Here is a 459346-nt window from a genome sequence, read left to right on the forward strand (position 1 = left end):
CGCCCGCGCCGATCATCGAGGCGAGCCCGATGATCACGGCGTCGCGCAGCCCGAGCCGACGCTCGAGCCCTCCCTCGACGGGAGTGCCGATGCTGTTGCCGGGAAGCGGTCGGCCGAAGGAGTCGCTCATGCCATCCATTCTGTGCGGTGGTGGGCACGAAGAACGCCGACGACGCACCCCTCCTGCGCGGGATGCACCGCCGACGTCCTCCGTGACGGGGGTCGGACGGGATCAGCCGTGGTGGCGGCCGTTCCCCTTGCCGTTCCCCTTGCCGTGGCCCTTGCCGTGGCCCTTGCCGTGACCCTTATCGTGGGCCTTGCCGTGGTCATGCCCCTTGCCGTTGCCGTGGCCGGGATGCTCGGGGTCGCAGTGGGGGTGCCCCTTGCCGTTCCCGTGCCCCTTGCCGTTGCCATGGCCGTGACCCTTGCCCGGGTGCTCGCACTCGGTGGGCCCGTCCTCGTCACCGTCCCCATCACCGTCGCCGCCGCCGGCGTCGGGGAACCCGCCGTCCAGGCCCACGATGATCGGATCGTGGTCGGAGGAGGCGAAGGGACCGGACTCGTAGAGGTCGGTGGCGTTGTTCTGGTACCGGCCGTACTGCGCCATCACGGTCTCGGGGCCGTTGATCTGCCAGTCGGTCGCGCCGGTGACGCGCTCGGCGGCGCTCGCGGAGCCGATCACGTGATCGAGCGAGCCCACCATACCGCCGTAGCTGTAGGACCAGCCCTCGGGATCATGCTCCTCGCCGAGGTTCACGAAGCCCTGCTCGTAGAACAGCTGCAGCGGCTCCTCCTGGGTGTAGGCGTTGAAGTCGCCGCCGTGCAGCACATCCTCCACGCCGAGCTCGGCCGCGGTCTCCTCGCCCCAGGTCAGCAGCGCCTCGGCCTGCTGCAGGCGGGAGGTGCGGGCGTTGCCCTGGACCGGGTCCTCGGGCAGGCCCGAGTCCTCGGCATCGCTCGAGCCCTTGGATTTGAAGTGGTTGATGGTGAAGAAGAACGGCTCGCCCTCGACCTGCTCTCCACCGCCGTCGACGCCGTCCCCCCGGACGGGCACGAACACCTGGCCGATCGGCTCGCGGGCGTTGTCGAAGGCGTCGTGGCCGGCGAGGATCTGCGTCTCGCCCTGCGGGGCGACGGCGTCGGGACGGTAGATGATCGCGTTGGTGATCGCGTCCTGACCGCCGTCCAGGCCCTGCGCCGCGTAGGCGTCACCGGTGGGGATGAAGTCCCAGCTGCCGGCGCCGTCCTTCTCGTTGAGCGCGGCGACGAGCGTGGCGGTGGCCTCATCGGCGTCCTCGCCCAGGCGCGCGGAGTTCTCGATCTCGGTCAGGCCCACCACGTCGGCGCCGGTGCCGGAGATCGCGTCGACGATCTTGGACTGCTGGCGCTCGAGGTCGTCGGCTCCCCAGGCTCCGCGCAGGTCGCAGCCGCCGCGCACGTTCGTGCCCTCGCCGTGCATGTTGGTGTACGGCTCGCAGCCGGGGGTGTCCTCACCGAGGGTGGTGAAGTAGTTCAGCACGTTGAAGGTCGCGAGCTGCACGTCGCCGCCCACCTCGTCGGGCGCATCGGTGCGGGTGTTCTCGAAGTCGACCCCGTCGGCCTCCGCGGACTCCCACGGCGTGGTGGTGTTCAGCTTCCACGCCCCGAAGGAGTAGGTGACCACCACGGGCTCGGTGAAGGTCGCCGCGGCGCCCACGCGCACCGGCTCCTCGGTGGTCAGCCAGCTCATCGGCTGGCTGGGGTTGCGGGAGAAGTCGGTGGTGCGGCCGTCGTCCAGCAGCACCTTGAGGGACTCGCGGCTGGCGAAGTACTCGCTGGCCTCCTCGCCGGGGCGCATGATGTCCCCGGCCTGGAGCAGCGGCTCGTCGCCGATCGCGAGGGTCACCTCGCCGTAGCGGTTCGTGCTGTACACGTCGGTGACGGTGAAGTCGCCCTCGCCCGGGAGGTAGAGCATGTGCTCGATGGCCTCGCGCTTCTCCTCCTCGACGGGGAAGCCGCCCTCGAGCGTCAGCGGCTCGACGGGCTCGAGATCGTCGGCGAGCACCTCGAGGCCCTCGGCGCCGACGGTGATCTGGGTGGAGCCGTTGAACTCGGAGACCTCGCCGGTCACGCGCACGGAATCGCCGATCGACACCTGGGAGGCGGTGGCGGAGGAGTACACGAACACGGCGGTGGAGCCGGCGTGGGTGGAGAAGTCCAGCGCACCGCCGGTGCCGGCTGTCTGGATGACGTAGCCGTTCAGCCCGCCGGTGGCGTACACCGCGGTGACCACGCCCTCGGTGATCACCGGATCACCGGCCAGGGGACTCTCGGCACCGGTGCCCTGGATCTCCGCGATCGAGACCTCGGCCGCGTCGGCCGGCGGCTCCTCGGGATCACCTGGGTCACCCGGATCGCCCGGGTCCTCGCCGCCCCCGGAACCCGCGGTCTCGCCCGCGGCATTGGTGGGGGTGGGCTCGCCGGCGGCGAAATCGGTGGAGTTCTCACCGGTCGCGGCGACGCGAGAGAGCGAGGTGGTGTTGGAGGTGGCGGGCGCCGGGGCCTCGCCGGAGAACTTGTTCGCTCCGCTGCCCCAGCCCACGAGGTCCACGACGGTGGGGTCCTCGGAGCAGGCGGCCTGGGAGCAGACCAGCGCGCCCTCGGTGTCGGTCAGCGCGATCGTGCCGGCCGAGCCGCCCATGGCGAGGGAGCCGACGGCGTCCGGGGTGGGCAGGGCGGTGGTGCCGCCGTTGCCCTGGGCGAGCTGGATCAGGAAGGTGCCGCCGGCGGGGACGGTGCCGGACAGCGGCATCGAGTTGCGGCCGAAGTCGCCGGTGGCGGAGGCGTAGTGGAGGGTCCAGCCGTCCAGGTCCACGTCGGCGTCGGAGCTGTTGGTCAGCTCCACGAAGTCGTGGGTGAGCTCGGCGCCGGAGTTGCCGCCGCCTCCGTAGACCTCGTGGATACGGATGTCACCGGGGGTGACGACGGCGGCCTGGGCGGCGGCGGTCAGGCCCGGCGCGAGGCTCACGCCGAGGGCGAGGGCGGCTGCGGCGGCGCCGACGCGCGCGAGGCGCGAGCGGAGGCCGGAGCCGTGGGCGGTGCTGCTCATGGGGAGATGCTCCTAGGCGGGAGAGGGTCAGCGGCGGAGGAAGGTCGAGGGCGGCGGCGACAGAGGCAGGGGTGCGGACAGAGCAGGAGGGGCCGGTCCCGGCGAGGGGCCGACCCCTCCTGAGGCAGAGGGCGCGGGTCAGTGCCGCGTCATGCGATGGCGCAGACCGAGCGCTCCGGCACCTGCGAGGGAGAGCAGGCCGGCCGCGGCGATCATCGACCCGGCGCTCACGCCGGTGCGCGCGAGATCGGAGCGGGAGTCGCCGGAGGCGGTGTCGCTGCCGACGGGGGTGACGGTCGCGGAATCATCGCCCGCGGCGCTGTCGTCGCCCTGGTCGCCGCCCGCAGCGCTGTCGTCGCCCTGGTCGTCGCCGGCGGCGCTGTCGTCGCCCTGGTCGTCATCATCGCCCGGAGGGGGCGGGGTGGCGTCGTCGTCCCCCTCACCCGGGGGCGGGGTGGCGTCGTCGTCATCGTCCTGCTCGCACTCGGCCGGCGCACCGCCCGAGGTCCAGGTGAAGGCCGGCAGCTCGAAGACGATCTCGGTGCCGGTCTCGGGGATCGCGGTGACGGTCAGCGGCACCGTGGTGCCCTCGGGCACGCACAGCCAGTCGGTGAGGGTGACGTCCCCGACCAGGCGGCCGGTCTCCTCGTCGGCCGCGTAGGGCGCCTCGAAGGTGCCGTGCTCGCCCGCGTCGACCACGATGGTCTCGATCTCGGGGGCGCCGAGGCTCTGCGACTCGGCGCCCGCGATGCGCAGCACCGGGTCCTCGTCGATGCCCGCCTCGCTGTCGTACTCGCCGCCCTCGAGGATCTGGATGTCGAGCTGACGCTGGGCGTAATCGGGGGTCAGCTCGGGGTTCGCCTCGAGGTACTGGATGAACGCGTCGCGGTCCAGCACGCCGGAGTCGCGCACGTTCTGGGCCTGGGCGAGCGCCCACATGTTGTCGCCGCCCTCGAAGAGGAAGCTCGCGGTGACGATGGTGTAGGTGCCCTCGGGGTCGATCGGCTCGCCGTTGACGCGGATCTCGACGATGCGCTGGTCGCGCTCACCGCTGGAGTCGAAGACGTACTCGACGTTCTCGGAGACGCTGAAGGCCAGGAACGGCTCGTCGCCGTCCTCGACCGTGCCGCCGTCCGCGGTGCGCTGCCACTGCTCCTCGAGCATCTGCTTGAACTGGGCGCCGGAGACCTCTCCGGAGTTCAGGGTGTTGCCGAAGGGGACCATGCCGTTGGCCTCGGCGTAGGTGATCACGCCGTCGCCCTCGCCGGTGGCGGACTGGTCGTACCAGAGCTCGGCGCGGATGCCGCCGGGGTTCATGAAGCCGATGACCTCGTGCTCGCCGTCCAGGCCCGCGTCCTCGAGGTACCACTTCATGGAGTCGGCGAGCATGTCACCGGCGGCGGAGTGGCGGCTGCGGTTGTCGCCCTTGGTGGTGGCCTGGTTGCCGACGGGCTCGTTCGCGGTGCGCACGCCGTCCACGTAGGAGGCCTTGGAGTCGTCCCACGAGGTGGTGACGTCGCCGGTCAGGGAGCCGACGGGCTCGGCGCCGACCACGGCGGCGTCCGCGATCGCGGTGTCCGCGATCCCGGTGACCTCGTCGACGACCGGGGACTGGACGGCGCAGTCCTCTCCCTCGGCCAGCGCGGTGGGCACGAGCGCGGGATCGCCTACGACGTCCCATTCGCCGTCGGCGCTGAACTCGAGGGTGACCACGCCGAGGTTCGCGGCGCTCGATCCGGTCTGGACGATCGGGCGGACCTCGCCCTCCACGCCGGGGACCGGGGCGTTGTAGTTGTAGGCGCGGTGCGAGTCGCCGTTGAAGATCGCATCGACCGCGGGGGAGGTCCCGGTGACGATCTTGTCGAAGATCGGGTCGGTATTGGCGGGGGCGACGCCCGGCTCGGCGTTCGCGCTCGCACCCTCGTGGTACGAGGCGACGAGAACGTCGTACTCCTCGCCGGAGGCGTCGAGCTCCTCGATCGCGGCGTTGACCCCGTCCACCGGGTCGCCGAACTCGAGGCCCTCGATCGCGACCGGGCTCACCTTGCCGACGGTCTTGGTGGTGACCGCGCCGACGACGGCCACCCGCACGCCCTCGCGCTCGACGATGGTGTACGCCTCGTGGACGCGCTCACCGGTCGCGGCGTCGTAGACGTTCGCGGCGAGGTCGGGGAACTCGGTGCGCGGCTCGATGCGGTCGAGCAGGTCGTCGATGCCCTGGTCGTACTCGTGGTTGCCGATCGCGGTGGCGTCGACGCCCATCGCGTTGAGCACATCGATGGTGGGCTCGTCGTTCTGCACGGCGGACTCGAAGGCGGTGCCGCCCACATTGTCACCGGCGGAGAGCAGGAAGCTGGCGGGGTTGTCGGCGCGCACGGTCTCGACCGCGCACACCAGGCCCGCGGCGCCGCCGAGCGCGCCGTGGAAGTCGTTGAAGGTCATCAGCGAGACCTTGTCGCCGGGCTCGGCGGCGGTCGCAGCGCTGAGGGGCACGACGGCGGAGGCGAAAGCCACCGCTGCGGCACCCAGGCCGACGGTGGCGCCCCGCGCGAGGCGCCGAGGGGAGGGGAGGGACATGGAGGTCTCCTGGGAACGAGGCGATCAGCAGATGTGCGGGCACTGAAAGTGCGGTATGCGTCAGCCATCTCACCCCATGCGACACGGGACACGCCACGGGCTTCTCCCCGCAGGACGACAGCTGTCACCTGATGTTCACCCAGCACTGTGATCGGCGCCTCCGTGTTGGCGAAGCGAGGGCGAACGCTTTGCGCTCTGTTGACTCGAAGCGGCGGGGCGGCGCGCCCGATGCGAGGCGGGGGGCGGGCCCGGTGTGAGTCGTGCCGGGAACCGACCATCCGGACGCCCTCGCCGCTGCGGAGTGGGTAGCATCGACGAGGACTTCGGACGGTCGCCCGCGAGGCCCGTCTTCGACTCCGGGCCCGATGATCTCGGGCCTGCGTCCCCCGGGTCGCCCCGGCACCGACCGCAGCCCGCCGACTTTCCACACTCTCCCCGCCGACGCCGGTCCCTGCACCGGGACGCCACCAGCTTCCCGCCCGGGCGCCGACCACCGTCATCCCAAGGAGGCCGTCCCCATGGTCATGCCGCTGCCGTTCCTCACCCGTCGCCCCACAGTCCCCGCGAAGGACGGCGCGAGCTGGCCGCACGTGATCATCCTCGGCGGCGGCTTCGCGGGCGCCCACGCGGTCAGCGCCCTGCGCGACGCCCGGGTGCGCGTGACCCTCATCGATCGCAACGTCTACAAGACCTTCCAGCCGCTGCTGTACCAGGTCGCGACCGCCGGCCTGAACCCGGGCGACGTCACCATGTTCCTGCGCGGCCTCTCGCTGAAGGTGCCGAACATGCGCTACCGCCAGGGCGAGGTGGAGGGCGTGGACCCCGAGCGCAAGGTGGTGCGGCTGGACGAGGGTCAGAAGGGCATCCAGGAGCTCAGCTACGACTACCTGATCGTGGCCAGCGGCGCGACCACCACCTACTTCGGCACCCCCGGCGCCGAGGAGCACGCGATGCCGATGTACACCCGCAGCCAGGCGCTCGCGATCCGCGACCGGATCTTCTCCGAGCTGGAGCGCTCGAGCCGCGAGGCCGGGATCAGCCACGACAAGCTGCACGTGTGCATCGTGGGCGGCGGGCCGACGGGGGTGGAGATCGCCGGCGCCCTCGCGGACTTCCGCATGCAGGAGCTGGACATCCTCTACCCCGAGATGGATCCGGGGACCTTGCAGGTCACGGTGCTGCAGCGCGGCGATGAGCTGCTCAAGGAGTTCTCCACCAAGTACCGCCAGTACGCCGCGGACGAGCTGCGCGACCGCGGGGTGCAGCTACGCCTGGGCCACGGCGTGAAGGAGGTCGGCTACGACCACGTGGTCCTGGACGACGGCTCGATCCTCGAATCGGACATCACCATCTGGGCGGCGGGCGTCGCGATCGCAGAGCAGGTCTCCCGGTGGGGCTTCCCCCAGGACAAGCGCGGCCGCCTCGCCGTGGACGACTACCTGCAGGTCAAGGGCTTCCCCGGGGTGTACGCCGCGGGCGACATCGCCGGCCAGGACGAGCCGCTCCCCCAGCTCGCGCAGCCCGCGATCCAGACCGGCCAGGCCGCCGCGAAGGCCATCGCCGCCGAGGTGGCGGGCAAGCCGCGCAAGAAGTTCTCCTACACGAACCTCGGCACCATGGCCACCATCGGCCGTCACGCCGCGATCGCGGAGATCCCCGTGCTCGGCGGGCTCTCGGGCTCGCTCGGCTGGGCGGCCTGGCTGGGCGTGCACATCACCAAGATGATCGGCCACCGCAACCAGCGCGCCGTGGCGATGAACCTGGTCTCCCTCTACGGCGGCACCCGCGCCACCCACCAGCCCAACCCCGTGGTGGGCGAGGTGAACTCGCTGCGCGCCGCCCGCATCTTCGAGGAGCAGGCCCCGCATCGCCTGTTCGGCGCGAACGCCGGCGCCACCTGCCCGCCCGGCGGGACGAAGGGTGCCGAGGGCTCTGAGGGCGCCGGGGGTACGGCGGGCGCTGCGGCTGCGTCGGGCACCGAGGGCGCGGCCGACGTCGCGGAGCCCGCGCAGGACTGATCTCCCCAGCGGCGCTGCGCGGTCCAGGTCCCGCGGCGACGCTCGCCCCAGCCAGGCCCGCGGCGCTGCCCCTGGTCAGCGGGTCGTCGCGCCGCCGTCCCCCGGCGCCGCTCCGGCTTGCTCCCATGAGCCCCGCTCAGCGCGCGGTGCGGACGAGCGCCACGATCCGGTCCGCGTCGAGGCGCAGCGGATGCGTCGCCGAGGCCGGTGACGACGCCCCTGCCCCTCCCGAGGGCTGCGCCGTCGCGACGTCCACGCGCGAGGGTGACGAAACTGGGGTTATAGCCCCCTCATTCCCCCACTTCTGCAACGGTCGGCGCTCGGTGGAGCCCTCCCCCTCACGCGAGGGTGACGAAACTGGGTTTATAGCCCCCTCATTCCCCCACTTCTGCAACGCGGGGCGGGTGGGACGCGCCTCCGGGCTGGGGCGTAGATGGCACTGGTGTAGGCGGCGGCGATGCGGGCGGCCGCGGCGCGCTGCTCCTCGCTCACCTCGAGCTCGCCCGCGTCGATCTGCTCGAGCAGGTCCTCGAGCGCACGGGCCGGGGGCAGCGTGGGGTCGAGCGCGATATGGGTGGGCGGCCTGCCCCAGGCGCCGGTGATCGCGAGCCAGCGGATCGCGGTCTCGCGCACGGCCAGCTCACGGGTGATCTCGGACCAGGCCAGCGCTCCCGCGCGGCGATGGATCCGCTCCGCCCCGAGCGCCGTGCCGGCCCCGTCACCAGTACCACCCTCGAACAGCGCCGCCCAGCGCTGCTCCCGGGCGTGCGCGCGGCGGCGTCGGATCACCAGCACCGTCAGCGCGGCCGCCGCTGCGAGCAGTGCGCCGAGGGCGAGGGTGGTCACCACTCCCCCTTCGATGCGCTGGACCGTCTCCTCGGAGGGCCCGGTGCCGCCCTCGTCGGACTCCTCCTCGGTGGTGCCCTCCTCGCTCGAGGACTCCTCGGTGGTGTCCTCCTCGCTGGTGGGCTCTTCCTCGGTCGGCTCCTCCTGGGTGGGCTCCTCGTCGCCGCGCGCCTCGGGGGTGTCCTGCTGGGCGGCGGCGTCGGTGACGCCGGGGGTGCTCACACCGTTCGCGGCCGCGGCGGGCGTCGGCTCGAAGCGCACCCAGCCGTGCTCGGGGCCGAACCACACCTCGGGCCAGGCGTGCGCGTTCTTCGCGCTGACGGTCCACTGATTCCCGTCCTGCTCGCCGGCGGTGAAGCCGATGACCACGCGCGAGGGGTAGCCCTGCGAGGTCATCATCAGCGCGAACGCGGCGGCGAACTGCTCGCAGTAGCCGATGCGGTCGGCGAGGAAGGATTCCAGCGGGTCCTCGCCCGGGGCCGTGTTGACGGTGAGCGAGTAGGCGAAGGTGTTGCGGAAGTAGTCCTGGTAGGCGACGGCGGTGTCGAAGGCGTTGTCGGCCCGGGCGCTCTCGGCGATGGTGTCGGCGAGCTCGGCGGCGGTCTCGGGTACCTCCTCGCGGGAGGTGTAGCCGGCGTCGAAGGGCTGGTCGAACACGGCGGGGTCCACGGAGCGCAGGGCGTCGGCGGAGCTGGTGCGCTGCTCGGAGCGGATCGTGTACTCCTGCCCCACCAGGGCGGTCTGGCCGCGGGCCAGGGCGATCTCGCCCTGCGAGGGCTGGACCACCACGGTCTCGTCGAGCTCGGAGTCGGCGAACTCGACCGAGCGCACGTTGTCCGGCACGGGCAGGCGGTCCCCGGCGTAGCTGGTGACCTCGACGTCGGTCTCGATGAAGTCGTCGGCGCTGCCGTGCACGGGCACGCCGTCGTCGCGGGAGTCGCTGAACGCCGCGAGACCGAGTGCGAGCGCCTCCCCCTCGACGTCCCCGCGGTAAGCCTCGCCGTCGAAGGTGTTCAGCGAGCGCAGCCGCAGGTAGGAGGGGTTCTCGGCGGTGGTGGTGTAGCGCAGCACCTCGGTGTCCTGCTGCTGCAGGAGGGAGCGGCGCACGGAGACGTCGTCGTCGATCATCACGGGGCCGAGCGCGGGGGCGTTGGGGTCTTGCCAGCGCTCGAGCACGTCGACGTTCAGCGCGATCCGGGCGCGCCACGAGCGCCACGCACACCGCGGTCACGGCGGCGGTGCGCAGCGGGTGGGCGGTGGGGCCCGCCTGGGGCCGACGGTCGCCGCGCAGGTAGCGCGGGTCGGCGTGGACGGTGCGGGTGGCGAGGATCGTGGCCCCGGCGAGCACGGGCAGGGTGAGCGTCCACCACGGCCCGCCGGCGGGCTGCTGCAGGGCCGGGATCAGGATCGCCCCCATCAGCAGCAGGCCGGTGGGGGTGTGCCAGCCCAGGTCCAGGTACATCACGTCCAACAGCAGCGCCAGCAGGGCGACCACCAGCACCACCAGGACGAGCCCGTGCGCGCCGAGGGCCACCGGCGGCATCCCGTTCGCGAGCTCGTTGACGGCGGCGGTGAAGATCTCGGCCTGGGTGCGCACCATCCCCACCGGGCCCGAGGACCACGGCAGCAGCCCCTGGAGCGTCTGGATCACCACCACGAGCACCACGATCAATCCGGCCTGCGCGAGCGGGACCAGCATCGGCCGCTTCAGCACCTGGCGCAGCACCACGCCGCCGAGGATCACGGGCGCGGCGCCGGTGACGGTGAGGGTCAGCCAGGACGAACCGGCCAGCAGCTGGGAGGCGGGCGCCGAGGCGCACAGCAGCGCGGCCAGCAGCAGCAGAGCACGGCCGACGAGGTGCGGGCCTTCCAGAGCGGGCCTGCCCATCAGCGGACTCATGACGGCTCCTCCTCGTCAGCGGCGGTGAGGAGGTCGTCGAGCGAGTCGGCGCTGGTGCCGCGCACCAGGGTCCAGGAGCCGAGGTGGGAGCGGGTGGGGGCGTGGCGCTCACGGGCCCGCCGCATCGCTCGCGCGTGCTGCTCGTGGGCGTGGCCGAAGTCCTCGCCGTCGGCGGGGCCCATGCGGCGGGCCGGGGGCCGGGTGCGGGTCTGCTCGTCCTCGTCGAGGGCGGGGCGCAGGGCGACGGCGGTGCGGTGGGTGGAGCGGCCGGCGAAGCGGTCCAGGTCCAGGCCTGAGAAGGGGTCGCCGTCGTCGGGGCCGAGCGCGATCGCGAGCGCGGTGTCGCCGGTGGCGTGGTCCCGGCCGATGCCGCCGGAGGCGTCGTCGTCGTCGAAGTCGACCTCGGCGAGCGCGAGCAGGGAGGCACGCTGCTCCACGGCATCGGCCTCGCTGCCCAGCGGCGAGGGGCCGGGGATGCCGCGGCGGCGACCGGTGCGGGTGATCTCATCGCCCGAGGCGTCCACGATGCGCACCTCCCAGCCGTTCAGGCCCAGGGCGTTCAGCACGGTCGCCGCGTGGGAGACCAGCGCGTCCTCGACCTGCGGGGAGGGGTTGTCGCGGCGGCTGGTGTCGAGCATGATCACGGCGCTGCGCCCGGCGGCGGGCTCGTCCTCGCGGGTCATCAGCTGGCCGGAGCGGGCGCTCGCTCGCCAGTGGATGCGGCGGATGTCATCGCCCGTGGCGTAAGGGCGGGCGATCGGGCCGATCTCGCCCACGCCGGGTGCGGCGGCGGCGCTGAGCGCGCCGTCGGCGGTGATGCCGGTGGCGCGCTCGGCGGCGGGCGCCATCTCGGAGATCACCGGCAGGCCGCTGAGCACGAGCTCGTCGTGGACGGTGCGGCGCAGGTGGAACATGCCCAGCACGTCGCGCACGATCAGCGAGTAGGGGCCCAGCGGGTGCGGGCCGCGCCGCCCCACCCGCAGCACGTGCGGCATCCGCGCAGCGAGCGGCAGGTCGCCCTGGCCGCCGAGCGCCTCGGGCAGGTGCTCGCGCGCGATGCCGCGGCCCAGCGGGAGGATCGTCAGCCAGGCGGTGCGGTTCAGCTCGAGCATCACCCGGGCGGGGGCGCCGACGGGCACGGCGTCGTCCACCAGGCGGCGCTGCGGACGCAGGCCCAGGCTGCTGACGGCGATGCCGATCCCGCCGATGGCCAGCATCAGGAGTCCGGCCGCGGCGGCGTGGCGCAGGGGCATCACGCGAGAGAGGTCGCCGAGCACCCACAGCAGCGCGCTGCCCAGGAGCACGGCGAGGCCGCGCCCGGTGGGGCGCACCACGGTGCCCGGGCGGGGGGTCACGTCTGCGGGGTGCTGCGCAGCACCTGGTCGATGAGCTCCCCGGCGGTCGCGCCGCGGGAGAGCGCCTGCGGGGTCAGGTGCATGCGGTGGCGCCACACCGGCATGATCACGTCGGCGATGTCCTGCGGGGTCACGAAGAGGCGCCCGCCGAGCGCGGCGTTGGCCTTGGCGGCGCGCACCAGGTGCACGGCGGCGCGGGGCGAGGCGCCGAGGGTGACCTGCGGGTGGGAGCGGGTGGCGGCGGCCAGGCGCACCACGTAGTCCAGGATCGTGGGAGAGGCGTAGACGCTGCGCACGGCGCCCACGTGCGCGGCGATCCGCTCGGGGGTGGTGCGCTCGGTGACCGAGGCGAGCAGGTCATGCTCTCCTTCGGGCACGGGCCCGGCCTGGGCGGCGAGCATGCGTGCCTCGGCGGAGGGGACGGGGTAGCCCATCGTGGTCTGGGCGAGGAAGCGGTCCCGCTGCGCTTCGGGCAGTCGGTAGGTGCCCTCCATCTCGACGGGGTTGGCGGTGGCGACCACCATGAACGGCTCGGCGAGCGGATAGGTGGTGCCGTCGACGCTGACCTGCCGCTCCTCCATCGCCTCGAGCAGCGCGGACTGGGTCTTGGGGGAGGCGCGGTTGATCTCGTCGGCCAGCAGGATCTGGGTGAACACCGCGCCGGGGCGGAACTCGAACTCGGCGGTGGCCTGGTTGAACACGCTCGCGCCGGTGACATCGCCGGGCAGCAGGTCGGGGGTGAACTGGATGCGGTGGCGCTCGGCGCCGAGCGCGGCGGCGAGGGACTTGGCGAGCATCGTCTTGCCCACGCCCGGGATGTCCTCGATCAGCAGGTGCCCGCCGGCGAACAGCACCAGCACGGCGATGCGGGCCACCTCGTCCTTGCCCTCGACGAGCGTGGCGATCTCGGCGATGACCGATTCGGCCTCGGCGGCGATCTCGCGGGCGTCGGTCTCGCTGAGCGCGCCGCCGAGCTCGCTGGCGCGGTTCTCGGGATGCCGGGGGTCCTGTGAGGCCGTGACCGAGGGGACATCCTGCGTCATGTCGAGCTCCTTCTGGTCACCGTCGGATGAGGAGTTCATCAGAAATTTGCCCCGGGATGAACGCTCCGGGAAGCACGTGGCGGCGTTGACTCATACAGTATGACCGGTTCTGAATGTCTTCTGAGGAGTTCTGATGATCGTCCGCCGTGGCCGTGCCGGCGTCCGCCTGAGCGGGGCGCTCCTGCTGGCCGCGGCCTGCGCAGCGGGTCCTGCGGCAGCGCAGGCCGCTCCTGCCCCCGGGGAGATCTCACCGCTGCAGAGCGGGGCCGAGTGCGAGGGGGTCAAGCCCTCGGTGGGGGTCTCCTCCGCAGAGGTGGCGGTCGGTGAGTCGGTGACGATCACGGCCACCTGCTTCACAGGCCGCTCCGCGATCACCGGCGATGTCATCACGCCCACGGGTCCGCAGTCGATCTCGGGCACCACCGCAGCCGACGGGTCGTTCTCGGCGAACTTCACAGCGCAGACCGAAGGCGAGCACGCCGTCTCGCTGACCAGCGGCGGGCGGCAGGCCACGACTGCGTTCACGGTCACCGCGGGCTCCGAGGAGGAGCCCACGGACCCGCCGGAGGAGGAGCCCACCGATCCACCGGAGGAGCCGACGGACCCCGAGCCCACCGAGCCGGATCCCACGGAGCCTGAGCCCACCGAGCCGCCCGAGGAGGAGCCGACGCAGCCGGAGGACCCGGACGCGGAGGACCCCGGTGACGAGGACCCCGACGCGGAGGATCCCGACGGCGACCAGCCCGCCCCCGGCACCGGGGAGGACGACGGCTCCGAGGACTCCGACGATTCCGCGCCCTCTCCGGGCGCCGGCGAGGACGGCGGGGCCGACGACGGCACCGAGAGCGGATCCGGTGAGGAGACCGGCAGCGGCACCGGCGACACCGGCAGCGGGGGCGAGCAGGGCTCCGAGGGCCCGGGGCCGTCGGCCGGCGAGCCCACCCAGCCCGAGAACGACCCCCCCTCTCCCGCTCCGTCCTCTCCGGGGCCGGATGCGAGCGATGACCCGGAACAGCCCTCCGGCCGCACTGCAGAGCAAGAGGAGGCCGCGGCCCACGCCGCGGCCCTGACCTCGCTGTTCGCCTTCGGCCTCTCCGGCGGTCAGATGGGCACCTCGCCCGAGGACATCGGTGATCCCTCCGGTGCGGGCTCCGCGACCGACGGTTCCGGTTCCGGCAACTCCGGCTCCGGCGCCTCCGACGGCGGCGGTGAGCTCGCGGAGACCGGCACCGAGGTCAGCGCCGCCGCAGGGCTCGCCGCGCTGTCGCTGGTGGGCGGGGCCGGTCTGCTCTGGCACCAGCGGCGCCGCACGCGCTGAACCGGCTGGGACAGCTCAGGGAGCTCAGGCCGCCCCGTCGGTCCTTCCCGGCCGGCCGCTCAGGTGCTCCGGCCGCTCAGGCGGTGCGGCCGCGGCGGGTCTGCAGCGCGATCAGTGCCGCGATCAGCAGCGCGCCCGCGACCAGCGCGATCCCTCCCACGGCCACCGCACCGCTGACGCCCACCAGCGCGCCGAGCCAGGCCAGGGTGATGCCGTTGCCGGTGCGCATGCCGTTGCCGATCATCGAGTAGACGCCCACCACGCGCCCGCGCTGGTCCTCGGGGGCGCGCAGCTGCACCAGCGCCTGACCGATCGCGGTGGCCGCGAGATTCGCGACCCCGCCGATCACGAGCGCGGTGATTGCGATGGCGTAATGCGTGGTGGTGGCGACGATCAGGGAGGTCAGCCCGAAGGTCACCGCCGCGATCACGGCGCCGCGCACGTCGACCTTGAGGATCCCGGTGGCCTCGAGTAGGAAGCCGCCCACCACTCCCCCGATGCCGTTGGCGAACAGCAGAGCGCCGTAGCCGAGGCCGCCCTCCTCGGCGGCACCGAGGGTGTCGGCGAAGTTCGGCATCGCCACCTGGAGGGAGGCGCCCACGCACACGGCGATGAGTCCGGCGAGCGCGATCATGCCCACCAGCACCTTGTCCCCGCCCACGGTGCGCAGCACCCGCGGGGTGTCCAGGATCGAGACCTTCTCGCGGCGCACGATGCCGCTGCGGGTGTGGCCGGTGAAGGGGGTGCGCAGCATCAGCACCGTCATCGGCAGGTAGAACAGGATGTTGGCGAAGATCCCGAACGTGGGCCCGAGCAGCAGCATCAGCACCGAGCCCACCACCGGGCCGGCCAGCACGCCGAGGCTCTTGAACGTGGCGTTCAGGCGCACGGCGCTGGGCAGCTCGCGCGGCTCGGCGAAGTCGTGGAGCATCAGCTGCTCGGCCGGGCCCCACAGCGCGCCCGCGCAGCCGTGCAGCACCAGCAGCACGCACGCGCTCCACATCTCGAGCGTGCCGGTGAGGAACAGCAGCCCCCACGCCAGGGACACGAACGCGAACAGACCCTGGGCGATCTGGATGATGCGCCGGCAGTCGTACTTCTCGGCGAGAGAGCCGAACAGCACCGAGAACATGAGGAACGGCAGCCAGTGGCTGATCACCTGAAAGCCCACCAGCCACGGCGACTCGAACACCTGCCACAGCACCCAGTAGGTGATGACGTGCTCGATGTTGTCGCCCATCATCGACAGCCCGGCGGTGACCAGATAGGGGCGGGAGTGCTTGTCGCGCAGCGGGCCGAAGCGGCGCGGGGCCTGCAGGTTCGTGGGACTCAGCCTTCTTTCGGGTTCACGGGCCTTTCGGGCGCGCGCCGGTGGCGGGCCGCGCCGGGGCCCGGGAGCAGTCTCCCCGATGGCGAGCGGCGGCGCCGGGATAGGCCGTACGGTGGGCGGCCTCGGGCCAGCGTCCAACTCTACGACTCACCCTTGGATCCTGACGGCGCCGAGCCCACTTTAGGGATTATCCATGGAGCGGCTCTCGGACGGCCCCGAGGCAACGCGTACCGCAGCGGGCACCCGTTGCCGTGCCGTGTTCCCGATCGCGCCCGGCCGCGAGGAGCGCCTCAGAGGTCCAGAACGAAACGCAGGGCCTGGTCCACTTCACTCAACTCTGCTGGCCCCAGCGTGCCGCGACGGGCCACGAGTCTCTCAGTGGAGATGGTGCGCAACTGATCGCCCTCGGAGTTGCTCATTGCGCGGCGGACCGGATTGGGGCGGGGTCTGCAGGTTCGTGAGATTCAGCCTTCCCTCGGGCTCGCGGACCCCTCGGGGCGCTCGCCGATAGCGAGCCGCACTTTCGAGACTGCGATCCCCCGCCGCTGCGGGCGACTCCGGCGCCGCGCGGGAGACGCCGACCGCACCACCTCTCCACAGTCGGCGCGACACGTATTGACACGTGACAAGAGTCGACATACATTCTGTGTCGTCGCGCACATGGCGCGACAACATCGCAGCACTCGATGCCACTGGAGCCATCATGAACACCAGCGTTCCGCCGAGCGACCCCGCCGCCCTCGGCCCCCATCAGATTCCCGACACCTCTGCCGCAGCCGCGGAGGGGCTCATCGACTCGACAGCAACGTCAGTGGTCGAGGAGCCGTCATCGAACGAGCCGCCACGGGTCGGCCTCTGGTTCATCGCCGTCTACATGCTGACGTACTTCGGCTTCAACCTGACAATGCTGTCGCCGACCCTGTTCAGCGTCGCGTACAAGATCCAGCTGATCGATCCTGCCGGCCGCGATACGAGCCTGGGCCTCGTGCTCGGGCTGGGCGGGATCTTCGGCCTCGTCGCAGGCCCCGTGTTCGGAGTCCTGAGCGACGGCACCCGGCTGCGGTGGGGACGCCGCCGCCCCTGGCTGCTGGGAGGGATGGTGCTGGCCCTCGTCGGTGGAATCATCGTCGGCCTGGCGCCGATTGTGCCGATCGTCCTGTTCGGCTTCGCGGTCATGCAGCTGGGCATCGCCGGGATGAGCGCCGGCTTCAACCCGGTCCTCGCCGAGCATGTGCCGACCTACCAGCGCGGCAAGGTCGGAGCCCTCGGTGGCGCAGCGGCAGCCTTGGCGGGAATCAGCGCTTATACGCTCGGCTCGCAGCTGACCGGGCACGTGCTCCTGCTCTTCGTGCTCCCGGTCGCCGTGTTCGCCGTCGGCCTGGTGCTGTTCTTCGTCACCGTGCCCGATCGACCGGCGAGCGGCAACGAACGGGTGCAGTCGGTGCGCGAGATCTTCGCCAGCTTCCTGTTCAACCCGCTCAAGTACCCCGACTTCGCCTGGGTGTGGCTCGGGAAGGCCATGCTGCAGTTCGGCTTCACCTTCTTCAGCACCTACCAGCTCTATTTCATGCTGTCGCGTCTGGGCTACACGGCCGAAGAGGCCGCAGGCCTGATCGCGATCGTCGGGGGGCTCAGCGTGTTCGCGACGATGTCGTTCGCGATCCTGAGCGGTGTCCTCTCCGACCGCCTCCGGAGGCGCAAGCCCTTCATCTACATTGCCTCCGCGCTCATCGCTGGAGGACTGGTCACTGCAGCCTTCGCGCCCGACTTCCTCGTCTTCGCGATCGGCGGCACGATGCTCGCGGCCGGAACCGGTGCCTTCACGTCCGTCGACCTCGCCCTGGCGACCGACCTGCTCCCGGAGAAGGAGAAGGCCGGCAAGTACATGGCCATCTACTACCTCTCCTCCTCCCTTCCCGGCACCCTGGCACCCCTGGTAGCCCCGGCGATCCTCGCCATCGGTGCCGGATCGAACTACCCGCTGCTGTTCGTCTTCGGCGCGCTACTGGCGCTGGGCGCGATGGTCACCACCTGGCGGATCCGCGCCGCACGCTGAGGCACGTCTCTCTCGCGGAGACGCTCGTGGGCTGGACTCACAGGGGTGACAGTCACGAAGGTCCATTCATGGTGGTCTATTCCCACCCGCACATCTGAGCACAGAACCAGGAAGTCATCATGTCTGCGAGACCCATCATCGCGGGGTACTACCCGGACCCGTCCATTTGCCGCGTGGACAACACCTACTACATCGTGAACTCAAGCTTCGAATACACGCCAGGTGTGCCCTTGCACCGCAGTACGGACCTGACGACCTGGGAGCCGGTGACGAACATTCTGGCCCGACCCTCGCAACTCAACGTCAGCTTTGCTCCGCCGAGCACCGGAATCTACGCCGCGACAGTGCGTCATCATGACGGGCGGTTCTGGATGGTGACCACCAATGTGCTCGAGGGCCAACGTGGACAGTTGATCGTGTCCAGTGAGCACGCCGAGGGCCCCTGGAGCGAACCCGTGTACGTCGCGGGAACTACGGGGATCGACCCGGATCTGTTCTGGGACGAAGAGGAAGTCTGCCACCTCACCTGGGCGTCGACGGAACCGTCAGCTCCCGGCATCGCCAGCGCCCCGGTCGACCCGGTCGCCGGCGTGCTCCTCGATGCACCCCGCCTGCTCTGGCAGGGCACCGGCCTCGCGTTCCCCGAGGCCCCGCACCTCTACCGTCGCGACGGGTGGTGGTATGTGCTCCTCGCCGAGGGTGGGACGGAGCGAGGACACACGGTCACGATCGCTCGGTCACGCAGTCTGGACGAGCCATTCGAGGCCGCGCCTGGCAATCCGATCCTGAGTCACCGCAGCACTTCGCATCCGGTGCAGAACACGGGCCATGCCGATCTGGTCGAACTTGCTGATGGCTCGTGGGCGATGGTGTACCTCGCGGTGCGGCCGCGCGGGCGCACGCCCATGTTCCACACGAACGGTCGCGAAACGTTCATCGCCGGTATCGATTGGGTCGATGGGTGGCCGGTGGTGGACGAGGATCGCTTCGTCGCCTCCCCGCCAGATCATTCCTTCCGGGACCGCTTCGACACCGAGCCCCTCGATCAACGGTGGATCTCACCGAATGTCTGGGCAGAGGATTTCGTGCAGCACGCGGAGGGTGGTGGCCTGGTTCTGTCCGCTCCGGCGCCCAATGCTCGGCGGCAGATGCTGCTCAGCCGTGCCCGCGACGAACAGTGGAGGGCCACAGCCACCCTCGACGTCTCCGACGGATCGGCGCGCCTGCTCGTCCGGATCGACGACGCGCACTGGTGCGGTCTCCTCGCCGACGAACGCGGCATCGAGGCCACCCTGACCATCGGTCCGGCGATCATGAGCCTGGGACGTATGGATCGCCCGGCCGGGCCCGTGCAACTCGTCATCACCGCGCGCACGCCCGAGCCGACGTTCCCGATGCCCCGCAACGAACCCGACATCGTTGAACTCGGAGTTGCTCGCGAGGACGGCACAGTCGAAGTGCTGGCGTCCGTGGATGGACGCTACTTCTCGACCGAAGTGGCAGGAGGCTTCACCGGCCGAACGGTTGGCGTCGAGCCGGTGAGCGGGTCGGTCACTGTTCGCGAGATCTCCTACCAGCCGATCTCTGACGGCCCCGTAGAGAGCTGAACAATCGGAGCTGGTAGGAAAAGTCGGCCGCATGTGCACTGGGTCGTCGCGATTACAGCTCACACATCATCGAGACAAGGAAGTGCATCCACAGATGAACCAGTCGATCACCGAGTACGCTGCCTATCAGGACCCGACCCTTCCGGCCGGGGAGCGTGTGCGGGACCTCCTCGAGCGCATGACTCTCGAGGAGAAGGCCGCCCAGATCGCCTCCCCGTTCGGGACGGTCGTCGACGTCCACTCGCCGCCCGAGACGGGCTGGGGCAGCGTCACGGCCGGCCTCTCGGCTCTCGGCCTGCCTCCCCGCGAGGCCGCGGCGAAGGGCAACGAGCTGCAGCGAAAGCACGTGGAGCAGACCCGGCTCGGCATTCCCGTGCTGCTCTCCGAGGAGGCCCTGGTGGGGCTGAAGGTGCAGGACGCCACGACGTACCCGGACGCGATCGCGCAGGCGTCGACCTGGGATCCCGAGCTCATCGAGGAGATGGGTCGTGCGATCGGCGGGCAGATGGCGGCGATGGGCGTTCGTCAGGCGCTCTCCCCGCTGGCCGACGTCGCCCGCGATCCGCGTTGGGGGCGGGTCGACGAGACCTACGGCGAGGATCCGCTGCTGGTCGGCTCGATGGCGTCCGCCTTCGTCCGAGGGCTCCAGAACGCGGATCCCGCGGTGCCTCTGATCGCGACCCTCAAGCACTTCATCGGATATCCCGCGAGCGACGGCGGGCGCAACGGCGAACCGGTGCAGATGGGGCCTCGTGAGCTTCATGAGGTGCATGGACGCGCCTTCGAGATGGCGATCCGCCTCGGGGGCGCGCTCGGAGTCATGCCCTCGTACAACGACATCGACGGCGACCCGGTCACCGGGTCGCGGAAGTACCTGACCGACCTGCTGCGCCTCGAGTACGGGTTCGACGGCCTCGTGATCTCGGATCTCGGCGCGGTCGTGCAGCTGCAGTCCAAGCACGGCACGTCCGCGACCGTCCTCGACGCCTACGCTCAGGCGCTGCAGGCCGGGGTGGACCTCGACCTCGACAATCGGGTCTCTTCCGACCGGATCATCGAGGCCGTGAACGCTGGGGTGCTGAAAGAAGCGGATCTGGACCGCGCCGTCGCCAGCGTGCTGCGGGCGAAGTTCCGGCTCGGGCTGTTCGAGCGTCCGTACGCTGATCTCGACGCGGTCCCCGAGACCCTGGACTCGGCGGAGACCCGCGCCCTCGCGCGGACGATCGCCGAGAAGTCGGTCACGCTGCTCAAGAACGACCCCGACTCGACCGGAACGCGGCTGCTCCCCCTCGACCCCGCACTGGGCACCATCGCGGTCATCGGGCCCAATGCGGATCGGCCGATGGGCCAGCTGGGCCACTACAGCTATCAGGTGCTCGACAGCATCACCCAGCAGTTCGCTCAGGCAGCCGACCCCGAAGCGCGCCTCGACCAGGTCGAGGAGTTCCAGGGACGACGCGGCGCCGACGACGCGCAGCTGCTCGTCGAGACGGTGCCGCTCGTCTCCTTCCTCGACGGCATCCGCTCTCGCGTCTCGCCGGAGACGAGCGTGCTGCACGAGCCCGGCTGCACCATCGAGCGCGAGGATCGCTCGGGCATCGCCGCCGCCGTGAGCGCGGCCGAGCAGGCCGAGGTCGCCGTGGTGGTCGTGGGCGACCAGGCCGGCATCAACGGGTTCGGCTCGGTCGGCGAGGGCCTCGACAGCACCACCCTGCAGCTTCCCGGCGTGCAGCGCGAGCTCGTCGAGGCGGTCGTCGCCACCGGCACCCCGACGGTCGTCGTGCTCAGCCACGGGCGCCCCTTCGTGCTCGACTGGATGGCCGAGAGCGTCCCGGCGATCGTGACGACGTGGTTCGGTGGGGAGGAGGCCGGCACGGCGGCCGCCGCAGTGCTGTTCGGCGACGTCAACCCCGCCGGCCGCCTGCCCATCGGGCTGCTGAAGTCGGCGGGCGCCGCGCCCGCACCGTACTGGCGCACCCTCGGCACGGACGTCTACGTCGACGGCTCCAGCACCGCCCTGTTCCCCTTCGGGCACGGCCTGAGCTACACCTCCTTCGAGTACGGCGATCTCGAGCTCGAGGCCGACGCCGTGCCGACCGACGGCACCGTGCGGCTCGCCTTCACCGTCACCAACACCGGCAGCCGCTCCGGTGACGAGGTGGTGCAGGTGTACGGCCAGGACGTCGCCGGACGGACTGTGCGTCCGGCCCGGACTCTCGTCGCCTTCCGCCGCGTGACGCTCGACGCCGGCGAGAAGGCGCGCGTCGTCGTGGAGGTGCCTGCGAGCATGTTCGCGCTCTGGGACGCGACCGACGGATGGGTCGTCGAACCCGGCAGGACCCGCTTCCACATCGGCGCGTCCTCCACCGACATCCGGCTCAAGGGCCAGATCGAACTCGTCGGCGAGGACCACCTGCCCGGTCGCTCTCGCGCCCTCGTCGGCTCGGTGACGCTGGTCGAGGTCGCAGCCGGTGCCACGTTCGCCCCTGTCGCGGCCCCGACCGCTCCGACACAGGCGACGGCGCGGCCGCTCACCGCGGTCAGCACGGTCGGAGAGTGGTTCGAGCACCCCGTCGGGGGACCCCTCCTTCGCGAGGCACTCGGAGGGGCCGACGAGGAGGCGCTCGCTCCCGCCTTCGGGCTCACGCTCGACCAGATGATCACGTACAGCCAGGGCGCGCTGCCCGCGACGCTCCTCAAGGATCTGTTGGCCAACCCCCGCCTCGGTGACGGCTCCGACACAGAAGGAACTTCCTGATGCAACTGCAAGACAATGTCTTCGTCGTCACCGGCGGTGGAAACGGCATGGGCCGCCAGATCGCCCTGCAGCTGGCAGCCAGAGGCGCGCGTGTCGCGGCCGCAGACCTCAATGAGGATGGTCTTGCCGAGACGGTGCGGATGGTGGACGCCGACGGGCGCGTCACCGCGCATCCGTTGAACGTCACCGATCGCACGGCGGTCGACGCTCTGCCTGACGCAGTCATCGCTGCGCACGGGAGAGTCGACGGGATCGTGAACATCGCAGGGATCATCCACCGATTCGTTCCCTACACCGACCTGACGGCGGATGAGGAGGAACGCATCATGAACGTGAACTTCTGGGGCACCGTCAACATGTGCCGGACGTTCCTGCCCGTGCTGAAGGCGCGTCCGGCGGCAGCAATCGTGAACATGTCCAGCCTGTCGGCGCTCATCCCCTTCGCCGGGCAGACGCTGTACGGAGCCAGCAAGGGCGCGGTCAAGCAGTTCAGCGAGGGGCTGTACGCGGAGCTGATCGACACCAACATCGCAGTGACCACCCTCTTCCCCGGGAACATCAGCACGAACCTGACGGGCAACTCCGGCGTCGCGATGATCGATCCGAAGGGCCAGAAGGTGCGATCGACGACGCCGGAGGAAGCCGGCAGGATCATCGTCGCCGGCATCGAGAAGGGCAGCTTCCGAGTGCTCGTCGGCGCGGACGCCCGACTCCTCGACCGACTCGCTCGCATGGATTCGCGTCGCACCACCCGACTGGTGGCGAAGCAGATGAAATCCGTCCTATAGCGCGCGGTTGACGGCGAGCGTCAGGAGCTCGACTGCCAGCTCGCGAACTCCCCCAGCTTGGCGAAGAGATCCTCGAACATCAGCCGCGTGTCTAGCCTCGTGTACACGCGCATCGGGCGCGCACCGGCAGCGGTGTCATAGCGGCCCCTCTCGGTGATCTCCGGGGTCGGCACGGTCGCGAAGGCCGAGGATGAGGAGTCGGGCTCGAACATCGACTGGAGCACGGTGAGCAGCACCAGCGGGGAATCACCGAGTGCATAGGTCTCCCCCACCTCGCGGCCGCCGCGCTCGAGCAGCTGCGTGCGCTCGTGCTCGAGCTCCTCGAGCAGAAACGCGCCGAGCGCGCCCGCACTCCCCATCCGGGTGCGCAGCTCGGCCATCGATATCAGGCACTGCCGGTAGGCGTCGCGCGGCACCTGCCAGATCCTCAGCCCCGAGGCGGAGAACACCACCTGCGCCGCGAACAGGTCGATGCCGAGGTTGTACTCGAACGGGGACGCACACGGAGGCGGTGACGCGAGGCCTTCGTGCTCCGGCCCGCCGATCCAGACGAGCGTGATCCGCTCGGCGATCTCGGGATGCATCAGCAGCGCGGAGGCGAGATCGGTGAGTCCGCCTCCGGCCGCGTAGAAGAGCGGCGTGTCGGTGTCCTCGCGTAGCGCCTCGTCGAGGATGACCGACACGGCGGGCGACGGTGCCGGGGTGTCGGCTGCGGTCAGCATGCGCGGCGCCCCGCGCACGATGAGGTCCGTGGAGTCGAGTCCCATCAGGGCGAACAGGTTCTCCGCCACGGTATTCGCGCCCGCCGAGTCATCGAGGTCAATGCCACCCGCAGCTCCTGGCCCCAGGTGTGAGGCGACGATCGCCCGGATATCAGCACTCGGTGAGAGGAGATGGTGGGCGAGCTGCACGAGTCCGTCAGGATCGCCGGCGAAGTCGTTGTCGATGATGAGGCGACGCTGCGGGGCCTGCGGCGAACCTGCCTGCCAGGGGGTCTCACCCACTCGCCAGTGCTTGCCCGCTGGGGGGAGGGCTGCTGCGGGTCCGGGATCGATCCGAGCCATGGGGTTCCCTTTCGTGTCGTGCTCGAGATGACGATTCGGCAGTCGGTGCAGAGCAGCGCAGCCGCGCCGCACCGTCTGTCCGGCCTGTCATGCGCTCTTCGCGGTGAACGAGTGCTCGCCGGATTCCACGCGGGTGATGCGGCCATCGAAGTGGACGGTGCCCGTCGCGCCGGGAGGAACGACGATGTCCAGTCGCGTGCCCGCCTCGCTCCTTTCCCACCTGCTGGCGGCATCCCCGTACGGTGTGCGCAGGCGCAGCCCGGCGGAGGTCAGCTGGCGCGGAAGGGTCGGAGCGAACCGGATCTCCCGGTAACCGGGCGCTGCGGGGGCGAGGCCCGCGACGTACTCGTGGAGGTATCGCACGACGCTGCCGAAGGCGTAATGGTTGTGGGAGCCGTGCGCCCTGCCGTCGTCGTCGATACCTTCCCATTCCTCCCAGATCGTGGTCGCGCCCTGTGCGACCTGCGCCAGCCACGACGGGGATGTCGTCTGGAACAGGACTCGGTGCGCGAGATCGGCGCGCCCAGCGTCGGCCAATGCCGGCAGGAGCAGGGGTGTGCTGAGGAATCCCGTGCCGAGATGGTCCCCGGCGCCCTCTATCAGCTCCACGAGCCTGGCGATCGCGGCCGGCCGCTCGTGCTCCCGCAGGAGGTCGAAGGCCAGGGCCCGCACATAATCGTCCTGCTTGTCCTCGCCGATGCGTGCGCCGCCCTGTCGGACGAATGCGGCGTGCCACGCGTGCTCGACCTGAGTGCTCAGACGGCCATACCGGGCCTCGTCCTCCGACCGGCCGAGCACTCCCGCGATCTGCGAGAGCAACCTCGAGGAGTGCGCGAAGTAGGCGGTGGCGACTGCGGCCGGGGCCATGAGCTTCGAGCGCAGCCAGGTGTTGCCCTCGCCCGGCCTCAACCATTCGCCCCAGTGGAACCCCGCATCGACGATGAAGCGTTCGAGCTCTCCGACCCGTCGGCCGAATCGACGGGCGAGACCGCGTCGCTCGGACGCCAGGCGGGCCAGGAAGTCGACCCACTTCGTCGCGCTGTCGTACTGGAGGCGGAGCACCTCCTCGTCGCCGTAGTACTGATACAGCGTCCACGGAAGCATCACGGCGACATCGCCCCAGCCGACGGAACCGCTGACGTACTCCATGTGGTGGGGGCCCAGCGTGGCGCTCCGCTCCGACGGAATGTACGGCGGGATCCTCCCATCGGCATACTGCTCGATCGCCAGATTGTGGAGGTACTGCCGCAGGAACTTCGCGGAGTCGACCATCTGCACCGCGGTCGATCCAAAGACCTGCACGTCTCCGGTCCATCCGCTGCGCTCGCGGGTCGGGCAGTCGGTGGCGGTGTCGAGGAAGTTGGAGCGCAGCGACCACAGAGCGTTGTGCCACAGCTTCTCCAGCCTCGGGTCGGACGCCTCGAACTCGGCGAGCTGCGGGAGGTCGGAGGACATGACGATCCCGCTGGCGTCCTCGGGGGTCAGCGGGTCAGCGCCCTCCACCGAGGCGTACCGGAACCCGCGGAAGGTGAACCACGGGCAGTACCGCACGGGGTCGGGCCCCAGGACGATCTCGTCCCTCTGGAACCACTCGTCAGGGCCGCGCCCCTTGGGGAAGAGGTAGTCGGTATCCAGATCGCCCTCGGGGGTCAGGACTTCGCCATAGAGGATCCGCACCGTCGCGCCCGGGCTCCCGCGCAGCGTCACCGCGGCCACGCCGGTGAAGTTCTGGCCGAAGTCGAGTATCTGCGCACCCGATGCTGCGCGGTGCACCGTCGCCGGCAGCTCTCCGACGGCACGGAACCGTTGCACCGTCTCGGCGACGAGGACCCGTTCGTGGGCCGGCAGGACGTCGACCGAGGTCTGCTCCTCGAGAGGGATGTCTGCGCGGAGCCACTGCTCCGCATCGATGCGCAGGTCGACGCGCTCTCCGAAGGCAGGGTCGGCCGAACGGATGCGCCCTCGACCGACGTGCCACCGGTCATCCGTGGTGATCGTGTGCGTCGTGCCGTCCGCGCACTCGAGGACGATCTCCGCCAGCACACCGAGTCGCTCGCCGTATCGGGCATCCTTCAGGTCGAAGCCGAGTGCGCCCCGGTACCGTCCGTCGCCCACGGCGATGCCGATGACGTTCTCACCTCGGGAGAACTCCTCCGTCACGTCGTACACCTGGTACTCGACCTCATGGTCGAACGGCGTCCACCGCGGGACCAGCGCATCGCCGGTCACATCGCTCTGATTGATGAAGAGGCGATACCAGCCGAGCGCGCTCACGGACGCTCGCGCGCGGACGACGGGCGCAGGGAGGTCGACGATGCGACGGAAGTAGAGCGTGCGTCGGTCATCGCTCCCCCCGTCGGGCGAGGAGATCCATTGCGCCGCACACGCGTCGTCACGGCGTGTCATAGGGCGTTGGACGTTGCCACCAGGCCCAGCCACGCGAGGCTCGGCTTGGGCGTGCGCTCGAAGGTCTCGCGGTCCACGGCGACGAGTCCGAAGGTCGGATCCCACCGTCCCCACTCGAAGTTGTCGAGCAGGCTCCAGTGGAGATACCCGCGCACATCGATGCCATCGGCGATGGTGCGGTGGAGTCCCTCGAGCGCTGCTGTGGTGTAAGCGATGCGCCGTTGGTCGTCGTCGGTCGCGATGCCGTTCTCCGTCACGATGATCGGCACCTCGGCACCCACGACCTCGCGCGTGTGACGCACCGAGATCTCGAGCGCATCGGGGCGGTAGGCCCAGCCCATGAGCGTGTTGTCGGGGTGCTCGGGGTGCTCCACGACGCCGTTCTCGTCGATGGACTGCGAGGTGTAGGACTGCACGCCGACGAAGTCGTCGCCGCGTGCGGCCTCGAGGTACATGTTCTCCCAGACGTGCTGGATCTCCGCGTACTTCTGTTCGGCGCCGGGCGTCGGGGTGTACGCCTGGTTGGCGATGGTCCAGCCGACCTTCGCACCGGTCAGCTCGCGGACGACGGGAGCCGCTGCATGATGGGCGGCGATGAGCACCTCGCCGATCTCGACGTCCGGAAGGGCGCCGAACTGATAGTCCAGACCCTTTGCGATGCGTCGGGTCTGTCCCTCGTTGACGGCGAGGACGTTGGGTTCGTTGAGGGTGCACACCCACTCGATACCGTCGAGGATCGTGCAGACCTGCCGGACGTAGTCGACGAATCGGTCGACGGCGCCTTCGCTCAACCACGCGCCCAGGTCGTCGAACCAGAGGGGGTGGGTGAAGTGGTGCAGGGTGACCATGGGGGTGAGCCCGAGGTCCAGGGCGGTGTCGATCATCCGCCGGTAGTGCGCGAGCACGGCACGCGAGTACTGACCGGGCCGCGGCTCGACCCGCGCCCATTCGATGCTGAACCGGTACATGCCCAGTCCCGCATCGGCGGCTAGCTGCATGTCCTCCGCATAGCGATGGTAGCTGTCGAGGGCATCGCCGCTGGGCTGCACGCCGTGGTCTGCGGCGACGGTCTCCAACCGCCACCAGTTGCTGTTGATGTTGTTGCCCTCCACCTGGTGCGCGGCGGTTGCGGCGCCCCAGAGGAAGCCGTCGGGGAATGCTCGTGTCATCGGGGTTCTCCTGTTGTGGTGAGGGTCAGTCGAAGACGACGACGACCTTGTCGGTCGCGCCGGGGGTCGAAGCGAGTTCGATCGCGCGATCTGCGTCGTCGAAGGGCACGAGGTCGCTGATGATGTGGCGGTACTTCTCCCAGTCAGCGATGAGCGAATCGGTGACCTCGAAGATCTCGGTCGGGTATCCCATCGCCAGGCGGATGTCGGGCTCGCTGGGCAGGATCGCCTGGAAGTCGATCTCCACTGGACGCTTGTGCACGCCGACGATCGTCAGCACACCCCCGTGCTTGATCGCCTCGAGCGTCGTCTGGACGACGGGAGCGACACCGGCGGCGTCGAGGTAGACATCGGTCCCGGCCTTCGAGGGCTGCCCGGGGAAGCCCGGCACCTCGCCCTGCACCACCTTGAGACGCTCGATCACGTTCTCCTCGGCGGAGTTGATCACGGCGTCCGCGCCGATGAGCAGTGCCTTCTCCAGCCGGCCGGGAACGACGTCCACCACGGTGACGTGCTCGGCACCCTTCGACTTCGCGGCGAGCAGCGCTCCGAGCCCCACCGGTCCGGCACCGAACACGACGACCTTCGACCCGGTGCCGACACCGGCACGGTTCACGCCGTGGTAGGCGACGGCCATGGGCTCGTTGAGCGCGGCGACCTCGAAGGGGATCTCCTTCGGGATGACGCGGAAGTGCACGCCGGGACGGGCGTTCGCGAGCAGCAGCAGGTCGGCGAGCGCCCCCTGGCTGCCGCCGTTGCCGATGACGCCGTCGGTGGTGGACATGGGGTTGACGACGACATGGTCGCCGACCTCGACTCCTTCGACCTCGGCACCGACCTCGATCACTTCGCCCGCGGCTTCGTGGCCGAGCGGCATCGCGCCGCTCTGGTGCGGCAGGCCGCCCATGTGTGCGTACATCACGTCGCTGCCGCAGATGCCGCACGCCTTGATCTTGATCAGCACGTCTGCAGCACCTGCCGACGGATCGGGGGTCTCCTTCAGCTCGACGACATCGGGAGCGGTCACTGTGAGGACTCGCATGCTCATTCTCCTTCGTGGGGTACGGGTGGTGCGGTGCGGGTGGCCGCGATCAGGTCATCGAGGACTCCGCCGGCGATGTCCAGTCCGGAGATCTTCACGAACTGGTTCATGGTCATCGAGGCGACCATCGCCATCTGCTCCTCGGGGACCTCCACGCCGGTGAATCCGAGGGCATCGCGCGTGCGGTCTCCGACGGTGGGGTGCGCGAGCCACTCGCCGACCGGTGTGTCCATCGTGAGCTCCACGGCGATCACATCGCCGTCGAGTCGGATCACGGCGTCGGACACCGGCGTGAGCGAGTCGGTGCACACCTGCACCCGGTACTCCCCTTCGGCGACGACCCAGCTGCCGGTCTCGATGTCCCAGTAGGCGAACGCGCGTCGGGGCAGGTCGATCTCGACCGTGCGGGCCTCCCCCGGCTCGAGGGAGATCTTCGCGAATCCGCGCAGCTCGCGCGCCGGGCGGCGGACCTTGCCGGCATCGGTCTGCACGTAGACCTGCACGACGTGCTTGCCCGACCGCTCGCCGGTGTTGGTCACCCTCACGCGTGCCACGGCGGTGTCCTCACCGGTCTGCTCGACCGTGACGTCGTCGGTGCGGAACGTGGTGTAGGACAGGCCGTGCCCGAACGGGTAGCGCACGGGGGTCCCCGAGGTGGCGAAGTAGCGGTAGCCGACCATGACGCCCTCGCCGTAGCGGACGTGGCCCTGTTCGCCGGGGAAGTTCAGCCAGCTCGGGTGGTCCTCGAGCCGCAGCGGGATGGTCTCGGCCAGTCGACCCGACGGGTCGACGTTGCCGAACAGGACGTCTGCGATGGCGCGCCCGCCGCCCTGCCCGAGCACGAAGCCCTCGACGATCGCGTCGACCTCGTCGTGCCAGCCCTCGAGCGAGACGATGCCTCCGTGGGAGAGCACGACCACGGTGCGCTGGGCACGCTCTGCCACCGCACGGATCAGCGCGACCTGGTCCTCGGGCAGATCCAGGGTGCTGCGGTCGATGCCTTCGGACTCGCGGGCCTCATCCAGGCCCGCGAACACCACGGCGATGTCCGAACGGGCCGCGAGCGCGACGGCCTCCTCTCGCAGCGCGTCACCGTCGGCGCCGTCCAGGGCGAACCCGAGGGCGCTGTCGACGGTGGCACCCACCGTGGCCGCCACGGCGCTGATCTCCTCCAGCGGCACGTCGACACGGGTCGCGTTCACGTGCGCGCTGCCGCCGCCCTGGTAGCGCGGGTTCTGCGCGAACGCTCCGATCACCGCGACGTGCGCGCCGCCGGGGATCGGCAGCACGGAGTACTGGTTGCGCAGCAGCACGATGCACTCGGCGGCGATCTCCCGCGCGATCCGGTGATGCTCGTCCTCGTCGATCGCTCCGTCGCCAGCTGCCGACACCCTCTCGGCGAGCGCGGCCAGGCGCAGGATCGCGCGGTCGAGGTCGGCCTCCTCGATCCGTCCCTCCTCCAGGGCGGTCAGCAGCTCGGCTGCTCTCGCCGGGTCACCGGGCATCTCCAGGTCGAGCCCTGCCGTGAGGGCGGCGGCGGGGTCGGAGACGGAGCTCCAGTCCGACACCACCAGTCCCTTGAAGCCCCACTCGTCGCGGAGCACCTCGGTGAGCAGCCAATGGTTCGCCCACGCGAAGGTGCCGTTGATCCTGTTGTACGAGGACATGACCGTCGCGGGTGCCGCCTGCGTGACGATCGCTTCGAAGGCGGGCAGGTAGATCTCACGCAGGGTGCGCTCGTCGACGTCCGCGCTGATGGTCTGCCGGTTGGTCTCCTGGTTGTTCGCGGCGAAGTGCTTCACCGACACCCCCGGGCCCTCGTTCTGCAGAGCGCGCGTGTAGGACGTGCCGAGGGCACCAGCGAGGTGCGGATCCTCGGAGTAGTACTCGAAGTTCCGGCCGCACAGCGGCGAGCGCTTGATGTTCACTCCAGGGCCGAGCACCACATCGACTCCCGCCGCGGCGGCCTCCCGGCCGAGGGCGGCGCCCAGGCGAGCGGCCGCTTCGACGCTCCAGCTGGAGCCGATCGCCACACCGGGCGGAAAGCAGGTCGCGGGGTCGCTGGGGAAGAGCGCCAAGTGGTCATGGCTGCCGGACTGGTGCCGCAGGCCATACGGCCCGTCGGCGAGCTGCAGCGAACGGATGCCGGCGGCGTCCAGGGATTCCGTCATCCAGAAGGTGAGGCCGGAGACCATCCGCGCCTTGTCCTCCACCGGGATGTGCGCGAGCGGTCGATCGGCAGTGTGCGGACTCTCGTCGGGGGTCATGAGGTGCTCCGAGTGGTCGGTGGGGTGCTGTCTGTGTGGTTCTGGCTCTGAGGTGCTGTCTCCGACGCGCCGTCACCGGGAGTCCGGCAGGACGAGCTCGGGGAAGGCGAGGGTTCGTTCGCCGCGGATGTCCTCGCTGGAGAGACCGACGCGCAGCGTGACATCTCCGGCCTCGAGGCCGCGGCGGCCATCGAGCCAGGTGTAGGCGAGACGCTCCCATGGCGCGGTCAGTGCGACCACCGTGCTCGCTCCGGCGTCGAGCGCCACCCGTGCGAACGCCACGAGCTGCTGGACCGGCCGAACGATCGTGGCGGAGTCGTCGCGTGCGTAGAGCTGCACGACTGCCGTGCCCGAACGGTCGCCGATGTTGCGCACCTCTGCCCGGACGGACAGGCGGCCTTCCGAGAACTCGGCTTCCTGCAGTGCGACGTCGAAGTCGGTGTAGGTCAGGCCGTGCCCGAAGGGGTAGAGCGGTGTGGAGTCCGGGACGTCGATGTAGCCGTGACGTGGCAGCGTCGGATGGTCGTACCCGCTGCCTGTGGGGTGGCCGTAGTACATCGGCACCTGTCCGAGGTGTCGCGGGAAGGTGGACGGCAGGCGGCCACCGGGCTCTGCCACGCCGTAGAGGGCATCAGCGATGACAGGGCCCGCCACCGGGCCGAGCAGCGGCGCGAGGATGACGGCGCGCGATGCGTCGTGCACTCCGGCGAGCAGCAGGGGACGCCCGGACACGACGACGGAGACGACGTCCCTGCCCAGTCCGTGCAGCGCCTTGAGGAGCTGGTTCTGGTTGCCGGGCAGCGACGGGTCCACCGCGGTGCGACCCTCCCCCGCTGTGTTGTTGCCGGCCCAGCCAGTGCGCTCGCCCACGACGGCGATGACGATGTCCGCATCGGCCGTGGCGGCCGCGAGCTCGTCGAGATCGATCTCCGGTGCATCGAGCTCGAGGCTGCCGATCTCGTGATGGGTGATCTCGGGGTCGATGGCGCGAAGCGCTGCGGCCACGGTGATCGCGTCCGGGTGCAGTGCGCGCACGTTGGCTTCGAAGATCGGCTCGATCCCCGGCAGCCGCGTCTGGAACAGGTCGGGGAAGACATCGGGGGTTGCGCTCACGCCGGGGAGCTGGCCGGTGGCGATGAGGGTGATGGCGCGCGCCATCTCCGACTCGGACGCCGTGCTGTACGCACCGAAGTGGATGCGCAGCTCGTCAGCGGCGGGGCCGACGATCACGACTCGGCGCGCGCCGCGGGCGAGCGGGAGCACGCCGTCGTTGGCCAGGAGCGTCACGCTGCTTGCAGCGACCTCGCGGGCGGCATCGGCGGGCAGGTCCCGTTCGAGCGCTGGGACGGGCGGCACCGGGTGGGCGGGGCGGATCTCGGAGATCAGCCCGAGCCTCTCCTTGAGTTCCAGCACCCGGGTGACGGCGCGGTCGAGGAGCTCTTCGGGGACGGTGCCGTCCTCGATGAGGGGCCGCAGGTGCGAGGTCGTCGCGGCGCCCGGCAGCTCGACGTCGAGCCCGGCCTCGAGTGCCTGCCCGGCGGCGTGCCCCGGGGTGGGCGCCGTGCGATAGGTCTGGTGCAGCATCGTGAGCGAGTCGTAGTCGCTGACCACGAGCCCGTCGAAGCCCAGCTCGCCGCGCAGCAGGTCGGAGAGCAGCCAACGGTTCGCGGCTGCGGGCACCCCGTCGATCTCGTTGTACGAGTTCATGACGACGGACAGCCCCGCCTCGGCGATCGCCCGACGGAAGGGTTCCGCGTGCACGTCGACCAGTTCTCGGCGTCCGAGCTGCGTCGCGGCCTGGTTGAGCGCCCCCAGGGAGTGTCCGTAGGCCAGGAAGTGCTTGCCGGTGGCGAGAATCCCGCTGTCGAGGTCCCGTCCCTGGACGCCGCGGAGGAACCCGATGCCCATCTGAGCGATGAGCTCGGCATCCTCGCCGTAGGTCTCGTGCACCCGGCCCCACCGCAGGTCGCGCGCGATGTCGAGGACGGGCGAGAAGAAGAGGTGGACGCCCACGGCGCGCGCCTGCTGGGCGGCGGTGTGCCCGACGAGCTCGCTCAGGGCCGGGTTCCATGTGGCGGCCTGCCCCCAGGGCGTCGTGAACTGGTAACCCTGTGGGTGGACGAATCCGCTGACGCCCTCGGCATGCACCAGCACACCGATGCCGAAGGGCGTCACCTCGCGCGCGACCTCCTGCAGGTGCGAGACGTCCTCGCGCAGAGCTTCGAGGTCGGTGTTCAGCTGTTGTCCGAGCGAGAGATGACCGACGCCGTGGGGCCGCACCGTCGCGAGGCGGTCGATCTCGATCGGGAAGCCCTGGGAGAAGTCCGGCGGCGTCGCGGAGGGATCCATCATCTTCTCGAAGTCCACGAGGTCCATCGGGACGACGCCCTGGATCTGCCCGATCTTCTCGTCGAGGTCGAGTCGCGCGACGATGCTGCGGATGTCTGACATGAGTTTCCTCCGGGGTGTGGGAGCGGCGAGCCTCAGCGACGAGAGCTCGAGCGTCTGGGCGCTGTCCTCGGGACGTCGGTCGATGAATCACGGGCAGGTGGCACTGCGGCGAGCTGCAGCTGCGCCGTCCCTGCGTGCGGGGCGGAGACCGTCACGGTCACCGTGCCCTCACCGCCCGTGGAGCGCAGGACGGCGAGCGCCCGGCCGCGGAAGGTCGGTGTGCGGTCCGAGGTGAAGGGCGTCGTCGGTGCGGGTGCCGCGGTGCCGAGGCCCGCGAGTTCGGCGGGACCTGAGACCGTGACGGTGACGGTCTCCTCGGCGAGCATCTCGACGATGCCCGAGGTGTCGGCGAGCGCGATGTCGACGTAGGCCAGGTCGCGCCCATCGCCGAGGAGCTCCTCGGAGTCCGTCGTGAGCTGCACGGACAGCGGCCCTCGGGCTGAACGCAGTTCGCTGCGCCCGGTCTCGGCGCCGCGGCGGTAGCCGATGGCTGTCAGCACGCCGGGCTCGTAGGGCACACGGAATCGGGCGATGTAGCCGCGTCGCCGACCTGCCTTGCGACGTCCGATGCTGCGGCCGTTGAGGAGGAGCTCGACCTCGTCATCGGTCGTGTACACCTCGATCTCGGCGCGTCGCCCGTCGGTGCCGCGCCAGGACCAGCTCTCCACGGCGTCCGTCGAGCGCCATGCCGAGCGCACGGTGGGCACGCCGCTGCGGTCCATCGGTCGCACGGCGATCGCCGGCGCGGTCAGCGTGCCCCATGCCGCCTGGGCGAGTCGGAGCGAGGCGTCCGGGCGGCCGGTGAGATCGAACAGTCCGCCGCCGTGGAGGATGTGGGGGTAGGGCTTGGACAGGCCCGCTCGTTTTCCGGGCACCCAGGAGCCCACCCCGGCTTCGCCGAGGAACTCCCATCCCACCCAGACGAAGTCGCCGATGATCGAGGGGTGGCGCTGCACGAGCTCCCATCCGCGCACGATGTCGCCGGGGAGGGTCTCGCTGCCGAGGATGACGCGGTGCGGGTACTTCTTCACATCGCGCTCGTAGCGCCCCATCCCGTAGTTGTACCCGGCGACATCCACCACGGAGAACACCTCGCGCGAGGCCCTATCGGCGACGGGGAGCCGCGAGACGACGTTCATGAGCCGGCCGATGTGATTGATCATCACGTTGGCCTCGGTGCTGCCGGCCATCGACGTCTCGGCCTCCGCGGCGGTCTCGCTGTAGGGCGACTTGTCGAGGGCGACCATTGCGTTGAGGAAGAGGTTGACCGCGGCGGTGACGGGACGGTCGGGATCCGCGGCATGGAAGTGGTGGGTGATCTCGCGCGCCAGCTGGATGCCGTGGGGCGTCGCGGTCTCCGGGATCTCGTTGCCGATCGCGTACATCACCACGCTCGGTCGGTTGCGGTCCTTCGCGATCAGCAGGTCGGCGTCCGCACGCCAGGTCGCGCGGAAGCGCGGGGCGCCGTCGTGCTTGGTCTTGGAGACGACCCAGTAGTCGGCGAACTCGTCGAGCACGTACATGCCGATCTCATCGCAGGCGTCGAGGAGGTCCCGGGACATGGGGTGGTGGGCGCTGCGCACGGCATTGAATCCCGCCTCCTTCAGCCGCCGGATGCGGCGGAACTCCGCAGCACGGTGGCCAGCCGCTCCCAGCACACCGTGGTCGTGGTGGATGCAGGCACCGCGGAACGTGACGACGCTGCCGTTGAGGCGAAACCCCCGGGCTGCATCGACATCGATAGTGCGCAGGCCCACGCGCTCACGGCGGATGTCGACCACCTCGCCGCCGACGGTGGCCGTGGCGACGAGCTCGTACAGGTGCGGGGACTCCGCCGACCACGGTCGGGGGGCGGGGATGTCGAGGGAGGTGACCCCGAACCCGCCGCTCAGCGTCCGTTCGGCGAGGAGCGTCGGTCCGTCGAGCAGCGCGATGGTCACCTCGGCCCCTGCCGCGTCACGCGGCTCGAGGGCGTAGGACACCTCGGCGATCGCGAGGGCTGCGGTGAGGGACCGTGTGGTGAGGCGGAGCCCGTCGTGGACGAAGTGCACCGGCGGGCGCGAGACCGCACGTACCGGCCGGAACAGCCCGGAGCCGGAGTACCAGCGGCTGGCAGGCTGCGCGGTGTTGTCGACGTCGACGCGCACCTCGTTGAGGCCGTCGGCGGCGAGGACCTCGGCCGTGACGGGCAGCTCGGTCTCCGCGTACCCGCTGCGAACCTCTCCGATGCGCGCGCCGTTGACCGTGACCACGGCATTGCCCTGCACGCCCTCGAATCGCAGCGACATGCTGTGCCCGCTGGCCTTGTCGGCGTGCCAGGTGGTGCGGTACTCGTAGGCGCCGCCCGGGAACCACCCCAGATCAGCCCCGCCGGGCGAGGCGGGATCGCGCGGCTCGCGAATCATCGCGTCGTGCGGGAGCCTCACCGTCGACCATTGGTCATCACCCGCGCGACGGAACTCCCATTCGCGCAGCTCACCGACAGTCGTCGGAGCAGTAAACGGCATTGTCGTCCTCTCGGCACACCTGTGTGTCCATCGTTCTGAGGCAAGCTCATCACGGCTATTGTCGCGTGTCAACCAGGTCCGCGAAGTTCCTCCGGGACCCGGCGGGTGGCGAGATGAGTCGACGCGGCACCGTACGCTTCGAGATGACCGCCGTCCTGAGGCTGGCGCACATCACCCCGGTCTCGGGGCGGAGGGCAGCCTGCCGCAGGTGCCGGCAGTGTTCGTCCGCGCAGTGAAGGAAAAGGGAATCATGGCTACCAGTACCGATGTCGCCGCCTACGCCGGCGTCTCCCGATCCACGGTGAGCCAGATCTTCAACGGCCACGAGAAGCTGTTCACGCCGGCCACGGTCGAGAAGGTGCGCTCGGCGGCCGAGAAGCTCGGCTACCGACCTTCGCTCGCCGGACGCTCCCTGGTGCGCGGGACGAGCGACATCGTCATCACCCTGGTACCCGACGTCACCTTCAACACCAGATTGCGGGAGCTCGTCGACACCGTGACCGAGGGATTGGCCGCTGCGGGTCTGACGAACCTCCTGCAGATCGCCGGCCGCGGCGCGACGCTCGACGACGCGATCCTCGGACTCCGCCCGTACGGTCTGCTGAGCCTCGCACCGCTTGCCGAGGCTCAGCGCACCCGGCTCCTCGGCCAGGGCGTACACATCATCGAACAGTCGGCGACCCTGCAGGCCGCAATCGACCGAGCGATCGGCCGCCTGCAGGCTGAACACCTGGCAGCGGCGGGATACGACACCCTCGCCGTCGTCCTGCCGCGCGACGCTCGCGAGGAGACCTTCGGCTCTCCTCGCGAGTCCGGAGCTCGGACATACGGCGAAGAGCACGGCCTGACCGTGCTCCCCACCCTGCTCGTCGACCTCGATCAAGTCGCCGTGACCGAGGCGGTGAAGAGCCTCCCACCCGAGCCCGTGGGAATCGCCACCTACAACGACGAGGTGGCGATGGCCGTGCTCAGCGCCGCCACCGCCCAGGGCCGACAAGTGCCCGAGAGCCTCGGCCTCGTCGGCGTCGACAACTCCCCGATCGCCAGAGCGACTACCCCGCCCATCACGACCGTCGACTACGACATGCAGTTCAGCGGCCAGGAGATCGTGCGCACTCTGCTCGAGGAGGCGGCTCCGATCGTCGATGAAGCGGGAGAGCGCGAGGTGGAGCGGCGTCTGTCGATCGTGCACGGGGGCACCACTCGGCGCTGAGGCCACCGCGAGCGGGTGGCGGCTCCGCGCCGAGGGGCCCCGCCCTCGTCACCCCTTCACGGCGCCCTGCATGACGCCGGCGACAAGCTGCTTGCCGACCACGACGAAGAGGAGGAGCAAGGGGATCACCGAGACCAGCACCCCAGCCATGATGAGCGCGATGTCCTTGAAGAACCCGGCCTGGAGCAGCTGCAGCGCAACGGGGAGCGTCGGGTTCGTCGCCCCGAGGGCGATCGACGGCCAGAAGTAGTTCGTCCACGATCCGATGAACGTGAAGAGGCCGAGCATCGCGGCGGCAGGCCGTGCAGCGGGGAACACGATGGACCGGAAGATGCGGAACGTCGAGGCACCGTCGATCCGCGCCGCTTCGATGAGCTCTTCAGGAAGAGCGGAGCGGAGGTACTGAGTCATCCAGAAGACCCCGAACGCCGACGCCATCCCGGGAATGATCACCGACCACAGGCTTCCCACCAGTCCCAGCTCGCGCATCACGATGAACAGCGGCACGACGCCGAGCTGCGTGGGCACTGCCATGGTCGCCACGACGAAGGTGAGCAGCCCGGCGCTGCCCTTGAAGCGAAGCCTCGCGAAGGCGAACCCCGCCAGCGTCGACACGAAGACCACCGCGGCCGCGGTGACCGTGGAGACGATCACGGAGTTCCACACCGCCGTGGGCAGTTTGATGTCCGATTCGAAGACGCGTCCGAGATTCTCGAAAAGATGCGACCCCGGGATAGGTGACGGGATCGGGTTCTGGGCGATCTCCGCCGACGTCGAGGACGCCAGGAGGAGCGTGTAGTAGAGGGGCAGGAGAGACACCAGGGTGACCACGGAGAGCACTGCGTACGTGATCCAGCTGGGACGCGGGCCGGAGGCGTCGACCTCTCGCCCGCGGCGCCGCCGGGCGGCTCGCGCCGCACCGGCTCCTGCGGTCTGCTCGATGTATGGAGTGGAAGGAACGGCCATCACGAACGACTTCCCGTCTTCTCTCTGGTGTTTGCGGTGTTCTCGGGTGCCGCCGCCGCGCTCTGGGGCGGCGCCATCGCTGCGGGCTCGCCACGTCGACGGCCTGGACGGCGCCGGGAGGGCGAGGCGCCGCGCGAGTCATCGGCGGAGGCGATCCTGCGCGACAGCGCATTGCTGCCGAGCGCGAACACGATGATCAGGACGAAGAGCAACCAGGCGACGGCTGCGGCGCGTCCCAGGTTCTGCTGGTTCCAGCCGAGCTCGTAGAGATAGAGCGTGATCGTCTTCCACTGACCCGAGTTCCCGCCAAGCCCCTCGGTGTCATAGAGGCGCGGCTCGTCGAAGATCTGCAGACCGCCGATGGTCGACGTGATGACGACGAAGATGATCGTCGGGCGCACCGACGGGATCGTCACGGAGAAGAACTGCCGCAGGCGCCCGGCCCCGTCGATGGTGGCCGCCTCGAAGAGATCCCGCGGAATGGCCTGCATCGCGGCGAGGAGGACCAGCGTGTTGAAGCCGATCCAGCGGAAGTTGACCATCGAGGCGATGACGATGTGCGCAGGAAGGCTATTGCGATGCCAGCCGATCGGATCGATGCCGACGAGACCGATCAGCGAGTTGACCAGCCCGGACTGATCCGCGAACATCCGGGAGAAGATCAGCGTCACCGCAACCGGCGCGATGACATACGGCAGGAGCACACCCATCCGCCAGAACGTCCGTGCCCTGATGTTGGCGTTCAGGACGTTGGCCAGGATGAGCGCAATGATGACCTGCGGGACGGTCGACAGCAGGAAGATGCTGATCGTGTTCCCGAGGGACTGCCAGAACACGGGCTGCGACAGCACCACCGTGAAGTTCTCCGCGCCGACGAAGACACCCTTGCCGCCGATGAGATGCCACTCGTGCACCGAGACGTACGCGGTGTACAGCAGCGGGAACAGCCCGACGATCCCGAACAGGATGAAGAACGGCGAGACGTATCCGTACGGCGACAGCTTGATGTCCCAAATGCCCAGGCGCTGACGCCATGACGAGTGGTCTCTCGCCGCCGACATCGTCCGTCGGCTCTCGCCTGTCATCCAAGCCCCTTGATCTCGTCCTCGAACATCGACCAGGACTCCTCCGGGCTGTGCGTCCGGTCCACCGACACCCGGTTGATCGCGCTGTTAAAGGCACCTGTGATGGCGAAGTGGTTGTCACCCATGTGCGGGACGATCTCGATCTGGGATGCGACCTCGCTCAGGATCTGACCTACCGGCGCATCGTTGAAGAAGGGGTCGGTGATCTCCTGGATCTCGGGGCTCTCCTGGGCCTCGATCTGGCTCGGGAAGTTCCCGGACGCGCGGAACGCCTTGATCTGCTGCTCCGGCGCAGTGAGCCACTCCGCGAGCGCCTGAGCCTCCTCGGGGTGCTCGGACTGCGTCGGAACCGTGAGGTAGGAACCGCCGCTGTTGACGCCTCCGCCGGGGAAGACCCCGGCGATGTCCCATCCGGTGACACCCGCGGCGTTGCCCTCGATCACACCGAGCATCCACGACGGGGCCGTCATGACGGCGAAGCCGTCGTTCTGGAACGCAGAGGTCCAGTCCTCGCTCCACCGCGCGAGGTGCGCCGACTGGTCGTCGTGCGAGGTCACCACGTCGAAGATGTTGCGGAGGTCAGGGTTCGCCAGGGCGATGATCTCGCCTGTGTCCGGGTCCTCCCACATCGCTTCGAACTGATCTGCCCAGCTCGTCGCGATGGAGGCGGAGGCGTCGAAGAACGCCGGCCCGGTCTCGGCGGCCAGGAACGTCTCACCGACGGCATAGAAGCTCTCCCACGTCGCGTTCTCCCCGCCGAACAGCTCGACGACCTCTTCGCGATCACTCGGCAGCCCGGCAGCCTCGAAGAGGTCGCGTCGGTAGGCGATGCACTGGGGGCCGATGTCCGTGGCATACCCGATGAGCCGTCCATCCTCGGCAGTGGCCCTCGCGACGTTCCAGTCGTCCCATCGCCCCTCGACCTCGGGGGCCGAGATGTCTACGAAGTTCTCGGGATACTGCATGACCTGGGGCATCCAGCCGCCCTCGACACCCACGATGTCCGCAAGTCCCGAACCTGCGCCGAGCGATGTCTGGAACTGCTCCTTCGCTTCGTCACTGGTGGCGAAACGATTGTGCTCGATGACGATGTCCGGATTGAGCTCCTGGTACTCCTCGAGGAGCGGCTCGTAGCCCCACTCGCTGAAGGTGGAGATCCGAAGAGTGATGCTGCCACTGCCACCGCTCTCCCCGCTCGAGCAGCTCGTCGCGGCGGCAGCCAAGGGCGGGACGGCCAAGAGGGAAAGAATCGTTCGTCGAGTGGGACGCATTTCAACTCCTTTGTCATGTGAAGCGCTGGGTGAGCCGAGAAAAACGGACGGCTCTGAGGATGACGAATACTTCGAGAACAACGACTCGGCACAGGAAGGTCTGTGGGCGCCGTAGCCCTGCCTGCGATGGCTGAACCTCACACGGACCCTGCCGCGCCGATCGCATCACCTGCGGACCGAAGACCGCTTCAGCGAAAGCTTATCAGGCGAAAGGGATTCGTCAAGCACCCCTGGCGGATCAGTCCGCAACCGACGCGATAGTGGTGCTGAACTGCAGGTTTACAATCCTTGCGGAGACCGCCGCGCGGGCGCGGGCCCGGCAGTGCGCGGACCGCCGGTCCGGATCGCGGTAGCGTGGGGGCATGTCTGACCACAGGGGAAGCCGCGGGCCGTACCGCAAGGGGATCGAGCGACGGAAGGAGATCATCGCCGCCGCGGCACAGCTGTTCGCGGAGTCCGGATATACCCATTCCTCGATTCGCGAGCTCGCAAAGCGGGTGAATCTGACCCAGCCGGGCGTCCTTCATCACTTCGGCGACAAAGAGGAGCTGCTGCTCGAAGTCCTGAAGTATCGCGATGCGTCGGTCTCGGATTTCCTGGCGAGCCTGCACAGCGAAAATCTCGTCGAGAGGTCTCGCGAGGTTGCACGCCATGCAGCGGAGAACGAGGGGCTCACGTCGCTGTTCATCTTCCTCTCCGCAGAGGCCATCTATCAGGACCACCCTGCGCACGAGTACTTCGTCCAGCACTACCGGGAGGCACGCGAGACCGATCACGATCTCGAGTCGAGCCTCCCCACCCCCTCTGTCGACGGCGTCGATCAGGAGATGATCCTGATGCTGGGCGCCGCAGTGCAGGACGGGCTGCAGATCCAGCGCAGATACAGCGAGGATCTCGACGTGACGGAGGCGATCGACGCCTTCTGGCGCATCGTCTCCGCCGCGTCCGCGACCTGGCGAGGGGCAGGCGATACGCCCACCAGGGGCGGGGACAGCGCTTCGCGCGGCGCAGACACATCGCCGGAACAGGGCACTCCGTAGAGAAGGCCCGGATCGCGCAACCGCCACATTGCGCGGCCGCTCGTCGACCACCCGACACCCTCCCGACCTCCACCGACCCGCCAGTGCGGGGCACGGCCCGACCGGGGCCCCGCAGCGCGACTCCGAGTGCGCGAGGGACCGCTCCCCCGAGCCGCCCAACCCGCATTCGGGGCAATAGCTCCTTGCGCCCCGAAAACCTGTCAGGCGAATGGGATTTGGTGTACCGTCGTTCCCAGCCCTCGCCCTCAGTGCGAGTGGTCACCGACTCCCCGGGGGCTCTGAGGCAGAGCAGCCACCGTGCCCCTCCCTCGGGACTTTTCATCGGCGCCATCCGTCGAGCCGACGAGCCACCCAAGACCTCATGAAGGAGAATGACGTGCCTGCCACGCCCCCATCGGTGCAGCTGTACAGCGTCCGAGACGCGATCTCTCAGGATCTGCCCGCGGCCATCGCGCGCATCGCGGACATCGGCTTCACCCAGGTGGAGCCCTACGACTTCGTGGAATCCGCCGATGCGCTCGAGGCCGCGTTCGCCGACTCAGGCGTCGCCGCGCCGTCCGGACACGCGCCGGTTATCGACTCCGACGCACCGGAGCGCACGTTCGAGGCCGCCAATCGACTCGGCATCCGCACCGTCATCGACCCGTTCATCCCGAGCGACCGCTGGCAGAGCGCAGACGATGTGGAAGCCCTCGCTGAGCGCGTGAGCACGTTGGCCGACGACGCCGCACAGTTCGATCTGCGATTCGGGTACCACAACCACCAGTGGGAGTTCACGAACCTGATCAACGGGCGACCGGCCTATGAGCTGTTCGCGGAGCAGATCTCCTCCGAGGTCGTCCTCGAGCTGGATACGTTCTGGGCGACCGTTGGCGGCGTGGATGTTCCCACCCTTCTCCGTGCCCTCGGAACGCGAGTGCAGTTCCTGCACATCAAGGACGGGAAGGCGGGCGGCGACATCGCCACCAGTCTGCCCAGCAGCGAGAGCGCCCTGATCGTGCCCGAGGCCCTCGCTGCCGCGTTCAAGGAACAGACCCCCGCAGGTCAGGGCGACGTCGACGTGAAGGCCATCCTCGATGCAGCGCCCCACGCGCTGCGAGTCATCGAGTTCGACGACTACGCCCACGATGTGTTCGACGGAATCGCCGAGTCGTTCGCGTGGCTGAAGGAGAACGACAAGTGAGCAGTTCGAAGCGAGGCAGCAACACCGTCGGCGTCGGCGTCATCGGGGCAGGAGTCATCTCTTCCACGTACCTCGAGAACATGACGTCGTTCCCCGATCTCAGAGTTCTGTTCGTCGCCGATCTCGATGCCGAACGCGCACGGATCCAGGCCGAAGCGTATGGCGTGCCAGGTCACGGCAGTGTCGAGGAGCTGCTGGCGCTCGACGAGATCGAGATCGTCGTCAACCTGACCATCCCCGCCGTGCACGCCGAGGTCGGTCTGCAGATCCTCGCCGCCGGAAAGCACGTGTGGAGCGAGAAGCCGCTCGCCCTTGACCGCCGCTCGGGCGCGCAGCTGCTCGAGACCGCGCGCACCTCCGGGTTGCAGGTCGCCTGCGCGCCGGACACGATGCTCGGAGCCGGGATCCAGACCGCTATGCGGGCCATCACCCGGGGAGACATCGGGGAACCGCTGACGGCGACCACGATGTTCCACGTCTCCGGGCCCGAGGCCTGGCACCCCAACCCGGACTTCCTCTACGCCCACGGCGCCGGACCTCTGTTCGACATGGGCCCGTACTACGTCAGCACCCTCGTGCACGCCTTCGGCTCGGTCGATCGGGTCAGCGCGGTGTCGTCGACTGCGCGTGCCACGCGAAGGATCGGCAGCGGCCCGCGCCAGGGCGAGGAGTTCCCGGTAGAGGTGCCCACGCATCACGCCGCCCTGATCAGCTTCTCAGGAGGCCAGTCGGCGCAATCGACGTTCAGCTTCCAGAACGCGCTCCCGCGTTGGGGCTTCGTGGAGATCAGCGGCACCGAAGGCACGCTCGTGCTGCCCGACCCGAACACCTTCGACGGCGACTCGCGCCTGTGGCTCTTCGGTCACGAGGAGCCGACGAGGATTCCCGCTGCAGGCTCGATCTACGGGCGTGGTTCCGGCGTGCTGGACCTGGCACGCAGCCTGCGCGACGGGAGTTCGCCCCGTGCCAGCGGCGAGATCGCAGCCCACGTGCTTGACATCCTGCTCGCCATCTCCGACGCCGCTGAGAGCGGACAGGTCATCGACATCGCCTCCCGCGTCGAGAAGCCGCTCCCCCTGCCCGAATCGTGGGACCCGTCCGCCGCCACGCTCTGACCTCGACTGCACCTGACAAGGACACACATGACTGACCTCCGAAGGATCATCTCGCGCCTGGACGTGGATCAGAAGATCGCCCAGATCCATGGTGTGGTGCCCATGGACCTGGTCGATCCGTCACTCCCGAGCGGAGGCGGCGACGGCGCGGCCCTCGGAAACGGGTCTTCGTACGACGTCGACCGACTTCCGCATGTTCGCCCGCACGGAGTCGGGCACCTCTCCCTCGGTGTCCAGCTCGAGCCGGACCTCCAGAAGCTCCGGGAGAGGATCCAGAGATTCCAGGACGTCGCTCGGGACGTGAACCCCTTCGGCATCGCCACGCTCGTCCACGCCGAGGGCGTCAACGGACTGTCCCACCCTCAGGGGTATCAATTCGCCACACCATGGGGGCAGGCCGCTACCTGGGACCCTTCGCTGACCCAGACTGTCGGCCATGTGGCAGCCCAGCAGGCGCGCTCGGTGGGGATCCACCTGTACTTCTCTCCGCTGTTCGATCTCGCTCGGGACATCCGCTGGGGCCGGGTCCATGAGACCTACGGAGAGGATCCGGAGCTCGTCGCCCGCATGGGGATCGGTTTCGTCCGCGGAGTCGAAGGTGACGGAGACACCGGGATCCTCGCCACCGGGAAGCACTTCCTCGGCTACGGGCACTCCCTCGGAGCACTCAACCAGGCAGTCACACAGCTGGGGCGTCGAGAGCTGGTTGACGTTCACGCCGAACCGTTCCGCCGGGCGATCGCAGAAGCGGGCCTGTCCCTCGTGATGAACTCCTACAACGAGATCGACGGCATCCCTGCTGCAGCCAATCACTGGCTGCTCACCGACCTCCTGCGGGGCGAACTCGGTTTCGACGGCCTGGTGGTCAGCGATTACGGAGCCGTCACAATGCTGTGGAACACGTTCCTCACCTCCCCCACCCCGGGCCACGCTGCCGCCGCTGCACTAGCTGCCGGCCTTGATGTGGAGCTGCCCAGCAACGCGATGACCAGAGGCCTGAGCGCCCTGCTCGAGAACGGCACCTTCCCGGAGAGTCTCCTCGATCGCGCCGTCGAGAGAGTTCTCACCGTCAAGGCGCGGCTCGGCCTCATCCCGGAGATCCGCTCGTCCGCCCCGTCACCACCACCCGCCCTTCCGTCTCCCGACGAGGCGGAGGCGGCAGCGCGCGACGTGGCGAACAGTGCCATCACCCTGCTGAAGAACGACCAGGTCCTGCCGCTTGCCCCCACGCAAAGAAAACTCGCCATCGTCGGGCCCGCAGCTGACGAACTCCGGATCCACTTCGGTTCGTACTCGTCAGTGTCCGAGGCGGAGATGCCGGTGGCGATCCACCGCATCACCACCGGACAGGTCCCGGGAATCTCAGCGAACCCGGAGGTGTTCCCAGATCTGTTCCAGACCAGGCTCCCCGGGGTCGAGCCGATATTCGAGAAGAGCGCGAGGAACCTGCACCCGGCCGCGCTGACCGTCGCCCAGGCCATCCGCAACATCGCACCAGAGGCGGAATATCACCGCTTCGGCGACTTCCTCGAGACCCCACCTATCGACCGTGAGGCACTGTCGTCTGCGGTCGCCGGTGCGGACACCGTCATCGCAGTGGTGGGGGAACGCACCAGCTGGGTGGGCAACCACACCGCCGGCGAAGGGCGCACGACCGCCGACCCCACGCTTCCCGGCAACCAGAACGACCTGGTGGAGGCGCTGCACGCGCTAGGGAAGAAGGTCGTCACCGTCGTCGTGTCAGGGCGTCCGCTCCTCCTCGACGATGTTGACCGCGCCTCCGCGGCCGTGCTTCTGGCACCGCTGCTGGGCCACGTCGCCGGCGAGACGATCGCCGATGCTCTGTTCGGCGTCATCGAGCCCGGAGGGCGCACCCCCTCGACCTTCCCACGCCATGGAGGGCAGATCCCGATGCACCACGGGCATCCCATCGGGAGCGGGTACAGCCATCCCACGCTGCCGCGGCCTGGCTACGTCGACCTCGCCGACAGCACACCCCTGTACCCGTTCGGTCACGGGCTCACGTACACATCCTTCGACCTCCAGCTCGAGCAGGCGAGGTTCGAGGCAGGGGAGTTCTCCGTCCGGGCCGGTATTCAGAACACCGGGGACAGGGCGGGGAGCGCGGTCATCCAACTGTATGCACGCGATGAGGCAGGCACGGTGGTGCGGCCGGTGCGGCAGCTCGTCGACTTCGCGCGAGTTCGGCTCGAGGCCGGCACCGAGACGACCGTGGAGTTCACTGTTCCGCTCTCACGTCTTGCCTACACCTGGCCCGACGGCCGCCGCGGCGTCGAAGCGGGGGACGTCACCCTACTGCTCGGTCTCTCCAGCGCCGCCCACTGTGGGGAGGCCACAGTCGCCGTGCCCGAACTCGTGCTCGGGGAGTCGTCTTCCCCGTCGGTGTGCTGATCATGGACTGGCATGCTCGATTCATCACGTCCGACACGGCGCTCGACGGCGCTCCCCTGCTGCGCAGGGAGTTCTCTCTGAGGAGCGGGCGCGGCAAGGTCGTAGAAGCCACCCTCAAGGTGACTGCGCACGGGGTGGTCGAGTCGTGGTTGAACAACAACCGAGTCTCTGACGACCTGCTCACGCCGGGATGGAGCAGCTTCGAGTGGCGCTTGCGCTACGCGAGCGACGACGTCACTCAGCTCCTTCAGGAGAGCAACGTCCTCGGACTCGCACTCGGCAAAGGCTGGTACGGCAGTCGCCTCGGCTGGGCCCCGACGGCTCGTGGTACGGCGGTCAGCTCGGGGCCCTGGCACAGCTGGACGTCACGTTCGAGGACGGAAGTCATCAACTGCTGGGCACGGACGATGAGTGGACCGCTGGCCCCAGCGCCGTTCTGGAGGACGACCTCTATGACGGCCAGACCATCGATGCCCGGCTGCGCGACGAGTCATGGAAGCTCCCGGGGTTCTCCAGCGCCGCGTGGGGTGCCGTTCGCAGTCTGGACTTCGACACGGGGAAGCTGGCGCCGTACATCGGTCCGCCCGTCAGACGGAGTGCAGAGCTCCCGGTGAAGGCCATCACCAGATCACTGTCCGGGAAGACGCTCGTGGACTTCGGTCAGAACCTGGTGGGCTGGATCAGAGTGCTGGTCGAGGGCCCGGAGGGCACGGAGATCACGATCCGTCATGCCGAGGTGCTCGAGCATGGCGAGCTCGCCACTGCTCCGCTGCGCACCGCCCGTTGCACGGACCGGTACATCTTGAGCGGCGGCGCGGACGAGTTCGAGCCGACGTTCACCTTCCATGGGTTCCGCTACGCCGAAATCACCGGCTGGCCAGGAGAGCTGAACGCTGACGATCTGATAGCCGTGGTGATCGGCTCCGATCTGAGACGCATCGGCGAGCTCCGCACGTCGGATCCCACCCTCAACCGCTTTCACGACAACGTCGTGTGGGGTATGCGGGGCAACTTCCTCGACATCCCGACCGACTGTCCTCAGCGCGACGAGCGCCTCGGCTGGACCGGTGACATCTCGGTGTTCACTCCTGCCGCGGCGTACCTCTTCGATGTGCAGAGCTTCCTCGCTGACTGGCTCGTCGATCTCGCCATTGAGCAGGAGCACCACGAAGGGATCGTCGGCTGGGTCATTCCCGATCTGTACAAGTACATTCCTGACAACCCTGACTTCGGGCCGGTCGACTCGACCACCATCTGGAGCGATGCAGCGGTATGGGTCCCGTGGGCGCTGTACCAGGCTTACGGAGGCACCGACATCCTGCGTCGTCAGTTCGACTCGATGTCCTCCCATGTTCGACGCGTGGAGTCCCTCCTGTCGCCGACGGGCGTCTGGGACGGCAATTTCCAGTTCGGTGACTGGCTCGACCCGGACGCCCCGCCGGACGAGCCCTCGAGGGCAAAGGCGGACCCGGGCGTCGTCGCGACAGCATGCGCCTATCGTTCCGCGAAGATCGTGGCGCGCACTTCAGAACTTCTGGGCCTCATCGACGAAGCCGACGAGTTCAATCGCATCGCCTCCCGACTTCGCACATCCTTCCACCGCGGATACGTGTCCGACGGAGTCGTGAAGAGTGACTGCGCGACCGTGTATTCGCTCGCCATCGTCTTCGGGCTGCTCGACCCTCACGATGAGCAGTTCGCCGGAAAGCGGCTCGCGCATCTCGCCGCGGAGGCCGGCTACCGGGTCTCGACCGGATTCGCCGGCACACCATTCATCACCGAGGCGCTCACCCTCACCGGTCACGTCGATGCGGCCTATCGGCTCATGATGGAGCGGTCATGCCCGTCGTGGCTGTACGCCGTGGACATGGGAGCAACCACCGTGTGGGAGCGATGGGATTCGCTGCTGCCGGACGGAAGCATCAACTCCAGCGGGATGACCAGCTTCAATCACTACGCGCTGGGAGCCGTCGCTGACTGGATGCACCGGGTGATCGGTGGCATCGCACCGCTCGAGCCGGGTTACGCCAAAGTGCTCGTCGCGCCGCAGCCCGGCGGTGGACTCACCTTTGCCGAGGCATCTCTCGAGACTCCCCAGGGGCTGGTCACCGTGCGGTGGAGCCTCGACGGAGAGCACTTCACTGTCGACGCGGAGCTGCCAGAGGGTGTCGAGGGTATCCTTCGCCTTCCCGGACGGGCCGACCAGGTGATCGCCTCTGGCCGGTGACGGCGGTGACTGCACTCGGGGTGCAGCCCGGAGGCAGTCTCTCCGAGGGTGAGCGGTGCCGGGATACGCCGTAAGGCGGGCGGCCTCGGGCCAGCGTCCCACTTTACGGCTTATCCTTGGATCCTCTCGGCGCTGCGGTGCGCGATCAACGGCCTCCTGCGGCCCCGGCTCAGCCTCGCAGGCCCGCAGCGACCTCCCGGAGGGACTCCGCAGAGCGGCGGAGCAGCTCGAGCTCGTGCGAGGAGAACGATGTCTGGGCGATGGGGTGCGCGCCGGAGCGGTTGACCACGCAGGGCACCGACAGAGCGACACCGTCCAGACCGAAGACCCCCGTGAGCACCGGCGCGACTGGCAGCACGGCGTTCTCATCGCTGAGGATCGCCTCGACGATCCGCGTGCTCGACAGGCCGATCGCGTAGTTCGTCGCGCCCTTGCCCTGGATCACGGCGTAGGCGGCATCGCGCACGTCCCCGGCGATCCGGTCGAGGGTCTCCGCGTCGAAGGGGTACTCGCCGTCGGTGACCCAGTCCCCCAGTGGGACGGTGCCGATGCTGGCGCTGGACCACAGCGGGAACTCGGTGTCCCCGTGCTCGCCGACGATCATCGCGTGCACGCTCGAGGCGGAGACGCGGGCACGCCGGCCGATCTCCCAGCGCAGGCGAGAGGTGTCCAAGGTCGTGCCAGAGGCGAAGATCCGTTCGACAGGCAGTCCGCTGGCCTCCTGGGCGAGCATGGTGAGCACGTCGCAGGGGTTGGAGACGATCACGTAGATCGCATCCGGCGAGACAGCGACCAGATCGTCCATGAGGCTGCCGATGATGCGGGCATTCGTGGCAGCGAGCTCGAGGCGGGTCTGGCCGGGCCTCTGCTTGGCCCCGGCGGTGATGACCACGACGTCGGAACCGGCCGTGACGGCGATGTCGCTGCCGCCGTCGATCTCCGTGGCGCCGATGAACTTCGCGCCGTGGGCGAGATCGAGCACCTCCGCGCGGGTCTTCTCCTCCGCGATGTCGTACAGGGCGATGTGGCGGGCCACGCCGCGGATCATCGCGGCGTAGGCGACGCTCGATCCCACGGCGCCGGCCCCGACGACGGTCAGCTTGCTCACTGTGCTCATGCCACGAATCTACGCGTTGCCGGCGCGTGGGGCGAGGGCTCACCTCCCCTCACGGCGCCAGCAGCACCGCGAACGTCTCGAGCGTCTCCTTGAGCTCGATCGTCGGTTCGAGCAGCCACTGGATCTGCAGACCGTCCGAGGCGGCGACGATCAGCGCGGCCATGCGCGCGGCGTCCACGTCGGAGCGCACGATCCCGGCGTCCTGATCCTCGCGCAGCTTCCGCTCGAGGCTGGAGCGCACCCGCTCGAAGCGGGCGGTGAAGTACTCCTTGGCGGGACCGGCCTCCGCCTCGAGGGAGGTCGCCACCAGGGTCGAGTAGAGCTGGACCAGTCCCGGCACCTCGAGGTTCGCGAGCGCGGCGTTGGCCATGACGTCCACCGAGCGCTCGGGGACGCGCCCCTCCTTGTCCACGTCGCGGCGGTGCTCGGCGTGCTCGTAGACGGCCACCAGCAGCTCCTCGCGGGAGGAGAAGTAGTGCAGCAGCGCGCCGTGGGAGACGCCGATCGCGCCGGCGATGCGGCGCAGGGAGGTGCCGTCGGCACCGCGCTGGCGGAACACCTCGATGGCGCGGTCGAGGATCTCCTGGCGGCGGGCGATGCCCTTGGAGTAGGAGCCGGCCCGGCCGATGCGCGGGGGCGTGATCGCTGCGTCGTCCTCGGCACTCATGGCCTCACCGTCCCCTTCAGCAAAGTGTTCCACCCGGAAAACCTCCAGCCGGTGGGTTTGCTGTTACTGTAGCCCGTGAACGCCCCGCGTGACGCGGGGCACTTCCAGACGACGACGTACGAAAGCAGGTTCGACGTGGCACTGCCCCTCGCCTCCGTCCAGCTGTACACGCTGGCCGCAGAGTTCTCCGATGACATGAACGGCTCCCTGGACAAGCTCGCGAAGATCGGCCTGAAGAACGTCGAGGCCTTCGACTTCGTGCGCCGCCCGAAGGAGATCCGCGCCGCGCTGGACGCTTCCGGCCTGGCCTCCCCCACCGGCCACGCCCCGCTGCTCTCCGATGAGCTGTGGACGCCGGACGGCTCGATCCCCACCCCCTCGAACGAGGTCGTATTCGAGGCCGCGGCCGAGATCGGCATGAAGACCGTCATCGATCCGATGGTGCCCACCGAGCGCTGGCTCACCGAGGACGGCGTGAAGGACATCGCCGAGCGCCTCAATGCCGCCTCCGAGAAGGCCAAGGAGTTCGGGCTCGCCGTCGGCTACCACAACCACGCCCAGGAGTTCCTCGCGGACTTCGACGGCCAGACCGCCTACCAGCGCTTCCTGTCGCTCGTGGATCCCGCGGTCCAGATCGAGCTGGATCTGTACTGGGCGCTCGTGGGCGGCCAGGACGTGGTGAGCCTGGTCGAGCAGATCGGTGACCAGCTGGTGGCGATCCACGTCAAGGACGGCATCAAGCCGCCCTCGAACCCCTTCGAGCCGGGTGCGCCGAAGTTCAGCTCCTCCACGCTGGACCAGCGTCACGCCGGTGAGGGCGAGGTCCCCACCGTCGAGGCGATGAACGCCGCGAAGAACGTCAAGTACGCCGTCATCGAGTACGACAACGCCCCCGGCGACGTGTTCGAGGACATCGAGAACAGCTACCGCTTCCTGATCGACGGAGGACTCGCAGCATGACTACCCTCTCCCCCTTCTCCGGCCCCGTCGGGGTCGGCTTCATCGGTACCGGGGTCATCTCCGACCAGTACCTGACGAACCTCACCACCTTCCCCGACCTCGAGGTCCTGATCCTCGGCGATCTCGACACCGAGGTCGCCAAGTCGCAGGCGGAGAAGTACGGCATCCCCGCCTACGGCACCGCGCAGGACGTGCTGGACCACCCGGGCGTGCAGGTCGTGGTGAACCTGACCATCCCCGCCGTCCACGTGGAGATCTCCGCCGCCGCGATCGCCGCGGGCAAGCACGTGTGGACCGAGAAGCCGCTGGGCCTGGACCGCGAGTCCACCTCCGCGCTGCTGAAGTCGGCCGACGAGGCCGGGCTGCGCGTGGGCTGCGCGCCCGATACCGTGCTCGGCGCCGGCGTGCAGACCGCCAAGCGCGCGATCCTCGACGGCCTGATCGGCCGCCCGCTGTTCGCGCAGACCTCGATGCAGTGGCAGGGCCCGGAGGTCTTCCACCCCAACCCCGCGTTCCTGTTCGCCAAGGGCGCGGGCCCGCTGCTGGACATCGGCCCGTACTACTTCACCACCCTGGTGAGCCTGTTCGGCACGGTCGAGAAGGTCGCCGCGATGGGCCTGAAGGCACGCGAGGAGCGCGAGATCCTGGTGGGCCCGAACAAGGGTCAGACCTTCCCGGTCGAGCCGCCCTCGACCATCTCCGTGCTCACCCAGTTCGAGGGCGGCCAGACCGGCACCTCGCTAGTCAGCTTCGACTCGCCGCTGGCGCGTCAGGGCATCGTGGAGATCCACGGCACCGAGGGCTCCCTCTCGATCCCCGACCCGAACATGTTCGAGGGCCGCATCGCCTATGTGCGTCCCTTCGACTCCTTCGGCGAGGCTCCGCCGGAGCAGGAGTGGATCGAGATCCCGCAGTCCGGCCCGGTCACCGGCCGCGGCCTGGGCCTGCTGGACATGGTCCGCGCGATCCACGAGGGTCGCCCGCACATCGCCACCGGCGAGGTGGGCTACCACGTGCTCGACGTGATGCTCTCGGCGGAGGAGTCCGCCGCGAGCGGCGAGTTCGTCACCGTGAACTCCTCCGTCTCCGAGATCCCGGTGGTCCCGGCGGACTTCGATCCGCTGGCCCGCACCGTCTGAGGTCGCGCTCGCTCGAGTCGCACCGCGCGCGGCGCTCCTCACGGGGCGCCGACGTCGCTTCGAAGCCCGTCCCGGCACCGCGCCGGGACGGGCTTCGTCGTGCGGGCGGGGTGGCGGCGGGCGGCGGCGCGAGCGAGACCGACGGGCTCCCGGGCGCCGGCGCGGGCGCGGGCGCGGGGCCGGGCGAACTTTCGCGGCGTGAGGACCGATGCGCGGCGCTGCACCGGTCCTCACGCCGAGGAAAGGTAGGCGCCGGGCCAGGCACGACAGCCGACGGGAGGGCGACGGGCGCTCTGTCGCACTGCTCCCCTACGCTGAGGCGATGGCGACTCCCCCACCCAGCCCTTCCTCCGAGACCTCCCGGCGCGTGGATCTGGTGATGGAGGGCGGCGGGGTCAAGGGCATCGCCCTGGCCGGCGCGCTCGAGGTGCTCGAGGAGCACGGCTACCGGGTGAACCGGGTGGCGGGCTCCTCCGCCGGCGCGATCGCGGGGGCACTGGCCGCCTCGGGGATCTCCGCGCGAGAGATGGTGGAGATCCTGCGCGCCACGGACTACCGGGAGTTCGAGGACGGGCCGTGGTGGACCCGGACGATGCTGGGCAAGGGCCTGGCGATCCTCTCGCACCTGGGTGTGCATCGCGGGGACGCGCTCGCGGTCTGGCTCGAGCAGCAGCTTGCCGAGCACGCGTGCCCGGACTGGAGCGGCACTTTCGCGGATCTGCGCTACCGCGACCCGGACCCCGCCCAGCAGCTGAGCGGCCCGCAGGCCTTCCGCCTGGTGGTCACCGCCTCGGATCTCAGCGCGGGCCGCCTGCGCTATCTGCCGACGGACGCCGGCGCCTTCGGCACCGCGCCGGAGCAGCTGCGGGTGGTGGAGGCGGTGCGGGCCTCTGCCTCGATCCCGCTGTTCTTCCGCCCCGCGCGATGGAGGAACGCGCACGGGAAGACCTCCGTGCTGGTCGACGGCGGGATGCTCTCGAACTTCCCGGTCTCGGTATTCGACCGGCCGGAGGGTGAGGAGCCTCGCTGGCCCACCTTCGGCATCAAGCTCTCCGCCAAGCCGGAGACGAACTTCGGGGTGCGCAACGACATCCGCGGGCCTCTCTCCTTCGGCAAGGCGGTGGTGGACACCGCCACCGGGTTCTACGACCGGATGCACATCGACGCCTCGCACGCCGTAGCCCGCACCATCTTCATCGACACCGCCGCGGTGCGCCCCACCCAGTTCGACCTCTCCGAGGACGAGCGGGAGCTGCTGTACCGCGAGGGCCGCACGGCGGCGACGAAGTTCCTGGATGGGGACGAGGCGCACGAGGCGTGGGACTTCGGGCGGTACGTGGAGCGGTTCCGGGCGGCAGGTTCCTGAGCCGAAACGGCAGAGCGTGCGCTCCGTTCGCTCTCGATCGCAGTGAGACTCGATGGCCCGGCATGAGCGCTGCGTGGACGCCGAGGGGCGGGCCTCGGCGCTGGCACCCGGTGGTCAGCCGTCGCGTCGCGCTGAGCGAGGGCGACTACGGCGCCGGCACGCCGCTGATCCGTGACGGCGCGTTCGAGCGCAACGTCTACCACTCCTGGGCGGGGGATCCGGCGCTGATCATGGATCTGCGCGCCAGCGGCAGTACGTTCAGCTCTCGCTCCTCCCGGTGATCAGGGCGCGGAGCTCCGCCGCGTCGAGCTTCGGCCGACGGTCCGCGGTGGCCAGGCCGTTGGCCTCCTGAAGGGTGTCGGTGAGCTGGGTGTAGCAGTGCCCGGCCAGCACCGGTGAGGCGTTCAGCGCGGCGAAGAGACCGCCCATCTTCTCCTCGAACTCCTCCGGGGTGGAGACGGTGACGTAGCCCCAGGTGCCCTCGGCGGCGTCGGCGATGCCGCCGAACTCGGTGACCATCACCGGGGCGTCCTCGGTGACGGGCTGGGCGGCGTCGTCGATGGGGCGGCGGCGCTGCGGGCCGCGGCCGGTGATCGTGCGCTCGGTGGCGTCCTCGTCGGCGTAGTGGGCGGCGAGCGCCTGGGCGTCGGTGGTGTAGTCGTGCAGGGCGATGATGTCCCCGCCGGTGAGCTCATAGCCGTCGTTGGAGATGACGGGCCGGGTGGGGTCCAGCGCCCGGGTCAGGGCGGTCAGCGCGATGGTGAGGTCTTTCTGCGGGGCGGAGTCGGCGAGGTCCCGCACGCCCCAGGGCTCGTTCATCGGCACCCAGGTCACCACGCTCGGATGCGGCCGGCACTGCTCGACGATCTCGGTCCGCTCGGAGGTCAGCGCGGCGGCGGCGCGCGGGCTGTACGCGTAGGCGTTCGCGGTCTCACCCCAGATCAGCAGGCCGAGCCGGTCGGCCCAGAACAGGAAGCGCGGATCCTCGACCTTCTGGTGTATCCGGGCGGCGGTGAAGCCGAGCTCCTTGATCAGCTCGACCTCGGCCCGGTACGCCTTGAGGGTGGGTGCGGTGAGGTGGGAGGTGGGCCAGTAGCCCTGCTCGAGCACGGAGCGCACGAAGTACGGCTCGCCGTTGAGCAGGAAGTGCCCACGGTCGATGCCGGTGGTGCGCAGGCCCAGGTAGCTCGCCGCGGTGTCGTGCATCTCGCCGTCCACGAGCACCTCGAGGGAGACGTCGATCAGGTGGGGATGCTCGGGACTCCACAGCAGCCGGTCACGGTCCTGCATGTTGCGCACTGCGGGAACGTCCACCACGCCCTGGACGCGCAGCTTCCGCTGGAACGACGTGACCTCGGTGCGGGGCGAGACCCGCACGCTGCGCCGCGTCGAGCGGGAGGACTGGGGCGCGATGATCAGTACCCGCACCATTCTCACCTCCACCCGGGACGAGTTCATCATCGACGCCCAGCTGGACGCGTTCGAGCTGGACTCCGAGCGGGGCGATCCGCGCGTGTACTCGCGGAACTGGGAGCGGAGGATCCCGCGGGATCTGGCGTGAGGGCGGCGGACGGGCCGGGCGCGTCCAGCCCGACAGGTGCGCGCTTCGAGGTGAAGGGCCGGCTGGCGCAGCATACGGAGGGCCGACCAGGCTGCTCAGCCCTCAGTGCGCAGCTTGCGCGCGACAGAGATCAGTCTTCTTCGGCAAGCTGTCCATCTTTCGGGGTTCACTCCAGTCGCTCACTCCAGGACCTCACTCCAGGACCTCACTCCAGGACCTCACTCCAGGACACGTCAGCAGCGGTGCCACTCCGATTCACACGCCCTGCCACCGCCGACGTATAGGGTGACCAGTCGCGAGGCGCAACACAACGGGCGCGTGCAACGGCATCCGGCAGGCGTCGCGTTCGGAGCAATGGTTCTGCGCGTTCGCGCCCGGATCTCTCGTCGTCGGCGATCACGTCTGGAGGACACCCGTCTTGGCCACCCCGCTGTCCCTGGACCCGCCAGATCGCCCCGGTCTTCATGGCCGTTCGCTTCCCCGGGGGCGGCACCGATGCCGCAGCATCATGATCGCTCTGGACGAAGCATCACCGGGCAGCATCTGGAAGTGGGCTCCCAGTGACGCCGGTGGGCACCTCGCGCTGCTGCTTCCGATCAGAGGTATCGCTGTCGCCGACGACGGCGGATCGACGCAACCTGGTGACGCGCGGGTCCTGGCACACACCGGAGAGTCTTTCGAATGGGTCGAGCCCGCCCTCGTGGTCTCGGTCTGGGCTCACGGGAGCTTCTTGGAGGAGATGGGAGCTGACCTGGAGAGCCTCCCTGCGACCCTCTCCTCCGAGTCATTGCTGGTCTCGGTGCGCAGTTTCCTGTTCGCTCTGGTTCAAAGCTCGCAGGGGGCTTCCGCGCTGTCGCTCTACCTCACGGAGCGACTCATCCTTGATATGGTGTTCGCTTCCCTCATCGCCTCCACCGGCCACTCCGCCGTCTCCTCGAGCAGGTTCTCGGGCCTTGCCCGTGCACGGCTCCACATGTCCGCTCGGAGCGCGGACCCAGAGTTCAGCGTCGATCTCGCTGCGAACGAGCTGTCGATGTCGGTGCGGCATCTCCAAAGGCTCTTCGCGCCCACTGGACAAACGCCCTCCACTCATCTGCGGCGCCTGCGGCTAGCGAACGCCCAAGAGCTGCTTCAGAGCACGGATGCCCAGTTGCTCTCCATGGATGCGATCGCACGACTTTCCGGGTTCAGCAGCGCCCGTACGTTGCGTCGAGCACTGAAAAGCGACCCCGGCACGGAGACATCGGGCCATAGCGACCTGAATGCGCCAAGTTTCGACCTTTAGGCGACCACGCTCTCGATGCGTGGGCCGCGAGCACGCGAAGCTATGTGGCGTTGTCCTGCCAAGCAGCCCCTGACCAAGGAGTACACGTGAATGATCCTGAGCTGAGCTCGATCGAGTCAGCACGCCCCGCCCGCCGCGCCGCCCTCAAGGGCGCCGCATGGTCCGCCCCGGTGATCGCCATGGCCATCACCGCACCGCTGGTGGCAGCATCCGTCAACAACGCCTCGCTGGCGCAGACGGACACCGAGACCGACCTTCTGTCTCTTCGCCTCCTCGATGGCGGCGGGGGGCTCCTCACCGCTCAAGCCCTGGTCACCGTGCCGACCGAGCTGACGCTCAGCAACGGCTCGGGCGCGATCTCCGGCGAGACCGCGACGATCACCATCGCAGTGGGACGACCCGGCGGCATCAACATCCCCACCGGAACAGTTCGCGGTTTCGGCGTCGCCTCTTTCGACGGCGTCAACAGCACCGAGGCAGAGCGAACTTTCGAATACCGCCGCACCGGGTTGCTCAACGTCCCGTACGGCGCTCCGACGACGACGTTCAGCCGTGTGATCACCGTGGACGTCGACAGCAACGGCAACCTGGTCATCCCCGTGGAGTTCGGACTCGCCGGAACCTCCACCTCGATCGTGTCCGTCTCGCTGCTGGCCAGCTACCCGGTTACCTACACCCTCGCCTTTGCCAGCGGTGCTTCTTACTCGGCATCGGGCACCATCTCCGTCCCCGTCGGAGCCGGTATCCTCTGACACCGATATCTCGGTGACCCCCTAGGCGTCATCGAACGATGCACCGCAGCCCTCACGGGCTGCGGTGCATCGTTCTTTCATCCAGTCGCGTGGGCGTGGTCGAGCACGAACCCCTACCGGGCCAGGCGCAGCCTCGCGAGCCCGTCGAGGGCCTGCGCCAGGATAACTCGCGACTGTGCGTCCTCTCCGAGTTCTGAGACCATCCGCCGCCACAGACTCTCGTGCGTCATCGCCCCCTCTTCCCGGAGGAGGTCCCACACCAGCGCTGCCACGCCCTCGAGGATCACGAGCCCGCCTGGACGCAGAACCAGGATCTCCGAGTCGAGCGCCAGCGCCTCCGAGAAGCGCGCGAGAGATACCTCGCGCGGGGATGCCCGCTGCGTGGGCTCCTCGAACTCCAGTGAGTGCCATGTCTCGCGCAGCGGGTCAGGAACGCCGCCCGCGAGCGCAGCGTGTAGCAGGTCGGCCTCGACGTACCGCGCCGCCAGTGCACCCCCACAGCCCTCAAGGAGCTCAGCCAGGCTCGACAAGGGGCGCTCGAGCTTCCATTGGGACGAGGACTGCCCCACGATAAGCGGGAGCGACTCCCGCAGAGGCAGCCGCGACAGGGACACCTCGTCGCGCGGCGCCGAGCCATTGCGCACCCGATCCAGCACCAAGACCACAGACGGCGCGGGAGCGACAGCCTCAGGGCTGATCCCCAGGGCAGGGAGGCCCTGATCGATCTTCCGCAGCGTTCCCGACGCCATCACCTCGACACGGGAGATCGGCTTCGGAAAAGCGGTGACTCGGAAATCTCCGGAGTCCATGATCGTCAATTCATCGGTCAGATACGCCCCCTGCCGGGCGAGCACCGTGGTGGCTGTCGACTTCCCGGCACCAGAGGGACCGACAAGGACGACAGTGCCGATACCCGGAAGGTTCACCGCTCCTGCATGCAGGAGCATTCGGGCCCCGGCGAGCTCTCGGATGATAGCGCTGGTGATGTCACACGACACCGCATAGGCCGCGTTCGCCCCAGGGGCCACTGCCACGGGGGGTTCGGCCGAGGCGCTCCCCGATGCCCCACCATCGCCGGCGACAGCGTAGTGACGTCGCAGTGTTCGGCCTTCGCCTCGTCCCGCTGACGTCGCCCCCTCACCGTCGCTCATCCCCTCACCGTGGATCGCCCCCTCGCTGTGGGTCGCCCCTTCTCGTCGGGTATGCCGCCAGAGATGGGTCACCTCACCGGCGAGCTGCTCGTGCTCGGCGTCGAACACCAGGTCGATTTCGATCTCGCCGATCTGCAGCGCCACGACATGGTCTTGTCCCCTGCTGCCCCTCACGGGACGCACGCCTGAACGAAGCGGCCCTCACCGCGCGCGCTCAACGCGCCCTCAGCGGCGGAGACGAAGACCGCCTCCCCTCGGCGGAGAAGGACCTCGGTCTCAGCGGTGAACAACGTGACCTCTCCTTCGAGTGCGAGGACGATGCGTGGCCCCGCCCCAGGGATGCTCACCAATCCCTCGGCACTCTCAGCCGGAAGCACGGTCTCCATGAGCTCGAAATCATCGACGGGCGCGAAGTAGGCGACTGTCGAAGATGTCAACCGTTCCGGCGCGATGCGCACGGGGGGAGCAGCAACCACATCGACACATTGGAGCATCTCCTCGGCGTCCACACGTTTCGGGGTCAATCCTGCCCGCAGGACGTTGTCGCTCGCGGCCATGATCTCGAGTCCGACCCCATCAATATAGGCGTGCAGCGCGCCGGCGGGCACGTACATCGCCTCGCCGGGCTGGAGTGTGACCGGGTTGAGCAGGAGCACCGCCACCACGCCTGGGTCCCCGGGGAAGTGCTCGGCCATCCTCGCGATCGTCCGGTCGATGCGCGGAGAGGGCGACTCCCCACGCTCGAGACGCGCGGCACACGCGGCAACTACTTCTGCAACTTTCTCCGCAGAAGGCCTCATCGAGGTCGCCACGAGTGCACGGAACGCCGCACGCATGCCATGCGCCGTCGGATTCCGCGCCAGCAGGGCATGGAGCCGGTCGGTGAGGTCGGCGCCGAGGCCCTCGAGCAGGGTCGCCGCTCGGCGCGGGGTCCTGAATCCGCACACCGCAGTGAACCGCGTCAGTGCGATGACCATCTCGGGCTTGTGGTTGTCGTCGCGATAGCTGCGCAGCGGCGAGTCGATGGCAAGCCCAGCAGCCTCCTCCGCCGCAAACGACTCCGCAGCGTGCTCCCGTTTGGGGTGGACCTGGAGGGAGAGGGGCTTCGCCGGCGCGATGACCTTCAGGAGGTAGGGGAGTCGATCGCTGAAGGCGCGCAGCACCCCCTCGCCGAGCATAGTGGCGGGGTCCGCCGTGATCACGTCGTCGAGCCGGCGGCCGTCGGCCAGCAGCGAAGGAGCGACCGGGTGCGCGCCGTACCAGGCTTCCGCCCACGGCGATCCGTCGGGGGTGCGACCCAGGAACTCCGGGATCGCGCTCTGGCTACCCCACAGGTAGTGCTGGATCTGTCCTTCAAGGGCCTGCATGTGTGGTTCTCCTGATCGGTCCATCCGTGAGCGGCGGGGGCGCTGCGCGGCGCATCCCAGGATGCCGTTCCCGGAGGGGGAACGGGCTTGGTGCGGCGGGTTGGTGGACGTCATCGGCCGTAGGGGGCGTCACAAGGGGCGCCGAGGGATGCGCGGTGACACCGGCCTGCACGAGGAACGGGCTACTGCGCACCAGCATGGTCCATCCCCATCGCACCGCGATGCCTGCGGCGACGCCGATGAGCGCACCGAGCGAGTTCGCGACGACATCGTGCAGGTCGGGGTGGCGAGTCGCGATCGAGAACTGGTGCAGCTCCGCGACTGCGCTCAGCGCCACCCCCACCGGCACCCACCACCACCGGGGTCGGAAGATGGCCAGGAGCAGGAACGGCGCGGCGAACAGCATGATGTTCGCCAGGAACCCGAAACCGTCGGGCGTGATGACGTGCTGCATCGGGTTCCTGCCGAAGAGGGACCACCACAGGAATCGGTTGACCGTGCTGATGGTCTCTCCGTGCTCCGAGGTCAGCAGCAGGAAGCCTGCTGCGGCCAGGACCGCGAGCATGGCCAGCAGCGCGCCCCGGGCACCCCGGGGCAGGGGCACGTGGCGCCGCACCATGGTCAGTACGCGCCGGACGAGGAGAAGACGGCTCGCACCGTACGGAAGAGGATGATCATGTCCTGGGCGAAGGACCAGTTGTCCACGTAATACAGGTCCAGCCGCACCGTGTCCTCCCAGGAGAGGTCGCTGCGCCCGGAGACCTGCCACAGGCCCGTGATGCCCGGGCGCACGCTGTATCGCCGGTGCGCATCCTCGGAGTACCCGTCCACCTCCCGCGGCAGCGCGGGGCGCGGGCCCACCAGGCTCATGTCCCCGCGCAGCACGTTCCACAGCTGCGGAAGCTCGTCGAGGGAGAAGCGGCGCATCACCTTCCCGGGGCGGGTGATGCGCGGGTCGTCACGCATCTTGAACATGACCGAGTTGCCGCGGTCCTGCTTGCTCTGCTCGTAGAGGGCCTTCAGGACGGCCTCGGCGTCGGGGACCATCGAGCGGAACTTCAGGAACTCGAACTTCTCGCCGTCCCGGCCCACGCGGTCCTGGCGGAAGATGATCGGCCCGCCGTCAGCGGCTTTGACCACGAGGGCGATACCCAGGAGCAGTGGGGAGAGGATCAGGAGCAGAGCGGTGCTCGCGATGACGTCGAAGGTGCGCTTGGTCCATTTCAGTGCCTGGCGCGCCCGGGGCAGGTCCACGTGCACCAGCGGGAGGCCCGCGATCGGTCGCATCCGCACCCGGCTCGCGGCGATCTCGGCCAGTGCGGGCACCACGATGACCCGTACCTCCTTCTCCTCAAGCATCCAGGCCACGCGGCGGAACTCCTCGGTGCTCGCGGTAGAGCCGGTGGCGAACAGCAGCACGCTGGGGCGCTCCCGGTCGACTACGTCGAGGAGATCGTTCTCGGCGCCGAGCACCGGGATGCCGAGCGTGGATGTGCCGTCGCTGCCCGTGGGCGTGATCGAGCCGACGATGTCATAGCCGAGCCACCTCTCGCGCGCGAAGGTGCGCGCTACGCCGTCGACATAGGCGGGCAGGCCCACGGCGATGACCCGGCGGCGCAGACGGCCACGGGACCGCGCGAGGTTCAGCATCCGGCGCTCGAGCAGACGCAGCAGCAGCAGCAGGCAGGGCCCGAGGATGAAGAAGATCAGGAAGTAGCCCCGAGAGAGGTCGAACTTCAGCAGGTAGTTGACCGCGCCGATGAGGCTTGCCGCCGCGGCCGAGCCGTGGAGCACGTTGCGGAACATCTCGGGCCCGGAGGAGAGGCGACGTACGTCGTAGCCGCCGAACATCGCGATCGCGAGCACGCATCCGGCCCCCATGACCACGGCCGAATTGCCGACGTCCTCGCTGAGCCCCCACGAGGAGGACAGGAGCCACTGTCGCCCGAAGTACGCCGCGGCCCCCGCAGCCGTCAGCGCGACGAGGTCCAGGAGGATCATCCCGATGATGGAGGAGACGACGCGGCGCTGGTACCGCGGCCCTGCACCCGCTACGTGCTGAGAAGGGGGTGGAGCATCGAGGGTTTCACCCGTTTCGGCCATGGCCGCAGTCCCCCTCATCGCGCTTGGCGTGGTGCGGGGTCGTCGTCATCCGGCACGAGGAGGGACCGGGAGCCGGACACCTCCGCGACGCTGCGCCGGATCCGCTCGATGAATATATCCTCGGCGAACTGAAGGGCGTGTTCGCGCACTTGCTGGCGGTCCCAGACCTGCCGCGCGGAGCGCTCGACGGCGCCGCGGACATCCTCCGCTGCTGGCCGTTCGAAGAAGAGGCCGTTGACCCCTTCCGTGACAGAGTCGAGGTAGCCGCCGCGCCGCAGCGCAAGCGTGGGGACTCCGTGCGCCCCGGCTTCGAGGGGAGTGAGTCCGAAGTCCTCGTGGCTGGCCGCGACGAGTGCGGCAGCATTGCCGTAGGCCCATCGCATCTGCGCGTCGTCGATCCCCTCGACCAGTCGCACGTTCGCGGGGGCCAGCGCCCGCAGCCGGGCGCCCTCGGGGCCGCGACCCACGACCAGGAGGCGGCGCTCCGGCATCTGCCGGAAAGCCTCGATCACGACGTCGACGTGCTTGTACGGTTGGAGCCGAGAGACGACCAGATGGTGGCCGCCCTCGGCGCCGCTATCCCCCGCCCATCCGGCGAGCTCGGGGATCGGGCGCTGCTCCCCCTCGGCTGTGGCCGCGCTGAAGGGCGGGAAGATCGTGGGCGCATCGATGCCGTAGACCGTGCGGATCCTCTCCCGCACGACCGAGGAGTTCGCGTGGTAGCGGTGCGCCTGCAGCGCAGCGCGGCGGTCCCAGCGCCGCAGCAGCGGGCCAAGCGCCCGGAGCGCGATCCTGCGCGGGTCGAACGCACGGGTGCCGTGCAGGTAGTCCTCCGCCAGGTAGAGCCAGCGTGCGGGTGAGTGGCAGTAGATGACTCTATACCCTGCGCTCGGGAAGGCGTGGGCCCACCCGGAGGAGCTCGCGATGACCACGTCCGCGTCGATCCGCATCCGCGAGGCGGCGGGCGCAAGGATCGGCAGCGCGAGGCGCGGGTCCCGCCGCAGCATGCCGATGGCGTTCAGGGCGCTGGTACGGATGGTCAGGGCTCGGAACTCGGGGTATGTCTGCTCCGGCTCGTAGAAGAGCGTATGGATCTCGGCGTCGGGGAACGCTCGACTCAGGGAGAGGACGACACGCTCGGCGCCTCCGCGCTGGGTCAGGTAGTCGTGAGCGATCGCGATGCGCAGCGACAAGGGCACTCCTCGGGCAGGGACGGACTGACGCTGTCCGGTGGGCGGGCACGCGTGGAGATCTGAGCTGAGCATAGGCGAGAAACCAGTCGATCAACCACCGTAGTTCACAATAGGTTCATGCAGGTGAGAATATGTACTGAACAGCTGCCATCGCGACATTCCAGACATTTGGGCATCATAGCCTATTGACAAGCAGAGTGAAATATGAACACTCGGGCCATCTCGGTGACGGGCACAGTTCACCGGCGAGTGCGCCACACCCAGAACAGACGTCGCACCGCCTCTAGGACAGGTGTCTCGAGAGTCGAGGCGTCGGTTAGGATCCGGCTGACGAGAACATCGTCGACCGCCCCTCGGCATCCTGGCGCTCGTCCGTCGCCCTCGACGAGGCCTCTGTACGCCGGGCCGACCGAATCTCGAGGACGCCACATGATCTCCAGCGTGCTGCTCCTGACTGAATCGCTCAACTCGAACTCTCTGGGCCGCACCTACTGCGTCTGGCGCCTCGCCACCGCTGCGGGCTGGGAGGTCGAGGTCGTCTCTGTGGAGGGCGGCGAGGTCTGGGCACCCCTGACAGGCACGGACTTCGCCGCGGCCTGCCGCGCCTCGACGCCCGCGCGACTTGCCGAGGAGCTCACCCGCCGCGCGCCCGATCTGCTCATCGCGTGCAAGCCGCTGCCGAGTTCCCTTGGCGTCGCCGAGACGCTCTCCGTACAGCTGGGCATCCCGCTGATGGTGGACATCGACGACCCGGACCTCGAATACCGACTCTCGCTCGGTCAGCCCGCGAAAATGCTGGCCAAGGCCGCGCTGCACCCGCGACGCGCTGCGGAGTACGCGCGGTTGCGCCGCCTGTCCAAGCGCACCCCGGCTCTCGTGAGCAACCCGTGGCTCGAATCGATCTACGGGGGAACGATCATGCCGCATGTCCGGGACGACACCGGCCCCGGGGCCGCACATACGAGCTCCGAGCCCGTGATCGGGTTCATCGGCTCGAACAAGCCGCACAAGGGCGTCCCTGAGCTGCGCGAGGCGGTGGCCCGCCTCGCCCCCCAGGGCTTCACGCTCGCTGTCACCGACGATCCCCCGGAGGACGCCGCCCCGTGGGAGGACTGGACGGGGACCACCACGTTCGCCGAGGGTCAGAAGCTCGTGCGGAGCGTGGACATCGTGGTGATCCCCAGCCGTGATATACCGATGGCGCGCGGCCAGCTGCCGGCGAAGCTCATGGACGCGATGCTCGCGGGCCGAGCGGTGGTCGCGACCGAGCTTCCCCCGCTCCCATGGGGGCTGGCCGGGACGGGACGGACCATCCCCGACTCCTCGGTAGACGCCCTCGAACGCGCCCTGAGCGAGCTCGCCGATCCGCGGCTGCGCCAGCATCTCGGGGACGCCGCGCGAGAGCACGCCCTGGCCTCCTACACCGTCTCCTCGAACCTCAAGAAGTTCACCGCCGCCTGTACGGCGGCCGTCACGAACGGAGGTGCCCTGTGACCTCTGCCCTGCATCGGATCGAACGGCTGATCCAGCGCACCCGCCACGCGCGGGACGAGCGCATCCGTGCCCGCTTCGCCCAGGCGGTGGAGGCTCCAGGTGCGGAGGCGTACCACGCGTTGCTTCCGCACTCGCTCTGCTTCGCCTCCCTCGAGCCCACCGCTGCCGCCTCAGCCGCAGTGCGCATCGTGCTGCCCGAGCTGAGCGAGGGTGCGATCTTCGCCGGTATCCGCACCGCGCTCGAGGTCGCCTCGGGCCTGGCTCGACGACTGGGCCTTCCGCTGAGCGTGCTCGTGCTGCGCGGGGCGCCGCGCGGGGAGTCCGCGCAGCGCCTGATCTCGTGGCTGCGGGCCGAGCTGCCGGAGGCCGCGGGCGTGGAGCTGTCGATCGAGCCCGTCGAGTGGGCGATCAGCCGCCGGGTGAGCTCCGAGGACCTCTGGATCGCGACCCACTGGACCACCGCGCATCCCCTCGATGTCGCCTGCCGCCTGGGCGTGCTCGCGCCGCAGCGTGTGCTCTACCTGGTCCAGGACTACGAGCCCGGCTTCACCGCCTGGTCGAGTGAGTCCGCGATCGCTCAGGCCACCTACCACGCCGGTTTCGAGCTCCTGGTCAACTCCGTGCCGGTCCAGCGCCATCTCTCCACAGCCGACGGGATCTTCGTCCCGCAGAAGCGAGTGTTCCGACCTCAGCTGGACCTCGTGCGCCTCGCGCAGGGCCGCGCCGAGCGGGAGACGCGCACCCGCGCCGGACGCACCGTCGAGGTCCTCTTCTACGCCCGTCCGAACAAGCCGCGCAATCTCTTCCAGATCGGGCTCGCGGCACTCGAGCTCGCCTCCGCACGCGCGGCGGACGAGGGGATCGCGTTCATCGTCTCCTCCGCTGGGGACGAGCATCCCATCCCCGTGCAGGGCCGGCTCTCCTCGATGCGCGTGCTCGGCAAGCTCGCGTGGGACGAGTACTTCGCCCAGCTGTCCCGCAGCGATGTGGTGCTGTCCCTGCAGATGAGCCCTCATCCCTCGCATCCCCCGCTCGACGCGGTGCTGAGCGGGGCGCACGCCGTGACCAACGAGCTCGGCACCGCGCGCGACGGGCTCCACCCCGCGCTGCACGCCGTCGCCCCCGACCCGGTGGCACTGGCCGAGGCGATCCTCGCCGCAGCGCGTGACGCCGTCGCCGGTTCCGCGGCCGCCGATGATCCGCGCGACCTCCTGCCCGCGCTCGGCGGTGAGCTCACAGAGGTCCTCGACACTCTCGCTGCAGAGATCGGGACGCCTTCGTGAGGACCCCCCGGGACCTGCTGCGGAACTCATGGTCACTGCTGCTGTTCCTGGTGATCCCAGGGCTCGGCGCCGTCACCCCGCTGCTGGTCTATCCGTCGATCACCTCGCAGTTCGGAGCGGACGGTTTTGCCGCTGTCGCGATCGGACTCTCCGTGGGAATGACTGTCAGCGCGATCTGCGAACTGGGCTGGGGGGTGCTCGGACCCCAACGCATCGCCCGCGAACGGCCGGAGCTGCACCTGCCGCTCGTGCGCTCCTCACTCGCGACCAAGACCCTGGCCCTCGTGCTCGGCGCCCCGATCGCGGTGCTCGTGGCCTGGTACACGGTGGAGATCCATCATCTGGCGGCAGCGCTCACAGCGCTCGGCGCTTCGCTCACGGCGCTGAACCCTGCGTGGTACCTCATAGGGCTGAACCGGCCGCTGTGGATCCTGTACTCGGACACGCTGCCGAAGATCCTCCTGAACCTGGCCGTGGCCGGGTCGCTGCTGGCGGGCGCCCCGCTGCTGGTCTACGGCGCCTCCACGATCCTGAGCTCCGTGATCCCGCTCGCGCTACTCTCTTTGCTCTCCCGCGCCTCGCTGGTGCCGCGTGGGCAGGAGGTGCGGGAGGGATTTCGGGTGATCGCGCAGCAGGGCCCGCTCACCATCGGCCGTGCGGTCTCGGTGGCATACACCTCGCTGCCGGTCACGATCACCGGGGTCCTCATGCCTGGCGCTGCCGCGCTGTTCGCCGGCACCGACCGCATCATGCGGATGGGACTCACGGTCCTCGCGGGCGTGCCCAGCCGCCTCCAGAGCTACATAGGCGTCGAGGACAAGGTCCTGCGCGATCAGCGGGTCACGCGTGTGCTCGCGATCAACCTCGGGCTCGGGGTGATCGCGGCGGGTGTCTTCATCGCGGCGCTCGGCCCCGCGATGAGCATCTTCTACACCGGGACGATCGACGCCCAGCTCCCACTGACCCTGGTGATGGGCGCCGTGGTGCTCGCTGTGTGCGTCTCCCGCGGCTACGGTTTGTGTCTGGTCGCGCGCGGGCTCGCCAATCGCACCGTGTTCGTCACCGGCTCTGCAGCGCTGACCGGCTGCTCACTCCTGTTCCTGCTGGTCCCCCAGCACGGCGCGGTGGGCGCGGCGATCGCGGTGCTCAGCGCCGAAGTGGTGGGCATCGTGGTGCAGATGCTCTTCGTGCACCGCGCCGGCGCACATCGCTGAGGGGAGCGATCGCCGTTGGACCGGCCGTGTCTCAGCACGTCAGAGTGTCCACGCAGCCGGGCGGTGCGCCCCGCCCTCCTCCGTTCTCCGGCCGGGCTCAGCGCGTGCGCGCGGTGAGCTCCGCGACCATTCCCCGAGCGATCGTCCCCCAGTCGTGGCGGCGCGAGCGCTCGAGCGCTCGACGCGACTGCTTCGCGTACTCTGCCTCATCTGCGAAGGCGGCGACGAGCCTCTGGGCGATCTGCTCTGGAGCGATCTCGGGAAGGACCGCCCCGAAGCTGCCGTCCTCGACGAGATGAGGAAGCTCCCCGGTGGAGCTGACCAGGCACGGCAGCCCGTAGGAGAGCGCCTCGGGGATCACGAGCCCGTAGGACTCGCGGTGAGCGGGCAGTGCGAGCATCGAGGCGCTCGCATAGAGATCGCTCAGCGTCGCCTTGTCCTGGACCAGTCCGTGCCGTGCGACCCACGGCTCGTCCCCGGGAACCTCCGCCTCCGCCGGGCCCACCACCCGCAGGGACAGCCCCTCGACGCTCTCGCGGGCGAGCCTCACGCCCTCGATCAGCTCGGGCAGACCCTTGCGCACGGGATCCTTGCCCACGAAGAGCACGGTGCGCTCCGCGAAGCGTTGCGCGAGGAAGTCTTCACTGAGCTCGCCGATCCCGGGCAGGGTGGTCCCCGCGCCGACGATCACGACGTCCTCGGGCGCGACCCCGTAGTTCTGGACCAGATCGTCCCTGCCGGCGTGAGAGGCGCTGAACATCACCGCGGCCCGGCGGTAGAACTCGCCCTCGACAGCGACCTCCTGCTGGAACTGGCGGTCGCTCAGCGTCCAGCTCGGATCGTACCCGCGCACCATGTTCACCGTCGCGTCGATGAATGAGGCGTAGGGGGTCCCGATCGGCGTGTACCAGGTACGCACATGCAGGAGCGCTTCGAGGTCGCCAGCGGCGCGGGCGAGCGTGTCCCGTCGACGCGAGCGGGCACGGGCGATGAGCCGACCGTGCAGGTATTGGCGTTCCCAGGCCTGCCGGCCCGGGCGCAGGCTCACCGCCTTGATCCCGAGCCGCTCAATCCGATGGGGGCGAGTGCTGATCTCCGTCACCTCCGCCTGGTGGACCTGCTGCATGCCGCGACGCAGGGAGAAGGGGACCCCCGAATGAATCATCGGGTCGTGGCAGTCCCCGTAGGTGACGTACCCCAGCCGGAGCGGGTCCTGGGCCGTCTCGGCGGGAGCGCGGAGCGCCGGCGGAACCGGATCGGTCATCACTGCGGTGCCTCCTCGGCATCGATCAGGTCCAGGGCACCGGCGAGCACCGTCGATGCCGGGATCGCGGCGATGAGCGCGGTTCGGCGCGCATCGTCCAGCTCGGCGAATGACTGCTCCATGCGGCCCGGACGGATGATCACGGAGCCGCCGGCCGAGCGTACACCGAAGCGGTCCGGGCTGTTGGGGTGGTTCGGATCGTCCCCCTCGGGGAACACCGATACGACGGCGGTGGGCACGCCCAGCGCCGCCGCGATGTGCGCCGGGCCGCTGTCGCAACCGATCATGAGGTCGGCGCCGTCGAGCAGATCCGGCAGATCCCTGAGGGGGCTCCTGCCCGCCTCGCTGCGGACGCGCTCCGGGTCGATGGCCACGAGGGGAGGGTGAACCGCGGCGTCCTCCGGTCCGCCGATCAGCACGACGTCGAGGGCGGTGCGGTCCAGCAGCAGGTGGATCAGCTCCGCCCAACGCTCCCGGGGCCAGCGCCGGAAAGCGTCGTGCGCACCGGTGTGCAGGGCCACGAAGCCTGCCAGCGAGCGGTGCTGCGGCATCCCCAGCAGATCCCGCACGGCGCGAGCATCCCGGGGCATCCGTAGCCCGATCGTCTCTCCCAGGAGTGCCAGGCGCTCGGCCTCGTGGGCGTGCCCTCGCACGTCCTCGGCGCGCAGGGCGATCGCGGCCCGGTCGCGCTGCTCCTTGCGGGTGGCCTGGGGCTGGAGCATGGGGTCGTGACCGGCGATCGTTGCGCCGGTGCCCACGGCGTAGGCGAGGCAGTTCTGCCCCCGGTCGGTGTCCCAGCGCGGGAGCACCACCAGGTCGGTGCCCCCGGCACGGCGCCGTCCCGCACGGCGCGTGCGGAGCTGGCCGAGGGCAGAGATCGCGAGGACCTTCCCCGCACCGCCGTGGGGCCACGGCGTGTGGTGGCTGGCCCAGACCTCCTCGGAGACCACCTCGATGCCACGCAGGCGCGCCAGCAGTCCGCGGTGCGCCGGCGGTGCGACGAGCCGCACGGTGCCGATCCGCTCGTCGTGCGCGAGCGCGCTGAGCAGCGGGAAGGTGAGGATCCAGTCCCCGATCCCGTCGAACCGCACCACATCGACCCGCAGGGGCCCTCCGTGCTGTTCGACGAGTTCTGTGAGGGTCACGGGCGTTTCCGCCGCGCCGCGATGCATCCGCAGGCGGGCGGTGTCGATCAGCGCGAGCCGTCGATCATCGAGCACCCTCGACCTCCTCGCGGGAGACTGCGTAGGTGCCGCTGCGACTCACAGCGATTGCCGCGGCGCGGGTCGCCCAGCGCGCCGCTTCGACGATCTCCGCACCGTCGGCGAGAGCGACGGCAAGGGCGGCTGTGACCGTGTCCCCCGCACCGGTGACGTCCGCGACCTCGATCACATCGGAGGCGATGCGGGTCTGACGGCCGCTCGCCTCGTGGATCAGCATCCCCTCGGGGCCGAGCGTCACGATCACGTTCCCTCGCGTCGCCTCGGAGAGTGCGCGGGCGGCGGCAGAGGGGTCCGTGTGCCCGGTTGAATCACGTGCTTCGCCGTGGTTGGGAGTCACGGCACTCGCGCCCTCGAAGCGCGAGAAGTCGCGGCACTTGGAGTCCACCACCACGGGGATGCCCGCTTCCCGTGCGGTGCGGATCGATTCGCGGGCCACCTCGGCGGAGACAGCGGCCTTCTGGTAGTCGGAGACGACGGCGCAGCGCGCCCCGGCGATGCTCTCGCGGAAGGCAGTGATGAGCTCGGCGTGGTCCGTCGGTCCCACCTCGTCGCTCTCGTGATCCAGGCGCATGATCTGGTGGCTGCCGGCCTGAAAACGGTTCTTGAGCACCGTGGGATAGACGGCGGATCCCACGCAGCGATCCAGGACCCCGGAATCGCGCATCAGCCGGCGGCACGCGTCCCCGGCGGGATCCTGACCGAGCAGCCCCACGAGAGATACCTCGGCACCCAGGAGACCCGCCATGTTCATGGCGGTGTTCGCCGCCCCTCCGAGCACTTCGGTGGTGGTGGGGTTCAGGAGCACTGGGACGGGCGCCTCGGGACTCAGCCGGTTGGCGGCTCCGCGGCTGAACACGTCGAGCATGATGTCCCCGACCACGACACCCACGCTCATGACCGGCTCTTCTCGACCTGCGAGGTGGTGGAGAACCCCTCGACCCGTTCTATGTACATGATGCGACCGCCGCCCGCGACGACCGTCTCCTCCTCGAGGAGCGGAGCGCCGGCGTATTCAGCCCCCTTCGCGTGAATGGTCGGGGTGAGCAGGGCGAGGAGACGGCGGGGGTCCTGATCCTCCATGACCACGACGTGGTCGACGGCCGGCAGGCGCGAGAGGTCCGCGATGCGCTCCTGCTCCCCCCGGATGGGCCGCTCGGGGCCCTTGCTGAGAGCGCGCACCGAGGCGTCGGAGTTGATCAGCAGCACGAGCCGGTCCGCGCTCCGCCGTGCCTCGGAGATCGAGGCGGCATGACCGGAGTGGAGGAGATCGAAGACGCCGTTGGTGGTGGCGAGGCTCTGCCCGGTCGCTTCGATCCATTCGCGGAAGGCGGGCAGGTCGGTCTCGGCCAGGTGGAAGGGGAAGGGGCAGGCAGAGGTGTCCCATTCGAGGTCCGTGACCACCTCACGCTCCGCGATCTGCGCGATCTCGTGGAGCACGAGATCGTGGAGCTCCTGGACCCGGGCGGTCTCCGGCAGGTCCACTCCGATCGTGTGCCGGGCGCCCAGGCCGTCGTGCTGGCCCACGAGTCCGAGGGTGGTCGCTCCGGCCTGGTGCGCGGCGGCGAAGGCCTTGCGCACGTTCGCGCTGGTGCCGCTCGTGGAGAGGCCGATGACGAGGTCGCCCGGGCCGGCGAGCGCTGTGACCTGGCGGGAGAAGACGTCTTCGTAGCCGTAGTCATTCGCGATCGCGGTGAGCGCGGAGGTGTCGGTGGTCAAGGAGATCACCGGGAGCGGGCGACGGTCCTTCTTGAGGCGCCCGGTGAACTCGGCCGCAAAGTGTGTGGCGCAGGCGGCGCTGCCGCCGTTGCCGAACACGTAGGCCCTGCCCCCCGAGGTGAGCACCTGCCCGAGGAGCAGCCCGGCGCGGGCGATGCTCTCGCTGTCTCTCTCCAGGAGCGAGGCCCCGTAGCGGAGCCGGCGCGCCGCGTTCGCGGCCAGCGCGCGGGCACGATCGACGCCCGAGGCGTCGAAGGAGGCGGTTTTGGGCACTGTTTCCTCTTCTCTCACTGTCGCTCTCCGGCGACGTCGTACATCTGGGCACCGATGCCACGGTCGTGGCCTGCGGCGGGGGCGCCTCCACGGCGCTCGGGTCGGCTCGAGATGGAGCGATCGGGGACGCTTAGAAACTCAGCGGCGGGGGCTTTCACCGCGCTTCCGTCCTGCTGCTGCGGCTTTCGCGGGCGCTGTGGGGACAGGCTTGCCACCGAAGATCTCCTCGAGCTCTTCAGCCCAGGAGATGGGCTCCTCGCCGGGCGCTGCCCTCCGGCGCCGGCGCCCCTGCTCGCGCACAGGATGTCCGGTGGCACCCTCCGCTGCGCTGGGCGTGCCCGGGGCGGGGGTCACAGCCTGCACGGGATCGGCCTCGCTCGCGGTGGGCTCCGCGTGCGATGGGTGTTCCGCTCCTCCGCGCTCGGGATACGGCTCGGCGCCGTCAGGGCGGCTCGCACGGTGGCGCTCGGCGACACGGCGCCGATTCATCTCTGCAGCGGTGAGGCCAACGGCGAGGATCAGCATGCTCTGGCTCATGATGTGATCCAGTACGTCGAAACTCAGCGCCATGGTGATCATCAGGACCCCGAGGGATCTGGCAGTGGAGTCTCCGTAGATGAGCACGAGCACGAGCACACCGAGCAGCATCAGTAGGCCCAGCAGGCCCTCCTGTGCCATCGTCGCGACGAACTGGTTGTCGAAGAAGTAGAACGAGGTGCTGTGCCGGTCCACGACACCGCTGTCGAAGATGTACTGCAGATCCGTTCCCCACCCGAACAGCACGTGTATCAGATCCGCGCGGAACAGGTCGGGGAAGGAGGAGAGCACGGCCGTGCGGTGCTCGTAGGAGTCGCTGGTCTCGAACTCGCCGCCGAATCCCAGCAGCCCGCGCAGGGTGTCGTACCCCACCCGCCAGCCGATGATCCCGGCAAGGGCCCCCACCCCGAACAGCCGCGCCACGAGATTCTTGCGATAACCGATCAGCACCTGGAAGACGATCACCCCCGCCGCGGCGAGGACCGCGCTGCGAGTACCGCTCATGAGCACTCCCGCTGTCGTGAGCAACGGGATCAGCCAATAGACGAGCTTCCCGGTGCGCACCGCGACCCCGCCCCCGATCGCGCCGGCCGCGGCCAGGAAGAACGAGAACGGGATCGGGTGGGAGAAGGAGGTCATCGGCCGCCCCGCGAGTGTCGGCAAGATCGTGTTCACGCGGTCGGAGATGTCGTTCGTCCCGTCCGACATCGGCCACAGGCCCGGAAGCCCGGCCCACACCTCGCCCATCGCGTAGGCCAGGTGGAGCACCACGATCACAGCGAGCCCCTCGGTGAAGCGAGGAAGGTCGCGATAGCGCATGCGGGAGGCCGTGGCGGCGAGCAGCACGAGCACAGCGAGAGTCAGCACACGGATCGGTCCGGTGATGCCGCTGAGCAGGTTCGCGAGGAAGATCAGTCCTAAGAGACCGATGCCGAGCACGAGCACGAGGGTGCCCTCGGAGTGATGATGCCCATGGTTCCAGGCCACCAGGAGCGCTCCGCCCGCAGCCGCCAGGCCGATCGCGATCGCCATCGACGAGGCACCGTTGAGAGGGATCACGGTGAGCCAGCCGATCGCGATCACCAGTGCTCTCGAGACGACCACGTTCGGGCGCGAGAACACGATCCACCACGAGGAGACGAACGCTGCCGCAGCGAAGGCGGGAATCACAGGACCTCCTCCCCATGCTCGGGACGACGGGTATCCGTCCTATTCGTGACAGTGCGGCGCCCGGTTCCGCGCCGGCGCTCCCGCACGATGTACCGGCACATGTCCCGGCTGCCTTTACGGGCGCGTGTGGTCCACGCTTCCAGGAATCCGCGAAACCCTGGCCGCGCATCCGGTCGCAGTGCACGCAGCTGGCTCGGCCGGAGCGCGAGAGCGTCCACCACCATCCCCGGCCGGCGGCGCAGCGGCGCATCACGCAACCGCAGCAGCCACGCCGTCACCGACTGATCCTCGGCGCTGAGCCGCTTGACCCATTCCGCGTAGGCGGGCCCGGGTGCGTCGGGGATCGAGACGTGCTGCCCGAGAGGGCGCAGGAAAGGTGCGGCACTCAGCTCGGCTCCCAGCTGCAGCGCGCGCTCGCGCAGTCGGCACCCTGCCGCCTCGCCCAGTCGACCCCGCACCCTCTGCCGGATCCCGGCGAGCGTGCCCTCGTGCCGGTGGCCGCTGCGGATCTCGTTGAGAGCCTCGAGAACAGCCGAGTCCTCGTAGCAGGGAGTATCGAAAGCGAGGGCGCCGACTGCGGTTCGCTCACGGTACTGCCAGAGTCGTTCGAAGGTCAGCGCCGCATCCTGCAGAAAACCCAGCCAGAAGCGGTGCACATCAATCGTGCATGGCCAGAAATGGTGGAGGATCGTGACCGAATGTTCCTCGAAGGGGAGCACAGCGTCAGGATGATCACGCAACCTCCAGCCGTCCTTTGCGAGGAGCTCCACGAGCTGGTCCACATCCTCGGGGTGCAACAGGATGTCCAGGTCGAAGGACTGCTTCGGATCGCGTACGCCCTGGGCTGTGAAGAACGGCCCTTTGATGAACAGCACCCGCAGGCCCGCACGCCGTGCCCGATCCGCGACGATCGCCGCGACCAGGGTGATCGCCGGAACATAGCCGAGCTCGAGCACCTCTGGCGAGTGCCCGGTATGCAGGGCGCTCATCGCGGGGTCCGAGCGCCGCTGCGGGTGCCGGGGACTCCGCCGCCCGCCGGGCCGTCGCCGGGCAGTCCTCTGCCGGGCATCGCTCGGTCCACAAGACGCAGCCTGGAGAGCTGGTCGAGGATCAGGGGGACCTGCTCGTCGAGCACCGCCCGAGCAGCCCCCGTGGTGTCCACGAGTTCCTCGACGATGTTCGCAGTCGCGAGAGGACCCGCGGCGAGCAGCTGCCACACCAGGTGCGCGCCACCCTCGATCACGTGCGGAAGGGGATCGGGATCATCCAACGGCAGCGCGAACGACGCCTCGGGCTCGACGACGTGCGCGACCCCGCTCCGGATGCTCCACACCTCCTCACGCACCATCCAGGACCTCGACGATCCCGCGGATCAGCACGTCGATGTGGCGCGCTGCGCGCTCATGCACCTCCGGGTCGGCACCGATGGGGTCCACGACGTCGTCCTCGGGGGTCAGCTCGGCCCGATACCTCTGTTGCACGCAACGGCGCACGGCGGCGGGAATCTCTCCCGCCTGGACCGGGCCGCCGCCCTCGACGACCAGGGGAAGCACCGTGGCGAACTCCGCGAGCGTGAAGGTGCGCAGCATCGCCGAAGGGAAGCGCCGCACGAGCTCATCCCGCTGGCCGACGGTCATGGTCAGCACGAGCGAGGAAGCATCGATCTGCGAGCGTTCGAGCTGTTGCCCCACAGCGGTGGTGGGGTCCCCTCCGAACCTCCGCGACCACTGGGCGGAGGAGGAATCCATCGGAGCACCGACCACAGCGTCGAGACCAGCGCTCTGCACTTCGATTCCATGCACGCTGTCGAGGCGGCTGCGGAGCAGCTGCTCTCCGAGCGGCGATCGGCAGATGTTGCCGGTGCAGACCACGAGGATGCCGAACGCCTCGATGCCAGTGCTGCCGTTCATGAGTCCCCGCCCCCGGCGTCCGCCGCGCGTGACCGTCGTCCTCCATGAGAGGGCTGGGGCGAGGACTTCTCTGAGCCGACGGCTGTGCTCGCGGGGCTCCCCTCCGCAGCCGCACGCTGCGACCCGGTATCGGGGAACGATCTGGCCGTTCCCTTCGCGCTCGTCGTCTCATCAGCAGAGCGGCGATAGTAGTTGCGGTAGCGATAGCCGTAACCATCTGCCTGAGCTCCGCGCATGGGCACCCGGTTGATGATGACCCCCAGCGAGCGCCCCTTGACCTTGCGCAGATTCGCGAGGGACTGGCCCAGCTCGTCGAAGGTGGTCTTGTTCGCCGACGCCACGATGATCGCGCCGCTCGTCTTCGCGGTCAGCAGCGCCGCATCCGTCACCGGCAGGAGCGGAGGGGTGTCGATGAGGACGATCGCGTGCTGGGAGATCTCGTCGAGCAGCTTGCCCATCGTCTTCGAGGAGAGGAGCTCGCTGGGGTTGGGTGGGACCGAGCCCGCGGCCAGCACGGCGAGGTTCCCGGTGTCCCCCCACGGCTGAAGGACATCGCGGAGTTCCGCCGTCCCCGCCAGGACGTCCGTCAGCCCGACGCTGCCCACGATCCCGAAGGTCTCGGCGACGACAGGTCGTCGCAGATCGCCGTCGATCACGACAACCTGCTCACCGGCCTGCGCGATCGTGTTGGCCAGGTTGGCGATCACGAAGGACTTCCCCTCACCGGGGATCGAGCTGGTCACCGTGATCACTCGAGGCGGATTGTCCACATCCATGAACTGCAGGTTGGTGCGGATGCGCCGCATCGATTCGGCAACCGCGTACTCAGAGATGTCATCGCTCTCACGGTCGTTCCCGCCCTTCGAGGTCACGATGCGGTCGTTGCCGACACCGCCCGTCTTCCGCCGCGGAATGGTGCCGATCACGGCGACGCCGGTCGTGGACTCGACATGTTCGACAGCGCGGATACGGCGATCGAACTGGTGCCAGACGATCGCGTACGCGATACCCATCACGGCGCCGACCAGGATCCCACCCAGCACGTAGAGTCTGATATCCGGCGAGGACGGCGAGGTGGGGATCTGTGCAGAATCCAGGGACTGGAACTGGACGATGGTCCCGGCACCCTCGATCTCGAGAGACTGCTCGCCTATCGCAACGATCCACGCCTCGGCGATATCGCGGGCCTGCTCCGGTGTCGAAGCCGTCACCGAGACTTTGATGTTCGAGGTCTCCGGAGGATTGCTGACGGTGGTGTTCGCGCGGAGAGCGTCGACAGATTCCTCAAGACCGAGATTTTCCTTGACCCGTTCCGCGACGGAGCGGGAGTTCGCGACATCGAGGTACGAGGTCACGCGCGACTTCGCAAAGCTGTCACCTGTGAGCGCGCTTCCGAGGTCGCTCGAGGAGCCGGCGGTGAGCATCCCACTCGCATCCGACGTGTACTGCTTGGGTTGGATCGCCGCGAGGCCGAAGCCGAGCAGGCCAGAGACCGCCGTGATAGCGAAGATGGTGAGCCACCGCGCCCGGAAGATCTTCCAATAATCGACTACTCGCACGTCTTTACACTCCCAGATTGGCACGGCTCATCAGCCGCAGGATTTCGAGACCCGACGCTGCGGTGAGGGGCCGGCACCCCGATATGACCGCCGGTCGCCCCGTTCACGCTTCTCCACACAGCACAATCACGAACAATCGGATATAGTATGCCACAGGGATGCGGCACGGGCACAAAGGCCACAGATGCAGGTCTCTACCATTTTCCACCCATCACGCCGCACTCGCTCAGAGGCCGAGATACGCACGAAGAGCAACGATCTGATCACGCGGCGCGAAACCCGTGGCACGGATCCTGGAGAGGTCCAGGACCGAGCTGCGGGGCCGTGGCGAGATCGTCCCGTCGCCCTCCGCCCGTTCCTGCGCCGCGTAGAACTCGGCGGTGCTCGTCGCGGAGACCCGCTCGGGGTCATGGCCGGTCGCCGCGAAGACGTTGCGCGCGATGCCCGCCCAGCTGAGCGGCTCACCCTCCGTGGAGAGGTGGTAGACCCCCGGCTCTGGGCGCACACGCAGCAGGTGCTCTGTAACCGCCGCGAGGTCATCGGCGAAGGTGAGCCGGCCGATCTGATCGTCCACGACCGCCGGGTCTACCCCTCGCTCAGCGAGGGAGGCCATCGTGCGCACGAAGTTCTTCCCCTCGCCCACCACCCAGCTGGTCCGAACGATGTAGTGATCCTGCCAGGTGGCGACCAGCGCGTCCCCCGCAGCTTTGGTCTGGCCATACACGCCAAGGGGAGCGACCGACTCCCTCTCGGTATGCTCGGCGATGGTCCCGTCGTATACGTAGTCGCTGGAGAAGTGCACGAGCACGGCCCGCTGCTCCCGCGCGGCCTGCGCCAGCCTCTGTGCACCAAACGCATTGGTCGCCCACGCCGAACGGCGTCCCTCCGGCGTCTCCGCGAGGTCCACCGCGGTGTACGCCGCGGCGTTGACGATCGTGCCGTAGGGAGAGAAGTCGAAGTCGGCGACGGAGTCGGGATCGGCGATCTCCAGCTGCTCGCGACCCACCCCGTCGACGTCCCCCCGCGACGCCCAGCGCTCCATGAGCGCCCGACCCACCTGCCCGTTCGCACCCACCACAAGGGTGCGGCGCGGCGCGACGGGGGTGACCTCCGCGAGACGCGGATGGGCGAGGTCCTTCGCGGAGAGCTCTGCCCGTTCGAGCGGGATCGGCCAGGGGACGGCCGCGGTCTCGTCGGCCAGGTTCAGGAAGGTGTACTCGGACTGGGCAGTCTCGGTCCAGTGGGCATCCACGAGATAGCTGTACGCGGCCGGCGCTTCGACGGTCTGGAACGCATTGCCCACCCCACGCGGGACATAAACCGCGACCTCCGGCGTGATCTCACACCAGAAGGCGGTGCCGAAAGCAGGCCCCTGGCGCAAGTCCACCCACGCCCCGAACACCTTCCCGGTCGCCACGGAGACGAACTTGTTCCACGGCTCGGCGTGGATCCCGCGCGTGACACCGACTGCCTGGTTGAAGGACACGTTGTTCTGCACCGGGCCAAGGTCCGGCAGCCCGGCGGCGATCATCTTCTCCCGTTGCCAGTTCTCCTTGAACCAGCCACGTGAGTCCCCGTGCACGGGAAGGTCCACGACGAGCAGGCCGGGGATCGGCGTGCTGCGGATTGCGAGCTCAGACAATTGCATCTCCTCCGAGGGATTCACGGTGTCGACGGGGGACGGGCGGAGGCATCGGCCGCCCCTCCGGCAGGGCGATCACTGCCCGGCAGCGGCATACTTCGCCTCGACGGCCGCCTTCTGAGGCCGCCAGAAGCGCTCGTGGTCGCGGTACCACTGGATCGTGGCGGCGAGACCGGACTCGAAGTCGCGGAAGCGGGGTTCCCAGCCGAGCTCTTCTCGCAGGCGGGAGGGGTCGATCGCGTAGCGCAGGTCGTGGCCGGGGCGATCCGTGACCAGGTCGAAGTCACCCTTCTGGCGCCCCATCTGCTCAAGGATGAGCTCGACGACCTCGCGATTGGACTTCTCGCCATCGGCACCGATCAGGTAGGTCTCGCCGATGCGGCCCTCATCCAGGACCTTCAGCACCGCGCTCGAGTGGTCGTCGACGTGGATCCAGTCCCGAACGTTCTGACCTGCGCCGTAGAGGCGGGGCCGGATGCCGTCGATCAGGTTGGTGATCTGGCGGGGGATGAACTTCTCCACATGCTGGCGCGGCCCATAGTTGTTCGAGCAATTCGAGAGGGTGGCCTGCACTCCGAAGGAGCGCACCCAGGCGCGCACGAGCATGTCGCTACCGGCCTTGGTCGCCGAGTAGGGACTCGAGGGGTTGTAGGCGGTGGTCTCGCTGAAGCGCTCAGGATCGTCCAGCTCGAGATCTCCGTAGACCTCGTCGGTCGAGATGTGGTGAAACCGCTTCTCGTGCCGCCGTGCCGCCTCGAGCAGTGTGAAGGTCCCGATCAGGTTGGTGCGCAGGAAGGGGGAGGGATCACTGAGGGAGTTGTCGTTGTGCGACTCGGCGGCGAAGTGCACGATCGCATCGGACTTCGCGACGAGATCCTCGACGATCCCCGCATCGGCGACGTCACCCACGACGAGGCTCACGCGTGAATCGGACAGACCGTCCAGGAACGCCTCGTCCCCCGCGTAGGTGAGCTTGTCGAGCACCGTGACGGTGTCATCGGTGTGCTCCACGACGTGGTGGACGAAGTGCGATCCGATGAACCCGGCTCCACCGGTCACCAGCAGATGGCGCGACATACCCAGGCACTCCTCCATGAATGTGTCCCGCACCGGACGTGGCGGAACTGGGATCAGAATACGTGAACAACCTCGCACATTGAACGCCTGTCCATCACCTTCCACTCGCCCTCCCTGCTGGCCTCCATCAGGGGCGGACGCCCAGGGTGCACGGTGCAGATCCTCATCTATCATGGCCTCGGCCCGGCACCGCCGAGCGTCCTTCGACGCATCGCCGGAACGTCCCGGCGCCACCCCTGAAGGAGGGCTCGGAACGTGACCAGCACCCACATCGATCAGCCGCTCAGGATCTCCGTGATCGGTTGCGGCTACCTCGGCGCCGTACACGCGGCCGCCATGGCGGAGATCGGGCACGAGGTCGTGGGCCTCGATGTCGACGAACGCCGCGTCGAGATGCTCTCTCGCGGCGACGCCCCCTTCCACGAGCCCGGGTTCGGGGAGCTGCTCGAGCGAAACCTCGCCACGGGACGACTCTCCTTCGGCACCTCGTACGCGGACATCGCGCAGTGCGACGTCCATTTCCTCGCGCTCGGGACGCCGCAGCGCGGCGACGGGCTCGGCGCGGACCTCTCACACATCACCCAGGCGATGGAGTCGCTGCTGCCCCACCTGCGCGAGCGCAACGGCAAGCGGACCCTCGTGGTGGGCAAGTCCACCGTGCCCGTCGGCACCGCGCGCGAACTGAGCGCACTGCTGTCCGAGCTGCCCGGGGTCGAGCTCCTGTGGAACCCGGAGTTCCTCCGCGAGGGTTTCGCCGTGGCGGACACACTCACTCCGGACCGCCTCGTCTACGGCGTCGCCGATCCCGAGCAGTCCTCAGCAAGTGAGGCCGTGCTTGACCGTGTCTACGCACGGCAGCTGGAGCAGGGAATCCCGCGCCGCGTCTACAACTATGAGTCCGCCGAACTGGTCAAGGTCTCCGCGAACTCCTTCCTCGCCACGAAGATCTCCTTCATCAACGCGATCGCGGAGCTGTGCGACATCACCGGCGCCGATGTAGCCGACGTCGCCGAGGCGGTCGGCATGGATGACAGAATCGGCCGGAAGTTCCTCCAGGCCGGGATCGGCTTCGGAGGCGGCTGCCTCCCGAAGGACCTCCGTGGACTCATCTCCCGCGCAGGAGAGCTCGGAGCCGTGGACTCCTTCGCGTTCCTCCGCGAGATCGACACGATCAACACCGGCCGCCGCGATTACGCCCTGCAGATCGTGCGCCGCCACTTCTCGGGTGACCTCAACGGCCGTCGCATCACCGTGCTGGGTGCGGCGTTCAAGCCGAACACCGACGACATCCGTGACTCCCCCGCGCTCGACGTCGCCCTGCGGCTGCTCGTCGAGGGTGCCGTCATGACCATCACCGATCCTGCCGCCGCAGAAGCCGTCCGCATGCGCCATCCGGGCCTGACCGTGACCACCTCGACCACGGAAGCGCTCGAGGGCGCAGAAATGGTGCTCCTGCTCACGGAGTGGCCGGAGTATCGGTCCCTGGACCCGGTCGCCGCAGCTGGACTGGTCACCGCTCCCGCGATCCTCGACGGCCGCAACGTCCTGGACCTCGGCAGCTGGCGCGACGCGGGCTGGCACGCTATCGGCATGGGACGCCGGTGAGATGAGCACAGCACATGGCTCGGGTGACGCCCCGGAGCAGGCTGCCCCCGCCCCTCCGGCCGATGGCCCGCGGCGCCCCTCGAGGCTGCGCCGGGTCACCTCCCATCCGCTGGCCCACCTGGTCGCGGCCATAGCGGTGCTGGCCTTGCTCCAAGCATTCGTGGTCAAACCCTTCACAGTGCCCTCAGAGTCGATGGAGAACACGTTGCAGGTGGGCGACCGTGTGCTCGTGGACCGCACCGCCTACCTGCCGCTCCGGAGCGAGCATGGCCCCGCCCAGGGGGACGTGGTCGCCTTCCGCGCCGACGAGACGCTGTGGGGGGAAGGGTCCGGGGGCGCAGAAGATTCAGGAGTCATCGAGTCGGCGAAGCATCTGGTCAAGCTGATCCTCGGGGACACCCTGGGCTTCGGCCCGACCACGGAGCCGCAGCTTGTCAAGCGCGTTATCGCGACTGAGGGGCAAACAGTCTCCTGCTGCTCTCCTCGTGGCGGGGTGCTCGTCGACGGCGCCGAGCTTCCCGAGCCATACATCAAAGACGACTTCCCCTTCGAGGAGGGAGTGCTCGACTGCACCACCAGTCCGCGTTCACTGCGCTGCGTCGACGAGGTGAAGGTCCCTGCGGGGATGCTGCTCGCGCTCGGCGACCATCGCGGCAACAGCTCCGACGGCGCCTCGGCATGCCGCACCCCCAACGCGCAGAGTCCACCCGAGTGCATGCGCTGGGTCCGTACCGACGACGTGCTGGGCCGGGCGTGGACGGTCTTCTGGCCGCTGGGGCGGTTCGGCTCTGTGAGCTGAACGGCCCGGGCACCATCGCCGCAGCGCCGCCCGGCCCGCTCACCACCCGAACGGGGGCGGCCCGGGCCGGGGCCGCGAGAGTCAGGCGATCGCACGTATCGCCGTGAGCACTTCGTCTCGGATGTGCTGCATCTGACCCTCCTCAGCAGCCTCCACGTTGAGCCGCAGCAGCGGCTCGGTGTTGGAGCCCCGCAGGCTCAGCCACCAGCGCTGGCTCTCCGGCACGTCCTCGCCCCAGCAGTGCACTGTCATCCCGTCGAGCCAGTCCACGCTGAGCTCATTACCCTGCACGGCCGCGATCTCCGCGAGACGCTCCTGGACTGCCGCAGTCGCGGCGTGAGCGTCATCGACCACCGAGTTGAGTTCTCCGCTCGACGAGTACGGAGCATACTGTGCCGTGAGCGACGAGGCCAGCGCCCCGGACTCGCGCAGCGCCGCGAGGACGTGAAGCGCGGCCAGCATCCCAGAATCTGCGAAGAAGAAGTCCCGGAAGTAGTAGTGCGCCGAGTGCTCCCCGCCGAACACGGCATTCTCCTGCGCCATGACGGCCTTGATGAGCGAGTGGCCCACCTTGGAGCGGACGCACCGCCCACCGGCTTCCTCGACCACTTCACGCACGTGGCGGGAGGAGACCAGGTTCGCGACGATGGCGGGTGCAGCTTCCCCTGCCGCGCGCGCCCGGGCGATCTCACGCTCGGCGATCATCGCCGTGATGGTCGAGGCAGAGATCGCGGCACCTGTCTCATCCACCGCGAAGCATCGATCGGCATCCCCGTCGAAGGCGAGACCCAGATCTGCCCCCTCCCGCACCACCGCGGCCTGGAGATCTCGCAGGTTCTCGGGATCCAAGGGGTTCGCCTCATGGTGAGGGAAGGTCCCGTCGAGAGTGAAGTGCAGCCCGATCACCTCGATGCCGTCCAGCCGCTCCGCAAGCGGCGGCACCGTGTGCCCGGCCATTGCATTCGCCGCGTCCACGACCACTTTCAGGGGCTTGCCCTCAGGCAACGGGACGAGCCGGAGCATCGTGTCGATGTAGTCGGCGAGGGTGTCCTGTTCGGTGACGGAACCACCCTCGGCCTCGGGAACGGTGCCAGCCTCGAGGTAGCGTTCTGCACGCTTCTGGATCTCCGCGAGACCTGTATCGCGGCTGATGGGCCGCGCGCCGGGCCGGCACAGCTTGATGCCGTTGTCCGGAGCAGGATTGTGCGAGGCGGTGAATATCGCTCCAGCCTGCTCCCGCAGACCGCTCGCGCAGTACAGCTGATCAGTCGAACTGAGCCCGGCGAAGGTCACGACGGAACCGCGACGCACCGCTCCCTCCGCAAACGCACGGGAGAGCTCAGGCGAGGAGATGCGCATGTCGTGGGCGAGGATGATCGGCTCCGCCTCGAGGTGATCAGCGAACGCCGCGCCCAGCGCATGGGCGACCTCCACCGTCAGCTCGGTACCGGCGCGGCCGCGCACGTCGTACTTCTTCACGACCTTCGAGAGGTCCACGCTCGGGCCAGAGCCCTCAGCAGACCGCGCTTGCAGGGGAACCGTCCCACTGCTGACCAGTTCAGACATGCTGACCCCGCCTCTCTCCCTCACCGGCACCAGCCGTGCGCTCTCGTTCCAGGACATCCAGGAGCCGAGCACCGTAGCCTGACTTCACGAGGGGCCGAGCCAGCTCGCGCAGCTCATCGTCATCGAGGTAGCCCATCCGCCAGGCCACCTCTTCCGGGGCACCGATCGAGAGGCCCTGGCGCATCTGCACGGTGCGGACGAACTCCCCGGCTGCGGCGAGGTCGTCGAACGTACCGGTGTCCAACCAGGCGGTGCCACGGGTCAGGATCTCGACGTGCAGCGAGCCGTCCTCGAGGTAGCTGCGGTTCAGGTCGGTGATCTCGAGCTCGCCGCGCGGCGAGGGCTTGAGCGCACGGGCACGCTCCACCACCGTGTCGTCATAGAAGTAGAGTCCCGGCACCGCAAGGTTCGACCTCGGCCGCTCGGGCTTCTCCTCGAGGGACAGCGCGCGGCCGTCCGGCCCCACCTCGACCACTCCGTAGGAGCTCGGCTCCGCGACCCAGTAGCCGAACACCGCAGCGCCCTCGACCTGTGAGTATCGGCGCAGCTGCGTACCCATCCCGTGGCCGTAGAAGAGATTGTCACCGAGCACGAGCGCGGCGGATTCTCCGCCCAGGAACTCCTCACCGAGGACGAAAGCCTGTGCGAGCCCATCCGGGGAGGGCTGGACGACGTAGGAGAGGTTGATCCCGAACCGCGACCCGTCTCCCAGCACTCGCTGGAAGGCGGCCTGATCCTCGGGGGTGGTGATGATCAGGATGTCCTGGATACCGGCCAGCAGGAGCGTGCTGAGGGGGTAGTAGATCATGGGCTTGTCGTAGACGGGAAGCAGCTGCTTCGAGACGCCCACGGTCATCGGATGGAGACGACTTCCCGTCCCTCCGGCAAGAATTATTCCGCGCATGCACGTGATCCTATACGCGTCGGCAAGCTTTTCATCCACGAGTCCATATCCGCCTCCGGCCTGGACGAAAGTGATCCCTCACCGTCCCGGCCACGTACAAAGAGTGGGGGATCCCGGAAGCACGCGATATTCGCGGTGAACCTCGCTGCACGAGCGAACATGCAAACACTCCAACGAGCACGGAGGATGACGGCTCCGCCTCCGATGAAGTCTGGAACGAGGAGCCCGAGGCCAACGGAGGATCCGCCGACTGAGGCCTGTACGAGGAGACCCCGCCCTCGACTATCGTGACCGCACAGCCCCGAGAGGCGCCGCCCGACGATCAGGAGGAGCGCACACCATGGCCGGAAAGAGCCTGATCCCGGGCCCGTCCACCACGAAATCTGTCATCCACACCGCGAAGTGGCTCCTCCCGCTGCTGGCCACCGGCGCGCGCTGGCTCTCCTCCCATCCCGAGGTATGGGAGTCGATCAAGGAACAGGGCGCGAAGCTGCAGAAGGTCACCACCGACAAGCCCGATGGCGTGCTCACCACGGTGGGAATCCTCCGCGAACAGGTCGGCTACCTCACCGACTCCGCCGATGACGCCGGCGAGGCACGCCAGGCGCAGGACTGGGCGAAGCGGCTGGACAGCTGCGAACGCGCCGCCCAGCTGCTGCAGACCCCGGGCACCACCCGGAGGGACCGCAAATCGCTGACGAAGCGCGTCGAGGCGCTGCGCTCAGAGATCTTCGCCGCGTACATCGAGGAGAGGGGCGAGGACGCCGAGACCGACAGCGCACCCGAGCGCTGAGGTGGAGGCTCACACCGTCACGTGCTCACAGGTTCCGATACCGAGGAGGATGGACTGAGCCTCGATGATCGCCGGCTCGGATCTCCACCCGCTCGGATCCTCGACCGTGATTCCGAAGCGCATCGTTGACCCGAGCCCGAGCAGGCCTCCGAGCAGGCCGGTGGGGATCGTCGTCGTGTAGGTGCCGTCGCCGTTCTGTGCGGTGTTCGAGCTGAAGCTGAATCCGAGAACTGGCTCGAGGATCGAGCCGACGCCTCCGGTCGCCTGCTGCAGGGTTGCCTGCTGCAGCGTATATCCCTCCGGCAGATTCCAGTGGATGCGCACTCGCGCTGCCAGTCCCAGCCCACCGGGGCGGAACTCACAGTCGCGGGTGAGCATCGGCGCCGGGATCGTGCTCGCCGTGACCTCCCCCGCGATCGGCGTGGTGTCGGTCCATCCCGCCTCGGTCTCCTCGAACGAGGTGGGCAGCAGCATTCCGGTCAGCAGCACGAGCGGCACGAGCGCCCCGGCGAGCATGGCTGTCAGCTGGCGTCGCCGCGTCGAGCGGGCGGTCATCGCTCCGCCTCGGCGTCGCCGGTGTCGGTGTCGGTGTCGGCGTCGGCGTCGGCGTCGGCGTCGTGCTGCTCGGTGCCTGGGCGCCCGCGCGGCCACAGCGCCCAGACCACCAGAGCGCTCACGGCGAGTGTGACGCCGCCGAGCAAGTAGGGCGAGTTCAGCGCGGCGACGGGTTTCGCGAGGCCTGGGATGGAGAACAGCACTTGTCGCACTTCGGCGACTGTGTACGGGGCGGTGTCGGCGGCGTCGTTCGCATCGCCCTTCATCGTGATCTGCCGCTGGCCATCGGGCAGCTCGGTGACGGAGGTGACGCGGTGGGTGATCGGGAGGGCGTCCTCACGGTCAACGGTGACGACGTCCCCGACCTCGACCTCCGCGGCGGGGATCTCCTGGACCACGGCGAGCGAGCCCTGCGGGATGGTGGGGGTCATCGAGCCGGTGCGGAACAGGATCAGGCTGATGTCGAAGACCACCGCGAGGATCACCAGGACGACGCAGAGCGCGCCGCCCACCGCAGCCAGGTTGAGGATTCCGTTCAGGAGGTGGCCGAGGAGCCCGCGGCTCGGCCGTGCGACGCGGGGCGACTCTGTCGATGAGGAACCGGCGGCAGTGTTCATGTGGTCTCCGAGATGGCGTCGATGCTCCAGCTGGCGCTCGCCGTCTGGCCCTGGAGGTCGTTGGTGGCGTCCACGGGCAGGGTGACTTCGAAGCAGAGGTGGGTGGGCTGGCCCGGGGCATCGGGCGTCGCTCCGGCGAGCGCGAAGGGGTCGTCCTCGGCCTGTCCGGTGGTCAGCGGCACGTGCTCGGAGGTGCTGCCTACGAGGTAGTCGGCGCTGCCGTTGAAGGCGGCGGCCTCGCAGATCTGTGACGCGATCACGCGGTAGCGCAGGGCGTCTCCGAGGGTTGCGGGCTCATCGAGGCCGGAGGCGTTCAACACGGCCTCTCCCGCGATCGATCCGGTCGCTGTCCGCAGTGCGAGCGAGGCGTACCGCGTGGACCCAGGGGTCATCTCGGTGGCCTCGAACTGCAGGACGGCCGCCTCCTCGGCGTAGGCCGCCCAGGAGCCTCCGGCGCCGTCGTAGGGCTGTGAGGGGTTGGCTTCGACGACGAAAGTGGAGGCGGCGAACTGCCCCTCGACGAAGACCTGGTCGGTCCATGCGGCGAGGGTCGTGGTCGCACCTGCTCCGAGGACCAGGCCGGAGGCGAGCAGGGCGCGCAGGCGTACCCACCAGGGCTGCCCGAGCGGCACGCTCGACCCACCGGCCTCAGTCATCAGCAGCTCAGACCTCCGGCGAGTCCGAGGTCGCCAGGAACTCCCAGGTGGCGGTGCCGGACTGGCCCTGATCCAGATCATCATTGGCGGTCACGGTGAAGCACAGGTTCACGGCTGCGCCAGCAGCGGAGTCAACACCGGACACCAGGTTGAACGCGGCTGTGTCGCCGACGGCGTCCAGAGCAGTGCCCGCAGCGACCAGCGTGTCGCCGACGGTGGCATCACAGCCGAAGCCGACGGTCGTGGTCAGGGTGTAGGTGAGGCCAGCGATCTCGTTCGTGGTCCCTGCGGGACGGACCACGACTCCCGCGTCGTAGCTGGTGGTGGCGTCGAGTCGGACCGCGAACGGCGCCGAGACGATGTCTCCCGGAGCGAGGTTCGAGGCGTCGACGCCGAACGCGAGTGGCGCGGCAGTGTCGACGGTGTCGTGCTCGATGAACTCCGTGCCGTTGAGGCTTCCCTCGAGGTTGAAGTCGCCGGCCTCGAAGGTGCCGGTGGCGAACTCGGAGTCGTTCCACGCGGCGAGGGTGATGGCAGCGCCGACGCCGAGGACGAGCCCTCCGGCGAGGGCGGCGCGAATCTTACGGGCACGAGAAGACGGAGCGATGTCAGACATGGTGAACCCCTGAATGTGTGCGAGAAGGAGAGTGCGGGGCATCAGCCCCGGTGTGATCGGTGGCGACGCCACCGATTACCTGAATCTTAAACTTGGAGAGCCGTGCCGAGGTGGGACTTGAGTCCCGCTTCACAACCTTGACCGAATGGCTCCCCGCATCGCGGTGCCGCGTCGCACAGCAGTCGCGAGGAGCCGCCTTCACATCATCGGCCATGAGCTCAGTAACTCAGAGGGCAACGCTGACGTCAATGGTTCGCGGGAATATTGCCGTAAGGCGCTTCGCGATTGCACTCTGGCCCGCCCGAAGCGTCCGACTTCTCCCTCGCCCCGCATTTGTGACCCCTTCGTTATCCTCGCGGGTGCCATCCATGCAAGGAGTCCCGTGACCGCCACCGCCCACCCGGCCTCGAGCACCACCCCTCCGCGACGATCCGGTTTCCGCCCTGACATCCAGGGCCTGCGCGCGATCGCCGTGTTGCTGGTGGTGCTCTTCCACTCCGGGGTGGAGGTGCTCTCCGGTGGGTACGTGGGCGTGGACGTGTTCTTCGTGATCTCGGGCTTCCTGATCACCACGCATCTGCTGGAGTCCCTCGAGCGGGAGGGGCGGATCCGCTTCGGCGCCTTCTACGCCAAGCGGGCCCGACGCATCCTGCCCGCCTCGCTGCTGGTCGCGGCGCTCACGGTGGTGGCGGCGTGGATCTGGATGTCCCCGCTGCTGCTGGAGAGCGTGGTCAAGGACGCTATCGCCACCGCGCTGTACGTGCCGAACTACCGCTTCGCCCTCGAGGACACGGACTATCTGGCCGAGGCGACACCCTCGGCGTTCCAGCACTACTGGTCCCTCGGCATCGAGGAGCAGTTCTACCTGTTCTGGCCCGCGGTGCTCGCGCTGGTGTTCTGGCTGTGCCGGCGCAGCGAGCGCCGCGTGATGGTCGCCGTGGCGGTGCTGACGGCCGCCTCGTTCCTGGCCTGCGTGCTGTGGATGGACATCTCCCAGCCGTGGACCTTCTTCTCCCTGCCCACCCGTGCCTGGGAGCTCGGGGTGGGCGGCCTGGTGGCGATGCTGCTGCGTTCAGGGGCGAAGTGGTTGAGCTCCCCGCGCACCGGGCTGCTGGCCTGGGCGGGTCTGGCGGCGCTGCTGGTGATTGCGCTGGTGTTCGACGAGGGCACCCCCTTCCCGGGCTGGACCGCGGCGCTGCCGGTGCTCGCGACCGCGGCGCTGATCATCGGCGGCGCGGCGCCGGGCCGCATGCATGCCACCGCCGTGCTGGGCCTCGCCCCGATGCAGTTCGTCGGCGCGATCTCCTATTCGCTGTATCTGGTGCACTGGCCGTTGCAGGTGATCCCGCAGGCGGCCGCCTTCTCCGATGAGCCGCTGCCACTGGGGGTCCGGCTGCTGCTGGGCGCGGCCGCGGTGCCGCTGGCATGGCTGCTGTTCCGCCTCGTGGAGCGCCCGGCGATCTCGTGGACCCGGCTGCGGGAGGCTCGCCTGCGGTGGACGGGCGCGCTCGCCGCGGCCGCCTCGATCGCGCTGATCGCCGTCTCGGGCGGGGTGCATCTGGCGGCGACGCAGCAGAGCCTCGCCACGCCGCAGAGCGTCGCGGCCGAGGAGGCCGGCCCGCATCCGGAGGGTACCGAGATCGTGCCGGCGAACCTCGAGCCGTCCCTGGACGAGGCCGAGAACGACAACCCCGCCGTCTACGCCTCCGGCTGCCATCGCTCGCAGTCCGAGACGGACCCCGGCGGCTGCCAGGTGGGCGAGAACGAGGACGCACCGCTGGTGTTCCTCTTCGGTGACTCCCATGCGGCCAGCTGGTACCCGGCGCTCGAGAAGCTCGCCGAGGACGGCACGATCCGCCTGGACAGCAACACCAAGAGCTCCTGCTACTCCCTCGACATCGCCCAGCTGGACGAGGGCGTCCCGTACACCTCATGCGAGCAGTGGCGGGACGGGTTGTTCGAGCGGATCGACGCCGAGCAGCCGGATCTGGTGATCCTCGCCAACTACAACAACCCCGAGCTGCCGCTGGAGGGCGGCAACGATGATCTCGCTGACCGTTGGCAGGAGGGGCTGAGCTCGACCCTGTCCCAGATCGACGGGCCCGAGGTCGCGGTGATGAAGGACGTCCCCGATCAGCAGCGCACCCCGCGCCTGTGCCTGTCCCAGCACGTGGACGATGCCCGCCGGTGCGCGGTCCCGCTCGAGGACGCCTTCGTCGAGGAGCTCGTCCAGGCGGAGGACGCCGCCCTCGAGGGCACCGCCGCCCACCGCGTGGATCTCACCGACCGGCTGTGCAACGAGGAGAACTGCCCGGTGATCATCGGCAACACCCTGGTGTACCGCGATGGCCACCACCTCACCGAGACGTTCAGCCGCGACCTCAGCGAGCCGCTGTGGGAGCAGCTGGAGCCGCTGGTCGGCTGAGCGGCCGGGCGGTGCCGACGGGGCTGTGCCCGCGGGATGGGTCACGGCACGCGGCGGCGGCGCCCGCACGGCCGTGACCTTTTCGTTATCCTCTCGGGTGCCGTCGACCCCGAGGAGCTCCGTGACCGCCCCTGCCGTGCACGGCCCGCACGCTGCCCGTACCGCACCTGCGAAAAGTCCCGGCTTCCGCCCCGACATCCAGGGCCTGCGAGCGATCGCGGTGATGCTGGTGCTGCTCTACCACTCCGGGGTCTCGGCGCTCTCGGGCGGCTTCGTGGGCGTGGACGTCTTCTTCGTGATCTCCGGCTTCCTGATCACCACACATCTGCTGGAGGCGCTCGAGCGGGAGGGGCGGATCCGCTTCGGCGCGTTCTACGCCAAGCGGGCCCGCCGCATCCTGCCGGCGGCGCTGCTGGTCGCCCTGCTGAGCATGCTCGCGGCCTGGATCTGGATGTCCCCGCTGCTGATGCCGGAGGTGCTGCGCGGCGCGGTGGCGACTGCTCTGTACGTGCCGAACTACTTCTTCGCCCAGCAGGGCACGAACTATCTGGCCGAATCCACCCCTTCGGTGTTCCAGCACTACTGGTCCCTCGGCATCGAGGAGCAGTTCTATCTCTTCTGGCCGCTGCTGCTGGCGGCCGGGTTCTGGGTGTGCCGGCGCAGTGAGCGGCGGCTGATGCTCGGCGCGGCCGCGCTCACCGCGGCCTCGTTCCTGGCCTGTGTGCTGCTGATGGACGTCTCCCAGCCGTGGACCTTCTTCTCCCTGCCCACCCGTGCCTGGGAGCTCGGTGCGGGAGCACTGGTCGCCTTCCTGCTGCGCTCCGGCGCGCGCTGGCTGCGGTCGAAGCGCACGGGCCTGCTGGCCTGGGCGGGCCTGGTGGTCCTCGCGCTCGTGGTGGTCACCTTCGATGAGGGCACCGCCTTCCCGGGGTGGAGTGCCGCACTGCCGGTGCTGGCCACCGCGGCGATGCTCGTCGGCGGCGCCGCGCCGGGCGAGCTCCATGCCGGGCGCGTGCTCGGCCTCGCGCCGATGCAGTTCCTGGGCACGATCTCGTACTCGCTGTATCTGGTGCACTGGCCGTTGCAGGTGATCCCCCAGGCCGCGTCCCTGTCGGAGGAGCCTCTGCCGCTGTGGATCCGGTTGCTGCTGGGCGCGGTCGCGGTGCCGCTGGCCTGGCTGCTGCATCGCCTGGTGGAGCGGCCGGTGCTGCGCTGGCCCTCCCTGCGGCGGGGACCGTCCTGGCGGACCGGTGCCCTGGCGGCCGCGGCGTCGCTCGAGCTGATCGCCACCTCCGCCGGCATCTCGCAGGTCCTTCCCCAGCAGACCTCCTCGGACCGCACCGCCGCGCAGGAGCAGCCCTCGCTCGCTCCGACGGGCACGGACTTCGTTCCGGCGAACCTCTCCCCCACCCTCGAGACCGTCTCCGGGGACAACCCCTCCATCTACGCCGCAGGCTGCCACCAGGAGGGCGAGGCGGCCGACGCGAGCGGCTGCCGGGCCGGCGAGAACCCCGACGCCCCGCTGGTGTTCCTGGTGGGCGACTCCCACGCCGCGAACTGGTATCCGGCGCTCGAGCGGCTCGCCGAGGAGGGCCGGATCCGGCTGGACAGCAGCACCAAGAGCTCCTGCCTGCCGCTGGAGACCCCGCAGCAGTTCGAGGACCGCCCCTTCGACTCCTGCGACCGCTGGCGCGGGGACGTGCTCGAGCGGATCGCTGAGGTGGAGCCGGACCTGGTGGTCCTCGCCGCCTTCCACGATCCCGACCGCCTGATGCCCGGCGGGCAGGACAGCCCCGAGACCCGGTGGCGTGAAGGGCTCGCCCGCACGCTCGCCCGGATCGACGGCCCGCCCGTGGCGGTCATGCGGGACGTGCCCACGCAGGCCCAGGCACCCACCCACTGCCTCGCGCAGAATCCCGAGAGCGCCGGCCGGTGCGCCACACCGCGGGCCGACGCCTTCGAGGTGCCCCTGGTGCAGGCGGAGGCCGACGCGATCGCCGAATCCGACGCGGATGCCCACCACGTGGACCTCACCGGGTACTTCTGCAACGAGGCCAGCTGCCCGGTGCTGCTCGGGAACACCGTGATCTACCGCGATCAGCACCACCTCACCCAGACCTTCAGCCGTGAGATGGCGGAGCCGCTGTGGGAGGAGATCGAGCCGCTGGTGGTGTGAGGAAGCCGCTCAACTCAGGCGCGATGGACGAGCGTTCCGGCGGCGTAGGTCTCGGCCACGCGATCCTCCTCGAGCAGCACGAAGTCCCCGCCGGCGGCGGTCCGCTCCTCGAGGCCGAGCAGGGAGGCCGGGATCCGGCTCGCCATGTCCAGCAGGAGCGTCGGGTCGGTCGGCAGGGCAGCGCGAGCCCAGTTCAAGCAGGTGCGCAGATCGGAGCCGGAGCCGGCGAGGTATTCGGTCCCGGCGAGGTTCAGCCGGCCATCGAGCGCAACGTCGACGTCGCCGCCGACGGGGGTGCGATAGCGGCCCGGCGGCATCCCGGCGAGCGCGGCGGAGTCGCTGGTGAGCACGCAGCGCTCAGGTCCCTTGGCGCGGATCATCACGGTGAGGGTGTCAGCGGGCAGATGGTGACCGTCGGCGATGAGCATGGCGGTCAGACGGTCGTCGGCGAGCTGGGTCCACAGGTGGTTCGGGTGCCGTGGCAGCATGCTCGCCGCGCCGTTGCCGAGGTGGGTGGAGAGCGTCGCCCCGGCATCGACGCCGGCGCGCACCTGCTGGGGCGAGGGGGCGCAGTGCCCGAGCGAGATGCGCACGCCGCGAGCGCTGGCGGCGGCGATGTACGGCGCGGCGCCGGCTCGTTCCGGGGCGAGGGTGACCAGGCGCACCGCCCCCTCGGCCGCCTGCTGCCAGCGGTCCAGCTCGGCGACGTCGGGGTCACGCAGGCGCGCGATGTCGTGGGCTCCGCGCGGGCCGTCCTCGGCCGCGAGCGAGGGCCCCTCCACGTGCACACCGGCGATCGAGTGCGCGAGCAACGGGTCCTCGCGGCGGGCGGCGGCGATCACCGAGAGGACGTGGAGGATCTTCTCCTCGCTCGCGGTGATCACCGTGGGCAGGTAGGAGGTCACGCCCCTCGCCCAGAGCGCGCGGGTGAGGTCCGTCAGGGTGTCCGGGGTGACGTCGTCGGCGTTGACGTCGTGCCCGGCGTATCCGTTGACCTGGAGGTCGACGAGGCCCGGCTCGACGCGGGGGTCCGCACTCACGGCTCAGCCCTCGGCGACCGGGCTGTCGGTGCGGAGCTCCGCGGGCAGGAGCCCGGCTGCGGCCTGGTCGAGGTGGATCCGGACCCGGGGGTGCGTGAGCATCGCGGTGGCGGGCACGCCAGGGTCCACCGGTCCGGCCAGCGTCGCGGCCACGGCGTCCGCCTTCGCCGCGCCGAGCACCGTGCACACCAGGACGCTCCCGGCCAGCAGCGCCGGGACGGTGAGGGTGAGGGCGGTGGCGGGGACCGACTCGAGATCCGGGAACAGTCCCTCGTCGACCTGCTGCTGCCGCGAGGCGTGCGCGAGCTCGATCAGCCGCACCTGCTCGGGGGTGTCGAAGTCGGTGTCGCCCGGTTCGTTGAAGGCGATGTGTCCGTTGACGCCGATCCCGAGGCACACCAGGTCGATCGGTGCGGCGGCGAGCGCGGCGCCGTACCGGGCGGCCTCCTGGTCCGGATCGGCATCGGCGCGGATCCGATCCAGGCCCGCCTGTGCGGCCTGCGGCAGGCGGTCGGCGAGCCAGGTGCCGAAGGCGGCCGGGTGCGCCGGGTCCAGCCCCAGGTAGTCGTCCATGTGGAAGGAGTCCACGCGGCTCCAGTCGATCCGCGGGTCGGCGCCCAGGGTGGCGAGCATCTGCTCCTGCGAGGGGGCCGAGGCGAAGATCACCCGTGCCCGGTCCTGCCGCTCGAGGACCTCGGTCAGGACATCGGCGGCGGCGCGTCCGGCAGAGGCGCCGGCGGCTTCGGCGGTATCGCGGATGATGACGGCGGGACATGAGGTGGCGGTGCGGGATGGCATCGGGTCTCCTTCGGGGGTGTCAGAACGCCTGCGGCGCACCGGCGTCCAGGGCGCTCTGCTGCGCCTTGAGGGCGATCTCGGTGGCCTGCAGGCTCGCTGCGGTGGTCACCTCCGGTTCGTCTCCGACGAGCAGCGCGTCGAAGAAGTACTGGGCGGGCCGCTGCGCGGGGCCCAGCGGCACCTCCCAACGCGGCCGGTCATGGGTGGTGACGGTGAGGTGGTGATGGGCCCAGTCCACTTCGGCGGTGCCCTCCGAGCCGGTGATCCGCATCCGGTAGTGACCGTGCACATCGGCCGCTTCGGGGCCCAGCCAGTTCGCCTCGATCGTGGCGGGCACCCCGCCGGCGTGCAGCAGCAGGCTCACGTGGTCGTCGAAGTCGGGATGGTCCGCCGCCCGCGCGTTGCCCACGAAGGCGCTCACGCTGCCCTGCAGCGCGGCTGTTCTCCCCTGCTGCTCCGCGACCAGGTCGAGCACCAGGTCGATGTCGTGGATCGGCAGGTCTCCTGCGATTCCGCCGTAGGTGGCGCGGTCCAGGAACCACCCGGGGCGAGTGGCCTGGCCCAGCTTGTGCGGCCCGGTGCTCGCGATCATGGCGATCGTCCCGAGCACGCCCTCGGCGAGCAGCTGCCGCAGCGCCAGGGTGGCAGGATAGAACCGCTTCTCGAACACGATCGAGACGTGCCGCTGGGCCTCCTCGGCCGCGGCCCTGACCTGTGCGAGCTGCTCGAGGGAGGTGCACAGGGGCTTGTCGGCGAGCACATGCGCTCCCGCGCGCAGCGCCACAACGGCCGCCTCGGCGCGCTGGCTGTAGATCCCGGCCACGAGCGCGACGTCCACGTCATGCTCCGCCAGAAGCTCCTGTGCGCTCTGGTAGCTCGGGGCCTCGATGCCGGGCAGGAAGCGGCGGCGCAGCGTCTCATCGGCTTCGGCGACCGCCACCAGCTCGAGCTCCTCGCGGTGCTCGACCTCCGCGAGGGCGTAGTCGACGTGCTGATGGGCGGCGCCCAGGATGGCGACCTTCATCGCAGCTCCTCCGTCATCGCAGCTTCTCCGTCATCGCAGCTCGTCCATGGTCACGGTGCGGCCGGTCGCGGCCGCGGCGGTGATGGCCTCGAGCAGGCGCACAGTCTCCGCGCCGTCCCGGCCGGGGATCGAGGAGTCGCGCCCCTCCTGCACGGCGTCGAGGATCTCCGTCCACTGCTGGACGTGCCCGGCGATGCCGATGGCAGCGGGATCCGAGGCGCCCACCCCGATGCCCGTCTCCGCCGCGTCGATCCGCGGTGCGGGGACCCCGTCCACGTCCCATCGCAGCAGCTCGCCCTGGCCGATCTCGACGACCCCGCGTGCACAGTGCAGGGTGAGCGTCGCCGGGCTCCCGGGAGGGGTGGCGGTCGAGGTGCTGATCAGTCCCAGGGCGCCGCTGGCGAAGCGGAGGGTCGCCACGGTGGTGTCCTCGGTGCCGGGCTCATGGGCGAGGGTCGCGGACTGCGCGGTGATCGCTTCGACGGGGCCGGCGAGCCAGCGCAGCAGGTCCACGTTGTGGGCTCCCTGGTTCATCAGGGATCCGCCGCCCGCTCTGGAATCGCCTCGCCAGGGGGCGGCGGAGTAGTAGCTCTCGTCCCGCCACCAGTGGACGTGCGTGGTGGCCAGCCGCAGCGGGCCCAGCAGCCCGTCCTCCAGCGCCCTGCGCACGGCCTGCACCTCGGGTTCGAGGCGGCGCTGGGAGATGACATGGACGCTGAGGCCTCGGGACTCGGCGAGGGAGACGATCCGATCCGCCTCCGCCGCGGTCAGCGCGAGCGGCTTCTCGACCACCGCGTGATGGTCGCTGCCGAGCGCGGCGAGGGCGTTCTCGGCGTGCGCGCCGCTGGGCGTGCAGATGGCGATGACGTCGAGGTCCTCACGGGCCAGGAGCTCCTCGGGGCTCGACTGCACCGCCTCGGGCCAGCCGGCATCGGCCGCCTTCTCGCTATCACCTCCGCTGAAGGCGACGAGCTGGGCGCGATGGCGCAGCTCGGCGAGCGCCTTCGCGTGCGAGACCCCGATGGTGCCGAGGCCGAGCAGGCCCACCCGGACGACGTCATTGTGCGTGGTCATGTCTCGACACTAGGTGGCCGGGAGCGCGATCGCAATACACCGCTATGCCTGATGAACACCTTTTCCTCTTGACTCACGGACCTGTGCGGGGGAACCTTGTGGCACTGTCCCGTCGTCGTGGCGCCGCGCCTGCCCGTCGGGATCCCGACCTTGTCGGCAGCTCGGCAAGGACCCACCGAACTACGAGGAGCAGCCGTGCTGCGCATCGGCCTCATAGGCACCGAGAACTCGCACATCACCCACTTCACCCGCTTCCTCAACGTGGAGGAGCGGCACCCCGGCGTCCGGGCGACGGCGCTGGTGGGCGGCCCGTCACCGCGAAACCGGGAGCTCGCCGAGCTCGGCGCTATCGAGCGGATCGTCCAAGAGCCCGCCGACCTGGGAGACGAGGTCGATGCCGCGATCGTCTCCTCCCGGGACGGCGGCAAGCACCTCGAGCACGCCCGCCCACTCCTCGAGGCCGGCAAGGCGGTGCTGGTGGACAAGCCGCTAGCCGCCTCCGTGGCCGACGCCCAGGAGCTGCTCGCCCTGGCCGAGCGCAGCGGGGCGGTCATGCTGTCCTGCTCGGCGCTGCGTTTCGTGCCGGAGCTCCCGGATTTCGCCGCCTCGCAGGAGACGGGCCGGCTGCGCCACCTCCACGTGAGCGGGCCGGCCGATCCGGACAGCGAGTACGCGGGGCTGTTCTTCTACGGCATCCACCATGTGGAGGCGGCCCTGGAGATCCTGGGGAACCCCACCGTCGCCCCCGGAGAGCTCGAGGTGCGCGCCATGCGCAGCGCGGACACCGTGGTGGCATCGTGCGAGATCGCGGGAACGCAGGTCACCTTCACCTTCCTCACTCCCGGGGAGGGGACCCGCACTCCCTTCCATGCGACGGCCGTCTATGAGAACGCCGCCGTCGCCCGCCCGCTCACGCTCGGCGGCGACTACAACGCCCCGGCGCTGGCCGAGTTCCTGCAGGCGGTGGAGAGCGGCGCCTCGCCGCGTTCGCCGCAGGCGCTGCTGTCGCCGGTGGCGACGCTCTCCGCGATCACCGAGTCCCTCGAGAGGAACGCGTCATGACCCAGTCCCCCACCGCCGCCGCGCCCGGTCGCCAGCGATTCGGCATCATCGGAGTCGGCATCATCGGCCAGGGCCATGTCAAGCGGCTCACCGCGGAGGACTCCCCTGCCGATCTCGTCGCCGTCGCCGACCAGAACCCCGAGGCCGCGCAGAAGATCGCCGCGGAGCACGGCGTCGAGGCCGCCTCGGACGTCACCGCGCTGCTGGCCCGCGAGGACATCGACGCGGTGATCATCGCCGTCCCCTCCGGCCTGCATGCCGAGGTGACGATCCGGGCCCTCGAGGCGGGCAAGCACGTCTTCCTCGAGAAGCCGATCGAGGTGACGGTCGCCGCGGCGGACAGGATCCGCGCCGCGGAGAAGCGCTCCGGGAAGGTGCTGACCATCGCCAGCCAGCGCCGTTTCGCCGCCGAGAACCAGTTCCTCAAGCAGCTCGTCGAGGAGGGCCGGCTGGGCCGGATCACCTCGGCGACCATCGAGGTGCCGCTGTGGCGCAGCCAGGAGTACTACGACTCCGGGGCCTGGCGCGGCACCTGGGAGCTCGACGGCGGCGGCGCGCTGATGAACCAGGGCGTGCACCTGGTGGACCTCACGCTGTGGCTGCTGGGCGAGGTCGAGGAGCTGTTCGCGCACACCGGCCTGCTCGCCCATGAGCGTATCGAGGTCGAGGACACCGTGACCGTCACCGCCCGGCTGGTCAGCGGTGCCCAGCTGACCTTCCAGGCCACCACCGCCGCGTACGGCAACCTGCCGATCCGCATGAACCTGATGGGGGATGCCGGATCGATCGTGACGGAGAACGAGCGCGTGGTGCACGTGCACTCGCGGGACGGGCTCGAGCTCCCGGAGTTCACCCCTCGCGACATCCTCCGCGAAGGGCTGATCGACTTTGTGACGGCGGTGCAGCAGGGCACCGCCCCGCTGGTCACCTCGGCGGAGGCGCGCGCCGCCGTCGCATTCATCGAGGCGGTCTACGAGTCGGGTCGCACAGGAAGGCCGGTGCGACCCGCCGCACTGCCGGTGGAGCCCTGAGACACCGGTGGCACCCGCGCAGGCGGAACGTGACTGGTGGCAGAAGCGGCTGGGGGCATACCCGGATGCCGAGGGCTCCTGGCACCACGTCGGCCAGCGCGCGCTGACACATCACGGGGTGAACGGCCGGATCGACCAGCTGGCGATCCGGAGTTTCGGCTCCGAACTCGTGTGCGAGCTGCTGGTGCCCACGGCGGCGGCGCCGACCGGAATCGTGGTGGTCGTGCCGTTCTACGACACTCCACCTCTCTTCGGCGAGCCCTCGCCGCGCACCGCTCTTCACGATCGCGACCCTGCCGATGGCGCGTACGGGCTGCGGCTCGCCGACGCAGGGCACGCCGTGCTCGCGGTGCCGTGGTGGTTCGAACAGATCGCCGCCGCGGATCCGGCGACCGCCACGGCCCGGAGCCTCGAGGAGCGTTACGGCCCTGCCGCCGCCCGCCACCGCCGTGAGCAGACGATGACCGCTCTGGGCAGGAGCGTCGCCGATCTGGTGCTCGCCGTCACCGCGTTCGAGGAGTCCGGCCTCGCCCCAGGTGCCCGGCTCGCCGCCTTCGGCCATTCCCTGGGTGGCAAGCTCGCCCTGCACCTGGCCGCCCTGGACCCTCGCATCGAGGCGGCCGCCGTGCACGAGCCCGGGCTGGGGTTCGCCCACTCCAACTGGGCGGATCCCTGGTACCTGGACGGAGAGATTCCTCAGGAGCGCGACCAGGACGACCTGCTGGGACTGGTGGCCCCGCGCCCCTTCCTGCTGGCCGGAGGCGGGGACGGCGACGGCGCCCACACCCTCGATCTGTTCCGCTCCGCGGGCCGGCGCTGGCCCGCAGAGCAGGGACCCGACTTGCTGCTGCACGACGGCGGGCATCCGCTCCGGCCGCACGTCATGACCGCGATCGGTGCGTGGTTCAGCGAGAAGCTGCCGCGCCGGGCCTGAGTCCCGCGACGCAGCCGGCGCTGCCGGCTCGGAGCACCACACCCATTGACGCCGGTGACCCCGGTCACTAACATCTCGGTCAGCAAAGGTTTTCTCCCTGTAGCTACCACCGAAGGGAAGCAACGATGCTTCACCAGGACAGCACGCCCGAGCAGATCACCCCGAGTCGCCGAGCCGTGATGCGCGGCGCGCTGGGCCTCGGACTGGCCGCGACCGCCACCGCCGGGTCCGGGGTGCTCCCACTCCCCCGGGCCGTCGCCGCCGGCGAGATCCTCAACGCAGGCTTCGAGCAGGTCACCGACGGCTGGCCCACCGACTGGGAACCGTTCAACGCCGCCTCCAGGGAGCACATCGCCTCCGCCGACGATGCCGCCCACAGCGGCGACCGGTCGGTGCGGATCGCAGATCAGAGCACCACCTCGGTGGGCCTGCGCAGCTCGCGGCTGCCCATCGACGCGGGCACCGTCTACGAAGGGTCGGTGCAGGTGCTGGTCGAGGCCGGACGCGCCTCGGTGTACCTGGAATTCTGGGACGAGGCCGGGACCAGGGTCTCGAGCACGTTCCAGGAAACCCGATATCTGGGCGATTGGCACGCTGTGAAGGTGAGTGGGACAGCGCCCCGGACAGCCGTTCACGCCACTCTCCTGCTGTATTCACCGCAGTCCAACCAGGGCACCGCATGGTTCGACGAGGCGGCGATCGCGCAGGTGCGCACCCTCCCTGTCGAGCGGTACGGCACCGCCGCGTTCACCGCCGCGATCCGCGGCGCGACCCTCCTGGGCGACCGCCTCTTCGTGACCTCCCGCCACCCCGTCGACGGCAAGCTGAGGCTGGCCGAGGTGGATCTCGAGACCGGGGAGGCCCTCTGGTTCTCGGATCTGGACCTCGGCGGCGGCTCCGGCCAGCAGCTGGCTCATGACGGCACCCACCTGTACATCGGCGCCGCCGGCCATGGCTCGATCTGGCGCATGGACCCCGACACCCGCGAGGCCGAGGAGTGGGTGCCGATCGGCGGCTCCACGCTGTGGGCCTATGACCTGCGGTACCACGAGGGGTATCTCTACCTCGGCACCTATCCGGACTGCATGGTGCGGCGGATCCGGGTCAGCGACGGGCAGGTCGAGGTGTACGGGCGCGTCTCGACCTCGCTGTACGCCACCGCGGCTGTCGCGGACGAGGAGTACGTGTACGGAGGCTCCGCGAGCCCGGGCAGGCTCCTGCGATGGCCCAGGGAGGGCGGAGGGGAACCGCTGGATCTCACGCCGCAGCTGAGCGACTCCCCCGTCGGCATCCTCGACATGGTCGCCTCCGGCGGTCTGCTCTACATCGCCAGCGGACGAGAGCTGATCTCGATCCGGCCCGACGGCTCGGAGCGCGTCTCCCGCTCGATCCCGGAGGAGGATCGCTACATCGACCAGCTGACGGTGGCTCCGGACGGAACGGTGTACGCGCTGGCACGCCTGACGACGAACATCTATCGCGTCGACGCCGAGACGCTGACACCGATCGCGCGCCCGCACGACGACGTGGAGAACATCCTGCTCGACCTCACCGACGACGGCCGGTTCGTCGGTGTCAGCGGCGTGGGCGACGTGTGGACGGTCCTCCCCGGCGGGGAGGCGGAGGTCTTCAGCCTCACCTCGAGCTCGTTCGCCTATCCCGACGAGGTGCAGAGCATGCTGCTGCACTCCCGCGGGCAGCGCCTGTGGGTGGGCGGCCACTACTCGATGACGGTGCACAACCTCGGGGCTCAGACCTCCGAGAGCTTCTATGCCCCCGGGGAGCCCAAGGCCATGGTGCAGGGCGCCGACGGGACGGTCTACGCCGGCATGTACCCGAGCACGAACATCGTCGCGTACCACCCCCGCACCTTCGAGCCGACCGTGCTCGGAGCCATCGGGCACGGTCAGATGCGGGTCAAGGAGATTCAGTACGACCAGGCGCGTCACCAGCTGCTGGTCGCGACCGGCGCCAGCAACGGGTCGTACTCCGGAGCTCTCACCTTCGTGGACCTGCGGACTGGGGAGTTCGACGTCCACGTCGACATCCTCCCCGGGCAGCGTCCGATGGACATCGCCGTGGCGGGGGATGTCGCATACATCGTCGGAGACACCTGGGGCGATGGCAACAGCGGCCCCAGCAAGCCCGCCGGCGACGTCGCGGCCGTGGACCTCACCACCCGCGAGGTGCTGTGGCGGCGGGAACTTGACCCGGACTGGCAGTCGTACGAGGGGGTCGTCCACCAGGACGGCCAGCTGTACCTGATGGGGCGGCGACCGAGGGGTCCGTGGTTCCTCTACGACCTGGCGACCGAGAGCATCGTCCATCGAGGGGATCTCGGCGGGTACGGCGAGTTCGGACAGTCCCGTGGACGGGTCTTCTCCTGGGTGCACTGGGCCTTCGACATCCGTGAACTGCCGAGCGCGAAGCAGGGGACGGAGCGGCTGCTCCACGCCGATGTCCCCAACGGTTGGTACAACAACCCGGAGTTCTGCTGGGCGCCGAACGGCAAACAGATCTGGGGCGTGTGGGGGCCGGACCTCGCGAGATTCACCCTGATCTAGAGCGCGACGCTCCCTTCTCTCCCCCTCCCCCTGCACACCTCAGAGAGGTCTCTTCGATGACGCAGCACGACCGAACACCCATGCTCACCCGTCGACTCGCCCTGCAGGGCACCGCCGCCGGCGGGCTCCTCGCGCTCTGCGGCCTCGCGCCCGCCGCGGCTGAGGGAGAGCACAGAGCTCTTCCGGGCACGGGCGAGGCCGTCGACCTCGGCGAACCCGTCCACAAGACCCAGGCGCTCAGCTCGGCCGTCGGCACCGCACCCGATGGCGTCCCCCGCGGGTACTACGTGGTCGAGGGCAACGTGACCACGAACGCGGAGTTCACGGTGATGGACCTCCGTACCGGCGAGACGGTGCTGCAGACGCGGGTGCCGCACGGGATCTCGAGCCAGCGCACGCTGGCGATCTCCCCCGTGGACGGCACCGTGTACTTCGCGACCTCCGAGGTCAGCCACGCGTACCGTCACACCCCCGGCACGGATTCGGTCGAGCACCTCGGCGCGTTCCCCACGGGGCAGCGGGCGTGGACGGCAGCGGTCGATGCGGACGGCACACCCTGGTTCGGCTCCTATCCGGGCGGCAGGCTCTACTCGCTGGATCCCGACTCCCTGGAGTTCACCGACCACGGCGTGGCGCTCGCCGGTGAGCAGTACGTCCGTGCGATCTGTCCTGCGGGGGACTCGATGTACATCGGCACCCAGCAGACAGGTCACCTCCTCAGATTCGACCGGAGCACCGGCGCCTTCACGGAGATCCCGATGCCCGATGCGCATGCTCCCACCGGCATCGAGAAGATCTCGCTGAGGGGCGACCTGCTGTTCGTCGGCACCGACGGCATCTTCGTGCGCGATCTCAGCACGGACACCTGGATCGACCACATCCCGGGGGCGAACCCGCGGGTGTCCCCGCCGGATCCGACGAACCCGGACCACGTCTACCTGCGCACCGACGGAGAGATCCACCGCTACGACCTGGCCACGCGTGAGCTGAGCGGGACTGCTCGCCGCCCCAATGCCGCTCCCGAGTCCTGGGCATGGGTCCAGTTCGAGGGGGAGAGTCCCTCCCTCGTGCTGACCTACTGGAACCAGGGACGCACCTACTCGTTCAACTTCGTCGAGGGAGGCGGGACGTACCAGGTGCCCGACCTGATGGGAGCCGGCACCAACATCGTCACGATCGGCGCAGGCCCTCTCGGGGACATCTACGCGGGCGGCTATCTGAGCCCGCCGGGGATGGGCCGCTACGACCCCGATCAGGGGGAGATCGAACTGCTGGCCGGCTCCGGGCAGGTCGAGGGGTACGGCACGTACAAGGACGCGCTGGTCTTCGGCCGCTATCCGCAGGGATCCCTCTGGTGGTACCGCACCTCGGAGCCGTGGGAGCTGAACTCCAATCCCCCGGCACCGCTCGAGATCGGCGACGGCCAGAGCAGACCCCAGGCCTTCCTGGAGCTCACCTCGCTCGCCGACACCGTCGCTGTCGCCTCCGTCCCGGACGGCGGCCAGCATGGAGGCGCCATCACGCTCTGGCAGCCGGAGGAGCACTCCCATCAGGTCTTCCGCAACGTCGTCCCGGATCAGACCCCCGTCTCGCTCGTGGAGCATGACGGGCTGGTGATCGGCGGGACCTCGATCCAGGGCGGCTACGGCATCGACCCAGTCACGTCCGAGGCACAGCTGTTCGGGTGGGATCCCGTCAGCGGCACCACGCAGTGGCAGATCGCTCCCGTCCCCGCTGCGGAGACCATCGCCGGACTGCTCATCGACGAGGACGAGCGCCTGTGGGGAATCGCGAACGGAAGCACGGTCTTCGAGTTCGATCTCCGGGAGGGCCGAACCGTGCGCACGATCGTGATCGATGCCGACCACGGCCCCTCCCGATACGGCAACACGGATCGCCTGATGTTGGACGGTGCGCGGCTGGTGGGCTCGGCGGCGAACCGCATCTTCCTCCTGGACCGCGCCACGGAGGAGGTGACGACCCTCTACGGCGGGCCGGAGGCCTCACCCGCCGAGGCGATCGACGAGCTCGCGCAGGACCGCCACGGCGCTCTGTACTTCACCCGAGCCGGCACGCACCTGATGACGCTTCCGATGCCTGCGGATCGGACTGCGCCGGAGGTGGCTGTCCGGACCGCGCCCCCGAACCCACGGCCGGGCCAGTCCGTGCGGGTGCACCTGCGAGCCCACGACGACGGCACGGCCGATCCCGTGATCCACTACCGGATCGATGACGGCGCCTGGACGCGGTACGAGCGTCCGGTCGCGGTACGGGCTGATCAGCGCCTGCAGTGCCGCGCGATCGACGATGCGGGGAACTCGAGCACGGTGGTCACCCTGGAGCCCCGGGCCTGAACCGCCGCCGACGCCAGTGGGCACGGAGGGCTCGGCGCTCACCTGGGGGATGTACGGCATGAACCTGGCCTGGTTCCCGCTGCCGAAGTGAGTCAGCCGTGGTGAGCGGCCCGCAGTGTGCACATCATGCTGCGGACCGCTCACCCGTCACGGCTCTCCGCCGGCCTCGAGCGCGTTCAGGAGCAGCAGGGACCGGGCGATGTGCATCGGGTCCTTGACCGGCAGGGCCACGACCTCGTCCAGCGGGCTGCCGTCACGGGAGCGGATCTGGATCCATTCCTGACCCCCCGGGTCCGGGAAGGTGGCCATGGTGTACTCGCGCACCTGCTCGGCCCAGCGTGCGATCTCCGGGGAGCCGGTGCGGCGTGCCAGCAGTGCCGTGGCGTACAGGGTTTCGGCGTGCACCCACCAGAGCTTGGTGTCCCAGGTGCGATGCACGAGCGACTCGTAGGGGGTGCCGAGCTCGCGCCCGTCAGGTGCCGCGCCGGTGTCGCGGTCGACGTAACGCAGCAGTCCTCCCTCCGCCTGATCCCATCCCGTCTCCAGGGCTCGGAGGGCGAGCACGGTGAGTGTGCCGTCCGGGACCGCCAGCTGCGGGTGCAGATCGCCGACGTGGACGAGCATCCACAGCAGTTCGAGCAGATGGCCGGGGGTGACGTGGCGGGCCAGCAGGGTGTCGTGGTCCGCGGGGTCGTCGGGCCGGTGCTCCCACCAGGTCTCGGGCCCGAGAAAAGCGCTCTCGCCGCCGAGGAGCACAGCCCGGGCCTCCGTCATGACGTCGGCGGCGAGCGCCGAGCCGGTGGCGCGGTGCAGCTCGGCGGCCACGTGGAGGAGAGTCATCGGGCCGGCGAGGTCGCGGAACCCCGCGGAGACCGGATACGGCTCGCTGCGGGCGGTGCGGTGATGCAGGGAGTCCGCGGCACCGCGCAAGGTGCGCTCCGCCTGGGCGAGCCATCGGGCGGGATCGGAGGCGGAGGCGGCAGCCGTGTCGGGCCTGCTCGGCTCGCGCGATGAGGAGCTCTCCGCGGCGCTGTCCGTCAGGCGCAGCGCGCCGGCCAGCCCGAGAACGGCGAACAGGTCGGCGAACACGCTGGTGGCCAGCTCGCCCTGTGCGTCGGCGATAGGTTCCCCGCGGGCGCTGAGCAGGAAGGCGGTGCGGCTATCGGGCAGGAAGGCGTGCTCGGCCAGGAAGTCCGCGGTGCGCAGCGCCCGCCGGTGCCACAGGTCGCGATCGCCCTGGAGCCGACCGGCGTCGATCTCCTCCACGATCAGGGCGCAGGTCCAGGCCCAGCGCCCCTGGGACCAGGTGTACTTCTCCGTGGTCCTCAGCTGCCCGCGGTTGGTGAAGCAGGTGCGGACGCCGCCGAGCTCGTCGTCGGCGCCGTGCCGGCTCCACCACGCGAGCACGTCGCGTTCCAGATGGGTGCGCAGGGAGTCCCTCATCGCTGCCGTGCCCGGAGCATCGGCGCCTGCGGCGAGGCATCGCCCGGAGCGGGGCTCATCTACTTGATCCCGCTCATCATCACGCCGCGCACGAAGTACCGCTGGAGGAAGATGAACACCAGCAGCGCCGGGATGAACATGACCACGGCGGAGGCCATCAACGTCGCCAGGGAGACGTTCTGCGCCTGCAGGCCGTTCAGGCCCACCGTGAGGACGTAGTTCTCCGGTGACTGCTGGGCGACCAGCGGCCAGAGGAAGTCGTTCCAGTGCCACAGGAACACGAAGGTGCCCAGGGTGGCGAGGATCGGCTTGGTCTGGGGGAGGATCACCGACCAGTACACGCGCAGCTCGCCGGCGCCGTCGATCTTGGCGGCGTCGATCAGCTCATCGGGGATGTCCTGCATGAACTGGCGCATCAGGAACATGGCCTGGGCGTTGGCGACGGTGGGCAGGATCAGGCCCCACATCGTGTCCAGCCCGCCGATCTGGCCCACCAGCAGGTACTGGGGGATGATCGTGAGCTGGTAGGGAATCATCAGCATCGCGATGAACACCCAGAAGATCACCTCGCGCCCCAGGAACCTCTTCTTCGCGAAGGCGTACCCGGCCATGGAGGCGAACAGCAGCACCAGCACCACCGAGACCACGGAGTAGATCGTGGTGTTCAGGGCCCAGCGCGGGATGTTCGAGCTGCGCAGGGCCTGCCGGTAGGCGTCCAGCGAGATGTCGGTGTTGAAGAAGATCTCCGGCACCTGCACCGGGACCCCCGGGTGCAGGGAGATGACCACCATCGAGATGAACGGGAACAGCGTCAGCGCGCCGATCAGGATCATCGGGATGTGGATCAGCTGCTTGCGCACCCTCACCGCACGGGGCGCACGGCGGGCGGCGAAGGGCTCGCGGCGCTCGGTGATCGCGCTCATGTGTCGTTCCTTCCCACGAGGCGGCGTTGGATCAGGGAGAGGATCAGGGTGATCACCAGCAGCACCACGCCCACGGCGCTGGCGTACCCGAACTCGAAGTAGCCGAAGCCCTGGTCGAAGATCATGAAGGTGAGGGTGTAGGAGCCGCGGGCGGGACCGCCGCCGGTCATCACGTAGATCATGTCGAAGGCCTGGAAGCTCTTGACCGTCTCCAGCACCAGCACGAAGAACAGCGCGGGCTTCAGCAGCGGCATGGTGATGTATCGGAAGCGGTGCCAGGCGCCGGCGCCGTCGAGCTCGGCGGCCTCGTAGTAGTCCGTGGGGATCGCGAGCATACCGGCGAGCAGGATCAGCATGTTGTAGCCGAAGCTCCCCCATGCCGCGACCAGGGCCAGGGCGGGCAGCACCAGGTGCTGGTTCTGCAGCCAGGAGCCCAGCTCGAGCCCGGCGGTGCTGAGCAGCTCGTCGATCGGCCCGCCGCCGCTGAACAGCCAGACGAAGATGATGCCGGAGATCACCGGCGAGGTCACCACGGGCAGGAAGAACAGGGAGCGGTAGAAGGACATCCCCCGCATCGTGCGGTTGCACAGCTGCGCCATCAGCAGCGAGAGCACGACGGACAGCGGGATCGCCAGAACCGCGTAGATGCCCGTCACGCGGAGCGAGTGCCAGAAGACGTCATCCGAGATCAGGCGGGCGAAGTTCTCCGTTCCGACCAGCCGGAACTTGCCCGACAGGGAGACATCGCCGAAGCTCAGCAGCACCCCGTACAGCGCCGGCAGGATCCGGAACGCGACGAAGAACGCCACGTACGGGAAGATGAAGGCGTACGCGACGAGCGCGCCGCGCGAGGTCGCGAGCTCCCTCCACGTGACGGTGCGGGCGACCACCGCTGGGCGTCCGGTGTCGTCGTTCGGCCCTCCGGGTTCGCCGGGACTGCGGGGATCGCCGGTGGCATCGGGGGTTGCGGGGGCCACGGAAGTGGACATGCCGCTCCTCTCTGAGCTGTGGTCTGCTCGGCGCCGGGCACGCGGTGCTCACGTGCCCGGCTCGGATGGGGCGTCTCAGCCGCGCTCGAGCAGCTCGTTGACCGCGGATTCCATGGTGTCCAGCGCCGCCTGCGGGTCCTTCCCCTGCAGCAGCACGGCCTGGATCTCGGGCTTCATCACGTCGATGATCTCCCTGGCCTGGGGATGGATGATCCCGGCGTTGACCACGTCGAGGTACTGCTCGAACTCGGAGACCTGCTCATCATCGTCGTGGACGCCGGTGACATCGGTGCGCGGCGGGTAGTACGTGAAGTCCGAAGCCACGAACTCGATGAAGTCCGGTTCGGTGAGGTGATGGACCCATGCGGCCGCCGCCTCCGGCGACTCGGTGGTGTTGAAGATCGACAGCGCACCGACGGAGCCGATGGCGACCTGCTCCTTGTGCGTCAGCGGCGGCAGCACGGTCAGCGGGTCCTTGAGGATCTGGCGCACCTGGCCGATGTTCGAACCCATGCTGTACACGACCTTGCCCTGCGCCATGTCAGTCTGCTCGAAGGGCAGGGTGACGCTGATCGGCTCCTTCGGTGCCCAGCCGTTGTCCACGATCTCCTTGATGAACTCGAGTGCCTCGAGTCCTTCCGCGGTGTTGAACGCCGCAGTGCTCAGGTCATCGCTGAGCACGTTGCCGCCCGCCTGCCACAGGTACATGTAGTAGCTGTGGTTCAAGGTGCCGTCGCCGTGGTACTCGAGCAGGAAGTAATCCTTCTCCTTCGCCGCTTCACCGACGGCACGCAGCTCGTCCCAGGTGGTGGGCCCCTCCATGCCGAGCTCGTCGAGGATCTTCTGGTTGGCGAAGGTCTGCGAGGCCTGCATGAGCACGGGGGCCGCGTACAGAGTGTCCTCGTAGGTCATCGCCTCGAGGGAGGCGGGGACGAAGGCGCTGTCCCAGTCCTCGCGCAGGTCGTCGAGGCTGACCAGCAGGTCCTCCTCGGCGAAGCGTGGCACGAAGTCGGGGTTGAAGTAGACGACGTCCGGAGCGTTCCCGCCGCTGATGGCGGTGGTCAGCTGCTCCTCGCGGTTCGCCCAGGGCTGCTGGACGACCTCGACCTCGACGTTGGGGTACTTCTCCTTGAACGACTCGACGAACGGGGCGTAGGACTCGGCGCTCGCGGTCTCTGCCAGCGGGTAGATCCACATGACGATCGAGCCGCTGAGCTCCTCGGAGCTCTCCGGCGGGGCCTCGGCGGTATCACCGCCGCCGCTCCCGCCGCAGGCGGCGAGTCCGAGCGCGGCGGCACTGACGGCACCGGCACCGAGGGCACTGCGGCGCGAGATTCTGTCGACCATGTCTCCTCCTTGAAACAGGTGGGTCGCCGACGGGGGTCGGCGGGGGTCCCGGGTCGTGCGGCCAGTGGTGGCCGTCGTTGTGCAGCTGCGCTGCGGGCACCGGGCCCGAGCACGACGGCAAACGATTTCTATACGCTAGCCCGCCATGTGACCCAGGTCAACATCCGGTGGGTCACGAGAGGATCAAGCCCGGTGCGGGAGGGCCGTCAGGCCGAGTCCTCCCGGGTGCCAGGCCACGTGACCGTCCTGCACGATGACGGCCTCGGGCCGCCTCGCGGCCAGCTCGGCGTTGGCCCCCGGGGCGTATTGGCGGCTGTTGTACTCGACCCCTGGCCAGGAGACCGGCAGCACCGCGGCGAGGCCGAGGGAGTGCTCGAGGGCGAGGTCCACCGCGGTGAGGTCCTGGATGGCGACGCGGAGACCGGCGGTGCTCGCGAGCGCCTGGGTGATCATCGCGTGGCTCTGCCCCTTGGCCGCCTTGACCACGACGCCGGACCATCCCTGCTCCGCGAGCGTGGCCAGCTGGGACAGCCTGCTGTATCCCTCGTCGAGCAGCACCGGGATCCGGGCGGACACCCTGCGCAGCTGATCCGGATCCGGCTCCTCGTCCCGCGGGATCGGCTGCTCGAGATAGTCGATCGCGCTCAGCACCTCCGGCCCCTCGCGCGCGAGCGCATCGAGCAGCCCGGAGAGCGCGGGCAGGGCGTAGGACTCGTTGGGGTCGAGGGAGAGTCGCAGGTCAGGGCGCAGCGGGGCGGCGAGGCGGTGCACGGCGCGCAGGTGCTCGAGGTCCGCCCGGGCATCGCCGGTGAGCTTGAGCTTCAGATGGTGCACCCCGTCGGCCCGGATCCAGTCCTCGAGATCGCGCACTCCGGAGCCCGCCGCACCCGCCGCGAGCGGGTCCCCGACGCCGAGAGCGTGCTGCACCGGCAGCGCGCGGCGAGGCCGGCGCAGAGTGTCTGCGGGGTAGAGCCCCACCCCGAGCGCTCCGTGGCGGCTGAGGTCCTCGCGCAAGTGCTCCTTCGTGTACATCGAGGTCAGCGGGATCTCGGCGGCCCGGGACCAGGCGTCGTGGAGGGCGTTGTCGACCGGCCCGAGGGCGAGCAGCCCAGCCAGGCGCGGCATGCTCTCGATGCCGGCGCTGCGGGCTGCTTCCGCGAGCGTCGCGTCGAGCTGCTCGTACAGCGGGTGCCAGAGCACGAAGGGATCGCCGAACCCCGGCGTCGCCGAGCGTGCGGCGAGCTCGCTCACCAGGTCCCGCAGCACCTGGTCTCGTGCGCCCAGTTCGATCCCGGAGCGGGGCCAGGACCAGGGGACCGAGAGGATCCCCGCCCCCACCCCCGTGGCGGTGCGCCCGCTCCTCGAGACGACCTCCAGGTGCACGGTGACCGCGGTGAAGTGGGTCATCGGGCGGCCACTGATCACGAAGGGCGGCTCGAGCTCGACGTCCCGGAAGCGGACCTCCGCCTCCGTCACCCGGATGTCGCTGCTGCGCCCCTGCGGGGCCTGCTCGTCCATCGCTCCTCCTCCGATCCCGCTGTGCACGCGCTCAGGAGCTGCGGGCGGGCCCGGTCGATTCGCGCACCACCAGCTCGACGCCGAGGCGGCGCTCGATGGCGGCCTCGCCGTCGGCGGCGTGCGGGCGCATCGCGAGATCCAGGGCGCCCATCCCCATCTCCCGCAGCGGCAGGCGCACGGTGGTCAGCGAGGGCGAGAGGTCACGGGAGACGGCGATATCGTTGAAGCCGGCCACGGAGACGTCCCCGGGCACGCTGCGGCCGTGGTCGCGCAACTGGGCGAGTGCCCCCATGGCCATCTGGTCGGCGGAGCCGATCAGGGCGGTGAGACCGGGATGGTCGCGCAGCAGTGCGCCGGCGGCGTGGTAGCCCTCGTCTCGGTTCGGCGGGCCGTGGTGGACGATGAGTCGTGCCCCGACCTCGTCGAACGCCTCCTTCAGCCCCTCGTAGCGCTCCCGGCTGGAGCTCAGCGCCTCCGGCCCCGAGATCAGGGCGACCTCACGGTGGCCGAGTCCGGCGAGATAGCGGCCGAGCAGTCGGCCGCCTCCACGGTTGTCCACCAGGACCCGATCCATTTCGACCACGGGGGTGCCGATGCCCACCACGTGCCCGCCCGCGGCGCGGAAGGACGTCACGCGGGTCGCGATCCCCTTGCGGTACTCCTCGTCGCTGAGCCCCGACCCGGCGATGATCACGGAGTGCGCACGATGGGCCTGCAGCATCCGGAAGTACCCCAGCTCGCGCTCCGGATCTCGCTCCGTGTGACAGATGGTGACCAGCAGGTTCTGCGCTGTGGCGCGTTCGTGGATCCCGTTGACGATCTCGGAGAAGTACGGGTCGCCCACGTCGCCCACGAGCACCCCGATGGTCCCGGTGTTGCCGCGCAGCAGCCCCTGCGCCTGGGCGTTGGGGACGTAGTCGAGCTCCTTCGCGGCGGCCAGAACGCGTTCTCTCAGCTCGTCGACCACCGGGTACGTGCTCCCCGAGAGCACGCGGGAGGCCGTCGGAACGGAGACACCGGCGCGCTGTGCCACGACTTTGAGGGTCACTGCCATGGCCGGAGGATACCCGGGACGCCCGCAGCCTTGACGGCGGAACGGGTGCGGCATACAGTCCCACCTACGGGGAAACCCTTTTCTCACCCCGTTCACACCCCCGACGTGAGGACGATCAGTGTCGACCGCGATCACAGCCAGCGCTGCCCCCCTGACCGCCCCGGCCGATGAGCAGGCCCTGGACGAGCTCCTCTCCCGGCCGCTGCCCGGCGTGGGCCAGGCTCTCGACGCGCTCGGAGGGGACATCGTGCTGCTCGGGGCCGGGGGCAAGATCGGCCCCACGATGTCCCTGATGGCGCGTCGCGCGCTGGACGAGGTGGGCTCCTCCGCCCGGGTCATCGCGGTCTCGCGCTTCTCTGACCCCGCCTCACGGGAGCTGCTCGAACAGGCCGGGGTGGTCGTCCATCCCGCGGACCTCTCACGCTCCGAGTCCTACGCAGAGCTGCCGGATGCCGCCGGTATGTTCTACCTGGCGGCGATGAAGTTCGGCACCACCGGTCAGGAGCATCAGACCTGGTGGTCCAATGCGGCAATGCCCGCCCTCGTGGCCGACAGGTACCGCGGTGTGCCGTCGGTCGTCTACTCCACCGGGAACGTCTACCCGCTGTCCCCGCTCACCCGGGGAGGCTCCACAGAGCAGGATGAACCGGCGCCCGTCGGCGAGTACGCGCAGTCCTGCCTGGCCCGCGAGCGCCTGTTCAGCTACGCGTCCCACACCTGGGGCACGCCCGTGTCGATCTTCCGGCTGAACTATGCCTGCGAGCTGCGCTACGGCGTGATCGCCGACATCGCCGAGAAGATCGCGGCCGGCCAGCCGGTCGATGTCACGATGCCGGCGGTCAACGTCGCCTGGCAGGGGGACATCAACGCCTGGGCGCTGCGGTCGATCGAGCTGGCCTCCGCTCCCCCGCGGCTGCTCAACGCCACGGGCCCCGAGACGGTCTCGGTGCGGCGCCTGGCGCACTGGCTCGGCGAGGAGATGGGGATCGAGCCGGTGATAGTCGGCGAGGAGTCCGCCGACGCCCTGCTGAGCGACTCCTCCGAGATCCATGAGCTGTACGGCTATCCGTCGGTGCCGCTGCGCCGCCTGGTGCGCTGGGTGGGTGGCTGGGTCGCACGAGGTGGGCGTCAGCTCGGCAAGGCGACCAAGTTCCAGCAGCGGGAGGGGAAGTTCTGATGACCGATCTCGAGGATCGCGCCACCCGGCCGCCCGCGTCGTCGCACCCCGCCGCAGCTCCGGCGAGCGCGCCCGCCTCGCTGCACGAGCGGCTGGATGCGGGCGTGGTGGTGCCCGCTCATCCGCTCGCGCTCGATGATTCCTCGCGCCTGGATCCTGCGGCCCAGCGCGCGCTGACCCGCTACCAGCTGGATGCCGGGGCGCACGGCCTCGCCGTGGGCGTGCACTCCACGCAGTTCGAGCTGCACGACGACCCCGGCCTGCTGCGCACGGTGTGGGAGCTGGCAGCACGCACGGCCTACGAGCACGCGGCGGCGCCGAGCACCTCGGGCCCAGGGGCCGACGGGACCGCGGCGAGCGCTCCCCTGCTCATCGCCGGGCTGGTCGGCGACACGGCGCAGGCCGTGCACGAGGCGGAGGTCGCCCGCGACCTCGGGTACCAGGCGGTGCTCATGAGCCCGTGGGGCATGGCCGATCGCAGCGAGCCGCGGCTGCTCGAGCGCGCCGCCGCCGTGGGCGAGGTGCTGCCCACCATCGGCTTCTACCTGCAGGACAGCGTGGGCGGGATGCCGCTGTCGCGATCCTTCTGGCGCGCGCTGTTCGATCTCGACTCGGTGGTGGCGGTGAAGACCGCGCCGTTCAACCGGTATCGGACCAATGACGTGATGCAGGAGCTGCTGGTCCATGACCGGTGGGACCAGGTGGCGGTGCTCACCGGCAACGACGATGCGATCGTCACCGATCTGCTGACCCCGTACCGCCGCAGCGTCGGCGGGGTGCAGCGGCAGGTGCGGGCGCGCGGCGGCCTGCTCGGCCAGTGGGCCGTGGGCACCCGCGCCGCCGTCGACCTCGTGGCGCGGGCGAACGCCGAGGCGGAGTCCGGGGCGATCACCCCGGACCTCCTCGCCCAGGCTGCCGATCTGGTCGAGATCAACGCCGGGGTGTTCGACGTGCTCCACGACTTCGCCGGGTGCGTGCCGGGGATCAACGAGGTGCTCCGCCAGCAGGGCCTGCTGCGCACCACGAGGTGCCTGGGCCCCGATGTCCTCTCCCCCGGGCAGTCCGAGCTGATCCGCTCGCTCCGGGAGCGCTTCCCGGTGCTGTTCGACGAGGAGTTCATCGCCGAGGGGCTCTCCCGATGGCTGGACTGATCACCGAGCTCGTGGGGTGGGGGTCCTCCTCCATGGCGCTGCTGGCGCCGGCGATGGAGGCGGTGCTGGCCCCGTGCGGTGTGCGCTTCCACGATCAGGGCCGCGGCGGTGAGACCTCCCATCACACCGCCGCCCGCCTCGGGGCGATCCCGCTGGAGGTCTCCGTCGAGGGCGGCCGCCTGCCGAGCGCCGGGACGGTGCGCCTCGAGCCCACCGCGCTGGATCTGGTCGCGCACTTCCTGCGACCCTTCGCCGGTGAGGTGGCCGGTGTGCCCGCCGTGGTGCACGGCACCGAGGAGGGAATCTTCCTCACGCGCCTTCGCCCCGGGGATCCGGTCGCCGTCTCCGGGGACCCTTTCGTGCCCTCGAGCGGCAGCGCGCTGCGCGGCACCGATACTCTGCTGTGGATGGGCAAGAACGATCTGCTGCGCGGGCAGGACGCCGCAGGTGTGGTGGAGCGGATCATCGCCTCCGCCCGTCACCTCGAGCAGGCAGGGGCGCGGGTCGTGGTGATCGGCCAGTTCGTGAACAACGGCGCGGAGCCTGCCGTGCGGGAGAAGGTGCTCGCCGTGAACGCCGCGTGCCAGGAGCACTTCGGTGCGGCGCACCTGGAGGTGCAGGAGTTCCTCACCTCGGCCGCTCTCGCGGAGCGCACAGGCATCCCGCCCACCCCGGCCGATCTGCGAGCCCGCGCCGACGGCGAGAAGCCGCCGTCGCTCTCCACCGATCCGGGACACTTCAACCAGCTCGGCAACGTCGCGATCGCCGGCCATCTTCGTGCCGGCCTGCAGGGTCTCGGCCTGCTCGAGAACCCCGGCCCCGAGAGGAAGACCTCATGACCGCCGCTCTCCCCTCCCCCCGCGTGTACGTGGCGATCACGCCGCGCGAGCTCGCCGTCCTCTACGACGCGCCCACCCTGGCGCGCCTGCGCGCGGTGGCCGAGGTGGTCCTCGCCCCCGAGACGGGCGAGGAGCGCGCGGCGGTGCCCGAGGGGATCGCCGACGAGTACGACGTCCTCATCACCTCCTGGAGCACGGCGCCTTTCGCACCAGCCCAGCTGGTCGGCTCGCGCCTACAGCTGGCCGTGCACACCGCCGGCACCCTCCGCGGCCTTTTCCCGAAGGAGGTGCTCTCGCAGGGTGTGCGCCTGGCCCAGGGCGGCTCGGCACCGATGGCCGCTGCGGTGGCGGAGCTGGCCCTCACGCTGACCCTGGTGCTGCTGCGGGACCTGCACTCGATGGACCGGCGACTGCAGGCCACCCGGGACTGGCACGAGGGCGGCTCCGGCCGGCTCACCCACGGGATCCGCGCCCAGAGAATCGGCATCGTGGGGCTCTCCCGGGTGGGCCGGGAGTACGCCTCCATGGTGCGCGGCCTGGGCGTGCAGGACGTCCTGGCGCATGACCCCTTCACGACTCCGGCCGAGGCCGAGGAGATGGGCGTCGAGCTGGTGGACCTCGCGCAGCTGTGCGAGCGCAGCGACGTGCTGGCGATCCATGCCCCGGTGACCGACGAGACCCGGGGGATGCTCGATGCGGGCCTGCTGGCCCGGCTGCGGGACGGAGCGATCGTGGTGAACACCGCCCGCTCCGCGGTGATCGACATGGAGGCGCTCACCGCCGAGCTGGTCTCGGGGCGGCTCCGCGCGGGCCTGGACGTGTTCGACATCGAACCGCTCCCCGCCGACTCCCCGCTCTACGGGCTCGAGAACGCGGTGCTCACCCCGCACGTGGCCGGAGGCACCGTGGAGGCGCGCCTGGCGCAGGGCGCCGGAGTGGTGGACGAGGTGACGGCGTTCCTCGCCGGCACGCCCATGCAGTACGAGGTCACCGAGGAGGTCTACGACCGCCTGTCCTGAACGCTCAGGCGATGCTCGCAGGGGCGGCGTCCTCGGCGAGCGCGACCGCCTTCTCGACCGAGCGCACGGGCTCGAGCACCCGCAGCACCAGCTGCACCACCAGCCCCACGCCCAGCGCCGCGGCCCGAACCGGGCCACCAGCTCGGTGCTGAGGGTGAGGAGCAGCCCCTCCCCCGCGAGCGGCGTGGCCTTGGCCTTGACCTGGAAGACCACACCGATGCCCACGATGACGATGCCGCACACGGCGAGCAGCCACTGCTGCCAGTAGGTGGAGGCGGTGACGTCACGCAGCAGCCACAGCGCCGCGTCGTTGAGCACGCCGAAGGCGATCACCACGGGGATCTGCAGCAGCTGCAGCGGCGGGAACCGCCGGCGCAGGATCGCGACCTGCACACCGACGAACACGAGGTTCAGCAGGATCATCAGCGCGCCCACGGACAGCGGGGTGAGCAGGCTCAGCACGTAGGGCAAGCTCGAGATCGGTGTGGTGCCCAGGGCGCTGCGGATCGAGAAGGCGATACCGAGGGACATCAGGCTCAGCCCGAGCAGCAGCATCAGGTAGCGCAGCGCCCGCTCGATCACGCGATTCCTGCTGAGCACCGAGCCTCCGGTCTCGCCGGCGCCGGCGAGATGACGGCGCACGAAAGCACCGGAGCGCGCCGGTGGAAAAGTTTTGTCACTTGTGAATGTATCGGTCGTGGATCGGCACGATTCAGCGAGACCGGTCACCTCGGGGGCTCGAGGTTGGCCGCGCCCGCTCTTGTCCGCTGGCGAACAAGCACGGCCGGAAACGGCTCACCGGCGCCGGCGGGAAGGGAGTGAGTGCCGCCGCTTCCCTGCTCACCGACTGAACACGCCAGGGCATCAGCTCGTTAGTCTGGTTGCGGATGACCGCTGGGGAGCTCCCTGCTCCGGGAGGTGACCTGCTGACTCGAGAGGATGCGATGCGCGAAGCGAGCGGGACGCGGGACGCGATCCCTCGCAGAGCATTCCTCGCCGGCGCAGGGGCCGTGACCGCGATCGGCGCCGTGCTGATTCCGGCTGCCCCTTCCCACACCCCCTTGGTCGAGTGGCCCGTCGATCTCCGTGAGCGTTGGATCGAGATGATCACGGCGCGGTCCAGGATCGACGTCGCCCAGCCTCGGGTGCGCACTCATCTCGAGGCGATGGACTCTGAGGTGCGCACCTACCTCGACAGCGCCGCTGACGCCGCGGACGGCACGGGCATCTTCGCGCGATTCCCCGTCGACGGCGAGGACTCGGGCGCCTTCTCGAACTCTGCGACCTGGCTCGCGTCGATGGCGCGGGCGTGGGCGACACCTGGCTCCGAGTTCTCCGACAGCCAGCAGGTGCTCGAGACCGTCCTCGACGGCACCGAACAATTGCTCGCCTACGGGTACCACGAAGGCGCAGAGACCTACGACAACTGGTGGGACTGGGAGATCGGAGCCGCACGGCCCCTGGCCGATCTGATGTGCCTGCTGCGCGACGAGCTCCCCGGATCCGTGCTGCAGGACGCCGGCGCCGCGATCCGCTACTTCAACCCGGATCCCACCTACAGCGAGCTCATGAACTATCCGACCACCGCGTCCAATCGCGTGAGCGCGGTGCGCAGCGCTCTCGTCGCCGCGATCGCGGAGGATGACACCGCCCGGATCCGCGAGTGCGTGGGCATCCTTCCTTCCACGTGGGAGATCGTGGACCGACTGGACGGCTTCTACGCCGACGGCGGTTTCATCCAGCACATCGACATCCCCTACACCGGCAACTACGGCTCCGACCTGCTGCGGAACCTCGCCCCGATGCTCTCCCTGCTGCATGGGACCGATTACGACGTCGAGGGCCGCGAACAGGTATGGGACCTGATCGACTCGGCGTTCCTGCCGGTGATGGTCAACGGCCATGTTCTCGACGGTGTGCGCGGCCGCGCAGTGGGGCGAATGCGATCCAACGGCTCTGTGATCGGGCGGGGCCTGGTGGGAGCTATCGCCGAGATCGCTCGTACGGCGCCTCCGGCGAGATCCCAGCACTGGTTCGATCTGATCGGCTGGTGGGCGTCCGAGAATCCGACGGTGGATCTGCTGGCCGGCGGCGATCTGCCCGGAGCGGCGGCGCTCCAGCCCATCGCCGAGCGCCGGGTGAAGGAGGTGGAGGGCCCGCCCTCGACGTACTTCGCGTCCATGGACAGGCTCGTGCATCGCGCCGGCAGCTGGACTGCTGCGGTCTCGATGTGCAGCGATCGCATCGCCGCCTTCGAAGGCACCGAGGCGGAGAACTCCTGGGGGCTGCTGACAGGGAACTCGATGCGCTACCTGTTCATCGGCGATGATCCTGCACCGTTCGACGACTACTTCTGGGCGACTCTGGACTACAGCCGCCCACCGGGCACCACCAATCATCGAGTCGCATTCGAACCGATGGTCACCCGAGGCGGGACGGACAACGTCCCGGACAGCGAATGGGCGGGAGGGCTCCTCGACGGGCAGCTCAGCGTGACGGCGATGCATCAGCCCGGGCTCGACGACGAGGCCCCCGGATGCCGGCGATTCTCCGTCGCGGGACCGGACTCGATCGTGGAGCTGGTCAGCGACATCCACAGCGACTTCCACGCCTTCACCACGGTCGAGAACCGGATGTTCCCCGAGGGAGCTCCCGCGACCCTCGTCGTCGACGGCGAGGAGATCCACGACCCCACGACCTTGCCCGATGCCCGCTGGGCTCACATCCAGGAGGTCGGCGGATACGTGCTCCTCCGACCGGGCACCGTGACAGCAGGGGTGACCCGTCGCGTGGGCAGCACCGTCCGTGTGGAGCGCGACGTCGAGGCGATACCCCGGGGCCAGCGGGTGGATCGGGAGTGGGCCGCGCTCGACCTGCACCACTCCGGGCCGGAGGGGGCGGCCTGGATGCTCCTGCCGGCCGCTTCCCTGGAGGCGACGCGCGACCTGGCCGACCAGCTCCTCGCCGGTGAGCACCCCACCCAGGTGGTGCGCAACGACGGCACGGCGCAGATCGTCTCCCTCGGTCCCGCTTCGCGGGCAGCGGCGGTCTGGAAGCCAGTCATGTTCGACGCTGCGGACGGCGTGCGGGTCGACTGCTCCCAGCCGCTGCTCATCTCCATCGCGCAGGAGGAAGGTCGGATCTCGCTCCGCCTCACCGAGCCGACGCAGAAGCTCCGCCAGATCACGGTGACGCTGAGCGGGACGTGGAGCCTGGACGAGGTCGAGGAGATCAGCACGGGGAACGTCACGGTGCGGGACACCGGGAGCGGGACCCGCGTGAGCGCGCGCACCCAGAGCCGGGGCGGCCGGGCGTTCACTGTGCATCTGCGCACCGCCTAGCACCCGTTTCCGGATATGTGTCCAACTCGATGATGCTGCACAGCGTGCACCCGATTAGCATGGGTGAAATTCTCAAGCTTTCCCGCTAGGGGAGCACACACGTCGACTCCGAGGACCTGATGGCCAACTCTCGTTACCCGCGGGTGAACCCCAAGAGCGGACTCCAGGAGGAGTGGGACGACCACTTCCAGGTGCCCTCGGTGAAACAGCGGTCCATCAGCTCGCTCCGCTTCAACGGGCAGTCCACTGCGGTGCACACCGTTCCCCTGGCGAATGGTCTCACGCTCGACTTCTATGCACGGCTGGGAGCGGCGGACGAGCTGGCGGTGACCTTCCACGGCGCATACCGCAAGGACAAGTACCTCTACCCGCGTTTCGAGCGGGTGCAGTCCCTCGAGAAGCTCTTCCCTGCGCACATCGCCTTCGCCGATCCGACCCTTCGCATGGACCGGTCCAAGTCGATGCTGCTCAGCTGGTATCTCGGCGGCCCCGGCTGGGACCCGATGGACGACATCTTCAAGGTGATCGCGCGGGCGAAAGGCCGTTCGGGCGCCAAGCACGTCGTGTTCATCGGGGGCTCCGGAGGCGGGCACACCGCACTGCGCCTGTCCGCGCACTTCCCTGGGTCCCTCGCCTACGTCCAGGCGCCGGCGACCGACATCCATCGCTGCTTCCCCACCGCGAAGAAGAACTACTTCTCCACGGTGTGGCCGGGCTGGGATCCCGAGAAGCTCCTCGACGCATTCCCCGAGCGCTTCAACATGCCTGCTCTGTACAGGCGGCGCCCGATGGACAACTTCGTCTACTACGCGCAGAGCACCCGCGATCCCCACTACCTGGACACCCATTTCGAGCCGTTCCGCGCAGCCCTCGGTGCCACCCCGACGGGCGAGGAGGAGCCTCGCGGCAAGCGCTGGCTGGCTCTGTACGAGGGGCAGAAGGAGGGTCACGGCGCGATGACTCCCCCGGAGTTCCGCGAGCATCTCGCACGAGCTCTGACATGGTGGCGAGCTCGCCGCCCCGCTGCCCGCTGACCTCTCCCCCACTCCCGATCCCTTTCCCGACACCGCTGACCCACCCGAGGAGCACCCCATGATGGCGACCAACCCGCTCGATTCCGTGAGCGTCATCGGCCTCGGATACATCGGTCTGCCCACCGCCGCAGTGCTCGCCCAGGCCGGCAAGCGGGTGATCGGTGTCGACCTCAACGAGTCGGTGGTCGGCGCGGTCAATGAGGGGCGGGTCCCGTTCGTCGAGGAGGGGCTCGAGACCGTCGTCGCCGGAACGGTGGCTCGCGAGCGGCTGAGCGCGCAGGTCACCGTTCCGCCGGCGGACGCGTACATCGTCGCCGTGCCGACCCCCTTCAAGGACGGCCACACTGCGGACCTCACCTACATCGAATCGGCCGCCGGTTCGATCGCCGAGCAGCTCCAGGGCGGTGAGCTGATCGTTCTGGAGTCGACGTCCCCTCCCGGCACCACCGAGCGCATGGCCGAGGTGATCCTCGAGAAGCGCCCGGACCTCACCGCGGACCCGGGACTGCCCTCCTCCGTGTACTTCTCCCATGCCCCGGAGCGCGTGCTCCCGGGCAGGATCATGATCGAGATGGTCGAGAACGACCGCATCGTCGGCGGCACCACCACGGAGGCCTCCGAGCTGACCCGTGACCTGTACGCCTCGTTCTGCCGCGGTGAGCTGCTGCTCACCGACGCTCGGACCGCCGAGATGGCCAAACTGACCGAGAACGCGTTCCGCGACGTGAACATCGCGTTCGCCAACGAGCTCTCCCTGATCTCCGACCAGCTGGACATCGACGTCTGGGAGCTGATCGACCTCGCGAACCATCACCCGCGAGTGAACATCCTCCAGCCCGGTCCCGGTGTGGGTGGCCACTGCATCGCCGTGGATCCCTGGTTCATCGTGGCCGCGGCGCCGGAGACGTCTCGGCTCATCAGCACGGCACGCCAGGTCAACGATTCGAAGCCCGACGCTGTGCTCCAGAAGACGCTCGAGATCGCGGAGCGTTTCAAGGCCCCGCGCATCGCCGCGCTCGGCATCGCGTTCAAGGCGAACATCGACGACCTCCGCCAGTCACCCAGCCGTACCATCGTGGGCAACCTCGCCGAGAAGCTCTCCGAGGGGACCGTGCTCGTGGTGGAGCCGAACATCGATGAGCTGCCGTCCGAGCTCGCGGAGCGCTCGAACGTCGAGCTGAGTGAGCTCGACAACGCCCTGGAGCAGGCGGACATCGTGCTCCTGCTCGTCGATCACGCACCGTTCAAGGCCGTCGATCCCGAGAGCCTGCGCAGCAAGATCGTGCTGGACACCAAGGGGATCTGGAACAGCCGCGGCCGCGCGTGAGGCAGCCGCTCCTCAGAGCAGCTCGGTGATCGCGCGCAGCTGCGCCCGGTAGGTCTCGGGGACGTAGTGGAAGTAGGCGGGGCCCCACTTGTGCCCGGTGTCCGCGATCGCGTCCTCCTGGCGCACTCGCGCCACCTTGAACCCTTCGCGCTCCGCTTCATCCCAGTAGCGCAGCACCTTCTCGTTGAACCACTCGGGGGTCATGCTGGAATCGGTCTTCATCCGCTCGCCGTTCTGGTCCACGGTGGCCCACGGAGTCGCGTTGATGATCACCTTGCCGCGCAGGTCGACCTCGCGGAGGGTGTCGACGAGCTTGTAGAGCGCCCACTTCCACTGGCGAAGATGCTCATCGGTGCCGAAGGTGTACGAACCTCCCAGCGCATCGGGCTGCACCCCTGCGCGCCGGGGCACGCCATTGCGCGTGATCATCCCTCCGGACCTGACCTTCTGAACTCCCACGCGCTCGATCATCAAGTCCCAGACCATGACGTCGATCTCGGCCGCGTTCTCGGCCAGGTGGGTCGGCAGGGTGCTGGCGATGTCGCCGCGCACCATGCGCCGCTGGAAGGTTCCTTCAATACCGGCAGTATCGAACAGCTTCGCGTCAGCGGGACGATACGCGCTGATCAGCGATTGCCGAGCGATGTAGCTGTGCAGTTCAAGACCGTAATCCTCGTAGTGGTCGACAGCATCTCTGCTGGTGCACCCACCGTAGATGAACACTTTGTGCATCACTCGAGCCTATCCCCCTGCAGAGCACTATGTGCGTGATCGCCTCGCGGGGTCCACAGAACAGATCGTGCGATGCGAGACCTCCCAGCGAACTACTATCGTCCACGGGCCGTCGAGAGGGGGTCCGCACCCTGCCGGGTGCATGCGGCTCCACCGCTGCCCGGCCACCACACCGCCTTCCCGGCATCGCACCGACGGTCACGACTCGAGGAGCCCCCGTGAGAAACAGCGAGATCCAGTCCTGGCCCGATCTCAGCCAGCCCTTCTTCAGCCTCTCCAACAGCCTCTGGGCGCTCGTCCCTCTCGAGGCGTGGCGGAGGGGGCTCGAGGTGACGCTGCGCCCCAACGCCCGGTACACGATCTCCGACGGGGAGTCGCGCCGCACCTTCTGGCAGACCCGTCTCACCAGTCCCACGCAGGACGCGATCGCGAAGGCGAGCGGCGACAAGCAGGGCACTCGCGAGAGCCTGCTGGCTGCGGGCCTCCCCGCGCCGAGAGGTCGCGCGTTCCGCGGGGCGATCGACACCACGGAGGTGCTCGAGTACGCGAAAGAGCTCGGCTTCCCCGTGTGCTTGAAGCCCAACGCGTGGGCGAAGGGCCGCGGCGTGTATCCGCGACTGGAGAGCATCGTGGAACTCTCCTCTGCGCTCGATCATCTGGTGGGTGAGCTCGGCTGCGACGATCTGGTGCTTGAACAGCACATCCGCGGCGATGCCCTGCGCGTCTCCGTAGCCGGTGGGCGGGTCGTCGCGGTGACGCTCGCAGAACCTGGGAACGTCGTGGGTGACGGGGCCTCGACCATCCAGCAGCTGATCGACGCCAAGAACAGCGCGCGCGACGGCAACCCGCACCTGCGCAACCATCGCCTGCGCCTGGATGAGCAATCCCTGCGGGTCCTCCAGGCATCGGGGCTCAGCAAGAGCTCCGTCCCGTCAGAGGGGCAGGTGGTCTACCTGAGGGAGGCCGCGAACCTGGCGCAGGGCGGCGACAGCTGGGATCTCACCGACTCGCTGCCGAAGGAGATCAAGCAGATCGCGATCGACGCGGTCACCGCGACCCGGGGGCTCGCCCACGCCGGCGTGGACCTGCTGGTGGAGGATGCGACGCGCGCAGACTCCCCTGCCTTCATCAATGAGCTCAACCCCTCGGCCGGGCTGGGCGGGCACATGTATCCGGGCAAGGGTGAGCAGCGCGACGTCCCCTCCGCCATCGTGGACCAGTACTTCCCGGGGTCGGCCCGACTTCCGGGCTCGGACAGCTGGTACTTCCCGCTCGACCAGGTGAATCGCCTGCTGGTGTCGCGGTCCGCAGCGGCTGTCGAGATTCCCCCGATGCCCACCCTTCGCACGCCGGCATGGAACGTGCTCCGGCTCGATGGTGCCGCAGACCGCCTCCCGGCGCTCCGCTCGTCGCTGCTGGGGCGTTTGAACCGTACCGCCGTGCACGGCCAGCTGGGCCGCGTCCGAGACGGGCACTTCGAGATCGCGATCGCAGGCGAGGGGCAGGCGGTCGACGCTGCCGCGAAGCTGATCCGACGCGAAGCGGTCGCCGCAGACGCGCGGATTCGGGTCGCCTCTCGAGCACAGTTCCCCGTCGCCATCGGGATGCGGCTGGCGTAGCCCTCCCGCACACCCACGACCCTCACGAACAACCAGGAGCCCCGCACGTGGACGTCACCCACCTCGAATACATCCTCGATCAGCTGAGCGAGCGACGACGCAACGTCTACGGCCAGGACTCGAGCACCACCATCATGGGGAACTGGATCCGGGCGGTCGAAGAGGTGGGGATCCCCCACACGATCCGGCACAACAAGAAGGGGCACCCCTTCGTCGAGATGCATCGGGCCGATGGCACGCGCCTCGCCTACATCCACACGCGGCTTCTGCCGAGCTGCCCGAAGGCGAGCTCCGCGATCTGCAACGACAAGATCGCGACGAACGAGATCCTCGAGGCTAAGGGGGTGCGCATCCCATGGTCCCGCACATACACCGAGGACGAGGCCGCACGTGCCCGCAAGGAGGCCTTCGCAGCGCATCCCGAGGTGGTGGTGAAGGCTCATTCGCTCACCCTCGGTGTCGGCGTCTATCTCAACGTGCGCGAGGCGAACTTCGAGGAGACATTCCGCGAGTGCATCGCCCTGCAGAAGCGGCGTGGCCATGAGGCCAAGGTGATCGTGCAGGAGATGGTGCGCGGATTCGAGGCTCTTCGCGGTTCGTGGTGAATGACCCTGCTGTAGCGGGTATTCACGCTACGGTTCTCGCGGCGCTGGCTAACAGGATACGGGTCCGGTAGTTCTCCGCGTTACGGAAGCCGCGGCCGGTGCGTTTGATGTTCTTGATGCCGGTGTTCGCTGCCTCGACTCGGGCGGTGGTCGCGCCGGTGACGATGAGGACCTCGATCGCGTCCCACCAGGTCACGACGGTGTCGTAGAGCTTGGTCGCCTCGGGCATGTTCGCGAGCTGGGCGAAGTAGCCCATCCGCATCCGTTCGTCCCAGGCCTGGGCGAGGGTGTCGGTGGCCAGCAAGCGGCGGAGCTGCTCCTTGATGCCCCAGGCGGCCGAGAGCTCGTCGGTGGGGTCATCGGTGCGGAACACCGACTCCAACCGCTCCCAGGCCCGTGGAGTGAGGGTGTCAGCGCCGCGTAGCAGCAGCATCCGGTGGGCCCAGGCCGGGTCGTCCTTGCGGCCGCGACGACCGCGATGGGTGCGGGCTAGGCGTTGACGGACGGTGGTGACCATGTCGTTTCCGAGCTTGACGAGGTGGAACTTGTCGACCGAGACCGCAACGCGGGGCAGGTAGGTCCGCAGTGCTTTGCGGAACGCGGCCGAGGGATCGATGGCGACGATCTCGATCCGCTCCCGCCAGAGCTCGGAGCGCTGGGCGAGCCAGTCGCCGACGGCGGTGGAGTCCCGGCCGTCGACGATACCGAGGACCTGCCCGGTGGAGAGGTCGACCAGGGTCGTCATCCAGGGCTCGAACCGTCTCCAGGCACCGTCGTCGGTGCGGAACCAGCGCACCGACCGGTAGCGGTGCTCATCGATGCCCAGGCGCGTCACTGACACGTCCTCGGCGGTGGGCAGGACCACGGCGGCAGCCGCCAGCGCGGCCTGGACCAGCCACCACGAGACGCCATGGGCCCGGGCGACTTCCGAGGCTGCCCGGCCAGAGGTGATCACCGCGGAGACGACCTGATCCCGCAGCCGGGTCGTCGAGCGCGCGCGGTGCGGGACCTGGTCGGTCGCTTCCCAGAACGTGCGCCGGGCGCAGGCCGACTCGAGGCAGAACCAGCGCCGCTTGGCCCACACCACCGCCATCGCCCCGGCCACGGGCACGTCTCGCACCTTCTGGGATCGGCGGGAGTGGGCCTTGGTCGCGAGCACCCCGCACGACGGACAGCCCGGCGGCTCGATGGATTCGATCACCACCCGCCGGCCTCCATCGGGCAGGTCGATCGCGTCGATGACGCGGTAGTCGGGCAGGTTGAAGATCGTGCTCGCAGCATCTCGCTGCGAACCCGTATTCTCATGCACAGGCTCGTGGTCCTCTGGGATGTGGCTGTCTAGACAACACCCATCACAGCAGGACCACGGGTCGTTCTACGCCAGCGACGCGACGCTCTCCTTCACCACGAGCCGCGAAGAGCCGCATAACGTGGTCCTTGTAGAGCCGGTCAACAAGAAGGGGAGAAATGTTTCCATTCTTGACATTATTGGTCCATGAATATTCAGTACCAATGATAAGCTCGGGCATTGGGGTGAAGTTTGCGATCCGCGCAAACAACTGCTCGAGCAGGGATTCGGTCCTCTTTGATGCGACTGTATTGATAACAATCTGCTCGAACCCATTGAGCACCTCGACATTGCCATTAACTTCACTGTAGTGAAAGATCTCCACGGGGTGCCTACGAGAAATCTCACGAAGAGCAGTAAAGTTGACGAGGCTCAGCCTCAGAGTCGAGTTCGGTCGCGCAAGAAAATCGGGCGATGTGTAGTATCTCGTGTCGAAACTGACTTCAGGGTCAGCGACGTAGAGCTTGTGGATGGCATCCTCGAAGTGGACGACGGCGGTTCTCTTCATTACTTCTCCTCTGACATGTGCGTCCTGCACATTAGGATCATCCCTACATGTCCAAGTAGGTAACTAAACTACTCGCTAGGGAACTAGACAAGTGAACCTTCTTCCATCCAAGACGACTTCAGTATAGGTCGGGACGGCGCTAGGCAGCTTGCTACATACGGAGCCAGCGCCAATCGCATATATCGACACGACCGTTGGGCAGAGCTCACTTGCCGTCCCGGTTGGAACACAAACTACATTCTTCGCCGCATTACTCCGGTCCGCATAAGGTCGCTATCGACACGTTCAAATCCTTCCAGTTCTTCAGTCCACTTCCTGAGGATCTCCTGCTCGGCGGGACGATGGGTATCGTCCAGAAGGACGAGGCAGCTCCCTGAGAGTAGATGCTCTAGAACAGGAAGTGCGGGCATTCTCGCTTCGTCTCCAGTTGACTCCGGAGGACCATCAACTACGAGAACATCAAAGGGGCCTTCGAGACTCTCGATGACGTCAAGGTCATACCAACTAAATGACTCTCCGCCAATCTCCATCGGGCGCAGAGCGGCGTGATGAACAGTCACCACTTCCTGCAACCCGTGCGTTTCAACTAGCTCCCGCGTCTTCTGCGCGAACGAGCGATCATGCTCAAGCGAGACCACCTGGGCGCCCACTCGTTCAGCAAATGTCCCGATCCAAACGCTCGAGGACCCACTGCCGACTTCTAGAATCTTTTTTGGACGCTCCCGCTCTATATAGTCAGACAAGAACAAGATGGTGTCTGCCGGGAGCGCCCACCATCCCAACGGCGGATATCTACGCGTAACGGTATCCACCCGTGGAAGCAATTGAGCAAGTGCCTCTACCTGACGCACAACGTCAATAGACTGGCGCTTGGCAAACCGTTCGAGCCTTCCAGTCTGCGCCTGAATGAGGGCTCTATTGGTGGATTCGATCGCTCGAGTCATCTGAGTCAACAGAGTGGACTCCCCAGATGTCGTCTCGACGACCGACTCCGGTTCCGCATTTTCAACCACTGCAGAGCTGTCGCCAGAAGCACGCGTCTCCACGAGAGACGAAATCTTCTCTTCGAAGCTGCGGAGCCGGCCGTCCAGACTCGCCTCTGCTTGAGCAGATGCCTCTTCGAATGCGGACTCCTTGTTGGCCGCGCGCTCCAGCGCATCTGAAACAAACGTACTAAGGTTGTCCACACCCGCCGCCAACTGTGCTACGTCGCCAGTCAGTTCTGTGCGAACGTGCTGCAGATCCGCGGCAAGATCGCTATCAATTCGCGAAAGCTCTGAGCGCTCCTTCATAAGGTCCGCAAGAACTGCGGAATGCAACGCCGCCACTTGGTCTGCGTGGTCCAGTCCCGCAGTCTCCACCGCAGCAAGAACTCGTCGCTCCGCGGCAGTAAATCGGTCGAGCGCAGTTTGGATACTTCCGTCGCGACGGAGGAAGTTGTGCATCTTCTTCACGGCTACGTTCGCGGCTTCGACGTTGGTCGTGGCTTCAGAGATTGACTTGCTCTGGGCTGCCAGAGCACGCTGGAGAGCATCTGCGCGCACCTGGCTATCACGATTCTCACTTCGGAGAAGATTCAAAATCTTCCGCTCACGCGACTCGATAGCTTCCGTCGTTCCGGAAATCTTGCGTACATGCGAGGCGAGTGAACGAATCTCTTCCAACTTTACCCCAGAAGCCAAGCTCTTCTCTAGGAGATCGCCCACGCCTTCCCGGGTCTCTCGCTGGGCGACCATGATCTCAGCTAGCCGTTTGCGAGAAGTGTGGAACTCAGAACGCAGTACATTCTGCATCTTCCGCTGGTGTGCTTCTAGTTCAAAATCTTGCTGCCGAACAGCGTCCAGCAGCTCACGCAGGGAGTTGAACTCGTCGGAAAATCTCTTATCGAGCGATTTCAATTCGCGGATGATTCGATTCGTCCCGAGAACTCTCTCTGCGCGAAGTTGTCGCGCGTTGAGGAGCCAACCCAGTACAGTCGCACCAAATACTAGGACGAAGGTGGCCAAGAAAACTATGAACAGACTGAATCGAGGTTCGCCAATTGCGGCAGCCAGCGCAATTATCGCGACGAGCGACACCGAAACGGACACGCCACCAATCGCTAGCAGCCCCTTAAGATCCAATTTCATCATGCCGTCAGCCTTCCGGTTTTTCTTGCATCCACTTGTTCAGCAATGAACTTGACGAAAGGTTCTGAGGAGAATCTTTCCCGCACAAACTCCACCCCCCGCTCAGCAATGCCATCTTCGCGCGCCGATTCGCTCAAAAGTTTCCGATAAGTCAGAACCGCATCTTGCGGATCCACCCCTATGACCGCGTTACCGAAGACTCTTTCATACCTTGGTGAACAGAGCACCGGGGTCCCCGCTGCGAGGGCTTCAATGATCGCCCGGTCCCGAGATGCACCACGGGAGCGCCGATCAAAGTGGAACACCACGTGCACAGATCTCCAGAAGTGAATCGGATCGTGTTCAACGTTCCTAAAGGTGGTCCAAGTCGGGGGAAGTCGACGCAACCCGAGGAGTGCCTGTCCTCCGGCAGAATCCCCAAGGATCCGCACGTCAACAGCGGGATCCGTGAGGTATGCGGCTTGTGTCTCGTCGGGCTCAGGCCAGTCGGACACGAACTGGCCGTTTCCACGACCCACGACGAGGCCGAGTTCGTTCGCTTGCCTTACGGGCCGAGCAAAATATCGTTCTGAGACAACGAGTGGGTAGTCAAGGTCAAGGCAGTCAACGTTGAATCGTCGGCTGAAATCCTCGGCCTCAAGACCTTCCTCGAGGACCCACGAGCCCTCCACGCCGGTGAGTCTTCTTGCTGCCCGTCCGACTCGGCTGGGGTCATAGGTCCTCCACTCATCCGTCCGATCGTGTGGCCGATCTGTAGCTATGAAAAGGAGTCGTTCTACCTGCAGAGCCATCTCGGTGGATCTCGCATAGTCAATGACTGCAGGATCTCGCACGATCATCAGGCGCACGAGGATGTCTTCATCCGGCATGACCTGAGTGACGACACCACCATTGATCCAAGCCTGGACTATGGGATTCAGTGCGCGCGGCGAGATCGCGACACTGAACGGGGAGTCCAGGTGGAGAATTCCCACGTTAGCGCCAGCCTCGATCACGGCTCCGATCTCATCGATCGCAGCGCGTTCCAGCTCACCGTTCGCACGCCAATCCGCCACGAAACAGACATCCAGCGCGTCAGCGGTCGCTTCCTGACCAGAGATCTTGCGGGGTGCCGTGAACGGACTGACTTGCGCCCTGCCTGTGGCCAGCGCTTCCAGATGGCCGTCCTTCTGCCCATGCCACGCTCGGTAGGCGCTAGAGAAGGCAAGACGGTGCGGCGCCGTCCATCCGTGCCTAAAGTCTGCTCGCGAGAGAGAACCATGAGAGAGCCGGGTCATATACAGCGGGTCGCTGAGCTCTTCGACCGCTCCGCCGGTGTGGAGCATCAGGCGCTCCCTGAACTCGCTGTCCGCACCCTTTCGCATCGGGAGATAGCCGCCCATCGCCACGGCGTCGTCGCGCCGGAACATCAGACTCACTTCACATCGCCGTTGCGGCAAGAACCCGACCGCGGTCCGCACCAGTCGGTCATCAGTCCTATTCGCTGCGGCGACCACACCGGCAAGGTCTTGCCGGCCATGGAAGGCGCGTAGTTGCTTCTCGATGCGCTGCGGATGCGACCAGTCATCCGTGTCCTGGCCTGTGACGTACTCCCCCTCGGCCTCCTGGATGCCGGCGTTACGTGCCAGATACGTCCCGCCGTTCTGCGGCATGCGGATGACTCGTACTCGATGATCCATGGCCCGAAGCTCATCGAAGAGCGTAGTAGGAACCTCCGTCGAGTGATCATCAACGACGAGGAGTTCGATATTGCGCCACGTCTGATTCACGATGGACCGTACCGAAGTCAGGAGCTCTGCAGGCTGAGGATTGAACGTGGTGAGGATGACCGACACAAGTGGGCAGTCATCCGCCAACGAGTCGCCGCCGGACGTCCGTTCCGCCGCGGCATCCGCCTGGCTGAGTTCGGCGGGAGGGGTCCTCGTGGTGAGGCCGTCAAACGGCACTTCTGCACCGGGGGACACGTCGATCTCGGCGAGCCCATGGGCGCGAAAGACTTCATTGAACTTGTCCAGCCAGAGATCGCTTCCCTGCCCGTCGCCGCGTACGTAGGGGTTCAGGAGGTCTGCCTCGAAATACCCATGGTAGAGCTGCGCTAGGTCGCTATCCGCTGCCAGAACCTTCTCGGCATCCTCGAACCGCCCGTTCCAGAAGAGTAACTCGAAGTAGAGGCTCCTCAGCGGTATCGTCGCCGAGGTCTTGGGCGCTTCTGGCACAGAATGATCCATCGCCTTAAGGGCGAGGTCGTGCTGATACTCGAGCGCGGGGCGAACTGCAACGATGCGAAACAAGCGCGCCAAGTAGAGCGAGTCGTACCCATCGAACCGCGACGCGTCAACGTCATCCACGACCTGGGCGTAGGTCTTGGTGCCACTGGATGCGAGGTGTGCGAATATCTCCAGGGCAAGCATCGACTCCGACGAGATCGCCCATCGGTCGGCACGCCAGCCGAATAGCCGGAAGTAGGCGGCTTCTTCCGCGTTGACTATGAGCTCACTGCCCTCACTCATGCGCACACCTCATTCTTCCTCTGGGCGACTCGGAACTCCTGAGCCAATTGTGGTCGCATTGACCGGCCACTTCGACCGCTCCACCATCTCGTGGAGAGCCTGGGCCGCCTCCGCAGCTCCTCGAGGCGCGTCGATGTTGGACAAAGACGACATGAGCTCTTCTCGAACACCGCGGGTGGTGATGCTCGCCAGAGCGTCCCGGAGCTCGGTGATGCTCTTTGCTGTCAGAACCAGGCCCTTCTCGGCGAGCAGCCTCGCCCGGCGCTCCTGATCATCAGTCACCGTTGCCAGGTCCGGTACGAGAATGGTGGGGATACCAAGAGCAACGGCTTCCTGGGACGAGTTGTACCCAGCAGCGGAGACGACGAAATCGAACGCGCGCACCAGCGGCATCACCGGGTACACCTCGATCTGCTCAGCATGCGGGGAGCCAGATCCCGCCGCAGCGAGCGGGGACACCACCTGTACGGGCGTTGTCCCCGGGCACAACTCGCGAACCAGCTCAGGGACATCCACACTGCCAGACCCATCGCCATCGATAGCCTGCCGTCCCACGCTGACGAGGGCGTAGGCGCCCGCCGGGTCAAGGCCGAGCTTCTCGCATGCCTCCGTACGTGTGAGCAGATCTGATCGTGAGGTACGCACGATGGGACCCACGTGAAGTGGAGAGACACCCGGGCCGGCGTCAATGTCTTCGGAACCAGCGAAGTCCCCCGGAACGATTACTTCGTCAGCAACTTTGAAAACGTCGTGCCTCTGTCGAGACGTTCGGTCCTTCTCCTCTTTCCACATGCCGCGCTGGACCCAGATGAGGGGGATATCGTTCGCACGGCACACATCGGTGAGCCCCGAGTACACCCACGTGCCGTCGAAAACGACCGCTCGCGGACAGCGCTCCTCGACGAGACGACGGAAATAAGATCGGAAGACCCGGTTCCAGCGGTGTGGACGTTCCTGCGTTGCGTCGCTCGAGGGGAAATAGTGCACCGTCAGGCCTGGCGCCCGCACCTGCTCGTAGGCCTTGGACAGGGTGAGCAGTTCGTAACGGTAGCCGTCAGGCAGCTGCTCGGCGACAGCAAGCAGTCGCGTGACATGCCCCAGCCCGGCCCCATTACTCGTCACAAAGAGCACATCGATCTGATCGGATGGCTCGGTATGGATGAATCCTGCTGTTCCCGAGACCTGAATCTGTCGAAGGGCGTCTTCGATTCTGGCCAAGGATCGTGCCTGGCGCTTCACCTGGCGCGCTTGCTCTGCCTGTGCCGTGGAGATCTTCGTGGTGAGGGTTCTGCGCGCTTTCTGCTCGTCGTCCTGGCGCTTCTTGCGCTCCTCCCGAGAAGCGCGCAGCGCCTGCACAGCGATGTCCCTCTGGCGAACCGCCGCGTACGCTGTCACTGCCCACCCCGCACAGACCAGTACCGCTCCCGCCGTGTCGGTGATCGACGAGGAGTCGAGGACAAGCAGCACAAGTCCAGTCACGAAAACAAACGCAGCGAGGGCCAGAATCGTCCTCGTTCCTGGTCGCCGCAGCCGTGAGCCAGGCATCAGCTGGCTCCCCGCTCGTGCAGAGCGTTCTTCCCCTTTACCACGAGCGATGAGAGCCTGCCGGAGAAGGATTCTGCGGAGTACCGCTCCATCACGACCTCACGGGCCCGCTGGCGCTGCGCCTGCAGCTGCTCGGGATCCTGCCAGTACTCGCGGATCTTCTCCCGCACCTGGCCGGGTTCCGCATAGACGGCACCGTCATCGAAGTTCGGGCGCATGTAACGGGGCAGGAACACCACCAGGCCGCTGGCCATCGCCTCGACCGTGGACATCCCGAAGGACTCCGTCAGCGAATCCGAGTGGAAGTACGCCCAGAAATCCAGGCCCTGCAGGAACTCCTCGGGGGCCTGCTCGCCGAACTCGACGACCGTCGCGGCGGCGCGCAGCTCCTCCTGCAGCTCCTTCGGCTGTGACGTCACGCCTCCGAGGATACGCACGTCGAGCTCGTCGTCCCCGCCATACACGGACAGGGTGGTGGAGCGCTTGTCCGGCCACTTCAGCACTGCGTCACGGGAGTGGCGACCGAGCACCGGCACCTCGCCGCGAGGCTCGTCCTGCGCAGCGGGGCGGAACCGCTCGGTATCGATGAAGCCGGGCCAGTCGTAGTCCGCGAGCACGCTCGAGTGCACCATGGTGAGGGCCAGATGCCTGGTCACCTCGCTCTCCGGCGCGATATCGGGGGTGACACCGAAGAGCTTCGCCGCGTTGTCGCGCACCGTCTCCAGATCGAACACCACGCCGGTGCCGCCGGTGAGGATGGGCGGGTTGTTCACCACCACCACCACGTGACCCACCGCGAGCTTGGTGGTGAGCGACTCCGCGAACTGGAGCACCGTGGGATGGCGGACCACCAGGAGGTTCACATCCGCTTGGTCGTTCAGCGACAGCACCTCGACGTTGTCGAGCTGCGCGACGTCCAGAGCGCGCAGCCCGATCGAGTCCTTCGTCGAGTTCATCGGGGAGTCCAGCTGGATCATCCCCACCCGAAGGCCCCGCTGCGCCGCGAACTCGATCTCGTTGGTGGTCAGCGAGGTGGTACCGCCCGGGAAGCGGAAATCGGTGGCGAAGACGACGTCGAAGGTTCCCAGGTGCTTACCCCGCATCCCCGGCTTCATGTTCAGCGGCCGCGGGAAGTCTTCCTGCTGGAGCTTTCCGTCCACCACCTCCGCGGAGTGCAGGGAGCGGAAGTATGCGGACTGGTAGAACAGCCGCGCCGGATCGATGTAGCCGCGGCCGATCTCCCCGGCGGTCAGCGAGGCGCCGTGGGTGCGGGTGAACGAGAGCGGCGCGGTGCCCACGATCTCCACCGGCTGCTCGGTCAGCTTCACCACGCGGTCGCGGAACTCGGCGTCGGCACCGCGGTTGACGGTGTCCCATCCGCCCAGCTGGTCCACGAGCTCCCGGCGGGTCAGGAGAGAGGAGAAGTTCGCCTGGGAGAAGGAGGGGTTGTTGTTGATGCGGGTGAGCTGCAGGTCCTCGGAGGTACGAGCATGGCGGGTCATGTTCGCCGCCTGCTCCGGGTGCTCCAGCAGATGGTTCACCTGGATCTCGAGCTTCTGCGGATGCGACCAGTCATCGTCATCGTGCACGGTGACGAACTCGCCGTCGGCAACGGTGAGGGCGCGGTTCCGAGCCATGTAGGCCCCGAGGTTCTCCGGCTGCAGCAGCAGGGTGACGTCCTCGTACCGGGCGCAGATCTCCTGCAGCCGCTCGCGATGAGCGGGATCCGAGAAGTCATCGACCACGATGATCTCGAGGTTCTTCCAGGTCTGGCCGGCCAGGGAGTCGAGCGTGGTGGTGATGTGCTCGGAACCGTTGAAGGAGGGCACGAGCACGGAGACCTTCGGCCCGTCCACGCTCCGGGCCGGCGCCTCGCAGCGCAGCGAATCCAACAGCGTGGGCCCGAGCGGCTCCCGGAAGGCGACCGGGGCGAGCTCCTCCGCCGCGTAGACGGAGTTGAGCGCTGCCGCCCAGCGATCACGGTTCTCGGCGCTGTCCAGTCCGCGCTTGTGCACGGCGTTGAGCTCCATGAGCTTCGCCTGCATCGGGTCCCGCCGGGACAGCTTGGACTCCCGGAACACGCGGGCGGCCTCGTTGTGCTGCCCCTCGAGGGCGAGCGCCTCGGCGAACACGTAGGCGTCGCTGCGGCCCAGCTTCCCCACCCCGAAGATGTCCTTCACGAGGCGGAACAGCAGCACGGCGTCACCGGAGTCGCTGGGGGTGAGACGCTGGTTCGCGACCACGCGCGCGGTGGCGAGAATCCCCTTCGCCGACCAGCCCTTCACCACCGATCCTGCGCCCGGTGCCTTGCCGGCGCGCAGAGCCCGCACGATCCGGAGCATCTCCCCGTAGTCGAACTGGAGGTTCGTCGCCGAGCGAGCGAACGCATCGCGCATCGCGACACTCTTCGAACGCAGGGCGAAGGTCTCGAAGTGCCCGGGCGCCTTGCCCGCGCGCTCCCCGTACTCGAACTCCGTGCCGATGCCGAAGTACGCGCCGCCGCCGCCCACGGAGTTGCCCGTCGAGGTCTTCTGCATGTCCTTGCGGAGCGACTGCTTCGCGTCCTCCAGCAGTGCCTTGGATCCGGCTTTCACCGCGCCGCTCACGCCTGAGGAGTCGAAGGAATCCGCCAGCTGCGTGACCTTCGCCTTCGTGGCAGCGGTGGCTTTCGAGGTCTTGTCGAGGCTGTGATAGAGGGTGCGGGTGTCCCGCTGCTGGATCTCTCGCGCACGGACAGTGCTGCGGACCGTGTACCCGTGGGACAGCAGGATCAGGCCGAACATTCCGATCACGGCGAGAGCGAGCACGGCGGCTCCCCACTGCGTCGCACCCACAGCGAACAGCACCACGGAGATCGCAGTCAGCGCGACGCCCGCCAGTGCGAGGAGACCGAATTTCGAGAAGAGGAGCTTCACAGGGCGACTTCCGAGTCGAAGGTGCGGGAGGAGTTCATGCCCGGGCTCTGGTCACGTGTCGCGCGAGCCCGGGCGGCGGGGATCGTCAGAGACGGACAGCCGGCTTCGGTGCGACGCCTCGGGTGTCGAGCATGACCTTGGCCGAGCTCGCGAGCTTCTCGAGGTCGTAGGACTCGTGGGCCTGGAGCACCACCACCACGTCCGCACTGGCCACTGCGGCGTCGAGGTCGGCTTCGCGGGTGACGTTGCCGCTCTCCAGGTTCCAGGTCTCGACCATCGGATCGTGGAAGCGGATCACGGCGCCGCGCTCCCGCAGAGCCTCCGCCACCGGCATGGCCGGCGACTCGCGCTGGTCTGCGATGTCTGCCTTGTAGGTGACGCCCAGCAGCAGCACCTCGGAGCCATTTAGCGGCTTGCGATGGTCATTGAGCATCTCTCCCACTCGATCGACCACGTACCGCGGCATGGAGTTGTTGATCTCCTGCGCGAGCTCCACGAACCGGAACGGGTAGCCGAGCTGATTGCGCACCTCGTAGGAGAGGTAGTTCGGGTCGATGGGGATGCAGTGACCTCCCACGCCCGGTCCGGGCGTGAACTTCATGAAGCCGAACGGCTTCGTCGAGGCGCCGCGGATGACCTCCCAGATGTCGATGTTCAGCTCCTTGCAGAACTTCGTCATCTCGTTCACCAGCGCGATGTTCACGTGACGGAACGTGTTCTCGAGCAGCTTGGCGGTCTCCGCCTCGCGCATGCCGTCCATCGGCACGGGCTCATCGATGAACGTTCCGTAGAAGGCCACCGCGGCCTGGGTGGAGGCGTCGTTGATGCCGCCCATGAGCTTGGGCGTGTTCTTGATGCCGTAGTGCTTGGATCCGGGATCCACCCGCTCCGGGGAGTAGGCGAGCTGGAAGTCGGTTCCGGCGGTGAGCCCTGACGCCATCTCGAGGATCGGCTTGACGATGTCATCGGTGGTGCCCGGGTAGGTCGTGGACTCGAGGATCACGGTGGTGCCGGAGGTGAGGTTGTCTCCCACGGAGCGGCTGGCGCCCTTGACCGCGCCGAGATCCGGGCTGCCGCCGTCGCCCAGCGGAGTGGGCACGCAGATGACCACCACGTCCGAGGTGGAGACCGCCGACTGGTCCGTGGTCGCGCGATATCCCAGGTCGAGCATCTCCTGGATATCGGCATCGCTGAGGTCGTCCACGTGGGACTTCCCCGAGTTCAGCGCGTCCACCAGGGATTCCGTGACGTCGAGGCCGTTGACGGCCCATCCGGCGCGCACCGCAGCCTGCGCGAGCGGCAGCCCCACGTAGCCCTGCCCGACGATGGTGACTGTCTTGCTGGTCATCTTCTCAACTCCTTGGTCATGCAGTGGGGGTGAGCATCGCTGCTCATGGGGTCTTGTCGTTCTCAGCGGAGAAGTCCGAGGGTCTCTCTGCGCCGATGAACTTCCATCGGATCGCGCCCACAGCGCGCTCTGCGGCGTTCCCGTCTCCGTACGGGTTCACTGCGTTCGCCATGCCGTTGTAGGCCTCCTGCGAGTCCAGCAGCAGGGAGACCTCGTCGACCAGCCGCTGGCGATGCGTGCCGATCAGCTTCACCGTCCCGGCGATCACCGCTTCCGGTCGTTCGGTGTTCTCCCGCATCACCAGCACCGGCTTGCCGAGGCTGGGGGCCTCTTCCTGCACTCCCCCGGAGTCGGTGAGGACCACGTCCGCCAACGTGATCGCCTTGGTGAACTGAGCGTACGGAAGCGGCTCGAGGAGCACCACGTTCTCGCGCCCCTCGAGGAAGGGCACCACCGAGCTGCGCACCTTCGGGTTCATGTGCAGGGGAAAGACGATCAGGAGCTGGGGGTACTTCTCGGCGAGGTCGGCCACGGCCTGCCCGATCGAGGACATCGCCTCGCCGAGGTTCTCGCGGCGATGCGCGGTGACGAGCAACACGGGCTGCTCGGACCCTTCGGCCTTCTCGCGCCGCAGCCTCTCGAGCCGGGGGTCCTGGAACTCCACCTCGAGGTTCTCCGCGGCGAAGAACAGGGTGTCGATCACCGTGTTGCCGGTGACCACGATGTCCTTCTCCCTGATGGCCTCGCGCAGCAGGTTGTCGCGACTCGTGGGCGTCGGGGCCAGGTGGAGTGCAGCGACCTGCCCGGTGAGGCGCCGATTGGCCTCCTCGGGGAACGGTGAGTCGATGTTGCCCGAGCGGAGCCCGGCCTCGAGGTGGATCACGGGAATGTGACGGTTGAAGGCGGCAATCGCAGCCCCCATGACGGTGGTGGTGTCGCCCTGGACGATCACCGCATCGGGCTCCTCCGCGGCGAGCACTTCGTCCACCCCTGCGATCACCCGTGCCGCGATCTGATTCAGGCCCTGACCACTCGCCATGATGTTCAGGTCGTGATCAGGAAGGATGGCGAACATGTCGTTGACCTGATCGAGCATCTCGCGATGCTGGCCGGTCACCACGACGATGTTCTCGAGCCCCTCGGCGCGCTCGATCTCCTTGATGATCGGGGCGACCTTGATCGCCTCCGGTCGAGTGCCGTAGATCGTCATGATCCGCCGGTTGCGCGCCGAAGCCTCCGTGCTCGCCATCACGCGAGAGCCACCATGGCGGATGCGTCGGTCGAGGCGCCATGGGGGACGGGATTCAGGATGCTCACAAGTTTGAGACTACCCAACCCTGAAGGCGAGGTTGTGCATCGTTCACTAATTGTCACTAGGACGTCATTCATGCTGTGTCCCACGACTCGCTACTGAAGGGTCACCCCTCGTCGTTCCCGAGCCGGCCGGCTCCGCGAGTCCTCCAGCGCAGCATCCCGGGCTCATGCGCCGCCCACCCCACCGTAAGATGACACAGCCCCCTCGCCGTCCTGGAGGTCTCCGTGCCCGTTCCGCTCTCCCAGCGTGTGTCGTCCCTTCGCGCGGCCCTCTGGCACTTCCGCCAGGGCGGATTGCCGCAGCTTCGCCTGTGGTGGAGTCGGCAGGACTCCACCCGGTCCCTGCCGAAGGAGACGGTGGTCCGCAACGCGGAGCTGGCTCGGAACGGCTTCCCGCTGCCCGAGATGGCGGCGGAGCCCGCCTATGAGCCCCGTCGTGACCACGTCCTCTACCTGCTCCACAACTCGCTCCCCCATCACTCCGGCGGATACGCCACACGCACCCACGGCCTGCTCACCGAGCTGAACCGCAGCGGGTGGGACGTGGACGGCGTGACCCGCCTCGGCTACCCCTACGACATGCCGGGCATGGCCGATGCTCCTGATCTCCCGGCACATGAGCGGATCGGCGAGGTCGACTACCACCACCTCCTCGCGGGACGGGACATCGAGAAGAAGAATCCGATGTTCGACTACACCGAGCGCTACGCCGACCAGCTTCTCCCGCTGGCCCATGCCGAGCGCCCCGCAATCATCCATGCCGCCTCGAACCACTGGAACGGCCTGACGGCGGTGAAGACCGCCCGCCGCCTCGGCATCCCCTCCGTCTACGAGGTCCGCGGCCTCTGGGAGGTCACCCGCGGATCCCGCGATCCCGAGTGGGCCCGCAGCGACCAGTACACATACATCGCGCGGATGGAGGCCGACGCAGCGCGCGGAGCCACGCACGTCCTCGCGATCACCGAGGCACTGAAGGACGAACTCGTGGCGCGCGGTGTGGACAGCGACAAGATCACGCTCGTCCCCAACGGCGTGGACACAGAACGCTTCACCCCGATCCCTCGCAACGAGGAGCTCGCCGAGTCCCTCGGAGTCGCCGGCAAGACCGTCATCGGCTATGTGGGGACCATCGTCGACTACGAGGGGCTGGATCTTCTGCTCGACGCCGCGAAGCAGCTCGCTCGCTCACGAGCGGACTTCCACGTGCTCATCATCGGCGACGGGGCGCAGCTGGAAGCTCTTCGAGCCACCGCCGAGGCCGAGGGCCTCACCGACGTCATCACGTTCACCGGGCGCGTGCCCCATGAGGAGGTCGAACGCTACTACTCGATCATCGACATCACGCCGTTCCCCCGCCTGCCGCTTCCCGTGTGCGAGATGGTCTCACCTCTCAAGCCGTTCGAGGCGATGGCGATGGGCAAGGCGGTGGTCGCCTCCGATGTCGCGGCCCTCGCCGAGATCGTCAGCCCGGGGCTCAACGGGCTCCTTCACACCAAGGGCAGCGCCGACTCCCTCGTCGAGCAGCTCGAGCGCCTGCTGGATGATCCGGCGTTCACCCGCCAGCTCGGCCTCAGCTCCCGGAGCTGGGTGGTCGAGCACCGCGACTGGCGCACCCTGTCCCAGCGGATCGCGAGCATCTACTCCACTCTCACCGCGTCCCCGCAGGCGTGAGCCACGGCCCCTGGCCGATCCGCACATCGAAAGGTCTGCACACCAGATGAGCCTCGACTTCGCTGCTGCCGAACGGCAGTCCCTCGGCGGTTCCTACCGCGAAGGTGCCGTGCGGCAGCTCCTCTCCGGGGTCCTGAGCATGTCCCCGCATCCCGAGTGGCAGCTGCCTGCTGCGATCGACTGGGCTGCGGATCCTTTCCGTGACGTCAACTGGCGCAGCCAGTTCCACATGCTGCGATGGCTGGATCCCGTGCGCAGAGCGGGTGCGGACGGTGACAAGGACGCCCTGGCGATGTGGATCCGCTACGCCCGCGACTGGGTGTCGAGCAATCCGCGCCATGCCCCCGCGCACGAGTGGGTCTGGAGCGACATGGTGGACGGCATCCGCGCCATCAACCTCTGCCTCGCCGCACCGCTCCTTCGGGATCACAGCCCCGAGGACCTCGGATGGCTCGAAGAGACCATCCGCGACCACGCGGACCACCTCGCTGACCCGAGCAATCTCGGCCATGCGAACCATGCCCTGCATCAGCACGAAGCGCTGTTCGTCTGCGGTCGCGTCCTCGGAGAGACCGAGTACTGGGAGCTCGCGGTGCGACGGTTCGATGCGCTGCTGGAGGAGGCGTACGACGAGCAGGGGGTGAACGCGGAGGGCGCCATCGCCTACCACTACAACAACTACCTCTGGTACGAGCGGGTGCTCAAGCGGTTCGACGCCGAGGGGCTCCCCCGCCCTGCCGCCGCCACTCGGCACGCCCTCGCTCCCGAGCAGATCGCACATGCCACGCGCCCGGACGGGACGTTCACGCCCATCGGCGATACCGACGGCGGGTCACCGAGAGGCGTCCGCTCCCCCTACACGGACTACGTCAGCTCCGGCGGCTCGGATGGCGAAGCTCCCGCGGATCTGCTGAAGATCTACGACCGCGGCTATCTCTTCGCCCGCAGCGGCTGGGGCGAGATGGAGAAGAACCTCGACGAGGAGACGTTCTTCTCCGTGAGCTTCGGGGCCTCCGACAGGGTGCACGGGCATCCCGACGGCGGTTCATTGACCATCAGCTCGGACACGGTGAACTGGGTGGTGGACCCCGGCAAGTACCAGTACGGCGGAGGCGTGGAGCGCAAATACATGCTCGACCGCGCCTCGCACAGCCTGGTCTCGATCGACGGCCTGCGGCCATCGAAGGGGGCGACGGTCGAGCTGACCCGCCGCACCATCACCCAGCGCGCCTACGACTTCCTGTTCAGCGACGACAGCTTCGCCGGGATCGATCTGACTCGTCGCGTCATCTACTCGCGCAGCGGCGACTATCTCGTGGTGATCGACCATGTGCGCTCCCCCGAGCAGGTCACCGCGCACCAACGATGGCAGCTTGGCGAAGGCGTCGATGCGCAGATCACCAGGAACCGGGTCGCGCTCCGGTCGGGGCAGCACCGGGCGCTTCTCGCCTTCGCGGGCACGGCGTCCGCTCTCGACCAGGTCACGGGCAGCGCCAAGCCCTTCGACGGCTGGGTGGCGACCGGGTGGAAGAAGAAGGTGCCGGCCACTGCGGTCACCGCGTCCAAGTCGGGGACGAGCTTCCGTTTCATCACCGTGTTCGCCACAGGGGACGGCACGGACCCCACGGTCTCCTCGATGCCTGTCGAGGGAGCTGTGTTCAGTCTCGAGGTGGCCACCGGCCGGGTGACCGAGCAGATGATCGTGCACCCCGATCATGTGGTCTTCCCGGGGGAGGTGGAGGAGGACACGGAGACCTCGCAGCCTGCGGTGCCGGAGCTGCCGCTCGCGCCTCGTCCGGAGAAGGGGGCACGCCCCGACCATCTCGACCCCGCGACGCGCCAGGAGATCTTCGGCCTCATCGCCGAGGCACGACGCGCCGCGTATGGCGCGACCGACGCGGAACGCCGCCAGTCCGCCGGTGTGCTGGGCGAGGCGGCTCGTGCCCACGGGCTGACCCAGGACGTCGACCTCGGTGTGCTCGCCGCGATGACAGATCTGCGCCAGGTGGTCCGCGGCAGGATCGACCCGGCGAAGATCCAGCCGCAGCGCACGTCGTTGCTGAACTGGGCCCGGGACTCTCGCTGGAGGCCCACCCACTATCCGCTGCCGGTGCAGAACCACGGGACGGAGTTCTCTCTGCCCTCCCGCCCCCGCGCTGCAGCGATCCATACCGTCGACGTCGGCCCGCTGGTGCTGCCGATCGCACTCCAGCCGGAGCAGGGAGACGTCCTCACGGTGCTCTTCCAGGGCGCCGTGGACCGCGCCAAGATGCGCCTGCCCATCTTCCTGCGCTGGCGCTACCAGATCGAACTCGGCCTCGGCCCGACCCTCGCGCTGGCCGATCCGACTCTGGACCTCTCCGGTGCGATGCGGCTCGGCTGGTACCTGGGTACCGAGCACGATGACCTGACCCCCCACCTGGCGACCGTGATCCGCCGCGCGGCCGATGCGCTGGGGGTGCGCCATATCGTGCTGGCGGGCAGCTCGGGCGGCGGCTTCGCAGCCCTCCAGGTCGCCTCCTTCCTGCCCGAGGCAGTGGTCGTCGCGATGAGCCCGCAGACCGACCTGCGTCAGTACTCGCGCAGGCTGGTGCATTCGGCGGTGGAGCCCGCGCTCGGCATCGCGGACATCTCCCGCTCGTCCTTCGACCCGAAGCGTCTCAGCGTTCTCGAGCGATATGCCACTGCCGGGACGTTCCCGCGCGTCGAGCTCGTGTCCAATCCCGAGGACAAGGTCCACGTCAAGCGGCACGAGGGACCGCTGCGCGCAGCGTTCCAGGCCGCCGGGCACGGGGAGCGGTTCAGCACCACCGAGATCGATCTCGGTCCAGGTCACCGTTCGCTGGGCAACGACGCGTACGGAGATCTCCTGCGCACTCTCTACTCCCAGCTCTGACCAGGCCGGGCCCGTCCCGCACCGCCGCCGTGTGGCGACGCGTCAGCGCTCGTCGTCCGAGGGCAGGATCGCTCCCGGGAAGGGCTGGGCCTTCATCTCACGTTCGAAGATCTGGGCGAAGGGGTCCGGCTCGAGCTCGGGGACGCCGTCCGACGGCGCCTTCTCCTTGTAGCTCGGCAGGGTCAGATGCGCGGCCTTGCGCTGCGCCGCACCTTCGGTGATGCACTCTCGCAAGTGCTGGAAGGCTTCCTCGTCGCGCTCCTTCGCCAGGAAGTAGGCGAAGGTGCGGTACTTGCTGGATACCTCCTTGGTGTCGCCATCCATGACGATGCGCCCCTTCTCCATCCAGATCACGCGAGAGCAGACGTTCTCGATCGTGCGGGGAGCATGGTTCACCATGAACACGGTGCCGGCCTTCTCCAGCAGGTCGTCCATCTTCTTCGCCGATCGTTCGGCGAACGCGGCGTCTCCCGTGGACAGCGCCTCGTCGATCATGAGGATCTTCGGATCGGCCATCACGGAGATCGCGAACTTCAGCCGGGAAGCCATTCCCGAGGAGTACGTGCGCATCGGAAGATCGATTGCCTCGCCGAGAGCGGAGAGCTCGACGGCCGCGTCGAACTGCTCCTCAGCCTGCTCGGGAGACATCCCCAGCGCCAGGAACCCCATCTTGATGTTCTCGGCCCCGGTGAGATCTCCGATCAGCGCGGCGCTCACTCCGAGCAGCTGCGGCCGTGCGCTCGTCATGACCACGCCGGAGGTGGGCGGTTCGACGCCGGCGAGCATGCGCAGGAGGGTCGACTTCCCGGAGCCGTTCCGACCGATGATGCCGATGAACTCCCCTTCCCGTGCCGTGAGGTCAGCACCCCGCACAGCGGAGACGGAGACCATGTGGCGGCGGCGGGCCAGCTTGCCCAGCAGGCCCTTCCGCGGAGTGCGATCGGTGCGGGGGACCTTGTAGCGCATGCGCACGCTGTGCGCGACCACGGTGAGTGGGGAGTGCTCCGGCGGCACCCAGAGGTTGCTCGAGATGCCGGCTTCCTGCTCCCCTGGCTGCGTCCAGGTCTCAGCGGAGTTCTCGGCCATAGCTCTCCTCCCCTCGCCAGAAGAAGATGAAGCCTCCGAGCGGCAGCAGCACCGCCCAGGCTCCGAGGATCAGCCAGGACTTCATGTCCGGCACGGCGCCGTCGATGAGCACAGTGCGGGACATGTCGATGACCCGAAACAGCGGGTTGAGCATCACGATCTCGCGGATGGTCGGGTCGCTGACGAAGCGTTCGATGGGGAACATGACGCCGGATCCGTAGCGGAGCATGCGGCTGATGATGGACATCAGGTTCGTCATGTCCGGGAAGTGGAATCCGATGCGAGCGGTGATGAAGGTGATGCCGAGGTTGACCAGCAGGTGCATCAGGAAGATCGGGATCAGCAGAGGCCAGGTGACCTGAGGCAGGGCATGCGGGGGCACGAGCATGATCGCCACGCACATCGCCGCCGTGGTGATGACCGCGGTGAGACCGCTTTGGAGCACGTTCGAGATGGGGATCGCGGCGCGCGGGAACGAGAAGGCTCGGAGCATCGACTTCGCGCCGCGCATCGTGTTCGCGCCGGAGGAGAAGGCGCTGCTGGTCGCCTGGAACATCAGGATCCCGATGACGAGGAAGGCCGGGAAGTTCTCGATACCGCGATCCACCTCGAGCAGCACCGCGAAGATGAGGTAGTAGAACGCGGCATCCATCATCGGGCGGATCACCAGCCAGAGGTTCCCGAGGATGTTGCGGGTGTTCTGGGTGGCGGCACGGCGGCGGGAGTCGTACCAGATGAAGTGCCGGCGATCCCACAGTTGGCGCAGGTACTCCGGCAGAGGCGGCATGCCCCCGAAGGGGAAAAGACCGCTCGGATCCTGCCCTCGAGCCTCGAGCGCGCGCGCGACCTCGGAGTAGCTCTTCACCTCATTCGCCACGTCGGGTCCCCTCGGCCGTTTTCTCCACGAGGGCACGATACGCGACCTCGTAGCGCTTCATCATGGCTGGCCACGTGCGATCCATCGCTGCCGCTCTGCCGCGGGTGCCCAGATCGGCTCTCCGGGCATCGTCGTCCAGCAGATCGTGGATCGCCGTCGCCAGCTCTCGCGGTGACTCCGGGGGCACGAGGACTCCGAGATTCTCTCCGCCCGCGCCGATGAGCGTCTCGCGGAGCGCGGGAAGGTCGCTCGCCACCACGGGCCGTCCCAGAGCCATCGCCTCCGCCGGCTTCTGCGGCGTCACCGTGCGCGTGACCTCGAAGTCCTTCCGCGGCACCGCCACGAGGTCGAGCGCCTGCACCCAGGTTCGAGCCTGTGAGCGGGGCACCCGTCCCGGCATCACCAGCCGGTCGCTCAGGCCGAGCCCGGCGGCGAGCTCGGCGAGATGAGGCGCGGTGACGCCGTCGCCGACGATCACCACGTACAGGCGTTCCTTGAGCTGATCCGGGACGCTGTGATCCGCGAGGATGTGGGCAATCGCTCGCAGCAGGACGTCGTGTCCCTCGTAGTCGACGAGGGCGCTCACCGAGCCAACCGCCAGCGCGTCGCCGGGAAGCTGCAGCTCGAGCCTCGCACGTGCCTCGGCGGGATCGAGTCGCTCCTCCAGCAGCGAGGCATCGACCCCGTTCGGCACCAGGGACATCCGCTCCGCCGGCACGCCTCGATCGTTCAGCGTCTCGGCCATCGTCCGGGACAGGGTCACCACTGCACCTGCCTCGCGCGCGAGTCCGCTCTCCTGCTCGACGATCCGCCGCACCTTCTCCGAGTCCGCCGCGACCTGCCGGAGCTCCTCGATGCGGTGACTCGCGATCCACGTCTGCTCCATCAACCCGCGGACCTCGAACAGCCACGGGATCCCGGTCGCCTCGCTAACGGCTTGGGCGACCAGGGCATTCCTGTAGTCCGTCGTGGCATGCAGGACATGGGGGCGGAACTCGTTCACGAGCTCGAGTGCTTCCTCGACCTCCTGCCGGAGGCGCCCCTCGGGCGTGCTCGCCAGTTTCGCGGGCAGAGCTCGGCGGTAGTGGATCCCGTCGACCACATCCTCGTCGGCGCACCAGGGCTTGCCGATCATCACCGGGTACCCGGTGCGGGTGAGGGCGAGGGAGTCGATCCCGTGATCCCGCAGCCCTCGAAGGATGTTGTGCGTGCGCAGCGCATATCCGGACTGGGTGTGAGGCAGGGAGTTCGTGATCAGATGCAGCACCCGCAGGCGCTCACCTCGTGCAGCACGCGTGCGGTGAACGGCGTTCCGCGGCGCCTCGACTCTGTGGCCGGCCGTCAACAGATGCAGTTCGCTGCGCAGTCGGCGCGCCTGGGGAGACGTCCCTCGACCCGCGGAGTCGAGGATCGCCACCGCACCGCTGAGATCGCCCATCGCCCAGGCGGCGCGCGCTCGGGTCGAGGGCGATGATTCCTCCGTGACCAGGTCGGGCCGGCCAAGAAGAATGGCGACCTCGCCCTTCAGTGCGGTGGAGCTGCCAGGTTCCTCGACGATCTCGCTCGCCCGGTCGATGTCTCCCGCCATGAACGCTCCCAGCGAGGAGATTCCAGCTCCGCGAGGGACGAGTGCTCCGAGCAGAGTGAGGGTCCGACCCGCTCCCACCCGGGCGGCGAGCGGCATCCTGCGGCTGATCTGGACGGCGAAGAGGGCAGGATCGTCGATCAGATGCTGCACGGCGGAAGCACCCAGCGTGCGGGCGTTCCGGAGGGTGCGCGGCCCACTCTGCCGTGCCCTGGCCACCATCGACGTCATCCGCCGAGAGGCGTGCACGGGAAGGGAGTTCACGACGATGAGACTACCGGCCTCGGCCGCCGCTTCGTCTCGGACCCCTCTCCCGCCTGTGGTCGAGCCGTCCTCAGTGCTCGATCGCTCCGGCGATCTTCTCCCTCAGCTCGATGAACTCCGGGGTCCGGCGCATCTCCTCGCCGAGCATCCGCCCCGCCTGCGCGGAGAGCATCACCGGCTGGTCGAGCACCACGCGGCCCGGTCGCGCGCTCATCACCAGCACGCGGTCCCCCAGGAACACCGCTTCGTCGACGTCGTGGGTGATGAAGAAGACCGTGCGCTGTTCGGCGCGCTGGATCGCGAGCAGATCTGCCTGCAGCTTCGCCCTGGTGATCGCGTCGAGAGCGCCGAAGGGCTCGTCCATGAGGATCACGTCAGTCTCGTTGGCGAGCACGCGGGCGATCTGTGCGCGCTGCTGCATCCCTCCGGACAGCTCGTAGGGCTTGGCGTCACCGAAGTCGCTGAGCCCCACCAGGTCGAGGTACCGCTGCGCCTTCTCCGCGCGTTCCTTCTTGCCCACCTTGCGCATGCGCATCCCCAACGCCACGTTGTCGCGCACGGAGTACCAGGGGTAGAGGTTGGGCTGCTGGAACACGACCCCGCGCTCGGCGCCGGGCTTCGTGATCGTCGTCCCGCGGTATCGCGCGGTGCCGCCCGTCGGGGTCAGGAAGCCCGCGATGATCTTCAGCAGCGTCGTCTTCCCACAGCCGGAGGGGCCGACCACGCTGACGAACTGCCCCTGGGGGATCCTCAGGTCGGTCTCGGCGAGCGCATGGACCACATCGCCTGCGTCGGTGACGAAGCGCTGGGAGACGTCCTCCAGGGTGACCACCGGCTCGTGAGCTGCTGCGTCGTTCATCGGGCCACCTCCTCGATCGCCTCGCCGTAGGGCATCTCGGCGTAGGTGCCCTCCTCGGCGAGGGCATCGATCTCGCCCTGTTCCTCGAGGAACTCTGCGGTGCCCAGGAGCGCCCCCGAGAGTCCCTCCCCGCCGAAGTAGTCCGGGCCCTCCTGCTCCTCGAGCGTGGGATAGATGTATCCCGCCAGGAGCTTCTCCGCCTCCTCCTGCGAGATGCCGAGCTGCACGGCGATGGAGGTGGCTGCGGCGTCCGGTTCCTCGTTCAGCAGCCGGGTGCCCTCGGCCTGGACGATCGTCCACATCCGCATGAACTCCGGGTTCTCCTCGACGAAGGTCTCCGTCCCGGCGATCAGGTCATAGGTGGGAGCACCGAGTCCGGCGCTGTCCTCGCTGGAGAGGATGGTGTGACCTTCGTTCGTAAGGAGTTCGGAGAGGGTCGGCTCCCAGACCCAGGCGGCGTCGATCTCGTCCCGCTGCCAGGCGGCGAGGATCGCGTCGGTGGCGAGGTTGATGACCCGAACATCTCCGAGCAGCCCGCCCTCGCCCAGCGCGGTGAGCAGGGAGTAGTGCGCCGTGGAGCCGAATGGCACGGCGATCGTCTTGCCGGAGAGGTCGGCAAGCTCCTCGACCTCCGGGTCCTTGACCACGAGGGATTCGGCGTCCCCGATCACGTCGCTGATCCAGAGCACCTTGATGTCCTTGGACAGCGGCGGGGAGGCGGACTTCACCGCCGGGCTCGAGCCGACCTGGGAGATGTCCAGGGAGTCGGAGCCGAAGGCCTGGATGACGTCGCCGCCGGAGTTCATCTTGAGCCAGGAGATGTCCGCTTCGGGCATGCAGGCCTCCAGGAGCTCGAGGTCCTTGACCACGAGGTCGCCGTTCGGGATGGCCTGCCAGGCGATGCGTGCCGAGGTGGTGATGCTGGGGTCCGGCTCGACAGGGCAGCCGATCTCGCCCGCGAAGTTGTCCGGGTGGCTGGTGCGGCCGGACTGGACGCAGCCGCTCAGCGCCAGGGTCAGGCCGAGCGCCGCGGCGGCGACGCGCATGGCGGTGTTGCGCGCCAAGGGGTGAAAGGGGGCATTCACGTTGTTCAGACCTTTCCGTGCCAGGGCACCAGGCGGCCGCCGATCCACCGGATGACGCCGTCGAGGGTGACTGCGACGATGCCGATCACGATGATGCAGGCGATGGTGAGTGCGGTGTTGAGCTGGGTGCCGGAGATGTAGGCGAGTCCGCCGATCCCCGGGATGCCGTTGTTGAGCTCGGCGGCGACGACGGTGGTCCAGGCGAAGCCGACAGCGAGGCGAACACCGGAGATGATCGACGCCGTCGCAGCGGGGAGCACGACGAAGCGCGCCACCTGCGTGGTGCCTGCTCCCATGCTCCGCGCCGCTGAGAGGTAGTCCTCCCGCACACCGCGCACTCCGTCGATGGTCGCGATGACGATGGGCGGGAACGCGGCGAGGAAGAGCAGCAGGTACTTCGAGGTGTCCCCGATCCCCACCCACACGATGATCAGGCCGATGTACCCCAGCGGCGGGAGCGCGCGCAGGAAGTTCAGATATGGCGCCAGTGCGGTGTTCGCCGGCTCCCACAGGCTCATCAGGAATCCGAGGAGGATGCCGGCGAGCGCGGCGAGGGAGACGCCCACCCCGATGCGCTGGAGCGAAGCGATCAGGTGCTCCCAGAGGTAGTAGTTCTGGACTCCGCAGACCGTGCGGCCGGAGGCCTCGTCCACCACGAGGCAGCGGTTCGCGTCGACAAACGCTCCCAGCACGGCCTGCGGGCTGGGCAGGTAGAGCGGGTCGATCAGCTTCAACGCGGTGATCAGCCACCACAGGAGGATCAGGCCGAGAAGCGTCCCGCCCTGGAGCGTGAGGTTCCGCCGTGAGCGACGGGAGCGGCCACGCCGTGCCGCGGCCTTCACATGCTCCGATTTCTCCGTCTCCAAAGAGGTGCCGGCGTCTCCCGGTGTTGGCTGTGCCGCAGCAGTCGCGCGTGCTTCATCGTTCATGGATCGCTTTCCGCTCCCTCGCCCCTCGCCGAGTTGCTGGGGAGACAGTACCTTCCACGCGTCACGCGCACTTCACGCGATCACGGCAGCTCCATGGAGCTTCGCGAGGGGCACGAGCGGCCCTGCCTCTCTGGGGCCGACCACTCGCCCCGCTGGGTGGACGGCCGCCGGCACGGTGATCGCCTATCGGGGGTGAGGGCACAGCCTCCTGCGTCCCTGCCTGCAGCGCCGAGAAGCAACCGCATGCATCACCGACGGCGGGACCGCTGCCGCGAGCCGCGCATGCCCCCGAGGGTTCACGTGGGTGCCGTCATGATCCACGGCCGGGTCGAGGGTTCCATCGGGCAGAGACACCGCAGCAGCGAGATCTATGACTCCTGCGAAGAGTCCGGATTCCTGCAGCCATTCGTTATAGGCGATGCGCGTCTGCTCATTGGGCGGGCGTTTTCGTCGCGGCGTGATCGTCGTACCGAAGATGGGGGCGTCTGTCCGTACGCGGATCCCCCCGATGGTGGTCTCCACCCTGTGCTGCAAGACAGCGAGGCTCACTCTCTCGGCCCAATCATTCGACCCCATGGCGTACAGCACTGCGTCCACCGGCACGGCCTCGTCGCCGTAGAGGCTCCACTTCCGATTGGAGACCGAGGACCACGCCAGTGCCTTGTCGCCCGAATGCGCGACGAACATCGGCACGACTCCGTGTTCACGCGCCCACAGCCCGAACCAGGAATCGATGAGCGGCCGCTCCGCCCCGACTCCCGCCGCAGTGGATGAGCCGAAGACAGCGACCACAGGTGTCGATGTCGGCACTTCGACCTCGAACCAGGAGAACAACGGGGGAAACGGGTCGCGTACACCGTCGGTCCACCCGGTGCCCAGGCATCTCACGACGTCTCGGCCTTCCCATCGGTACTGCAGGACGATCTCTGCTCCCCTGAATGATGCGGGCACATCAGTCCATCCGGAGTCATAGGCAGTCGCTCCAGCCGGAAGCTCCACCCAGCCCGTGCCCCTGCCGTCCCCGGTGTGCCGCCCGATCTTCACCTCGATCAATGCCACGGCCCGCTGGTCTGCGAAGACATACCTCGGATTCCAGTTGCGGATCGTGAGCCGTACCCGTTGAGCGGCGGGAGGCAGGTACTGGATCACGGAGGTTCTGCCTGATCCCGATGTGCGACGCCCACCGAATCCGGTGGTCACAGCGAGCGGGGCAGTTTTCGTCGAGGGCGCTGAGGGAGTGAAGAACCTGCGCTTCCACAGATGCAACATGATTCAAGCATCTCAGGGAAAATATTCTGTGACCAGGACGAACGGCCCCAACTCGAGTACGTTACTGATTCGTTGCCCGTCGCTGGTCAACTCGGGTTCGACGGCGAGTTCCCCTCATAATGACGAAGAAGAACGCGTTGACCGCGACGGCGATCACGAAAGCGATGTTGGCGTCGGTCGCGCGGGCGCGCTTGTTCACGATCCCGAACAGGAACGCGCCGAGCAGCCCGCCGTAGGTAATGCCGGCGACGTCGAAGGCGAGCACCACGATGTTGCCCTCGTCGGAGCGGAAGATCGCGGCGGGGGCGATGAACGCGAGTCCCCAGCCGATCGTGGCCCAGCGCCCGATCCGCAGGCCCTGCGCATCGCTCATCGGGGCGCGGCTCAGCTTGGCGACCACGTCGGTGACGGTGGAAGAGCTAAGGGCGGACAGCGAGGAGGACAGGGTGGACATCGCGGCGGCGAGGATGCCGGCCAGCAGCCGCCCGGACAGGCCCGTGGGCATCGCCTCGACGATGAACAGGGGGAAGATCTCGTCGTCGCGGGTCAGGCCCAGCTCCGCCGGGGCGGTGGCGCCTACCAGCCCACAGTGCGAGCCCCACCAGCAGGGAGACCCCGAACTGCACGGTGACCATCACGCCGGAGACGATGATCGCCTTCTGCGCCTCGGCCTTGGAGCGGCAGGCCAGCAGGCGCTGGACCACGAGCTGGTCCGAGCCGTGGGAGGCCATCGCGAACACGGCGCCGCCCAGCAGGGAGACGAGGAAGGAATCGTCGGCGCTGAGGGGATTGCCGGACCACGCGAACATCTGGGTCTTGCCGGCGTCGGCCGCGGCGCCGAGCCAGTCAATGCCGATGCTCGAGGCGACGATGAGGATCGCGATGATGCCGCCGGCGACGTAGAGGAGCATCTGGACCACGTCCACCCACACCACGGCGGTGATTCCGCCGATGAAGCTGTACAGGATGGTGACCACGGAGAGGATCACGGTGATCGCGAAGGAGGAGAGGTCCACGCCGAGGCCGTCGAGGATGACCTTCAACGGGATCGCGGCGGCGATCACGCGAATGCCGTCGGCCATCAGGCGGGTGACCGGGAACCTGATTCCGGCGGTGGTCTGGGCGCTCGAGCCGAAACGTTTGCCCAGGCACGCGTGGGCGGTGACCATCTCGCTGTCGTAGTGGCGCGGCAGCATGAAGAAGGCGACCAAGACACGGCCCGGGATGTAGCCGAGGCCGAGCTGGAGGCAGGGGAACGGGGGTGTGGCGTCGGGGCGTCGCCCCTCCCCTGCCGCCCGCAGGACGTAGGTCCCCAGACTTTCCTGGCCGCAGTGGAAAAAGGACAGGTGTCGCCATCGCCACACGGCGTTCCATCTTCGTCTGTCCCATCGGTAGATGAAGATGGGATCACTCGGCGCTCCTCTCTTGGACAGGCGCTCCGACGCCGAAGGACTGCAGTGCGGCACACCGGTTCGATCTGACGCCGGCGCCACCCCTTCGGCTGTTTCCCCCTACCCCATGGGGCGTCGTCGTGCGCCCGAGAACCGAGACAGGAGTGCTCATGTCCACCACGGACCCGCAGGGGCAGTACCAGCCCCAGAACGACCCCGCAGCCCACCAGCCCCCGGCGGTGCTGCTCCCGGGCAGTCCGCCCCGGCCGCGCCCAAGAAGGGTGGCAAGGGCAAGTTCATCGCCCTGGGCTGCGGCCTTCTCGCGCTGCTGGCGATCCTGGTCTTCGGCGGCTGCACGGTGTTGATGGTCAGCAGCAGCGATAGCTCCGATGACGCGGCCCCCGCGCAGTCGGTCACCGAGGAGGAGGCTCCCGCCGAGGAGGCCGCTGCGGACGAGGCCGTCGAGGAGGATGTCGTCGAGGACGAGGCGCCGGCCGAGGAGGCCGAGGAAGAGGCTCCCGCGAAGGATGTGCCGGCTGAGTTCACCTCTGCGCTGACCTCTGCCGAGACGTACTCGGATCTGATGAACATGTCGAAGCAGGCGATCTTCGATCAGCTCACCTCGGAGTTCGATCAGTTCTCGGAGGAGGCCGCGCAGTACGCGATCGACAACATCGATGCGGACTGGAACGAGAACGCGCTGAAGTCCGCCGAGACCTACTCAGACACCCTGCACATGTCGAAGCAGGGCATCTTCGATCAGCTCACCTCCGAGTACGGCGGCCAATTCACCGAGGACGAGGCGCAGTACGCGATCGACAACGTCGACGCTGACTGGAAGGAGAACGCCCTGGAGTCCGCGAAGGTCTACCAGGAGGAGATGGCGATGTCTCCTGACGCGATCCACGACCAGCTGACCTCCGAGTACGGCGGTCAGTTCACCCAGGAAGAGGCCGACTACGCGATCGAGAACCTCTGAGGTTCCTTCCTTCTGCGCGAGGGGCTTGCAGCTATCCTTTCAGAGCGAGCCCCTCGCACGAACTCCCCATCACCCCGCACCAGCCCACTCAAGGACTCAGGATGTCGGATACCAGGCGAGAAGATCAGGCCAGCGAACAGGATCTTCTGGATGAGCCCGTCGGTCTCGGCGGTGCTGCCGATGACGCAGAGCGGGAGGCCGTCGAACGGGAACATGCGAAGCTCCGAGAGTTCGTGGACACGCTGTCCATGGCGGATATCCGTTCAGGCAACTGGTTCGAGAAGCTGTGCGCCTACGCGCTGCAGAGCTACACCGAGAAGGTCGATTGGCAGTATTTCCAGACGAAGTACCCGGGATTGCCAGCTGACAACATCGTCGATCAGCGCATCCGGCTCGCCGCCCGCTACGCATCGCTCGAAGGCGTGATCTCTGCCGGCGCGTACACCGGCGCTGTCGCTGCCACCATCGGCTCCGCCGGTGGTGCGTCCCCGGTCGCAGTTCCTGCAGGGGTAGCCTCGGTGATGGTGGACATCGCCTACCTCACCCGTCTCCAGATGCACCTCGCGTACGACATCGCTGTCCTGTACCGCGTCCCGTTGGATCTGGCGGATCCCGAGGATCTGTGGAAGTTGATCCGAGTGGCGTTCGGGATCAAGGTGAGCGAAGCCGTCGGCGGCGGTGCGATGAGGATAGTTCCGCTCATGGTTCGCCCCATGGTCAAGCGTTTTATCTCCGGCCCGAACCTCGCCGCTGTCCGGGCTCTGCCTGTTGTCGGGCGGCACCTGCTCCAGCGCAACATCATCAAGATCGGGATTCCGCTCGTCGGCATCCCTCTCGCTGCTAGCATCAATTTTTACTCGACGAAGGTGATCGGCACTCATGCACGAACGATCTTTCGCAATGAAGCGAGGATCATCGAGATCGCTGACAAGCTGTGTGCCCGCAGCCGGAACCCTCATCTGCTGCTGTGGGTGGCTTTGACCGTCATCCGTGCTGACGGGAAGACGTCTGAGGACGAGACCGTGCTCCTGCAGCATTTGGTGCAGAAGCTCGAGGCACATCACAACCTCGTCGATGAGGAGTTCTCTCAAGTCATCGATCTGGAACCCTCTGCCGTGTGGGCCAAGGTCCGATCTGTCTCCGGCGACAAGAGCGACCTCGTCGAAGTCGCTGAACTCGTTGCCGCAGTGGACGGTGCCGTAAACAAGCATGAGCTCCGCGTGCTTCAGGAACTTCGCGTCTCTATCCGCTGAAGTTCTCGCAGAGGTTGCCCTTCCGGAATCGACTGTCGATCTGCGGACCGGTCGATGATCTCCTCAGTCCCGTCGGCCCGCAGCCTCGCGCGCCCTTCCCGCATCGCCCGCACGCTCGCCCCGCTGTGGCGGGGCCAGTCCTCCAGCTCCCGCATCACGCGCACCGGCGCGAGGGGGCGGTAGGAGCAGGTGGGGTTGCCGAAGAACCGTTCCTCGGTGATGTTCGGGTCGTCCTCGATCTACCCCGGGCGCGCACCGCCCTGGGGCCGTGCAGGTCGTTGCCCGCCTGAGACACCTCGAAGGGGACGGGTTCGGTATCAGGTGCTCGCGTCCCTCGCCGCGGTGACGGCCACGCCACTCGGGCAGTCCCGTCGGCCCACCAGGGCGCCTCACTCCCCCGACTCCTCCTCCGTGTACTGCCGCTGGCGCTCCCGCTGCCCGTGGGTGATCTGTCGCAGATCCGTGTCGTCGTCGAAGCTCGAGCCGAGCGCGCCGGCCACCACGCCCATCGCCGCGCTCAACCACGCGATGTCGAGGTATCTGGCCACGGTGGGCTCCTGCTCGAGCACCGAGGCGAGATACTCCGGGTCGATCACGATCACCGCGCCGATGAAGATCGCCGCCACCAGCGCCATATAAAGCAGCGCCACGACCGTCAGCAGAGTGAGCACGGTCGAGAGGTTGTACAGCAGCACCACCCTCGACAGCCCCGCTCGCTTCGGGCTGTCCCACAGGCGGTTGCCGAGGATCAGCCAGGCGGTGATCGCGACCATCGCAAGCGCCCCGATGCCGAGCAGCCTCAGCGGGCTCAGGTGCATCGACATCGACCAGATCGAGGAGTAGAAGATGCCGAACGCTCCCGTGGCGGACGCTGCCGCGAGCGCTTTCGAGAGCTTCGGTGCGGTGCGCAGCGGCTCGTTCCCGGTCACCATCCCCGCCACGGTGCGTGCGCCGCCGATCCCTCGCGAGCCCAGCATCAGCTGGTGCTCCTCGGCCCCGGTCACCTCCTGCCAGTGCGCCCAGCGCCGCTCGTAGCGGGAGGAGTCGCGCTCCTCGCGCGTGGACTTCATCCGCACCGTGCAGGCCATCAGCGTGTCGAGGATGCGTCGGCGAGAGGTGAGCACTCCCAAGGTGGGGCAGGAGACCACCGCGATGTTGTGCTCGGGGAAGATCTCGGCGATCAGCGGCCTGCCGTCCTGCACCCGCGGAATCTCGGTGAGCAGCAGCACCGCGTCCGGCTCGCCGATGGAGCGTGCCTGGTCGAGCGCCTGGGACAGGTCGAGCGACCCGTCCGCACGCAGCCGCAGCATCGCGGTGCGCACCTCCAGCTCGATCGGTGGGCTGTACACCTCGTTCAGCAGCTGCTGGAGGTCCTCCTGGATCGATTCGGCCCGGCGCGTGGGCAGCCCGGGATCGGCGACCAGCAGCACCCGCACCCCTGCGGCGGGATCCGCAGCCTCCGAGTTCTCGCTCGAGCGCTCCATGCTCTGCCTCCCAGCGTCCACGACCACCCCGGGCACGGCGGACCCGCGCCCTCGCACGGACGGCGGCCTCCACAGCGGGAGCTGACGTCGATGGCTCCTGAGAACGGGTGTACCAGATGCCCGCAGCGGCGATCAACAACGCGACCGCATGGTCGCGCCCAGCGCCGCCGGAAGCGCCGGGCGGACGTCAGTGCTCCTGCTGGAGCATCTGCGCGTAGCCGCTGCGGAAGTCCGGGTGGACCAGATCGCTGAGCACCGTACGCAGCAGGCGGTCGCGGCCCGGGCCGTAGATCCCGGCCGGCCTCACCACGAGCGCGCCGAACAGGTCCTCGGCGATCCGTTCCCCCTCCCTCAGCGCCCGGGCGCGCTCGCTGCGAGCGGAGGGGGGATCCTGTTCGGTGAGCAGCGGCGCGGGATCCGCGGCCGCAGCGCGACAGGAGCTCCTCTCCCACGCGTGCCCCCAGCCGGCCGTATCCCACCCACAGGGTGCGCGGCGGGATCCTGCCCGTCACCAGGACACCTCCGGCGCGGCCGCACTGCCCCGCGCGGGCGCCACTGCGCGGTCATCGGATCCGCCGGCAGGATCAGCGGCCTGTGGGGCCGGCGCCTGCCCGAACTCCTCGAGCGACTGGTTCAGCCCCTGCAGGAAGCGGATGACCACCTCGCGCTCAGAAAGAGTGAGCTGCTCGACCACCGCCATCATCCGCGCGTCGGTGAGCATCCGCCAGGGCGCCGCGTTCGCGGAGGCTGTCGACGCCGTGATGGAGAACGTGGTGCCCGCCATGGAGATGGCCCTCGGGTGCGCTTTCACCGCGAACACGATCGACTTCTCGGTTCATGGGCTCGGTATCGCGCCGGACGGCGCCGCCACCCTCTCCATCGTCTGAGCTGCCACCGATCGTCGCCACGCCGTATCCTGCACCGATGGATCTCACCCCTGCTCTCGTCGGCGCCCTGCCCAAGGTCGCCCTGCACGATCACCTCGACGGCGGGCTGCGTGCGCAGACCGTGCTCGAGCTGAGCCGCGAGCTCGGCCTCGAAGTGCCCGGCACCGCCACCGGCGACGAGGCGCAGCCGCCGGACGCCCAGTCCGTTGCCGACTGGTTCCACACCGCCGCCGACTCCGGCTCCCTTCCCGCCTACCTCTCCACCTTCGAGCGCACCGTGGCGCTGATGCAGACAGCTCCGCAGCTGCGCCGGATCGCTCGCGAGTTCGTGGAGGACATGGTGGCCGACGGAGTCGTGTACGCCGAGACCCGGTGGGCCCCGCACCAGCACACCGGCGGCGGGCTGAGCCTGGACGAGGCGGTCCAGGCCGTCCAGGACGGGCTCGACGAGGGCGTCGCCGCGGCGGAGGCCGCCGGGAAGCGGATCGTGGTGGGTCAGCTGCTGTGCTACCTGCGTCATCTCGACCCCACCGATGACCTGGTGGAGATCGCCATCGCCCGCCGCGACTCCGGTGTGGTGGGACTGGACCTCGCCGGGCCGGAGGAGGGCTTCCCCGCCTCCTGGTTCCGTGCCCAGTTCGAGGCGGCGCGCGCAGCGGGCGTGCGGGTGACGATCCATGCCGGGGAGGCCGACGGGCCCTCCTCGATCGCCGACGCCCTGGACTGCGGCGCCGAACGGCTCGGCCACGGCGTGCGCCTGATCGAGGACATCACAGGCGGCGACGTCGAGAGCGCCGCGCTCGGCACCGTCGCCGAGCGCGTGCATCGAGCGCAGATCTGCCTCGAGGTGTGCCCCAGCTCCAACCTGCAGACCGGCATCGCGACCGAACTCGCGGACCACCCCGTGGACCGCCTCCACCGCCACGGCTTCGCCCTCGCCCTCAGCAGCGACAACCGCCTGATGAGCCGCACCAGCACCTCACGGGAGATGCTGCGGGTGGCGCAGACCTTCGACTGGACGCTCGCGGACCTCGAGCACGTGGTCCTGACCGGGCTCGAGAACGGCTTCGCCCCCGCCGCGCTGCGTGAAGCGCTGCGCGACGAGGTGGTGCTCCCCGCTTTCCGCGCAGTGCGCGGCGCCGAGCCCGACGCCTGAGCCGGGCCGAGGCCCGAGCAAGGCCGAGGCCCTCGTCGGCCCGGCCCACGCCCGCCCGACAAACCTGGGGTTATCGGGTGCTCATAACCCCACTTTTGTCGCACTCGGCGGGAAGGCCAGCGGGAAGACCCACGGGGAGGGCCACAGGGAAGCTCCACGGGGGAAGGTGAGCAGGGCCTACACGCGCCGGCCGGGGGCGCCGGGGCGGGTGACGAGCACGCTCGCGGTCTCCGGGGCGTCCTCCGCGCGGAGGTAGCGCTCCCGCCAGGCGGCGGCGAACTCGTCGGCGTCGGCCGTCGGCACGAGAGCCCAGACGCTCCCGCCGAACCCCGCACCGAAGGCGGAGGCCGCCTGCGCGCCGAGCTGGCCGGCGATCCGGGCCAGCTCGAGGGTCTGCGGTACCTGATTGCGCAGGTGGGTCTCAGCGAGCTGCTGCGAGGTCGCCGTCGCGACGGCGAAGGCGTCGAGATCGCCGCATGCCAGGGCGTCGTGCGCGCGGGGCACGAGCACCGCGGATTCGAGCAGGAACTGATCCAGGCGGTCGCGCTCGGTCCCGTCGGCCGCGAGGGCGCGCAGCGGGGCGAGCCGCTCATCGAGCGCGAGCGGGGAGTCGCCGAGCGCGCCGCCCGCGGGCAGGGGCGTGGTGAGATCCACGCCCGGCAGCAGCGGGGCCTCGAGGTCCTCTCCCACCAGAGAGCGCAGCGCCGCGTGCACGGAGGCATCGGCGCGGCCGGTGCGGGTGTTCCAGCGCTCCACCAGGGCGTTCAGCAGAGCGGGGCCGCGGTTGTAGAGCTCCTGGGCGGCGCCGGTCTTCTCGGCGAGCACGCCGCTGACGGCCACCACGAAGGACCACTCCTGTCCCAGCGGGACCCGGCCGATCAGCCGCATCGGATCGAACTGGGCGTAGGAGATCTGGCCCGCCTCGCTCGCGAGCATGCCGGTGTGGTCCAGCGAGCCGCCGCTGGTGCCCACGCCGGGCCGGCCCGCGAACGACTTGAAGGTCTTGCCGTTCTCGATCGAGGCGGCGTACCCGGCAAGGCTCATCCGGTCCGGCAGCTGCGCGGTCCACGTCTCGGAGGTGCTGATCCCGGCCAGATCCGCGAGCGCCATCGCGGCGCCGGTGATCACCGCCGAGGAGCTGGACATCCCCGAGGCCGGCGGCAGGGTCGAGGCGACGGTGAGGCGCGCGGCAGGCAAGGGGCCGAAGTTGTCGGTGAGTCTGGCGAGGACGGTGTGGACGTACCGCCCCCAGTGCCCCGCCGGGAGCTCCGGGATGGTGCCCGCTGCGAGGTGGAGAGTGCCCGGATAGGCCTCGCTCACGGCCTCGAGGGTGCCGGGGCTTCCGGGGATCTCCTCGGCGCGCACGGTGAGGCCGCGGTCCACGGCGCAGACCAGCACGCGGCCGCCGCCGTAATCGGTGTGCTTGCCGAGCACCTCGATCCGCCCGGGCATCTCCCAGGTGATCGGTCCGCGCCTCACAGAGCGACCTCGGTGCCTGCCAGACGACGCTCCACCTCATCGATGTCATCGCGGCGCGAGAGGTCCAGCACCCCGCCCGCGAAGGGGATGACCTGCACCGTCCCGAGCTCGCGCACGGCGTCGACGATCTCGAGCTCCCCGCGCGGGGACGGCTCGATCCGCGCGCACGCCTCGAAGATCTCCGGGGTGAAGGCGAAAGCGTTCATACTCACCAGCGCGTCCTCGCCCGCGGCGGCGAGGGTATCCGCGTCGGGCTTCTCCACGATCCGCTCGAGCCGGCCCTCGGTCTGCTCGATCAAGGCGAAGGCGGCGATGCGATCGGCAGGGATGTTGCTGCGCGCCACCAGGGCGGCGCGCTCGAAGCCGAGCAGGGCGCTGCCCGTCGCCTGCAGCAGGCGCGCGATCCCCTCGCCGGGATAGAGGTTGTCGCCGTTGACCATGATGAACGGCTCCCCCGCCACGGCGTCGCGGGCCGAGGCGACGGCGTCGGCCGTGCCGCGCGGCTCCTGCTGCACGGCGAAGAGCACTTCGAGCCGGGTGGGGGCGAGCTGCGCGATGTGCTGGGCGAACTCCTCGTGCTCGGGCGCGACCACGAGCACGGCCCTGCGGATGCCGGCGTCGGCCAGAGCGCTGAGCGAGTAGTCGATCAGGCGATGCTCGCCGATCGGCATGAGCGCCTTGTGGCCCGACGCCGCCGCGGCGGCCTGCGCGGGGGTGAGATCTGACCCTCCGGCGGCCCGCATGCGGCTGCCGAGCCCGCGGGCGAGGAGCACGGCGGTGGTGATGGCAGGGGCGTGGGCGGGCGTGGCGGCGTCGGCGGTGGACGGGGCGTCGGCGGGGGGGTGGCGGCGTCGGCGGTGGACGGGGCGTCGGCGGGGGTCATCATGCTCCCAGGTCGTAGTGGTCGGCGACGGTGCGCGAGAGCTCGCGGGCGCCCTCGGCGGTCTCCGCCTCGGAGAACACGCGGATCACGGGCTCGGTGCCGGAGAAGCGGATGGTCAGCCAGGAGTCGTCGGCGAAATAGACCTTACAGCCGTCCTCCCAGGCGATCCGCGCGATCTCGCGGTCGAAGGCCGGCAGCTCGTGCTCGGTGAAGATCCGTCGTTGCAGCTCCTCCCGACGCTCAGGCGTGTACCCGTAGGCAGCCTCCTCCATCACCAGCGCGCCGTGCCGCTCCACCAGCTCCGCGTACAGCTGGGAGAGCTTCTTGCCGGAGCGGGCCACCATCTCCACCAGCAGACCGGCCGCCTGGATGCCGTCCTTGCCAGGGATGTGCCCGCGCACCGTGAGACCACCCGAGGACTCCCCGCCGATCACGGCATCGGTCTCGGCCATCTTGGCACTGATCCACCTGAAGCCGACGGGCACCTCATGGCACTCCTGCCCGTGCGCGGCCGCCACCCGGTCCAGCAGATGCGTGGTCGAGAAGTTCCGCACCACGGGCCCCTCCCAGCCCTTGCCGGTGAGCAGGTACTCGTACAGCAGCACCAGCACCTGGTTGGGGCTGAGGTAGTTGCCCTGGTCATCGATGATTCCGAGACGGTCCGCGTCGCCGTCGGTCGCGATCCCCAGATCCGCGCCGTGCTCGAGCACCGCCTGGCGCAGCGGCGAGAGGCTGCCCTCGGCCGGGGACGGCATGCGCCCGCCGAACAGCGGATCGTGCCGGGCGTTGATCACCTCGACCTGGCAGCGGGCGCTGACCAGGATGGTCTGCAGGCTGGTCTGGGCCACGCCGAACATCGGGTCCAGCACGATGTTCAGGTGCGCGTGGCGGATCGCGTCGAGGTCCAGCTGAGAGATGATCGCATCGAGGTACCAGTTGATCGAGCTCTGCTCGGTGACCAGCTCGCTGCCGCGCACCTCGTGCGGGGGCAGGGAGCGGACATCCTCGGCGGTGAGGGTCGCGACGTGCGCGCTGAGCTCGTCAGTCACGCCGAGATCCGCGTCCCGGCCGCCCGCGGTGAAGATCTTCAGCCCGTTGTACAGCGCCGGGTTGTGGGAGGCGGTGACGGCGATGCCGTACGCGGCCTCGGTCTGCTTGACGGTCCACATGCACATCGGGGTGGGCACCGGGCGAGTGATCACCCGCACCGGGATCCCGTTGCCGGCCAGCACCTCGATCGCCCACCACGCGGCGACATCCGAGAGGAACCTGCGGTCATAGCTGATCACCAGGCCCCGCTCGACCACACCCTCGGCGTGCATCCGGTCCGCGAGCCCCTGCGCGAGCAGGCGCACGTTCTCCCGGGTGAACTCGTCCCCGATGATGGCTCTCCAGCCACCGGTCCCGAACTGGATCATCGTCGCTCCTTCGCCACGGGGAGGGGCGCTGCGCCGAGTGCGCCGGGCTCGCTTCCCCAAAACGTTCACGTTCAGAACAAACTAGGTGGGGGTGGGTAAGAGTGTCAAGGGAGGGCCCGGCGGGGGTGGGACCAGCCCCCACGCCCCACGCCCCACGCGAGCGTCACAAACATGGGGTTATCCGGGCTCCATTCCCCCAGTTTCGTCACACTCGCCCGGCACGCGGGGGCTCGTGACGAGCAGGTGGGAGGTTCACGCCCCGCGCCACGTCCGAGAGTGACAAAAGTGGTGTTATCCAGGGGCTATTCCCCCAGTTTCGTCACGCTCACGGGGTCTGGACGGGGGCACGGCCGGGCTGACCGGGGCGCGGTCAGGCCTCGAGCTCCGGGGCGAGGAGGGGATCGTCGAGCACCCGCTCGAGCGCCACGGCGGCACCACCGGCCGCGGCGGCGTCGAGGCCGAGCGCGGAGGCGCTGACCTCGACCCGCCCGTCGGCCGCGAGGAGGCGCGCATCCAGCGCGGACTGGACCGGCTGGACGAGCAGGTCCGCGAAGGAGGCGAAGTAGCCGCCGAGCACGATGGCCTGCGGGTTCAGCACGTCCACGAGCACGCCCGCGCCGCGTACGAGGTCACCGGCGAGCCGTTCGAATCGCTCATGCAGCGGGGCGTGGCCCGCATCGAGCAGGCTGCGCAGCCGTGCCAGACGCTCGGTCATGGGCAGGCGCCCGGAGCGGGTGGGGTCATCCGCCTCGAGCACGTCCAGGACGGTGTCGAAGCCGACCATCGTCTCCCAGCAGCCACGGCGCCCGCAGCGGCACCGCTCCCCCGCCGGGTCCAGCCCGATATGCCCCACCTCACCGGAGAAGCCGGACCAGCCGCGGAGCAGACGACCGCCCGCGATGATGCCGGCACCCACTCCCTTGTCGCCGGTGAGGTAGACGAGATCGGTGATGCCGCGCTGGGCGAGGCGCGGCGCTTCGGCGAGGGCGGAGAGCTTCGCGTCGTTCTCGAGGGCGAGCACGGGAGAGTCCTCGCCGAGGCGTCGTGCGAGCTCCTCGGCGAGGGGGACGTCGGTCCAGCCGAGGTTGGAGGCGAAGCGGACCCGCGAGCCGTCGTAGTCGATCGGGCCGGGCGGGGCGATGGTGGCGCCCGCGACCCAGAGCCCCTCCGCGTCGGCGGCGTCAAGGGCTCTCTGCAGCAGCTCGGCGGCGCGGTCGAGCACGGGGTCCAGCGGGTAGGAGCGCCCGTCGGCCGCTGAAGGTTCCAGGGCGTAGGGCGTGGGGACGGAGTCGGCGAAGCGCGCCGCGCCGGCCAGATCGCGCAGGCTCACGGCAAGGTAGTCGACGTTCAGCTCGAGCCCGATGCCGGCCACGTGACCAGGGTCGATGCGCACCTCGGTGCCGGGGCGACCCACCGCGCCGAGGCGCTCCACCTTTCCCTCCTGCACCAGCCCGCGCACGGCCAGATCGTTCACGAGCGACGTGACCGCGGCCTTGGACAGGCCCGTCTCCTGGGAGAGGGTGGCGCGGGAGCGACCGCCGCGGGTGTGGAGGTGGCGCAGCAGCAGGCTGAGGTTCGCCGAGCGCATCGCGGCATGGCCCACCGGGGCCGCCCGGCGGCTGCCCCGCCCCGCCTCGGCCGGTGATGTCATGCAGGCCATCGTAGGCCGCACCAGGACCGCGCCCGGCCCAGGACCGCGCCCGGCCCGGGACCGTGCCCCGCCACGGGGCCTCACCCCCGCAGCACGTCCTGGAGGATCGCGAGGTAGCGGCCGGCGAGCACATCGTCATCGGCGTGCTCGGCGACCCACGCCCTGCCGCTCGCCCGCACCGCGGCACGGGAGCGGTCAGCGGCCATGCCGCGCCACAGCTCGACCAGCGCGTCGACGTCCTCGGGCGGGAGCACATCGCCGGCGTCGGCCTCGCGCACCACGTCGGCCGCCTCCCCCGCGAGCAGCGCAGTGATGTGCCGGCCCGTCGCAAGCATCTCGTAGAGCTTGGACGGGACGGTCCATGCGAACGGCGCCCAGTCGCGCAGGGACACGATGACGGTATCCGCCCAGGCGTACTGCGCACCCACCTCACGGTGCGGGATCCGCGGGATCACCTCGACCGGGGCGTCCAGCTCGACGGCGAGCGCCGCGAGCTCCGCCGCCTCGACCCCGTGGCCCACCATCCGCACCTGCACGTCCACGCCCTGGCCGCGCAGCGCAGCCGCGGCACGCACCACCGTCTCCAGGCCCTGGGAGCGGCCCATGTTGCCCAGGTACAGGCAGCGCAGCTCGGGATGATCGCCGGGCAGATGGTCGCGCTGGCGCGGCACCAGGGAGAGGTCGGTGCCGTTGCGCACCACGTGCACGATCCCCACGCCCCGCTCGCGCAGCACCTCGGCGAAGCGCCCGGTGGTCGTGACCACGGCGCGAGCCCCGCTCTGCCAGCGAGTGACCTGCTGATGCACCTCGCCCTTGGCGAGCGCCACACCCCAGGACAGCGCACGGCGCAGGGCGCTGCGGTGCATGGTCTCCGCGGCCTCGGGCGTGATCGCGCCCGCGGGGCCGACGTGGGTGACCAGATCCGGCCAGGCATCGCGCATCTCGACCACCAGCGGCACGCCCCACAGCGCGGAGAGGGTGCGGCCCAGCAGCAGGGTGGGGATCGCGGGGGCGGTGGCGACGATGACATCGGGCCGCGTCCCGGGGCGGGAGAATCGTTGCCGCAGGCGACGCAGCGCATCGGCCGCGGCGAGGGCGTGATCGGCGGTGCGGGTGCCGATGTCGGCGCGGTGCGGGAGGAAGGCGGTGCGCAGCACGGTCTCGCCGTGCGAGCCGGTCTCGACCGCGCCCACCCGGTGCAGACGGCGCTGGAGCGGGGTGGGCCGGCCCGCCGGGTAGTGCGGCACGGGCGCGGCGACGGTGACTCGGTGCCCCGCGGCGATGAAGCGCCCCACGAGAGCGGACCAGCGGCGCTGCGGGGCGCCGAACTCGGGAGCGTAGTAGTGGGTGAGCAGCAGCAGCCTCATGCGTCGACGCACCCTCCGGCGCGGAGTCCGAGGGCGGTCTCCGCCTCGCGCAGCAGCTCGGCGGTGGCGTGGGCGGTGTCCGGTGGGCGCAGGCCCGCGCGGGCGGCGTCGGCCCCGATCCGCAGCTGCACGGCGTCGGCCGCGCGGGGTTCGGCGGGCTCCTCGGGCGGCTCAGCGGGCAGGGCCGCGATCGCGGCCGACGGGATCAGCACCGCACGCGAGCTCAGCTGGCGGGGCATCACCGTGATCGCGGCGAGCTCGCCGCTGTCATCCTGCTGGTAGATGTCCCGCACCCGGCCGACGGTCCTGCCGTCGCTGCCCAATACGGTCATGCCCGCGAGGCGCTGCAGGCGCAGGGGCCGCTCGGCGCGGGTGCTCGGCGGGACGGGCTCGGCACTCCCCGCAGGGACGGAGGGGGAGTGCTCGGGCATCGCACCGAGGCTCATCGGTCATCTCCGCAGGCGGTCACAGCCTGGGAGTCTACCGACCGGCCGCGATCCCGGCCCACCCTCGGGCGCGAGAACCGGGCCGCTGCGCAGCGCCACCACCCACCAGCACCCCGATCATCCCTGGTCAGGGCATGGATAACACTCCGGTGTCAGTCGATGACGCAGTAGCGCACGAACTCCTGGACGTCCTCGATCGGATCGGCCTCGGCGCTGTTCTGCAGCTCGCGCACCGTGTGCTCGCGCACCGCGAGGCTCAGCAGCAGCGAGAACAACGTGCGGGCAAGCATCCGCGGGTTCGCGCCCTCGACCAGCCGGCCGTTCTCGGCCAGACCCGAGAGCACCTTCTCGAGCACGTGCTCGTGCACCAGGCGCAGCCTGGCCACCCGGAAGCGGCCAGGGTGGTCGGGGTTGACGATCTCGGCGGAGAGCGTGGCCAGCAGCGCCATCGGGTGCTTGCGCGGGTCCCACGGGCCGGCCAGCGCCGACAGCAGCGCCTGCGGGGAGGCCTGCAGCGACTCGGCCGAATCCAGCAGACCCTGCGCATGCGCCTCGAGGCGGTCCACCACCGCGCCCAGCAGCGCCTCCTTGGAGGAGAAGTGGTGCAGCATCCCCGGATGCGAGATGCCCACGCGGCGGGAGATGTCGCGCAGGCTCGCGCCGTGGTACCCGCGCTCGGCGAACAGGGCCGAGGCGCTGTCGAGGATCTCCTCGCGCCGCGCGGAGCCCGGCGTCGGCGCGCTCTCCGGCTCCACGAGGCCCTGCGCGTCGGGGGTCACCGCCCCCGGAGGCGCGGACGGGACACCGGCCACGGCGCGGAGGGACTCGCCCGCGGCGAGCTCGCTCGAGGAGATCGAATCGAGGGTCCGCAGGGCGCGGGCCAGCGGATCCACGCTCGGATCCACGGACCCGCCGCCCGCGGCCTCCTCACCGATGCGGTCGGAGAACATGGTCGAGAGCGGCGACGGGCCGGCTCCTGCTCCTGGAGGACCTCCGGCGGCAGCGAGGGTCATCGTCGCTCCTTTCACATGTCAGCTCGTCGCGATCAGCTCCGCGATCTGGATGGCGTTCAGGGCAGCGCCCTTGCGGAGATTATCGGCCACGGCGAACAGAACGAGGCCCTTTCCGTCAGGAACGGACTGGTCCTGTCGGATCCGGCCCACGAATGTGCCATCCTGACCGGCTGCCTCGAGCGGGTTCGGCAGCTCCACCAGGTGCACGCCGGGTGCGGCGGCGAGCAGCTCGCGGGCGCGCTCGGGCGAGAGCGGACGGTCGAACTCGACGTGGAGCGCGAGCGCATGGCCGCTCATCACCGGCACGCGCACGCAGGTCCCCGCGACCGGCAGGTCCGGCAGATCCAGAATCTTGCGGGACTCGTTGCGGAGCTTCTGCTCCTCGTCGGTCTCGCCCGAGCCGTCATCGACCAGGTTCCCGGCCAGGGCCACCACGTTGAAGGCGATGTTCTTGGCGTAGATGCTCGGGGCGCCCAGATCCACGGCCGAGCCGTCGATCGCGAGCTTCTCCGCCTCGTCGACGCCGTTGCGCAGCTGACCTGCGAGTTCCTTGACGCCCTCGACACCGGAACCGGAAACGGCCTGGTAGGTGGCGACCTTCAGCCGGGCCAGGCCCGCCTCGTCGTGCAGCACCTTCAGCGAGGGCATCGCGGCCATCGTGGTGCAGTTGGGGTTGGCGATGATGCCGCGCGGCGGGTTCGCGATCGCGTCCGGATTCACCTCGGAGACCACCAGCGGCACGTCCTCGTCGCGGCGGAAGGCCGAGGAGTTGTCCACGACGGTGGCGCCGGCCTCCGCGAACCGCGGGGCGAGCGCCCGGGAGGTCGAACCCCCGGCGGAGAAGATCGCGATGTCCACGCGCCGACCCTCGGAGGTGATGTCCGCGGTCTCCGCGTTCTCAACCGTGAGGTCGTGGCCAGCGTACGTGACGGTCTTGCCCGCGCTGCGGGCGGAGGCGAACACACGGATCGCCGAGTGCTTGACCGCGCGGTCGGCCAGCAGGGTGAGCATCACACGACCCACCTGACCGGTCGCACCCACCACCCCGATCACGGGGCCGTCGGCCGCATAGCCGGGGGTGAGGGAGAAATCGAGAGTGCTGGGGATGTTCATCGTCCGGTCCCTCCATAGACCACGGCCTCGGTCTGGTCGGCGTCGAGGCCGAACGCCGTATGGATCGCGCGCACCGCGTCAGCGAGCCGCGCCTGCTCGGTCACCACGGAGATGCGGATCTCCGAGGTGGAGATCATGTCGATGTTGATGCCCGCCTCGCCGAGCGAACGGAACAGGGTCGCCGAGACACCCGGGTGCGAGCGCATCCCCGCGCCGACGATGCTGACCTTGCCGATCTGGTCGTTGTAGCGGACCTCGGTGTAGCCGATCGCCTCATGGGCCTCCTCGATCGCCTTGAGCGCGGCCGGGGCGTCGGACTCCGGCAGCGTCAGCGAGATCGCGACCGTGTCATCCACGGTCGAGGAGTTCTGCACGATCATGTCGATGTTCGCGCCGGTCGCGGCGACCACGTCGAACAGCAGGGCCGCACGGCCGGGGACGTCCGGCACCTCGACGACGGTGATCTTGCCTTCGCTGCTGTCATGGGCGACGCCCGAGATGATCGGCGCCTCGAGGCCCGGTGCTGCGAAATCGTCCATGGGGAGCTCCTTGGTCGGGTCGGCGGCGTCGCGTCGGACGACGTCCGCGGTACGAATGGTGACGTCGGGGTCGATCGGGATCTCTCGCTCGAGGTCCTCGGCGACGATCGTGCCGAGCCGCCCCGAGTACGAGGAGCGCACGTGCAGCGGCACCCCGTAGCGGCGCGCGTACTCGACGCTGCGCGCCATCAGGATCTTCGAGCCGTTGGCCGCCATCTCCAGCATCTCCTCGCTGGCGATCAGCGGCACCCGGCGGGCCGACGGGGCGATCCGCGGGTCGGCGGTGAACACGCCGTCCACGTCGGAGTAGATCTCGCAGACGTCGGCGTCGAGGGCGGCGGCGAGCGCTACCGCGGTCACGTCCGAGCCGCCGCGGCCCAGCGTGGTGATCTCCTTGGAATCGTGGGAGACGCCCTGGAACCCGGCGACGATCGCGACGGCGCCGTCCTCGACGGCCTCCTTGATGCGGGCCGGGGTGACGTTGCGGATCTGGGCCCTGCCGTGATCGCTGTCGGTGATCAGACCGGCCTGCGAGCCGGTGTACGCGCGGGCGGTGACCTCGAGGTTGTTCAGCGCCATCGACAGCACCGCCATCGAGATCCGCTCGCCCGCCGTGATCAGCATGTCCATCTCGCGCGGCGGCGGATTGGGGGTGACCTGCTGGGCGAGGTCGATGAGGTCGTCGGTGGTATCACCCATCGCGGAGACCACGACCACCACCTGGTGGCCGGCCTTCGCGTAGAGGGAGATGCGCTTGGCGACGCGCTTGATGGAGTCGGCGTCAGCGACGGAGGATCCTCCGAATTTCTGGACGACCAGGCTCATGGGGCGGGTTCCTTCGCGGTTGGCGGCAGTCGGGCTGAGCATGCGGGCTGCGGGGCGGCAGGCCGTGTCACGGGCCCGCCGGGGTGGGCGGACCGTGCGGTGGACCGGCCGGGGTGGGCAGGTCCTGCGGGTCCGCCGGTGGGCGGCTCCGGGGTGGTGCCGCCGGTGAGCGGCTCCGGGGTGGTGCCGCCGGTGAGCGGCTCCGGGGTGGTCCTGCGGGGAGCAGGTCCAGGGGTCGTGGCGGGGACCGCGGGGAAGCGGCCGCCGCTGGTCAGCGCCGGTGGGCGATGCTCTCGCTCGCCCGACGCATCTCGGCGCCGGAAGCCCGGCCACCGGGCACGAGCCCAGCGTCGAGTCTACGAAAATGCCTGGTCGACGCCATACCTGCCCCGACATTCGAGATGGACCCGCTGGTAGAACGGATATCGGGACGTGGTGCACACAACATCCGCCCGGGCGTGGCGGAACCCAGCCGGCCCCGCGCGATGTGGTGGGGTCCGCGGTTCCAGGTGCGCGGCGTGGCGCCCCTCCCCCGCGCCTCCCCCGCGCCCGGCGTGACATAACTGGGGAATAGCCAAAGCCATTAGCCCACTTTCGTCACGCCGGCAGCGGTTGTCGTCACGCTGGCGGCGGTTGTCGTCACGCTGGTGGCGGCTGCGCCCCCGGGCACCGGGACGTGGGGGGCGTGGCGCGGTCGAGTGCGCCTCGAGGGCGGGGTGGCGTGGCGCGAGTGGGGAGGAGAGGTGTTCCGGGGCGGTGACCTCGACGTTGTGGATGGCACAGTCGGCTCTTCGGCACGGCACCCACCATGAGTCCATGCCCCGCCGCCCTGCTCCGCTGCCCAGCGCACTCCCTCATGCCGTGTTCACCACGGCGGAGGCGAGAAGCGTCGGCGTGGGCACGGAGAGGCTGCGAGCCCGCGATCTGAAGCGTCTCGCCTACGGACTCCACGCCCGAGTCGACGCCGAGCTCACCGAGCTCGACGTCCTCACCGCGCTCACCCGGGATGATCCGCTGGCGGTGGTGCGCGGCCTGAGCGCCGCCCGCTACTGGGGGTTCCCGCTGCCGTGGCAGAAGCAGCAATGGAAGGCAGGCAAGGAACTCACCGCGGTCCATCTCACGGCGAACGGGGAATCACGCCGCAGCTCGGCGCTGATCACCTGGAGCAGAAAGCGGCTCCGTGTCGACGAAATCGTCGCGCTCGAAGATCTCAGGGTCACGAGCCGCATCCGCACCTGGCTCGACCTCCAGCAGGACCTCTCACTCGCTCAGCTCGTCGACATCGGAGATCACCTGGTACGGATCCCACGCGAATGGGCTGAGTCGCGTGAACACCCGTACGCCACTCTCGACCAGCTCTCGATGGCGGTGGACAGCTTCCCCGGCCCCGGCCGAACTCGGCTGCGCGAGGCCCTGGACCTGGTCCGCGTAGGCAGCGACTCCCCGCCCGAGACCAGACTCCGCCTCGCCGCCGGTCGCGCGGGCCTTCCCGAGCCCGATCTCAACGTCCGCCAGATCGACCAAGGGAGGGATCTCGGCGAACCGGATCTCGCGTGGCCCGCATGGAAGGTGTGCGTCGAGCACGATGGGCCGACCCATCGCACCCCCGAGCAGCAGGAACGGGACATCCAGCGCCGCGAGCTGCGCGAATCCCTCGGCTGGATCGAGGTCCAGACCGTCGCCAAGGACCTCCACGACGGCTGCCGGCGTGGCCTGCGGAGGATGACCGATGCCCTGAGGAAGCACGACTGGCACCCCGACGCGCACCCATGAGCACGACCTCGGCGAGCGAAACCCCGGCACGCGACCCGACACCACAGCGCACGTGACAAAACTGGGGGAATCCGGCGGGCTATTCCCCAGTTTTGTCACTCCCGGAGGCGCGGGGCCCCGGCTCACCCTCGACGGGGCGGGACCCCGGCGACGAGCTCCTCCAGCAGCGCTCGGGCTCCGGGGCCGCGAAGCGTCTCGAGAGCGTGGAGGTAGGGGGTCGTGAACGCCTCGTGCTGGACGAGGTCGCCGAACAGCTCCTCGTCGCGGAGGAAGGCGAGCAGGTCCTCGTCGTGCCGCGCGGCGGCGGCCATGACGCGCTCGCGCAGGCGATCCGCCACGGGCCACTGCTCGCCGTTCTCACCGGCGCCCTCGGCGTACCGCGCCCAGGAGGCGACGATCGCGGCGGAGGCGGAGACGTCCCGCCCGGCGGCGAGGTTCTCCTGGATCACGGGGACCAGCCAGGTGGGGATGCGGTCCGAGGACTCGGCGGCGAGGCGGGCGAGGGTGTCCTTGACCTCGCGGTTCGCGAACCGGGCCATCAGCTCGTCCTTGTAGGCGGTCAGGTCGATGCCGGGCACCTCGGGCACGGCAGGCGTGCCCTCGTGGTCCATGTAGAGCACGCGGGTGAAGGGCGCGAGCTGCTCATCGAGCGCGGCCTCGTCGGCGTAGGTGTGGCCGAGCAGCAGGCCGAAGTAGGCGATCGCCTGGTGGGAGCAGTTCAGCAGACGCAGCTTCATCAGCTCGTACGGCTCGACGTCCTCGACCATCTGCACGCCCACCTCCTCATAGGCGGGGCGGCCGGAGGGGAAATCGTCCTCGAGCACCCACTGCACGAAGTCCTCGCTCACCACGGGCCAGGCGTCGTCGATGCCGTACTCGGCGGCGACCATCTCGATGTCCTCGGGCGCGGTGACCGGGGTGATCCGGTCCACCATGCAATTGGGGAACGCAACCTGGGCCTCGATCCAGTCGGCGAGCGGGGCGTCGCCATGCAGGCCGTCCTCGTCACGTCGGCGGGTGAAGGCGAGGATCATCCGCTTGGCCAGATCACCGTTGCCGCGCACGTTGTCGCAGGACATGACAGTGAAGGGGGCAGCGCCCGCCTCACGCCGGCGGCGCAGCGCCTCGACGACGTAGCCGAACATGGTGCGGGGGTGTCCGGAGCGGTGCGCGCTGTTCGCGCCGCCCGTGTTCTCGCCCGCGCTGCCGGCGGCGACCGCGCCCTCGAGGTCGAAGCGGGTGGCGAGGTCCGCGGCGACGGACTCGGTCTCGTACTGGAACTGGCCGGTGGAGGGGTTGTAGTTGTAACCGCCCTCGGTGACGGTGAGCGAGACGATCCGCACCGCGGGGTCGGTCAGCTGGGCGAGCACGGCCTCGGGGTCGTCGGGCGCGAAGAGGTACTTCGCGATCGAGCCGATCACACGCGGATCCCGCGTCCCGTCGGGCGCTTTGGTGACGAGCGTGTACAGGCCGTCCTGGGCGGTGAGGGCGTCGCGCATGCGCGCATCACCTGGCAGCAGGCCCACGCCGCAGATCGCCCAGTCGCGGTCGCGGCCGGCGTTCATCAGCGCATCGAGGTACATGGCCTGGTGCGCGCGATGGAACCCGCCCACGCCGAAGTGGACGATGCCGATCTGACGCTCCTGGAGGGGGTACTCGGGCACGGCGACCGTGCCGCGGGCGGCGATCTCGGGCAGGGCGGCGGGCGTCAGCGCAGTCATGGCTCATCCTTCATCGGCGAGTGAGGAGGAGGCCGACGATACCCATCCCGTCTCCCTCGGGGCTACCGAACCGGCAGCCCCGGGCAGCCACCGGGCGATCGGGCCCCGACACACCGCGCTCACGCCCCCGGGACGTCCCGCTCGATCTCCGCGAGCCAGGCCGTCGCCGTCGCGTCGGCCGGCATCCGCCAGTCGCCGCGCGGGGAGAGCGAGCCGCCGGCCAGCACCTTCGGGGCGTTGGGCAGAGCGGAGCGCTTGAACTGGTTGGCGAAGAACCGCCTCGTGAACACGGTCAGCCAGTGCTTGATCTCCTCGCGGGAGTAGGCACGGGCATCGTCCTGCGGGTACCCGGCCGGCCACTGTCCGGCGTCAACGTCACCCCAGGCCTGGTGGGCGAGGTAGGCGATCTTGCCGGGGCCGTAGCCGCGGCGCAGCACGTGGAAGAGGGAGAAATCGTGCAGGGCGTAGGGACCGATCGAGCTCTCGGTGGACTGTGCCTGCTGTCCCTCTCCCGCCGGGATCAGCTCAGGGCTGATCTCGGTGTCGATCACCGACTGCAGGATCGCGGACGCCTCCGTCCCGAAGATGCCCTCGGCGATCACCCAGCGGATCAGGTGCTGGATCAGGGTTTTGGGCACCCCGGCGTTCACGCCGTAGTGGGACATGTGGTCGCCCACCCCGTAGGTGCACCAGCCCAGCGCCAGCTCGGAGAGGTCGCCGGTGCCCACCACGATGCCGCCACGGTGGTTGGCCAGGCGGAACAGGTAGTCGGTGCGCAGCCCGGCCTGGACGTTCTCGAAGGTGACGTCGTAGACCTTCTCGCCGCCGCCGTAGGGGTGGCCCATGTCCTGCAGCATCTGGGTGGCGGCCGGGCGGATGTCGATCGTCTCGAAGCTCGCACCCACTGCGCGGGACAGCGCCTCGGCGTTGGAGCGGGTGTGCTCGGAGGTCGCGAAGCCCGGCATCGTGAAGGTGAGGATCTCGGAGCGGTCCCGGCCCAGCAAGTCCATCGCCCGCGCGCACACCAGCAGCGCATGGGTGGAGTCCAGACCGCCGGAGACCCCGAGCACCGGGGCGGTGCCGCCGGGCTTGTCCCCGCCGATCGCGCTCAGCCGACGCACCAGCCCCGCCACCTGGATCGAGAACGCCTCATAGCAGTCCTGGGCCAGGCGCGCCGGATCGTCGGGCACGAAGGGGAAGCGGTCGAGCTTGCGGCGCAGCGGCCCGGTCGCGGGCGGGCCGACGGGCCGGCCGCTCTCCTCCTGCCAGGGATCGTAGGAGATCTCGGGGTCTGCGCCCTCGAGCCCGGGTCCCTCCGCCGCATTGTCGGCCGCCGCCCCGTCGGCGCCGCTCGCCGCCGCACCATCGACCTCCCGGCCGAACAGCAGCGCCTCCGGTCCCCTCGCGAATTCCGAGATCCGCTCGGCGTGCAGGCGACGGTTGTCGTCGAAGGTGTTCATGCGCCGACGCTCGGCGACGATCCGATCCAGGTCGATGTCCGCGATCGTGGCGCGCGGCCCCTGCGGGAACCGCCCGCTCTCGCCGAGCAGGTCACCGCATTCGTAGACGAAGGTCTGCCCGTCCCAGGCCAGATCGGTGGTGGACTCTCCCTCCCCCGCGGCGGCGTAGACGTACGCGACCTGGCTGCGAGCGGAGGCGGAGCGGGCCATCAGCTTGCGCTCCTCGGCCCGGCCGATCGTGATCGGGGAGCCCGAGAGGTTCGCGACCACGGTCGCGCCCGCGAGCGCCGCCTCGGCCGACGGGGGGATCGGCACCCACATGTCCTCGCAGATCTCGACGAACAGGCTCAGCCCGGGCACGTCCGGGACATCGATCAGCTGGTGCGGGGTGAGGGCGTGGGTCGCGCCGCCGATCCGGACGTCCTTCCAGCAGGCATCGTCACCGGGCGCGTACCAGCGCCGTTCCTGGAACTCGCGGTAGTCGGCGAGATGCTGCTTGGGGGTGATGTTCAGGATCCGACCGCGGTGGATGGTGAGCGCGCAGTTGAACACGCGCGAGCGCTCGCTGGAGCGCAGCGGGGCACCCAGCACGATGAGCGGCATCAGCTCGCGGCTGGCCTCGACCACGGTGAGGATCGCCTGCTCGGCGGCGTCCAGCAGCGGCTCCTGCAGCACCAGGTCATCGAGCGAGTAGCCCGTCAGCGACAGCTCCGGGAACACGGCCAGACCCACCTGCTGCTCGTGCAGATCACGCAGCACCTCGAGGTGGCGCGCGGCGTTGGTGTAAGGGTCGGCGAGCGCGACGGGGAGGGTCACGGCCGCGGCGCGCAGGAAGCCGTGGCGGTAGATCGAGGCGTGGGGGTCCGACGGGTCCTCGTGCGTGACCGAGGGCAGGTCGCGCTCCAGCTGCTGCTCACCGTCCGGACCGGCGGGGACGTGACCGCCGGGGACGGGGGCGGAGGTGGCGCCGGCCGGGTGATGGGCCGGGGCGGAGCTCGGCGGCTGGTTCTGGCCGGGCGGCTGCTGCCGGTCCTGGCCGGTGGGCCGGGACGGGTCCTGACCGGAGGGCTGCGGGGCGGCGGGCTGGGGCGCGGAGCTCATGGAGGCGAGCGTAATGGAGGCCCGGCCGCAGGGCGGGGCGCACCCTGCACTCGGTCCGCTCGGTCGGGCACCGAGCCGGTGAGTCGGGCACCGCCCCGGGCAGCCCGGCCGGCCAGCCGAGCACCGCGCCGGTCCACCGAGCAACCGGGGCCTCAGCCGAGCACGCCGGTGCCCTCAGCCGAGCACGCCGGTGCCTTCAGTGCGCGGTGACCGACGGCTCGGTGCGCGGTCCCTGGTCGAGTACCGGCGTCACAGCCACCCCTACGGCGATATCGCCGTACACGTCGCCGCTGCGCCCGTAGTCGACCATCACTCGTTCGCCCCATCGTCGCGCGCGAGCCGCCGGCCGCCGTCCCGCGCCCGTCCCGACCTGCTATACGTTGAACCGATGACAACCCGCACCGCACCGCGCACGAGAAGGGCCGCATGAACGCGCGCAGGCCCCTGCTGGGGTGGCTGCTCATCGCCCCCAGCCTGATCGGGGTGACGGCCTTCCTGATCCTGCCGGTGCTGCTCGCCTTCGTCGTCTCGCTGTTCCGCTGGGACCTGCTGGGCACACGTCGCTTCATCGGGCTGGAGAACTACACCACCCTGCTCTCGAGCGGCGCACTGCCCAACTCTCTGCTGGTCACAGGGATCTTCACGCTGATCTCGGTGCCGGTCTCCCTCGCGCTGGGCCTGATCCTGGCCACCCAGCTGGTGCGCGCCCTGCCGGGCTCGGCGATCGTGCGGGTGATCGTGGTGATCCCCTGGGTGTGCGCCCCGCTGGCCCTGGGCGTGGTGTGGAAGTGGATCTTCCAGCCCTCCGTCGGCGCGCTGAACCAGATCCTGGGCGTGCGCATCGAGTGGCTGACCGATCCCTCGCTCGCGCTGCCGGCGGTGGCGTTCGTGGCGATCTGGCAGAACGTCGGCTACATCTCGCTGTTCTTCCAGGCGGGCCTGACCCGCATCCCCGGCTCGATCTACGAGGCGGCGCGGATCGACGGCGCGGGCCCCGCCCAGCAGCTGTGGCACATGACCATCCCGCTGCTGCGTCCCACCACGTTCTTCCTCGCAGTCACGCAGGTGGTGGCGAGCTTCCAGGTGTTCGACATGGTCTACGCCCTCACCGGCGGCGGGCCCCAGCGCCGCACCGAGGTGATCGCCTCGCTGATCTACAACGAGGCCTTCGAGGCGAGCCGTCTGGGCCGCGCGAGCGCGGTCGCGGTGATCCTGTTCCTGCTGCTGGTCGTGATCACGCTGCTCCAGCAGCGCTGGTTCTCCCGCCGCATCACCTATGACATGAGCTGAGAGGAGGACCGCGATGACCACCCCGCACCGCACCCCCGGGACGCCCGGGGCCGACGAGCGCACGTCCGCCGTCGGGCCCGACGCTCCCGCCGCTGGGCACCGCGCCGCCACCCGCGCGAGCGCCGACGGGCGCAGCCCGTCCCGTCGGCCGCGCCGGCTCACCGGCTCGCTGCTGGCCCGCCGCCTGCTCGCGCACTCCGCCACCTACCTGGTGCTCGTGATCGCCGCGCTGCTCACGCTGGGACCGTTCCTGTTCTCGGTGATGACCGCGTTCACCTCGACCACGCAGTTCGCGCAGCAGGGGCCGCTCTCGTTCCCCGCACCGCCGGTGCTGGAGAACTTCCTCGAACTGTTCAGCTCGCAGGACGGCTTCGTGACCCCGGTGGTGGTGACCGTGCAGATGGTCGCGGTGATCCTCACCGGCCAGATGGTGTTCTCGGTGCTGGCCGCCTATGCCTTCGCGCAGCTCCGCTTCCCCGGCCGTGACCTGCTGTTCTGGGTGTATGTGGCGACGCTGATGGTGCCGCAGGTGGTCGTGGTGGTGCCGCTGTACCTGATGATGAGCGAGGTCGGGCTGCGCAACACGTTCTGGGCGCTGGTGCTGCCGTTCGTGCTCGGCTCCCCGTACGCGATCTTCCTGCTGCGGGAGAACTTCCGCGGCGTGCCCAGCGAGCTGATGGACGCGATGCGGATCGACGGCGCGGGCACGCTGCGCCTGCTGTGGCACCTGGTGGTGCCGTTGAACCGGGCCATCATCGTCACCCTGGTGCTGATCACGGTGGTCACCCACTGGAACAACTTCATGTGGCCGATGGTGATCACCTCCGGGCCCGAGTGGCGGGTGATCACGGTGGCGACCTCCGCGCTGCAGTCGCAGTACAACAACAACTGGACGCTGGTGATGGCGGGGACCACCCTCGCGATGGTGCCGCTGGTGATCTTGATGATCGTGTTCCAGAAGCAGATCACCCGCTCGATCGGCGACGCCACCCTGCGTTGAGGGGGCGCGGAGGTTCCGGCCGGGAGGGGCGCTGTCCACTCGTCCCGCCACCTCGGCGCCACACGGGTTCACCGCTCTCCCCATCGCCTGCGGAAACGGGAGAGAATGGGTCCACTCGACCGACCCGGAAGGACTTCTCCATGATGAAGCGTCGCACCATCCTCTCCTCCCTCGCCGCCGCCGGCCTGCTCGGCACCGCAGCGGCCTGCTCCCCCTCCTCCGATGGCGGCGGTGACAGCGCGGGCGGCGCCTCGGACGCCGGCGGCAGCACCGGCGGCGACAAAGGCACGCTGACCTTCCGCCTCTGGGACCAGAACGCGGTGCCCGCCTACGAGGAGTCCTTCCAGGCCTTCACCGCCGAGAGCGGCTGGAACGTGAACATCGACGTGGTGCCGTGGGGCGACTACTGGACGCGTCTGCCGCTGGATGTGGCCAGCGGGGATGCGGCCGACGTCTACTGGATGAACTCCGCCAACTACGTGCAGTTCAAGGACTCCGAGGCGCTGCTGGACATCAACGAGATCATCCCGGACGGTGCCTCCCAGTGGGAGCAGTCCGTGGTGGACCTCTACACCCGCGACGGCGGCCTCTGGGGCGTGCCGCAGATCTGGGACTCGATCGCCGTGTTCTACAACAAGGGCCTGGTCGAGGAGGCGGGTGTGGACCCCGAGGACCTCGTCTTCGACCCGAGCGCCGAGACGGACTCCCTGCGTGACGCCGCGCGCGCCCTGACACTCGACGGCGCGGGCCTGCACCCGGGCGAGAGCGGCTTCGACGTCGACTCCCGTGAGCAGTTCGGCTTCAACTCGCAGGCCGACCGTCAGGCGATCATCGGCCCGATGCTCGCCTCCAACGGCGCAACCTGGCAGGAGGACGACCAGTACACCTTCGCCTCGCCCGAGGGCATCGAGGCGTTCCAGTACATGGCGGACCTGATCAACGTCGAGAACGTCGCCCCGAGCGCCGCGGACACCAACGAGAACGGCGACTTCAGCCGCGACCTGTTCACCCAGGGCAAGCTCGGCCTGTTCCAGTCCGGCCCGTACAACCTGCTGGCGATCTCCGAGGGCGTCGCGGACTCCTTCGAGTGGGCGCTGGCCGGTCCGGTGGAGGGTCCCGCAGGCGCGAAGTCCCTGGTCCACGGCGTGGTCGCGGTGGGCAACGCGCAGGCCGACGAGGACCAGCAGGAGGGCATCGCCGCTCTGCTGACCTGGCTGGGCTCGAAGGAGGGTCAGCTGCCGCTGGCCGAGCAGGGCGTCTCCTTCCCCGGTCACGTCGACGCGCAGGACGCCTTCATCGCCTATTGGCAGGAGAAGGGCGTGGACGTGAGTGTGTTCGTCGAGGCCGCGAAGAACCCCGCGGAGGCCGACACCGGCGCCCGCGCCAACGCCGGCCTGGGCGCGGCGATCCCGATCTTCCAGGAGGTCTTCATCGGCCGTCTCTCCGCCGAGGACGGCATCCCCCAGGCGCAGGAGGAGGGCAACGCCGCGATGGCCGAGTGAGGCGACGGTCCGTGGCGAGTACTGGCGATATAGCGCGCACTACGCAAATATCGGCATAGCCCGCTCTCCTGAGCCAGTACTCGACACGGCTGACCGGGACGGCGACCCGACGCCCCCGCTTTGCACGGCGGCCTCCACCAGTCCCTCACGAATCGTGTGCAGACTCCGCCCGGTACGTCACGGGCGCTGCGCGCCGGCACATGGGATTCTGTGCGTATGACACACAGCACTCCCCCGGTCGGGGGTCCGGGCTCGCACCGCGACCAGGGCGCGGCGAATGCCTACGACTACGGTCCCGGCACACCGGGGACTCCGGTCCGCCCGCTCTCCGCTCAGCCCGATCGACCCGCTCAGCCCGATCGACCTGCTCAGCCCGGGATCCCGGTCCCGCCTGAGCGAGCCGCACAGCCCGGACCGCTGCCTGCGGGTCACGCGGACCTCGCCGCGGCCGGCGGAACGGCACCGGGGATCGTGGCCGAGCAGGTCAGCCGCGCGTTCGGCCAGGTGCAGGCGGTGCACGGGCTGAGCTTCACCGCGCCGCGCGGGGCGGTGACGGCGCTGGTGGGTCCGAACGGCTGCGGCAAGTCCACGCTGATGCTGATGCTGGCCTCGCTGCTGGCTCCCGATTCCGGGCGGGTGCTGGTGGACGGGCTGGACCCGTCGGCCGATTCCGCGGCGGTGCGAGCGCGCGTGGGCTGGATGCCCGATCAGTTCGGCGCATGGGATTCGCTGCGGGTCACCGAGGTGCTCGAGGTGATGGGGCGCGCCTACTTCCTGCCTGGTCCGCAGCTACGGCAGCGCGTGAACGAGCTGCTCGAGCTGATGGACCTGGTGCCGCTCGCGCAGCAGCCCGCGCACGTGCTCTCGCGCGGGCAGAAGCAGCGGCTGGGCCTGGCGCGGGCGCTGATCCATGCCCCGTCGGTGCTGATCCTGGACGAGCCCGCCTCCGGGCTCGATCCGGCCTCGCGTCGGCGCCTGCTGAAGGTGGTGCGGACGCTCGCCTCGGAGGGGACGACGGTGCTGATCTCCAGCCACATCCTCACCGAGCTCGAGGAGATGGCCGATCACGTCGTGTTCATGGACTCCGGGCGGGTGGTGGACGCGGCAAGCGTGCGCGAGCTCGCCGCCCGGCCGCGGCCGTGGCGGGTCTCCTCCCTGGATCCGCGGGCGCTGTCGGAGGCGCTCGCACGGCTCGGGGTGGAGCACGGCGAGCTGCGCGGACCTGAGCACACCGCCTCCGGTCATGCCGAGGTGATCATCCACCTGCCCGACGAGGCCACCGCCTCGCGCCTGCTCGCGGATCTCGCCGCCGCGCGTGCACAGGTGATCGGGTTCGGCCCGGCGACCGGTCGGCTCGAGGCGGCCTACCTCGCCTCGGATGCCGCGCATCGTGAAGGAGCCCTGTGATGAGCACGCACACCCCCGGCCCCGGCAACCACGCGCCCGACCCCGGCACCCCCGCAACTATAAGAGACGGGGCGGGTAGGGGTCGTCGGGTTCGGGGGCGAAGTCCTCGACCCGCTCGCTCGTCGAGCCGCCGCTGCGTGCGGCCTGCGCAGCGCGGGCCGCGGCCTGCATGGCCCGCTCGGAGGCGCGCTGCCCCGCGGAGAGCGGAGCATCCTCCTGTGCAGCGGACTGCGCAGGGGCCGCCGCGGCCGACGGGGCGGATGCCGGTGCCGCGGACTGTGCAGAGGGCTGCGCCGCGGACTGGCTCGATGGCTGGGCCTGGGCTGATCCCGGAGCGGAGCCCGCGTCGGTGCTGCGTGGGGGCATCGCCGCGACGGCGTCGCCCCACGGCGCTGCGCCAGGACGCTCCGTGGCCGGGCTCGGGGCGTTCGACTCGGGCCAGGCGGTGGTGCCACCGGAGCGCTCGGCGCCGCTCCCGGCAGGCTGTCCCCATCCCTCTCCGCTGCCGGCGGGTCCGTTCTGGCCGCCCGGCCCGCCCTGCGCTCCGCCCGGACCACCGGGCGCACCGGCAGCCGCGCCATCTGCGGGCCCGCCCGGCGCACCGCCCTGGCCGCCACCGGGGCCTCCCCCGGGACCTCCGCCGCCGGGGCCGCCGCCGGGACCGGGGTCCTCTCCGACCACGGCCTCGATCGTGACCTCGACGTGCATGATGCGACGCACCGCATCGGCCAGGTTCTCCGCCGCGGTGCCGCGATGGAAGGCGTTGACCAGACCGTCAGTGCGGAATCCGATCACGAGCGTGCTGCCGTGCACGCCGTTGACGTGGCCGTTCTGCGAGATCAGCGCCCAGCTGGGCCGACGGATCTGCTGCAGCTCGTCCAGGATCGCCGACCAGTGCCCACGCACCTGGTCCGCGTCGAGCCCGCCGCCCGTCGCCGCCGCCGGTGCGCTCTGCTCAGGCGCGGGTGCACCCTGCGGCTCCTGCGGGGCAGGGGCCTGGGGCTGGGGCTGCTGCGCGGGAGCCTGAGCGGCCGGGCCCTGAGGCTCCTGGCGAGGCTGCGACTCCTGAGAAGCCGGGGCGTCCTGTGACGGCTGCGCGGGCTGGACACCGGGCTCCTGCACCGGAGGCTCGGCCTGCACCGGCGCCGACTGCGCGCGAGCCTGCGGCGCCTGGGCCTGCGCGGGCGCGGGCGCATCCTGCTCGGGTGCCCGCGCAGGTCGCTCGCGCACGTCGCCCGGATCCTGCGTCGGCGGTTGGGGCCGGCCACCGCGCGCCTGACGTGCCGCTTCGACCTTCTCCTGCGCGATCCGACGCGCCTCCTCACGGGCGCCGGACGCTCCAGGGCTGCTCTGCACCGCGGCCGCGGTCGCCTGCACGGCGGGCACCGCCCCGGCGACCGGGGCACCGGCCTCACCGGCGGCGAGCGCGGCCCGCTCGTTGCGCAGCACCAGGCGTGCGGCGAGCAGCTCGAGGTGCAGGCGCGGCGAGGTTGCGCCGCTCATGGTGGAGAGGGTCTCGTGGACCAGGTCGCCGCACAGCGACAGATCCGCCGGGGACATCAGCGTGGCCTGCTCGCGCATCCGCTCGAGCTCGTCGGCCGGGACCTGCGGCAGCAGATCCGCGCCCTTGTCCGGCACGGCCGCGAGCACGATCAGGTCCCGCATCCGCTCGAGCAGGTCCTCCACGAAACGTCGCGGCTCATGCCCGGTGGCGAGCACATGCTCGACCGCGCCGTAGAGGGACGCGGCGTCGCGCTGGGCGATGGCGGTGATCGCGCTGTCCAGCAACGAGGTGTCCGTGAAGCCGAGCAGCGCGATCGCGGTCGGGAAGTCGAGGCCGTCCTCCCCGGCGCCGGCCATCAGCTGGTCCAGCACCGACATGGAGTCACGGGCGGAGCCGCCGCCGGCGCGCACCACCAGCGGCATCACTCCCTCCCCCACGGACACCTGTTCCGCGGCGCAGACCTCCTCGAGATAGGGGCCCAGCACCTGCGGCGGGATCAGACGGAAGGGGTAGTGGTGGGTGCGCGAGCGGATGGTGCCGATGACCTTGTCCGGCTCGGTGGTCGCGAAGACGAACTTCACGTGGTCCGGCGGCTCCTCGACGAGCTTGAGCAGCGCGTTGAAGCCGGCCGAGGTGACCATGTGGGCCTCGTCGATGATGAAGACCTTGAAACGGTCGCGCACGGGGGCGAAGGAGGCGCGCTCGCGCAGCTCGCGGGCGTCGTCCACACCGCCGTGGCTGGCGGCGTCGATCTCGACCACGTCGAGACTGCCGGCGCCGCCGCGTGCGAGGTCGCGGCAGGAGTCGCAGGCGCCGCAGGGGGTGTCCGTCGGCCCTTCCGCACAGTTCAGACAGCGCGCGAGGATGCGCGCGGAGGTGGTCTTGCCACAGCCGCGCGGGCCGGAGAACAGGTAGGCATGACCCACCCGCCCGGCACGCAGAGCACGCCGCAGAGGCGTGGTGACGTGGTCCTGGCCGATCACCTCGGCGAAGGACTCCGGGCGGTAACGACGGTACAGAGCGGTGGCCACCCACACAGGCTAATGGAGGGCGCCCACGTTCCTCACCGATCGGGGGATGGAGGCGCTGTGGAGGAAGAGTCCCCGCGGCCCTCGTCGGCGCCACGAGCGGGCTCATGAGCCTCGTCCCTCGGCTCATCGGCGCCCACGCTCGTCGACCCGCGGTCGCCGGCCGACTCCCGAGCCGCCGCGGCCGACGCCTGGCGTGTCCTCTCGAGCCTCGCCCGGCGATGTCGCAGCTGCCGGAAGGTCACCACGAACACTGAGACCACCACGATCACCGGGATCGCGACGTCCACCACCCATGCGGGGATCGAGAACGGCAGGGAGAGCTCCGGGATCCATCCCAGCAGCAGGTCCCTCAGCCATGCCAGGGCCTCGCCCACGGGTCGCAGCAGCGCGGAGACGACCTCGCGCACGGGACGGGTCAGCTCCGAGACCCAGTCACGGATCGGCGCGAGGAACGCCCCGACGGCCTCGACGACCGGTCGCACCATGCGCTCGACCCAGTCCTTCACCGGATCCAGCAGCCCGCTGAACAGCGCACCGAGCCCGAGCAGCGGGATCAGGTAGCGGGCCGACGTCGCGAGCGCCTCGAGCAGCGCGAAGCGGGTGGGATGCTCAGCCCGCTGCTCCTCGCGCGCGGCCGACGGGCTGCCCTCCTCGGGCACCAGCAGCACCTTCCCGAAGCCCCGGCGCACATCCACCTCGCCCGCTCCGCCGAGCCCGGCGGTGCGCACATGGATCACTTCGGCGTCCTCGTGATCACCGTCCGCGTCGGGCCGGCGCACCGTGAAGCGCAGGGACGTGAAGCCGTCCTCGCAGCGGAACTGCAGATCATCGGCCGACGGGGACTCCGCGTCGGCGTCGGGCTCGCTCTCCGGCTCACCCTTCCGGGCTTTCTTCCGCGCCTTCTCCTCGGCCTTCGGATCGTGCTCGACGCCGTCGATCTCCACGGTCGCGGAGGTGTCGAGCAGGCGGTGCTTCACCCGCACCACGTAGTCGTGGCCGTGGGAGGTGCCGCGGTACTCGACGTCGGCCGCGAAGCGGGTCGGAGCCTGAGCGCCGAACGGAGGCTCCTCGACCTCCGCGGCGCCGGGCGGCGCGGGCCCGTCGGCCGCCTCGCGCTCCACCGATGCGCTCCGCACGCCCTCATCCCTCTCCTCGGGGCTGGGGTGCGGAGCGGTGCGCGCGGAGACGTTCGGCATGCCCTCATCGTCTCAACCGCCCATGCCCCGACGGATCCGCCGCTCGGCTGTTCTCCCGCCTCTCCTCCTCAGCCGTTCGGCGGAGGCCCCAGCATCTCCCTTGCCCCTCGCTCACCGATCGCGAAGACTGCCTGCATGAGTGTCTTCCTCTCGCACACCACGATCGACTGCCACGACGCCTTCGCGCTGTCCGAGTGGTGGCGCGCGGCCCTGGACTATGCGATGGATCCCGAGGACCCAAACCTCCCCGGGCACGAGCAGTGCATGATCCATGACCCGGAGTCCGGCCACCGGCTCCTCTTCCACGAGGTGCCCGATCAGCGCCTGCCCGGCAAACGGATCCATCTCGATGTGCGTCCTCGTGAACGCGACCAGGGCGCAGAGGCCTCCTGGCTGCTCGCCCACGGGGCGACGCTGATCGAGGACCGCCGCGGGATCCGCGGCCCCGGCTCGGGCTGGTTGACGATGGCCGACCCCGAGGGCAACCAGTTCTGCGTGCTGCGCTCCTTGGATGAGACTGCGGAGCCGGCGCGGCGCGCGACCTCCGACTCCATAAGCTCGCCTACTGTGATCCCCTAGGCAAACCATTGATGTCAGGGTGACAACGGCGTAGCGTGCCATGCCGTGAGCACATCAACCACCCCCTCCCCCGAGGCGACCTCGCGCACGCGCAACCCGCTGCGTCAGATCGCCCGCATCCCCTTCGGCTGGCAGGTCCTGATCGGCCTCGTCCTCGGCGTAGTCCTGGGCCTCGTCGCCGCCCAGATGGGACCGGTGCCCGGTGTCGGCGAGGACGGCGGTGACGGCCCCAACTGGCTGACCACCACCCTCCAGACCATCGGCTCGACCTTCGTGACCCTGCTGAAGGCCCTGGTCCCGCCGCTGATCTTCCTCGCGATCATCACCTCGATCGCGAACCTCCGCAACGTCACCAACGCCGCCCGACTGGCCGGCAAGACGCTGCTGTGGTTCGCCATCACCGCCCTGATCGCCGTCGCGATCGGCATCGGCCTGGGCGCCGTGACGAAGCCCGGTGAGAACTCCGGCGTCTCCGCAGACTCCGCCGCGGCCTCCTCCACCCAGGGCGGCTGGATGGACTTCCTGAACGGCCTGGTGCCCTCGAACTTCCTGGGCATCGCCGGGTCGATGAGCGATGACGGCTCCGTCTCGCTGAGCTTCAACGTGCTGCAGATCCTGGTCATCTCGATCGCCGTCGGCATCGCGGTGCTCTCCGTGGGCGAGAAGGCCGAGCCCTTCCTCAAGGTCACCGGCTCCGCGCTCGAGATCGTGCAGAAGCTGCTGTGGTGGGTGATCCGCCTCGCCCCGATCGGCACCGTGGGCCTGCTCGGCAACGCCGTGGCCAGCTATGGCTGGGAGGCCATCGGCCAGCTCGGCGTGTTCACGCTCGACGTCTACGTGGGCATGCTGATCGTGCTGCTGGTCGTCTACCCCGTGCTGCTGAAGGTCAACGGCCTCTCCATCGGCTCGTTCTTCCGCGGCGTGTGGCCCGCGACCTCGCTGGGCTTCGTCTCCCGCTCCTCGCTGGGCACCATGCCGATGACCCAGACCGTCACCGAGCGGATGGGCGTGCCCCGCCACTACGCGAGCTTCGCGATCCCGCTGGGCGCGACCACCAAGATGGACGGCTGCGCCGCGATCTACCCCTCGCTGGCCGCGATCTTCGTGGCGAACTTCTACGGGGTGCCGCTGGGCATCACGGACTACCTGCTGATCGTGCTGGTCTCGGTGCTCGGCTCGGCCGCGACCGCGGGCATGACCGGCGCGACCGTCATGCTCACCCTGACCCTGTCCACACTGGGCCTGCCGCTCGAGGGCGTGGGCCTGCTGCTGGCCGTCGACCCGATCCTGGACATGGGCCGCACCGCCCTGAACGTCACCGGCCAGTCGCTGGTGGCTGTGATCGTCGCCAAGCGCGAGAAGATCCTGGACCAGGGCGCGTACGACGCCGCGCGCCGCACCTCCTTCCAGATCCTCCAGGCCGAGCAGGCCGCGGAGACCGAGGGCGCGGCCGACGCCGAGGCCGAGGCGGCGCCGGAGGGCAGCGGGAAGCAGCCCGCCACCGCCTGAGCCTGGCCCTGCGTCGGCTCACGTGACGAGTACCGGCTCTGGGTGACGCGCTCTGGCTATATAGCCAGAGCGTGTTCCCTGGAGCCCGCACTCGTCACCGCCCGTCGTGGACTGCGGGGCCGGCACAGGTTCCAGCACCCGGCACGCGGCCCTGGCCCCGCCGCGGACACCCACTGCCGCACCCGGTGAATCGGCGCACCACCGGCGGCGGAACCCTGGCCCCTCGCGCCGCGCGCCCCTACAGTGGACGCCGTCAGATCGGCCCGACGCACGGGCCCCCGCAGTGCATCTACCTCGGGTCCACGGTGTGGATCGTCCAAGGCGGCACCCACCGTCCGGAGCTTCGATGTCCACTCCCCCTCGCACAGCCCCCGCCTCGCAGCAGGAGCAGACCACCTTGCGCCGCGTGGCCGGCACCGCGTACTTCCCGATCGCGTTCATCGCCCGCTTCCCCTTCGCGATGATGGTCGTGGGCACCCTGACCCTGGTGGTCTCCGCGCGCGAGTCGATCTGGCTGGGCGGCGTGAACTCGGCCGTGGTGGGCCTGGGCTCAGCGCTGATCGGCCCGCTGCTGGGCGCTGCGGCGGACAGGATCGGCCAGCGCCCCGTCATCCTCACCGCCGGGATCGTGAACTCGCTGGCCCTGGTGGCGATGGCGGCCGTCGCGTTCAGCTCGCTGCCGGATGCGGCGGTGCTCGCGGTCGGCTTCGTCATCGGTGCCTCCTCCCCGCAGATCGGCCCGTTCTCGCGCACCCGCCTGGTGCAGCTGATCCTCACCCGCCTGCCCGTGGCGCGTCGGGCCCGCAGCCTGAACTCGACCATGGGCTACGAATCCGCTGCGGACGAGACGGCATTCGTGTTCGGTCCGGTGGTGGTGGGTCTGCTCGCGACCACGATGAGTCCTGCCGCGCCGATGATCGGCGCGGCGGTGCTGACGCTGCTGTTCGTCACCGCCTTCGCCCTCCACCCCACGGCGAAGGTCGCCGCCCCCGCCACTGCGGAGGAGCCGGTCACGCAGGCTCCCGCACGCGAGCTGGCCTCCCTGTCGGTGCTGGTGGTGGTCGCGGGCGCGCTCGGCGTGGGCCTGTTCTTCGGCACCGTGCTGACCTCGCTCACCTCCTTCCTCGCGGACACCGGCGACGGCGACTCCGCGGGCCTGGTCTACGGCGTGATGGGCGTCGGCTCGACGATCCTGGCGCTCTCGGTGGCGCTGTTCCCCGAGCGGTTCCGCCTGCAGGCACGGTGGCTGGTGTTCTCCGCGCTGATGCTCGCGGCGATGATCGGCTACGGGCTCGCGAGCGGGCTCACCGGGATCGTGATGGCGATGGCGATCGCCGGGATCGGCATCGGGCCGACGATCGTGACGCTGTACAGCCTCGCCGCGGAGCGCAGCCCGCAGGGCCGGTCGGCGACAGTGATGACGATGCTGGGCTCGGCCACGATCGTGGGGCAGTCCGCGGCCTCCGCGCTGACCGGTGCGGTCGCCGAGTACGCCGGGTCCCAGGCCTCGATGTGGCTGCCGATCGGCGCGGCCGGCCTGGTGGTGCTCGCCGCGCTCGTCAACGTCCTCGCCTGCCGCGAGCCCGGCTCACGGGCCGCCGCGGAGGAGCGGGAGCAGCAGGCCGAGGATCACCTCTTCGAGGACGCCCGCACCCTGGCGGAGCACCCCACCGAGCACCCCTGAGCCGCTGCGCCGGGCGCGCCTCAGCGGCGCAGCGCGTGCCGCAGGGCCTGCTCGAGCGTGGTGTGCGCGGGCTCGAACCCGCTCGCGCGCAGCCGGGCGTCGGAGATGTTCTGGTCGACGTCGATCAGCTCGTCCGCTGCGGCGGATCCCAGCACCGCGCGCGGTCCGAAGCCCGGCACGGGCACCAGGGAGGGGCGGTGCAGGACCCGGCCCAGGGTGCGTGCGAACTCGCCGGCGGTGACCGGCTGGGGGCCCACGCCGTTCAGCGGACCGGTCACGTCGGCGCTGAGCGCGGCGTGGGCGAAGGCGCGCACGATGTCATCGAGCGAGATCCACGAGGTCATCGCGTCGGCGCGGGTGAGCCGGCCGCCCACCCCGGCCAGGAACAGCGGCAGCTGGGGCAGCAGCGGGCCGCCGCCGTCGGTCAGCGCCATCCCGGTGCGCACGAACGCGACCCGCACCCCGGCCTCTTGGGCGGCGTGGGTGGAGCCCTCCCAGTCGCGCACCAGATCGGCGAGGAACCCCTCCCCTCCCTGATCGGCCTCGGTGAGCAGTTCACCGGGGCGGCGCGGGCCGTACAGCCCGATCGCGGAGGCCTGGACCAGCGCGGCGGGCCCGTCCCGCATCCCGGCGAGGGTGCGGGCGATCAGGCTGGTCCCGTGCACGCGGGAGTCGCGGATCTCGCGGCGGGCGCCGGCGCTCCAGCGGGCCGCGATCGAGCGCCCGGCGAGGTTGATGACCACGTCCACGCCCTCGAGGTCCGCGGGGTCGAGCTGGCCGGCCTGCGGGTCCCAGGAGATCTCCCCCTCGCCCACCTCGGGCTCGCGGATCATGCGGCGCACGGTGTGCCCGCCGGTCTCGAGCAGGGCTGCGAGCTGCGTGCCGATCAGGCCGGAGGAGCCGGTGATCGCGATGGTGCGGCGCGGCAGATGCGCCCAGCGGGCGTGGAAGGCGAGGTCATCACGCAGCTGCCGGGCGCGGAAGCCGAGCAGGCGGTGCATCTGGGCCTCCGCCAGCGGTTCGAGACGCTCGAGGCGGCGCGGGAGCTCGAGGTCGATGCTGTCGTGGACCTCGGTGATGGCCTCCGCGACGCTGTCGATGCGGTGCTCGTGTCGCCAGGTGCGGAATGGGCCATGCACCTGCTGGTCCACGAAGCGGCCCTCGGGCTCGTGCTCGAGATGGCGCAGGATCCAGTGGGGGCGCAGCGCGGTCGGCAGAGCCGAGGGCCCCACCCGCACGCCCACCAGACGGCCGGCGCGCATGCCGCCGGTGGCGGGATCGTCGGCACCGGCGAGGCCGGGCGGGGTCAGACGCACGAGCGCTCCAGGCCTGTCGTACCAGGCCATCACCTCGGAGCACGGGCGGGGCACCCGATGGACGGTCTCGATCCTCACGGCGACTCCCTGCCTCGACGATGATGAATAGCCAGGCTAGCGACCTGCGGGCCGCAGGGGAAGGTGCGCCGAGCGCCGCGGCGCGAGCGATCCGCCGACGCGCAGCACCATCCAGGCCGCCGCGAGCCACAGCACCCAGGAGGCGCCGTCGAGCAACCAGGCGGTGCCCGGATCCACCGGGCCGATCACGTTCTGCTCGATCGCGACGCGGACGCTGCTGAACAGGCCGTGGCCGAGCACGGCGGTCCAGGCGGTGCCGGAGATCTCGCGCAGCGCCGCGAGCAGCGGTGCCACCGCGACGATGGTGCCCAGGTAGCTCACGGCCCCGCGGGGCGTGAGCCCCAGGGCGAGCACGATCGGGGCGTGCCACAGCGCCCACAGCCCGCCGATCAGCAGGGACAGGCGCCAGAAGCCGAGCGGGGCGAGCTGGTCGTGCAACCATCCCCGCCAGCCGGCCTCCTCGCCGATCGCGAACAGCGCCTGCATCACGAGCACCGCCGGGACCGCCAGCAGCAGCGAGGTCAACGGCACCGGGCCCGCGATCGGCGGGGCGCCGGCGCCGAGACCGATCAGCACCCGGGCCAGCGGCACCATCGTGAACGCGGTGATCGCGGCGAGAGAGGTGATGAGAAGCGCCGGCCATGAGGGGACGGTGAGCGCGAGGGCGCGGTGCCAGGGGCGGCCGCGTCGGCGCACCGCGAGCGCGGCGAGCAGCGGGGTCAGCTGCGCGATCGGCACCACCAGTCCGAGCGCCGCCTCGGGCAGCAGGTCGAGGGCGAAGGGCAGGGAGAGCAGGGTGGTGGCGCCGACGGCGAGGGCGAGGAAGACGAGCAGCCGTGGGAAGTCGAGGCGGTGCGGGCGGTCGCGGGCCTCGACGTCGAGGGACGATCCGGGCGCGGTGCCGGAGAGGGCGTCGGAGGAGGGGGCTGCTGGGGCGGGCGAGGCATGGTGCGCTCCTGAGCGGGATGCGCGGGCCCTGGGCGGGTGCCGCGTCGTGATCCACCGTAGGAATCGGTGCTGCCTGCCGGTACGGGGGCATCCGCCCGCCCGGGGTGGGGTCATCCCCCGCCTGCCGTCGCGGGGCCGCGGGGTGCGTCCGGGCATGAAGCGACCCCTCGCGCACCTGCCAGAGCTCACCTGCCCTTGCTGCCGTCAAGCCCTGGGGGAGTTCAGCAAGATGACACCGCACGAGGGGTCGCCACCAGTGTAACGGCTCGTCGGCCCCGGGTCCGCGCCGCGCGGGGCGATCCCGCTCACGACACGCCGCACCGCACCCGCACGCCTCCCCGCAGTATCGCCCCGACCTGCGCGCTCGCGTCCGCCACGCCGGACGCTCCATCACGAACGGGCAACGGGGACCTGGATGAACTCTCAGAATCGGAGCGCGTCCAGTATGTTCCATTCAACACCAGAGGGTGACCGCGGTCACCTTCTATGCGCGGCGCCAAAGGTGTCGCCGCTTCCCCTCTCCCCAGGAGCGCACATGTTCTCAGAGCTCATCTCGGGCGCCAACATCCTGATCTGGTCGGTCCCGCTGATCGGTCTGTGCCTGCTCGCCGGTCTCTACTTCACGATCCGCACCGGCCTCCTCCAGGTGCGCAACCTCCCGGACATGATCGATCAGCTCAGGAAGGGCGAGACCTCGCCGGACGGCACCTCGTCCTTCCAGTCGCTGATGATGTCGCTCTCGGGCCGCGTGGGAATGGGCAACATCGGCGGCGTCGCCACCGCGATCGCCTTCGGCGGCCCCGGCGCCGTGTTCTGGATGTGGGTCTCCGCCTTCCTCGGCGCCTCCACCTCGTTCATCGAGTGCACCCTGGGCCAGATCTACAAGGAGAAGGACCCGGACACCGGCGAGTACCGCGGCGGTCCGGCGTACTACTTCGAGAAGGCCTACAAGCACAAGGCCCCCGGCCTCTCGGTCTTCTACGGCATCCTCTTCTCGATCGTCACGATCCTCGCGATGAGCTTCTTCCTGCCGGGCGTGCAGGCCAACGGCATGGCCTCCGCGATCGACAGCGCCTGGGGCGTCCCCGCCTGGGTCACCGCCATCGGCCTGGTCATCCTGCTCGGCTTCATCGTGATCGGCGGTGTCAAGCGCATCGCCCGCTTCGCGGTGATCGTGGTGCCCGTGATGGCGATCCTGTACGTGATCATCGCGCTGGTGGTGTTCTTCCTGAACTTCTCCGAGATCCCGCGGGTGTTCGGGCTGATCTTCGGCAGCGCCTTCGGCATCCAGCCGATCTTCGGCGCGATCATCGGCCTGGCCATCAAGTGGGGCGTCCAGCGCGGCATCTACTCCAACGAGGCCGGCCAGGGCACCGGCCCGCACGCCGCGGCCGCCGCCGAGGTCTCCCACCCCGCCAAGCAGGGCTTCGCGCAATCGTTCTCGGTGTACATCGACACCCTGTTCGTGTGCTCCGCGACCGCGTTCATCATCATCTCCACCGGCATGTTCAACACCTTCGAGAACGAGGAGTGGCTGGAGGGCGAGTCGCCGGTGATCGGCAGCGGTGTGGGCGAGATGTCCACCAGCGTCGAGCCGGGCCCGAACTACGTCCAGTCCGGCCTCGACTCGGTGTTCCCCGGCGCCGGGCCGTCCTTCATCGCGATCGCGCTGTCCTTCTTCGTGTTCACCACGATCGTGGCCTACTACTACATGGCCGAGGTGAACCTGAACTACCTCACCCGCAAGATGAAGAACCGCGTGGCCGCCCGCGGCATGCTCCGCGCCCTACAGGCCCTGGTGCTGGTGTCCGTGGCCTACGGCGCGGTCACCACCGCCGGCGCCGCCTGGGGCCTCGGTGACATCGGCGTGGGCTCGATGGCCTGGTTGAACATCATGGGCATTCTGTTCCTCCAGGTCCCGGCGCTGAAGGCGCTCAAGGACTACCGCGAGCAGAAGAAGCAGGGCCTGGATCCGCAGTTCGATCCCCGCAAGCTCGGGATCGAGGGTGCGACCTTCTGGGAGCTGCGGGCCGACGGCATGAACCTCCAGGGCAAGGCCGGTGGCGAGCTGCCGCCCGAGCAGCTGGGGATCGACACGAAGAAGTGACCCCTCCGGGGCCGTGACCGCTCGGCCCCGCACAGCACGGCGCCCGGTGCCGCGTGGATCCTCCACGTGACACCGGGCGCGGTGCTGTCTGCGAGCAACCGGGGCGCGGGGCCCGAGACGGGTGCCGAGGCCCCAGGGGCGGAGTCGGCTCAGCTCAGGCGGTGCGCCGGGGAGACGGTCTTCGCCGGGTCGGTCTCGGGGATCTCGCCGAGCACCTCGTCGATCCGAGCCTTCACGTCGGCCTCGAGCGTGATGCCGGCGGCCTTGACGTTCTCGGTGATCTGCTCGGGGCGGGAGGCGCCGATGATGGCGCCGGCGACGTTGTCGTTGCTGAGCACCCAGGCCACGGCCAGCTGCGCCATCGACAGGCCCAGCTCCGCGGCGATCGGCTCGAGGCCTTGGACCGCCTCGAGCACCTCGTCGTCCAGGAAGCGCTTGATCATGTCCGCGCCGCCCTTCTCGTCGCGGGCGCGCGAGCCCTCGGGCAGCTCGGCCCCGGGCTTGTACTTGCCGGTGAGGATGCCCTGCGCGACCGGGGACCACACGATCTGGGAGATGCCGAGCTCGCGCGAGGTGGGCACCACGCGCTCCTCGATCACGCGCCACAGCATCGAGTACTGGGGCTGGTTGGAGATCAGTTGGATGCCGAGCTCGCGGGCCAGCTGATGGCCGGCGCGCAGCTGATCGGCGTTCCACTCGGAGACCCCGATGTACAGCGCCTTGCCGGAGTGGACCACGTCGGCGAAGGCCTGCATGGTCTCTTCGAGCGGGGTCGCATCGTCGTAGCGGTGGGCCTGGTAGAGGTCGACGTAGTCGGTCTGCAGGCGCTCGAGGGAGGCGTCGATCGACTCGCGGATGTGCTTGCGGGAGAGGCCGGTGTCGTTGTGGCCCTTGGGCCCGGTGGGGAAGTAGACCTTGGTGAGGATCTCGAGGGACTCGCGCCGCTCGCCCTTGAGCGCCTCGCCGAGCACCACCTCGGCGGCGGTGTTGGCGTAGGTGTCGGCGGTGTCGAAGGTCGAGATGCCGGCGTCGAGCGCGGCGCGCACGCAGGCGCGGGCGCGCTCGTCCTCCACCTGGGAGGCGTGGGTGAGCCAGTTGCCGTAGATGATCTCGCTGATCTTGAGGCCGGAGCGGCCGAGGTGACGGTGTTCCATGGGCTTCACCCTATGGCCGCCCGTCGTACGGAGCGCAGGGTCTATCCTGGTGGCCCATGTCACAGTGCGGTGGTCTCGCCGCTCGTCGGCACGCTCTCGGAAGGGGACGACCATGACCGGAACCTCCACCACCCCCGCGCCGCAGTCCGGGCAGCCGCCCGCTCCGCCGCTGCCCGAGCCCACCGAGGCGGATGACGTCCTGGAGATGGAGCCGACGGTCGAGGGCGAGGACTTCTCCCGCGTGGCCTTCACCGCCGCGGCGGTCGCCCAGATCCAGCGGCTGATCGACCGCAACGGCCCGCTGATGTTCCACCAGTCCGGCGGCTGCTGCGACGGCTCCTCCCCCATGTGCTACCCGGAGGGCGACTTCCTCACCGGCGATGCCGACGTGCGGATGGGCCATGTCGAGGTGCCGCTGCCGGACGGCACCACCAGCCCGCTGGACTTCTGGATGAGCCGCGAGCAGTTCGCCTACTGGCGCCACACCCATCTCACGATCGACCTGGTGGATGGCCGCGGCGGCGGGTTCAGCCTCGAGACGCCCGACGGGAAGAGGTTCCTGACCAGGTCGCGGATGCTCGAGGAGTGACCTCGGCGCTCAGCGGGCGTCGGCCCCGGCGTCGGCCGCGGGCGGGAGCGGGGTCAGAGGGATCATCCGCATCGCGTGCTCGCGATGGGCCATCATCCGCAGGGTGAGCAGCAGCGGTTCGAGCATCACCGTGCCCACCACGACGCGGTGCACCGCGTCGTCGTCGCCGTCGGGGAACGCGGCGATATCGCGCGCGGCGACGAGGTCCATCGCGTCGGCGTAGTGGTCGAGCATGGCGTCATCGATCTCGATGCCCGCGTCCTCGCACGCCTCCCACACCCGCGCCAGGCGCGCGAGCAGCAGATCCTCGGGGATATCCGACCAGCCCCTGCGCCGCATCCAGTCGAGGGCGCGGGCCCCGGAACTCGTCTCGTCCTCATGCGCGTCCACGGGGGTCTCGCCCTGCAGCAGGGCGTCCTGGGCGGTGGCGAGCACGTCGATCCGTGTGGGTTCCGGGGCGTCGAGGACGCCGACGATCCGCCGCACCATGGCGATGCCGAGCCCGCCGGCGTCGGTCAGGGCACGGATCAGGAGGATCCGCTCCACGTGCGACTCGCCGTACTCGGCCGTGGTGCGGGAGGTGGGCTCACCGGGGGCGAGGAGACCCTCGCGCAGGTAGAACTTGATCGTGCCGACGGGCAGCTCCGTGCGCGCGGCGAGCTCGGAGATTCTCATCGTCCTCCTTCCCGGTCAGCGGCATCGGACGCCCCGATTGTGCCCCACGCCCGCCGTCGCGTGCGGGGCGATCCATGCGCCTCGCCCCTTGACGCCGAGCCCCGTCGGCCCCGTTCTTGGAAACCACCACTTTCTCGTTGAGCCGAGAATGCCATGGGCCTCTCTCCGTCGGCCGCAGACCCCCGAATCTGACCCATGCCGAGCCCGACAGACTGGTGTTCTCCTACATCGGTATGACGATCCGCGCTGCCTGGCGCCCCGGGGGCGGATGGTCAGATACGGGATCATGTGCGAGGAGTACGGCTATATGACCGTAGTCATCGCTATGTCGCCACTACCTGACCAGGCTCCGCGCCACCAGGCGGCTCACGCCTGGCACGCCGATCGCGCGGCGCCCGATCTGCTGCAGGCGCAGCTGGAGGGGACTGGACGGGGTGAAGAACGAGGCGCTGCGACGCCCGGAGCGCTGCACCGCCTCGACCGTCGACCGCCACCGCCGCTCGTACTCGGCGAGCCCCGCCTCGAGATGCGGCCCGGTCGCGCGAAGGCTCCTGGCGAGCGCCTCCGCCCCCGCGATCGCGAGGGAGGTGCCCTGCCCGGCGAGCAGTGAGGGGGCATGGGCGGCGTCCCCGGCGAGCACCACCCGGCCATTGCTCCAGCGGGGCGCCACGGACTGGGCCACGAGGTCGTCGTAGAAGCTCTCCGGCGCATGGACCAGCGCGCGATCCACCTGCGGATGCAGGCCCGCGAAATCCCGCTGGAGGCGCTCGCGGTCCGGGGTGGGACGCTGGGTGAGCGCGGGGTCCACGCGCTCGGCGAGCATCACACCGACGCGGGCGGCATCGGCGGCATAGGCCCAGCCCACCCGGCCCACGGTGTCCGTGATCAGCAGGCGCTCCCCCAGCTCGGCCGCGAGCCCCGGGTCCTCGTACAGGTAGCTCGCCACCCGGTACCCCATCGGCAGGATCCCGCCATGACCGGGAGCGACGATCTCCCGGGCGAGCGAGCGCACCCCATCGCAGGCGATCACCAGGTCGGCAGAGATCTCGGTGCCGTCGGCGAGCTCGACCAGGGCGCGGGTGGGAGCGCCCGCTCCCCGCAGTCCTGTCTGGCGCAGGGCCACCGCTCGCGCCGAGTATCGCAGCTGGACCGAGGCGGGCAGCTGCGCGAGCAGCCCCAGCTCCACCTCGGGCCGCAGGATCGAGAAGTACCGACCGCCGGTCGCGCGGGCCAGGGGGCCGACGTCGATCCGCCCGGTCTCGGTCCCATCCGGCGCCGCGTAGCGGATCCCCTCGAAGACGTGGCCTCGAGAGCGCAGCTCCTCGATCAGCCCCATCCGCTCCGCGGCGACGTAGCCGGGGCCGAAGAAGTCGATCATGTAGCCGCCTCCGCGCGGGCCCGGGGAGGCCTCGAGCACGGTGACGTCATGATCCGGGACGAGCTGATGGGCGAGGGCGAGGCCGGCGATGCCGCCGCCGATGAGGGTGACGTCCATGCTCCGACGCTACCCGGGCATGCTCCGACGCGCCCGGGCATGCTCCGACGCGCCCGGGAGCGCGTTGCAGAATTGGGGTATACGCACGCTCTATACCCCAGTTATGTCACGCCCGCGGGCGGGGCTGGCGGCGCGAGGGGCGCCCACGGGAGGGGCGGCCCGCGAGCCGAGCCCCTGCCCCCGCTAGGCCCCGGGCTCCTCACCGACGGCGGCGACCTCGCCGGTCACGGCGGGGGTCGCGCCGGTGGTGGCGCCCTCGAGCACCGCGTCGTCGGCGTCGGGATCCACCCCGGAGGCGAACTGCGACCAGTACAGGCGGTGGTAAGCGCCGCCCGCCTCGAGCAGCTGCTCGTGGCTGCCCTGCTCGACGATGTCGCCGTGCTCCATCACGAGGATCACGTCGGCATCGCGGATGGTGGAGAGGCGGTGGGCGATCACGAAGGAGGTGCGGTCGGTGCGCAGCGCCGCCATCGCCTCCTGGACCAGCACCTCGGTGCGGGTGTCCACGCTCGAGGTGGCCTCGTCGAGGATCAGCAGCGCGGGGTCGGCGAGGAAGGCGCGGGCGATGGTGATCAGCTGCCGCTCACCGGCGGAGACGTTCGCACCCTCGTCCTCGATGACGGTGTCGTAGCCGTCGGGCAGGGTGTGCACGAAGCGGTCCACGAAGGTCGCGGTCGCGGCGGCGACCACCTCCTCGTCGCTCGCCTCGAGACGGCCGTAGCGGATGTTCTCCCTGATGGTGCCGCCGAACAGCACCGCGTCCTGCAGCACCATGCCCACCCGCGAGCGCACGGCGCCGCGGTCCAGGGCGCGGATGTCCACGCCGTCGAGGCGGATCTGCCCGGCGTCGATCTCGTAGAACCTCATGATGAGGTTGACCAGGGTGGTCTTCCCGGCGCCGGTGGGGCCGACGATCGCGATGGTCTGCCCCGGTTCGGCGACGAGCGACAGGTCGCTGATCAGGGGCTTGTCCGGGGTGTAGGAGAAGGCGACGTGATCGAACTCGATCCGGCCGCGGGTGGTACCGGTGAGCTCCGCGCGCTCGATCCGCTGCTCGCGGACCTCACCGTCGGCGTCGATCGACCGAGCGGTGATCTCCCCGTCGGTCTCCTGCTCCTCGGCGTCCAGCAGCTCGAAGATGCGCTCCGCGGAGGCGACGCCGGAGATCAGCATGTTCGCCATCCCCGCCACCTCGCCGAGCGGGGCGTTGAACTCGCGCGAGTACTGGATGAAAGCCGTGACCTGGCCCAGCGACATCTGCCCGGCCGCGATCCGCAGACCGCCCACCACGGCGATGCCCACATAGCCGAGGTAGGTCACCCACTGCATGATCGGCATGATCATGCCGGAGTAGAACTGGGCTTTGAAGCTCGCCTCCCACAGCTCCTCGTTGCGCTCATCGAACTGCTCGCGCATCGAGTCCTGACGATCGAAGACGGTGACCAGGTCGTGACCGGTGAAGGACTCCTCGACGTGGCCGTTCAGCCGGCCGGTGTTGCGCCACTGGGCGGTGAACAGCTTCTGCGACTTCGCGCCGATGATGCCGATGACCACGGCAGAGATCGGCAGGGCGATCAGCGCGATCAGCGCCAGCTGCCAGGACAGCCAGAACATCATCACGGTGATGCCCACGATGGTCAGCACCGCGTACACGAGCGAGGCGAAGGCCTGCTGCAGGGCGGTCTGGACGTTGTCGACATCATTGGTGGTGCGGGAGAGCAGGTCACCGCGCTGGCGGGTGTCGAAGTACTTCAGCGGCAGGCGGTTGACCTTGGCCTCGATCCTCTCGCGCAGCCGGTAGACGATGTTCATGACCACGTCGTTGAGCAGCCGGCCCTGGAGCCAGTCGAACAGCGCCGCGACCACGTACATGCCCAGCACGATCAGCAGCAGGCGCCCGAGCGCGTCGAAGTCCACGCCCTGCCCGCTGAGGAAGCCGTCGAAGATGACGTCCATCGCGTCGCCCAGGATGGCCGGTGCCCACACGGTGAGCACGGTCGAGATGATGCCGAAGGCGAGCACGACGGCGAGGCCCAGCTTGTGGTCGCCGAAGGTCTTGAACAGCCGGATCGCCGAGGGCCAGAAGGCCTTGGCCTTGCGGGGCGCGCCCTCGCCCCACTCGTTGCTCATCGAGTCCTGCATCTCGAGGATCTCAGCCTCGGTGAGCTCGGCGCCCCCGACGTTCTTCGCAGCCCGCTTCTCGGAGCTCTGCTTCTTCGCGCTCATGCCGTCTCCTCCACGGTGATCTGGGAATCGACGATCTCCCGGTAGGTCTGCGAGCTCTCGAGCAGCTCCTCATGGGTGCCGCGGCCCACGATGCGGCCCTCCTCGAGCACCAGGATCTGGTCGGCGCCGGTGATGGTGGAGATGCGCTGGGCGACGATGATCGTGGTCGCGCCCCGGGTGTGCTGGGCGAGGCCCTCGCGCACCTTGGCGTCGGTGGTGACGTCGAGCGCGGAGAAGGAGTCGTCGAAGACGTACACCCGCGGCGCGGCGACCAGGGTGCGGGCGATGCACAGGCGCTGGCGCTGGCCGCCGGAGACGTTCGTGCCGCCCTGGGAGACGGCGGAGTCGAGGCCGGTCGCGGCGGTCTCGCCCTCGCCGGTGGTGCGGTCGGTGACGAACTCGGTGCCCTGGGCGACGTCGAGCGCCCGCCACAGCCGCTCGTCGTCGGCCGTCGGATCCCCGAAGCGGAGGTTGTGGCCGATGGTGCCGGAGAACAGGTAGGGCTTCTGCGGCACCAGGCCCACCGCGGCGGAGATGCTCTGGCGGGAGAGGTCGGTGACCGGGACACCGTCGATCAGCACCTGGCCGCTGGTCGCGTCGTGGAGGCGCGGGATGAGGCTGACCAGGGTGGTCTTGCCAGCGCCCGTCGAGCCGATGATGGCGGTGGTCTTCCCCGCCTCGGCGGTGAAGGAGACACCGTCGAGCACGGGCGATTCCGCGCCGGGGTAGGCGAAGGTGACGTCGCGGAACTCGATGCTCGCGCCGCCCTCCCCCTCGAGCGGGACGGGCTGGGCGGGCTCGGCGAGGGTGGGGACGGTCTCGAGCACCTCGCTGATGCGTCGGCCGCTGATGATCGCGCGCGGGAACATCATGAACATGAAGGTGCCCATCATGACCGCCATCAGGATCTGCAGCAGGTACTGCATGAACGCGGTCAGCGCGCCCACCTGCACCAGCTCCGCATCCACGCGGTGACCTCCGAACCAGAGCACGGCGGCGGTGGCCAGGTGCAGCACGATCGTGATCGCGGGGCCCATGATCACGAACAGCCGGCCGATCCGCACCGAGGTGTCGGTGAGGGTGGCGTTCGCGTCGCGGAAGCGCTCGGTCTCGTGCTGTTCGCGCACGAAGGCGCGCACCACGCGGATGCCCATGATCTGCTCGCGCATCACGCCGTTGATCGAGTCGATGTTGTCCTGCATCCGCTGGAACAGCGGCATCAGCTCCCGCACCAGGAACCCGACGATCAGCATCAGCAGCGGCACCGACACCCACACCAGCCAGGACAGCCCCGGATCCTCCTGGATCGCCATGATGATCCCGCCGATGGACATGATCGGCACCATGACCATGAAGTTCAGCGTCATCAGCACCAGCATCTGCACCTGCTGAACGTCGTTGGTGGCACGCGTGATCAGCGTGGGCGCGCCGTAGCGGGCCATCTCCTCGCTCGAGAAGCGGTCCACGCGGGTGTAGATGGAGCGGCGGATGTCCCGGCCCATCCCCATCGAGACCCGCGCCCCGAACCACACCGAGGCGATCGCGGTGATCAGCTGCACCATCGCCACCAGCAGCATCAGGCCGCCGACGCGCCAGATGTAGTCGGTATCGCCCGTGGCCACACCATTGTCGATGATGTCGGCGTTGAGGCTGGGCAGGTACAGGGTGGCCAGCACGGTGGCGAGCTGGAGGACGGCCACGGCCGCCACATGCGGCAGGTAGGGCCGCAGATGGCGCCGGATCAGGGTCCAGAGCATGGGGGTCTCCCGAACAGGGGGTGGCGGGCCGACGGGGGTGAGCGGCCGAGGTCTTGTTCAAGCGTTCCTGTCCTCCGCCGGGGGCGGCCGGGGCGGGCCGCGCCCCTGCATTCTCACCGACCGGCCCGGGAGGGCGCACCCGACTTTCGGCGGTGCTGCGGGATGGGGTGGAGCACCCTCCCCCGCGAGATCAGACCCCGGCGTCCTCGCGCGATGCCTGCACGAGCTTCTCGACCAGAGCGTCCGGGATCGGCTTCGACGGGGTGAAGGTGATGCCGGTCTTGGTGGCCTTCAGCCCGGCCGCCGCGATCTCCTCGGCATGCTCGGCGAGCGCTCCCGCCTGCAGATACAGACCGCACTGCCTGCTGAACGCCGCATAGCTCGCGACGACGGTGCCGCCGATGAGGAGGAGCGTCCTCAGCGTACTCCCGACGCTCAGGCCTCCTCGGCCGTGATCTCCGCGAGCAGCTCCCGCACCCGTCGGTCGATGTCGTCGCGCACCAGGCGCATCCGCTCGACGCCCTCGATCCCGCGCTCGGAGGGCTCGTCGGTGATCCAGGTGGTGATCGTCCCTGCCATTCCCGGGACCGGGTCGACCACGGCCTCGTTCCCGAGCACCACCACCCTGTCCACGCGGGCCAGGAGCACGGGATCGATCGGCGTCGGGGACCCGGCGGACATGTCCGCTCCGGCCTCGGCGACGACCTCTGCCGAGAGGGCGTTGATCGCCGTGCCGGGCCTGGTACCGGCGGAGTGGACCTCGACGGCGCCGGCAGCGTGAGCCTCCATCAGTGCGGCGGCGATCTGTGACTTGCCGCCGTTCTTCACGCAGACGAACAACACGGACGGGATGGAGGGCGCGGGGTTCGGGGTGCTCATGCGGAGACCTTCTGCTCGGTGCGGGCGGAGGAGGGAACGGTGGGGTCGCCGGGGAACAGGCGCCTGCCCAGCCACAGCGAGACGTAGACCAGGCCGACCAGCACGGGCACCTCGATGAGGGGGCCGACGACGCCCGCGAGCGCCTGCCCCGAGGTGACGCCGAAGGTGCCGATCGCGACGGCGATCGCGAGCTCGAAGTTGTTGCCGGAGGCGGTGAAGGCGACTGTGGTGGAGCGGGCGTAGTCCATCCCGACGGCCCGGCTGAGCAGCAGGGACCCCACGAACATGAGCACGAAGTAGAGCAGCAGGGGCAGTGCGATGCGGGCCACGTCCGCCGGGGCGGAGAGGATCGCGTCACCCTGCAGCGCGAACAGGAGCACGATCGTGAACAGCAGCCCGTAGAGGGCGAAGGGGCCGATGCGCGGCAGGAACCGGTTCTCGTACCAGTCCCGGCCCCTGGCACGCTCCCCGAGGATGCGGGTGAGGAACCCTGCCAGCAGCGGGATGCCGAGGAACACCAGCACGCTGAGCACGATCGCGCCGACGGAGAACTCCACCGAGGTGGTGGACAGGCCCAGCCACGAGGGCAGCACCTGCAGGTAGAACCAGCCGAGTGCGCCGAAGGCGAGCACCTGGAACACGGAGTTGATCGCTACCAGCACCGCGGCGGCCTCGCGATCGCCGCAGGCGAGGTCGTTCCAGATCAGCACCATCGCGATGCAGCGGGCGAGGCCCACGATGATCAGTCCGGTGCGGTACTCGGGCAGGTCCGCGAGGAAGATCCAGGCGAGGGCGAACATGAGCGCCGGGCCGACGACCCAGTTCAGCACGAGCGAGGTGATCATCAGGCGTCGGTCGGCACCGATGCGACGGGTCTCGTCATACCGCACCTTCGCGAGGACCGGATACATCATCACCAGCAGTCCCACGGCGATCGGGAACGAGACGCCGGCGATGCTCACGGCCTCGAGCGCGGGCGCGATGCCGGGGACGATGCGGCCCAGCAGCAGTCCCAGGGCCATCGCGAGCAGGATCCAGACCGGCAGGTATCGGTCCAGGAACGACATCTCCCCAGCAACTCTCGTGGGCGCCGCAGGAGCGGAGGTGGTCGACATGAGGGGAACTGCCTCTTCCTATAGACGGATATCGATGCGAACGCTAGCCTGTCGCATAGATGGCCGTCAATGTAAGGTGAGCCCATGACTCCTTCGACCTCCTCCCGTCCGGTGCGCCTCTCGATCGGGACGTCCGCCGAGGCATCCGGGGAGTCCTGCGGGCCCGCCGACACCGCGTGCGCACCCGCCCCGTCGGGCGCGCTGGACTGCTGCGCCCTCGGCGCCGGTCCGATCGACGCCGTAGAGGCGGAGCACCTGGCCGGTCGCCTCAAGGCGCTCTCCGATCCCACCCGCCTGCAGCTGCTCTCCCACGTCGCGGCGCGCGGCTGCGGTGATGTGTGCGCCTGCGACCTCGCAGCCTCGCAGGGCATCTCGCAGCCGACCGTCAGCCACCACATGAAGAAGCTGGTCGATGCCGGGCTGCTCACTCGGGAGCAGAATGGCCGCTGGGCGCACTACTCGGTGGTCCCGTCAGCCTTCGCCGAGCTGCGCGCCTTCCTCGACCTGTCCTGACCCCTCGCCCCCTCCAGGAGCCGCCATGTCCGATCGTCCCAGCGTCCTGTTCGTCTGCGTCCACAATGCCGGGCGCTCCCAGATGGCGGCCGGCTGGCTGCGCCACCTCGCGGGAGACCGCATCGAGGTGCGCTCGGCCGGCTCCGCCCCCGCCGATTCGATCAACCCCGCGGCCGTCCAGGCGATGGCGGAGCAGGGCGTGGACATCACCGCCGCGTCCCCGACCGTGCTCACCCGCGAGGCCGTCCAGCTCTCCGACGTGGTGATCACCATGGGGTGCGGGGATGCCTGCCCCATCTTCCCCGGCAAGCGCTATGAGGACTGGGAGCTGCCCGATCCTGCTGGTCAGGGCGTCGAGGCGGTGCGCCCGATCCGCGACGACATCCGCGCTCGCGTCGAGGAGCTGATCGCGAGCCTCGGAGCCTGACCGGCGCTCGCCTGTGCGCGGCACCGCTGCCGGATCAGCCCGTGACCAGCGCCGCCACCATCGGCAGCGTCACCGTCATCACCAGGGCGTTCAGCACCATCGCGGCGCTCGACCAGCCGCCGGAGACCGTCGACTCGGACAGCACCCTCGAGGTGCCGATGCCGTGCGAGGTCAGCCCGATCGCAAAGCCGCGCGCCCGCTCGTCCCGCACCCTGATCAGGGTCAGCAGCGCCGGGCCCACCACGGCGCCGAGCACCCCCGAGATCAGGGTGAGCACCACGGCCATCGGCACGGACGCCTGCAGCGTCTCGGCGATGGTGAGGCCGACGGGCGAGGTCACCGAGCGCGGCAGCGCGGCGCGCAGCATGGCCTCGTCGGCCCCGAGTCCCACCATCGCGCCCACCGTCACCGCGATGCTCACCAAGCCGCCGAGCACGAGCGTGAGCACCACCGCCGGCGCGGAGGAGGCCAGCGCCCGCCCGTTGCGCAGCAGCGGCACCGCGAGGGCCACGGTCGCGGGGCCCAGCAGCAGGGTCAGCAGCGTCACCTGCTGCATGTACAGGGCATACGGCATCCCCATCAGCTGCAGCACCGCCGCTACCCCGATCACCGTGATCAGCACCGGGGAGAGCAGACCGGGCCGGCCCAGGCGGTGGTAGAGCGCGTAGGAGACCAGGTAGATCCCGAGGGTGAGGGTGAGGCCGAAGACGGGCAGCTCGTACAGCGCGCTCATGCCGGCTCCCCCTCGGGACCGCCCGCAGTGCCGTCGGCTGCGCCGCCCGCGGCGCCGTCTGCTGTGCCGTCGGCTGTGCCGCGTCGGCGGTCCTGGCGGCGCAGCAGCGCCTGCAGCAGCGCGCCGCTGAGCAGGAGAGTCGCCACGAAGGATCCGCCCACGGCGAGCGCGATCGGCAGCGCGTTCTGCGCGAGGGCCTGCATCTCGAGCACGATCCCCACGCCCGGCGGGACGAACAGCAGCTGCAGGTGCGCCAGCAGCGGGGTCGCGGCGGGCTCGGCCGCGCGCACCACGGCTCGGGTGGGGCGCAGCAGACCCAGCCCCACCAGCAGCACCAGGCCGATCACCACCCCGGGGATCGGCAGGCCCAGCAGCGCCTCCGCAGCGAGACCCACCATCTGCACGAGCAGCAGGATCACCAGTCCCAACAGCACGGGCGGGAGGAGGGCGGCGCGGGACATGAGGACATCGTGCCATCGCGGAGCCGACGCCGCGGTGACGGGATACTGGTGGGATGCCCCTGGACTTCCCGCTGCGCGGCGACCGCCTGGACCTGCGCCCCTTCGTCGAGGCGGATCTCGAGGCGATGCATCGCGTCTACGGCGATCCGGAGGTGATGCGGCATGTGGGCGAGGGCGGGGCCGTGACCGCTGAGGAGTCCGCGCGGATGCTGGCCGCGTATCGCGAGCATCAGGCCCAGCACGGCTTCGCGTTCTGGGCGGTGTGCGACCGGGCCACGGGCACGCTGATCGGGGACGCCGGGCTCGAGGTCACCGCGGACGGAGTCGAGCTCGGCTACACGCTCGCCCGGGCATGGTGGGGGCGAGGCCTGGCCACCGAGGCGGCGCGGCTGTGCGTGGCGGCGGCCTTCGGCCCGCTCGAGCTGCCGCGTCTGCTCGCGGTCGCCGACGTCGACAACCCCGCCTCGGCGCGGGTGCTCGCGCGGCTCGGCTTCGTCGACGAGGGGCGGGTCATCGCCTATGGACGGCCCCACCGGAGGTTCGTGCTCGAGCGCTGAGGTTCCGAGCGCCGAGGCGTGGAGAGCCATGCCAGCGAGCAGGGGGCTGACCTGATGATGCACCCAGTTCCCTCCTTCACGACGGTTGCCGGACCGTCGACTTCCCGGTGCCGAAGTGGAATGTTCGGCGATACCCTCGTGCCATGTCCGTCACTCATCTGTCCACCAGCGCCCAGAACTACCTGAAGGCGATCTGGGGGCTGTCCGAGTGGAGCGATGAGGCGGTGACGTTGACGCTCATCGCCCAGCGTGTCGGGGTCGCGCTGTCCTCCACCTCCGATGCGGTGCGGAAGCTCACCGAACAGGGCCTGCTGACCCACGCCCGATACGGCGCGGTCGAGCTCACGGAGACCGGTCGCACCTACGCCCTGACGATGGTGCGACGGCACCGCTTGATCGAGACGTTCCTCGTGGAGGTCCTCGGCTACCGGTGGGACCAGGTCCATGACGAGGCCGAGGTGCTCGAGCATGCCGTCTCGGACCTCATGGTCGAGCGGATCGATCATGTCCTGGGTCGCCCCGTGCGCGATCCTCACGGCGATCCGATCCCCACGGCGGAGGGTGCCGTGACCATCCCCGACGCTCGGCGCCTCACCGAGGTCGGTGTGGGCAGACGGGTCGTAGTGGAGCGGATCTCCGACTCGGACCCGTCGATGCTGCAGTTCTTCGCCTCCCAGGGCATAGGCGTCGGGGTCACGCTCACGGTCGAGGCAGGCGCACCCTTCTCCGATGCGCTGGAAGTGCATGCCGCCGCATCGAGCGCGCCGGTCCTGCTGGGGCGCGCGGCGACGGATGCCCTCTACGTCTCGACGGAACCGGCCTGATCCGCAGGCAGACGCACCGCTCCGCGTCGATGACGGCGAGCCCGGGAGCCCTGCCCGAGGAGACCGTGCTTCGGGCCCAGGAGGTAGACGAGAGCGAAGGCGCAGCCCTGGGTGACGACGACGAGGCCCCCGGGTGAGGCGTCGGCCCAATAGCTGATGTAGATCCCGAGCACCGAGCAGAGGGAGGAGAGCACCGGTGCGATCACGAGCATCCGGCCGAAGCGATCGGTGAGCAAGTACGCGGTGGCTCCCGGGATGATCAGCATCGCGACGACCAGCACGACTCCCACGACCTGGAGGGCGACGACCGCGGTCAGCGCGAGCACCCCGAGCAGCAGGGCGCCGAGGACGCGCGGGGACAGGCCGATGGCATGGGCATGCGTCGGGTCGAAGGCGTAGAGCGTCAGATCGCGTCGCGTGAGGACGAGGACGGTGAACGCGGCACTCGCGAGGACGGCGACCTGGACCAGATCTGCACGGGAGACGCCGAGGATGTTGCCGAAGATGATGTGATTGAGGTCGGTGTGGCTGGGGGTGACCGAGATGAGCACCAGCCCCAGCGCGAAGAGCGTGGTGAAGACGATGCCGATGGCGGCATCCTCCTTGACCCGGCTGGTCCCACGCACCAGCCCGATCAGCCCGACGGCGGCGACGCCGAAGACGAGCGCACCGAGGGCGAACGGGACGCCGAGGATGTAGGCGATCACCACGCCGGGGAGCACGGCATGGGAGACCGCATCGCCCATGAGCGACCAGCCGATCAGCACGAGCCAGCACGACAGGAGCGCGCACACCACCGCCGCGATCACGGTGGTGACGAGTGCACGGGTCATGAAGTCGTACGAGAGCGGTTCGATGATCCAGTCCAGCGGGGTCATGCCACTCCGTCCCGTCCGAGCACGTCCAGGCCGAAGGCGAGCGCGAGCCGTTCGGGCGCGAGGGCCTCGTCCACCTTCCCGTGGAAGAGGACCTTCTGCAGCAGCAGCACCGCCTGGTCTGCCAGCTGCGGCAGCGCATGCAGGTCGTGGGTGGAGACCAGAACGGTGCGGCCGTCATCGGCGAGCGCGCGCAGGAGCTCGACGATGGTGGCCTCGCTGCGTTTGTCCACGCCGGCGAACGGCTCGTCCAGCAGCATGATCCGCGCATCCTGCGCGATCGCCCGGGCGACGAAGGCACGCTTCTTCTGCCCGCCGGAGAGCTGACCGATCTGCCGTTCGGCGTACGCCGTGAGCTCCACCTGCTCCAGGGCGTCGTCGACGGCGAGACGGTCGCAGGCCCGCACTCGTCGCGTCGGGCCCTGGCGACCGAACCGGCCCATCATCACCACGTCGCGCACGCAGACGGGGAAGGACCAGTCCACCGCCTCGCTCTGGGGCACATAGCCCACCGCTCCCCGCCGGCGTGCACGGGCGGGCGATGCGCCATCGAGCAGGATGCGGCCGCTCTCGGGCCGGATCATTCCGGTGATCGCCTTGAAGAGGGTCGACTTCCCCGAGCCGTTCATCCCGATCAACCCCGTCACCGCCCCCGTCGGCACCTCGAGCGATACGTCGTCGAGTGCGAGCGCCTCGCCGTAGCGGACGGTCACGCCGTCGACCTCGATCGCCGCCGTCACGAGTCGCTCCCCGTGAGTGCTGCGACGATCGTGTCCGTGTCGTGCCGGATGAGATCCAGGTAGGTGGGCACCGGCCCGTCGGCCTCGGAGAGGGAGTCGACGTACAGCGTCCCCCCGAAGCGTGCGCCCGTGGCGCCGACGATCTGCTGCATGGGGGCGTCGGAGACGGTGGACTCGCAGAACACGGCCGGCACGTCGTTTTCGTCGACGAACTCGATCACGGCGGCGATCTGCCGCGGCGTCGCCTGCTGCTCGGCGTTGACGGGCCAGATGTACTTCTCCGTCAGCCCGGCATCGCGGGCGAGGTAGGAGAACGCACCCTCGCAGGTCACCAGTGCTCGGTGGGAATCCGGCAGGCCATCGAGCGCGCCGACGAGATCGTCCTGCACCTCCTGGAGCTGCTGCGTGTAGAGCTCCCCGTTGCTCTCGTAGTCCGCCGCGTGCGCCGGGTCGAGATCGCTGAAGACGTCGACCATGTTGTCGACGTACACCTGCACGTTCTTCGGGCTCATCCAGGCGTGGGGGTTGGGTGTGCCCGCATAGGCGTCCCCGGCGATGTCGATCGGATCCACCCCCTCGGACACGACGGCGTGGGGCGCGTCCGCCTCCTCGACGAACTGCGCGAACCACACCTCGAGGTTGAGCCCGTTGTCGAGGATGAGGTCGGCGTCCGCAGCTCTGCGGATGTCTCCCGGAGTCGGCTCGTAGCCGTGGATCTCCGCCCCCGACTTGGTGATCGATTCGACCACCAGGTGCTCGCCCGCGACGTTCTGTGCGATGTCCTGCAGCACGGTGAACGTCGTGAGCACCACCGGCTTCTCACCGTCCGCACCCTCTGTGCCCACCTCTGCGGAACATCCCGCGAGCACCAGCGCAGTGCTTGCTGTGATCCCTGCCAGCGCTGTCTTCCATCCCCCGTGTCCGAGCATCCGTGACTCCTCTCCCTTCCGACCGCGACCACGGTGGTCCCGACCCGCTGATCCTAATGTTAGGCACGCCGAAGTTATCAAATCGGCGTGGCGTAACCGAAATGGGCAACACCCCTGATATCACTACATGTGGCGCCTGACCGCCCATCGGGCACAACATCTAGACCGTCCGCAGGGGCGAGCACTGCTGCCTGGCCGGCCCCGTCATCTCCCGCAGATGCGGCGTCCCGGAGCTCTCTCGCTTCGAGCTCCTGGGCACCCGCACGCCGTCGACCGCGTGGACGACGGGCTCGACCGCTTCTGGGAGCAGGCGCAGCCGGCCGACGACACGTAGAACGAGAACAGGAGAACGACATGACCATCACATCGACCGCCAGAGGGTCGATCACCCCTCCCGGGTACCGGCACGATCCCGCCGCGCGGCTGCGCCCGATCAACTGGAACCGGGTCGACGACGAGAAGGACCTCGAGGTGTGGAACCGGCTGACCGCGAACTTCTGGCTGCCGGAGAAGGTGCCGCTGTCCAACGACCACCAGGCCTGGCAGGGCCTCGCTCCCCACGAGCGCACACTCACCATGCGGGTCTTCACCGGACTCACGATGCTCGACACCGTGCAGGCCACCGTCGGCGAGGTGTGCCAGATCCAGGACGCCCGCACCGAGCACGAGGAGGCGGTCTACACCAACATCGCGTTCATGCAGTCCGTCCATGCTCGCTCGTACTCTTCAGTGTTCTCGACCCTGACCAGCACCCGTGAGATCGACGAGGCGTACGAGTGGGCGATCGGCAATGACCTGCTGCAGGAACGGTGCAAGAAGGTGCTGCACCATTACTACGGGCCCGACCCCCTGAAGCGGAAGGTCTCCTCCACCCTTCTCTCGAGCCTGCTGCTCTACGCCGGCTTCTACCTGCCCCTGCACTTCTCCGTGCGCGCCACCCTCACGAACACCGCCGACATGATCCGGCTGATCCTGCGCGACAAGGCCGTCCACGGCTACTACTCCGGCTACAAGTACCAGCGAGGCCTCGACGCGCACCCCGATCGTCGTGACGAGATGGGCGAGTTCACGTTCGCCCTGCTCGACGAGCTCTACGAGCTCGAGCTCGACTACTCCGGTGAGCTCTACGCACCGCTCGGCCTGATGGAGGACGTCTCCGCCTTCGTGCGCTACAACGCGAACAAGGCCCTGATGAACCTCGGCTATCCGGCACGGTTCCCCGCTGACGAGACGATGGTCAGCCCCGAGATCCTCGCGGCCCTCGCGCCCAGCGCGGACGAGAACCACGACTTCTTCAGCGGTTCCGGCTCGAGCTACGTCATCGGCAAGGCCGAGCACACCAGCGACGACGACTGGGACTTCTAGGTGCTCGGATCGGTCCGTCGGCGAGGCCTCAGCCGGCCGGCGTGGTGACCTCGGCGTGCGTCCAGCTCCCGCCCTCGCGGCGGTAGCCGAGACGGCGGTGGCGACGGTCGTGCCGGGCCTGCAGGAACTCGTACCGCTCCGGCTGCAGCGCGTAGACCTGCCAGTCCGGGTTCGGCCGTCCGTCCGATGTGGGGCGGGCCAGCCAGTCCGCCCGGGAGGTCTCCTCCTCGAGGGCGTGCACGGTCCCGCCGATCTGCACCTGCCGTCCGCTCTCGCGCCAGAAGAACGTCATCGCCGCCCGCGGATCCGCCGCCAGCTGCTCGCCCTTGCGGGAGGTGCGGTGGGTGGAGACGTGCAGCCCGCGCTGGTCGAGATCCTTGAGGATCAGGGTGCGGCCGACGGGGCCGCCGTCGGCGCCGAGGGTCTGGAAGGTCATGGCATGCGGCTGCCGCACCCCGGCCGCGATCGCGTCCTCGAGCCAGCTCAGGAGCAGCTCGGCCGGGTCCTCGGGGGCGGCGCCCGGGTCGAGCTCGGGCATGTCATCGGGGAAGGAGGGCAGGGCGCGCAGACGCGCGGCGAGATCGCTCATGCCCCCATCCTCACCCCGCCGGCCCCGCCGACACACCGCAGGTTGCCGAGGTTTCGGGCCGCAGTTTGCCGAAGTTCTGCGGCCGCAGGACCGATGCGAGCGCACACATCGGTCCCTGGGCTTCAATACTTTGGTGTCGGGGCGGCCGAGCCGAGCGCGGGGCGCGCGGACGGAGGCGCGACCGGACCGGACCGAGCCGGCGCAGGCCGGCCCCCGCTCACTCCATGAAGATGCCGTTGCCCGGGCCGATGGGGAGGTCGAAGAAGAAGAACACGGCCAGGATGACGGTCCACACCACCCAGAACGGGATCACGAACGGGAGCATCCGCGCCATCAGCGTGCCCAGGCCCGCCTCGGGCTCGTACTTCCGCAGCATGCCCAGCAGCACGATCATGTACGGGTTCATCGGGGTGATGACCTGGGTGGCGGAGTCGCCCACGCGGAAGGCGGCCTGGGTGAAGGCGGGCTCGTAGCCGATCAGCGCGAACATCGGCACGAACACGGCGCCCATGATCGCCCACATGCCGGAGCCGGAGATGATGAACAGGTTCAGCACGCTCGCCAGCAGGATGAAGCCGATGATCGCGGCGAAGCCGGTCAGGCCCGCGTTCTCGAGGCCCGCCGCTCCGGTCACGGCGATCCAGGTGCCGATGCCGGACCAGTTGAACAGCGAGATGAAGTTGCCGAGGATGAACGCGAGCACGATGAACGGCAGCATCTCCTTGAGCGCGTCGGACATCATCTGCACCGCATCGCGGGTATTGCGCAGCGTCCCGACGATCACGCCGTAGGCGGTGCCCACCACCATGAAGTACGCGACCACGATGAACACGATCGAGCTCAGCAGCGGGGACTTCGGCAGGAAGCCGCCGTCCTCGTTCCGCCACGGGGAGCCCTCGGGCAGCACGGCGAGCAGGATCAGCGCGGTGAGCACGACGCCGCTCAGCACCGCGACCAGCAGGCCCTTGTTCTCCTTCGGGGTGAGGGCGGCGCGCATCTGCTCGGCGCTCTCGGCGGAGTCCTCGGCGTCCTCCACGGCGACCTCGTCGACAGGAACGTTCTGGCGGCGCAGGCGCGGCTCGATCAGCTTGTCGATGATGAAGCCGGCCACGAAGCCCAGGATGAGCGAGGAGACGATGTTGAACCACCAGTTCGACACCGGGTTCACAGCGGTGAACTCGAAGCCGGGCAGAGCGTCCATCACGGAGGTGGTGATGCCGGCGAAGAGCGCATCGAGCGAGGTGGGGAAGATGTTGGTGGAGTAGCCGGCGCCCGCCGCGGCGAAGCCGCCCAGCAGGCCTGCCACGGGGTGGCGCCCGGCGGCCTTGAACACCAGGGCCGCCAGCGGCGGGACCACCACGAAGGCGGAGTCGGCCATGATCGAGGAGACCACGCCCACGAAGCCCACCACGTAGGGCAGCAGCCAGGCCGGGGCCGAGCCGAACAGCTTGCGGATCGCGGCGGCGAGCAGCCCGGAGTGCTGGGCGATGCCGATCGCGAGCAGGATCGGCATCACGGTCACCAGGGGCGGGAAGCCGATGTAGTTGATGCCGAGGTTGGTGGTCAGCCAGGCCATGCCCTCACCGGTGAACAGGCCCTTGATCACCGTCGGCTCGTCGGAGCCGGGCACCTGGACCACGACGCCGGCCATCTCCATGCCGGTCGAGACCGCTCCCGTGATCAGGAACAGCACGATGAAGAGCATGAACGGTTCGGGCAGCTTGTTGCCTGCCCATTCGACCCAGTTCAGGGCCCGATCGGTGAGTCCGGACTTCGCGGGCCCGGTCTGTGCAGCGGTCATGGGGGACTCCAGAGGGGTATCGGGACGAGGAGGTCAGTCGAAGTAGGCGGGCACGTCGATCGCGCCCCCGGCAGCCTCGAACTCGGAGGCGACCGACGCCGCCAGCGCCGGGTCGTGGAGCGTATCGAGCACGGTCGCGGCGAGGCCGTAGGCCCCGTCGGCCGCCGCGTCGCGCGCCTGCTCGGAGACGGCCCAGGTCGCGAACTCGCGGGTGTGCAGCGCGACCTCGGGCGGGGCGATGCGGATCACCGGGTGGATGCCGGGGACCCGGTAGCTGACGTTGCCGAAGTCGGTCGAGGCGGCGAGCGACGGGGAGACCACGCCGTGGGGCAGCGGGTCGCGGCCGCGGCGACGCTGCGCCTGCACCCAGCGCCCGGTGAGCGTCTCGTTGGTGCGCACCGGCAGAGAGGGCGGATGCTCGTCCCAGCGCACGGTGAGGCCGACGCCGGCCATCAGCGCCGCACCCCGGGCGACGTCCTCGACCCTCTCCGAGAGCACCTTCAGGGTCTCGGGCCGCTGCGAGCGGACGTACAGATCGAGCCGTGCGTGGTCGGGGATGACGCTGGCCCGCTCCCCGCCCTCGCGGATCACGGCATGGATACGGTCGGTGGGCGGGGTCTGCTGCCGCAGCAGGCCGAGCCCCTGATACATCAGGCTCGCCGCGTCCAGCGCATTGCGGCCCATGAAGGGCTGGGCGGAGGCGTGGGCGGTGTGCCCGTGGTACTCGACGGTGAGGGTGCGCCGCCCCAGCCAGGTCTGATCGGCGAGGTCGTAGCCGTAGGGGTGCGCCATCACCGCGGCATCGAGCCCCTCGAAGGCGCCCTCGCGCGCCATGTACTCCTTGCCCGTGTGGCCCTCCTCGGCGGGGGTGCCGAGGAACACGATGCGTCCCGGCACGGCCGACGGGTCCTCCTCGGCGATCGCCGCGAGGGCGAGGAACGCTCCCAGCCCCATCACGGCGATGACGTTGTGGCCGCAGCCGTGGCCCACGCCGGGCAGGGCGTCGTACTCGGCCAGGATCGCGAGCGTCGGCGCATCGTCGCGCTCCGCGCCGGCGCCGCGGATCTCGGCCCGGATCGCGGTGTCCAGCCCGTACGCCCCCACCTGCGCGTCGATGCCGTGCGCGGCGAGGGACTGCGCGAGAGCACGGGCGGAACGGTGCTCCTCGAAGGCGACCTCAGGGTGAGCGGCCAGGTCGAGCATCAGCTCGGTCATCTCGGCGGCCTCGCGTGCGATGAGCTCCTCCAGCCGGGCATGGAGCTGTTCCGAGGCGCCCTCGTAGGCGGAGCCCGGATGAACGGAGACGCGCATCGCGGCCTCGCGCTCCTCATCGAGCTGCCGCAGATAGCTGGTGGAGACCTCGGGGCATCGGGCCTCGGAACTCGCCGTCGACTCTGAAGACATGTCGGCCAATGTAAGGCAGATCGCACCTGCCGGGTGACGACTTGGCCGATCCGAGGAGGAAGGTTCACCGGAGCATCGCCACTGTCGGCAACCGCCCGCGCGCGCCCACCCCGCTGGCCCGGCCCCGCGGTCTCCCGCCGCTGCCCTGTGGAGCGGTACGATCCTCACAGCGCGACGCGGCGATCCCGTACTCGTGCGCTCTCGGCCGCCCACCCCCGCGGACCGGCATCGCCCTCGGGCACGTCCCTTCCTCGGGCCGTCATCGTCGACGGCTCCCACCACGCGCCGCCAGGCGGCGCAGCTCCCTCGGAGGCACACCGTGAGTGCATCGACCTCATCCGCCGGCGCCGCAGCGCCGAGCGCCGATCGCGGCGCCTTCTCCGGCCGCATCGCGTTCATCTTCGCCGCCATCGGCTCCGCCGTGGGCCTGGGCAACATCTGGCGCTTCCCCGCCGTGGCCTATGAGAACGGCGGCGGCGCGTTCATCCTGCCGTACCTGGTCGCGCTGCTGACCGCCGGCGTCCCGCTGCTGTTCCTGGACTACGCCCTGGGCCACCGCTGGCGCGGCTCCGCCCCCGCCGCCTGGCGCCGCTTCACGCGCTGGACCGAGTTCATCGGCTGGTGGCAGGTGCTGATCGCCCTGATCATCGCGCTGTACTACGCGCTGATCCTGGCTTGGGCCACGAACTACACGATCTTCTCGCTCGACCAGCGCTGGGGCGATGACCCCGGGGCGTTCTTCGGCGAGTACACCAAGGCGCTCGGGGGCGCCGAGGCGACCGTCTCCTTCGACATCGTGCCCGCCGTGCTGATCTCGATGATCGTGGTGTGGCTCGCGGTGATCGTCGTGATGGCGCTCGGCGTGCAGAAGGGCATCTCTGCCAGCGCGGTCGTGTTCATCCCGCTGCTGGTGGTGATGTTCGTGATCCTGGTGGTGCGCTCGCTGTTCCTGCCCGGCGCGGTCGACGGCCTGGACGCCTTCTTCCAGCCCAACTGGGCCGCGCTGCTGGACCCGGGCGTGTGGATCGCCGCCTACGGGCAGATCTTCTTCTCGCTCTCGGTGGCTTTCGGCATCATGCTCACCTACTCCTCCTACCTGAAGAAGAAGACCGACCTCACCGGCTCCGGTCTGGTGGTGGGCTTCGCGAACTCGGGCTTCGAGATCCTGTGCGGCATCGGCGTGTTCTCGGCGCTGGGCTTCATGGCCCAGGCGCAGGGCGTGGCGATCGACGAGGTCGTCACCTCCGGCGTGGGCCTGGCCTTCATCGCCTTCCCCACCATCATCTCCGAGGCCCCGGCCGGTGCGCTGATCGGCGTGCTGTTCTTCGGCTCCCTGGTGCTCGCAGGCTTCACCTCCCTGATCTCGATCGTCGAGGTGGTCATCGCCGCGGTCCAGGACAAGTTCGGCCTGGCCCGCCTCTCCGCGACCCTCCTGGTCAGCGTGCCGATGGCCGTGGTCTCCGTGGTGCTGTTCTCGACCACGATGGGCCTGCCGCTGCTGGACGTGATGGACAAGTGGGTCAACGAGTACGGGATCGTCGCCGCCGCGGCGGTGTCCACGCTGATCGTCTCCTACGCGGTGCGAGGCCTGCCCACGCTGCGCGATCACCTCAACCATCGCGGCAGCTTCCCGGTGGGGCGCCTGTGGATGGTGTTCGTGGCCGTGATCGCCCCGGTGGTGCTCGGCGTCTCGCTGGTGCTGTCCACCATCAGCCTGCTCACCGCCGAGGGCACCTACGAGGGCTACCCCGGCTGGTTCGTGCTGGTGTTCGGCTGGCTGATGGCGATCGGTCTGGTGGTGGTCGCGATCGGGCTCTCCCTGATCCCGTGGCCCGCCGGCTCGAACCTCTACAAGGCCGACTCCGACGGCGACCCGATCGCTCCGGAGGCCGTGGCCGGCAAGGGTCTGGTCATCGTGCCCGAGGCCGAGTCCCCGCACGAGCTGCGCTCAGCCCCGTGACCGGGCAGGGGCCGACCCGCACCGGCCGGCCCCTGCCCCGCCAGTCCTTCCTCCCCTCACCCACCAGGAGTGATCATGTCCTTCGCCTCCATCGTCATGATGATCGTTGCGATCGCCACCGTCTGGGGCGGCCTCGCCGCCGCCATCGTCAACCTGCGCCGTCACCCGGAGAACGACGACTGACCTGAGCCGCGGCCGGTCCGGGCTGGCCCCGGCCCCGGCCCGGTCCTGCCCCCACCCAGAAATGAAGCCCAGGGACCGATGTGTGATCGCGCATCGGTCCCTGGGCTTCATTTCTGGGTGGCAGCGCGGCGGGGCAGCTGGACGGCTGGACAGCTGGACGGCTGGACAGCTGGACGGCTGGACCGGGGTCGCCGCCCGGCCATGCTCGGGGCGTGTCGTCCGCGGGCCTATGGCAGCACTCACTGGTCATATCGCCAGTGCGTGCTGCCATAGGCCCGTACTCGTCATCTCACCGTGCACCGGCCAGGACCTTGGGGATCGAGAAACTGCCAGGGCCGTGGAGTTCCGCGCACCGGACGGGGCCGCAGTCCCGCGCCGCGCTCCCCGCCCCCTCACCGGTGCAGCGGGAACTGCGCGCCCAGCCAGTAGGCGCCGATCACGGTCAGCGCGGTCGCGGCGAGCACGGCCACGTCCAGGCCCGTTACCCTCAGGTAGGCCAGGCGCAGGGTGCGGCCTGCGGGGTTGGACGCCCCGTAGGTGAAGCCGCGGGTCTCGAGCGCCTCGACCGTGGTGCGCACGTTCTTGGCGGTGTTGAGCATGATCGGGTAGAACGCGGTCACCGCCATCACGCACCACTGCCACACCACGCGCCAGCCCAGCAGCCCGCGCCGCTCGGGCGGGGCGTGGCGCAGCCGCTGTCCCTCGAACACGGTGACGTACTCGTCCACCAGGATCGGCAGCATCCGGTACCCGTAGCTGACCCCGAAGGCGAGCAGCTCGGGGGCGCGCAGCGCGAGCAGGGCGTCGGAGAGCTTCTCGGGGTCCAGGGACACGAAGGCCGCCATCGACGCCATCGAGACGGCGCCGAGCTTGAGGTTCAGCTCGGCGAGCGCGATCAGCGTGGTCAGGTCGCCGCCGAACAGGAAGGCGGCGACGAACAGGGCGATCACGTCCGCACCGAGCCCGATCACGAACAGGCCCAGCACGAGCGGGCCCACCCGGGCGAGGATCACCGAGACCACGCCGAGCACGAAGAAGCCGATCAGCACGGTGAGGTTGTGGGTGAACCAGGGCGCGATCGCCATCACCAGGTACCAGGCGATGACCATGCGCGGGTCCATGCGGGCGAAGAGTCCGCCGCGGGTGGAGTAGGCGGTGCGCAGCAACTCCAGGCGCACCCAGTCGACGCTGAGCACGTCATGGGTCTTGCGGGCCATCATCGCTCCTGGGGATCTGAGGTGAGGGCGGGCAGGTCGAGCCGGGTGCGCAGCTCCGCGGCGGTCAGCGGCAGCGGGTCCAGGCCCAGCTGGTGGGCGATGCGGGCGGCCTGCGGCGGGACCAGACGGGCCTGGGCGGTGAGCTCGGGACGGGAGAACAGCTCGCGCGGGGTGAGGTCGGCGAGCACGCGGCCCTGGTCCAGCACGATCACGCGGCTGGCCCAGGAGGCCACGAGCTCCATGTCGTGGGTGGCGACCACGGCGCAGCGCACGGTCTCGGCGAGGGAGTCGAGCATCCCGGTGACGTCGTGGCGGGAGCGCACGTCCAGGCTCGAGGTGGGCTCGTCGAGCAACAGCAGGGTGGGCCGCATCGCGAGGCCGATGGCGATGGTGGCGCGGCGCTGCTGGCCGCCGGAGAGCGTGCGACCGTCGCGCGCGGCGAGCTGGTCCAGCCCCACCCGCGTGATCACCTCGTCGACCCGCGCCTCGGCGTCCGGCACCCTGCGGCCGGTGGGGAACAGGGCGACGTCGGCCCGCACGGTGTCCTTGAGGAACATCTGCTGGGGGTGCTGGTAGAGGTAGGCGACGTGGTCGGAGAGCCGTGCTGCGGAGCGGGAGCGGGTGTCGATCCCGTCCACGGTGACGGTGCCCTGGCGGGGCACGATCAGGCCGGTCAGCAGCTTCATCAGGGTGGTCTTGCCGGCGCCGTTGGTGCCCACCAGCGCGATCCGCTCCCCCGCCCGCAGGTCGAGGTCGAGGTCCACCAGCACGGGGGCGAGGTCGCCGGCGACGGTGCGATAGCCGTGGTGGATGCCGCGCAGCGTGGCGACCGGGTCCCCGGTCTCCGCACCCGTCGGCCGCGAGTCCGCCGTCGGCCACGAACCCGCCGTCGGCTCGGGCCCGGCAGCGCGCTCCCTCACATGCGGCCGCAGCGCCGTCACCGCGGAGGGCACGTCGAGTGCCACGCTCTCCTCGCCCACCGCGGCGGTGAGCGAGACCGCGTCGGGCGCGGGGATGCCGTGGGCCTCGAGGTCGCCGTGGCGGTCCATCGCGTCCTGCACGCCCAGGTGCCACACGGGGGCGCCGTCGGCCATCAGCACCACCGAGCGGGCGAACTCGGCGATGAACTCGGCGTGGTGCTCGATCGCGATCACGGTGATGCCGTGCTCCTGGTTCAGGGCACGCAGGCGCAGGTAGATCTCACGGGCGCGGGCCGGGTCGAGCTCGGCCACGGGCTCGTCCACCACGATCACCTCGGGCCGCATCGCGAGCACCGCGGCGAGGGCCACCAGGTGTGCCTGCCCGCCGGAGAGCTGCCAGACGAAGCTGTCGCGCAGGTGGGAGATGCCCAGCTGCTCGAGCGCCTCCTCGGTGCGCTCGCGGTAGTCCTGGTGCCCGAAGTTCAACGGCCCGAAGGCGACCTCGTCGCGGACCGTCGGCCGCACCAGCTGGTTCTGGAAGTCCTGGTAGACGTAGCCCACGCGGCTCGAGAGCTCCGCGACGGAGGAGTCCCAGGTGTCGATCCCGTTCACGTGCACGGAGCCGGCGAAGTCCCCGTTCCAGTAGTGCGGGACCAGGCCGTTGAAGGTCTTGCACAGGGTGGTCTTGGCAGAGCCGTTGCCCCCGACCACCGCCACGAAGTCGCCTCGTTCGATCGTGAGATCGACGTTGCGCAGCGTGTCGCGGTCCGCCCCGGGATAGCGGAAGGACAGGTCCTTCACGACGATCACGGGATCGACGGGTGTGCCGTCCCCGGGCGCGGAGGCCACGGGCGCGGTGGCCTCAGGGGCGGTGGTCGGGGGCGCGGTCTGCATGATGCTCCTGGTCGGCTCGGCTCGTCCGGGGTATCCGGCGCCTCAGCGCTCGGTCTCCGCGTCCCGGGAGGCTCCGGGGGTGGTGCGGGAGAGGCGGAACAGGGCCAGGGCGACCACCATCACCAGCACGATCGCGGCGACGGAGACGAGCAGGAACCAGTTGCCGAAGCGGTCCAGGAAGTCCGGCTCCCAGGCGCCGGCGCTGAGGTCGAAGGCCTCGAGGAAGGCGAAGCCGAAGGACGCGATCGCCAGCAGCAGCGCGAAGCCCACGAACAGTGGGGTCCGGGGCGCATCGCCGGGGATCGGCTCGCCGGGCACGCGCGGACGCATCCCCATCAGCGGCTCGATCTTGCCGTGCAGGGCGGGGATCAGCCAGATCGCGGGGATCGCGCCGAGCAGGATGCCGCTCATGATCACGTCCACGCCGAGGCCCAAGATCTCCAGGGTCAGCACCGATTCGGGCAGCCCCTCGACGTACTCGGCGTCCTCGACGCCGATCCACACCTTGCCGAGGTCCACCACGGCGGAGAGGATCTTGTCGATGAGGATGATCGCGACCGCGCCGATCGCGATCTGGAGGCGATTGCGGGGATTGCGCACGAGCGAGCCGCCGACGTAGATCGCGAGGAACATCTGCAGGTAGCCCTCGATCTCGGCGAGGCCGGAGAAGTCACCCATCAGCAGGTCGGTGAACACGATCTCGCCCAGCGGTGCGCCGAGCGCAGCCCAGAACGGGGACAGCAGCGCCGCCATCGCGAGCGGCACGAAGATCATGTTGGACACGGAGATGTCCACGGGCCCGATCGAGGGGTCCGGGACGATCTCGAGGATGATGTTCGACAGCCCGAACAGGGACATCGACAGCACGAACACCATCAGCTTCTGGGAGGTGGTCAGCTCGGTGCGGCGCACGCCGTCGACGACGCCGCGCAGGCGGCCGCGGCGCTGGTCGTCGGCGGGCGGGGCGGGGATCTGGGTGGACATGGTCAGCATCGCGGCGAGCACACTGATGACCTGGTCGGGGGAATCGAGCACGTGGTCGGCGTCGCCGCTGGTCAGTGCGGCCTCGAGGGTCTCGTCGGAGTCCTTGCCGCCGCGCAGCAGGCAGATGGTGCCGATGCCGGCGTCGCGGCCTCCGCGACCGTCGTTCAGGGCCTTGTCGCCCACGTAGACGACGTCGGCCCGGTCGGTCTCGAGCCCGGCGAGGGCGGCCTCGAAGATCGCGCCGCCGGGCTTGCGCACCCCGATCTCGTCGGAGTACGCGGCGGGGCCGATCATCGCGGCCAGGCCGTAGCGGGCGAGGATCTCGCGCACGCCGCGGCCGGAGATGGTGTTCGAGACGATGCCTACCACGATCCCGTTCTCGTGGCACCAGCGGATCAGCTCGAGCGCACCGGGGCGCGGGGCGGGCAGGTTCTTGTTCCGGTGCAGGAGCAGGGACAGCTGCGCGCCCTCGAGCCGGAGGGCGGCGCGCAGCGGGGCGGGCAGTTCGGCGCCGACGAGGTCGCCCCAGAGCATCGCCGGGTCGATCTCCTCGTGCCGGTGGGCGGGGTCGGCGGAGGCGTCGCGGGCCCGCTTGCGGGCGCGGTGGCGGTCCCAGCCCTCGGCCGCGGCGCGCTCGGCGGTCTCGAGGTCGATCGGGTGGCCGATGCGCTGCGAGAGCGCAACGATCCGGGCGGCGACCTCGGTGAAGCGCTGCGGGTTCGGGGTGGACAGGGTGATCACGCCGCCGTGGTCCAGCAGCAGGGCGGGGCGTCGGTCAGGGGCGATCGACGGGCCCGCGCCGCTGCGCGGCGCCGGCTCGCTGTCGAGCGCCTCGCGCAGCGGCTCGAGCAGCCCCTCCGGGGTCTCGAGCACGAGGTCGGGCACGTCGGTGATGCGGAAGGGAGGGTTGTCGGTACGGCGGTCGCGGGTGATCACCACGGCGCCCACGCCCGCGCGGCGCCCGGCGACCACGTCGCGATCCAGGGTGTCCCCCACGTACCAGGTCTGAGCGGGGGTGACGCCGAGCGCCTCGGTGGCCAGGTGGATCATGTCCGGATGGGGTTTGCGGATCCCCACCTCGTCGGAGTAGATCTGCACCCCGAAGTGCTCGGCCAGTCCGAGGCTGTCCAGGATCGTGCGGTGGGCGCGGCCGGAGTGGGCATTGGAGACGATCCCGAGCCGGATCCCGCGGGTGGTGCACTCGGTGAGCAGCTCGGCGATGCCGGGGCGCGGATGATGCTCGGCGACCAGCGGCGCCATCACGGCGAGCAGCTCCTGGGCGTCGAGCGCGAGGGCGCTGCGCACCGTCGGCGCGAGGTCGGCGAGCAGGAAGTCCTCGACGATCTCGCGCGGGGCGAGCTCGCGCGGGGCCAGGCGCCGGCTGGCGGCGTTCTTCCACAGCGACAGCGCGGAGCGGCCCACCCGCAGGGAGTCCTCGACCTCGGCGGTCTCGAGCTCGGCGCCGACGGCGCGGGCGCGCTCGACCACGATCTCCGCAAGCTCCCGCGCCCAGCTCAGGCGGGAGGTGGTGGAGATGACCACGCCGCCGAAGTCCAGCAGCAGTGCGCGCGGCGCCGGGAGGGCGGGATGCTCGCCGCCGGGCCGCGTCGCCTCGAGGCAGCCGGGCCCGGTGGGGGTGGGGCCCGGCTGCGGGGTGCGAGGCGCAGTGCTCACGTCTCTCCGATCTGGAAGGGGGCGAGGCCGGGGGTTCCGACGTCGCACCAGCCACGCTAGGAAGGAAGCCCGGGCACCCCGTGAACTCTCGGTGAACCTCCCGCCACACCTTCGGCTCGGGCACTGAAACTCTTCAGATCCCGAGGTCAGCGGGCGGTGCGGCCGTGTAGACCGGTGTCATGGAGTCGGTGACGCTCGCGGATGTCGCCCGGGAGGCGGGGGTCTCCTCGGCGGCGGCGTCGATGGCGCTGAACGATCGTCCCGGGGTGGCTCGGGGCACCCGGGAGCGGGTGCTGCTCGCGGCGCGGCGGCTGGGATACCGCCGACGGGGCCGCGGCGCGGGACTGATCGGGGTGATCCCCACGGACCTCGGCAATCCGTACCACACCGATGTCATCGCCGGGATCGAGGCGGAGGCGGAGACCCTCGGGCTCGGGGTGGTGATCGCCCATGGCCGGCGCGACAGCGACCATCTCGAACGCCAGCTGCAGCGCCTGCTCGACCTGGACGTGGACGGCATCGTCGCGGTCACCACGTGGCTGAGCCCGCACGCGCTCGAGCAGGCCGGGCGCACGGTGCCGGTGGTGGTGATCGGGCGGATGCAGGATGCGGTGCCGGGCACCGACGCGGTGCGGAACCTGGACCAGGCCGGGGCGGCGCTCGCGGTGCGGCACCTGGTGGAGCGCGGCCACCGCCGCCTCGCGCACGTGACCCTGTCCACGCGGCCGGGGCCGGCGATGCGCAGGGCCGGCTTCCTCGCCGAGGCCGAACGGCTGGGGCTGCGCGAGAACGCGCAGGTGATCGGCCCGGAGTCCGCGAGCGAGGGCATCGACCTGCTGCTGCGGGCGCTGCGCCGGGGCGATCCCACCGCCCCCACCGCCGTGTTCGCGGCGAATGACATCGCAGCGGTGGAGGTGCTGCACCGGGCCGCGGATCTGGGGGTCGAGGTGCCGGCCCGGCTGAGCGTGGTCGGCTACGACTCCTCCGCGGTCGCGCTCACCGTGCGCCCGCACCTGACCAGCGTGAACCAGCCCCGGCAGGAGATGGGGAAGCTCGCCGCGCAGATGCTGCGCGAGCGCCTGGCGGGACGGGACCACGACGCCTCGGCGAGCGTCGAGCCGGTGCTGCGGATCCGCGACTCGACCGGCCCGGGCCCCGCGCTGTCGGCGGGTGCTGCGGAGAGTGGAGTGTGACCTGCGCCCGCCCGGTTAGCGCGCATCCGGTGCGTCGGGTACTCTGATACCTGCTCTGAGGAGCGCTGGAGGATTCGCATAGCGGCCTAGTGCGCACGCCTGGAACGCGTGTTGGGTTAACGCCCTCGGGGGTTCAAATCCCCCATCCTCCGCCGCAAGAATGGCCCCTGACCTGCGAGTTCGCTCGCGGATCAGGGGTCATTCGCATGTCGGGCGATGCCGCCCCGGGGTACTGGCCCACCGCCCCGCGCACCCATCGCGTCCCCTCCACTCGTGACCGCATCGGGACCTCTCGCCCCGCTCCCCCGTCCGCGCACGTCAGCGCCGCGCACGGCGCACGCGTCGGCCGCCGATCGGGCGCCGACGGGGGCGGCCGCGCTCGAGCGCCTACCGGGGCGCGGCCTGCGCGCCTATCCTTCTGTGAGCACATGTCTGACACAGGTGAGGGGAACTGATGTCCAGCGCAGGATGGGGTGGTCCGAGCAACGGACCTCAGGGACCCGACGGAACACCGCACCAGAACGGCCACCCACAGGGACCCGGCCAGCCGCAGCCCGGCCAGCAGGCTCCATGGCAGCAGCCTCCGCCCCCGCAGGGCCCCGGATACGGCGGCCCCCAGGGCCCCGGCCCCGGCGGGCCCCAAGGTCCGGGCGGCCCGCAAGGTCCCAGCGGTCCCGGCGGCCCGCAAGGTCCCGGCGGTCCGGGCGGTCCGCAAGGCCCCGGCGGCTACGGCCAGCCTCCGGCCCCGAAGCGTCCGTGGGCGGTGATCACCGTGGCGCTCGGCTGCGTCCTGGCAATGGTGCTCGTGGTGGGCGGCGGCCTCACCTATCTGGTGCTGAGCCGTGGCGGGGACGAGGATCCGGTCGCCACCGACACCCCTTCCGTCACGGACACCGGCACCCCCTCCGAGACGGAGACAGAGACCGAGACGGAGTCCCCCAGCGAGACCCCGTCGGAGGATGTCACCCCGGCCGAGGGCTCCGAGTTCGTGGTCATCTCCCCGCTCGATACACCGCCGGGCGATGTCGAGGACATGTGGGAGGTCATGCAGACGAACCCGCTGGTCGAGGGCACGCTGCCCACCGTCCCCGAGTGCGAGCTGCCCGCCACCCCGATCGAGCCCTCGGACGAGGAGCTGCAGGCGGTGCTGGATGCGTCGGCGCTGTGCCTGAACCGGGTGTGGTCCACGGCGAGCTCGGACCGCAACCTGCCGTGGATCAGCCCGACGGTCGTGGTGTACACCCACCCCGAGATCCCGAGCGATGCCTCGTGCGACACGAGCTTCGAGCCGGACTTCCCGCGCATGTGCAACCTCGACAACACGATCTACTGGCCCGTCGGCTACGGCACGGCGCTGGATCTCACCGATCCCGCCAACGTGCCCGGCACCTACCTGTGGGACCTCGCCTACCTCTACACCAACGCGCTGACCTGGCAGAGCTCCGTGGGGCTGTATTACAGCACCATGCGCACCCTGCTCGAGGAGTCCGGTGACCAGGAGCTGCTGGACGAGTCGTGGCGGCGCTACAACCTGCAGATGCAGTGCATCGCCTCGGCCTCCTCGATGCAGGTGCCCAGCGACGCCGAGCCCAGCCCGGCGCTGCGCGAGTCCCTCACCGATCCGGGCAACTGGTCCGAGGGCGATCCGCCGCGGAACATCTCCCCCGAGAACCGGGCGAAGTGGCTCGAGATCGGCTTCAGCTCCGGCGGCGACCTCTCCGCCTGCGACACCTGGTCGGTGGACGCCGCCGAGATCAGCTGACGGCGCCGGCCCCGCCCGCCCCGTCGGCCTCCTCGCGCAGACGCTCCCGCAGGCGCTCGAGCTCCTGCTCGCTCAGCCCGCCGGAGCGGAGGTAGGCCGGCGGCGGCTCAGCCCAGGGTCGCGGGACGCTCCCAGGCCTCGCCGCGCACGTGCTCGTCGAGGAAGCCGAGGAAGGTCTCGTACCAGACCTGCGCGTTGCCGCGGCCGAGGATCCAGTGGCCCTCGTCGGGGAAGTACAGGTAGCGGTGGCGGGTGCGGCCCTCGGCATCGCGCGGTGTGGCCGAGAACTCGTGCAGGTCGTACCAGAGGGCGTGGCCCTGCGCGATCGGCACCCGGTAGTCCTTGTCGCCGTGGATCACGAGCATCGGGGCGACGATCTCGCGCACGTGCTCCTTGGGGTTGTACTGCGGGTTCTGAGTGCGCATGGGGCGCTCCCAGCCGGAGTTGTCGGTGGTCGCGCCCATGGTCGCGGTGTCCCACAGGGAGGCGTGGGTGATGATGCAGCGGAAGCGGTCGCCGGTGTGCCCGGCCACCCAGTTGGCCATGTAGCCGCCGTAGGAGCCGCCGGCGAAGGCGGTGCGCTCGGCGTCGATGTCGGTGCGGGCGATGGTGGCGTCGGTGAGCGCCATGATGTCGGTGTAGGGCGCGCCGCCCAGCTCGTGCTGGCCGCGGTCGATCATCGCCTGGCCGTAGCCGGTGGAGATCGCGGGGTCCGGCAGCAGCACCGCGTAGCCGGCGTCCACGAAGGGGTTCGGGTTCCAGCGGTAGGTCCAGGCGTTCCATGAGCCCCACGGACCGCCGTGCGCGAAGACGACCAGCGGGTGCGGGCCCTCACCCTCGGGCAGACGCAGCCAGGCGCGCAGCGCGGTGCCGTCCTCGGCGGTCGCGGAGACCTCGGTGAGGGAGCCGACGGGGGCGACGGCGTCGGCCGGGTTCGGCAGCGCGGTCACCTCGCCGGTGGCGGGGTCGATCCGCACCGGGTGGGGTGCGACGGCGATCCCGGAGGCGGCGGCGATGATCTGGCCGTCCGCGATCGAGGCGGAGGAGAAGGCGAGGTCCTGGCCGGGGCCGCCGGCGAGGCGGCGCGGGGCCGGGTCGGTGGGCGCACCGATCCAGACGGAGCCGCGTCCCTGGTCATCGCTCGTGGCCACGAGGGTGTTCTCGTCGAGCCATACCGGGGAGACCCAGTGGTCCAGCTCGGGCCACACGGGGGCGGACTCGCCGGTGGCGAGGTCCAGCAGCTCGGGGGTGCTGGCGAGGCTCGCCTCGGCGGTCCAGGTGCGCTCGCGGCCGATCAGGGCGCGGGTGCCGTCGGGGCTGAACTCCCCGGGGCTGAACTCGAGCTCGGCGGTCGCCGCGCGCAGCAGGCGCGGGGGCTGGGCGCCGACGAGGTCGAGCAGGTAGAGGTCGGGCACGGCGAGCAGCTCGCCGCGGGAGTCCTGCATCGAGACCAGGGCGCGGGTGCCGGAGCGGTCCACGGTCCAGCTGAGCAGGCGTCCGGCCGGCATCTCGAGGTGACGGAAGTGGAGCACCTGCGCGCGGGGCTCGTCGGCGGCGGCGTCGGCGGCGGCGGCGTCAGCACCTGCGTCCTCGGCGCTCTCCGGGGCGCCGGCGGGGGCGGTGGCCTCGGCGCGGGCGAGGTCCTCGGGCAGGGCGGCGACGGGGCGGGTGGGGCCGAGGTCGTGGTCCCAGTAGCGGCTGGGGAAACCGGCGTGGAGAGCGGCGCTGACCTTGGCCTTCGTGCGCTCGGCGGAGAGGCGGGCGTGCTCGGTCTCGTCGGCCGCCTGGGAGTGGACCTCGAGCTCGGCGATCAGGTGGCCGCCGGCGACGGCGAGGGAGCCGAAGCCGCCGGGGCGGGCGGCGAGCTCGCGCGCCTCGCCGCGCACGGGCAGGCCCCACAGCTGGGCATCCTCAGCCTCCTCGCCGTCCTCGCCCACGCGCTTCGCGGTGAAGAAGGTGGTGCCGTCCTCGGCGGCGGCGACCGCCCCGATGGAGGAGCTGCCGCGGGTCAGCGGCAGGATCTGCCGGTCCCCGCCCTCTTTCTCGAGCTCCACCAGAGAACCGCGATAGGCGGTGCGCTTGGCATCCAAGCAGGAGACCTTCGCCAGGATCCGGCCGCCCTCGGTGGTGATCAGGCCCGCCAAGCGGGTCGCGTCCAGCAGGTTCTCGATGCTCGCTCGTGTCATGACACGCCATCCTGCCACCGTTCGCAGGTCGGGGTGCGGGGACAGGCGACCTGGGCGCAGGGCAGCTGCTACCCGAGCAGTCCCGGCCAGTCGATCCCGGGCCAGCCAACACCCAGGCCGCCGTGTCCGGGGTGTGGTCGGGTGCTGGCGCCACAGCGACCTCTGCAGAGATATCGGCATACAGGTCGCTCCCACGCCAGCACCCGACCATCACCCCCAGCCGCCGCCCCGGCCCGCCCAGGTCCCGTCACCCCACCCCGCCGAGCGAGGGCCGTCACCTCCGGCTTGCACCCCCTCGACAACTAATTTAATCTTGAAACATAACGGAGCCACTCACGGAGAGCGATCATCATGCAGTTCGGAATCTTCACCATCGCCGACATCACCCCGGACCCCACCACCGGCAGGGTCCCCACCGAGAACGAGCGCCTGAGGTCCATGGTGGAGCAGGGCAAGCTCGCCGAGCAGGTGGGCCTGGACGTCTTCGCGATCGGCGAGCACCACAACCCGCCGTTCGTCACCTCCTCCCCCACCACCACGCTGGCCTACGTCGGCGCGCAGACCGAGCGGATCATCCTCTCCACCGCGACCACGCTGATCACCACCAACGATCCGGTGAAGATCGCCGAGGACTACGCGATGCTGCAGCACCTCACCGGCGGCCGTGTCGATCTCGTGATGGGCCGCGGCAACACCGGCCCCGTCTACCCCTGGTTCGGGCAGGACATCCGCAAGGGCATCGAGCTCGCGATCGAGAACTACGACCTGCTGCGCCGCCTGTGGACCGAGGATGTCGTGAACTGGGAGGGCCAGTTCCGCACCCCGCTGCAGCAGTTCACCTCCACCCCACGCCCGCTCGACGGCGTGGCCCCCTTCGTGTGGCACGGCTCGATCCGCTCCCCGCAGATCGCCGAGCAGGCCGCCTACTACGGTGACGGCTTCCTGCACAACAACATCTTCTGGCCCATGAGCCACACCAAGCAGATGGTGCAGCTGTACCGGGAGCGCTACGAGCACTACGGCCACGGCAAGGCCCACCAGGCCTACGTGGGCCTCGGCGGTCAGGCATTCATGCGCGAGAACTCCCAGGACGCGATCACCGAGTTCCGCCCCTACTTCGACAACGCCCCGGTCTACGGCGGCGGCCCGTCGATGGAGGACTTCACCGCACAGACCCCGCTGACCGTCGGCTCGCCCGAGCAGGTCGTGGAGCGCTACCTGACCATGGCCGATCACGTCGGCGACTACCAGCGCCAGATGTTCCTGATGGACCACGCGGGCCTGCCGCACAAGACCGTCATGGAGCAGATCGAACTGCTGGGCACCGAGGTGGTCCCGGTGCTGCGCCGCGAGCTCGAAGCCCGCAGGCCGGCCGACGTCCCCGAGGCCCCCACCCACGCCGCTCGGGTCGCCGCCTCGGAAGCACGGCACGGCGCCTTCGACGACGCCTACCGCTTCGAGACCGGCGACAACTGGACCGGCCTGCGCGCCGAGAACGCGAAGGGACAGCGCTGATGACCACCACCTACCGGATCCTGGCGCTCACCGCCGGACTCTCCACTCCGAGCTCCACCCGGATGCTCACCGACCAGCTCTCCCGCGCGGCGGCCGCGGCCCTGGGCCGCACGGGCGCCGAGGTCGAGGTGACCACCGTGGAGCTGCGCGAGCACGCCCACGACATCACCGATGCCCTGCTGACCCGTTTCCCGGGCGAGCGCCTGTCGATGGTGATCGAGCAGGTGCGGGCGGCCGACGCCGTGATCGCGGTGACCCCCGTGTTCAACGTCGGCCCCTCGGGGCTGTTCACGATGTTCTTCGACGCGGTCGACATCGAGCTGTGGAAGGGCAAGCCCATCCTGCTCGGCGCGACCGCCGGCACCGCGCGTCACTCCCTCGCGATCGACTATGCGATCCGGCCGATGTTCGGCTACCTCAAGGCGGAGATCGTACCGACCTCGGTGTTCGCCGCGTCGGCCGATTTCGGCGCCGACACCGAGGGGCAGGCCGATGAGCAGCCGCTGACGGCGCGGGTGCGCCGTGCGGCCGCCGAGCTCGCGACGATGGTGGGTGCGGGGATCGGCGAGCGCGCGCAGGGCGCGCAGGACTCCGCGGCGGCTGAGGTCGAGACTGCGGAGACCGATGCCCCGGCCACCCGGAGCACCCTCGATGCGGAGTTCTCCGACTTCGTGCCGATGGACAGGCTGCTGCGTCGCGGCTGACGGCGCGGCGGCTCAGTCGGCCGAGTCCGGGGACTCCGGCGAATCCGGGGTGTCGGGCGACGGGGGCGTGGCCGGGGACGGCGCGGAGACCGGCGACTGCGCCGACTGCACGACCTGCTTGGGCGCGGGAGCCCTCTTCGGCGTCGACTTCTGCGGGGACTCCGGAGCCTTCTGCGTGGTGGTGCGCGGGGCCGGCGCCGGAGTGGGCGGCGAGACCGGCGAAGGGGCGGAGACCGCGGTGACCGCTGAGGGGGCCGCCGGCGCGGAGGCGCCGGACTTCAGGGACTCCACCGCGGGGACCTGCTTCGGGCCGACAGCGTCCTTGACCGCATCCTGGTCGGCATCCTTCGAGGTCTCGTCCCCGTTCTCCGCGGGGTCGAGATCGGCGCCGATGTTGGGCCGGTCGGGGCCCTGCTGGTCGCCGAACGAGGTCTCGGAGCCGTCGCTGCCGATGCCGGGGCCCTCGGTGGGCATCGAGGCACCGCCGGCGACCAGGGCATAGGCGACGCCCGGGGCCAGAACGGCGGCGCTGGTGCCCGCCACGACGGTCCAGATCGTCTTCTTCCTCATGCGCTTGCGCTCCTTCGTCTTCCGCTCACTGCACGGCTATGTGTGCACAGTCCACCGGGCGCAGATGAGAGGGCGGCCAGACGATCATGAGAGGTCTCTCATGAACGCGTCGGCACGCTCGGATCTTGACACCCGTCGCGTGCGCAGTAACGTGGAGGAATACGGTTTCCGCACGCTGACGTCCGCGCCGTGGGCTCCGCACCCCTGAGGAGGACCCGATGATCCGACCCGGCCTGTGCTCGGTGACCTTCCGCGCCCTCGAGGTCCCCACCGTCGTGCGCCTGGCCGCGGAGGCGGGGCTCGAGCGCATCGAGTGGGCCGGGGACGTGCACGTCCCGCCCGGCGATCTCGTCGCGGCCCGTCGGGCGCGCGAGCTCACCGAGCAGGCGGGGCTGTCGGTTGCCTCCTACGGCTCCTACCTGCGCTTCGAGGGGAGCGACGAGGTGGTCCGCGCCGAGGGCGAGGCCGTGCTCGCCGCCGCACGGGAGCTCGGTGCCCCGCGGATCCGGGTCTGGGCGGGCAGCGCCGACTCGGCGGACGTCCCCTCCCCCGAACGCGCCCGCATCGTGCGCCGCCTGCAGGAGTTCGCGGACCTCGCCGCCGCGCACGGCATCGACGTCGGCCTCGAGTTCCACGGCCGTACCCTCACCGACGAAATCGGCTCGACCCTGCGACTGCTCGACGAGGTGGGCCGGGCGAACCTGCGCACCTACTGGCAGCCCCACCAGGGCATGCCCGAGGCGGAGGCGCTCGAGACGCTGCGCCGGGCGGTCCACCGCCTCTCCACCCTCCACGTGTTCTCGTGGTGGCCGCGCAGCGAGCGTCTGCCGCTCTCGGCGCGCGCCGCGCTGTGGCGGGAGGCGTTCGGGGTGGTCGCCGCGGCGGGCGGGGAGCATGACGCCCTGCTCGAGTTCGTCCCCGAGGACGATCCGGCCCTGCTGCGCCGCGAGGCGCAGACCCTCCGTGAGCTGATCACCGCCGGCGCCGAGCCGCCTCGCTAGACGTGCCGATCGCCACCCGGCCACCCCATTCACGCCCTGGCGAGCAGGCTCGTCGTTATGCTGACCGGGTCGGGGACAGCGTTTCCCCGCACCCCCTGCAGAAGGAGTCCAGATGCCCGCCGTGCGCCTCAGTGACGTCGCCCAGGACGCCGGGGTCTCCCTGGCCACCGCCTCCCGTGTGCTCAACGGGTCCAGCAGGGTGCCCGGCAAGGCCGTCGCCGAGAAGGTGCGCGCCTCGGCGGACCGGCTCGGCTATGTCCCCAATGCCCAGGCGCAGGCCCTGGCCCGCTCCCGCTCGGGCCTGATCGGCCTGGTGGTGCACGACATCGCCGACCCCTACTTCGCGACGATCGCCCGCGAGGTCCAGCAGCAGGTGTTCGCCTCGCAGTCGCAGGTGCTGCTGACCCAGACGGACCGCGAGATCGACACCGAGATCCGCGCGCTGCGCTCCCTGATCGCACAGCAGGTCGATGCGCTGGTGCTGGTGGGCTCGCACCGCTACGGCAACGAGTCCGACGCCGCGATCCGCCTGCTGCTCGAGGGCTTCGAGCGCAACGGCGGCAAGGTGGTGGGCCTGGGCCAGTCGCTCGGGATGGGCCGCACGATCGTGCCCGACAACGCCGCGGCCGCGCACGAGCTCGCCACCGCCCTGGTGGTCGAGGGGCACCGCCGCTTCGCCGTGGTCGAGGGCATCGCCGGGATCCCCTCGGCGGGCGACCGCACCGGCGGCTTCGTCGCCGCGCTCACCGAGGCCGGGATCGAGCCCGAGCTGAGCACCGCCGCGGACCTCACCCGCGCGGGCGGCCACGCGCTCGGCGAAAGCCTGCACGACCACCTGACATCCTCCCCCGCCTCCGACGATGCGCCGCTGTGCGTCTTCGCTCCGGCCGACGTCATGGCCCTCGGCGCGCTCGGCGAGCTGCGCCGACGCGGCGTGGACGTCCCTGGCCAGGTCGCCGTGGCGGGCTTCGGCGGGGTGCCTGGCGCCTCCGACTCGAACCCGACGCTCACCACGATCGCCCTGCCCCTGGCAGAGATGGCGCGCCAGGCGGTCGAGTGGGTGCTCGACGGCTCGAACGGCTCGGAGGGTGAGTCCGCGCGCTCGACCGAGGTGCATGTGCGCGGCGACGTTCTGCTGGGCGAGTCCACGGCGCTGGTGGGGCGGGGCTGAGTCCCGGCGGCACGGGGGTGGATCGGCGCGAAGCGACCCGCGAGAACCCGCCGCCCGGCGATACTGGCGCGAAACCCTCCGAGAGAGCCCGCTGCCCGGCGATACTGGAGCATGTCCCTGCGCTTCTCCCTGCTGCTCGGCAAGCCGCCGAAGCCGGGTTCCCTGCTCGCCGAGGTCATCGAGGATCTCACCGCGGGCGGGAGCACGGTGGACGTGCTGCTGCCGCATGAGCAGACCATCGATCCCGACTCGCTGAACGGGCAGGACCTGGTGGCCCACCGCGGCCTGCACACCACCCTCACCCCGCTGCTCGGCGCGCTCCATGACCGCGGCATCCCGCTGTGCGCACCGTTCGCGGCCGACGAGCTGCTGCGCGACCGGCGTCTGTGGCACACCCGCCTCGCCGAGACGGGGATTCCCGTGCCCCGGGCCGAGGAGCACGCCGACTGGGCGTCGGTGCTCGAATCGGGTCGGGACGAAGAGATCGTGGTCAAGGCCCTCTCGGGCCCGGGGCGCGGGAGCCAGGTGCTGGCCGGCACCGCCGCCACGCTCCCTGCCGAGGCGCCGTTCACCGGCCCCTACCTGGTGGAGCCGCGTCTGGTCGCCGAGGACATCGACCGCAAGCTCTACGTCGCGGGCGGCGAGGTACGCGGCCTGCTCAAGCCCTCGACCCTGACCCATCCCCACGTCACCTCCGGTGAGCCGTTCACCCCGGACGAGGAGCTGGTGGGCCTCGCCCTCGCGGCGGGACGGGTGCTCGGCGTGCACCTCTTCGGGGCAGACGTGCTGCACACCCCGGGCGGCCCGGTGGTCATCGACGTCAACGCCTTCCCCGGCTACCGCGGCGTGGACGGCGCGCCGGGGCTGGTCGCCGCGCACCTGCGCGAGCACGCCGCGGGCCAGGGCACGTAGCCGCCACCCGGCCCGTGCACCGTGGCCCCGCGGCCAGTGCCCCGCATCCCGGATCCCACCACTCGATGAAAAGTGCCAGCCAGCTGGCACCTTTCGTCAAGCGGCCGGTGGGAAGCCGCACCACGAGGCAAAAAGTGCCAGCCAGCTGGAACCTTTCGTCGAGCGACGGGCAGGAAGCGGCGACCGGGGGACGGGCGGCATCCCACCCTCACGCGTGCGGCAGCACGAGCTCCTCGAAGCGGTCCGCGATGATCTTCGCGGCGGCGTCGGCTGGAGTGGCCCACACGTCCTCGTTGAAGATCTCGACCTCGATGTCCCCGGTGTAGCCGGCATCGCGAATCATGCGGGTGATCGAGGGGAAGTCGATGTAGCCGTCACCCATATAGCCGCGGGAGTGCAGGGGCTCCGCCGCGAGCGGCAGGTTCCAGTCGCACACCTGGTAGCTGAACAGGCGGTCCGCCTGGGCTGCGCGTTGGATGGCGCGCTCGAGGTAGGGGTCCCACCACACGTGGTAGGTGTCCACCACGACCCCGGCGGCGGGGCTGCCGGAGGACTCGGCGATGTCGAGGGCCTGGTCGAGGGTGGAGACCACGGCGCGGTCCGCGGCGAACATGGGATGCAGCGGCTCGATCGACAGGGTCACCCCGCGCTCCTGCGCGTAAGGCGCGAGCTCGGCGATCGCCTCGGTGACCCGGGCTCGGGCGCCGACGATGTCCTTGTCGGCCTTGTCGACCCCGCCCACGACCAGCACGAGGGTGGGGGCGCCGAGCCCGGCGGTCTCATCGATCGCGCGGCGGTTGTCCTCGAGGGCGGCGGCGCGGTCGGCCTCGGCGGAGGCGGTGAGGAAGCCGCCGCGGCACACCGTGCTCACGCGCAATCCCGCGTCGTCGACCCGGCGCCGCAGCGCGTCCAGGCCCACCTCGGCGACGTCCTGCCTCCACAGGCCCACGGCGTCGATGCCTTGCGAGGCGGCGACCTCGAGGAACTCTTGGATCGGGGTGGTGCGGAAGGTCCAGCGGTTCAGGGACAGGCGCGGGGTGCCGGTCCCGAGGCGCTCGGAGGGCGGGGTGTTCATGCGGCGGCTCCCGTCGCGGCGGCGGCGTCGATCTCGTACCCGGCCAGGCGCAGCATCGAGTGCCAGCGCTCGGCGGCGAGCGCGGGTTCCTCGAGGTTGCCGGTGGTGGCGGCGAGCTCGATGGTGCGCGAGAGGTGCGGGAGGCTGCGGGCGCTGTGCAGGCCGCCCACCATCGTGAACGCCTTCTGGTGGCCGTTCAGCCAGGCCAGGAACGCCACCCCGGTCTTGTAGTGGAAGGTGGGGGCGGAGAACACGTGGCGCCCCAGCTCCTCGGAGGCGTCGAGGATGCGCCGCGCCTCCTCCGGGTCGCCCGCATCCAGCGCCTGCACGGCGGCCGACGCCGCGGGGGCGGTCGCGGCGAACGCGCCGAGCAGGGCGTCGGAGTACTCGCCGGCCACCTGCTGCCCGTCGGCCGCGGTGGTGCAGGTCCCGTCGCCCACGATGAGGTGGGAGAAGTGGAAGTCATCGCCCGTGAGCATCCGCACCCCGGCGGGGAGCTTCTCGCGCACGGCGATCTCGGCGGCGTCGTCCAGCAGGCTCATCTTCACGCCGCGGATCTTCGCGGGATCCGCCTCGATGATGCGCAGCAGGGTGTCGGCGGCGACCTCGGAGTCGGTGCTGCCGAAGTAGCCCTCGAGCTGGGGGTCGAAGGCGGTGCCGAGCCAGTGCAGCACGACGGGCTCGGTGGCCGCCTCGAGCACGCGGCGGTAGACGTCCTCGTACTCAGCCGCGGTGGTCGCGACGCGGGCGAGGTGGCGGCTGGCCATCAGCACGGCGCCCGCGCCGGTGGCCTCGGTGGCGCGCAGCTGCTCGACGTACGCCTCGACGACCTCCTCGAGGCTGAGCTGGTGCTCCTCGCGCTGATCGGTGTTGACACCGGCGACGACGAGGTCGCTCACGCGCGCCCCCGCAGGGAACACTGCCGAGAACTGCGGGTCCGCGAGCGCCTCCCGGGCGGCGTCGGCCGTGCGGGAGATCAGCTCACGCGTGGCGGCGGGGTCCAGGCCCATGTTGCGCTGGGCGGTGTCCATCGCGTCGGCGACCCCGAGCCCTCGGGACCACATGGTGCGGCGGAAGGCGAGGGTGGCGTCCCAGTCGATGTCGGCCGGGGCGCCGGGGGTGTTGTCGCCGTGGACCTGCGGCACCACGTGCACGGCGGCGTAGACCACGCGGGAGCGCAGCGGCGCGGTGGGCGGGGCGAAGGCGGGCGCGTCGGCGAGCGGGATGCGGCGCAGCGTGCCGTCGGCATCGAGCAGGGTCAGCTCCATGGTGCTCATGGGGCTCACACCTCCGTCAGCGGGTCGAGCGCGATCCGGCGACCCTCGGCGGAGCTGGTCAGGCCAGCCTCGGCGAGGCGCACGCCGCGCGCGCCGGAGAGGAAGTCGAAGGGATAGTCGCGGCCTTCGACATAGTGGCGCAGGAAGTCCTCCCACTGCACCTTGAAGCCGTTGTCGAAGCCGCCGGGCCCGGCGTTGTCGGGCACCTCGATCCAGTCGCCGCGATAGTCGTGGCCGTCCTTGACGTCGGGGTTCCACACCGGCTTGGGGGTCGCCTCGCGCGGCTGGATGCGGGCACCGTGCAGGCCCACGACGGCGCTGCCCTTGGTGCCGTCGACCTGGAACTCGACCAGCTCGTCGCGGTGCACGCGCACGTCCCAGCTGGAGTTCATCTGCACCACGGTGCCGCCCTCGAGGCGGAAGACGCCGTAGGCGGCGTCGTCGGCGGTGGCGGTGTACTTCTGGCCCTTCTCATCCCAGCGCTCACCGATGTGGGTGGCGGTCTGGGCGTAGACATCCTCGATGCGGCCGAACAGCTCCTCGATGACGTAGTTCCAGTGCGGGAACATGTCCGCGACGATGCCGCCGCCGTCCTCGGAGCGGTAGTTCCAGGAGGGGCGCTGGGCGGTCTGCCAGTCGCCCTCGTAGACCCAGTAGCCGAACTCGCCGCGCACGGAGAGGATCTCGCCGAAGAAGCCGGAATCGATCAGGCGGCGCAGCTTGAGCAGGCCGGGCAGGTAGAGCTTGTCGTGGACGACGCCGTTGACGGTGCCGTGCTGCTTCGCCAGTCGCGCCAGCTCGAGGGCGTCCTCGAAGCTCTCGGCGGTGGGCTTCTCGGTGTAGATGGCCTTGCCCGCGGCGATGGCCTTCTTGAGGTTCTCCACGCGCAGGTTGGTGACCAGGGCGTCGAAGTAGACCTCGTAGTCGGGGTTCGCGAGCGCCTCGTCGACGTCGGTGGTCCACTTCGTCAGGCCGTGCTTCTCGGCGACGCCGCGCAGCTTCTCCTCGTTGCGCCCCACAAGCAGCAGGTCCGGCAGCAGTCGGTCGCCGTCGGCGAGCTCGACTCCGCCTTGCTCCTGGATCGCGAGCAGGGATCGCACCAGGTGCTGGCGATAGCCCATGCGCCCGGTGGCGCCGTTGACGATGATCCCGATCCTGCGTGTGGCCATGAGTCTGCTCCTGTGTGCTGTGCGCCGTCGGCGTCGTCGCCCGGCGGTAACCGCTTTCCTCCGGATGATTGAACCACGTGGAGCAGGCTCGGGCAAGCCCTTGCCTGCGCGTTATCCCGGGCAACACCGGGCAAACGGTGGCGCAGTTCACAGCATTGGCCGTAGAACGGACCGCGCTGCATCCTGGGCGATGCACGGCGCACAGGGGCGCGGACGCCCCGATCTCCGGCGCCCGACGAAAGGCTCCCTCGTGACCTCTTCCCCCGCCATCCGGCGCCGTGGCCCCGCCGAGCGCTGGCTCGAGGCCCTCCCCCTCGGCAACGGCCGCCTCGGCGCGATGGCCTGGGGGGATCCGCGCCGAGCGACGTTCTCGCTGAACGAGTCGACGCTGTGGTCCGGCGGTCCCGAGACGGACCGTGCGCACCGCACCGCCCGTGCAGAGGCGGCCGATGCCCTCGCCCGCTCCCGCGCCCTGTTCGAGAGCGGTGCGGTGCCCGAGGCGCAGCAGCAGATCGAGCGTCTCGGCGCCGCCTGGTCGCAGGCGTACCTGCCCGTCGGCGAGCTGAGCATCCAGCTGGAGGGCGGTGAGGACGCTGACGCCGAGCGGGTCCTGGACCTCGCCGCGTCCGAGCACGTGGTCCACGCCGCCGACGGCGAGCACCTCACCTTCCTCAGCCGGGCCGACGAGGTCCTCGTCCACGCCGCCCCCTGTCCCGGCGACGCGCACCCGGTCCTCGAGTTCAGCTCACCGCTGCGGGAGGAGCAGCGCGAGGCGGGCGAGGGCTCCCTCACGGTGCTGCTGCGCGCCCCGTCGGACGTCCCCGCCGGCCAGTTCCGGCACGAGGAGGAGGTGGCCTGGGAGCCCACCGGTGCGAGCCGCGCAGCGGTCGCGGTGCGCACGCGGATCACCGAGGGCCGCCTGTTGATGACCTGCGCGATCGTGACCACGTGGCAGGGGCTGGGCGAGGCACCGGACCGGGACGTGCAGGACGTGCTCGAGCAGGCCTCGCGCCAGGCCGAATCGGCGCTCTCCCGGGGCGAGGAGGAGCTGCGGCGCCGGCACCGCGCCGATCCGCTGCCGGGCCTCGACGAGGTCTCCCTCGCGCTGCGCGGCTCTGCGGAGGCGGAGCTGCTCGCAACGAGCTTCGCCTACGGTCGCCACCTGCTCGCGTCAGCCTCGCGCCCGGGCCTGCCGCCCGCGAACCTGCAGGGGCTGTGGAATGCGCGGCTCGAGGCGCCGTGGTCCTCGAACTACACGGTGAACATCAACCTGGAGATGAACCACTGGGGTGCGGGGGTCGCGCACGTGCCGGATGCCGCCGCGGCGCTCGCGCAGTACGTGGAGATGCTGCGCACCGCGGGGGCGGAGACCGCGCGGCGGCTCTACGGCGCCGACGGCTGGACCGTCCACCACAACTCCGACCCGTGGGGGTACACGGATCCGGTGCGCGGGGAGCCGTCCTGGTCGACCTGGCCGATGGGCGGGCTGTGGCTCGAGCGGGAGCTGGAGTCGCTGGCCTCGTTCAGCGGCCGACGCGCCGAGGAGATCGCGCGGGAGCGGTTCCCGGCACTGCGGGAGGCGGTCGCCTTCGGGCTCTGCCTGCTGCACGAGAGCGCCGACGGGCACCTGGCGACCTTCCCCTCGACGTCCCCGGAGAACCTCTACCTGACCGGGGAGGGCGAGCGGGTAAGCCTCAGCGAGGGCACCGGCATGGATCGCTGGCTGCTGCGTGAGACGGGCCAGCACCTGCTGGACGCGGCCGCACTGCTGGGCCTCGAGCAGGATCCGGTGGTCCTGCGGGCGGCATCAGCGCTGTCCCTCGTGCCGGGACCGCGTGTGGGGGCGGACGGGCGGGTGCTCGAGTGGCACCAGGATGGCCTGCCGGAGGCCGAGCCGACCCACCGGCACGTCTCCCACCTGGGCTTCCTCTACCCGGGCGCGGAGCCGGTGGAGCCCGAGCTCGAGCAGGCCGTGATCCGCTCGCTCGAGGCGCGAGGGGACGAGGCGACGGGCTGGTCGCTGGTGTGGAAGGCGTGCCTGTGGGCGCGTCTGCGCCGCGGCGACCGGGTCCAGTCGCTGCTCGAGCTGTTCCTGCGCGACGCCGAGACCGAGGACGGCGAGCGCAGCGGCCTGTATCCGAATCTGTTCTCCGCGCATCCGCCGTTCCAGATCGACGGGAACCTCGGGATCGTCGCGGCGCTCGCGGAGTGCCTCGTGCAGAGCCATCGCGGGGAGATCGAGCTGCTGCCGGCGCTGCCTCCGATGATGGCCGACGGATCCGTGCGCGGACTGCGAGCACGTCCCGGCATCGCGGTGGACATGGACTGGGAGCAGGGCGCGCTGACCTCGCTGCGCCTGCGCGCGGTCGGCGAGGGCGCGTTCGGCACCCACCGGGTGCGCCGCGGCGACCGGGTGGTGAGCGTGGGCCTGACCGGGCTCGACCCGGTCGAGCTCAACGTGACGGCGCTGCGCTGAGCGTCTGCTCGCCGGGCTCGCGTCTGCGAGGATGACCGCGGCCAGATCGCTGAACCACCGGGCGACGGTGCGGCATGAGAGGTGCGTGAGCCGTGGACGCAGGACATCGACCGAGGATCCCGCGCAGGACCTTCGCCGCGGCGGCGGCGCTGGTGGCGCTGGCGGGCGCGAGCGCCTGCAGCGGCGAGGAGGAGTACTCGGTGGTGCTGGTCAGCGACCCGCCGTCCACGACGGTGCTGCCCGGAGAGGATCTCGCCGCCACCGCCCTCTCCCTGAGCGCGGCGCTGTTCGAGGCCGCGGACATCGCCGTCGTCGCGACCGAGGACACCGTGGGGCCGCTCGCTGCGCTGAGTGCGGCGTCGGGGGTCCCCCTGCTGGTGGGCACCGACCGTGCGGTCGTCGAGGAGCTCTCGCGGCTGGGCGCGCGCGCCGTGCTCACGGCCTCGGGCGGTGACGCCGCGGCCGTGGAGGCGCTGGGCGAGGATCTGGAGGTCCTCGAGGTCGATCCCGTGACGGCCGACGAGGAGGCCCCGCAGGTCTCGGCCGACGGCGCGCCCTTGCCGGTGACCCTGTTCGTGGATCCGGAGCTGGACCTTCCGTCCCAGGCGCTCGCCGCTGCCGTGGTGGCGGGGGTCGGCGGCACGGTCGCCGAGATCCCGGGCGGGGCGCTCGGGCGCAGCGGCGACTCCGTCGCGGCGGTGACCTCGGCGGTCGATGAGGATCCTGCCGTCGGCGTGCTCGCGCTCGGGGCGAGCTTCGGGCCCTCCGAGGACTTCTCGTCGGCGCTCGCACGCACGGCCGGGACCCCGCAGCTGCCCGGCGGGGGGACCACGGTGTTCCCCGGGCGTCGGATGATCGCCACCTACGGCTCCCCGGGCGTCCCCTCCCTCGGGATTCTCGGCGAGCAGGGGCTCGAGGAGTCGATCGCGCGGGTCCAGGCGCTCGCCGCCGAGTACGACGGGCTCACTGATGAGCAGATCATCCCGGCGTTCGAGATCATCACGACGATCGCCTCCGAGGAGGCCGGGGCCGACGGGGACCACTCCCGGGAGCTGCCGGTGGACCTGGTGCGCGAGTGGGTCGACGCCGCCGGCGAGGCGGGGGTGTACGTGGTGCTGGATCTCCAGCCCGGCACCACGGACTTCCTCACCCAGGCGGAGATCTACGAGGAGCTGCTGCTGGCGCCGCACGTGGGGCTGGCGCTGGATCCCGAGTGGCGGCTCGAGCCGGGACAGAAGCATCTCGAGCAGATCGGCGCGGTCTCCGCAGAGGAGGTCAACCAGGTCGCAGGCTGGCTCGCGGATCTGACCGCCGAGCACTCCCTGCCGCAGAAGGTGCTGATCCTGCACCAGTTCAGCCGCTCGACGATCACCGAGCGGCAGGACATCGACGCCTCGCGCCCGGAGCTCGCGATCACGCTGCACGCCGACGGCCACGGCGCCCCCGGCGACAAGCTCGGCACCTACGCCACCCTGCAGCAGGATCTGCCGGAGGGCATCGCCATGGGGTGGAAGAACTTCTACGACGAGGACTCGCCCATGTTCACGCCCGAGCAGACGTACGAGGTCGACCCGCGCCCGTGGTTCGTCTCGTATCAGTGAGGGGCGCGGGTCGACCTCGTACGTCTGCTCGGGCGTGAACATGGGCGAGTCCTCGTCGTAGAAGGCCGTCCGCACACCGCACCCCACCCGCACCCCCCCCATGCCCGGCTCCACACCCTTCCTCCACACACCACCTTTGTCCACATTATCCACAGAATCGTCATGGACTCTAGCGCTGAGACATTCTCGAGAGTAAACTCGAAGGACGTCGCACGCATTCATAGAGCACTTCGGGGAGGGGAATCATGTCGATGTTCTTCGAGCCCGATTCCTCGAACCCGGACTCCTTCTCATCGCAGTCTGACTCCGGGCCTGGCGCGCCTTCTGCGCAGTCACCCACGCCCGCTCAGCAGCCGTCGACGCCCGCTCAGCAGTCACCCGAGCCCACCCAGCCACCATCCGGTCCCGCGCATCAGCCGTCCGATCCCGCGCCGTCGCCTGTCGGCCAGGAAGAGTCCGCCGGGAGCGAGCGAAGCAGGCCCGTGGAGCACCGGCTCGCCAGACGATCCCCGCGCGAGAGACTCCCTCGCAAGCGACTCCCCCGCGAGCGCACCCCGCACGAGGGCACGGAGCCGCCGCGCAGGGTAGTGCGGGCCCGCACACCCCTGACTCCGGACGGCTTCATCGCCCGCGCGCAGGTCGAGCCCGGCTCGTTCGAAGCCCACGTCTCCCGGGAGCTGTTCTCCACTCACCACGAGGAGGCACGTCGCTACGCAGAGCAGCTGCGCAAGCTCGCGATGCTCTGGGATGACACCGACGAGGACGGCGACACCTACGCGATCCTCGTCGCCGAAGCCCGCCGGATCACCCTCAACCAGGCTCGCACCGCATTGCGGGACGCCTGCACGGCCGTGACCTGCCTGCCGAGGACCCTCGCCCGTCTCGAGGCCGGGGACCTTCCGGCCTCCTGGTTCGAGCAGCTCCTCCGCCGCGTCCGCGGCCTCACCCCGGATCAGTGCCGCCAGCTCGACGAGCGCGTCGCGGACTGGGATCTGAGGAACATCCGCAGCGACAGGTTCTCCCGTGAGCTCGGCATGCTGATCACCTGGTTCGGCTCCCACGCCGTCCAGGGCACTCCGGCCGAGCAGCGAGATGTCGCGCTCGACACCGGCCCCGTGCATGACGGCACGGCACGACTGTCGATCACCGGCCCCATCCACGAGATCCTCGACGTCTCCCACCGCCTTGACGCCGCGGCACGAGCCGTGCAGCGGCAGCAGCGCCATGCCCTCGAGGACGACAGCCCGATCCCCTTCGACATCGACGGGGCCGCGGCGCGCGATGGCCACCCGCTCACCCTCGCGGCGCTGCGCTACGCGATCCTGACCCGCTCGATGCTCGGCACCGGAGGCATCGAGGTGCCCGGCAGCCGGATGCGCCTGAACGTGGTCGTCCCCGCGATGACGCTGCTGGGCGAGTCCGAGGCACCGGGCACGATCGATGGGACGATCCCGCTGCCCGCGCCGATGGCCCGCCACCTCGCCGCCGGCGAATCCACCTGGTACCGGATCCTCACAGATGCGGCCGACGGGGCTTATCTCCCACTGCCGCCCAAGCGCTACTCCCCCACCCCGGCGATGCAGGAGCACCTGAGACTTCTCGACCCGGTCTGCGCCGTGCCCGGATGCACTCGGAACGTCTGCACCGTCGGGGAGGCGGACCACATCGAGGAGTACGACCACGCGCATCCCGAACGTGGTGGCCCCACCTCGCTCGAGAACCTCCACCGATTGTGCTGGAAGCACCACGACATGAAGACCCGCGGACTGCTCGATCCCGTCCGCGAGCCCGACGGGAGCACCACCTGGTCCGTGGCCGGCATCGCCCGCCTGAACGCGCGCCAGAACCGCGACCTCGTCACGCCGTACATCGCCCAAGAGCTCCAGCGCTCCTGGGAGATCTACGAGGAGATGCTGGTCTGGGAGGAGGGCCGACGCCGCGGGCTCCTCCATGACGACGACGACCCGGCTCCGCTCGAGGACCCCGACGACGACCCGGGCTCCGACCCGCCGTACTGATCCCGCTCAGTGGTTCCGCGCCACCCAGCCCTCACCGCAGGTGCCGCCGTACTCGGACTCGTCGATGTGCACCGCCTCGCCGCGGGCGTCGAGCAGCGGCTGGTAGGAGGAGGCGACCTCGCGGCTGCCCTCCGGGCCCGACAGCGCGGGCCCGGCGGATGACAGCCTCAGCTCAGGCGTCGACCACCACGGCCATGACGGCCGGCTCGCGGCGGTAGTTGCGGCGCAGGTAGCCGCTGACGGTCTCGACGATCAGCTCCTCGATCTCGCCGATGTCATCGACCTTGTCCTGCTTGGCGCGCGAAAGCGCCTTGGCGACCTGGTTCTGCGCGCCGTCGAAGGTGCGCTTGTCGTGCACGAAGCCCTTGGTGAGGAACTCGACCGGCTCGACGGGCTGGTAGGTGTCCGGGTCGATCAGCGCCACCACGGTGACCACGCCGCCGCCGCTGAGCAGACGACGCTCGGCGAGGGTGTCCTCGGTGGCCGCGCCGATGGTCTGCCCGTCGACGTAGACCAGGCCCGCCTCGACCTTGCCGGAGATCTTCGCGTGGCCGTCGATCAGGTCCACGGTCATGCCGTCCTGGGCGATGACGATGTGATCCTCCGGCACGCCGGTGCGGCGGGCCAGCTCGGCGTTGGCGTGCAGGTGCTTGGACTCGCCGTGCACGGGCATGACGTTCTTCGGGCGCACGATGTTGTAGCAGTACACGAGCTCGCCGGCGCTCGCGTGGCCGGAGACGTGCACCTTCGCGTTGCCCTTGTGGACGATGTTCGCGCCCAGGTCGGTGAGCTTGTTGATGATGCCGTAGATGGCGTTCTCGTTGCCGGGGATCAGGGAGGAGGCCATCAGCACGGTGTCGCCCTCGCCCACCTGGATCTGGTGATCGCCGTTGGCCATGCGCGCGAGCGCCGCCATCGGCTCGCCCTGCGAACCGGTGCACACCAGCGTGATCTTGTGGTCGGGCATCGACTGGATCTTGCGGAAGTCCACGACCAGGCCCTTGGGGATGTTCAGGTAGCCCAGGTCGCTGGCGATCTTCATGTTGCGCACCATCGAGCGGCCCACGAAGGCGACCTTGCGGCCGTTGGCGTGGGCGGCGTCGAGCACCTGCTGGATGCGGTGCACGTGGCTGGCGAAGCTCGAGACGATGATCCGTCGCGGCGAGGTCTGGAACACCTGATCGATCGCGGGGATCAGGTCCTTCTCCGACATCGTGAAGCCGGGGACCTCGGCGTTGGTGGAGTCGGTGAGGAACAGGTCCACGCCCTCCTCACCGAGGCGCGCGAAGGAGCGCAGGTCGGTGATGCGACCGTCCAGCGGGAACTGGTCCATCTTGAAGTCACCGGTGTGCAGCACGGAGCCGGCCTTGGAGCGGATCATCACCGCGAGGGAGTCCGGGATGGAGTGGTTGACCGCGACGAACTCGAGGTCGAACGGACCGGCCTTGCGCTTGTCTCCCGCCTCGACCTGGATGGTCTTGGGGGTGATGCGGTGCTCCTTGAGCTTCGCGGTGATGAAGGCGAGGGTCAGCTCGGAGCCGATCAGGGGGATGTCCGCCCGCTCCTTGAGCAGGTACGGCACGCCGCCGATGTGGTCCTCGTGGCCGTGGGTGAGGACGATGCACTCGATGTCGTCGAGACGATCGCGGATCGAGGTGAAGTCCGGCAGGATCACGTCGATGCCGGGCTGGTGCTCCTCGGGGAAGAGCACGCCGCAGTCGACGATCATCAGCTTGCCGGCGTGCTCGAACACCGTCATGTTGCGGCCCACCTCGCCGAGGCCGCCGAGCGCGGTGATGCGCATGCCGTTGCGGGGCAGGCGGGGCGGGGCGGAGAGCTTGCGTCGGGGAGAGGGCATGAGGGAGTCTCAATCGTCGATGGGTCAGGGTCTCAGGTCTGTGATGGCGCGCGCGACTCAGCGGTCGCAGCGGCGTCCACCCCACAAACGTACGTCAGTCATGGCGCTTTTCCGCATCTATGCCGGATTGGCCACGTTCACAGCGGCCCTGTCACTGTCCGCGCAGCCGCTCCCCCAGAGCTTCCCGCGACCGCTCGCCCTCGAAGGCATGGCCGCGATGGGTGACCACCAGTTCGGGCGGCCGCGCCCCGAGCGCCTCCCATACCGGCGCCAGTTGGGCGAAGGATGCCCTGGTCGCGGCGATCGGGAAGATGTGGTCGCGCTCCCCCGCCTCGAGGATGAGGGCCCGCGGTGCGACGAGCGCGGCGATGTCCGCCATCTCGAGCTCGGGCAGCAGCCCGGGGATGATGTTGCAGGGGCAGTGACGGACCGAGCACAGGCTCGCCGCGAAGCTGCAGAAGTAGGTCGCGACGAGCGCCGCGGGGATCGTAGGATCCGACGCGGCCAGCAGCAGGGAGACCGCCCCGCCGCCGGAGCCGCCCGCGATCCCGACGCGCTCCGAGTCGATGCCGGGCAGTGCCCGCAGCGCCTGCACGGCGGTGCGCGCGTCGGCGACGCGCCGCCCCATCAGCGGCCGACCATGCAGCAGCAGCCGTGCGGCATCGATCCCGCAGGAGTTCTCCGCCGCCTCGTAGGGCACCTCCCCCACAGCCCGCGGGAAGCGGCGGCGGCCGAAGCTGAGCATCTCCGGGCACAGCACCGTGAACCCGTCCCGCACCAGCTTGTGGGCGAGGCCGTCGTGGTACTCGTCCACCGGATCGCTGCGCACCAGATCGTCGATGCCGCGGCCGTGCCCCGCGATCAGCACCACGGCGCCGCCGTTCGCGGCCGACGGGTCGGGGCGCAGCAGGAACGCGGGGATCGGCTCGTCCTCGCCGCCGTGGAGGCTCACCTCGACGGGGCCGCCGCCTGCGGGGGCGGCGGGGAGTGCGGCGAGGTGGCCGGTGGGCTCGGCGGTGGTGTCGAGGCCGAGCAGGGTGCGGAGGCGGTCGCGTGCGGTGGCCGGATCCATCGTTCCTCTTCCCTGGGCTTCTCGAGCGCAGTCTCGGGCGTCCGTGAACCGCTGTCAATACAGGCGCACGGAATCGGCGAGAACGCTGGTAGCGTGTGCGCACACTCGCGTGGAATCGGTTCCCGAGTCCGTCGATGACGACGCCCGACGGAGGAGAGAAGTTGGAGCATCGCACACGTCGCACCGGGGGTCCGACGATCACCCAGGTCGCGGAGGCCGCGGGGGTCTCCCGCGCCACCGTCTCGCGCGTCCTCAACGGCCGCACCACGGTGGATCCGACGATCGGCGCGCGGGTGCGCGAGGCCGCCGAGCAGCTCCAGTACCGCCCGAACCTCACCGCCCGCTACCTCTCCACCGGCCGCACCATGACCGTGTCCGTGGTGATCCCTGATCTGGGAAACCCGATGTTCCAGAGCATCCTGCGCAGCCTCACCCGCGCGGCGGAGGCCGACGGGTACGGGGTGCTCGTGGCCGAGGCCCGCACCGCGGAGCGGGAGGCGGCTGTCGCCCGCACAGCCCGACGGCAGTGCGATGCGGTGGTGTTGATCGCGCCGCGCATGCAGGCGGAGGCGCTCGACGCGCTCGTCCCCGAGATCGCGCCCGTGGTCGTGCTGAACCGGAGCCTCGCCGATCCTCGGATCGCGAGCGTCGGTATCGACTACCGCAACGGCATGGCCCAGCTGGTCCAGCACCTCGAGGAGCTCGGTCACCGGCACCTGGCATACCTCGCCGGCCCGCCGAGCAGCGCCGCCCATCAGGAGCGCCAGTCCGCCTTGGACGGCCTCGCCCGGCACCGCCCTTCGCTGCGCCTGCACACCGTCGAGGGCGGGGCCGCGCTCGAGGACGGGCACCGCGCGGCCGCCCAGGTGCTCGAGACCGGGGCGACGGCCGTGATGGCGTTCAACGATCTGGTCGCGCTGGGGCTGCTGTTCCGCCTCCACCAGCTCGGCGTCGACGTGCCGGGCGAGCTGTCCGTGGCCGGCTTCGACGGCATCGAGCTGGCCCGCTACTCGGTGCCCACGCTGACCACCGTGGACCAGGAGGAGCTCGACACCGGCGCGGTGGCCTGGGCCCTGCTGCACAGGCAGCTGGACCCAGGCCGCTCCTCCGCACCCACCGAGCACGCCGTGCTCACGCCGAAGCTCCTGATCGGGGGAAGCACCGGACCGGCGCCGCGCCCCTGACCAGGAGGCTCCGCCTCACTCCCCCAGCTGCAGCTCGACCGTGGCGAAGGAGTGCGGGGGCAGGGTGACCTCGAGCCCGCGCTCGTGCTCGCGCACGTCGGTCAGCGGCGCCGGGGCGACCGCGTCGGGCTGCTCGGGCGTGTTGTGCGCGGCGGAGCTCGCGCCGGTCAGCACCGTCGCGGTGTGGCCGGTGACGGAGCGTCCGCGCAGGTCCAGCACGAGGGTGCGGGGCTCGGAGGCGTCGAGGTTGGACAGCGAGACCAGCGCCGTCTCCCCCGTCGTCGAGGCCGAGGCCGAGATCATCGGCAGCGCCCGACCATCCACCTCCGCGGGCTCCTCCGGCAGCAGCACATGCGCATCCAGCGCCGAGGCGTCCTGGTGCCCGGCGTTCATCGCGAACACGTGGTACGTCGGGGTGAGCACGAGCGCGCCGGAGTCCGGATCGGTGAGGATCATCGCCTGCAGCACGTTCACCGTCTGGGCGATGTTCGCCATCAGCAGGCGGTCCGCATGGCGGTGGAAACCGTCGAAGTGGATGCTCGCCACGAGCGCGTCGCGCACCGTGTTCTGCTGGTACAGGAAGCCGGGATTGGTGCCGGGCTCCACATTCCACCAGGTGCCCCACTCGTCGAACACCAGCCCCACCTTGCGGTGCGGGTCGTAGCGGTCCATGACGGTGGAGTGGCGGGCCACGAGCTCCTCGGCGAAGGCCGCGCGAGAGAGGGTGCGGTACCACTCCTCCTCGCTGAACTCGGTGGCGCTGCCCTTGTCCTCCCAGGGCCCGGACATCGTGTAGTAGTGCAGGGAGATCGCCTGGTACGGGCCGGCCTTGCCGTCCTTGCTCTCGAGATTCGTGGCCGCGCGCATCAGCGCCTCGGTCCACGCGTAGTCGCTGTCGCTCGCCCCGGCGGCGATGCGGGTGACCTCGTTGCCGGCATGATCGCGCACGTAGGTGGAGTACTGGCGGGCCAGCGCCGCGTAGTCCTCGGCGCGCATGTTGCCGCCGCAGCCCCAGGCCTCGTTGCCGATGCCGAAGAAGGGCACCTTCCACGGCTCGTCCCGCCCGTTCTGCCGGCGCAGGGACGCCATCGGGGAGTCGTCGGCGCGGGTGAGGTACTCGATCCAGTCGCTCATCTCCGCGACCGTGCCGGAGCCGACGTTGCCGTTGACATACGCCTCGGTGCCCAGCAGCTCCACCAGGTCCATGAACTCGTGGGTGCCGAAGGAGTTGTCCTCGACGATGTCACCCCAGTGGGAGTTCACCATCCGAGGCCGCTCCTCGCGCGGGCCGATGCCGTCGCGCCAGTGGTAGTCGTCGGCGAAGCACCCGCCGGGCCAGCGCAGGTTCGGGATCCGCAGCGCGCGCAGCGCGGCGACCACGTCATCGCGGATGCCGCGGGTGTTGGGGATCTCGGAGTCTTCCCCCACGTAGAAGCCCTCGTAGATGCAGCGTCCGAGGTGCTCGGCGAAGTGGCCGTAGAGGTGCCGGCTGATGGTCGCGCCGGGCAGGTCGAGGTTGACGACCACGCGGGCGGGGCCGTCGGTGCGTCCGGCCGACGGGCCGGCCCCCGCGGGGCGGGAGCCGGTGGCCGTCGGGGTCAGGGCGGAGACCAGGTCGGAGGTCAGGGTGTGATCGGGCAGCGTCATGTGCGGTCCTCGTGATCGTGGGTGTCGGGTACGGGTCAGGCGGTGCGGGTCAGGCGGACCATGGTCCAGGAGATCGCGGGCAGCTCGCCGGCGAGCGCCCCGCCCTCGAGGGTGATCGAGGAGTTCGGCTGCGGGACGACGGTGTCGGGCGCGTCGGCGCTGTTGGCGGCGTAGGGGTCCTCGTGGTGGAGGGTCACCGCCTCGACCAGCTCGAGATCGCCGAAGGAGGAGAGGTCCACGCCGAGGTCCAGGGCGCCCGAGGCATCGCGGTTGACCACGAACACGGTGAGGTCGCCGGAGGCCTCGTCCCAGGTGGCGACGGCATCGGCCGAGGTGCTCGAGCCGAAGCGCTGGTTCTCGAAGCTCGGAGCCTCGATGTTCACCTGCAGCACCTCGCCCTTCGCGTGGCGGGATGTGAGGGAGAAGGGGTGGAAGGTGGTCTGGCGCCAGGCGCGGCCGCCGGGCTCGGTCATGATCGGGGCGATCACGTTGACCAGCTGGGCGAGCGAGGCCGAGGCCACGCGGTCGCTGTGGCGCAGCAGCGAGATCAGCAGGTTGCCGAACACCACGGCATCCATCGCCGAGTAGATGTCCTCGAGCAGCACCGGTGCGACAGGCCAGTCGTCGCCGCTGGGCGGGCGGGACTCGGCACGGTGCTGGTACCAGACGTTCCACTCGTCGAAGCTGACCATGATGCGCTTGTCGCGCTTGAGCTTGGCGCGCACGTGATCGGCGGTCGCGACGACGGAGTCGATGAAGTGGTCCATGTCGTCCGCCGAGGCGAGGAACGACGCCTGGTCGCCGTCCTTCTCGGAGTAATAGACGTGCGCGGAGATCATGTCCACGTGGTCGTAGGCCTCGGTGAGGACCGTGTTCTCCCACGCCGCGAAGGTCTCCATCTGCGCGTTCGAGGAGCCGCAGGCGATCAGCTCGAGATCCGGGTCCTCCATCCGCATCGCACGGGCGGTCTCGGTGGCGATCCGCGCGTACTCCTCGGCGTTCTTGTGGCCGATCTGCCAGGGGCCGTCCATCTCGTTGCCCAGGCACCACATGCGGATGTCGTGCTTCTCGGTCGAGCCGGTGTTGGCCACGCGTTGATCGGAGAGGTGGGTGCCGGCCGGGGCGTTGGCGTACTCGAGCACGTCGAGCGCCTCCTGCACGCCGCGGGTGCCGAGGTTGACCGCGTACATCGGCTCGACCCCGGCCTTCTTCACCCAGGCCATGAACTCGTCCAGGCCCACGGTGTTCGGATCCGAGGAGTGCCAGGCCAGGTCGTGCCGCACAGGGCGCTGCTCGACCGGGCCCACGCCGTCCTCCCAGCGGTAGCCGGAGACGAAGTTGCCGCCCGGGTAGCGCACGGAGCTGACCCCGAGCTCGCGGGTGAGCTCGAGGACGTCCTGGCGGAAGCCGTCCTCATCGGCCGACGGGTGGTCCGGCTCGTAGATGCCGGTGTAGACGCACCGGCCCAGGTGCTCGACGAAGGCGCCGAAGGTGCGGCGACGCACGGGGGCGACGCGGAAGGCGGGATCAAGGGTGAGAGTGACCTGCGATGACATCGGTGTCGGCGTCCTTTGTGAAGTGGCGACCGGCTCCGCTCTCGCTGCTGTGCGACGCGCGGGCGACGGATGATTCTACAACGTTGGAATAAGCCTTCCACAGCGATGACGCTCCGTCAACGGGTTCGCGTGACTCGGTTCGCGCCCCGCCCGCCCCGGTGACGGTGCAAGAATCGACCCATGCCCACTCGCTCGCCCTCCGGCCGTCAGCGCCCGCCCTCGCTGCGCGATGTCGCCGAGCTGGCGGGCGTGTCGATCAAGACCGTCTCGAACGTGGTCAACGACTACCCGCACGTGCGCGACTCGACCCGCGAGAAGGTGCGCGAGGCGATCCTGCAGGTGGGCTACCGCCCCCAGGTCGCCGCTCAGCACCTGCGCACGGGCGCCTCGAAGATGATCACCCTCGCGGTGCCCTCGCTGAGCTTCTCCTACTTCTCCCACCTCGCCCAGGAGTTCATCGACGAAGCGCAGCGCCGCGGCCAGACCGTCGTGCTCCACTCCACCTCGGGCGGCGCCGAGGCCGAGCGGAACGTGCTCGAGGGCTTCAACCGGGTGCTCGGTGACGGGGTGATCTTCAACCCGCTGATGCTCGAGGAGGAGCAGTTCGCTCGGATGGAGCGCACCAGCCAGCCCACCGTGTTCATCGGCGAGCACCTGCCCGAGCAGCTCCCGCAGGGCAGCGACTACGTGCGGATCGACAACGTGGGGGCCTCCTTCGAGGCGACCTCGCACCTGATCGAGACCGGGCGTCGACGCCTGGCCTTCATCGGCGCGATCGACACGGCGCTGGGCCTGCAGCCCCACAGCTCCGGCTCGATGCGCCGCGACGGCTTCCTCAGCGCGCTTGCCGAGAACGGCCTGGAGACCGGGAATGCACAGATCCAGGCGGTGGACGACTGGCATCGTCAGGACGGCTTCGACGGTGCGAACACCCTGCTGGACCGTGCGCCGGAGGTGGACGGGATCGTCTGCGGCAACGACGACCTGGCGATCGGCGTGCTCGCGGCGCTGCGCCGGCGAGGCCGACGGGTCCCGGAGGACGTCGCGGTGATCGGCTACGACGACAACTCCGACGCGCCCTTCGCCTCCCCTCCGCTGAGCACGATCTCCCCCGACAAGGCGACCCTCGCCACCACCGCCCTGGACCTCCTCACGGAGCGCATCCAGGGCCACGACGGCCCGCCCCGGACCGTCGACACCCCGTACTCGCTGGTCGTGCGTGAGTCCACGGCCCCGCGCCCCGTCCCCGAGAAGGAGGGACCTGCTGCGCGAGGTCATGGAGAGCGGCAACCCCAAGAGCGACCGCACCGGCACCGGCACGCGCAGCCTGTTCGGCAAGCAGATCCGCTTCGACCTCTCGCAGGGCTTCCCGCTGATCACCACCAAGCGCGTGCACATCCGCTCGCTGGTGGTGGAGCTGCTGTGGTTCCTGCGCGGCGACACCAACGTGCGCTATCTGCACGAGCACGATGTCACCATCTGGGACGAGTGGGCGGACGAGAACGGCGATCTCGGCCCCGTCTACGGCGCGCAGTGGCGCTCCTGGCCCACGCCCGACGGCGGCGTGATCGACCAGATCAGCGACGTCGTGGAAGAGATCCGCACGAACCCCGATTCGCGCCGCTTGATCGTCTCGGCCTGGAACCCGGCAGACATCCCCCAGATGGCCCTCGCGCCCTGCCACGCCCTGTTCCAGTTCGAGGTGCACGACGGCAGGCTCTCCTGCCAGCTGTACCAGCGCAGCGCCGACATGTTCCTCGGCGTCCCGTTCAACATCGCCAGCTACGCGCTGCTGACGCACATGATCGCCCAGCAGACCGATCTCGAGGTGGGCGAGTTCATCTGGACCGGCGGGGACTGCCACATCTACGACAACCACCACGAGCAGGTGCAGCGGCAGCTCTCCCGGGAGCCCTTCCCGTACCCGACCCTCCGGATCACCCGCCGGCCGGAGTCGCTGTTCGACTACACGCTCGAGGACTTCGTGATCGAGGACTACCAGCACCACAAGGGCATCAAGGCGCCGGTGGCGGTATGAGCCCGGAGGGCATGAGCGCCGGTGAGTCCCGGATCGGCATGATCTGGGCGCAGGCGCGCGGCGGCGTGATCGGCGCGGGCGGCACCATGCCGTGGCATCTGCCGGAGGATCTGGCGCACTTCTCGCGCACCACGAAGGGTGCACCGGTGGTGATGGGTCGGCGCACCTGGGAGTCCTTCCCGCCGAAGTACCGGCCGCTGCCGGGACGCACCAACATCGTGATCACCAGCGACGACGGCTTCGCGGCCGACGGGGCGGTGCGGGCCCGGGACCTGGCGGACGGGCTGCGCCTCGCCCGCGAGGTGCTCGAGTCGCAGCCCGCCCCCACGATCTGGGTGATCGGCGGCGGGCGCGTGTACCGCGAGGCGATGGCGCAGGCCGAGCAAATCGTGGTCACCGAGATCGACCTCGAGGTCGACGGGGACACCACAGCGCCCCAGATCCCGTCAGGCTTCGCGCTCGAGAGCACCGAGCCCGAGCAGGGATGGCACGAGGGGGCCTCCGGCCTGCGCTACCGGATCCTGCGCTACCGCCGCTGAGGCTCGAGGTCGAGCTCTGCGCCGGGGATCTGCGCGTCTCGTGCCACGGCGCTTTCCCAGGCCGGATCGAGGCGGGCCGCGAGATCGCGGTGGTACTGCACGGCGAACCCGGCGGCGAGGTCGCCGTCCCGCACCGCGTCGCGCAGGGTCGCCGCGCCCACCGCCGCCATGGTCATGCCCTGCGCGTACAGCGGGGTGAAGGCCGCCGCCGCGTCGCCGACGTGGACGAGGCCCTCGGGCGCATCCACGACCTCCTCCCAGCGCAGCCGATGGCTGCCCGCGGCCTTCGCGGCGGCGGGATCACCCACGGGTTCCGCCCCCTCGAGCGCTGCGAAGAGGCGCTGGTCGCGCAGCCGGGCGACCAGCTCACGCAGGCCCGCGAGGTCCGTCGGCGGCAGGTTCCGGGAGGTGCCGGAGACGGAGAGGATGTGTTCGCCGTTGCCGGCCGGTTCGAGCTCGACCGTGAGGGGCAGCGCCTCGCTCGCGGGGACCACGACGTGCTGGAGGCCGCTGGGCAGGGCGTCCTCGCGCAGGCGCAGGCGCTGGCAGGTGTAGGCGACGTGCACGCGGGTGGACAGTGCCCGGGGGCGCTCGGCGCCGAGGCCCTCGACCCAGCCGGCCGCCCGGCTGCTGCGACCGGCGGCATCGACCACGAGGTCGCCGTGCAGCTCGCCCCCGTCCCCGCCGCGCACCGTGACACCGGTGACCCGGTGGCCCTCGTCGTCGGTGAGCAGTCCGCCCACCGCGCCCTGGCGGGCGGTGACCGCCGGCAGAGCGAGCACGCGGCGGCGGATCACGCCCTCGAGCACTGGTCGGGTGAGCGCGAGGGTGCCCGGCTCCTGGATATCGTCCTGCGAGTCCCGGAGCCACTCCTGGCAGCCCGCGGCGAGCAGCTCCTCGCGCAGGCCGGGCAGCAGCTCCTCCATCGTGGTCTCGCCGAGGGCGAGCAGTCGGTGCACCACCCCGCCCTGGGGCACGCCGCGACGCGGTGCGAGCGCCTCGGGGCCCTCGGTGCGCAGCTCGTCGCGGTCGATGATCGTGACCTGTTCGAACTGCTCGGCGAGACCGGCCGCGGAGAGCAGCCCGGCCATCCCTCCGCCCATGATGATCGCGTGGTCCAGTGCCATGGCCCGCCTTCCTGAGTGCGCCGGGACCTCCCGGCCGGGTCTGAATCCTCCATCCCACGTCAGGGGCGGGCACGGCGCAAAACTTCTGTGATCTGGGCCGCGCAGAATCCTTGTCACAGGATTTTCAACGTTGTAACGTCAGGGGCGGAGGGCCGCACCGCACGGCGCGTCCCTCCCTCCCCGCGCTCTCTCGTCCGACCGCGTCCCACCATTCCCCGGAGCGGCACCGTCGAGCGCGACGCCCGAGGACGGGCTGCCCCGGGGACTCGACGAAGGAGTTGAGCATGGCGACCATCTCGCGCCGCACCCTGTTCACCGCAGCCACCGGACTGACCACCGCCGCCGGCGTCACCGCACTGGGAACCTCCCACGCCGCCGCCGGGCCACCGGGGCCTTCCCCGCTGCCGGACCCGACGTTCACCGAGGTCTCCGTGCACGATCCCTCCGTGATCGTCACCGACGGCCAGTTCTACGTGTTCGGCTCGCACCTCGCCGCGGCCCGCAGCGACGACCTCCTGCACTGGGAGGGCGTCGCAGACCTCGTCACCCCGCAGAACCCCCTGTTCGACGACGTCACCGAGGAGCTCGCCGAGGCATTCGCCTGGGCGAACACCGACACCCTGTGGGCGGCGGATGTCAGCGAGACCCCCGACGGGCGCTTCCGCATGTACTACTGCGCCTGCGAGGGCTCCTCCCCTCGCTCGGCGATGGGCACCGCGATCGCGGACCACGTCGAGGGCCCGTACCGCGACGAGGGAATCTTCCTGCGCTCAGGCATGTGGGACCAGCCCAGCGAGGACGGCACCATCTATGACGCGCAGGTGCATCCCAACGTCATCGACCCCCACGCCTTCGTCGACGCCGATGGTCGGCACCGGCTGGTCTACGGCTCCTACTCGGGCGGGATCTTCCTGCTCGACCTCGATCCCGCCACCGGTCGCCCAACCCCCGGGCAGGGATACGGCATCCATCTCATCGGCGGCAATCATTCCCGCATCGAGGCCCCGTACATCCTGCACTCGCGACGCACGGGCTACTACTACCTGCTGGTGACCTTCGGCGGGCTCGACGCGAACGGCGGGTACAACCTGCGCGTCGGGCGCTCCCGCAGCGTGGAGGGCCCGTACCTCGACCCGATGGGCCAGGACCTGCGCGAGGCGATGTCGGATCCCGCGATGCCGCTGTTCGATGACGCCTCGATCGAGCCGTACGGTGCGAAGCTGCTTGGCAACCACCGCTTCAGCGACGTGGAGGCGGAGGACCCCGGGGCGGGGTACGTCTCCCCCGGCCATGTCTCCGCCTGGGCGGACCCCGACGGGGAGGACGTCTTCCTGTTCCTGCACAGCCGGTTCCCGGACACCGGGGAGCTTCATCAGGTCCGCGTGCATCGCATCCATTTCAGCCACGACGGCTGGCCCGTGATCGCCCCGCACCGCTACGCGGGAGAACCCGCCGATCCGCGCAGGGCGCTCTCCCACCGCTCCCAGCTCGAGGGCGCCTGGCAGCTCGTGGACCACGGGCGCGCCATCAGCCCCGAGATCGTGGAGTCCCAGCGGATCCACCTGCATCGCAACGGGAAGATCACCGGTGCCCGCAGCGGTCGCTGGCGCCTCGAGGCCGGGCACCGCGCCACGGTGATCCTCGACGGGCAGACCTTCCGCGGCGTCTTCACTCGCGGGTGGCGCGAGAGCGTCGGAGCCTGGACCACCACGTTCACCGTGCTGGGCCCTGACGGCCGCAGCCTGTGGGGCACCCAGGAGGTCCGAGCAGAGAGCTGAGCGCGCGAAGCGCCCGTCGGCCTGCGGCGATGATCGCCACGGGACGACGGGCGCTGCGTCGTACTGGGTGCCAGCCGCTCAGGTGCCGGCGATGCCGGTGGTGGCGATGCCCTTGATGATCTGGCGCTGGAAGAACATGAACACCACGATCAGCGGCAGCGCCGCGAGCACGGCCTGGGCCATGTTCTGCGCGTACTGGATGCCGTAGGCGCTGATCACCGTCTGCAGACCGGTGGGCAGCGTCATCAGGTTCGAGTCGTTGACCACGATGAACGGCCACAGGAAGTTGTTCCACGCGCCGATGAACACGAAGATCGCGACCGCTCCGAGGATCGGCCTGGACAGCGGAAGCACGATCGAGCGGAAGATCCGGAAGCGGCTCGCGCCGTCCATCAGCGCGGCCTCCTCGAGCTCGAAGGGGATCTGGTCGAAGAACTTCTTGAGGATGAACACCATCGGTGCCGCGACCACCTGGGGCAGGATGATGCCCCAATAGGTGTCCACCAGGTTCAGCGAGAGCATCAGGTGGAACAGCGGGACGATGAGGATCTGGCCCGGGATCATGATCGAGGCGACGATCAGGGTGATCAGCATCGTCCGGCCCGCGAAGCGGAGCCTCGAGAGGGCGTAGCCCGCCAGCGCCGAGATCGTCACCGTGATCAGGGTGACCGCGGCGGAGGTGAGCAGGCTGTTCCATGCCCAGCGGGGCACCAGGCCCTCGGAGAGCACGTTGAGATAGGCCTGGATCGTGAACCCGTTCTCGGGAACGATCGTCACCGGCATCGCAGCAGCCTCGGCCTCCGTCTTGAAGGAGGTCAGCACCGCCCACAGGACCGGCACCAGCCAGGCCGCGGCGAGCACCGCGAGGATCACGAAGGCGGCGATGCGCGCGGGGGCAGGTCCGCGTCGGCGCCTCGAGGAGGTCGCCGCGACGGCGGCGGACCTCTCTCGCGGCACGACAGGGGTCAGGGCAGCGGTGGTGGGGTTCGCGGCGCTCATGCCTTCACACTCCGTCGGGACGCGATCACCATGTAGGCGATCGAGACGATGATGATCATGAAGAAGAAGATGTAGGAGATCGCCGAGGCGTAGCCCAGGCGGTATCCGGTGAAGCCGACCTCGTAGATGTACAGCAGCACGGGGCGGGTGGTCCCGCCGGGGCCGCCGCCGGTCATCTGGTAGATCTGGTCGAAGACCTTGAGCGAGGCGAGCATCTGCAGCACGAGCACCAGCACGGTGGTGGGCGCGAGCTGCGGCAGGGTGATCGAGAGGAACTTCCTCCATCCCCCGGCGCCGTCGAGGGAGGCGGCCTCATAGAGCTGATCGGGGATGTTCTGCAGCGCCGCGAGGTAAAGCAGGAAGTTGAAGCCGATGGTCCACCACACGGTGGTGATGACCACGGCGATCATCGCGGTGTTCGGGTCCTGCAGCCAGGCGGGCCCGGCGATGCCGAACCAGCCCAGGAAGGTGTTGATCAGCCCCAGCTGCGGGTTGTACATCCAGTTCCAGAACTGGGAGACCACGGTCGAGGCCAGCAGGAACGGCATGAAGAAGGACAGCCGCCAGAACCACTGACCGGGCAGGCCGATGTTCACCAGCACCGCGAGCAGCATCGCGACCAGGACCAGCGGGATCGTCGAGAGCACGGTGAACCAGGCGGTGTTCGCGAGCGAGGACCACACCTGCGGGTCGCCGAGCGCCTCGACCCAGTTGTCCAGCCCGACGAACTGGGTGTTGGTGCCGGCAAGGCTGGTGCCGGTGAAGCTCATCCACAGCCCGTAGACGGTGGGCCAGATGAGGAACAGCCCGAAGGCGATCAGGAAGGGGGCGCAGTAGAGCCAGCCGCGCAGGTTGTCGGTGCGGCGTCGGCGCGCGCGCCCGGCGGAGAGGGCGGTGGCCGCAGCGGCTCCTCGAGGAGGGGCGGTGAGGCCGTCGGCGGTGGTCATCGATCGTCTCCTTCGACGGGCGGACGGGGCGGCACGGGTGCATGCATGGCGATCACATCGGGGTGGGCTTGAGCAGCAGGGCGTTGATGCGGGCCACGAAGTCGTTCCAGCCCTCGAGGGGCTCGACGCGCCGGGCCCACACGTTCTGCATGTCGTTGCCAAAATAGGTGTGGAAGTCGGAGCCGGAGCCGCTGAACCAGGCCTGCGGATCGTAGACCAGGTGGTCCACCGCGTCGGCGTAGTGCGACTGCGGGATCAGCTCGTCGTAGGCGGGATCCTCGATCACCGGGGAGTAGGCCGGGATGTGGCCGGCCGCGGCCCAGTCGATCGAGTTCTTCAGGATGTGGGCGACGATCCCGTGGACGTTGCGGCGGCGTTCCGGATCCGGGTTCATCTGGTGGGGCAGCACGAAGGCGTGCGAGTCCGCGTAGGCGGCGGGCTCCCCGAAGACCCCGGGGATGATCGTCATGTCGAAGGGGACGCCCTGGGCCTTGTAGCTGCCGGTCTCCCACACACCGCCGTAGAAGGCGCCCGAGCCGCCGGTGGCGAACTCGGAGATCGCGGTGCCGCCGTCATGGCCGGTGTGGCCGACCTCGCCGTCGATGAGGGAGAGGATCCACTCGGCGGCCTCGATGACGAGCTCCTCCTGATAGATCATCTTCCCGCCGACGGGCAGCTCGATGGTGCCGCCGAGCTGGGTGTAGTAGGTCGAGAACATGCGCCACTGGTTCGAGCCGTCGCCCAGGTAGCCGTAGGAGAGGCCATAGCCGCTGGGGGCCTTGCCGCCGAGCTCGAGCAGCAGTGCGCGGAAGTCCTCGGGGTTGTCGGTGGGCAGGATCAGCCCGTCGTCCCCCAGCACCCCGGCCGCCTCGGCGATCTCGGTGTTGTAGTACATGACGAAGGGGTGGGAGTCGAGGGCGATCGCGGTGAGCTTGCCGTCCACCACCATCTTGTCCCAGATCAGCTCCGGGAAGTCCTCCTGGCGCACGCCGAACTCGCCGAGCAGGTCGAGATCCCACTCGTCCAGCAGGCCGCCGGGGGCGTAGCCGGGCACGCGGGCCGCGTGCATCACCGCGAGGTCCGGGGCGCGCCCGCCGGCCGAGGCCATCGCGAGCTTCGTGTAGTAGGGGGCGCCCCAGGCGAGCACCGTCTGCGTGACGCTCGCCGAGCCCTCGGTGGCCATGTAGCCATCGAGCATCTCTCCCATGGTCACACCGTCGGGCCCGGACAGCAGGTGCCAGAAGGCGATGTCGTCGGACGCTCGGGCGGCGCCGGCGCAGCCGGACAGCGCACCGAGCGCACCCACCGTCCCGAGCGCTCCCGCGCCCTGCATGAGGGAGCGGCGGCTGAGGGAGGGCGCGCCCGGGCGGCGCGCCGTGCGGGCGCCGCGGGAGGGCGAGGAACCATGCATCATTCGGTCCACCTCTTCGTGGTAGGGCTCATCCGCGGCGACCCATCCCCCTGCAGGGGCGGCCATGGCGCGGTGTTCCGTGTGTGCTGGGCCCGAATTTACATCGTTGCAATGTGAGCGTCAACACTTCTGGCGCAGCGTGTTTCGTGGAGGTTCCGACAGGCTCCCGATCGCGCACCGGCCGGCGCGAACGGCCGATCCCGCGCCGGTCAGCACAGGCCCGCGATCTTCACCCAGAACCGGGGGAAGGTCTAGAGCGGCTACTTGTACTTCAGCTTCGCGAGCCGGGTGCGGTACTGCTGGATCGCGAAGACCACGATCAGCGCGCCGAAGAGGAACAGCGTGAAGGCGTCGCAGCCGTAGCCACCCATCAGGCCGCCGAGGAGCCCGCCGGAGATGTATTGGTACGCCCTCGGGAACGGCGAGAGAAGCGCTGTGCGCAGGGCCCTCCAGACCGAGCTGCGGGGCCGCTGTCCGTGCGCCCACGATGGCGTCGAACGCCCCGAATGCTAACGTTCACATGCCCGCGGCGACACTCACCGGGCAGTGTCGCGGGTCACAACTGGGCAGCGGTCGCCCGGTTCCGCGACCCACAGGGACCTTCTGTCCGCTGTGAATCGATTTTGCAGGTCAGAGCACCGCACTGCCCGCCCAGCACCCGATCCGAAGGAGCGTGGACCCATGGCATCCGGCACCCGACGCCCCTCGATGGCGGACGTCGCCGCCCGCGCCGGCGTCTCCTACCAGACCGTCTCGCGAGTGCTCAACGAACCCGACATCGTGCGCGAATCCACCCGCACGCGCGTGCTCGCGGCCATCCAGGAGCTGGGCTACACCCGCAACCGCGCCGCCCGAGCATTGAAGACCACGCGCTCCTCCCTGATCGGGATGCTGAGCGACGGCTCGGCGCTGTTCGGCCCCACCGAGACCACCACCGCGATCGAGACCGCCGCCCGACGCGCGGGCTACTCGGTGCTGCTGACCACCGTCGGCGCCGAGGACCCCACCGGGCACGAGATCGGCGCCGAGCTCGTGGGCTCAGGGGCCGACGGAATCCTGGTGGTCGCCGCCCATGAGGGAATGGTGCCGGCGGTGGCCGCGGTGGCGCGCTCAACGCCGGTGGTCGCGGTCAGCGCCCTGCCGCCGCGCATCCCGGGGATCGAGGGAGTGGGGGTGGACCAGCGGCTCGGCGCGCACATGGTGATCGAGCATCTCGCCCGCACGGGCGCCCGCTCGGTGGTGCACGCCGCCGGACCGCCGGACTGGTTCGACGCCCGCGCACGCCGCGAGGGCTTCGAGCAGGCGATCAGCGCGCACGACCTCGACGGCGCGGTGCTGGGGCCGGGCGACTGGACGCCCCGCAGCGGTTACGACCTCACGCGGCAGCTGATCCGCGAGGGCCTGCCAGAGGCGATCTTCGCCGCCAACGACATGATGGCCGTGGGCGTGCTGCACGCGCTGCACGAGCAGGGCCTGCGGATCCCCGAGGACGTCGCGGTGGTGGGCTACGACAACACGCTCGGCGCCGAGTACCAGGTGCCCTCCCTGACCACCGTCGCGCAGCCCTTCGCCGAACTCGGCCGCCTCGCGCTCGAGCGGCTGCTGTGCCTGCTGGACGAGAAGGAGCTGCCGGCCGGGACGCCCCGCACTCTGCCGCCGCGCCTGGTGGTGCGCCGCTCCACCCGCCCCGAGCGCACGCACTGAGCCCGGCGCCGGAGGGCTGCTCGGCCGCCTCGCGCACCACGAATGTGAACGTTGACATCCTCTGTGTTCCCTGGTGGGATGGGACGCATGACGCACGACGCCGTGGCCTCCCCAGAGTACTCCGATCCCGCTGCCCTGATCGGCGCCGGCCGCGCCCATCTGGGCCTCGAGCTCGGCTCGACCCGCATCAAGGCGGCGCTGGTCGATGACGCCGGCGCGGTGCTCGCCACCGGCTCCCACGCCTGGGAGAATCGTCTCGAGGACGACAGCTGGACCTACTCCCTGGACAGCGTGTGGGCCGGGATCCAGGACTGCTACGCGGACCTGGTGCGCGAGGTGCGCGAGCGCCACGGCGTCGAGCTCACGCAGCTGGCGAGCCTGGGCATCTCCGCGATGATGCACGGCTATCTCCCCTTCGACGCCGACGGCGAGCAGCTCGCCCCATTCCGCACCTGGCGCAACACCTACACCACCGATGCCGCCGCCGAGCTGAGCGAGGCGCTCGGGGTGAACATCCCGCTGCGCTGGAGCATCGCGCACCTGCTGCACGCCCTGCGCGGCGGCGAGGAGCACGTGGCACGGCTCGACTTCCTCACCACCCTCGCGGGCTACGTCCACTGGAAGCTCACCGGGCGCAAGGTGCTCGGCATCGGCGATGCCAGCGGCATGTTCCCCATCGACTCCGCCGCCCGCACCTTCGACGCGGAGCGCCTGGAGCGCGTCGCCGCCCTCGAAGGCGTCTCCGATCAGCCCTGGTCCCTGCCCGAGGTGCTGCCCGAGGTGCTCGTGGCCGGGCAGGACGCCGGAACGCTCACCGAGAAGGGCGCGGCGCTGCTGGATCCGAGCGGCGCGCTGCGCCCCGGCGCCGTGACCGCCCCGCCCGAGGGCGATGCGGGCACCGGCATGGTCGCCACGCACGCGATCGCGCCGCGCACCGGCAACGTCTCCGCCGGCACCAGCGCCTTCGCGATGGTGGTGCTCGAGGGTCAGCTCTCCGGCCCGCGCGAGGAGATCGACATGGTCACCACCCCCGCCGGGGACCCGGTGGCGATGATCCACACCAACAACTGCACCACCGATCTGGACGCCTGGCTGGGCCTGTTCTCGCGCTTCGCCGAGCTGCTGGGCCACCCCGTCGGCCCCGAGGAGCTGTACAGCACCCTGTTCCGCGCGGGCGCCGAGGGCGAGGCCGACGCCGGCGGCGTGCTCAGCTACAACTACGTCTCGGGCGAGCACCAGACGGGCGTGGACTCCGGCCGTCCGCTGCTGGTGCGCCAGCAGGAGGCCCGCTTCACGCTCGAGAACTTCATGCGCTCCCAGCTCTACGGCGCCTTCGGCGCGCTCGCGGTGGGCATGGAGGCGCTGCTGAAGGACGAGGGCGTGCGCCTGGACGTCATGTACGCCCACGGCGGCATCTTCCGCACCGCCGGCATCGCCCAGCAGGTGCTCGCCGATGCGCTCGCCACCCCCGTCGCCGTCGGCGACTCCGCCGGGGAGGGCGGCGCCTGGGGCATGGCCCTGCTCGCCGCGCACACCGCCCACCGCCGCGCGGGCGCCGAGGGGACGCTGAGCGACTTCCTGGGCGAGCAGGTCTTCGCCGCCCAGCAGCTGAGCACCCTCGCGCCCGAGGAGACGGGCATGGCGGGGCATGCGCAGTGGCTGGACGCCTACCGGGCCGGCCTGCCCGTCGAGCGCCTGGCCGGCGACCTGATCGACTGATCTCGCTCCCCACCTCCTGTTTCCCGCTCCCCTGCTTCGACTCTGGAGATCTCATGACTCTCGTCCTCGCCGATCTGCCCGCCGCCACCCAGGAGGCCGTCGCCGCGACCCGTGAGCGGGTGGCCGCGCTGCACGCCGAGCTGCCCCGCAACCAGCTGGTGGTGTGGACCGCCGGGAACGTCTCCGAGCGGGTGCCCGCCACCGACCCCGAGGTGCCCGCCCTGCTGGTCATCAAGCCCTCCGGCGTCTCCTACGACGAGCTCACCGCCGAGAACATGGTGGTGTGCACCCTCGACGGGAAGAAGATCGTCGACGGCACCTCCGATGCGCTCACCCCCTCCTCGGACACCGCCGCCCACGCCTACGTGTATGCGCACATGGACGAGGTGGGCGGCGTGGTCCACACCCACTCCACCTACGCCACCGCCTGGGCCGCGCGCGGCGAGGAGATCCCCTGCGTGCTCACGATGATGGCCGACGAGTTCGGCGGCCCCGTGCCCATCGGCCCCTTCGCGATCATCGGCGATGACTCGATCGGCCACGGCATCGTCGAGACGCTCCGGGGCCACCGCAGCCCCGCCGTGCTGATGCAGAACCACGGCCCCTTCACCATTGGCAAGGACGCCCGCGCCGCGGTGAAGGCCGCCGTGATGGTCGAGGAGGTGGCCCGCACCGTGCACATCTCCCGCCAGCTCGGCGAGCCGCTGCCGATCGCGCAGCAGCACATCGACTCCCTGTACGACCGCTACCAGAACGTCTACGGCCAGCGCTGACGCCGGCCCCCACCCCGCTCAGAGACGAGGACACCCATGCAGAACCCCTTCGAGACCCGCGAGATCTGGTTCCTGACCGGCAGCCAGGGCCTGTACGGCCCCGAGACGCTCGACCAGGTCGCCGCGCAGTCCCGCACCATCGCCGAGACCCTCGACGCCGCCGGTGACATCCCGGTGAAGATCGTCTGGAAGCCGGTGCTCACCGACCGCGACGCGATCCGCGAGACCGCCCTGGCCGCGAACGCGGACCCCGCCTGCGTGGGCGTGATCGCGTGGATGCACACCTTCTCCCCCGCGAAGATGTGGATCCAGGGGCTCGACGCACTGCAGACTCCCCTGCTGCACCTGCACACGCAGGCGAACGTGGAGCTGCCCTGGTCCACGATCGACATGGACTTCATGAACCTCAACCAGGCCGCGCACGGCGACCGCGAGTTCGGGTACATCGCCACCCGCCTGGGCGTGGACCGCAAGACCGTGGTGGGCCACAGCTCGGACCCCTCCGTGCAGGGCAGGATCGGCCGCTGGGCCCGCGCCGCGACCGGCTGGGCCGAGATGCACTCCCTGAAGCTCGCCCGCTTCGGGGACAACATGCGCAACGTCGCCGTCACCGAGGGCGACAAGACCGAGGCCGAGCTGCGCCTCGGCGTCTCGGTGAACACCTGGGGCGTGAACGACCTGGTCGAGGTGGTGGACGCGGTGGACGATGCCGCGATCGACGCGCTAGTGGCCGAGTACGAGGAGCTGTACGAGGTGGTCCCCGAGCTGCGTGCGGGCGGGGAGCGGCACGAGTCGCTGCGCTACGGCGCCCGCCAGGAGCTCGGCCTGCGCCGCTTCCTCGACGAGGGCGGCTTCAAGGCCTTCACCACGAACTTCGAGGACCTCGGTAGGCTGCGGCAGCTGCCGGGCCTGGCCGTGCAGCGCCTGATGGCCGATGGCTACGGCTTCGGCGCCGAGGGCGACTGGAAGACCGCGATCCTGGTGCGGGTCGCCGCGGTGATGGGCCACGGCCTGCCCGGCGGCGCCTCCCTCATGGAGGACTACACCTACGAGCTCACCCCCGGCCGCGAGCAGATCCTCGGCGCCCACATGCTCGAGGTCTCCCCCTCGCTGACCACCGCGAAGCCCTCGCTCGAGATCCACCCGCTGGGGATCGGCGACCGGGAGGACCCGGTGCGGTTGAAGTTCACGGCCGACGCCGGACCCGCCGTGGTGGTGGCTCTGTCCGACATGCGCGAGCGCTTCCGCCTGGTCGCCAACGTGGTGAACGTGGTCGAGCCTGCGCAGGAGCTGCCCAAGCTGCCGGTGGCCTGCGCCGTGTGGGAGCCCGCCCCGGACTTCGCCACCTCCGCCGAGTGCTGGCTGACCGCCGGCGCCGCCCACCACACCGTGATGACCTCCGCGGTGGGCCTGGAGATCTGGGAGGACCTCGCCACGATCGGCGACATCGAGCTCGCCGTCATCGACGAGTCCACCACCGTGCGCTCCTTCGCCCAGGACCTGCGCACCAACCAGGTCTTCTACCGCCTCGGCCAGGGGTTCTGAAGGCGGGGCGGGCGCCCCTCCCCGCCCGGCGTGACGAAAGTGGGGCTATCGACGCCCGATTCCCCCACTTTTGTCACGCTGGCCAGGTGTTTCGTCCCGATGCAGTGACCTTCTCCGAGGAGCCGATGCCATGACGTCCTCCGACCCCTCGCCCGAGCATGCGCTCGAGGCGCCGGGCCTCAGCTGGTCCGGCACCGTGGACTACGGGCCCGGCCCCCTGCACGCCCCGAACAGCCTCGCCGAGCTGCAGGAGCTCGTGGGGCGCAGCCCGCGGCTGCGGGCGCTGGGCACCCGGCACTCCTTCTCCGAGGTGGCCGCGAGCGACGGGCCCCTGGTGACCCTCGCGAGGATGCCCGCGGACATCGACCTCGACGCCGCCGCGCGCACCGTGCGGGTGGGGGCGGGGGTGCGCTACGGGGAGCTCGCCCTCGCCGCGGCCGAGCACGGCCTGGCCCTGCCGAACATGGGCTCGCTCCCCCACATCTCGGTGGGCGGGGCGAGCGCGACCGGCACCCACGGCTCAGGCGATCGCCACCGCTCGCTCGCGAGCGCTGTGCAGGCGATCGAGCTGGTCACCGCGGGCGGGGATCTGCTCACGCTCTCCCGCGACGGGGATCCGGAGAGCTTCGACGGGGCGGTGCTCGCGCTCGGCACGCTCGGCATCGCCACCCACCTCACCCTCGACCTGGTGCCCGCCGCCCCGATGCGGCAGACGGTCCACCTCGACTTCCCCGCCGAGCGCATGACCAGCGAGGATCTGCTGGCCATGCTCGCGGGCGGCAGCAGCGTGAGCCTGTTCCACCACTGGGACGGGCGCATCGCCCAGGCCTGGGTGAAGCAGGTGGTGGGCGAGGACGAGGAGCTGCCGGCCAGCTGGCTCGGCGGCACCCGCGCCCGCGAGGCCGTGCATCCGCTGCCCGGGATGCCCGCGGACTTCTGCACCGATCAGAGCGGGCAGCCCGGCCCGCCGCATGAGCGGCTGCCGCACTTCCGGCTCGAGTTCACCCCGAGCAGCGGCGAGGAGATCCAGTCGGAGTACTTCGTCGCCCGCGAGGATCTCGCCGAGGCGCTCGCCGCGGTGAGCGACCTCGGCGCGCAGATCAGGCCGCTGCTGCACGCCTCGGAGATCCGGACCGTCGCCGCGGATGACCTGTGGCTCTCCCCCGCGCACGGCCGCGACAGCGCCTGCGTGCACTTCACCTGGAAGCAGCTCCCGGCGCAGGTCGCCCAGATCCTGCCCGAGATCGAGCAGCGCCTGGCGCCCTTTGCGCCCCGCCCCCACTGGGGGAAGGTCTTCACGATGGACCCCGACCTCGTGCGCGCGCAGTACCCGCGCCTGGAGGATTTCCAGGCCCTGCGCGACCGGCTGGATCCCGATCGCGTGTTCCGCAACCGCTACGTCGACCGACTGCTCGGAGAGTGAACGAGATGACCACCGCCCCCGCCACGAGTTCGGCCCGCCCGCCGATGGGCTGGAACTCCTGGGACAGCTACGGCACCACCGTCACCGAGGCGGAGGTGCTGGCCAACGCCCACTTCCTCGCCGAGCATCTGGCCGAATTCGGCTGGGACACGGTGGTGGTGGACATCGACTGGTCGGACCCGTCGGCCCGTTCCCACGGCTACAACCAGGGCGCCCCGCTGGTGATGGACGAGCACGGACGGGTGATGCCCGATCCGGTGCGCTTCCCGAGCGCTGCGGAGGGTGCCGGCTTCGGTCCGCTCGCCGACGAGATCCACGCGCTGGGCCTGAAGCTCGGGATCCACGTGATGCGCGGGATCCCGCGGCGTGCCGTCGCGGCGAACACTCCGGTGCTGGGCTCGGAGCTGCGCGCGTCGGACATCGCCGATCCCCGCAACGCCTGCGAGTGGAACCCGCACATGGTGGGCATCGACCACTCCGTGCCCGGCGCGCAGGCGTACTACGACTCGGTGCTCGCGCTGTACGCGGGCTGGGGCGTGGACTTCCTCAAGGTCGACGACATGCTCTGGCCGTACCAGGCCGCGGAGATCGAGGCGTTCTCCGCCGCGATCGACCGCTGCGGCCGGCCCATGCAGCTGAGCCTCTCCCCCGGCCGCGACCTGTCCCTGACCCGGCTCGAGCACCTGCGCGAGCACGCCACGATGTGGCGGATCTGCGATGACCTGTGGGACCGGTGGGAGGACGTCGAGGCGAACTTCGCACGCTTCGCCCGCTGGGCCCCGCACGCCGGCCCGGACGGCTGGCCCGACGGGGACATGCTGCCGCTGGGCCGGATCGGGATCCGTGCCGAGCGCGGGCAGCCCCGCGATGACCTGCTCACCCCCGACGAGCGGCGCACCCTGATGACGCTGTGGGTGATCGCCCGCTCCCCGCTGATGGTGGGTGGGGACCTGCCCACCTCCGATCCGGCGACGATCGCGCTGCTGCAGAACGCCGACGTGCTCGCGGTGCACCGCGAGGGGCATGGCGCGCGGGAGGTGTTCCGGGAGGATCCGTTGATCCTGTGGACCTCGCAGGGATCGCGCGGCGAGCGCTATGTCGCCGCCTTCAACACCGGCGAGGACGAGCTCGCGGTCTCCCTCGACAGTCAGGACGTGGGCGTGCCCGCCATGCCCGAGGGCGAGGTGCGGGAGCTGTGGTCGGGCGAGATCGTGCCGGCACGTGCGGTGAGCGTGCAGTCCGACGAGGCACGCGGCGTCGCCCCCGGCTCGACCGCGCTCGACGTGCGGATCCCGCGTCACGGGGCGGTGCTGCTGCGGTATCCGGCGGTGGGCTGAGTTCGCGTCATCCACAAGGAGCGACGGACTCTGGCCGGTGGCAACCGGGCTCTCTAGACTGAGCGTCATGGACTCCGACGTCTCCGCTCTTCTCCACGATGCCAGACAGCTCGAGCACCACGAGCTCGTCGGCCTCGTGCACGAGCTGTTGCGCATCCTCAGTGATGACGCCGAGTCGGAGAGCTCGGAGATCGAGAACGCCTGGGACGAGGAGATCCGCCACCGTCTTGCCGAGCTCGAAACCGGAGCCGTCGCAACGGTCAACGGTCCGGAGACCATCGCGTTGGCGAGAGCTGAGCTGGCAAAGCACCGAGCATGACGCTCGCATGGCGGGAGCATCCGGACGCACACGCTGAGCTGATCTCTGCGGCGCTCGAGCTCGATGAGATCCATCCCGGGCTCGGCGACCTGCTCGTGGACGCAGTCGAGAAGTCACTCGCAAGCATCATCGACACTCCGCAGGCATGGCCCCCGCTGCCGGGACAGGCGCAGCCTCCGCAAGTGCGCTCACGGTCGGTCTCACCATTCCCACTTCGGGTGGTATACACCGTCGAATCGGAGATGGTGCTGGTCCTCGCCTATGCCCACGAGCGTCGCCGCCCCAGGTACTGGGAGAACCGGCTGGGCAGATCATGAGCCCGGCGACCAGCACCACGCGAACAGCCCCTCCCGCCCTAGATCTGGTAGCTCAGCTAGCGAGAAGTGATCGAGAACCAGCACTGTCGAGGCGGGGAGATAGCCGCACTCGAGACAGAGCCGATGCTCTCATCGCAGTCCTCACATCGGCGCGTAGCGCGAGCGCAGCACCGAGTAGATGCCGAAGAGCACGAGCCCGGCACCGATGATCGCGAGCACCACGGAGCCGGCGGGGAGATCGGCCATCGTCTTCAGCGCACCGTCGAGCCCGGTCGCCTTCTCCGGATCCGCGCCGAGGCCGGCCCAGCCGAACAGCAGGCCCACGCCCACCAGGGCGATGCCCTTGGCGATGTAGCCGAGCACGCCGGTCACCACGATCGCGCGGGCCACCTCCTTGCCGCGGGGAACGCGCAGGTTGTCCTCGAAGCGTCGGCTCGCGCCGAGGTACACGTGGGCGAAGCCGATCACGAGCACCACCAGGCCCACGGCCACCACGGCGGCCCGCCCGCCGGCGCTGCCCATCAGCCCGGCGGTCATCGACGAGGTCTGCTCCCCCGAATCGCTGCCGGCACCGGCGGCGAAGCGCAGGGAGGTCACGGCCAGCGCCGCATAGACCACGGCCTTGCCGAGCGTCTTGACCACGTGCCACACCCGCTTCTTCGCCTCGCGGGAGGAGGAGCGGGCGCCGAACCATGCCTCGGCCAGGTGCCACAGCACCAGTGCGGCCATCGCGATCCCGCCGATCCACAGCAGGATGTTCCCGCCCGGCGCCGAGGCGATCGCCTGCAGCGCACCGGACTGGTCCGCGTTCTCGGAGGAGCCGCCGAAGGCCATGCGCAGGGCGATCGCCCCGATCAGGGCGTGGACGATCCCGCTCATCACGAAGCCGCCGCGGGCGACGGCCTGGAACGCGGGATGCTCGGTGACGTCCTGTGCGGTGTCCTCGACGGCCTCGGCGCCCTCGCGTGCATTCCTGGCTGCTGACATGGGATCACTGTAGAGCGGCGGGCGGTCTCAGGAGCGGGTCGGTACCACGACCGACCAGGCGGTCATGCGCGGGGGCGTCGTGCGTCCACCCGCACCAGCACCTCCGCGTCGTAGTTCTGAGAGGAGCGCATCTCCCCGCGGTACCAGGCGAGCACCTCACGCTCCGGGTCGCCCGGCACAGCGATCGGGCGGAAGTTGCTCGCGGTCGAGTGTTCGGTGACCGGGGTCCAGGTCCAGCTGCTCCCGCCATCGCGGGTGCGGCCGTGGAAGATCTCGTGGACGCTCAGCGCGGTGCCGTCGCGCGGGTCGACCACGGTGGAGATCCACAGGGAGTCCGGGTCCGACGGGTCGATCGTGCCGAGGCCGGTGTAGTCCTCCTCGTGGGCGAGCAGCTGCGGGCCGGCGTGCGCGAGGTGGCGGACCTGCCATTCGCTCTGGCCCGGGGCGAGCACGGCCCACAGGAAGCGGTGGTCGATCGGTGCGGTCTCGCGGCGGCTGGTGTCGGTGCCGAGGGTGTCGTCGGCCCGGGCGGTCATCAGCGCCACCAGCGTGCCGTCCGCGAAGCGTCGCAGGTCGGTGGTCCAGGCGTGGGTCATCGTGGCGCCGCCCCAGGTGGAGCCGCTGGCGAGCACGCAGGTGAGGTCCTCGGCCCGCGGCGCGGTCTGTGCGAGGCCGCGGCCCAGCTCGCCCACCGCGGTCCCGTCGGCCCGATGCAGGCGGCCGCCTGCGAGGTAGCCGTGCCAGATGGAGGTGGCGTAGTCGCGGGGATGGTGCTCGGTGATGATCAGGTCGATGCGGTCGTCGGTGCCCAGGTGGGTGCCGGAGGCGTAGCGGGCGTAGCCGTTGACGTAGCCGATCTTCTCGCGGGTCAGCAGGCGGCCGCCGAACTGCCAGGTCTCGCCGTCATCGTGGGAGACGAGGTAGCAGGGGTCGTCGTTGAGCGCACGCACGAAGCAGTGCAGCACCCCGTCGAGCCGGTGCACGTTCTGGTAGGTGACGCCGCGCCCGCCGCCGAGGGTCCGCATCTGCTCCGGGGACTCGAACAGAGTGGTCCAGTCCAGCGCTCGCTCCTCGCCCCAGACAGTCGGGTCGGCGGTCTCGCTGACCCGCCAGCGGGTGAGGTCGTCGCTCTTGTGACGGCTGTAGACGGCGACCCAGCGCCCGTCGGCCCGGCGCCACAGCGCCGGGTTGTCGTGGTCATCGGATTCGAGGCCCTCATGGAGCACGACGGTGCGGGCGGAGCCCGGTTCACCGAGCCGGTCGAGGTCCACCACGTGCAGGTTCACGTCCCCTCCGCGCCGCTCGCCGTCGGCCCCGCCGGTGGAGGCGACTGCTCCGAGCAGCAGCGTGCCGGTCGCGGCGTCGACCAGGGCGCGCTCGTCCTGGAACCAGCACCAGCCGCCGTTGTGGCTGATCAGCGCGGTGCGGGCGGTGGTGGGGGCGGGTGAGACGGTGACCAGCTCACCGACAACGGCCTGCGATTCGGGGGTCTCGCGGGTGGTGGGGGCGGCGGGGATCCCGTCGGCCTCGCGCAGCGCGGCGAGCGCGCCCGCCGCCTCGGCGGCGAGGTCCTGCCAGTGGCATTCGATCGAGACGGCGCCGCGGTAGCCGCCCTCGCGCAGGAAGGCGAGGAAGGCGCGCAGCGGCCAGTCGCCCTGGCCGGGCGGTCGGCGGTCGGTGTCGGCGATATGGGCGTGGGCGACGCGTCCGGCGTGCTCGCGCACCACCTCGAGGCTCTCCTGCTCGAGCATGATGTGGAAGAGGTCCGCGACCACGCGCATGCCCTCGAGGTCGTGCGCGTCGAGAAACTCGACCGCCTCGGCGAGGGTGTTGATCTGGTCGGTCTCGCCGCGGTGCAGCGGTTCGAGGATCGCCTCGAGGCCGTGCTCGGCGGCGAGATCGCGGGCGAGCCGCACGGAGCGGGCCAGCTGCTCCCGGGCTGCGGCGGGGTCGACGCCCTCGGGGGTGGTGCGGGCGGCGCCGGAGCCCAGCACGATCGTGGCGCCGGGGCGGGCACGACGGGCCGCGGCGGTCATCACCAGGCGCAGGTGCTGGGCGATCGCCTCGTGGTCCGNATCAGCCTCGGTCTCGTGGGCTCGGAGATGTGTATAGGAGACGGCTCGGGAGGTGTGGGGAAGGGGGTGGGGTCAGAGCTCGCCGAGGATCTCGGCGAGGCGGTCCATGGTCTGCGCGGCCTCGGGCAGGCCGATCCGGTTGAGGTGGCCGTGGGCGACGCCCTCACGGATCACGTGCTCGACCTCGACGCCCGCCTCGGAGAGCTGTTCGGCATAGCGGCGGGCACTGATGCGCAGGTCGTCGTGCTCATCGGCCTCGAGATAGGTGCGCGGCAGGGCAGCCAGCTGCGCGGTGTCCGCGAGGCCGGGGAAGTCGTAGATGCCCGCCTCGGACACTGGGCGGCCGAGGTAGTTCTCGGTGAAGCTCCGCGTGGTCTCGAGGCTGAAGCGCAGCATCGGGGCGAGGTCCGCGACGGCGGCGGCCTCCTCGGCGGTGGGCTCGAGGCGCAGCGGGTGCAGCACGGGGTAGAGCAGCAGCGAGGCGGCCGGGGCGCGGCCCTCGTGGGCCAGGGACAGGGTGGCAGCGGCGGCGAGGTTCCCGCCCGCGCTCGCGCCGCCGAGGGCGAGACGCCCCGGGTCGATGCCCAGGTGGTCGGCCTCGGCCACCGTCCAGCGCACCGCGGCGAGCACATCCTGGAGCGGGATCGGGGCGTGGATCACGAGATCCTCGGGGGTGCCGGGGAAGCGTCGGGCCCTCCGCCCGCCGAGCGCCTCGGGCTCATCGCACAGCCGGTAGTCGACCGAGACCACCACGGCGCCGGCCCGGCCCGCCACGCCGCGGGAGGTCGCGTCGGCCTCGGGCATGTCGAGATCGCCGTGCATGAACCCGCCGCCGTGGCACCACACCAGCACCGGGCGCGGCGCTCTCGCGGCCGCAGCCGCGGTCGCAGTCGCGGCGGGGGTGTAGACCCGCACCGGCACCGGGCCGTTCGGGCCGGGTGCTTGATGATCCTCGATGTGCAGGTCCCACTGCTCCTCGGGCCCGTAGGGGGCATCCCAGGCGGCGAGCACGTCCGGGGCCACGTCATCCCAGCCGGCGAAGGGGCGCAGTGCGGGGAGCCGCTCGCGCATGGGGACGACGGCGGGTCGAGGATCGTGCGGGGTGGCGGGCACGGGGGCTCCTGGCGGGGCGGGGGGGGGGGTCANCCTCGCGCAGCGCGGCGAGCGCGCCCGCCGCCTCGGCGGCGAGGTCCTGCCAGTGGCATTCGATCGAGACGGCGCCGCGGTAGCCGCCCTCGCGCAGGAAGGCGAGGAAGGCGCGCAGCGGCCAGTCGCCCTGGCCGGGCGGTCGGCGGTCGGTGTCGGCGATATGGGCGTGGGCGACGCGTCCGGCGTGCTCGCGCACCACCTCGAGGCTCTCCTGCTCGAGCATGATGTGGAAGAGGTCCGCGACCACGCGCATGCCCTCGAGGTCGTGCGCGTCGAGAAACTCGACCGCCTCGGCGAGGGTGTTGATCTGGTCGGTCTCGCCGCGGTGCAGCGGTTCGAGGATCGCCTCGAGGCCGTGCTCGGCGGCGAGATCGCGGGCGAGCCGCACGGAGCGGGCCAGCTGCTCCCGGGCTGCGGCGGGGTCGACGCCCTCGGGGGTGGTGCGGGCGGCGCCGGAGCCCAGCACGATCGTGGCGCCGGGGCGGGCACGACGGGCCGCGGCGGTCATCACCAGGCGCAGGTGCTGGGCGATCGCCTCGTGGTCCGCGGCGGGGTCGGAGAGTCCGAGGCCGGCGGGGGCGATCACCGCGAAGGAGGGGGCGGGCTGCCAGGCGTCGGCGAGCGGCGCCTCCTGCCAGGTGCCGTCGGCCTGCTCGATCAGGAGGTTGTGCAGGATGGTGGGCTCGACGTAGTCGGCGCCCGCGGCGTAGGCGGCGGCGGTGCCGGCGCGGTCGGTGAGGATGCCGTGCTCCACGGCCTCAGAGCTCCTTCATCAGGGCGGCCAGGCGGTCGCGGGACTCGGCGGCCTGGGGCAGGCCCACCTTGTTCAGATGCCCGTGGGTGACGCCGCGGCGCACCTCGTGCTCGACCTCGACCCCGGCGCCGGCGAGCTGCTCGGCGTAGCGGCGGGCGCTGGTGCGCAGGTCGTCGTACTCGTCGGACTCGATGTAGGTGCGCGGCAGCACGGAGAGCTGTTGCGCGGTGCCCAGGCCCGGGAAGTCGTGCGCGGTGGCGTGCTCGAGGGGGCGGCCGAGGTAGTTCTCGCTCATGCGGCGCATCTTCTCCGGGGTGAAGCGGAGCATCTCGGGCAGGCCTGCGAGCGCCTCGGCCTCCTCGACGGTGGCCTCGGGGTTCAGCGGATGCGCGACCGGGTACATCAGCAGCGACAGCGCCGGAGCGCGGCCCGCCTCGGCCAGGCGCAGCGAGGCGGCGGCGGCGAGGTTCCCGCCCGCGCTCGCCCCGCCGAGGGCCAGACGCTCCGGGTCGATGCCGAGCTGTGCGGCGCGGGCACGGGTCCAGTCCACCGCGGCGATCACGTCATCGCAGAGGATCGGGGCGCGCACCTCGAGGGCGGGGTCGGTGCCGGGTATCTGCCGGGCGGGGCTGCCGCCGGGCGGTTCATCGCACAGCCGGTAGTCGACGGAGACGACCACGACGTTGGCCCGGCCCGCGACGCCGCGCGCGGTCGCATCGGCCTCGGGCATGTCGAGGTCGCCGTGCTGGAAGGAGCCGCCGTGGCAGAACACGAGCACCGCACGGGGCCCGCTCGCGGGACGGATCGGGGTGTAGACCCGCACCGGGACGGGGCCGTGCGGGCCCGGCGCCTCCCAGTCCTGGATGCGCAGGTCCCAGCGCTCAGGACGACCGTAGGGCGCGTTCCAGGCGGCCTCGTCCTCGGGGCGGAGGGGGCCGCGGGAGGCGGCGTCGGCCAGGGTGCGCAGGCGGCGCTCCATCTCGGCGGGGGCGGTGACGGTCATCGGGGGTACGAGCCTCNGGGGCATCCCAGGCGGCGAGCACGTCCGGGGCCACGTCATCCCAGCCGGCGAAGGGGCGCAGTGCGGGGAGCCGCTCGCGCATGGGGACGACGGCGGGTCGAGGATCGTGCGGGGTGGCGGGCACGGGGGCTCCTGGCGGGTCGAGGAGGGGGCTCAGCATGAGAGCTGGTGCGAGCAGGATGCGTCAGCACGCACCGGAGGGCAAGCGCTGTCCACAGCTCAGGCGAGGTGGAAGTACTGCGGGAGCACCTGCTTCTCTCCGCCGCCCGCGGTGAAGTACTCGCTCATCGCGGCCTCCCAGCGCGGGGAGATCTCGGCGCGGGCGATCGCGTCCTGGGCGGCGTCGACGTCGTCGGCCTCGAAGTAGCCCACGACCATGCCGTCCTCGGGGCGCAGGAAGAGGGAGTAGTTGCGCCAGCCCGCCTCGGTCAGCGCGGTGCGCATCTCCTCCCAGACCTCCTGGTGGGCGGCGACGTACTCGGGGAGCTTCTCGGGCCGCACGTGCAGCAGGAAGCAGCAGCGGTGGGGACTGCGGGCGGGGCTGGTGGCCAGCAGCTGGTCGAGCTCGGGGGTGGTCATGGCGTCCTTCCGGGATGGGTGGGGGCCGACGGGCTCTGCGCGAGGTGCCGGCCGATCAGGGCCAGGTTCTGGATCGCGGAGAGCCCGTACTGGGCCGCGTCGTTGGTGGAGACGAACGCCGCCTCGTCCACGGGTTCGAGCACCTCGGGGCCCTCGATCCGGGTGCGGGTCCACTCCGGCTCCGCGACCAGCATGTTCACGTTCAGCTGGTCGCCGAGACCCACGAAGAACGCATCCCACGCGCGCTGCGCGAGCGCGGGGTCGTCGGCGCGGGCGGCGGCGATCGCGAGCAGGCGGCTGTAGGCGGGCACCAGCGAGATGCCCGTCAGCGGCGCACCGAACCGCTCGGCCTGCTGCGCGGGGGTGGCGAGGTAGAGGCGGCAGTACTCGAGCCAGGCCTGTTCGAAGGCGGGGTCCTCGACCAGGTCGAGCGCCTCGGTGACGATCTCGACCAGTCCGAACACGGCCGCGAGATGGGAGACCTGCACCCGGTCGCGGGTGGTGTCGAAGCGGCGGGCCTCCAGATCCCACAGCGCCTCCCCGGTGAAGAAGCCCTGCTCCAGGGCGCCGATGCCGGCGAGCGCCGCGCGCACCTTCTGCTCGGCCTCGGCGTCCCCGTGCCGCTCCCAGGCGGTGATCCAGGCGCCGAGCAGAGCGCCCAGATCGGTGCCGAGCCCGATCGCGAGGGCGCGCGGGTCGGGGTCGTAGAGGTCGGTGCGCACCTTGCGGGTCGCATCCACGGCCAGCAGCGCCTGCTCCGACTCCGCGATCTCGTCGAGCAGCTCGCCGGTGCGCTCGTCGGCGGTGAGATAGAAGAAGTACCGACGGTACTGGGCGTTGGAGATGCGCAGCTGCTTGGCGCTGCAGCCGAAATGCTGGACGTTGTGACGGGTGCCGAGGCCCGCGAAGCGGCCCACGTGGTAGACGTCCACCTCGCTGGTGTGGCGGGTCATCGCCTCGGCGAGGCGGTAGGCATCCGCCGAGCCGCTGCGCAGCGCATCCAGCCACAGCCACAGGTCCGGGGACAGCTCGGAGTTGTCCCAGGCGTAGCCGCCCACGTCGTAGCGCCAGGTGTGGCGGTCCGCGTCGTAGGTGTGCATGACGTCGCCGTAGTCCCAGAACCCGTACCAGCCGCGCTGGTCCACCTGGTCGCGGTAGAACTCGCGCAGCCACACCAGGCGGTCCTCGATCGCGGCGCGCTGCGGGGTGGAGCGGTCTGCCACGTCCCAGGTGCCCAGCACGCCCGCCTCGCGCAGCCGTTCGGGGGTGGCCAGCAGCTGGGGCGGCAGGGCGCTGGTCGCCGCGAGATCGGCGAGCTCCTCGTGGCGCGGGGTGGCGGCGAAGGCGTCGATCACCAGCTCATGGGTGCGGGCGATGCCGCGGGCGTCGCCGTAGCCGGGTTCGTAATCCTCATAGGTGATCTCGAGGGCCTCGAGCTGGCCCTCGTAGCTGTCCTGGCCCAGGCCGTCGTGGTAGAAGCGCAGGTCCATGGGGTCGGCCGACGGGGCGTGCAGCCAGGTAGTCACGGTGCCGCTCTCGGTCGCGGCGCCGGCGATGTCCAGCTGGGTGGGCACGAGCTTCCAGAAGTCCCGCAGGCCCATGCCGATGCCGCCCTCGAGGTCGCCGAGGTACGCGTAGCCCCGGCTGCGGGTGCCGCTCGCAGCGGGGATCCAGGGACGGTCGGACGCGGTGCGCTTGGCGAGTGTGTACCCGTTGGCGCTCAGCTGGCGGAGGGACCAGTCGTTCCAGGTGGGGATCAGGTGCAGGCGGCGGGAGACCTCCGGCGCCCAGCTCTCCAACGGGGGTGTCGGGGCTCCGGCGATCTGGGCCGCGCGCACCTCGGCGCCCGGATCGCGACGCAGGCCTGTCAGGCCCCGCACCGCCTCGGTGAGGAAACCGCCCTCGGAGCCGGCCAGGCGCACGTGCCGGTCATGCGGGGCGCTCCGCAGCGGCACGTCCATCCGCAGCCCGAGCGAGGTGAGGAACAGCGACTCGGGGTCGGCGTCCCAGACCAGGGAGTGCACCAGGCGCAGGCGGGCGGACCCTGCCGTCGCGTACAGGCGCAGCACGAAGGGCAGCACCCTCTCCCCCGCCACCTCGTGATGCCCCTCCAGGCGCAGCACCGCCTGCTGGGCGCCCAGCCGCTCGAGGGTCAGGACGGTGGTGCGCACGGTGTGCTCGCGGCGCTGCGCGGCCGGCTGAGGCGACGGCGCGGAGCTCGCGATGATCCGGCCGTCCCGGCCCACCACGCGCCCGTCCACCTCGAGGCGGCGCAGCGGTGCGGTGCCGTGCGGAGCCACCTCGACGCGCAGCGCCCCTGTATCCACGAGGAACGCGCCGTCGGCCTGCTCGATCACCTCGACGGCGCCCGCCTCGGCGCCGGTGGTGCCGTCGGCCGCGACCAGGCGGGCATCGCCCGACGGAGCGCGCCCGGCATGCCCAGTCCACTTCACCGACCCGTCGGGCCAGCGGGCGGTGACCCAGGTGTCCACCGGTGCCGCACCCCCGTCGTGCACCAGCTCGAAGGCCGGCGCCTCGGGCAGCACGCCCCGTGGCCAGGGCGCCCCGAACTGGGTGGGCACAGCGGCCGTGCCCTCGCGCGGCTCGAGCAGGCGCAGCGGGGTGGCGGGGAGGGACGCGGCGGTGTCCGACGGGGAGAAGGGCATGGGGGTCTCTCTGACGTGATGGTCGGGGACTGCGACGCCGGCCGGGCGCTGGGGTGCGCCCGGCCGGCATGCAGGTCAGCCGCGCTCGTGCCCGCGCACGGGCTCATTCCTCGGCGCGGGGGTGGTGTACCGCAGCGCAGGCGCCGCGGGGGTCTCCATCCCCTCTCCGAGGAAGTAGGAGGTGTGCGGCGGCTGGTTGTAGGCCACGTGCTGCCAAGCGATCGCCAGGCGGTACTGCGGGTCGGACATCAGCGTGCGCAGCCGATGCTCGGTCGCTTCGGTGGTGGTGTAGATCCGCAGAGCTGTGGAGTCCTCGGTGCGGAACACGAGCTCCTCGCGCCAGTCACCCAGCAGATCGGCCTGCAGGGCGGGGTTGCCCTTGGTGTCGTTGTTGCTCAGCGTCCCCTCGGCCCGGAAGATCTCGACCTGCTGCGCATTCTCGTGGTCCCACTTGGAGATGGTGGGGACCCCGGTGCGCGGACCGTCGTCGAACTCGTGATCGACGATCTCGCTCAGCAGGTCGCCGTCCCACAGCGCCGTGAAGTTCGCCGCGGGGATCTCGGTGGAGATCAGCTCGCCCTGGGCGGAGCGCAGGGAGCCCACCGGGGAGTTCCATTCGGCGTCGTAGCCGACGTTCCATCCCTCGGCGCCGGGGAACCGCGGATCGATGTCCGCCATGGCGCCGCGGCCGGTGTCCCGCTGCGCGTGCACGGACCACAGCACCTCGCCGGTGGCCGCGTCGCGGAACGTCGAGCCCCGGTTCCCGCTGGCGTTCATGTCCTCGTGGACGGCGAAGACCTCGAGGCCCGGGCGCGAAGGATCGAAGTCGCTGACGTGCATCGCGTCCCCGTGGCCGAGTCCGGTGCTGTAGAGGCCGGTGCCGTCGTGGTCGATGGTCGCGGAGCCGTAGACGATCTCGTCCCGCTGGTCGCCGTCGACGTCGGCGACCACCAGGTTGTGGTTGCCCTGCCCGGCGTATCCCTCGTTGCCGGGATCGTCGGAGTCGAAGAGCCAGCGTTCGCTGAGGCGCTCGCCGTCGAAGTCCACGGCCCACAGCACCGCGCGGGTGTAGTAGCCGCGGGCGAACACGGCCGAGGGGTGCTCGCCGTCCAGGTATGCGGTCGCCGAGAGGAAGCGGTCCACGCGGTTGCCGTAGCCGTCGCCCCAGTCCTCGACGGTGCCGCGCGGCGGGCGGTAGTCGATGGTGTCCAGCGCCTCGCCGCTCTCACCGTCGAAGACGGTGAGGTACTCGGGACCGTCCAGGACGTATCCCTCGTCATTGCGGTGGTCCGCGTCGGCGTCGCCGATCACGGCGCCGACCCCGTCGACCGTGCCGTCCGCCGTCTTGACCAGGAGCTCGGCCCGGCCGTCGGAGTCGAAGTCGTACAGCTGGGGCTGGGAGTAGTGAGCTCCGGCGCGGATGTTCACCCCCAGGTCGATGCGCCACAGCTGCTGCCCGTCGAGCTCGTAGGCGTCGAGGTACACGTTCCCGGTGGCGCCTGGGCGGGAGTTGTCCTGCGAGTTGCTCGGGTCCCACTTGACGACCAGCTCGAGCTCTCCGTCGCCGTCGACATCCGCCGTGAGGGTGTCGTTGGCGCGGTAGCTGTGCTCGGTGCCGTCGACGGCGATGAAGTCCGCGGGCTTGTCCAGCGGCACGTCGAGATGGCTCTGCGCCCAGGGGGTGAACGGCTCGCTCACCCACATCAAGTTCTTCCCGCGGGATCCGCCGGGGACCGGCTTCCCGCTCGCACTGCCGCCCTCGAGCGCGATCCGGTAGGTCGATCCGGTGACCCCCTCGGGGTCCAGCAGGTTCGTCGAGTCGGTGATCGGCTCAGGCGTGATCCGCTCACCGTCACGGAAGACGACGAACCGGGAATCGATCGACTCGTTCCCGAGCAGACGCCAGGACACCAGTACGCCCTCGTCCGTGGGGACGGCGACGGCGCCGCGGTCCAGCCGCTCCGCGTCGCGCTGCAGGGTGCGGCTCGGTGGAGCGGCCTCGGCGGGTGCTGCGGCGCCGCCGGAGGCGAGGCCGGCGCCGGTGAGTGCGAGCGGCAGCGCCAGCAGCAGTGCGGCGGGCCGACGCCACAGTCGTGCGCGACGGTCGGATCGGTGGCGTGCAGGGTTGTTCGACGGCATGTCTGCTCCGTTTCAGGGAGGGGAACTGCGACGTACTGCGGGTCGGATCGTTGGGGTCAGCCCTTCACGGAGCCGATCATCACCCCCTTGGCGAAGTGCTTCTGGAGGAACGGGTAGACGAGCATGATCGGCAGGGTCGCGATGACGATCACCGCGAACTTCAGCCCTTCCTTAGGCGGCACGTAATTCGGGTCGAGGTTGCCGAGCGTGGTGGAGGGATCAGAGGAGATCGTCACCTGGCGCACGAACATCTGCAGCGTCCACTTCGAGCTGTCGGAGATGTACAGCAGCGGCGACATGAAGTCGTTCCAGATCGCCACCGCATAGAACAGCGAGAACGTGGCGATCACAGGCTTGGACAGCGGCAGCATGATCCGCCAGAAGGTCGTGAACTCGTTGGCGCCGTCGATCTCCGCGGCCTCGCGCAGCTCGTGCGGGAGCTGCTGGAAGAAAGTGCGGATCACGATCAGGTTGAAGGGGTTGATCGCCAGCGGCAGGATCAGCGCCCAATAGGAGTCCAGTAGTCCCAGCTCCTTGACCACCAGGAACAACGGGATCATGCCGCCGGAGAACAGCATCGCGAACAGCACCAGGCGCATGATCAGCCCGCGCCCCACCAGGTTCGGGTCCGAGAGCGGATAGGCCATCAGCATGGTCAGCGTGATCTGCACCAGGGTGCCCACGCCGGTCACGCCGATGGTCACCAGCAGGGACCGGATGAAGGTGTCGGTCGAGAAGATGTAGCGGTAGGTCTCCAGGGTGGGCGTGTTCGGCCACAGGAAGAACGGGCGCGAGGCGATCTCGGACTCGGTCGCGAAGGAGGCGGCGACCACATAGACGAACGGCAGGATCGTCAGCGCCGCGAAGCCGAGCAGCAGGGCGATGTTCACACCGTCGAAGAGCTTGTCCCCGCGGGTGTCGTGCTTGATGGACATCGGGGACTCCTAGAACAGTGAGGACTCGGTGAACTTCTTCGCGAGCCAGTTCGCGCCGAGGATCAGGATCAGGCCGACGATGGATTTGAACAGCCCGATCGCCGTCGAATAGCTGTAGGCGCCGTTGGTGATGCCCATGAAGTAGACGTAGGTGTCGAACACGTCCGCGACATCACGGTTCAGCGAGTTGGTGAGCATGTAGATCTGCTCGAACCCGGTGTCCAGGAAGTTGCCGATGTTGAGGATCAGCATGATGATCACGGTCGGGATGATCGCGGGGATGGTGACGTGGCGCAGCTGCTGGAACCGTCCGGCGCCGTCGATCATCGCGGCTTCATAGAGCTGCTTGTCCACGCCGGCGAGCGCAGCGAGGTAGATGATCGTGCCCCAGCCGGTGCCCTTCCACAGGGTCTGCGCCATGATCAGCGGCCGGAACCAATCCGGATCGGCGAGGAAGTTGACCCGCCCGCCGAAGAGCTCGTTGAACAGCACCGTGATCGGGCCGATGTCGAGCGCGAACAGCAGGTAGGTCAGGCCCGAGACGATCGCCCAGGACAGGAAGTGGGGGATGTAGATCGCGGTCTGGATGAACTTCTTGAGCATCTGCTTGCGCAGCTCGTTGAGCATCAGCGCCACGATGATCGGCGCCGGGAAGGCGATCACCACGTTCAGGAACGCCAGGATCAGCGTGTTGCTCAGCAGGCGGCCGAAGTCCGGGCCGCTGAACAGCCGCTCGAAGTGGTCCAGGCCCACCCAGGGGCTGCCCTGCATGCCCAGGAACGGCAGGTAGTCCTGGAAGGCGATGGTGATGCCGTACATCGGGGCGTACTTGAACACCGCGAAGTAGACGACGCCCGGCAGCAGCATCAGGTAGAGCATCGGGGAGCGGCGCAGCCGCTTGAGCAGGCTGCGCTTGCGACGGGTGGAGCTCGCGCCCGGGGCGGGCTCCTGCCCCGTCTGAAGCGGCACCGGGGAGGCGGCCGCCGGGCTGTTGGTCATGACCATGGTCGATCAGTCCTCGTGGTGATGGGGCGGGGACGGCTGCGCTGCGCGCGGCATCGCGCAGCCGTCCCCGCTGGTCGGCGGCCTGGTCAGCCCTGCTGGTAGAGCTCGTTCATCTCGTCGACCACCTGCTGGCCGCCGCTGCTGGTCCAGCGCTCGAGCTCGGCCTCGAGGCCCGCCTCGTCGAGCTGCCCGGCGAGGAACTTCAGCCGCGCATCGACCACGATCTGGTCGAGGATCGCGCCGTTCTGCAGGTAGGACTGCGACATGTAGGCAGAGCCCGGGTTGAACACGGCGTGCTCGAGATCGGCCTCGTGGTAGTCCAGGCGCTTCTGATCCAGCGCCGCCTCGGCCTCGCCCTCGGGCTTGGCGGGCAGGCCCAGGTAGCCGTTGGACTGGGTGCCGATCTGCGCGAAGGCGGAGACGTCGCTCTGGATCAGGGAGGCCTCCTCGCTCTCGATCGCGACCGCCTGGTCGCCGTCGACCTCGTAGTTCACGCCCTCGATGCCGTTGTTGAGCAGGCGCTGACCCTCCTCGGAGGAGAGCTTGTCCAGGGCGGTGAGGACGGTGGCGAGCTGGGCATCGCCCGGCACCGCGGCCTTGGGGATCGTGAGGTAGCCGGAGTAGCCCGGGGTGGGCAGGGCCCACAGGGTGCCGTCGGGGTTCTTGAGGTTGCCGACCATGGTGACCTTGTCCCCGTAGCCCTCGGGGTCGGCGTCCTTGAACAGGCCCATCAGCTGCAGCCCGCGTGAGGAGACGTCCGCGATGATGCCGCCCTGGCCGTTGAAGAAGGGCTCGTTCCAGGTGCCGCTGTCCATGGTCGCGAAATCGGCGTTGACCTGGCCCGCCTCGACCATCTCGCGCATGGTGCGGTTGGCCTCGATGAACTCGGGGGCGAGGAAGGCGGGGCTGAGGGAGCCGCCCTCCTCCTTCCACACGTTGGCGGTGCCGTGCCAGGTCTCCCACAGGTCGTAGGGGCCGTTGTTCCCGTAGCCGCTCCAGGCGGGGATGATCAGGCCGGTGGTGGCCGAGCCGTCGCCAGCGGGGTCGTCGTCGGTGAAGGCGCGGGCGATCTCCCGGAGGTCATCGGTGGTCTCGGGCTCTGCCAGGCCCAGGTTGTCCAGCCAGTCCTTGCGCAGGATCACCGACGCGCGCATCGCGTCGCGCAGGCGGAAGATGCCGTAGGTGCGGCCGTTGATGCTCGCGCCGTGGGCGACGTCCTCGTTCTCGGGGGTGAGGTTCGGGTACTCGGGCAGGATGTCGGTGAGGTCCCAGTAGCCGCCGGCCTCGGCGGTCTGGGCGAGCTCGGCGCTCTTGCCGGTGTGGACCATGACGTGGGGGATGTTGTCGCTGGCCATGGTCACGGTGACGCGGTCGGAGTAGCTCGAGTTCGGCACCCAGGTGATCTCCAGGGGCATGCCGATGAACTCCTCGATGGCCGTCTGCAGCTGGCCCTCGGGGTCCGGGGCGGTGTCGGAGAGCAGCGGCGCCATGATCTTCAACGTGGTGATCTCGGCGTCGGCGTCGGCAGATCCTCCGCCTCCGCCGCAGGCGGCGAGTCCGAGGGTGGCGGCACCGGCGGCGGCACCGCCCAGGAGGGTTCGGCGAGAGAACATCCTTGTTCCTTTCGTGGGCGAGGGCGCACGGTGCGCTCTCGCGGTGGGGACCGTGCCGTGAGGGGTCACGGGCACGGCATCGGGGTCACGCGGACGTGGGCAGGCTCGGGCGGGCGGCGACGGCGCCGCTGGTCGCTCGGGCCGGGGGACCCGCCGGCGGCTCCGCCGGGCGGGAGAGGAGGTCCTCGTTGCGGTCCAGGGAGCGGCCGACGAGGTGGTGGCTGAGCAGCAGCGGCACCGCGGCTCCGAGGAAGGGCAGCAGCCCGGGCAGGGAGAGCGCGATCGCTCCCCACAGGACCAGCGCGGCCAGGAGCACGAGGGAGGTGGGGGCCTGGGCGAGGGCGAGCAGCAGTGCCCGACCGAACACCCGTGTGGCGGGCAGGTGGTAGCGGCGGTCCAGCTCGGGGATGTGGGCGAGCGTGATCAGCAGCAGCACCGCGGCCAGGCCCAGCACCGCCTGGAGCGCGAGCGGCAGGGCGCCGCTGAGGAGCGTCGCGGCGACCAGCGCTACGAACAGTCCGGGAAGGCCGAGGGTGATCTGGCTGCGCCAGAAGCTGCTCTTCCAGACCTGTGCGGCGTGGGCCCAGCGGATCGGCTCGCCGCGTTCGGCGCGGGCTGCCGCGTCGGTCGCGGCCATGGTGGCCGGTGCCCAGCCGAGCACGATGCCGCCGGCGAGCGTGCCCGCCAGCCAGATGCCCTGGAGCACGAGGGCGCGCAGGACGAGGTCCATGCCGCCGCTGAGCGCGTGCGCCGCCCGGCCCATCAGAGCGCCTCGATCCGCAGGTCGGAGTACTCGGCGATCAGCGGCGCCATCTGGCGCAGTCCGATCGCGCCGCCGCGGCGGGCGGGACCGCCCACGGTGCCGTCATCGTTCCAGCTCAGGCACGAGATGCCGTCGATCGTGAACTCGACGGTGGTGCCGCGCCAGGTGAGGGCGAGGTGGTAGTCGCGGTCCACATCGAGCACGGCGGGCAGGGGGTCCGCGCCCTGCGCCACGAGGTGGAAGCCGTGGCTCTTGCGCACGTTGCAGGTGTGCAGGCTGCGCTCGCTGGGCCACATGCGGCGGAAGTAGGAGAGGTGGTAGGCGTCGATCGCACCGGAGTGGTACTGCTCGTACTCCCCGGTGCGGGGCGGCAGCGCAGGGTTGTGGAGGGAGCCTCCGCCGCGCGCCTGCGCGGCCCAGAAGACCATCGCGAGTCCCGGTTCGCGCAGGGGACGGAAGCCCCAGGTGATGCGCACGTCGCCCTCGTGATGGACCGGCAACCAGGCCACGAAGTTCGCCGCCTGGCCCTCCGCGGGCTCCGCGGCGCTCTCGAGGCGGAGCCGGCCGGCGGGGAACGACGCCGTCATCGGGCCCTCGATGATCCAGTCCTCTAGCTGCTCGGGGCCGGACAGCGGTGAGGAATACAGGGTCGTCATCGCCGTGCTCGCCTCCTCCCGGGTCGCCGTGCGGGCTCCTCGACGAGCCCTCGCGATGTGATCGGCGCCATCTTGAATCGTTCCATCTCGGGTTGTCAACCGCTTTCCCCCCTCGGGTTTCGGTGAGGTTCGAACGGAGAGCGAGGGGTGGAGCGAGTGACCGTTCACTTCTGCTCGGCGTGCGCGGGTGGCATGCTGCGTCGGCCCTGCGACCACCCTGTCTCGACCAGCACCGCTGCGCTCGCATCGGCCGCGTGTCGCCCCGTCACGGTGCCCGGGATGCTGTCACTCGAGACAGGGAGTCCTGCCTGCGGATGAACGGTCACCCGTTGTGAGATCGTGACCTGAGCGCCGTCACCGTCGACGCCCGAGGAGCCCGCATGACAGCTGTCCGTCGTCCGACGATCCGTGATGTCGCACGCCTTGCGGGCGTCTCGCATCAGACCGTCTCGCGGCACCTGCGCCGCGACCCGACGGTCTCGCCGATGCTCGCGGCACACATCGATCAGGCCGTCGCCCAGCTGGACTACCGCCCCAACCTCGTGGCGCGAGCGATGCGCAACCGCTCGACCGGCCGCCTCGCGCTGGTGCTGCCGGCCGGGGACGTGTGCCATTCGCTCGAGCTGCTGGGCGGGGCGAACGAGGCGGCGCAGGCGGCCGGCTTCGGGGTGGAGGTGGTGACTCTGCCCGCCGGGGAACGGCTCGCCGAGCGTGTGGGCCAGCTCGCGGACTCCGGGCTGTACGAGGCGGTGCTCTCGCTCACCGATCTGCCCAAGGCCGAGCAGCAGCGGCTGGGCACCACGCCGATCGTCTCGGCGCCGGTGTACGACAGGAAGCTTCGCGGCGTGGGCCCGCTCTCGGAGGCGAACCGGATGGCGGAGGTGGTCACGCACCTGGTCGAGCTCGGCCACCGCGAGTTCCTGCACCTCGGCGGCGATCACGGTCACCCCTCGTCCCGTCGGCGCCACGAGGCTCTCCAGCGCACTCTCGCCGAGCTCGACCTGCCGGCGGGGACCACGGTCGACTGCGGCTGGGATCCCGAGCGGGCGCTGCGCGCCGTCGCGGAGCTTCCGGAGGGCACCGGGGTCACCGCGGTGCTGGCCGACGACGACCTGCTGGCCGCCGGAGCGATCCGGGGGGCGGCCGCACGCGGCTGGCGGGCGCCCGAGGATCTCAGCGTCACCGGCTGGGACGATCTGCCGCTCGCCTCCTGGATGCGACCCTCGCTGACCACCGTGCGGATCGACCACCACCGCCATGGGGTGGAGCTGCTCGAGGAGCTGCTGCGCGTGATGCGGGGCGAGGCTCCCGCGATGGACCAGCCCTCGATCACGGAGGTCGTCTGGCGGGAGTCGACCGGGCCGGCACCGCAGCGGTAGCCCCGCCCCGCCGCCCCTGTCTCTTCTACACCTCTGACGCTGCCGACGATCCCCCTTGTGGCTGCGTGATACGCTGTGTTGAGTCGTTTCAAACGGTGTGGGTCGTGCATCGCGTCCAGCGAGCATCCTCGCCGCTCACCGCTGAGCAGCGGTCGGCACGCACACCCGCCCCTCATCCCGCCGAAGGAGCCCCCGTGACCACTCCCACCGCCTTCCCCGCCGAGATCGCGCGCGATCTCGCCGAGTTCACGATCGAGGTCCCCAGCTGGGGCTACGGGAACTCCGGCACCCGCTTCAAGGTGTTCGGCACCCCCGGCACCCCGCGCGATCCCTTCGAGAAGATCGCCGACGCCGCGCAGACCCACGCCTTCACCGGCTCCGCCCCGCGCGTGTCCCTGCACTACCCCTGGGACAGGGTCGAGGACTTCGGGGCGCTGCGCGAGTACGCCGCCGAGCAGGGCATGACGCTGGGGATGATCAACTCCAACACCTTCCAGGACGACGAGTACAAGTTCGGCTCCCTCACCCACGGTGACAAGACCATCCGCCGTCGGGCGATCGACCATCACCTCGAGTGCATCGACGTCATGCGCGCCACCGGCTCCAAGGAGATGAAGATCTGGCTGGCCGACGGCACGAACTACGCCGGCCAGGACTCGATCCGCGCCCGTCAGGACCGCCTGGCGGAGTCGCTGCAGGAGATCTACGCGGGCCTCGGGGACGATGAGCGCCTGGTGCTGGAGTACAAGTTCTTCGAGCCGGCGTTCTACCACACCGATGTCCCGGACTGGGGCACGAGCCTGCTGCACTGCCTGGCCCTCGGTGAGAAGGCGCAGGTGGTGCTGGACACCGGCCACCACGCCCCCGGCACCAACATCGAGTTCATCGTGGCCCAGCTGCTGCGCGAGAACCGTCTGGGCGCCTTCGACTTCAACTCCCGCAACTATGCCGATGATGACCTGATCGTGGGCGCCGCGGATCCGTTCCAGCTGTTCCGGATCCTGTTCGAGATCGTGCAGCAGGACGCACACCGCCCGGCCTCCGGCGTGAACTTCATGCTCGACCAGTGCCACAACCTCGAGTCGAAGATCCAGGGCCAGATCCGCTCGGTGCTGAACGTGCAGGAGACCCTCGCCAAGGCACTGCTGGTGGACCGAGAGGCCCTCGCCGCCGCGCAGGAGGACAACGACGTGCTGCGGGCGAACGAGATCCTGATGGACGCCTTCTGGACCGATGTGCGCCCGGCGCTCGCGGCCTTCCGCGAGGAGCGGGGCCTGCCCGCCGATCCCTTCGCCGCGTTCCGCGCGAGCGGCTACGAGCAGAAGACCGCCGCCGAGCGCGTGGGCGGGAACCAGATGGGATGGGGAGCCTGAGCATGAGTGAGAGGACCGCTGTGAACGAGACCGTCGCCGCCCTGCTGGAGCGCTCGAACGCGCTGGGCTCCGATCCGCGCAACACCAACTACGCGGGCGGCAACACCTCCGCCAAGGGCTCCGCGACCGACCCGGTCACCGGGGAGGAGACCGAGCTGCTGTGGGTCAAGGGCTCCGGCGGGGACCTCGGCACGCTCGAGGAGAAGGGCCTGGCGGTGCTGCGCCTGGATCGGGTGCGCGCCCTGCAGGACATCTACCCGGGCGTCGAGCGCGAGGACGAGATGGTCGCGGCCTTCGACTACTGCCTGCACGGCAAGGGCGGGGCCGCCCCCAGCATCGACACCGCGATGCACGCCCTGGTCGACGCCGAGCACGTGGATCATCTGCATCCCGATGCGGGCATCGCGCTGGCGACCGCGGCCGACGGGGAGCGCCTGACCCGTGAGTGCTTCGGCGAGGCCGTGGTGTGGGTGCCGTGGCGCCGGCCCGGCTTCCAGCTGGGCCTGGACATCGCGGAGATCAAGCGCGAGAACCCCGGCGCGATCGGCTGCATCCTGGGCGGGCACGGCATCACCGCCTGGGGCGAGACCTCCCAGGAGGCGCAGGAGAACTCCCTGCGGATCATCCGTGAGGCGACCGAGTTCATCGAGCGCACCGGCACCCCCGAGCCCTTCGGTGCGCAGGATCCTGCGCGCGCCGCGCTGCCGGAGGCGGAGCGGCGCGCGAAGGCGTCGGCCCTGTTCCCGGTGCTCCGGGGCCTGGCCTCGACGGATACGCCGATGGTCGGGCACTTCACGGACACGGAGGCGGTGCACGAGTTCCTCGCCTCCGAGAAGCTCTCGAAGCTAGCCGCTCAGGGCACGTCCTGCCCGGACCACTTCCTGCGGACCAAGGTGAAGCCGATGGTGCTGGATCTGCCGGCAGGGGCGAGCATCGAGGAGTCGGTGGCGCGGCTGAAGGAGCTGCACGAGGCCTACCGCGAGGACTACTCCGCCTACTACGCGCGCCATGCCGATGCGGACTCGCCCGCGATGCGCGGCGCGGATCCGGCGATCGTGCTGGTCCCGGGCGTGGGCATGTTCAGCTTCGGAGCGGACAAGCAGACCGCCCGCGTGGCCGGGGAGTTCTACGTCAACGCGATCGCGGTGATGCGCGGGGCGGAGGCGATCTCCACCTACTCCCCGATCGAGGAGTCGGAGAAGTTCCGCATCGAGTACTGGGCGCTCGAGGAGGCGAAGCTGCAGCGCAGGCCCAAACCCAAGCCGCTCGCGACCCGCGTGGCACTGGTGACCGGGGGCGGCTCCGGGATCGGGAAGGCCACTGCGGAGCGGCTGGTCGCCGAGGGCGCGTGCGTGGTGATCGCGGATCTGAACCTCGACAATGCCCGCGCCACCGCGGAGGAGCTGGGCGGGCCGGACAAGGCTGTCGCGCTGCGCGCGGACGTCTCCGACGAGCAGGCCGTGATCGACATGGTCGCCGAGGCGGCTCTCGCCTTCGGCGGTCTGGACCTGGTCGTCAACAATGCCGGGCTCTCGCTGTCCAAGCCCCTGCTGGAGACCACCGCGAAGGACTGGGACCTGCAGCACGACGTGATGGCCCGCGGCTCGTTCCTGGTCTCGCGGGAGACGGCGCGGCTGATGATCGACCAGGCCATGGGCGGGGACATCATCTACATCTCCTCGAAGAACTCGGTGTTCGCCGGCCCCAACAACATCGCCTACTCGGCGACGAAGGCGGATCAGGCGCATCAGGTTCGGCTGCTCGCGGCGGAGCTGGGCGGGCACCAGATCCGCGTCAACGGCATCAACCCCGACGGGGTGGTGCGCGGCTCCGGCATCTTCGCCGGCGGCTGGGGCGCCTCCCGCGCGAAGGTCTACGGCGTCCAGGAGGAGGAGCTCGGCGAGTTCTACGCCCAGCGCACTCTGCTCAAGCGCGAGGTGCTGCCCGCGAACGTCGCGAACGCCGTGTTCGCGCTGACCGCCGGAGACCTCTCCCACACCACCGGTCTGCACGTCCCGGTGGATGCGGGCGTCGCCGCGGCGTTCCTGCGATGAGCGGCGCGCAGCAGGTCCAGGAGCCGCTCGCGGTCGCGGCGATCGATCTCGGCGCCACCTCGGGCCGGGTGATGCTCGGCGTGATCGAGCAGGGCCGGATAGAGCTGGTGCCCGCGCACCGCTTCGAGAACCGCCTGCTCGAGCACGACGGTCACCTGCGCTGGGACATCGAGGCGCTGTGGGCGGAGATCCGCCAGGGCCTGGCCGACGCCCACGGCCTCGCCCTGGTGCGCGGCCTGCCCGGGCTCTCCTCGATCGGGGTGGACTCCTGGGCGGTGGACTACGGCCTGGTGGGTCCCGATCAGGTGGGGGCCGACGGCGCTGCCGTGCCCGGCAGCGGGGAGCTGCTCGGCGGGGTGATCGCCTATCGCGACAGCCGCACCGACGGGGTCGCGGACGTTTTCGCCGAGCAGGTCTCGCGGGAGCGTCAGTTCGCGCTGACCGGGATCGCGCAGCAGCCCTTCAACACCCTCTACCAGCTGGTGGCCGAGGAGCGGCTCGCCGCGCTGCCCGAGGGGTCGACGCTGCTGATGGTCCCGGACCTGATCGGCTACCTGCTCACCGGGCAGCGCCGCACCGAGCGCACCAACGCCTCGAGCACCGGGATGCTCGCGCTCGAGACGCAGGACTGGTCGCCGGAGCTGCTGGAGGCCGCCGGGGTGGATCCGGCGCTGCTGGCCCCGCTGCTCTCCCCCGGCGAGCGTCTGGGCACGGTGCTGCCGCAGCTCGCGGGCGAGCTGGGGATCGGGGAGGTGCCGGTGATCGCCGTCGGCTCCCACGACACCGCCTCTGCGGTGCTCGCGGTGCCCGCAGCGCAGGACACCCATCCCCTCGCGTACATCTCCTCGGGGACCTGGTCGCTGATCGGGCTCGAGCTGGATTCCCCCGTCGGCTCCCCGGCCGCGCTCGAGGCCGGGTTCACCAACGAGGGCGGGGTGGACGCCACCACCCGCTTCCTGAAGAACGTGGCGGGGATGTGGCTGGTCACCGAGTCGATCCGTCAGTGGGAGGAGGAGGGGGCGAGCGTGGATCTCGCCGATCTGCTGGCGGCCGCGGCCGTGATGCCCGCGCACCGCTTCCGGATCGATCCCACCGATCCCGCGTTCCTCGCACCGGGCCGGATGGCGGAACGGGTGACGATGGCCGCGACGCCGCTCGAGGGCGAGGATGAGCGTCCCCGCACTCCGGCGCAGCTGGTGCGTTGCATCCTCGAATCCCTCGCCGAGACCTACCGGGACGAGCTGCACGCCGCGTGCCGTCTGGCGCGGATGCCGCTGCCTGAGCGTCTGCACGTGGTGGGCGGCGGGAGCCGCAACGCCCTGCTGAACCAGCTCACCGCGGACGCGCTCGGCATCGAGGTGGTCGCCGGCCCGATGGAGGCGACAGCCCTGGGTAATGTGGCGCTGCAGGCCCGCACTCTCGGCGCGGTGAGCTCCGCTCCCGGGGCGCTGCGCGAGCTGGTGCGGGCGAGCGTGGACCTCGAGCGCTTCACGCCCCGTTCTTCCCTGACCGACGTGCGCTGATGCACGCCCCGATCATTGAGGTGAAAGCAGCCCGATGAAGCGACAGCTCCCCCAGCCCCGTGAACTGTTCGAGCTGATGCAGTTCAAGGCCCCGGACCTCAACGCCCGTCGGCGCCGGCTGAGCGCCGCGCTGACGATCGAGGATCTGCGGGCGATCGCGAAGCGGCGCACGCCCCGCGCCGCGTTCGACTACACCGACGGGGCAGCGGAGTCCGAGCTCTCGCTGGCTCGGGCGCGGCAGGCCTTCGCCGATGTGGAGTTCAATCCCGGGGTGCTGCGGGACGTCTCCGCGGTGGACACCAGCCGGGAGATCCTGGGCGGCAGCAGCGCACAGCCCTTCGCGATCGCGCCGACGGGATTCACCCGCCTGATGCAGACCGAGGGCGAGGTCGCCGGGGCAGGCGCCGCCCAGGCCGCCGGGATCCCGTTCACGCTCTCGACGCTGGGCACCACCTCGATCGAGGACGTCGCCGCGGCGGCCCCGCACGGGCGCAAGTGGTTCCAGCTGTACGTGATGCGCAAGCGCGAGATCTCCTACGACCTGGTCGAGCGGGCCGCCCGCGCCGGCTTCGACACCCTGCAGTTCACGGTGGACACCCCGGTCGCAGGGGCCCGGCTGCGCGATACCCGCAACGGCTTCTCGATCCCTCCGCAGCTGACCGCGCGCACCGTGCTCGACGCGATCCCGCGCCCCTGGTGGTGGATCGACTTCCTCACCACGCCCACCCTCGAGTTCGCCTCGCTGTCCTCCACCGGCGGGACCGTGGGCGAGCTGCTGGACTCGGCGATGGATCCCACCATCAGCTTCGAGGACCTCGAGATCATCCGCGGCCTGTGGCCGGGCAAGCTCGTGGTCAAGGGCGTCCAGACCCTCGAGGACGCGAAGACCTTCGCTGATCGGGGCGTGGACGGGATCATCCTGTCCAACCACGGCGGCCGCCAGCTCGACCGGGCACCGGTGCCCTTCCACCTGCTGCCCGAGGTGGCCCGCGAGGTCGGCGCCGACGTCGAGATCGGCATCGACACCGGCATCATGCACGGCGCGGACATCGTCGCCGCCGTGGCGCTCGGTGCGCGATTCACCCTGATCGGCCGCGCCTACCTCTACGGCCTGATGGCCGGTGGCCGGCCGGGCGTGGATCGCACGATCGAGATCCTCTCCGAGCAGGTGGTGCGCACGATGAAGCTTCTGGGTGCGCACACCCTCGACGAGCTCGAGCCCAAGCATGTCACGCAGCTGCAGCGGCTGGTGCCGCGCGGGCGAGCGGGCGCGGAGCAGCTCTCGCACTGAGGCCGCGATCGAGGCGGGCTGGCCCCTCAGCCGGTCGTCGACTCCCGCTCCACCAGCGTGGGCGTGAAGCTGACATGCCGGGCTGGGGCGTCGGGGCTGGCGATCTGCTCCTCGAGCAGCGCGAGGGCGGTGCGGCCCATCAGGTCCGCGGGCTGGGAGACGGAGGTCAGGGGCACCACGGTGGAGCGGGCGAAGGCGATGTCGTCGTATCCCACCAGCGCGATCTCCTCGGGCACCGCGATCTGGTGGCGGAAGGCGAAGGCCTGCAGCACGCCCACGGCCAGCAGATCGTTGACGCAGAACACGGCGTCGGGCCGCTCGGCGGCGCTGCGGGCCACGATCGCCTCGCCGACGGTGCGCCCGGCGAGCACGGTGAGGTCCTCCGCCTCGAGCACCTCGATCTCGATGCCGGCCGCCTCGGCGGCGCGTCGGGCGCCCGTGAGGCGATCGGCGACCTGCCGCAGGTCCTGCCGTGCGGCGACCACCCCGATGCGTCGGCGCCCGAGCCCGGCGAGATGCTGCACGGCGATCTCGCCGCCGGCGATGTCGTCGACGCTCACCGAGAATCCGCGCTCGGCCTGGGCGCTCTCGACCATCACCACCGGGGTGCCGCGGCCGCGGATCGCCTCGACCAGCTCGGCGCTGCTGCCGGTGGAGGCCAGCAGGATCCCCCGCACCCGCTGCTCCTCGAACAGGGAGAGGTAGAGGCGCTCGCGCTGCTCGCGGTTGCCGGTGCTGCCGGCGATCACCATCAGCTGCGAGTCCTCGGCGGCCGCCTCGATGCCGCCGACGAGCTGGGCGTAGAAGGGGTTGCCGGAGTCCAGCACGATCGCGCCGACGGTGCTCGAGCGCCCCAGCTTCAGCTGCCGGGCGGCGTCGTTGCGCACGTAGCCGAGCTCGGCGATCGCGGCCTCGACCCTCTCGCGACGGTCCGGGGAGACGATAGCGGGACGGTTCAGGACGTTGGAGACCGTGCCCACGGAGACTCCCGCATGCCGCGCGACATCTTTCATGCCCACTACGCGCATCCCGGCCACAGCCCGCTCCTCTCGCGACACAGCATGGTCCGCAGAGCTCCGGGACCTCGATCCAGCGACTTTATCGCGCAGCGCGCCCCGCTCGGCGCTCTCCCGCGCAGGAACCACCCGGAATGCGCCTTTTCCGACATATGCTCATCTCACGAGCACAGGCGGGGGCGCAGAGACTCGAGGTGGGTCCGGGGTCCATGCCGACAAGGGCATCCAGGAGGCCATGATGGGCACCGATCCGAGCACCCCCTCGCCCGGGCAGCCCCCGAGCACGGCCACGACGCCCGCGCGGGCGGGGTCCGGTCCGATCGCACGGCTGCTGACCGTGGTGTACGCGCTGGTCGTGACGCCGGTGGCCACGACCCTGGTGGTGTACGGCGCGATGCCGTGGCATCAGCACGTGCTGATGCGGAACGTGCCGCTCGATCAGCTGCTGGAATACCTGTTCTCCTCGATAGGTCTGCCCTCCTTCCTGGCCCTTCTGGGCGGCCTGCTGCTGCTGGTGTCGGTGGTGGCGACGGGCCTGGCCAGCTCGGCGGGGCTGCTGAGCGTCAGCGTACTGGCCCTGTTCCCGCTGGGCCTGCTCGCCTGGCCGCAGCTGCCCGTGCTGGTGCACGAGTGGTTGCCGGACTTCCTCTTCCAGGCGGTCTTCGTGATGCCCGCACAGGGGGTGCCGCTGCTGCTGTTCCCGGTGATGGGCGGGCTGGGACTGGCCCTGGCGATCGCCCGTCGGCGGCCACGTCCGCCGGTGGCCCTGTCAGCCATCGGGGCGGTACTGGTGCCCGTGATCATGCTGGCGGGAACGCTGCTGGCCATGCACGCCGTGGTGGTCGCCTCGACCTCGTACATGACGACCCTCGGCGCGGAAGGGGTCCCGGTCTCCGCGATGCTCACCGCGGTACTCGGCGCGGTGCTGCTGTGGCTGTGCGGCGCCGCCACCGGCGCCTCGCCCTACGCGCAGATCCTTTCCGCGCTCGTCACGCTCGCGGCCACGGCCGCGCTCTTCCTCCCGGGGGTGCTGATGATGCTGCCGAGCGTGGCCTACAGCCGGGTCGGCGGCACCACGATGTCCGTGCTGGCCATGGGCGGCGGTGCCGCGCTCGGTCTGGTGCTGCTGGCCCACACCGCGGTGCAGTTCGCGGTCTCCTCCCGGGCGCGGCGCCGGGCCCAGGCGGCCTCAGCGCTCTGAGCGGCCCGAGGGGCGGTGCAGCACGGGCACCGTGCCCAGGCCGGTGGCGACGCCGTCGAGCATCCGGTCGAGCTCCTGCTGCTGGAACCTCTCGCCGTAGGCCGCATGCGCCTCGGCGACCTGCGCAGCCGCGGCCTCGGCGTTCTCCGGCCGGGCGGCGGCCGCAGCGGTGGCGCCGTGGATCCGCAGTCCCAGCCGGGTGGTCCCTGCACGCAGACGCCCGGTGAGGTCGAGGCGGTAGGGCGGCCGCCACAGCAGGCCCACCTCCTGCCCGTCCACCAGCACGGCGGCGATCTCCCGCACGGGCGGGTCCAGCAGGGCGCGGTAGCCGCTGCCCCCGCCCGCCGCCGGCAGCACCGAGCCCTCGCCGAGGTCGAGCACGAGCGGGCCGCGGGCGCTGTCCTCGTCGAGCTGCACCTCGGTCTCCAGCAGCAGCGGGCGCAGATCCGCGGCGTCGGCGCCGTGCAGCAGATGCGGCAGGGCGACAGGGCGCGGCTCCTCGCCCTCCCGGGTGAGGGTCCAGGGACCCTCGAGACGCAGCGGCGCCGGCGCGTCGGCGCTCCGCGCAGGATCCGCCGGGGCGACGGGGCCCGAGCCCTCCTCGGTGCTCAGGAGCAGCAGCGCCTGGTAGGGGTGCAGGTCGATCTCACCGCCCTCGGCCGGGAGGGCGCGCTCGGAGCCGTCCGCGGGGTCGAGCAGCCGCAGCGCGGCGCGCGGCGTGCGCGGGGCGACCTCGAGGGTCCGCCGCGTCGGTCCGGTGTTCGCGAGCAGGTGCAGCTCCCCGCCCACGAGGCGCCGCCGCACGGTCCCCACCTGGCCCCCGTCCCCGCTCAGCTGCAGCGGCGGGGCGAGGTCGCTGTCCCCACCGCCGTCGGCCCCGCCGCCCGCGGCGCCGACCATCGAGAGGGTCGCGTGGTCGATCAGCTCGCCGTCGTCGTACTCGTCGACCGGCATCGGCACCGGGATCCCGGCCGGATACGCTGGGGAGTCGACGGCGAGCACGGTGCCGCCGGCTGCGCGCACCCGGTCCAGCCAGGCCTCCGCCTCGGCGGGCAGACGGGTCACCCGCGGGAGGATCACCACCGCCGGGGCGACGGGATCCAGGGTGGTCAGCACGTCGTCGTCGAGCAGGTCGAGGTCGTAACCCGCGCGGCGGATCGCGGCGGGGATCCGTTCCCCGATGTGGGCGCGGCAGGCGGCCCAGAGGTCGTGGCCGCTGCCGCGGGCGGCGCGCACGTCCGCATAGGGCAGGTAGAGGGCGACGTCCGCACCCGGAGCACCCAGCCGCAGCGCCGCGCACAGCCGGGTCAGGTGCGCGCTGAGCTCCGGCATCGCGGGCCACCAGGCGTTACGGTCATCCAGTGCGCCGGCCGCATAGAAGGTCCAGCCGAGCCCCTCCGCGTCGGGGGCCGAGTAGGGCCAGCCGTGGCCCACGAAGTGCGTGATCCCCAGCAGCAGGTGCTCATGCGCCTCGGCCAGCAGATCCAGCGGCGCGGCGCGGAAGGACGGGGAGTGCACCCAGGTCCACACCTCGCTCGAGACCACCTCGCGGCGGTCCAGATGCGCGGCCGACGACGCCCAGCGGGACTGGGTCAGGGCCGTCCAGCCCGCGCCCTCGCCCTCTATCAGGTGCGCGCCGCGCTGGGCGCCGAGCGTGATCGGGGGCTGCCCGTAGCCCTGCAGGCGGAAGCGCACCCCGTGCTCCTCGGCCCAGGCGCGGCAGGTGGCCACGAAGCCCTGCTCGACCAGCTCGGACAGGGTACGGCCGTAGTCCTCGCGCACCTGCGCGCTCTCCGGCCCGTCGACCTCGAGCAGGTGCAGCACGTCGAGCAGCTCGTAACCCCGGCGGGTGCGGAAGTGCTCGAGCAGGCCCGGTGTCCAGCCCGCGTCGTACACCTCGAGGCTGTCGCTGAACACGGAGCCGAGCAGCTCTGCGGGGACCGCCTCGAGGATCGCACCGCCCACGGTGTCCAGGTGGTGGCGCACCGCGGCGGCGCTGAGATGGTCCACGACAGGGCCCTCCGCGCCGGCGGCGGAGCGCTTGACCTGCTGTCCGGTCACCTCGGACCAGGCCAGCAGCACGGTGCGGGGCCCGCGGCCGACGGGGATCTGCAGGCGCGCCCCCTCGACGGGCAGGCGCTGCCAGCCCGTCGGCGGCAGGCCCTCGCCCAGGTGCACCGAGACCAGCTCGTCCCCCGGCCAGGAGGGGTTCAGCTCCCACTCGAGCGCCGCGGGGCCCAGGTCCCGCCGCTCCCAGCGCAGGCGCCGCGCGGCATGCTCGGCGCCGATGTGGGCGCCGCCGTAGGACCATCCGCTGCCGAGGGTCACGTCCAGCCGGAGACCCAGCTCGCTGGCGCGCTCGGCGGCATGGCGGAGGTGCGCGAGCACCTCGGGCGAGAGGTAGTGCGGGGCGCCGGGACGCAGCGGGTACACCAGCGCCCCCTCGGCGCCCCCGAGCCCCGCCTCGGCCATGGCGCGCAGCTCGCGGTCGATCTCGGCCCGGTCCATGTCGGGGCCGAACCACCACCAGCGCATCATCGGCCGGGCGGCCGGATCCGGGTGGGTCAGGGCGTGACGGACCTGGTCAGCAGTGTGCACGGGCACGGGACTCCTCCGGTGAGGGGATGACGGGTCAGTGCGCGGGCGGGCTCAGTGCGCGGGCGGGGCCCAGGTCGCCACGGCGTCCTCGCGCGCCCAGGGCACGCCGAGCTCACTGAAGGGCCTGCCGGTCGCGAGCGCACGGGTCATCGCCTCGTCGAGCCCCTCGATCGTGGGATAGGCCAGCTCACCCTCGCCGTGCCAGTGCACCCAGTCCTCCCCGATCGGGAGCGGATCGGGCACGGACTGGATCGCCTCGAGCACCGCGCTGAACGGAGCGGTGCTGGCCAGCGGGGACACGAGCGCGACGGAGCGGTCGCGCACATGGGCGACGAGGTTCTCCATCAGGTCGGTGCGCGCGTGGGCGAGCTCCTCGCGCGCCCCGTCCTCGCCGGTGCGCACGGAGCGGTCCTCGGTGTACCAGAGGCGGTGGCTGCCGCGGGTGCCGCGGATCTCCACCCACGGGTTCTCGTGGCGGCCCGCGGCGGTGGTCAGCGTGCACACCACGGCGGGTGCGCGGCCGGCGGGGTCGATGCGCAGGAAGGTGGTGTCGTCGGCCTCGATGTCGTGGGCGCGGCGCAGCTCGCAGGTCACCGCGGAGATGTCGGAGACCTGCGCGATCCCGGCGATCGCGAGGCCCGCGTGGACGGCGTGGGCGAGCGGGTTGGTGGCCACCCCGTCGGCGACCCGTCGGCCGTCGCGGCGGCGCCGGCCCGCCCAGGGCGAGCGGCGGTAGTAGGCGCGGTCGCGTTGCCAGGCCCCGTGCACGGCCACCTCGGTGATCTCACCGAGAGGGGCCGCGGCGATCTCACCGAGTGTGCCCGCGGCGACCTCGGCGGCGAGCACGTCGACGCCCGCGCCGCCGCGGGCCTGGAAGCCCACCTGCACGCTGCGGCCGGCCCGCTGCGCCGCCTCGAGCAGCGTCCCGTGGTCCACGAGGGCGGGCACCGGGGGCTTCTCGAGGTAGACGTCGATCCCCGCGGCGAGCGCCTCGAGGGCGAGCGGCACGTGGGTGTCGATCGGGGTGGCGATCGCGATGATCTCCGGGCGCTCGTCGCCGCAGGCCTCGAGCAGCGCGGCGAGGGAGCGGTGGTGGATCCCGGCCAGCTCCTCGGGCGGGTCCACCACGTCCACCACCCCGACCAGACGGGCCGTACCGGCCTCCTCGAGGCGGGCGAGGGTGCGCAGATGCGAGGCGCCGTAGCCGCGCGTGCCGATCAGCGCGACCCGCACCGGGCCCATCGGCGCGCTCATGCGCCCTGCCCGGCGGCGACGGGGGCCTCGCGTTGCAGGTCCAGGCCCATCGCGGCGGCGATCTCGACCGGGGCGCCGCTCTCGAGGGAGAGGTTGCCGCAGATGCCCACCGCGATCGCGCGGATCCCGTCGCGATGATCGGAGGGACGGCCCAGCTCGTCCTGGACCGGGCCCACGAACACGTCGCGCAGCAGCAGCGCATCGCCGCCGCCGTGACCGCCCACGCCCTCGGGGATCTCCACCTCGCGGGCAGGCTCGAAGTGCTTCTGGACCACCAGGCGCTCGCCGCGCTCGCGCGCCCCGGCCTCGTCGGCGGTGACCGCGACGGCGCTGGGATCCACGTGAGTGCGGCCGTCCTCGCCCTGGGGCACCACCTCGGCCCGTTCGACCACCTCGAGTTCGGCCCGTCCCGCGGTGCCGTTGACCGCCACCCGGTAGCCCTCCCAGGGGCTGTGGGCGTTCAGGGCGTAGGTGAGCACCGCGCCGCGGGAGTAGTCCACCAGCGCCGTGAGGTTGTCCTCGGTGGTGATCCCGGGGGCGAACACGGACTGGTCGCGACGGTAGCCGTCGTGCTGCTCGGCCTGGAGGTAGAGCGCCTCGAGCCGCTCGTCGGAGCGCAGGTCCAGCTCGAAGGGATCGTGGGGGCCGTCGTGCGTGCCCCGCTCCGGAAGCGGTGCCAGGCCGCGCTCGGCGGCGGCGTCGGCCCCGTAGAAGCGCAGCCCGCCGCGCGCGTAGACCTGCACCGGCGCATCCGCGAGCCACCAGTTGACCAGGTCGAAGTGGTGGGCGGCCTTGTGCACGAACAGGCCGCCGCTGTTGGTCTTGTCGCGATGCCAGCGGCGGAAGTAGTCCGCGCCGTGCTGGGTGTCCAGCACCCACTCGAACACCACCGAGACCACCTCGCCGATCTCGCCGGAGGCGATGACCTGCTTCAGCGCGGTGTTGCGGGGGCTGTAGCGGTAGTTGAAGGTCACCACCACGGAGCGGCCGGTGCGATCGATCGCCTCCTGGATCGCGCGGGCCGAGGGGGCGTCGATGGTCAGCGGCTTCTCGACCACCACGTCGGCCCCGGCGTCCAGGGCGCGCACCACGTGCTCGGCGTGGAGGCGGTCCACGCTGGTGACGATCACGCGGTCCACCGACTCCTCGGCGATGATCTGCTCGAGCTCGTCCGGTCCTCCCAGCCGCGCCCCGGCGAAGGCCTCGTGCCGGCCCTGGTGGTACTCGCGACGGGCGGGGTTCACGTCGATCAGGGCGACCAGCTCGGCGACGTCGGCGTGGGGGCCGGCGATCGCGTCGAGGAACATCTGGCTGCGGTGGCCGGTGCCGATGACGGCATAGCGGGTGGGCATGTCTCTCCTGAGTGGGTGCGGAGGGCGGGGACGCGGACGAGCTCGGGCGGGGACTACTTGATGCCGGTGGTGGCGAAGCCCTTGACCAGGAAGCGCTGGCCGAACAGGAACACCAGGAACAGCGGGATCAGGGAGACCACCGACATGGCGAACATCGCGCCCCAGTCGGAGGAGCCCTGGGTGTCCAGGAAGGACTTCAGCGCCAGCGGAACGGTGAAGTTGTCCGGGGTGGTGAGGTAGATGAGGGAGCCGAAGAAGTCGTTCCACATCCACATGAAGGTGAAGATCGTGGTGGTCGCCAGCGCCGGCAGCATCAGCGGCAGGATCACCTGGAAGAAGATCCGGAAGTGGCCGCAGCCGTCGATGCGGGCCGCCTCGTCCAGCTCGCGCGGGATGCCGCGGATGAACTGCACCATCAGGAAGATGAAGAACGCGTCGGTGGCCAGGAACTTCGGCAGGATCAGCGGCAGCATCGTGTTCACCCAGCCGGTCTGGGAGAACATGATGTACTGCGGCACGATCACCACGTGGATCGGCAGCATCAGGGTCATCAGCATGACCGCGAAGGCGATGTTGCGGCCCCAGAACTTCAGCCGCGCGAAGGCGTAGGCGGTCAGGGAACAGGCGACCAGGTTGCCGATCACGCAGCCCAGCACCAGCAGCGTGGAGTTCATCAGGTAGTGCGAGAACGGCTGGGACAGCGACTCCCAGCCCCGCGCGTAGTTCGACAGGTCGAAGCTCAGCGGGAACAGGCTGGGGTTGCGGAAGATCTCCTCGTTGGGCCGCAGGGAGGAGACCACCATCCACAGCAGCGGGTAGATCATCGCGAGGCTGGCCGCGATCATGATCGCGTGGCGCAGCACGCGACGGCCCAGGCGGCGCGGACGGCGCTTGGGGACGACGGGGGCGGGGGCCTGACCGACGGTCTCGGCGGGCCGGCTCTGCAGATCAGTCATCGTAGAACACCCAGTACTTGGAGGCGAAGAAGTTGATGGCGGTGAAGATCGCGACGATGATCAGCAGCAGCCACGCCATCGCGGAGGCGTACCCCATGTCGAACTGGGTGAAGCCCTTGATGTAGAGGTACAGCGTGTAGAACATCGTCGAGTCCGAGGGGCCGCCGGTGCCGCCGGAGACCACGAAGGCCTGCGTGAACGACTGGAACGCGTTGATCACCTGCAGCACCACGTTGAAGAAGATGATCGGGGTCAGCAACGGCAGCGTGATCCGGAAGAACTGCGCGATCTTCGAGGCGCCGTCGACCGAGGCGGCCTCGTAGTACATCTCGGGGATCTGCCGCAGTCCCGCCAGGAAGATGATCATCGGCGAGCCGAAGGTCCACACGTGCAGCAGGATGATCGTGCCGAGCGCGGTGTCCGGGTTCGAGACCCAGCCGGGCAGGTTCTCGAAGCCGAGCATCCCGCCCACCTGGTTGATCAGGCCGTTGGCGCCGAACATCTGCCGCCACAGGATCGCGATCGCGACCGAGCCGCCCAGGAGCGAGGGCAGGTAGAACACCGAGCGGTAGAAGGCCAGGCCCTTGATGCCCTGGTTCAGCGCGACCGCGAGCAGCAGCGCGGCGATCAGCTGCAGCGGGGTGCCCACGAACACGTAGATGAAGGTGACCAGCAGGGAGTTGTGCAGGCGGGTGTCGCCGATCATCTCCTTGATGTTCGCCAGTCCCACGAACTCGGGCGGGGCCAGCAGGCTGTAGTCGGTGAACGCGAGAGCGAACGACGCGATCATCGGGATCAGCGTGATCCCGAGGAAGCCGAGCACCCACGGCAGCATGAACACCGCGGCCTGCTTGTTGTCGGGATGCTTCTCCTTCGGTCCGCCCTTCTTGCGTGACGAGACGATGGAAGCGAGTTCTCCCACGGCGCTCATTGGCGTCTTCCCTTCGTGGTCGGGGCGCCGGTGCGGCCGACGGGGGTGGACCCCGCCGGCCGCGTCGGCACGTCGGCGATGATCAGGCCAGGGCCGCTTCGAGCTCGTCGAGCACGCGCTGGCCGGCCTCGGCCGGGGTGAGGGTGCCGAAGAGCATGTCCTCACCGGCGCGGGTGAGGATGTCCTCGAACTGGCCGCCGCCCTGCGGGGTGATCTCGGGGGCTCCGCCCAGCTCGGACTCGATCAGGTCGAGGTAGTCCACGGCCTTGGTATTGGCCTCGTCCAGATCGGGGATGATCGCCTCGCGCACGGTGAGGTTGCCGGGCACGCCCCGCTCGACCGAGAGGATCTTTCCGGCATCGGGCGAGTTCACCAGGAAGTCCACGAAGGCGACGGCTGCGTCGGGATCCGAGGCGTTCGCGGAGACGGCCCAGTACATCGAGGCCTTGTACCACAGCGCCGCATCGGCGGAGGAGCCGGTCATCGACGGCGGGCGCAGCACCACGACGCCCTCGGGCACGAGGCCGTCATGGGCGACGACCTGGTTGGACCAGGCCACGGTCATGGCGACGTTGCCGGTCGCGAAGAAGGACTGGTCCATGGACTTCGCGGCGTCCTCGACGGAGAGGCTCGCATCCGGGCAGGCCTTCTCGTCCTGGATGCGCTTGGTCCACTCGAACCAGGCGGTGGCGGTCTCGAGGTCGAATCCGGCGCCGCCGTCCTTGTACTGGTCCTGGCCGGCCTGACGCACGTATACCTGGAACAGGCCCTGGACGGTGCCCATCTGGGTCATGCCCCAGGTGCCGTCGGGAGTGTTCTCGGTGATCGCCACGGCGGTCTCGACCAGGTCGTCCCAGGTCCAGGTGGAGTCGTCGGGGATCTCCACGCCCGCCTCCTCGAAGACGACGGGGTTGATGAGGAAGGCGAAGGCGTTCAGGCCCGCGTTGATCGCGGCCAGGCCCACCTCGGGCAGCTCGCCCACCTCGACCGAACCGGGGGCGAAGTCCTCGGTGTTCAGGCCGGCGCCGGCGAGGTCGAGCAGGGCGCCGCGCCCGCCGTACTCGGCGAGGTACTTCTCGTCCATCTGGACCACGTCGGGGAAGTCGCCGCCGGCGGTCTGGGTGGCGAGCTTGTCCCAGTAGCCGCTCCACTCGCCGGGCTCGAGGCTGAGGGTGACGTCGGGGGCGACCTCGGCGTAGGCATCGGCCACGTCCTGGGTGTTCTGGTCACGGGTGGGATTGCCCCACCAGGCCACGCGGAGGGTGGCGCTGCCGTCCTCCCCGCCGCCGCTTCCGCCACCGGTGGCGTTGGGGCCGCAGGCGGCGAGGCCTGCGAGGCCGGGGACGGCGAGACCAAGGGCAAGGGCTGTGCGTCGGGTGAGCATCGGTTCTCCTGTCGTCGTCGCTGTCGCGGCGGTCCGGCGGACCACCGTGGTCCTCCGAGCGGGTCGTGCCTGGGCTGGAACTCCGTCGTCCTGCCCGGTGCGCTGCGGGGGCGACATCGCCACCTCCGCGCCGCGTCAGGGTGAGAGCTGTCTTTTTCCCTGCGGCCGCTCGGACGAGAGCCCGAGCAGTGGCCTTAGGAAAGCGCTTCACGAAAGGGTTTGTCAAGCCGCGATCATCACGTCGAGGTCACGATGCGAAACCGGTTCCCGACGGCGAATCGATTTCAGGCCCATTCCTGCACTTCACGGGCGGACCTGCGCCATCGCCGTCGCTAACCCCCTCTTGTGCCGTTCGAGGCGGCAGGCTTAGTGTGACTGCACAACTAAACCTGAAACGACTCAGCGCAGACTCTCCCGTCCACCGTGCGGGCAGCGCCCGTGCCGAGCGCATCGCCGGGGCACAGCCGCCCCGGCACTCTGACACCCGGCACCCGCCGCACCGGCCCCACGACCCGAAGGATCGACGATGATCTCGCGACGCCGCACCCTGTCCCTGCTCGCCGCCGCCGGCACCGTCCCGGCGCTCTCCGCCCTGGCCGGCTGCGGTCCCAACGCCTCCCCCGGAGGTGACGGGGAGGGCGGCGGGCCGCTGCGCGTCTACTGGTGGGGCGGCGATCTGCGCAACGGCCTCACCCGCGAGGCGCTGGACCTGTTCTCCGCCGCGCACGAAGACATCGAGGTCTCCCCCGAGTACAGCGAGTGGACCGGCTACTGGGACAAGCTCGCCACCCAGTTCGCCGGCGGCGACGCCCCGGATGTGCTCCAGATGGACGAGGCCTACATCGACTCCTACGGCACCCGCTCCTCGCTGCTGGACCTCGAGACCGTCTCGGACGTGCTCGATCTCAGCGCAATGGACGACGCCGTGCTGGACACCGGCCGGCTGGCCGACGGCACGCTCGTGGGAGCGCCGCTGGGCATCGGGATCTTCTCCGTGGGCGTGAACCCCACGATCCTCGAGCAGGCGGGCCTCGAGATGCCCGATGACACCTCCTGGACCTGGGAGGACTTCGCCGAGCTCAGCACCGCGGTGAGCGACTGGGCCAGCGGCGCCGGCGAGGACGTGGTGGGCTTCGACTTCTTCGGCACCAGCGCCGCGGAGCTCGGCGCCTGGGCGCGCCAGAGCGGGGAGCAGGTGTTCCCCCGCGAGGACGAGACGCTGATCAGCAAGGACACGATCGTCGCGTACCTCGAGTACGCCCGTGCGCTGGTGGACTCGGGCGCGGTGGTGAGCCCCTCGGAGCAGATCGAGGACTTCGCCGCGGGCGTGGAGCAGGGCCGGTTCGGCAACAACCGCTCCGCCTTCCACTTCCAGTTCCACACCCAGGTGCAGACCTTCCAGGCGGCCTCCGGCTCGCCCCTGCGGCTGCTGCGCCTGCCGGCCCGCACCAGCGGCGACCCGCAGATGGTCAACAAGGCCTCGATGTACTGGTCGATCGCGAACACCGCCGCGGATCCCACCTCCGCCGGAACGCTCGTGGACTTCCTGCTGCGGGACCCCGAGGCCGCGAAGATCCTCAAGATCGAACGCGGCGTGACCGCCTTCCCCGAGCTGCAGGACGAGATCGAGACGGTGCTCGACGAGAACGAGATGGTCTCCCTCGACTTCGCCCGCGAGATGCAGGCCGAGGTGGTGCGCCCGCCGCTGGTGACCCCGGCCTCCGGCGTCGGCTTCGGCGACGAGCTCTCGCGGCTGGGCGAGGAGTCCCTGTTCGGCAACCGCGAGCCCGCCGACGTGGCCGACGAGATCCTCAGCGTGCTCGAGGGCATGCAGCCCGAGCTCTGACCGCTCCCCTCCTCCCTCACGGCCCTTCCGCCGCGGCCTGGCATGCGGAGGCCGTCGCCGCCGTCGCCGAATGATCCGAGGCTGAGCACGCGATGACCGACGAGCGCCCGATCGACCGCGCCGCCCTGCTCGCACGGCACTCCCCGCGCCTGGAGGGGAGGGAGGACGCCGTGCTCTCGGTGGGCAACGGCAGCTTCGCAGTGGGCGTGGACCGCACGGGCACGCAGACCTTCGCCGGGCCGGGCAGCGAGGAGCCCCGGATCGGGGTGCTCGCCGAGTGGGGCTGGCACACCATGCCCGCCCCTCCGCCGGTGCCCTGGGAGTCGCTGCTGCGCCCCTACGACTCCCCGCGCGGTCGGGCGCTGTACATGGACCTGCCCGGCGGCACCGAGGATCCCGGGCCCGGCCCGGCCTGGTACCGGGAGAACCCGCACAAGGTCTCCCTGTTGCGCTTCGCGCTGGTGGATCCGCTGACCGGCCGCTCCCCCGCCCCGGCGGAGATCGGGCAGGCCGAGCAGCGGCTCGACCTGGCCACCGGCACGATCCGCTCGACCTTCCGGTACCGGGGGCAGCCGTGCGAGGTGGTCACCGCCGCGGACCCCGAGCACGCGGCCCTCGCGGTGCGGCTGCGCACACCCGGGCTCGCGCTGCTGCTGGACTTCCCCTACGGCAGCACCGACTGGGACCGCACCGCGGACTGGGCGCGGCCCGCGGCGCACAGCACCCGCCTCGAGGACCGGGTGATCCGGCGCCGGATGGATGATCTGGCCTACGACGTGCACCTCCACGGCGCGCGCGGGGAGCAGGACGGGCCGCACACGGTGCGGCTGCGGGCCGACGTTCCCGGCCTCGCCAGCGCGGACGGGGCGGACGGGGTGGACGGGGCGCTCGATGTGGTGCTCAAGCTGGTGCCGCGCCAGGTGCCACCGCTGTCTCTGCCCGAGCGCGGCCCGTCGGCCGCACCGGCCGCCCTCGCGCAGTCCGACCCCGCGACGATCGCGCTGTCCGGGCCGGTGGTGCGCGAGCGTGCCGCGGAGTTCTGGGCCGCGCACTGGCGCAGCGCCGGGATGCTGGATCTCAGCCGCGCCGAGGATCCGCGCGCCCAGGAGCTCGAGCGGCGCGCGGTGCTCTCCCTCTACCTCCAGCGCGTTCACGCTGCGGGCGTGCTGCCGCCCGCAGAGACGGGTCTGCTCGCGAACTCCTGGCGGGGGAAGTTCCACCTCGAGATGCACTGGTGGCATGCGGCGCACTTCGCGCTGTGGGGCGATGCGGCATCCCTGCGCCGGGGCCTCGCCTTCTACACCGCCGCCCTGCCGGTGGCGCGAGAGACCGCGGCCCGTCAGGGCTGCCGCGGCGCCCGCTGGCCCAAGCAGCTCGGCCCCGATCTGCGCGAGGCGCCCAGCGACATCGGCCCCTTCCTGCTGTGGCAGCAGCCCCATCCGATCCACCTGGTCGAGCTGCTGCGCCGCGCCGAACCGTCCGCGGCCGACGAGCCGGCGCTGATCGAGCTGGTCGAGGCCAGCGCCCTGTGCCTGGTGGACCTGCTGCGTCCCCACGGTGCACACCTGGGGCTCGGCCCGCCGCTGGTGGGGGCGCAGGAGAGGCACGTCAGCGACCGCGACCGGCTGCACGATCCCTCCTTCGAGCTCGCCTACGTCGCCTGGGCGCTGCGTATCGCCGATGACTGGCGCGCCCGGCGCGGAGCGGAGGGTGCCGGGGAGCTCACCGCGATCGCCCGACGGATCCACGCACCGCTCACCGCCGAGGGCCGCCTGCGCACCTTCCGGGCGGGCCCGGCGATGGACCGCTCGGTTCACCCCTCTCACCTGCTCGCCCACGGCATGGTCCCGCCCACCGGCACGATCCCGGACGCGGTGGCGGCCGAGGCGTTCGAGGATGCGCTCGCCGCCTGGGACTGGGAGTCCAGCTGGGGCTGGGACTACCCGGCGCTCGCGATGACCGCGGCACGGCTGGGCCGCCCCGAGGCGGCGGTGGATGCGCTGCTGCTGGACACGGTGAAGAACCGCTGCGATGCGGCCGGGCATTTCCCGCAGCGTCCGGGACTGCCCGCCTATCTGCCCGCCAACGGCGGCACCCTGATCGCGCTCGCGCTGATGAGCGCCGGCTGGGACGGCGGGCCGGGCGCCCCCGGTCTGCCGCCGGCCTGGCAGGCGCGATGGGAGGGGATCCAGCCGCTGCCGGGCCCGCTGCCGCCCCTCTGAGCACACCCCCGCTCGGCCCGCACGCCCCGCACGTGCCGGCCGGGCCGACAGGTCCGCCCGGAGACCCGGCCGCGTTCACCTGCTCGCCATCCGCGCTGTCTAGCATGCCCGCAGCGGACGGCGCACGACAGGAGGCGGGCATGGACCTCACCGAGTGGGCGCTCGCGCTGATGGATCTGCTCGGCGACCCCGGCACGGCGCTGGTGATCGCGCTCGAGGCGCTGTTCCCGCCGATCCCCGGGGAGGTGCTGCTGCCCTTCGCCGGGGTGGCCGCGGCCGATTCCGGGCAGCACGTGCTGGTCCCGCTCGTCTGGACCACGCTCGGCTCGGTGGTGGGAGGGCTCGGTGTCTACACCGTTGGCCGCCTGCTGGGGCTGCGCCGCACCCGCGCCGTGGTGCGCCGCCTGCCGCTGCTCGAGGAGCGGGACGTGGACGCGGCGATGCGCTTCTTCGACCGGTGGGGGTTCCCGGCGGTGGCGATCGCCCGCTTCGTGCCGATGGTGCGCACCGTGATCTCCATCCCGGCCGGGATCGAGCGCATGCCGATCTGGCTGTTCGCGCTGGCCACCGGGCTCGGCTCGGGGGTGTGGAACGCCCTGTTCGTGGTGACCGGGTACCTGTTCGGGCAGGCCGGGGGCGAGGCGCTCGAGGGCTTCGTGCGCCTGTACTCGGGCGTGGTCGCGGTGATCGGCGTGGTCGCGGTGGTGGTGATGACGGTGCGTCGCCTGCGTGCCCGCCGCGCGGCCCCCGCACCGCCTACCCTCGAGGAATGACCAGCCAGCCCTCCTCCGCGCCCGGCCCGGGCGGCGGGCGCGCCGGGCCCGCGGCGGACGTCGGCCGCTGGTTCTCCACCGCCACCCGGAACCCGCTGGACGGGCCCGGCCCCACCCGGGGCGGTCCGCGCCTGCCGGCCTGGGGGCCGATGGAGGGCGCGCAGTACGGGCACCGCAGCACCGATGCGGAGATCGACGCGGCGCTCGAGCTGCTGCGCGGCCGCGAAGTCGCGGTGCTCACCGGTGCGGGGATGTCCACCGGCTCGGGTCTGCCGGACTATCGCGGCCGTGACGCGGTGCCCCGCTCCCCCATGACGTATCAGGAGTTCATGGGCCATGACCTGGCGCGTCGGCGCTACTGGGCCCGCTCGACCGTGGGCTGGGAGCAGTTCCGCGGCGCCCGGCCCGGACCGGCGCACCGCCGCCTCGCGGCGCTGTCCCCCGACGTCTTCGAGACCACCGCCGTGATTACCCAGAACGTGGACGGTCTGCACACCGAGGCGGGCTCGGATCCCGTGATCGACCTGCACGGACGCCTGGACCGGGTGCGCTGCCAGCAGTGCGAGGCGCTCTCCTCCCGCCTCGCCCTGCACCGCCGGATGCTCGCGATGAACCCTGAGCTCGCGGCGCGCTTGCCGCAGCTCGCGGCCGATGCCGCGCAGGCGCCCGACGGGGACGCCGAGGTGGATCGCACCAGCAGCTTCCGCTACCCGCCGTGCCCGCTGTGCGGCGGGATCCTCAAACCGGATGTGGTGTTCTTCGGCGAGTCCGCGCGGCGGGAGGTCGTCTCCTCGGCGTTCGCGGCGCTCGAGGAGGCGACGGCGCTGCTGGTGCTCGGCTCCTCGCTCACGGTGCAGTCCGGGCTGCGGTTCGTGCGCGCCGCCGGGCGCGCCGGGATGCCGGTGGTGATCCTCAACGACGGGCCCACCCGCGCCGACCCGGTGGCGACGGTGCGCGTGCACGGGCGGCTCGAGGACCTCCTGGAGCGCTGGCTCAGCCGCGCTGGGGCTCGGCGCTGACCAGCACGCTGGCGAGCGCATGCAGCTCGGCGGCGTCCACTCCGCGGATCTCGAGCTCGGGATCTTCCGTGCCAGGGTCCAGGGCCTCCATGGTCAGCACCCCCTCGGCGGTCGCATAGGCGCTGAGCTGCTGGACCTCGCCGTCGGCCGTGCGCACCCGGGTGAGCACGCTCAGGGCGCGCGTCGCGGCCAGGCGCTCGGCGAGCGGATGGGCAGGCAGCACCGAGGTGCGCACCCGCACCGGCTCACCGGCGCGGGTGGGGACGCCGAGCGGGTCGAGGAAGGCGGCCAGCCGCGCGCTCGCCTGCACCGGGGCGAGGGCGGTGAAGCGGTGGATGCCCGCGGCGGTGACCTCCTCCTCGAGCACGCCGCCGGGGTGGGCGAAGTAGTGCAGGCGGTGCACCTGCGGGCCCTGGGCGGTCTGGACGGTGCGCTCGGCGGTGGTGAACTGCTGCGCGGTGCGGCGCAGCACCAGGCAGCCGGAGATCTCGGGCACCGCCCGCCAGTGCTGCGCGCCGGTGGCCTCGTCCGTGCGGCGCCGCACCTGCTCGGCCGCGATCAGGCCGCGCAGGGCGACGCCGGCGGCGAAGCGGCGCTGCTGGGGATGCTGCTCGAGCCAGGGCGCGGCGATGAACTGGCGGCGCGCGTAGCCGTCGAGCGCGGCGATCTGCTCATCGGTGAGGGAGACGATCAGCTCGGGGTCCTCGGTACCCGCGCGCTCGGTGCCCGCGCGCTCGAGCAGGGCGGTCGCGGCGTCGAGGTCCTCCCGCGTGTACTGCAGCGGGGTCTCGGGGTCCAGGCCCCCGATCCCTGCGGGCAGATCCGGCACCTCCCCGGGCAGCTCCGGCGCGGGTGCCGCGGAGGTGGTCGCGGGGGTGGCTGCGGCGGGATCGTGGGGAGAGGTCATGGCTCGAGGCTATCGAGGGAGGACAATGGGAGCGCACCGCCGCCCCGCGTGAAGGAGCCGATCACCGATGACCGCCCAGAACCCGCCGCTGGATCTGAACGCCGACCTCGGAGAGGGGTACGGCGAGGGTGCGAGCGGCGGTGACGAGGCGATGCTCGAGGTGGTGACCACGGCGAACATCGCCTGCGGCGGACACGCGGGTGATGCACGCACTATGCGCGCCGCCTGCCGGGCGGCTGCGGCGCACGGCACGGCGATCACCGCGCACGTCTCCTACGCGGACGTCGCCGGATTCGGTCGGCGCTTCGTCGACCTCTCCCCGGAGGAGCTCACCGACCTGATGGTCGTGCAGGCCGGGGCGCTGCAGGCGATGGCCCGCGCCGAAGGGGCGCAGGTGCGCGGCGTCAAGCCGCACGGCGCGCTGTACAACGCGCTCGCCCATCACGAGGCCCAGGCCTCAGCCGTGGTGCGGGCGCTCATGGAGCTGGGCGGGCTGCCGCTGGTCGCGGCGCCCGGCGCGGTGGTGGTCCGCACCGCGCAGGAGGCCGGGCTCGAGGTGGTGCTCGAGGGCTTCGCCGATCGCGCCTACCTCCCCGACGCCACCCTCACCCCGCGCAGCACCCCCGGCGCGGTGCTCACCGATCCCGGCCAGGTGCTCGCTCAGGCCCTGTCGATCGCGACCGAGGGCGGGGCGCGCACGGCCGACGGGACCTGGGTGCAGCTGCCGGTGCGCTCGCTGTGCCTGCACGGGGACACCCCCGGCGCCCTCGCGCTGGCCCGGACAGTGCGCGCCGGACTCGAGGAGGCGGGCGTGCAGCTCGCCGCGGCGCTGTGACCGAGACGGGAGCAGTGAACGGGGCGGGCGCGGTGCTGCCGCCGCCGCTCGCGATCCACCGCGTGGGCGAGGCCGCGCTGCTGGCGGAGTATCCCGGCACCGCCGACGTGCTCGCGGCCGCCGCGGCGCTGCGCACCCTCGCGCCCGCGCACCTGATCGACCTGGTGCCCGCCGAGCGCAGCCTGCTGCTGACCGGGTATGATGCCCGCGACGTCGCAGGGTTCACAGCACTGCTGCGGCAGCTGCCCGCCGGTGAGGAGCAGGACGGTCCCGGCGCGGAGCTGACCCTCGGGATCGTCTACGACGGCGAGGACCTCGAGCAGGCCGCGGACCTGCTGGGCATGACCTCCCAGGCCCTGATCGCCGCCCACGCCGCAGCGGAATGGACCGCGGCCTTCGGCGGCTTCGCCCCCGGCTTCGCGTACCTGATCGGCGCCCCCGACACCGAGGCCGCTGCGTGGGACGTGCCGCGCCGCGACGAGCCGCGCTCCGCGGTGCCCGCCGGAGCGGTGGGCCTCGCCTCCCGCTACTGCGGCATCTACCCGCGCCCCTCCCCCGGCGGCTGGCAGCTGATCGGGCGCAGCGACGCCGCACTGTTCGACCCCCACCGCGAGCCTCCCGCCCTGCTCGCCCCGGGCACGCGCCCGGGCACGCGGGTGCGCTTCTCGCCTCAGCGGCCGACGGCCCGGATCCCCGCCCCCGCCCTGACCAGGGCCGCCCGCGAGGCCGCGGCCCTGCCCGGGCGGCTGGGCCGTCGGCGCCCCGGGGCCGCCCCGGCCGAGACCGGCGCTGCCGTGCTCGAGGTGCTCTCCCCCGGACCGCTGAGCCTCCTCCAGGACGCGGGCCGGCCCGGCCTCGCCGCGATCGGGGTGAGCAGCTCGGGTGCCTTCGACCGCGGCGCCCAGCACCGCGCGAATCGCGCCGTGGGGAACCCCGGCGGCGCCGCGGTGCTCGAAACCCTGCTGGGCCCGCTGCGGCTGCGGGCGCTCGAGGCCACCGTCGTCGCGGTGGACGGGGCCCGCGCCCCGCTCGAGGTGCAGCGCGCGGACCAGGACGGCGCCGCCCCAGTGCGCTCCACCGACGCGCTGCGCGGTGTGCCCATCGCGCTGGATCCCGGGGATCTGCTGGTGCTGGGCCCGGCCGAGCAGGGGCTGCGCCTGGTGCTCGCGGTGCGCGGCGGGCTCCGCACCCCCGGCGGGCCGGTGCTCGGTGCGCTCTCGCGCGACACCCTCTCCCAGCTCGGACCCGCGCCGCTCGGGGCGGGGGATGTGCTGCGGGCCGGGGCCGCGCACGGCCTGGACGCGGTGCCGGAGACGGTGCCCGCCGCGGAGGCGGTCGCCGTCGCCGCGGAGCACCCGGAGCCGTCGGCCGCCGGAGGGCACGACGTGCCGCCGGCCGCCGACGAGGCGCATGAGGCGGGAAGCGCCGACGAGACGGGCAGCGCACCGCTGCTCGAGGTGCCCGTGCACGCCGGGCCGCGGGATGCGCTGCTGGGTGCGTCGGCCCTCACCCAGCTGCTCGCGACCACCTGGCGGGTGCGGCAGGACTCGGACCGGGTGGGAGTGCGGCTCGAGGGGCCGCCGCTGCCGATGCCGCCGGGGCTCGGGACGCTGCCGAGCGAGCCGATGGTGCCCGGTGCGATCCAGGTGCCGCCCTCCGGGCTGCCCGTCGTGTTCGGGCCCGACCACCCCACCACCGGCGGCTATCCGGTGCTCGCGGTGGTCACGCGCACCGGCCAGGACCGCCTCGCCCAGGCCGCCCCGGGAGCGAGGCTGCGCTTCACCCTCGCGGACTGAGGCGCCCTGGGCTGAGACCGCGGCCCCCGGGGGCGAAGGCCGATGGCACGATGGCCTCATGCCGCACCTGCTCCCCGACCCCGCCTACTTCGCCTCCCTCCCCAAGGTCATCAGCTCGGGCGCGGTGATCCTGCGCGACGAGCACGGCCGGATCGTGATCGAGAAGCCGAACTACCGCGACCACTGGCTGCTGCCCGGCGGCGGCGTGGACGCCGGGGAGGATGCCCGCGAGTGCGCCCGCCGCGAGGTGTGGGAGGAGCTGGGCATCGAGGTCGAGGTGGGGCGGATGCTGAGCGCGGACTGGCTGCCCTCGAGCGCGGTGCGCAGCAGCCCGATGGGCGTCCACTTCCTGTTCGACGCCGGGATCGTGCCCGCCGCCCGGCTCGAGGCGGAGGTGGTGCCCCAGGCCTCCGAGCTCGAGGACTGGGCGCTGATCAGCGAGTCCGAGATCGATCTGCTCGGCCCCTGGGGCGCCGCCCGCGCGCGCCGGGCCCTCGCGGTGCTGCGGGGCGAGTCCGAGGTGGACCTGGTCTCCTACGGACGCTGACCTCGGCCACCGCGGAATCACCGCGGACCACCGCGACACGGAACCGAGACCTTTCTGAGACCTCCCACTTTTTATCACTATGACCAGGAGTGGAGGGCGGGAGTGCCGCACCGACGGAATGAGCGTGTGACCCAGGCCTCATGACATGGGCGACATCTGAGGCATGCTGTGCCCCACCCCGTCCCCGTCCTCGGAGCTGAGCATGAGCCCCCAGAGCACCTCCTCACCGGTGTCCCCCACCCCGGTCGAGAGCACGCTGACCAGGTCACAGCGCCTGGACCGCCTTCCCTTCACCCGCAAGCACGGCAAGATGCTCGGCGCCTCGGGCATCGGCTGGGCCCTGGATGCGATGGACGTGGGCCTGATCTCCTTCGTGATCGCGGCACTGACCGTGCACTGGGAGCTCTCCAAGGCCGACGGCTCCCTCATCGCTTCCGCCGGGTTCGCGGGCATGGCGATCGGCGCGAGCGTGGGCGGACTGCTCGCCGACAAGATCGGTCGCCGCTCCGTCTTCGCCCTCACCCTGCTGGTCTACGGCCTGGCCACCGGCGCCTCCGCCCTCGCGATGGGCGTGGGTGCGCTGATCGTGCTGCGCTTCATCGTGGGCCTGGGCCTGGGCGCCGAGCTGCCCGTCGCCTCCACCCTGATGAGCGAGTTCGCGCCCGCCCGCATCCGCGGCCGCGTGATCGTGTGGCTCGAGGCCTTCTGGGCTCTGGGCTGGATCCTGGCCGCCGTGATCGGCACCTTCGTGGCCGCCTCCGGGCCGACGGGATGGCGCTGGGCCCTGGTGATCGGCCTGGTCCCCGCGCTGTACTCCCTCGTGATCCGCCTCGGGATGCCCGAATCGGTGCGCTTCCTGGAGAAGAAGGGCCGCCACGAGGAGGCCGAGCAGGTGGTGCGCGAGCTCGAGGCCGCCGCCGGGATCGACGCACCGCAGGCCGCCGGGGCCGACGTCGCGGCCGCCTACGAGGCGCGGGCCGGTGCGGCGCAGGCTCGCGCAGCGCAGGCGGACGACGCCGAGGCCAGCGCGGCACAGGCCGGGACCGAGCAGCCGGGCGCGGCGCGCGTCGCGGCCGACGAGGTGGGCGCCGTCCCCGTCGCCGATCAGGTGCGCAGCGACGCCGGGATCTGGTCGAAGGCCCTGCGTCGGCGCACCGCCGGTCTGTGGGCCGTGTGGTTCTGCATCAACCTGTCCTACTACGGGGCGTTCATCTGGATCCCCACCCTGCTGGTGGATCGCGGGTTCACCCTCACCCAGTCCTTCTCCTTCACCCTGATCATCACCCTCGCCCAGCTGCCCGGCTACGCCGTAGCGGCCTGGCTGATCGAGGTGCTCGGGCGGCGCTGGACGCTGACCCTGTTCCTCGCCGGCTCCGCGCTCGCCGCGACCGGCTACGGCCTCGCCGACTCCGAGGCGACGATCATCGCCGCCGGCTGCGCGCTGAGCTTCTTCAACCTCGGCGCGTGGGGTGCGCTCTACGCGATCGGCCCGGAGCTCTACCCCACCGCCGTGCGCGGCACAGGCACCGGCGCCGCCGCCGCGTTCGGTCGGATCGCCTCGATGCTCGCCCCGTTCCTGGTGCCGGTGCTGGTGGTGACCGGTGGGCAGGTGCTCGCCTTCGCGGTGTTCGCGATCGCCTTCGGACTCGCCGCGGCCGCCGCGTTCACCCTCCCCGAGCAGCGGGGCAAGGCCCTCGCCGAGTGACCCGAGGCGCGGCGGGACAGAGCGCGGCCTGACCGCTCCCGCGCCGTGGACGTGACCTGAATCGACCGTTGCGCAGTCGGCGTTCTGAGTGCTCAGAGCGCCGACTGCGCAACGGTCGACGTGTTGTGCGGGTGACCATCCCCCGCATCGCGCCCCACGGGACGAGAGGTACCGGTCAACTGGTACTTCTGCTCGCGTCGCGCGATGGACGCCCGGCCACGGGACGAGAAGTACCGGTCAGCTGGTACTTTCCGCCCCGTGGTCGTGGGGCGCGGCTGCGGAAGATTTCGCGGCTGCGCCCGCAGCGGACCGGTTCAGCCCTGTTCGAGGGATCCGTCGTAGGCGCAGATCGCGTCGACCTTCTCGGCCGAGGCGGAGGTGGGGTCGAACTCGAGGTCCAGCCACACCTTGACCAGCTCCTTGGCGAGCTCGAGGCCGATCACGCGCTCGCCCATGGTGAGCACCTGCGCGTTGTTCGAGAGCACCGAGCGCTGCACGGAGTAGAGGTCGTGGGCGGTCACGGCGCGCACGCCGGAGACCTTGTTCGCCGCGATCGCGACGCCCAGGCCGGTGCCGCAGATCAGCAGCGCCCGGTCGGCCTCGCCCGCGGCGACCTTCTCCGCCGCGGCGACCGCGATGTTCGGGTACAGGTCGCCGTCCTCGCGTCCGGTCACGCCGACGTCGATGACCTCGTCGACGCGCGGGTCGTTCTCGAGCAGCTCCTTGAGCGCGCTCTTGTGGCCGTAGCCGGCGTTGTCGGATCCGGTGACGATCTTCCAGCCCATATCGGTGCTCCTTCGTTCGATGGTGATTCGGTGGTCTCGTGATGCTCCGGACTCGGAGCGGGCCTGAGAGGCCTCTCGCTCGCCCCTCAGTCCGAGAGCTTCTCGCCCAGCAGGGTGACGATCCGCGAGAAGGAGATCGCGCCCGGGTCCGGGGTGCCCACGGACTTGTCGCCGTGGTTGCGGGCGCGGCCCATGCTCGCGGAGATGTCGGCGGTGGCGGCCGCGGCCTCGGTGGCGCGCGCCGCTGCGGCGACGATCACCTGGGCACGGGCCTCCTCGGAGTCTGAGCGGGCCAGCGAGATCGCCTCGCGGAAGGGCACGGCGGCGTCGACCATGGTCTTGTCGCCCACCTGCGCACCGCCCAGGCGCTCGACGGCCTCGACCGCCTGCACCAGCCCGGTCAGCAGCTGCTCGGCGGTGACCGCCTGGTCATCGCTGAAGGCGCTGCCGAGGCTGGTCAGCGCCGCGCCCCAGAGCGCGCCGGAGGTGCCGCCCGCCTCGGCGGACCAGGCCGCACCGGCCTGGACCAGGACGGTGCGGGCGCCGCAGCCGCCCTCGACGGTGCGTCGTGCCGCGGCGCTCGCGGCGGTCGCGCCGAGCACCATGCCCTGGCCGTGGTCGCCGTCGCCCGCGATCGCGTCGAGCCGGCCCAGCTCGGGCTCGAGCTCGATCAGCAGCGCCTCGATGTCGCCGAGCAGGCCGGCGATGCGCTCGGCGGACTCCTGGGAATCCGAGCTGGCGGCGGGGATCGGGTCCTCGCCGGGGGTGTAGATCTCGCCGCGCTCCTCACCGAGGTCGCCATGCACGGAGCCGCCGCGGCGGAAGGCCGGGGAGTCGGCGGGAGCGAGCCAGTGCTGCTCGAGCTCCTCGTCCAGCCGCACCACGGTCAGAGACAGGCCCGCCATGTCGAGGCTGGTCACGTGCTCGCCCACCTCGGGGCGCACGATCGTCAGGCCCGCCTGCTCGAGGAGCTGCGAGGCGTGCTTCCACACCACGAACATCTCCTCGTACTTCACGGTGCCCAGGCCGTTCAGCACCACGGCGACGCGGTCGGAGGTGAGCTCGGGGGTCTCCTTCAGCACGCCGTCGACCAGGATCTTCGCGAGCTCCTTCGCCGAGGGCATCGGCTGCTCGTCGATGCCGGGCTCGCCGTGGATGCCCAGGCCGATGGCCATCTTCCCCTCGGGGACGTGGAAGAGGGCGTCGTCGGCGCCGGGCAGGGTGCAGCCGTCGAAGGCGACGCCGAGGGTGCGGGTGGCGTCGTTGGCCTTCCAGGCGATGCGCTCGGCCTCGTCGAGGGAGGCGCCGGCCTGGATCGCGGCGCCGGCGATCTTGAACACGGGCAGGTCGCCGGCGATGCCGCGCCGGTCGCGGTGCTCGCCCGTCTGCCCGGAGGCGACGTCATCGCTGACCGCGATGATGCGCACGTCGATGCCCTCGGCGCGCAGCTTCTCGGCGGCCACGCCGAAGTGGAGCACATCGCCCGCGTAGTGGCCGAAGCCGAGGATCACGCCGCCGCCGTTCTCGGCGTTGCGGGCCACGGAGTACACCTGGTCGGCCGACGGGGAGGAGAAGACGTTGCCGCAGGGCGCGCCGTGCGCGAAGCCGGGGCCCACCCAGCCGGCGAAGGCCGGGTAGTGGCCCGAGCCGCCGCCCACCACGAGGGCGGGCTGCCCGGCGGGGGTGGCCTGCTTGCGCACCACTCCGCCGTGCACGCGCAGCAGCTCCTCGGGATGGGCCGCCACCAGTCCCTCCACGGCATCGGCGGGGAAGGTCTTCGGGTCGTCGAACAGGTAGGTCACGGCTCTCTCTTCTCAGGCGTCGGGACGAGGACGGTCAGGCGGCGGTGTATCCGCCGTCGATGGACAGGATCGAGCCGGTCACGAAGCTGCTGGCGTCGGCGGCGAGGTACACCGCGGCGCCGGCGAGCTCCTCGGGCTCGCCCGGTCGGCCCATCGGGGTCATCAGGTTCCACTGGTCGATCTGGGCGCCTCCGGCCTCGTAGAACCCGCGGGTCAGCTCGGTGCGCATGTAGCCGGGGGCGATGGCGTTCACGCGCACCCCGCGGTCCGCCCACTCGAGCGCGGCGCTGCGGGTGAGGTTGTGGACTGCGGCCTTGGACGCATTGTAGGAGGCCTGGGTCTGCGGGACGTTGGCGATGATCCCGCTCATCGAGCCGGTGTTGATGATGCTGCCGCGGCCGCGCTCGAGCATCCGGCGGCCCACGGCGGAAAGCACGTGGTAGACGCCGTCGAGGTTGAGGGTCATCACCGCGCGCCACTTCTCGGCGTCGCCGTCCTCGAGGGGGTGGTGAATGGTCCGACCAGCGTTGTTCAGCAGGATCTCGATGCCGCCGAACTCCTCGTCGATCTCGGCCACGACCTTCTCGACCTGCTGCTGGTCGGTGACGTCGAGGTGGCGGTAAGCGACGGTGACACCGGTGTCGGCGGCGAGCTGCTCGGCGGCCTGCCGGCCGGTCTCGTCGTCGATGTCGGCGAGGACGATCGGGGCGCCGTGCTCGGCGAGGCCGCGGGCCATCGCGAGGCCGAGGCCCTTGGCGCCGCCGGTGACCAGGGCGGTGCGACCGGTGAGGTCGAACAGGGGCGAGATGCTCTGTGCCATGACTGGCTCCTTCGGTGAGGGGGACGAGAAGAGGCCCGGGGCCGACGGAAGCGTCGGCCCCGGGGGAATCGCTCAGGACTCGACGACGATGTCCTTCTTGCCGAGTCGGGGCTGCTCGACCTTCAGGGCGAAGGTCATGAGGAACGCGAGGGCGTACAGGATCACGAAGGCCCAGACCACACCCACGTTCCCACCCCAGGGGCGCACGGCGGCGACGACGGCGGAGCCCAGGAACGTCGCACCGCCGGCGGCGGTGGTGTACATGGCCATCGCGGCGCCCTTGTGCGCCGGGGCGAGCGCGGGCATGATCGCGCCGAGCGGCACGAAGCCCGCCAGCAGGATGCCGAAGACCGTTCCGGCGATCACGGAGACCACGAAGCCCCAGTCGGAGCCGGCGGGGACCCAGTGCGGCACGTACCACCACAGCAGCAGACCGATCGCGGAGCCGACGATGCCGAACCAGCGCACGGTGGTGGTCCAGCCGATGCGGTCGCCGAGGGCGCCGAAGGCGGCGTTGAACAGGATGTTGCCGGCGAAGATGACCGAGGTCATCAGCAGCCAGCGGGACTGGCCCCAGCCGAGGGTCTCGGCGATCACGGTGGGCAGGATGATGAACATGCCGAACTGCGGGGCGGTGTTGATCAGACGGGTCAGGAAGCCCATCATGACCTTCTTGTTCTTCAGCGAGAGCACCACGCCGGAGAGGATCACGTCGCGGCTGCTCTCCCCCTCGGGGGCGAGGCGGCGATCGCCGTGCTCCTCGCGCACGCCGAGGTAAGCGATCAGGAAGCCCGCCACCACGATCGCGGTCGAGGCGACCATGGCCCAGCGCTCGCCGAAGAGACCGCCGCCGAAGGCGGGGATCAGGCCGATCGCGACCAGCGAGCCGACGGTGGGCATGCCGCCGGTGAACATGACGTAGAACCAGCCCACGGCCGCACCGGCGCGCTCCTTCGGCGCCACGGCGTTGACCCACACCAGGAACGCGAAGGCGAACAGCGGGAAGCCGAAGCCCCGGAACATGTAGGTCGCGAAGATCAGCGCGACGGACTCGGTGGCCAGCGCGCCGACGAAGGCCGCCTGGAAGACCACCCACACGGCGACGCCCAGCAGCATCACCTTGCGCGGGCCCCAGAGGTCGGACAGCGCGCCCGCCAGGTAGGAGCCGATCAGCGTGGCCAGGGAGTAGAAGGTGATGACGGTGGCGGCGAGGTTGATCATCTCGTCGCCGCCGCCGAACACCTCGGCCATGTGCGGGGAGACGAAGTTGGTCTCCACGCCGTTGCCGGTCATGAAGACGAGCACGCCGAGGAAGCCCCAGCGCAGCACGTGGGGGATCCCGAGGCGGTCCAGGAGGGTCTCCTGGGAGGAACCGGGCGCGGGGACTGTGGCGCTGTCGGCGGTGGTGGAGGATGCGGAACTCATGCGGGCACTCCTGTGTGCGGGAGGGTGGACGGCACGAGACGGCCGACGGCGCGGGGCGGCGTCGGCCGTCTCGAGGGGGATCAGAGTCCGGGGACGATGGAGACCTTGACGGAGGCTCCGGCGGAGTCGGCCACGGAGTCCAGAGCCTTCTGGAAGTCCGCGAGGCCGAACTGGTGGGTGCAGATCTCGTCGAGCGGCAGGTCGCCCTTCTCGATGATCTTGATGGCGGCGGGCCAGGTGTGGGGGCCCAGGTGGGCGCCGCGCACGTCGAGCTCCTTGTCATCGGAGATGATCGACCAGTCCACCGAGACGTTCTCCTTGAACACGGAGTACTCGACGAAGCGGCCGAGCTTGCGCAGCAGGTTCAGGCCCTGCGGCACAGCGCTGGGGTGGCCGGTGCACTCGATGTAGACGTCGGCGCCGTAACCACCGGTCAGACCGCGGATCTCCTCGTAGATGTCGACCTTGGAGGGGTTCAGCGTGAGGTCCGCGCCGCACTTCTTGGCCAGCTCGAGCTTGGCGTCGTCGAAGTCGAGGGCGATGACGAGCTTGGGGTTCTTGTGGGAGGCGCCGATGATCGCGCCGAGGCCGATCGGGCCGGCTCCGGCGATGACGACCACATCGTCGAACTGCAGCTCGGCGCGCTCGACGGCGTGCATCGAGCAGGACAGCGGCTCCGCGTAGGCGGCGTGCTGGGGCTTGATGTCCTTGGAGATGCGGTGCGCGCGGGAGAGCTTCGGCACGATCATGTACTCGGCCATGCCGCCGTTGTAGTGCTTGAAGCCGAACATGTCGTGGGGGTCGCACATCCAGTACCAGCCGCGCTGGCAGTACATGCACTCGCCGCAGGGCACGATCTGCTCGACCACGATGCGGTCGCCGATCCCGACGCCGTGGTGGGCCAGTGCCTCCTCCGAGCCCTTGACGACGGTGCCGGTGATCTCGTGGCCGGGGATGATGCCGGGCTCGACCCAGCGCTCACGGTTCTCGTCGCCCCAGAACTTGGCGGCGCCGGCGTAGGCCTTGAGGTCGCTCGCGCACACGCCGGTGGCCTCGACCTGGATCAGCAGCTCGTCGGCGGCGGGGGTGGGCACGGGGCGCTCCTCGAGGCGGTAGTCCTCGGGCGCATGCATGACGACGGCCTGCATGGTCTGCGGGATCTCGGTCATCTCGACACATCTCCTTCGATACGTTCCGGGACTGCCCCGGCCGGGTGGATCGGCGCGGCGGCGGCACCTGATCGCCCTCGCGATCGCTCGGCGCCCTGCACGGGCCGTCCTCTCACGGGAGTGACTCTAGGCATGTCGCCGAACATTCGTCAAGCACAAATGTTCCGACGGGGTGCGCGCGAGGGGTCGGCGTGCCGCGGTGCGGCATCGACGCAGGTGGGATCGCGGGAGTTCCGCGCTCGGTGAGGTCGGTCTCAGCGGCCGCCCCATGAGACGGCGCCGCAACGCCGACCGCTGAGTTCGCTCAGCGGGAGGGGGTCGCGGGGCTCGCCTCGGCGCCGGTATCAGCCCCCGACCCAGCGGCGGCGCCAGCGCCCTCGGCGCCGGCGAGCACGGCCTGGGCCGTGGGCACATCCGTGATCAGCGAGGTGAACAGCCCCGCCTTGGCACCGGCGCGGATGGAGCGCGCCTTCTCGCGCCCCGCCGCGACGGCGATCGAGGTGGGGATCGCCCGCAGCATCTCGAGCGGCAGGCGCACCAGGAACTCGGAGCCGGGGAAGGTACGCATCGCGCCCTCGTCGTCGAAGAAGTGCAGGCAGATGTCCCCGGCGGCGCCCTCGAGGGCGGGGGCCTCACGGGGCACCACGGAGGTCAGGCTGGTGCGGCCGTCGTAGGGACCGCCGATGCCCACCACCGCCGCGCGCGCCCCGTCCCACAGATCCACCACCGAGCGGAACCCGGGATCCGCCTGCAGGGACGCCCACAGGGAGGGGCTGGTCTGCGCGGGAGCGAAGAGGAAGCGAGGCTCGGCGCCCGTGCGATCGGCGAACTGGCGCACGATCTCGTTGGTCTGGAAGGACGGCTCCGGCTCCTGCTGGCCGCCGCCGGTGGGGACGATCAGGGCGCCGGGCAGGCGCGGCATCCCGCCCATCGAGGCGACGGAGTGGACCGTCTTGCCCGAGGCCAGCAGCACGGCCTCGCCCGCTCGGATCTCGAGCCCCTGCAGCTCCTCGGCGAGCAGTCCGCCGAGACCGCGGTACTCGCGCTGCACCTGGTCACCGGGAGCGATGCGCACCGACTCGATGCCCAGCAGGTCCTGCAGCTGCGCGGTGAGCACATCGAGGTCGACGGTGGGCACATCGAGCACCTCGAAGCGCACCATGCCGATGCGCCGCGCCTCGGCGAGGAGCTTGCTCACGGAGGGGCGGGAGACGCCCAGCTGCTCGGCGATCTGCGCCTGGCGCTGCCCATCGGTGTAGTAGGCGGAGGCGGCGCGGTGCAGCAGATGCATGTCCATCGACGTCTCGAGCACGGCGTTCTCCCCTCCTCTCGGCCCCCGCCACGATCATGGCGCGGAGGCGGGGCGATCTCGCACCGCAGCCGCCCGGAGGCTGCGCAGTGCCGACGTCGCCACGCAGGAACAATTGTTCCGCACACTTGTCGATTCTGCAACCTGAACGGCCAGGTCGCGCGAAGCGCGAGCACCCGGCGGGCACCGATGGCAGGATGTATCGGTGCTGTCCCGGCGCCCCTGCAGGCGCCGACGGGCGAGGCGCATCGGAGACGGAGAAGAGGCGAGGCATGACGGCTCGGACGAGCGCGGTCCTGGGGGTCGACGTCGGCACCTCCAGCACGAAGGGCGTGCTGGTGGCGCTGGACGGGACGATCCTGCGCAGCGCCGTGCGCGAGCACGCCGTGCAGCGCCCCGCCCCCGGCCAGGTCGAGATGGACGCCGAGGTGTGGTGGGACGAGTTCGTCTCGATCGCGCGCGAGCTCACCGCCGCGGGGGACGCCGAGGTCACCGCGATCGGGGTCTCCGGGATGGGTCCCTGCGTGGTGCTCACCGACGAGCACGGCACCCCCGTGCGCCCGGCGATCCTCTACGGCGTGGACACCCGCGCCGAGGAGCAGATCCGTCGGCTCACCCATGTGCTGGGCCAGGAGGAGATCGTCGCGCACTGCGGAGCGGTGCTGACCTCGCAGTCCGCGGGCCCGAAGATCGCCTGGGTGGCCGAGCACGAGCCGGAGGTGTACGCCCGGGCCCGCCGCCTGTTCATGCCGGCGTCCTATCTCGCCCACCGCCTCACCGGCGAATACGTGATGGACCACGTCAGCGCGAGCCAGACCGCGCCCCTGTACTGCCTGCGCGAGCAGCGCTGGCACTCCCCCACCGCCACGCACGACGGACCGGGCCTGGAATGGTCCCAGCAGATCGCCCCGGGCCTCGAGCTGCCGCAGCTGCGCTGGGCCGGCGAGGCCGCAGGCGGCGTCGAGCCCGAGGTCACCGCGCAGGTGCCGGGCCTGCGCACGGGGATCCCCGTGATCAGCGGGACCATCGACGCCTGGGCCGAGGCGGTCAGCGCCGACGCCACCCGGCCGGGCGACCTGATGCTCATGTACGGCACCACCACCTTCCTGGTGGCCACCACAGAGGAGCCGATCGTCAGCCGCACCATGTGGCCCACCTCCGGCATCGTCCCCGGCTCCTTCACGCTCGCCGGCGGCATGGCCGCCTCCGGCGCGATCACCGGCTGGCTGCGGGACCTGACCGGCGAGGTCGACTTCACCGCCCTGCTGGAGGAGGCGACGCAGAGCCCTCCGGGCGCGAACGGCCTGGTGATGCTCCCCTACTTCTCCGGCGAGCGCTCCCCCATCGCCGACGCCTCGGCGCGCGGCGTGATCGCGGGGCTGACCCTGTCCCACACCCGCGGCGACCTCTACCGCGCCGCCCTCGAGGCGGCGGCCTACGGCGTGCGCCACCACTTGGAGACGCTCGAGGCCGCGGGCCTGCCGCTCTCGACCGTGATGGCCGTGGGCGGCGGAGCGCAGCACGACCTGTGGCCGCAGATCGTCTCCGACGTCACAGGCCTGACCCAGCAGATCCCGGTGCGCACCGTCGGCGCCTCCTACGGCGGGGCGATGCTCGCCGCGCGCCTCGCCCACGGCACCGACACCTCGTCCTGGAACCGCGCCGATCACCGTTGCGAGCCCGATCCGGCGCATCGCGAGCGCTACGACGAGCTCTACGCCCTGTACCGCGAGCTCTACCCGGCCACGAGCGAGATCACCCACGCCCTGGCGCGGCTGCAGCGCTCGTGAGGCTCCCCTGACGCACGGCGGGGGGGGGGCGGGGGCNNNNGGGGGGGGGGCCCGGGCCCCCCCGCCCCCCCCCCGCCGACCGAGCCTCAGAGCTTGGGCTCGATCTCCTTGGTGTAGATGCCCTCGAGGGTCTCCTTGAGGCCGTCCATCGCCGCCTGGACGTCGCCCTCCTCGGTGACGATCGAGGCGATCGCCTCGGCCATCTCCTGGTCCGCGCCGGGCAGGAACACGCGCGCGAAGTCCTGGGGCTTGGTGACGTCGAGCTGGTCCACCGCGGTCTGGATCTGCGGGGTCTCAGCAGTGAGCTCGGTGAGATCCGCGCTCTTGCGGACCGGCATGTAGCCGGTCGCGGCGGAGAACGCAACAGTGCTCTCGGGGCGACCCATGAACTCGATCAGCATCGCACCGGCCAGCTGCTCCTCCTTGCTGACCGCGGCAGGGATGCCGAGGCCCGCGCCGCCGGTGGGGCAGACGGGGCCGTCCACCGAGCCGCCGGGCAGGAAGCCGACGCCCACGTCGAAGGAGGCGGACTCGAGCACGCCCACCAGCGAGCCGGTCGAGGCGATCGTCGACGAGCACACTCCCGCAGCGAAGGTGTCCGCGGAGTCGCCCGAGGAGACCTGCGCCCAGCCGCCCGAGAACACGGAGTCCTGCACCCACTGCAGGGCCTCGACGGCCTCGGGCGAGTTGCAGGTGATCTCCCATTCGTCGGACCACGCGGCGCCCTGGCCCCACAGCACGTTCTGGAGGGTCCAGCCCGCGTAGCCGGCGAGGTCCGGGTACATGTAGGCGGTCTCGCCCTGGGTGAGCTGCGGGGCCCACTCCTCGAACTCGGCCCAGGTCTCGGGGGCGCGATCGGGCAGCCCGGCCTCGGCGAAGTGGTCCTTGTTGTAGTAGAACAGCGGCGTCGAGCGGCCGTAGGGCAGGGCCCACTGCTGGCCGTCGTACTGGTAGTCCTGGACCAGCGAGTCGCGGTAGTCGGACAGATCGATCCCGAGCTGATCGACCAGGTTGTCGATCGGGATGATGTTGCCGTTGATGAAGTAGCGGAACCACCACACGTCCGAGAGCACCACGGCGGCCGGCAGGCCCGAGTTCGCGGCCTGCGCGGTCTGGAAGCGCTGGGCGATCTCCTCGTAGTTCGAGCCGGCGGTCACGAGGTTGACCTCGATGCCAGTCTCCTCGGTGAACGCGGCCAGCAGCTCGGTCTCGACCTGCTGGGAGCCGCCGGGATGGTTGGTCCAGAAGTCGATCGAGGTGGCGGGCTCGACGCCCTCGAAGTCGAGGTCGAGCTCCTCGGTGCCGCCTGCGCCGCCGTCGTCACCGCCGACGGTGGGGCCGCCACCGCAGGCGGCGAGGCCGAGCGCGCCGGCGCCGGCGACGCCGAGGCCCAGCAGGGAGCGGCGGCTGAAGCCTCGTGGAAGGTGGAGGGAGCTGGTCATGGAGCTGTTCCTTTCGGGGTGGGGCGGACGCGGTCGCGTCAGCCGGTCACGCTGCCCTGGGTCAGGCCGGAGACGATGTGACGCTGCAGCATCGCGAAGACGATCAGGACGGGGAGGATCACCAGGACGGTGCCGGCCATGAGGATGCCCCAGCCGGCGCCGGTGTTGCCCTCGGAGTTGCTCAGCGCCGTGAGCCCCACCGGAAGGGTCATGCGGCTGGCCTCCGAGGTGATGATCAGGGGCCAGATGTAGTCGTTCCACTCGGTCACGATGGTGACCAGGGCGACCGTCGCGACAGTGGGGACCGCGATCGGCACCACCACCGAGAACAGGGTGCGCAGGTGCCCGGCGCCGTCGAGCTCGGCGGCCTCGAGGATGGTGGTGGGCACCGTGAGGAAGTACTGGCGCAGCAGGAAGGTGCCGAAGGCGGTGCCCAGGCCCGGCAGGATGATCCCCCAATAGGTGTTCACGCCGCCGAGGCCGGCGATCAGCACGTAGTTGGGCAGGATCGAGACCTGCGGCGGCACCATCAGCGCCACCAGGATCAGCACGAAGATCACGCGCTTGAAGGGGAAGCGCACGAACACCAGCGCGTAGGCGGTGAAGATCGCCAGCAGCACCTTGATGCTCGCACCGATCGCGGTGACGATCACCGAGTTCAGGAAGAACCTCGGGATCGGCACCGAGTTCCAGGCCGCCTCGTAGTTGGCGAGCGAGGGGTTCTCCGGCAGCACCACGAGGTCGGTGGAGAGGATCTCCTGCGGTGCCTTGAAGGAGCTGATCATCATCCACAGCAGCGGCAGCACCATCACGAGCGTCGCGATCAGCAGCGGCAGGTAGCCGCCGGTGAGCGTGGCCCAGAGGTTCTGGCGGGAGAAGGGTCCGTTGTGGCGGCGGGGCGCGGGGGTGCTCACGAGTAGTGCACCTTCCTCTCGACGAAGAGGATCTGCGCGACCGTCATCACGATGAGGATCACGAACAGCAGCACCGAGATCGTGGCCGAGTACCCGGCGCGCGAGTATCCGCCGAAGGCCTGCAGGTAGGACTCGAAGATCATGGTGTTGGTGCCGCGCCCCGTGGGGGTCATGATCCGCAGCAGGTCGAAGGCCTGGAGGCTGTTCAGCGTGGTGGTGATCAGCAGGAAGAACGTGGTGGGGGACAGCAGCGGCAGCGAGATGCTGAAGAAGCGGCGCACGGCTCCCGCGCCGTCCAGCTGCGCGGCCTGCATGATGTCCTGGGAGAGGGACTGCAGTCCGCCCAGGTAGACGATCGCGCAGTAGCCGAGGTTCTTCCAGACGTACACGATGATCACCATGACCAGCGACATCTGCGGGTCCAGGAACCACTGCGGGCTGCCCAGGCCCATCTGGCGCAGGATCCAGGCGAGGACCCCGAAGTTGGGGTCGAAGATGAACAGCCACACCAGGCCCACCCCGACGCCGGAGAGCACATAGGGGGCGAACACCGCGGAGCGCGCGAGCGTGCGGCCGGGGATGTTCACGTTCAGCGCGAGCGCGATCAGCAGGCCCAGCACCATCGACCCGCCCACGGTGAGCAGGGTGAAGACCGCGGTGATGCGCAGGCTGGTCAGGCCAGCGTCGGAGCTGAAGAACTCGATGTAGTTGTCCAGGCCGATGAAGGTCGCGGTGCTCGCCCCGAGCGTCCAGTCGAGCATCGAGTACTGGATGTTCAGGAACAGCGGACGGTAGGTGAACATCGCGATCAGCACCAGGTTCGGTGCCGCGAAGGCGAGGAACACGAGTGCATCCCGGCGCGCGCGCCGGGTCATCCGGCGGCGCCTGCGCACCGGTGGGGCCGCGCCAGCGTCGCGGAGTGGCCGGACATCGGTCATGGAAAGCCCGTTCGGTCAGGAGGGACATGCGGCCGGAGAGCTCATCCCCCGGCTCGCCCGATTTTAGTCGCGCAGCAGCGTTCCCGAGGCTGACTTCGGAAGTTCGTCCTGCCCGCGTCCCGGCACCGTCACTGACGTTGCGACCTGTGGAAACATCCGTCGAGGCGCCCGGACGAGGTGCGGCGCGTACGGTGGCCTCGTCGACGCTCTGCTGTCGGCCGTCACCCGCACCCGCACCCGCACCGGAGGCCCCCATGCACGCCGAACGCATCACCGACTCGATCTGCGGTCACGCCGAGGGGCCGTGCTGGTCCGACACCTGGGGCGGGCTGCGCTGGGTGGACATGCTCGCCGGGGACATCATGCACCTTGACGCCGCGGGCGCCGCGAGCGCGCTACGCGGACCTGCGGTGACGGACGGCCCCGGCGGCGCCGCGACCCGTCTGCCCACCCCGAGCTCCGTGGTGGCGTGCGTGCGCCCCGCCTCGAGCGGAGGTGCCGTGCTCGCGCTCGAGAAGGGCTTCGCGCTCGAGGACGCCGACGGCACGATCGATCCGCTGCCGCCCCTGTGGGACGAGGACGTGCGGATGAACGAGGGCGCGATCGCCCCCGACGGCTCGTTCCTGTGCGGCACGATGGGCTACGGGGCACCGCAGGGCGCCGCCTCGATGTGGCGCCTGCATCCCGACGGCAGCACCACCCGCGAGTTCGGTGACCTCACGATCTCCAACGGGCTCGCCTTCAGCGCCGACGGCACGCGCGCCTACTACGTCGACACCCCCACCGGGAGGGTGGACGTCTTCGACTGGTCCGACGCCGACGGGCTCGTCGGCCGCCGCCCCTTCGCCGACCTCGCCGACGAGGACGGTCACCCCGACGGACTGTGCCTGGATGCGGAGGGGAACGTGTGGGTCGCGATGCACTCGGGACACCAGGTGCTCGGGTTGGATGCGCGCGGCGCGGTCATCGAGCGGATCGCGGTGGATGCCCGCCAGGTCACCGCCTGCACCTTCGGCGGGGAGGACCGTTCGACCCTGTTCATCACCACCAGCCGCGAGAACCTCGCCGACGGGGAGGACCCGTCGGCCGGTTCGCTGTTCGCGGTGCGGCCCGGAGTCAGCGGGCCGCGAGCGGAGCTGCTCTTCGGCGGCTGAGCGGCCGCGGCGGCGACGGGCCGCGGCATGCTGCCTGCGCAGCGCGCCGCGGCCCGTGCCTCGTCGGCGTCGTGCCGGATCAGCTCGTGGGGGCCTCCGCGCTGCGGTCGCGGGCCTCTCCGGTGGCGACAGACTCGGCGGTGTCCTCGAACTCCTGCATCGCCTTCGCGGGCGGCTGCGGGGTGACCAGGCTGACCGCCACCGCGAGCACGAGGCAGACCAGGAAGCCCGGGATGATCTCGTAGAGGTGGTCCTCGCCGAACAGGCCCAGGATGACGTCGAGCGGCTGACCCTCTGCGCCCCAGGACTGGCCCCAGATGAAGGAGACGACAGCGCCGGAGACCATGCCCACGGCCGCACCGGCCATCGTCAGGCGGCGCCAGAACAGCGAGAGCAGCACGATCGGGCCGAAGGCCGCACCGAAGCCGGCCCAGGCGAAGCCCACCAGCGCGAGCACCGAGCTGTTCGGGTCCAGCGCCAGCAGCAGCGAGATGATCGAGACCACGAGCACGCCGATGCGGCCGCCCCAGAGCTTGCCCACCTCGGTGAGCTTCGCGCCGAAGCCGCCGACGATGTCCTCGATCAGCGCGGAGCTGGTGACGATCAGCTGCGAGGAGATGGTGGACATGATCGCGGCGAGCACCGCGGCCAGCAGCACGCCGGCGATCATCGGGTGGAACAGCAGCTGGGAGAGGTCCAGGAAGACCGACTCGCCGTTGGTGGAGTCGGTGAGCACCGCGTCCTGGTTCTGCTGGAAGTAGGCGAGGCCCGCGAGCGCGGTGAACACCGCCCCGACCACGCACAGGATCATCCAGGTCATGCCCACGACGGTGCCGTACTTGGCATCGCGCGAGGAGCGCAGCGCCATGAAGCGCACGATGATGTGGGGCTGGCCGAAGTAGCCGAGCCCCCAGGCCGCGGCGGAGATGATGCCGATGGCGGTGCCGCCGGAGGTCAGGGAGCCGAAGTCGGCATTGACCTCGCGCACGGACTCGAACATCTGCGCGGGGCCGCCCACCGCGAACATCGCCACGAGCGGCACGATCAGCAGGGAGACCAGCATGATCAGGCCTTGGACGACGTCGGTGTAGCTCGCGCCGAGGAACCCGCCGAAGAGGGTGTAGAGGATGGTCACGCCGCCCACCAGCAGCATGCCGGTGAGGTAGGGGCCGCCGAACATCGACTGGAAGAACACGCCGCCGGCGACCATGCCGGAGGAGACGTAGAAGGTGAAGAAGACCAGGATGATCAGGCCTGCGGCGATGCGCAGGATGTTGGTGCGGTCGTGCAGGCGGTTGCCGAAGAAGCTCGGCACGGTGATCGCGTTGCCGGCGATCTGCGTGTACTGCCGCAGCCTCGGGGCGACGAAGATCCAGTTCAGCCCGGCACCGATGATCAGGCCGATGGCCATCCACGCCTCGACCAGGCCGCCCATGTAGAGCGCGCCGGGCAGGCCCATCAGCAGCCAGCCGGACATGTCGGAGGCGCCGGCGGAGAGCGCCGCGACGAAGGGGTGCAGCTGGCGCCCGCCGAGCATGTAGTCCTCACCCCCGGTGGTCTTCTTGAAGGCGTGCAGGCCGATGCCGATCATCGCGCCGAAGTACACGATGAGCGCGACGATGTAGAAGACGAGACTCATGGGAGGACTCCTATCGCGGGGTGAGGAAGGGGACGGGTCGGGGCGGCTGCCCGGTGCGTCCGCGCCGCACCTCACGGCGCGGCGACGGAGCGCCGCGCGGCGCCTGGGTCGGTGATGGGACCTTCGACCGTACTCGCCGCGACCGGCCGAGGTGGAGCGCTCCGGGGCTGTTCGCCGCCCGGATGGCGACGACTGCGCTGGCCACTGCACTGTGAACCGGGTCCTAGAAGCAGTTGCCCACGGGGGTGAGCCACCTCACGGCCCAGACTCTCACATCCGGCCGCGGCTACCGACGAGTCACCCGGACGTTCCGGACACGCGCCGCAGCCCTGCGCACCCGGTCCCCGCAGGGGGTGACCGCGCACGCAGGGCTGTGACCTGCAGAGATCAGCCGGCCGGGCGGCTGATTACTGCAGCTGCGCCTCAGCTGTAGAGCGCCTCGGTGTCCTCGTCGACCCAGTCGAGGGTGCGCTCGACGGCCTTCTTCCACAGGCGGAGGTAGCGCTCGCGGGTCTCCTCGTCCATCTGGGGCTCCCAGCGCTTGTCCTCGGCCCAGTTGTCGATGACGTCCTGCTCGCCGTCCCAGAAGCCCACTGCGATGCCGGCCGCGTAGGCGGCGCCCAGCGCGGTGGTCTCGATGACCTGCGGGCGCACCACGGGCACTCCGAGGATGTCGGCCTGGAACTGCATCAGGGTCTCGTTCTTGACCATGCCGCCGTCGACCTTGAGCTCGGAGAGCTCGACGCCCTCGCTCTCGGCGTCGGCGACCATCGCGTCCAGCACCTCGCGGGACTGGAAGGCCGTGGCCTCGAGCGCGGCCCGCGCGATGTGGTTCTTGGTGTGGAAGCGGGTCATGCCCACCATCGCGCCACGGGCGTCGGAGCGCCAGTGCGGGGCGAACAGTCCCGAGAAGGCCGGGACGACGAACAGGCCGCCGTTGTCGTCGACCTCCTTGGCGAGGTCCTCGATCTCGGGGGCGTCCTTGATGAGGCCCAGGTTGTCGCGCACCCACTGCACGAGCGAGCCGGTCACCGCGATCGAGCCCTCGAGGGCGTAGACCGGCTTGTTCTCGCCGATCTTGTAGGCGACGGTGGTCAGCAGCCCGTTCTCGGAGCGCACCAGGTCCTCGCCGGTGTTGATCAGCATGAAGTTGCCGGTGCCGTAGGTGTTCTTCGCCTGACCCACCTCGAAGCAGGCCTGGCCGAAGGTCGCGGCCTGCTGGTCGCCGAGGATGCCCGCGATGGGCGTGTCGATCAGCAGGTCGTTCTTGCGACCCCTGGCGTACTCCTCGGAGGAGGAGCGGATCTCCGGGAGCATGGACAGCGGAATGCCCATGTCCTTGGCGATGTCCTCGTTCCAGTCGAGGGTGTCGATGTTCATCAACATGGTGCGGGAGGCGTTGGTGACGTCGGTGACGTGCACGCCGCCGTTGACGCCGCCGGTCAGGTTCCACACCAGCCAGGAGTCGGTGTTGCCGAACAGCAGCTCCCCGGCCTCGGCCTTCTCCCGGGCACCCTCGACGTTGTCGAGGATCCACTTGATCTTCGGGCCGGAGAAGTAGGTCGCCAGCGGGAGGCCCACGCGCTCCTTGTACTTGTCCGCGCCCTCGTCACCGGCGAGCTCGTCGCAGATGCGCTGGGTGCGGGTGTCCTGCCAGACGATCGCGTTGTAGACCGGCTCACCGGTGGCCTTGTCCCACACCACCGCGGTCTCTCGCTGGTTGGTGATGCCGACGGCGGCCAGCTGATGGCGGTTGATGTCGGCACCGGTGAGGGCCTCGCCCACCACCGAGCGGGTGTTCTTCCAGATCTCGATCGGGTCGTGCTCGACCCAGCCGGACTTCGGGAAGATCTGCTCGTGCTCCTTCTGGCCGGTCGAGACGATCTGCCCGGCGTGGTCGAAGATGATCGCGCGGGTGGAGGTGGTGCCCTGGTCGATCGACATGATGTACATGGTCTGGTCGTTCATCGGAACTCCTTCGTCAAGGATGAGTGGTAGGTCGCGGCGGCCGCAGGTCGCGGCGCCGCAGGGTCGTTCAGAAGCGATCGATCAGAAGTAGAGGATCGAGGCGACGCCGGCGAGGACGCCACCGATCATGGGACCGATGATCGGCACCCACGAGTATCCCCAGTCGGAGCCGCCCTTGTTCTTGATCGGCAGGATCGCGTGGGCGAGACGGGGTCCGAGGTCACGAGCCGGGTTGATGGCGTATCCCGTCGGCCCGCCGAGGGACGCACCGATCGCGACCACCAGCAGCGCGACCGCGAGGGGTCCGAGGTCGTGCGGCGTGTTGCCGAACATGATGATCACGAACACCAGCACGAAGGTCGCAATGATCTCGGTGACCAGGTTCCAGCCCTTGGAGCGGATCTCCGGACCGGTCGAGAAGGTGCCCAGGATCGCGCCGGGGTCGGTCTCCTGGTCGTAGTGGTTCTTGTACGCGAGCCAGGCGAGGACCGCGCCGAGGAAGGCGCCGATGGTCTCGGCGATGAAGTAGACGAGCGTGGTCCCGACGTTCACCGGGATCCCCGGGCCGTACTCGGCGGCGCCGCTCGAGAGCAGGCCGATCGTCACGGCAGGGTTCAGGTGCGCGCCGGTCTTGTACGCGACCCACACGCCGGCGAAGACCGCGAGGCCCCAGCCGAAGTTGATCAGCAGCCAGCCGCCGCTGTTCCCCTTGGTCTTGCCCAGGACCACATTGGCGACGACGCCACCACCCAGGAGGGTGAGCATCGCGGTGCCCGCGATCTCGGACAGCAGGATGGTTCCGAGTGCTTCCATGTTTCTCTCCTCAGCGGTCCGCGTCGGTGCGAACCGCGATCAGGCTCCTGCCAGCCTCGGACCCCCTCCAGGATGCGGCACGGCGATGGGTGCATGCATGGAGGGAGCAGGCCCCGCGCCTCCGATGGCGGGGGCGTCGATCGAGGCCCGGAACAGCTGGTGCAGGTGCTCCGCAGAGCCCTGCCGGGGTGCGCACGATGCGCACCCTCGCCGTGCCCGGTTCTCGTCACCGGGCACAGGTCGGTCATCGTCGGGTGGGCACCTCCGGGGCGTCGGCGAGGCGGGCAGCAGCCTGCTCATCGCTGGTGGTGCGCTCGCCGTCAAGGCGAGCGGCGATGAAGTCTCGGTAGGTCTCCACCTCGCGGGCGCGCTCGGCCTCGCCCCAGCCGAGCTCGGGTCCGACGAGCGCGGCGACCTCCTCGGCCGCGTCGACGCCGCGGTCGCGGGTCTCGTAGTCCAGGCGGGTGCGGCGCTGGAGGATGTCGGCGAGGTGGCGGGCGCCCTCGGCGCGGACCGCGTAGAGCACCTCGGCGCGCAGGTAGCGGGGGGCGTGCTCGAGGGGCGTGCCGAGCGAGGGGTCCTCGTCGATCAGGGCGAGCACGTCGGTCAGCAGCGTGCCGTAGCGGAACAGCAGCCGGTCGATGCGGATCTCGTCGAAGCCGTAGCGTCGGCCGATCTCGTGCTTGTCGCGCACGAGCGCCTCGAAGCCCTGGGCGCCGATCACGGGGATCGAGCGGGTCAGGCTGGGGCGACCGGCCTGGGTGTCCCGGATCGCGAAGTCGACGACGTCCTCGGCCATCACGCGGTACGTGGTGTACTTGCCGCCCGCGATCGCGGACAGCCCCGGCTCGACCTCCATCACGGTGTGCTCGCGGGAGACCTTCGCCGAACCGCCTCCGGAGCTCTTCTTCACCGGCTGCAGCAGCGGGCGCAGGCCCGAGTAGACGCCGATGACGTCCTCACGGGTGAGGTCGTCCTTCAGCACGGCGTTGGCGTGCTCGAGCACGTAGTCGATGTCGTCGCTGGTCGCGCCCACGTCGCGAGGGTCCTGGGTCCACGGGGTGTCGGTGGTGCCGATGACCCAGTACTCGTCCCACGGGATGATGAACAGCACCGACTTCTCGGTCTGGGTGATGATGCCGGTGTCCGGCACCGCAGGGATGCGGTCGCGGGCGATGGTGATGTGGATGCCCTTGGAGGCGAGCACCTCGAGGCCGGCCTCGGCCCCGGCGAGCTCCTGCTGGTCCTGGGTCCAGACACCGCCGGCGAGGATGGTGTCGCGGGCGTGGACGTCGAACTCCTCGCCGGTCTCCTCATCACGCACCCGGGCGCCGATGACGCGGGTCCCCTCGTGGAGGTAGTCGATCACGGTGGTGTAGTTGGCGACCGCGGCGTCGTGCTGTGCGGCCGAGCGCACCAGCATCATCACGAAGCGGGCGTCGTCCATCTGCGCGTCGTAGTACTCGAGCGCGCCCACGGCCTTCTCGCCATCCAGGCCGGGGAAGACCTCGAGCATCTTGCCGTGCAGGAGGTGGCGGTGGAAGGGGACGGCGCGCTTGCGGCCGATGGACTGCATCGCGTCGTAGAGCATCACGCCGGAGCCGATGAAGCCGCGGTCGATGACCTTCTTGAAGAAGGGGAAGACGAACTTGATCGGCTTCACCAGATGTGGGGCTGTGTGCTCGATCAGCAGGTCGCGCTCGCGCAGCGCCTCGGCCACGAGCTTGAAGTCGAGCATCTGCAGGTAGCGCAGTCCGCCGTGCATCAGCTTCGAGGAGCGTGAGGAGGTGCCGGAGGCCCAGTCGTGGGACTCCACCAGGCCGACCGAGAGGCCGCGGGTGGACGCGTCGAACGCGGCGCCGGCGCCGTTGACACCGCCGCCGACGACCAGGACGTCCAGCGGCGCCTCTGCGGTCGCGGCGCGGAGGCGTGCCAGATGCTCCGCCCGACCTGCGGGGGTGAGTGCGGACCGGTGCTGATCGGACACAGGATGCTCCTTCGCGGCGACGTCGGCGGGCACGCCGCAAGCGCGCCCTGTCGCCGCCATCGTGGAACCTCCGTGCAGTGGAGCGCAAGCCCGGTGCACAAACGTGCAAGACTGGGGTGGTGAACCCCGACAGCCGCCTGGAAACCGTCTTCACCGCTGCACGGATGTACTACGACGAGAGCCAGACGATGGAAGCCATCGCGAGCACGCTGTCCGTCTCCCGCTCGACCGTCTCCCGCATGCTCCGCGACGCCCGTGAGGCCGGCCTGGTCCAGATCACGCTGCGGCCGCCCGAGGCGCACCGCCTCGAGGACCTCAGCCGACGCATCGCCCGCCAGTACGGGGTCCAGGTGCACGTGGTGCCCACCGAGCCCTACGCCGACGAGCGCGAGCGGCTCCACACCGTCACCGAGACCGGCGCGGCCCTGCTCGACGAGATGCTCGAGCCCGGCACCACCCTCGGCGTGGCCTGGGGCACCACCCTCGCGGCGCTGCTGGGGAAGGTGCGCACCCGCCCCGTGCCCGGACTGCGGGTGGTGCAGCTCAACGGCGCCATCAACGTCGAGGGCTCGGGCCTGTCCTACATCGCCACCGTGCTCGCCCGCGCCGCGACCCGCTGGGACGCGACCGTGCACCAGTTCCCGGTGCCGGCCTTCTTCGACTACCCCGCCACGCGGGAGGCCATGTGGCGCGAGCGCTCCGTGCAGCGCGTGCTCGAGGTGCAGCGCCAGGCCACCGTGGCCGTGTTCAGCGTGGGCGCCTTCGACGCCGAGGTGCCCAGTCACGTCTACACCCACAACTACCTCACCGCCGAGGACCTCCACTCCCTGCGCGCCGACGGTGCTGTGGGCGATGTGTGCACCGTGTTCCTGCGCGCGGACGGCACCTTCCGCGACATCGCGATGAATCAGCGCGGCTCCGGGACCGGACCGGACCGGCTGGCTCGGATCCCGCGCCGCCTGCTGGTGGTCTCAGGCTCCCGCAAGGCGCTGCCCCTGCGCGCAGCGCTGCGGGCGGGGGTCGCGACCGACGTGGTGCTCGACGAGGTCACCGCCGCGCACCTGCTAGCGCTCCGCTGACCCGCGGCGCGGGCCTCCATCCCGCCAACAGCCCACTGGCGAACCACCCCCCTCCGCTCCCCCACAACAGCCCACGGGCGAACCACTTTCGGCCCATTTCCGGTTCGGCAGCAGGCTGTTGTTAGCGGAGCCATGACGGCCGGCCGCAGTTTCATCGCCAAACAGTGCAGTGGCGTCGATGGCGTCGGCAGCGGCACCGGTAACGCCGGCGTGGCAGCGCCCCGCGCCGGGCTGCGGCGTCAGCTCGTCGGCTGCTGTGCGGCGATGCGCCCGCTGGGCCGCTTCCGAGCCAGCTCGTCGATGAAGCGTCTTATGCGCGACTCGTCGGGGACCACCAGTCCACGGCCGCCGAGCTCGTCGGCCAGTCGGAGCAGGATCCGGCGCGGATGCCACAGGTCCTCGCCGTTGGCACGGATGATGGTCCACCCCAGCGCGGCGATCGCATCCCGACGCTGCTCGTCCTCGCGCCACTGCTTCTTCGCCCGGCGATGGTCGTCCCCGTCGTATTCGAGCACGCACATGGCGTCCGGCCAGGCGAGGTCGAGATAGCGTGTACGGTCGCTGCGTCGTTCCTGGACAGGGAGGTTCAGCTCGGGTTCGGGGAACCCGGCGCCGAGCAGCAGCAGTCGCGTGAGGCTCTCCCCGGGCGACCATGACCGCCCTCGCACATCCGGCAGCACCGCAGCCAGGCGCGCGTTGCCCCGCCGCCCGCGCATCCTCGAGACATGGACGGCCAGGTCCGCAGCGGTGGTCGGTGGGCATTCGGTCTTTCCCGCGACCACGGCGTCGGCGGCGGCGACGAGATCCCAGGGTGGCAGGAGCGTGGCGAGCTCGCGCAGCACCTCGGCTGGCGAGGAGACCACGAGTTTGTCGCGCTCCATGCTCGGGCCCGGCTCCCACCGATGGATCGTCGCACCCCGCACCGACGATGAGCCCTCCCCCTGAGCGACGCGAGCGTGAATGACGGGGAGCTCAGCGCCGGTCCGCAAGGAGGTGCCGGCGGACACCGGAGGCAGCGGAGAATGGCGCCGCCCGCCGGACTCGTCGACCCTGCGCAGCGCCACCTTGTTCTCGAGCTTCAACGGGAGCGGTATGTCCCACAGCAGCGCGGCCGTCGTATGGCTGATCACGCTGCCGGGGAGCACCTTGTTCTGGAGCACCCATGCCATGGCCTCGAGGCTCGCCGGGTGGTCGCTGAGCATGTGGAAGCCGGGGAAGACCTTCGTGAAATCAGGTCCGGCGAGGTCGCGGCTGTGCGCGCCGGCGTCGAGCCACTGCGTCCGTGTCATCAGCGCACCGGCGTAACGCTCCCAGTTCCTCGCCATATCGACGACCGTACGGAGGCGAGGGCCGACGGGCGCGCTTCGCGCGGCACTTGTGGACAGCAGGCGGCTGTGGAGGACCAGTGCGCGCCCCTCGACCTCACCGGGCCGAGGAACAGCCCGCTCACGAACCGCTTCCGGCGCAGATCCGGTTTGCCAGTGGGCTGTTGCCGGGGAAGCGGCCGACGGGCAGCGGCCAACGACCGACGGGGCGGCGGCGGCCGATGGGCAGGGACCAGCGGACGGCGGCCGACGGCCGATGGAGCGGCGGGCGGCGGGCGGCGGCGGCCGACGGCCGATGGGGCGGGCGGCAGCTGAGGCGAACGGGTGATGCAGCAGCCCGCTCACGAACCAGAAACAGCCCGATCTTGGTTCGCCAGCGGGCTGTAGGCGGGGCGAGGCTCAGCCCTCGGCGGCGCTGAGATCGAGCCGCTCGGGGTGGGTGTAGAGGTTCATGCGTCCGTCGCCGTCCTCGGCCGCGCGGGTGAAGCCGACCAGGGTCATGCCGAACTCGCGGGCGGTGTCCACGGCGAGCGAGCTCGCGGCGGAGACGCAGGCCAGCAGCGGGATCCCCGCCATGCAGGCCTTCTGGGCGATCTCGAAGCTCGCCCGGGAGGAGACCAGCAGGAAGCAGTCGCTCAGCGGCAGACGGTCCTCGAGCAGCGCCCAGCCGATCACCTTGTCGACCGCGTTGTGCCGGCCCACGTCCTCGCGCACCACCAGCAGGTTCCCCTTGCGGTCCACGAGCGCGGCCGCATGCACCCCGCCGGTCCGGGCGAAGACGGGCTGGCGCGTGGTCAGCTCGCGGGCAGCGTCGAGGATCGTGCCGGGCGTGAGCGTCCAGTCGCGGCCAAGGGTGTAGCGGCTGCGTCGGCGCACCGCGTCGATGCTCTCGCTGCCGCACACCCCGCAGGCCGAGCTGGTGGAGAAGTTCTTCGTGGCCACCGGCAGCAGCTGCGGCCGCGCGGTGGTGAAGTCCATGACGTTGTAGGTGTTCTGCGCGAAGCCGGTGCCGTCGTCGACCACCGCGCCGTCGCAGTAGCGGGCCTCGCGGATGTCCTCGCGGTGGGTGATCAGCCCCTCGCCGTGGAGGAATCCGTGGATCAGCTCGACGTCGTGGCCGGGCGTGCGCATCGTCAGCGACAGCTGCTGACCGTTCAGCCGGATGTCCAGCGGCTCCTCGACGGCGACGTGGTCGCTCTTCCGCCCCGCGTACAGCCGACCCTCGCGCACACGGACGGTGCGGATGCGGGTGCTGTCGGTGATCCGGCCCATCCCTCGAGGATAGTCCGCCCACCTGCGGTGCGGCCGGTCGGGGCGAGCTTGCGGGGGCGGGTCACGCCCCGGGTCACTCCTCGTCGGCCGAGCCCCCGCCCTCCTCCGACCGCGCGTCGCCCTCGGCGAGGCCGCGCGCCAGCTCGAGCTGCTCCTCCCAGCCGCGAAGGTTCTCCTCGTAGTTGCGCCGGCGCACCGCCTCGTCGAGGCCGAGCCGGGCGAAGCCGCGCTCGCGCACCGTCAGGCGCACCAGGTTCCGGCTGGCCGTCCCGGCGGGGTCGATGACGAACTCGACGGTGTTGTTGGGTGCGTCGGAGATCTCGCCGAGCCCTCCGCCCAGCCAGCGGAAGAAGATCCGGTACGGAGCCTCGTGCGCCTCGATGCCGAGCTGGAGCCTGCCGTGCACCGGGTCGATCACCTCGGTGACGGGGCCGTGGCGCCTGATCTCGTGCTCGCGGTACTCGCCGTCGTTGATGAACCATCCTGGTTCGCGTATCACCGAGAACACTCGCTCGGCGCTCGCAGCGATCATCACGCTGCGCTCGATCTCGTCAGGCACGGGGGCTCCTGCGGGGAGGGCCGACTCGTCAGCCATGACTGTGCTCCTCAGCTCGCGGGGCGGCGTCGTCGCCGCCTTGGGGGAATCCTGACAGATGAGGGCCGCCGGGGCGAGCCCGGCGACCCTCATGCCGTCATGGTCAGGGCTTCGTGACCGCCGCGGCGAGGAGGTTCAGCGACTCCTCGAGGTCCTTCTCGGGGATCGCGGGGAAGCCGACCTTCTCGAGGAGCTTCTGGTCCTCCACGCGGGACCAGTCGTAGGTCAGCGAGACCTCGGTGGCGTCCGAGCCCTGCGGCTTGAGCTCGTAGAGCCATTCCCAGCCCAGCGGTGCCTCGGGGGCGCTGCCGTCGGCCGCCTCCGGGGCGGGCTGCCAGCCGATCATCTTGTTCTCGTCGTAGGCGGTGACGAAGTTGTGGGTGCGGTAGTCCCCGCCCATCTCCGCGCGGTGCATGTTCATCACGAACTTCTGCCCGCTCGCGGTGATGCGTTCGGTGTCGTCGGCGGCGCGCACGGTGCCGGAGCCGTCGAACTCGTGGTGGCGCGCCGGCAGCGTGAGCACCTCGAAGACGTCCTTGGCGGGCACATCGAGGATGCGGGACACGGTCAGGTGCGTCGGGTTCTCAGTCATCCCGTCACCCTGCCGCATCCGCCGCCGGCCCGTCACGTCTGCGCCGACCGTACGGTTGATCCGTCGGCAGGCGCACGGCTCAGACCAGCCCCTTCTCCGTCAGCCAGTCGGTGGCGATGTCCGCCGAGCTGCGCTGGTCCTCAACGCTCTGACGGTTCAGCTCGACCAGGTCGGCGGCGCTGAGCTCGGCGAGCACCGCATCGATCGCGGCGGCAGCGGCGTCGTCGATCTTTTCGGAGACCACCGGCACCACGTTCTGCGGCAGGATCAGCGACTCGGGGTCCTCGAGCACCACCAGGTCGTTCTGGGCGATGGTGGGATCGGCGGTGTAGATGTTCGCCAGCTGCACATCGCCGTCCAGCAGAGCCTGCACGGTGAGCGGGCCGCCGGAGTCCTCCACGGGCACGACGCTGACGTCCACGCCGTAGACCTCCTTGACACCCTCGGAGCCGTAGGGCCGCACCTCGAACTCGCTGTTCGCGGCGATCCTCAGGTCCTCGTCCACGCCTGCGAGGTCACCGATCGCGGTGAGGGAGTGGGTCTGGGCGAACTCCGCGGTGGTGGTGTAGGAGTCCTGGTCGGAGGCCTCCGCGAAGGACAGCACGCGCAGCCCGTCCGGGAGGGCCTCGCCGAGGGCGGAGCTGATCTCCTCGGGGCTCGCGGCCTGGGCCTCGGGGTCGTAGTGCTGGAGCAGGTTGCCGAGGTACTCGGGCAGCAGGTCCAGCGCGCCCTCCTCGAGCTCGGGCATGTACACCTCGCGCTGACCGATCTGGTACTGCCGGTCCACGGTGAGGCCCTCCCCCTCGAGCACCTGCGCGAAGAGCTCCGCGATGATCTCGTTGGAGTAGTAGGCCTGGGAGCCGATCGCGATGGTGCCTCCGCCGCTCTCGCCTCCCCCGTCGGAGCCGCTGCCGCCGCCGCCGGTGTCGCCCTCCTCGAAGGGGTCGGAGCTTCCGCAGGCGGCGGCGCCGAGGGCGATGCCGCCCAGGCCGAGCGCGCCGAGCAGGTGGCGCCGGGTGCTGTGGTGTGTCATGGGGTTCTCCTCAGGTGGGGGGCGGGATCAGGCGGCGCGCAGACCGCGCGGGGTGCTCAGGCGCTGGATCAGCAGCAGGGCGAGGTCCAGCACCAGGGCGAGCGCGATCACCAGCAGGGAGCCGGCGATCATCTGGGGGTAGTTCTGGGAGCCGAGGCCCTGGAAGATGTACCGGCCCAGGCCCCCGTTGCCGACGTAGGCGGCGAGCATCGCGGTGGCCACGACCTGCACGGTCGCGCCGCGCACGCCACCGATCAGCAGCGGCATGCCCAGCGGGAGCTCGACCCGGGTGAGGACCTGCAGCTCGGTCATGCCCTGGGCGCGCGCGGCGTCGACGGTGGCGCGGTCGGCCGATTCGACGGCGGAGTAGGCGCCAGCCAGCAGGGACGGGATCGCGAGGATCACGAAGGACAGCAGCGGGGCGGTGAGCCCGATGCCCATCAGCAGCGCGAACAGGGTCACCAGGCCTAGGGTGGGCAGGGCGCGGGCGGCGCCGGCGGTCGCGACGACGAGGCCCTTGAACCGGCCGGTGTGGCCGACGGCCAGGCCCAGCGGGATCGCCAGCAGCGCGGCGAGCAGGATGCCGAGGGCGGTGTAGCCGAGGTGCTCGAGGGTGCGCAGCGGGATCCCGGCCGGTCCGCTCCAGCGGGAGGGTTCGGCGAGCCAGCGCAGCGATTCCACGAAGGGGCTGTCGTTCATGGCCTGCTCCCTTCGACGCGGCGGGTCCACGGCATGATCAACCGGCCCAGCAGCACCAGCAGCGCGTCGGTGAGCAGGGCGAGCACGGCGGTGAGCACGATGCCGGCGGCGATCTCCTCGACGATGCCGCGGCGCACCCCGTCGGTGAACAGCATCCCGAGGCTGGGCACGCCCAGCACGCCGCCGACGGTGACCAGCGAGATGGTGCTGACCGCCACCACCCTCACTCCCGCCAGCAGTACCGGACCGGCCAGCGGCAGCTCGACCTGCAGGAACCTCGCGGCCGGTGCGTAGCCCTGCGCGGTGGCGGAGCCGAGCACGTCGCGGCTCACGGAGCGGAAGGCGTCCGAGGCGGTGGGGACCATCAGCGCGAGCCCGTACAGCGACAGGGCGATCGCGATGTTCAGCGGGGAGCGCACGGAGGTGCCGATCAGTCCCGGCAGCAGCACGAACAGCGGCAGGGAGGGGATCGCGTACAACAGCCCCGAGGTGGTGGTCACCGAGGTGCGCAGCCAGCCGCGGGCGTTGGCGAGCTTCGCGAGCGGCAGGGACAGGAGGAACGCCACCAGGATCGGGGGCAGGGCCTGGACCAGGTGCGCTCCGGTGTAGGAGGCGAGCACATCGAGGTTGTCCAGGACCCAGGTCACGAGGGCCGCTCCCCGGCGAGGACGCCTGCGGCGCGGCCGTCGGCGTCGACCACCACGTCGCGGCCGTCCACCCGCTCGACGTGCAGGGTGCGGGCCCCGCGGTCGGCGCCGACGAAGCTGGCGACGAAGTCGTCGGCCGGGGCGGCGAGGATCTCCTGCGGGGTGCCGACCTGCGCGATGATCCCGCCGGGCCTCAGGATCACCACCCGGTCGCCGAGCAGGAACGCCTCGTCGATGTCGTGGGTGACGAACACGATCGTCTTGCGCAGCTCGTGCTGGAGGCGCTGCAGCTCGCGCTGGAGCTCGCTGCGCACGATCGGATCCACCGCCCCGAAGGGCTCGTCCATCAGCAGGATGTTCGGATCGGCGGCGAGGCCTCGGGCCACGCCCACGCGCTGCTGCTGGCCGCCTGAGAGCTGGGAGGGATAGCGGGAGGCGAGCGCGGGGTCCAGGCCCACCGTCTCCATCAGGTCGTGGGCGCGCTCGCGGGCCTCGCGCTTCGCGGTGCCGCGCAGCACGGGGACGGTGGTGATGTTGTCCAGCACGGTGCGGTGCGGGAGCAGTCCGGAGGCCTGCATGACGTAGCCGATGCTGCGGCGCAGCTGCACCGGGTCGAGCGCGGCGACGTCGTCGCCGTCGATGAGGACGCGGCCCGCGGTGGGCTCGACCATCCGGTTGACCATCCGCATCAGCGTGGTCTTGCCGGAGCCGGAGGAGCCCACCAGCACCAACGATTCATGCGAGGCGATCTCGAGGCTGAAGTCCTGCACGGCGAGCGTGCCGCCCGGGTACTCCTTGCGGACGTTCTCGAATGCGATCACGGAGACTCCCGGCGTGGTCGGACCGACGAGCGTTCACCGCCGGATGCTCCACCCTATCGATCAGGCCCCCGCGGCGGCGGTGCGCGGACCGGCCGGTCCGGGCCCGCCCGGGCGTGCGGCTCAGCCGCGGTAGGCGCCCTGGTAGACCGCGTCGAACGGCGTCGCGCCCTCCTGACGGTGCTCGATCGAGCTGGTGACCACGGCCTTCGCGGTGCGGGCGGCCTCCAGCGGGGTCGCGCCCTTGGCGAGCTCGGCGGTGACCGCGGCGGCGAGCGTGCAGCCCGCGCCGGAGACGCGGTGCTCGCCGATCTTCGGGCTGCGCAGCTCGACGGTCTGCTCGCCGTCGAAGAAGACGTCCACCGCGTCCTCGCCCTCGAGCACCACACCGCCCTTGGCCAGCACGATCACGCCGTAGCGCTCGTGGATGCGGCGTGCGGCCTCGGTGAGCTGCTCGATGTTCTCGATGCTGTCCATCCCGGAGAGGGTCAGCGCCTCGAAGTGGTTGGGGCTCACGAAGGTGGCCAGCGGCAGGATCTTCTCCTTGAGCGCGTTGTCGGTGTCCAGCGCGGCGCCGGGCTCCTGGCCCTTGCAGATCAGCACCGGGTCCAGCACCACGTTCGTGAAGGAGCGCTCGGCGAGCGAGGCGGCGACGGTGTCGATCGTGACGGGGGTGCCGAGCATGCCGATCTTCACGGTGTCGATCTCGTGGGCGGCGGTGGTGGCCTCGATCTGGTCCGCGATCACCTGCGGGTCCACGGGCACGAAGCGGTGGGCCCAGTCGTTCTTCGGATCGAAGGAGACGATGCAGGTCAGGGCTGCGGTGCCGAAGGTGCCGAGCTGCTGGAACGTCTTGAGGTCGGTCTGCGCGCCGGCGCCTCCGGTGGTCTCGGAGCCGGCGATGGTGAGGGCGACGTGAGTCATGGGGCCTTCCTTGGAGGTGTCGTCGTACGGCGCCGCGCACGCCCGGGCCCCACGGAGCATGGGGCCGACGGGGCTGTCGCCGCGGCGCTGACCGCGCGCTCCCAGGGCCCGGGACCCCGTGGGTCCCGCCTGCCCGTCGCAACGGTCCGGCCGCGCGCTCCCAGGCGCCGGAGCTCCCGAGGGAGCGCTCCGACCCGTCGCAGCGGCCGATCCTGCGATGGTAGCGCCTCCGGTACAGTGCCGGTCGTGCTGACGCCCGACCCGACGACGGAGCAGACCCCGCCTCCGTCCGCCGCCCCCTCCCGAGACGCTCCTGCGCGCTCGGGCGCGGCGGCGCTGCTCGGAGAGCACCTGCGCCCCACCCTGAAGTTCCTGCTGGTGGGCGGGATCGTGTTCCTGCTCGACGCGGCGATGTACAACCTGCTGGTGTTCTGGCATCCCACGCACGGCTGGGGCGAGGGGATCATGCACGGCAGCCCGCTGACCGCGAAGGTGATCGCGGTCGCGATCGCCTCGTGCCTGACCTACCTGGGCAACCGGCTGTGGACCTTCGGGGACCGCCCCCGCCCGGACACCACCCGCTCGATCATGATGTTCGTGCTGGTGAACCTCATCGCCGCGGGCCTGCAGCTTTCCTGCCTTGCGTTCTCGCGGTACGTGCTGGGCCTGGACTCGGTGCTCGCGGACAACATCTCCGGCACCGTCATCGGCCAGATCGTCTCCACCTCCTTCCGGTACGTCACCTACGGCCGCTTCGTCTTCCCCCGGCGCTGACCGATGCCCACCCTGCTCGCGAACCCCTCCGCACCCCTGGCCACGGGCCCCACCTGGCCCGGGGACTGGTCGACCTTCTGGCCTGACATGGTGATCGGCTGCGTGACCGGCCTGATCATCGGCCTGGCGCTGTGGCTGCTGCAGATCTGGGCCGATCAGCGCCATGCGCGCAAGGTGGCCAGGCGGGTCTCGCTGCGGATCGTGCAGCCGCTGCTGCTGGTGCTCCAGCGCCCCACCTACACGCAGGGGTTCAGCGAGATCTCCGTGCTGCCGCGCAAGCACCGCACGGCCCTGTCCCTCATCGAGCAGTCCGATCTGGACGACTGGCACGAGGAGCTGGCCACCGAGCTCACCGAGACGCTGCGGGACTACCGGGGCAGGCTGTGGAACCTCCAGGCCGACGCCGACGACCTCGAGCAGGCGGTCGAGCGCTGGTTCACGGTGCATCGCACCTCCCCGGTGGTGCGGGAGTGGGTGGAGGCGCGCCTGCTGGGCGCGAGCGAGGACTACCTGCGGGCGATGGTGCGCAGCGAGGACGACTACGAGGCGATCGCGGCCGCGGGCTCCCAGATCGTCTCGAGCCGTCTGGTGCGCAAGCATGCCCGGGCCTACGGGCAGGCACTGCGCAAGGCGGATCGGACGATGCAGAACCTGATGCCGATCCTCATCGAGAACGTGCGGCGGCGCTCGAACCGCTGAACGGCGCCGGACTCCGGGCGTCGGACTCTGAGAGACTCTGAGCATGGAGATCACCGGCCCCTGGACCCGTGCCGCCGCCGCTGCCGGCCTGCTGAAGGACGGCGTGGCCCGCCCCACCGTGTTCGCGCAGATGTCGGCGCGCGCCGCCGAGCACGGCGCGCTGAACCTCGGTCAGGGCTATCCCGACGACGCACCTCCGCAGGCGGTGACCGAGGCCGCCGTCGCGGCGATCCGTCGCGGGCAGAACCAGTACCCGCCCGGCGCCGGGGAGGCAGTGCTGCGCGAGGCGATCGCGGAGCACCAGGCCACCTGGTACGGGCTGCGCTGGGATCCCGCGCGCGAGGTGCTGGTGAGCACGGGCGCCACCGAGGCGCTCGCGGCGACGATCCTGGCGCTGGTGGAGCCAGGAGACGAGGTGATCACCCTCGAGCCGTTCTACGACCAGTACGCGGCGATGATCGCGCTGGCCGGCGGGGTGCACCGCACGGTGCCGCTGACCACCCGCACCGACGGCGCCACCGGGGACCTGGTGCTCGACGTCGACGAGGCGGAGCTGCGGGCCGCATTCTCGGAGCGCACCCGCCTGGTGCTGGTGAACACCCCGCACAACCCCACCGGGCTGATGCTGTGGGTGGGCGCCCTGCAGGCGATCGTCGAGGAGGCCAGCAGGCACGACGCCCTGATCGTCACCGACGAGGTCTACGAGCACCTCACCTTCGGACCGGCGCATCTGCCGATCGCGACCCTGCCCGGCGCGCAGGACCGCACCATCTCGATCTCCTCGGCGGGCAAGACCTTCTCGGTGACGGGCTGGAAGATCGGCTGGATCACCGCGCGCGAGGAGCTGCTCACCGCGATCACCGGGGTCAAGCAGTGGCTGACCTACTCCTCCGGGGCGCCCTTCCAACCGGCCGTCGCGGCGGGGCTGCGCCTGCCCGCCTCGGCCTTCCACGATCTCGCCGCCGAGCTGCGCTCGCGCCGGGATCTGCTCACTGACGGGCTGCGCGAGATCGGCTTCCGGGTGAGCGTGCCCGAGGCCGGGTACTTCACGGTCGCGGATGCTTCCCCGCTCGGGGAGCCCGACGCCGACGCGCTCGCCGAGCGCCTGCCCTCCGAGGCGGGAGTGGTCGCGATCCCGCTGTCGGCCTTCTACCGCGACGGCGCCGCCGGGGAGGCGAGCTCGTACCTGCGCCTGGCCTTCTGCAAGTCCCGCTCCACGATCGAGCAGGCGCTCGAACAGCTGGACACCTGGGCGGCGCCCCGACGCTGAAAGACAGGAAAAGCGATGATCTAAGTCCTCAGATTGTGACCACTGCGAGATGACACGGGAAGAAGAACGCCCCGAACGCAAATATCATATGAATCGCAGCAGTGATCGATCGTACACTTCTAGATCCTCGAAGGAGGAGCGCGCCCGCGCCAACGCCATGTCCGTCCCCCCGAACTCCCCTCCTGGCCAGGGAACACCGAATTCGTGGTACCCGACCTCCGCGAATGGAAGCGGTCCACGATTTCCCTCCAGCGTCCCGTCACAGCAGAGCCCCTACGGCTCTCCCTACGGGGTTCCGATCGACCACAGCCCCTACCCTGGCCGCCACAACGGAGGCCCGTACGAAACCCAGTACGGCATGCCTCCGGGGCAACAGCCTCCACCTCCGCAGCCCTCTGGTAGCGGAGGAGTCGTCAAATGGCTCGTCATCGGCTGCCTCGGTTGCGCCGGAATCCTCGTGCTCGGCTTCCTTGCGATGATCATTCTCGCGATCATCGATAGCCCGAGCTCAGACGAAAGCGCCGGATCCCGCCCGACCTCCACCATCGAATCCGGTGCGAGTGACGCTGGCGGAGCTGAAAGTACACCCGAGAGCACCAAGGCGGCCGACGAAGACGCACCTGCCGACGACGATGCCGGACCTGTTGACCCGTCGGCGATCGTCAAAGAGACCGACACCGCCACAGTCACCATCATCTCGACCGAACGAACTCAGGTACTGCGCGATTCCTGGTGGGAGTCCACGACCGACAACGAGTACTTCGTCATCGACATCAGCTATGAGAACAAGTCGTCCGAGAGTCTTAGCATCTGGGCGAGCGACATCATCCTCGTGGACACCGAGGGTCGTGAGCACGATGCGAACACCGATGTATCTCTAGCCCTCGAGAACCCCATCATCATCGAGGACGTCAACCCCGGCTTGACTATCACCGGAACCCTGGTCTACGAGACCCCGCCGGGAACCCAATTCAGTGAACTTCGGTTCGAGAGCAGGTACGGATCAGGGGAAGAGCTGACCATCAGTTTCGAGTAAATCTCCCTCTTCCCATGCGAAAAGAGCCCTCCTCCCTCTCCTTACGAGAAGGAGGAGGGCTCTCCCCATACTGCGCAGAACGCAATGGGAATCGGATCAGCCGCGGGCGGTGAACTGCTCGCCGTGGAAGGTGCGCCCGAGGGTGCGCGGGGAGGCGCCGGAGGCATCGAGGTACGGCGTGATGCCGCCGCGGTGACGGGGGAACCCGGCGCCGAGGATCAGCGCGAGGTCCACCTGCTCGGGCCGCTCGACCACGCCCGTCTCGAGCATCAGCGCGATCTCCTCGGCCAGTCCGTCCTGGACGGTCTCCAGCAGCGCGTCGCCGACGGGCGCCTCGGCGCCGCCGCTCGCGCCGGTGCCGAACACCTCGGCGACGGTGGGCGAGACCGGCGGGTGCACCGCGGACTTGCTGCGCTCGGTGAAGCGCGCCTTCCTCTCCGCCATCGCGGACAGGCCCGGGGAGGCGTGGAAGCGGTCGCCGAGCTCCTCGACCAGCACCGTGCCCACGTGATCGGCGACGGCCAGCCCCACCAGGTCCAGCAGGGCGAAGGGCCGCATCGGCATGCCCAGCGGGTCGAGCGAGGCGTCCACCTCGGCCGGGTCCGCGCCGGCGTCGACCGAGGCGAGCACCGCGCCGAGCACCCGGAACAGCAGACGGTTGACGATGAAGCCGGGAGCGTCGGCGCTGCGCACCGCGAACTTCCGCAGCCGGCGCACCACCTCGAGGCCGGTGGCGAGGGTGGTCTCGTCGGTGGCCTCGGTGTGGATCACCTCGACCAGCGGCATCTTCGCGACCGGGTTGAAGAAGTGCAGGCCCACCACTCGCTCGGGGTGGGCGAGGTCCTCCGCCATCCTCGTCACCGAGAGGGAGGAGGTGTTGGTGACCAGCAGGGCATCCTGCTCCAGCACGCTCTCGAGCTCGGCGAAGACGGACTTCTTGATCGCCAGCACCTCGGGGACGGCCTCGAGCACGAGGTCGCAGCCGGCGAGCTCCTGCAGGTCCGTGGTCGCGGAGAGGTTCCCGGCCACCGCGGTGGCGGTGGCCTCGTCGAGTCGGCCGCGGGCGGCGGCCTGGGCGATCACGTCGCGCGCGGCGCCCAGGCCCTTGGCGGCGATGTCCTCGTCGAGGTCGCGCATCACCACCGGGACCTGCAGGCCCAGCGCGAGCTGCGCGGCGATCTGGGAGGCCATCAGCCCGGCGCCGGCCACGCCCACCCGGCGGATCTCGCGGGCGCCGTCCACCGGGGTGCGGCCGGGCTTGCCGCGACGCAGCAGCTCGGCGGAGTACATCGAGCCGGCCGCGGCGTCGCTGCGCACGAGGTCCTCAAGCGCGGCGGCCTCGCGGGCGAGGGCCTCCTCGAGGGTGGAGCCGGGCAGGTCCTGCAGCAGCGCGAGGGCGCGGGCGGCGGCGGGCGCGCCCTGCGTCTCCAGTCGCGCCGTCCAGGTGCGGCGGGTCTCGGCGTGGCCGTGGGCGGCATCGAGCGCATCCAGCAGCGCCTCGGCCTCGGGGGTGCCTGCGGCGGGCACCGGGGCGGTGCGTCCGCCCCAGGCGCCGTCGGCCGCGAGCGCGCCGGAGGGCACGGACTCGGCGAGCGCGGGATCCACCACGTCGGCGTCGGCCTCATCGAGGTCGACGTGCGCGGCGACCAGGGCGGCGAACTCGTCGAGCGCCTCGTCGAGATCGGCGGCGAGCTCGTCGACCAGGCCGATCTCGAGGGCCTGCTCGGCGCTGAGCTGCGTGTCGCGCGCGGGATCCTCGAGGATCATCCGCACGGCGGTCTCGGCGCCGACGACGGACTGCAGCAGGGTGGTCCCGCCCCAGCCGGGCAGGATCCCCAGGCCCGTCTCGGGCAGGCCGAGCCCGCGCACGCCCGCGGCGGCGGTGCGCACGTCGGCCATCAGCGCGACCTCGAGGCCGCCGCCGAGCGCGACGCCGTTGAGGTGGGCGAGCACGGGGACGGGGCTGGTGCGCACGCGCACCTGCATGTCATGGGCCTGGCGGGTCAAGCTCTCGACGCTCGCGGCGGCGGTGGGATCGGCGAACATCGACAGGTCGGCGCCGGCGAGGAAGACGCGGCCGGTGCCGGTCATCGCGATGGCCTGGATCTCCCCGGCCTCGGCACGGTCCAGCGCGGCGCCGAGCGCCCCGGTGACGGCCTCGATCGACTGCGGGCCGAGTGTCGCGGGGCGGCGCTCCTCGCCCTCCGGCGGGGCGAAGGTCAGCACTGCCACCGTGCCCAGCCCGGGGTGCTCTCGATCCTCGGCGAGGACTCGGGTGACGTGCTCGGTGTAGCTGCTCATCAGTGACCTTTCGCGATCTCTTCGTCGAGGGCAGGCGACTCCCCGCACAGTTGTCTGATACCGGGGGTTTCAGGTAGATCATGCCTCACATCGGCACAGGGTGTCCACCGCGCCCGCCTCGCAGCCTGCGCCGCAGCCCCCACCGTTCCGGGGCGCTCAGGGCATCTCGATCCAGGCGCCCTCCTCGAGCTCCTGCCCGGCGTCGATGAGGACGAAGTGACCGCCGCGGCCGACGTCGTCGGACATCTCGATCACGAGCTCGGAGACGAACTCCTCCCCCGGATCGGCGCCGACCTGCTCGATGTCCTCGTCATGGCGCGGGGTGACCACGTAGACCTGTCGGTGGATGGTGTCCTCCGGGCCCACGTAGGCGCACTGGATCCATGCGGCGTAGCCGCCGTCGAAGGGGGTCTCGCCGTGGTGGACGCCCTCGAGCGTGAACATCACGTACCGCCGGCCCTCGCCGGGCTCCGCGGTGAAGGAGTTCGCGTCCAGGATCTCCTGGGTCGCGTCCCAGTCCACCGCGGTCACGGCCACTTCGACCTCCGCCTCGACCTTGGCCGGCTGCAGCGGGAAGGAGGCGCCGAAGGGGACGGCCTGCTCGCGTCCCACCGGGATGTCCGCAAGAGGCTCGCCCGTCGGCGGGGCGGCGTCCTCGGTGCTCTGCTCGGCCGGCTCGTCGTCGGCGCCCTCGGCCTCGCCGCCGGACCCCGAGCGCTCTGCGGGCTCCGACTCCCCGGCCGAGGCGGGGCTCTCGTGCTCACCGGCCACCGGGGCGCCGCCGTCGTCCTGCAGCGCCCGGACGCCGAAGAAGCCGCCCACGCCGAGCAGCAGGCCCGCGATCACGGACAGGCAGCCGACGGCGGCATAGAAGCCGGTGCGCGGCCGACGCTCGGGCAGCCGCTGGGTGGGGGCGGTCAGGCGCGTGGTGCGGTGGTCCATCGCGGCGCGGTGGTCCCTTCTCCTCGTACGGGCACAGCGTGCGGCGGCACGGCCGCGGCCTGCGGGTCACGCTAGCGCACCCGGGCGGCGGCCTCAGGTGCCGACGTAGAGGATCTCCCCGGTGTAGGTCTCCACCCCCAGGCGGAAGGACTCGATCTCGGTCTCGGGGACCAGGAAGGCGCTGCGGAAGGTCGCGCTGCGTCCGCTCTCGAGCGGGCTGATCGCCGTCATCGGGTCGGGGACGAGGCCCTCGCCGATGTCCGGGAAGTAGCTGCGCTCTGATTCTCCGGTGAGCCAGAGTTCCTCGGCGGGGGCGAGCTGACCTGGCCCGTCGTAGCGCACCTCGTAGGTCGCCAGCACCAGGCGGTAGCCGTCCTGGAGGAGGGTCTCCTCCTGGGCGGCGGGGGCGGTGGCGTCGAGGTCCACCTCGAGCGCGGTGACCGAGATGGTGCCGTCGGTCCAGGTGCTCCAGCTGAGGGTGTGCTCGCCGGGGGCGGCGGGCTGCTCGAAGCCGCCGGTGCCGTCGGAGATCTCGCGCCCCGACTGGTCGGTGACGGTGCCGGGCTCACGCTCCGGGGAGGCGCTCTGATCCGGTGCGGTCGCCTGCACGGTGGTGGTCGCGACGGGCTCGGGGGAATGCCCGAGCCGCTGCAGGCCGCCCATCACCAGGGCGACGGTGGCGACCAGGGCGGTCGCCTGGACCAGGACGATCGCGACGATCGCCCAGGCGGGCAGCGCGCCCCGTCGGCCCGCGAGCGGATCCGGCGCGGTGGGCTCCGGCGCGGTGGGGCCGACGCGATCGCCGCCGCCGCGGGGCTGCTCGCCCGCGCGTTCGGGCATGACGAGGAGCTCCGGCTCGGAGGGGACGGTGTGCTCCTCCCACTCGTAGCCGGTGGGAGACTCCCGACCCTGCGCCATGGGTACGAGCATAGGGCGCTGCGCCAGCGTCCCAGCACCGGGTCGCTGCGCGCCCCGTGACAGTGCGGCGGCTAGGCCGTACGGTGGAGCGAGCCCGACGAGAGGATGCGATGCACGCCCCGGACCGGACCACCCCGACAGACCACACCGGCCCCGCAGGCCGCACCGACCAGCGGGCGCATCGGGTACCGGCGCGGACCCACCTGCTCGGCGCCGTGCTCTACACCGTCGGGGTCTGCGGGATTCTCGGGGGCTTCCCCTCGCCCCTGGCCGAACTGGGGCTCGGGCTCGGGGCCCTGCTCCTGGCGATCGGGACGATCATCGTCTCCCGCGCCCAGCTCCATCACCACGGACGCACCACCTCCTATCCCGTGATCGGCGGCCCCCGCTCCCTGCTCACCGCCTGGATCGCGGCAGGACCGCTCCTGTTCCTCTTCCTGCTCCCCGCCGCCACGCCGATGCGCGTGCCCGTTCTCCTCGCGCTCCTGCTCGGCACGGTCTTCTACGCGGTGTTCCGCCTCCAGGACGCCGACCTCAGCGCGGCAGCCTCAGCCGCTTCGTCCCGGTAGGGCGAGCCGGGACGCACCACCCGCTACGGTCATCCCATGGATCACAGCACGGCATGGCCGCAGCGGCTCGAGGACGTGGACCGCAGCGATGATGCGCTGCGGGCCTGGGTGGCGGAGCGGATCCGCCGGCTGGAGGCCGACGGGCGGCGCAGCGCCGACACGCACCTGGTGAGCGTCGACCTGCCGCCGGAGTGGGACATCCAGCTGTACCTCAAGGACGAGTCCACCCACGCCTCGGGCAGCCTGAAGCATCGTCTGGCACGGTCGCTGTTCCTGTTCGCGCTGGTCAACGGTCAGCTCCGCCCCGGGATGCCGGTGATCGAGGCGTCCTCGGGCTCGACGGCCGTGAGCGAGGCGCACGTGGCGCGGATGCTGGGCATCCCCTTCGTCGCGGTGATCCCCCGCGGCACCAGCTCCCGCAAGATCGCCCTGATCGAGGCGGCGGGCGGGCACTGCCACGTGGTCGAGGGCGCGGAGTCGATGAGCCGGGAGGCGCAGCGCCTGGCCGAGGAGCGCGGCGGACTGTTCCTGGACCAGTTCACCCACGCCGAGCGCGCCACGGACTGGCGGGGCAACAACTCGATCGCCGTCAGCGCCCTGTCCCAGCTCGAGCTCGAACCGCATCCGGTGCCGCGCTGGATCGTCGTCGGCGCCGGCACGGGAGGCACCAGCGCGACCTTCGGGCGCCTGCTGCGCTACCGCAGCCTGCGCACCTCGCTGTGCGTCGCCGACGTCGAGAACTCGGCGTTCTTCGAGGGCTGGGTGCGGCAGGACCCGCACCACACCACCGACCGGGGCTCGCGCATCGAGGGGATCGGTCGCCCGCAGGTCGAGCCGAGCTTCGTGCCCGGGGTGGTGGACCGGATGATCCGGGTGCCCGACGCCGCCTCGGTCGCCGCCGCACGATACCTCTCGGAGCACCTGGGCCGGCGCGTCGGCGCCTCGACCGGCACCAACCTGGTGGCCGCCGCGCAGCTGATCGCACAGATGCGCGAGCGCGGCGAGAGCGGCTCGGTGCTGACCCTGCTGTGCGATCCGGGCGATCGCTACGCGGACACCTACTTCGACGACGACTGGGTCGCCTCGCAGGGCTGGGAGCTGGGCCCCTGGCGCGAGGCGCTCGAGCGGATGCTCCCGCTCGGACGGCGCTGAGCCCGCCGGGCGTCGACGGCTCTGGTCACTCCGCTCCCCCGGGGGTCGGCTCGCCCCGCCAGATCAGCCCCACATGCCCGCGCGCCGAGGACGGCGTCTCCGGCCCGTCGACCCCCGGGTCCTGGGGCCTCACCTCGACCACGTGGAGCAGGCCGTGCGGACCGAGGTCGAGCCGATCCCCCGCCGTGACGTCGTGAGTGCTCGTGGACTCGGGGAGCGTCACGTGCAGCCGCGCGCGAGCCCGCCGCCGGCCCGTCGCCGGATCCGCTGCCGTCCGAGCGCTCATCACCCCGATCCGGGCCGGTCCGAGCCGGGCCTGCGTGCTCTGCAGGATCAGAGCCTCGACGGCCCCGTCCTCGGCCGGCACCACCAGGGTGCGTCTGCGTGCGTCGGTCATCTCTCCTCCACCCACTGGTCCCTCGGCGGTGCCACGTACACCGAGTCGATGTTCGCCATGATCTGCTCGGGCGTCAGATGCGGTGCCCGATCGCCGTTGCCCCCGGTGTAGTCGCTTCCTGCGCCCCACGGGTTCTCGAGATGGATGGTGGACCCGTTCGCCCCCGCCACCAGGTAGGCATGGTTCTCCACGAGCGAGACACCCTCCCGGTCCGCGTCGCTGTTCTCGGTGCCCAGGACGACGGTGTAGCCCTGGTCCTGCAGCGCTTCGATCGCCCGCGCATCGAGCGTCCTCCCGGACCCGAAGCTCTCGATGTCCCATCCGAGCCCCGTGCCCGAGACGGGGTCCTGCAGGATCTGCAGGTCCTGCGGCATCGGCACACCGGTGACGGCCTCGACCACGGTGCCGGCAGAGCCCGCGTAGGTGCCGTCCTCCTCGAGCACGCCGTGCTGGACGAGCGCGGCCTCGTAGAGCGTCATCCAGTTCTGCAGCCCGTCCGAGCCGCGCGCGCCGTTGTTGATGACCTCGCCGTCGACCGTGACCGTTACCGGCTTCCCGTCCTGGTACAGGGTGACCTCGTAGTGCTCCGGACCGATCTGCTCGATGCGGTCCATGAAGTACTGCGGATCCTGCTCCGAGAGACCGCCGAGCATGGCGATCGTGATGCAGTTCGGGACCCCCTCCTGGTTCATCGAGGCGATCCCGTACTCCGCAGGGTCGTCGATCGGAATGTCGTCGCGCAGGTTCCGCCTGCCGGTGAACGGGTTGAGACCGCCGTCGAAGCCGAAGAAGCCGTTGTGCCAGCCGATCCAGGCGAAGCCGGTGTCGTCGTACTCGGCGGCGCCGTCCTCCGCGATGCCGGCGGGACCGCCCTCGACGGCGGAGGCCCGCTCCTGCGCCTGCGCGTGCTCGTCGAGCTCGTCGCCGCGCACGGCGAGCGCCTCGAGAGTCGACCGCCACTGGGCGCTGACCCCCTGCCAGCGCGTGCGGAGCTGCTCGGCGTCCTCGCCCACCCAGGTCACCGTGCGCACGGCGCTGTCGAGCGCGTCATGCAGCTGGGCTGCACGCCGTCCCTCCTCGCGCGTCCTCACAGCCAGCTGCTCCAGCTGTTCGGTCCGTGCTCCCCAGAACATCCCGTCCCCCCGTCGTCTCGATAGGGGAACCCTAGGAGAGGGAGCACCGCCTGACCATGGGGAGCACTCCCCAGTGAGAGCTCCCCGGTGAGAGCTCGCGGGAGAGCTCTCCGGGCGGACACGATCTTCGTCGGCATGGCCCACAACCCGCTGGTCGAGCAGTGGTGCGAAGCGCTCGTGGCACGCGGCCCCCGCCTGCACATGCACCGGCCCCGGCATCTGGGCGCGCCCCTGTGACGGCCCGCTCGGGGCGTTGGTCCCGCGCCCCGGGAGATCCGCGCGGAAGGATCGACCTGACCTGCACCGACCCGTATGACGTGGAGTGGACCCGATGACCGTCGTCAAGATCAACCGCCTGGCCGTTCCCGAGGGGAAGCACGAGGAGCTCGAGAAGCGCTTCGCGCAGCGCAAGCACTCGGTGGACCAGGCTCCCGGCTTCGAAGGCTTCGAGCTGCTGCGCCCGGTCGGGGAGGGGAGCAGTACTTCGTGGTGACACGCTGGGCCGACGACGAGAGCTTCCGCGCCTGGGCTGCGCAGCGCTCGCCCCGCGACCCGTCCCAGACCGTCTCGCCCGCCGAGGGGATCCTCGAGTTCGAGGTCGTGGACCTGGACTGAGGTCGCGTCACGAAGGACGGCGCGCGACTCCTCCTCGTGAGGGGTCGCGCGCCATCTCTTCTCGGCAGGCCTCAGCGGCCGCGTCGCACCGGGGTCGGCTCAGCCCTGGGGCAGACGGGTGAACAGGTAGCAGGCGCGGTCGCCGTCGAACCCGCTCTGGGCGGTGGCGTACCAGGTGCCGTCGCCGTCCTCATCGGGCGTGCCGGTCACCTCGCACGTCCCGTGCTCGCCGCCGTCGGCGACCTCGCACTCGGCGGTCAGATCTGCCGGCAGCTCACCATCGTGGCTGTGGCCCATCATCACTGCGGAGGTCACGTCCTCCGCGAGGTCCTCGTCGGTGACCTGTGAGAGGTCGTTCTCGGCAGTCACCTGGAGCGCGTGCTCCGCACCGGGGGCGACGGGCAGGTCGGGGGCACCCTGGCCGCTCACGCCGAACAGCATCGCGGTGCCGTCGAAGCCGGTGGAGACCATCCGCACCTGCGCGGTCCGGGTCGTATCGCTCCCGTCCATGGCGGCGAAGGTGCAGGTCGCGGCGGAGCCGTCGAGCTCGGCCGTGCCCTCGCAGGTCGCGCCGGTGCCGGCGAGGAACTCGGTGCCCTCGATCCCCTCGGCGCTCATGGCGGTGACGGGCTGGCTGCCGTGCAGGGTCAGCATCGCGAGGTAGGCGGAGGCGTCCTCCGGGGCGAAGCGCTGCGTGGAGACGGTGCCGGACCAGTCCTGGGGCAGAGCCCCCTCGGCAGGGGCGGAGTCCTCGCCGCCCGTCGCACGGGCCTGCACCTCACCTCCTGCAGAGCGTTCGCCGGAGGCGGATGGGCCGTGCAGAGCGGGGCCGGTGCCGCACCCTGCGGCGAGCACCGCCACCGCACCGATCGTGAGGAGCTGTGCGCCGTAGCGGCGAACCCTGGTGGACAAGGCCATGGGAGCGTCCCTCCTTGCTGGACAGCAGCCACCGAACGATGACCACACCACGGACTTTACGATCTCTTGACCGTTGTGCGCACGCTTCTTTGCAAGGTCTCCTCAAGCGTGTCGCGGCGGCCTTCCGCGGCGCTCACGCGAACGCGCTGACCCCGGTGATCGAGCGGCCCACGATGAGCGACTGCATGGTGTCGGTGCCCTCGTAAGTGTGCAGCGCCTCGATGTCGCTGCGGTGGCGCACCACCCGGTTCTCGAGCAGGATCCCCGAGCCGCCCAGCAGGTCACGGGCGTTCGAGGCGATCTCGCGGGCGGCGCGGGTGTTGTGCACCTTGGCGAGGGAGGCCTGCTCGGGCCGGATGCTGCCCGCCGCCTCGAGCTGGGCCAGGCGCAGGCAGTACAGCTGCATCGCGGTGAGGGTCTGCAGCATGTCGCTGAGCCGCACCTGCACGTGCTGGGCCTTGGCCAGCGGCCGGCCGAACTGGATCCGGGTCCGGGCGTGCTCAAGGGCCGCCTCGTAGCAGGCGGTCGCGTGGCCCAGGGCGCCCCAGGCCACGCCGGCGCGGGTGGCGAACAGGACCTTCGAGGTGTCCTTGAAGGACCGGGCGCCGGGCAAGCGCTGGTCCAGGGGGATCCGCACGTCGGTGAGGGTGACGTGGGCCTGATGGATGGCGCGCAGCGCGACCTTGCCGCGGATCACCTCGGCTCGGTAGCCGGGCAGCGACTGGTCCACGAGGAAGCCGGAGACCTGCCCGTGCAGCTCGGGCTGGGAGTCGTCGTCCACCCGCGCCCAGACCACGGAGAGGTGGCAGCCGGCGCCGTTGCCGATCCAGCGCTTCTCGCCCGAGAGCACCCAGCTGTCCCCGTCGCGCCGGGCGACGGTCTCCAGGGAGACGGAGTCGGAGCCGTGATCAGGCTCGGTGAGCGCGAAGGCGGCGAGCTCGGAGCCGCTCGCGAGCGGCTCGGCCCAGCGCTGCTTCTGCTCCTCGGAGCCCAGCAGCATGATCGAGCGCAGGGCGAGGCCGCCCTGGACGCCCACCATGGTGCCGACGCTGCCGTCGAGACGGGACAGCTCCATGTTCACCAGGCCCGTCGCGAGCGGGGAGAGGGTGCGCCGGCCGGGCACGTCGAGCCCGTCGGTGAGCAGGTCGAGCTCGCCGAGGCGGGCAATCAGCTCGATCGGGTACTCGCCGCGGTCCCACCAGTCGTTGATCTGCGGGAGCACCTCGTCGGCGAGCGAGCGGGCGTCGGCCCAGGCGCGCAGGTCCTCGCCGGCGACGTCCTGGAACAGGGCGAGATGGTCGGCGGCGGTGGGGAGCAGCTCGGCCGGCGCGGCGGCGGTGGCATCGGGCGGGGAGACCACGGCGCGGCCTGTGACCACGGAGTCGCGGCGCTCCTGGCCGCCGGGGTCGATGGTGCCGCCGAGGGAGATCTGTCCGGGGTCGTTGCTGATGGTCATCACTTGATCCTCTCGATGATCAGGGCCATGCCCTGCCCGCCGCCGACGCAGAGGGTGGCCAGGCCGAAGCGGCCGTCGCGCTCGGCGAGGCCGTTGAGCAGGGTGGTGGTCATGCGGGCACCGGTGGAGCCCCAGGGGTGGCCGAGCGCGATCGCTCCGCCGTGGACGTTGAGCCGGTCGTGGTCGATGCCGAGGTCCTCGGCGGCGGGGAGCACCTGCGCGGCGAAGGCCTCGTTGAACTCGACCAGGTCGATGTCCTCGATGGTCATGTCGGCGAGGGCGAGCGCCCTGCGGGTCGCCTCCACCGGGCCGAGGCCCATGATCTCGGGGCTGAGGCCGGAGACGCCGGTGGCGACCACGCGGGCGAGCGGGGTGATGCCGAGCTCCTTCGCGTAGGTCGCCTCCATGATCACGAGCGCGGCGGCGCCGTCGTTGAGGGGGCAGCAGTTGCCGGCGGTGACGGTGCCCTCCGGGCGGAAGACGGGGTCCAGGGCGCTGACGGCCTCGAGGGTGACGCCGTCGCGCGGGGAGTCGTCACGGCTGATCACGGTGCCGTCGGGCAGGGTGACGGGGGTGATGTCGCGGTCGAAGAATCCGGACGCCTTCGCGGCCTCGGCGCGGTTCTGGGAGCGCACAGCGTACTCGTCCTGGGCCTGGCGGGTGATGCCGCGCAGCTCGGCGACGTTCTCGGCGGTCTGGCCCATGGCGATGTAGGCGTCGGGCAGCTCGCCGTCCTCGCGCGGATCGTGCCAGGGGGCGGGGATCTCGCGGGCGGCGCGCTTCTCGGTGCGCTCCCAGGCGGGCTGGAACAGCGGGTCGCGGGAGTCCTCCTCCATGAGCTTGCCGCTGCTGGAGGAGATCGACTCGACGCCCGCGGAGATCACGGCGCGGGCCTCGCCCGAGACGATCGCGTGGAAGGCGCTGCGGGTGGTCTCGATCGAGGAGGCGCAGAAGCGGGTGACGGTCGCGCCGGGCACGGAGTCCAGGCCCAGCCGCACCGCGACGGTGCGGGCGAGGTTGCCGCCCTGCTGACCCTCGGGGATCGCGCAGCCCAGCTGGAGATCGTCGATCGTGGTGGGGTCGAGCTGGGGCACCTGGTCCAGGGCCGCCTGGATCATCTGGCCCACGAGGTCGTCGGGGCGGAGGTCCTTGAGCGCCCCCTTGCGGGCGCGGCCGATGGGTGAGCGGGCGGTGGCGACGATGACGGCCTCGGGCACGTGGAATCTCCTTCGACGGCGGTGTCTGCGGGGGCGGTCCGCCGGGACCGCGCGATGCACGATACCGGACGTTCCTGATACTACGGGTTGCACATACCTCGAGGGAAGGCGGGCCGACGCATCGGGCGAGCGGTAGTCTCCCCCGCATGAGCGACGCCCGCCCCGCCTTCACGATCGACACCCCGACCCTCGAGGACGTCCCCGCGCTGGCCCGGGTGCACGTGCGCGGCTGGGAGATCGCCTACTCGCATCTGCTCGAGGGCGAGCACTGGTTCGGGCAGGAGGCGATCGAGCGCCGGATCGGGCACTGGACCACCTGGCTCACGCCCGGCACCCGGGCCGCCGACGAGGGCGTGTACCGGGTGGGCCGTGACGGCGAGGGCGCCGTGATCGGACTGGCGGCGTCCTGGCCGCCGCGGGATGCAGAGCCGGTGCGGCCCCGCGAGCTGTCCGTGCTCTACCTCGACGAGGCCTGGCTGGGCACCGGCCTCGCGGCCGCGCTCACCGAGGCGATCCTCGAGGGCGGACCCGCGAGCGTGTGGGTCGCCGAACAGAATCCACGAGCACGCCGCTTCTACGAGAAGCTCGGCTTCCGCGCCGACGGGGCCACACAGGTCGAGGAGCAGCTCGGGCACCTCCGGGACATCCGCATGGTGCGCTGAGCCGGCCGCGAGATCACCCCACGGTCTGATGTGCTCGCGCCCGTCGGGGGACGCCCGGGAGGGGCCCGTCGGCCGATGGTGGAGCCATGAGAAACGCGACCATCTCCACCAGCCGAACCCGAGCCACCGCCAACACCCCGCTGATCGACTACCGCCCGCTGCCCGCCTCCTTCGGGGACCGCGAGGGGCTGCGCGCCGTGCGCGCCGCGAAGTCCCGCGCCGCCCGCCGAGGAGAGGATCCCAGCACGTTGCAGCTGCCGGCGGCGAGGGACGCCGCGCCGGCGCGCCGCCGGACGGGAAGGCCCCGCCGACCGGGGCTGCTGCCGCTGCTGGGGCGCATGCCCGGCATCCACCGCCGGGGCACCGGCGGCGGACGGCTGCTGCACGCCTGAGAGCGCACCGTCGGACCCCGGCCCCGACACCGACATATCACTTGCCACTTCGTGAAGTCACACGTAGAGTTTCCATCATGGAAAACAACATGGAGGGCCCGCCCGCCAGCGCCGAGGAGGCGCGTGCCGCCCTCGCCGACCTGGACACCGACGCCACGCAGCTCGCCGCCCGCCTGACAACGCCCTGGTGGTACCACCTGACCCTCGGGACGATGGTGGCCGGGGCGATCGGGGCGCAGGCGCTGCCCGGGGTGTCCTCCACGGTGGTGATCGTGCTGATCATCGTCTGGATCCCCTTCCTGATGAAGGCCTACACGAGCCGCAGCGGTGTCGCTCTGACCCGCCCGGCGGGGCCGCGCAGCACACGGATGCTGCTGCTGATCCTGGCGGTGCTCGCGGTGCTGATGGGCTCCGTGGTGCTGCTGAAGCTGGGTGGGATGGTGTCCTGGTGGGTGCTGGTCCCGGCCGTGCTCGGGTTCGTCGCGACCGTGGTCCTGGGGCGCCGCTACGACGCCGTGCTGCGCTCGGAGATCTCCGCACGTGCCGGTGAGCCGGGGCAGACGGGGCGCGCAGGAGGGGCCGGGCGCGCAGGAGAGGCGGGGCGTGCAGGAGAGGCGGGGCAGCGATGAGCAGGTCGCGCGATGCGGAGCCCGCGCCCACCTTCCACGAGCTGATCCATGCGCCGGTGCGGCTGCGGATCTGCGGACTGCTGCGGCCGGTGGACGAGCTCGAGTTCGCGGTGCTGCGCGACACCCTGCAGCTCAAGGACGCGAACCTCTCGAAGAACCTCAGTCAGCTCGCCGAGGCGGGCCTGGTCAGCACCCGCAAGGAGTTCTCCCCCGCACGGGACGATGCCCGCAGGCTCACCTGGGTCTCGCTCACCGCCGAGGGCCACACCGCGCTCGCCGCCCACCTGGCCGCCCTGCGCGCGATCGCCGAGGGGGATCCGGCCCTGCCGGGCTGAGACCTCCGAGGATCGCGCCCATGACATCGCGGCCTGCCACGGGTGATCATCCGCCTGCCGCCTTGGCTGCGGCGGGCCTAGGATCACGGCCATGAGCGACGCGTCCTCCTCCCGCCGTCTCGCCGGCGAGCGCACCGACTACCTGGCCGGTTCGCTGCCCGACGACGCCCCCGCGGACCCCCTGGCCCTGTTCGAGATCTGGCTCGAGGAGGCCTTCGCCCGCCGCGAGGAGCACGCCGACCTGCCGGACCCGTCGGCCGTGGTGCTCTCGACCGTCGCGCTGAATGGGCAGGGCACGCCCTGGCCCCGCTCGCGCACCGTGCTGCTGAAGGGCCACGACGCCGAGGGGTTCGTGGTCTACACCAACCTCGGCTCGGACAAGGGGCACGAGCTCGAGCAGACGCCCCGCGCGGCGCTGCTGATGCCCTGGTATCCGCTGCAGCGGCAGGTGCGGATCGAGGGGACGGTCGAGCAGGTCCCGGCGGAGATCTCCGACGCCTACTGGGCTCAGCGTCCGCGCGGCTCGCAGCTCGGCGCATGGGCCTCGCAGCAGTCCCGCGAGATCACCTCCCGCGAGGCGCTCGAGGGACAGTACGTGCAGGTCGAGGAGCGTTTCGAGGGCTCCGAGGTGCCGCGCCCGGGGTTCTGGGGCGGTCTGCGGGTGCGGCCTGCGCGGATCGAGTTCTGGCAGGGCCGAGCGCACCGCTTCCACGACCGGATCCGTTACACCGCGACGGCCGACGGCAGCTGGGAGCGCCACCGCCTGCAGCCCTGAGACGGGGGCAGTGCCTGACCAGCATCACTGCAGGGTCAGGGTCACTGCTGGACCAGCGTCACTGCAGGTGGCGCAGGAATCGCTGCGGGGTGTCCAGGAAGCTGCGCCAGGTGCGCACCAGGGAGAGGTCGTCGTAGTCGGTGCGGCGCAGCCCCCACTCCCCCACCTCGTACAGATCCGCGCCTGGCAGCGCGGCCAGCACCGGCGAGTGGGTGGACAGGATGATCTGGGAGCCGCCCTCGACGAGGTCCCCGAGCAGGCCCAGCAGGGCCAGGCAGCCGGACAGCGACAGCGCCGACTCGGGCTCGTCCAGCAGCCACAGGCCGCGGATGCGGGAGCGCTCGCTGACCAGGGCGAGGACGGACTCCCCGTGGCTGCGCTCATGCATCATCCCGCCCACACCGATCTCCTCGTAGTAGGTGAACAGTGCGTGCATCGTCTCGGCGCGCAGGAAGAACCCGGACCTCGGCGCACCCGCACCGCGCACCAGCTGCAGGTGCTCGGCCAGCACCGACTCGGTGGCACGCGTGGCATGCATCGCCCCGGTGCCGCCGCCCTCGGGGTTCAGGCCGTAGGCGCCGGCGATCGCCTCCACCAGGGTGGATTTCCCGGCACCGTTGTCCCCGGTGAGCACCGTGATCCGACCCAGCTCGAGACCGTCCTGGAGGATCTGGCGCACCGGAGGGAGGCTCCCGGGCCAGGCGTTCGGATCGGCCGGGGCGAGGTGGTGCTCGCGCAGTGCGCGCAGCGGGAGCTGTGGGCCGTCGATCGGTGCCATGGCTCCAGCATGCCGTGCGCGGGCTCGTCGATATGCTCTGTCCACCCGGGTCGCGGTGCGGCCGCGGGTGCCGCCGTCCCTGTGCGCTGCGCGCCGTCCTCCCCTGCCGAGGTGCCCCATGACCACGTCCCGCTCCCGCACCCCGCTGCTGCTGGCGATCGGCGGCGGCGTGGCCTGCCTGGCGCTGATCGTGCTGCTGGTGGTCTCGGTGACCGTGGGCGTGCTGGTCTACCGCGACGGGGAGACCGGCGCGAGCGCCACCGCGGGGCCGACGGGGGCTGGATCGAGGACCACGGAGCCCGGCACGGACGGTCCCGAGGAGACAGAGCCGGCGGGAACGGAGCCGGCGGGAACGGAACCGGAGGAGACCGGCCCGTCGGACACTGATCCCCCGCAGGCCGACGCACCCTCCGGTGAGCTGATCCTGCCGCCCGGCGTCGACGAGGACCAGCCGTACCTCGAGCTGAGCACGAGCGAGGACGGCCCGGTGGTGGACGTGTACCGGGATTTCCTCTGCCCGCCGTGCAAGGACTTCCAGCGCATCCACGGCGATGACCTGATCACCATGGCGCTGCAGAACTCGATCACCCTGCGGGTGCATCCGCGGCCCATGCTCGATGACCGCTCCACCCCGCCGGGTTACTCGGGCCGCGCGGCCCACGCCGCGGTCTGCGCCTATGCCGAGGATCCGGAGAAATGGTTCCCGGCGGAGATCGCCCTATTCGACAACCAGCCCGGTGACGAGGGCCTGCCCGATCACGAGATCATCTACCTCGTCAACGAGGCCACCGGCCTGGACATCAGCGAGTGCTACGAGAAGGGCGAGTACCACGTGTGGCTCCAGGAGGTGGTCGAGCCGGAGGCCCTCCAGGCCGTCTCGGGCACCCCGGAGGTGCTGATCGACGGGCAGCCCTTCACCGGGGACCTCGGCCGCTCGGGCACCCTGAAGCAGGCGATCGAGGAGGCATGAGCCCTCGCGGATGACCAGTCGGCGACGCGGCGGCGAACACCTGAGGACGCCTCGGGGCACCGCCTGGGAAGGTCCGGATCCGGTGCCTACGGTGGAGCCATGCGCACCGAGACCAGGCACTCCCCCGACGGCCTCACCCACGACGCCGGGTGGCAGCTCGCCCTGCGCCGCGCCCTCCCCGCCCCCGCCGAGGACGTCTGGCGCCGGCTGCTGGCCGAGTGGCTGCCGCAGTGGCTGGGGGTGGACACGGTGCCGCAGATGGTCGGCGCGCCGCTGCGCGATCAGGGGCGGGTGCGGGGCCGTGTGATCGGCTGCCACGTGGGCCGACGGGTGCGGGTGCGCTGGACGCCCCGGACCCTCGACCACGAGACCGTCTTCCAGGTGACCCTGCAGGAGCCCTCCGGCGCGGCGTCCGGCGAGACGACGATCGAGCTGCACCAGGAGCGGCTGCTGGGACCTGCGGAGCGTCAGAGCCTGATCGAGCACTGGACCACGGTGCTGGACGCACTGGTCGCCGCTTATGCGACCGAGGGCGCCGGGCCGCAGGACCTGCCCGGCTGAGCGGTCTCAGGCTGCAGGTGCCGCAGGCCGAGCCGGTCTCAGCCGGCGTCGTCGGATCCGCCGATCTCGTGCGTGATCGCGCCCTCGCCCTCGGGGATCGCGGCGTGCTCGCGCAGCACCTCGATGCGGGCGACGTCGATGTCCACCCCGCCCGAGATCCCGGAGACGGTGCCGTCGAAGCGCAGCTGCCACACTGACCAGTCCTCCTGCGCGGGGCGCTCGCGCTGGGAGAACAGCCAGTCCGGCCGGCCGTCGGCCACGGGCAGGCCGTAGTGCTCGCGCCACTCGGAGGAGGAGTAGACGACCACGCGCCGCCCCCAGGCCTCCTCGATGACGGCGGTGAAGGCGTCGATCTCGGCCTGGGCGCGCTCGGCCTCGGGCCGGTCATCGCAGGCGCCGTCGAACTCGAGGTCGAGCGCCGGGGGCAGGGCTGAATCGTCCGGCGGTGCGGCGACGAGGAAGTCCTGGGCCTGCTGGGCGCCGGGTGAGCACAGGGTGAAGTAGTGGTAGGCGCCGGGGGTCAGCCCCGCCGCCTTCGCGCCGTCCCAGTTCTGGCGGAAGTGGGTGTCGGTGAAGCCGGAGCCCTCGGTGGCCTTGACGTAGGCGAAGGAGTAGCCGTCAGCGGCGACCTGCGCCCAGTCGATGTCCTGCTGGTGGCTGGAGACGTCGACGCCCATCACCTCGTCGGCCGCGAGCTCGACACCCTCGGGCAGATTCTCGAGCGCGGCGGCGCCCTCCGGTGTGGCGGCGGCGCTCATCGCGGCGTCGTCGGCTCTGAAAGGTGCGGGATCGGTCAGTGCCTGCGGGTCGTCGTCCCCGCGAAGCGCACCGATCAGCGTGATCGTGCACCCGCCGATCACCAGCACCAGCAGCAGCGCGAGGGCACCCGCGACGATCTGTCGACGCCGGACCTGCTCTGGGGTGAATCGGGGCACGGTGCGGACGGTACCGGAGCGGGCGGCGCAGACGTGGGAGAACGTGCCGCTGCGGTCGGTCTGCGCGAGCCCAGCGGCCTCGCGCCCTCAGCGGGCGAACAGCGTCGCGAAGGCGCGCAGCAGCCGCGGCGGCTGGTCGGCGACCTCGTGCTCGAGCGCGGCGAAGACGTCCTCCATCTCGTCCGGGGAGAAGTACCCGTGGTCGCGGTAGGCGCGGGCCCGTTCGATGATCGAGGGGACATCCAGCTCGGGATGGAACTGGGTGGCGTACTGGCGGGCGCCGACGCGGAACATCTGCACCGGGCTCACCGCCCCGGAGGCGAGCACCGTGGCGTGCGGCGGGAGGGTGGTGATCGCTTCCTTGTGGCCCACCAGGCCGGTGAAGGTCTGCGGCAGGCGCGCTTCGCGGATCAGCGGGTCCTGCGCACCGGCCTCGGTGAGGGTGACCTTGATGGCGCCGAGCGGTTCGCCGTAGGTCTTGTCCACCTGGGCACCCTGGTGGGTGCCGAGGGTGCCGATGCCGTAGCAGGCACCGAGGAAGGGGATGTCATGCTCGACCACCTGGTCCAGCACCCGGAAGATCTCCTGCTCGGCGCGGAGCTGTTCGGCGGGCTTGGTCTCCACCGCATCGGAGACGGTGAAGGGGCTGCCGCACAGGATGATCCCGGAGATGTCCTCGGCGCCCAGGTCGGGGAAGGGTTCGCGGTCCAGGCGGGCCCAGATCAGCTCGTCCTCGGCGAGGCCGGTGAAGTCGAGCACGGCGGCGCGCTCGGTGGCGGCGACGTCGTCCTCGGGGCGGGTGGCGATCTGCACGAACGGTTTCACGAGGGTGATGCTAACGGGCCTGGCGGGGTGCTCCGGCCCCGTAGTCTGCGAGAGCGCCCACAACGCTCGAGGGAGCTGCGTTCGAAGGAGAGGCATGCCCGCACCCGACCGCGACGGCCCGTCGCGCAGAACGTCTGCGCGCTGTGCCTCCGTGCGCGGCGCGTCTTCGCGCCATGCCCCGCGGGTCGCGGGTCATCCGCTGCCCGCGCTGCTGGCCAGCAGCGATGACCCTGACGTGGCGGCCTGGCGCGACGGGCTGCCCGCGCTGGTCGACGGACTGCTGGATCGGTGGGGGCTCACCGCCGGCGCGCCGTTCGAGCCGGGTGGTTCGAGCGCCTGGGTGGCGCCGGTGCGGGAGGCGGATGGGGCGCAGCGGGTGCTCAAGGTCGCCTGGGCCCACGACGAGGCCCGGGACGAGGCGGCGGGGATGGCGGCCTGGCAGGGGCGCGGGGCGGCGCGGGTCCACCGCCAGGAGCAGCAGGGGCAGACCTCGGCGCTGCTGCTGGAACGGGTGTGGCCGGGGAGGCCGCTGGCCGAGCTGCTCGACTGGCCGCGACGAGACGAGATCGTCGCTGCGGTGGCACAGCAGCTGTGGGTCCCGCCGGCAGAGCTGGTCGAGGCTCAGGTGTTCGAGGCGGACCTGGTCGAGCCGGGGCAGGCCGGACGCTTCCGGCCGCTGGCGCAGATGTGCGCCCGGTGGGCGGACTCCGCGCAGCAGCGGGCCGACGCGGGCGCCTCGCCCCTGCCTGCCGAGCTGGTGGCCCACGGGCTCGAGCTGTTCCGCGAGCTGCCGCGGCAGTGGGACGGCGAGGCGGTGCTTCTGGCCACCGATCTCCATCCCGGCAACGTCCTGGTCGCAGAGGGCGACGGGACCGCGGCCGACGGTGCGTACGAGAGCCCCGATGGTCGACGCTGGGTGCTCATCGATCCGAAGCCTTATGTGGGCGATCCGCACTATGACCTGCTGCAGCACATGTTCAATGATCCGGATCGTCTGCGGGCACAGCCAGGGGCCTTCGCCGAGAGGATGGCCGGCCTCGCCGGCCTCGATCCGTGGCGTCTGCGTCAGTGGCTGTTCGCTCGCTGCGTCCAGGCGTCAGGGGTCCTCGCCGCCGCGAGCGAGGCGGCGCAGTTCCTCGTCGACGCCGGCGTCGACTGAAGCTCTGCAGCGGGGCGGGCGGAGGTGTCTGCGTCGGCTCCCCACCATCCTCCTGCTCGTGCCGCCAGGGCCGCACCAGGGCCGTCGGGGTCGTGATCCGGGTGATGCCCGAGTGCCCGGTCCATTGCACCCGGTGTCCGGGCCGGTCGGAGTCCTCGACCCGCGCCACGTGCGCGGCCGAGACCTCCTTCTGGTTGCAGTGCGCGCACAGGCCCTCGCCGTTGTCGAGGCTGGTGGGCCCTCCCCGGGAGACGGGCTGGATGTGGTCGCTCTGGCGCACGGCCGCGTTGCAGTACGGGCCGCGGCAGGTGGTGTCGCGCAGGCTCAGGAAGCGTTTCATCGCGGGTGGGAACTCGCGGGCGCTCGAGTCCATCGCCACCAGCTCGCCGGTGGTGGGGTGGGTGTAGAGGCGGCGCAGGGTGACGCGGATCTGGTCGCCGCTCGCCCCGTAGGGGTCCTGGTCCGGGTCCTCCGGGGTGGCGAGTGCGGCGCGGAGCTGTTCGCGCACCGCCTCGACGGGGACGGAGCCGTAGCCCTCGAGGTGCGCGGCGTCCCCGGAGTCGGGGTGCAGCAGGGCGTGGTCGGTGATGATCACGCCGATCTCGAGGGTGGGCGGAGGGGTGATCACGCGGGCACCGCGAGCGGTGACGTCGGTGCGGGCTCTGCCATCGGTCCGGGCAGTGCCGTCAGCACCGTCGGCACAGGCGCTTCCGTCAGCGCCGTCGGCCGTCCTCCCCGCCGCCGTGCAGTCGCCCAGGAAGATGTCCCGGAAGGCGTCGGCCATCGCGGCGCCGTGCCCGCCCCGGGCCCCGGCGGCGCGCCGACGCTCCGCCTCGAGCGAGAGCGCCTTGGCGATGCGGCGGGCGTCGATCGCCGACAGACGCGCGGAGAGGGTGGCCATCCCGTTCTGCCCGGGGGTGAGGGTGACGTGGCGTTCTCGCATCGCGCGGCGGTGACGGAGCGTCGTGCCCTCGGGATCGAGCTCGTTCGCGATCGCGGCCACCGCGTCCTTCCAGCGGCGCGTGCCCGCACCATCGAGCTCCGGCAGACGTTCCCCGAGCTCGCGATCCACGGAGCGGGCGAGATCAGGATCGAGCACCGAGACCGCCCCGGCCACGGCGTAGGCGGCATCGCCGCTGATCCTGCCCGTGCGCAGCGCCGTCATCATCTGGGGCAGCAGCTCGACCAGGCGCCCCGCAGAGGCCAGGGTGCGGCCCGCGGCGTGCGGGGAGCGGCGGGTGGTCAGGGAGATGTCCTCGGTGGTGGCGCTGTCGGCGTCGGCGTCGGTCCGGCTCCGGGAGGGCTCGGCCGCACGCTCGTGGGCAGCCCTGTCCCGCGCCGCGGCGCGACGGTCGCGGCGGGTGGCATCGCGGAGCGCGATCACGGCACGGGCCTCGAGGGCTTCGAGCGCCGTCCCGGTCTCGCGCAGGTTCCCCAGCAGCGTCGTGAGGTCCCCTCGTGCCGTGCCGTCGAGATCGAAGGCGGTGCCCGGGTTCCCGGCGAGCTCCTTCAGTAGGTGCGCGAGGTCCCCGAACGCCTCGGCCACTCCGAGCGGTCCAGCCTGCCGCAGCGCAGCCAGGTGCTCCTGGGGGAAGAGCCCTCCCCCAGGTGCCCGGTCACGTGTCGCAGCAGTCATATCCCCATCGTTCCTGCAGGTGAGGGCGCGGTACAGGGCAGTGGCCGGAATGTGGATCCGGGGGCGGTGTGGAGGAACGGTCACCGTTGGAACGGGCCGGCCCAGCACCTCCCCGCGGCCCCGCCGAGTCCCTGCGCGGCCCCGCTGAGTCCCGATGAGGCCCTGCTGGCCCCGGCGCGGCGTCCCGAGCCGCCGACGTACGCGACCACCCAGCGTCCGCCCGTCGCGCCACAATGGAGCCATGACGACTCTCGCCGACTTCTCCACCACCACCCTCTCCGGCCAGGAGCAGCAGCTCTCCGAGCACCTCGGCTCCGTGGTGCTCGTGGTCAACACCGCCAGTCGCTGCGGGCTCACGCCCCAGTACGCCGGGCTGCAGGAGCTGCACGAGCGCTTCGGGGAGCGGGGCCTGACGGTGCTCGGCTTCCCCTGCGACCAGTTCATGCACCAGGAGCCCGGCACCGATGCCGAGATCGCCGAGTTCTGCGAGGTGAACTACGGGGTCACCTTCCCGATGTTCTCGAAGGTCGAGGTCAACGGCGAGGATGCCCATCCGCTGTTCGGCTGGCTGACCGGCGCGCACGGCGAGGACATCCCGGCCGGGCCCATCGAGTGGAACTTCGCGAAGTTCCTGCTGGGCCGCGACGGGACGGTGCTGCGCCGTTTCGCCCCGCAGACCGAGCCCGCCGAGATCGCCGACGAGATCGAGGCGGCGCTCACCGAGCAGGCCTGAGCGGCCAGGCCCCCGGTCCCCGGCCGCTCAGCACGTCTGCGCGGCAGCACCGCTGCGCCTCGGCGCCTCACCGGCTCAGCCCTCTCGGGTCCAGCCGTCGGCGACGACGAGGGCGCGGTCCGCGTCCCGGTCGGTGTTCAGCAGCTCGCGTCGGCCCTCGCTCACCCGGATCCGGTCCACCCAGGCACCGAGCCCGCGCGTGGAGGCGTCGGTGGTGAGCGTGAGTCGGATCTGCACCTCACCCGCGAGCGCGCTCTCGCCGTCGGCCAGGGGGAACATGCCGGTCCAGGCGGCCCGCCGGCCCCAGCCGGTGATCCGGCCGTCGGGGATCTCCACCGGTTCCTGGTGCCTGGCCTCGAGTCTGCCGGCGAGCGGGGTCCAGGTCTCGCCCTGGTCGGCGGAGGCCTCGAGGGCGAGCACGTCGTAGGCGGTCTCGAGGTGCGCGAACAGGTCCAGGCGCAGCTCGGGCTCCTCCCCCGTCAGGTCCACGGCCAGGCTGAGAGTCGCGGTGGTCTCGTCCTCGTCGCCCGCGTGCCAGCCGCCGCGCAGCTGCTTCGGGACGAGTCCGAGCGCGTGGGCCACGCAGGTGGAGACCTCGCGCCGGGTGACCGAGGTGGTGGACCATTCGCGGGTGGGGTGCACCGAGTTGGCCAGCATGATCACGATCGTGTCGGTGAGCGGATCGATCACCAGCGAGGTACCGGTGAAGCCGGTGTGGGTGCCGCTGTAGGGGCTGGTCAGGCCTGCGTGGTAGTACCAGGCCTCGAGCTCGGGGCCCAGGCCCCGCCGCGCACCGCCCACCCCGGTGACCTCGGCGATGTTGTCGGTGAACATGTCCTGGACGGTGCCCGCCTCGAGGATGCGCGCCCTCCCGTAGCGGCCGCCGCCGAGGAACATCTGGGCGAAGACCGCGAGGTCCCGGGCGGTGGAGAACACTCCCGCGTGTCCGGCCACTCCGCCGAGGGAGTAGGCGTTCTCGTCGTGCACGTGGCCGTGCACGAGGTAGCCGTAGTACTCCACGTACTCGGTCGCGGCGATCCGGGGTTTCAGCTCGGCGGGCGGGTTGTACATCGTCTCGGTCATCCCCAGCGGTGCGGTGATGTGCTCGTGCACGTACGCGTCCAGGCTCTGCCCGGAGAGCTGCTCGACGATCAGCCCGAGCGTGATCAGCCCCAGGTCGGAGTACACGTACTCGGTGCCGGGCGGGGTGGTGGGCTCGACCGTGAGCACGGCCCCGAGCCGGGAGGGGATGTCCGGGTGGGCGGAGTAGAGGTTGATGAAGGGCGGCAGCCCGCCGACGTGGGTGAGCAGGTGGCGGACGGTCACCTCGCCCTTGCCGTTCTCGGCGAAGCGCGGGACGTGTTCTGCCACGCGGTCCTCGAGGCCCAGGCGCCCCTGCTCGACCTGCTGCATCACCGCGGTCGCGGTGAAGATCTTCGAGATCGAGGCGAGGTCGTAGATCGTGTCGGTGCGGGCCGGGATCCACTGGTCCGCGGGCAGCTCGGTGGAGGCGTCCCGCCAGCGCAGCGCGTACCCGTCGGCATGCTCGTAGGCGATCCCGGCCTGTGAGGCGACCAGCAGGGAGGCGCTCGCGAAGCGGGGCGGGTCGAACTCGAGCCCGGCACGGAGGATGCCCGGCAGCTGCTCGAGCACCTCGGCGTCGAGGCCGACGGCGGCCGGGCTCGCCTCCCGCAGCGTCCGGCCGGAGCGCTTGCGCGCCCACGGGTGCCGGTGCGGCTCGCCGCGGCTCCATTCCGGGGCGGAGCGCGCCGCGGCGGCGTCGGGCCGGTCCTTGCGCGGGGCGGGGTCGCCCATCGCGCGCGCGGCGGCGGGGAGGCCGACGGCCCCTGCGGCGGCGAGGGCTCCGGCGGTCAGTCCTGTCCGGCGGGACATGCGGGGGTCCATGGGGCTCCTTCGCGTCAGGACGCGCCCGGCCGGTCCCTCGGGGGAGCGGCCGACACACCGCCGACCAACCTAACCAGCGCCTCGGCGAGTGGCAAGCCTCACAGCCGCTCAGTCGGCGGGGTCAGCCCGGCCGACCCTGCCGGCGCGGCCGGCGCGGTCGGCCCGGTCACCGCAGCCCCGGGAGCTGCGCGGCCCGCGCCCGGCGCACCTCGCCGATCCCCAGGCCGAGGAGCACCAGGCCGGTGATCGTCACTGCCCAGCGGAGGATCTCGATCGTCCACTGCAGCACCGCGAAGACCGTCTCGACGCCGCCGGAGAGCATCGACCCCTCGATGGTGAGCGAGAAGAACAGCCCGAACAGCGCGACGGCCAGCAGCAGGCTCGCCCCGATCCGCAGCTTCCCGTCACCGCGGATCACCACGAGGATCCCCAGGACCACGGAGGCCAGCTTCAGGCCGTAGTCGATCACGACCACCCCGAGGATCACGAGGATCAGCACGACGAGCCGGGCCGCGAAGCCCGGCCCCTCCAGATCCATGTCGCGCGCCAGGTCCTCGAGGAAGCCCGTCCGCGCGGCGACGAACACCAGCACGACGCCCGCCAGCTCCAGCAGCACCGTCAGCAGCGAGAGGATCGCGAGCGCGATCGCGGGGCGCAGCGGCTGCCTCTCGGGAGCGACCCGTGTCCTCGCCGCCGCTCGTCCGTACCCCTCCGGGCTGCTGTGCACCATGTCTGTCCTCCTCCGTCAGTCCCGCTGCAGCGCGAGCACCGGGACGCATGCCGGGCTGAAGCCCAGCACCTGCCCGTAGAAGGACAGCGACGCCTCGACGGCCCGAATGATGTTCTCCGCCTTCCGGAACCCGTGCTGCTCTCCCTCGAACAGCAGGTAGGCGTGCGGGATCCCCTTCGCGGCGAGCGCGTCGCGGAACAGCTCGGACTGGCTGGGCGGGACGATCCTGTCCTCGTCGCCCTGGAGCAGCAGCACCGGGACCTCGAGCTCGTCGACGTGGTGCAGCGGGGCGCGCTCGACATAGAGGTCGCGGCGCTCCGGGTAGGGGCCCACCAGGCCGTCGATGTAGCGGGACTCGAAGTCATGGGTGTCCAGCCGGAACTTCTCGAGCTCGGCCACCCCGAAGCTGGAGGCGCCCGCGGCGAAGGTGTCGGTGCGGGTCAGGCAGGCGAGCGTGGTCCAGCCGCCGGCGCTCCCGCCCTCGATCGCGAGCCGGTCCCCGTCGGCGATGCCCTCGGCGACCAGGTGCTCCATCACGGCGACGGTGTCCTGCACATCGACCACGCCCCACTGCCCGCGCAGGCGGTTGCGGTAGGCACGGCCGTAGCCGGTGGAGCCGCCGTAGTTCACCACCACCACACCGAGGCCGCGGGAGGTGTAATAGGCGATCTGCAGCGAGAGCACGGGCGAGACGTGGGCGGTGGGGCCGCCGTGCACCTGCGCGATGAACGGCGGCAGCTCGCCCTCGCGCCCCGCGAAGCCCTCCTGGCGGGGCCGGTGGACGATCGCGTGGACCACGCCGCCGTCCGGCAGCGGCACCTCGATGCTCTCGCCCTCCGGCAGCAGGCCGGGAGCGGGAGCGTCGTCGCGCGAGGAGCGCAGCAGGGTCAGCGGCGACAGCGCGGGGGCCGACGACCCGGCTCCGTCGGCCGCTGCGTCGCCGAGGTCCAGGCGGGCGACGTGGATCCCTGTGAACTGCGTGGGCGAGGCGCCGGTGAGCGCGAGCAGCCCGTCCTCGCGCAGGTGGGCGGTCCCGATCTGGGTGAGCGGGCAGTCCAGCGCGCTCAGCTCGCCGGTGCTGATCCGCAGCACCGACAGCGAGGTCGCGGCGCGACCGTGCTCAACCAGGACGCGATCGGGATCGAGCACCTGGAACCAGGTGCTGCCCAGCCCCCACATCGGTCCGGCGAACTCCTCCTCGCGCTCGAGCACCTGACGCGCCCCGCCGTCGGCCGACCAGACCCAGGGGTTCCACCAGCCGGAGGCGTCGGAGAGGAACCCGAGGCTCCGGTCGTCGAGCCATTCGGGCTGCAGGACCGACTCCTCGGTGCTGCCGGCGATGATCTCGCCCTCCCCGGCGCTGCCGTTCATCAGCGGCGCGAGGTGCAGCTGCGTGCCGTCCCAGGGCATCTGCGGATGCTCCCAGCTGAGCCAGGCGAGCTGCGAGCCGTCGGGGCTGAGGCGCGGGTGCGCGACGAAACGGGCCGACGGGGTGATGCGACGCAGCGCGGACGCGTCCTCGGCGGCCGAGCCGTCCAGCGGGACCGCGACCACGTACCGCTCGATGTGCGGTGCGCCGTCGGCCCCGGTGCGGGGCCCCTCCTCGCCGCCGGTGTGGTCCTCGCAGATCCACCACACCTCGGAGGTGCCGTCGGCGAGGGTGACCACGGTGGGGTCGGCCCAGCGCAGCGACGGCCCGTGCGCGCTGTCGACCTCGGGGCCGACGGGGGTCAGCGGCAGCGGCTGCTCCCCCTCGCGCAGGGAGTGGACGCGCTGGTCCTCGAAGTTCACGAACACCACCAGCGGCGGCCGACGGATCTCCTCGTCGGCCGTGCCGGGCACGACGGTCCAGGAGGCGCCGCCGTACTCGTGGACGCGGGAGCGGGCGTTGTAGGGGGCCGGGAGCACGGTGACCGGCTCGGCGGGGGCGTCCGCACCGTCGGCGGCATCGCTCCCCGGCACGGCGACCGCACCGGCGGTGCGCACGATCGCCTGGCGGCCGCCCTCGGTGGAGATGCCCTCCGTCCACCACACCGCGTCCCCGACCAGGCGCGGGGCGCCGAGGCGGATGCCGCCGGTCGCGAGCAGCTCGGCGGTCAGGGGCGAGGGCCAGGAACCGTACGGGAGCGTGGTGATCATGGGGACAGGGTATGCAGTGTGCGGGCCGGTCGGCGCACCGACGGCAGGCGCGCCCCTCAGCGATCCTCGCTGTGCGGCTCCTGCTCCCCCTCCCCCGGTGCCCGGGCGAGGTCCTGCGGGGCCGTTCGCGGGTCCACGGGAGAGCCCGAGAGATAGGCGGCGCGCGCCAGGACGTTCGAGGCGATGGAGGAGACGATGATCAGCGCCAGCGCGGTGAGCAACGTCTTCACCAGCACGAAGGGGTCGAGACCCGTGGTGCGGGTGTGCTGCAGGAAGGCACCGATCACGATCATCGGCAGGCCCAGACCTGTGGCAGGGGACAGCACGTTGATGCGACTCAAGGAGTCGCGGGCGTGGAACATCGACAGCGCGGCGGTGAGCATCCAGAAGGCACCGCCGATCAGCAGCACGGCGATCAGCACCGTCAGGGCGAGGTCGAGCGCGGGATTCATCGGCGCCCCTTCGTGAGGATGCGGGCAAGTGCCACGGTGGCGAGGATCCCCAGCACGGACGCGATCAGCGCGGCGTCCACAGCGGCGGCCGAGCTGTTCACCAGGCCGAGCAGCACCAGCACCCCAATGCCGGAGAAGAACACCAGGTCGCCCACCACCGCGCGGCTGGCGGGATCCGGGGCGGTCGCCACCCGGAACAGGCCCACCAGGATCGCTGCGCCCAGCAGCACCACGGTGGTCCACAGGATGATGGTCATCGCTCGTCCTCCTCCTGCTCGTTCGGGTGACGGACCGGGCCGGTGCGGTGACCCGCGGCCCGGATCCGACGGACGGCGCGCCCGTCGGCGAAGCGCTCGTCGGCCGCACTGCGCGACCGGCGCGGGCGCAGCGCCGCCTCGGCGCCGTCCCGTCCGCGGGAGGCCCGAAGCAGCCGCTCCTCCATCTCCCGGAGCTCCTCGACCACCTGCTCGCGCGAGTCCGCGAACAGCACATGGACGAACAGGCTCGGCTCCTCCTCGAGGGTGCCGTGCGCCGTGCCCACCACCAGCGTGCCCGGCGTGATCGTGATCGACGAGGCCATCGCGATGATCTCCAGGTCCGTGGTGGCCCGCAGCGGGTACTCCACAATCGCGGGCGAGCTGCGGGTGCGGGGGCTGTACACCCCGGCGGCCACCGCGAAGGAGCCCTTCACGATCTCGCCGATCATCCACAGCACGTAGGTGAGCGTGTACCAGGCGCGCATCAGCCGATCACCGCCTCGACGTAGGCCTCGACATCCAGCAGGTCCGCGGCGGCCACGTCGATGCTGGGCAGCACGGCGCCGATCCCCGCGAACAGCGCCAGCGACAGCGCGATCATGGCCGCGCCCGGGGCCAGCAGCCGCCGCGGCACTCGCACCTCGTCGGGCAGCGGCTGCTCCTCGCCGCGGCCCGTGGTCGGATCGTCCGGCCGGTAGGTGGTCATGTCCTCACCCCAGGCCAGGCGGCGCCACACCCGCTGCAGGCCCAGCAGGGAGCCCACGGAGGCGACCACCACCGCACACAGAGCCGCCCAGCCCAGCACGGCGTCCCCGGCGGTGATCTGCTGGGAGGAGGCCTGCAGCAGGCCCACCTTGCCCCACAGGCCGGAGGTGGGCGGCAGGCCCACCAGGCTGAACATGCCCAGCGCCATCACCGCCATCACCCACGGCTCGCGCCGGGCCAGGCCGCTGAGGCGGTCCAGGCGGCCCGAACCGTAGGTGTGCTCGAGCGCGCCGGTGGTGAGCAGCAGGGAGGACATCGTGATCACGTGGTGGACCAGGTAGAGGATGCCCGCGGTCACCGAGAGCTGGGTGAGCAGCACCAGGCCCAGCAGGATGTGGCCCACGCCGGTGACCATCTGATGGCCCATCGCGGTGCGCACCCGGGTGGCCGCGGCGGTGGAGAACGCGCCCACCAGGATCGTGGCCAGCACCAGCACCGCGAGCACGGTGAGGAAGGGGAGGTCGTCGCCGAAGGCGACCGCGACGATGCGGTAGATCGCGTACAGCGCCACCTTCGTATGCAGGGCGGAGAACAGCGCCATGATCCCGGCCGACGTGGCGGGGTAGGCCCGCGGCAGCCACGAGTGCACCGGCACCATGCCGCCCTTCACGGCCAGCGCCAGCAGCACCACGGCCAGGGCCGCGGCGGTGACCGGGTCCTCGCTGCCCGCGCCGGCCAGCGCGGCGAGGTTGACCGTGCCTGCGGTGCCGTACACGAATCCCACGCCGATCAGCAGCACTGTCGAGGTGAGCAGGTTGACCAGTACGAAGAGTCGGCCGATGCCGAGCCGGCGCCAGGTGCCCGTCAGCGCGATCAGCGCGTAGGAGGGCATCAGCATCACCTCCACCCACACGAACAGGTTGAAGAGGTCGCCGGTGAGCAGCGCGCCGTTCACGCCGGCGCCCAGCAGCAGGAGCAGCGGCGGCACGAAGCGGTACCGCGACTCGCCGGTGAGGATGAGGAACACGGTGGCGGCGAGCGTGGACAGCGCCGTCACCAGCAGCATCACGGCGCTGAGGGTGTCGGAGACGAAGGGGATCGCCAGCACGTCGGCGAAGCCGCCGACGGCGTGGGAGAGCACCGGCACGGTGCGGTGGAAGGCCAGCAGCCACAGCGCGCCGAGCGCCACCAGCAGCGGGGCGCCCAGCATCACCGCGACCTCCACGGGGCGGCGGCGCACCACCACCAGCGCGGCGGCGCCCAGCAGGGGCACCACCACGAACAGCGGCAGCAGGGCGGGGTTCACGGCGGGGATCATCAGTCGTGGGTCTCCCCGGTGTCGGGATGGGCGGTCATGTCGTCGTCCCGGCCGATCACCGCGAGGGTGAGCATGAAGATCGTGACCGCCATCGTGATCACGATCGCGGTGAGCACGAACGCCTGGGGCAGCGGATCGGCCATCTCGGCGCGGGAGGAGAGGTCGGTGAGCGGCTCGGCCCGCCAGCCGGGCACGCCGGTGGCCAGCAGGGCGAAGTTCGCGGCGTGGCTGAGCAGGGTCATCCCGAACACGGCGCGCACCATGCTGCGCTGCAGCAGCAGGTACACACCGCCGGTGACGAGCACGGCCACGGTCAGGGCGAGGATCATCGGCGTCCGGCCTCCCTCGGCTTCGTTCCGGCGGTCAGGTGCGCGGTGCCCGCCCCGACCCGTCGGCGGCGCGCGGGCTCGCCGCGGGTGGTGTCCAGCGGGCCGGGCAGCTCGCCCTCGACCGCCTCGTCGGTGCGCTCGCGGGTGCCCTCGCCGGACTTCTCGCCCGTGGTGGCGCCGGCGCCCAGCAGGTTCACGGCCACCATCACCAGGCCCAGCACCGCCAGGTACACGCCCAGGTCGAAGATCATCGAGGTGGAGACGTGCTGGCCCAGCAGGTAGCCGTGCAGCGGCTCGAGGAAGCCCTCGTGGAGGAAGCCGAGCACCCCGGAGCCGAGCGCCACCAGCACGCCCCCGCCGATCAGCAGCAGCGGCAGGCGCGGCGGGCCGATCTGGCGGTCCCGGGAGGTGGACAGGTACAGCAGCGCCACGATCGCGGAGCCCACCAGGGCGGCGATGAAGCCGCCGCCGGGGGCGTTGTGGCCGCGCAGGAACAGCATCAGCGACAGCAGCGCGAGGATCGGGCCCACCACGCGCACCATCAGCTGCAGCGCGGCGGCGTTGCCCCAGGCCGAGGAGATGGCCCGGTGCGCGGAGGTGCCCTCCTCGCGCAGGTGCGGGGCGTCGACCTGCTCGTCGGCGCGGGCGGGGTCGATGAACATGTGGCGCACGCTGGAGAGCACGGCCACGATCGCCACGCCCGCCATGCCCAGCACGGAGAGCTCGCCGAGCGTGTCCAGCGCACGGAACTCCACCAGGATCACGTTGACGATGTTGTGGCCGCCGGTGATCTCCTCGGCATTGTCGATGTAGTACTCGGCGACCTCGCTGCGGCCGCGCCGGCCCATGAACGCGAACACGCCGGCGCCGGAGGCGAGGCCCACCGGGACCGCGATCAGCAGCGCGCCCAGTCGGCGGGAGCGGCGCGGGGCACCGTCGCGCTCCGGGGCCTCGAAGCGCTGCGGCAGCCGCTGCAGCACCAGCATGATCACGATGATCGTCAGCGATTCCACCAGCAGCTGGGTGAGGGCGACGTCCGGGGCGCCCAGCGCCAGGATCTGCACGGTGGCGAGGATGCCCACCGCGGAGAGCGCCACCGCCGCGCCCAGCCGGTCCCGTCGCGTGGCCACCACGATCACGGCGGCGGTGACCAGCACCAGCAGGACCACGTCGATGCCGCGGTTCATGCCCTGCTGCAGCGGGGCGAGGTCCCCCCACAGCACGGCGAGGGAGCCCAGCACCACCGCGGCGAAGGCCAGCAGGATCGCGCCCAGGTGGCGCATCGGGTCATCGGTGGCGATGGGGCGCACCAGCACCGCCGCGACGCGCTCGGCGAGGCGGTCCACCGCCGTGAGCACGCGGGCGCCGTCCACGGGGAAGGGCCGCGCCTCCAGGGCGGGCAGCACCCGCTTCCGCGCCAGCGCGATCGCCACACCCAGCGCGATGATGGCGACGGTGAGGCCCAGCTCCGGGGTGATCCCGTGCCAGAAGGCCAGGTGGGGGTGGAACTCGCCGCCCAAAGCTGCGTCCATCGCGCGGCCGACGGGGGTGTCCAGCACCCCCACCACCAGCGCGAGCGGCAGGCCCACCAGGATCGGCAGCGCGGCCGGGCCCAGGAACAGCAGGCCGGGGGCGTGGGCGTCCTCGGCGCGCACCAGCGCGCCGGTGGCGTCATGCGCGCCGGGGGCCGACGGCGCCCGCTCCCCGTCCACGCGGGCCAGGAGCTCCTCGTCACGACCGTCCACGAAGGCGCCCAGCACGATCTTCGCGCAGTAGGCGAAGGTGAGCACGCTGGCGCCGGCGATGCCGAGCGCCACCGCCCAGGGCGCCCAGGCAGGGCCGCCGGTCTCGAGCGCGCCGGTGAGCAGCGACTCCTTGGAGACGAAGCCGAGCATCGGCGGCAGGCCCGCCATCGACATGCAGCCCAGCACGGTCACCGCGAAGGAGCCGGGCATCGTGCGCCACAGCGCCGGCATGCGCCGCAGCTCGCGGGTGTGCACGGCGTGGTCCACCACGCCCACCATCATGAACAGCCCGGACTTGAACAGGGCGTGCGCGATGGTGTGGAGCACGGCGGCGAGGATCGCGTACTCGGTGCCCACGCCGATGAGGGTGACGATCAGGCCCAGCTGGCTCACCGTCGAGTAGGCCATCAGCTTCTTCAGATCGCCCTGCTGCAGGGCCAGGAAGCCGCCCACGAAGGCGGTGATGATCCCCGCCACGATCAGCAGCACGTTCCAGGCGGGGACGTCGTGGAAGGCGGGGCTGAAGCGCAGCAGCAGGAAGATGCCGGCCTTCACCACGGCGGCGGCGTGCAGGTAGGCGGAGACCGGGGTGATCGCGGCCATCGCATCAGGCAGCCACACGTGGAACGGGAACTGGGCGGACTTCGTGCACGCCGCGACCGCGACCAGGAGGGCGACCAGCGTGGTGAACGCCGGGTCCTGCTGCCAGATCCCGTCGGCCAGCACCTCGCTGAGGGAGGTGGTGCCCAGGCGCAGCACCATCAGCGTGACGGCGCTGAGCAGGGCCAGGCCGCCCAGGAAGGTGATCAGCAGGGTGCGCATCGAGGCGGCCTGCCCGGCCGCGCCGGAGCGGGCGATCAGCAGGAACGACGCGATCGAGGTGAGCTCCCAGGCGATGAACAGCAGCACCAGGTCGTCGGCGAGCACCAGGGTCACCATCGACAGGGTGAACAGCGCCATCACCAGGGAGAAGCTGAGATTGCGGCCCACCGGGAGGTACCGCGCCGAGTAGGCGAGCACCACCGCGCCGATCACCAGCGCGATCATCGAGAAGACGATGCCGATCCCGTCGGCCCGCAGCGCGAACTCCACGCCCCACTGCGGCGCCCACGGGACGGCGAAGGTGGTGGCCGGGTCACCGGCCCCGCCCGCCATGACGGCGGCGGTGGCGGGCAGCAGCGCCGCGGCGGCGGCCAGGTAGAGGGCGGCGAGGACCCAGCAGGCCGCACGGCCCATCAGCCGATCCAGCACCGGGGTGACGGCGACCGTCGCGGCGAGGATCAGCAGGGTCCACAGCACGGGCACCGTCAGCACCCCGTGCGAGCGTGGGCGGCGGCGTCAGGGCGGGGCATGGCGGCGAGTCTAGCGAAGCCGCCTGAGGGCTCAAACGCGCCGCGAGCTCTCCCGGCGCCCCGGCGCCTCGCGCACGCGCGCGAGAGAAACTCGTCTCCGCCCCGGGCGGGGGCCGCGGAGGGGCCCGGGATCCGGTGAGCAGGTTCACAGCCGGGCCGCGGGAGCAGGGCGGCCGACGAGCCGGGCGCGGGGCTGTCGGATCGGGCCGGAGGCCGGCCGGGCGGGCACAGGTCCGTCGGCCGACGGACCCGCGCGGCAGCAGGACGGCCCCGCACGGCGCGAGGAGTCTCGCGGGGCGCGGGGCCGTTCGGGCGCGGTGCGGGGCCGACGTCGCTGCGACGCCGGCGCCGCATCGGCGGAGCACCGGATCAGTGGCAGATCCGTGCGAGATCAGTGCGAGATCCGCACGGGGTCAGCCGCGCTGGGGCAGCACCTGGACCACGGTGGGCTTGGGGCCCTGGCCGTCGTAGTCCGGGAAGTAGGACAGCTGCGCGCCCCACTCGCCGTCCTCGCCCGGGTGCTGCACCGAGACGAAGGCCGTGCGGTCCTCGTCGCGGATGATCGGACCGCAGGTCTCGCCGTCACGGGGCACGGAGAGGAACTGCTCCACGCGGCCGCGGGCCTCGCCGCCCAGGGTCACCCGGAACAGGCCGTCGTTGTAGCCGATGCCGGAGGGCGCGCCGTCGGTGGAGATCCACAGGTTGCCCACCGAGTCGAAGGCCAGGTTGTCCGGGCAGGAGATCGGGGAGACCTGCTCCACCGGGAAGCCGGAGAAGTAGGTCTGATCGCCCTGGGCCGGGTCGCCGGCCACCAGCAGCAGGGTCCACGCGAAGGCGGTGGAGGTCTGGTCGCCCTGCTCGTCGATCTCCACGATGTGGCCGTCGCGGTACTCGGTGCGGGGGTTGACCTCGTCCGCCCCGGCGTAGTCGCCGACGCCGCGGTTGGAGTTGTTGGTGCAGGCCACGTACACGCGGCGGGAGTGGAGCGACGGCTCCACGTCCTCGCAGCGGTCCATCTTGGTGGGGCCCACGGCGTCCGCCGCGAGGCGGGTGTGCACCAGCACCTCCTCGAGGGTGAAGCCGGGCACCGCGGACTCGCCGTCCAGCACCAGCGGCAGCCACTCGCCGGAGCCGTCGAAGGCGCCGTCCTCGGGCAGCTCGCCGGAGCCGTCGATCTCGGAGGCCGGGGAATTGCCGGTGAACTTCGCGACGAACAGGTCGCCGTTCTCCAGCAGGGTCATGTTGCGCGCCCTGTCCCCCTCCACGTAGGAGTCGCGGGAGACGAACTTGTACAGGTAGTCGAAGCGCTCGTCATCGCCGGAGTACGCGACGACCTTGCCGTTCTCGGCGACGATCACGTTGGCGCCCTCGTGCTTGAAGCGGCCCAGCGAGGTGTGCTTGCGCGGGGTGGAGGTGGGATCGAAGGGATCCACCTCGACGATGTAGCCGAAGCGGTTGATCTCGTTCTCGTAGCCCTCGGTGGTGGCGTCGAAGCGCTCGTGCTTCGACTCCCAGCCCCGGGCGGTGGCGCGATCGGCGAAGCCGTAGCGCTGCTCGGCCTCCGAGGTGGCCGCGGAGCGGAAGTAGCCGTGGAAGTTCTCTTCGCCGGAGAGCAGGGTGCCCCACGGCGTGAGTCCGACGGCGCAGTTGCCGAGGGTGCCCAGCACGGTGCGGCCCTCGGGGTCGTCCACCGTCTTCACCAGGTCGCTGCCGGCGGCGGGGCCGGTGAGCTGGAACTCGTCGTCCAGGTGGATGCGGCGGTTCGGCGCGGCGCCGCGCACGTAGGAGTAGGGGAAGTTCTTGTTCTTCCGCTCCAGCTCCACCACGGTGAGGCCGTGGGCGGCCATGCCGATCTCGATCGCGTCGTCCGCGTCGGTCTCGGGCGGGAACATGATGTTCTCGTTGGTGTACTCGTGGTTCACGAACATCACGGCCCGCTTGCCGTTCGTGCCCGGGATCTCCTGGATCTCGGTGTAGTCGTTGTTGTAGCCGAACTGGAGGCGCTGCGCCTCGGCGCTCTGGGCGTTCCAGTCGAAGTCCGGGGCGTCGTCGAACAGCGGATCGCCCCAGCGGATGATCGGGTGCCAGTCGAAGCCCTCGGCGACGGTGAAGTCGTCGGCGGTGTACTCCACGGGCGCGATGGCCTCGAAGCGCAGCTTCGTGCCGTTCGGGGCCAGCGCGCCGGACTTCCCGCCGTTGCCGTTCCCGTTGCCATTGCTCTTGCCGTTGCCGTTGCCGGGCGCGGCGAGGGCGCCCTGGGTGCCGCCCAGCGCGATCGCGAGCGCACCGGTGCCGCCGCCCAGCACCGCGCGGCGCGAGAGCGCGGAGGAGGCGATGTCGCGGAAGGTGGGGTTGTCGCTGTGGTTGCAGGGGCCGAAGGCGCACTGGCTGGCGCACTTCAGGGCGCAGGTCACCGCCGAGCGCTTGCCGCGCGCGGCGTCCTTCATGAGCAGGGGCAGGTCGATCAGAGCCATGGGAGGCACATCCTTCTCCGTCGTGGATTCCCCGTGCGTGGGAGCGTGCAGGGCCGAGATGACGGTGCGCCAGAGAAGTGAGGAGCGGCCTTCCGGGTGGGCAACGAGAGATGGACTCTGCGCAACCCGAGGATGTCGGCGCAGGTCAGGGACGTGCGAGCGGAATGCTCGGTCAGGAGTGCGCTGCCCGGGCGCGAGTGCCGGCGGTCGCGGCCGGCCGACGGGCGGGCGCGGCGCAGGCCCCGGCGCGCCCGCGGTGTCAGTCGCGCGGGGGCGGCACGAAGTCGCGCGGCTTCACCAGCACCACCGGCACCGGGGACTCGATCGCGACCCGCTGCGAGGTGGAGCCCAGCAGGATCTTCCCGATCGGGGTGCGGCGGCGGATCCCCAGCACCACCAGCTCCACGTCCCCCTCGTCGACGGCGTCGAGGATGTCGTCGGCCGGATCCGCCCGGGAGGGCACCGTGCGCAGCTCGTGCGGGAGGCCCGTCTCCTCCAGTCGCTCGGCGAGGGGCCGGGGATCGGTGACGCCGCGGGCCGTGCGCGGATCGAGGCCCTTCTCGGAGGCGAGCACCAGCAGCGAGTCCCCGCGCCGGGTCGCCTCCGCGACGGCGTACTCGAGGGCGGCCTCGCTGGTAGCGCTGGGCACGTAGGCCAGCAGGACGGTGGGCATGGGAGCTCCTTCGGGGTCGACGGGACGGGGCGGGCTCAACGGCGGCCGATGTCGTCGGGGCGGTGGAAGCGGGTGCGGCGTGCCCGGATCGCGCCGTTGTAGAGCCACGTCACCACGTACAGCGCCAGGCCCACCACCAGCAGACCGCCGGCGATCACGTAGTTCTGCAGCGGCTGCGCGATCGGGGAGACCAGGGCGAAGGAGGTGAGCGCGCCGATGATCGGCAGCACCGTGGGGGTGCGGAAGTGCCGCACGTCCACCCGGTCCCGCCGCAGCACCAGCACCGAGATGTTCACCAGGCCGAACACCGTCAGCAGCAGCAGCGCCGTGGTGCCGCCCAGCGCCGCGATGGTCTCGTCGGCCAGCACGTAGCGCACCGACAGCACCAGCGCGAACGCCAGCACGGTGGAGAAGAGGATGCCCGCGTACGGGGTGCGGCGGCCGCGCAGGACGCCCTTGAGGAAGCCGGGCAGCACGCCCTGCTTGGACATGCCGTACAGCAGGCGCGAGGCCATCATCATGTTGATCAGCACGGTGTTGGCGACCGCGAAGATCGAGATGAACGCGAAGATGGTGTCGATCGGGATGTTCGGGGCGCCCACCTCGACCACGGTCAGCAGCGGCGTGGTCGCCTCGGTGAGCTTCCCGATCGGGACCACCGCCACGGCGATCACCGAGATCAGCACGTAGACCACGCCCGTGATCGACAGGCCGCCGATCAGCGCCTTGGGGAAATTCTTGACCGGGTCCACGGTCTCCTCGGCCATGTTCACCGAGTCCTCGAAGCCCACCATCGAGAAGAACGCGAGCGCCGTCGCGCCGATGATCGCCATGAACAGGCTCTTGTCCCCGGCGGTCTCGAAGAGGATCACGCGGGAGAAGTCCGCCTTGCCCTCGGCGATCGCGAAGAAGCCCACCAGCACCACCAGCATCAGGCCGGTCAGCTCGATCAGGGTCAGCACCACGTTCGCCTTCACCGACTCCGAGACGCCGTAGAGGTTGATGCAGGCCACCAGGGCCAGGAACACCAGCGCGATGACCGTGGCGGTCCCGAAGGAGGCCCCGCCCAGGCTGTCCTCGAGGCTGAAGGCCTTCAGCACGTTATCCGCGAGGAAGATCGCGCTGGTCGACGCCGAGGTGATGCCCGAGGAGAGCACCGCGAAGGTCACCATGAAGGTGAGGAAGTGGATGCCGAAGGCCTTGTGCACGTACAGCGCCGCACCGGCGGCCTGCGGGTACTTGGTGACCATCTCGACGTAGGACAGCGCCGAGACCATCGCGACGGCGAAGGCGATGATGATCGGCAGCCAGCCGGCGCCGCCGACCTCGCCGGCGACCTTGCCGGTCAGTGCGTACACGCCGGTGCCGAGGATGTCGCCGACGATGAACAGCAGCAGCAGCTTGGGCGTGATCGCCTTCTTCAGCTCCGGCTGGTCGATGCTCGGGCCGCCGGCGTCGGCGGCCGGCTCGGGGGCGGTCGGGGTCGACTCGCTCATGGGGCCCTCCAGGGGAGAGTGCGGAGCCGGCGGCGGGGACGCCCGGGGCCGACGGATGGCCCGGACGGGGAACCCCGCACAACGGTGCAGGCACTCTACTTCTCGGTGACCGTGCTCACATCCGGAGGGTCGCCGGCGCCGACCAGCGTCTCCGACGTCCGCTCGTCGGTCTCCTCGTCGGCCTCATCGGCCTCGGAGCTGTGGGAGTCCAGGCGCAGGGTCTGCACCCACTGGCGCGAGGCGTCGGAGCTGATCGCCATCACGCCCAGGGCGGAGGCCCCCGCCCCCACCAGCAGCGCGTGGGAGACCTCGCCGCTCATCGACGTGGCCACGGCCAGACGCGCGAAGGCATCGGCGGTGAACAGGGCCATCAGCGCGATGCGTGCCCAGCGGCTGCGGCGCAGCACCCCGATCTGGAGCACCAGCAGGCCGGTTGCGAAGGCGGTGGCGAGGGCGATCTCCTCCGGGGCCGGCAGTACCAGCGCCAGATCCGGGAACAGTGCCGGCAGATCCGTGCCGGTGAGCATCGACACCCACTGCACCCCCACCAGCACCGCCTGCAGCAGCACCAGCAGACCGGTGAAGACCACGGTGGGCGGCGGCAGATGATGATCGGAGGCGCGGGCGATCACCTCGTGGAAGTCATCGACCGTCTCCTGCCACTGGGCGGTCAGCTCGTCGGCGACGTCGGTGCGCCGACCCGTCGGCGCGCCCAGGCGTGCCGCCGCGAGCGCCGACTGGGTCGCGGCGCGGGCACGGGACTTCATCACCGAGGTACCGGTGGGGCGGTGGCGGGCCAGCATCATCGCGCTCGCCCCGTCGGAGCGCGCGGCCGCGCCCTCCACGTCGAGCACCGGCAGGTCGCCGTCGGTGCGGATCCGGTCCCCCTGCCCGTTGCGGTGGTGATACGCGGCGGAGAACTCCTCGATCACCTCCACCTCGATCTGCGGGTCCGCGTAGCGCACCGTGTCGACGACGTAGTCGCGCTCGACGTCGATGTTCTCGTCGATGCGGTGGGTGATCTGCAGGGTGAAGAAGGAGAAGCCGACGGCGCGGTCATAGGTGCCCGCGGCGAGCCAGTCCGCGCGGTATCCGCCAGGCAGCACGAAGTCCTTCGGCATCCGCCAGAAGCGCACGTGGTGGCGCTTGGTGGTGGTGCCGCCCACCTCCTGCTGGTACGTGAAGTCGTGGCGCCGGCCCATCAGGTACAGATCCGAGACGGGCGCGGCCGGATAGGAGCGGCGCAGCAGCGTCGAGCGCACCATCGACCAGGCCGAGGAGAGGGTCCGCTCCTCGGCGAGCACCCAGCCGGCCCGCCGCATCGCCACGTGCAGGTCCCGCTCGGAGCCGTCGAAGGCCAGATTGATCGGGTCCGAGAGCACCCCCTCGGTGGTGCGGGTGCGGCCGAAGAAATAGTCCGGCAGGTAGATCCACGTCATCAGCTGATGCAGGCGCGGCAGCGTGATGTAGGTCAGCAGCACCCAGAACCCCAGCAGGTACAGCAGTCGCACCGGGGTCAGCGAGACGCCCTCGACCAGGTACAGCAGCGCCAGCCACAGGGACACCACCACGCCCGCGGCGATGAACAGGTTGTCCAGCAGCGCGTACAGCTCGAACCGGGGACCGGTCGGGGTGTGCCCGCGCGGATGGTCGTAGACGGGGCGCTCCTGCGGGACCGGCCGGTCCAGCGGGATCAGGCGTGAGGCGCGCGCCGGGGTCATCGGGGCGCACCGGTCCGCGTCGGCGTCCACGGGGCGGTCCCCGTGCTCCACGAGCTCATGGGCCCATCGTAAGGTTGAGCGGTCCGCGACTTCCCAGGAGGAACCCATGACCATCGCCTCGCTGCCGTTCCACGACGGCCGCTCCATCCCCCAGCTCGGCTACGGCGTGTTCAAGGTCGATCCGGACATCGCGGCCGACGTCACCGCGCAGGCCCTGACCGCCGGGTACCGCCACATCGACACCGCCCGGGCGTACGACAACGAGGAGGGCGTGGGCCGCGCCGTCGCCGAGTCCGGGATCGCCCGCGAGGACCTGTTCATCACCACCAAGCTGTGGAACGACTCCCACGCCTACGACGACGCGATCGCGGCCTGCGAGGCCTCGCTCGAGCGGCTCGGCCTCGACTACCTCGACCTGTACCTGGTGCACTGGGCCGTGCCCGCGCAGGGGCAGTACGTCGAGGCGTGGAAGGCGCTGATCACGCTGCAGGAGCGCGGCCTGGTGCGCTCGATCGGCGTCTCCAACCATCCCCGCCCGCAGCTCGAGGAGATCATCGAGGCGACCGGCGTGGTCCCCGCGATCCACCAGATCGAGCTGCACCCCTACTTCCAGCAGCGAGACCTGCGCGCGCTGCACGCCGAGCACGGCATCCTCACCCAGGGCTGGGGCCCGCTGGGCCAGGGCAAGTCCGATCTGCTCGAGAACGAGACGATCACCTCGATCGCCGCCGCGCACGGCATCACGCCCGCGCAGACGGTGCTGGCCTGGCACCTCGCCCACGGCTTCGTCACCATCCCGAAGTCGGTCACGCCCTCACGGATCGTGGAGAACCTCGCCTCCGTCGACGTGACGCTCACCGCCGAGGAGGTCGCGGCGATCGACGCGCTGGACCGCCCGGACGGCCGCGGCGGCGCGGACCCGGCCACCAAGACCGCCTGAGGCCCGGCGGGACGGGGGTGCCTGGGCGCCTCCCCCGCGCTGGCCTTCCCCGAAGTGACCACGCCCGCTGCGGCCTCCCCCTAGGTGACCGAACAGTAGCTGGCGGATGAGCGCACGCTCTTCGTATATAGGAAGAGCGTGCGCCTATCCGCCACCTCCCGGGATCGTCCCGGCCCCCGGCCCCCGGCGCAGGGACCCAGCGGGACGCGGCGCGGCGGGGGCCCCGCCGGCGCGGGGCGCGGGCTCGCACGTGACCGGCCCAGCTCCCGCGTCGCTCGCCGCCGGATCCTGACGTGGCCTGCGCCTCGGCTACAGTGAGCCGAGTTCGGAGTCGACATGAGGGGGAAGCGTCGTGGACGGGGTCGAAGCAGGCCAGGGCAGGGGCAGGCCGCGGCGCACGGCTCTGATCATCACGGCGGCGGTCGCGGCCCTCGCACTGGTGATCGGCGCGGTCGTCGTGGGGGTGCCGTGGCTGCGTCAGTCGGACGCCGCCGCGGACATGGGCGCCACTGAGATCTCCGGGGCCGATCCCTCCGATTCCGACGGCTCCTCCGGCACCGGCTCGCCCGGCACCGGCTCGTCCGGCATCGAGCAGGAGCTCGCCGCCGGCACCACCGAGGTTCGGGTCGCCGAGGCGGGCGTGGACCGCACCGCCCTCGCCCGCATCACCATCGACCCCGCCGAGGACGTCGTGCTCTCGGAGCGGGGCTCCGCCGTGCTCACCGCTGCGGGCGGGACCGGTCCGCTCTCCGCCACGTCCTTCGTCGCGGTGAGGGACGGTGTCATCACCGTGGAGTCCTCCTCCCCCGTCGCGGTGCACCTCGAGGTCCTGGCGCTCTTCGACGGCGGCGCCGAGACGGCCGGATCGCTGCGGCTGCTGCCCGCGGCCGTGCAGGTCGTGAGCACGGAGGCCGGGATCGGCACGGATGACCTCACCGCTGCGCAGGACGTCTACGTGGGCGGCTTCGCTGTGCCCCAGGGCACGCCCCATGCCCTAGCCCGGATCACCGCCACCTTCGCGGCGCCGACGGCCGTGACGCTCTCCGATCAGGTGCTGCACTTCCCTCAGGGCACCTCGACCACCACCACGGTGCTCAGCACCGTCGACGATGCCGTCAGCCTCTCCGCCGCGAGCCCCGGGGACCTCGAGATCGATGTGATCGGCTATGTGACCGCCGCCGACGCCACGGCTCCTCCCGGTGCCGAGGTCGACTCCACGACGGCCGGTGCCGTGATGGGAGTGTCCTCGCAGGCTCCGCAGCAGCTCGAGTTCACCGGCGGCACTCCTGCGCAGGTGGATCTCGGTGCTGTGCACGCCACCGCCGTGATCGGCCTGCTCTCCCCGGGATCCGACAGCGCCGGCACCATCACCAGCACCTATGACGACAACGCCCGCCACCGCGGCACGGCCGTGACCGCGGATGCCGAGCGCGCCGGCGAGCTGGTGATAGTCTCCGCGGAGGACCCTCAGCTCACCGCCGACGTGGACGCGCAGGCGGAGTTCCTGCCCGTCGCGATCGTGCAGCCGCAGGAGGTCGACCGCGGCGAGGACGTCACCGTGACGATGGACTCCTTCCCCGGCGGCGCGATCGATGCCGAGCACGGGATCGTCCGCATCGAGGGGACGTTCCGTGCACCCCACCGGATCGCCTCGATCGCCGTGGCGGTGAACGGCGAGGAGGTCACGCCGAGCGCGCCGCTCCGCCTCGATGGGAACGGCGGCACCTGGCACCAAGACATCATCCCCGCGCAGAGCGGTCCGTTGGAGATCACGGTCACCGCGACCGACGTCGGCGGCGCCACGGCGACCGCGACCTGGGACGGCACCGTGACCGTCCCGTCGGACGACGCCCTGGTCCTCTCCCCGCAGGCGCAGATCCTCACCCCCGAGGCCACGGCCGGGATGACGCAGGAGAGCGCGGCGGTCCTCTCCTCCGCGGAGGCACCCGGCTACGGGATCGGCGACGTGATCGTCGCAGGTGCCTCCGACGGTCTCCCCGACGGCACGCTCGGGCAGGTGCTCGCGCTCCGCTACGAGCAGGGCCGCTGGCTCACGATCCTCGGGCCCGCCACCTTGGGCAACGTGATCCTGCAGGGTGAGTTCGACGAGGTCCTCGACCGTGGGGACTCGGACGAGATCGTGCAGCGAGGCGCCGACGGTGCTGAGCAGCCCCTCACCACCCCGGCCCCCGGTGCCGTCGGCGGTGTCGGTGCCGGGGCGACGGTCCCCGCCGGTGTGACGGGCGCCGGCCCCGTCGACCCGGCGTTCCCGGGCATCGCGCCCGCCCGGCCGACCTTCCCGCGCATGGACGGTTCGGCCGGGGAGCCGCGGGAGATCGCGTCCGACGAGACCTACGGCCTGCTCGCGCACAGCTGCGACGAGGAGCTCGAATCGATCCCGCTGGCTGCCGAGGAGGGCAAGGGCACCTCGTCGGACGGACTGTGGTCGCTGAGCGGTTCGGCGGAGCTCGACCTCTCCGTGACGTGCGAGGCGAAGCTGGGGGTGCGAATCGCGTACAGCGCCGAGTACAAGCCCGAGGGCGCGATCGCCGTGGGTCTCGACGCGGTCCACTTCCTGAACACGATCCAGGTCCTCGAGGACGACGCCACGGAGCAGATCGGCGGGGTGCTGACCACGGCCGGCTCCCTGTTCGAGAGCGACTGGACGATGAGCACCTCCCTCCTGGGCTCGGCGGAGATGTCCGTCGGGCTCAGCGGCAGCGCGAAAGGCGACATCTCCACGGTCGACGACGAGTTCGACGCGCACCTCCCGCTCGCCCGGACCACGTTCTTCCTCGGACCGGTCCCCGTCACCCTCGACGGGGACGTCACCCTCACCCCCCGCATCTCACTCAACGCGACCGGTGAGTTCGACCTGACCAGCACGTTCTCCGGGTCCGTGGAGGGTGGCCTCACCCTGCAGCGCAGCACCGGGATCACGCCGCTGTCCGCGCTGGACACCGGTCTGGCCACGACGATGTCCGGGACGGCGAGCGCGACGGCCACCGCGTCCCTCGCCGTGGAGCCGACCCTGACCCTGTACAAGACGATCTCGCTCGGGTATTCCGCGACTCCCACGGCGGAGGCGACGGCCGAGGGCGAGTTCTCGGCATCGGACGGCAGCTCCTTCTCCCTCGCCGATCCGGACGCCACAGCCGGGAAGGCCGCCGACGACGACCTCACACTGACCACGAAGGGTCGGCGCTACCTCGGCCTCGAGGGCTCCTTCACGGTCGGGCTCGACCTCGAGCGCGAGCTGGCGGTGTTCCCCGGCGTGCTCACGGCGCTCGAGACCGCGGGCGTGCCGCTCGAGGTCACCGTGGTCGACGAGACCTTCTCCACCGAGACCGTCGCGGAGACGATCCTGTGGGAGTACTCCTACCCGGAGGATCTGGACCCGGAGACCTACGAGCCGGAGATCCCCGAGCCGGACTTCAGCGATGACGGCGCCGAGATGCTCGCCGAGCTCGAGGGGAAGACCTTCGTGTTCTCCTCCGGTGCGGGCGCCTGGGGGACGAGCTACGAGATGGGCGCCGACGGCACCTTCACCGGGACCTACCATGACTCCGAGATGGGCGCGGGCGTCCGGTTCGTGGCCGAGTTCGAGGGCCGTTTCGAGGTCGGTGAACAGATCGACGAGACCACCTATGCGCTGGAGCTGGCAGAGTTCACGCGCACCTCGCCGGCGAGCGGCACGGAGGACGCCGACGGGATCACGATCGAGTACCGGGACTCGGTGTACGGATTCGACCAGTGCCGTGACTTCCGCCTGCTGCTGCCCGACACGCCCACGAGCAGCCTAAACGAAGGCCAGAAGCTGTGGGCGGGCGGGCACTCCACGGACTCGACGCTGCGGGTCTTCGCCGTCACCTGCCACGAAGAAGACCGGCAGGAGGACATCCTGCACAACGAGATGGTCTGAACGCCACCGCGAACCGGCGGCTCCGGCTCAGTAGTAGACCGCGAGCGGCCCCGTCGGCCCGTCGATGACCTGCACCGGGGTGTCGAACACGCGGGTGAGGACGTCGCCGCTCATGATCTCGTCGACCGGTCCCGCCTCGACCACGCCGCCGTTCTTCATGGCGATGATGTGGTCCGCGTAGTGCGCGGCGAAGTTGATGTCGTGCAGCACCACCACGATGGTGCGCCCCAGCTCGCGCGCGGCATCGCGCAGCCGCCCCATCATCTGCACGCTGTGGCGCATGTCGAGATTGTTCAGCGGCTCGTCCAGCAGCACGTACTCGGTGTCCTGGGCGAGCACCATCGCCACGTAGGCCCGCTGACGCTGGCCTCCCGAGAGCTGGTCGAGGTAGCGGTCCTCGAGCTCGTCGAGGTTCAGGAAGTCGATCGCCTCGGTGATCTTCTGCTCGTCGAGCTTGGTCAGGCGCCCCTTGGAGTAGGGGAAGCGGCCGAAGCCCACCAGCTGGCGCACGGTGAGGCGGGTGATGAAGTGGTTCTCCTGGCGCAGCACCGAGAGGATCTTGGCGAGGTCCTTCGAGGCGGTCGAGGAGATGTCGTACCCGGCCACCTCGATCGAGCCCTCGTCGATGCCCAGCAGGCGACCCACCATGGTGAGCATCGTGGACTTGCCCGCCCCGTTCGGTCCCACCAGGGCGGTGACGCCGCCGGAGGGGATCTGTGTGGTGACCGGGCCGATGGTGACGGTCTCGGCACCCGAGGTGTAGCGCTTCTGCACGGCGTCGATGGTGATCACAGGCGCCCCTTCCGCATGATGACGAGGAGGAACACGGAGCCTCCGACGAGTTCGATGATGATGGAGACCACGCCCTGCGCGTAGAACACGTGGTTCATCACGAAGTAGGCGCCGGCGAGGACCACGAAACCGGTGAGCGCACCGATCGGGAACAGCAGGCGATGGTCATGGGTTCCGGCGAGCTGGTAGGTGAGCGTCGCGACCAGGAAGCCGAAGAAGGTCATGGGGCCGACGAGGGCGGTGGAGACCGCCATCAGGATCGAGACCAGCACCAGCATGCAGATGGTCTGGCGGCCGTGGTCCACGCCCACGTTGATGCACACGTCGCGGCCCAGGGAGATGACGTTGAGCCGGCGCGCGTTGGCCATGATCAGCAGCCCGGCGATGGCGATCATCGGGATGGCGTAGGGCAGGTACTCGGAGCTCGCGTTGGTGACGGAGCCGAACAGCCGGGCGGTGAGCACGTCGAACTCGCTCGGGGTGAGCAGGCGCTGCATGAAGGAGGAGACCGCCCCCATGCCGCCACCGATGATGATGCCCACCAGCAGCATCACCTGGATGTTGGCGTACTTGCCGCGCAGCAGCCAGCCGTAGAGCAGCACCGACAGTCCCACCATCAGCGCGACCTGGAGCAGGAACTGCCCGGTGCCCTGCAGTGCGACCACCCCGGCCACGCCGAGGGTGTACACGGCGGCCGTCTGGATCACGGTGTAGAGGGATTCGAAGCCCATGATCGACGGGGTGATGATGCGGTTGTTGGTGACGGTCTGGAAGGTGATCGTGGCGACCGACTGGCAGAACGCGACCATCGCCATCACCACCAGGTTGGTGGTACGCATCTCGGCGATCAGCCAGAAGCCGCGCGAGCCCGGGGGCATCGGGTTGCCGACGGCGAGCAGGCCGGAGGCGAAGGCGAGGGCGAGCAGCGTCAGCGACACGAGCACGATCAGGTAGCGCCGACGGGAGCGCGCATCGGGGAACGCGCCGGAGCCTCCGCGCACGCGGCGGGGCGCGCCGATCACCTCGAGGTCGCCGACGAGGTCCGCCGGGGACGTACTGACCTCGGGGCTGGTGCTCTCGTCCTCGACGGCGGTGAACCGACGCTCGCCGTGGTGGGTCAGGACGCGCTGCGGGGCGGGGTGGCGGTCAGCCATGTCGACGCTGCCTCGTCAGCAGGAGGATGAACACGGCCGCGCCCACGATCCCGAGGATCAGGGAGACCGGCACCTCGAAGGGCATGATGATGGTGCGCCCGATCAGGTCGCAGACGGTGACGATCGCGATGCCCAGCAGGCACACCCAGGGCAGGTTGGAGCGGAGGTCGTCGCCGCGGATCATGGAGACCACGTTGGGCACGATCAGGCCAAGGAACGGCAGATTGCCCACCACCACGGTGACCACGCCGGTGGCGATCGCGACCAGCCCGGTGCCCATCAGCAGCACTTGCTGGTAGTTCACGCCCACGTTGGTGGCGATGTCCTCGCCGAGCCCGGCGACGGTGAGGCGGTCGGCCACGATGAACACGGCGACGCCGACGAGCAGCACGATCCACAGCACCTCGTAGCTGCCGCGCAGCACGGAGGTGAACGAGCCCGCGAACCAGACGCCGAGGTTCTGTAGTGCGTCGAACTGCAGCGCGATGAAGGTGGAGACGGAGCCGACCACCGCGCCGAGCATGATCCCGATGATCGGCACGATCAGCGAGCTGCGCAGGGTGACCTTGCGCAGGAACAGGAAGAACACCATCGTGCCCACGAAGGAGAAGATGATCGCGACGGTCATCTTGGTCAGCAGGCCTGCCCCCGGGGCGATGATCATCACCGCGATCAGGCCCAGACCCGCCCATTCGGTGGTGCCGGTGGTGGAGGGCTCGACGAAGCGGTTCTGCGTCATCAGCTGCATGATCAGCCCCGACATCGCCATCGCGGCGCCGGCGAGCACCAGGGCGATGGTGCGGGGGATGCGCGTGATCGCGAACATCTGGGCGCCGTCGTCTGCCCCGAAGATGTCGTAGACACCTGTGAACAGGGAGGCGACCAGCAGCAGTGCGACCACGGCAATGCCGATGACGAGCTTGCCGTCGATCAGCTTTTCCCGACCGCGCCGCGCCAGGGGCGGTGCGGCGGTCAGCGTGGGAGAGGACATCGGTTCTCCTGGAGGGGGAAGAGGGCGGGCCGATCGCGTCGCGGTCCCGGCGCCTCCGGTGACGATACGCGGACGCACTGCACGGCGGGCGGGACTTCCGGGGTCCTGCCCGCCGTGCGGTGCTCAGCGCGGGACGTGGCTCAGGCCTTCGCCTCGAGCGCGTCGGCGAGCGAGTTGAAGAACTCGGTGTAGGTCTGGATGGACTCGTTGGTGTAGGTGTCCGCGGGCATGTAGACGATGTTGCCCTCGGCCACGGCGGTCACCCCGGCGAGCGCCTCGGAGGAGTCGAGCAGCTCGTTGGCCGGGGTGTACTCCGGGTCGTCGGCGGAGACGGCGGCGTCGCGGTCCATCACCAGGATCCAGTCCGGGTTCGAGTCGGCGATCGCCTCGACGGAGATGTCATCGCCCTGGTGGTCGTCGCTCGACCCCTCGACCTCGAGCGCGGGGGCCAGTTCGAAGGCGTCGAAGGTCCAGCCGAGCGCACGGCCCAGGCCCGGGGCGATGTAACCGATCTCGCCGCCGGAGGTGTTCACGGCCATGACGGTGTCGGTGCCGTTGTAGGCGGCGGAGACGCGCTCCATGGCGGCGTCGAGGTCCGCGGCGAGGGTCTCGGCCTCGCTCTCCTTGCCGAAGATCTGGCCGAGCACGGAGACCTGGCGCTTGAGCTCCTCGGCGAAGGGCTGGTCGTCGCGGGGGTCGAGCTCGAGGATGGTCGCGTCGGGCGCGAACTTCACGAAGTCATCGTGGAAGTCGGCGAAGCGCTGCCCGTTGATGATCAGGGTGGGCTCGGCGGCGACGACGGCCTCGAGGTCGGGCTCGCGGTGGCTGCCCAGGTCGATGATCGACTCATCGTCCTTGAGGGGGTTGGTCGACGGCATCAGCGTGCGCGCGGCGGCGGTGAGGGTGACACCCCAGTCCGCGAGGGTCTCGAAGGTGCGGTTGTCCGTCGCGACCACGGAGGCCGGCGGGATCTCGACGCTCTGGGGGCCGTTGTTGTCCTCGACCTCGATCGTGCCCTCACTGGACTCGCCTCCGGCAGCAGGTGCATCGGTCCCCTCCGCTCCTCCGCCGCAGGCGGTCAGGACGAGGCCGAAGGCTCCGGCAGCGGACAGGGCGCCGAAGTGGCGGCGAGTGAAAGTGGCCATGTGACCGTCTCTTTCTCGGATCGGGCGCCGTGTGCTCGACACCCTGGGAAGCAGGACGCTACTGAGGTTAGCCTCACCTGTTTCATTTGCACCACCCGGCGGTTGCGTTATTTGGGGAACGTCACCGATTCGTGCTGTGAGGTCGCTCTCACACCGGTGGTCGAACCCCGCCGATCGACCCCTCGGGCGGGCCGCTAGGGTGGGCTCCGGCGCAGCGGCGCGGGGCCGCTCGCCGTGGACGACAGCGCTCCGAGGGGGATCGCATGAACGACCGGAACGGACCGGGCGGGCCGGAGCTGCCCGATTTCTCCGGCGGGGGCGGGTCGGGCCCGGCCCCGCAGCTGCCGGACTTCGCCGGTCGCAGCGAGGGGAGCGCGACCCCGTCGGCCCCAGGACCCGACGGCCCGCGCGGGGGCGGCCGCAAGGGGCTGTGGCTCGCCGCCGGACTGGGCGGAGCGGGCTGCGTGACGGTACTGATCATCGTGCTCGCCCTGGTGCTCTCGCAGACCTTCTTCGGCCCCGACCCCGAGGAGCCGAGCACGGGAGCCGGCACCACCAGCACGCAGGAGGATCCCGAGTCGGATCGCCCCTCGGAGTACGTGCCCACCGAGGAGGAGACCGACGAGGCCGAGGGTGAGATCACCATGGCCGAGCAGCCCACCGTCGAGTGCACGATCCTCGAGAACTCGCCCAGCACCGAGCAGGTGGCGGGCGCGGTGCGCGGCGGAGGACTCGAGTTCACCGCGGTCGACGGGTGGGACGTGGGCACCGACTGGAGCGGCTCTTCCGCCTACCAGGTGGACGCGCACTGGGCGCATCAGGCGGTGGAGAACGGCTGGTACTCGACGTCCTCGGTCGCCGCGGTCGAATGGCCGCAGGAGGAGGGTGGATACCCCGGGGCGAAGGAGACCGCGCGCGCGATCTTCCAGTGCGGCGTGAGCCGTGAGGACGTCCAGGCGATCTACGGCTCCCCCGCCGAGCTCGTGGACTACCGCGAGGAGTCCACCACGATCGACGGCCATCCGGCCTGGGTGGTCAGCGCCGATGTACAGCTCGCCGACGCCGCGATGTTCCACACGACCGATGCCTGGCGCCTGGTGGTGATCGTGGTGGATGCCCCGGCCGGGCCGGCCGTCTTCCACGGCGGCGCGGCCGTCGGACACGAGCAGCAGGTCGCGGACCTCGAGGTGATGGTGGAGAGCCTGCGGGTGCTCTGATCCCGGCTCAGTCCTCCGCGGTCTTCTTCCCCTCGGACAGCAGCAGCGCCGCGGCGATCGCGAGCAGCCAGCTGTCCTTGGCGAGCGAGGTGCCGTCCTGGGTGGGGCGCACGCCGTCCGCCTCGGTCATGCCGGGGGTGCGCAGGTACATCGACATCATCGAGCCGGAGAAGGCGGCCAGGCCCAGGCCGGCGACCTTGCGGGGCACGAAGGGCAGCAGCAGGGAGGCGCCCACGGCGATCTCGCCGTAGCTGAGGAACTTCCCGAACTGCTCGGGGGTGAGCTTGCCCAGCGGGGGCACGCCCTGGGCGGCCATGCCCTGGAGCGCCTCGGCCATCTCGGCGGGCATGCCGAGCTTGCCGATGCCGGAGTTGAGGATGAAGGCGCCGGGGACGGCGCGCAGGACGGCGGTGCTGAGGGACATGGGGATCCTTCCAGGAGAACTCTGTTTCATTTTCAACCATACGTCCGTGGGGCGGCGCTGTCGACCCCCGCCTGCGCGCAGACACGAGACTGGGACGATGACCTTCTCCCCCGCCGGACCGCGATGAGCACGATCGCCCTGGCCATGGTGCTGCTGGCCGCGCTCTGCCACGCGATCTGGAACCTCGCGGCGAAGCGGGTGGGAGAGGGAGGCTACGCCTTCGTGTGGCTCTACGACCTCGCCTCGGTGGCGCTGTGGGCGCCGCTCGCCGTCGGTGTGCTGATGGCCTCCGGGATCGGGCTGTCCCCGACGCTGCTGCTGGCCACCGCCGTCTCCGGGGTGCTCCACATCGCCTACCAGCTCGCCCTCCAGACCGGCTACGCCCGGGCGGACCTGGGGATCGTCTACCCGGTGGCCCGCGGTGCGGGGCCGGTGCTGAGCATGGCGGTGGCGATCCTGGTGCTCGGCGAACGGCCCGGCTGGCTGGCCGCCGCGGGCGCGCTGGTGGTGGTGGCCGGGATCGTGGTGGTCGCGACCGGCCGCTCCGCCGCGGGCCGGCACGGGGTGCGCGCCGGCGTGGCCTGGGGCGCCGCGACGGGGCTCGCGATCGCGGCGTACACCCTGTGGGACAGCTTCTCGGTCACCGTGCTCGAGGCTCCGCCGATCCCGTACTTCGTGATCAGCTGCCTGTGGCAGGTGGTGCTGCTGACCCCGCAGCTGCTGCGCGGCCACCGGAGCAGCATCCGGCCGGTGCTGGTGCGGCACTGGCGCGAGATCGCGCTGGTCGCGGCGCTCTCCCCGCTCGCCTACGTGCTGGTGCTGACCGCGATGCGCACCGCGCCGGTCTCGCTCGTGGCCCCTGCCCGGGAGTCGAGCATCGTGGTGGGATCGCTGCTGGCCTGGTGGCTGTTCAGGGAGCCGGATCTGTGGCGCCGCCTGCTGGGCGCGGGGATCGTGCTGGGCGGGATCGTGCTGATCGCGCTCTGAAGGATCTGAAGGGCCGCGCGGGGGCGGCGCGGGAGGCGCGGCCTCAGGCGCGCGCGATGATCTCGCCGTGCAGCAGGACGAACCAGGCCTCGCGCTGCTCGGCCCAGTCCCGGAAGCCCTCGGCGAGCGCGGCACGCTCGTCGGCGTCGGCCCATCCCTCGTGCTCGAGCTGCTCGGCGAAGGGCCCGACGACCAGGCGCCCGGCACAGGTCGAGGCCCAGCCGCGACGGGTCTCGGGAGTCGCGTGCAGCCAGGTCGAGGCACTCGGGGAGACCTCCTCGAAGCCGGCCTCGTGGGCCCAGGCCAGCAGGCGCCGCCCGGCGTCCGGGGTGCCGCCGTTGCGGCGTGCCGCCCGCAGGTAGAGGGCGAGCCAGCGCTCGAGGGAGGGCAACTCGGGCCACCACCGGAAGCCCTCGTAGTCGCTGTCGCGCACCGCGACGATCCCGGCCGGGCGGGTGACGCGGCGGAACTGCTCGAGCGCCCTCACCGGGTCGGACAGATGCTGGAGCACCTGATGAGCGTGGACCACGTCGAAGGAGTCGTCCTCGAAGGGGAGTCGGTGCGCATCGCCCACCCTCACCTCGACCTCGCCGAGGCCCTGCCGCGCGAGCTCGGTGCGGGTGATGGCCGCGGCGCCCTCGTGCACCTCGAGTGCGACCACGCCGGAGGGGCCGACGATCCGGGCGAGGTCCGCGGTGAGGGTGCCGGCGCCGCTGCCCACGTCCAGCAGGCGCATCCCCTCCTCCAGGTGCGGCAGCAGGTGCGCGGCGGAGTTCTGCGCGGTGCGGTGGCGGTGGGAGGCGAGCACCGCCTCGCCGTAGCCGTGCGTGTAGAGGCCGCCGCCCTCGATCCCCTCGAGCTGCTCGTGCATGCGGCCGAACCTAACGGCGCCGCTCCTCTCCCACCAGGGACGCCCGGGCAGCGGACGCCCCAGCCGTCAGCGGGCGTCGTCGGGGGCCGACGGGCTGGGCGGGGCTCGCGCCGTCCTCTTCCCGTCCCGCGCCGCGCCCTTGCCGAACACTTCCTGTCGCATCGACATGCACTCGTGGGAGACTGCAGGGCAGTCCGAGTCTTCCCTCCCTCCAGGCCCAGCGGGCCCTTTCCTCCCCGGAGCTGCCATGACCGCACCCGAGAACTCTTCCGCGACCGCACCGATCGGCGGCCTCGGAGTCATCGAGACCGCCGGCATCGAGATCATCGCCGAGTCGGAGCGGACCGCGAAGCCGCGGGATCTGATCTGGCCCTGGTTCGCCGCGAACGTCTCCGTGTTCGGGATGAGCTACGGCTCCTACCTGATCGGCTTCGGCATCAGCTTCGTGCAGGCCACGATCGTGGCGGTGATCGGCATCGTGATCAGCTTCCTGCTGTGCGGTCTGGTCGCGATCGCCGGCAAGCGCGGCAGCGTCCCCACGATGGTGCTCTCGCGCGCCGCCTTCGGGGTGCACGGGCAGAAGGTGCCCGGTGTGGTCTCGTGGCTGACCTCGATCGGCTGGGAGACGGTGCTGGCGATCTCCGCGGTGCTCGCCACCGCGACCGTGCTGGACGTGCTGGGCATCGCCTCGGGCACCGCGGTGACGGTGATCGCCGCGATAGCGATCGCGGCGCTGATCGTCGGCGCGAGCGTGCTGGGCTATCACACCATCATGCGCCTGCAGTCGATCCTGACCTGGGCGACCGGCGCGATGACCATCCTGTTCATGATCCTCACGATCCCGCACATCGACTGGCAGGCCGTGGCCTCGATGCCGCACGGCTCCCCGCAGGCGATGATCGGCGCGCTGGTGATGGTGATGACCGGCTTCGGCCTGGGCTGGATCAACATCGCCGCGGACTGGTCGCGCTACCAGAAGCGCTCGGCGTCGGATGGCTCGATCGTGCTGTGGAACACCGTGGGCGGGGCCGCCGCCCCGGTGGTGCTGGTGATCTTCGGCCTGCTGCTGGCCGGCTCGGATCCCGCGCTGAACGACGCCATCGGCGGCGACCCGATCGGCGCGCTGATCACGATCCTGCCGCTGTGGGCACTGATCCCGTTCTGGATCGTGGCGGTGCTGACCCTGGTCTCCGGCGCGGTCCTGGGCATCTACTCCTCGGGGCTGACGCTGATCAGCCTGGGCATCGACATCCCCCGCCCGGCCGCCGCCGCGATCGACGGGCTGATCCTCACCGTCGGCACCATCTGGGTGGCGTTCTTCGCGACCAGCTTCATCGGCCCGTTCCAGAGCTTCCTGATCACGCTCGGCGTGCCGATCGCGGCCTGGGCAGGGATCCTGATCGCCGACGTGCTCTCGCGCCGCGCCGCCTACGACGAGCGGGCGCTGTTCGACCCCACCGGCCGCTACGGCGCCTTCGACTGGACCTCGATCCTCACCATGGTGATCGCCTCGGTGCTCGGCTGGGGCCTGGTGCTGAACTCCGACGCCGAGGCCGCCCCGTGGAACAACTGGCAGGGCTACCTGCTGGACGCGTTCGGGCTGACCGAGACCAACTGGGCGTACTCCAACATCGGGGTGCTGCTCGCGCTGGTGCTCGGCTTCGCGGTGACCTTCGTGGCACGGCGGGGGAGGATCCGCGCCCAGGAGCAGGGCGCATGAACTCCGCCCCCTGGCTGCTGGTGATCGATCCGCAGCGGATCTTCGCCGATCCCTCCTCCGAGTGGTGCTCGCCGTTCTTCCCTCCCGCGATGGAGAACATCGCACGTCTCGCGGCGGCGGTGGGCCCGGAGCGCACGCTGGTCACCCGCTGGCTGCCGACGGCGGATCGTGAGACCGCCTGGGGCGACTACTACCGCGCCTGGCCCTTCGCGGACGTCTCGCCGGAGGATCCGCGCTACGAGCTGGTGGAGGCGGCCCGAGGTCTCTCCGCCCATCCCACGATCGATGAGCCGACCTTCGGGAAGTGGGGGTCGCAGCTCGCCCAGCGTGTGGGCTGGGAGCAGAACCCGCGCACGCATCTGCTGGTCACGGGCGTGACCACGGACTGCTGCGTGATCTCGACGGTGCTGCCTGCGGCTGATGCCGGGGTGCGCCTGACCGTGGTCACCGACGCGGTCGCCCACTCGGCCGCGGAGAACGGGCCACCGGCGCTGCACACCATGAGCCTGTTCCCGCCGCAGGTGGACCTGCGCAGCACCGATCAGGTGCTCGGCGGGGCCTGACCGAACCTCACCAGCGGTTGGTGACATCCTCGGCGAAGCCCTCGATGCCGTCGACGCTGACCCGCTCACCCTGGTCTCCGAGCTTCTCGATCTGCAGCTGGAGCCCGGGGGCACGGCCGGAGGCGTTCCCGGACCCGAGGGAGCCGGGCAGGCTCGCACCGATCCCGAACGGGACGATGGCCAGCTTCTGGAGCACCTCTCCGCTCTCCCGGTCCAGCAGCCACACCGAGTGCAGCGCGATGTAGTCGACGTGGGAGACAGTCACCGCGAGGATGTGCCGCTGGGTGATGACGTTCCAGTACTCCCAGCGCTTGTTGCGGCCCCAACGCCGACGGCCTCCCTGGCGTGCACCGATCCCGGAGGTGTTGTGAAGGGGCTGCCGCACGTTTTGGTGACAGTTAGGGTCGTAGACGCTGCCTCCGAGACTGAGCGCCACTCCCTTGATGGTGAGCTCGTCCGCGATGTCCCTCGCGTCCGGGAGCGAGCGGGCCAGCCGGTCGAGCTTGGTCACCACCAGGGTGTCGCCGTCCCGGGTCGCGGCCAGCGCTTCGCGCAGCCCGGGCCGGGCGCGGGTCGTTCCGGTCAGGCCGTGGTCGAAGTAGATGTTCTTGTTCTCGACTCCGAGGCGCTCGAGTGCTTCCCGTTGGGCGGAGAGGTCTTGCTCGAGAGTCGAGACGCGCGCGTAGCCGACATGCATGTCCCCAGAATTGCAGTTGCCCTCCACTCACCGCCGATGTCACCGTACGGGTCTTGCGTACATGACGATCCCTCATAAAAAGTCGTCGAGGAGGAAGCTCGCACGACGTACGGTGAAGGATCCCCTTACGGGCATGCGATCTGGGCTGACGCCCGCGACCGAGTGTTCAGTGCGTGCTGTATAGTTCAGTGCATGCTGACTATTGCTTCGCGTCTCGACGTGATGAACCGCCTGGGTCGTGCACTGGCCGACCCCACTCGATCCCGGATCATCTTGACCCTGCTCGACCATCCCGCTTACCCGGCGGAACTGGCCCGAGATCTGGACCTGACACGCCCGAACGTGTCCAACCACCTGGCATGCCTGCGCGATTGCGGGATCGTCGCCTCCGAGCCCGAGGGTCGTCGGACACGATATGAGATCGCCGATTCGCACCTGGCGCAGGCGCTGACGGCACTGGTCGATGCCACCCTGGCAGTGGACGAAGACGCCCCGTGCATCGATCCCGCCTGCTCGCTTCCCGGATGCGACGCAGCTGGGGAGGGCGCATGATCCTCACCTCGGTCTTGCAGGCGATGGGCCTGTTCGCAGCGACCAACATCGACGACATCATCGTGCTCTCCCTCTTCTTCGCGCGAGGGGCAGGCCAGCGCGGCACTACCGCCCGCATTCTGGCCGGCCAGTACCTCGGATTCGCCGGCATCCTCGGTGCCGCGGTCCTGGTGACCATCGGCGCCGGAGCATTCCTGCCCTCGGCAGCCATCCCGTACTTCGGTCTCATCCCTCTGGGCCTCGGCCTCTGGGCCGCATGGCAGGCCTGGCGCGGAGACGATGACGACGATGACGACGAGGCCAAGGTTGCCGGCAAGAAGGTCGGCGTGTGGACAGTCGCAGGCGTCACCCTTGCCAACGGCGGCGACAACATCGGCGTCTACACCCCTGTCTTCCTCAGCGTGGAACCTCTCGCAGTAGTCGCCTACTGCATCGTCTTCCTCGCGCTCGTCGCGGTCCTGGTGGCCCTGGCAAAGTTCGTCGCCACCCGCCCCCCGATCGCCGAAGTGCTCGAACGCTGGGAGCACATCCTCTTCCCCATTGTTCTCATCGGCCTCGGCATCGTGATCCTCGTCAGCGGTGGAGCCTTCGGACTCTGACGTAGCGGCAGCGATCCAAACGGCCCCGACTGGGCGCACCCCTCTCGGTTCAGACCGCGACACCTACCTGCAGCCAGTCCTGCGTGATCGCGGCAACAAGACCGCCACGGAGCGCTGCAAAAACCCTGCCACCAAGCGAACGAAGCCACAGAGGTGTCGTGCAGCTGGGTGCGGGTGAAACCGAGGGCGCCCGGGTTCAGGCCGCCGTCAGGGCCGGTCAGCGGCATCGGGGTGGTGATCTCGCGCTCTGGCTGCATGGGGGTCCTCCGGGGTTCTGAGGCCGAGTGCACGTGGCGCTCTCCTCGGATCAGCGGCACTGCAGGTGCCGAGGTGCGGCCCGGTCAGCGGGGGCCGGTGACAGCTTGGCCGGCCCGTGCGCCGAGAACCGCGAGTTCCTGGGCGGGAGCGGCCAGCGGGCCGGATACTGGATCGATGACTGCATCACTGCTGACCGTCGGCCACGGCACCCTGGAGCGCGAGGAGCTCGCCGAGCTGCTGCGCGGCGCGGGGATCGAACAGCTGGTGGACGTGCGCCGCTTCCCCGGCTCCCGCACAAACGACGCCGCCGCCCGCGGCGCGGTGCAGGAGGTCTGCGCCGAGGCTGGCATCGGCTACCGCTGGGACGAGCGGCTGGGCGGCCGGCGCCGGCTCACCAAGGACGAGGACGCCGCCTCCCCCGACACCTGGTGGCGGGTGAAGCAGTTCCGCGCCTACGCCGGCTGGACCCGCAGCGAGGAGTTCCGGGCCGGCATCGAGGAGCTGCGCGGCGACCTCGCTCACGCCCGCACCGCGGTGATGTGCTCGGAGGCGGTGTGGTGGCGCTGCCATCGCCGCCTGATCGCGGATGTGATGCTGCTCGAGCACGGCAGCGAGGTGCTCGATCTGATGCACTCCGGGAAGCAGACCCCGCACGCGCCGAGCGAGGGGGCGCGGCTCGGCGAGGACGGGCACGCGGTCTGGGACCTGCCTGACGAGGGCTGAGCCACGGCCCGGCGTGAAAGCGCTGGCGGTCGCGCCGCACGCGCTCTACCGTCGGCCCATGCACTTCGCCTCCCCGCTCCCCCGCACCGCCCTGCTCACCGGCGTCGGCCGCCGCCGTGGCATCGGCGCCGCGATCGCCCGCGGACTCGCCGCCGACGGCTACGACCTGGCCCTGAACTATCACGCGCCCTATGACCAGCGGGTGCTCGGGGAGGCGGCCGACGTCGAGCTGCTCGCCGAGGAGCTGCGCGGGCAGGGACGGCGCGTCGTGCTGGTCCCCGGCGACCTCGAGGACCCCGCCGCCCCTGCAGCCGTGGTCGACGCCGCGCGCGAGGCGCTCGGGACGCTCGGCGCGCTCGTGACCTGCCACTGCGAGTCGGTGGACTCCTCGATCCTGGACACCACGGTGGAGAGCTTCGATCGGCACTACGCGGTGAACGTGCGCGCCACCTGGCTGCTGCTGAAGGCCTTCGCCGAGCAGGTGGCCCCGGGCGCCGACACCCCTGGCGGGGCGATGATCGCGCTGACCAGCGACCACACCGTGCACAACCTGCCCTACGGCGCGACCAAGGGGGCGCTGGACCGCCTGGTGCTGGCCGGCACCCATGAGCTCGCGGAGCGCGGGATCCGCACCAACGTCATCAACCCCGGGCCGATCGACACCGGGTGGATGGATGACGAAGTGCGAGCAGCCTGCGAGGCGCAGACCCCGGGCGGGGAGATCGGCGGCACCGGCACCGTCGCAGATCTCGTGCGCTTCCTGCTCTCGGAGCAGGGCGCATGGATCCGCGGCCAGCTGCTGCTCTCCAACGGCGGTTTCGCGACCCCGGCGCTCTGAGGGGCCTCAGGACCCCTCGGCGCGGTGCTCGGCCGGCACGGTCCCGCAGCGCCAGCAGGGCGCCGACGGGTCCCTCGCCCTGTCACCCTCGGGGACCGCGCCGCACTCGGGGCAGAGCAACCCGCTCCAGCAGGCCGCGTCCCCGGCGGAGAGATCCAACGGGTCCTGGTCATCCTGTGCATCCATCATCAGCTCCTCCCGGCGCGTGCTTCGAGGCTACGCCGCCCTGCAGCAGCAGGTGCGCGAGCGGTGCGGTGATCAGGATCGTGAGCACCACCCGCTCGAACCACAGCAGCACCAGGCGCCCCACGCTCACCGGGATGGAGGTGGCGAGGATCGAGGGCACCAGCGCCGAGAAGAACACGATCCGGGAGGCGGTCGGCGCCGCGTCGGGGACGGTCGGGGCCGGGGCCTCCATGAGCTGCGGTCGTCATCGTCGACGGCCTCCTCAGGTGGGGGTCAGGACCGCGGGATCCCGGCACGCACCACCCGGTGGGTGAGCGGCATGCCGGGGCGGTAGGCGAGGTGGATCGCCGCGGGGGCATCGAGCACGTGCAGGTCGGCGCGGGCGCCGACGGCGAGGTGGCCGACGTCGCTGCGCCGCAGGGCGAGGGCCCCGCCGCGGGTGGCGGCGCGGAGCGCCTCGTCCAGGGACAGATGCATCTGCAGCACGGCGGTCGCGACGCAGAAGCTCATCGAGCTGGTGTAGCTGGTGCCGGGGTTGCAGTTGGAGGCGATCGCGATCTGCGCGCCGGCGTCGAGCAGGTCCCGGGCGGGGGCGAGCGGGGCGCGGGTGGAGAGATCGCAGGCGGGCAGCACGGTCGCGACCGTCGGCCCCTGATCGACCGCGAGCCTGCCCGGCGCGTCCCCGGCGGCGGTGGGCCGGGAGGCGGTCGCGGCGAGGGCCTCGAGATCGGCCGACGCGAGGTGGTTGAGGTGGTCCACGCTCGCGGCGCCCAGCTCTGCGGCGAGCTGGACGCCGCCCGAGCGGCCCAGCTGGTTGCCGTGCACGCGCAGGCCCAGGCCGGCCTCCGCGCCGGCGCGCAGCACCCGCTCGGACTGGGCGGGGTCGAAGGCGCCCTCCTCGCAGAACACGTCGATCCAGCGCACGTGCGGGGCGACGGCGGCGAGCATCTCGCCGGTGACCAGGTCGACGTACTCCTCGGCGCGGCCGGCGAACTCGCCCGGCACCAGGTGCGCGCCGAGGAAGGTGCCCTCGTCGAGCTCACCGGCCGCGACCAGCGCGGAGACCAGGCGCGCGGCCTCGAGCTCGTGCTCGACGGTGAGGCCGTAGCCGGTCTTGGTCTCGAGCGTAGTGGTGCCTCCCGCGACCGCCTCGGCGATCCGGGCGCGCACCAGCGCGGTCAGGCGCTGCGGGGAAGCGGCGCGGGTGGCCTCGGTGGTCACGCCGATGCCGCCGGCCTGGTAGGCGCGGCCCGCCATGCGGGCCTCGAACTCCGCGGCCCGGTCCCCGTCGAAGACCAGGTGGGAGTGGGAGTCCACCCAGCCGGGCAGCACGGCGCGGCCGCCGAGATCCTCGGCATGATCGGCCGACGGGGCCTGCGCGGCGGGCCCGATCCAGGCGATCGTGCCGTCCTCGATCACCAGGGCCGCCTCGCGCAGGACCTGCTCCTCGGCGACGCCGCCCGGGCGGGCGGGGTCATCGAGGGCGGGATCCAGGGTCCACAGCTCGGAGATGCCGGTGAGCAGGGTGCTGGTCATGGCGGGCTCCTCGCTCAGTCCCGGCGCACCGGGGTCATCGGCACGCGCACGCCGCGCTCGTGGGCGACCTCGTCGGCGCGGGAGTAGCCGGCGTCGACGTGGCGGATGACGCCCATCGCGGGGTCGTTGGTCAGCAGGCGCTCGAGCTTCTGGCGGGCGAGCGGGGTGCCGTCGGCGACGCCCACCTGGCCGGCGTGGATCGAGCGGCCGATGCCCACGCCGCCGCCGTGGTGGATCGACACCCAGGTGGCACCCGAGGAGGTCGAGGTCAGCGCGTTCAGCAGCGGCCAGTCCGCGATCGCGTCGGAGCCGTCGAGCATGGATTCGGTCTCCCGGTAGGGGGAGGCGACGGAGCCGGAGTCGAGGTGGTCGCGGCCGATCACGATCGGGGCCTTGACCTTCCCGTCGCGCACCAGGTCGTTGAAGAGCATGCCGGCCTTGTGCCGCTCGCCGTAGCCGAGCCAGCAGATGCGGGCGGGCAGGCCCTCGAACTCGACGAACTCCTCCGCCGCGTCGAGCCAGCGGTGCAGGTGCTCGTTGTCGGGGAAGAGCTCCTTGAGCGCCGCGTCGGTGACCGTGATGTCCTCGGGGTCGCCCGAGAGCGCGACCCAGCGGAAGGGTCCGAGCCCCTCGCAGAACAGGGGCCGGATGTAGGCGGGCACGAAGCCGGGGAACTCGAAGGCGCGGTCGTAGCCGGCGTGGCGGGCCTCGTCGCGGATGGAGTTGCCGTAGTCGAACACCTCGGCGCCGGCGTCCTGGAACTCGACCATGGCCTGGACCTGTCGGGCCATCGCCTCGCGGGACTTCTTGGTGAAGCCCTCGGGGTCGGCGTCGGCCTCGCGCTGCCAGTCCTCGACGGTGATCTCGGAGGGCAGGTAGCTGAGCGGGTCGTGGGCGGAGGTCTGGTCGGTGACCACGTCGATGTGCAGGTCACCGGCCCTGTGACGCTCGAGCAGGGCGGGGAAGACCTCCGCCGCGTTGCCGACGATGCCGAGGGAGAGGCCCTGCTTCGCCTCCTTGGCGGCGTTCGCACGGGCGATCGCGTCCTCGAGGTCGTCGGCGATCTCATGGAGGTAGCGCTTGCCGACGCGCCGCTCGAGGCGGGTGCGGTCCACGTCCACCATCAGGCACACGCCGTCGTTGAGGGTGACGGCCAGCGGCTGCGCGCCGCCCATGCCGCCGCAGCCGCCGGTGAGGGTGATGGTGCCGGCGAGCGTGCCGCCGAAGCGCTTCTGCGCGACGGCCGCGAAGGTCTCGTAGGTGCCCTGGAGGATGCCCTGGGTGGCGATGTAGATCCAGGACCCGGCGGTCATCTGCCCGTACATCATCAGGCCCTCGGCCTCGAGCCGCCGGAACTCGGGCCAGGTGGCCCAGTCGCCGACCAGATTGGAGTTGGCCAGCAGCACGCGCGGAGCCCACTCGTGGGTGCGCAGCACGCCGACGGGCTTGCCGGACTGGACCAGCAGGGTCTCGTCGTCCTCGAGGTCCTCGAGGGTCTCGACGATCGCGTCGAACGCCTCCCAGGAGCGGGCGGCGCGGCCGGTGCCGCCGTAGACGACGAGGTCGTCGGGGCGCTCGGCGACCTCCGGGTCGAGGTTGTTCATGAGCATGCGCAGCGGTGCTTCCGTCTGCCAGGACCTGGCGCTGAGGGCAGTGCCGCGGGCGGCGCGGACGGGGCGGGCTCCGGGAAGGGACATCTTCGGCTCCTTGTGCGGGGACTGCTCGGGGTGTTCCCTCCAGGACACCACCGCCGACGGGGCGGGTCGAGAGGGGGCGGAGAGGCTTCTGTCCGGTATCCCGGACGGGCTCAAGGGGTCGGGGGCGAGGGACGGCGCCCGCCCAGGCGGCGGGTGATCTCCTCGGCGGCGGCACGCACGGCGGCCGCACAGCGCTCCCGCTCCTCGCGCGAGGTGCGCGCCTCCTCGAAGGTGAGCGCGACCGAGGCCGCGGGCCAGCCCGCATGGTCGTGCACCACCGCCGCGACCGAGGCCAGCTGCTCGGTGACCTCGCCGGACTCGTGCGCGATCCCGTCGGCCCGCACCCGGGTGAGCAGCTCGCGCAGGTCGCGGGGACCTTCGGGGCCGGGCACGGCGGTGCGGGAGGTGAAGTCCTCCCGGGTGCCGAACAGGGCGCGCAGCTGGGCGGGCGGGAGCTCGGCGAGGATCGCGCGGCCGCTCGCGGTCAGGTGCGCGGAGAGCCGCACCCCGACGTCGGTGACCAGGCTGGGGCGGTTCCGGGCGCGCTCCTCGACGATGTAGAGCACGTCCCTCCCGTGCAGCACCGCGAGGTGCCCCGACTCCCCCACCTCGTCCACCATCGCCTCGATCACGCGCCGGCCGATCCGGGCCAGCGGCTCCTGGCGCAGGTAGGCGCCGGAGAGCTCATGCGCGGCCGGCCCGAGCCCGTACGCACGCTCCTGGCCCAGATGCATCACGTAGCCGTGCTCGACGAGGGTGGCGAGCAGGTCGTAGGTGCGCGAGCGCGGCAGGTCCAGCTGCTCGGCGATCCGTGCGGCGGGCACCGGGGAGCGGCGCGAGGCGAGGAAGGTGAGCAGGCGCAGCGTCGCGTCTGCCGCGGGGACCTTCGGGGTGTCCATGCCCGGCAGGATGCCAGATCCGGGCGGCCGACGGGCTGCTGCCGCTCAGCCCTCTGCCCGGCCGGGCGCGGCACCCTGTCTGGCGCGCTCCTTCTGCACCAGCTCCCAGGTGCGCACCAGACGCGGCGCCGTGAGGATCACGAGCCCGCCGAGCATGTTCAGCGGGATCACCCACAGGCACCACACCAGCCAGTCGACATAGGGGATGTCCGCACCGGCGTGCATCGCGCCGAAGATGATCGCCGACGTCAGGGCGCCGTGGTGCATCGCGAGCCCCACCACGAGGAAGCCGGAGATCAGCGAGTTCGCCAGCGTCGCGATCCCCTCGTTCGATCCCTGGTTCATCCGGGTGATCAGCGTGATCGTGAACCCCGCCAGCACGGCGAGGGAACCGGTCTCGAGCGTGAGCCCGTCCTCCATGTAGCCGCTCGCGGACTCCACCAGCAGGTCATCGAACCGCGGGAACGCCGCGACCACCAGCCAGGTGAACGCCCAGCCGCCGGCGAGGTTCGTCACCAGCGTGGTCCCCCACAGCCGCAGCAGTTGGACCCAGCTGCCGTGACGGGCGACGACCGCGTTGATCGGGACGAGGAAATCCTCGGTGAACAGCTCCGAGTGCGCGAGCCGCAGCGCGTACAGCCCGATCCCGAAGGCGAGACCGCCCAGCAGCTTCGATCCCGTCACATCGAGCACGGCCAGCATCGCCAGCAGGCCGATGCCCACGTCGATCCCGCCGAACAGGCCCGTCACGATCAGGGCACGCCAGGTGCGGTTCAGACGGTTGGCCCCTTCGGTGACCGTCCTCTCGAACTCCTCGACCAGCGCATCCTCGACGGGCTCGTCGCTCGCGCCGAGCTGGGACCGCTCCTCGGCCTCGGACTTCCTCCCGTGCTCCGGCATCGGCTGCTCGCTCTCGTGGGGGTGCTGCGGAGTGTCATCATGGCATCGCATCTGATCCGCGCGAGGAGGCGAGGAGCCCCGATGACCGATCGGTCCACATCCCCGAGCACCGGCTGGTCCGGGCGCCATGACGACGACGGCCCCGAACACGCCCGCTGGCACCAGGCGGTGCAGCTCGTCTCCGGCGCTCCGGGCGCTGACCCGGATCCCGCCGCGGACCACGTCACCGTGCTGGGCTTCCGCACCGAGGAGGGGGTGCGCCGCAATCGCGGGAGGGTCGGTGCGGCCGACGGGCCCGCCGCGCTGCGCCGGGCTCTCTCGCCCCTCGCCCTGCACGGCCCGCTCGCGCGCGGCGAGGTGGGCCTGCACGACCTGGGTGATGCGGAGACCGTCGGCGAGGACCTCGAGGGCGGCCAGGCCGCGGCCGCGGCGCTCACCTCCGCGGCGCTCGATCGGGCCGGCTCCCGCCTCGCGGTGGTGCTCGGCGGCGGCCACGAGACGGCCTGGTCCTCGTATCTGGGGCTGGTGGGCTCCGGCCTCGGGCCGCGTGCCGGGCAGCGCTGGGGCGTGCTGAACCTGGATGCGCACTTCGATCTGCGCGAGGCGCCGCGACCCACCTCCGGCACCCCGTTCGCGCAGATGGCAGCGGCTGAGCAGCAGGTGGGGCGCGAGCTCCGCTATGCGGTGCTGGGGATCGCCGAGCCCTCCAACACCGGGGTGCTGTTCGCGAGGGCGCAGCGGCTCGGGGTGCGCTGGTGGACCGATCAGCAGTGCCTCGAGGCGGGCGCCGAGGGGATCACGCGCTTCGTCGAGGAGTTCGCCGCGGGGCTGGACGTGCTCTACCTGACCATCGACCTCGACGTGCTGCCCGCCGCGGTCGCGCCCGGGGTCTCCGCCCCGGCCGCCTACGGGGTGCCGCTGCCGCTGATCGCCGCCGCGGTGCGCGCCGCGGCGCGCAGCGGGAAGCTCGCGCTGCTGGACGTGGTGGAGCTGAATCCATCGCTCGACATCGACGGGCGCACCGCCCGCACCGCCGCCCGACTGATCGACGACGCGGTGCGCCCGTCGATGTCGAGCGATGGATTCAGCTCCACGTCAGGATGTGTATAAGGGCCAGCCGGCATACGGGCCGCGCCTCTCCACCGGGTGCGCTGACGGGTGCTGGCTGTACAGCGCTGCCTACGGCGATATCGGCATACACATCGCCCCTGATCCCGTACCCGACCATCCCGTGGTCGCGGCAGCGCGGGAGGGCCCCCTGGCGCTGCTCAGCCGAGCAGGGTCTGGTACAGCGTCACCGCGGCCACGCCGCCGAGCAGCGTGGCGAAGGCGAGGGTGAGGGTGGAGGGGCGGGCCTTGGCCGAGAGAGGCCCGCCGAGCATGCCGCCCACGGCGGAGCCGGCCGCGAAGACGAGCGTGGTCACCCACTCCACCTGCACGTCGGTACCGAGGCGGGCGAGCAGGCTGGTGAGCGTCGCGATCACCATCACCAGCAGGCTGGTGCCGGAGGCATGACGCATCGCCAGGCCCAGGGCGATCACCAGCATCGGCACCACGATGAAGCCGCCGCCCACCCCGAAGAAGCCGGTGAGGAAGCCGGTGAGGGTCGCCGCGGCGATCACCGCACCGAGGCGCGGGGACGGGACGGGCGCAGGGCTCAGGGGCAGCTCGGGCTCGCCGTGGTGGAGGTGGATCCCGTCGGCTGTCTCGACGGTGTCGGGCCCGGGCTGGTCGAGCACGGGATCGTCGTGGATCGCGACCGGCTCCTCCGACTCCTGCGCGGCGGCCGAGGAGTGGGCGGCGGCCTCGGCCTGCTCGGCGCGCCTGACGCGCAGAGCGCGGCGCAGCATCGCGATCGCGACGCCCACCAGCAGGATGCCGAACAGGGTCAGCAGCAGCTGCTCGGGCATCAGCACGGACAGGCGCGAGCCCACCACGGCGCCCACCACGGAGACCCCCGCGAACACCAGCCCGTTCTTCCACTCCACATTGCCCTGACGGATGTGGTGCGGGAGGCTGAACAGCGCGGTGATCAGCACGATCACCAGGCTCGAGGCGGCCGCGGTGTGCGCGGGCATGCCCAGCAGGAACACCAGCACCGGCACGGCGAGGATGCCGCCGCCCGCACCGAGCGCCCCCACCACGATGCCCACGCCCAGGCCGACGGCGACGGCGACGAGCACGAGTTCCATGGGCGATGTCCTTGCAGGCGGAAACGAGCGCCGGCGGATCCCGGCGCAGCGCCCGCAGCAGCTCTGCCGTGCGGGCGCGGGGCCATGGTATCGAGGGCCCGCCTCGGTAGGATCAGGGGATCCACGGACAGGAGCCCCCATGGCGCACCACCAGGCAGAACTCCCCTCGGCGCTGCCGGATCCCGCCTCGCCCGCGATGGGCGAGCTGCTCGCGCAGGCCTGGCGCGAGGGCACCCTGGTGCTGCCGCTGCGCGAGGACTCCTCCCCTGTGCGCCTGCCGGGGCTGCACAAGTCCGTGCTGCCCTCCTCGCTCTCCGGGCGGGCACGGGTCGCGCTCGCGGGCGTCGGCGAGCGCTTCGCCGCCTGGTGCGTGATCCCGCAGGAGAACGCGCCGGTGATGGTGCGGATCCCGCATGTCACCCCGGCGGAGCTGCATCAGGACCTGGCCCATGAGATCGCGGCGCTCACGCTCGCCCCGGCGGACGTCGGCCCCGAGCCGATCGCGGTGCACGACGACGCCGCGACCAGCCCCCTCGGCCACCCCTTCGTGGTCACCTCCGAGATGCCCGGCGCGGCGGCCTCGCCCGCCGCGTGGACGGGCGCGCACCTGCGGGCCCATGCCGTGCATCTGGCGCGCCTGCACTCGGTGCCCGCGCCGGGCCGCGGCCCGGTCACCCTCGGCACGGATCCGTGGGCCGCGGTGCCCACCGGGCCGCAGCCCCTGCTGCCCGAGGTGGAGGAGGAGATCGCGGCCTGGCACGAGGCGCACGGACCCGTGATCGCGGAGCACGACCTCGCCCCGCTGCTCGAAGCGGCGCACGCGGTGGTGGCCGCCTCCGAGGCGGAGATCGCGCAGCTGGACGGGTACGTTCTCGCCCACGGCGACCTGTGCTCGACCAACATCCTGTGGGACGGGACGGACGCGCTCACCGGCGAGCCGAAGGTCGCGTACATCGACTTCGAGTGGGCGCAGGGCGATGACCCGGCCCGCGATCTCGCCAACATCGGCGGCGCGGTGCACGGCGGCCCCTGGTACGTGCCGCTGACGGAGGAGCAGGTCGAGGAGTTCGTGCGCACCTATGTGAGCGCACGCGGCGAGGAGGGCGACGTGCCCGAATCCGTCGCGGACACCGCCTCCCTGCGTCACCGGATGCGGGCCTGGACCGCCTACGAGCGCAGCGCGATGCTGGTGCACGTCGCCTCGCGCGCCGCCACCCGGGCCACGCACCGCCGGGTGCTGCCGCAGCTGCGCGCCACGCTCGCCCGCGAGCTCGGCATCGACCGCTGAGCCGCACCTCGTGCGGGGCCCCGTCGTGCCCCGCGCCACGGCGGGTGGTGCCCGCGAGGGGTCCTCTGCGTACGGTGGGCGCATGAGTGACTTCGTGAAGAGTGCCGAGAACGCCCCCAAAGGCTATGTCGCGGCTGAGGCCGCAGGCCTCCGCTGGCTCGCCGAACCGCAGGTGGTGCCCGTGGTCGACGTGCTCGAGGAGGGGAAGGACTCGCTGCGTCTGAGGCGGTTGGAGTCCGTCGCGCCGACGGCGGAGGCCGCGCGCGAGCTGGGCCGGGGCCTGGCCCGGCTGCACGGCGCCGGCGCTCCCGACTTCGGCTGGGCTCCCGCGGAGCCCGCCTTCTTCGGTCCTCTCGAGAGCCCCTTCGTGGTCGAGACGGCTCCGCGGGCGGACTTCGTGGACTACTGGGCGGAGGACCGGCTGCGCCCGCTGGCCGATGCGGTCACCCGCACTCTCGGGGCCGACGGGCACGACACCGTCGACGAGGCGATCGACGTGATCGCCGACGGCGCCTTCGACGGCATCAGCGGCCAGGGCATGGAATCCCCCTCCCGCGTGCACGGCGACCTGTGGTCGGGGAACCTGCTGTGGACCGCGGACGGCGCGACCCTGATCGATCCCGCCGCGCACGGAGGTCACCGGCTCGAGGACCTCGCGATGCTGTCCCTGTTCGGGGCGCCCCACCTCGAGGAGATCTTCGAGGGCTACGAGGCGGAGCATCCGATGCCCGGCGACTGGGAGCAGGACCTTCCCGCGCACCTGTTCTTCGGGCTGCTGGCCCATGTGAAGCTGTTCGGCGAGGCGTATGTGGACCAGGCCGTCGCCACGGCCGAGACGATCATCGCCCGGGCCGAGCAGCTGGGGTTCTGAGGGTCCCTCAGCTCTCGTCGCGCCACCGCCTCGCGAACTCCCCCGGGGTCGATCCGGTCGATGTCCGGAAATCGTGGGTGAAGTGCGACTGATCGGCATAGCCGAGGCGTGCGGCCAGCTCGGCGAGCTCCTCCGTGCCGCGCAGGGCGCCGGCAGCCTCGTGGAGGCGTCGCCGACGGATCAGCCACGCCGGGGTGAGGCCGAGGCGGCGGGAGACGAGGCGCTGCAGCGACCGCTCCCCGAGCCCGAACCTCTCCCCCAGCTGCCCCACGGTGAGCAGCGAGGAGTCCCCCTCGACCTCCTCGACGATCGCGTTGATCAGGAGGTCCTCCTCGCCGGGTACGCCGAGCCGCTCGAGCCGCTCCTCGACCAGCGCGCAGCAGGCCGCGTGGGTCTCCTCGGCGGACGGGTCCTCGGCCATGAGCACGCGCACCGGCTCGGTGAGCCCCGCGAGGGCCGGGATCTGTTCGAGGTCGCAGTGCGTGCCCGCGAGGTCCCGCAACGTCCCCGGAGACAGCACCGCCCCGGCCGCCGGCGCGAACATGGTCCCGAATCCCCATGACCGCCCTTCGAGCACGGTCGTGGACAGCCCGGGGTTCGGGCCGACGAATCGTGAGTAGCCGGGTGTGGTGATCGACAGGCACACCGGGTACTGCAGGACCCGCTGCGCAGCGCTCTCGCCGTCGGGGACGTCCCATACCGGGATCCAGAAGCGTCGGAGCCAGGCCCGCAGGGGCTCGGGAGGGAGCCGCCGTGCGATCGTGAAGCGGCGATCGTTCGGGTCACGCAGATGGGCTCGCTCGATGTCATCCGGCGCGCGGGAGGGCATGGCGCGAGAGTAGCGCCGCGCAGCCGGGGGTGTCGGGAATCCACAAGACCCGCTCGCCTCCGCTCCGTACCGTCGTCCTCGCGCCCGTAGGGACGGGTGCGGCGACCCCAGGAGGAGACATGACCACATCCACGCCGTCCACCCCCGGCACCGAGCTGCACACCCGCTGGCGCGGGCTGGCCGCCCCGTTCACGGCGGAGGTGGAGGCCGTGACCGCGTGGGACGCCTCGAGCCCGTGCAAGGGCTGGAGCGCCCGCGACGTGCTCGCCCACGTGATCGGCACCGAGCGGGAGTTCCTCGCGAAGGCGGGCCTGCTGCCGGGCGGCGGTGCGGAGGCCGAGGCAGAGGACCCCGCCGCCCGCTGGGCCGCGCATCTGGCCGAGGTCGATGCCCTCCTCGCGGATCCGGAGACTGCCGCTCGCCCTCATGACGGGGCGTTCGGTCCGACGACCGTCGGCGCTGTGCTGATCGAGTTCTACGGCTTCGATCTGGTCGTCCACCGCTGGGACCTGGCACGGTCGCAGGGCCGCGACGCCCGCCTGGCGGCGGAGGAGATCGCGATGATCGACGCGAACGTCGACGGCTGGGGCGAGCACGCCTATGCCCCCGGCGTCTTCAGCCGGCCGCTCACGGTGCCGGACGGTGCGGACGAGCAGACCCGCGTGCTCGCCCGCACCGGCCGGCGGGGCTGACCCTCAGAGGGTCACCGAGGAAGCGTCGGCCTGCTCACGCGTCCTCGCCGTGATCGTGACCCTCGTGGTCGTGGCCCTCGTGGTCGTGCTCCTCGGAGTCCTCGCCGTGGTCGTGCTCTTCGTGGCCCTCGGAGTCGCCCGCGTCCTCGTCCCGGCCGGGCGCGATCTCGTACTCCCCCGAGGCGGTGCCCGTGGCCACCTGGATCTCGTGCGGGACGACGGGCAGCTCGAGCTCGCGGTAGGTCTCGCCGCTGGCGATGTCGACCATGGTGAGCGTCTGCGCGGCCGGGTCCACCACGAAGGCGGTGCCGTCGGCGACGGACATCATCGGGCCGGCCTCCTGCCACTGCTCGGGCTCGGTCCACTCGCCCGTCACCGGCACCTCGTGGAGCATCTCGCCGGTCTCGGGGTCGAGGATGTTCAGCTCGCCGTCGTAGGTGAGCACGAGCGCCTCACCGTCCGGGCCGCGATCCAGGGAGCGGAACCAGTAGGGCGAGCCGAGGTCGACGGTCTGCATGGTGGCGTCGCGGGTGTCGATCAGTGCGATCTCGGTGGGCCGCTCGATGCCGCCGGCGGGCTCCGCCTCGACCTTGTGGTCGGCGAGCACGATCGGTGAGTCCGGGTGGCCCTTCTGGTTGCCGGAGCGCTGGTAGTCGCCCTCGATCGCGACCTTGTGGAACTCTCCGTCGCGGTAGATCACGGACCCGTTCCCGCAGCCGAGAGAGATCACATCGCCGGACTCGGTGGGCTGGGCGGCGGCTTCGCCGTGCACGCCGGGGCAGTCGTCGGTCTCGGCGACGAGCTCGCCGTCGGCGTCGAGGACCTGGACGGTGCTGCGGGCGTCCTCGGTGCCCTGGGTGGTCAGCAGACCGCCGTCGGCGAGCGGCACCGCGACCCCGTGGTGCGGGGCCTCGGTCGCGGTCTGCTCGAGCACCTCGAGCTGGCCGTCGCCGAGGGAGGCGGGGTCGATGAGGGTGATCGCGCCGGTGCCGTCGGCGAAGATCGCGGTGCGATCGCCGTGGGGGACGACGTGGCCGGGGTGCGGGGCCTCGACGGAGAGGTCCGTGAGCGCGGGGTCCTGGACGTAGTAGTGGAAGTGGTCGCCGTGGCCCTGGACCAGCAGGCCGGTGTCGTACATGGTCACGGCGTCGGAGGCGCTGACCGCGACGTGGCGGCCGTCGCCGGCGGGGTTCAGCCGCACGTAGCCCTCGAGCTCGGCGGTGCCGAGCGTGGCGCCGTCGGTCGAATCGAGCGTGGTCACCCCGCCCTCGTGGGCGAGCACGATCCGCGGGGACAGCGCGCCCACCTCGGTGCGGTCGGAGGTGGTGGTCTCGGAGTCAGTGCCGCCGGTGTCCGCGCCGCCGGCGTCGGAGGAGCCGGTGCCGGTGCCGGTGCCGCAGGCGGCGAGGGTGAGGGCGCCGAGCCCGAGCAGGGCGGCCGTCCGACGCTTCGTGATAACAGCTCTCATCAGGTGCATGCCAGGAAACTACCAGCGAATGAGAATCTTTCCCATTTGCCAGAGCGTGCGCTGCGTCACAACACCTTCGGGGCATGAAGAACGCCGCCGCCCGCTCCCCGGAGGATGCGGACGGCGGCGTCGAGCGTCACCGCAGGTCGCGGCTCAGATCACGCCGAAGGCGATCATCGCGTCGGCCACCTTGCGGAAGCCCGCCACGTTGGCGCCGAGGGCGTAGTCGCCGGGACGGCCGAACTCGTCGGCGGTCTCCAGGCAGGTGGTGTGGATGCCCTTCATGATCTGGGTGAGGCGCTCCTCGGTGTGCTCGAAGCTCCAGGCATCGCGGCTCGCGTTCTGCTGCATCTCCAGAGCGGAGGTGGCCACACCGCCGGCGTTCGCGGCCTTGCCGGGGCCGTAGCGCACGTCGGCCTCGCGGAACACGGCCACGGCCTCGGGGGTGCAGGGCATGTTCGCACCCTCGGAGACCGCGAGCACGCCGTTCTTGACCAGGGTGCGCGCATCCTCGACGTTGAGCTCGTTCTGGGTCGCGCAGGGCAGTGCGATGTCCACCGGGACGTCCCAGACGCTGCCGTTCGCGACGAAGCGGGCACCGTTTCCGCGGCGCTCCGCGTACTCGACGATGCGGCCGCGCTCGACCTCCTTGATCTGCTGGAGCAGGGCGAGATCGACGCCGTTCTCGTCGACCACGTAGCCGGTCGAGTCGGAGGCGGTGACGGGGATGCCACCGAGCTGGCGCACCTTCTCGATCGCGTAGATCGCCACGTTGCCGGAGCCCGAGACCGCGACGCGACGGCCGTCGAAAGAGGAGCCGTTGGCCTTGAGCATCTCGTCGGCGAAGATGGCCGCGCCGTAGCCGGTGGCCTCCTTGCGCACGAGGGAGCCGCCCCAGTCCAGGCCCTTGCCGGTGAGCACGCCCGCCTCGTAGCGGTTGGTCAGGCGCTTGTACTGACCGAAGAGGTAGCCGATCTCGCGAGCGCCCACGCCGATATCACCGGCGGGGACGTCGGTGTACTCGCCCATGTGGCGGTGCAGCTCGGTCATGAACGACTGGCAGAAGCGCATGATCTCGCCGTCGCTGCGACCGTGGGGGTCGAAGTCGGAGCCGCCCTTGCCGCCGCCGATGGGCAGGCCGGTCAGGGAGTTCTTGAAGATCTGCTCGAAGCCGAGGAACTTCACGATGCCGAGGTTCACCGAGGGGTGGAAGCGCAGGCCGCCCTTGTAGGGGCCCAGGGCCGAGTTGTACTCGACGCGGAATCCGCGGTTGACCTGCACCACGCCGTCGTCATCGACCCACGGGACGCGGAAGATGATCTGGCGCTCGGGCTCGCACAGCCGCATCAGGATGCTGTGGTCCTGGTACTCGGGATGCCGGGACTGCACGACCTCGAGAGACTCGAACACCTCCCGGACAGCCTGGTGGAACTCGGGTTCTCCGGGGTTGCGGTGGAGAACCTGGTCGTAGGTCGCCTGGAGCGTCGAGTCGAGCATCGCGGTCCTTTCAGGGGGCCCGGGGCCCCCGGTGTCTCAGGGGGTCTCCACGGAAGCGGAGGTCACGGCGCGGCCCACAGTACGCGTCGGGTGGACACGAAGGCATTCAGCGTTCGACGAGTGAACATGCAGACCCCTGTCGCACCGATACACAGGCACTTTGCCACCGACGCCACTGTTGCCCAGGTCACGCCTCTTCGTCCGGCACGCCGATCCGGCCTCGCTATGCATGGAGTGCGCCCCGGCCGCGCGATGCGCAACCGGGGCGGGCAGATCGATATCACCCTGAGATCACCCTCCGGAGAGGTCCTCCTCCTCGGGGGTGAAGATCTCCTCGATCGAGCACTCGAAGAGCGCTGCGATCCGGAAGGCCAGCGGGAGGGAGGGGTCGTACTTGTCGTTCTCGAGGGCGATCACCGTCTGCCGGGAGACGCCGAGGGCCTTGCCGAGCTCCGCCTGCGACCAGCGGCGCTCTGCACGGCGGGCCTTGAGATCGTTGCGCATGATCGGCCTCTCTCAGCGGTAGCGGACGGCGGAGACGAGGGTGCCCACGAGCCAGCCGATCATCAGGATCGAGAAGGCGAAGATCCAGTTCATTGAGGGCAGCAGGTAGAACTGCAGCACGCCGACGGCGAGGATCAGCGGGGTGGCGACCACGAAGGCGAGCAGGATGGCCTCGGCGATCTTGCGGCGCTCGAACTCGTCACCGCTGCGGTACATCTCGATGTTGGACCAGGCCATGAAGCTCACCGCCGGCACCACCAGCAGGGCGGGGATCCAGGCGGGGATGCCGATGCCCGGTGCGAGGTAGGCGAGGAAGAGTGCGGCGAAATACAGCGCCATGCCGATCCCGAAGCGGAGGAAGAAGGCGCGGTTGGCGCGAGTGCGAGCGGTGGGGCGGGGAGAGGCGGTGGCGGTCATGGCAGCTCCTTCAGCTGTGCCGGACGGGGTGCGGGTGACGGGGAACCGAAGGTGATGGTTGCCGCATCGACACCTCAAATGTAAGGCACGCTTGACATCAGAGTCAAGGAGTCTTGACAGATTTTGTCAAAGTTCCTTGACTCGCTGGTCAGCGCCCCGCGCCGAGCTCGCGCAGCACCCAGGCCGGATCGTCGGTGGTGATCGAGTCGGAGTCGCAGACCAGCGCCACGGCGAGCTGTTCGGGCCGGTTGACCGTCCAGGGGTTCAGGCGCAGGCCCGCCTCGTGCACGGCGCGGGCGGCGCGAAGGCAGAGCCCGTCGATCGCGGGGCCGATCCCTGCGGCGCCGAGGCCGACAGCGGTTCGCACCGCTTCCTCGGTGACCTGGCCGACGAGGTAGGAGACGGGGGTGTCCGGGCTGCCGCGGCGGATCGCCTCGAGCGCCTCGGCGTGGAAGGAGATGACGGTGGAGGCCCTGGCCGGGGAGTCCTCCGGCAGCTGGGCGAGCAGCGCGGCGACGGCCTCGCCGGCGTCGGCGACCTTGACCTCGATGAACACGGGCACGGTGGTCATCTCCAGCAGCTCGGCGAGGGAGGGGACCCTCTCGCCGCCCTCGAGCAGCACGGTGTCGAGCTCGGCGCGGGTGAGCCCACCGATCGCGCCGGTGCGCAGCGGGGAGTCCGCCGCGGCGGTGCGGTCGATGGTCTCGTCGTGCATCACCACCACGTGCCCGTCGGCGCTGAGGTGCACATCGCACTCGAGCAGCTGGGCGCCGTCCTCGAGCGCGCGCCGGAACCCGGCGAGGGTGTTCTCGGGGGCGTGCGCGGGGGCTCCGCGGTGGCCCACCACGAGCGGGGCGGGGGACTGGGTCTTCACGGATTCTCCTGAGGGTTCGGGACGGGAAGGAAGGAAGGACAGCAGGTCAGCGTGGCCGCACGGGAAACCCCTCGACGTGAAGGGTGCCCTGGGTCACACTATGGGGTGCGGCGTCATGACGGCGCCGTGCATCCGGCGAGCGGCTGCGATCGGTCCCGGGTGCAGGTTCCCGGAAGGACCAGGACCTGGGACACGCACTCCCCCGTCGGATCGCCGCCGCTCTGGCTGGCGCCGCCCTGAGCACCGCGATGCTCGCCGCCTGCGGCGGGGGCGACGAGGCCTCGCCGCCGACGGACGAGCCGGTCACCGAGGAGGCTCCCGCCGAGGACACCGAGGACACCGAGGACGGTGACAACACCGAGACGGACGACACCGACGGCACCTCGGGCACCACCAACCTCTTCGAGGGCACCTGGGGCTTCGGCCACGACTCGAAGGTGCTCAGCGCCGAGGAGCTCGGCGACCTGGTCGAGGAGCGCGCCGAGGAGCTCGGCCCGGAGGAGATGAGCCTGGACGTCGAGCGCGAGAGAGGGATCGACACCGGCGTCGGGCAGACCGAGGCGGACTGCACCGCCTTCGCCGACGAGGGCGTCGAGCACGCCTGGCACATCACCGCGGGACCGGCCGATGCCGGACTCGAGGTGCAGGTCGAGAACGTCCGCTGACGCACCTGCTCACCGTCCCTGCGCTCATCGCTCGGTGAGCGCCGCGAGCTCCCGACGGGTCAGCGCCGGGTCATCGGAGCCGATCCACTCGATGCCCAGCTCGAGCGCGAGCGGCAGGTCCTCCGGAGTGCGGACCTTCCAGATCAGCGGGGTGATGCCCGCGGCCCGGATCCGCTCCGGATCGCCGTCCTGCAGCTCCGAGGTGCGCACGGCGAGGGAGGCGACCTGGACCTCGACGGCGTCCGCGAGGGCCTGGTCGGTCAGCTCGCGCACGATCAGCTGCCGCGGCACCTCGGGCGCGGTCCGCTGGGCGAGGCGCAGCGCCTCGACGTGGAAGGAGATGAGCCGGGCCGGGAGATCGTCCCCGGCCCAGCCCGAGTCGGGATAGCGCGCGGTGAGGATCTGCGCGGCGAGCTCGGCGGCCGCGGGGGCCTTGATCTCCACCAGCACGGTCGCGCGGCACCCGTCCTCGCCGCGGTGGGCGTCGGCGACCTCGAGCACCTGGGTCAGGGTGGGAATGTGCTCTCCCTCGCCCACCAGCACCTGGTCGAGCTCGGCGCGGGTGAGGTCAGCGACGGCGCCGGTGCGCAGCGGGGAGTCCTCCTGCGCGGTGCGGTCCAGGGTCGCGTCATGAAGGATCACGTCCTGCCCGTCGGCGCTGAGGTGCACATCGCACTCGAGCATCTGCGCACCGTCGGCGAGGCCGCGACGGAAGGCCTTCAGGGTGTTCTCGGGGGCGACGTCGGCCGCGCCGCGGTGCCCGACGATCAGGGGCAGGGACTGCATGGGGTGGCTCCAGGAGGGTGCGAGAGGAGCGGGCGGCGACCCGGCGCACCGGGGCGCCGCCCGGGGGATCAGACGGCGACCCGCCGCTCCATCAGGCCGAGGGCCCAGGCGGGGTCGTCGACGGTGATCGTGTCGCAGCCGAGCTCGAGGGCGCGCTCGAGCTCCTCCTCGGTGCGCGCGGTCCACAGGTTCAGCGTCGCGCCGAGCTCCGCGGCCCGCTCCACATCGCCCTGGCGGGCGTCGGCGATCCGCACGCCCACGTGGGCGACCTGCAGGTCGCGGCAGGACTGCCACCACTCGGGGGAGGTCGCGGTGGTGGTGCGCATCAGCGGGATCTGCGGTGCCCGCTCGGCGGTGCGGCGCAGCGGCTCCTCGTGGAAGGAGAGCATGCACGCCGGGGCGGTCGCGGGATCCTCCCAATCGGCCTCGTCGAAGCGCTCGAGCAGCAGGTCGATCACGAGGTCCGCCGCTGCGGGCGCCTTGATCTCCACCAGCACCGGCACGCGGGTGCCGTCCTCGCGCACCGCGGCCTCGAGCACCTGCGCGAGGGTGGGGATGTGCTGGTCCTTGCCCACCAGCACGCGGTCCAGCTGGGCCCGGGTGAGCTCCGCGACGGCGCCCGTGCGCAGCGGGGAGTCCTCCTGCGCGGTGCGGTCCAGGGTCGCGTCGTGGATGATCACGTCTTTGCCGTCGGCGCTGAGGTGCACATCGCACTCGAGCCACTGGGAGCCCTCGGCGACACCGCGCCGGAAGGACAGGATCGTGTTCTCGGGCTCGACGGCGGCGGCGCCGCGATGCCCGACGATCTGGGGCTGCTGGGGGGTCATGGTCTGGATCTCCTCGGTACGGGCATGCTGCCCTGTTCATTCTGTGGCCCGATGGGCCGGGGCCGCGACCCCGGGGCCGGACAGCCCCCGGGGTCGCGGATCATGCGGAACCTGCGGGGCCGGTCAGTTCCAGCCCTCGAACTGCACGGCCTCGTAGTCCTCGCGGTTGTCGTCGAGCCGGTCCTGCAGCTCGGCGGCGAGGGACTCGAGCACGGCGGCGGGATCGGCGTTGTCACCGAAGACCTCGCCCATCGCCGCACCGATCTCGGTCACGGAGGCCTGGTCCCAGTTGGTGTAGTCCGCGGTGCGGGCGTTCTCCAGCTGGGCCAGCGCGACCCCGTAGTTGGGGTTGGCGGCGACCTGGTCCTTCACCATCTGGGTCTCCTCGGAGCCCTTGACGATCGGGACGTATCCGGTGCCCACGTGCCACTCGGCGGCCTGCTCGGGCTGGGCGAGGAAGCGGAACAGCTCGGCGCAGGCATCCTGGCGGTCCTGCGAGTCGCTGCGCACGATGTGCAGGCCGGAGCCGCCGGTGGGGACCTGCTTCTGCTCGCCCTCGCGGGAGAGCATGTAGGCGGTGCCGATCTCGAAGAGACCCTCGGTCGCCTCGGTCTGACCGGTCAGCGAGGCCGTCGAGCCGCGCCAGCCGGCCGCGAGGCCCGAGGCGAAGTCGGTGCCGGAGGCCTGGGCGAGGTAGCCGTAGCCGTCGTCGTGGATGAACTTCCGCATCCACTCCAGCCACTCCACGCCCTTCTCGTCGGCGATCGTGACCTCGAAGTCCTCGTTCGAGTTGGCGCCGCCGAAGCCCCAGATGTCGGCCTGGCCGTGCCAGGCGTCGGGGCCGAAGGCGATCGCGGACAGCGGGCGGCCGTCGACCTCGATCTTGGCGAGCTCGGGAGCGAACTCGGCGAGGTCCTCCCAGGTCTCCGGGCCCTCCTCGGGCAGCCCGGCCTCGATGTAGCGGGTCTTGTTGTAGTAGAACAGCGGCGTCGAGCGAGCGAAGGGGACGGTGTACGTCTCGCCCGCGGCCTTGCCCTCGGCCACGTAGTTGTCGAGGTAGACGTCCAGGTTCCACTCGTCGTCGAAGTAGCCGTCCAGCGGGGCGAGCGCACCAGACTGGTGGAACTGCAGCCACTGCATCTCGGGGAAGCAGACGATGTCCGGCACGGTGCGGGCCTGCAGGGAGGCGGTGAACTTCTGGTTGAGGTCCGCGTAGCTGCCCACGGACTCGGCGATCGCGACGATCTCGTCCTGGGACTCGTTGAAGGCGGTGAACAGCTTCGAGAGGATCTCGTAGTTGTTGCCGGTGAAGGGCGCCCAGAACAGGATCGGGGTGCGGCCCTCGTACTCGGCGGGGACGGTGAGATCCGCCTGGGAGAAGCCGTCGCGGACGGAGCCGTCGCCGGCATCGCCGCCACCGCCGGGGGCGCCGCAGGCGGCCAGGCCGGCCGCGCCGGCGCCGAGGCCCATGGCGGCCAGCAGGTTGCGACGGGAGAGGGTCGAGGTGGTGCGCTTCATGGAGTTCGCTCCTTGCGAGGGAAGGCGTCCGGGCAGGACGACAGGGCGTGCGGGGTCTTCGGGGGTGGTGGGGTGGTGGGTCGGGCGGGCGGCACGGGGGCCGCGGTCCTCACTTCATGGCGCCGGCGGCGAGGCCGCCGATGATGCGCTTCTGGGCGAGGAAGAACAGGATCAGCATCGGCAGGGAGACGAACACGGCGCCGGCCATGATCACGCCCCAGTTGCTGTAGCCCTCCTGGCTGCGCAGGAAGAGCAGGCCGATGGGCAGGGTGCGCATGTCCGCGGTGGAGGTGACGATCAGCGGCCACACGTACTCGTTCCACTTGCCGACCATCACGATCAGCGTCGCGGTGAGGATCATCGGGCTGGACAGCGGCACCACGATGGTGAGCATGCGGCGGATGTGGCCGGCGCCGTCGATCTCCGCGGCCTGGAGGATGTCCTTGTCGATCGTGCGCATGTACTGGAACAGCAGGAACATCGCGAAGGCGCTCGCGATCCCGGGGAGGATCAGGCCGGCGTAGGAGTTCAGCCAGCCGAGGTTCGCCACGGTGATGTAGTTGACGATCAGGGTGACGTGGCCCGGCAGCATGAGCGAGCCGATGATCAGCACGAACGCGATCTTCTTGAAGCGGAAGTCGACGAACACGAAGGCGTAGGCGCACAGGATCGCGAGCGTGATCTCGAGCAGCGTCCCCACGCCGGTGGTGATGATCGAGTTGAGGAAGAAGCGATCGAAGGGGGCGCTGCCCCAGGCCTCGGTGAAGTTCTCGAAGGTCAGCTCGCGCGGGAGCCACCGCAGCGGCCAGGAGTAGATGTCCTGGTGGGGCTTCATCGAGGAGGAGAACAGCCAGAACAGCGGCACCAGGAAGATCGCGATGGTGGCGAGCACCGCTCCCATCAGCAGGCCGGTCTTCCAGGCGGGGCGGCGGGGGCCGCGATCGCGGCCGCGGTTGCGGGGCGCGGGCTCGGCGGCGCCGGCCAGGGCGTCCTTGTCGACGGTCAGAGTGCTCATGAGTCGTAGTTCACCTTCTTGTCGCCGTAGCGCACCTGCACGTACGTGATGATCAGGAGGATGACCAGCAGCACCGTCGCGGCGGCCGAGGCAGTGCCGATGTCGAACTTCTGGAAGGCCTCCTCGTAGACCATCCAGCTCAGGGTGCTGGAGGAGGTGCCGGGGCCTCCGCTGGTCATGATCGAGATGATGTCGAAGGCCTGGGCGGCGGAGATGATGCCGGTGATCGAGAGGAAGAACGTGATCGGGCTCAGCAGCGGCAGCGTGAGGTGGCGGAACAGCTTCCAGCCGTGGGCGCCGTCGAGGGCCGCGGCCTCGTAGAGGTCCTTGGGCAGATCGAGGATCGCGGTGTAGCAGATGACGGTGACGAAACCGAGGCGCTGCCAGGTGTAGGCGATGGTGATCGCCCACAGCGACCAGTCCGAGGTGGTGGTCCAGGCCGGGGAGTCCGCCCCGAACAGGGAGAACGCCCAGCGCGAGAGCCCGTAGTTGGGGTCGAACATGAACAGCCACAGGATGCCCACGGCCGCGCCGGGGAGCATGTGCGGGGCGAAGGCCATGGTCTGCGCGAAGCCGGTGAAGGGCACCTTGGTGGCCAGCACGCTGCCCAGCAGCAGGCCCAGCACCAGGGAGCCGATCACGCTCACCCCGGTGAAGATCAGGGTGTTCATCAGGATCTGGCCGAAGCTCGCATCCGTGAACAGGTCGGTGTAGTTGCCCAGGCCCACCCATTCGGGGCTCGGGGAGACGAAGTCCCACTCGAAGAAGCTCAGCCCGATGTTGTAGAGCGCCGGGTAGTAGGAGAAGACGATGATCGCGATGAGGTTCGGGGCGATCAGCGCTCCGAACAGCAGCGCGTCACGTCGCACGCGGCGGCGGCGCTGCGGTGAGCGTCGACGCGCCTCGCTGCGCCGAGGCGGGGCCTGGGGGGCGGAGGGGCCCGCCGACGAGCCCTTCGTGTCACTCCCGGCCGGTGCCTGCTGGCCCGGGCGGGGAGTGCGGACGGCGAGTGACATGGGAGCGCTCCCAGCTTCCTGGTCGGGGTGACTGCCCGGTGGGCGGTCGCGGTGAGGGCGGAGGTCTCGGCGATCCCCCGCAGGGCGGGGCGGCCGACGGTCGGACCGGGGTCCGGGGCGTTCCGCGGCCGGGCGGCTGGCGGCCGCTCCGGCTCCGTCGACAACCCTCACCGTAGAGATCTCCGCACGGCCCGCCAAGAGTGCGTCTTCGCAGGTGAATCGCGTATGAACGGCATCTGTCACCGCTGGTGGGAGCGCTCCCACACCGCGCGCGGAGGGCTCTCCAATGGCGCCTCACGCCCCGTCGTGGGATGCGATCCACCCGATGTTCACCCCCCGGCCCGCGAATGTTCTTCGCGCGCCGGTTCTGGTCAGCACTCCAAGAACTCGGACTTCACCCGGCGGTCACCCGGTCGCCCTGGTGCACGTCACCTGGTGGGCTATCGTGCGCAGACACATCGCCCGGAGTCCTCGGACGATCGGGCGTTCGCGAGAGAGGAGGCGACGATGCCGCGCTCACCCACGATGGAGGACGTCGCGCGCTCCGCGGGCGTCTCCCGCTCCACCGTCTCGAGGGTGTTCCAGAACAACGGGGAGCGGGTCTCCCCCGATGCGCTGATCGAGGTCCACGAGGCCGCGCGGCGCCTGGGCTACGTGCACAACCTCGTCGCGAGCGGCCTCGCGATGCGGCACGGCCGTCAGCTGGGCCTGCTGATCCGCGATGCCACCAATCCCGCCTACGGCCACCTCCATGCGGAGTTGAACCGGGCGGTGGAGGCCGCAGGACGCACCCTGATCTCGGTCACCGCCTTCCGCCACGACTACGGCACCGCCGAGGTGGAGGGCCTGAACCGGCTGATCGGGCAGCGGGTTGCCGGGGCCTTCGTGGGCACCGGGGTCACCGCCGCCGAGGACCTGGTCGAGACCGTCACCGCGACCCCGCTGATGATCATCGGCCGGCCCAACACGCATCCGCAGATCGACTCGGTCAGCTACGACGAGCGCACCCACGGCCGGAGGATGGCGGAGGAGATCGCCGCGCGCGGGCATCGACGGATCGCGGTGCTGGTCGCTCCGCTGCTCTACTCGCGCGTGTTCGACCTGCGCATCCGCAGCCTCGTCGAGCGGTGCGAGGAGCTGGGCGTCGCCACCGTCCCGGTGGAGCTGCTGCCGGTGGAGCAGGGTGTGGTGCGGGCGCTCGACGCCGCGCGCGACGAGGGGCTCAGCTGCATCGTCTGTCCGGTGGACTACGTGGCGCTGGATCTGCTGCGCGCCGCCGCCGTGCGCGGCACGCGGATCCCGGAAAAGGTGAGCATCGTGGGCTTCGACGGGCTCGGCGACGGGCTGGACCTGCTGGGCCTGACCACCTTCCGCCTGCCGGTGCGCGAGGTCGCACAGCGAGCCGTGGTCCGCATGGAGGAGCTCCTGGTGCGCGCCCAGGAGGACCCGGAGGGCCCACCCGTCGGGACGGGCGATGCGGAGCCCCGGACCGGCGCGGAGATCGAGGCCCGCACCGCGCAGCACGTCGTGGTGGCTGGGGAGTTCATGCCCGGCCGCACTCTCTCGGGTGTGCCCGAGCATCTGCTCAGGTAAGCCTTCCCGAACTCCATCGATGCAGGTCAGGACAGGCTCTCCATGCGTGACAAGCTTTCGGCGGAAGGCTACTGTCAGCCCCATGAAGATGAGCAATGACCTTGAGAAGAAGTTCCAGGAGCAGATCACGCTCGAGTTCGCCGCGTCGATCACCTACCGCCAGCTGGCCATCGAGGCCGATGAGCAGGATCTGAGCGGCATCGCGGCCTGGCTGCGCCACCAGGCCGATGAGGAGATCGTCCACGCCAACAAGTTCATCCAGCACGTCTCGGACCGCGGCAACCACGCGACCATCGGCGCGATCGCCGCCCCCGAGGTGACGCCCGGACTCTCGGTGCTGGAGATCTTCGAGGCCGCGCTCGCGCATGAGGAGAAGGTCTCCGAGTCGATCCGCGAGCTGTACCGCAGCGCGGACAAGGAAGGCGACTACGACTCCCGCCCGCTGCTGAACTGGTTCGTGGACGAGCAGTTCGAGGAGGAGGCGACCGTCTCCGAGATCATCGGCCGCGTGAAGCTGGTGGGCGAGGACGGCTCGGGCCTGCTGCGCCTGGACGCGGAGCTCGGCCAGCGCCCGGCCGAGTCCACCGAGGCCGACGGGGACTGATCCGCGCAGGTCGTCACACCGGGGCGGGAGCCGTTGCGTGCGGGAGCCGCATCGACCCTCGTCGCCGACACGAGCCGTGACATACGTGCCTGGTCAATATTTCAACCACCGTCTAGACTGGCCCCATGCGTGCCTTCGGATTCCTCAGCTTCGGCCACTACGGCGGCAGCCCCGCCCAGGGCGGGCTCAGCGCCCGCCAGATGCTCCATGACGCGATCGACATCTCCGTCGGCGCCGACGAGCTGGGCGTGAACGGCGCCTATTTCCGCGTCCACCACTACGCCAAGCAGTCCGCCGCCCCCATGCCGCTGCTGTCCGCGGTCGCCGCGCGCACGCAGCGGATCGAGGTGGGCACCGGCGTGATCGACATGCGCTACGAGAACCCGCTCTACCTCGCGGAGGAGGCGGCGGCGCTCGATCTCATCGCCGACGGCCGGGTGGCGCTGGGCATCTCCCGCGGCGCGCCCGAGGCGGCGGATCGCGGCTGGGAGTCCTTCGGCTACACCGGCTCGACCGACCCGCGCGGGGCCGACATCGCGATGTCGAAGTTCGAGGTGTTCCTCCAGGCCATCCAGGGCCATCCGATGACCCGCGCGGCCGCGCAGCCGTACATGTCCGATGCCGCGCCCCACGCGCCGCTGCGCATCGAGCCGCAGTCCGAGGAGCTGCTCCGCCACATCTGGTGGGGTGCGGGCTCGCGTGAGACCGCCGCCCGCACCGGCTCCCAGGGTCTGAACCTGATGAGCTCGACCCTGCTCACCGAGGCCACGGGCGCGGCCTTCGGCGATCTGCAGGCCGAGCAGATCGACGTGTTCCGCGAGGCGTTCAAGGAGGCGGGGCACACGCACACCCCGCGGGTGTCCGTCTCCCGCAGCGTGTTCCCGATCGTCACCGAGCAGGATCGGATGCTGTTCGGGATGCGGCCGGGCGAGGACTCGGACCAGATCGGCATCATCGACGGCACCCGCTCCACCTTCGGCCGCTCCTACACCGGCGAGCCCGATCAGCTGATCGAGCAGCTGAAGGCCGATGCCGCCGTGCAGTCGGCGGACACCCTGCTGCTGACGATCCCCTCGCAGGCCGGGGTGGAGCTGAACCTCCACATCCTGGAGTCCTTCGCCACGCACGTCGCCCCGGCGCTCGGCTGGAAGCCCAACACGGAGGGTCCCGTCCAGGGCGATCCCGTCTGAGCCGGCCGGGCCGTCGGCCCCAGCACGTAGCCTCGCTACATGCTGCGCATCGCCTCCGCGAACATCAACGGGATCCGTGCCGCCCATCGGCGGGGCTTCGGGGAATGGCTCGCCGAGCGCGACTGCGACGTGATCGCGCTGCAGGAGGTGCGCGCCCAGGCCGCCAAGATCCCGGGCGATGCCTTCGGCGACTACCACGTCGCCCTCGAGACGGGCACGCTCCCGGGCCGCAACGGCGTCGCGGTGCTGACGCGGCAGGAGCCCGCGGCGGTGCGCACCTGGAGCGGCGCCGCGCTGCTGGGGGCGCCGGCGGGCACGGGGCCGACGGGCCCGCCGGACTCCCCGCCTGCGCTCACTCCGGTCGCCGCCCCCGATCACGTGCCCCTCGCCCGGGGCCTGGGCCCCTTCGTCGCCGAGGGCCGGTACCTCGAGGTGGACCTCGCGGACGCCCCGCTCACGATCGCCTGCCTCTACCTGCCCAAGGGCGGCCTGCCCGCGCACCTGCAGCGACCAGGCCGGATGCGGGAGGCGCCCGACGGCGGTGCCCGGTATGCGCGGAAGATGGGGTTCATGGCGGCGTTCTCCCGCTACCTCACGCGCACCCGTCGGGCCGCCGCCGCGAACGGGCGCGAGTTCCTGCTGATGGGGGACCTGAACATCGCCCACACCCCGCAGGACCTCGCGAACTGGCGCAGGAACCAGAGCAACGACGGCTTCCTGCCCGAGGAGCGGGAGTGGCTGGGTGATCAGCTGTCCCCGCGCACCCTGGTGGACGTGGTGCGCCGCCTCCACCCGGACCAGGACGGTCCCTATTCGTGGTGGTCGTGGCTGGGGCAGTCCTTCGCGAAGGATGTCGGCTGGCGCATCGACTATCACCTGGCCACGCCCCGTCTCGCGCGCAGAGCTGTGCGGGCCGAGGTGGATCGGGAGCATCGGGGTGAGCGGCTCTCGGATCACTCCCCCGTGGTGGTCGACTACGACTGGCCCTGACCCCTCCGCGTCGCCGCGCCAGCCCTGCCGGATCACGCGGATCCGGCCTGTTCCCGGGGCGCGGGCTCCCGTAGACTCAGCTCTCGTGGGCGCCGGTCGGTGCGCTCGTTCAGCACCACCGTGAAGGACCACGATGCCCTCGCCGCAGCCCGCCGCCGCCCCGGCCGCGCCTGCCGCACCCCTGATCGCGAAGGGCACCTCCTCGCTCCCCGGCACCGAGACCTCGCGCCGCCTGCTCGCGGCGGCGGAGCACACGCGCCCGCTGACCCTGTGGGGCTCCTCCTCGATGGCCTCCGAGGGCGGTGACTCGGCCACTCCCGTCGCGGTGCGGATCCATGAGCATCTCGCCCTCGCGGCCGCCCCCGCGGTGGTGCACGGCTACGGCGTGGGCGCCACCCGCTCCGCCCACACCCTGCTGATGCGCGGCCTGGACACCCCGATGCTGCTCCCCGTCGGCGAGCCCGCGGCGGAGACCGGCGCGCAGGAGGTCGAGCTCGACTCCGGGCTCGCCCCGCACGGCCCGATCCGCATCCCGGGGGATGTGGACGGCGTGCCCGGCCTTCTCGACGGCTCGAGCGGCTCCTGGATCTTCCGGCCCGAGGACGCGAGCAGCGCCGGGGTGCGCGGCACCTTCCGCTCTGCGCTCGCGCGCGTGGCCGAGGGCTCGCGCCAGGTGCTGTGGATGGGCAAGAACAACATCCGGGACGTGGACGCGGTGCTCGAGGACACCCAGCGCATGTGGGATGCGACCGCGGAGCCCGCTGAGGACACGCTGGTGCTGGGCCAGTGGCCCACCCCGCATGACGCCGTCGGCTCCGCGACCGCCGAGGCAGTCGCCGCGGTCAACCAGGAGCAGCAGCGCCGCTATGGCGCACACTTCCTGGACCTGGCCGGGCTGTTCACCACGGAGGAGGGGCTCAGCTGCCCGCCGCTGGCGCCGCTGCGGCTGCTCGAGCAGGCCTCCACCCAGGATGCTCTCGCCCAGCAGATCGCCCCCTCGAGCCTGCGCGCCCCGGATGACATCCACCTCAACGGCTGGGGGAACCTCGCGGTGAACTGGGCGATCGTGCAGCGGATGAGGGAGCTGAGATGGCTCTGAGGCGTCCCGCCCCGCCGCGGCTGCAGGCCGGCCGGCCCGGCGCCCGACCGGTGGTGCCCGCGCCGGCTGCCACAGCGGCCCCTGCACCGGCACCCGCCCCGGCGGCGCCGCCCGCACCCGCCCTGCATCACCCCGAGCTCGCACCCACGCCGACGCTGCGCGGCCCTCGCACCGCTCGGCGCACCCTGCTGCTGGCCGGCGCAGCGGTCGCGGTGGGGCTGCCGGTGACCGCCCTGGCCGTGCGCGCCACCCGCCCCGACTTCACGGACGTCGCCGCGGGGGACTCGCGCAGCGAGGCGATGCGCTGGGCGCACGAGACCGCGGTGCAGCCCGCCCTCTCGGAGTCCGAGTACGGCCCGGATCAGCCCGTGACCCGCGGCGACGTCGCGGTCGCGCTGCACCGCCTGGCGGGCGCTCCCGCCGTGGACCTCGAGGCCGCTCCCGCGCTGCTCACCGATCTCGGGGACGATCCCGCCGAGGTCACCGCGCTGCTGTGGCTGCACGGGCGCGGTGCGCTGTGGGGCGATGCGGAGCTGAAGGTGTATCCGGCCGAGCCTGCCACCCCCTCCTGCGCGGCGACCATGATCGCCTCCCTGCTGCGCCCTGCCCTCGCCGGGGTGGGCGTGACCTGGGACGCCTCCGCGGAGGTCTCCGTCCCGCAGTCCGGCGAGGGACTGCTGGACCTGGACTGGCTGACCCGTGCGGGGATGGCGCCGGAGTCGTTCTCTGCATCCAGCGGGACCGGCGCCGCCGGGGTGAGCCGCGCGGATCTCGCCGTCTCCCTCCACCGCGCCGACGCGGTCATCGCCGACGCCCTGGGCTGAGCCCGCGCCGCCCCCGGAATTCGATGTGGCGGGAACGGGCCCGCACGTAGGCTGGAGGGCATGTCGACGACGCCCGCCCATGCCGCGTACCTCCGCCACCCCGACGTCCGGGGAGACACGATCACCTTCACCGCCGCGAACGATGTCTGGCTCGCGCCGCTGGCCGGCGGGCGCGCCTGGCGGCTGACCGATGAGGGAGCCCCCGTCGGCTACCCCCGCTTCTCCCCCGACGGCGACCACATCGCCTACACCTCCCGCACCTCCGGCGGCCCCGAGGTGTGGGTGATCAGCACCGAGGGGGACACCGCTCCGCGGCGCCTGACCTACTGGGGCCGGGCCTCCACCAAGGTGGTGGGCTGGCTGCCCGACGGCCGGATCGTGGCCACCACCAGCTACGGCGCCCCGATCGCCCGCGACGCGCAGCTGTGGGCGATCGCCCTGGACGGCACCACCGAGCTGCTGCCGCTGGGCCGCAGCGGAGAGGTCGCGATCCATCCCTCCGGCACCACCGTGGTGGCCACCCCGTGGCGCCGCGACCAGGCCGGCTGGAAGCACTACCGCGGCGGCACCGCCGTGAAGCTGTGGCTCTCCCGGGACGACGTCGCGCTCGATGCCCCTGCCGAGGCCCATGCCGCCCGCAGCTGGGAGCCGCTGCTCGAGGAGATCCTCTCCTCGAAGCTGCGGATCGCCTGGTACGGGGACCGGCTGCTGTTCGCCTCGGACACCCCCGGCCCGGGCTCCGCGCTGACCGACCGGGCTTCGGCGAACCTCTGGTCCGTCGCCGCGGACGGCTCCGACCTGCGCCGCCACACCTCCCTGACCTCCGCGCAGGGCTACCTGCGCGAGCCCGCGACCGACGGCTCGAGCATCGTGTTCAGCTCGCGCGGCCGCCTGTTCGCGATGGACTCCCTGGACGCGGAGCCGCGCGAGATCGATGTGCTGACCTCCGGGGTGGGCGCCGCGCGCCTGCCCCGCCCGGCATCGGCGACCGAGAACCTGCTGGCCATGCGGCCGCTGCACGATGCGCGGGCGAGCGTGGTCGAGTGGCGCGGCAGCGCCCACGCCCTCACCCACCGCGGCGGCCCCTCGCGGCTGCTGGCGGGAACGTGCGGGCTGCGGCTGCGCGAGGTGCGGCCGCTGGGCCGCTCCCCCTACGCGCTGTTCGTCTCCGACGCGGAGGCGCTCGGCGACCGCGAGAGCGGCGGCGTCGGCTCGGACGTGCTCGCGCTCGCGCGGCTCGACGGCGGCGGCCAGGAGATCCGCCTGGACCTGGGCGAGGTGGGTCGGATCCTGCACGCGATCCCCTCCCCCGACGGCTCGAAGGTCGCGATCTCGAGCCACGACAACGTGGTGCGCCTGGTGACCCTGCGCGGCATCGAGGATCCGGCGAAGGTCTCCCGCAGCTCCGCCGCGAAGGGCCCGTCGGCCTCCGCCTGGGAGCAGGACGCCGAGCACGCCGTCGAGGTGCCGCACCTGGACGGGGTGCGCGAGATCGGCCGCTCCGCCGGTGGCGAGGTGCGGGATCTGGCCTGGTCGCCCGACGGGCGCTGGCTGGTGTGGGGCGAGCCGAACTCCTGGCAGCTCAGCCGCCTGATGCTCTCGGACACCGAGGATCCGGAGCCGACGGGACGGGCGCTGACCTCCGGCAAGTACCAGGACTCCTCCCCGGCGTTCAGCGCCGACGGCAAGCACCTGGCGCTGCTGAGCCTGCGCACCTTCGAGACGGTGTACGACGACATGGTCTTCGACCTGGGCTTCGTCAACGCCGAGCGGCCCTTCCTGCTGCCGCTCGAGCGCACCACCCCCGATCCCTTCGGCCCGCACCCCGACGGCTGGACGCTCGGCGGAGGCGCCGGCGACACGAGCGGCGCCGACGGCGGCGAGAAGCAGGCGGGCGCGAAGGACACCCCCTCCGTGACCGCCGCGACGGACGCGTCGACGGAGCCGGCCACCTCGCACAGCGCCGCCGGCGCCGAGGAGGCGGGCCGCCCGCCCGCCACCCGCATCGACCTGGAGGCGATCGAGTCGCGCCTGGTGCCCTTCCCCGTGGTCTCGGGCTACTACTCGCACCTGACCGCCGTCACCGGAGGGTTCGTGTGGCTGCGTCACCCGCAGAAGGGGGTGCTGGGCAGCGCCCGCGCCGGGGTCGAGGGCGAGGATCCCGCCCCGGCGCTCGAGCACTGGAGCCTCGCCGATCGCAAGCTCACCGTGCTCGCCGAGGGCGTCACCGATCTCGCCGCCTCCGGCGACGGCGAGTCCCTCGTGATCAGGCAGGGCGAGGCCTGGGTGCAGATCCCCGCCACCCGCAAGGTGGAGGACGAGGACCCGGCCCGGATCGTGATCGACACCGGCCGGATGCGGCTGAACGTCGACCCGGTCAAGGAGCGCCGCGGCATGCTCTGGGACAACTACCGGATCATGGCCCAGCAGTACTGGCGCGCGGACATGGACGGCATGGACTGGCACGCCATGACCTCCTGGTACGACCCGGTGATCGATCGCCTGGTCACCGATGACGACTTCCAGGACATGATGTGGGAGGTCCAGGGCGAGCTCGGCACCTCGCACGCCTACGTGCAGGGCGCGGTCTACAAGGCCGATCCGCCGATGCTGCCCGCCTACCTGGGCGCCGACTTCGCGCTGCAGGACGGGCGCTGGGTGATCACCCGGATCCTGCCGGGCGACTCCTCCGATCCGGACGCCCGCTCCCCGCTGCTCGCCCCCGGTGTGGGCGCGCAGGTGGGCGATGCGGTGATCCGTGTGGACGGCCGCCCGGTGTTCCGCGAGGGGGTCGAGGCGGCGCTGGTCGGCTCGGCCGGCACGCCCACCGAGCTGGTGCTGCTGCGCGAGGGCGCCGAGCACCGGGTGGCGGTCACGCCGCTGGCCGACGACTCCGCGCTGCGCTACCAGGACTGGGTCGCCTCCCGCCGCGCCCGGGTCGAGGAGCTCTCGGGGGGACGGCTGGGCTACCTGCACATCCCGGACATGGTCTCCTCCGGCTGGGCGCAGATGCACCGCGACCTGCGCGAGGCCACCACCAAGGAGGGGCTCGTGGTGGACGTGCGCTACAACAGCGGCGGCCACACCTCGCAGCTGGTCACCGACCGGCTCGCCCGACGGGTGCTGTCCTGGGACTACCCCCGCCACGAGCAGCCGGGCACCTATCCCGCCTTCGCGCCGCGCGGCGCTGTGGTGCTGGTGACCAACCAGGAGGCCGGCTCCGACGGTGACATCGTGAACGCCGTCTCCCGTGCCCTCGAGATCGGGCCGATCATCGGCACCCGCACCTGGGGCGGCGTGATCGGCATCGACGGCCGCTATGACCTGGTGGACGGCACCGGCGTGACCCAGCCGAAGTACGCCAGCTGGTTCGAGGGCGAGGAGTGGGCCATCGAGAACTACGGCGTGGACCCGGACATCGAGGTGCCGCTGCCGCCGAACGCCTGGGTGGCCGGTGAGGACCCGCAGCTCGCCCGCGGCGTCACCGAGGCGCTCGCCCTGCTCGAGAAGAAGCCGTCGGCCGTCGCTCCCCCGCTGCCCGCGCCGCGCTTCGGCCCGCGCAAGGGCTGAGCACGCCTGCAGGGCCGGGCCCGTGCGGGCCCGGCCCCAGGAGCCACGGGCGCGGTGAGGGCGGGACCGTCGGCCCTCGAAGAGTGGGTGCGCCCGGCCTACGATGGACTCACCGATGGCGGACTCGATCACGGGGGCGCCGTCACCGGTCGCTGAAGCCCCCGGCGCAGGAGGTCGAGATGCACGACGACGGCTTCACCTCTCAGTCCCCGCTCCCTGCTGACCGGCCCCTCGGGGTGCTCGTCGGCTTCGACGACTCCGATCATTCCGTGCTGGCCCTCCACTACGCGGCGCGTGCCGCGCAGCGCATGGAGGTGCCGCTGACCGTGGTCACCGCCTACACCGTGCCGACGATGGCGTACGCCGACGCGGCACTGATCCCGAGCGTCCCCGCCGAGGTGGCCCGCCTCGCCGCCGCCCAGGAGCAGCTCGAGCAGGCGCGCGAGCACCTGCGCGGCTATCCCGGTGAGGTGGATCTGCGCACCGAGCACGGCGACGCCGCCGGTGTGCTGGTGCGGCTCTCCGCCGAGGCGCAGCTCGTCGTGGTGGGTGCCCGCGGCCGGGGCGGATTCCTGGGCCGGATGCTCGGCTCGGTCTCCTCGGCGCTTCCCGCTCACGCCCACTGCCCCACCGTGGTGGTCCCGCAGCAGTACGAGATCAGCACCGCCGAGGGCCCTGAGCGCTTCGCCCCCGTGCCGGACGACGCACCGGTGGTGGTCGGGGTGGACCTCTATCAGCCGAGCGACGCGGCGATCCAGCATGCCGCCGTGGCGGCGCTGAACCGTCGGGCCCCGCTGCATCTGCTCGCGGTGATGCCCCGGCCCGATGCCTGGGGCCAGGCCTACATGGCGTGGCTGCCCGATCCGGGCATCCTCGACCGCCACCGTGAGGAGCTCGCGAAGGAGCTCGAGGTGTTCGCCGAGAAGCTGCGCGCGCTGCACCCGGAGCTGACCGTCACCGCCGAGGTGCTGCTGTCGGACCCGGTCACGCCGCTGCTGCGGGCCGCTGCGACCTCACAGCTGATCGTGCTCGGCACCCGGGGCCGCGGCCGGATGGCCTCGACCCTGCTCGGCTCGGTCTCCCAGGCGGTGCTGCTGCGCGCCGAGGGTCCGGTGATGGTGGTGCCCGACGACGCATGAGCGTTCTGGGCACGGATCGGGGATGATGGTCCCCATGACCTCCGCCCGTTCGCCCCTGCGCCTGCTGCGCGGGGGCGTCGCGGCGTCCGTGGCCACGGCGGTGGCGCTCGGCGGGCACCTCGTGGCCGGGGCGGAGATGCCGTCATGGCTCGGGGTGGCGCTGCCGTGGTGGCTCGCGGTTACCCTCTGCACGGTGCTGGCCGGGACGCGGTTCTCGCTGCTGAGGATGGGCGCGGCCGTGCTCTCGAGCCAGGCCCTGTTCCACGGCCTGTTCACGGCCGGCACCCCCGGGGATCCGACTCTGCGGATGGTCGATCCGCCCGGCTCCCACCTCGGCCACGGCGCACACACCGCGACGGGCTCGCTCGCAGGCCACGGCCCGCACGGCGCGGGCGGCACCGAGCATGCGCTCCACGCCCAGTACTCCGATCTGCACATGCTGCTGTGGCATCTCGTCGCAGCGCTCCTGACCACCGTGCTGCTGCATCGCGGGGAGTCCTTCCTGCTGCGCTGCGCCGGGCTCGTGGGCGCCGTGCTGCGTGTGCTGTCCCGGCCGCCGCGCTCCCTCGCGCTGCCCCGCCCCGCCTCTTCCGCCCCGGCGCGTCCGGTGCCCGGGACGCCGCACCTGCATCACGCGCAGCGGGCGGTGCTCACGCCCCAGCGGCGACGCGGCCCTCCCCTGGTCCTGGCCGCCTGAGAGCCGTCGACTCCGACGGCCGCGTTCGCGCGCCCGCTCAGGCCGGCCCTTCGGTCGATCCCGCCGTGCGGTGCCACTGCACGGCTCCTCCCGCCGCTCCCCGCTGACGTGCCCCATGCCGTCGGTGCCTCGGAGCGCTTCCGAAAGGACCCCTCATGTCCCGCAGCATCCCCCTGCCCTTCTCCCCCGCACGCACTGCCCGCCCCACGCGGCGCGCGGCCCTCGCCGCCGGCCTCCTGCTGTCCCTGACCGCCTGCACCGGCCCCGGCGATGACGAGGCCGGCACCACCGCGCCCCCTCAGGACGAGCCGGTCGGTGACGGCCTGACCCTCGCCGACCCCTGGGTGAAGGCCGCCGAGGAGGGCATGACCTCCTCCTTCGGCACGCTCCGCAACGACTCGGGACGAGACCTCGTGCTCATCGGAGTCTCCACTCCGGCCAGCTCGATGGTCGAGCTGCACGAGACCAGCTCGGACGGCTCGGGCGGCATGAGCATGGCGGAGAAGGAGGGCGGCTTCCCGCTGCCCGCCGGCGGTGAGCTCGTGCTCGAGCCGGGCGGGGACCACATCATGCTGATGGACCTCGCCGCACCGTTGCTGCCCGGCGACGAGGTCGAGCTGACCCTCCTCTTCGAGGATGGCACCGAGCATGCGTACACGGCGACGGTCAAGGACTTCGCCGGGGCCCAGGAGCATTACGAGCCTGAGGACGGCACGGGCTCCGGGGCCTCCGACGGAGGCGGCCATGAGGGCCACGACCACTCCGACCACGGGGGTGAGGAGTGAACACCCCCTCCCCGACCCCGTTCCGACCCGCGCGTCGGCACCTGCTGCGCACCGGGGTGCTCGGCGCGGGTGCACTCGGCGTCGGTGCGGCGTCCGTCGGCCTGGATCGCGCCCTGCGCGAGCCCTCGCAGGAGCCGGCCGCCGCAGAGCCGGCGCTGCACGGTCAGCTCACCGTCCCCTTCCACGGGGAGCACCAGGCGGGGATCGAGACCCCCGCCCCGGCTGCGGCCACGTTCCTGGGCCTGGATCTGCGGGAGGAGGTGGATCGCGAGGGTGTGCTGCGCCTGCTGCGCCTGCTCACCGATGATGCGGCCCGCCTCACCCAGGGCCGTCCCGCGCTCGCGGACACCGAACCGGAGATGGCCTCAGAGCCCGCCTCGCTCACGGTGACCTTCGGGTTCGGCCCGGGGCTGATGGAGCGGGCACGGCGTGAGGCGCCGTCGTGGCTGGCCCCGCTGCCGGCCTTCGGGATCGACCGGCTCGAGGAGCAGTACACCGGTGGTGACCTGATGCTGCAGGTCGCGGCGGAGGATCCTCTGACGGTCTCGCACGCCGCGCGGATGCTGCTCAAGGATGCTCGAGCCTTCACCCGGGTGCGCTGGGTCCAGCCCGGTTTCCGTCGCTCGCCCGGGACCCAGGCGCCGGGCACCACGATGCGCAACCTGTTCGGGCAGCTCGACGGGAGCGCGAACGCGCAGCTCGGCAGCGAGCACTTCTCCCGTGTGGTGTGGATCAAGGAGGGCCCCTTCGCGGGCGGCACGTCGATGGTGATCCGTCGGATCCGGATGGACCTCGATGGCTGGGACGAGGCGGATCGTGCGGCGCGCGAGCAGTCCACCGGCACCCGGCTGGATTCCGGCGCGCCGCTCAGCGGCGGGGACGAGTTCTCGCGGGCGGACTTCGAGAAGGTCTCTGTGAACGGCTTCCCCGTGATCGGCGAGTTCTCCCACATGCGCCGGGCGAACGGGATCGACGAGGGCGAGCACCAGGAGATCTTCCGCCGCCCGTACAACTACGACGTCGCCCCGCCGCCCGGCTCGGACTCGGTCTCCGAGGCCGGGCAGGTCTTCGTCTCCTTCCAGGCTGATCTGAACGGGCAGTTCCTGCCGATCCAGCGCAGGCTCGATGCGCTGGATCTGCTGAACCAGTGGACCACCCCGATCGGCTCGGCGGTGTTCGCGATCCCGCCGGGCTGCGCCGAGGGCGACTACGTGGGCCGGTCCGTGCTGGAGTGAGACGGCGGATGGCGTGAACGCGGGCGCCGCGGGCCGGGATCATGCGTCCCCGCCTGCGGCGCCCGCGCCGCTCCCCTCGCCCGGGTACGTGGCAACCCGCGGCGAGCACCTCGATGCGCACAGCCCCGCTCGTATGCTGGATCGACACTCTGCGAGTTGCTCGACGCCCGAGCGAGGCGCAGGTCGACCCGACGAGCGCAGGAGATCTCCATGCCCCGCTTCAACATCCCGGCCGAGGACGCCCAGGGACCGCTCGTCGTCGGCATCGACATCGGCTCCGGCGGCACCCGCGCCGCCGTCTACGACGTCTCCGGCCGCGAGGTCGGCAAGCTGAACCACAAGGAGACGCACTCCTTCACGGTCGATGACGACGGCACCAGCACGATCGACGCCGATCAGATCGTCGAGGAGATCCGCGCCTCCCTCGCCGCGGTGCTCACCACCACCCCGCTGCCCGGGCAGGTGCGCGCGATCGGCTTCGACACCTTCGCCTCGACGCTGGTGGCGGTCGACGCGGCCGGCAACGCCCTGACCCCGTGCATCACCTACGCCGACACCCGCTGCCACGCCCAGGTCGAGCAGATCGCCGGCACGCTCGACGTGGACGCGCTGCACGAGCGCACCGGCGCCCGCCTGCACTCCTCCTTCACCGCGCCGCGACTGGCCTGGCTGCGCGAGGAGCAGCCCGAGGTGTTCGCCCGCACCGCCCGCTTCATGGCGCTGGGCGAGTACGTCGCCCTGAAGCTGCTGGGCACCGCTGCGCTAGGCACCGCCTCCGCCGCGTGGTCGGGCATGATCGACCGGCGCACCGGGCTGTACGTGCCCGAGCTGCTCGAGGCCGTGGGCGTGGACGCCGACATGATGGGCCCCGCCCTCGATCCCTCCGACGCCCTGCCCGTGGACGGCACCCCGCTGGCCGCCGAGTTCCCGCAGCTGCGGGAGGCCGTGTGGCTGCCGGTGATCGGCGACGGCCTGGCCGCGAACCTCGGCATCGGTGCGCTGGGCGAGGGCACCTGGGGCATCTCCACCGCCACCTCGGGCGCGATCCGTCAGCTGCTCTCCACCGAGATCCCCACCCTGCCCAGCGGACTGTGGGCCTACCGCGTGGACCAGCAGCGCACCCTCGTGGGCTCCGCGATGAGCGACTGCGGGCGCGTGCTGGACTGGTGCCGCAACGAGCTCGCGATGCCCTTCGACATCGACGCGACCGACACCGCGACCCTGTTCTCCGGCCCGCCCTCCCAGGGCACGCCGCTGGTGATCCCCTTCTTCTCCGGGGAGCGCGGCACCAAGTGGCGCGGCAGCTCCCGGGCGATGTTCGCGAACGTGGGCGCCTCCACCACCTGGAAGGACATGCTGCTCGGCGCGATGGAGGGCGTGGCCCTGTCGTTCCTGCGCATCGCCGACCAGATGCGCGAGGCCGGCGGCGAGCCCGAGCGGATCGTGCTCTCCGGCGGCATGACCGGGGCGGTCCCCGGCTGGCTGCACCTGCTCTCCGACGCGCTCGCGATGCCGATCGACCACGTGGCCGTGTCCCGCTCGACCATGCGCGGCGCCGCCGTGATGGCGCTCGAGCAGGCCGCGCCCGATACTCCCGTGGCCGAGGTGCCGGTGCTGAACCGGGTCGAGCCCGTCCTCGCGCACGCCGACTACTACCGCGAGCGCCTCGAGCGCTTCGAGAAGCTCGCCGACCTGGCCTGAGCCGGCTCCGGGGCCTGAACCCGAATATCCTGCACGGACCATGCCCCTGCTGACCCGCGCGACCGGCCGCGCCTACTTCGCGCTCCAAGCCCTCGCGGGCGCCGTCTGGTGGGTGCTGGTGCCGACGGTGGACGCGGTGTGCGGCGCGACCCTCGGCCCGCTGGACCCGCTGCTGGTGGGCCTTCTCGACGTGCCGCTGTTCGTGCTCGCCTCCGCGCTGGCCGCGCTCGGCATGCGCTGGGCGGTATGGATCGCGGCACCGTGGACGCTGCTGGTGACGGCCGGCATGGTGGTCCTCGCGACGCTCACCGGGGAGGCCGGATGGGGGGCGGTGGCGATGGTCGCGGCGTCGGCGGGCTCGGTGCTCGCGGCGATGCTGGTGCTGCGCGGCCGGGTCTCGCTCCAGCGGTTCCTCGTCGGCCCCCTCGCCTTCCGCCCCGCGCGCGGCGTCTCCGCCGAGCGGCCGCTTCCGGCCACGGTCGCGCAGCTGCTGGTGTTCTGGACGCTGTTCCTCGTGGTGATCCCGCTGCCGGTGGTCTGGCTCGAGCGCCGCTGGGGCGTCTCCGCGACGCTGCCCGAGCCGCTGGGGGCGGCCGCGATGCTCTGCGGGCTGGTGCTGCTCTTCGCCGCGAGCGCGCTCGGCCTCGCCTCCGCGGCGACGATGGCCCGAATCGGCCGCGGCACCCCGCTGCCCTCGGCGATGCCGCACCGCCTGGTGGTGGCCGGGCCCTACCGGTGGGTGCGCAACCCGATGGCCGTCGCCGGGATCGGCCAGGGCATCGCGGTGGGCCTGCTCGGACAGTCGTGGCTGGTGATCGCCTATGCGCTCGCGGGAGCGGTGCTGTGGCACCTGCTGGTGCGGCCCGAGGAGGAGCGCGACCTCGCCTCGCGCTTCGGCGCCGACTACGCCCGCTACCGCGCACAGGTGCGCTGCTGGGTGCCGCGCCTGCGCTGAACCGCATGCACCGGAGCCCGGGGCCCGGGATACGGAACGGCGCCCCCGCGAGATGCTCGCGAAGGCGCCGTCGGTGGCCATGCGGGCCAGCCCAGCTCAGGGGCGCGGCAGGCGCCGCTCCTCAGCGGCCACGGCCGCGACCAGGGAATCCCCCGCAGCGACGCCCAGCAGGGCCAGCAGCGCGGTGACGCGCTCGGTGGTGTCCTCGATGCCCGCAGCGGCGGCGATCTCGGCGGACTTCGGGTCCTGCACCTCGTGGCCGGCGCGCACGCGGTCGGTGACCCAGGCGGTCCAGGCCGCGACGGCCGCGACCTCGCCGGGCGCCTGCTCGGGGCCGCCGCGCTCGGCGATCACGGGCAGGGCGCGCACGGGCAGCTTCACGGAGCCGTCGGCCGCGATGCGGATCAGGTTGTCCGCCAGGCGCGGGTTGCGGAACCGCTCCTCGAGCGCCGTGGTGTAGGCGTCGAGCTGCGCGGCCGGCAGCGGCAGCGTCGAGCGGGCCTCGGCCCACAGCTGCTCCACCAGGGCGCGCACCTCGCGGTGGGCGATCGCCTCGTCCACGCGCTCCACGCCCGCGACCTGGCCGGCGTAGGCCATGAGGGTGTGGGCGCCGTTGAGCAGGCGCAGCTTGCGCAGCTCGTGCACCTCGATGTCGTCGGTGAACTGCACGCCTGCCTTCTCCCACTCGGGGCGGCGGCCGCGGAAGCGATCCTCGATGACCCACTCGGTGAAGGGCTCGGTGACCACCGGTACGGCGTCCACCAGGCCGGTCGCATCGCGCACGGTCTGCGCGGCGCCGTCGTCCGCCGAGGGGGTGATGCGGTCGACCATCGAGGAGATGACGTCGACGTGGTCGCCGAACCAGACTTTGGTCTCCTCGTCGAGCTCGGCGAGCACGGCCTGGCCGAGCACCTCGCCGTTGCCGGTGAGGTTGTCGCAGGAGACCAGGGCGATCGGCTCGGTGACCCCGGCCTCGCGGCGCGCCTTAAGGCCCAGCGCGATGCGGGCGGGGGCGGAGGTGGCGGGGTCGCTGCCGGCGGCGTAGCCCTTCTCGGTGATGGTCAGGGTGACCACGGCGGTGAAGGGGTCGGCGAGCAGGCGCACGAGGGTATCGACGTCGGAGGCGGGGTGCACCTCGTCGATCACGTCGACGATGCTCACCTCGTCCTGCTCGGGGCCGCGCACGATCAGGCCGTACTTCCCGCCCTGGGCGTTGAGCGCATCGGCCATGGTCGCGGAGCGGCCGGTGAAGGCCACCACGGACCAGCCGCCGGCGACGGCGGTGGCGTGCAGGGTGTGGGAGCGGGCGAAGTTGCCGATCCCGAGGTGGACCAGGCGGCCCACATCGGAGGGGCTGGGGTTGCTCATCGGTTCTCCTTGGCGGCGGCGCCGAGGCGGAAGACCTCGCGCGGCTGCTGATCGGGCAGGGTGGTCACGAGCTCTCGGGCGTCCTCGATGCGGAGGCGGTGCTCGGCGACGAGGCCGGCGAGGTGCGAGGCATCCAGGCGGCGGGACATGTCGTGCCGCGCGGGGATCGAGCAGAATGCGCGGGTGTCGTCGATGAAGCCGCTGGTGCGCGTGTAGCCGAGGGTCTCGGAGACGGCGCGGCGGTAGCGCAGGATCGCGTCGGGCGCATCGATGAACCACCAGGGCGCACCGGCGTAGACCGAGGGGTACACGCCGGCCAGCGGTGCGATCTCGCGGGAGAGCACGGTCTCGTCGATCGTGAACAGCACGGTGCGGAAGTTCGGGTCCAGGCCCACGTCGTTGAGCATCGGGCGGACGTGGTGGACGTAGTCCACGGCGACCGGGATGTCGAAGCCGACGTCGGGGCCGAACTTCTCGAAGATCTCCTCGGAGTGGTTGCGCAGCACGGCCGGGTGGATGGTCATCACCAGGCCGTCCTCGGCGGCGAGGCGCGCCTGGTCGCCGAGCATGTGGCGGCGCAGGGCCACGGCGTCGTCGGCGCCGATCCGGCCGGCGCGGGCGTCGGCGTAGAGGCGGCGGGCGTCCTCGTCGGCCAGGCGCTGGGTGCCCGGGTCCATGTGGGCGTGGTCGGAGGAGACTGCGCCGTGGTCGCGGAAGTAGAGGCGGCGGGTGCGCATCGCCTGGTGGTAGCCGTCGTAGGAGCTGACGTCGACCCCGGCGGCCTCGCCGAGCGCATCGGTGAGGGCCACGAAGTCCTCACGGGCGGGCTCGAGGTACTTGTCGGGGCGGAAGGTCGGGATGACCCGCCCGGTGAAGGTCTCGTCGGCGGCGAGCGCGGTGTGCGGGGCGAGGTCGTCGACGGGGTCGTCGGTGGTCGCCAGCACGGTGATCCCGAACTGCTCGAACAGCGCGCGGGGGCGGAACTCCGGGCGGGTGAGCTTCTCGGCGATCTCGTCGTACATCGCGTCGGCGGTGCGCGGGTTCAGCACCGTCTCGAGGCCGAAGACCTCGTGGAAGACGTGCTCGATCCAGTAACGCGAGGGGGTGCCGGCGTAGGCGTGCCAGTGCTCGGCCAGCAGGCGCCAGGCCGTGCGGGAGGCGGCCTCGTCGAGCGGGCCCTGGCCCACGCCGAGGTCGGCGAGGTCCACGCCGCGGGAGTGCATCAGGCGGTTGACGTAGTGGTCAGGCGTGATGAACAGCGCGGTGGGATCGCTCCAGGGCTCGTCGTCCAGCAGCAGCCGGGGATCGACGTGGCCGTGGGGCGAGACGATCGGCTGGTCCTTCTGGAGCTCGTAGAGCTCGCGCGCGATCTCGCGGACGGCGGGGTCGGCGGGCAGGAGTCGGTCAGGGTGCGGCACGAAGGCATCGTTGCTCATGCCGCCATCCTCGCAAGGGCACCCGCCGTCACGGGGAGGGTTGTCACGGGTTGCCGACGTCGCCGCCGCTCAGGCCCCTGCCTCGCGCGGTCCGGTGGTGCCGCGCGGGACCAGGCGCACCGGGAGGGAGCCCTCGACGGGGGTGCGGTGCGCGGAGGGGTTCTCGATGCGGCGCACCAGGCGCTCGACGGCGGCCCGGCCCTGGGCGCGCTTGGGGCTGACGACGGTGGTGAGCCCGCCGCCGACCAGGCGGGAGAGCTGGATGTCATCGTGGCCCATCACCGACAGCTGCCCGGGCACCCGGATCCCGGCGCGCAGCGCGGAGATCAGGAAGCCGAAGGCGACCAGGTCGTTGTAGCAGATCACGGCGTGGGGCAGGGAGTCGCGCAGCTCCTCGAAGGCCTGCTCGCCGCCGGCGGTGGTGGGGGCGAAGGGGCCGTGGCGCTGCACCTGGATGCCGTGCTGGCGGGCGGCGACGCGGGCGGCGCGCCAGCGCTCCCCGTCGGACCAGGAGTTCACGGGCCCGGCCACGTAGGTGACGGTGCGCGAGCCGTTCTCGGCCAGGTGCGCCATGGCCTGGCCCATCCCGTGCTCGTAGTCCGGGGTGACCGAGTCCAGGCCCGCGACCCGGCGGTTCAGGACCACCACGGGGATGCGCTTGGTGAGGTGGTTGAGGGTCGCATCCGAGAGGCGGGTGCCGGCCAGGACGATCCCGTCGACCACGTTGACGGCGCTCTCGAGACTGGTGCGCTCGCGGGCCTCGTCCTCGACGGTGTCCAGCAGCATGAGCAGGAACTCCTGCTCATGGGCGGCCTCCTGCATACCGGAGACGAGCTCGGCGAAGTAGGGGTTGGTGAGGTCGGGGACCTCGATGCCGAGGCGGTGGTGGCGCTGGCCCCGCTCCTGGGCGGCGGGGGCGGCGGTGCGGTAGCCGAGCTCCTTGGCGGCGGCCATGACGGTGGCGTGGGTGGCGGCGCTGACGCGGCCGGGGCGGGAGAAGGCGCGTGAGACGGTGGACGGTGCGACGCCGGCGGTCTTGGCGACGTCGTAGATCGTCACGCGCTTGTCCGCCACCTGGCCGGCTCCGTCCTCGCCTGCTCGGCGCTGCCTCGTCCCGGGGGCGCCCGCCGCACCCCCTGCATCTGGCGCATGATCCTACCCCGTGGGTGGGCAACCAGCGGCAACCCTCCGTCGACGTCCGGGGGCGGCAGGGCATCCCGGCTCAGTCGCGCAGGCCGTAGGCCTCGTCCAAGGTGGTGGTCACGAGGTACCGCGTCTGCTCGATGCGCACCGAAGTCGCGGCGTCGGCGGAGAACAGCTCGGGGACGGCAAGGGGGCCGCTGCGGTCGGCGTCGAAGGGGTTCACGAGCAGGCCCTGGGAGGTGTCGAGCACCACCAGGGTGCCCTCCTTCGGGCGCTGGGCGTAGGCGAGCCGCTCCCCTGCGCTGAGCAGCACCAGCTGCTCGGGGTCGCGGTGCCGCCAGCGCTCGGTGCCGTCCGGATCCAGGCCCCGCACGGTGTCGCCGTGGACGAGGACGGTGACGTCGAGGCCGTGGTCGTGGGCGGCGGCGCTCACCTGCTCGTCGAGGATCCGGCCGTCCTCCAGGTGGAGCAGGATCCCGGGGTTCGTGCCGTCGCCGAGCACGGCGTGGCCGGTGGTGGTGTCGATGGGGGCGAGCACCTGCAGCGCGGAGGCGTCGAGCCCCTCGGGCAGCGGCGTGCGCCAGAGCTCGGCGAAGCCCGCTCCGCGACGGGCCACCAGCTCGCGCTCCTCGCACAGCAGCACGGTGCCGAGGTGCTCCGCGAGGGGCCGGCCGCCGCCGAGCTCCGCCTCGCCCAGCAGCACGGCCCCGCTCTCGGTGGCGAGCACCGCCTGCGGCCCGCCCGGCACCTCGACAAGCAGCCCGGGGCCTGCGAGCGGTCCGGGCATCTCGTGCGGGCCCCAGACGAGGCCCGCGGTGCGCAGGTCGTAGCAGCTCGCGCTGGGTCCGCTCGCGCTGTTCGGAGCCGGCTCGGTGAGCACGGCGACGGCGCGGCCGGTCTCGGTGCGCGTGAGCGCGAAGCGCTGCTGGCCGTGGGGGCGCTGGGCGGTCCAGCGCAGCGTGCCGTCCTGGTCGAGGGCGGTGAAGCGGAGGGTCTCGCCGCTGTCGTCGAGGCCCAGGAACATGCCGTCCAGCTGCTGCGGGGCGGTGTTCCAGCCGGTCTCGACCACGATCATCACGTCCATCTCGAGGGTGAGGCGGAGCGATCCGGGCTCGACCTGCTCGGCGGGCACGTTCTCGAGGACGGGTGCAGGATCGACCTCCGGCACCGGAGCGGGCGGCGGGGCGCTGGTGGGCTCGGGCGCGCTGGTCTCGCAGGCGGCGAGGGTGAGGGCCGAGGCGGGCAGGCCGAGCAGCAGGGTGCGGCGTCTCAACGGCGGCGCTCCCTCCGCCACCACAGCGCCAGGGCGAGCGCGGCGGCGGCGAGGATCAGCCCGATCTGCACGCCGGCGCCGCTGAGCACGGCGAGGCCCTCCTGCCAGCGTGCGAGGGTGCCGGTGGGGACCGGGGAGGGCAGGGCGACCAGGCCGTCCGTGGTCCAGAACAGGAGGCCGACGGCGATGATCAGCGCGCCGGTGAGCAGGTTCGTGGTGTGCAGGCGCCGGCCCCGGACGGTGATCCCGCGGCCTCGCAGCACGGCTGTCGTGACGGGACCGAGCCGGCGCCACAGCGCGGCGAGCAGCATCAGCGGCACCACCATCCCGGCGCCGTAGAGGGCCAGCAGCGCGGCGGCGAGCGCCACGCTCCCGTGCCCCATCGCGAGGGTGAGCACGGCGCCGAGGATCGGGCCGGCGCAGAACCCGGCGACTCCGCCCACGGCACCGAGCAGCAGCGTGCGGGGCAGGCCGCGCCCGCGGGCCGACGCCTGCCGGGCACGGTCCAGGCCGGGCACGATCCGCGCGGGATCCAGCCCCAGGCCCAGGGCGTGGAGCACGCCGAGCCCGATCAGCACGAGCGAGGTCACCGTGATCAGCGTGCCGCGGTGGGCGATGAACAGGGTGCCCACCAGGCCCGCGCCGACGCCGAGGGGCACGAGGGTGAGCACGAGGCCGAGGAAGAACACGGCGCCGTGCAGCAGAAGTCCGGCGCGGCTGGTGACGGAGGAGGCGAAGTAGCCGGGCAGCAGCAGCGCCCCGCAGGGGCTGAGCAGGGCGAGGGAGCCCCCGAGGAAGGCCGCGAGCACGGAGATCTCCATGTCAGGGACCCGCCTTCTCGAGGGCCTCGTCGATCTGGGCGAGGAAGTGCTCGGTGGGCTGCGCGCCGACGCTCGGGACCCCGCCGATCACGAAGGAGGGGGTGGTGACCGCGCCCAGCTCGAGGCCCTCGGCGGCGTTCTCGGAGATGGTGCGGGCCACCTGCTCGGAGCGGAGGTCCTCGGTGAACTGCTGGGTGTCCAGGCCGAGCTCGTCGGCGAGGTCGATCAGGGCCTGCTCGGTGAGCCCGCTCGCGCCGCGGATCTCCCCGCCGGCGAACAGGGCCTGGTGGTAGGCGGTGTGCTCGCCCTGGATCGCGGCGGCGAGGGAGGCGCGGGCGGCGCGCTCGGAGTCCTCGCCGTAGACGTTCACGTCGCGCCATTCGATGCGCAGCTCGCCGCGCTCGACGTAGTCGCGCAGCTCAGGGAGGGTCTCGTGGCTCCAGCGGGCGCAGTAGGGGCACTGATAGTCGGTGAACACGACCATCACCACGGGCGCGTCCACGGGCCCTTCGGCCAGGAGGTCCTCGGCATCGCGCCGCTCGGCGGTGCTGAGATCCGGCAGCGCCACCTCGGAGGGGTGCGGGAGGTTCGAGGACTGTGCGGCCGGGCCGGTCGGCACGGCGGTGACGGCGGGTTCGGACTGCTCGACGGGCCGCATCCACAGCACCAGCGCGATCAGCAGCGCTGCCACGGCGAGGATCGCGGCGGGCACCAGCAGGTGGCGGGTACCTGCCCGATGTTGCTCAGCTCCGCTCATCCCACCCCTCCCGGTCCTGGCGCATACTGTGCCAGATCGGCCGTGCCCGGGCTCTCAGCCGCCCAGCTCGACCAGCAGCACCCCGGCCGCGATCAGCCCCATCCCGCCGAGCATCAGCGGGGTCAGCACCTCTCGGAACAGCAGGCGCGACAGCAGCGCGGTGAGCACGATCCCGGCCGCGGCCCACACCCCGTAGGCCACGCCCAGCGGCATCCCGGTGCGCAGCGCGCCGGAGAGCAGCGCGAAGGCGATCATGCGTTCTCCCCGAGCAGGTCCTCGGCCAGGGCGCGCAGTGCCGCAGCTTCCGCGGGGAGCTCGGCGAGCAGTCCGCTCGCGCGGTCGAACCAGAGCCCGTCGGCCATCAGTCGCACGGCGAGCAGCCGGGCTCGCAGCGCCGTGGGCGTTCCCGCGGGAACGTGCAGCCAGCGATCCATCTGCCCCTGCCAGCGCTCGGTGAGCGTGACGCGCAGCTTCGGATCCGCGAAGATCACCAGATCAGCGGCGCTCAGCGGGGACGTGCCGGCCCAGTCGAGGTAGGCGAGGTGGCGCTGGGCGGCAGTGGCCTCTGCGAAGTCCACACCGGTCTCGGCCACGGCGTGCGCCACGCCCTGCTCGTAGCGGGCGGTGATCCGATCGAGGATCGCGGTGAGCAGCAGCTCCTTGGTGGCGAAGTGGTACATCAGCCCGGGCTTGGTCACCTCGGCGGCACGCGCGGCCGAGTCCAGCGTCAGGGTCCCGCCGGCGCCCAGATGCGCCTCGGCGGCATCGAGCATCTGCTCACGGGCCGACGGGCGGTGCGCGGCCCGGGCGGGTGCCTCGGCTCTGCGGGCTGCCATGGGCCCTCCTCTTCTCACGACGACCCCGACACTTTATCAACCTGTCAGCTAACTAACTTCCCGGGGCGTGGTGACCTTCGACCGCCCCTCTCTCGGCGCGGGCGCCCAGCGGGCGATCTGGGCGGCGAGGTGCCCGGCGCCGTAGCCGTTGTCGATGTTGACCACGCCGATGCCGGGGGCGCAGGCCGAGAGCATCGTCAGCGCGGCGGTGACGCCGCCGCTGGCGACGCCGTAGCCGACGGAGGTGGGCAGCGCGACCACAGGCGCGCTGATCTGTCCGGCGACCACGGTGGGCAGGGCCCCGTCCATCCCGGCGGCGACCACCACGCAGGCGGCCTCGCGCAGCTCGGGCAGGCGGGACTGGAGGCGGTGCAGGCCGGCGATGCCGATGTCCGCGATCAGCCGGGTGGGCCGGCCGAGGTGGCGGGCGGTGAGCTCGGCCTCGCGCGCCGCAGGCAGGTCGCTCGTGCCGGCGCACGCCACGATGACCAGGCCTCCCGTCGGCTCCGGCGGGGTCGCGGGCCAGGCGAGCAGGCGGGCGGTCTCGTCATGGGAGGCGTCCGGCAGGGCGGCGCGCACGGCCTCGGCGCGGGCGGCGTCGGCCCGGGTGAACAGCACCGGCCCGAGTCCCTCGCGCCCCTCGGCGTGCAGGCGCGCGTACTCCGCGGCGATCGCGGCGACCTGGTCGACGCTCTTGGCGTCGCACAGCACCGCCTCGGGAGCGCCGCGGCGTGCGGCGCGGTCGAGGTCGAGGTCGAGGAAGCCCTCGATCCGCCCGTCGGCCGTCCCCTCGCGCTCAGCCACGCGAGCCCCGGCCCAGGATCTGGAGCGAGAACAGGCCCGAGCGGATGCCGTCGAGATCGATCGTGACGTGCTGGAACCCGGTCTCCTTGCCCGCGGCGACCAGGGCCTCACGGATCGCGGGCTCCATGGCGCGGGGCAGCTCCTCGGTGGGCAGCTCGATCCGGCCCACGGCGCCGTGGTGGCGCACGCGACAGTCGCTGAAACCCTGCTCGTAGACGGCGTCCTCGAGGTCGTCGATCTGTCGCAGCTTCTCGGGTGTGACCTCCTCGCCGAAGGGCACGCGGGAGGCGAGGCAGGGCGCGGCGGGCTTGTCCGCGACAGGCAGCGAGAGCTGGCGGGCCACCTCGCGCACCTGCGACTTCGTCATGCCGACGGCGGACATCGGGCGCAGCACCCGGTGGCGCTTCGCAGCGCCGGCGCCGGGGCGGTCGTGCCGGGTGGCGTCGTCGGCGTTCTCGCCGTAGGCGACCGCATCCAGTCGCTGCTCGCCGGCCACGTCCTCGCCGATGCGGGTGAACAGCTCGTCCTTGCAATGAAAACACCGAGCAGCGTCGTTCTTCTGATAGTCGGGGTTCTCGCCCTCACGGGTGGGCACCTCCACCACCTGCGCCCCGATCACCTCGGCGACCTGGTGGGCCAGGCGCCGCTCGCGGCGGGCGAGCGACGGGGAGACGCCCAGCAGCGCGACCACGTTCTGCGCGCCGAGGGTGCGCACGGCCAGCGCCAGCAGGGTCGCCGAATCCACGCCGCCGGAGTAGGCGACGCCGAGGCGCTGGACGCCCGCGAGCTCGGCGCCGACGGCGTCCGCCAGCTCGAGCGCCTCACCGGCGAGGTGCTCCGGGGTCATCGCGGTGACCTCGAAACCAGGATGGCCGGGCGAGAACAGCGAGGCGGGGGCCGACGGGGCCGTGCCGAGGGTGAGCGGGACCGGGCGGGAGGGGGCCGACGGGGCCGTGCCGAGGGTGAGCGGGACCGGGCGGGAGGGGGTGCTGGTCACGCGCTCTGCTCCGTCGAGCCGTCCCGCTCGGAGGCGAGGCGGAAGAGCACCTCGCCGGCGTGGTCGATCACCAGGGTGTCCGGGTCCTCGCGCAGCGCCTCGATGTCGAGGGAGGCGGGGTCCATGTGGAGCACGTTGTAGACCTCGCACTCCTCCTTGGGGATGGACGTGGCGAAGTAGCGGTTCACGCGCTGCTTCTCCTCCCCGGTGGCGGGGTCGTAGGTGCCCAGGCCCGTCACGTGCGTGGAGTGGGCGAGCTCGCCCCAGGGGTGGTCCTTGAAGCGGTCCCACTGCTTCGTGAAGTACTCGATGTTGTGATAGCCGATGTCGCGGATCCCGGGGTGCATCGAGGCGACCTCGGTGATGTGCGGGGCGTAGATGATCACGTCGCCGCCGTCGGCGCAGACGGGCTCGGACTTGTAGAAGCCCTTGGCGCCGGTCCACATGTCGTCGTACATCTCCGGCACCAGCGCGACGATCCGCTGGTAGGGCTTGTCCACGTAGGTGATGTGGGTCTGCGCGGAGATCTTCGCCATCGCGGCCCAGGCGGCCTGCGGGTCGCCGTAGGCGATGGCGTTGAGCTCCTGCCCGCCGGAGAGGACATCCATGGTGAACGCGAACTTCGCGGTGTCGATCAGCTCGCTCGCGGCGTCGATCAGCTGGCGCACGGGGGTGATGCCGAGCGTGCCGATGATGCGGCTGGCGGTGATCAGCGCGCCCACCCAGTGGGAGATGTCGATGACGTCGTGCACCGAGCAGCCGGGGAAGAAGTACTTGTTGCCGCCGGAGAAGCCGACCACCTCGTGGGGGAAGACGGGGCCGACGATGAGGTTGACGTCGGACTCGGCGACCAGGCGGTTGATCTTCACGCGCATCGGGACGTCGGTGAGCAGCCCGCCGGTGAGCTCGGCGATCTGCTCGGCGGGGATCTCTCCGAGATCTGCGATCTGGGTGGGGTCGTCCCAGGCGTGGTTGAGGACGGTCCACTCGGGGTAGGTGGCCTTCGCGCCGCGCTCGGTGGCGCCCAGCAGCTTGTCGATCGCCGCCTCGCTCATCGCGGCGTGGGTGCCCAGCGCGATCAGCACGGTGACGGAGGAGGCGCGGCCGGCGAGCGCGTCGTGGATCGCGGGCAGCACCTTGGGCAGGGGGACGGAGCGGGTGCCGTCGGGGATGATCAGGCACACGGACTTGCCGTCGACGTCGGTGGCGGCGAGGTTCTCGGCGACGAAGCTGCGGATCTGCTCATCGGTGAGCATGCCCTCGGGGCCGCCCAGGAGCGCGGCGCGTTCGGCCAGGCCCTCGGGGATCGGCGCGATCGTCGGACCCGAACTCTGCTGCGATGTCTGGCTCATCGCTCCACTATGCGCCGTCTGACCTGGGACCGACAAGGACGGCCCGGCTGTTGCCATCGCGGCTGTGCTGCGTCTGCTCGCGCAGCTCCCGTCTTCAGCGCGCGCAGTCGATGCAGGTGGTCGCCTCGGGCCGGGCGGCGAGCCGGGCCGGTGCGATCGGGCCGCCGCAGCTCTCGCAGCGCCCGTCGGTCCCCTCGGCGAGGCGCTGCGCCGCCTCATCGATCCCGGTGAGCGCCTCGGCGCGGGCCAGGCGCAGACCCTCGAGGCGCGACCACTGCGCGGAGAGCGGCACCCCGTCGGGGTCGTGCTCGTCGTCGTCCGCCACGCCCTCGCGGGTGCGGCGCAGCGCGGCGAGCTCCTGCTCGACCTCGCGCAGCTGGGCGAGCACCTCGCGCCGCCTGGCGGCGAGCTGCTCGGCGCGGTCTCGGGGATCGTCCATGGCCCCATCGTGCACCCGGCCGCCGCCGGATGTGCGCCGAGCCCTGTCCTCGTGCGCCTCCTCCCCGTAGATTGACCGCCCCGGGACGAGCTCCACAAGATTCGTCGCGCCATGTCGATCCGGCGCTCTCCCGTTCGACGAAGGGGCAGAAGGGTCGAGAAGCCGGCCCTCGGACAAGGAGTCAGATCATGAAGTACATGCTCATCATGCGCGTCACCGACGAGGCCCTCGCCGCGTCCCAGGAGATCCCCTTCGAGCAGGTCATCGAGGCGATGGGGCAGTACAACGAGTCGATGATGAAGGCCGGGGTGCTGCTGGCCGGGGAGGGCCTGGCGGATGCTTCGGAGGGCTTCGTCGTCGACTTCTCCTCCGAGGAGGCGCTGGTCACCGACGGCCCCTACGGCGAGACCAAGGAGCTGTTCAACGGCTTCTGGATCATCGAGGTCTCGAGCAGGGAGGAGGCCGCCCAGTGGGCCCGGCGCGCCCCGCTCGGCACGGGCTCCTTCCTCGAGGTGCGCCGGGTGACCGAGGCGGAGGACTTCCCGGCGGACAACGAGTGGATCGAGAAGGAGGCGGGCTGGCGCGAGGAGCTGGCGCAGCGCAGCCAGGGCTGACATGCACGATCCCTCCGAGAGCGCGACGGCGCGTCCCGACGACCCCACGGCCGTCGAGCGTGCCGTCGCCGCCGTGTGGAGGATCGACTCCGCCCGCATCATCGCGACCCTCACCCGGGTGACCGGTGACTTCTCCCTCGCCGAGGACCTCGCGCAGGACGCGCTGCTCGAGGCGCTGCGGCAGTGGCCGGAGACCGGGGTGCCCCGCAGCCCCGCGGCCTGGCTCACCACGGTCGCGAAGCGCCGCGCGATCGACGCATGGCGCCACCGGGAGCGGCACGACGACCGTCTCGCGCAGCTCGCCCTCGAGATCGAGCGCTCTTCGGACGCTGCGGCCGATGCGCCGCCCTGGGATCCAGACGAGATCGACGACGATGTGCTGCGGCTGATGTTCATCGCGTGCCACCCGGTGCTCTCCCGCGAGGCCCGGATCTCGCTGACTCTGCGGGTGGTGGGCGGCCTGTCGAGCGAGGAGATCGGCCGCGCCTTCCTGGTGCCGACGGCGACCGTGCAGCAGCGGATCGTGCGGGCGAAGAAGACCCTGGCGGGGGCGGGCGTGCGCTTCGAGGTGCCGCCCCGCGAGGAGCTGACCGGCCGGCTCGGGTCGGTGCTGGGGGTGCTGTACCTGATCTTCAACGAGGGCCACACCGCGAGCGGCGGCGAGAGGTGGATGCGGCCCGAGCTCGCCGTCGAGGCGATCCGGCTGGCCCGGGTGCTCTCCGCCCTGCTGCCGCGGGAGCCGGAGACGCACGGGCTGCTCGCACTGATGGAGTTCACCGCCGCGCGGTTCCCGGCACGCGTCGATGCGCAGGGCGAGCCGGTGCTGCTGGCGGACCAGGACCGCCGACGCTGGGACCACGGCCGGATCCGACGCGGGCACGAGGCTCTGACCCGTGCGGATTCGACGGGCCGGGGACGGGGCGTCTACGGGGTCCAGGCCGCGATCGCGCAGTGCCATGCGGTGGCCGAGAGTCTGGAGACCACCGACTGGGGCCGGATCGTGGAGCTGTACGAGGCGCTCAGCGGCCTCGCCCCCTCCCCTGTCGTCGAACTGAACCGGGCCGCCGCGGTGGCGATGGCCTCGGGCCCTGCCGCGGCGCTTGAGCTGCTCGACGAGATCGCCGCCTCCGGGAGGCTGCGCCGCTATCACCTGCTGCCCGCCACCCGGGGCGAGCTGCTGCGGCAGCTGGGCCGCGAGGCGGAGGCCCGGGAGGAGTTCACCGCGGCGGCGGCGCTGGCCACGAACGATCGCGAACGGGAGCGGCTCGAGGAGAAGGCCTCCGGCTGACCTGCTGCGGCCCGGCCGCGAGCGGCATCGGGCACTCAGGCGAGGCTGAGGAACAGCTTCTCGAGCTCCTTGCGGTCCAGGTCGCCGTTCGGCGAGGTCAGGCACTGCTCCATGCCGCTGGCGATGATGGCGAACCCGGCGCGATCCACGGCCTTGGAGACGGCGGAGAGCTGGGTGACCACGTCCTTGCAGTCCCGTCCCTCCTCGAGCATGCGAGTGACGGCGGCGAGTTGCCCCTGGGCGCGCTTGAGGCGGTGGATGACGGGGGTCATGTCCTCGGGGTTCAGTTCCATGCCAGCTCCTGGGATGCGACGGGTGCTGCGGTCATGCTATACCCCCCGGGGTGTCTTGCATACCCCTTGGGGTATATGCGAGATTCGCTGTGCGGGCGGCCGAGCCCCACCCTGACCCCGAGAGGACACCTCATGACCGCCTCACTCGCCCTGACCCTGCTGCTGGCCGTGCTGGTCGGCGTCTCGCTCGGGCTGCTCGGAGGGGGCGGCTCGATCCTGATGGTGCCGATCCTCACCTACGTGGCGGGCCTCCCGCCCAAGGAGGCCATCGCGGCGTCGCTGTTCGTGGTCGGAGTGACCTCTGCGGTCGGCGCCGCGCGCCACGCCCGCGCCGGGCGGGTGCGCTGGCACACCGGAGTGCTGTTCGGCATCGCCGGCATGGCGGGAGCCTTCGGTGGCGGGATCGTGGGCGGCATCCTCCCGGGCACAGTGCTGATGATCGCATTCGGGCTGATGATGGTCGCCACCTCGCTCGCCATGCTCCGCGGCCGACGGGTGACACCCCCGGAGGGCCGCATCCCGGATGAGCTCCCCCGTGGCAGGATCCTCCTCGAGGGCCTCGCGGTGGGCCTGGTGACGGGCCTCGTCGGCGCGGGCGGCGGCTTCCTGGTGGTCCCGGCGCTCGCTCTGCTCGGCGGGCTGCCGATGCCGGTCGCCGTCGGCACATCTCTCGTGGTGATCGCGGTGAAGTCGGGCGGCGGGAGCCGTCGCGGCCGGCCTCGCCACCCTGGGCGGAGCCGCTGCCGCGCTCTGCTGGCTGGCCGTCCCGAGGTGCCCCCTGCGCACTACCCGGCCTGCGACATGAGCTGAGCGACTTGCATACCCCCGGGGGTACCTAATACCCTCCGGGGTATCACTGGCCGAGATTCCCGCCGACACGGCAGGATGAAGGAGAACGGCCGGCTCCATGACTCGAACCGCAGGAGGAACCATGCTTCTCGAACGCATCTATGACGAGGATCTGGCCCAGGCCAGCTACCTCATCGGCTGTCAGGCCCGCGGGGAGGCGCTGGTGGTGGATCCGCGCCGCGACATCCAGGTGTACCTGGACCTCGCCGCCCACCACGGCATGCGCATCACGGCCGTCACCGAGACCCACATCCACGCGGATTTCCTCTCCGGCACCCGGGAGCTCGCCGCCGCCACCGGCGCCACCGCCTACGTCTCGGGCGAGGGCGGCGAGGAGTGGCAGTACGGCTTCGAGGCCGAGCGCCTGCTCGACGGGGACACCATCGCCCTCGGCAACATCACGATCCCCGCCCGCCACACCCCGGGCCACACGCCTGAGCACCTCTCCTACCTGGTCACCGACGGTGCGGTCACCGACGAGCCGGGCTACTACCTCACCGGCGACTTCGTGTTCTCGGGCGATCTGGGCCGCCCGGACCTGCTGGACGAGGCCGTGGGCATGGAGGACACCCGCTTCGCCGGGGCCAAGCAGCTGTTCGCCTCGCTGAAGAACGCCTTCCTCACCGTGCCCGACCATGTGCAGGTCTTCCCCGGCCACGGCGCCGGCTCCGCCTGCGGCAAGGCGCTGGGCGCCCTGCCCTCGACCACCGTGGGCTACGAGCGCCGCTTCGCCTGGTGGGCTCCCTATCTCGCCGCCGACGACGAGCAGGGATTCATCGACGAGCTGCTCGACGGCCAGCCCGACGCCCACGCCTACTTCGCCCGCATGAAGCGTCAGAACACCCTCGGTCCCGCGCTGCTCGGCGAGCGCACCGCGCCGCGCGAGGTGAGCGCCGAGGAGCTGACGCGCGGCCTCGAGGACGGCTCCCTCGCCCTGGTGGACACCCGTCCCGTGGCCGAGGTGCATGCCGGGTCCGTGCCGGGTGCGCTGAGCATCCCCTCTCTCGGGAAGGCCGCGACCCACATCGGCTGGGCCTTCGATCCGGAGTCCGACGACGCCGAGCTGGTGGTCCTGGCCGACAGCGCCGAGCTGGCGCGAGAGTACGCCGACCACTTCGTGCGCGTGGGCGTGGACTCCCTGACCGGCCGGATCGACACGCTCGCGGGCCTGCCGAGCGCCGTGCCGCAGGTGGTCTCTCCTGCGGAGATCGAGGCGCTGCGCGGCGAGGAGGGCACCGCCCTGCTGCTGGATGTGCGCAATCGCAGCGAGCACTCCGCCGGCACGATCCCGGGCGCCGAGCAGCTCTCGGCCGGCAAGGTGCTCTTCCACCGCGACCAGCTCCCCTCCCCCGAGGCGGGGCGCCTGGTCACCTTCTGCCAGTCCGGGCTGCGCAACTCCGTGGCCGCCTCGGCGCTGCGCCGCGCCGGCCACGAGGTGGTCGAGGTCGAGGGCAGCTACGCCGGCTGGGCCCGCTGGGCCGCCGAGAACCAGTCCGCCACCACCCCCTGACACCCCCGAGAGGACACCACCATGTGCCGAGCAGTCACCTGCAAAACTTGCGGCAAGACCACCTGGGCCGGCTGCGGCCAGCACGTCGACCAGGTCATGAAGGACGTCGCGGCGAAGGATCGCTGCGAGGGCCACGAGAAGGCCCCCAGCCCGGGCTTCCTCTCGCGCCTGTTCGGGCGCTGAGGAGCGTCCGATCCTGCGCAGGGATCGGCTCCGTGCGTGAGGCACACTGACGCCATGGACGATTCCGAGGGCCGCCACGGACTGCTGCACATCGGCGCGGTCGCTGAGCGCACGGGGCTGAGCCTGCGCACGTTGCGCCACTATGACGAGATCGGACTGGTGACGCCGTCACAGCGGAGCGAGGGAGGATTCCGCCTGTACTCCGCAGAGGATGTGGAGCGGATCCTGCTAATCCGGCGCATGAAGCCGCTTGACTTCTCCCTCGAGCAGATGCGGGAGCTGCTGGAGGTCACCGACGCACTCGAGGGGCCGGATGCTCCCGAGAGCGCGCGTCGGGCGCTGCGCGAGTTCGAGACCTATGCGCTCGCGCGGCGCGACGCGCTGGAGAGGAAGGTGGCGATGGCCGACGAGTTCCTCGCCCGCCTGGGAGAGCTCTCGAACCCTGCGGGCGACGACCCCAAGGTGTGAGGCAGGTCTCCCCACGGGGCCTCAACTCTCACGTAACGTGAGGGTCGACCCAGCGGTCCCGTGCGGCGATGCTCCGTGATGCCAGGACCGTACCCTCCGTCCTAGGACCCCCATGTCGTCTGTGCGCCCGCAGAGCACCGATCAGCTCCAGCATTCCCAGCAGCAGCCCGCGACAGTCCGCTCCGCCCTGCGCGATCCGCGGAGGCTGAAGACGGAGGTCCTCGGCGGGCTGGTGGTCGCCCTGGCGCTGATCCCCGAGGCCATCTCCTTCTCCATCATCGCGGGCGTGGCCCCGCAGGTCGGGCTGTTCGCCTCCTTCACGATGGCGGTGACGATCTCGATCGTCGGCGGTCGCCCCGCCATGATCTCCGCCGCGACCGGCGCGGTGGCCCTGGTGGTGGCTCCCGTGGCGATGGAGCACGGCCTGGACTACCTGATCGCGACCGTGCTCCTGGCCGGCCTGCTGCAGATCGTGCTCTCGCTGCTGGGCGTCGCGAAGCTGATGCGCTTCATCCCCCGCAGCGTGATGACCGGCTTCGTCAACGCCCTGGCGATCCTCATCTTCCTCGCCCAGCTGCCGCACCTGCTCGGAGCGGATATCCCCTGGCTCGTCGTCCCTCTGGTCGCCGCCGGCCTGCTGATCATCATCGGCTTCCCGAGATTGACCCGGGCGGTGCCGGCCCCGCTGATCGCGATTGTGGTGCTGACCGTGGTGGTCCTGGTCGCCGGGTGGCGGGTGCCGAACGTCTCCGACCAGGGAGAGCTGCCCCAGTCGCTGCCCTCGCTGCTGCTCCCCGACGTGCCCTTCACGCTCGAGACCCTGCAGATCATCGCCCCCTTCGCGATGGCCATGGCGCTGGTGGGGCTGATGGAGTCGCTGATGACGGCGAAGCTGGTCGACGACATCACCGACACCCACTCCGACAAGACCCGCGAGGGCTGGGGGCAGGGCGTGGCGAACGTGGTCACGGGCTTCTTCGGCGGCATGGGCGGCTGCGCGATGATCGGCCAGACCATGATCAACGTGAAGCAGTCCGGCGCCCGCACTCGGCTGTCGACCTTCCTGGCGGGCGTCTTCCTGCTGATCCTGGTGGTCGCCCTCGGTGACATCGTGGGATTGATCCCGATGGCGGCGCTGGTCGCGGTGATGATCATGGTGTCCGTCGCAACCTTCGACTGGCACAGCGTCCGCCCCACCACGCTGCGGGTGATGCCGTGGTCGGAGACTGCGGTCATGCTGGTCACCGTCATCGCGACCGTGGTCACCGACAACCTCGCCATCGGCGTGGTGCTCGGCGTGCTCACCGCGATGGTCCTGTTCGCACGGCGGGTCGCGCACCTGGTCGGCATCGAGAAGGTGTGGGAGAAGGACGTGGACGGCGACGGCACGGTCGATATCCGCCGCTACGCGGTCAAGGGCCAGCTGTTCTGGGCCTCGAGCAATGACCTCGTCTACCAGTTCGATTACGCCGGCGACCCCGAGGTGGTGATCATCGACCTCACGTCCGCCGATGTCTGGGACGCCTCCACCGTCGCGACCCTCGACGCCGTGCAGTCGAAGTACGCGGCCCGCGGCAAGGAGGCCCGCATCATCGGCCTCGACGGCGCGAGCCTGCAGCGCCTCGAGAGGCTCTCGGGGAAGCTCGGCGCCGGGCACTGAACTGCGACCGCTGGTCCGCGCCGCCCTGCTGCGCCCCCTGGCCCGCGCCGCGCTGCGCGCCGGAGGCCTCGGGTTCGCCCACGCTCACCGCATGGTCGCACCGAGCTCCTCCTCGCTCAGCGCACGGTCCGAGAACACGAGGCGCATGGCCGACGGGTCCGGGTTCCCGGCATCCGGGCCCCGATGCCGCAGCGTGAGCCCGACCTTCTCCGCCACGACGGCGGAGGCCCGGTTGTGCTCGAGCAGGTACGCGACGACCGGCAGCTCCGGCCGCGTATCCCGCGCGGTGCAAAGCGCGGTCCGGGCGAGCTCGGTGGCGAGCCCTCTCCCCTGCGCCTCGGGCGCGAAGCGGTAGCCGAGGTTCCAGAAGGTGTTCTGGCGCACCGCGCAGCCGCCGTGGCCCACGACCTCGCCGCCCTCGCGCACCACCCAGGCGCCGAGGCCCTGTTCGCGCCAATCGTCGATCCAGCGCTCGAGCGCACCGCGGGTGACGTCGAGGTCGGCGAAGCGCCCGCTGGGCAGGTGCGTCCAGGTGCGGGGATCGGAGTAG

The 459346-nt window shown here is 70.7% G+C and carries 376 protein-coding genes, 1 tRNA gene, 1 other RNA gene and 9 pseudogenes (2 of these 387 cut by a window edge); 159 read left to right on the forward strand and 228 right to left on the reverse strand.

Features of this window, described 5'->3' with window-relative positions:
• The 3 genes from BN4251_RS14705 to BN4251_RS14715 all read right to left on the reverse strand — a co-directional run.
• Positions 1–130, reverse strand: the 5' portion of a protein-coding gene (locus BN4251_RS14705) for an APC family permease (protein WP_087485785.1). Its footprint begins 1283 nt before the window's first position; only the first 130 of its 1413 coding nucleotides appear in the window; it begins with the start codon at positions 128–130; its stop codon lies off the left edge, out of view.
• Positions 131–232: 102 nt separating this feature from the next.
• A complete protein-coding gene (locus BN4251_RS14710) occupies positions 233–3088 on the reverse strand; it encodes an ExeM/NucH family extracellular endonuclease (protein ID WP_087485786.1) in 2856 nt (951 codons plus the stop codon).
• A 138-nt stretch (positions 3089–3226) separates the two neighbouring features.
• Complete coding sequence (locus BN4251_RS14715) at positions 3227–5665, reverse strand: bifunctional metallophosphatase/5'-nucleotidase (protein WP_087485787.1); 2439 nt, start codon at positions 5663–5665, stop codon at positions 3227–3229.
• 524 nt (positions 5666–6189) lie between these two features.
• Here BN4251_RS14715 and BN4251_RS14720 point away from each other — a divergent pair.
• A complete protein-coding gene (locus BN4251_RS14720) occupies positions 6190–7683 on the forward strand; it encodes an NAD(P)/FAD-dependent oxidoreductase (protein ID WP_245810432.1) in 1494 nt (497 codons plus the stop codon).
• 363 nt (positions 7684–8046) lie between these two features.
• Here BN4251_RS14720 and BN4251_RS18795 read toward each other — a convergent pair whose 3' ends face one another.
• Positions 8047–9705: a transglutaminase TgpA family protein gene (locus tag BN4251_RS18795; RefSeq protein WP_281255315.1), complete on the reverse strand. Its 1659-nt coding sequence runs from the start codon at positions 9703–9705 to the stop codon at positions 8047–8049.
• 395 nt (positions 9706–10100) lie between these two features.
• Between BN4251_RS18795 and BN4251_RS19015 the strand changes: the two genes are divergently transcribed.
• Positions 10101–10457 (forward strand): hypothetical protein, encoded by a 357-nt coding sequence (locus BN4251_RS19015; RefSeq protein WP_425426206.1) that lies wholly within the window; start codon positions 10101–10103, stop codon positions 10455–10457.
• Here BN4251_RS19015 and BN4251_RS14730 read toward each other — a convergent pair.
• A complete protein-coding gene (locus tag BN4251_RS14730; RefSeq protein WP_087485789.1) occupies positions 10426–11784 on the reverse strand; it encodes a DUF58 domain-containing protein in 1359 nt (452 codons plus the stop codon). The genes BN4251_RS19015 and BN4251_RS14730 overlap by 32 nt on opposite strands.
• Positions 11781–12827: an AAA family ATPase gene (locus tag BN4251_RS14735; protein WP_087486404.1), complete on the reverse strand. Its 1047-nt coding sequence runs from the start codon at positions 12825–12827 to the stop codon at positions 11781–11783. Before BN4251_RS14735 ends, BN4251_RS14730 begins: the two co-directional genes overlap by 4 nt.
• A 133-nt stretch (positions 12828–12960) precedes the next feature.
• On the opposite strand from BN4251_RS14735, the gene BN4251_RS18505 reads away from it, so the two are divergent.
• Positions 12961–14145 carry a hypothetical protein gene (locus tag BN4251_RS18505; protein ID WP_212647621.1) on the forward strand — a complete coding sequence of 395 codons (1185 nt, stop codon included), beginning with the start codon at positions 12961–12963 and terminating at the stop codon, positions 14143–14145.
• A gap of 76 nt (positions 14146–14221) precedes the next feature.
• On the opposite strand, the gene BN4251_RS14745 is transcribed toward BN4251_RS18505, so the two are convergent.
• Positions 14222–15478: an MFS transporter gene (locus BN4251_RS14745; protein WP_087486405.1), complete on the reverse strand. Its 1257-nt coding sequence runs from the start codon at positions 15476–15478 to the stop codon at positions 14222–14224.
• A 700-nt stretch (positions 15479–16178) separates the two neighbouring features.
• On the opposite strand from BN4251_RS14745, the gene BN4251_RS14750 reads away from it, so the two are divergent.
• The 4 genes from BN4251_RS14750 (at position 16179) to BN4251_RS14765 (ending at position 22684) form a co-directional block, all read left to right on the forward strand.
• Positions 16179–17531 (forward strand): MFS transporter, encoded by a 1353-nt coding sequence (locus tag BN4251_RS14750; protein WP_087485790.1) that lies wholly within the window; start codon positions 16179–16181, stop codon positions 17529–17531.
• A 119-nt stretch (positions 17532–17650) separates the two neighbouring features.
• Entirely contained in the window at positions 17651–19138 is a 1488-nt protein-coding gene (locus tag BN4251_RS14755; protein WP_087485791.1) for a glycoside hydrolase family 43 protein, read from the forward strand.
• A 94-nt stretch (positions 19139–19232) separates the two neighbouring features.
• Positions 19233–21896, forward strand: a complete 2664-nt coding sequence (locus tag BN4251_RS14760) for a beta-glucosidase family protein (protein WP_087485792.1) — start codon at positions 19233–19235, stop codon at positions 21894–21896.
• On the forward strand, positions 21896–22684 hold the full coding sequence (locus tag BN4251_RS14765) for an SDR family NAD(P)-dependent oxidoreductase (RefSeq protein ID WP_087485793.1): 789 nt from the start codon (positions 21896–21898) through the stop codon (positions 22682–22684). Before BN4251_RS14760 ends, BN4251_RS14765 begins: the two co-directional genes overlap by 1 nt.
• Before the next feature lie 20 nt (positions 22685–22704).
• Here the strand turns inward: BN4251_RS14765 and BN4251_RS14770 are convergent, their stop codons facing one another.
• The 7 genes from BN4251_RS14770 to BN4251_RS14800 all read right to left on the reverse strand — a co-directional run bounded on the left by BN4251_RS14770 (position 22705) and on the right by BN4251_RS14800 (position 35590).
• Positions 22705–23688 (reverse strand): nucleoside hydrolase, encoded by a 984-nt coding sequence (locus BN4251_RS14770; protein ID WP_245810374.1) that lies wholly within the window; start codon positions 23686–23688, stop codon positions 22705–22707.
• Between the two features lie 147 nt (positions 23689–23835).
• Positions 23836–26154: a family 78 glycoside hydrolase catalytic domain gene (locus tag BN4251_RS14775; RefSeq protein ID WP_087485795.1), complete on the reverse strand. Its 2319-nt coding sequence runs from the start codon at positions 26152–26154 to the stop codon at positions 23836–23838.
• Complete coding sequence (locus tag BN4251_RS14780; RefSeq protein ID WP_087485796.1) at positions 26151–27323, reverse strand: glycoside hydrolase family 1 protein; 1173 nt, start codon at positions 27321–27323, stop codon at positions 26151–26153. Before BN4251_RS14780 ends, BN4251_RS14775 begins: the two co-directional genes overlap by 4 nt.
• 25 nt (positions 27324–27348) lie before the next feature.
• Positions 27349–28365 carry a zinc-dependent alcohol dehydrogenase gene (locus BN4251_RS14785; protein WP_087485797.1) on the reverse strand — a complete coding sequence of 339 codons (1017 nt, stop codon included), beginning with the start codon at positions 28363–28365 and terminating at the stop codon, positions 27349–27351.
• A 2-nt stretch (positions 28366–28367) separates the two neighbouring features.
• Positions 28368–30632 carry a glycoside hydrolase family 3 C-terminal domain-containing protein gene (locus BN4251_RS14790; RefSeq protein ID WP_087485798.1) on the reverse strand — a complete coding sequence of 755 codons (2265 nt, stop codon included), beginning with the start codon at positions 30630–30632 and terminating at the stop codon, positions 28368–28370.
• 72 nt (positions 30633–30704) lie between these two features.
• On the reverse strand, positions 30705–33083 hold the full coding sequence (locus tag BN4251_RS14795; protein WP_087485799.1) for a glycoside hydrolase family 3 N-terminal domain-containing protein: 2379 nt from the start codon (positions 33081–33083) through the stop codon (positions 30705–30707).
• A 32-nt stretch (positions 33084–33115) separates the two neighbouring features.
• Positions 33116–35590 (reverse strand): glycoside hydrolase family 2 protein, encoded by a 2475-nt coding sequence (locus BN4251_RS14800; protein ID WP_087485800.1) that lies wholly within the window; start codon positions 35588–35590, stop codon positions 33116–33118.
• A 250-nt stretch (positions 35591–35840) separates the two neighbouring features.
• Here BN4251_RS14800 and BN4251_RS14805 point away from each other — a divergent pair, with 250 nt between their 5' ends.
• Positions 35841–36803, forward strand: coding sequence for a LacI family DNA-binding transcriptional regulator (locus tag BN4251_RS14805; protein WP_087485801.1), 963 nt, complete (start codon positions 35841–35843; stop codon positions 36801–36803).
• Positions 36804–36851: 48 nt separating this feature from the next.
• Here the strand turns inward: BN4251_RS14805 and BN4251_RS14810 are convergent, their stop codons facing one another.
• From BN4251_RS14810 to BN4251_RS14820, 3 genes are read right to left on the reverse strand one after another with little or no spacing between them, the layout of a single operon-like run.
• The gene (locus BN4251_RS14810; RefSeq protein WP_087485802.1) at positions 36852–37769 is read right to left on the reverse strand and encodes a carbohydrate ABC transporter permease; all 918 of its coding nucleotides are present in this window, start codon (positions 37767–37769) and stop codon (positions 36852–36854) included.
• Positions 37769–38854, reverse strand: coding sequence for a carbohydrate ABC transporter permease (locus BN4251_RS14815; RefSeq protein ID WP_170931980.1), 1086 nt, complete (start codon positions 38852–38854; stop codon positions 37769–37771). The genes BN4251_RS14810 and BN4251_RS14815 overlap by 1 nt, the downstream gene beginning before the upstream one ends.
• Complete coding sequence (locus tag BN4251_RS14820) at positions 38851–40266, reverse strand: ABC transporter substrate-binding protein (RefSeq protein ID WP_342744532.1); 1416 nt, start codon at positions 40264–40266, stop codon at positions 38851–38853. Before BN4251_RS14820 ends, BN4251_RS14815 begins: the two co-directional genes overlap by 4 nt.
• Before the next feature lie 221 nt (positions 40267–40487).
• On the opposite strand from BN4251_RS14820, the gene BN4251_RS14825 reads away from it, so the two are divergent.
• From BN4251_RS14825 to BN4251_RS14845, 6 genes and pseudogenes are all read left to right on the forward strand, one after another.
• Complete coding sequence (locus tag BN4251_RS14825) at positions 40488–41165, forward strand: TetR/AcrR family transcriptional regulator (RefSeq protein ID WP_087485804.1); 678 nt, start codon at positions 40488–40490, stop codon at positions 41163–41165.
• Positions 41166–41541: 376 nt separating this feature from the next.
• Positions 41542–42348 carry a sugar phosphate isomerase/epimerase family protein gene (locus BN4251_RS14830; RefSeq protein WP_425426207.1) on the forward strand — a complete coding sequence of 269 codons (807 nt, stop codon included), beginning with the start codon at positions 41542–41544 and terminating at the stop codon, positions 42346–42348.
• Entirely contained in the window at positions 42345–43463 is a 1119-nt protein-coding gene (locus BN4251_RS14835) for a Gfo/Idh/MocA family protein (RefSeq protein ID WP_087485806.1), read from the forward strand. The genes BN4251_RS14830 and BN4251_RS14835 overlap by 4 nt, the downstream gene beginning before the upstream one ends.
• A gap of 27 nt (positions 43464–43490) precedes the next feature.
• Entirely contained in the window at positions 43491–45875 is a 2385-nt protein-coding gene (locus BN4251_RS14840; protein ID WP_087485807.1) for a glycoside hydrolase family 3 N-terminal domain-containing protein, read from the forward strand.
• Between the two features lie 2 nt (positions 45876–45877).
• Positions 45878–46138 (forward strand): annotated as a pseudogene (locus BN4251_RS18895) (alpha-L-rhamnosidase N-terminal domain-containing protein); the annotation flags it as partial.
• Positions 46066–48102 (forward strand): alpha-L-rhamnosidase, encoded by a 2037-nt coding sequence (locus BN4251_RS14845; RefSeq protein ID WP_281255316.1) that lies wholly within the window; start codon positions 46066–46068, stop codon positions 48100–48102. The pseudogene BN4251_RS18895 and the gene BN4251_RS14845, both read left to right, overlap by 73 nt.
• A 169-nt stretch (positions 48103–48271) precedes the next feature.
• On the opposite strand, the gene BN4251_RS14850 is transcribed toward BN4251_RS14845, so the two are convergent.
• Both BN4251_RS14850 and BN4251_RS14855 read right to left on the reverse strand, forming a co-directional pair.
• On the reverse strand, positions 48272–49219 hold the full coding sequence (locus BN4251_RS14850; RefSeq protein ID WP_087485808.1) for an L-lactate dehydrogenase: 948 nt from the start codon (positions 49217–49219) through the stop codon (positions 48272–48274).
• A gap of 49 nt (positions 49220–49268) precedes the next feature.
• Positions 49269–49886, reverse strand: coding sequence for a TetR/AcrR family transcriptional regulator (locus BN4251_RS14855; RefSeq protein ID WP_087485809.1), 618 nt, complete (start codon positions 49884–49886; stop codon positions 49269–49271).
• Positions 49887–50021: 135 nt separating this feature from the next.
• On the opposite strand from BN4251_RS14855, the gene BN4251_RS14860 reads away from it, so the two are divergent.
• The 4 genes from BN4251_RS14860 (at position 50022) to BN4251_RS18075 (ending at position 53632) form a co-directional block, all read left to right on the forward strand.
• Positions 50022–50846 (forward strand): sugar phosphate isomerase/epimerase family protein, encoded by an 825-nt coding sequence (locus BN4251_RS14860; protein WP_087485810.1) that lies wholly within the window; start codon positions 50022–50024, stop codon positions 50844–50846.
• The gene (locus BN4251_RS14865; protein ID WP_087485811.1) at positions 50843–51985 is read left to right on the forward strand and encodes a Gfo/Idh/MocA family protein; all 1143 of its coding nucleotides are present in this window, start codon (positions 50843–50845) and stop codon (positions 51983–51985) included. The genes BN4251_RS14860 and BN4251_RS14865 overlap by 4 nt, the downstream gene beginning before the upstream one ends.
• 322 nt (positions 51986–52307) lie before the next feature.
• The gene (locus BN4251_RS14870) at positions 52308–53351 is read left to right on the forward strand and encodes a patatin-like phospholipase family protein (protein ID WP_087485812.1); all 1044 of its coding nucleotides are present in this window, start codon (positions 52308–52310) and stop codon (positions 53349–53351) included.
• Positions 53352–53413: 62 nt separating this feature from the next.
• Positions 53414–53632, forward strand: coding sequence for a hypothetical protein (locus BN4251_RS18075; protein WP_140398454.1), 219 nt, complete (start codon positions 53414–53416; stop codon positions 53630–53632).
• Here the strand turns inward: BN4251_RS18075 and BN4251_RS14875 are convergent.
• A complete protein-coding gene (locus tag BN4251_RS14875; RefSeq protein WP_170931982.1) occupies positions 53610–54782 on the reverse strand; it encodes a glycoside hydrolase family 2 TIM barrel-domain containing protein in 1173 nt (390 codons plus the stop codon). The genes BN4251_RS18075 and BN4251_RS14875 overlap by 23 nt on opposite strands.
• Here BN4251_RS14875 and BN4251_RS18360 point away from each other — a divergent pair.
• The 3 genes from BN4251_RS18360 (at position 54763) to BN4251_RS14890 (ending at position 56949) form a co-directional block, all read left to right on the forward strand.
• The gene (locus tag BN4251_RS18360) at positions 54763–54912 is read left to right on the forward strand and encodes a hypothetical protein (protein ID WP_170931983.1); all 150 of its coding nucleotides are present in this window, start codon (positions 54763–54765) and stop codon (positions 54910–54912) included. The two genes, BN4251_RS14875 and BN4251_RS18360, sit on opposite strands and share 20 nt — an antisense overlap.
• A 508-nt stretch (positions 54913–55420) precedes the next feature.
• The gene (locus tag BN4251_RS14885; protein WP_087485814.1) at positions 55421–56197 is read left to right on the forward strand and encodes a helix-turn-helix domain-containing protein; all 777 of its coding nucleotides are present in this window, start codon (positions 55421–55423) and stop codon (positions 56195–56197) included.
• 86 nt (positions 56198–56283) lie between these two features.
• Positions 56284–56949, forward strand: a complete 666-nt coding sequence (locus BN4251_RS14890) for a hypothetical protein (RefSeq protein ID WP_087485815.1) — start codon at positions 56284–56286, stop codon at positions 56947–56949.
• A 113-nt stretch (positions 56950–57062) separates the two neighbouring features.
• On the opposite strand, the gene BN4251_RS14895 is transcribed toward BN4251_RS14890, so the two are convergent.
• The 5 genes from BN4251_RS14895 to BN4251_RS14915 form a co-directional block, all read right to left on the reverse strand.
• Positions 57063–58244: a phosphoenolpyruvate carboxykinase (ATP) gene (locus tag BN4251_RS14895; RefSeq protein ID WP_087485816.1), complete on the reverse strand. Its 1182-nt coding sequence runs from the start codon at positions 58242–58244 to the stop codon at positions 57063–57065.
• Between the two features lie 26 nt (positions 58245–58270).
• Positions 58271–59467 (reverse strand): mannose-6-phosphate isomerase, class I, encoded by a 1197-nt coding sequence (manA, locus tag BN4251_RS14900; RefSeq protein WP_087485817.1) that lies wholly within the window; start codon positions 59465–59467, stop codon positions 58271–58273.
• Entirely contained in the window at positions 59454–60071 is a 618-nt protein-coding gene (locus tag BN4251_RS14905) for a VanZ family protein (RefSeq protein WP_170931984.1), read from the reverse strand. Before BN4251_RS14905 ends, manA begins: the two co-directional genes overlap by 14 nt.
• A gap of 17 nt (positions 60072–60088) precedes the next feature.
• Positions 60089–61468, reverse strand: coding sequence for a sugar transferase (locus tag BN4251_RS14910; RefSeq protein WP_087485819.1), 1380 nt, complete (start codon positions 61466–61468; stop codon positions 60089–60091).
• Between the two features lie 116 nt (positions 61469–61584).
• Positions 61585–62763: a glycosyltransferase gene (locus tag BN4251_RS14915; RefSeq protein WP_245810375.1), complete on the reverse strand. Its 1179-nt coding sequence runs from the start codon at positions 62761–62763 to the stop codon at positions 61585–61587.
• A 429-nt stretch (positions 62764–63192) separates the two neighbouring features.
• Here BN4251_RS14915 and BN4251_RS14920 point away from each other — a divergent pair, with 429 nt between their 5' ends.
• From BN4251_RS14920 to BN4251_RS14930, 3 genes are read left to right on the forward strand one after another with little or no spacing between them, the layout of a single operon-like run.
• Positions 63193–64257, forward strand: coding sequence for a glycosyltransferase family 4 protein (locus BN4251_RS14920; RefSeq protein ID WP_170931986.1), 1065 nt, complete (start codon positions 63193–63195; stop codon positions 64255–64257).
• Complete coding sequence (locus tag BN4251_RS14925) at positions 64254–65540, forward strand: rhamnosyltransferase WsaF family glycosyltransferase (protein WP_087485822.1); 1287 nt, start codon at positions 64254–64256, stop codon at positions 65538–65540. Before BN4251_RS14920 ends, BN4251_RS14925 begins: the two co-directional genes overlap by 4 nt.
• Entirely contained in the window at positions 65537–66754 is a 1218-nt protein-coding gene (locus tag BN4251_RS14930) for a lipopolysaccharide biosynthesis protein (RefSeq protein WP_087485823.1), read from the forward strand. The genes BN4251_RS14925 and BN4251_RS14930 overlap by 4 nt, the downstream gene beginning before the upstream one ends.
• 97 nt (positions 66755–66851) lie before the next feature.
• Here the strand turns inward: BN4251_RS14930 and BN4251_RS14935 are convergent, their stop codons facing one another.
• From BN4251_RS14935 to rfbB, 11 genes are all read right to left on the reverse strand, one after another.
• Positions 66852–68018 carry a glycosyltransferase family 4 protein gene (locus tag BN4251_RS14935; RefSeq protein ID WP_087485824.1) on the reverse strand — a complete coding sequence of 389 codons (1167 nt, stop codon included), beginning with the start codon at positions 68016–68018 and terminating at the stop codon, positions 66852–66854.
• Entirely contained in the window at positions 68018–69238 is a 1221-nt protein-coding gene (locus BN4251_RS14940) for a glycosyltransferase family 9 protein (protein ID WP_087485825.1), read from the reverse strand. The genes BN4251_RS14935 and BN4251_RS14940 overlap by 1 nt, the downstream gene beginning before the upstream one ends.
• On the reverse strand, positions 69228–70136 hold the full coding sequence (locus BN4251_RS14945; protein ID WP_087485826.1) for a bifunctional heptose 7-phosphate kinase/heptose 1-phosphate adenyltransferase: 909 nt from the start codon (positions 70134–70136) through the stop codon (positions 69228–69230). Before BN4251_RS14945 ends, BN4251_RS14940 begins: the two co-directional genes overlap by 11 nt.
• Positions 70133–71230, reverse strand: coding sequence for an SIS domain-containing protein (locus BN4251_RS18900; protein ID WP_087485827.1), 1098 nt, complete (start codon positions 71228–71230; stop codon positions 70133–70135). The genes BN4251_RS14945 and BN4251_RS18900 overlap by 4 nt, the downstream gene beginning before the upstream one ends.
• 138 nt (positions 71231–71368) lie before the next feature.
• Complete coding sequence (locus BN4251_RS14955; protein WP_087485828.1) at positions 71369–72937, reverse strand: O-antigen ligase family protein; 1569 nt, start codon at positions 72935–72937, stop codon at positions 71369–71371.
• Positions 72934–73893 (reverse strand): nucleotidyltransferase family protein, encoded by a 960-nt coding sequence (locus tag BN4251_RS14960; RefSeq protein ID WP_170931987.1) that lies wholly within the window; start codon positions 73891–73893, stop codon positions 72934–72936. The genes BN4251_RS14955 and BN4251_RS14960 overlap by 4 nt, the downstream gene beginning before the upstream one ends.
• A gap of 29 nt (positions 73894–73922) precedes the next feature.
• On the reverse strand, positions 73923–74270 hold the full coding sequence (locus BN4251_RS14965; RefSeq protein WP_212647622.1) for a hypothetical protein: 348 nt from the start codon (positions 74268–74270) through the stop codon (positions 73923–73925).
• A gap of 4 nt (positions 74271–74274) precedes the next feature.
• The gene (locus tag BN4251_RS14970; protein WP_087485831.1) at positions 74275–74847 is read right to left on the reverse strand and encodes an arsenate reductase/protein-tyrosine-phosphatase family protein; all 573 of its coding nucleotides are present in this window, start codon (positions 74845–74847) and stop codon (positions 74275–74277) included.
• A complete protein-coding gene (locus BN4251_RS14975) occupies positions 74844–76430 on the reverse strand; it encodes a tyrosine-protein kinase domain-containing protein (protein WP_087485832.1) in 1587 nt (528 codons plus the stop codon). Before BN4251_RS14975 ends, BN4251_RS14970 begins: the two co-directional genes overlap by 4 nt.
• Positions 76431–76632: 202 nt before the next feature.
• Positions 76633–78054: a sugar nucleotide-binding protein gene (locus BN4251_RS14980; RefSeq protein ID WP_087485833.1), complete on the reverse strand. Its 1422-nt coding sequence runs from the start codon at positions 78052–78054 to the stop codon at positions 76633–76635.
• 69 nt (positions 78055–78123) lie between these two features.
• Positions 78124–79125: a dTDP-glucose 4,6-dehydratase gene (rfbB, locus tag BN4251_RS14985; protein ID WP_087485834.1), complete on the reverse strand. Its 1002-nt coding sequence runs from the start codon at positions 79123–79125 to the stop codon at positions 78124–78126.
• Positions 79126–79380: 255 nt separating this feature from the next.
• Between rfbB and BN4251_RS14990 the strand changes: the two genes are divergently transcribed.
• On the forward strand, positions 79381–80730 hold the full coding sequence (locus tag BN4251_RS14990; protein ID WP_245810376.1) for a UDP-glucose dehydrogenase family protein: 1350 nt from the start codon (positions 79381–79383) through the stop codon (positions 80728–80730).
• 1 nt (position 80731) lies between these two features.
• A complete protein-coding gene (lepB, locus tag BN4251_RS14995) occupies positions 80732–81529 on the forward strand; it encodes a signal peptidase I (RefSeq protein WP_087485835.1) in 798 nt (265 codons plus the stop codon).
• Between the two features lie 81 nt (positions 81530–81610).
• Here the strand turns inward: lepB and BN4251_RS15000 are convergent, their stop codons facing one another.
• Both BN4251_RS15000 and rfbA read right to left on the reverse strand, forming a co-directional pair.
• A complete protein-coding gene (locus BN4251_RS15000; protein WP_342744535.1) occupies positions 81611–83026 on the reverse strand; it encodes a phosphohexomutase domain-containing protein in 1416 nt (471 codons plus the stop codon).
• A 61-nt stretch (positions 83027–83087) separates the two neighbouring features.
• Complete coding sequence (gene rfbA / locus BN4251_RS15005; RefSeq protein WP_087485837.1) at positions 83088–83999, reverse strand: glucose-1-phosphate thymidylyltransferase RfbA; 912 nt, start codon at positions 83997–83999, stop codon at positions 83088–83090.
• Between the two features lie 340 nt (positions 84000–84339).
• On the opposite strand from rfbA, the gene BN4251_RS15010 reads away from it, so the two are divergent.
• Positions 84340–84792, forward strand: coding sequence for a hypothetical protein (locus BN4251_RS15010; protein WP_087485838.1), 453 nt, complete (start codon positions 84340–84342; stop codon positions 84790–84792).
• A 9-nt stretch (positions 84793–84801) separates the two neighbouring features.
• Here the strand turns inward: BN4251_RS15010 and BN4251_RS15015 are convergent, their stop codons facing one another.
• Genes BN4251_RS15015 through BN4251_RS15030 form a run of 4 tightly spaced genes read right to left on the reverse strand, consistent with a single transcriptional unit; the run spans position 84802 to position 87236 of the window.
• Complete coding sequence (locus BN4251_RS15015; RefSeq protein WP_087485839.1) at positions 84802–85347, reverse strand: hypothetical protein; 546 nt, start codon at positions 85345–85347, stop codon at positions 84802–84804.
• Positions 85344–85964, reverse strand: a complete 621-nt coding sequence (locus BN4251_RS15020) for a signal peptidase I (protein ID WP_087485840.1) — start codon at positions 85962–85964, stop codon at positions 85344–85346. The genes BN4251_RS15015 and BN4251_RS15020 overlap by 4 nt, the downstream gene beginning before the upstream one ends.
• Positions 85961–86620, reverse strand: a complete 660-nt coding sequence (locus BN4251_RS15025) for a SipW-dependent-type signal peptide-containing protein (RefSeq protein WP_170931988.1) — start codon at positions 86618–86620, stop codon at positions 85961–85963. Before BN4251_RS15025 ends, BN4251_RS15020 begins: the two co-directional genes overlap by 4 nt.
• A gap of 7 nt (positions 86621–86627) precedes the next feature.
• A complete protein-coding gene (locus BN4251_RS15030) occupies positions 86628–87236 on the reverse strand; it encodes a SipW-dependent-type signal peptide-containing protein (protein WP_087485842.1) in 609 nt (202 codons plus the stop codon).
• A 382-nt stretch (positions 87237–87618) separates the two neighbouring features.
• Here BN4251_RS15030 and BN4251_RS15035 point away from each other — a divergent pair, with 382 nt between their 5' ends.
• Positions 87619–89661, forward strand: coding sequence for an acyltransferase family protein (locus BN4251_RS15035; RefSeq protein ID WP_245810377.1), 2043 nt, complete (start codon positions 87619–87621; stop codon positions 89659–89661).
• Between the two features lie 121 nt (positions 89662–89782).
• Positions 89783–91837 (forward strand): acyltransferase family protein, encoded by a 2055-nt coding sequence (locus BN4251_RS15040; RefSeq protein WP_245810378.1) that lies wholly within the window; start codon positions 89783–89785, stop codon positions 91835–91837.
• A 14-nt stretch (positions 91838–91851) separates the two neighbouring features.
• Here the strand turns inward: BN4251_RS15040 and BN4251_RS15045 are convergent, their stop codons facing one another.
• Genes BN4251_RS15045 through BN4251_RS15060 form a run of 4 tightly spaced genes read right to left on the reverse strand, consistent with a single transcriptional unit; the run spans position 91852 to position 95773 of the window.
• Positions 91852–92877 carry an N-acetylglucosamine-6-phosphate deacetylase gene (locus tag BN4251_RS15045; RefSeq protein WP_087485845.1) on the reverse strand — a complete coding sequence of 342 codons (1026 nt, stop codon included), beginning with the start codon at positions 92875–92877 and terminating at the stop codon, positions 91852–91854.
• Between the two features lie 3 nt (positions 92878–92880).
• Positions 92881–93675, reverse strand: a complete 795-nt coding sequence (locus BN4251_RS15050) for a 6-phosphogluconolactonase (protein WP_087485846.1) — start codon at positions 93673–93675, stop codon at positions 92881–92883.
• A gap of 19 nt (positions 93676–93694) precedes the next feature.
• Positions 93695–94699, reverse strand: a complete 1005-nt coding sequence (locus BN4251_RS15055) for a Gfo/Idh/MocA family protein (protein WP_087485847.1) — start codon at positions 94697–94699, stop codon at positions 93695–93697.
• Positions 94700–94729: 30 nt separating this feature from the next.
• On the reverse strand, positions 94730–95773 hold the full coding sequence (locus BN4251_RS15060) for a Gfo/Idh/MocA family protein (RefSeq protein WP_087485848.1): 1044 nt from the start codon (positions 95771–95773) through the stop codon (positions 94730–94732).
• A gap of 195 nt (positions 95774–95968) precedes the next feature.
• Here BN4251_RS15060 and BN4251_RS15065 point away from each other — a divergent pair, with 195 nt between their 5' ends.
• The 5 genes from BN4251_RS15065 (at position 95969) to BN4251_RS15085 (ending at position 103718) form a co-directional block, all read left to right on the forward strand.
• On the forward strand, positions 95969–96835 hold the full coding sequence (locus BN4251_RS15065) for a Gfo/Idh/MocA family protein (protein ID WP_170931989.1): 867 nt from the start codon (positions 95969–95971) through the stop codon (positions 96833–96835).
• Positions 96832–97866 carry a Gfo/Idh/MocA family protein gene (locus BN4251_RS15070; protein WP_087485850.1) on the forward strand — a complete coding sequence of 345 codons (1035 nt, stop codon included), beginning with the start codon at positions 96832–96834 and terminating at the stop codon, positions 97864–97866. The genes BN4251_RS15065 and BN4251_RS15070 overlap by 4 nt, the downstream gene beginning before the upstream one ends.
• Positions 97867–97873: 7 nt before the next feature.
• On the forward strand, positions 97874–98800 hold the full coding sequence (locus tag BN4251_RS15075) for a dienelactone hydrolase family protein (RefSeq protein ID WP_087485851.1): 927 nt from the start codon (positions 97874–97876) through the stop codon (positions 98798–98800).
• Positions 98801–98925: 125 nt separating this feature from the next.
• Entirely contained in the window at positions 98926–101364 is a 2439-nt protein-coding gene (locus BN4251_RS15080) for a PQQ-binding-like beta-propeller repeat protein (protein ID WP_087485852.1), read from the forward strand.
• 56 nt (positions 101365–101420) lie between these two features.
• Positions 101421–103718 carry an NHL repeat-containing protein gene (locus tag BN4251_RS15085; RefSeq protein ID WP_140398456.1) on the forward strand — a complete coding sequence of 766 codons (2298 nt, stop codon included), beginning with the start codon at positions 101421–101423 and terminating at the stop codon, positions 103716–103718.
• 147 nt (positions 103719–103865) lie between these two features.
• Here BN4251_RS15085 and BN4251_RS15090 read toward each other — a convergent pair whose 3' ends face one another.
• The 6 genes from BN4251_RS15090 to BN4251_RS15115 all read right to left on the reverse strand — a co-directional run bounded on the left by BN4251_RS15090 (position 103866) and on the right by BN4251_RS15115 (position 110992).
• Positions 103866–105161 carry an AGE family epimerase/isomerase gene (locus BN4251_RS15090; protein ID WP_087485854.1) on the reverse strand — a complete coding sequence of 432 codons (1296 nt, stop codon included), beginning with the start codon at positions 105159–105161 and terminating at the stop codon, positions 103866–103868.
• Between the two features lie 59 nt (positions 105162–105220).
• The gene (locus BN4251_RS15095) at positions 105221–106084 is read right to left on the reverse strand and encodes a carbohydrate ABC transporter permease (protein WP_087485855.1); all 864 of its coding nucleotides are present in this window, start codon (positions 106082–106084) and stop codon (positions 105221–105223) included.
• Positions 106081–107073: a carbohydrate ABC transporter permease gene (locus tag BN4251_RS15100; protein WP_087485856.1), complete on the reverse strand. Its 993-nt coding sequence runs from the start codon at positions 107071–107073 to the stop codon at positions 106081–106083. The genes BN4251_RS15095 and BN4251_RS15100 overlap by 4 nt, the downstream gene beginning before the upstream one ends.
• 75 nt (positions 107074–107148) lie before the next feature.
• On the reverse strand, positions 107149–108420 hold the full coding sequence (locus BN4251_RS15105) for an ABC transporter substrate-binding protein (protein WP_087485857.1): 1272 nt from the start codon (positions 108418–108420) through the stop codon (positions 107149–107151).
• Between the two features lie 183 nt (positions 108421–108603).
• On the reverse strand, positions 108604–109938 hold the full coding sequence (locus BN4251_RS15110) for an enolase C-terminal domain-like protein (protein WP_087485858.1): 1335 nt from the start codon (positions 109936–109938) through the stop codon (positions 108604–108606).
• Between the two features lie 31 nt (positions 109939–109969).
• Positions 109970–110992 carry a LacI family DNA-binding transcriptional regulator gene (locus BN4251_RS15115; protein ID WP_170931990.1) on the reverse strand — a complete coding sequence of 341 codons (1023 nt, stop codon included), beginning with the start codon at positions 110990–110992 and terminating at the stop codon, positions 109970–109972.
• A gap of 118 nt (positions 110993–111110) precedes the next feature.
• Between BN4251_RS15115 and BN4251_RS15120 the strand changes: the two genes are divergently transcribed.
• Genes BN4251_RS15120 through BN4251_RS15135 form a run of 4 tightly spaced genes read left to right on the forward strand, consistent with a single transcriptional unit; the run spans position 111111 to position 115178 of the window.
• Positions 111111–112169: an NAD-dependent epimerase/dehydratase family protein gene (locus BN4251_RS15120; RefSeq protein ID WP_212647623.1), complete on the forward strand. Its 1059-nt coding sequence runs from the start codon at positions 111111–111113 to the stop codon at positions 112167–112169.
• Complete coding sequence (locus BN4251_RS15125; RefSeq protein WP_245810379.1) at positions 112169–113320, forward strand: dihydrodipicolinate synthase family protein; 1152 nt, start codon at positions 112169–112171, stop codon at positions 113318–113320. The genes BN4251_RS15120 and BN4251_RS15125 overlap by 1 nt, the downstream gene beginning before the upstream one ends.
• Positions 113308–114159 (forward strand): SGNH/GDSL hydrolase family protein, encoded by an 852-nt coding sequence (locus BN4251_RS15130; RefSeq protein ID WP_087485859.1) that lies wholly within the window; start codon positions 113308–113310, stop codon positions 114157–114159. Before BN4251_RS15125 ends, BN4251_RS15130 begins: the two co-directional genes overlap by 13 nt.
• Complete coding sequence (locus tag BN4251_RS15135; protein ID WP_087485860.1) at positions 114156–115178, forward strand: hydroxyacid dehydrogenase; 1023 nt, start codon at positions 114156–114158, stop codon at positions 115176–115178. Before BN4251_RS15130 ends, BN4251_RS15135 begins: the two co-directional genes overlap by 4 nt.
• A 132-nt stretch (positions 115179–115310) precedes the next feature.
• On the opposite strand, the pseudogene BN4251_RS19035 reads toward BN4251_RS15135, so the two are convergent.
• Positions 115311–115733: pseudogene (locus tag BN4251_RS19035) on the reverse strand (DUF6198 family protein); the annotation flags it as partial.
• Positions 115734–116122: 389 nt separating this feature from the next.
• On the opposite strand from BN4251_RS19035, the gene BN4251_RS15145 reads away from it, so the two are divergent.
• The 3 genes from BN4251_RS15145 (at position 116123) to wecC (ending at position 120880) form a co-directional block, all read left to right on the forward strand.
• Positions 116123–118519, forward strand: coding sequence for a polysaccharide lyase family 8 super-sandwich domain-containing protein (locus BN4251_RS15145; RefSeq protein ID WP_170931991.1), 2397 nt, complete (start codon positions 116123–116125; stop codon positions 118517–118519).
• A 119-nt stretch (positions 118520–118638) separates the two neighbouring features.
• On the forward strand, positions 118639–119553 hold the full coding sequence (locus tag BN4251_RS15150) for an alpha/beta hydrolase (RefSeq protein ID WP_087485863.1): 915 nt from the start codon (positions 118639–118641) through the stop codon (positions 119551–119553).
• 58 nt (positions 119554–119611) lie between these two features.
• A complete protein-coding gene (wecC, locus tag BN4251_RS15155; protein ID WP_087485864.1) occupies positions 119612–120880 on the forward strand; it encodes a UDP-N-acetyl-D-mannosamine dehydrogenase in 1269 nt (422 codons plus the stop codon).
• A 12-nt stretch (positions 120881–120892) separates the two neighbouring features.
• Here the strand turns inward: wecC and BN4251_RS15160 are convergent, their stop codons facing one another.
• A complete protein-coding gene (locus BN4251_RS15160) occupies positions 120893–121612 on the reverse strand; it encodes a DUF6270 domain-containing protein (protein ID WP_140398458.1) in 720 nt (239 codons plus the stop codon).
• A gap of 218 nt (positions 121613–121830) precedes the next feature.
• On the opposite strand from BN4251_RS15160, the gene BN4251_RS18365 reads away from it, so the two are divergent.
• Together BN4251_RS18365 and BN4251_RS18370 are read left to right on the forward strand one after the other, a co-directional pair.
• A complete protein-coding gene (locus BN4251_RS18365; protein ID WP_087485866.1) occupies positions 121831–123231 on the forward strand; it encodes a hypothetical protein in 1401 nt (466 codons plus the stop codon).
• A 47-nt stretch (positions 123232–123278) separates the two neighbouring features.
• Positions 123279–123836, forward strand: a complete 558-nt coding sequence (locus BN4251_RS18370) for an ATP-grasp domain-containing protein (RefSeq protein WP_087485867.1) — start codon at positions 123279–123281, stop codon at positions 123834–123836.
• 22 nt (positions 123837–123858) lie between these two features.
• On the opposite strand, the gene BN4251_RS15175 is transcribed toward BN4251_RS18370, so the two are convergent.
• The 8 genes from BN4251_RS15175 to wecB form a co-directional block, all read right to left on the reverse strand.
• Positions 123859–125145, reverse strand: a complete 1287-nt coding sequence (locus BN4251_RS15175) for an ISL3 family transposase (RefSeq protein ID WP_087485868.1) — start codon at positions 125143–125145, stop codon at positions 123859–123861.
• 43 nt (positions 125146–125188) lie between these two features.
• Positions 125189–125692 carry a hypothetical protein gene (locus BN4251_RS18085; RefSeq protein WP_140398460.1) on the reverse strand — a complete coding sequence of 168 codons (504 nt, stop codon included), beginning with the start codon at positions 125690–125692 and terminating at the stop codon, positions 125189–125191.
• Between the two features lie 233 nt (positions 125693–125925).
• The gene (locus tag BN4251_RS15180; protein ID WP_087485869.1) at positions 125926–127824 is read right to left on the reverse strand and encodes a class I SAM-dependent methyltransferase; all 1899 of its coding nucleotides are present in this window, start codon (positions 127822–127824) and stop codon (positions 125926–125928) included.
• A complete protein-coding gene (locus BN4251_RS15185) occupies positions 127821–130331 on the reverse strand; it encodes a glycosyltransferase family 2 protein (RefSeq protein WP_087485870.1) in 2511 nt (836 codons plus the stop codon). Before BN4251_RS15185 ends, BN4251_RS15180 begins: the two co-directional genes overlap by 4 nt.
• Positions 130332–130340: 9 nt before the next feature.
• Positions 130341–131798, reverse strand: coding sequence for a glycosyltransferase (locus BN4251_RS15190; RefSeq protein ID WP_087485871.1), 1458 nt, complete (start codon positions 131796–131798; stop codon positions 130341–130343).
• Positions 131799–131875: 77 nt separating this feature from the next.
• Positions 131876–134791: a glycosyltransferase gene (locus BN4251_RS15195; protein ID WP_087485872.1), complete on the reverse strand. Its 2916-nt coding sequence runs from the start codon at positions 134789–134791 to the stop codon at positions 131876–131878.
• 85 nt (positions 134792–134876) lie between these two features.
• Positions 134877–136139, reverse strand: a complete 1263-nt coding sequence (locus BN4251_RS15200; RefSeq protein ID WP_087485873.1) for a nucleotide sugar dehydrogenase — start codon at positions 136137–136139, stop codon at positions 134877–134879.
• 43 nt (positions 136140–136182) lie between these two features.
• Positions 136183–137388: a non-hydrolyzing UDP-N-acetylglucosamine 2-epimerase gene (gene wecB, locus BN4251_RS15205; RefSeq protein ID WP_087485874.1), complete on the reverse strand. Its 1206-nt coding sequence runs from the start codon at positions 137386–137388 to the stop codon at positions 136183–136185.
• 422 nt (positions 137389–137810) lie between these two features.
• Between wecB and BN4251_RS15210 the strand changes: the two genes are divergently transcribed.
• Positions 137811–139124: a glycosyltransferase gene (locus tag BN4251_RS15210; RefSeq protein ID WP_087485875.1), complete on the forward strand. Its 1314-nt coding sequence runs from the start codon at positions 137811–137813 to the stop codon at positions 139122–139124.
• Positions 139125–139170: 46 nt separating this feature from the next.
• The gene (locus BN4251_RS15215; RefSeq protein WP_170931992.1) at positions 139171–142020 is read left to right on the forward strand and encodes a heparinase II/III domain-containing protein; all 2850 of its coding nucleotides are present in this window, start codon (positions 139171–139173) and stop codon (positions 142018–142020) included.
• A gap of 42 nt (positions 142021–142062) precedes the next feature.
• Here BN4251_RS15215 and BN4251_RS15220 read toward each other — a convergent pair whose 3' ends face one another.
• The 9 genes from BN4251_RS15220 to BN4251_RS18910 all read right to left on the reverse strand — a co-directional run bounded on the left by BN4251_RS15220 (position 142063) and on the right by BN4251_RS18910 (position 151185).
• Positions 142063–143106 (reverse strand): ABC transporter ATP-binding protein, encoded by a 1044-nt coding sequence (locus BN4251_RS15220; RefSeq protein ID WP_087485877.1) that lies wholly within the window; start codon positions 143104–143106, stop codon positions 142063–142065.
• Entirely contained in the window at positions 143087–143971 is an 885-nt protein-coding gene (locus tag BN4251_RS15225) for an ABC transporter permease (RefSeq protein ID WP_170931993.1), read from the reverse strand. The genes BN4251_RS15220 and BN4251_RS15225 overlap by 20 nt, the downstream gene beginning before the upstream one ends.
• A 1-nt stretch (position 143972) precedes the next feature.
• Positions 143973–145832, reverse strand: coding sequence for a glycosyltransferase family 4 protein (locus BN4251_RS15230; protein ID WP_170931994.1), 1860 nt, complete (start codon positions 145830–145832; stop codon positions 143973–143975).
• Positions 145833–145902: 70 nt separating this feature from the next.
• On the reverse strand, positions 145903–146691 hold the full coding sequence (locus BN4251_RS15235) for an ABC transporter ATP-binding protein (RefSeq protein ID WP_087485880.1): 789 nt from the start codon (positions 146689–146691) through the stop codon (positions 145903–145905).
• Entirely contained in the window at positions 146688–147776 is a 1089-nt protein-coding gene (locus tag BN4251_RS15240) for a taurine ABC transporter substrate-binding protein (RefSeq protein WP_212647624.1), read from the reverse strand. The genes BN4251_RS15235 and BN4251_RS15240 overlap by 4 nt, the downstream gene beginning before the upstream one ends.
• 5 nt (positions 147777–147781) lie before the next feature.
• Positions 147782–148705, reverse strand: a complete 924-nt coding sequence (locus tag BN4251_RS15245) for an ABC transporter permease (protein WP_087485881.1) — start codon at positions 148703–148705, stop codon at positions 147782–147784.
• A gap of 183 nt (positions 148706–148888) precedes the next feature.
• The gene (locus BN4251_RS15250; RefSeq protein ID WP_170931995.1) at positions 148889–149854 is read right to left on the reverse strand and encodes an SGNH/GDSL hydrolase family protein; all 966 of its coding nucleotides are present in this window, start codon (positions 149852–149854) and stop codon (positions 148889–148891) included.
• 181 nt (positions 149855–150035) lie between these two features.
• Positions 150036–150479, reverse strand: a complete 444-nt coding sequence (locus tag BN4251_RS18905; protein WP_281255317.1) for a sodium:solute symporter family transporter — start codon at positions 150477–150479, stop codon at positions 150036–150038.
• Entirely contained in the window at positions 150394–151185 is a 792-nt protein-coding gene (locus BN4251_RS18910) for a sodium:solute symporter family transporter (protein ID WP_281255318.1), read from the reverse strand. Before BN4251_RS18910 ends, BN4251_RS18905 begins: the two co-directional genes overlap by 86 nt.
• A 307-nt stretch (positions 151186–151492) precedes the next feature.
• On the opposite strand from BN4251_RS18910, the gene BN4251_RS15260 reads away from it, so the two are divergent.
• The 3 genes from BN4251_RS15260 to BN4251_RS18915 all read left to right on the forward strand — a co-directional run bounded on the left by BN4251_RS15260 (position 151493) and on the right by BN4251_RS18915 (position 153780).
• Complete coding sequence (locus BN4251_RS15260) at positions 151493–152344, forward strand: Ltp family lipoprotein (RefSeq protein ID WP_087485883.1); 852 nt, start codon at positions 151493–151495, stop codon at positions 152342–152344.
• 101 nt (positions 152345–152445) lie between these two features.
• Positions 152446–153597, forward strand: coding sequence for a TerB family tellurite resistance protein (locus BN4251_RS15265; RefSeq protein ID WP_212647625.1), 1152 nt, complete (start codon positions 152446–152448; stop codon positions 153595–153597).
• Positions 153598–153651: 54 nt separating this feature from the next.
• Positions 153652–153780, forward strand: coding sequence for a hypothetical protein (locus tag BN4251_RS18915; protein WP_281255319.1), 129 nt, complete (start codon positions 153652–153654; stop codon positions 153778–153780).
• Here BN4251_RS18915 and BN4251_RS19020 read toward each other — a convergent pair.
• The 3 genes and pseudogenes from BN4251_RS19020 to BN4251_RS18920 form a co-directional block, all read right to left on the reverse strand.
• Positions 153780–153836 (reverse strand): annotated as a pseudogene (locus tag BN4251_RS19020) (NAD(+)--rifampin ADP-ribosyltransferase); the annotation flags it as partial. The gene BN4251_RS18915 and the pseudogene BN4251_RS19020 sit on opposite strands and share 1 nt — an antisense overlap.
• A 150-nt stretch (positions 153837–153986) precedes the next feature.
• Entirely contained in the window at positions 153987–155081 is a 1095-nt protein-coding gene (locus BN4251_RS15270; protein WP_087485884.1) for a hypothetical protein, read from the reverse strand.
• Positions 155082–155268: 187 nt separating this feature from the next.
• Positions 155269–155391, reverse strand: coding sequence for a hypothetical protein (locus tag BN4251_RS18920; protein ID WP_281255320.1), 123 nt, complete (start codon positions 155389–155391; stop codon positions 155269–155271).
• 343 nt (positions 155392–155734) lie between these two features.
• Here BN4251_RS18920 and BN4251_RS15285 point away from each other — a divergent pair, with 343 nt between their 5' ends.
• Both BN4251_RS15285 and BN4251_RS15290 read left to right on the forward strand, forming a co-directional pair.
• Complete coding sequence (locus tag BN4251_RS15285; RefSeq protein WP_140398462.1) at positions 155735–155968, forward strand: hypothetical protein; 234 nt, start codon at positions 155735–155737, stop codon at positions 155966–155968.
• A gap of 37 nt (positions 155969–156005) precedes the next feature.
• Entirely contained in the window at positions 156006–157124 is a 1119-nt protein-coding gene (locus BN4251_RS15290; RefSeq protein ID WP_087485887.1) for an adenosine deaminase, read from the forward strand.
• Positions 157125–157301: 177 nt separating this feature from the next.
• Here the strand turns inward: BN4251_RS15290 and BN4251_RS15295 are convergent, their stop codons facing one another.
• The 9 genes from BN4251_RS15295 to BN4251_RS15335 form a co-directional block, all read right to left on the reverse strand.
• Positions 157302–158603, reverse strand: a complete 1302-nt coding sequence (locus tag BN4251_RS15295) for a GHMP family kinase ATP-binding protein (RefSeq protein WP_245810380.1) — start codon at positions 158601–158603, stop codon at positions 157302–157304.
• Positions 158600–159376, reverse strand: a complete 777-nt coding sequence (locus BN4251_RS15300; RefSeq protein WP_245810381.1) for a sugar phosphate nucleotidyltransferase — start codon at positions 159374–159376, stop codon at positions 158600–158602. Before BN4251_RS15300 ends, BN4251_RS15295 begins: the two co-directional genes overlap by 4 nt.
• A gap of 109 nt (positions 159377–159485) precedes the next feature.
• On the reverse strand, positions 159486–160904 hold the full coding sequence (locus BN4251_RS15305) for a phosphoglucomutase/phosphomannomutase family protein (RefSeq protein ID WP_087485888.1): 1419 nt from the start codon (positions 160902–160904) through the stop codon (positions 159486–159488).
• Between the two features lie 370 nt (positions 160905–161274).
• On the reverse strand, positions 161275–162555 hold the full coding sequence (locus tag BN4251_RS15310) for an ROK family transcriptional regulator (protein WP_087485889.1): 1281 nt from the start codon (positions 162553–162555) through the stop codon (positions 161275–161277).
• An 80-nt stretch (positions 162556–162635) separates the two neighbouring features.
• Positions 162636–163922, reverse strand: coding sequence for a glycosyltransferase family 4 protein (locus BN4251_RS15315; RefSeq protein WP_087485890.1), 1287 nt, complete (start codon positions 163920–163922; stop codon positions 162636–162638).
• The gene (locus BN4251_RS15320; protein ID WP_170931996.1) at positions 163919–164353 is read right to left on the reverse strand and encodes a PRC-barrel domain-containing protein; all 435 of its coding nucleotides are present in this window, start codon (positions 164351–164353) and stop codon (positions 163919–163921) included. The genes BN4251_RS15315 and BN4251_RS15320 overlap by 4 nt, the downstream gene beginning before the upstream one ends.
• Positions 164354–164520: 167 nt before the next feature.
• Complete coding sequence (locus BN4251_RS15325; RefSeq protein ID WP_087485892.1) at positions 164521–165381, reverse strand: TetR/AcrR family transcriptional regulator; 861 nt, start codon at positions 165379–165381, stop codon at positions 164521–164523.
• An 18-nt stretch (positions 165382–165399) separates the two neighbouring features.
• Positions 165400–166494 carry an aspartate-semialdehyde dehydrogenase gene (locus BN4251_RS15330; RefSeq protein WP_087485893.1) on the reverse strand — a complete coding sequence of 365 codons (1095 nt, stop codon included), beginning with the start codon at positions 166492–166494 and terminating at the stop codon, positions 165400–165402.
• On the reverse strand, positions 166491–167858 hold the full coding sequence (locus tag BN4251_RS15335) for an aspartate kinase (protein ID WP_087485894.1): 1368 nt from the start codon (positions 167856–167858) through the stop codon (positions 166491–166493). The genes BN4251_RS15330 and BN4251_RS15335 overlap by 4 nt, the downstream gene beginning before the upstream one ends.
• Positions 167859–168674: 816 nt before the next feature.
• On the opposite strand from BN4251_RS15335, the gene BN4251_RS15340 reads away from it, so the two are divergent.
• Positions 168675–169631, forward strand: coding sequence for a hypothetical protein (locus tag BN4251_RS15340; RefSeq protein WP_087485895.1), 957 nt, complete (start codon positions 168675–168677; stop codon positions 169629–169631).
• Positions 169632–169753: 122 nt separating this feature from the next.
• Here BN4251_RS15340 and BN4251_RS15345 read toward each other — a convergent pair whose 3' ends face one another.
• Together BN4251_RS15345 and BN4251_RS15350 are read right to left on the reverse strand one after the other, a co-directional pair.
• On the reverse strand, positions 169754–171352 hold the full coding sequence (locus BN4251_RS15345) for a mannitol dehydrogenase family protein (RefSeq protein WP_087485896.1): 1599 nt from the start codon (positions 171350–171352) through the stop codon (positions 169754–169756).
• A gap of 119 nt (positions 171353–171471) precedes the next feature.
• Positions 171472–173913, reverse strand: coding sequence for an NAD(+) synthase (locus BN4251_RS15350; RefSeq protein ID WP_087485897.1), 2442 nt, complete (start codon positions 173911–173913; stop codon positions 171472–171474).
• A 426-nt stretch (positions 173914–174339) separates the two neighbouring features.
• Between BN4251_RS15350 and BN4251_RS15355 the strand changes: the two genes are divergently transcribed.
• The 4 genes from BN4251_RS15355 to BN4251_RS15370 all read left to right on the forward strand — a co-directional run bounded on the left by BN4251_RS15355 (position 174340) and on the right by BN4251_RS15370 (position 179112).
• Entirely contained in the window at positions 174340–175203 is an 864-nt protein-coding gene (locus BN4251_RS15355; protein ID WP_087485898.1) for a carbohydrate ABC transporter permease, read from the forward strand.
• A 13-nt stretch (positions 175204–175216) separates the two neighbouring features.
• Positions 175217–176203 (forward strand): carbohydrate ABC transporter permease, encoded by a 987-nt coding sequence (locus BN4251_RS15360; protein WP_245810382.1) that lies wholly within the window; start codon positions 175217–175219, stop codon positions 176201–176203.
• 140 nt (positions 176204–176343) lie between these two features.
• Entirely contained in the window at positions 176344–177705 is a 1362-nt protein-coding gene (locus BN4251_RS15365) for an ABC transporter substrate-binding protein (protein ID WP_087485899.1), read from the forward strand.
• A gap of 471 nt (positions 177706–178176) precedes the next feature.
• The gene (locus tag BN4251_RS15370) at positions 178177–179112 is read left to right on the forward strand and encodes an ABC transporter ATP-binding protein (RefSeq protein WP_245810383.1); all 936 of its coding nucleotides are present in this window, start codon (positions 178177–178179) and stop codon (positions 179110–179112) included.
• A 57-nt stretch (positions 179113–179169) separates the two neighbouring features.
• Here the strand turns inward: BN4251_RS15370 and BN4251_RS15375 are convergent, their stop codons facing one another.
• Positions 179170–181647: a DNA polymerase III subunit gamma and tau gene (locus tag BN4251_RS15375; RefSeq protein ID WP_087486417.1), complete on the reverse strand. Its 2478-nt coding sequence runs from the start codon at positions 181645–181647 to the stop codon at positions 179170–179172.
• 32 nt (positions 181648–181679) lie between these two features.
• The gene (locus tag BN4251_RS15380; protein ID WP_087485900.1) at positions 181680–182843 is read right to left on the reverse strand and encodes a hypothetical protein; all 1164 of its coding nucleotides are present in this window, start codon (positions 182841–182843) and stop codon (positions 181680–181682) included.
• 135 nt (positions 182844–182978) lie between these two features.
• Here BN4251_RS15380 and BN4251_RS15385 point away from each other — a divergent pair, with 135 nt between their 5' ends.
• The 3 genes from BN4251_RS15385 (at position 182979) to BN4251_RS15395 (ending at position 186615) form a co-directional block, all read left to right on the forward strand.
• The gene (locus tag BN4251_RS15385) at positions 182979–183422 is read left to right on the forward strand and encodes a VOC family protein (protein ID WP_087485901.1); all 444 of its coding nucleotides are present in this window, start codon (positions 182979–182981) and stop codon (positions 183420–183422) included.
• Between the two features lie 45 nt (positions 183423–183467).
• Complete coding sequence (locus tag BN4251_RS15390; protein WP_087485902.1) at positions 183468–184931, forward strand: dicarboxylate/amino acid:cation symporter; 1464 nt, start codon at positions 183468–183470, stop codon at positions 184929–184931.
• Positions 184932–185277: 346 nt separating this feature from the next.
• On the forward strand, positions 185278–186615 hold the full coding sequence (locus BN4251_RS15395; RefSeq protein ID WP_087485903.1) for an MFS transporter: 1338 nt from the start codon (positions 185278–185280) through the stop codon (positions 186613–186615).
• A gap of 20 nt (positions 186616–186635) precedes the next feature.
• Here BN4251_RS15395 and BN4251_RS15400 read toward each other — a convergent pair whose 3' ends face one another.
• The 3 genes from BN4251_RS15400 to ffs form a co-directional block, all read right to left on the reverse strand.
• Positions 186636–188009, reverse strand: a complete 1374-nt coding sequence (locus tag BN4251_RS15400; protein ID WP_087485904.1) for a TIGR01777 family oxidoreductase — start codon at positions 188007–188009, stop codon at positions 186636–186638.
• Positions 188010–188045: 36 nt separating this feature from the next.
• Positions 188046–189113, reverse strand: a complete 1068-nt coding sequence (locus tag BN4251_RS15405) for a type II CAAX endopeptidase family protein (protein WP_245810384.1) — start codon at positions 189111–189113, stop codon at positions 188046–188048.
• An RNA gene (gene ffs, locus BN4251_RS15410) (signal recognition particle sRNA small type) lies at positions 189113–189209 on the reverse strand. The genes BN4251_RS15405 and ffs overlap by 1 nt, the downstream gene beginning before the upstream one ends.
• A gap of 283 nt (positions 189210–189492) precedes the next feature.
• Here ffs and BN4251_RS15415 point away from each other — a divergent pair.
• Positions 189493–191064, forward strand: a complete 1572-nt coding sequence (locus BN4251_RS15415; RefSeq protein ID WP_087485906.1) for an alanine/glycine:cation symporter family protein — start codon at positions 189493–189495, stop codon at positions 191062–191064.
• A gap of 149 nt (positions 191065–191213) precedes the next feature.
• Here the strand turns inward: BN4251_RS15415 and BN4251_RS15420 are convergent, their stop codons facing one another.
• A complete protein-coding gene (locus tag BN4251_RS15420) occupies positions 191214–192218 on the reverse strand; it encodes an aldo/keto reductase family protein (protein WP_087485907.1) in 1005 nt (334 codons plus the stop codon).
• Positions 192219–192330: 112 nt separating this feature from the next.
• On the opposite strand from BN4251_RS15420, the gene BN4251_RS15425 reads away from it, so the two are divergent.
• A complete protein-coding gene (locus BN4251_RS15425) occupies positions 192331–192807 on the forward strand; it encodes a DUF779 domain-containing protein (RefSeq protein ID WP_087485908.1) in 477 nt (158 codons plus the stop codon).
• 9 nt (positions 192808–192816) lie between these two features.
• On the opposite strand, the gene BN4251_RS15430 is transcribed toward BN4251_RS15425, so the two are convergent.
• The 6 genes from BN4251_RS15430 to arsB form a co-directional block, all read right to left on the reverse strand.
• Positions 192817–193482, reverse strand: a complete 666-nt coding sequence (locus BN4251_RS15430; protein WP_087485909.1) for a MerR family transcriptional regulator — start codon at positions 193480–193482, stop codon at positions 192817–192819.
• A 334-nt stretch (positions 193483–193816) separates the two neighbouring features.
• On the reverse strand, positions 193817–194977 hold the full coding sequence (locus BN4251_RS15435) for an FAD-dependent monooxygenase (protein ID WP_087485910.1): 1161 nt from the start codon (positions 194975–194977) through the stop codon (positions 193817–193819).
• A 183-nt stretch (positions 194978–195160) separates the two neighbouring features.
• A complete protein-coding gene (locus BN4251_RS15440; protein WP_087485911.1) occupies positions 195161–197203 on the reverse strand; it encodes an ABC transporter ATP-binding protein in 2043 nt (680 codons plus the stop codon).
• A complete protein-coding gene (locus BN4251_RS15445; RefSeq protein WP_087485912.1) occupies positions 197200–198960 on the reverse strand; it encodes an ABC transporter ATP-binding protein in 1761 nt (586 codons plus the stop codon). The genes BN4251_RS15440 and BN4251_RS15445 overlap by 4 nt, the downstream gene beginning before the upstream one ends.
• Positions 198961–199395: 435 nt before the next feature.
• Positions 199396–199839: an arsenate-mycothiol transferase ArsC gene (locus BN4251_RS15455; protein WP_087485913.1), complete on the reverse strand. Its 444-nt coding sequence runs from the start codon at positions 199837–199839 to the stop codon at positions 199396–199398.
• Positions 199836–200954, reverse strand: a complete 1119-nt coding sequence (gene arsB / locus BN4251_RS15460) for an ACR3 family arsenite efflux transporter (protein WP_087485914.1) — start codon at positions 200952–200954, stop codon at positions 199836–199838. The genes BN4251_RS15455 and arsB overlap by 4 nt, the downstream gene beginning before the upstream one ends.
• Before the next feature lie 84 nt (positions 200955–201038).
• Between arsB and BN4251_RS15465 the strand changes: the two genes are divergently transcribed.
• Positions 201039–201467, forward strand: coding sequence for an ArsR/SmtB family transcription factor (locus BN4251_RS15465; protein ID WP_087485915.1), 429 nt, complete (start codon positions 201039–201041; stop codon positions 201465–201467).
• Between the two features lie 25 nt (positions 201468–201492).
• A complete protein-coding gene (locus tag BN4251_RS15470) occupies positions 201493–201894 on the forward strand; it encodes an arsenate reductase ArsC (protein WP_087485916.1) in 402 nt (133 codons plus the stop codon).
• 34 nt (positions 201895–201928) lie between these two features.
• Here BN4251_RS15470 and BN4251_RS15475 read toward each other — a convergent pair whose 3' ends face one another.
• Both BN4251_RS15475 and BN4251_RS15480 read right to left on the reverse strand, forming a co-directional pair.
• Positions 201929–202627 carry an LrgB family protein gene (locus tag BN4251_RS15475; RefSeq protein WP_087485917.1) on the reverse strand — a complete coding sequence of 233 codons (699 nt, stop codon included), beginning with the start codon at positions 202625–202627 and terminating at the stop codon, positions 201929–201931.
• A complete protein-coding gene (locus BN4251_RS15480; protein ID WP_087485918.1) occupies positions 202624–203088 on the reverse strand; it encodes a CidA/LrgA family protein in 465 nt (154 codons plus the stop codon). The genes BN4251_RS15475 and BN4251_RS15480 overlap by 4 nt, the downstream gene beginning before the upstream one ends.
• Before the next feature lie 53 nt (positions 203089–203141).
• Here BN4251_RS15480 and BN4251_RS15485 point away from each other — a divergent pair, with 53 nt between their 5' ends.
• Positions 203142–203645: a GNAT family N-acetyltransferase gene (locus BN4251_RS15485; protein WP_087485919.1), complete on the forward strand. Its 504-nt coding sequence runs from the start codon at positions 203142–203144 to the stop codon at positions 203643–203645.
• A 143-nt stretch (positions 203646–203788) separates the two neighbouring features.
• Positions 203789–204469, forward strand: coding sequence for a metal-dependent transcriptional regulator (locus BN4251_RS15490; protein ID WP_087485920.1), 681 nt, complete (start codon positions 203789–203791; stop codon positions 204467–204469).
• Here the strand turns inward: BN4251_RS15490 and BN4251_RS15495 are convergent.
• The 3 genes from BN4251_RS15495 to BN4251_RS15505 are packed head-to-tail and all read right to left on the reverse strand — an operon-like array spanning position 204445 to position 207013.
• Complete coding sequence (locus tag BN4251_RS15495) at positions 204445–205347, reverse strand: metal ABC transporter permease (protein ID WP_087485921.1); 903 nt, start codon at positions 205345–205347, stop codon at positions 204445–204447. The two genes, BN4251_RS15490 and BN4251_RS15495, sit on opposite strands and share 25 nt — an antisense overlap.
• Positions 205344–206084, reverse strand: coding sequence for a metal ABC transporter ATP-binding protein (locus tag BN4251_RS15500; protein WP_087485922.1), 741 nt, complete (start codon positions 206082–206084; stop codon positions 205344–205346). Before BN4251_RS15500 ends, BN4251_RS15495 begins: the two co-directional genes overlap by 4 nt.
• The gene (locus BN4251_RS15505) at positions 206081–207013 is read right to left on the reverse strand and encodes a metal ABC transporter substrate-binding protein (protein WP_087485923.1); all 933 of its coding nucleotides are present in this window, start codon (positions 207011–207013) and stop codon (positions 206081–206083) included. Before BN4251_RS15505 ends, BN4251_RS15500 begins: the two co-directional genes overlap by 4 nt.
• Before the next feature lie 354 nt (positions 207014–207367).
• On the opposite strand from BN4251_RS15505, the gene nrdF reads away from it, so the two are divergent.
• Positions 207368–208378: a class 1b ribonucleoside-diphosphate reductase subunit beta gene (nrdF, locus tag BN4251_RS15515; protein ID WP_087485924.1), complete on the forward strand. Its 1011-nt coding sequence runs from the start codon at positions 207368–207370 to the stop codon at positions 208376–208378.
• A gap of 28 nt (positions 208379–208406) precedes the next feature.
• On the opposite strand, the gene BN4251_RS15520 is transcribed toward nrdF, so the two are convergent.
• The 3 genes from BN4251_RS15520 to BN4251_RS15530 form a co-directional block, all read right to left on the reverse strand.
• Entirely contained in the window at positions 208407–208967 is a 561-nt protein-coding gene (locus tag BN4251_RS15520; RefSeq protein ID WP_087485925.1) for a pyridoxine/pyridoxamine 5'-phosphate oxidase, read from the reverse strand.
• Between the two features lie 217 nt (positions 208968–209184).
• Positions 209185–210768 carry an AbgT family transporter gene (locus BN4251_RS15525; RefSeq protein WP_087485926.1) on the reverse strand — a complete coding sequence of 528 codons (1584 nt, stop codon included), beginning with the start codon at positions 210766–210768 and terminating at the stop codon, positions 209185–209187.
• 33 nt (positions 210769–210801) lie between these two features.
• On the reverse strand, positions 210802–212172 hold the full coding sequence (locus tag BN4251_RS15530) for a M20 family metallopeptidase (RefSeq protein WP_087485927.1): 1371 nt from the start codon (positions 212170–212172) through the stop codon (positions 210802–210804).
• A gap of 319 nt (positions 212173–212491) precedes the next feature.
• On the opposite strand from BN4251_RS15530, the gene BN4251_RS15535 reads away from it, so the two are divergent.
• Both BN4251_RS15535 and BN4251_RS15540 read left to right on the forward strand, forming a co-directional pair.
• The gene (locus BN4251_RS15535; RefSeq protein WP_087485928.1) at positions 212492–214132 is read left to right on the forward strand and encodes a sodium-dependent transporter; all 1641 of its coding nucleotides are present in this window, start codon (positions 212492–212494) and stop codon (positions 214130–214132) included.
• A 75-nt stretch (positions 214133–214207) separates the two neighbouring features.
• Positions 214208–214315 carry a methionine/alanine import family NSS transporter small subunit gene (locus BN4251_RS15540; protein WP_087485929.1) on the forward strand — a complete coding sequence of 36 codons (108 nt, stop codon included), beginning with the start codon at positions 214208–214210 and terminating at the stop codon, positions 214313–214315.
• 392 nt (positions 214316–214707) lie between these two features.
• Here BN4251_RS15540 and BN4251_RS15545 read toward each other — a convergent pair whose 3' ends face one another.
• The 3 genes from BN4251_RS15545 to BN4251_RS15555 are packed head-to-tail and all read right to left on the reverse strand — an operon-like array spanning position 214708 to position 220004.
• On the reverse strand, positions 214708–215532 hold the full coding sequence (locus BN4251_RS15545) for an energy-coupling factor transporter transmembrane component T family protein (protein ID WP_087485930.1): 825 nt from the start codon (positions 215530–215532) through the stop codon (positions 214708–214710).
• Positions 215532–217346: an ABC transporter ATP-binding protein gene (locus tag BN4251_RS15550; protein WP_087485931.1), complete on the reverse strand. Its 1815-nt coding sequence runs from the start codon at positions 217344–217346 to the stop codon at positions 215532–215534. The genes BN4251_RS15545 and BN4251_RS15550 overlap by 1 nt, the downstream gene beginning before the upstream one ends.
• Before the next feature lie 42 nt (positions 217347–217388).
• A complete protein-coding gene (locus BN4251_RS15555; RefSeq protein ID WP_087485932.1) occupies positions 217389–220004 on the reverse strand; it encodes an HAD family hydrolase in 2616 nt (871 codons plus the stop codon).
• A gap of 179 nt (positions 220005–220183) precedes the next feature.
• On the opposite strand from BN4251_RS15555, the gene BN4251_RS15560 reads away from it, so the two are divergent.
• From BN4251_RS15560 to BN4251_RS15575, 3 genes are all read left to right on the forward strand, one after another.
• Positions 220184–221197, forward strand: a complete 1014-nt coding sequence (locus BN4251_RS15560) for a LacI family DNA-binding transcriptional regulator (RefSeq protein WP_087485933.1) — start codon at positions 220184–220186, stop codon at positions 221195–221197.
• A gap of 67 nt (positions 221198–221264) precedes the next feature.
• Positions 221265–221349: transfer RNA gene (locus BN4251_RS15565), tRNA-Ser, on the forward strand.
• Between the two features lie 611 nt (positions 221350–221960).
• Positions 221961–222959, forward strand: coding sequence for a hypothetical protein (locus tag BN4251_RS15575; RefSeq protein WP_087485934.1), 999 nt, complete (start codon positions 221961–221963; stop codon positions 222957–222959).
• Positions 222960–223066: 107 nt separating this feature from the next.
• Here BN4251_RS15575 and BN4251_RS15580 read toward each other — a convergent pair whose 3' ends face one another.
• Positions 223067–225145, reverse strand: coding sequence for a S9 family peptidase (locus BN4251_RS15580; RefSeq protein ID WP_087485935.1), 2079 nt, complete (start codon positions 225143–225145; stop codon positions 223067–223069).
• Positions 225146–225496: 351 nt separating this feature from the next.
• Here BN4251_RS15580 and BN4251_RS15585 point away from each other — a divergent pair, with 351 nt between their 5' ends.
• Positions 225497–226660 (forward strand): LLM class flavin-dependent oxidoreductase, encoded by a 1164-nt coding sequence (locus tag BN4251_RS15585; protein WP_087485936.1) that lies wholly within the window; start codon positions 225497–225499, stop codon positions 226658–226660.
• A complete protein-coding gene (locus tag BN4251_RS15590) occupies positions 226660–227364 on the forward strand; it encodes a CE1759 family FMN reductase (RefSeq protein WP_087485937.1) in 705 nt (234 codons plus the stop codon). The genes BN4251_RS15585 and BN4251_RS15590 overlap by 1 nt, the downstream gene beginning before the upstream one ends.
• Positions 227365–227376: 12 nt before the next feature.
• On the opposite strand, the gene BN4251_RS15595 is transcribed toward BN4251_RS15590, so the two are convergent.
• Positions 227377–227934 carry a hypothetical protein gene (locus BN4251_RS15595; RefSeq protein ID WP_087485938.1) on the reverse strand — a complete coding sequence of 186 codons (558 nt, stop codon included), beginning with the start codon at positions 227932–227934 and terminating at the stop codon, positions 227377–227379.
• Positions 227935–228152: 218 nt separating this feature from the next.
• Here BN4251_RS15595 and BN4251_RS15600 point away from each other — a divergent pair, with 218 nt between their 5' ends.
• The 3 genes from BN4251_RS15600 (at position 228153) to BN4251_RS15610 (ending at position 231018) form a co-directional block, all read left to right on the forward strand.
• Positions 228153–228935 (forward strand): sugar phosphate isomerase/epimerase family protein, encoded by a 783-nt coding sequence (locus tag BN4251_RS15600; protein ID WP_087485939.1) that lies wholly within the window; start codon positions 228153–228155, stop codon positions 228933–228935.
• A gap of 112 nt (positions 228936–229047) precedes the next feature.
• Complete coding sequence (locus BN4251_RS15605; RefSeq protein WP_087485940.1) at positions 229048–230106, forward strand: LacI family DNA-binding transcriptional regulator; 1059 nt, start codon at positions 229048–229050, stop codon at positions 230104–230106.
• Between the two features lie 111 nt (positions 230107–230217).
• On the forward strand, positions 230218–231018 hold the full coding sequence (locus BN4251_RS15610; RefSeq protein ID WP_087485941.1) for an ATP-grasp domain-containing protein: 801 nt from the start codon (positions 230218–230220) through the stop codon (positions 231016–231018).
• Positions 231019–231226: 208 nt separating this feature from the next.
• On the opposite strand, the gene BN4251_RS15615 is transcribed toward BN4251_RS15610, so the two are convergent.
• From BN4251_RS15615 to BN4251_RS15625, 3 genes are read right to left on the reverse strand one after another with little or no spacing between them, the layout of a single operon-like run.
• Complete coding sequence (locus BN4251_RS15615) at positions 231227–232093, reverse strand: sugar phosphate isomerase/epimerase family protein (protein ID WP_087485942.1); 867 nt, start codon at positions 232091–232093, stop codon at positions 231227–231229.
• Positions 232090–233370: a DUF993 family protein gene (locus tag BN4251_RS15620; RefSeq protein ID WP_087485943.1), complete on the reverse strand. Its 1281-nt coding sequence runs from the start codon at positions 233368–233370 to the stop codon at positions 232090–232092. The genes BN4251_RS15615 and BN4251_RS15620 overlap by 4 nt, the downstream gene beginning before the upstream one ends.
• Before the next feature lie 5 nt (positions 233371–233375).
• Complete coding sequence (locus BN4251_RS15625; protein ID WP_087485944.1) at positions 233376–234539, reverse strand: Gfo/Idh/MocA family protein; 1164 nt, start codon at positions 234537–234539, stop codon at positions 233376–233378.
• Between the two features lie 250 nt (positions 234540–234789).
• Between BN4251_RS15625 and BN4251_RS15630 the strand changes: the two genes are divergently transcribed.
• The 3 genes from BN4251_RS15630 to BN4251_RS15640 all read left to right on the forward strand — a co-directional run bounded on the left by BN4251_RS15630 (position 234790) and on the right by BN4251_RS15640 (position 240634).
• Entirely contained in the window at positions 234790–237015 is a 2226-nt protein-coding gene (locus tag BN4251_RS15630; RefSeq protein WP_170931997.1) for a glycosyl hydrolase family 95 catalytic domain-containing protein, read from the forward strand.
• Positions 237016–237107: 92 nt separating this feature from the next.
• Positions 237108–238616 (forward strand): hypothetical protein, encoded by a 1509-nt coding sequence (locus tag BN4251_RS15635; RefSeq protein ID WP_170931998.1) that lies wholly within the window; start codon positions 237108–237110, stop codon positions 238614–238616.
• A 482-nt stretch (positions 238617–239098) separates the two neighbouring features.
• Entirely contained in the window at positions 239099–240634 is a 1536-nt protein-coding gene (locus BN4251_RS15640; RefSeq protein WP_170931999.1) for an HNH endonuclease signature motif containing protein, read from the forward strand.
• Between the two features lie 172 nt (positions 240635–240806).
• On the opposite strand, the gene BN4251_RS15645 is transcribed toward BN4251_RS15640, so the two are convergent.
• Both BN4251_RS15645 and BN4251_RS15650 read right to left on the reverse strand, forming a co-directional pair.
• Complete coding sequence (locus BN4251_RS15645) at positions 240807–242492, reverse strand: ribonuclease J (RefSeq protein ID WP_087485945.1); 1686 nt, start codon at positions 242490–242492, stop codon at positions 240807–240809.
• A 151-nt stretch (positions 242493–242643) separates the two neighbouring features.
• The gene (locus BN4251_RS15650; protein WP_087485946.1) at positions 242644–243564 is read right to left on the reverse strand and encodes a dienelactone hydrolase family protein; all 921 of its coding nucleotides are present in this window, start codon (positions 243562–243564) and stop codon (positions 242644–242646) included.
• 161 nt (positions 243565–243725) lie between these two features.
• Here BN4251_RS15650 and BN4251_RS15655 point away from each other — a divergent pair, with 161 nt between their 5' ends.
• A complete protein-coding gene (locus BN4251_RS15655; RefSeq protein WP_170932000.1) occupies positions 243726–244748 on the forward strand; it encodes a LacI family DNA-binding transcriptional regulator in 1023 nt (340 codons plus the stop codon).
• 15 nt (positions 244749–244763) lie between these two features.
• Here the strand turns inward: BN4251_RS15655 and BN4251_RS15660 are convergent, their stop codons facing one another.
• Together BN4251_RS15660 and arfA are read right to left on the reverse strand one after the other, a co-directional pair.
• Positions 244764–246395 carry an alpha-N-arabinofuranosidase gene (locus BN4251_RS15660; RefSeq protein WP_087485948.1) on the reverse strand — a complete coding sequence of 544 codons (1632 nt, stop codon included), beginning with the start codon at positions 246393–246395 and terminating at the stop codon, positions 244764–244766.
• A gap of 35 nt (positions 246396–246430) precedes the next feature.
• Positions 246431–247951 carry an arabinosylfuranosidase ArfA gene (gene arfA, locus BN4251_RS15665; protein WP_087485949.1) on the reverse strand — a complete coding sequence of 507 codons (1521 nt, stop codon included), beginning with the start codon at positions 247949–247951 and terminating at the stop codon, positions 246431–246433.
• Between the two features lie 180 nt (positions 247952–248131).
• Here arfA and BN4251_RS15670 point away from each other — a divergent pair.
• From BN4251_RS15670 to BN4251_RS15680, 3 genes and pseudogenes are all read left to right on the forward strand, one after another.
• Positions 248132–249121, forward strand: a pseudogene (locus BN4251_RS15670) (LacI family DNA-binding transcriptional regulator); the annotation flags it as partial.
• Between the two features lie 106 nt (positions 249122–249227).
• A complete protein-coding gene (locus BN4251_RS15675) occupies positions 249228–249989 on the forward strand; it encodes a thymidylate synthase (RefSeq protein WP_087485950.1) in 762 nt (253 codons plus the stop codon).
• A gap of 11 nt (positions 249990–250000) precedes the next feature.
• Positions 250001–250528 (forward strand): dihydrofolate reductase, encoded by a 528-nt coding sequence (locus BN4251_RS15680; RefSeq protein ID WP_087486419.1) that lies wholly within the window; start codon positions 250001–250003, stop codon positions 250526–250528.
• Here BN4251_RS15680 and BN4251_RS15685 read toward each other — a convergent pair.
• The gene (locus tag BN4251_RS15685; protein WP_087485951.1) at positions 250516–251655 is read right to left on the reverse strand and encodes an FAD-dependent oxidoreductase; all 1140 of its coding nucleotides are present in this window, start codon (positions 251653–251655) and stop codon (positions 250516–250518) included. The two genes, BN4251_RS15680 and BN4251_RS15685, sit on opposite strands and share 13 nt — an antisense overlap.
• A 284-nt stretch (positions 251656–251939) precedes the next feature.
• Between BN4251_RS15685 and BN4251_RS15690 the strand changes: the two genes are divergently transcribed.
• Entirely contained in the window at positions 251940–253433 is a 1494-nt protein-coding gene (locus tag BN4251_RS15690) for a glycoside hydrolase family 43 protein (protein WP_087485952.1), read from the forward strand.
• A 78-nt stretch (positions 253434–253511) separates the two neighbouring features.
• On the opposite strand, the gene BN4251_RS15695 is transcribed toward BN4251_RS15690, so the two are convergent.
• The 3 genes from BN4251_RS15695 to BN4251_RS15705 are packed head-to-tail and all read right to left on the reverse strand — an operon-like array spanning position 253512 to position 256790.
• Positions 253512–254432 carry a carbohydrate ABC transporter permease gene (locus tag BN4251_RS15695; protein ID WP_087485953.1) on the reverse strand — a complete coding sequence of 307 codons (921 nt, stop codon included), beginning with the start codon at positions 254430–254432 and terminating at the stop codon, positions 253512–253514.
• Positions 254429–255379: a carbohydrate ABC transporter permease gene (locus BN4251_RS15700; protein WP_087485954.1), complete on the reverse strand. Its 951-nt coding sequence runs from the start codon at positions 255377–255379 to the stop codon at positions 254429–254431. Before BN4251_RS15700 ends, BN4251_RS15695 begins: the two co-directional genes overlap by 4 nt.
• A 52-nt stretch (positions 255380–255431) precedes the next feature.
• Positions 255432–256790 (reverse strand): extracellular solute-binding protein, encoded by a 1359-nt coding sequence (locus BN4251_RS15705; RefSeq protein ID WP_087486420.1) that lies wholly within the window; start codon positions 256788–256790, stop codon positions 255432–255434.
• A 681-nt stretch (positions 256791–257471) separates the two neighbouring features.
• Between BN4251_RS15705 and BN4251_RS15710 the strand changes: the two genes are divergently transcribed.
• The 8 genes from BN4251_RS15710 to BN4251_RS15745 all read left to right on the forward strand — a co-directional run bounded on the left by BN4251_RS15710 (position 257472) and on the right by BN4251_RS15745 (position 265927).
• The gene (locus BN4251_RS15710; protein WP_087485955.1) at positions 257472–258494 is read left to right on the forward strand and encodes a LacI family DNA-binding transcriptional regulator; all 1023 of its coding nucleotides are present in this window, start codon (positions 257472–257474) and stop codon (positions 258492–258494) included.
• An 87-nt stretch (positions 258495–258581) separates the two neighbouring features.
• On the forward strand, positions 258582–260213 hold the full coding sequence (locus tag BN4251_RS15715; RefSeq protein ID WP_087486421.1) for a xylulokinase: 1632 nt from the start codon (positions 258582–258584) through the stop codon (positions 260211–260213).
• 53 nt (positions 260214–260266) lie between these two features.
• Positions 260267–260986, forward strand: coding sequence for an L-ribulose-5-phosphate 4-epimerase (locus tag BN4251_RS15720; RefSeq protein ID WP_087485956.1), 720 nt, complete (start codon positions 260267–260269; stop codon positions 260984–260986).
• Positions 260987–261022: 36 nt separating this feature from the next.
• Positions 261023–262531, forward strand: a complete 1509-nt coding sequence (gene araA, locus BN4251_RS15725; RefSeq protein WP_087485957.1) for an L-arabinose isomerase — start codon at positions 261023–261025, stop codon at positions 262529–262531.
• A gap of 130 nt (positions 262532–262661) precedes the next feature.
• On the forward strand, positions 262662–263954 hold the full coding sequence (locus BN4251_RS15730) for a D-arabinono-1,4-lactone oxidase (protein ID WP_087485958.1): 1293 nt from the start codon (positions 262662–262664) through the stop codon (positions 263952–263954).
• 5 nt (positions 263955–263959) lie between these two features.
• Positions 263960–265291, forward strand: coding sequence for a glycoside hydrolase family 27 protein (locus tag BN4251_RS15735; protein WP_087486422.1), 1332 nt, complete (start codon positions 263960–263962; stop codon positions 265289–265291).
• Positions 265292–265358: 67 nt separating this feature from the next.
• A complete protein-coding gene (locus BN4251_RS15740) occupies positions 265359–265610 on the forward strand; it encodes an addiction module protein (protein ID WP_140398463.1) in 252 nt (83 codons plus the stop codon).
• Positions 265607–265927 (forward strand): hypothetical protein, encoded by a 321-nt coding sequence (locus BN4251_RS15745; RefSeq protein ID WP_087485960.1) that lies wholly within the window; start codon positions 265607–265609, stop codon positions 265925–265927. The genes BN4251_RS15740 and BN4251_RS15745 overlap by 4 nt, the downstream gene beginning before the upstream one ends.
• A 141-nt stretch (positions 265928–266068) precedes the next feature.
• Here the strand turns inward: BN4251_RS15745 and BN4251_RS15750 are convergent, their stop codons facing one another.
• The 13 genes and pseudogenes from BN4251_RS15750 to BN4251_RS15810 all read right to left on the reverse strand — a co-directional run bounded on the left by BN4251_RS15750 (position 266069) and on the right by BN4251_RS15810 (position 282269).
• On the reverse strand, positions 266069–266914 hold the full coding sequence (locus BN4251_RS15750) for a DUF1206 domain-containing protein (protein WP_087485961.1): 846 nt from the start codon (positions 266912–266914) through the stop codon (positions 266069–266071).
• A gap of 62 nt (positions 266915–266976) precedes the next feature.
• Positions 266977–268980: pseudogene (locus BN4251_RS15755) on the reverse strand (sugar phosphate isomerase/epimerase family protein); the annotation flags it as partial.
• An 81-nt stretch (positions 268981–269061) separates the two neighbouring features.
• Positions 269062–270102, reverse strand: a complete 1041-nt coding sequence (locus tag BN4251_RS15760; RefSeq protein ID WP_087485962.1) for an alpha/beta hydrolase — start codon at positions 270100–270102, stop codon at positions 269062–269064.
• A complete protein-coding gene (locus BN4251_RS15765) occupies positions 270014–270892 on the reverse strand; it encodes a sugar phosphate isomerase/epimerase family protein (RefSeq protein WP_170932002.1) in 879 nt (292 codons plus the stop codon). Before BN4251_RS15765 ends, BN4251_RS15760 begins: the two co-directional genes overlap by 89 nt.
• Before the next feature lie 4 nt (positions 270893–270896).
• A complete protein-coding gene (locus BN4251_RS15770) occupies positions 270897–271895 on the reverse strand; it encodes an alpha/beta hydrolase (protein ID WP_087485963.1) in 999 nt (332 codons plus the stop codon).
• A gap of 237 nt (positions 271896–272132) precedes the next feature.
• Positions 272133–272492: an L-rhamnose mutarotase gene (locus BN4251_RS15775; RefSeq protein ID WP_087485964.1), complete on the reverse strand. Its 360-nt coding sequence runs from the start codon at positions 272490–272492 to the stop codon at positions 272133–272135.
• Complete coding sequence (locus BN4251_RS15780) at positions 272489–275158, reverse strand: exo-rhamnogalacturonan lyase family protein (RefSeq protein ID WP_245810387.1); 2670 nt, start codon at positions 275156–275158, stop codon at positions 272489–272491. Before BN4251_RS15780 ends, BN4251_RS15775 begins: the two co-directional genes overlap by 4 nt.
• Before the next feature lie 75 nt (positions 275159–275233).
• Complete coding sequence (locus BN4251_RS15785; RefSeq protein WP_170932003.1) at positions 275234–277297, reverse strand: rhamnogalacturonan lyase; 2064 nt, start codon at positions 277295–277297, stop codon at positions 275234–275236.
• Positions 277298–277353: 56 nt separating this feature from the next.
• A complete protein-coding gene (locus BN4251_RS15790) occupies positions 277354–278232 on the reverse strand; it encodes a carbohydrate ABC transporter permease (protein WP_087485965.1) in 879 nt (292 codons plus the stop codon).
• 9 nt (positions 278233–278241) lie between these two features.
• Positions 278242–279231, reverse strand: coding sequence for an ABC transporter permease (locus tag BN4251_RS15795; protein ID WP_087486425.1), 990 nt, complete (start codon positions 279229–279231; stop codon positions 278242–278244).
• Between the two features lie 92 nt (positions 279232–279323).
• The gene (locus BN4251_RS15800; RefSeq protein ID WP_087485966.1) at positions 279324–280850 is read right to left on the reverse strand and encodes a type 2 periplasmic-binding domain-containing protein; all 1527 of its coding nucleotides are present in this window, start codon (positions 280848–280850) and stop codon (positions 279324–279326) included.
• An 85-nt stretch (positions 280851–280935) separates the two neighbouring features.
• On the reverse strand, positions 280936–281613 hold the full coding sequence (locus BN4251_RS15805; protein WP_087485967.1) for a DUF624 domain-containing protein: 678 nt from the start codon (positions 281611–281613) through the stop codon (positions 280936–280938).
• On the reverse strand, positions 281613–282269 hold the full coding sequence (locus BN4251_RS15810; protein ID WP_087485968.1) for a DUF1961 family protein: 657 nt from the start codon (positions 282267–282269) through the stop codon (positions 281613–281615). Before BN4251_RS15810 ends, BN4251_RS15805 begins: the two co-directional genes overlap by 1 nt.
• Positions 282270–282649: 380 nt before the next feature.
• Here BN4251_RS15810 and BN4251_RS15815 point away from each other — a divergent pair, with 380 nt between their 5' ends.
• The 5 genes from BN4251_RS15815 (at position 282650) to BN4251_RS15835 (ending at position 289889) form a co-directional block, all read left to right on the forward strand.
• Positions 282650–283648 carry a LacI family DNA-binding transcriptional regulator gene (locus BN4251_RS15815; protein WP_087485969.1) on the forward strand — a complete coding sequence of 333 codons (999 nt, stop codon included), beginning with the start codon at positions 282650–282652 and terminating at the stop codon, positions 283646–283648.
• Between the two features lie 194 nt (positions 283649–283842).
• The gene (rhaI, locus tag BN4251_RS15820) at positions 283843–285021 is read left to right on the forward strand and encodes an L-rhamnose isomerase (RefSeq protein WP_087485970.1); all 1179 of its coding nucleotides are present in this window, start codon (positions 283843–283845) and stop codon (positions 285019–285021) included.
• Between the two features lie 2 nt (positions 285022–285023).
• A complete protein-coding gene (locus BN4251_RS15825) occupies positions 285024–287075 on the forward strand; it encodes a bifunctional aldolase/short-chain dehydrogenase (RefSeq protein ID WP_087485971.1) in 2052 nt (683 codons plus the stop codon).
• On the forward strand, positions 287072–288598 hold the full coding sequence (locus BN4251_RS15830) for a rhamnulokinase (protein ID WP_087485972.1): 1527 nt from the start codon (positions 287072–287074) through the stop codon (positions 288596–288598). The genes BN4251_RS15825 and BN4251_RS15830 overlap by 4 nt, the downstream gene beginning before the upstream one ends.
• 34 nt (positions 288599–288632) lie before the next feature.
• A complete protein-coding gene (locus BN4251_RS15835; RefSeq protein ID WP_087485973.1) occupies positions 288633–289889 on the forward strand; it encodes an alpha-hydroxy acid oxidase in 1257 nt (418 codons plus the stop codon).
• A 26-nt stretch (positions 289890–289915) separates the two neighbouring features.
• On the opposite strand, the gene BN4251_RS15840 is transcribed toward BN4251_RS15835, so the two are convergent.
• Positions 289916–290902: a LacI family DNA-binding transcriptional regulator gene (locus BN4251_RS15840; protein ID WP_245810388.1), complete on the reverse strand. Its 987-nt coding sequence runs from the start codon at positions 290900–290902 to the stop codon at positions 289916–289918.
• Between the two features lie 238 nt (positions 290903–291140).
• Between BN4251_RS15840 and BN4251_RS15845 the strand changes: the two genes are divergently transcribed.
• The gene (locus tag BN4251_RS15845) at positions 291141–292106 is read left to right on the forward strand and encodes a hypothetical protein (RefSeq protein WP_087485975.1); all 966 of its coding nucleotides are present in this window, start codon (positions 291141–291143) and stop codon (positions 292104–292106) included.
• Here the strand turns inward: BN4251_RS15845 and BN4251_RS15850 are convergent.
• From BN4251_RS15850 to BN4251_RS15875, 6 genes are all read right to left on the reverse strand, one after another.
• Positions 292095–294704 (reverse strand): glycosyl hydrolase, encoded by a 2610-nt coding sequence (locus tag BN4251_RS15850; protein ID WP_170932004.1) that lies wholly within the window; start codon positions 294702–294704, stop codon positions 292095–292097. The genes BN4251_RS15845 and BN4251_RS15850 overlap by 12 nt on opposite strands.
• A gap of 51 nt (positions 294705–294755) precedes the next feature.
• Positions 294756–295958, reverse strand: a complete 1203-nt coding sequence (locus BN4251_RS15855) for a Gfo/Idh/MocA family protein (protein WP_245810389.1) — start codon at positions 295956–295958, stop codon at positions 294756–294758.
• A complete protein-coding gene (locus BN4251_RS15860; RefSeq protein WP_087485977.1) occupies positions 295955–297310 on the reverse strand; it encodes a Gfo/Idh/MocA family protein in 1356 nt (451 codons plus the stop codon). The genes BN4251_RS15855 and BN4251_RS15860 overlap by 4 nt, the downstream gene beginning before the upstream one ends.
• A gap of 53 nt (positions 297311–297363) precedes the next feature.
• Positions 297364–298266: a carbohydrate ABC transporter permease gene (locus BN4251_RS15865; RefSeq protein ID WP_140398464.1), complete on the reverse strand. Its 903-nt coding sequence runs from the start codon at positions 298264–298266 to the stop codon at positions 297364–297366.
• Entirely contained in the window at positions 298259–299197 is a 939-nt protein-coding gene (locus BN4251_RS15870; protein ID WP_087485978.1) for a carbohydrate ABC transporter permease, read from the reverse strand. The genes BN4251_RS15865 and BN4251_RS15870 overlap by 8 nt, the downstream gene beginning before the upstream one ends.
• Before the next feature lie 82 nt (positions 299198–299279).
• Positions 299280–300581 carry an ABC transporter substrate-binding protein gene (locus tag BN4251_RS15875; protein WP_087485979.1) on the reverse strand — a complete coding sequence of 434 codons (1302 nt, stop codon included), beginning with the start codon at positions 300579–300581 and terminating at the stop codon, positions 299280–299282.
• A gap of 526 nt (positions 300582–301107) precedes the next feature.
• Between BN4251_RS15875 and BN4251_RS15880 the strand changes: the two genes are divergently transcribed.
• From BN4251_RS15880 to BN4251_RS15895, 4 genes are all read left to right on the forward strand, one after another.
• Positions 301108–302427 carry an ABC transporter substrate-binding protein gene (locus tag BN4251_RS15880; protein ID WP_087485980.1) on the forward strand — a complete coding sequence of 440 codons (1320 nt, stop codon included), beginning with the start codon at positions 301108–301110 and terminating at the stop codon, positions 302425–302427.
• 92 nt (positions 302428–302519) lie between these two features.
• Positions 302520–304649, forward strand: a complete 2130-nt coding sequence (locus BN4251_RS15885) for a hypothetical protein (protein WP_087485981.1) — start codon at positions 302520–302522, stop codon at positions 304647–304649.
• A 140-nt stretch (positions 304650–304789) separates the two neighbouring features.
• Positions 304790–305422 (forward strand): DedA family protein, encoded by a 633-nt coding sequence (locus tag BN4251_RS15890; protein ID WP_087485982.1) that lies wholly within the window; start codon positions 304790–304792, stop codon positions 305420–305422.
• Positions 305419–306441, forward strand: a complete 1023-nt coding sequence (locus BN4251_RS15895) for a Sir2 family NAD-dependent protein deacetylase (RefSeq protein WP_087485983.1) — start codon at positions 305419–305421, stop codon at positions 306439–306441. Before BN4251_RS15890 ends, BN4251_RS15895 begins: the two co-directional genes overlap by 4 nt.
• On the opposite strand, the gene BN4251_RS15900 is transcribed toward BN4251_RS15895, so the two are convergent.
• Positions 306416–307348: a hypothetical protein gene (locus BN4251_RS15900; protein ID WP_087485984.1), complete on the reverse strand. Its 933-nt coding sequence runs from the start codon at positions 307346–307348 to the stop codon at positions 306416–306418. The genes BN4251_RS15895 and BN4251_RS15900 overlap by 26 nt on opposite strands.
• 67 nt (positions 307349–307415) lie before the next feature.
• Here BN4251_RS15900 and BN4251_RS15905 point away from each other — a divergent pair, with 67 nt between their 5' ends.
• The 4 genes from BN4251_RS15905 (at position 307416) to BN4251_RS15920 (ending at position 312231) form a co-directional block, all read left to right on the forward strand.
• Entirely contained in the window at positions 307416–308183 is a 768-nt protein-coding gene (locus BN4251_RS15905; RefSeq protein ID WP_087485985.1) for a LamB/YcsF family protein, read from the forward strand.
• Positions 308180–309979 (forward strand): 5-oxoprolinase subunit B/C family protein, encoded by a 1800-nt coding sequence (locus BN4251_RS15910; protein ID WP_245810390.1) that lies wholly within the window; start codon positions 308180–308182, stop codon positions 309977–309979. Before BN4251_RS15905 ends, BN4251_RS15910 begins: the two co-directional genes overlap by 4 nt.
• Positions 309980–310037: 58 nt before the next feature.
• Positions 310038–310526 carry an NUDIX domain-containing protein gene (locus BN4251_RS15915; protein WP_087485986.1) on the forward strand — a complete coding sequence of 163 codons (489 nt, stop codon included), beginning with the start codon at positions 310038–310040 and terminating at the stop codon, positions 310524–310526.
• A gap of 202 nt (positions 310527–310728) precedes the next feature.
• Positions 310729–312231 (forward strand): MFS transporter, encoded by a 1503-nt coding sequence (locus tag BN4251_RS15920; RefSeq protein ID WP_170932005.1) that lies wholly within the window; start codon positions 310729–310731, stop codon positions 312229–312231.
• Positions 312232–312545: 314 nt separating this feature from the next.
• On the opposite strand, the gene BN4251_RS15925 is transcribed toward BN4251_RS15920, so the two are convergent.
• The 6 genes from BN4251_RS15925 to BN4251_RS15950 all read right to left on the reverse strand — a co-directional run bounded on the left by BN4251_RS15925 (position 312546) and on the right by BN4251_RS15950 (position 319544).
• Entirely contained in the window at positions 312546–313016 is a 471-nt protein-coding gene (locus BN4251_RS15925; RefSeq protein WP_087485987.1) for a ribose-5-phosphate isomerase, read from the reverse strand.
• 86 nt (positions 313017–313102) lie between these two features.
• Positions 313103–314818 carry a dihydroxyacetone kinase family protein gene (locus BN4251_RS15930; protein ID WP_087485988.1) on the reverse strand — a complete coding sequence of 572 codons (1716 nt, stop codon included), beginning with the start codon at positions 314816–314818 and terminating at the stop codon, positions 313103–313105.
• A gap of 34 nt (positions 314819–314852) precedes the next feature.
• Positions 314853–315638 (reverse strand): glucose 1-dehydrogenase, encoded by a 786-nt coding sequence (locus tag BN4251_RS15935; protein ID WP_087485989.1) that lies wholly within the window; start codon positions 315636–315638, stop codon positions 314853–314855.
• A 72-nt stretch (positions 315639–315710) separates the two neighbouring features.
• Entirely contained in the window at positions 315711–317063 is a 1353-nt protein-coding gene (locus BN4251_RS15940) for an RbtT/DalT/CsbX family MFS transporter (protein WP_087485990.1), read from the reverse strand.
• An 80-nt stretch (positions 317064–317143) separates the two neighbouring features.
• The gene (locus BN4251_RS15945; RefSeq protein WP_087485991.1) at positions 317144–318232 is read right to left on the reverse strand and encodes a zinc-binding dehydrogenase; all 1089 of its coding nucleotides are present in this window, start codon (positions 318230–318232) and stop codon (positions 317144–317146) included.
• 304 nt (positions 318233–318536) lie between these two features.
• Entirely contained in the window at positions 318537–319544 is a 1008-nt protein-coding gene (locus BN4251_RS15950; RefSeq protein WP_087485992.1) for a sugar-binding transcriptional regulator, read from the reverse strand.
• A 269-nt stretch (positions 319545–319813) separates the two neighbouring features.
• On the opposite strand from BN4251_RS15950, the gene BN4251_RS15955 reads away from it, so the two are divergent.
• Positions 319814–321331 (forward strand): FGGY-family carbohydrate kinase, encoded by a 1518-nt coding sequence (locus BN4251_RS15955; protein WP_087485993.1) that lies wholly within the window; start codon positions 319814–319816, stop codon positions 321329–321331.
• Between the two features lie 86 nt (positions 321332–321417).
• Here the strand turns inward: BN4251_RS15955 and BN4251_RS15960 are convergent, their stop codons facing one another.
• Genes BN4251_RS15960 through BN4251_RS15970 form a run of 3 tightly spaced genes read right to left on the reverse strand, consistent with a single transcriptional unit; the run spans position 321418 to position 324625 of the window.
• A complete protein-coding gene (locus tag BN4251_RS15960) occupies positions 321418–322773 on the reverse strand; it encodes an ABC transporter substrate-binding protein (RefSeq protein WP_087485994.1) in 1356 nt (451 codons plus the stop codon).
• A 38-nt stretch (positions 322774–322811) separates the two neighbouring features.
• The gene (locus BN4251_RS15965; protein WP_087485995.1) at positions 322812–323687 is read right to left on the reverse strand and encodes a carbohydrate ABC transporter permease; all 876 of its coding nucleotides are present in this window, start codon (positions 323685–323687) and stop codon (positions 322812–322814) included.
• Positions 323684–324625 carry a carbohydrate ABC transporter permease gene (locus BN4251_RS15970; RefSeq protein ID WP_087485996.1) on the reverse strand — a complete coding sequence of 314 codons (942 nt, stop codon included), beginning with the start codon at positions 324623–324625 and terminating at the stop codon, positions 323684–323686. Before BN4251_RS15970 ends, BN4251_RS15965 begins: the two co-directional genes overlap by 4 nt.
• A gap of 254 nt (positions 324626–324879) precedes the next feature.
• Between BN4251_RS15970 and BN4251_RS15975 the strand changes: the two genes are divergently transcribed.
• On the forward strand, positions 324880–325779 hold the full coding sequence (locus tag BN4251_RS15975; RefSeq protein WP_087485997.1) for an SMP-30/gluconolactonase/LRE family protein: 900 nt from the start codon (positions 324880–324882) through the stop codon (positions 325777–325779).
• Positions 325780–325858: 79 nt separating this feature from the next.
• Here BN4251_RS15975 and putP read toward each other — a convergent pair whose 3' ends face one another.
• The 4 genes from putP to BN4251_RS15995 all read right to left on the reverse strand — a co-directional run bounded on the left by putP (position 325859) and on the right by BN4251_RS15995 (position 332186).
• On the reverse strand, positions 325859–327418 hold the full coding sequence (gene putP, locus BN4251_RS15980; RefSeq protein ID WP_087485998.1) for a sodium/proline symporter PutP: 1560 nt from the start codon (positions 327416–327418) through the stop codon (positions 325859–325861).
• Positions 327419–327841: 423 nt separating this feature from the next.
• Positions 327842–329386, reverse strand: coding sequence for a glycerol kinase GlpK (gene glpK, locus BN4251_RS15985; protein WP_087485999.1), 1545 nt, complete (start codon positions 329384–329386; stop codon positions 327842–327844).
• An 81-nt stretch (positions 329387–329467) separates the two neighbouring features.
• Positions 329468–330199 carry an MIP/aquaporin family protein gene (locus BN4251_RS15990; protein WP_087486000.1) on the reverse strand — a complete coding sequence of 244 codons (732 nt, stop codon included), beginning with the start codon at positions 330197–330199 and terminating at the stop codon, positions 329468–329470.
• A gap of 244 nt (positions 330200–330443) precedes the next feature.
• Positions 330444–332186 (reverse strand): glycerol-3-phosphate dehydrogenase/oxidase, encoded by a 1743-nt coding sequence (locus BN4251_RS15995; protein ID WP_087486001.1) that lies wholly within the window; start codon positions 332184–332186, stop codon positions 330444–330446.
• A gap of 119 nt (positions 332187–332305) precedes the next feature.
• Here BN4251_RS15995 and BN4251_RS16000 point away from each other — a divergent pair, with 119 nt between their 5' ends.
• Positions 332306–333265, forward strand: a complete 960-nt coding sequence (locus BN4251_RS16000) for a sugar-binding transcriptional regulator (protein ID WP_087486430.1) — start codon at positions 332306–332308, stop codon at positions 333263–333265.
• A 239-nt stretch (positions 333266–333504) separates the two neighbouring features.
• Here the strand turns inward: BN4251_RS16000 and BN4251_RS16005 are convergent, their stop codons facing one another.
• The 9 genes from BN4251_RS16005 to BN4251_RS16045 form a co-directional block, all read right to left on the reverse strand.
• A complete protein-coding gene (locus tag BN4251_RS16005) occupies positions 333505–334590 on the reverse strand; it encodes a hypothetical protein (protein ID WP_140398465.1) in 1086 nt (361 codons plus the stop codon).
• A 399-nt stretch (positions 334591–334989) separates the two neighbouring features.
• Positions 334990–335862 (reverse strand): formate dehydrogenase accessory sulfurtransferase FdhD, encoded by an 873-nt coding sequence (fdhD, locus tag BN4251_RS16010; protein WP_087486003.1) that lies wholly within the window; start codon positions 335860–335862, stop codon positions 334990–334992.
• Between the two features lie 73 nt (positions 335863–335935).
• Positions 335936–336457 (reverse strand): SRPBCC family protein, encoded by a 522-nt coding sequence (locus BN4251_RS16015; RefSeq protein ID WP_087486004.1) that lies wholly within the window; start codon positions 336455–336457, stop codon positions 335936–335938.
• Between the two features lie 103 nt (positions 336458–336560).
• The gene (locus tag BN4251_RS16020; protein ID WP_087486005.1) at positions 336561–337049 is read right to left on the reverse strand and encodes an SRPBCC domain-containing protein; all 489 of its coding nucleotides are present in this window, start codon (positions 337047–337049) and stop codon (positions 336561–336563) included.
• Positions 337050–337128: 79 nt separating this feature from the next.
• Positions 337129–338082 (reverse strand): ABC transporter substrate-binding protein, encoded by a 954-nt coding sequence (locus BN4251_RS16025; protein WP_087486006.1) that lies wholly within the window; start codon positions 338080–338082, stop codon positions 337129–337131.
• A 27-nt stretch (positions 338083–338109) separates the two neighbouring features.
• Positions 338110–338781, reverse strand: coding sequence for an ABC transporter permease (locus BN4251_RS16030; protein WP_087486007.1), 672 nt, complete (start codon positions 338779–338781; stop codon positions 338110–338112).
• The gene (locus BN4251_RS16035; RefSeq protein WP_087486008.1) at positions 338778–339428 is read right to left on the reverse strand and encodes an ABC transporter permease; all 651 of its coding nucleotides are present in this window, start codon (positions 339426–339428) and stop codon (positions 338778–338780) included. Before BN4251_RS16035 ends, BN4251_RS16030 begins: the two co-directional genes overlap by 4 nt.
• Complete coding sequence (locus tag BN4251_RS16040) at positions 339425–340249, reverse strand: ABC transporter ATP-binding protein (protein ID WP_087486009.1); 825 nt, start codon at positions 340247–340249, stop codon at positions 339425–339427. The genes BN4251_RS16035 and BN4251_RS16040 overlap by 4 nt, the downstream gene beginning before the upstream one ends.
• A 120-nt stretch (positions 340250–340369) precedes the next feature.
• Positions 340370–341170: a hydroxymethylpyrimidine/phosphomethylpyrimidine kinase gene (locus BN4251_RS16045; RefSeq protein ID WP_087486010.1), complete on the reverse strand. Its 801-nt coding sequence runs from the start codon at positions 341168–341170 to the stop codon at positions 340370–340372.
• A gap of 246 nt (positions 341171–341416) precedes the next feature.
• Between BN4251_RS16045 and BN4251_RS16050 the strand changes: the two genes are divergently transcribed.
• From BN4251_RS16050 to BN4251_RS18375, 4 genes are all read left to right on the forward strand, one after another.
• Positions 341417–341944 carry a GtrA family protein gene (locus BN4251_RS16050; RefSeq protein ID WP_245810391.1) on the forward strand — a complete coding sequence of 176 codons (528 nt, stop codon included), beginning with the start codon at positions 341417–341419 and terminating at the stop codon, positions 341942–341944.
• A gap of 3 nt (positions 341945–341947) precedes the next feature.
• Positions 341948–342643, forward strand: coding sequence for a hypothetical protein (locus BN4251_RS16055; RefSeq protein ID WP_087486012.1), 696 nt, complete (start codon positions 341948–341950; stop codon positions 342641–342643).
• Positions 342644–342686: 43 nt separating this feature from the next.
• On the forward strand, positions 342687–343913 hold the full coding sequence (locus BN4251_RS16060) for an aminotransferase class I/II-fold pyridoxal phosphate-dependent enzyme (RefSeq protein ID WP_087486013.1): 1227 nt from the start codon (positions 342687–342689) through the stop codon (positions 343911–343913).
• 457 nt (positions 343914–344370) lie between these two features.
• Positions 344371–344949, forward strand: a complete 579-nt coding sequence (locus tag BN4251_RS18375) for a DUF4352 domain-containing protein (protein WP_170932008.1) — start codon at positions 344371–344373, stop codon at positions 344947–344949.
• A 96-nt stretch (positions 344950–345045) separates the two neighbouring features.
• Here the strand turns inward: BN4251_RS18375 and BN4251_RS16070 are convergent, their stop codons facing one another.
• The 3 genes from BN4251_RS16070 to BN4251_RS16080 form a co-directional block, all read right to left on the reverse strand.
• A complete protein-coding gene (locus BN4251_RS16070) occupies positions 345046–347250 on the reverse strand; it encodes a 3-hydroxyacyl-CoA dehydrogenase NAD-binding domain-containing protein (protein ID WP_087486015.1) in 2205 nt (734 codons plus the stop codon).
• 156 nt (positions 347251–347406) lie between these two features.
• On the reverse strand, positions 347407–348192 hold the full coding sequence (locus BN4251_RS16075) for a hypothetical protein (protein WP_087486016.1): 786 nt from the start codon (positions 348190–348192) through the stop codon (positions 347407–347409).
• 93 nt (positions 348193–348285) lie between these two features.
• Positions 348286–349110 (reverse strand): hypothetical protein, encoded by an 825-nt coding sequence (locus BN4251_RS16080; RefSeq protein ID WP_087486017.1) that lies wholly within the window; start codon positions 349108–349110, stop codon positions 348286–348288.
• 110 nt (positions 349111–349220) lie between these two features.
• Here BN4251_RS16080 and BN4251_RS16085 point away from each other — a divergent pair, with 110 nt between their 5' ends.
• Positions 349221–349679 carry a hypothetical protein gene (locus tag BN4251_RS16085; protein WP_087486018.1) on the forward strand — a complete coding sequence of 153 codons (459 nt, stop codon included), beginning with the start codon at positions 349221–349223 and terminating at the stop codon, positions 349677–349679.
• Positions 349680–349715: 36 nt separating this feature from the next.
• A complete protein-coding gene (locus tag BN4251_RS16090) occupies positions 349716–350831 on the forward strand; it encodes a PLP-dependent cysteine synthase family protein (RefSeq protein WP_087486019.1) in 1116 nt (371 codons plus the stop codon).
• Positions 350832–350856: 25 nt separating this feature from the next.
• Here the strand turns inward: BN4251_RS16090 and BN4251_RS16095 are convergent, their stop codons facing one another.
• Together BN4251_RS16095 and BN4251_RS16100 are read right to left on the reverse strand one after the other, a co-directional pair.
• Entirely contained in the window at positions 350857–351228 is a 372-nt protein-coding gene (locus BN4251_RS16095; RefSeq protein WP_087486020.1) for a hypothetical protein, read from the reverse strand.
• Positions 351225–352319, reverse strand: a complete 1095-nt coding sequence (locus BN4251_RS16100; protein ID WP_140398466.1) for a hypothetical protein — start codon at positions 352317–352319, stop codon at positions 351225–351227. Before BN4251_RS16100 ends, BN4251_RS16095 begins: the two co-directional genes overlap by 4 nt.
• A 373-nt stretch (positions 352320–352692) precedes the next feature.
• Here BN4251_RS16100 and BN4251_RS16105 point away from each other — a divergent pair.
• A pseudogene (locus tag BN4251_RS16105) lies at positions 352693–352976 on the forward strand (antibiotic biosynthesis monooxygenase family protein).
• Between the two features lie 99 nt (positions 352977–353075).
• On the opposite strand, the gene BN4251_RS16110 reads toward BN4251_RS16105, so the two are convergent.
• The 3 genes from BN4251_RS16110 to BN4251_RS16120 form a co-directional block, all read right to left on the reverse strand.
• Positions 353076–353894 (reverse strand): hypothetical protein, encoded by an 819-nt coding sequence (locus BN4251_RS16110; protein WP_087486022.1) that lies wholly within the window; start codon positions 353892–353894, stop codon positions 353076–353078.
• A gap of 133 nt (positions 353895–354027) precedes the next feature.
• Entirely contained in the window at positions 354028–355350 is a 1323-nt protein-coding gene (locus BN4251_RS16115) for an acyl-CoA dehydrogenase family protein (protein WP_087486023.1), read from the reverse strand.
• The gene (locus BN4251_RS16120; RefSeq protein WP_087486024.1) at positions 355350–356567 is read right to left on the reverse strand and encodes an acetyl-CoA C-acetyltransferase; all 1218 of its coding nucleotides are present in this window, start codon (positions 356565–356567) and stop codon (positions 355350–355352) included. Before BN4251_RS16120 ends, BN4251_RS16115 begins: the two co-directional genes overlap by 1 nt.
• 146 nt (positions 356568–356713) lie before the next feature.
• On the opposite strand from BN4251_RS16120, the gene BN4251_RS16125 reads away from it, so the two are divergent.
• The 5 genes from BN4251_RS16125 (at position 356714) to pdxH (ending at position 359360) form a co-directional block, all read left to right on the forward strand.
• Positions 356714–357229: a GNAT family N-acetyltransferase gene (locus BN4251_RS16125; RefSeq protein ID WP_087486025.1), complete on the forward strand. Its 516-nt coding sequence runs from the start codon at positions 356714–356716 to the stop codon at positions 357227–357229.
• 86 nt (positions 357230–357315) lie between these two features.
• Complete coding sequence (locus BN4251_RS16130; RefSeq protein WP_087486026.1) at positions 357316–357621, forward strand: hypothetical protein; 306 nt, start codon at positions 357316–357318, stop codon at positions 357619–357621.
• Positions 357622–357698: 77 nt separating this feature from the next.
• The gene (locus tag BN4251_RS16135) at positions 357699–358250 is read left to right on the forward strand and encodes a hypothetical protein (protein WP_140398467.1); all 552 of its coding nucleotides are present in this window, start codon (positions 357699–357701) and stop codon (positions 358248–358250) included.
• On the forward strand, positions 358247–358585 hold the full coding sequence (locus tag BN4251_RS16140) for a transcriptional regulator (protein WP_087486028.1): 339 nt from the start codon (positions 358247–358249) through the stop codon (positions 358583–358585). The genes BN4251_RS16135 and BN4251_RS16140 overlap by 4 nt, the downstream gene beginning before the upstream one ends.
• Positions 358586–358676: 91 nt before the next feature.
• Entirely contained in the window at positions 358677–359360 is a 684-nt protein-coding gene (gene pdxH / locus BN4251_RS16145) for a pyridoxamine 5'-phosphate oxidase (RefSeq protein WP_087486029.1), read from the forward strand.
• Between the two features lie 58 nt (positions 359361–359418).
• On the opposite strand, the gene BN4251_RS16150 is transcribed toward pdxH, so the two are convergent.
• Positions 359419–360138, reverse strand: a complete 720-nt coding sequence (locus tag BN4251_RS16150) for an AAA family ATPase (RefSeq protein ID WP_087486030.1) — start codon at positions 360136–360138, stop codon at positions 359419–359421.
• Between the two features lie 118 nt (positions 360139–360256).
• Between BN4251_RS16150 and BN4251_RS16155 the strand changes: the two genes are divergently transcribed.
• Together BN4251_RS16155 and BN4251_RS16160 are read left to right on the forward strand one after the other, a co-directional pair.
• Positions 360257–361108, forward strand: coding sequence for a DsbA family protein (locus tag BN4251_RS16155; protein ID WP_087486031.1), 852 nt, complete (start codon positions 360257–360259; stop codon positions 361106–361108).
• Positions 361109–361207: 99 nt separating this feature from the next.
• Positions 361208–361669, forward strand: coding sequence for an SRPBCC family protein (locus tag BN4251_RS16160; protein ID WP_087486032.1), 462 nt, complete (start codon positions 361208–361210; stop codon positions 361667–361669).
• A gap of 38 nt (positions 361670–361707) precedes the next feature.
• Here BN4251_RS16160 and BN4251_RS16165 read toward each other — a convergent pair whose 3' ends face one another.
• Positions 361708–362604, reverse strand: coding sequence for a GH25 family lysozyme (locus BN4251_RS16165; RefSeq protein WP_087486033.1), 897 nt, complete (start codon positions 362602–362604; stop codon positions 361708–361710).
• Positions 362605–362691: 87 nt separating this feature from the next.
• Complete coding sequence (locus BN4251_RS16170) at positions 362692–363429, reverse strand: glutamine amidotransferase (RefSeq protein WP_087486034.1); 738 nt, start codon at positions 363427–363429, stop codon at positions 362692–362694.
• A gap of 94 nt (positions 363430–363523) precedes the next feature.
• Here BN4251_RS16170 and BN4251_RS16175 point away from each other — a divergent pair, with 94 nt between their 5' ends.
• Positions 363524–364588: an aminoglycoside phosphotransferase family protein gene (locus BN4251_RS16175; protein ID WP_087486035.1), complete on the forward strand. Its 1065-nt coding sequence runs from the start codon at positions 363524–363526 to the stop codon at positions 364586–364588.
• A 196-nt stretch (positions 364589–364784) separates the two neighbouring features.
• Here the strand turns inward: BN4251_RS16175 and BN4251_RS18825 are convergent.
• Positions 364785–366467, reverse strand: a pseudogene (locus BN4251_RS18825) (HNH endonuclease); the annotation flags it as partial.
• On the opposite strand from BN4251_RS18825, the gene BN4251_RS16185 reads away from it, so the two are divergent.
• Complete coding sequence (locus BN4251_RS16185; protein WP_087486036.1) at positions 366466–366957, forward strand: glutathione peroxidase; 492 nt, start codon at positions 366466–366468, stop codon at positions 366955–366957. The pseudogene BN4251_RS18825 and the gene BN4251_RS16185 overlap by 2 nt on opposite strands.
• Before the next feature lie 75 nt (positions 366958–367032).
• Here BN4251_RS16185 and BN4251_RS16190 read toward each other — a convergent pair whose 3' ends face one another.
• The 13 genes from BN4251_RS16190 to BN4251_RS16250 all read right to left on the reverse strand — a co-directional run bounded on the left by BN4251_RS16190 (position 367033) and on the right by BN4251_RS16250 (position 384304).
• Positions 367033–368862, reverse strand: coding sequence for a serine hydrolase domain-containing protein (locus tag BN4251_RS16190; RefSeq protein ID WP_087486037.1), 1830 nt, complete (start codon positions 368860–368862; stop codon positions 367033–367035).
• Between the two features lie 166 nt (positions 368863–369028).
• Positions 369029–369592, reverse strand: a complete 564-nt coding sequence (locus BN4251_RS16195) for a hypothetical protein (protein WP_087486038.1) — start codon at positions 369590–369592, stop codon at positions 369029–369031.
• Positions 369593–369607: 15 nt separating this feature from the next.
• Entirely contained in the window at positions 369608–371731 is a 2124-nt protein-coding gene (locus BN4251_RS16200) for a dipeptidyl-peptidase 5 (protein ID WP_087486039.1), read from the reverse strand.
• 56 nt (positions 371732–371787) lie between these two features.
• Positions 371788–372183, reverse strand: coding sequence for a cation:proton antiporter (locus BN4251_RS16205; protein WP_087486040.1), 396 nt, complete (start codon positions 372181–372183; stop codon positions 371788–371790).
• Positions 372180–372440, reverse strand: coding sequence for a monovalent cation/H+ antiporter complex subunit F (locus BN4251_RS16210; protein ID WP_087486041.1), 261 nt, complete (start codon positions 372438–372440; stop codon positions 372180–372182). Before BN4251_RS16210 ends, BN4251_RS16205 begins: the two co-directional genes overlap by 4 nt.
• Complete coding sequence (locus tag BN4251_RS16215; protein ID WP_087486042.1) at positions 372437–372925, reverse strand: Na+/H+ antiporter subunit E; 489 nt, start codon at positions 372923–372925, stop codon at positions 372437–372439. Before BN4251_RS16215 ends, BN4251_RS16210 begins: the two co-directional genes overlap by 4 nt.
• Entirely contained in the window at positions 372925–374463 is a 1539-nt protein-coding gene (locus tag BN4251_RS16220; protein ID WP_087486043.1) for a proton-conducting transporter transmembrane domain-containing protein, read from the reverse strand. Before BN4251_RS16220 ends, BN4251_RS16215 begins: the two co-directional genes overlap by 1 nt.
• Positions 374463–374792 carry a sodium:proton antiporter gene (locus tag BN4251_RS16225; RefSeq protein WP_087486044.1) on the reverse strand — a complete coding sequence of 110 codons (330 nt, stop codon included), beginning with the start codon at positions 374790–374792 and terminating at the stop codon, positions 374463–374465. Before BN4251_RS16225 ends, BN4251_RS16220 begins: the two co-directional genes overlap by 1 nt.
• Positions 374789–377851, reverse strand: a complete 3063-nt coding sequence (locus BN4251_RS16230) for a DUF4040 family protein (RefSeq protein ID WP_087486045.1) — start codon at positions 377849–377851, stop codon at positions 374789–374791. Before BN4251_RS16230 ends, BN4251_RS16225 begins: the two co-directional genes overlap by 4 nt.
• Positions 377852–378302: 451 nt before the next feature.
• The gene (locus tag BN4251_RS16235; protein ID WP_087486046.1) at positions 378303–380363 is read right to left on the reverse strand and encodes a PhoX family protein; all 2061 of its coding nucleotides are present in this window, start codon (positions 380361–380363) and stop codon (positions 378303–378305) included.
• Between the two features lie 259 nt (positions 380364–380622).
• On the reverse strand, positions 380623–381036 hold the full coding sequence (locus BN4251_RS16240) for a universal stress protein (protein WP_087486047.1): 414 nt from the start codon (positions 381034–381036) through the stop codon (positions 380623–380625).
• A 35-nt stretch (positions 381037–381071) separates the two neighbouring features.
• A complete protein-coding gene (locus BN4251_RS16245) occupies positions 381072–382532 on the reverse strand; it encodes an APC family permease (protein ID WP_087486048.1) in 1461 nt (486 codons plus the stop codon).
• Positions 382533–382627: 95 nt separating this feature from the next.
• Entirely contained in the window at positions 382628–384304 is a 1677-nt protein-coding gene (locus BN4251_RS16250; protein ID WP_342744539.1) for an LssY C-terminal domain-containing protein, read from the reverse strand.
• Positions 384305–384359: 55 nt separating this feature from the next.
• On the opposite strand from BN4251_RS16250, the gene BN4251_RS16255 reads away from it, so the two are divergent.
• Positions 384360–385193, forward strand: a complete 834-nt coding sequence (locus tag BN4251_RS16255; RefSeq protein WP_087486049.1) for an aldo/keto reductase — start codon at positions 384360–384362, stop codon at positions 385191–385193.
• A 352-nt stretch (positions 385194–385545) separates the two neighbouring features.
• Positions 385546–389115 (forward strand): hypothetical protein, encoded by a 3570-nt coding sequence (locus tag BN4251_RS16260; protein WP_087486050.1) that lies wholly within the window; start codon positions 385546–385548, stop codon positions 389113–389115.
• A 27-nt stretch (positions 389116–389142) separates the two neighbouring features.
• Here the strand turns inward: BN4251_RS16260 and BN4251_RS16265 are convergent, their stop codons facing one another.
• From BN4251_RS16265 to BN4251_RS16280, 4 genes are all read right to left on the reverse strand, one after another.
• On the reverse strand, positions 389143–389907 hold the full coding sequence (locus BN4251_RS16265; RefSeq protein ID WP_087486051.1) for an iron ABC transporter ATP-binding protein: 765 nt from the start codon (positions 389905–389907) through the stop codon (positions 389143–389145).
• Entirely contained in the window at positions 389904–391061 is a 1158-nt protein-coding gene (locus BN4251_RS16270) for an iron chelate uptake ABC transporter family permease subunit (protein WP_087486052.1), read from the reverse strand. The genes BN4251_RS16265 and BN4251_RS16270 overlap by 4 nt, the downstream gene beginning before the upstream one ends.
• On the reverse strand, positions 391054–392052 hold the full coding sequence (locus BN4251_RS16275) for an ABC transporter permease (protein WP_087486053.1): 999 nt from the start codon (positions 392050–392052) through the stop codon (positions 391054–391056). Before BN4251_RS16275 ends, BN4251_RS16270 begins: the two co-directional genes overlap by 8 nt.
• Before the next feature lie 140 nt (positions 392053–392192).
• Positions 392193–393197 (reverse strand): siderophore ABC transporter substrate-binding protein, encoded by a 1005-nt coding sequence (locus BN4251_RS16280; RefSeq protein ID WP_087486054.1) that lies wholly within the window; start codon positions 393195–393197, stop codon positions 392193–392195.
• Between the two features lie 263 nt (positions 393198–393460).
• Here BN4251_RS16280 and BN4251_RS16285 point away from each other — a divergent pair, with 263 nt between their 5' ends.
• On the forward strand, positions 393461–394414 hold the full coding sequence (locus tag BN4251_RS16285; RefSeq protein WP_087486055.1) for a hypothetical protein: 954 nt from the start codon (positions 393461–393463) through the stop codon (positions 394412–394414).
• 7 nt (positions 394415–394421) lie between these two features.
• On the opposite strand, the gene BN4251_RS16290 is transcribed toward BN4251_RS16285, so the two are convergent.
• Entirely contained in the window at positions 394422–394838 is a 417-nt protein-coding gene (locus tag BN4251_RS16290) for a DoxX family membrane protein (protein ID WP_087486056.1), read from the reverse strand.
• Positions 394839–394961: 123 nt separating this feature from the next.
• Between BN4251_RS16290 and BN4251_RS16295 the strand changes: the two genes are divergently transcribed.
• Positions 394962–395825 carry a DMT family transporter gene (locus BN4251_RS16295; protein ID WP_087486057.1) on the forward strand — a complete coding sequence of 288 codons (864 nt, stop codon included), beginning with the start codon at positions 394962–394964 and terminating at the stop codon, positions 395823–395825.
• 43 nt (positions 395826–395868) lie between these two features.
• Here BN4251_RS16295 and BN4251_RS16300 read toward each other — a convergent pair whose 3' ends face one another.
• The gene (locus BN4251_RS16300) at positions 395869–396696 is read right to left on the reverse strand and encodes a methyltransferase domain-containing protein (RefSeq protein WP_087486058.1); all 828 of its coding nucleotides are present in this window, start codon (positions 396694–396696) and stop codon (positions 395869–395871) included.
• A 247-nt stretch (positions 396697–396943) separates the two neighbouring features.
• Between BN4251_RS16300 and BN4251_RS16305 the strand changes: the two genes are divergently transcribed.
• Both BN4251_RS16305 and BN4251_RS16310 read left to right on the forward strand, forming a co-directional pair.
• Positions 396944–398416 (forward strand): purine-cytosine permease family protein, encoded by a 1473-nt coding sequence (locus tag BN4251_RS16305; RefSeq protein WP_087486059.1) that lies wholly within the window; start codon positions 396944–396946, stop codon positions 398414–398416.
• Entirely contained in the window at positions 398413–398979 is a 567-nt protein-coding gene (locus BN4251_RS16310; RefSeq protein WP_087486060.1) for a cysteine hydrolase family protein, read from the forward strand. The genes BN4251_RS16305 and BN4251_RS16310 overlap by 4 nt, the downstream gene beginning before the upstream one ends.
• Positions 398980–398986: 7 nt before the next feature.
• Here the strand turns inward: BN4251_RS16310 and BN4251_RS18380 are convergent, their stop codons facing one another.
• Positions 398987–399676 (reverse strand): recombinase family protein, encoded by a 690-nt coding sequence (locus BN4251_RS18380; protein WP_087486061.1) that lies wholly within the window; start codon positions 399674–399676, stop codon positions 398987–398989.
• A 192-nt stretch (positions 399677–399868) separates the two neighbouring features.
• Between BN4251_RS18380 and cmtR the strand changes: the two genes are divergently transcribed.
• The 4 genes from cmtR to BN4251_RS16335 all read left to right on the forward strand — a co-directional run bounded on the left by cmtR (position 399869) and on the right by BN4251_RS16335 (position 402646).
• On the forward strand, positions 399869–400228 hold the full coding sequence (gene cmtR, locus BN4251_RS16320) for a Cd(II)/Pb(II)-sensing metalloregulatory transcriptional regulator CmtR (RefSeq protein ID WP_082157299.1): 360 nt from the start codon (positions 399869–399871) through the stop codon (positions 400226–400228).
• Positions 400225–400827 (forward strand): cadmium resistance transporter, encoded by a 603-nt coding sequence (locus BN4251_RS16325; RefSeq protein WP_016997609.1) that lies wholly within the window; start codon positions 400225–400227, stop codon positions 400825–400827. Before cmtR ends, BN4251_RS16325 begins: the two co-directional genes overlap by 4 nt.
• Before the next feature lie 432 nt (positions 400828–401259).
• The gene (locus tag BN4251_RS16330; RefSeq protein ID WP_087486062.1) at positions 401260–401808 is read left to right on the forward strand and encodes a DUF488 domain-containing protein; all 549 of its coding nucleotides are present in this window, start codon (positions 401260–401262) and stop codon (positions 401806–401808) included.
• A 58-nt stretch (positions 401809–401866) separates the two neighbouring features.
• Entirely contained in the window at positions 401867–402646 is a 780-nt protein-coding gene (locus tag BN4251_RS16335) for an SDR family oxidoreductase (protein WP_087486432.1), read from the forward strand.
• 6 nt (positions 402647–402652) lie between these two features.
• Here the strand turns inward: BN4251_RS16335 and BN4251_RS16340 are convergent, their stop codons facing one another.
• The 6 genes from BN4251_RS16340 to BN4251_RS16370 form a co-directional block, all read right to left on the reverse strand.
• Positions 402653–402832 carry a hypothetical protein gene (locus tag BN4251_RS16340; protein WP_087486063.1) on the reverse strand — a complete coding sequence of 60 codons (180 nt, stop codon included), beginning with the start codon at positions 402830–402832 and terminating at the stop codon, positions 402653–402655.
• Positions 402816–403064 (reverse strand): hypothetical protein, encoded by a 249-nt coding sequence (locus BN4251_RS16345; protein WP_245810393.1) that lies wholly within the window; start codon positions 403062–403064, stop codon positions 402816–402818. The genes BN4251_RS16340 and BN4251_RS16345 overlap by 17 nt, the downstream gene beginning before the upstream one ends.
• Positions 403065–403105: 41 nt before the next feature.
• Entirely contained in the window at positions 403106–404368 is a 1263-nt protein-coding gene (locus tag BN4251_RS16350; protein ID WP_087486064.1) for an amidohydrolase family protein, read from the reverse strand.
• Positions 404369–404382: 14 nt separating this feature from the next.
• Complete coding sequence (gene hutU, locus BN4251_RS16355; protein WP_087486065.1) at positions 404383–406065, reverse strand: urocanate hydratase; 1683 nt, start codon at positions 406063–406065, stop codon at positions 404383–404385.
• A gap of 110 nt (positions 406066–406175) precedes the next feature.
• Complete coding sequence (locus BN4251_RS16365; RefSeq protein WP_087486067.1) at positions 406176–406964, reverse strand: IclR family transcriptional regulator; 789 nt, start codon at positions 406962–406964, stop codon at positions 406176–406178.
• Positions 406965–407009: 45 nt separating this feature from the next.
• The gene (locus tag BN4251_RS16370) at positions 407010–407864 is read right to left on the reverse strand and encodes a formate/nitrite transporter family protein (protein ID WP_087486433.1); all 855 of its coding nucleotides are present in this window, start codon (positions 407862–407864) and stop codon (positions 407010–407012) included.
• 81 nt (positions 407865–407945) lie between these two features.
• Here BN4251_RS16370 and hutG point away from each other — a divergent pair, with 81 nt between their 5' ends.
• On the forward strand, positions 407946–408974 hold the full coding sequence (gene hutG, locus BN4251_RS16375) for a formimidoylglutamase (protein WP_087486068.1): 1029 nt from the start codon (positions 407946–407948) through the stop codon (positions 408972–408974).
• Between the two features lie 158 nt (positions 408975–409132).
• Here the strand turns inward: hutG and BN4251_RS16380 are convergent, their stop codons facing one another.
• A complete protein-coding gene (locus BN4251_RS16380) occupies positions 409133–410056 on the reverse strand; it encodes a sulfite exporter TauE/SafE family protein (protein WP_087486069.1) in 924 nt (307 codons plus the stop codon).
• A gap of 139 nt (positions 410057–410195) precedes the next feature.
• Between BN4251_RS16380 and BN4251_RS16385 the strand changes: the two genes are divergently transcribed.
• Together BN4251_RS16385 and BN4251_RS16390 are read left to right on the forward strand one after the other, a co-directional pair.
• Positions 410196–411344 carry an aminoglycoside phosphotransferase family protein gene (locus BN4251_RS16385; RefSeq protein WP_087486070.1) on the forward strand — a complete coding sequence of 383 codons (1149 nt, stop codon included), beginning with the start codon at positions 410196–410198 and terminating at the stop codon, positions 411342–411344.
• 82 nt (positions 411345–411426) lie between these two features.
• Positions 411427–412215, forward strand: a complete 789-nt coding sequence (locus BN4251_RS16390; protein WP_087486071.1) for a fructosamine kinase family protein — start codon at positions 411427–411429, stop codon at positions 412213–412215.
• 7 nt (positions 412216–412222) lie between these two features.
• Here BN4251_RS16390 and BN4251_RS16395 read toward each other — a convergent pair whose 3' ends face one another.
• Positions 412223–413044, reverse strand: coding sequence for a helix-turn-helix domain-containing protein (locus BN4251_RS16395; RefSeq protein WP_087486072.1), 822 nt, complete (start codon positions 413042–413044; stop codon positions 412223–412225).
• A gap of 119 nt (positions 413045–413163) precedes the next feature.
• On the opposite strand from BN4251_RS16395, the gene BN4251_RS16400 reads away from it, so the two are divergent.
• On the forward strand, positions 413164–413736 hold the full coding sequence (locus tag BN4251_RS16400) for a maleylpyruvate isomerase family mycothiol-dependent enzyme (RefSeq protein ID WP_087486073.1): 573 nt from the start codon (positions 413164–413166) through the stop codon (positions 413734–413736).
• A 34-nt stretch (positions 413737–413770) separates the two neighbouring features.
• On the opposite strand, the gene BN4251_RS16405 is transcribed toward BN4251_RS16400, so the two are convergent.
• The 5 genes from BN4251_RS16405 to BN4251_RS16425 all read right to left on the reverse strand — a co-directional run bounded on the left by BN4251_RS16405 (position 413771) and on the right by BN4251_RS16425 (position 418496).
• A complete protein-coding gene (locus tag BN4251_RS16405) occupies positions 413771–415204 on the reverse strand; it encodes a TroA family protein (protein ID WP_087486434.1) in 1434 nt (477 codons plus the stop codon).
• A 153-nt stretch (positions 415205–415357) separates the two neighbouring features.
• Positions 415358–416701, reverse strand: a complete 1344-nt coding sequence (gene gdhA, locus BN4251_RS16410) for an NADP-specific glutamate dehydrogenase (protein WP_087486074.1) — start codon at positions 416699–416701, stop codon at positions 415358–415360.
• Positions 416702–416992: 291 nt separating this feature from the next.
• On the reverse strand, positions 416993–417205 hold the full coding sequence (locus BN4251_RS16415) for a helix-turn-helix transcriptional regulator (RefSeq protein WP_087486075.1): 213 nt from the start codon (positions 417203–417205) through the stop codon (positions 416993–416995).
• 12 nt (positions 417206–417217) lie between these two features.
• Positions 417218–417622, reverse strand: coding sequence for a hypothetical protein (locus tag BN4251_RS16420; RefSeq protein ID WP_087486076.1), 405 nt, complete (start codon positions 417620–417622; stop codon positions 417218–417220).
• A gap of 148 nt (positions 417623–417770) precedes the next feature.
• Positions 417771–418496, reverse strand: coding sequence for a glycerophosphodiester phosphodiesterase (locus tag BN4251_RS16425; RefSeq protein WP_087486077.1), 726 nt, complete (start codon positions 418494–418496; stop codon positions 417771–417773).
• Between the two features lie 248 nt (positions 418497–418744).
• Between BN4251_RS16425 and BN4251_RS16430 the strand changes: the two genes are divergently transcribed.
• Positions 418745–419161: a hypothetical protein gene (locus BN4251_RS16430; RefSeq protein WP_087486078.1), complete on the forward strand. Its 417-nt coding sequence runs from the start codon at positions 418745–418747 to the stop codon at positions 419159–419161.
• 24 nt (positions 419162–419185) lie between these two features.
• On the opposite strand, the gene BN4251_RS16435 is transcribed toward BN4251_RS16430, so the two are convergent.
• The 5 genes from BN4251_RS16435 to BN4251_RS16455 form a co-directional block, all read right to left on the reverse strand.
• Entirely contained in the window at positions 419186–419947 is a 762-nt protein-coding gene (locus tag BN4251_RS16435) for a glycerophosphodiester phosphodiesterase (protein ID WP_087486079.1), read from the reverse strand.
• Between the two features lie 68 nt (positions 419948–420015).
• The gene (locus BN4251_RS16440; RefSeq protein ID WP_087486080.1) at positions 420016–420774 is read right to left on the reverse strand and encodes a glycerophosphodiester phosphodiesterase; all 759 of its coding nucleotides are present in this window, start codon (positions 420772–420774) and stop codon (positions 420016–420018) included.
• 123 nt (positions 420775–420897) lie between these two features.
• Entirely contained in the window at positions 420898–422292 is a 1395-nt protein-coding gene (locus BN4251_RS16445; protein WP_087486081.1) for an ABC transporter substrate-binding protein, read from the reverse strand.
• A 109-nt stretch (positions 422293–422401) separates the two neighbouring features.
• A complete protein-coding gene (locus BN4251_RS16450) occupies positions 422402–423307 on the reverse strand; it encodes a carbohydrate ABC transporter permease (RefSeq protein WP_087486082.1) in 906 nt (301 codons plus the stop codon).
• Positions 423304–424323: a carbohydrate ABC transporter permease gene (locus BN4251_RS16455; protein ID WP_087486083.1), complete on the reverse strand. Its 1020-nt coding sequence runs from the start codon at positions 424321–424323 to the stop codon at positions 423304–423306. Before BN4251_RS16455 ends, BN4251_RS16450 begins: the two co-directional genes overlap by 4 nt.
• 507 nt (positions 424324–424830) lie before the next feature.
• Here BN4251_RS16455 and BN4251_RS16460 point away from each other — a divergent pair.
• The 13 genes from BN4251_RS16460 (at position 424831) to BN4251_RS16520 (ending at position 440705) form a co-directional block, all read left to right on the forward strand.
• Positions 424831–425916, forward strand: a complete 1086-nt coding sequence (locus tag BN4251_RS16460; protein ID WP_087486084.1) for a LacI family DNA-binding transcriptional regulator — start codon at positions 424831–424833, stop codon at positions 425914–425916.
• An 82-nt stretch (positions 425917–425998) separates the two neighbouring features.
• The gene (locus tag BN4251_RS16465) at positions 425999–426520 is read left to right on the forward strand and encodes a ferritin (RefSeq protein WP_087486085.1); all 522 of its coding nucleotides are present in this window, start codon (positions 425999–426001) and stop codon (positions 426518–426520) included.
• Between the two features lie 125 nt (positions 426521–426645).
• Complete coding sequence (locus BN4251_RS16470) at positions 426646–427710, forward strand: LLM class flavin-dependent oxidoreductase (RefSeq protein ID WP_087486086.1); 1065 nt, start codon at positions 426646–426648, stop codon at positions 427708–427710.
• Between the two features lie 39 nt (positions 427711–427749).
• Positions 427750–428700 carry an exodeoxyribonuclease III gene (locus BN4251_RS16475; protein ID WP_087486087.1) on the forward strand — a complete coding sequence of 317 codons (951 nt, stop codon included), beginning with the start codon at positions 427750–427752 and terminating at the stop codon, positions 428698–428700.
• A gap of 133 nt (positions 428701–428833) precedes the next feature.
• Positions 428834–429799: a hypothetical protein gene (locus tag BN4251_RS16480; protein WP_087486088.1), complete on the forward strand. Its 966-nt coding sequence runs from the start codon at positions 428834–428836 to the stop codon at positions 429797–429799.
• Positions 429790–430623 carry an S-layer homology domain-containing protein gene (locus BN4251_RS16485; protein WP_087486089.1) on the forward strand — a complete coding sequence of 278 codons (834 nt, stop codon included), beginning with the start codon at positions 429790–429792 and terminating at the stop codon, positions 430621–430623. Before BN4251_RS16480 ends, BN4251_RS16485 begins: the two co-directional genes overlap by 10 nt.
• 60 nt (positions 430624–430683) lie before the next feature.
• Complete coding sequence (locus BN4251_RS16490; protein ID WP_087486090.1) at positions 430684–434193, forward strand: S41 family peptidase; 3510 nt, start codon at positions 430684–430686, stop codon at positions 434191–434193.
• A 179-nt stretch (positions 434194–434372) separates the two neighbouring features.
• Positions 434373–435332 carry a universal stress protein gene (locus tag BN4251_RS16495; RefSeq protein WP_087486091.1) on the forward strand — a complete coding sequence of 320 codons (960 nt, stop codon included), beginning with the start codon at positions 434373–434375 and terminating at the stop codon, positions 435330–435332.
• 34 nt (positions 435333–435366) lie between these two features.
• The gene (locus tag BN4251_RS16500) at positions 435367–436029 is read left to right on the forward strand and encodes a hypothetical protein (protein ID WP_087486435.1); all 663 of its coding nucleotides are present in this window, start codon (positions 435367–435369) and stop codon (positions 436027–436029) included.
• A gap of 155 nt (positions 436030–436184) precedes the next feature.
• Positions 436185–436814, forward strand: coding sequence for a copper chaperone PCu(A)C (locus BN4251_RS16505; RefSeq protein WP_087486092.1), 630 nt, complete (start codon positions 436185–436187; stop codon positions 436812–436814).
• Positions 436811–438049 carry a Dyp-type peroxidase gene (locus tag BN4251_RS16510; protein WP_087486093.1) on the forward strand — a complete coding sequence of 413 codons (1239 nt, stop codon included), beginning with the start codon at positions 436811–436813 and terminating at the stop codon, positions 438047–438049. The genes BN4251_RS16505 and BN4251_RS16510 overlap by 4 nt, the downstream gene beginning before the upstream one ends.
• A 210-nt stretch (positions 438050–438259) precedes the next feature.
• A complete protein-coding gene (locus BN4251_RS16515; RefSeq protein WP_087486094.1) occupies positions 438260–439750 on the forward strand; it encodes a gluconokinase in 1491 nt (496 codons plus the stop codon).
• Between the two features lie 40 nt (positions 439751–439790).
• On the forward strand, positions 439791–440705 hold the full coding sequence (locus tag BN4251_RS16520) for a methyltransferase family protein (RefSeq protein ID WP_087486095.1): 915 nt from the start codon (positions 439791–439793) through the stop codon (positions 440703–440705).
• 96 nt (positions 440706–440801) lie between these two features.
• Here the strand turns inward: BN4251_RS16520 and BN4251_RS16525 are convergent, their stop codons facing one another.
• The 12 genes and pseudogenes from BN4251_RS16525 to BN4251_RS16580 all read right to left on the reverse strand — a co-directional run bounded on the left by BN4251_RS16525 (position 440802) and on the right by BN4251_RS16580 (position 451931).
• Entirely contained in the window at positions 440802–442073 is a 1272-nt protein-coding gene (locus BN4251_RS16525) for a mannitol dehydrogenase family protein (RefSeq protein ID WP_087486096.1), read from the reverse strand.
• A complete protein-coding gene (uxaC, locus tag BN4251_RS16530) occupies positions 442070–443509 on the reverse strand; it encodes a glucuronate isomerase (RefSeq protein WP_087486097.1) in 1440 nt (479 codons plus the stop codon). Before uxaC ends, BN4251_RS16525 begins: the two co-directional genes overlap by 4 nt.
• Positions 443510–443578: 69 nt before the next feature.
• Positions 443579–444583: a LacI family DNA-binding transcriptional regulator gene (locus tag BN4251_RS16535; RefSeq protein ID WP_087486098.1), complete on the reverse strand. Its 1005-nt coding sequence runs from the start codon at positions 444581–444583 to the stop codon at positions 443579–443581.
• Positions 444584–444731: 148 nt separating this feature from the next.
• On the reverse strand, positions 444732–445925 hold the full coding sequence (locus tag BN4251_RS16540; RefSeq protein ID WP_087486099.1) for a hypothetical protein: 1194 nt from the start codon (positions 445923–445925) through the stop codon (positions 444732–444734).
• On the reverse strand, positions 445922–446746 hold the full coding sequence (locus tag BN4251_RS16545) for a cytochrome c biogenesis CcdA family protein (RefSeq protein WP_087486100.1): 825 nt from the start codon (positions 446744–446746) through the stop codon (positions 445922–445924). The genes BN4251_RS16540 and BN4251_RS16545 overlap by 4 nt, the downstream gene beginning before the upstream one ends.
• Position 446747: 1 nt before the next feature.
• Positions 446748–447503, reverse strand: coding sequence for a DsbA family protein (locus BN4251_RS16550; protein WP_087486101.1), 756 nt, complete (start codon positions 447501–447503; stop codon positions 446748–446750).
• Positions 447504–447557: 54 nt separating this feature from the next.
• A pseudogene (locus tag BN4251_RS16555) lies at positions 447558–447758 on the reverse strand (DMT family transporter); the annotation flags it as partial.
• Positions 447755–448339 carry a TetR/AcrR family transcriptional regulator gene (locus BN4251_RS16560; protein ID WP_170932009.1) on the reverse strand — a complete coding sequence of 195 codons (585 nt, stop codon included), beginning with the start codon at positions 448337–448339 and terminating at the stop codon, positions 447755–447757. The gene BN4251_RS16560 and the pseudogene BN4251_RS16555, both read right to left, overlap by 4 nt.
• A 48-nt stretch (positions 448340–448387) precedes the next feature.
• The gene (gene larB / locus BN4251_RS16565) at positions 448388–449143 is read right to left on the reverse strand and encodes a nickel pincer cofactor biosynthesis protein LarB (protein ID WP_087486103.1); all 756 of its coding nucleotides are present in this window, start codon (positions 449141–449143) and stop codon (positions 448388–448390) included.
• Entirely contained in the window at positions 449136–450140 is a 1005-nt protein-coding gene (larE, locus tag BN4251_RS16570; protein WP_087486104.1) for an ATP-dependent sacrificial sulfur transferase LarE, read from the reverse strand. The genes larB and larE overlap by 8 nt, the downstream gene beginning before the upstream one ends.
• Positions 450137–451492 carry a lactate racemase domain-containing protein gene (locus BN4251_RS16575; RefSeq protein WP_087486105.1) on the reverse strand — a complete coding sequence of 452 codons (1356 nt, stop codon included), beginning with the start codon at positions 451490–451492 and terminating at the stop codon, positions 450137–450139. Before BN4251_RS16575 ends, larE begins: the two co-directional genes overlap by 4 nt.
• 94 nt (positions 451493–451586) lie before the next feature.
• Positions 451587–451931 carry a TraR/DksA family transcriptional regulator gene (locus tag BN4251_RS16580; RefSeq protein WP_087486106.1) on the reverse strand — a complete coding sequence of 115 codons (345 nt, stop codon included), beginning with the start codon at positions 451929–451931 and terminating at the stop codon, positions 451587–451589.
• Between the two features lie 188 nt (positions 451932–452119).
• On the opposite strand from BN4251_RS16580, the gene BN4251_RS16585 reads away from it, so the two are divergent.
• On the forward strand, positions 452120–452545 hold the full coding sequence (locus BN4251_RS16585; RefSeq protein WP_087486107.1) for a YciI family protein: 426 nt from the start codon (positions 452120–452122) through the stop codon (positions 452543–452545).
• Between the two features lies 1 nt (position 452546).
• Positions 452547–453833, forward strand: coding sequence for an RNA polymerase sigma factor (locus BN4251_RS16590; RefSeq protein ID WP_087486108.1), 1287 nt, complete (start codon positions 452547–452549; stop codon positions 453831–453833).
• A gap of 35 nt (positions 453834–453868) precedes the next feature.
• On the opposite strand, the gene BN4251_RS16595 is transcribed toward BN4251_RS16590, so the two are convergent.
• Positions 453869–454126, reverse strand: coding sequence for a metal-sensitive transcriptional regulator (locus BN4251_RS16595; RefSeq protein WP_087486109.1), 258 nt, complete (start codon positions 454124–454126; stop codon positions 453869–453871).
• Positions 454127–454258: 132 nt separating this feature from the next.
• On the opposite strand from BN4251_RS16595, the pseudogene BN4251_RS16600 reads away from it, so the two are divergent.
• The 5 genes and pseudogenes from BN4251_RS16600 to BN4251_RS16620 all read left to right on the forward strand — a co-directional run.
• Positions 454259–454828: pseudogene (locus BN4251_RS16600) on the forward strand (sulfite exporter TauE/SafE family protein); the annotation flags it as partial.
• A gap of 229 nt (positions 454829–455057) precedes the next feature.
• Complete coding sequence (locus tag BN4251_RS16605; protein ID WP_087486110.1) at positions 455058–456485, forward strand: MBL fold metallo-hydrolase; 1428 nt, start codon at positions 455058–455060, stop codon at positions 456483–456485.
• A gap of 21 nt (positions 456486–456506) precedes the next feature.
• On the forward strand, positions 456507–456668 hold the full coding sequence (locus tag BN4251_RS16610) for a hypothetical protein (RefSeq protein ID WP_087486111.1): 162 nt from the start codon (positions 456507–456509) through the stop codon (positions 456666–456668).
• A 54-nt stretch (positions 456669–456722) separates the two neighbouring features.
• Positions 456723–457136: a MerR family transcriptional regulator gene (locus BN4251_RS16615; protein WP_087486112.1), complete on the forward strand. Its 414-nt coding sequence runs from the start codon at positions 456723–456725 to the stop codon at positions 457134–457136.
• A 112-nt stretch (positions 457137–457248) separates the two neighbouring features.
• Positions 457249–458796, forward strand: a complete 1548-nt coding sequence (locus tag BN4251_RS16620) for a SulP family inorganic anion transporter (RefSeq protein WP_087486113.1) — start codon at positions 457249–457251, stop codon at positions 458794–458796.
• Between the two features lie 84 nt (positions 458797–458880).
• Here BN4251_RS16620 and BN4251_RS16625 read toward each other — a convergent pair whose 3' ends face one another.
• On the reverse strand, positions 458881–459346 hold the 3' portion of the coding sequence (locus BN4251_RS16625) for a GNAT family N-acetyltransferase (protein WP_245810394.1). 68 nt of this gene lie beyond the right edge of the window; 466 of the gene's 534 nt are visible here — the last part of the coding sequence; the start codon falls outside the window, past its right edge — the gene reads right to left on this strand; its stop codon occupies positions 458881–458883.

It is taken from the genome of Brachybacterium massiliense (assembly GCF_900184245.1).
Taxonomy (GTDB): domain Bacteria; phylum Actinomycetota; class Actinomycetes; order Actinomycetales; family Dermabacteraceae; genus Brachybacterium; species Brachybacterium massiliense.

What these genes read in the sequence shown, in the direction of transcription:
- BN4251_RS15010 (WP_087485838.1), top strand. Translation starts at nt 84,340, where the DNA reads ATGGCCGGAAAGAGCCTGATCCCGGGCCCGTCCACCACGAAATCTGTC.
- BN4251_RS15585 (WP_087485936.1), top strand. Translation starts at nt 225,497, where the DNA reads ATGCAGTTCGGAATCTTCACCATCGCCGACATCACCCCGGACCCCACC.
- BN4251_RS15775 (WP_087485964.1), bottom strand. Translation starts at nt 272,492, where the DNA reads ATGACCACCCCCGAGCTCGACCAGCTGCTGGCCACCAGCCCCGCCCGC.
- BN4251_RS15695 (WP_087485953.1), bottom strand. Translation starts at nt 254,432, where the DNA reads ATGAGCGCCGCGAACCCCACCACCGCTGCCCTGACCCCTGTCGTGCCG.
- BN4251_RS14870 (WP_087485812.1), top strand. Translation starts at nt 52,308, where the DNA reads ATGGCGACTCCCCCACCCAGCCCTTCCTCCGAGACCTCCCGGCGCGTG.
- BN4251_RS15445 (WP_087485912.1), bottom strand. Translation starts at nt 198,960, where the DNA reads ATGCTCTGGACCCTGATCCGGCGCCATCTGCGGCCCTACCTGCCGCAT.
- BN4251_RS15685 (WP_087485951.1), bottom strand. Translation starts at nt 251,655, where the DNA reads ATGGCACTGGACCACGCGATCATCATGGGCGGAGGGATGGCCGGGCTG.
- BN4251_RS14865 (WP_087485811.1), top strand. Translation starts at nt 50,843, where the DNA reads ATGACTACCCTCTCCCCCTTCTCCGGCCCCGTCGGGGTCGGCTTCATC.
- BN4251_RS15680 (WP_087486419.1), top strand. Translation starts at nt 250,001, where the DNA reads ATGAGCGCCGGTGAGTCCCGGATCGGCATGATCTGGGCGCAGGCGCGC.
- BN4251_RS14970 (WP_087485831.1), bottom strand. Translation starts at nt 74,847, where the DNA reads ATGAACGGCAGCACTGGCATCGAGGCGTTCGGCATCCTCGTGGTCTGC.
- BN4251_RS15495 (WP_087485921.1), bottom strand. Translation starts at nt 205,347, where the DNA reads ATGACCCCGCTGGACTGGATCATCGAACCGCTCTCGTACGACTTCATG.
- BN4251_RS16615 (WP_087486112.1), top strand. Translation starts at nt 456,723, where the DNA reads ATGGACGATTCCGAGGGCCGCCACGGACTGCTGCACATCGGCGCGGTC.
- BN4251_RS16370 (WP_087486433.1), bottom strand. Translation starts at nt 407,864, where the DNA reads ATGCCGGAGCACGGGAGGAAGTCCGAGGCCGAGGAGCGGTCCCAGCTC.
- BN4251_RS14980 (WP_087485833.1), bottom strand. Translation starts at nt 78,054, where the DNA reads ATGCAATTGTCTGAGCTCGCAATCCGCAGCACGCCGATCCCCGGCCTG.
- BN4251_RS16440 (WP_087486080.1), bottom strand. Translation starts at nt 420,774, where the DNA reads ATGACCCCCCAGCAGCCCCAGATCGTCGGGCATCGCGGCGCCGCCGCC.
- BN4251_RS14785 (WP_087485797.1), bottom strand. Translation starts at nt 28,365, where the DNA reads ATGCGAGTCCTCACAGTGACCGCTCCCGATGTCGTCGAGCTGAAGGAG.
- BN4251_RS16195 (WP_087486038.1), bottom strand. Translation starts at nt 369,592, where the DNA reads ATGGTGCACAGCAGCCCGGAGGGGTACGGACGAGCGGCGGCGAGGACA.
- BN4251_RS15690 (WP_087485952.1), top strand. Translation starts at nt 251,940, where the DNA reads ATGGCGACCATCTCGCGCCGCACCCTGTTCACCGCAGCCACCGGACTG.
- BN4251_RS15455 (WP_087485913.1), bottom strand. Translation starts at nt 199,839, where the DNA reads ATGAGCACCCCGAACCCCGCGCCCTCCATCCCGTCCGTGTTGTTCGTC.
- BN4251_RS15265 (WP_212647625.1), top strand. Translation starts at nt 152,446, where the DNA reads ATGTCGGATACCAGGCGAGAAGATCAGGCCAGCGAACAGGATCTTCTG.
- BN4251_RS16325 (WP_016997609.1), top strand. Translation starts at nt 400,225, where the DNA reads ATGATCCTCACCTCGGTCTTGCAGGCGATGGGCCTGTTCGCAGCGACC.
- BN4251_RS16190 (WP_087486037.1), bottom strand. Translation starts at nt 368,862, where the DNA reads ATGGACCCCCGCATGTCCCGCCGGACAGGACTGACCGCCGGAGCCCTC.
- BN4251_RS16605 (WP_087486110.1), top strand. Translation starts at nt 455,058, where the DNA reads ATGCTTCTCGAACGCATCTATGACGAGGATCTGGCCCAGGCCAGCTAC.
- BN4251_RS16205 (WP_087486040.1), bottom strand. Translation starts at nt 372,183, where the DNA reads ATGAATCCCGCGCTCGACCTCGCCCTGACGGTGCTGATCGCCGTGCTG.
- BN4251_RS16280 (WP_087486054.1), bottom strand. Translation starts at nt 393,197, where the DNA reads ATGGCCACTTTCACTCGCCGCCACTTCGGCGCCCTGTCCGCTGCCGGA.
- BN4251_RS15645 (WP_087485945.1), bottom strand. Translation starts at nt 242,492, where the DNA reads ATGCCCTCTCCCCGACGCAAGCTCTCCGCCCCGCCCCGCCTGCCCCGC.
- araA (WP_087485957.1), top strand. Translation starts at nt 261,023, where the DNA reads ATGCAGAACCCCTTCGAGACCCGCGAGATCTGGTTCCTGACCGGCAGC.
- BN4251_RS16235 (WP_087486046.1), bottom strand. Translation starts at nt 380,363, where the DNA reads ATGGCTCTGATCGACCTGCCCCTGCTCATGAAGGACGCCGCGCGCGGC.
- BN4251_RS15935 (WP_087485989.1), bottom strand. Translation starts at nt 315,638, where the DNA reads ATGGCACAGAGCATCTCGCCCCTGTTCGACCTCACCGGTCGCACCGCC.
- BN4251_RS14855 (WP_087485809.1), bottom strand. Translation starts at nt 49,886, where the DNA reads ATGAGTGCCGAGGACGACGCAGCGATCACGCCCCCGCGCATCGGCCGG.
- BN4251_RS15615 (WP_087485942.1), bottom strand. Translation starts at nt 232,093, where the DNA reads ATGAACACCCCGCCCTCCGAGCGCCTCGGGACCGGCACCCCGCGCCTG.
- BN4251_RS15880 (WP_087485980.1), top strand. Translation starts at nt 301,108, where the DNA reads ATGATCTCGCGACGCCGCACCCTGTCCCTGCTCGCCGCCGCCGGCACC.
- BN4251_RS15160 (WP_140398458.1), bottom strand. Translation starts at nt 121,612, where the DNA reads ATGCACAAAGTGTTCATCTACGGTGGGTGCACCAGCAGAGATGCTGTC.
- BN4251_RS15875 (WP_087485979.1), bottom strand. Translation starts at nt 300,581, where the DNA reads ATGCTCACCCGACGCACAGCCCTTGCCCTTGGTCTCGCCGTCCCCGGC.
- BN4251_RS15405 (WP_245810384.1), bottom strand. Translation starts at nt 189,113, where the DNA reads ATGCCCGGACGCACCCCGCGGCCCCGCGACGGCAGGCGGGGGATGACC.
- BN4251_RS15115 (WP_170931990.1), bottom strand. Translation starts at nt 110,992, where the DNA reads ATGGCAGTGACCCTCAAAGTCGTGGCACAGCGCGCCGGTGTCTCCGTT.
- BN4251_RS16500 (WP_087486435.1), top strand. Translation starts at nt 435,367, where the DNA reads ATGACCTCCGCCCGTTCGCCCCTGCGCCTGCTGCGCGGGGGCGTCGCG.
- BN4251_RS16345 (WP_245810393.1), bottom strand. Translation starts at nt 403,064, where the DNA reads ATGGAGGCCCCGGCCCCGACCGTCCCCGACGCGGCGCCGACCGCCTCC.
- BN4251_RS16335 (WP_087486432.1), top strand. Translation starts at nt 401,867, where the DNA reads ATGCACTTCGCCTCCCCGCTCCCCCGCACCGCCCTGCTCACCGGCGTC.
- BN4251_RS15540 (WP_087485929.1), top strand. Translation starts at nt 214,208, where the DNA reads ATGTCCTTCGCCTCCATCGTCATGATGATCGTTGCGATCGCCACCGTC.
- BN4251_RS15020 (WP_087485840.1), bottom strand. Translation starts at nt 85,964, where the DNA reads ATGAACACTGCCGCCGGTTCCTCATCGACAGAGTCGCCCCGCGTCGCA.
- BN4251_RS15235 (WP_087485880.1), bottom strand. Translation starts at nt 146,691, where the DNA reads ATGAACGACGCAGCAGCTCACGAGCCGGTGGTCACCCTGGAGGACGTC.
- BN4251_RS15620 (WP_087485943.1), bottom strand. Translation starts at nt 233,370, where the DNA reads ATGAGCACCATGGAGCTGACCCTGCTCGATGCCGACGGCACGCTGCGC.
- BN4251_RS16380 (WP_087486069.1), bottom strand. Translation starts at nt 410,056, where the DNA reads ATGGAACTCGTGCTCGTCGCCGTCGCCGTCGGCCTGGGCGTGGGCATC.
- BN4251_RS16515 (WP_087486094.1), top strand. Translation starts at nt 438,260, where the DNA reads ATGCCCCGCTTCAACATCCCGGCCGAGGACGCCCAGGGACCGCTCGTC.
- BN4251_RS15185 (WP_087485870.1), bottom strand. Translation starts at nt 130,331, where the DNA reads ATGAGTGAGGGCAGTGAGCTCATAGTCAACGCGGAAGAAGCCGCCTAC.
- BN4251_RS15960 (WP_087485994.1), bottom strand. Translation starts at nt 322,773, where the DNA reads ATGACCAGCTCCCTCCACCTTCCACGAGGCTTCAGCCGCCGCTCCCTG.
- BN4251_RS15710 (WP_087485955.1), top strand. Translation starts at nt 257,472, where the DNA reads ATGGCATCCGGCACCCGACGCCCCTCGATGGCGGACGTCGCCGCCCGC.
- BN4251_RS15105 (WP_087485857.1), bottom strand. Translation starts at nt 108,420, where the DNA reads ATGGTCGACAGAATCTCGCGCCGCAGTGCCCTCGGTGCCGGTGCCGTC.
- BN4251_RS15905 (WP_087485985.1), top strand. Translation starts at nt 307,416, where the DNA reads ATGACCGCCCAGAACCCGCCGCTGGATCTGAACGCCGACCTCGGAGAG.
- BN4251_RS14840 (WP_087485807.1), top strand. Translation starts at nt 43,491, where the DNA reads ATGACTGACCTCCGAAGGATCATCTCGCGCCTGGACGTGGATCAGAAG.
- BN4251_RS16455 (WP_087486083.1), bottom strand. Translation starts at nt 424,323, where the DNA reads ATGTCACTCGCCGTCCGCACTCCCCGCCCGGGCCAGCAGGCACCGGCC.
- BN4251_RS16160 (WP_087486032.1), top strand. Translation starts at nt 361,208, where the DNA reads ATGCGCACCGAGACCAGGCACTCCCCCGACGGCCTCACCCACGACGCC.
- BN4251_RS16505 (WP_087486092.1), top strand. Translation starts at nt 436,185, where the DNA reads ATGTCCCGCAGCATCCCCCTGCCCTTCTCCCCCGCACGCACTGCCCGC.
- hutU (WP_087486065.1), bottom strand. Translation starts at nt 406,065, where the DNA reads ATGTCCCTTCCCGGAGCCCGCCCCGTCCGCGCCGCCCGCGGCACTGCC.
- BN4251_RS15505 (WP_087485923.1), bottom strand. Translation starts at nt 207,013, where the DNA reads ATGCTCGGACACGGGGGATGGAAGACAGCGCTGGCAGGGATCACAGCA.
- BN4251_RS16520 (WP_087486095.1), top strand. Translation starts at nt 439,791, where the DNA reads ATGCCCCTGCTGACCCGCGCGACCGGCCGCGCCTACTTCGCGCTCCAA.
- BN4251_RS16225 (WP_087486044.1), bottom strand. Translation starts at nt 374,792, where the DNA reads ATGATCCTCGCCCTGACCGTGGCCGTGCTCGTCACCGGCGGTGTGTAC.
- BN4251_RS15180 (WP_087485869.1), bottom strand. Translation starts at nt 127,824, where the DNA reads ATGATGAAATTGGATCTTAAGGGGCTGCTAGCGATTGGTGGCGTGTCC.
- BN4251_RS14755 (WP_087485791.1), top strand. Translation starts at nt 17,651, where the DNA reads ATGTCTGCGAGACCCATCATCGCGGGGTACTACCCGGACCCGTCCATT.
- BN4251_RS15385 (WP_087485901.1), top strand. Translation starts at nt 182,979, where the DNA reads ATGAGTGTCTTCCTCTCGCACACCACGATCGACTGCCACGACGCCTTC.
- BN4251_RS16060 (WP_087486013.1), top strand. Translation starts at nt 342,687, where the DNA reads ATGGAGATCACCGGCCCCTGGACCCGTGCCGCCGCCGCTGCCGGCCTG.
- BN4251_RS16155 (WP_087486031.1), top strand. Translation starts at nt 360,257, where the DNA reads ATGACCACGTCCCGCTCCCGCACCCCGCTGCTGCTGGCGATCGGCGGC.
- BN4251_RS16070 (WP_087486015.1), bottom strand. Translation starts at nt 347,250, where the DNA reads ATGAGCAGCTACACCGAGCACGTCACCCGAGTCCTCGCCGAGGATCGA.
- BN4251_RS15305 (WP_087485888.1), bottom strand. Translation starts at nt 160,904, where the DNA reads ATGATCCAGTTCGGGACCGGTGGCTGGAGAGCCATCATCGGGGACGAG.
- BN4251_RS15245 (WP_087485881.1), bottom strand. Translation starts at nt 148,705, where the DNA reads ATGAACGATGAAGCACGCGCGACTGCTGCGGCACAGCCAACACCGGGA.
- BN4251_RS16255 (WP_087486049.1), top strand. Translation starts at nt 384,360, where the DNA reads ATGACCATCGCCTCGCTGCCGTTCCACGACGGCCGCTCCATCCCCCAG.
- BN4251_RS18085 (WP_140398460.1), bottom strand. Translation starts at nt 125,692, where the DNA reads ATGAAGAGAACCGCCGTCGTCCACTTCGAGGATGCCATCCACAAGCTC.
- BN4251_RS16465 (WP_087486085.1), top strand. Translation starts at nt 425,999, where the DNA reads ATGAAGATGAGCAATGACCTTGAGAAGAAGTTCCAGGAGCAGATCACG.
- arsB (WP_087485914.1), bottom strand. Translation starts at nt 200,954, where the DNA reads ATGTCGACCACCTCCGCTCCTGCGGCGCCCACGAGAGTTGCTGGGGAG.
- BN4251_RS14850 (WP_087485808.1), bottom strand. Translation starts at nt 49,219, where the DNA reads ATGAGCACAGTGAGCAAGCTGACCGTCGTCGGGGCCGGCGCCGTGGGA.
- BN4251_RS15480 (WP_087485918.1), bottom strand. Translation starts at nt 203,088, where the DNA reads ATGTCCCGCGCCGCCCTCCTCCCGCCCGTGCTGTTGGGACTGGTGATC.
- BN4251_RS14845 (WP_281255316.1), top strand. Translation starts at nt 46,066, where the DNA reads ATGGAGCAGCTTCGAGTGGCGCTTGCGCTACGCGAGCGACGACGTCAC.
- BN4251_RS15395 (WP_087485903.1), top strand. Translation starts at nt 185,278, where the DNA reads ATGTCCACTCCCCCTCGCACAGCCCCCGCCTCGCAGCAGGAGCAGACC.
- BN4251_RS15330 (WP_087485893.1), bottom strand. Translation starts at nt 166,494, where the DNA reads ATGAACATCCCCAGCACTCTCGATTTCTCCCTCACCCCCGGCTATGCG.
- BN4251_RS15220 (WP_087485877.1), bottom strand. Translation starts at nt 143,106, where the DNA reads ATGGCCGAGAACTCCGCTGAGACCTGGACGCAGCCAGGGGAGCAGGAA.
- BN4251_RS14765 (WP_087485793.1), top strand. Translation starts at nt 21,896, where the DNA reads ATGCAACTGCAAGACAATGTCTTCGTCGTCACCGGCGGTGGAAACGGC.
- BN4251_RS14735 (WP_087486404.1), bottom strand. Translation starts at nt 12,827, where the DNA reads ATGACGCAGGATGTCCCCTCGGTCACGGCCTCACAGGACCCCCGGCAT.
- BN4251_RS16460 (WP_087486084.1), top strand. Translation starts at nt 424,831, where the DNA reads ATGCCGCGCTCACCCACGATGGAGGACGTCGCGCGCTCCGCGGGCGTC.
- BN4251_RS15790 (WP_087485965.1), bottom strand. Translation starts at nt 278,232, where the DNA reads ATGTCCATCAAGCACGACACCCGCGGGGACAAGCTCTTCGACGGTGTG.
- BN4251_RS14910 (WP_087485819.1), bottom strand. Translation starts at nt 61,468, where the DNA reads ATGATCCTCCTGGACCTCGTCGCGCTGACGGCTGCGGGGGCCGCGGCG.
- BN4251_RS14720 (WP_245810432.1), top strand. Translation starts at nt 6,190, where the DNA reads ATGCCGCTGCCGTTCCTCACCCGTCGCCCCACAGTCCCCGCGAAGGAC.
- BN4251_RS15215 (WP_170931992.1), top strand. Translation starts at nt 139,171, where the DNA reads ATGAGCCTCGACTTCGCTGCTGCCGAACGGCAGTCCCTCGGCGGTTCC.
- BN4251_RS15310 (WP_087485889.1), bottom strand. Translation starts at nt 162,555, where the DNA reads ATGACATCACCGGCCGAGGCGGGGCGGGGCAGCCGCCGGGCGGCCCCG.
- BN4251_RS16285 (WP_087486055.1), top strand. Translation starts at nt 393,461, where the DNA reads ATGAACGACCGGAACGGACCGGGCGGGCCGGAGCTGCCCGATTTCTCC.
- BN4251_RS16415 (WP_087486075.1), bottom strand. Translation starts at nt 417,205, where the DNA reads ATGCGCAACGATCTCAAGGCCCGCCGTGCAGAGCGCCGCTGGTCGCAG.
- BN4251_RS15060 (WP_087485848.1), bottom strand. Translation starts at nt 95,773, where the DNA reads ATGACCACGCACAATGACGTCGTCCGGGTGGGCCTGCTCGGCCTCGGC.
- BN4251_RS15095 (WP_087485855.1), bottom strand. Translation starts at nt 106,084, where the DNA reads ATGAGCGCGATCACCGAGCGCCGCGAGCCCTTCGCCGCCCGCCGTGCG.
- BN4251_RS16220 (WP_087486043.1), bottom strand. Translation starts at nt 374,463, where the DNA reads ATGATCCCCGCCGTGAACCCCGCCCTGCTGCCGCTGTTCGTGGTGGTG.
- BN4251_RS16275 (WP_087486053.1), bottom strand. Translation starts at nt 392,052, where the DNA reads ATGTCCTCTCCCACGCTGACCGCCGCACCGCCCCTGGCGCGGCGCGGT.
- BN4251_RS16080 (WP_087486017.1), bottom strand. Translation starts at nt 349,110, where the DNA reads ATGGCGCAGGGTCGGGAGTCTCCCACCGGCTACGAGTGGGAGGAGCAC.
- BN4251_RS16590 (WP_087486108.1), top strand. Translation starts at nt 452,547, where the DNA reads ATGCACGATCCCTCCGAGAGCGCGACGGCGCGTCCCGACGACCCCACG.
- BN4251_RS14710 (WP_087485786.1), bottom strand. Translation starts at nt 3,088, where the DNA reads ATGAGCAGCACCGCCCACGGCTCCGGCCTCCGCTCGCGCCTCGCGCGC.
- BN4251_RS14815 (WP_170931980.1), bottom strand. Translation starts at nt 38,854, where the DNA reads ATGACAGGCGAGAGCCGACGGACGATGTCGGCGGCGAGAGACCACTCG.
- BN4251_RS15925 (WP_087485987.1), bottom strand. Translation starts at nt 313,016, where the DNA reads ATGGGCTGGAAGATCGTCACCGGATCCGACAACGCCGGCTACGGCCAC.
- BN4251_RS14715 (WP_087485787.1), bottom strand. Translation starts at nt 5,665, where the DNA reads ATGTCCCTCCCCTCCCCTCGGCGCCTCGCGCGGGGCGCCACCGTCGGC.
- BN4251_RS16110 (WP_087486022.1), bottom strand. Translation starts at nt 353,894, where the DNA reads ATGGCCTTGTCCACCAGGGTTCGCCGCTACGGCGCACAGCTCCTCACG.
- BN4251_RS16095 (WP_087486020.1), bottom strand. Translation starts at nt 351,228, where the DNA reads ATGACCGACGCACGCAGACGCACCCTGGTGGTGCCGGCCGAGGACGGG.
- BN4251_RS15050 (WP_087485846.1), bottom strand. Translation starts at nt 93,675, where the DNA reads ATGCCATCCCGCACCGCCACCTCATGTCCCGCCGTCATCATCCGCGAT.
- BN4251_RS15290 (WP_087485887.1), top strand. Translation starts at nt 156,006, where the DNA reads ATGGATCTCACCCCTGCTCTCGTCGGCGCCCTGCCCAAGGTCGCCCTG.
- BN4251_RS15835 (WP_087485973.1), top strand. Translation starts at nt 288,633, where the DNA reads ATGAAGCGACAGCTCCCCCAGCCCCGTGAACTGTTCGAGCTGATGCAG.
- BN4251_RS15285 (WP_140398462.1), top strand. Translation starts at nt 155,735, where the DNA reads ATGACCACCTCGCGCTCAGAAAGAGTGAGCTGCTCGACCACCGCCATC.
- BN4251_RS15015 (WP_087485839.1), bottom strand. Translation starts at nt 85,347, where the DNA reads ATGACCGCCCGCTCGACGCGGCGACGCCAGCTGACAGCCATGCTCGCC.
- manA (WP_087485817.1), bottom strand. Translation starts at nt 59,467, where the DNA reads ATGCAGGCCCTTGAAGGACAGATCCAGCACTACCTGTGGGGTAGCCAG.
- wecC (WP_087485864.1), top strand. Translation starts at nt 119,612, where the DNA reads ATGATGGCGACCAACCCGCTCGATTCCGTGAGCGTCATCGGCCTCGGA.
- cmtR (WP_082157299.1), top strand. Translation starts at nt 399,869, where the DNA reads ATGCTGACTATTGCTTCGCGTCTCGACGTGATGAACCGCCTGGGTCGT.
- BN4251_RS16020 (WP_087486005.1), bottom strand. Translation starts at nt 337,049, where the DNA reads ATGACTGAGAACCCGACGCACCTGACCGTGTCCCGCATCCTCGATGTG.
- BN4251_RS15420 (WP_087485907.1), bottom strand. Translation starts at nt 192,218, where the DNA reads ATGGAACACCGTCACCTCGGCCGCTCCGGCCTCAAGATCAGCGAGATC.
- BN4251_RS16445 (WP_087486081.1), bottom strand. Translation starts at nt 422,292, where the DNA reads ATGAAGCGCACCACCTCGACCCTCTCCCGTCGCAACCTGCTGGCCGCC.
- BN4251_RS15520 (WP_087485925.1), bottom strand. Translation starts at nt 208,967, where the DNA reads ATGAGCGATCTCGCCGCGCGTCTGCGCGCCCTGCCCTCCTTCCCCGAT.
- pdxH (WP_087486029.1), top strand. Translation starts at nt 358,677, where the DNA reads ATGAGCGACGCGTCCTCCTCCCGCCGTCTCGCCGGCGAGCGCACCGAC.
- fdhD (WP_087486003.1), bottom strand. Translation starts at nt 335,862, where the DNA reads ATGGGCCGGATCACCGACAGCACCCGCATCCGCACCGTCCGTGTGCGC.
- BN4251_RS18360 (WP_170931983.1), top strand. Translation starts at nt 54,763, where the DNA reads ATGATCAGTACCCGCACCATTCTCACCTCCACCCGGGACGAGTTCATC.
- BN4251_RS15735 (WP_087486422.1), top strand. Translation starts at nt 263,960, where the DNA reads ATGACCACCGCCCCCGCCACGAGTTCGGCCCGCCCGCCGATGGGCTGG.
- BN4251_RS14760 (WP_087485792.1), top strand. Translation starts at nt 19,233, where the DNA reads ATGAACCAGTCGATCACCGAGTACGCTGCCTATCAGGACCCGACCCTT.
- BN4251_RS14825 (WP_087485804.1), top strand. Translation starts at nt 40,488, where the DNA reads ATGTCTGACCACAGGGGAAGCCGCGGGCCGTACCGCAAGGGGATCGAG.
- BN4251_RS14790 (WP_087485798.1), bottom strand. Translation starts at nt 30,632, where the DNA reads ATGACCCCCGACGAGAGTCCGCACACTGCCGATCGACCGCTCGCGCAC.
- BN4251_RS16430 (WP_087486078.1), top strand. Translation starts at nt 418,745, where the DNA reads ATGCTCGCCGCCTGCGGCGGGGGCGACGAGGCCTCGCCGCCGACGGAC.
- BN4251_RS16595 (WP_087486109.1), bottom strand. Translation starts at nt 454,126, where the DNA reads ATGGAACTGAACCCCGAGGACATGACCCCCGTCATCCACCGCCTCAAG.
- BN4251_RS16300 (WP_087486058.1), bottom strand. Translation starts at nt 396,696, where the DNA reads ATGCACGAGCAGCTCGAGGGGATCGAGGGCGGCGGCCTCTACACGCAC.
- BN4251_RS15750 (WP_087485961.1), bottom strand. Translation starts at nt 266,914, where the DNA reads ATGTCAGCAGCCAGGAATGCACGCGAGGGCGCCGAGGCCGTCGAGGAC.
- BN4251_RS16215 (WP_087486042.1), bottom strand. Translation starts at nt 372,925, where the DNA reads ATGCGCGCCTGGTACACGCTCACCTACGTGCTGTGGATGATCGGCGAG.
- BN4251_RS16085 (WP_087486018.1), top strand. Translation starts at nt 349,221, where the DNA reads ATGCACGCCCCGGACCGGACCACCCCGACAGACCACACCGGCCCCGCA.
- BN4251_RS15845 (WP_087485975.1), top strand. Translation starts at nt 291,141, where the DNA reads ATGATGGGCACCGATCCGAGCACCCCCTCGCCCGGGCAGCCCCCGAGC.
- BN4251_RS16610 (WP_087486111.1), top strand. Translation starts at nt 456,507, where the DNA reads ATGTGCCGAGCAGTCACCTGCAAAACTTGCGGCAAGACCACCTGGGCC.
- BN4251_RS15900 (WP_087485984.1), bottom strand. Translation starts at nt 307,348, where the DNA reads ATGACCTCTCCCCACGATCCCGCCGCAGCCACCCCCGCGACCACCTCC.
- BN4251_RS15885 (WP_087485981.1), top strand. Translation starts at nt 302,520, where the DNA reads ATGACCGACGAGCGCCCGATCGACCGCGCCGCCCTGCTCGCACGGCAC.
- BN4251_RS15675 (WP_087485950.1), top strand. Translation starts at nt 249,228, where the DNA reads ATGGAGAGCGGCAACCCCAAGAGCGACCGCACCGGCACCGGCACGCGC.
- uxaC (WP_087486097.1), bottom strand. Translation starts at nt 443,509, where the DNA reads ATGAGCAACGATGCCTTCGTGCCGCACCCTGACCGACTCCTGCCCGCC.
- BN4251_RS15840 (WP_245810388.1), bottom strand. Translation starts at nt 290,902, where the DNA reads ATGAAAGATGTCGCGCGGCATGCGGGAGTCTCCGTGGGCACGGTCTCC.
- BN4251_RS15825 (WP_087485971.1), top strand. Translation starts at nt 285,024, where the DNA reads ATGAGTGAGAGGACCGCTGTGAACGAGACCGTCGCCGCCCTGCTGGAG.
- BN4251_RS16620 (WP_087486113.1), top strand. Translation starts at nt 457,249, where the DNA reads ATGTCGTCTGTGCGCCCGCAGAGCACCGATCAGCTCCAGCATTCCCAG.
- BN4251_RS15470 (WP_087485916.1), top strand. Translation starts at nt 201,493, where the DNA reads ATGTCCGATCGTCCCAGCGTCCTGTTCGTCTGCGTCCACAATGCCGGG.
- putP (WP_087485998.1), bottom strand. Translation starts at nt 327,418, where the DNA reads ATGAGTCTCGTCTTCTACATCGTCGCGCTCATCGTGTACTTCGGCGCG.
- BN4251_RS15355 (WP_087485898.1), top strand. Translation starts at nt 174,340, where the DNA reads ATGAACGCGCGCAGGCCCCTGCTGGGGTGGCTGCTCATCGCCCCCAGC.
- BN4251_RS15580 (WP_087485935.1), bottom strand. Translation starts at nt 225,145, where the DNA reads ATGACACGAGCGAGCATCGAGAACCTGCTGGACGCGACCCGCTTGGCG.
- BN4251_RS16575 (WP_087486105.1), bottom strand. Translation starts at nt 451,492, where the DNA reads ATGAGCCAGACATCGCAGCAGAGTTCGGGTCCGACGATCGCGCCGATC.
- BN4251_RS15550 (WP_087485931.1), bottom strand. Translation starts at nt 217,346, where the DNA reads ATGCAGACCGCGCCCCCGACCACCGCCCCTGAGGCCACCGCGCCCGTG.
- BN4251_RS15380 (WP_087485900.1), bottom strand. Translation starts at nt 182,843, where the DNA reads ATGCCGAACGTCTCCGCGCGCACCGCTCCGCACCCCAGCCCCGAGGAG.
- BN4251_RS15605 (WP_087485940.1), top strand. Translation starts at nt 229,048, where the DNA reads ATGCCCGCCGTGCGCCTCAGTGACGTCGCCCAGGACGCCGGGGTCTCC.
- BN4251_RS15990 (WP_087486000.1), bottom strand. Translation starts at nt 330,199, where the DNA reads ATGGAAGCACTCGGAACCATCCTGCTGTCCGAGATCGCGGGCACCGCG.
- BN4251_RS15970 (WP_087485996.1), bottom strand. Translation starts at nt 324,625, where the DNA reads ATGACCGATGTCCGGCCACTCCGCGACGCTGGCGCGGCCCCACCGGTG.
- wecB (WP_087485874.1), bottom strand. Translation starts at nt 137,388, where the DNA reads ATGGCGAGCACGGAGGCTTCGGCGCGCAACCGGCGGATCATGACGATC.
- BN4251_RS15350 (WP_087485897.1), bottom strand. Translation starts at nt 173,913, where the DNA reads ATGAGCTCCGCGCCCCAGCCCGCCGCCCCGCAGCCCTCCGGTCAGGAC.
- BN4251_RS15415 (WP_087485906.1), top strand. Translation starts at nt 189,493, where the DNA reads ATGTTCTCAGAGCTCATCTCGGGCGCCAACATCCTGATCTGGTCGGTC.
- rfbB (WP_087485834.1), bottom strand. Translation starts at nt 79,125, where the DNA reads ATGTCGCGCCATCTGCTGGTGACCGGTGGAGCCGGGTTCATCGGATCG.
- BN4251_RS16025 (WP_087486006.1), bottom strand. Translation starts at nt 338,082, where the DNA reads ATGACACACCACAGCACCCGGCGCCACCTGCTCGGCGCGCTCGGCCTG.
- BN4251_RS16115 (WP_087486023.1), bottom strand. Translation starts at nt 355,350, where the DNA reads ATGACCATCAGCAACGACCCCGGACAGATCTCCCTCGGCGGCACCATC.
- BN4251_RS14780 (WP_087485796.1), bottom strand. Translation starts at nt 27,323, where the DNA reads ATGACACGAGCATTCCCCGACGGCTTCCTCTGGGGCGCCGCAACCGCC.
- BN4251_RS16450 (WP_087486082.1), bottom strand. Translation starts at nt 423,307, where the DNA reads ATGAGCACTCTGACCGTCGACAAGGACGCCCTGGCCGGCGCCGCCGAG.
- BN4251_RS14795 (WP_087485799.1), bottom strand. Translation starts at nt 33,083, where the DNA reads ATGTCAGACATCCGCAGCATCGTCGCGCGACTCGACCTCGACGAGAAG.
- BN4251_RS16305 (WP_087486059.1), top strand. Translation starts at nt 396,944, where the DNA reads ATGACCGCACCCGAGAACTCTTCCGCGACCGCACCGATCGGCGGCCTC.
- BN4251_RS15770 (WP_087485963.1), bottom strand. Translation starts at nt 271,895, where the DNA reads ATGACCGTCACCGCCCCCGCCGAGATGGAGCGCCGCCTGCGCACCCTG.
- BN4251_RS16005 (WP_140398465.1), bottom strand. Translation starts at nt 334,590, where the DNA reads ATGGCGAGGAACTGGGAGCGTTACGCCGGTGCGCTGATGACACGGACG.
- BN4251_RS16135 (WP_140398467.1), top strand. Translation starts at nt 357,699, where the DNA reads ATGGAAAACAACATGGAGGGCCCGCCCGCCAGCGCCGAGGAGGCGCGT.
- BN4251_RS15560 (WP_087485933.1), top strand. Translation starts at nt 220,184, where the DNA reads ATGGAGTCGGTGACGCTCGCGGATGTCGCCCGGGAGGCGGGGGTCTCC.
- BN4251_RS16185 (WP_087486036.1), top strand. Translation starts at nt 366,466, where the DNA reads ATGACGACTCTCGCCGACTTCTCCACCACCACCCTCTCCGGCCAGGAG.
- BN4251_RS15150 (WP_087485863.1), top strand. Translation starts at nt 118,639, where the DNA reads ATGGCCAACTCTCGTTACCCGCGGGTGAACCCCAAGAGCGGACTCCAG.
- BN4251_RS14935 (WP_087485824.1), bottom strand. Translation starts at nt 68,018, where the DNA reads ATGACCGATCCGGTTCCGCCGGCGCTCCGCGCTCCCGCCGAGACGGCC.
- BN4251_RS15335 (WP_087485894.1), bottom strand. Translation starts at nt 167,858, where the DNA reads ATGAGCCTGGTCGTCCAGAAATTCGGAGGATCCTCCGTCGCTGACGCC.
- BN4251_RS15700 (WP_087485954.1), bottom strand. Translation starts at nt 255,379, where the DNA reads ATGACCACCGCCGACGGCCTCACCGCCCCTCCTCGAGGAGCCGCTGCG.
- BN4251_RS15860 (WP_087485977.1), bottom strand. Translation starts at nt 297,310, where the DNA reads ATGCCCACCCGCTATGCCGTCATCGGCACCGGCCACCGCAGCCAGATG.
- BN4251_RS16150 (WP_087486030.1), bottom strand. Translation starts at nt 360,138, where the DNA reads ATGGCACCGATCGACGGCCCACAGCTCCCGCTGCGCGCACTGCGCGAG.
- BN4251_RS16560 (WP_170932009.1), bottom strand. Translation starts at nt 448,339, where the DNA reads ATGGCAGCCCGCAGAGCCGAGGCACCCGCCCGGGCCGCGCACCGCCCG.
- BN4251_RS16485 (WP_087486089.1), top strand. Translation starts at nt 429,790, where the DNA reads ATGGCTCTGAGGCGTCCCGCCCCGCCGCGGCTGCAGGCCGGCCGGCCC.
- BN4251_RS16585 (WP_087486107.1), top strand. Translation starts at nt 452,120, where the DNA reads ATGAAGTACATGCTCATCATGCGCGTCACCGACGAGGCCCTCGCCGCG.
- BN4251_RS15730 (WP_087485958.1), top strand. Translation starts at nt 262,662, where the DNA reads ATGACGTCCTCCGACCCCTCGCCCGAGCATGCGCTCGAGGCGCCGGGC.
- BN4251_RS16090 (WP_087486019.1), top strand. Translation starts at nt 349,716, where the DNA reads ATGGATCACAGCACGGCATGGCCGCAGCGGCTCGAGGACGTGGACCGC.
- BN4251_RS15110 (WP_087485858.1), bottom strand. Translation starts at nt 109,938, where the DNA reads ATGGACGAGCAGGCCCCGCAGGGGCGCAGCAGCGACATCCGGGTGACG.
- BN4251_RS15810 (WP_087485968.1), bottom strand. Translation starts at nt 282,269, where the DNA reads ATGACGACCCTGTATTCCTCACCGCTGTCCGGCCCCGAGCAGCTAGAG.
- BN4251_RS18505 (WP_212647621.1), top strand. Translation starts at nt 12,961, where the DNA reads ATGATCGTCCGCCGTGGCCGTGCCGGCGTCCGCCTGAGCGGGGCGCTC.
- BN4251_RS15490 (WP_087485920.1), top strand. Translation starts at nt 203,789, where the DNA reads ATGTCCGTCACTCATCTGTCCACCAGCGCCCAGAACTACCTGAAGGCG.
- BN4251_RS15430 (WP_087485909.1), bottom strand. Translation starts at nt 193,482, where the DNA reads ATGAGAATCTCCGAGCTCGCCGCGCGCACGGAGCTGCCCGTCGGCACG.
- BN4251_RS15625 (WP_087485944.1), bottom strand. Translation starts at nt 234,539, where the DNA reads ATGGCCACACGCAGGATCGGGATCATCGTCAACGGCGCCACCGGGCGC.
- BN4251_RS15080 (WP_087485852.1), top strand. Translation starts at nt 98,926, where the DNA reads ATGCTTCACCAGGACAGCACGCCCGAGCAGATCACCCCGAGTCGCCGA.
- BN4251_RS16030 (WP_087486007.1), bottom strand. Translation starts at nt 338,781, where the DNA reads ATGAACGACAGCCCCTTCGTGGAATCGCTGCGCTGGCTCGCCGAACCC.
- BN4251_RS14875 (WP_170931982.1), bottom strand. Translation starts at nt 54,782, where the DNA reads ATGGTGCGGGTACTGATCATCGCGCCCCAGTCCTCCCGCTCGACGCGG.
- BN4251_RS15130 (WP_087485859.1), top strand. Translation starts at nt 113,308, where the DNA reads ATGGCTGGACTGATCACCGAGCTCGTGGGGTGGGGGTCCTCCTCCATG.
- BN4251_RS16075 (WP_087486016.1), bottom strand. Translation starts at nt 348,192, where the DNA reads ATGGACCACCGCACCACGCGCCTGACCGCCCCCACCCAGCGGCTGCCC.
- BN4251_RS15590 (WP_087485937.1), top strand. Translation starts at nt 226,660, where the DNA reads ATGACCACCACCTACCGGATCCTGGCGCTCACCGCCGGACTCTCCACT.
- BN4251_RS16475 (WP_087486087.1), top strand. Translation starts at nt 427,750, where the DNA reads ATGCTGCGCATCGCCTCCGCGAACATCAACGGGATCCGTGCCGCCCAT.
- BN4251_RS15660 (WP_087485948.1), bottom strand. Translation starts at nt 246,395, where the DNA reads ATGACGCTGCCCGATCACACCCTGACCTCCGACCTGGTCTCCGCCCTG.
- BN4251_RS15465 (WP_087485915.1), top strand. Translation starts at nt 201,039, where the DNA reads ATGACTCCTTCGACCTCCTCCCGTCCGGTGCGCCTCTCGATCGGGACG.
- BN4251_RS15870 (WP_087485978.1), bottom strand. Translation starts at nt 299,197, where the DNA reads ATGAGCGCCGTGGGAGAACTCGCTTCCATCGTCTCGTCACGCAAGAAG.
- BN4251_RS16175 (WP_087486035.1), top strand. Translation starts at nt 363,524, where the DNA reads ATGCCCGCACCCGACCGCGACGGCCCGTCGCGCAGAACGTCTGCGCGC.
- BN4251_RS15475 (WP_087485917.1), bottom strand. Translation starts at nt 202,627, where the DNA reads ATGAGCGCGCTGTACGAGCTGCCCGTCTTCGGCCTCACCCTCACCCTC.
- lepB (WP_087485835.1), top strand. Translation starts at nt 80,732, where the DNA reads ATGAGCACAGCACATGGCTCGGGTGACGCCCCGGAGCAGGCTGCCCCC.
- BN4251_RS15895 (WP_087485983.1), top strand. Translation starts at nt 305,419, where the DNA reads ATGACCAGCCAGCCCTCCTCCGCGCCCGGCCCGGGCGGCGGGCGCGCC.
- BN4251_RS14810 (WP_087485802.1), bottom strand. Translation starts at nt 37,769, where the DNA reads ATGGCCGTTCCTTCCACTCCATACATCGAGCAGACCGCAGGAGCCGGT.
- BN4251_RS16420 (WP_087486076.1), bottom strand. Translation starts at nt 417,622, where the DNA reads ATGACCGCCACCGCCTCTCCCCGCCCCACCGCTCGCACTCGCGCCAAC.
- BN4251_RS16290 (WP_087486056.1), bottom strand. Translation starts at nt 394,838, where the DNA reads ATGTCCCTCAGCACCGCCGTCCTGCGCGCCGTCCCCGGCGCCTTCATC.
- BN4251_RS16390 (WP_087486071.1), top strand. Translation starts at nt 411,427, where the DNA reads ATGAGTGACTTCGTGAAGAGTGCCGAGAACGCCCCCAAAGGCTATGTC.
- BN4251_RS15325 (WP_087485892.1), bottom strand. Translation starts at nt 165,381, where the DNA reads ATGACCCTCGCTGCCGCCGGAGGTCCTCCAGGAGCAGGAGCCGGCCCG.
- BN4251_RS15425 (WP_087485908.1), top strand. Translation starts at nt 192,331, where the DNA reads ATGACCGGAACCTCCACCACCCCCGCGCCGCAGTCCGGGCAGCCGCCC.
- gdhA (WP_087486074.1), bottom strand. Translation starts at nt 416,701, where the DNA reads ATGCTCGACTCGACGCTCCAGGCGACCTACGACCAGGTTCTCCACCGC.
- BN4251_RS15125 (WP_245810379.1), top strand. Translation starts at nt 112,169, where the DNA reads ATGACCGATCTCGAGGATCGCGCCACCCGGCCGCCCGCGTCGTCGCAC.
- rfbA (WP_087485837.1), bottom strand. Translation starts at nt 83,999, where the DNA reads ATGCGCGGAATAATTCTTGCCGGAGGGACGGGAAGTCGTCTCCATCCG.
- BN4251_RS15740 (WP_140398463.1), top strand. Translation starts at nt 265,359, where the DNA reads ATGGACTCCGACGTCTCCGCTCTTCTCCACGATGCCAGACAGCTCGAG.
- BN4251_RS15800 (WP_087485966.1), bottom strand. Translation starts at nt 280,850, where the DNA reads ATGTTCTCTCGCCGAACCCTCCTGGGCGGTGCCGCCGCCGGTGCCGCC.
- BN4251_RS15815 (WP_087485969.1), top strand. Translation starts at nt 282,650, where the DNA reads ATGACAGCTGTCCGTCGTCCGACGATCCGTGATGTCGCACGCCTTGCG.
- BN4251_RS15270 (WP_087485884.1), bottom strand. Translation starts at nt 155,081, where the DNA reads ATGGAGCGCTCGAGCGAGAACTCGGAGGCTGCGGATCCCGCCGCAGGG.
- BN4251_RS14800 (WP_087485800.1), bottom strand. Translation starts at nt 35,590, where the DNA reads ATGCCGTTTACTGCTCCGACGACTGTCGGTGAGCTGCGCGAATGGGAG.
- BN4251_RS15085 (WP_140398456.1), top strand. Translation starts at nt 101,421, where the DNA reads ATGACGCAGCACGACCGAACACCCATGCTCACCCGTCGACTCGCCCTG.
- BN4251_RS15530 (WP_087485927.1), bottom strand. Translation starts at nt 212,172, where the DNA reads ATGTCTTCAGAGTCGACGGCGAGTTCCGAGGCCCGATGCCCCGAGGTC.
- BN4251_RS15025 (WP_170931988.1), bottom strand. Translation starts at nt 86,620, where the DNA reads ATGACTGAGGCCGGTGGGTCGAGCGTGCCGCTCGGGCAGCCCTGGTGG.
- BN4251_RS16350 (WP_087486064.1), bottom strand. Translation starts at nt 404,368, where the DNA reads ATGACCAGCACCCTGCTCACCGGCATCTCCGAGCTGTGGACCCTGGAT.
- BN4251_RS15785 (WP_170932003.1), bottom strand. Translation starts at nt 277,297, where the DNA reads ATGCCGTCGAACAACCCTGCACGCCACCGATCCGACCGTCGCGCACGA.
- BN4251_RS16545 (WP_087486100.1), bottom strand. Translation starts at nt 446,746, where the DNA reads ATGGAGATCTCCGTGCTCGCGGCCTTCCTCGGGGGCTCCCTCGCCCTG.
- BN4251_RS16210 (WP_087486041.1), bottom strand. Translation starts at nt 372,440, where the DNA reads ATGACCATCATCCTGTGGACCACCGTGGTGCTGCTGGGCGCAGCGATC.
- BN4251_RS15920 (WP_170932005.1), top strand. Translation starts at nt 310,729, where the DNA reads ATGAGCCCCCAGAGCACCTCCTCACCGGTGTCCCCCACCCCGGTCGAG.
- BN4251_RS15545 (WP_087485930.1), bottom strand. Translation starts at nt 215,532, where the DNA reads ATGGCCCGCAAGACCCATGACGTGCTCAGCGTCGACTGGGTGCGCCTG.
- BN4251_RS15890 (WP_087485982.1), top strand. Translation starts at nt 304,790, where the DNA reads ATGGACCTCACCGAGTGGGCGCTCGCGCTGATGGATCTGCTCGGCGAC.
- BN4251_RS15915 (WP_087485986.1), top strand. Translation starts at nt 310,038, where the DNA reads ATGCCGCACCTGCTCCCCGACCCCGCCTACTTCGCCTCCCTCCCCAAG.
- BN4251_RS15945 (WP_087485991.1), bottom strand. Translation starts at nt 318,232, where the DNA reads ATGACCGAGATCCCGCAGACCATGCAGGCCGTCGTCATGCATGCGCCC.
- BN4251_RS15345 (WP_087485896.1), bottom strand. Translation starts at nt 171,352, where the DNA reads ATGACTGCGCTGACGCCCGCCGCCCTGCCCGAGATCGCCGCCCGCGGC.
- BN4251_RS15715 (WP_087486421.1), top strand. Translation starts at nt 258,582, where the DNA reads ATGACGCACGACGCCGTGGCCTCCCCAGAGTACTCCGATCCCGCTGCC.
- BN4251_RS16295 (WP_087486057.1), top strand. Translation starts at nt 394,962, where the DNA reads ATGAGCACGATCGCCCTGGCCATGGTGCTGCTGGCCGCGCTCTGCCAC.
- BN4251_RS16435 (WP_087486079.1), bottom strand. Translation starts at nt 419,947, where the DNA reads ATGCAGTCCCTGCCCCTGATCGTCGGGCACCGCGGCGCGGCCGACGTC.
- BN4251_RS14885 (WP_087485814.1), top strand. Translation starts at nt 55,421, where the DNA reads ATGATCGCTCTGGACGAAGCATCACCGGGCAGCATCTGGAAGTGGGCT.
- BN4251_RS16330 (WP_087486062.1), top strand. Translation starts at nt 401,260, where the DNA reads ATGACTGCATCACTGCTGACCGTCGGCCACGGCACCCTGGAGCGCGAG.
- BN4251_RS14750 (WP_087485790.1), top strand. Translation starts at nt 16,179, where the DNA reads ATGAACACCAGCGTTCCGCCGAGCGACCCCGCCGCCCTCGGCCCCCAT.
- BN4251_RS15720 (WP_087485956.1), top strand. Translation starts at nt 260,267, where the DNA reads ATGACTCTCGTCCTCGCCGATCTGCCCGCCGCCACCCAGGAGGCCGTC.
- BN4251_RS16480 (WP_087486088.1), top strand. Translation starts at nt 428,834, where the DNA reads ATGCCCTCGCCGCAGCCCGCCGCCGCCCCGGCCGCGCCTGCCGCACCC.
- BN4251_RS15135 (WP_087485860.1), top strand. Translation starts at nt 114,156, where the DNA reads ATGACCGCCGCTCTCCCCTCCCCCCGCGTGTACGTGGCGATCACGCCG.
- BN4251_RS15940 (WP_087485990.1), bottom strand. Translation starts at nt 317,063, where the DNA reads ATGAGTTCCGCATCCTCCACCACCGCCGACAGCGCCACAGTCCCCGCG.
- BN4251_RS18915 (WP_281255319.1), top strand. Translation starts at nt 153,652, where the DNA reads ATGATCTCCTCAGTCCCGTCGGCCCGCAGCCTCGCGCGCCCTTCCCGC.
- BN4251_RS16245 (WP_087486048.1), bottom strand. Translation starts at nt 382,532, where the DNA reads ATGAGCGAGTCGACCCCGACCGCCCCCGAGCCGGCCGCCGACGCCGGC.
- BN4251_RS14945 (WP_087485826.1), bottom strand. Translation starts at nt 70,136, where the DNA reads ATGAGCGTGGGTGTCGTGGTCGGGGACATCATGCTCGACGTGTTCAGC.
- BN4251_RS15745 (WP_087485960.1), top strand. Translation starts at nt 265,607, where the DNA reads ATGACGCTCGCATGGCGGGAGCATCCGGACGCACACGCTGAGCTGATC.
- BN4251_RS16240 (WP_087486047.1), bottom strand. Translation starts at nt 381,036, where the DNA reads ATGCCCACCGTCCTGCTGGCCTACGTGCCCAGCGCTACCAGCGAGGCC.
- BN4251_RS16340 (WP_087486063.1), bottom strand. Translation starts at nt 402,832, where the DNA reads ATGGATGCACAGGATGACCAGGACCCGTTGGATCTCTCCGCCGGGGAC.
- BN4251_RS15485 (WP_087485919.1), top strand. Translation starts at nt 203,142, where the DNA reads ATGCCCCTGGACTTCCCGCTGCGCGGCGACCGCCTGGACCTGCGCCCC.
- BN4251_RS15365 (WP_087485899.1), top strand. Translation starts at nt 176,344, where the DNA reads ATGATGAAGCGTCGCACCATCCTCTCCTCCCTCGCCGCCGCCGGCCTG.
- BN4251_RS15600 (WP_087485939.1), top strand. Translation starts at nt 228,153, where the DNA reads ATGATCCGACCCGGCCTGTGCTCGGTGACCTTCCGCGCCCTCGAGGTC.
- BN4251_RS16385 (WP_087486070.1), top strand. Translation starts at nt 410,196, where the DNA reads ATGGCGCACCACCAGGCAGAACTCCCCTCGGCGCTGCCGGATCCCGCC.
- BN4251_RS16015 (WP_087486004.1), bottom strand. Translation starts at nt 336,457, where the DNA reads ATGGCTGACGAGTCGGCCCTCCCCGCAGGAGCCCCCGTGCCTGACGAG.
- BN4251_RS15100 (WP_087485856.1), bottom strand. Translation starts at nt 107,073, where the DNA reads ATGTCCACTTCCGTGGCCCCCGCAACCCCCGATGCCACCGGCGATCCC.
- BN4251_RS16125 (WP_087486025.1), top strand. Translation starts at nt 356,714, where the DNA reads ATGAGCGACGCCCGCCCCGCCTTCACGATCGACACCCCGACCCTCGAG.
- BN4251_RS16055 (WP_087486012.1), top strand. Translation starts at nt 341,948, where the DNA reads ATGCCCACCCTGCTCGCGAACCCCTCCGCACCCCTGGCCACGGGCCCC.
- BN4251_RS15955 (WP_087485993.1), top strand. Translation starts at nt 319,814, where the DNA reads ATGACGGCTCGGACGAGCGCGGTCCTGGGGGTCGACGTCGGCACCTCC.
- BN4251_RS15830 (WP_087485972.1), top strand. Translation starts at nt 287,072, where the DNA reads ATGAGCGGCGCGCAGCAGGTCCAGGAGCCGCTCGCGGTCGCGGCGATC.
- BN4251_RS16405 (WP_087486434.1), bottom strand. Translation starts at nt 415,204, where the DNA reads ATGAGAGCTGTTATCACGAAGCGTCGGACGGCCGCCCTGCTCGGGCTC.
- BN4251_RS15030 (WP_087485842.1), bottom strand. Translation starts at nt 87,236, where the DNA reads ATGTCTGACATCGCTCCGTCTTCTCGTGCCCGTAAGATTCGCGCCGCC.
- BN4251_RS16365 (WP_087486067.1), bottom strand. Translation starts at nt 406,964, where the DNA reads ATGGACACCCCGAAGGTCCCCGCGGCAGACGCGACGCTGCGCCTGCTC.
- BN4251_RS15855 (WP_245810389.1), bottom strand. Translation starts at nt 295,958, where the DNA reads ATGAGCGCGCCGATGGGCCCGGTGCGGGTCGCGCTGATCGGCACGCGC.
- BN4251_RS15795 (WP_087486425.1), bottom strand. Translation starts at nt 279,231, where the DNA reads ATGACCAACAGCCCGGCGGCCGCCTCCCCGGTGCCGCTTCAGACGGGG.
- hutG (WP_087486068.1), top strand. Translation starts at nt 407,946, where the DNA reads ATGACCGATCGGTCCACATCCCCGAGCACCGGCTGGTCCGGGCGCCAT.
- BN4251_RS15070 (WP_087485850.1), top strand. Translation starts at nt 96,832, where the DNA reads ATGACCCAGTCCCCCACCGCCGCCGCGCCCGGTCGCCAGCGATTCGGC.
- BN4251_RS16400 (WP_087486073.1), top strand. Translation starts at nt 413,164, where the DNA reads ATGACCACATCCACGCCGTCCACCCCCGGCACCGAGCTGCACACCCGC.
- BN4251_RS16270 (WP_087486052.1), bottom strand. Translation starts at nt 391,061, where the DNA reads ATGGCTGACCGCCACCCCGCCCCGCAGCGCGTCCTGACCCACCACGGC.
- BN4251_RS14805 (WP_087485801.1), top strand. Translation starts at nt 35,841, where the DNA reads ATGGCTACCAGTACCGATGTCGCCGCCTACGCCGGCGTCTCCCGATCC.
- BN4251_RS15090 (WP_087485854.1), bottom strand. Translation starts at nt 105,161, where the DNA reads ATGAGGGACTCCCTGCGCACCCATCTGGAACGCGACGTGCTCGCGTGG.
- BN4251_RS18380 (WP_087486061.1), bottom strand. Translation starts at nt 399,676, where the DNA reads ATGCATGTCGGCTACGCGCGCGTCTCGACTCTCGAGCAAGACCTCTCC.
- BN4251_RS16045 (WP_087486010.1), bottom strand. Translation starts at nt 341,170, where the DNA reads ATGACTCACGTCGCCCTCACCATCGCCGGCTCCGAGACCACCGGAGGC.
- nrdF (WP_087485924.1), top strand. Translation starts at nt 207,368, where the DNA reads ATGACCATCACATCGACCGCCAGAGGGTCGATCACCCCTCCCGGGTAC.
- BN4251_RS15145 (WP_170931991.1), top strand. Translation starts at nt 116,123, where the DNA reads ATGCGCGAAGCGAGCGGGACGCGGGACGCGATCCCTCGCAGAGCATTC.
- BN4251_RS16495 (WP_087486091.1), top strand. Translation starts at nt 434,373, where the DNA reads ATGCACGACGACGGCTTCACCTCTCAGTCCCCGCTCCCTGCTGACCGG.
- BN4251_RS15320 (WP_170931996.1), bottom strand. Translation starts at nt 164,353, where the DNA reads ATGCCCGAGCACTCCCCCTCCGTCCCTGCGGGGAGTGCCGAGCCCGTC.
- BN4251_RS15780 (WP_245810387.1), bottom strand. Translation starts at nt 275,158, where the DNA reads ATGCCCTTCTCCCCGTCGGACACCGCCGCGTCCCTCCCCGCCACCCCG.
- BN4251_RS16470 (WP_087486086.1), top strand. Translation starts at nt 426,646, where the DNA reads ATGCGTGCCTTCGGATTCCTCAGCTTCGGCCACTACGGCGGCAGCCCC.
- BN4251_RS15805 (WP_087485967.1), bottom strand. Translation starts at nt 281,613, where the DNA reads ATGGGCCGGGCGGCGCACGCGCTCAGCGGCGGCATGGACCTCGTCCTG.
- BN4251_RS15055 (WP_087485847.1), bottom strand. Translation starts at nt 94,699, where the DNA reads ATGAAGGTCGCCATCCTGGGCGCCGCCCATCAGCACGTCGACTACGCC.
- BN4251_RS16140 (WP_087486028.1), top strand. Translation starts at nt 358,247, where the DNA reads ATGAGCAGGTCGCGCGATGCGGAGCCCGCGCCCACCTTCCACGAGCTG.
- arfA (WP_087485949.1), bottom strand. Translation starts at nt 247,951, where the DNA reads ATGTCATCGCAGGTCACTCTCACCCTTGATCCCGCCTTCCGCGTCGCC.
- BN4251_RS15705 (WP_087486420.1), bottom strand. Translation starts at nt 256,790, where the DNA reads ATGCATGGTTCCTCGCCCTCCCGCGGCGCCCGCACGGCGCGCCGCCCG.
- BN4251_RS15975 (WP_087485997.1), top strand. Translation starts at nt 324,880, where the DNA reads ATGCACGCCGAACGCATCACCGACTCGATCTGCGGTCACGCCGAGGGG.
- BN4251_RS15200 (WP_087485873.1), bottom strand. Translation starts at nt 136,139, where the DNA reads ATGACCAGCAAGACAGTCACCATCGTCGGGCAGGGCTACGTGGGGCTG.
- BN4251_RS18905 (WP_281255317.1), bottom strand. Translation starts at nt 150,479, where the DNA reads ATGCCCACGGGCCTGTCCGGGCGGCTGCTGGCCGGCATCCTCGCCGCC.
- BN4251_RS16130 (WP_087486026.1), top strand. Translation starts at nt 357,316, where the DNA reads ATGAGAAACGCGACCATCTCCACCAGCCGAACCCGAGCCACCGCCAAC.
- BN4251_RS15315 (WP_087485890.1), bottom strand. Translation starts at nt 163,922, where the DNA reads ATGAGGCTGCTGCTGCTCACCCACTACTACGCTCCCGAGTTCGGCGCC.
- BN4251_RS16310 (WP_087486060.1), top strand. Translation starts at nt 398,413, where the DNA reads ATGAACTCCGCCCCCTGGCTGCTGGTGATCGATCCGCAGCGGATCTTC.
- BN4251_RS15610 (WP_087485941.1), top strand. Translation starts at nt 230,218, where the DNA reads ATGTCCCTGCGCTTCTCCCTGCTGCTCGGCAAGCCGCCGAAGCCGGGT.
- BN4251_RS14775 (WP_087485795.1), bottom strand. Translation starts at nt 26,154, where the DNA reads ATGACACGCCGTGACGACGCGTGTGCGGCGCAATGGATCTCCTCGCCC.
- BN4251_RS15595 (WP_087485938.1), bottom strand. Translation starts at nt 227,934, where the DNA reads ATGAGGAAGAAGACGATCTGGACCGTCGTGGCGGGCACCAGCGCCGCC.
- BN4251_RS15340 (WP_087485895.1), top strand. Translation starts at nt 168,675, where the DNA reads ATGCCCCGCCGCCCTGCTCCGCTGCCCAGCGCACTCCCTCATGCCGTG.
- BN4251_RS14920 (WP_170931986.1), top strand. Translation starts at nt 63,193, where the DNA reads ATGATCTCCAGCGTGCTGCTCCTGACTGAATCGCTCAACTCGAACTCT.
- BN4251_RS15650 (WP_087485946.1), bottom strand. Translation starts at nt 243,564, where the DNA reads ATGGATCCGGCCACCGCACGCGACCGCCTCCGCACCCTGCTCGGCCTC.
- BN4251_RS18075 (WP_140398454.1), top strand. Translation starts at nt 53,414, where the DNA reads ATGAGCGCTGCGTGGACGCCGAGGGGCGGGCCTCGGCGCTGGCACCCG.
- BN4251_RS15260 (WP_087485883.1), top strand. Translation starts at nt 151,493, where the DNA reads ATGGGGCGTCGTCGTGCGCCCGAGAACCGAGACAGGAGTGCTCATGTC.
- BN4251_RS16200 (WP_087486039.1), bottom strand. Translation starts at nt 371,731, where the DNA reads ATGATCACCACGCTCCCGTACGGTTCCTGGCCCTCGCCCCTGACCGCC.
- BN4251_RS15865 (WP_140398464.1), bottom strand. Translation starts at nt 298,266, where the DNA reads ATGACTGATCTGCAGAGCCGGCCCGCCGAGACCGTCGGTCAGGCCCCC.
- BN4251_RS16395 (WP_087486072.1), bottom strand. Translation starts at nt 413,044, where the DNA reads ATGCCCTCCCGCGCGCCGGATGACATCGAGCGAGCCCATCTGCGTGAC.
- BN4251_RS15360 (WP_245810382.1), top strand. Translation starts at nt 175,217, where the DNA reads ATGACCACCCCGCACCGCACCCCCGGGACGCCCGGGGCCGACGAGCGC.
- BN4251_RS16550 (WP_087486101.1), bottom strand. Translation starts at nt 447,503, where the DNA reads ATGAGCGGAGCTGAGCAACATCGGGCAGGTACCCGCCACCTGCTGGTG.
- glpK (WP_087485999.1), bottom strand. Translation starts at nt 329,386, where the DNA reads ATGAACGACCAGACCATGTACATCATGTCGATCGACCAGGGCACCACC.
- BN4251_RS16580 (WP_087486106.1), bottom strand. Translation starts at nt 451,931, where the DNA reads ATGGACGATCCCCGAGACCGCGCCGAGCAGCTCGCCGCCAGGCGGCGC.
- BN4251_RS15435 (WP_087485910.1), bottom strand. Translation starts at nt 194,977, where the DNA reads ATGGACGTCACCCTCATCGGCGGCGGCATCGCCGGCCTCGCCCTCGCC.
- BN4251_RS16490 (WP_087486090.1), top strand. Translation starts at nt 430,684, where the DNA reads ATGTCGACGACGCCCGCCCATGCCGCGTACCTCCGCCACCCCGACGTC.
- BN4251_RS16525 (WP_087486096.1), bottom strand. Translation starts at nt 442,073, where the DNA reads ATGAGCAACCCCAGCCCCTCCGATGTGGGCCGCCTGGTCCACCTCGGG.
- BN4251_RS15440 (WP_087485911.1), bottom strand. Translation starts at nt 197,203, where the DNA reads ATGAGCGCGAAGAAGCAGAGCTCCGAGAAGCGGGCTGCGAAGAACGTC.
- BN4251_RS15525 (WP_087485926.1), bottom strand. Translation starts at nt 210,768, where the DNA reads ATGACCGCTGCACAGACCGGGCCCGCGAAGTCCGGACTCACCGATCGG.